General features: G+C 67.2%; 380 protein-coding genes, 4 tRNA genes, 1 other RNA gene, 6 pseudogenes and 3 riboswitches (2 of these 394 running past the window's edge). Of the genes and pseudogenes, 198 read left to right on the forward strand and 193 right to left on the reverse strand.

Annotated elements, in window-relative coordinates; genetic code table 11:
* Positions 1 to 268: the start of an MFS transporter gene (locus tag CAL29_RS21300; RefSeq protein WP_094855001.1), read on the reverse strand. It extends 1,211 nt beyond the left edge of the window; only the first 268 of its 1,479 coding nucleotides appear in the window; the start codon lies at positions 266 to 268; its stop codon lies off the left edge, out of view.
* Between the two features lie 257 nt (positions 269 to 525).
* Between CAL29_RS21300 and CAL29_RS21305 the strand changes: the two genes are divergently transcribed.
* The 7 genes from CAL29_RS21305 (at position 526) to CAL29_RS21340 (ending at position 11,418) form a co-directional block, all read left to right on the forward strand.
* On the forward strand, positions 526 to 2,142 hold the full coding sequence (locus CAL29_RS21305) for a pyridoxal phosphate-dependent decarboxylase family protein (RefSeq protein WP_256977654.1): 1,617 nt from the start codon (positions 526 to 528) through the stop codon (positions 2,140 to 2,142).
* Positions 2,139 to 3,413: an ATP-grasp domain-containing protein gene (locus tag CAL29_RS21310; RefSeq protein WP_218831881.1), complete on the forward strand. Its 1,275-nt coding sequence runs from the start codon at positions 2,139 to 2,141 to the stop codon at positions 3,411 to 3,413. Before CAL29_RS21305 ends, CAL29_RS21310 begins: the two co-directional genes overlap by 4 nt.
* Before the next feature lie 169 nt (positions 3,414 to 3,582).
* Positions 3,583 to 5,790 (forward strand): EAL domain-containing protein, encoded by a 2,208-nt coding sequence (locus tag CAL29_RS21315; RefSeq protein ID WP_256977655.1) that lies wholly within the window; start codon positions 3,583 to 3,585, stop codon positions 5,788 to 5,790.
* A 364-nt stretch (positions 5,791 to 6,154) separates the two neighbouring features.
* On the forward strand, positions 6,155 to 8,785 hold the full coding sequence (mutS, locus tag CAL29_RS21325) for a DNA mismatch repair protein MutS (protein ID WP_444979151.1): 2,631 nt from the start codon (positions 6,155 to 6,157) through the stop codon (positions 8,783 to 8,785).
* A 23-nt stretch (positions 8,786 to 8,808) separates the two neighbouring features.
* Entirely contained in the window at positions 8,809 to 9,990 is a 1,182-nt protein-coding gene (locus CAL29_RS21330; RefSeq protein ID WP_094855003.1) for a cupin domain-containing protein, read from the forward strand.
* Between the two features lie 372 nt (positions 9,991 to 10,362).
* Positions 10,363 to 10,596, forward strand: coding sequence for an endopeptidase (locus CAL29_RS31670; protein ID WP_179284131.1), 234 nt, complete (start codon positions 10,363 to 10,365; stop codon positions 10,594 to 10,596).
* A gap of 390 nt (positions 10,597 to 10,986) precedes the next feature.
* Positions 10,987 to 11,418 carry a carboxymuconolactone decarboxylase family protein gene (locus CAL29_RS21340; protein WP_094855005.1) on the forward strand — a complete coding sequence of 144 codons (432 nt, stop codon included), beginning with the start codon at positions 10,987 to 10,989 and terminating at the stop codon, positions 11,416 to 11,418.
* Positions 11,419 to 11,605: 187 nt separating this feature from the next.
* Here the strand turns inward: CAL29_RS21340 and bamC are convergent, their stop codons facing one another.
* The 4 genes from bamC to CAL29_RS21360 all read right to left on the reverse strand — a co-directional run bounded on the left by bamC (position 11,606) and on the right by CAL29_RS21360 (position 15,105).
* Positions 11,606 to 12,754, reverse strand: a complete 1,149-nt coding sequence (gene bamC, locus CAL29_RS21345) for an outer membrane protein assembly factor BamC (RefSeq protein WP_094855006.1) — start codon at positions 12,752 to 12,754, stop codon at positions 11,606 to 11,608.
* Between the two features lie 19 nt (positions 12,755 to 12,773).
* Positions 12,774 to 13,679 carry a 4-hydroxy-tetrahydrodipicolinate synthase gene (gene dapA / locus CAL29_RS21350; protein ID WP_094855007.1) on the reverse strand — a complete coding sequence of 302 codons (906 nt, stop codon included), beginning with the start codon at positions 13,677 to 13,679 and terminating at the stop codon, positions 12,774 to 12,776.
* Positions 13,680 to 13,827: 148 nt separating this feature from the next.
* On the reverse strand, positions 13,828 to 14,475 hold the full coding sequence (locus tag CAL29_RS21355) for a site-2 protease family protein (RefSeq protein WP_094855008.1): 648 nt from the start codon (positions 14,473 to 14,475) through the stop codon (positions 13,828 to 13,830).
* Between the two features lie 3 nt (positions 14,476 to 14,478).
* Positions 14,479 to 15,105: an L-threonylcarbamoyladenylate synthase gene (locus CAL29_RS21360; protein WP_094855009.1), complete on the reverse strand. Its 627-nt coding sequence runs from the start codon at positions 15,103 to 15,105 to the stop codon at positions 14,479 to 14,481.
* A 63-nt stretch (positions 15,106 to 15,168) separates the two neighbouring features.
* On the opposite strand from CAL29_RS21360, the gene ypfJ reads away from it, so the two are divergent.
* Positions 15,169 to 16,029: a KPN_02809 family neutral zinc metallopeptidase gene (gene ypfJ, locus CAL29_RS21365; RefSeq protein WP_094855010.1), complete on the forward strand. Its 861-nt coding sequence runs from the start codon at positions 15,169 to 15,171 to the stop codon at positions 16,027 to 16,029.
* Between the two features lie 84 nt (positions 16,030 to 16,113).
* Here ypfJ and CAL29_RS21370 read toward each other — a convergent pair whose 3' ends face one another.
* The gene (locus tag CAL29_RS21370) at positions 16,114 to 16,392 is read right to left on the reverse strand and encodes a hypothetical protein (RefSeq protein ID WP_094855011.1); all 279 of its coding nucleotides are present in this window, start codon (positions 16,390 to 16,392) and stop codon (positions 16,114 to 16,116) included.
* 264 nt (positions 16,393 to 16,656) lie between these two features.
* On the opposite strand from CAL29_RS21370, the gene CAL29_RS21375 reads away from it, so the two are divergent.
* Entirely contained in the window at positions 16,657 to 16,899 is a 243-nt protein-coding gene (locus tag CAL29_RS21375) for a hypothetical protein (RefSeq protein WP_094855012.1), read from the forward strand.
* A 35-nt stretch (positions 16,900 to 16,934) separates the two neighbouring features.
* Here the strand turns inward: CAL29_RS21375 and CAL29_RS21380 are convergent, their stop codons facing one another.
* The gene (locus CAL29_RS21380) at positions 16,935 to 17,180 is read right to left on the reverse strand and encodes a hypothetical protein (RefSeq protein ID WP_094855013.1); all 246 of its coding nucleotides are present in this window, start codon (positions 17,178 to 17,180) and stop codon (positions 16,935 to 16,937) included.
* Between the two features lie 349 nt (positions 17,181 to 17,529).
* On the opposite strand from CAL29_RS21380, the gene CAL29_RS21385 reads away from it, so the two are divergent.
* Both CAL29_RS21385 and CAL29_RS21390 read left to right on the forward strand, forming a co-directional pair.
* Positions 17,530 to 18,630, forward strand: coding sequence for a DUF748 domain-containing protein (locus CAL29_RS21385; RefSeq protein ID WP_179284132.1), 1,101 nt, complete (start codon positions 17,530 to 17,532; stop codon positions 18,628 to 18,630).
* A gap of 66 nt (positions 18,631 to 18,696) precedes the next feature.
* Entirely contained in the window at positions 18,697 to 19,266 is a 570-nt protein-coding gene (locus CAL29_RS21390) for a low affinity iron permease family protein (RefSeq protein ID WP_373559802.1), read from the forward strand.
* A 21-nt stretch (positions 19,267 to 19,287) separates the two neighbouring features.
* Here the strand turns inward: CAL29_RS21390 and CAL29_RS21395 are convergent, their stop codons facing one another.
* From CAL29_RS21395 to CAL29_RS21405, 3 genes are all read right to left on the reverse strand, one after another.
* Positions 19,288 to 19,491 (reverse strand): hypothetical protein, encoded by a 204-nt coding sequence (locus tag CAL29_RS21395; protein WP_094855016.1) that lies wholly within the window; start codon positions 19,489 to 19,491, stop codon positions 19,288 to 19,290.
* Positions 19,492 to 19,658: 167 nt separating this feature from the next.
* Positions 19,659 to 20,516, reverse strand: coding sequence for a hypothetical protein (locus CAL29_RS21400; protein ID WP_143277713.1), 858 nt, complete (start codon positions 20,514 to 20,516; stop codon positions 19,659 to 19,661).
* 354 nt (positions 20,517 to 20,870) lie between these two features.
* Positions 20,871 to 21,779 (reverse strand): LysR substrate-binding domain-containing protein, encoded by a 909-nt coding sequence (locus CAL29_RS21405; RefSeq protein WP_094855018.1) that lies wholly within the window; start codon positions 21,777 to 21,779, stop codon positions 20,871 to 20,873.
* Between the two features lie 57 nt (positions 21,780 to 21,836).
* On the opposite strand from CAL29_RS21405, the gene CAL29_RS21410 reads away from it, so the two are divergent.
* The 12 genes from CAL29_RS21410 to CAL29_RS21465 all read left to right on the forward strand — a co-directional run bounded on the left by CAL29_RS21410 (position 21,837) and on the right by CAL29_RS21465 (position 35,646).
* Positions 21,837 to 22,976 carry an MFS transporter gene (locus CAL29_RS21410; protein WP_094856814.1) on the forward strand — a complete coding sequence of 380 codons (1,140 nt, stop codon included), beginning with the start codon at positions 21,837 to 21,839 and terminating at the stop codon, positions 22,974 to 22,976.
* 136 nt (positions 22,977 to 23,112) lie between these two features.
* On the forward strand, positions 23,113 to 23,535 hold the full coding sequence (pcaC, locus tag CAL29_RS21415) for a 4-carboxymuconolactone decarboxylase (RefSeq protein ID WP_256977657.1): 423 nt from the start codon (positions 23,113 to 23,115) through the stop codon (positions 23,533 to 23,535).
* Between the two features lie 233 nt (positions 23,536 to 23,768).
* Entirely contained in the window at positions 23,769 to 25,118 is a 1,350-nt protein-coding gene (gene gorA, locus CAL29_RS21420; protein WP_094855020.1) for a glutathione-disulfide reductase, read from the forward strand.
* Positions 25,119 to 25,308: 190 nt separating this feature from the next.
* Positions 25,309 to 25,698: a nuclear transport factor 2 family protein gene (locus CAL29_RS21425; protein ID WP_094855021.1), complete on the forward strand. Its 390-nt coding sequence runs from the start codon at positions 25,309 to 25,311 to the stop codon at positions 25,696 to 25,698.
* 26 nt (positions 25,699 to 25,724) lie between these two features.
* Positions 25,725 to 27,113 carry an NAD(P)/FAD-dependent oxidoreductase gene (locus tag CAL29_RS21430; RefSeq protein WP_094855022.1) on the forward strand — a complete coding sequence of 463 codons (1,389 nt, stop codon included), beginning with the start codon at positions 25,725 to 25,727 and terminating at the stop codon, positions 27,111 to 27,113.
* A gap of 111 nt (positions 27,114 to 27,224) precedes the next feature.
* Entirely contained in the window at positions 27,225 to 28,820 is a 1,596-nt protein-coding gene (locus CAL29_RS21435; RefSeq protein ID WP_094855023.1) for an ABC transporter substrate-binding protein, read from the forward strand.
* Between the two features lie 2 nt (positions 28,821 to 28,822).
* Positions 28,823 to 29,791: an ABC transporter permease gene (locus CAL29_RS21440; RefSeq protein ID WP_373559831.1), complete on the forward strand. Its 969-nt coding sequence runs from the start codon at positions 28,823 to 28,825 to the stop codon at positions 29,789 to 29,791.
* The gene (locus CAL29_RS21445; protein ID WP_094855025.1) at positions 29,788 to 30,672 is read left to right on the forward strand and encodes an ABC transporter permease; all 885 of its coding nucleotides are present in this window, start codon (positions 29,788 to 29,790) and stop codon (positions 30,670 to 30,672) included. Before CAL29_RS21440 ends, CAL29_RS21445 begins: the two co-directional genes overlap by 4 nt.
* Before the next feature lie 13 nt (positions 30,673 to 30,685).
* Positions 30,686 to 31,717, forward strand: a complete 1,032-nt coding sequence (locus tag CAL29_RS21450; protein WP_094856815.1) for an ABC transporter ATP-binding protein — start codon at positions 30,686 to 30,688, stop codon at positions 31,715 to 31,717.
* A complete protein-coding gene (locus CAL29_RS21455; protein WP_256977659.1) occupies positions 31,714 to 32,838 on the forward strand; it encodes an ABC transporter ATP-binding protein in 1,125 nt (374 codons plus the stop codon). The genes CAL29_RS21450 and CAL29_RS21455 overlap by 4 nt, the downstream gene beginning before the upstream one ends.
* Positions 32,839 to 32,884: 46 nt before the next feature.
* Entirely contained in the window at positions 32,885 to 34,543 is a 1,659-nt protein-coding gene (locus CAL29_RS21460) for an amidohydrolase (RefSeq protein WP_094855026.1), read from the forward strand.
* Positions 34,540 to 35,646 (forward strand): CobW family GTP-binding protein, encoded by a 1,107-nt coding sequence (locus CAL29_RS21465; protein ID WP_094855027.1) that lies wholly within the window; start codon positions 34,540 to 34,542, stop codon positions 35,644 to 35,646. The genes CAL29_RS21460 and CAL29_RS21465 overlap by 4 nt, the downstream gene beginning before the upstream one ends.
* 54 nt (positions 35,647 to 35,700) lie before the next feature.
* Here the strand turns inward: CAL29_RS21465 and CAL29_RS21470 are convergent, their stop codons facing one another.
* The 7 genes from CAL29_RS21470 to CAL29_RS21500 form a co-directional block, all read right to left on the reverse strand.
* A complete protein-coding gene (locus CAL29_RS21470) occupies positions 35,701 to 36,477 on the reverse strand; it encodes an SDR family oxidoreductase (RefSeq protein ID WP_218831882.1) in 777 nt (258 codons plus the stop codon).
* 62 nt (positions 36,478 to 36,539) lie between these two features.
* Positions 36,540 to 37,277 (reverse strand): sulfite exporter TauE/SafE family protein, encoded by a 738-nt coding sequence (locus tag CAL29_RS21475; RefSeq protein ID WP_094855029.1) that lies wholly within the window; start codon positions 37,275 to 37,277, stop codon positions 36,540 to 36,542.
* Positions 37,274 to 38,779: a MocR-like pyridoxine biosynthesis transcription factor PdxR gene (gene pdxR, locus CAL29_RS21480; protein ID WP_094856817.1), complete on the reverse strand. Its 1,506-nt coding sequence runs from the start codon at positions 38,777 to 38,779 to the stop codon at positions 37,274 to 37,276. Before pdxR (CAL29_RS21480) ends, CAL29_RS21475 begins: the two co-directional genes overlap by 4 nt.
* 11 nt (positions 38,780 to 38,790) lie before the next feature.
* Positions 38,791 to 39,564 carry an amino acid ABC transporter ATP-binding protein gene (locus CAL29_RS21485; protein WP_094855030.1) on the reverse strand — a complete coding sequence of 258 codons (774 nt, stop codon included), beginning with the start codon at positions 39,562 to 39,564 and terminating at the stop codon, positions 38,791 to 38,793.
* Entirely contained in the window at positions 39,557 to 40,222 is a 666-nt protein-coding gene (locus CAL29_RS21490; RefSeq protein WP_094855031.1) for an amino acid ABC transporter permease, read from the reverse strand. The genes CAL29_RS21485 and CAL29_RS21490 overlap by 8 nt, the downstream gene beginning before the upstream one ends.
* Positions 40,223 to 40,240: 18 nt before the next feature.
* On the reverse strand, positions 40,241 to 40,882 hold the full coding sequence (locus CAL29_RS21495; RefSeq protein ID WP_094855032.1) for an amino acid ABC transporter permease: 642 nt from the start codon (positions 40,880 to 40,882) through the stop codon (positions 40,241 to 40,243).
* A 15-nt stretch (positions 40,883 to 40,897) separates the two neighbouring features.
* The gene (locus tag CAL29_RS21500; protein ID WP_094855033.1) at positions 40,898 to 41,803 is read right to left on the reverse strand and encodes a transporter substrate-binding domain-containing protein; all 906 of its coding nucleotides are present in this window, start codon (positions 41,801 to 41,803) and stop codon (positions 40,898 to 40,900) included.
* A gap of 232 nt (positions 41,804 to 42,035) precedes the next feature.
* Between CAL29_RS21500 and pdxR (CAL29_RS21505) the strand changes: the two genes are divergently transcribed.
* Positions 42,036 to 43,523 (forward strand): MocR-like pyridoxine biosynthesis transcription factor PdxR, encoded by a 1,488-nt coding sequence (pdxR, locus tag CAL29_RS21505; protein WP_094855034.1) that lies wholly within the window; start codon positions 42,036 to 42,038, stop codon positions 43,521 to 43,523.
* A gap of 42 nt (positions 43,524 to 43,565) precedes the next feature.
* Here the strand turns inward: pdxR (CAL29_RS21505) and CAL29_RS21510 are convergent, their stop codons facing one another.
* Positions 43,566 to 45,716: a TonB-dependent siderophore receptor gene (locus CAL29_RS21510; protein ID WP_094855035.1), complete on the reverse strand. Its 2,151-nt coding sequence runs from the start codon at positions 45,714 to 45,716 to the stop codon at positions 43,566 to 43,568.
* Positions 45,717 to 45,878: 162 nt separating this feature from the next.
* Here CAL29_RS21510 and CAL29_RS21515 point away from each other — a divergent pair, with 162 nt between their 5' ends.
* Positions 45,879 to 46,664 carry an AraC family transcriptional regulator gene (locus CAL29_RS21515; protein ID WP_094855036.1) on the forward strand — a complete coding sequence of 262 codons (786 nt, stop codon included), beginning with the start codon at positions 45,879 to 45,881 and terminating at the stop codon, positions 46,662 to 46,664.
* Between the two features lie 118 nt (positions 46,665 to 46,782).
* A complete protein-coding gene (locus CAL29_RS21520; protein ID WP_094855037.1) occupies positions 46,783 to 47,889 on the forward strand; it encodes an MBL fold metallo-hydrolase in 1,107 nt (368 codons plus the stop codon).
* A gap of 12 nt (positions 47,890 to 47,901) precedes the next feature.
* Here CAL29_RS21520 and CAL29_RS21525 read toward each other — a convergent pair whose 3' ends face one another.
* Positions 47,902 to 48,303 (reverse strand): ribosomal maturation YjgA family protein, encoded by a 402-nt coding sequence (locus CAL29_RS21525; protein ID WP_094855038.1) that lies wholly within the window; start codon positions 48,301 to 48,303, stop codon positions 47,902 to 47,904.
* A gap of 24 nt (positions 48,304 to 48,327) precedes the next feature.
* On the reverse strand, positions 48,328 to 49,221 hold the full coding sequence (locus CAL29_RS21530; protein ID WP_094855039.1) for a LysR family transcriptional regulator: 894 nt from the start codon (positions 49,219 to 49,221) through the stop codon (positions 48,328 to 48,330).
* 121 nt (positions 49,222 to 49,342) lie between these two features.
* On the opposite strand from CAL29_RS21530, the gene CAL29_RS21535 reads away from it, so the two are divergent.
* The gene (locus CAL29_RS21535; protein ID WP_094855040.1) at positions 49,343 to 49,774 is read left to right on the forward strand and encodes a PACE efflux transporter; all 432 of its coding nucleotides are present in this window, start codon (positions 49,343 to 49,345) and stop codon (positions 49,772 to 49,774) included.
* Between the two features lie 30 nt (positions 49,775 to 49,804).
* On the opposite strand, the gene CAL29_RS21540 is transcribed toward CAL29_RS21535, so the two are convergent.
* From CAL29_RS21540 to CAL29_RS21550, 3 genes are all read right to left on the reverse strand, one after another.
* A complete protein-coding gene (locus tag CAL29_RS21540) occupies positions 49,805 to 50,110 on the reverse strand; it encodes an addiction module antidote protein (protein WP_094855041.1) in 306 nt (101 codons plus the stop codon).
* The gene (locus CAL29_RS21545) at positions 50,107 to 50,421 is read right to left on the reverse strand and encodes a type II toxin-antitoxin system RelE/ParE family toxin (protein ID WP_094855042.1); all 315 of its coding nucleotides are present in this window, start codon (positions 50,419 to 50,421) and stop codon (positions 50,107 to 50,109) included. The genes CAL29_RS21540 and CAL29_RS21545 overlap by 4 nt, the downstream gene beginning before the upstream one ends.
* Before the next feature lie 168 nt (positions 50,422 to 50,589).
* Positions 50,590 to 51,570, reverse strand: coding sequence for a LysR family transcriptional regulator (locus CAL29_RS21550; protein ID WP_094855043.1), 981 nt, complete (start codon positions 51,568 to 51,570; stop codon positions 50,590 to 50,592).
* A 227-nt stretch (positions 51,571 to 51,797) separates the two neighbouring features.
* Here CAL29_RS21550 and CAL29_RS21555 point away from each other — a divergent pair, with 227 nt between their 5' ends.
* From CAL29_RS21555 to CAL29_RS21580, 6 genes are all read left to right on the forward strand, one after another.
* Complete coding sequence (locus CAL29_RS21555) at positions 51,798 to 52,964, forward strand: pyridoxal-phosphate-dependent aminotransferase family protein (RefSeq protein ID WP_179284133.1); 1,167 nt, start codon at positions 51,798 to 51,800, stop codon at positions 52,962 to 52,964.
* Positions 52,965 to 53,131: 167 nt separating this feature from the next.
* Positions 53,132 to 54,139, forward strand: coding sequence for an extracellular solute-binding protein (locus CAL29_RS21560; protein ID WP_179284134.1), 1,008 nt, complete (start codon positions 53,132 to 53,134; stop codon positions 54,137 to 54,139).
* Between the two features lie 4 nt (positions 54,140 to 54,143).
* Positions 54,144 to 55,205 carry an ABC transporter ATP-binding protein gene (locus CAL29_RS21565; RefSeq protein ID WP_094855046.1) on the forward strand — a complete coding sequence of 354 codons (1,062 nt, stop codon included), beginning with the start codon at positions 54,144 to 54,146 and terminating at the stop codon, positions 55,203 to 55,205.
* Positions 55,202 to 56,839, forward strand: a complete 1,638-nt coding sequence (locus CAL29_RS21570; RefSeq protein WP_094855047.1) for an ABC transporter permease — start codon at positions 55,202 to 55,204, stop codon at positions 56,837 to 56,839. The genes CAL29_RS21565 and CAL29_RS21570 overlap by 4 nt, the downstream gene beginning before the upstream one ends.
* Before the next feature lie 57 nt (positions 56,840 to 56,896).
* Positions 56,897 to 57,928: a threonine aldolase family protein gene (locus tag CAL29_RS21575; RefSeq protein ID WP_094855048.1), complete on the forward strand. Its 1,032-nt coding sequence runs from the start codon at positions 56,897 to 56,899 to the stop codon at positions 57,926 to 57,928.
* Positions 57,929 to 58,099: 171 nt separating this feature from the next.
* Positions 58,100 to 58,804: an SDR family oxidoreductase gene (locus CAL29_RS21580; RefSeq protein ID WP_094855049.1), complete on the forward strand. Its 705-nt coding sequence runs from the start codon at positions 58,100 to 58,102 to the stop codon at positions 58,802 to 58,804.
* 81 nt (positions 58,805 to 58,885) lie between these two features.
* Here CAL29_RS21580 and CAL29_RS21585 read toward each other — a convergent pair whose 3' ends face one another.
* Positions 58,886 to 59,869 carry a Bug family tripartite tricarboxylate transporter substrate binding protein gene (locus CAL29_RS21585; RefSeq protein ID WP_094855050.1) on the reverse strand — a complete coding sequence of 328 codons (984 nt, stop codon included), beginning with the start codon at positions 59,867 to 59,869 and terminating at the stop codon, positions 58,886 to 58,888.
* Between the two features lie 209 nt (positions 59,870 to 60,078).
* Between CAL29_RS21585 and CAL29_RS21590 the strand changes: the two genes are divergently transcribed.
* The 3 genes from CAL29_RS21590 to CAL29_RS21600 all read left to right on the forward strand — a co-directional run bounded on the left by CAL29_RS21590 (position 60,079) and on the right by CAL29_RS21600 (position 64,107).
* On the forward strand, positions 60,079 to 61,197 hold the full coding sequence (locus CAL29_RS21590) for a LacI family DNA-binding transcriptional regulator (RefSeq protein WP_179284135.1): 1,119 nt from the start codon (positions 60,079 to 60,081) through the stop codon (positions 61,195 to 61,197).
* Positions 61,198 to 61,392: 195 nt separating this feature from the next.
* A complete protein-coding gene (locus tag CAL29_RS21595; protein WP_094855052.1) occupies positions 61,393 to 62,355 on the forward strand; it encodes a Bug family tripartite tricarboxylate transporter substrate binding protein in 963 nt (320 codons plus the stop codon).
* Positions 62,356 to 62,391: 36 nt separating this feature from the next.
* Positions 62,392 to 64,107, forward strand: a complete 1,716-nt coding sequence (locus CAL29_RS21600) for an IlvD/Edd family dehydratase (protein WP_094855053.1) — start codon at positions 62,392 to 62,394, stop codon at positions 64,105 to 64,107.
* Between the two features lie 20 nt (positions 64,108 to 64,127).
* On the opposite strand, the gene CAL29_RS21605 is transcribed toward CAL29_RS21600, so the two are convergent.
* The gene (locus tag CAL29_RS21605) at positions 64,128 to 65,582 is read right to left on the reverse strand and encodes a phospholipase D-like domain-containing protein (RefSeq protein ID WP_094855054.1); all 1,455 of its coding nucleotides are present in this window, start codon (positions 65,580 to 65,582) and stop codon (positions 64,128 to 64,130) included.
* A gap of 153 nt (positions 65,583 to 65,735) precedes the next feature.
* Here CAL29_RS21605 and CAL29_RS21610 point away from each other — a divergent pair.
* A tRNA-His gene (locus tag CAL29_RS21610) sits at positions 65,736 to 65,811 on the forward strand.
* A 316-nt stretch (positions 65,812 to 66,127) separates the two neighbouring features.
* Here the strand turns inward: CAL29_RS21610 and CAL29_RS21615 are convergent.
* Positions 66,128 to 67,510, reverse strand: a complete 1,383-nt coding sequence (locus CAL29_RS21615) for an aminotransferase-like domain-containing protein (protein ID WP_094856818.1) — start codon at positions 67,508 to 67,510, stop codon at positions 66,128 to 66,130.
* 159 nt (positions 67,511 to 67,669) lie between these two features.
* Between CAL29_RS21615 and CAL29_RS21620 the strand changes: the two genes are divergently transcribed.
* The 4 genes from CAL29_RS21620 (at position 67,670) to CAL29_RS21635 (ending at position 70,214) form a co-directional block, all read left to right on the forward strand.
* On the forward strand, positions 67,670 to 67,903 hold the full coding sequence (locus CAL29_RS21620) for a hypothetical protein (protein WP_094855055.1): 234 nt from the start codon (positions 67,670 to 67,672) through the stop codon (positions 67,901 to 67,903).
* Positions 67,904 to 68,163: 260 nt separating this feature from the next.
* Positions 68,164 to 69,135: a zinc-binding dehydrogenase gene (locus CAL29_RS21625; RefSeq protein WP_094855056.1), complete on the forward strand. Its 972-nt coding sequence runs from the start codon at positions 68,164 to 68,166 to the stop codon at positions 69,133 to 69,135.
* A gap of 122 nt (positions 69,136 to 69,257) precedes the next feature.
* Positions 69,258 to 69,686 (forward strand): bleomycin resistance protein, encoded by a 429-nt coding sequence (locus tag CAL29_RS21630; RefSeq protein ID WP_094855057.1) that lies wholly within the window; start codon positions 69,258 to 69,260, stop codon positions 69,684 to 69,686.
* 210 nt (positions 69,687 to 69,896) lie between these two features.
* Positions 69,897 to 70,214, forward strand: a complete 318-nt coding sequence (locus tag CAL29_RS21635) for a chorismate mutase (RefSeq protein WP_094855058.1) — start codon at positions 69,897 to 69,899, stop codon at positions 70,212 to 70,214.
* 174 nt (positions 70,215 to 70,388) lie between these two features.
* On the opposite strand, the gene CAL29_RS21640 is transcribed toward CAL29_RS21635, so the two are convergent.
* The 3 genes from CAL29_RS21640 to CAL29_RS21650 form a co-directional block, all read right to left on the reverse strand.
* Positions 70,389 to 71,747 (reverse strand): MFS transporter, encoded by a 1,359-nt coding sequence (locus tag CAL29_RS21640; RefSeq protein WP_218831883.1) that lies wholly within the window; start codon positions 71,745 to 71,747, stop codon positions 70,389 to 70,391.
* A 335-nt stretch (positions 71,748 to 72,082) separates the two neighbouring features.
* On the reverse strand, positions 72,083 to 73,030 hold the full coding sequence (locus tag CAL29_RS21645; protein ID WP_179284136.1) for a LysR family transcriptional regulator: 948 nt from the start codon (positions 73,028 to 73,030) through the stop codon (positions 72,083 to 72,085).
* Positions 73,031 to 73,127: 97 nt separating this feature from the next.
* Positions 73,128 to 73,913, reverse strand: a complete 786-nt coding sequence (locus CAL29_RS21650; RefSeq protein WP_094855060.1) for a putative hydro-lyase — start codon at positions 73,911 to 73,913, stop codon at positions 73,128 to 73,130.
* Positions 73,914 to 74,369: 456 nt separating this feature from the next.
* Here CAL29_RS21650 and CAL29_RS21655 point away from each other — a divergent pair, with 456 nt between their 5' ends.
* The 10 genes and pseudogenes from CAL29_RS21655 (at position 74,370) to CAL29_RS21700 (ending at position 87,254) form a co-directional block, all read left to right on the forward strand.
* On the forward strand, positions 74,370 to 75,671 hold the full coding sequence (locus CAL29_RS21655; protein WP_094855061.1) for a CmpA/NrtA family ABC transporter substrate-binding protein: 1,302 nt from the start codon (positions 74,370 to 74,372) through the stop codon (positions 75,669 to 75,671).
* A gap of 15 nt (positions 75,672 to 75,686) precedes the next feature.
* Positions 75,687 to 76,520 carry a nitrate ABC transporter permease gene (ntrB, locus tag CAL29_RS21660; protein WP_094855062.1) on the forward strand — a complete coding sequence of 278 codons (834 nt, stop codon included), beginning with the start codon at positions 75,687 to 75,689 and terminating at the stop codon, positions 76,518 to 76,520.
* A gap of 4 nt (positions 76,521 to 76,524) precedes the next feature.
* Positions 76,525 to 77,310: pseudogene (locus CAL29_RS21665) on the forward strand (ABC transporter ATP-binding protein); the annotation flags it as partial.
* A gap of 278 nt (positions 77,311 to 77,588) precedes the next feature.
* Positions 77,589 to 78,788 (forward strand): annotated as a pseudogene (locus CAL29_RS21670) (NAD(P)/FAD-dependent oxidoreductase); the annotation flags it as partial.
* A gap of 80 nt (positions 78,789 to 78,868) precedes the next feature.
* Positions 78,869 to 81,634: a nitrate reductase gene (locus tag CAL29_RS21675; RefSeq protein ID WP_256977661.1), complete on the forward strand. Its 2,766-nt coding sequence runs from the start codon at positions 78,869 to 78,871 to the stop codon at positions 81,632 to 81,634.
* Positions 81,612 to 82,430, forward strand: coding sequence for a uroporphyrinogen-III C-methyltransferase (gene cobA / locus CAL29_RS21680; protein WP_094855065.1), 819 nt, complete (start codon positions 81,612 to 81,614; stop codon positions 82,428 to 82,430). The genes CAL29_RS21675 and cobA overlap by 23 nt, the downstream gene beginning before the upstream one ends.
* 616 nt (positions 82,431 to 83,046) lie before the next feature.
* Complete coding sequence (locus CAL29_RS21685; protein ID WP_094855066.1) at positions 83,047 to 83,487, forward strand: HU family DNA-binding protein; 441 nt, start codon at positions 83,047 to 83,049, stop codon at positions 83,485 to 83,487.
* Positions 83,488 to 83,781: 294 nt separating this feature from the next.
* Entirely contained in the window at positions 83,782 to 85,515 is a 1,734-nt protein-coding gene (locus tag CAL29_RS21690; RefSeq protein WP_094855067.1) for a nitrite/sulfite reductase, read from the forward strand.
* Positions 85,508 to 86,035: a DUF934 domain-containing protein gene (locus CAL29_RS21695; RefSeq protein ID WP_094855068.1), complete on the forward strand. Its 528-nt coding sequence runs from the start codon at positions 85,508 to 85,510 to the stop codon at positions 86,033 to 86,035. Before CAL29_RS21690 ends, CAL29_RS21695 begins: the two co-directional genes overlap by 8 nt.
* Before the next feature lie 121 nt (positions 86,036 to 86,156).
* Entirely contained in the window at positions 86,157 to 87,254 is a 1,098-nt protein-coding gene (locus CAL29_RS21700) for a calcium:proton antiporter (protein WP_094855069.1), read from the forward strand.
* Positions 87,255 to 87,291: 37 nt separating this feature from the next.
* On the opposite strand, the gene CAL29_RS21705 is transcribed toward CAL29_RS21700, so the two are convergent.
* Together CAL29_RS21705 and CAL29_RS21710 are read right to left on the reverse strand one after the other, a co-directional pair.
* Positions 87,292 to 87,915, reverse strand: a complete 624-nt coding sequence (locus tag CAL29_RS21705; RefSeq protein ID WP_094855070.1) for a hypothetical protein — start codon at positions 87,913 to 87,915, stop codon at positions 87,292 to 87,294.
* 43 nt (positions 87,916 to 87,958) lie between these two features.
* A complete protein-coding gene (locus CAL29_RS21710; RefSeq protein ID WP_143277714.1) occupies positions 87,959 to 88,408 on the reverse strand; it encodes a hypothetical protein in 450 nt (149 codons plus the stop codon).
* A 224-nt stretch (positions 88,409 to 88,632) separates the two neighbouring features.
* Between CAL29_RS21710 and CAL29_RS21715 the strand changes: the two are divergent.
* Positions 88,633 to 90,725: pseudogene (locus tag CAL29_RS21715) on the forward strand (putative bifunctional diguanylate cyclase/phosphodiesterase).
* A gap of 71 nt (positions 90,726 to 90,796) precedes the next feature.
* A complete protein-coding gene (glgX, locus tag CAL29_RS21720) occupies positions 90,797 to 93,091 on the forward strand; it encodes a glycogen debranching protein GlgX (protein WP_094855072.1) in 2,295 nt (764 codons plus the stop codon).
* A gap of 219 nt (positions 93,092 to 93,310) precedes the next feature.
* Here glgX and CAL29_RS21725 read toward each other — a convergent pair whose 3' ends face one another.
* Positions 93,311 to 93,517: a CsbD family protein gene (locus tag CAL29_RS21725; protein ID WP_094855073.1), complete on the reverse strand. Its 207-nt coding sequence runs from the start codon at positions 93,515 to 93,517 to the stop codon at positions 93,311 to 93,313.
* A gap of 201 nt (positions 93,518 to 93,718) precedes the next feature.
* Here CAL29_RS21725 and hutG point away from each other — a divergent pair, with 201 nt between their 5' ends.
* From hutG to CAL29_RS21750, 5 genes are all read left to right on the forward strand, one after another.
* Positions 93,719 to 94,507 carry an N-formylglutamate deformylase gene (hutG, locus tag CAL29_RS21730; protein ID WP_094855074.1) on the forward strand — a complete coding sequence of 263 codons (789 nt, stop codon included), beginning with the start codon at positions 93,719 to 93,721 and terminating at the stop codon, positions 94,505 to 94,507.
* Between the two features lie 12 nt (positions 94,508 to 94,519).
* Positions 94,520 to 95,461, forward strand: a complete 942-nt coding sequence (locus CAL29_RS21735; protein ID WP_306430693.1) for a DMT family transporter — start codon at positions 94,520 to 94,522, stop codon at positions 95,459 to 95,461.
* A gap of 213 nt (positions 95,462 to 95,674) precedes the next feature.
* Positions 95,675 to 96,178 (forward strand): RNA polymerase sigma factor, encoded by a 504-nt coding sequence (locus CAL29_RS21740; protein ID WP_094855075.1) that lies wholly within the window; start codon positions 95,675 to 95,677, stop codon positions 96,176 to 96,178.
* A 72-nt stretch (positions 96,179 to 96,250) separates the two neighbouring features.
* Positions 96,251 to 97,246 (forward strand): FecR family protein, encoded by a 996-nt coding sequence (locus tag CAL29_RS21745; protein ID WP_094855076.1) that lies wholly within the window; start codon positions 96,251 to 96,253, stop codon positions 97,244 to 97,246.
* Between the two features lie 276 nt (positions 97,247 to 97,522).
* Entirely contained in the window at positions 97,523 to 99,940 is a 2,418-nt protein-coding gene (locus CAL29_RS21750) for a TonB-dependent siderophore receptor (RefSeq protein WP_094855077.1), read from the forward strand.
* A gap of 86 nt (positions 99,941 to 100,026) precedes the next feature.
* Here the strand turns inward: CAL29_RS21750 and CAL29_RS21755 are convergent, their stop codons facing one another.
* A complete protein-coding gene (locus CAL29_RS21755; RefSeq protein WP_094855078.1) occupies positions 100,027 to 101,289 on the reverse strand; it encodes a dicarboxylate/amino acid:cation symporter in 1,263 nt (420 codons plus the stop codon).
* A gap of 218 nt (positions 101,290 to 101,507) precedes the next feature.
* Positions 101,508 to 102,299, reverse strand: coding sequence for an IclR family transcriptional regulator (locus CAL29_RS21760; RefSeq protein WP_256977663.1), 792 nt, complete (start codon positions 102,297 to 102,299; stop codon positions 101,508 to 101,510).
* Between the two features lie 111 nt (positions 102,300 to 102,410).
* Between CAL29_RS21760 and CAL29_RS21765 the strand changes: the two genes are divergently transcribed.
* The 7 genes from CAL29_RS21765 to CAL29_RS21795 all read left to right on the forward strand — a co-directional run bounded on the left by CAL29_RS21765 (position 102,411) and on the right by CAL29_RS21795 (position 109,828).
* On the forward strand, positions 102,411 to 103,295 hold the full coding sequence (locus tag CAL29_RS21765; protein ID WP_094855079.1) for a polysaccharide deacetylase family protein: 885 nt from the start codon (positions 102,411 to 102,413) through the stop codon (positions 103,293 to 103,295).
* Positions 103,296 to 103,299: 4 nt separating this feature from the next.
* Positions 103,300 to 104,526, forward strand: a complete 1,227-nt coding sequence (locus CAL29_RS21770; RefSeq protein ID WP_218831884.1) for an LVIVD repeat-containing protein — start codon at positions 103,300 to 103,302, stop codon at positions 104,524 to 104,526.
* Complete coding sequence (locus tag CAL29_RS21775; protein ID WP_094855080.1) at positions 104,523 to 105,605, forward strand: CobW family GTP-binding protein; 1,083 nt, start codon at positions 104,523 to 104,525, stop codon at positions 105,603 to 105,605. The genes CAL29_RS21770 and CAL29_RS21775 overlap by 4 nt, the downstream gene beginning before the upstream one ends.
* A gap of 124 nt (positions 105,606 to 105,729) precedes the next feature.
* Positions 105,730 to 106,704: a Bug family tripartite tricarboxylate transporter substrate binding protein gene (locus CAL29_RS21780; RefSeq protein ID WP_094855081.1), complete on the forward strand. Its 975-nt coding sequence runs from the start codon at positions 105,730 to 105,732 to the stop codon at positions 106,702 to 106,704.
* 102 nt (positions 106,705 to 106,806) lie between these two features.
* Complete coding sequence (locus tag CAL29_RS21785; RefSeq protein ID WP_094855082.1) at positions 106,807 to 107,007, forward strand: hypothetical protein; 201 nt, start codon at positions 106,807 to 106,809, stop codon at positions 107,005 to 107,007.
* Complete coding sequence (locus tag CAL29_RS21790; RefSeq protein WP_094855083.1) at positions 107,004 to 108,398, forward strand: AtzE family amidohydrolase; 1,395 nt, start codon at positions 107,004 to 107,006, stop codon at positions 108,396 to 108,398. Before CAL29_RS21785 ends, CAL29_RS21790 begins: the two co-directional genes overlap by 4 nt.
* Before the next feature lie 200 nt (positions 108,399 to 108,598).
* Positions 108,599 to 109,828 (forward strand): pyridoxal phosphate-dependent aminotransferase, encoded by a 1,230-nt coding sequence (locus CAL29_RS21795; RefSeq protein ID WP_094855084.1) that lies wholly within the window; start codon positions 108,599 to 108,601, stop codon positions 109,826 to 109,828.
* Positions 109,829 to 109,865: 37 nt separating this feature from the next.
* Here the strand turns inward: CAL29_RS21795 and CAL29_RS21800 are convergent, their stop codons facing one another.
* The 8 genes from CAL29_RS21800 to CAL29_RS21835 form a co-directional block, all read right to left on the reverse strand.
* Positions 109,866 to 110,570, reverse strand: coding sequence for an HAD family hydrolase (locus tag CAL29_RS21800; protein ID WP_094855085.1), 705 nt, complete (start codon positions 110,568 to 110,570; stop codon positions 109,866 to 109,868).
* Positions 110,571 to 110,756: 186 nt separating this feature from the next.
* Positions 110,757 to 111,182: a DUF2442 domain-containing protein gene (locus tag CAL29_RS21805; protein WP_143277715.1), complete on the reverse strand. Its 426-nt coding sequence runs from the start codon at positions 111,180 to 111,182 to the stop codon at positions 110,757 to 110,759.
* Between the two features lie 243 nt (positions 111,183 to 111,425).
* On the reverse strand, positions 111,426 to 112,517 hold the full coding sequence (locus CAL29_RS21810) for an SDR family oxidoreductase (RefSeq protein ID WP_094855087.1): 1,092 nt from the start codon (positions 112,515 to 112,517) through the stop codon (positions 111,426 to 111,428).
* Positions 112,518 to 112,522: 5 nt separating this feature from the next.
* Positions 112,523 to 113,497 (reverse strand): Bug family tripartite tricarboxylate transporter substrate binding protein, encoded by a 975-nt coding sequence (locus CAL29_RS21815; protein WP_094855088.1) that lies wholly within the window; start codon positions 113,495 to 113,497, stop codon positions 112,523 to 112,525.
* A gap of 14 nt (positions 113,498 to 113,511) precedes the next feature.
* Positions 113,512 to 114,444 (reverse strand): SMP-30/gluconolactonase/LRE family protein, encoded by a 933-nt coding sequence (locus CAL29_RS21820; protein WP_094855089.1) that lies wholly within the window; start codon positions 114,442 to 114,444, stop codon positions 113,512 to 113,514.
* Positions 114,445 to 114,459: 15 nt separating this feature from the next.
* On the reverse strand, positions 114,460 to 114,786 hold the full coding sequence (locus CAL29_RS21825) for an AtuA-related protein (protein ID WP_094855090.1): 327 nt from the start codon (positions 114,784 to 114,786) through the stop codon (positions 114,460 to 114,462).
* A gap of 2 nt (positions 114,787 to 114,788) precedes the next feature.
* Complete coding sequence (locus CAL29_RS21830) at positions 114,789 to 116,147, reverse strand: acyclic terpene utilization AtuA family protein (RefSeq protein ID WP_094855091.1); 1,359 nt, start codon at positions 116,145 to 116,147, stop codon at positions 114,789 to 114,791.
* Positions 116,148 to 116,188: 41 nt separating this feature from the next.
* On the reverse strand, positions 116,189 to 117,163 hold the full coding sequence (locus CAL29_RS21835; RefSeq protein ID WP_094855092.1) for a Bug family tripartite tricarboxylate transporter substrate binding protein: 975 nt from the start codon (positions 117,161 to 117,163) through the stop codon (positions 116,189 to 116,191).
* A 225-nt stretch (positions 117,164 to 117,388) separates the two neighbouring features.
* Here CAL29_RS21835 and CAL29_RS21840 point away from each other — a divergent pair, with 225 nt between their 5' ends.
* Positions 117,389 to 118,312, forward strand: a complete 924-nt coding sequence (locus CAL29_RS21840) for a LysR family transcriptional regulator (protein WP_094855093.1) — start codon at positions 117,389 to 117,391, stop codon at positions 118,310 to 118,312.
* Positions 118,313 to 118,371: 59 nt separating this feature from the next.
* On the opposite strand, the gene CAL29_RS21845 is transcribed toward CAL29_RS21840, so the two are convergent.
* Positions 118,372 to 119,283 (reverse strand): LysR substrate-binding domain-containing protein, encoded by a 912-nt coding sequence (locus CAL29_RS21845; protein WP_094855094.1) that lies wholly within the window; start codon positions 119,281 to 119,283, stop codon positions 118,372 to 118,374.
* Positions 119,284 to 119,428: 145 nt separating this feature from the next.
* Between CAL29_RS21845 and CAL29_RS21850 the strand changes: the two genes are divergently transcribed.
* Together CAL29_RS21850 and CAL29_RS21855 are read left to right on the forward strand one after the other, a co-directional pair.
* Positions 119,429 to 120,430, forward strand: coding sequence for a Bug family tripartite tricarboxylate transporter substrate binding protein (locus CAL29_RS21850; protein ID WP_256977664.1), 1,002 nt, complete (start codon positions 119,429 to 119,431; stop codon positions 120,428 to 120,430).
* 64 nt (positions 120,431 to 120,494) lie between these two features.
* Entirely contained in the window at positions 120,495 to 121,289 is a 795-nt protein-coding gene (locus tag CAL29_RS21855) for an HpcH/HpaI aldolase family protein (RefSeq protein WP_094855095.1), read from the forward strand.
* Between the two features lie 86 nt (positions 121,290 to 121,375).
* Here CAL29_RS21855 and CAL29_RS21860 read toward each other — a convergent pair whose 3' ends face one another.
* The 3 genes from CAL29_RS21860 to CAL29_RS21870 all read right to left on the reverse strand — a co-directional run bounded on the left by CAL29_RS21860 (position 121,376) and on the right by CAL29_RS21870 (position 123,359).
* On the reverse strand, positions 121,376 to 122,083 hold the full coding sequence (locus tag CAL29_RS21860; RefSeq protein WP_094855096.1) for an RraA family protein: 708 nt from the start codon (positions 122,081 to 122,083) through the stop codon (positions 121,376 to 121,378).
* A gap of 1 nt (position 122,084) precedes the next feature.
* Positions 122,085 to 123,098 (reverse strand): D-erythronate dehydrogenase, encoded by a 1,014-nt coding sequence (denD, locus tag CAL29_RS21865; protein ID WP_094855097.1) that lies wholly within the window; start codon positions 123,096 to 123,098, stop codon positions 122,085 to 122,087.
* A gap of 184 nt (positions 123,099 to 123,282) precedes the next feature.
* Positions 123,283 to 123,359 (reverse strand) — tRNA-Arg (locus CAL29_RS21870).
* A gap of 390 nt (positions 123,360 to 123,749) precedes the next feature.
* Here CAL29_RS21870 and CAL29_RS21875 point away from each other — a divergent pair.
* Positions 123,750 to 125,024, forward strand: coding sequence for a phospholipase A (locus CAL29_RS21875; protein WP_094855098.1), 1,275 nt, complete (start codon positions 123,750 to 123,752; stop codon positions 125,022 to 125,024).
* A gap of 58 nt (positions 125,025 to 125,082) precedes the next feature.
* Here the strand turns inward: CAL29_RS21875 and CAL29_RS21880 are convergent, their stop codons facing one another.
* Complete coding sequence (locus CAL29_RS21880) at positions 125,083 to 126,570, reverse strand: MDR family MFS transporter (RefSeq protein WP_094855099.1); 1,488 nt, start codon at positions 126,568 to 126,570, stop codon at positions 125,083 to 125,085.
* 316 nt (positions 126,571 to 126,886) lie between these two features.
* Here CAL29_RS21880 and CAL29_RS21885 point away from each other — a divergent pair, with 316 nt between their 5' ends.
* Both CAL29_RS21885 and CAL29_RS21890 read left to right on the forward strand, forming a co-directional pair.
* Positions 126,887 to 127,114 carry a hypervirulence associated TUDOR domain-containing protein gene (locus tag CAL29_RS21885; protein ID WP_094855100.1) on the forward strand — a complete coding sequence of 76 codons (228 nt, stop codon included), beginning with the start codon at positions 126,887 to 126,889 and terminating at the stop codon, positions 127,112 to 127,114.
* Positions 127,111 to 127,674, forward strand: a complete 564-nt coding sequence (locus CAL29_RS21890) for a DUF488 domain-containing protein (protein WP_094855101.1) — start codon at positions 127,111 to 127,113, stop codon at positions 127,672 to 127,674. Before CAL29_RS21885 ends, CAL29_RS21890 begins: the two co-directional genes overlap by 4 nt.
* A gap of 45 nt (positions 127,675 to 127,719) precedes the next feature.
* Here CAL29_RS21890 and CAL29_RS21895 read toward each other — a convergent pair whose 3' ends face one another.
* Positions 127,720 to 128,607 carry a DMT family transporter gene (locus CAL29_RS21895; protein ID WP_094855102.1) on the reverse strand — a complete coding sequence of 296 codons (888 nt, stop codon included), beginning with the start codon at positions 128,605 to 128,607 and terminating at the stop codon, positions 127,720 to 127,722.
* 127 nt (positions 128,608 to 128,734) lie between these two features.
* Between CAL29_RS21895 and pdxR (CAL29_RS21900) the strand changes: the two genes are divergently transcribed.
* From pdxR (CAL29_RS21900) to CAL29_RS21920, 5 genes are all read left to right on the forward strand, one after another.
* Positions 128,735 to 130,219, forward strand: coding sequence for a MocR-like pyridoxine biosynthesis transcription factor PdxR (pdxR, locus tag CAL29_RS21900; protein WP_094855103.1), 1,485 nt, complete (start codon positions 128,735 to 128,737; stop codon positions 130,217 to 130,219).
* An 80-nt stretch (positions 130,220 to 130,299) separates the two neighbouring features.
* Positions 130,300 to 130,671, forward strand: a complete 372-nt coding sequence (locus CAL29_RS21905) for a COG4315 family predicted lipoprotein (protein WP_094855104.1) — start codon at positions 130,300 to 130,302, stop codon at positions 130,669 to 130,671.
* Entirely contained in the window at positions 130,668 to 131,198 is a 531-nt protein-coding gene (locus CAL29_RS21910; RefSeq protein ID WP_256977665.1) for a sigma-70 family RNA polymerase sigma factor, read from the forward strand. The genes CAL29_RS21905 and CAL29_RS21910 overlap by 4 nt, the downstream gene beginning before the upstream one ends.
* Entirely contained in the window at positions 131,195 to 132,025 is an 831-nt protein-coding gene (locus tag CAL29_RS21915; protein WP_256977666.1) for an anti-sigma factor family protein, read from the forward strand. Before CAL29_RS21910 ends, CAL29_RS21915 begins: the two co-directional genes overlap by 4 nt.
* Positions 132,026 to 132,176: 151 nt before the next feature.
* Positions 132,177 to 132,626 carry a GNAT family N-acetyltransferase gene (locus CAL29_RS21920; protein WP_094855107.1) on the forward strand — a complete coding sequence of 150 codons (450 nt, stop codon included), beginning with the start codon at positions 132,177 to 132,179 and terminating at the stop codon, positions 132,624 to 132,626.
* A gap of 61 nt (positions 132,627 to 132,687) precedes the next feature.
* On the opposite strand, the gene CAL29_RS21925 is transcribed toward CAL29_RS21920, so the two are convergent.
* From CAL29_RS21925 to CAL29_RS21980, 12 genes are all read right to left on the reverse strand, one after another.
* Positions 132,688 to 133,617: a DUF6708 domain-containing protein gene (locus CAL29_RS21925; RefSeq protein ID WP_094855108.1), complete on the reverse strand. Its 930-nt coding sequence runs from the start codon at positions 133,615 to 133,617 to the stop codon at positions 132,688 to 132,690.
* 24 nt (positions 133,618 to 133,641) lie between these two features.
* On the reverse strand, positions 133,642 to 136,284 hold the full coding sequence (locus CAL29_RS21930; RefSeq protein WP_094855109.1) for a T6SS effector BTH_I2691 family protein: 2,643 nt from the start codon (positions 136,282 to 136,284) through the stop codon (positions 133,642 to 133,644).
* The gene (locus CAL29_RS21935; protein ID WP_094855110.1) at positions 136,281 to 137,132 is read right to left on the reverse strand and encodes a hypothetical protein; all 852 of its coding nucleotides are present in this window, start codon (positions 137,130 to 137,132) and stop codon (positions 136,281 to 136,283) included. Before CAL29_RS21935 ends, CAL29_RS21930 begins: the two co-directional genes overlap by 4 nt.
* A 9-nt stretch (positions 137,133 to 137,141) precedes the next feature.
* Entirely contained in the window at positions 137,142 to 140,012 is a 2,871-nt protein-coding gene (locus CAL29_RS21940; RefSeq protein ID WP_094855111.1) for a type VI secretion system Vgr family protein, read from the reverse strand.
* A 37-nt stretch (positions 140,013 to 140,049) separates the two neighbouring features.
* On the reverse strand, positions 140,050 to 142,794 hold the full coding sequence (tssH, locus tag CAL29_RS21945; protein ID WP_094855112.1) for a type VI secretion system ATPase TssH: 2,745 nt from the start codon (positions 142,792 to 142,794) through the stop codon (positions 140,050 to 140,052).
* A 49-nt stretch (positions 142,795 to 142,843) separates the two neighbouring features.
* Positions 142,844 to 143,947 (reverse strand): type VI secretion system baseplate subunit TssG, encoded by a 1,104-nt coding sequence (tssG, locus tag CAL29_RS21950; RefSeq protein ID WP_179284137.1) that lies wholly within the window; start codon positions 143,945 to 143,947, stop codon positions 142,844 to 142,846.
* Positions 143,911 to 145,746: a type VI secretion system baseplate subunit TssF gene (gene tssF, locus CAL29_RS21955; protein ID WP_094855114.1), complete on the reverse strand. Its 1,836-nt coding sequence runs from the start codon at positions 145,744 to 145,746 to the stop codon at positions 143,911 to 143,913. Before tssF ends, tssG begins: the two co-directional genes overlap by 37 nt.
* Before the next feature lie 35 nt (positions 145,747 to 145,781).
* Positions 145,782 to 146,267, reverse strand: a complete 486-nt coding sequence (gene tssE, locus CAL29_RS21960) for a type VI secretion system baseplate subunit TssE (RefSeq protein WP_094855115.1) — start codon at positions 146,265 to 146,267, stop codon at positions 145,782 to 145,784.
* Positions 146,268 to 146,415: 148 nt separating this feature from the next.
* The gene (locus CAL29_RS21965; protein ID WP_094855116.1) at positions 146,416 to 146,919 is read right to left on the reverse strand and encodes an Hcp family type VI secretion system effector; all 504 of its coding nucleotides are present in this window, start codon (positions 146,917 to 146,919) and stop codon (positions 146,416 to 146,418) included.
* Between the two features lie 46 nt (positions 146,920 to 146,965).
* The gene (gene tssC, locus CAL29_RS21970) at positions 146,966 to 148,456 is read right to left on the reverse strand and encodes a type VI secretion system contractile sheath large subunit (RefSeq protein WP_094855117.1); all 1,491 of its coding nucleotides are present in this window, start codon (positions 148,454 to 148,456) and stop codon (positions 146,966 to 146,968) included.
* Positions 148,449 to 148,988, reverse strand: coding sequence for a type VI secretion system contractile sheath small subunit (gene tssB, locus CAL29_RS21975; RefSeq protein WP_094855118.1), 540 nt, complete (start codon positions 148,986 to 148,988; stop codon positions 148,449 to 148,451). The genes tssC and tssB overlap by 8 nt, the downstream gene beginning before the upstream one ends.
* A 22-nt stretch (positions 148,989 to 149,010) precedes the next feature.
* A complete protein-coding gene (locus CAL29_RS21980; RefSeq protein ID WP_094855119.1) occupies positions 149,011 to 149,751 on the reverse strand; it encodes a hypothetical protein in 741 nt (246 codons plus the stop codon).
* A gap of 169 nt (positions 149,752 to 149,920) precedes the next feature.
* Between CAL29_RS21980 and tssJ the strand changes: the two genes are divergently transcribed.
* The 4 genes from tssJ to CAL29_RS22000 all read left to right on the forward strand — a co-directional run bounded on the left by tssJ (position 149,921) and on the right by CAL29_RS22000 (position 155,654).
* Complete coding sequence (gene tssJ, locus CAL29_RS21985) at positions 149,921 to 150,538, forward strand: type VI secretion system lipoprotein TssJ (RefSeq protein ID WP_094855120.1); 618 nt, start codon at positions 149,921 to 149,923, stop codon at positions 150,536 to 150,538.
* 57 nt (positions 150,539 to 150,595) lie between these two features.
* On the forward strand, positions 150,596 to 151,942 hold the full coding sequence (gene tssK, locus CAL29_RS21990) for a type VI secretion system baseplate subunit TssK (RefSeq protein WP_094855121.1): 1,347 nt from the start codon (positions 150,596 to 150,598) through the stop codon (positions 151,940 to 151,942).
* Between the two features lie 40 nt (positions 151,943 to 151,982).
* Complete coding sequence (gene icmH, locus CAL29_RS21995; RefSeq protein ID WP_373559832.1) at positions 151,983 to 152,750, forward strand: type IVB secretion system protein IcmH/DotU; 768 nt, start codon at positions 151,983 to 151,985, stop codon at positions 152,748 to 152,750.
* 87 nt (positions 152,751 to 152,837) lie between these two features.
* Positions 152,838 to 155,654, forward strand: a complete 2,817-nt coding sequence (locus tag CAL29_RS22000; protein WP_094855123.1) for a type VI secretion system Vgr family protein — start codon at positions 152,838 to 152,840, stop codon at positions 155,652 to 155,654.
* A 52-nt stretch (positions 155,655 to 155,706) separates the two neighbouring features.
* Here CAL29_RS22000 and CAL29_RS22005 read toward each other — a convergent pair whose 3' ends face one another.
* The 14 genes from CAL29_RS22005 to CAL29_RS22070 all read right to left on the reverse strand — a co-directional run bounded on the left by CAL29_RS22005 (position 155,707) and on the right by CAL29_RS22070 (position 174,281).
* On the reverse strand, positions 155,707 to 156,510 hold the full coding sequence (locus tag CAL29_RS22005) for an IclR family transcriptional regulator (protein WP_179284138.1): 804 nt from the start codon (positions 156,508 to 156,510) through the stop codon (positions 155,707 to 155,709).
* 114 nt (positions 156,511 to 156,624) lie between these two features.
* Positions 156,625 to 157,602 carry a Bug family tripartite tricarboxylate transporter substrate binding protein gene (locus CAL29_RS22010; protein WP_094855125.1) on the reverse strand — a complete coding sequence of 326 codons (978 nt, stop codon included), beginning with the start codon at positions 157,600 to 157,602 and terminating at the stop codon, positions 156,625 to 156,627.
* Between the two features lie 97 nt (positions 157,603 to 157,699).
* On the reverse strand, positions 157,700 to 158,644 hold the full coding sequence (locus tag CAL29_RS22015) for a hydroxymethylglutaryl-CoA lyase (RefSeq protein ID WP_094855126.1): 945 nt from the start codon (positions 158,642 to 158,644) through the stop codon (positions 157,700 to 157,702).
* A gap of 28 nt (positions 158,645 to 158,672) precedes the next feature.
* A complete protein-coding gene (locus tag CAL29_RS22020; RefSeq protein WP_094856824.1) occupies positions 158,673 to 159,491 on the reverse strand; it encodes an enoyl-CoA hydratase/isomerase family protein in 819 nt (272 codons plus the stop codon).
* Between the two features lie 27 nt (positions 159,492 to 159,518).
* Positions 159,519 to 160,745: a CaiB/BaiF CoA transferase family protein gene (locus CAL29_RS22025; RefSeq protein WP_094855127.1), complete on the reverse strand. Its 1,227-nt coding sequence runs from the start codon at positions 160,743 to 160,745 to the stop codon at positions 159,519 to 159,521.
* Positions 160,742 to 161,926, reverse strand: coding sequence for a CaiB/BaiF CoA transferase family protein (locus CAL29_RS22030; RefSeq protein ID WP_094855128.1), 1,185 nt, complete (start codon positions 161,924 to 161,926; stop codon positions 160,742 to 160,744). Before CAL29_RS22030 ends, CAL29_RS22025 begins: the two co-directional genes overlap by 4 nt.
* A gap of 20 nt (positions 161,927 to 161,946) precedes the next feature.
* On the reverse strand, positions 161,947 to 163,923 hold the full coding sequence (locus CAL29_RS22035) for an acetyl/propionyl/methylcrotonyl-CoA carboxylase subunit alpha (protein ID WP_094855129.1): 1,977 nt from the start codon (positions 163,921 to 163,923) through the stop codon (positions 161,947 to 161,949).
* Positions 163,924 to 163,941: 18 nt separating this feature from the next.
* The gene (locus CAL29_RS22040) at positions 163,942 to 165,576 is read right to left on the reverse strand and encodes an acyl-CoA carboxylase subunit beta (RefSeq protein ID WP_094855130.1); all 1,635 of its coding nucleotides are present in this window, start codon (positions 165,574 to 165,576) and stop codon (positions 163,942 to 163,944) included.
* A gap of 194 nt (positions 165,577 to 165,770) precedes the next feature.
* On the reverse strand, positions 165,771 to 166,550 hold the full coding sequence (locus tag CAL29_RS22045; RefSeq protein ID WP_094855131.1) for a DUF3304 domain-containing protein: 780 nt from the start codon (positions 166,548 to 166,550) through the stop codon (positions 165,771 to 165,773).
* A gap of 70 nt (positions 166,551 to 166,620) precedes the next feature.
* Positions 166,621 to 166,977: a hypothetical protein gene (locus CAL29_RS22050; protein WP_094855132.1), complete on the reverse strand. Its 357-nt coding sequence runs from the start codon at positions 166,975 to 166,977 to the stop codon at positions 166,621 to 166,623.
* A 61-nt stretch (positions 166,978 to 167,038) separates the two neighbouring features.
* Positions 167,039 to 167,401, reverse strand: a complete 363-nt coding sequence (locus CAL29_RS22055; protein WP_094855133.1) for a hypothetical protein — start codon at positions 167,399 to 167,401, stop codon at positions 167,039 to 167,041.
* 28 nt (positions 167,402 to 167,429) lie between these two features.
* Positions 167,430 to 169,805: a phospholipase D-like domain-containing protein gene (locus tag CAL29_RS22060; RefSeq protein ID WP_094855134.1), complete on the reverse strand. Its 2,376-nt coding sequence runs from the start codon at positions 169,803 to 169,805 to the stop codon at positions 167,430 to 167,432.
* Between the two features lie 83 nt (positions 169,806 to 169,888).
* Positions 169,889 to 173,260, reverse strand: coding sequence for a type VI secretion system Vgr family protein (locus CAL29_RS22065; RefSeq protein ID WP_094855135.1), 3,372 nt, complete (start codon positions 173,258 to 173,260; stop codon positions 169,889 to 169,891).
* 31 nt (positions 173,261 to 173,291) lie between these two features.
* A complete protein-coding gene (locus tag CAL29_RS22070) occupies positions 173,292 to 174,281 on the reverse strand; it encodes a hypothetical protein (RefSeq protein WP_143277716.1) in 990 nt (329 codons plus the stop codon).
* Positions 174,282 to 174,471: 190 nt separating this feature from the next.
* Between CAL29_RS22070 and CAL29_RS22075 the strand changes: the two genes are divergently transcribed.
* The 5 genes from CAL29_RS22075 to CAL29_RS22095 all read left to right on the forward strand — a co-directional run bounded on the left by CAL29_RS22075 (position 174,472) and on the right by CAL29_RS22095 (position 182,551).
* The gene (locus CAL29_RS22075) at positions 174,472 to 175,326 is read left to right on the forward strand and encodes a M15 family metallopeptidase (RefSeq protein ID WP_256977667.1); all 855 of its coding nucleotides are present in this window, start codon (positions 174,472 to 174,474) and stop codon (positions 175,324 to 175,326) included.
* A 70-nt stretch (positions 175,327 to 175,396) separates the two neighbouring features.
* Entirely contained in the window at positions 175,397 to 176,959 is a 1,563-nt protein-coding gene (locus tag CAL29_RS22080) for a hypothetical protein (protein ID WP_094855138.1), read from the forward strand.
* Positions 176,956 to 180,771 (forward strand): type VI secretion system membrane subunit TssM, encoded by a 3,816-nt coding sequence (gene tssM / locus CAL29_RS22085; RefSeq protein ID WP_094855139.1) that lies wholly within the window; start codon positions 176,956 to 176,958, stop codon positions 180,769 to 180,771. The genes CAL29_RS22080 and tssM overlap by 4 nt, the downstream gene beginning before the upstream one ends.
* Positions 180,768 to 181,754: a type VI secretion system-associated protein TagF gene (gene tagF, locus CAL29_RS22090; RefSeq protein WP_094855140.1), complete on the forward strand. Its 987-nt coding sequence runs from the start codon at positions 180,768 to 180,770 to the stop codon at positions 181,752 to 181,754. Before tssM ends, tagF begins: the two co-directional genes overlap by 4 nt.
* Positions 181,755 to 181,756: 2 nt before the next feature.
* Entirely contained in the window at positions 181,757 to 182,551 is a 795-nt protein-coding gene (locus tag CAL29_RS22095) for an OmpA family protein (protein ID WP_094855141.1), read from the forward strand.
* A 25-nt stretch (positions 182,552 to 182,576) separates the two neighbouring features.
* Here CAL29_RS22095 and tssA read toward each other — a convergent pair whose 3' ends face one another.
* Positions 182,577 to 183,704 (reverse strand): type VI secretion system protein TssA, encoded by a 1,128-nt coding sequence (tssA, locus tag CAL29_RS22100; protein ID WP_094855142.1) that lies wholly within the window; start codon positions 183,702 to 183,704, stop codon positions 182,577 to 182,579.
* A 268-nt stretch (positions 183,705 to 183,972) separates the two neighbouring features.
* Here tssA and CAL29_RS22105 point away from each other — a divergent pair, with 268 nt between their 5' ends.
* Both CAL29_RS22105 and CAL29_RS22110 read left to right on the forward strand, forming a co-directional pair.
* Positions 183,973 to 184,224, forward strand: a complete 252-nt coding sequence (locus CAL29_RS22105) for a hypothetical protein (protein ID WP_094855143.1) — start codon at positions 183,973 to 183,975, stop codon at positions 184,222 to 184,224.
* 38 nt (positions 184,225 to 184,262) lie between these two features.
* Positions 184,263 to 184,526, forward strand: coding sequence for a PAAR domain-containing protein (locus CAL29_RS22110; RefSeq protein WP_094855144.1), 264 nt, complete (start codon positions 184,263 to 184,265; stop codon positions 184,524 to 184,526).
* Positions 184,527 to 184,701: 175 nt separating this feature from the next.
* Here the strand turns inward: CAL29_RS22110 and CAL29_RS22115 are convergent, their stop codons facing one another.
* Together CAL29_RS22115 and CAL29_RS31675 are read right to left on the reverse strand one after the other, a co-directional pair.
* Entirely contained in the window at positions 184,702 to 186,231 is a 1,530-nt protein-coding gene (locus CAL29_RS22115) for a CoA transferase (RefSeq protein ID WP_256977668.1), read from the reverse strand.
* A gap of 151 nt (positions 186,232 to 186,382) precedes the next feature.
* Positions 186,383 to 186,532, reverse strand: coding sequence for a hypothetical protein (locus tag CAL29_RS31675; protein WP_179284139.1), 150 nt, complete (start codon positions 186,530 to 186,532; stop codon positions 186,383 to 186,385).
* 243 nt (positions 186,533 to 186,775) lie between these two features.
* Here CAL29_RS31675 and CAL29_RS22120 point away from each other — a divergent pair, with 243 nt between their 5' ends.
* Both CAL29_RS22120 and CAL29_RS22125 read left to right on the forward strand, forming a co-directional pair.
* Complete coding sequence (locus CAL29_RS22120; RefSeq protein WP_179284140.1) at positions 186,776 to 188,221, forward strand: citrate/2-methylcitrate synthase; 1,446 nt, start codon at positions 186,776 to 186,778, stop codon at positions 188,219 to 188,221.
* A gap of 208 nt (positions 188,222 to 188,429) precedes the next feature.
* Positions 188,430 to 188,813, forward strand: a complete 384-nt coding sequence (locus CAL29_RS22125; protein WP_094855146.1) for an RNA-binding S4 domain-containing protein — start codon at positions 188,430 to 188,432, stop codon at positions 188,811 to 188,813.
* Between the two features lie 30 nt (positions 188,814 to 188,843).
* On the opposite strand, the gene CAL29_RS22130 is transcribed toward CAL29_RS22125, so the two are convergent.
* The 6 genes from CAL29_RS22130 to CAL29_RS22155 form a co-directional block, all read right to left on the reverse strand.
* Positions 188,844 to 189,650 (reverse strand): fumarylacetoacetate hydrolase family protein, encoded by an 807-nt coding sequence (locus CAL29_RS22130; RefSeq protein ID WP_094855147.1) that lies wholly within the window; start codon positions 189,648 to 189,650, stop codon positions 188,844 to 188,846.
* 76 nt (positions 189,651 to 189,726) lie between these two features.
* Positions 189,727 to 190,218, reverse strand: a complete 492-nt coding sequence (locus CAL29_RS22135) for a nuclear transport factor 2 family protein (protein ID WP_094855148.1) — start codon at positions 190,216 to 190,218, stop codon at positions 189,727 to 189,729.
* A 2-nt stretch (positions 190,219 to 190,220) separates the two neighbouring features.
* A complete protein-coding gene (locus CAL29_RS22140; RefSeq protein WP_094856826.1) occupies positions 190,221 to 191,468 on the reverse strand; it encodes an alpha-hydroxy acid oxidase in 1,248 nt (415 codons plus the stop codon).
* A gap of 16 nt (positions 191,469 to 191,484) precedes the next feature.
* Positions 191,485 to 192,471: a Bug family tripartite tricarboxylate transporter substrate binding protein gene (locus CAL29_RS22145; protein WP_094855149.1), complete on the reverse strand. Its 987-nt coding sequence runs from the start codon at positions 192,469 to 192,471 to the stop codon at positions 191,485 to 191,487.
* A gap of 114 nt (positions 192,472 to 192,585) precedes the next feature.
* Positions 192,586 to 193,464, reverse strand: coding sequence for a TauD/TfdA dioxygenase family protein (locus CAL29_RS22150; protein ID WP_094855150.1), 879 nt, complete (start codon positions 193,462 to 193,464; stop codon positions 192,586 to 192,588).
* 22 nt (positions 193,465 to 193,486) lie between these two features.
* Complete coding sequence (locus tag CAL29_RS22155; RefSeq protein WP_094855151.1) at positions 193,487 to 194,746, reverse strand: iron-containing alcohol dehydrogenase family protein; 1,260 nt, start codon at positions 194,744 to 194,746, stop codon at positions 193,487 to 193,489.
* A 231-nt stretch (positions 194,747 to 194,977) separates the two neighbouring features.
* Between CAL29_RS22155 and CAL29_RS22160 the strand changes: the two genes are divergently transcribed.
* Entirely contained in the window at positions 194,978 to 195,883 is a 906-nt protein-coding gene (locus CAL29_RS22160) for a LysR family transcriptional regulator (RefSeq protein ID WP_094855152.1), read from the forward strand.
* A 12-nt stretch (positions 195,884 to 195,895) separates the two neighbouring features.
* Here CAL29_RS22160 and CAL29_RS22165 read toward each other — a convergent pair whose 3' ends face one another.
* Complete coding sequence (locus CAL29_RS22165; protein ID WP_094855153.1) at positions 195,896 to 196,795, reverse strand: LysR substrate-binding domain-containing protein; 900 nt, start codon at positions 196,793 to 196,795, stop codon at positions 195,896 to 195,898.
* Between the two features lie 173 nt (positions 196,796 to 196,968).
* Between CAL29_RS22165 and ehuB the strand changes: the two genes are divergently transcribed.
* Genes ehuB through CAL29_RS22185 form a run of 4 tightly spaced genes read left to right on the forward strand, consistent with a single transcriptional unit; the run spans position 196,969 to position 200,255 of the window.
* The gene (gene ehuB / locus CAL29_RS22170; protein WP_094855154.1) at positions 196,969 to 197,865 is read left to right on the forward strand and encodes an ectoine/hydroxyectoine ABC transporter substrate-binding protein EhuB; all 897 of its coding nucleotides are present in this window, start codon (positions 196,969 to 196,971) and stop codon (positions 197,863 to 197,865) included.
* Between the two features lie 28 nt (positions 197,866 to 197,893).
* Positions 197,894 to 198,553, forward strand: a complete 660-nt coding sequence (locus CAL29_RS22175) for an amino acid ABC transporter permease (protein WP_094855155.1) — start codon at positions 197,894 to 197,896, stop codon at positions 198,551 to 198,553.
* Positions 198,543 to 199,202, forward strand: a complete 660-nt coding sequence (ehuD, locus tag CAL29_RS22180; RefSeq protein WP_094855156.1) for an ectoine/hydroxyectoine ABC transporter permease subunit EhuD — start codon at positions 198,543 to 198,545, stop codon at positions 199,200 to 199,202. The genes CAL29_RS22175 and ehuD overlap by 11 nt, the downstream gene beginning before the upstream one ends.
* A gap of 54 nt (positions 199,203 to 199,256) precedes the next feature.
* Entirely contained in the window at positions 199,257 to 200,255 is a 999-nt protein-coding gene (locus CAL29_RS22185) for a succinylglutamate desuccinylase/aspartoacylase family protein (protein ID WP_094856827.1), read from the forward strand.
* Positions 200,256 to 200,327: 72 nt separating this feature from the next.
* Here CAL29_RS22185 and CAL29_RS22190 read toward each other — a convergent pair whose 3' ends face one another.
* Positions 200,328 to 201,446, reverse strand: a complete 1,119-nt coding sequence (locus CAL29_RS22190) for an autotransporter outer membrane beta-barrel domain-containing protein (protein ID WP_143277717.1) — start codon at positions 201,444 to 201,446, stop codon at positions 200,328 to 200,330.
* A 273-nt stretch (positions 201,447 to 201,719) separates the two neighbouring features.
* Here CAL29_RS22190 and CAL29_RS32195 point away from each other — a divergent pair, with 273 nt between their 5' ends.
* From CAL29_RS32195 to CAL29_RS22215, 7 genes are all read left to right on the forward strand, one after another.
* Positions 201,720 to 202,301 carry a hypothetical protein gene (locus CAL29_RS32195; protein WP_143277718.1) on the forward strand — a complete coding sequence of 194 codons (582 nt, stop codon included), beginning with the start codon at positions 201,720 to 201,722 and terminating at the stop codon, positions 202,299 to 202,301.
* Between the two features lie 228 nt (positions 202,302 to 202,529).
* Positions 202,530 to 202,928 (forward strand): hypothetical protein, encoded by a 399-nt coding sequence (locus tag CAL29_RS32200; protein WP_306430694.1) that lies wholly within the window; start codon positions 202,530 to 202,532, stop codon positions 202,926 to 202,928.
* Between the two features lie 86 nt (positions 202,929 to 203,014).
* Positions 203,015 to 203,167, forward strand: coding sequence for a hypothetical protein (locus tag CAL29_RS32205; protein WP_306430695.1), 153 nt, complete (start codon positions 203,015 to 203,017; stop codon positions 203,165 to 203,167).
* A gap of 961 nt (positions 203,168 to 204,128) precedes the next feature.
* Positions 204,129 to 204,455: a putative signal transducing protein gene (locus CAL29_RS22200; protein WP_094855159.1), complete on the forward strand. Its 327-nt coding sequence runs from the start codon at positions 204,129 to 204,131 to the stop codon at positions 204,453 to 204,455.
* A 218-nt stretch (positions 204,456 to 204,673) separates the two neighbouring features.
* The gene (locus CAL29_RS22205) at positions 204,674 to 205,180 is read left to right on the forward strand and encodes an RNA polymerase sigma factor (protein WP_094855160.1); all 507 of its coding nucleotides are present in this window, start codon (positions 204,674 to 204,676) and stop codon (positions 205,178 to 205,180) included.
* Positions 205,181 to 205,301: 121 nt separating this feature from the next.
* Entirely contained in the window at positions 205,302 to 206,372 is a 1,071-nt protein-coding gene (locus tag CAL29_RS22210; protein WP_094855161.1) for a FecR family protein, read from the forward strand.
* A 184-nt stretch (positions 206,373 to 206,556) separates the two neighbouring features.
* Positions 206,557 to 208,944 carry a TonB-dependent siderophore receptor gene (locus CAL29_RS22215; RefSeq protein WP_094855162.1) on the forward strand — a complete coding sequence of 796 codons (2,388 nt, stop codon included), beginning with the start codon at positions 206,557 to 206,559 and terminating at the stop codon, positions 208,942 to 208,944.
* 59 nt (positions 208,945 to 209,003) lie between these two features.
* Here the strand turns inward: CAL29_RS22215 and CAL29_RS22220 are convergent, their stop codons facing one another.
* Entirely contained in the window at positions 209,004 to 209,870 is an 867-nt protein-coding gene (locus tag CAL29_RS22220; protein ID WP_256977669.1) for a LysR family transcriptional regulator, read from the reverse strand.
* A gap of 6 nt (positions 209,871 to 209,876) precedes the next feature.
* Here CAL29_RS22220 and CAL29_RS31680 point away from each other — a divergent pair, with 6 nt between their 5' ends.
* The 14 genes from CAL29_RS31680 to CAL29_RS22285 all read left to right on the forward strand — a co-directional run bounded on the left by CAL29_RS31680 (position 209,877) and on the right by CAL29_RS22285 (position 229,692).
* Positions 209,877 to 210,200 carry a hypothetical protein gene (locus CAL29_RS31680; protein WP_179284077.1) on the forward strand — a complete coding sequence of 108 codons (324 nt, stop codon included), beginning with the start codon at positions 209,877 to 209,879 and terminating at the stop codon, positions 210,198 to 210,200.
* 90 nt (positions 210,201 to 210,290) lie between these two features.
* Positions 210,291 to 211,286, forward strand: coding sequence for an N-carbamoyl-D-amino-acid hydrolase (locus tag CAL29_RS22225; RefSeq protein WP_094855164.1), 996 nt, complete (start codon positions 210,291 to 210,293; stop codon positions 211,284 to 211,286).
* A 10-nt stretch (positions 211,287 to 211,296) separates the two neighbouring features.
* Positions 211,297 to 212,331, forward strand: coding sequence for a threonine ammonia-lyase (locus CAL29_RS22230; RefSeq protein WP_256977670.1), 1,035 nt, complete (start codon positions 211,297 to 211,299; stop codon positions 212,329 to 212,331).
* Between the two features lie 142 nt (positions 212,332 to 212,473).
* Positions 212,474 to 213,463, forward strand: coding sequence for a Bug family tripartite tricarboxylate transporter substrate binding protein (locus CAL29_RS22235; protein ID WP_256977671.1), 990 nt, complete (start codon positions 212,474 to 212,476; stop codon positions 213,461 to 213,463).
* A 182-nt stretch (positions 213,464 to 213,645) separates the two neighbouring features.
* Positions 213,646 to 215,118, forward strand: a complete 1,473-nt coding sequence (locus CAL29_RS22240; protein WP_094855165.1) for an N-acyl-D-amino-acid deacylase family protein — start codon at positions 213,646 to 213,648, stop codon at positions 215,116 to 215,118.
* Positions 215,119 to 215,216: 98 nt separating this feature from the next.
* Positions 215,217 to 216,461: a putative Na+/H+ antiporter gene (locus CAL29_RS22245; RefSeq protein ID WP_094855166.1), complete on the forward strand. Its 1,245-nt coding sequence runs from the start codon at positions 215,217 to 215,219 to the stop codon at positions 216,459 to 216,461.
* Positions 216,462 to 216,623: 162 nt separating this feature from the next.
* On the forward strand, positions 216,624 to 218,210 hold the full coding sequence (locus CAL29_RS22250) for an aldehyde dehydrogenase (NADP(+)) (protein ID WP_094855167.1): 1,587 nt from the start codon (positions 216,624 to 216,626) through the stop codon (positions 218,208 to 218,210).
* A 268-nt stretch (positions 218,211 to 218,478) separates the two neighbouring features.
* Complete coding sequence (gene kdgD, locus CAL29_RS22255) at positions 218,479 to 219,393, forward strand: 5-dehydro-4-deoxyglucarate dehydratase (protein ID WP_094855168.1); 915 nt, start codon at positions 218,479 to 218,481, stop codon at positions 219,391 to 219,393.
* 292 nt (positions 219,394 to 219,685) lie between these two features.
* Positions 219,686 to 220,417: a FadR/GntR family transcriptional regulator gene (locus CAL29_RS22260; protein WP_094855169.1), complete on the forward strand. Its 732-nt coding sequence runs from the start codon at positions 219,686 to 219,688 to the stop codon at positions 220,415 to 220,417.
* 345 nt (positions 220,418 to 220,762) lie between these two features.
* Complete coding sequence (locus CAL29_RS22265; protein WP_094855170.1) at positions 220,763 to 221,779, forward strand: amino acid ABC transporter substrate-binding protein; 1,017 nt, start codon at positions 220,763 to 220,765, stop codon at positions 221,777 to 221,779.
* Positions 221,780 to 221,978: 199 nt separating this feature from the next.
* On the forward strand, positions 221,979 to 226,133 hold the full coding sequence (locus tag CAL29_RS22270) for a chemotaxis protein CheB (protein ID WP_094855171.1): 4,155 nt from the start codon (positions 221,979 to 221,981) through the stop codon (positions 226,131 to 226,133).
* A gap of 52 nt (positions 226,134 to 226,185) precedes the next feature.
* Entirely contained in the window at positions 226,186 to 227,037 is an 852-nt protein-coding gene (locus CAL29_RS22275) for a gluconate 2-dehydrogenase subunit 3 family protein (RefSeq protein WP_094855172.1), read from the forward strand.
* Positions 227,034 to 228,806, forward strand: a complete 1,773-nt coding sequence (locus tag CAL29_RS22280; protein WP_094855173.1) for a GMC family oxidoreductase — start codon at positions 227,034 to 227,036, stop codon at positions 228,804 to 228,806. Before CAL29_RS22275 ends, CAL29_RS22280 begins: the two co-directional genes overlap by 4 nt.
* Before the next feature lies 1 nt (position 228,807).
* Positions 228,808 to 229,692, forward strand: coding sequence for a c-type cytochrome (locus tag CAL29_RS22285; RefSeq protein ID WP_094855174.1), 885 nt, complete (start codon positions 228,808 to 228,810; stop codon positions 229,690 to 229,692).
* Positions 229,693 to 229,759: 67 nt separating this feature from the next.
* Here the strand turns inward: CAL29_RS22285 and CAL29_RS22290 are convergent, their stop codons facing one another.
* The 5 genes from CAL29_RS22290 to CAL29_RS22310 all read right to left on the reverse strand — a co-directional run bounded on the left by CAL29_RS22290 (position 229,760) and on the right by CAL29_RS22310 (position 234,618).
* On the reverse strand, positions 229,760 to 230,152 hold the full coding sequence (locus tag CAL29_RS22290; protein ID WP_143277720.1) for a hypothetical protein: 393 nt from the start codon (positions 230,150 to 230,152) through the stop codon (positions 229,760 to 229,762).
* A gap of 93 nt (positions 230,153 to 230,245) precedes the next feature.
* Positions 230,246 to 231,427 carry a VWA domain-containing protein gene (locus CAL29_RS22295; protein WP_143277721.1) on the reverse strand — a complete coding sequence of 394 codons (1,182 nt, stop codon included), beginning with the start codon at positions 231,425 to 231,427 and terminating at the stop codon, positions 230,246 to 230,248.
* A gap of 16 nt (positions 231,428 to 231,443) precedes the next feature.
* Positions 231,444 to 232,430: a DUF58 domain-containing protein gene (locus CAL29_RS22300; protein WP_094855176.1), complete on the reverse strand. Its 987-nt coding sequence runs from the start codon at positions 232,428 to 232,430 to the stop codon at positions 231,444 to 231,446.
* A complete protein-coding gene (locus CAL29_RS22305; RefSeq protein WP_094855177.1) occupies positions 232,408 to 233,421 on the reverse strand; it encodes an AAA family ATPase in 1,014 nt (337 codons plus the stop codon). The genes CAL29_RS22300 and CAL29_RS22305 overlap by 23 nt, the downstream gene beginning before the upstream one ends.
* A 12-nt stretch (positions 233,422 to 233,433) precedes the next feature.
* Positions 233,434 to 234,618, reverse strand: coding sequence for a S1C family serine protease (locus tag CAL29_RS22310; RefSeq protein ID WP_256977672.1), 1,185 nt, complete (start codon positions 234,616 to 234,618; stop codon positions 233,434 to 233,436).
* Positions 234,619 to 234,691: 73 nt separating this feature from the next.
* Here CAL29_RS22310 and CAL29_RS22320 point away from each other — a divergent pair, with 73 nt between their 5' ends.
* Positions 234,692 to 235,756 carry a VWA domain-containing protein gene (locus CAL29_RS22320; protein ID WP_094855178.1) on the forward strand — a complete coding sequence of 355 codons (1,065 nt, stop codon included), beginning with the start codon at positions 234,692 to 234,694 and terminating at the stop codon, positions 235,754 to 235,756.
* Between the two features lie 140 nt (positions 235,757 to 235,896).
* On the opposite strand, the gene CAL29_RS22325 is transcribed toward CAL29_RS22320, so the two are convergent.
* The 3 genes from CAL29_RS22325 to adhP form a co-directional block, all read right to left on the reverse strand.
* Positions 235,897 to 236,199: a helix-turn-helix domain-containing protein gene (locus CAL29_RS22325; RefSeq protein WP_094855179.1), complete on the reverse strand. Its 303-nt coding sequence runs from the start codon at positions 236,197 to 236,199 to the stop codon at positions 235,897 to 235,899.
* On the reverse strand, positions 236,183 to 236,566 hold the full coding sequence (locus CAL29_RS22330) for a type II toxin-antitoxin system RelE/ParE family toxin (RefSeq protein ID WP_094855180.1): 384 nt from the start codon (positions 236,564 to 236,566) through the stop codon (positions 236,183 to 236,185). Before CAL29_RS22330 ends, CAL29_RS22325 begins: the two co-directional genes overlap by 17 nt.
* Positions 236,567 to 236,845: 279 nt before the next feature.
* Positions 236,846 to 237,904: an alcohol dehydrogenase AdhP gene (gene adhP, locus CAL29_RS22335; protein WP_094855181.1), complete on the reverse strand. Its 1,059-nt coding sequence runs from the start codon at positions 237,902 to 237,904 to the stop codon at positions 236,846 to 236,848.
* 219 nt (positions 237,905 to 238,123) lie between these two features.
* Here adhP and CAL29_RS22340 point away from each other — a divergent pair, with 219 nt between their 5' ends.
* The 3 genes from CAL29_RS22340 to CAL29_RS22350 all read left to right on the forward strand — a co-directional run bounded on the left by CAL29_RS22340 (position 238,124) and on the right by CAL29_RS22350 (position 242,420).
* The gene (locus CAL29_RS22340; RefSeq protein ID WP_094855182.1) at positions 238,124 to 238,633 is read left to right on the forward strand and encodes a sigma-70 family RNA polymerase sigma factor; all 510 of its coding nucleotides are present in this window, start codon (positions 238,124 to 238,126) and stop codon (positions 238,631 to 238,633) included.
* 26 nt (positions 238,634 to 238,659) lie between these two features.
* Positions 238,660 to 239,733 carry a FecR domain-containing protein gene (locus CAL29_RS22345; protein ID WP_256977673.1) on the forward strand — a complete coding sequence of 358 codons (1,074 nt, stop codon included), beginning with the start codon at positions 238,660 to 238,662 and terminating at the stop codon, positions 239,731 to 239,733.
* Positions 239,734 to 239,921: 188 nt separating this feature from the next.
* The gene (locus CAL29_RS22350) at positions 239,922 to 242,420 is read left to right on the forward strand and encodes a TonB-dependent siderophore receptor (RefSeq protein ID WP_094855183.1); all 2,499 of its coding nucleotides are present in this window, start codon (positions 239,922 to 239,924) and stop codon (positions 242,418 to 242,420) included.
* Between the two features lie 42 nt (positions 242,421 to 242,462).
* Here the strand turns inward: CAL29_RS22350 and CAL29_RS22355 are convergent, their stop codons facing one another.
* Entirely contained in the window at positions 242,463 to 243,236 is a 774-nt protein-coding gene (locus CAL29_RS22355; protein WP_094855184.1) for an IclR family transcriptional regulator, read from the reverse strand.
* A 255-nt stretch (positions 243,237 to 243,491) separates the two neighbouring features.
* On the opposite strand from CAL29_RS22355, the gene CAL29_RS22360 reads away from it, so the two are divergent.
* The 6 genes from CAL29_RS22360 (at position 243,492) to CAL29_RS22385 (ending at position 252,432) form a co-directional block, all read left to right on the forward strand.
* On the forward strand, positions 243,492 to 244,250 hold the full coding sequence (locus CAL29_RS22360; protein ID WP_094855185.1) for an SDR family NAD(P)-dependent oxidoreductase: 759 nt from the start codon (positions 243,492 to 243,494) through the stop codon (positions 244,248 to 244,250).
* Complete coding sequence (gene fahA, locus CAL29_RS22365) at positions 244,247 to 245,587, forward strand: fumarylacetoacetase (protein WP_094855186.1); 1,341 nt, start codon at positions 244,247 to 244,249, stop codon at positions 245,585 to 245,587. Before CAL29_RS22360 ends, fahA begins: the two co-directional genes overlap by 4 nt.
* Positions 245,588 to 245,663: 76 nt before the next feature.
* Positions 245,664 to 246,983, forward strand: coding sequence for a homogentisate 1,2-dioxygenase (gene hmgA, locus CAL29_RS22370; RefSeq protein WP_094855187.1), 1,320 nt, complete (start codon positions 245,664 to 245,666; stop codon positions 246,981 to 246,983).
* A gap of 68 nt (positions 246,984 to 247,051) precedes the next feature.
* Entirely contained in the window at positions 247,052 to 248,032 is a 981-nt protein-coding gene (locus CAL29_RS22375) for a tripartite tricarboxylate transporter substrate binding protein (protein ID WP_094855188.1), read from the forward strand.
* Positions 248,033 to 248,058: 26 nt separating this feature from the next.
* On the forward strand, positions 248,059 to 249,045 hold the full coding sequence (locus CAL29_RS22380; protein WP_094855189.1) for a Bug family tripartite tricarboxylate transporter substrate binding protein: 987 nt from the start codon (positions 248,059 to 248,061) through the stop codon (positions 249,043 to 249,045).
* A gap of 219 nt (positions 249,046 to 249,264) precedes the next feature.
* Complete coding sequence (locus tag CAL29_RS22385) at positions 249,265 to 252,432, forward strand: autotransporter outer membrane beta-barrel domain-containing protein (protein WP_094855190.1); 3,168 nt, start codon at positions 249,265 to 249,267, stop codon at positions 252,430 to 252,432.
* Between the two features lie 4 nt (positions 252,433 to 252,436).
* Here the strand turns inward: CAL29_RS22385 and CAL29_RS22390 are convergent, their stop codons facing one another.
* The 7 genes from CAL29_RS22390 to CAL29_RS22420 all read right to left on the reverse strand — a co-directional run bounded on the left by CAL29_RS22390 (position 252,437) and on the right by CAL29_RS22420 (position 274,266).
* On the reverse strand, positions 252,437 to 253,240 hold the full coding sequence (locus tag CAL29_RS22390; protein WP_094855191.1) for a SapC family protein: 804 nt from the start codon (positions 253,238 to 253,240) through the stop codon (positions 252,437 to 252,439).
* A 47-nt stretch (positions 253,241 to 253,287) separates the two neighbouring features.
* Positions 253,288 to 268,116, reverse strand: a complete 14,829-nt coding sequence (locus CAL29_RS22395; protein WP_094855192.1) for a two-partner secretion domain-containing protein — start codon at positions 268,114 to 268,116, stop codon at positions 253,288 to 253,290.
* Positions 268,117 to 268,137: 21 nt separating this feature from the next.
* The gene (locus CAL29_RS22400) at positions 268,138 to 269,865 is read right to left on the reverse strand and encodes a ShlB/FhaC/HecB family hemolysin secretion/activation protein (protein WP_094855193.1); all 1,728 of its coding nucleotides are present in this window, start codon (positions 269,863 to 269,865) and stop codon (positions 268,138 to 268,140) included.
* A gap of 240 nt (positions 269,866 to 270,105) precedes the next feature.
* Positions 270,106 to 271,035 (reverse strand): dihydrodipicolinate synthase family protein, encoded by a 930-nt coding sequence (locus CAL29_RS22405; protein WP_094855194.1) that lies wholly within the window; start codon positions 271,033 to 271,035, stop codon positions 270,106 to 270,108.
* A gap of 5 nt (positions 271,036 to 271,040) precedes the next feature.
* Entirely contained in the window at positions 271,041 to 272,213 is a 1,173-nt protein-coding gene (locus tag CAL29_RS22410) for an L-rhamnonate dehydratase (protein ID WP_094855195.1), read from the reverse strand.
* A gap of 50 nt (positions 272,214 to 272,263) precedes the next feature.
* On the reverse strand, positions 272,264 to 273,286 hold the full coding sequence (locus CAL29_RS22415; protein ID WP_094855196.1) for a 4-hydroxythreonine-4-phosphate dehydrogenase PdxA: 1,023 nt from the start codon (positions 273,284 to 273,286) through the stop codon (positions 272,264 to 272,266).
* Between the two features lie 2 nt (positions 273,287 to 273,288).
* Positions 273,289 to 274,266, reverse strand: a complete 978-nt coding sequence (locus tag CAL29_RS22420) for a Bug family tripartite tricarboxylate transporter substrate binding protein (RefSeq protein ID WP_094855197.1) — start codon at positions 274,264 to 274,266, stop codon at positions 273,289 to 273,291.
* Positions 274,267 to 274,399: 133 nt separating this feature from the next.
* Between CAL29_RS22420 and CAL29_RS22425 the strand changes: the two genes are divergently transcribed.
* Positions 274,400 to 275,440 carry a LysR family transcriptional regulator gene (locus CAL29_RS22425; protein WP_094855198.1) on the forward strand — a complete coding sequence of 347 codons (1,041 nt, stop codon included), beginning with the start codon at positions 274,400 to 274,402 and terminating at the stop codon, positions 275,438 to 275,440.
* Here the strand turns inward: CAL29_RS22425 and CAL29_RS22430 are convergent.
* Both CAL29_RS22430 and CAL29_RS22435 read right to left on the reverse strand, forming a co-directional pair.
* Positions 275,373 to 275,942, reverse strand: a complete 570-nt coding sequence (locus CAL29_RS22430; RefSeq protein WP_179284142.1) for a hypothetical protein — start codon at positions 275,940 to 275,942, stop codon at positions 275,373 to 275,375. The two genes, CAL29_RS22425 and CAL29_RS22430, sit on opposite strands and share 68 nt — an antisense overlap.
* A gap of 104 nt (positions 275,943 to 276,046) precedes the next feature.
* Positions 276,047 to 276,430 (reverse strand): DUF3597 domain-containing protein, encoded by a 384-nt coding sequence (locus CAL29_RS22435; protein ID WP_094855199.1) that lies wholly within the window; start codon positions 276,428 to 276,430, stop codon positions 276,047 to 276,049.
* A 183-nt stretch (positions 276,431 to 276,613) separates the two neighbouring features.
* On the opposite strand from CAL29_RS22435, the gene CAL29_RS22440 reads away from it, so the two are divergent.
* The gene (locus CAL29_RS22440; protein WP_094855200.1) at positions 276,614 to 277,690 is read left to right on the forward strand and encodes a permease; all 1,077 of its coding nucleotides are present in this window, start codon (positions 276,614 to 276,616) and stop codon (positions 277,688 to 277,690) included.
* 116 nt (positions 277,691 to 277,806) lie between these two features.
* Here the strand turns inward: CAL29_RS22440 and CAL29_RS22445 are convergent, their stop codons facing one another.
* From CAL29_RS22445 to CAL29_RS22490, 10 genes are all read right to left on the reverse strand, one after another.
* Positions 277,807 to 278,295: a DoxX family protein gene (locus CAL29_RS22445; protein ID WP_256977674.1), complete on the reverse strand. Its 489-nt coding sequence runs from the start codon at positions 278,293 to 278,295 to the stop codon at positions 277,807 to 277,809.
* Between the two features lie 77 nt (positions 278,296 to 278,372).
* Positions 278,373 to 279,197, reverse strand: a complete 825-nt coding sequence (locus CAL29_RS22450; protein WP_094855201.1) for an HvfC/BufC N-terminal domain-containing protein — start codon at positions 279,195 to 279,197, stop codon at positions 278,373 to 278,375.
* A gap of 17 nt (positions 279,198 to 279,214) precedes the next feature.
* A complete protein-coding gene (locus CAL29_RS22455) occupies positions 279,215 to 280,252 on the reverse strand; it encodes a hypothetical protein (RefSeq protein WP_256977675.1) in 1,038 nt (345 codons plus the stop codon).
* 50 nt (positions 280,253 to 280,302) lie between these two features.
* On the reverse strand, positions 280,303 to 281,217 hold the full coding sequence (gene bufB / locus CAL29_RS22460) for an MNIO family bufferin maturase (RefSeq protein WP_094855202.1): 915 nt from the start codon (positions 281,215 to 281,217) through the stop codon (positions 280,303 to 280,305).
* Positions 281,218 to 281,279: 62 nt separating this feature from the next.
* Complete coding sequence (locus tag CAL29_RS22465; protein WP_094855203.1) at positions 281,280 to 281,615, reverse strand: BufA1 family periplasmic bufferin-type metallophore; 336 nt, start codon at positions 281,613 to 281,615, stop codon at positions 281,280 to 281,282.
* A gap of 158 nt (positions 281,616 to 281,773) precedes the next feature.
* Entirely contained in the window at positions 281,774 to 283,342 is a 1,569-nt protein-coding gene (locus tag CAL29_RS22470) for a TolC family protein (protein ID WP_094855204.1), read from the reverse strand.
* The gene (locus tag CAL29_RS22475) at positions 283,329 to 285,254 is read right to left on the reverse strand and encodes an FUSC family protein (RefSeq protein ID WP_094855205.1); all 1,926 of its coding nucleotides are present in this window, start codon (positions 285,252 to 285,254) and stop codon (positions 283,329 to 283,331) included. The genes CAL29_RS22470 and CAL29_RS22475 overlap by 14 nt, the downstream gene beginning before the upstream one ends.
* Positions 285,235 to 286,284 (reverse strand): multidrug transporter subunit MdtN, encoded by a 1,050-nt coding sequence (gene mdtN, locus CAL29_RS22480; RefSeq protein WP_094855206.1) that lies wholly within the window; start codon positions 286,282 to 286,284, stop codon positions 285,235 to 285,237. The genes CAL29_RS22475 and mdtN overlap by 20 nt, the downstream gene beginning before the upstream one ends.
* A 10-nt stretch (positions 286,285 to 286,294) precedes the next feature.
* Positions 286,295 to 286,525, reverse strand: a complete 231-nt coding sequence (locus CAL29_RS22485) for a hypothetical protein (protein WP_094855207.1) — start codon at positions 286,523 to 286,525, stop codon at positions 286,295 to 286,297.
* A 48-nt stretch (positions 286,526 to 286,573) separates the two neighbouring features.
* Positions 286,574 to 288,214, reverse strand: a complete 1,641-nt coding sequence (locus CAL29_RS22490) for a Na+/H+ antiporter (protein ID WP_094855208.1) — start codon at positions 288,212 to 288,214, stop codon at positions 286,574 to 286,576.
* Between the two features lie 322 nt (positions 288,215 to 288,536).
* Here CAL29_RS22490 and CAL29_RS22495 point away from each other — a divergent pair, with 322 nt between their 5' ends.
* A complete protein-coding gene (locus tag CAL29_RS22495) occupies positions 288,537 to 289,499 on the forward strand; it encodes a helix-turn-helix domain-containing protein (RefSeq protein WP_094856835.1) in 963 nt (320 codons plus the stop codon).
* 42 nt (positions 289,500 to 289,541) lie between these two features.
* Here CAL29_RS22495 and CAL29_RS22500 read toward each other — a convergent pair whose 3' ends face one another.
* Genes CAL29_RS22500 through CAL29_RS22530 form a run of 7 tightly spaced genes read right to left on the reverse strand, consistent with a single transcriptional unit; the run spans position 289,542 to position 297,096 of the window.
* A complete protein-coding gene (locus tag CAL29_RS22500; protein ID WP_256977676.1) occupies positions 289,542 to 290,264 on the reverse strand; it encodes an ABC transporter ATP-binding protein in 723 nt (240 codons plus the stop codon).
* A complete protein-coding gene (locus CAL29_RS22505) occupies positions 290,251 to 291,003 on the reverse strand; it encodes an ABC transporter ATP-binding protein (RefSeq protein ID WP_094856837.1) in 753 nt (250 codons plus the stop codon). Before CAL29_RS22505 ends, CAL29_RS22500 begins: the two co-directional genes overlap by 14 nt.
* Before the next feature lie 4 nt (positions 291,004 to 291,007).
* Positions 291,008 to 291,961 carry a branched-chain amino acid ABC transporter permease gene (locus tag CAL29_RS22510; protein WP_094855209.1) on the reverse strand — a complete coding sequence of 318 codons (954 nt, stop codon included), beginning with the start codon at positions 291,959 to 291,961 and terminating at the stop codon, positions 291,008 to 291,010.
* Positions 291,954 to 292,823 (reverse strand): branched-chain amino acid ABC transporter permease, encoded by an 870-nt coding sequence (locus CAL29_RS22515; RefSeq protein WP_094855210.1) that lies wholly within the window; start codon positions 292,821 to 292,823, stop codon positions 291,954 to 291,956. Before CAL29_RS22515 ends, CAL29_RS22510 begins: the two co-directional genes overlap by 8 nt.
* A 24-nt stretch (positions 292,824 to 292,847) precedes the next feature.
* Positions 292,848 to 294,026 carry an ABC transporter substrate-binding protein gene (locus CAL29_RS22520; protein WP_094855211.1) on the reverse strand — a complete coding sequence of 393 codons (1,179 nt, stop codon included), beginning with the start codon at positions 294,024 to 294,026 and terminating at the stop codon, positions 292,848 to 292,850.
* A gap of 43 nt (positions 294,027 to 294,069) precedes the next feature.
* Positions 294,070 to 295,566: an FAD-dependent oxidoreductase gene (locus tag CAL29_RS22525; RefSeq protein ID WP_094855212.1), complete on the reverse strand. Its 1,497-nt coding sequence runs from the start codon at positions 295,564 to 295,566 to the stop codon at positions 294,070 to 294,072.
* A 48-nt stretch (positions 295,567 to 295,614) separates the two neighbouring features.
* Positions 295,615 to 297,096 carry an aldehyde dehydrogenase gene (locus CAL29_RS22530; protein WP_094855213.1) on the reverse strand — a complete coding sequence of 494 codons (1,482 nt, stop codon included), beginning with the start codon at positions 297,094 to 297,096 and terminating at the stop codon, positions 295,615 to 295,617.
* Between the two features lie 137 nt (positions 297,097 to 297,233).
* Between CAL29_RS22530 and CAL29_RS22535 the strand changes: the two genes are divergently transcribed.
* Positions 297,234 to 298,217: a LysR substrate-binding domain-containing protein gene (locus tag CAL29_RS22535; RefSeq protein ID WP_094855214.1), complete on the forward strand. Its 984-nt coding sequence runs from the start codon at positions 297,234 to 297,236 to the stop codon at positions 298,215 to 298,217.
* Here CAL29_RS22535 and CAL29_RS22540 read toward each other — a convergent pair.
* The gene (locus CAL29_RS22540; RefSeq protein WP_094855215.1) at positions 298,177 to 299,091 is read right to left on the reverse strand and encodes a LysR family transcriptional regulator; all 915 of its coding nucleotides are present in this window, start codon (positions 299,089 to 299,091) and stop codon (positions 298,177 to 298,179) included. The genes CAL29_RS22535 and CAL29_RS22540 overlap by 41 nt on opposite strands.
* A gap of 19 nt (positions 299,092 to 299,110) precedes the next feature.
* Positions 299,111 to 299,575, reverse strand: coding sequence for a MarR family winged helix-turn-helix transcriptional regulator (locus tag CAL29_RS22545; RefSeq protein WP_179284143.1), 465 nt, complete (start codon positions 299,573 to 299,575; stop codon positions 299,111 to 299,113).
* 199 nt (positions 299,576 to 299,774) lie between these two features.
* Between CAL29_RS22545 and CAL29_RS22550 the strand changes: the two genes are divergently transcribed.
* On the forward strand, positions 299,775 to 301,331 hold the full coding sequence (locus tag CAL29_RS22550) for an MFS transporter (RefSeq protein ID WP_094855217.1): 1,557 nt from the start codon (positions 299,775 to 299,777) through the stop codon (positions 301,329 to 301,331).
* Positions 301,332 to 301,474: 143 nt separating this feature from the next.
* Here CAL29_RS22550 and tnpA read toward each other — a convergent pair whose 3' ends face one another.
* The gene (tnpA, locus tag CAL29_RS22555; protein ID WP_094855218.1) at positions 301,475 to 301,891 is read right to left on the reverse strand and encodes an IS200/IS605 family transposase; all 417 of its coding nucleotides are present in this window, start codon (positions 301,889 to 301,891) and stop codon (positions 301,475 to 301,477) included.
* 22 nt (positions 301,892 to 301,913) lie between these two features.
* Between tnpA and CAL29_RS22560 the strand changes: the two genes are divergently transcribed.
* On the forward strand, positions 301,914 to 303,176 hold the full coding sequence (locus CAL29_RS22560; protein WP_094855219.1) for an RNA-guided endonuclease InsQ/TnpB family protein: 1,263 nt from the start codon (positions 301,914 to 301,916) through the stop codon (positions 303,174 to 303,176).
* Between the two features lie 40 nt (positions 303,177 to 303,216).
* Positions 303,217 to 303,278, forward strand: a riboswitch (Fluoride riboswitch).
* Positions 303,279 to 303,328: 50 nt separating this feature from the next.
* Positions 303,329 to 303,793, forward strand: coding sequence for a hypothetical protein (locus tag CAL29_RS22565; protein ID WP_094855220.1), 465 nt, complete (start codon positions 303,329 to 303,331; stop codon positions 303,791 to 303,793).
* A gap of 33 nt (positions 303,794 to 303,826) precedes the next feature.
* Here the strand turns inward: CAL29_RS22565 and ilvD are convergent, their stop codons facing one another.
* Positions 303,827 to 305,521, reverse strand: coding sequence for a dihydroxy-acid dehydratase (gene ilvD, locus CAL29_RS22570; protein WP_094856838.1), 1,695 nt, complete (start codon positions 305,519 to 305,521; stop codon positions 303,827 to 303,829).
* A 55-nt stretch (positions 305,522 to 305,576) separates the two neighbouring features.
* Positions 305,577 to 305,640: riboswitch (Fluoride riboswitch) on the reverse strand.
* A 164-nt stretch (positions 305,641 to 305,804) separates the two neighbouring features.
* Between ilvD and CAL29_RS22575 the strand changes: the two genes are divergently transcribed.
* The 4 genes from CAL29_RS22575 to CAL29_RS22590 all read left to right on the forward strand — a co-directional run bounded on the left by CAL29_RS22575 (position 305,805) and on the right by CAL29_RS22590 (position 310,416).
* Positions 305,805 to 306,665 carry a prenyltransferase/squalene oxidase repeat-containing protein gene (locus tag CAL29_RS22575; protein ID WP_094855221.1) on the forward strand — a complete coding sequence of 287 codons (861 nt, stop codon included), beginning with the start codon at positions 305,805 to 305,807 and terminating at the stop codon, positions 306,663 to 306,665.
* 33 nt (positions 306,666 to 306,698) lie between these two features.
* Positions 306,699 to 307,415, forward strand: coding sequence for a 2,3-bisphosphoglycerate-dependent phosphoglycerate mutase (locus CAL29_RS22580; RefSeq protein WP_094855222.1), 717 nt, complete (start codon positions 306,699 to 306,701; stop codon positions 307,413 to 307,415).
* Positions 307,416 to 307,493: 78 nt separating this feature from the next.
* Positions 307,494 to 307,555: riboswitch (Fluoride riboswitch) on the forward strand.
* A 44-nt stretch (positions 307,556 to 307,599) separates the two neighbouring features.
* Positions 307,600 to 308,070, forward strand: coding sequence for a hypothetical protein (locus CAL29_RS22585; protein ID WP_256977677.1), 471 nt, complete (start codon positions 307,600 to 307,602; stop codon positions 308,068 to 308,070).
* 18 nt (positions 308,071 to 308,088) lie between these two features.
* Positions 308,089 to 310,416, forward strand: coding sequence for an HAD-IC family P-type ATPase (locus CAL29_RS22590; RefSeq protein WP_094855223.1), 2,328 nt, complete (start codon positions 308,089 to 308,091; stop codon positions 310,414 to 310,416).
* Here CAL29_RS22590 and CAL29_RS22595 read toward each other — a convergent pair.
* The 4 genes from CAL29_RS22595 to hutI all read right to left on the reverse strand — a co-directional run bounded on the left by CAL29_RS22595 (position 310,413) and on the right by hutI (position 317,565).
* Positions 310,413 to 313,628: an EAL domain-containing protein gene (locus CAL29_RS22595; RefSeq protein WP_094855224.1), complete on the reverse strand. Its 3,216-nt coding sequence runs from the start codon at positions 313,626 to 313,628 to the stop codon at positions 310,413 to 310,415. The genes CAL29_RS22590 and CAL29_RS22595 overlap by 4 nt on opposite strands.
* Positions 313,629 to 313,944: 316 nt before the next feature.
* Entirely contained in the window at positions 313,945 to 314,802 is an 858-nt protein-coding gene (locus CAL29_RS22600) for a ferritin-like domain-containing protein (RefSeq protein WP_094855225.1), read from the reverse strand.
* Between the two features lie 104 nt (positions 314,803 to 314,906).
* The gene (locus CAL29_RS22605; protein ID WP_094856839.1) at positions 314,907 to 316,292 is read right to left on the reverse strand and encodes a formimidoylglutamate deiminase; all 1,386 of its coding nucleotides are present in this window, start codon (positions 316,290 to 316,292) and stop codon (positions 314,907 to 314,909) included.
* 13 nt (positions 316,293 to 316,305) lie between these two features.
* On the reverse strand, positions 316,306 to 317,565 hold the full coding sequence (hutI, locus tag CAL29_RS22610; RefSeq protein ID WP_094855226.1) for an imidazolonepropionase: 1,260 nt from the start codon (positions 317,563 to 317,565) through the stop codon (positions 316,306 to 316,308).
* A gap of 148 nt (positions 317,566 to 317,713) precedes the next feature.
* On the opposite strand from hutI, the gene hutC reads away from it, so the two are divergent.
* The 15 genes from hutC (at position 317,714) to CAL29_RS22685 (ending at position 333,315) form a co-directional block, all read left to right on the forward strand.
* Positions 317,714 to 318,475, forward strand: a complete 762-nt coding sequence (gene hutC / locus CAL29_RS22615) for a histidine utilization repressor (RefSeq protein WP_094855227.1) — start codon at positions 317,714 to 317,716, stop codon at positions 318,473 to 318,475.
* Between the two features lie 2 nt (positions 318,476 to 318,477).
* Positions 318,478 to 320,166 (forward strand): urocanate hydratase, encoded by a 1,689-nt coding sequence (gene hutU, locus CAL29_RS22620; protein WP_094855228.1) that lies wholly within the window; start codon positions 318,478 to 318,480, stop codon positions 320,164 to 320,166.
* A 160-nt stretch (positions 320,167 to 320,326) separates the two neighbouring features.
* On the forward strand, positions 320,327 to 321,316 hold the full coding sequence (locus CAL29_RS22625; protein ID WP_094855229.1) for a Bug family tripartite tricarboxylate transporter substrate binding protein: 990 nt from the start codon (positions 320,327 to 320,329) through the stop codon (positions 321,314 to 321,316).
* Between the two features lie 13 nt (positions 321,317 to 321,329).
* Positions 321,330 to 322,334, forward strand: a complete 1,005-nt coding sequence (locus tag CAL29_RS22630) for an ornithine cyclodeaminase family protein (RefSeq protein WP_094855230.1) — start codon at positions 321,330 to 321,332, stop codon at positions 322,332 to 322,334.
* Between the two features lie 5 nt (positions 322,335 to 322,339).
* Positions 322,340 to 323,206, forward strand: a complete 867-nt coding sequence (locus CAL29_RS22635; protein WP_094856840.1) for a phosphate/phosphite/phosphonate ABC transporter substrate-binding protein — start codon at positions 322,340 to 322,342, stop codon at positions 323,204 to 323,206.
* Positions 323,207 to 323,262: 56 nt separating this feature from the next.
* Positions 323,263 to 323,982, forward strand: coding sequence for a HutD/Ves family protein (locus tag CAL29_RS22640; protein ID WP_094855231.1), 720 nt, complete (start codon positions 323,263 to 323,265; stop codon positions 323,980 to 323,982).
* Between the two features lie 438 nt (positions 323,983 to 324,420).
* Positions 324,421 to 326,067, forward strand: coding sequence for a malonate decarboxylase subunit alpha (gene mdcA, locus CAL29_RS22645; protein ID WP_094855232.1), 1,647 nt, complete (start codon positions 324,421 to 324,423; stop codon positions 326,065 to 326,067).
* Positions 326,068 to 326,081: 14 nt separating this feature from the next.
* Entirely contained in the window at positions 326,082 to 326,396 is a 315-nt protein-coding gene (gene mdcC, locus CAL29_RS22650) for a malonate decarboxylase acyl carrier protein (protein ID WP_094855233.1), read from the forward strand.
* On the forward strand, positions 326,396 to 327,307 hold the full coding sequence (locus CAL29_RS22655; protein WP_094855234.1) for a biotin-independent malonate decarboxylase subunit beta: 912 nt from the start codon (positions 326,396 to 326,398) through the stop codon (positions 327,305 to 327,307). Before mdcC ends, CAL29_RS22655 begins: the two co-directional genes overlap by 1 nt.
* Positions 327,294 to 328,019 carry a biotin-independent malonate decarboxylase subunit gamma gene (locus CAL29_RS22660; protein WP_094855235.1) on the forward strand — a complete coding sequence of 242 codons (726 nt, stop codon included), beginning with the start codon at positions 327,294 to 327,296 and terminating at the stop codon, positions 328,017 to 328,019. Before CAL29_RS22655 ends, CAL29_RS22660 begins: the two co-directional genes overlap by 14 nt.
* Positions 328,012 to 328,659: a malonate decarboxylase holo-[acyl-carrier-protein] synthase gene (gene mdcG / locus CAL29_RS22665; RefSeq protein WP_094855236.1), complete on the forward strand. Its 648-nt coding sequence runs from the start codon at positions 328,012 to 328,014 to the stop codon at positions 328,657 to 328,659. Before CAL29_RS22660 ends, mdcG begins: the two co-directional genes overlap by 8 nt.
* 199 nt (positions 328,660 to 328,858) lie before the next feature.
* The gene (gene mdcB, locus CAL29_RS22670) at positions 328,859 to 329,734 is read left to right on the forward strand and encodes a triphosphoribosyl-dephospho-CoA synthase MdcB (RefSeq protein ID WP_306430696.1); all 876 of its coding nucleotides are present in this window, start codon (positions 328,859 to 328,861) and stop codon (positions 329,732 to 329,734) included.
* Positions 329,728 to 330,654: an acyltransferase domain-containing protein gene (locus CAL29_RS22675; protein WP_094855238.1), complete on the forward strand. Its 927-nt coding sequence runs from the start codon at positions 329,728 to 329,730 to the stop codon at positions 330,652 to 330,654. The genes mdcB and CAL29_RS22675 overlap by 7 nt, the downstream gene beginning before the upstream one ends.
* 120 nt (positions 330,655 to 330,774) lie before the next feature.
* A complete protein-coding gene (locus CAL29_RS22680; protein WP_094855239.1) occupies positions 330,775 to 331,731 on the forward strand; it encodes an AEC family transporter in 957 nt (318 codons plus the stop codon).
* Between the two features lie 267 nt (positions 331,732 to 331,998).
* Positions 331,999 to 333,315, forward strand: coding sequence for a hypothetical protein (locus tag CAL29_RS22685; RefSeq protein WP_143277723.1), 1,317 nt, complete (start codon positions 331,999 to 332,001; stop codon positions 333,313 to 333,315).
* Positions 333,316 to 333,324: 9 nt separating this feature from the next.
* Here CAL29_RS22685 and CAL29_RS22690 read toward each other — a convergent pair whose 3' ends face one another.
* From CAL29_RS22690 to CAL29_RS22705, 4 genes are all read right to left on the reverse strand, one after another.
* On the reverse strand, positions 333,325 to 333,783 hold the full coding sequence (locus tag CAL29_RS22690; RefSeq protein ID WP_094855241.1) for a transcriptional repressor: 459 nt from the start codon (positions 333,781 to 333,783) through the stop codon (positions 333,325 to 333,327).
* Positions 333,780 to 335,174, reverse strand: a complete 1,395-nt coding sequence (locus CAL29_RS22695) for an efflux transporter outer membrane subunit (protein ID WP_094855242.1) — start codon at positions 335,172 to 335,174, stop codon at positions 333,780 to 333,782. Before CAL29_RS22695 ends, CAL29_RS22690 begins: the two co-directional genes overlap by 4 nt.
* Positions 335,171 to 337,039, reverse strand: coding sequence for a MacB family efflux pump subunit (locus CAL29_RS22700; protein ID WP_306430697.1), 1,869 nt, complete (start codon positions 337,037 to 337,039; stop codon positions 335,171 to 335,173). The genes CAL29_RS22695 and CAL29_RS22700 overlap by 4 nt, the downstream gene beginning before the upstream one ends.
* 151 nt (positions 337,040 to 337,190) lie before the next feature.
* Positions 337,191 to 338,441 carry an IS256 family transposase gene (locus CAL29_RS22705; protein ID WP_094855244.1) on the reverse strand — a complete coding sequence of 417 codons (1,251 nt, stop codon included), beginning with the start codon at positions 338,439 to 338,441 and terminating at the stop codon, positions 337,191 to 337,193.
* 187 nt (positions 338,442 to 338,628) lie between these two features.
* Between CAL29_RS22705 and fabZ the strand changes: the two genes are divergently transcribed.
* Complete coding sequence (gene fabZ / locus CAL29_RS22710; protein WP_094856841.1) at positions 338,629 to 339,090, forward strand: 3-hydroxyacyl-ACP dehydratase FabZ; 462 nt, start codon at positions 338,629 to 338,631, stop codon at positions 339,088 to 339,090.
* A gap of 8 nt (positions 339,091 to 339,098) precedes the next feature.
* Here the strand turns inward: fabZ and CAL29_RS22715 are convergent, their stop codons facing one another.
* The 4 genes and pseudogenes from CAL29_RS22715 to CAL29_RS31365 form a co-directional block, all read right to left on the reverse strand.
* Complete coding sequence (locus tag CAL29_RS22715; RefSeq protein WP_094856842.1) at positions 339,099 to 340,133, reverse strand: S1 family peptidase; 1,035 nt, start codon at positions 340,131 to 340,133, stop codon at positions 339,099 to 339,101.
* A gap of 98 nt (positions 340,134 to 340,231) precedes the next feature.
* The gene (gene cspE / locus CAL29_RS22720) at positions 340,232 to 340,444 is read right to left on the reverse strand and encodes a transcription antiterminator/RNA stability regulator CspE (RefSeq protein ID WP_094855245.1); all 213 of its coding nucleotides are present in this window, start codon (positions 340,442 to 340,444) and stop codon (positions 340,232 to 340,234) included.
* 196 nt (positions 340,445 to 340,640) lie between these two features.
* Positions 340,641 to 341,990, reverse strand: coding sequence for a Na+/H+ antiporter NhaA (nhaA, locus tag CAL29_RS22725; RefSeq protein ID WP_094855246.1), 1,350 nt, complete (start codon positions 341,988 to 341,990; stop codon positions 340,641 to 340,643).
* Positions 341,991 to 342,024: 34 nt separating this feature from the next.
* Positions 342,025 to 342,650 (reverse strand): annotated as a pseudogene (locus CAL29_RS31365) (GH36-type glycosyl hydrolase domain-containing protein).
* Positions 342,651 to 343,009: 359 nt separating this feature from the next.
* Between CAL29_RS31365 and CAL29_RS22740 the strand changes: the two are divergent.
* The 3 genes from CAL29_RS22740 to CAL29_RS22750 all read left to right on the forward strand — a co-directional run bounded on the left by CAL29_RS22740 (position 343,010) and on the right by CAL29_RS22750 (position 345,164).
* On the forward strand, positions 343,010 to 343,384 hold the full coding sequence (locus CAL29_RS22740) for a hypothetical protein (protein WP_094855249.1): 375 nt from the start codon (positions 343,010 to 343,012) through the stop codon (positions 343,382 to 343,384).
* A 107-nt stretch (positions 343,385 to 343,491) separates the two neighbouring features.
* Positions 343,492 to 344,082 carry a hypothetical protein gene (locus CAL29_RS22745; RefSeq protein ID WP_094855250.1) on the forward strand — a complete coding sequence of 197 codons (591 nt, stop codon included), beginning with the start codon at positions 343,492 to 343,494 and terminating at the stop codon, positions 344,080 to 344,082.
* A 491-nt stretch (positions 344,083 to 344,573) separates the two neighbouring features.
* Positions 344,574 to 345,164 carry a helix-turn-helix domain-containing protein gene (locus CAL29_RS22750; RefSeq protein ID WP_094855251.1) on the forward strand — a complete coding sequence of 197 codons (591 nt, stop codon included), beginning with the start codon at positions 344,574 to 344,576 and terminating at the stop codon, positions 345,162 to 345,164.
* A gap of 401 nt (positions 345,165 to 345,565) precedes the next feature.
* Here the strand turns inward: CAL29_RS22750 and CAL29_RS22755 are convergent, their stop codons facing one another.
* Positions 345,566 to 345,937, reverse strand: coding sequence for a YciI family protein (locus CAL29_RS22755; RefSeq protein WP_094856843.1), 372 nt, complete (start codon positions 345,935 to 345,937; stop codon positions 345,566 to 345,568).
* Between the two features lie 679 nt (positions 345,938 to 346,616).
* Positions 346,617 to 346,757, reverse strand: a complete 141-nt coding sequence (locus tag CAL29_RS31685; protein WP_179284144.1) for a hypothetical protein — start codon at positions 346,755 to 346,757, stop codon at positions 346,617 to 346,619.
* Between the two features lie 171 nt (positions 346,758 to 346,928).
* Here CAL29_RS31685 and CAL29_RS22765 point away from each other — a divergent pair, with 171 nt between their 5' ends.
* Positions 346,929 to 348,824, forward strand: coding sequence for an AI-2E family transporter (locus CAL29_RS22765; protein ID WP_094855252.1), 1,896 nt, complete (start codon positions 346,929 to 346,931; stop codon positions 348,822 to 348,824).
* Here CAL29_RS22765 and CAL29_RS22770 read toward each other — a convergent pair.
* From CAL29_RS22770 to CAL29_RS22780, 3 genes are all read right to left on the reverse strand, one after another.
* On the reverse strand, positions 348,777 to 357,194 hold the full coding sequence (locus CAL29_RS22770; RefSeq protein WP_373559803.1) for a GH36-type glycosyl hydrolase domain-containing protein: 8,418 nt from the start codon (positions 357,192 to 357,194) through the stop codon (positions 348,777 to 348,779). The genes CAL29_RS22765 and CAL29_RS22770 overlap by 48 nt on opposite strands.
* 267 nt (positions 357,195 to 357,461) lie before the next feature.
* Positions 357,462 to 357,710: a hypothetical protein gene (locus CAL29_RS22775; protein ID WP_094855253.1), complete on the reverse strand. Its 249-nt coding sequence runs from the start codon at positions 357,708 to 357,710 to the stop codon at positions 357,462 to 357,464.
* A gap of 71 nt (positions 357,711 to 357,781) precedes the next feature.
* Positions 357,782 to 357,985: a cold-shock protein gene (locus CAL29_RS22780; RefSeq protein ID WP_094855254.1), complete on the reverse strand. Its 204-nt coding sequence runs from the start codon at positions 357,983 to 357,985 to the stop codon at positions 357,782 to 357,784.
* Between the two features lie 849 nt (positions 357,986 to 358,834).
* Here CAL29_RS22780 and CAL29_RS32305 point away from each other — a divergent pair.
* The 3 genes and pseudogenes from CAL29_RS32305 to CAL29_RS31370 all read left to right on the forward strand — a co-directional run.
* Positions 358,835 to 359,101, forward strand: a complete 267-nt coding sequence (locus tag CAL29_RS32305) for an ATP-binding protein (RefSeq protein ID WP_179284145.1) — start codon at positions 358,835 to 358,837, stop codon at positions 359,099 to 359,101.
* A gap of 127 nt (positions 359,102 to 359,228) precedes the next feature.
* A complete protein-coding gene (locus CAL29_RS22790; RefSeq protein ID WP_094855256.1) occupies positions 359,229 to 359,498 on the forward strand; it encodes a hypothetical protein in 270 nt (89 codons plus the stop codon).
* Positions 359,499 to 359,866: 368 nt separating this feature from the next.
* Positions 359,867 to 360,193: pseudogene (locus CAL29_RS31370) on the forward strand (hybrid sensor histidine kinase/response regulator); the annotation flags it as partial.
* Positions 360,194 to 360,245: 52 nt separating this feature from the next.
* On the opposite strand, the pseudogene tnpC reads toward CAL29_RS31370, so the two are convergent.
* Both tnpC and CAL29_RS31880 read right to left on the reverse strand, forming a co-directional pair.
* A pseudogene (tnpC, locus tag CAL29_RS22795) lies at positions 360,246 to 361,301 on the reverse strand (IS66 family transposase); the annotation flags it as partial.
* Between the two features lie 130 nt (positions 361,302 to 361,431).
* Positions 361,432 to 361,656 (reverse strand): JAB domain-containing protein, encoded by a 225-nt coding sequence (locus CAL29_RS31880; protein WP_218831886.1) that lies wholly within the window; start codon positions 361,654 to 361,656, stop codon positions 361,432 to 361,434.
* A gap of 256 nt (positions 361,657 to 361,912) precedes the next feature.
* Between CAL29_RS31880 and CAL29_RS22805 the strand changes: the two genes are divergently transcribed.
* Both CAL29_RS22805 and CAL29_RS22810 read left to right on the forward strand, forming a co-directional pair.
* Positions 361,913 to 362,521: a LysE family translocator gene (locus CAL29_RS22805; RefSeq protein WP_094855257.1), complete on the forward strand. Its 609-nt coding sequence runs from the start codon at positions 361,913 to 361,915 to the stop codon at positions 362,519 to 362,521.
* Positions 362,522 to 362,586: 65 nt separating this feature from the next.
* The gene (locus CAL29_RS22810) at positions 362,587 to 362,835 is read left to right on the forward strand and encodes a hypothetical protein (protein ID WP_094855258.1); all 249 of its coding nucleotides are present in this window, start codon (positions 362,587 to 362,589) and stop codon (positions 362,833 to 362,835) included.
* Positions 362,836 to 362,908: 73 nt separating this feature from the next.
* On the opposite strand, the gene CAL29_RS22815 is transcribed toward CAL29_RS22810, so the two are convergent.
* From CAL29_RS22815 to ppk1, 16 genes are all read right to left on the reverse strand, one after another.
* A complete protein-coding gene (locus CAL29_RS22815) occupies positions 362,909 to 363,298 on the reverse strand; it encodes an ATPase (RefSeq protein ID WP_094855259.1) in 390 nt (129 codons plus the stop codon).
* A gap of 347 nt (positions 363,299 to 363,645) precedes the next feature.
* Positions 363,646 to 364,818, reverse strand: coding sequence for a hypothetical protein (locus CAL29_RS31375; protein WP_143277725.1), 1,173 nt, complete (start codon positions 364,816 to 364,818; stop codon positions 363,646 to 363,648).
* 85 nt (positions 364,819 to 364,903) lie between these two features.
* A complete protein-coding gene (locus CAL29_RS31380; RefSeq protein ID WP_143277726.1) occupies positions 364,904 to 365,632 on the reverse strand; it encodes a hypothetical protein in 729 nt (242 codons plus the stop codon).
* A 389-nt stretch (positions 365,633 to 366,021) separates the two neighbouring features.
* The gene (locus tag CAL29_RS22840) at positions 366,022 to 366,627 is read right to left on the reverse strand and encodes a hypothetical protein (RefSeq protein WP_094855264.1); all 606 of its coding nucleotides are present in this window, start codon (positions 366,625 to 366,627) and stop codon (positions 366,022 to 366,024) included.
* Complete coding sequence (locus CAL29_RS22845; RefSeq protein ID WP_094855265.1) at positions 366,627 to 366,848, reverse strand: hypothetical protein; 222 nt, start codon at positions 366,846 to 366,848, stop codon at positions 366,627 to 366,629. The genes CAL29_RS22840 and CAL29_RS22845 overlap by 1 nt, the downstream gene beginning before the upstream one ends.
* Before the next feature lie 196 nt (positions 366,849 to 367,044).
* Positions 367,045 to 367,121: transfer RNA gene (locus tag CAL29_RS22850), tRNA-Pro, on the reverse strand.
* A gap of 129 nt (positions 367,122 to 367,250) precedes the next feature.
* The gene (locus tag CAL29_RS22855; protein ID WP_094855266.1) at positions 367,251 to 368,216 is read right to left on the reverse strand and encodes an OmpA family protein; all 966 of its coding nucleotides are present in this window, start codon (positions 368,214 to 368,216) and stop codon (positions 367,251 to 367,253) included.
* Between the two features lie 155 nt (positions 368,217 to 368,371).
* Entirely contained in the window at positions 368,372 to 369,253 is an 882-nt protein-coding gene (locus tag CAL29_RS22860; RefSeq protein WP_094856846.1) for a phosphodiesterase, read from the reverse strand.
* Positions 369,254 to 369,267: 14 nt separating this feature from the next.
* Positions 369,268 to 370,584: an MFS transporter gene (locus CAL29_RS22865; RefSeq protein ID WP_094855267.1), complete on the reverse strand. Its 1,317-nt coding sequence runs from the start codon at positions 370,582 to 370,584 to the stop codon at positions 369,268 to 369,270.
* A gap of 219 nt (positions 370,585 to 370,803) precedes the next feature.
* Positions 370,804 to 371,691, reverse strand: coding sequence for an OmpA/MotB family protein (locus CAL29_RS22870; protein WP_094855268.1), 888 nt, complete (start codon positions 371,689 to 371,691; stop codon positions 370,804 to 370,806).
* 23 nt (positions 371,692 to 371,714) lie between these two features.
* Entirely contained in the window at positions 371,715 to 372,671 is a 957-nt protein-coding gene (locus CAL29_RS22875; RefSeq protein ID WP_094855269.1) for a motility protein A, read from the reverse strand.
* A gap of 304 nt (positions 372,672 to 372,975) precedes the next feature.
* Positions 372,976 to 373,749: a phosphate ABC transporter ATP-binding protein PstB gene (gene pstB, locus CAL29_RS22880; RefSeq protein WP_094855270.1), complete on the reverse strand. Its 774-nt coding sequence runs from the start codon at positions 373,747 to 373,749 to the stop codon at positions 372,976 to 372,978.
* Positions 373,750 to 373,804: 55 nt separating this feature from the next.
* Positions 373,805 to 374,662 carry a phosphate ABC transporter permease PstA gene (gene pstA / locus CAL29_RS22885; protein ID WP_094855271.1) on the reverse strand — a complete coding sequence of 286 codons (858 nt, stop codon included), beginning with the start codon at positions 374,660 to 374,662 and terminating at the stop codon, positions 373,805 to 373,807.
* Between the two features lie 13 nt (positions 374,663 to 374,675).
* A complete protein-coding gene (gene pstC / locus CAL29_RS22890; RefSeq protein WP_094855272.1) occupies positions 374,676 to 375,692 on the reverse strand; it encodes a phosphate ABC transporter permease subunit PstC in 1,017 nt (338 codons plus the stop codon).
* Between the two features lie 143 nt (positions 375,693 to 375,835).
* Positions 375,836 to 376,870, reverse strand: a complete 1,035-nt coding sequence (gene pstS / locus CAL29_RS22895) for a phosphate ABC transporter substrate-binding protein PstS (protein ID WP_094855273.1) — start codon at positions 376,868 to 376,870, stop codon at positions 375,836 to 375,838.
* A 229-nt stretch (positions 376,871 to 377,099) separates the two neighbouring features.
* Positions 377,100 to 379,169: a polyphosphate kinase 1 gene (gene ppk1, locus CAL29_RS22900; RefSeq protein WP_094855274.1), complete on the reverse strand. Its 2,070-nt coding sequence runs from the start codon at positions 379,167 to 379,169 to the stop codon at positions 377,100 to 377,102.
* A 247-nt stretch (positions 379,170 to 379,416) separates the two neighbouring features.
* Between ppk1 and ppx the strand changes: the two genes are divergently transcribed.
* Entirely contained in the window at positions 379,417 to 380,904 is a 1,488-nt protein-coding gene (gene ppx, locus CAL29_RS22905) for an exopolyphosphatase (RefSeq protein ID WP_094855275.1), read from the forward strand.
* Positions 380,905 to 381,012: 108 nt separating this feature from the next.
* On the opposite strand, the gene CAL29_RS22910 is transcribed toward ppx, so the two are convergent.
* The 5 genes from CAL29_RS22910 to CAL29_RS22930 all read right to left on the reverse strand — a co-directional run bounded on the left by CAL29_RS22910 (position 381,013) and on the right by CAL29_RS22930 (position 387,039).
* Positions 381,013 to 381,852 carry a GNAT family N-acetyltransferase gene (locus CAL29_RS22910; RefSeq protein WP_094855276.1) on the reverse strand — a complete coding sequence of 280 codons (840 nt, stop codon included), beginning with the start codon at positions 381,850 to 381,852 and terminating at the stop codon, positions 381,013 to 381,015.
* Positions 381,853 to 382,133: 281 nt separating this feature from the next.
* The gene (glmM, locus tag CAL29_RS22915; protein WP_094855277.1) at positions 382,134 to 383,474 is read right to left on the reverse strand and encodes a phosphoglucosamine mutase; all 1,341 of its coding nucleotides are present in this window, start codon (positions 383,472 to 383,474) and stop codon (positions 382,134 to 382,136) included.
* The gene (gene folP / locus CAL29_RS22920) at positions 383,471 to 384,310 is read right to left on the reverse strand and encodes a dihydropteroate synthase (RefSeq protein ID WP_094855278.1); all 840 of its coding nucleotides are present in this window, start codon (positions 384,308 to 384,310) and stop codon (positions 383,471 to 383,473) included. Before folP ends, glmM begins: the two co-directional genes overlap by 4 nt.
* A gap of 21 nt (positions 384,311 to 384,331) precedes the next feature.
* The gene (gene ftsH / locus CAL29_RS22925; protein ID WP_094855279.1) at positions 384,332 to 386,218 is read right to left on the reverse strand and encodes an ATP-dependent zinc metalloprotease FtsH; all 1,887 of its coding nucleotides are present in this window, start codon (positions 386,216 to 386,218) and stop codon (positions 384,332 to 384,334) included.
* Positions 386,219 to 386,403: 185 nt separating this feature from the next.
* Positions 386,404 to 387,039 carry an RlmE family RNA methyltransferase gene (locus tag CAL29_RS22930; protein WP_094855280.1) on the reverse strand — a complete coding sequence of 212 codons (636 nt, stop codon included), beginning with the start codon at positions 387,037 to 387,039 and terminating at the stop codon, positions 386,404 to 386,406.
* 17 nt (positions 387,040 to 387,056) lie between these two features.
* On the opposite strand from CAL29_RS22930, the gene CAL29_RS22935 reads away from it, so the two are divergent.
* A complete protein-coding gene (locus CAL29_RS22935) occupies positions 387,057 to 387,674 on the forward strand; it encodes a YhbY family RNA-binding protein (RefSeq protein ID WP_094855281.1) in 618 nt (205 codons plus the stop codon).
* Positions 387,675 to 387,748: 74 nt separating this feature from the next.
* Here the strand turns inward: CAL29_RS22935 and greA are convergent, their stop codons facing one another.
* The 4 genes from greA to CAL29_RS22955 all read right to left on the reverse strand — a co-directional run bounded on the left by greA (position 387,749) and on the right by CAL29_RS22955 (position 392,962).
* Entirely contained in the window at positions 387,749 to 388,225 is a 477-nt protein-coding gene (gene greA / locus CAL29_RS22940; protein ID WP_094855282.1) for a transcription elongation factor GreA, read from the reverse strand.
* 362 nt (positions 388,226 to 388,587) lie between these two features.
* Positions 388,588 to 389,898 (reverse strand): solute carrier family 23 protein, encoded by a 1,311-nt coding sequence (locus CAL29_RS22945; protein WP_094856847.1) that lies wholly within the window; start codon positions 389,896 to 389,898, stop codon positions 388,588 to 388,590.
* 147 nt (positions 389,899 to 390,045) lie between these two features.
* Complete coding sequence (locus CAL29_RS22950) at positions 390,046 to 391,479, reverse strand: MFS transporter (protein ID WP_094855283.1); 1,434 nt, start codon at positions 391,477 to 391,479, stop codon at positions 390,046 to 390,048.
* Positions 391,480 to 391,549: 70 nt separating this feature from the next.
* On the reverse strand, positions 391,550 to 392,962 hold the full coding sequence (locus tag CAL29_RS22955) for a dihydroorotase (protein WP_094855284.1): 1,413 nt from the start codon (positions 392,960 to 392,962) through the stop codon (positions 391,550 to 391,552).
* A gap of 116 nt (positions 392,963 to 393,078) precedes the next feature.
* On the opposite strand from CAL29_RS22955, the gene CAL29_RS22960 reads away from it, so the two are divergent.
* From CAL29_RS22960 to CAL29_RS22980, 5 genes are all read left to right on the forward strand, one after another.
* On the forward strand, positions 393,079 to 393,861 hold the full coding sequence (locus CAL29_RS22960) for a GntR family transcriptional regulator (protein ID WP_094855285.1): 783 nt from the start codon (positions 393,079 to 393,081) through the stop codon (positions 393,859 to 393,861).
* Complete coding sequence (locus tag CAL29_RS22965; RefSeq protein WP_143277727.1) at positions 393,854 to 394,198, forward strand: hypothetical protein; 345 nt, start codon at positions 393,854 to 393,856, stop codon at positions 394,196 to 394,198. The genes CAL29_RS22960 and CAL29_RS22965 overlap by 8 nt, the downstream gene beginning before the upstream one ends.
* A complete protein-coding gene (locus tag CAL29_RS22970) occupies positions 394,168 to 395,190 on the forward strand; it encodes a CobW family GTP-binding protein (protein ID WP_094855287.1) in 1,023 nt (340 codons plus the stop codon). Before CAL29_RS22965 ends, CAL29_RS22970 begins: the two co-directional genes overlap by 31 nt.
* 383 nt (positions 395,191 to 395,573) lie before the next feature.
* Positions 395,574 to 395,996, forward strand: coding sequence for a hypothetical protein (locus CAL29_RS22975; RefSeq protein ID WP_094855288.1), 423 nt, complete (start codon positions 395,574 to 395,576; stop codon positions 395,994 to 395,996).
* Positions 395,997 to 396,109: 113 nt separating this feature from the next.
* Positions 396,110 to 396,751 carry a histidine phosphatase family protein gene (locus CAL29_RS22980; protein ID WP_094855289.1) on the forward strand — a complete coding sequence of 214 codons (642 nt, stop codon included), beginning with the start codon at positions 396,110 to 396,112 and terminating at the stop codon, positions 396,749 to 396,751.
* Between the two features lie 69 nt (positions 396,752 to 396,820).
* On the opposite strand, the gene CAL29_RS22985 is transcribed toward CAL29_RS22980, so the two are convergent.
* The 4 genes from CAL29_RS22985 to carA form a co-directional block, all read right to left on the reverse strand.
* Positions 396,821 to 397,594 carry an SDR family oxidoreductase gene (locus CAL29_RS22985; protein ID WP_094856848.1) on the reverse strand — a complete coding sequence of 258 codons (774 nt, stop codon included), beginning with the start codon at positions 397,592 to 397,594 and terminating at the stop codon, positions 396,821 to 396,823.
* Between the two features lie 147 nt (positions 397,595 to 397,741).
* A complete protein-coding gene (gene lpxO / locus CAL29_RS22990; protein ID WP_094855290.1) occupies positions 397,742 to 398,638 on the reverse strand; it encodes a lipid A hydroxylase LpxO in 897 nt (298 codons plus the stop codon).
* A 139-nt stretch (positions 398,639 to 398,777) separates the two neighbouring features.
* Positions 398,778 to 402,023 carry a carbamoyl-phosphate synthase large subunit gene (gene carB, locus CAL29_RS22995; protein ID WP_094855291.1) on the reverse strand — a complete coding sequence of 1,082 codons (3,246 nt, stop codon included), beginning with the start codon at positions 402,021 to 402,023 and terminating at the stop codon, positions 398,778 to 398,780.
* 10 nt (positions 402,024 to 402,033) lie between these two features.
* The gene (carA, locus tag CAL29_RS23000; RefSeq protein WP_179284146.1) at positions 402,034 to 403,197 is read right to left on the reverse strand and encodes a glutamine-hydrolyzing carbamoyl-phosphate synthase small subunit; all 1,164 of its coding nucleotides are present in this window, start codon (positions 403,195 to 403,197) and stop codon (positions 402,034 to 402,036) included.
* 210 nt (positions 403,198 to 403,407) lie between these two features.
* Here carA and tal point away from each other — a divergent pair, with 210 nt between their 5' ends.
* Positions 403,408 to 404,361 (forward strand): transaldolase, encoded by a 954-nt coding sequence (tal, locus tag CAL29_RS23005; RefSeq protein ID WP_094855292.1) that lies wholly within the window; start codon positions 403,408 to 403,410, stop codon positions 404,359 to 404,361.
* Positions 404,362 to 404,580: 219 nt separating this feature from the next.
* Positions 404,581 to 406,521 carry a hypothetical protein gene (locus tag CAL29_RS23010; RefSeq protein WP_094855293.1) on the forward strand — a complete coding sequence of 647 codons (1,941 nt, stop codon included), beginning with the start codon at positions 404,581 to 404,583 and terminating at the stop codon, positions 406,519 to 406,521.
* A 111-nt stretch (positions 406,522 to 406,632) separates the two neighbouring features.
* Here the strand turns inward: CAL29_RS23010 and CAL29_RS23015 are convergent, their stop codons facing one another.
* The 8 genes from CAL29_RS23015 to ffs all read right to left on the reverse strand — a co-directional run bounded on the left by CAL29_RS23015 (position 406,633) and on the right by ffs (position 413,735).
* Positions 406,633 to 407,160, reverse strand: coding sequence for a carboxymuconolactone decarboxylase family protein (locus CAL29_RS23015; protein ID WP_094855294.1), 528 nt, complete (start codon positions 407,158 to 407,160; stop codon positions 406,633 to 406,635).
* A 28-nt stretch (positions 407,161 to 407,188) separates the two neighbouring features.
* Positions 407,189 to 407,983 carry an ABC transporter permease gene (locus CAL29_RS23020; protein WP_094855295.1) on the reverse strand — a complete coding sequence of 265 codons (795 nt, stop codon included), beginning with the start codon at positions 407,981 to 407,983 and terminating at the stop codon, positions 407,189 to 407,191.
* A gap of 5 nt (positions 407,984 to 407,988) precedes the next feature.
* The gene (locus tag CAL29_RS23025) at positions 407,989 to 408,798 is read right to left on the reverse strand and encodes an ABC transporter ATP-binding protein (RefSeq protein ID WP_094855296.1); all 810 of its coding nucleotides are present in this window, start codon (positions 408,796 to 408,798) and stop codon (positions 407,989 to 407,991) included.
* Positions 408,791 to 409,831 (reverse strand): ABC transporter substrate-binding protein, encoded by a 1,041-nt coding sequence (locus tag CAL29_RS23030; protein ID WP_094855297.1) that lies wholly within the window; start codon positions 409,829 to 409,831, stop codon positions 408,791 to 408,793. The genes CAL29_RS23025 and CAL29_RS23030 overlap by 8 nt, the downstream gene beginning before the upstream one ends.
* A 158-nt stretch (positions 409,832 to 409,989) precedes the next feature.
* Positions 409,990 to 410,598, reverse strand: a complete 609-nt coding sequence (gene recR, locus CAL29_RS23035; RefSeq protein ID WP_094855298.1) for a recombination mediator RecR — start codon at positions 410,596 to 410,598, stop codon at positions 409,990 to 409,992.
* 22 nt (positions 410,599 to 410,620) lie between these two features.
* Positions 410,621 to 410,947, reverse strand: a complete 327-nt coding sequence (locus tag CAL29_RS23040; protein WP_094855299.1) for a YbaB/EbfC family nucleoid-associated protein — start codon at positions 410,945 to 410,947, stop codon at positions 410,621 to 410,623.
* Between the two features lie 174 nt (positions 410,948 to 411,121).
* Complete coding sequence (dnaX, locus tag CAL29_RS23045; RefSeq protein ID WP_094855300.1) at positions 411,122 to 413,530, reverse strand: DNA polymerase III subunit gamma/tau; 2,409 nt, start codon at positions 413,528 to 413,530, stop codon at positions 411,122 to 411,124.
* 107 nt (positions 413,531 to 413,637) lie between these two features.
* Positions 413,638 to 413,735: signal recognition particle sRNA small type (gene ffs, locus CAL29_RS23050), an RNA gene on the reverse strand.
* Between the two features lie 104 nt (positions 413,736 to 413,839).
* Between ffs and CAL29_RS23055 the strand changes: the two genes are divergently transcribed.
* The 3 genes from CAL29_RS23055 to CAL29_RS31385 all read left to right on the forward strand — a co-directional run bounded on the left by CAL29_RS23055 (position 413,840) and on the right by CAL29_RS31385 (position 417,471).
* Positions 413,840 to 413,914: transfer RNA gene (locus tag CAL29_RS23055), tRNA-Arg, on the forward strand.
* A gap of 129 nt (positions 413,915 to 414,043) precedes the next feature.
* Positions 414,044 to 415,807, forward strand: a complete 1,764-nt coding sequence (locus CAL29_RS23060) for a DUF6538 domain-containing protein (RefSeq protein ID WP_306430698.1) — start codon at positions 414,044 to 414,046, stop codon at positions 415,805 to 415,807.
* A gap of 368 nt (positions 415,808 to 416,175) precedes the next feature.
* Complete coding sequence (locus CAL29_RS31385) at positions 416,176 to 417,471, forward strand: HEPN domain-containing protein (protein ID WP_143277728.1); 1,296 nt, start codon at positions 416,176 to 416,178, stop codon at positions 417,469 to 417,471.
* Positions 417,472 to 417,624: 153 nt separating this feature from the next.
* Here CAL29_RS31385 and CAL29_RS23065 read toward each other — a convergent pair whose 3' ends face one another.
* Both CAL29_RS23065 and CAL29_RS23070 read right to left on the reverse strand, forming a co-directional pair.
* Positions 417,625 to 417,984: an ASCH domain-containing protein gene (locus CAL29_RS23065; RefSeq protein ID WP_256977682.1), complete on the reverse strand. Its 360-nt coding sequence runs from the start codon at positions 417,982 to 417,984 to the stop codon at positions 417,625 to 417,627.
* Positions 417,974 to 419,044, reverse strand: a complete 1,071-nt coding sequence (locus CAL29_RS23070; RefSeq protein ID WP_218831887.1) for a GNAT family N-acetyltransferase — start codon at positions 419,042 to 419,044, stop codon at positions 417,974 to 417,976. The genes CAL29_RS23065 and CAL29_RS23070 overlap by 11 nt, the downstream gene beginning before the upstream one ends.
* A gap of 453 nt (positions 419,045 to 419,497) precedes the next feature.
* Here CAL29_RS23070 and CAL29_RS23075 point away from each other — a divergent pair, with 453 nt between their 5' ends.
* The 5 genes from CAL29_RS23075 (at position 419,498) to CAL29_RS23095 (ending at position 429,268) form a co-directional block, all read left to right on the forward strand.
* Positions 419,498 to 423,793: a hypothetical protein gene (locus CAL29_RS23075; RefSeq protein ID WP_256977683.1), complete on the forward strand. Its 4,296-nt coding sequence runs from the start codon at positions 419,498 to 419,500 to the stop codon at positions 423,791 to 423,793.
* Positions 423,794 to 423,987: 194 nt separating this feature from the next.
* Positions 423,988 to 424,623, forward strand: coding sequence for a pentapeptide repeat-containing protein (locus CAL29_RS23080; protein ID WP_094855303.1), 636 nt, complete (start codon positions 423,988 to 423,990; stop codon positions 424,621 to 424,623).
* 1,765 nt (positions 424,624 to 426,388) lie between these two features.
* Positions 426,389 to 427,054, forward strand: a complete 666-nt coding sequence (locus CAL29_RS23085) for a BRO-N domain-containing protein (RefSeq protein ID WP_094855304.1) — start codon at positions 426,389 to 426,391, stop codon at positions 427,052 to 427,054.
* A 1,101-nt stretch (positions 427,055 to 428,155) separates the two neighbouring features.
* Entirely contained in the window at positions 428,156 to 428,752 is a 597-nt protein-coding gene (locus CAL29_RS23090; protein WP_094855305.1) for a recombinase family protein, read from the forward strand.
* 75 nt (positions 428,753 to 428,827) lie between these two features.
* Positions 428,828 to 429,268, forward strand: coding sequence for a pentapeptide repeat-containing protein (locus tag CAL29_RS23095; protein ID WP_179284148.1), 441 nt, complete (start codon positions 428,828 to 428,830; stop codon positions 429,266 to 429,268).
* Between the two features lie 98 nt (positions 429,269 to 429,366).
* Here CAL29_RS23095 and CAL29_RS23100 read toward each other — a convergent pair whose 3' ends face one another.
* Together CAL29_RS23100 and CAL29_RS23105 are read right to left on the reverse strand one after the other, a co-directional pair.
* Positions 429,367 to 429,699: an SMI1/KNR4 family protein gene (locus CAL29_RS23100; protein WP_094855307.1), complete on the reverse strand. Its 333-nt coding sequence runs from the start codon at positions 429,697 to 429,699 to the stop codon at positions 429,367 to 429,369.
* A gap of 214 nt (positions 429,700 to 429,913) precedes the next feature.
* A complete protein-coding gene (locus tag CAL29_RS23105) occupies positions 429,914 to 430,849 on the reverse strand; it encodes a LysR family transcriptional regulator (protein ID WP_094855308.1) in 936 nt (311 codons plus the stop codon).
* A gap of 111 nt (positions 430,850 to 430,960) precedes the next feature.
* Between CAL29_RS23105 and CAL29_RS23110 the strand changes: the two genes are divergently transcribed.
* Both CAL29_RS23110 and pbpG read left to right on the forward strand, forming a co-directional pair.
* Entirely contained in the window at positions 430,961 to 431,932 is a 972-nt protein-coding gene (locus CAL29_RS23110; protein ID WP_094855309.1) for a Bug family tripartite tricarboxylate transporter substrate binding protein, read from the forward strand.
* Positions 431,933 to 432,475: 543 nt separating this feature from the next.
* Positions 432,476 to 433,672 (forward strand): D-alanyl-D-alanine endopeptidase, encoded by a 1,197-nt coding sequence (pbpG, locus tag CAL29_RS23115; RefSeq protein WP_256977684.1) that lies wholly within the window; start codon positions 432,476 to 432,478, stop codon positions 433,670 to 433,672.
* Positions 433,673 to 433,729: 57 nt separating this feature from the next.
* Here the strand turns inward: pbpG and ybaK are convergent, their stop codons facing one another.
* The 3 genes from ybaK to fumC all read right to left on the reverse strand — a co-directional run bounded on the left by ybaK (position 433,730) and on the right by fumC (position 436,936).
* Positions 433,730 to 434,221, reverse strand: coding sequence for a Cys-tRNA(Pro) deacylase (ybaK, locus tag CAL29_RS23120; RefSeq protein WP_094855310.1), 492 nt, complete (start codon positions 434,219 to 434,221; stop codon positions 433,730 to 433,732).
* A gap of 102 nt (positions 434,222 to 434,323) precedes the next feature.
* The gene (locus CAL29_RS23125) at positions 434,324 to 435,301 is read right to left on the reverse strand and encodes a tripartite tricarboxylate transporter substrate binding protein BugE (protein ID WP_094855311.1); all 978 of its coding nucleotides are present in this window, start codon (positions 435,299 to 435,301) and stop codon (positions 434,324 to 434,326) included.
* Between the two features lie 243 nt (positions 435,302 to 435,544).
* Positions 435,545 to 436,936: a class II fumarate hydratase gene (gene fumC / locus CAL29_RS23130; RefSeq protein WP_094855312.1), complete on the reverse strand. Its 1,392-nt coding sequence runs from the start codon at positions 436,934 to 436,936 to the stop codon at positions 435,545 to 435,547.
* Positions 436,937 to 437,095: 159 nt separating this feature from the next.
* Here fumC and tsaE point away from each other — a divergent pair, with 159 nt between their 5' ends.
* The gene (tsaE, locus tag CAL29_RS23135; protein WP_094855313.1) at positions 437,096 to 437,617 is read left to right on the forward strand and encodes a tRNA (adenosine(37)-N6)-threonylcarbamoyltransferase complex ATPase subunit type 1 TsaE; all 522 of its coding nucleotides are present in this window, start codon (positions 437,096 to 437,098) and stop codon (positions 437,615 to 437,617) included.
* Positions 437,563 to 438,954 carry an N-acetylmuramoyl-L-alanine amidase gene (locus CAL29_RS23140; RefSeq protein ID WP_143277730.1) on the forward strand — a complete coding sequence of 464 codons (1,392 nt, stop codon included), beginning with the start codon at positions 437,563 to 437,565 and terminating at the stop codon, positions 438,952 to 438,954. The genes tsaE and CAL29_RS23140 overlap by 55 nt, the downstream gene beginning before the upstream one ends.
* A 117-nt stretch (positions 438,955 to 439,071) precedes the next feature.
* Here CAL29_RS23140 and CAL29_RS23145 read toward each other — a convergent pair whose 3' ends face one another.
* Entirely contained in the window at positions 439,072 to 439,725 is a 654-nt protein-coding gene (locus tag CAL29_RS23145; protein ID WP_094855314.1) for a VTT domain-containing protein, read from the reverse strand.
* Between the two features lie 164 nt (positions 439,726 to 439,889).
* On the opposite strand from CAL29_RS23145, the gene mutL reads away from it, so the two are divergent.
* Together mutL and miaA are read left to right on the forward strand one after the other, a co-directional pair.
* On the forward strand, positions 439,890 to 442,115 hold the full coding sequence (gene mutL / locus CAL29_RS31690) for a DNA mismatch repair endonuclease MutL (RefSeq protein ID WP_179284149.1): 2,226 nt from the start codon (positions 439,890 to 439,892) through the stop codon (positions 442,113 to 442,115).
* Between the two features lie 77 nt (positions 442,116 to 442,192).
* On the forward strand, positions 442,193 to 443,152 hold the full coding sequence (miaA, locus tag CAL29_RS23160; protein ID WP_094855315.1) for a tRNA (adenosine(37)-N6)-dimethylallyltransferase MiaA: 960 nt from the start codon (positions 442,193 to 442,195) through the stop codon (positions 443,150 to 443,152).
* A gap of 89 nt (positions 443,153 to 443,241) precedes the next feature.
* Here the strand turns inward: miaA and purM are convergent, their stop codons facing one another.
* On the reverse strand, positions 443,242 to 444,291 hold the full coding sequence (gene purM, locus CAL29_RS23165; RefSeq protein ID WP_094855316.1) for a phosphoribosylformylglycinamidine cyclo-ligase: 1,050 nt from the start codon (positions 444,289 to 444,291) through the stop codon (positions 443,242 to 443,244).
* A gap of 158 nt (positions 444,292 to 444,449) precedes the next feature.
* Here purM and hda point away from each other — a divergent pair, with 158 nt between their 5' ends.
* The 4 genes from hda to CAL29_RS23185 are packed head-to-tail and all read left to right on the forward strand — an operon-like array spanning position 444,450 to position 447,717.
* Positions 444,450 to 445,154, forward strand: a complete 705-nt coding sequence (gene hda, locus CAL29_RS23170) for a DnaA regulatory inactivator Hda (RefSeq protein ID WP_094855317.1) — start codon at positions 444,450 to 444,452, stop codon at positions 445,152 to 445,154.
* Positions 445,151 to 445,852 carry an HAD family hydrolase gene (locus tag CAL29_RS23175; protein ID WP_094855318.1) on the forward strand — a complete coding sequence of 234 codons (702 nt, stop codon included), beginning with the start codon at positions 445,151 to 445,153 and terminating at the stop codon, positions 445,850 to 445,852. Before hda ends, CAL29_RS23175 begins: the two co-directional genes overlap by 4 nt.
* Positions 445,853 to 445,858: 6 nt before the next feature.
* Complete coding sequence (gene pcnB / locus CAL29_RS23180; protein ID WP_094855319.1) at positions 445,859 to 447,220, forward strand: polynucleotide adenylyltransferase PcnB; 1,362 nt, start codon at positions 445,859 to 445,861, stop codon at positions 447,218 to 447,220.
* Positions 447,217 to 447,717: a 2-amino-4-hydroxy-6-hydroxymethyldihydropteridine diphosphokinase gene (locus CAL29_RS23185; protein WP_094855320.1), complete on the forward strand. Its 501-nt coding sequence runs from the start codon at positions 447,217 to 447,219 to the stop codon at positions 447,715 to 447,717. The genes pcnB and CAL29_RS23185 overlap by 4 nt, the downstream gene beginning before the upstream one ends.
* Before the next feature lie 176 nt (positions 447,718 to 447,893).
* Here the strand turns inward: CAL29_RS23185 and CAL29_RS23190 are convergent, their stop codons facing one another.
* Both CAL29_RS23190 and CAL29_RS23195 read right to left on the reverse strand, forming a co-directional pair.
* Entirely contained in the window at positions 447,894 to 449,414 is a 1,521-nt protein-coding gene (locus tag CAL29_RS23190; RefSeq protein WP_094856854.1) for a fumarate hydratase, read from the reverse strand.
* 120 nt (positions 449,415 to 449,534) lie between these two features.
* Entirely contained in the window at positions 449,535 to 450,302 is a 768-nt protein-coding gene (locus tag CAL29_RS23195; RefSeq protein ID WP_094855321.1) for a crotonase/enoyl-CoA hydratase family protein, read from the reverse strand.
* A 163-nt stretch (positions 450,303 to 450,465) separates the two neighbouring features.
* Here CAL29_RS23195 and glyQ point away from each other — a divergent pair, with 163 nt between their 5' ends.
* From glyQ to CAL29_RS23240, 9 genes are all read left to right on the forward strand, one after another.
* The gene (gene glyQ / locus CAL29_RS23200) at positions 450,466 to 451,374 is read left to right on the forward strand and encodes a glycine--tRNA ligase subunit alpha (RefSeq protein ID WP_094855322.1); all 909 of its coding nucleotides are present in this window, start codon (positions 450,466 to 450,468) and stop codon (positions 451,372 to 451,374) included.
* 11 nt (positions 451,375 to 451,385) lie between these two features.
* Entirely contained in the window at positions 451,386 to 453,536 is a 2,151-nt protein-coding gene (gene glyS, locus CAL29_RS23205) for a glycine--tRNA ligase subunit beta (protein ID WP_094856855.1), read from the forward strand.
* Positions 453,533 to 454,072 carry a D-glycero-beta-D-manno-heptose 1,7-bisphosphate 7-phosphatase gene (gene gmhB, locus CAL29_RS23210; protein WP_094855323.1) on the forward strand — a complete coding sequence of 180 codons (540 nt, stop codon included), beginning with the start codon at positions 453,533 to 453,535 and terminating at the stop codon, positions 454,070 to 454,072. Before glyS ends, gmhB begins: the two co-directional genes overlap by 4 nt.
* 3 nt (positions 454,073 to 454,075) lie before the next feature.
* A complete protein-coding gene (locus CAL29_RS23215; protein ID WP_094855324.1) occupies positions 454,076 to 454,804 on the forward strand; it encodes a lysophospholipid acyltransferase family protein in 729 nt (242 codons plus the stop codon).
* Entirely contained in the window at positions 454,791 to 455,759 is a 969-nt protein-coding gene (locus CAL29_RS23220; RefSeq protein WP_094855325.1) for a M48 family metallopeptidase, read from the forward strand. The genes CAL29_RS23215 and CAL29_RS23220 overlap by 14 nt, the downstream gene beginning before the upstream one ends.
* A gap of 104 nt (positions 455,760 to 455,863) precedes the next feature.
* Complete coding sequence (gloA, locus tag CAL29_RS23225) at positions 455,864 to 456,259, forward strand: lactoylglutathione lyase (protein ID WP_094855326.1); 396 nt, start codon at positions 455,864 to 455,866, stop codon at positions 456,257 to 456,259.
* Position 456,260: 1 nt separating this feature from the next.
* Positions 456,261 to 456,794 (forward strand): peptide deformylase, encoded by a 534-nt coding sequence (gene def, locus CAL29_RS23230; protein ID WP_094855327.1) that lies wholly within the window; start codon positions 456,261 to 456,263, stop codon positions 456,792 to 456,794.
* A 4-nt stretch (positions 456,795 to 456,798) separates the two neighbouring features.
* Complete coding sequence (locus CAL29_RS23235; RefSeq protein ID WP_094855328.1) at positions 456,799 to 458,025, forward strand: nucleoside recognition domain-containing protein; 1,227 nt, start codon at positions 456,799 to 456,801, stop codon at positions 458,023 to 458,025.
* Between the two features lie 80 nt (positions 458,026 to 458,105).
* Positions 458,106 to 458,669: an isochorismatase family protein gene (locus CAL29_RS23240; protein ID WP_094855329.1), complete on the forward strand. Its 564-nt coding sequence runs from the start codon at positions 458,106 to 458,108 to the stop codon at positions 458,667 to 458,669.
* Between the two features lie 61 nt (positions 458,670 to 458,730).
* Here the strand turns inward: CAL29_RS23240 and pyk are convergent, their stop codons facing one another.
* The gene (pyk, locus tag CAL29_RS23245; protein ID WP_094855330.1) at positions 458,731 to 460,173 is read right to left on the reverse strand and encodes a pyruvate kinase; all 1,443 of its coding nucleotides are present in this window, start codon (positions 460,171 to 460,173) and stop codon (positions 458,731 to 458,733) included.
* A 126-nt stretch (positions 460,174 to 460,299) separates the two neighbouring features.
* Here pyk and CAL29_RS23250 point away from each other — a divergent pair, with 126 nt between their 5' ends.
* Positions 460,300 to 461,373, forward strand: the 5' portion of a protein-coding gene (locus tag CAL29_RS23250) for a glycerate kinase (protein ID WP_094855331.1). Its footprint extends 66 nt past the window's final position; 1,074 of the gene's 1,140 nt are visible here — the first part of the coding sequence; its start codon is at positions 460,300 to 460,302; the stop codon falls past the right edge of the window.

Here is a 461,373-nt window from a genome sequence, read left to right on the forward strand (position 1 = left end):
CCCAGCCGCTGATGGGAATGAACACGGCCAGCGCCAGCAGGTAGGCGCTCATGCCGACGGACATGTCGGCCGGCCGCACGCCGAAGGAACGCGCCATTTCCGGGAGGGCGGTGGTGATGATGGTGGAATCCAGCATCTCCATGAAGAACGCGCCGGCCACCAGCCAGGCCACGCCCTTGCCGCCGGCGGGATCCCCGGCGCCGGGGGACGGCCCCGCCGGGCCGCTGTCCCGGGATTTGCCTTGCGGATCGGTCGCCTGTGCTGCCATTGCTGCTGCCTCTCGATGGTCGGGTCCATGGCCGGCGCATGGCCAGGACAACGCGGATAAAACCCGGACGATTGTAGGTAACTTCGGCGGCCGCGGACGCCGTCCCGGACGAAAACCCGTCCAAAAGCCCAAAATGGCCGGCAAGTGGGCCGCTGATCCGCTGTGCCCGGCGCGGCGGGCGATGGCAACATGCCCCTGACTCCGCTATCGGCCACACCGCCCCGCCGCGGGCGGGGCTTCCCTGGCCCGAAGATATCTTGCAATCGCCCCTGCCCCCCTCCGCCGTCCCCGCCGAGCCCCAGGCTTCCCTGGATCCCGCCGACTGGTCCGCCCTGCGCGCGCAAGGGCACCGCATGCTCGACGACATGTTCGACTACCTGAGCACGCTGCGCGAACGGCCCGTCTGGCAACCCGCCCCGCCGGCCGTGCGGGCCGGCTTCGGCACGCCGCTGCCGCGCCGGCCGACCGACCTGGCCGATGCCCACGACCGCTTCATGACGGAAATCCTGCCGTACGCGGTGGGCAACGCGCATCCCGGCTTCATGGGCTGGGTGCACGGCGGCGGCAGCGCCGTGGGCATGCTGGCCGAGACCCTGGCCGCCGGGCTGAACGCCAACCTGGGCGGACGCAACCAGATCCCCATCGAAGTGGAACGCCAGATCGCGCGCTGGATGGCCGAGCTGTTCGGCCTGCCCGCGAGCGCCAGCGGCCTGTTCGTCACCGGCACCTCCATGGCCAACCTGATCGGCGTGCTCGTGGCCCGCACCGCGGCGCTGGGCCGCGCCGTGCGCCAGGCCGGCGTGGCGGCGCAATCCGACCGGCTGGTCGCCTATACGTCCGTCTGCGCCCATGGCTGCATCGCCCAGGCCATGGACATCGCCGGGCTGGGCATTGAAAACCTGCGCAAGATCCCGGTGGACGACCGCTTCCGCATGGACCCGGCCGCATTGCAGGCCGCCATCGACGCGGACCGCCGCGCCGGCCTGCGGCCCTTCCTGGTCGCCGGCACGGCCGGCACCGTGGACACCGGCGCGGTCGACCCGCTGGCGGCGCTGGCCGATATCGCCGCCCGCGAGCGGCTCTGGTTCCACGTCGACGGCGCCTTCGGCGCGCTGGCCATGCTGGCGCCCGCGCTGGCGCCCCTGCTGAGCGGCATCGAGCGGGCCGACTCCATCGCCTTCGATTTCCACAAGTGGGGCCAGGTGCCCTATGACGCCGGTTTCATCCTGGTCCGCGACGGCGCCGCGCAGCAGGCGGCTTTCGCGGCCAGCGCCACCTACCTGAGCCGGGACGACCGCGGCCTGGCGGCGAACTCGCCCTGGCCCTGCGATCTCGGACCGGACTTGTCGCGCGGCTTCCGCGCCTTGAAGACCTGGTTCACGCTGACGGTCTACGGCGCCGATCGCCTGGGCGCGGTCATCGCCCATACCTGCGAGGTGGCGCAAGGCCTGGCGCGCCGCATTCAGGCCGAACCGCGCCTGGAGCTGCTGGCGCCGGTGGCCTTGAATATCGTCTGCTTCCGCTACCGCGCCGAAGACGCGGCGGCGGCCGACCGCCTGAATGCGGCCATCGTGCTGGAACTGCAGGAATCCGGCGTGGCCGCGCCCTCCACCACCCGCATCGGCGGCGCCCTGGCCATCCGGGCGGCCATCGTCAATCACCGCAGCACCCATGCGGACGCCGGCCGCCTGTTCGACGCGGTGCTGTCCATCGGCGCGCAATTGACCGGGCAAGCGCCGCTGCCGCCCGGGCGCGACGACGCCGAGGCCGCGCCCTCGCCCGCCCGCCGCGCCGCCGAGTCCCCCGATCACGCCGACGCCGCCCCGCCTTCCCGCGCGGACCGCGCCACCTCCGAACCGCACGTCCTGCCATGACCCACGCAACGACCCAGCCGACGACGCAATCCCCGGCCGGCGCATCGCCCTCCGCCCCCTATCCCGAACTCATCGGCAAGGCGCGCCTGATCACGCTCGCTTTCCGGAAGGGCGATCTCGACGGCCTGCGCCGGCAACTGCTGGCGCGCGCGCAGCAGGACGCGAACGACGCCAATGCCGCGCTGGACCTGTCCATGGTCCTGCTACTGCTCGGCCAGCGCGACACCGCCCTGGCCTTGCAACGGCACGCGGTGCAGACGCAACCGCTGTACCACATGCCGGCCGCCCGCCAGCCCGCCGCGCTGCGCCTGCTGGCCCTGGTCGCTTGCGGAGACTTCCTCGCCAACACGCCGCTGGAATTCCTGGTCGCCGATTCCGATATCGCGCTGGACATCCTCTACGTGGGCGAAGGCATCCCCGCGCCGCGGCAATTACCCGAACACGACGCGCTGATCGTCGCCGTCGGCGAATCGAGCGCCAACCGGCCGCTACTCGAAGCGCTGCAAGCGCCGGTCGCCCAATGGCATCGTCCGGTGCTGAACCGGCCCGAGCACGTGCTCAAGACCTCCCGCGACGGCCTGGGCGCGGCGCTGGATGGCGCCGCGGGCATCATCGTGCCGCATATCCGGCGTGTCGCGCGCGCCGATCTCGACGCCCTGGCCAGCGGCCGAACCCGGCCGGCCGACCTGCTGCCCGGCGTGGACTATCCCGTGCTGGTGCGCCCGCTGGACTCGCACGCCGGCCACGGCCTGGAAAAGATCGACCGGCCCGCCGACCTGGCCGCCTACCTCGCCGCGCACGATGCGGCCGGCGACGCTCAGACCGCGGCGTTCTATCTTTCGCAGTTCGTCGACTACCGCAGCGCCGACGGCCTTTTCCGCAAATACCGCGTCGTCATGGTGGCGGGCCGACCCTTCCTGGGCCACCTGGGCATCTCGCCGCGCTGGATGGTGCACTACCTGAACGCGGACATGCTGGAGAACGCCGCCAACCGCGCCGAGGAAGGCGCACAGATGCTGGGTTTCGACAGCGGCTTCGGCGCCCGCCACGCCGCCGCCTTCGCGGAAATCCATCGCCGCGTCGGCCTCGATTATTTCGTCATGGACTGCGCGGAAACCCCGGACGGCCGGCTGCTGGTCTTCGAAGGCGACACCTGCGGCATCGTCCACGCCATGGATCCCGAAGACCTCTTTCCCTACAAGGCCCCCTACATGCGCCGCATCTTCGCGGCGTTCCAGGACATGCTGCGGGAAAAAGCGGCCGCGACGTAAACGCCTTGCAAGCATGCATGATTGCCGCCTGGCGGAGGTAAGATGCATCCCGGAGGAATCGACAGCAGCTCACCGAATCGGGCTTCCATAATCCATCGGCTCAGGAAGCACGCCGCGACATAGCATTTCGGGAGACATAATCAGAATGTGGCCACGCTTGCAATCTGCCTTGGAACGACTCGGCAAGACGCCGTACTTCATCGCGCTGCAACGTGGGCTGATTCTCTCCCTGCCGCTGATTCTTCTCGGTGCGATCGCATCGCTCGTCAAGAATCTGCCGTCGCGCTTCCTGCGCCAGCAATTAAGCCAGCTTTCCGCTTTCGACATCCCGCATATCTGCGATCACGTCATCGCGGCCACGCAGAACATCGCGTCGCTCGTCGTGCTGATGGGTTTTTCCATCGCGCTGACCCATCTGCACAACGACCAGCCCGGACGGCGCCACGTCAACCCGGCCACGACGGCCACGACCGTATTCGCCTGTTTCTTCATTACTGCGCTTTCCGACGACAGCCCCGCCTCGCTGACCATGCTGGCGCTCGACAAAGGACTGCTCACCGCCCTGATCGTGGCCACCCTCGGCGGCAGCCTCTTCCTGCGGCTGGCGGCAGTGGATCGCCTGCGCGGCTCCGTAAGGGCATTGGACAACGATCCGCTGGTCGGGGATGTCGTCGCGGTCCTCCCGGCGGGCGTCGCCACGATCCTCGTCTTTGCCGTCGCCAAGGTGGCGTTCGAACGGCTCGTGCCGCACGGCATGTTCGATGCCATGCTTGCGGCGACCTTGCAGGGACACTCCGGCGCCGACGACAACATTTTCGTCGCCCTGGCTTACCTCGTCGCATCGCAAATCCTGTGGTTCTTCGGCATGCACGGTCCAAACCTGCTGTACGAGGTCCAGGCCCGTGTCTTCGATCCGGCGTCGGCCATCAACATCGCCGACGTCATGGCGGGCAACGAGCCTCGTGAACTGTTCACGAGCCTGTTCTTCCACTTCTTCACCCGGATGGGCGGATCCGGCAGCACGCTTTGCCTGATCGCCGCCTTGCGGCTTGCCAGCAACCAGCTTCGCAACCGCCGCATCGCGCTGCTGGGGTTGTTGCCGGCCGTCTTCAACATCAACGAACCACTGCTTTTCGGCCTGCCGGTGGTGCTCAATCCCAGCTACGCCGTGCCGTTCGTGACGGTGCCCGTGGTCCAGGCGCTTATCGCCTACGGCGCCCTCGCCGCCGGCTGGATGCCCGGCACGGGGGTCGACATCAACTGGACGATGCCCGTGCTTTTCAGCGGCTACGCCGTGACCGGCTCCTGGGCGGGCGTGATCGTCCAGATCGTGAGCCTGGCCGTCGGGACGGCGATCTACATACCCTTCGTGCGAGCCGCCGATCGCCTGTCCCTGACGGGCGCCCGCGACCTGATCGACAGGCTCCAGGAGATGGCGGACTCGGAGGAGTCGGCCCGGCCCCAGAAGAAGCTGCCGCCCCTGAATGGCCTGCCGAGCCGGATGGCGCTGGCCCTGGCCAATGACCTTGGGCATGCCTTGCGGACAAGGGAGCAGCTATTCCTCGAATACCAGCCGCAGGTCGAGGCGGCCACGGGCAAGGTCACCGGCGTCGAAGCGCTGCTGCGTTGGCGGCATCCCCTTTACGGCAGTATCGCGCCTTCCCTGACGGTGGCGCTCGCCGAGGACCTGGACGCCATCGGCGAACTGGACCTGCGCATCATGACGCTGGCCTGCGAGCAGCGAGCGGCGTGGCGCGGCAAGGTGGCCGAGGATTTCGTCATGTCGGTCAACATAACGCCCAGCCACCTGCTGGAAGCGGCATTCGCGGATCAGGTCTGCGCCATCCTGGACGCGACGGGCTTGCCGCCGCGGATGCTGAAACTGGAAATCACGGAAGGCACGGCCCTGGGCACGGCGATGCACGCCATCGACGGCCTGAACCGCCTGCGCGCGGCCGGCGTGCGGATCGCGCTCGACGACTTCGGCATGGGGCAGACCTCGCTCAACTATCTGCGACAGCTTCCCCTGGATACGGTCAAGCTGGACCGCTCCCTGGCGACCGTCGGCAACGGCGCGGTCAACAGCCACATCGTGGACAGCCTCGTCAAGCTGAGTCATACGCTAGGCGTGCTCATGATCGTGGAAGGCGTGGAAGAACAGATCCAGTTGGAGCAACTCATCGCCTTGGGTTGCACGCACTTCCAGGGCTACTACTTCTCCAGGCCATTGGCCGGCGAACACTGCCTGGCCTTCATACAGGCCCGCCAGCATGCATTGCCCACGGCGCCCTTGATCGCCGCGGACGGGACCGGAAAAAAACCGGTGTCCCTGCCGGTCGCGGACACGCATGGCGACGCTCCCGTTTGCGCGGATTGACGCAGTCGTCTATACGCGCGTTGAGCATATAATGCGTTGCATCATATTTGCCGCCCATCCCGTGCCCCCTGCTGCATGGTGTCTTATGCTTCCTCCGCGGAAACTCGATAGTCCCGCACCGGCCGCCATCAGGAAAGCGCGCGACGCCGCGGGGCTGACCCAGACCAAGGCGGCGCTTACGGTTCAAGCCTCATTGCGGACCTGGCAGCAGTGGGAAGCCGGCGATCGCAGAATGCCCCCCGGACTTTTCGAGCTATTCATGCTGAAGACCGGGCAATGGCCGCTAGCAGGCAACGACACGAACTAGCCACCGCCAGGACAGGGCCCAAGAATCGAACGACGGAATTCCAAGCACTTGATTTTCATGGACAAAACAGACCTATCCACGCACACGCCGATGATGCAGCAATATCTTCGCCTCAAAGCCGAGGCGGGTCCCTTGCTGCTGTTCTACCGGATGGGCGATTTCTATGAAATGTTCTATGACGATGCCGAGCGCGGCGCGCGGCTGCTGAACCTGACGCTGACCAAGCGCGGCAGCTCCGCCGGGCAGCCGATTCCGATGGCGGGCGTGCCGGTGCATGCCATGGAGCAATACCTGGCCCGCCTCGTCGCCCTGGGCGAGTCGATCGCCATCTGCGAACAGATCGGCGATCCGGCCGCCAGCAAGGGGCCGGTGGAGCGGCGCATCGTGCGCATCGTCACGCCCGGCACGCTGACCGACGAGGCCCTGCTGCCGGCCAAGGCGGACCGTTCGCTGGCCGCCGTGCACGTCAGCGGCGGCCGCACGCCCCGCGCCGGCATCGCCTGGCTGAACCTGGCCAGCGGCGAGTTCCACGTGACCGAGTGCGCGCCGGCGCAGATCGAGTCCGAGCTGCACCGCATCGCGCCGGCCGAAGTCATCTACGCCGACTGCGCCGAATTCGATTTCAGCTTCGACGGCGCCCGCACCCGCGTGCCCGACTGGCATTTCGAAAGCGACGGCGCGCGCCAGCACCTGCTGGCCCACTTCCGCACCGACAACCTGGCCGGCTTCGACGTCGAGGACATGCCGGCCGCCATCTGCGCCGCCGGCGCGCTGCTGCGCTACGCCGCGCGCACGCAGTCGCAGGGGCTGTCCCATATCCAGAGCCTGAGCGCGCAGCGCCTGGGCGAGTTCGTCCTGCTCGACCCGGTCACGCGGCGCAATCTGGAATTGACCCAGACGCTGTCGGGCGAAGAAGCGCCCACGCTGTTTTCCGTGCTGGACGGCTGCCGCACGCCCATGGGCAGCCGCCTGCTGCGGCGCTGGCTGCATCATCCGCTGCGCGAGAACGCGCCGGTGCTGGCGCGCCAGACGGCGATCGCCGAGATGCTGGCCGACCGCATGGACGACGGCGCCGGCTATGCCGCGGCCACGCCGCTGGAAACCCTGCGCGACGCGCTGCACCGCTATCCCGACCTCGAACGGGTCTCGACGCGCGTGGCCTTGCGCTCGGTGCGCCCGCGCGAGCTGGCCAGCCTGCGCGACGCCCTGGCGGCCCTGCCCGCGCTGCGCGACGCCGTGCAGCCGCTGACGCGCTCGCCGCGCCTGGCCGAACTGGCGGCGCGGCTGGACCTCGATCCCGCCATCGCCCATCTGCTGCGGGAGGCCATCGCCGAGGAACCGGCGGCGGCCGTGCGCGACGGCGGCGTCATCGCGGCCGGCTACGACGGCGACCTCGACGAACTGCGTGCCCTGGCCACCGACGGCGGCGACTTCCTGATCCAGTTGGAGGCCCGCGAGCGCGAGCGCAGCGGCATCGCCAACCTGCGCGTGGAGTTCAATCGCGTGCACGGCTTCTACATCGAGGTCAGCCGCGGCCAGGCCGACAAGGTGCCGGAAGACTACCGCCGCCGCCAGACGCTGAAGAACGTCGAACGCTACATCACGCCCGAACTGAAGACCTGGGAAGACCGCGTCCTGTCGGCGCAAGACCGCTCGCTGGCGCGCGAGAAATGGCTGTACGAACAACTCCTGGACGCGCTGGCCGTCCACGTGCGCGCCCTGTCCGAATGCGCCGGCGCGCTGGCCGAACTCGACTGCCTGGCCTCGCTCGCCGACCACGCACGCCGCCATGCCTGGTGCGCGCCGGAACTGGCCGACGACGCGGACATCGACATCGAGGCGGGCCGCCACCCGGTGGTGGAGCGCGCCATCGAACGCTTCACGCCCAATAGCTGCCGCCTGGACGCGACGCGCCGCATGCTGCTGATCACCGGCCCCAACATGGGCGGCAAGTCGACCTACATGCGCCAGATCGCGCTCATCGTCCTGCTCGCCCGCACCGGCAGCTACGTGCCCGCCACGCGCGCGCGCATCGGCCGCATCGACCGCATCTTCACCCGCATCGGCGCCGCCGACGACCTGGCGGGCGGCCGCTCCACCTTCATGATGGAGATGACTGAGGCCGCCGCCATCCTCGCCGCCAGCACGCCCGCCAGCCTGGTCCTGATGGACGAGATCGGCCGCGGCACCTCGACCTACGACGGCCTGGCCCTGGCCTGGGCCATCGCGCTGCGCCTGCTCACGCACAATCGCGCGTTGACGCTGTTCGCCACCCACTATTTCGAGATCACCCGGCTGCCGGCCGAACAGCCGACGGCGGCCAATGTCCACCTGGCGGCGGCCGAGTCCGCCAACGGCATCGTCTTCCTGCACGAAGTGCGCGAAGGCCCTGCCAGCCGCAGCTACGGGATCCAGGTCGCGCAGCGCGCCGGCGTGCCGCCCGCGGTCATCCGCCAGGCCACGCGCGAACTCGAGCGCCTGGAAGCGCAAGGCGCGCCAACGCCCCAGTTGGGCCTGTTCGCCGCCGCCGCGCAGGCCGACGCCGCGGCGTCCGCCCAGGCCGAGGCGGCGGCCGATCAGGAAGCGCTGGCCGCGCTGCGCGACGAACTGGCCGCCATCGATCCCGACAGCCTGACGCCGCGCGAAGCGTTGGACGCCCTTTATCGCCTGAAGGCCGCCGTGCGCTGAGGCGCGGCAGACCCCGGACCGCCATGAATCCCGATACGCCCTTGCAACTTCTCGGCGGACGCACGCCCGCCGATTTCATGCGCCGCTATTGGCAGCGCAAGCCGCTGCTGATCCGCCAGGCCATTCCGGCCTTCCAGCCCCCGCTCACCATCGCCGGCATCAAGCGCCTGGCGCGCAACGACGACGTCGAGGCGCGCCTGATCTGGCGCGAGAACGGCGCATGGCAGATGGAACAAGGCCCCTTCGCCCGCCTGCCCAAGGCCGGCGAGCCGGGCTGGACGCTGCTGGTGCAAGGCGTGGACCTGCACGACGACGCCGCGGCGGCGCTGATGCAGCAGTTCCGCTTCATCCCCGACGCGCGCCTGGACGACCTCATGATCAGCATCGCCACCGACGGCGGCGGCGTGGGTCCGCATTTCGACAGCTACGACGTGTTCCTGCTGCAGGCCGTCGGCCAGCGCGACTGGCGCATCGGCCGCCAGCGCGATCTCAGCCTGGCGCCCGGCCTGCCGCTGAAGATCCTGCGCGACTTCCGGCCCGAGGAAAACCACGTCCTGTCGCCGGGCGACATGCTCTATCTGCCGCCGCAGGTGGCGCACGACGGCATCGCGGTGGGCGATTGCATGACGATCTCCATCGGCTTTCGCTCGCCGAGCCAGGCGGTGCTTGCCCGCGGCATGCTGGAAGCGGCGGCCGAACAGGTGATGGCGCGCGCCGGCCAGCCCGCGGGCCCTTATGCCGAACCGCCGCTGCCCGGCCCCGACCTCAAGGGCGTCTACCGCGACCCGGGCCAGCCCGCCGTCGCCCAGCCCGCGGCGCTGCCGGAAGCGCTGGTCGACGCCGCGCTGGCCGCGGTCGGCAAGCTGCGCTTCGACCAGGCGCTGGCGACCCGCTTCCTGGGCTGCTGGCTGACCGAACCGGCGGCCAGCGCCGTCTTCGACGGCTTGCCGCCGGAGGACGTCGACCTCGCCGCCGCATGGCCCGGACAGGGCCGGCTGGTGCTGGACCGGCGCAGCCGCATGCTCTACCGCCAGCGCCAGCTTTTCATCAACGGCGAAGTCGCGCCGGTCGCGCCCTCGGCGCTGATGCGCCGCCTGGCCGACGAGCGCGCGATCGCATGCGCCGGCGCGCGCCCCAGCGAGGCGGAGCAGGACGCGCTGGCGCAGTGGCTGGACGACGGGTGGCTGCGCTACGTGGAAGATTGACGGGCGGATGGCGGGCCGCGGCGTGCGTATGAGGCGGCCCCTCGGGCTTATGCAGCCACACTCGTGCGTATGAGGCTGCCCTCGGGCGTCGTATGCGGCCGCCTTTCTCGATCACGCCCAGACGATGCGGCGCATCGCAAGCGGTGTAGGTTTCCAGACGCCACAAAGTCCCGCCGTCCCGGGGCGCGGCGTCACATCAGGAAAAACACGACACACTACCGCAAGGCCTTTTTCCTTTGGGACGAGGAAGCTTTAATTTTCCTACTCAATCGTTCGGTCCTTTCCTTTAGCCTGAGACGGTTGTTTCTCGTGGCGCTGGCTCGCGGCGCGGGAAATCTCGCAGAACCGATTCACTTAAAAGGAGAACCGCTCATGATGAGTAAAACCCTGATCCTCGCTTCCATCCTCGCCGTCTCGCTGACGGCGTGCAACAAGAAGGAGGATGCGGCGCCGGCGGGTGGTTCGGCTCCCTCCACCACGGCCCCCTCCTCCACCGCGCCTTCCACGACCGCCCCGACGACCACGCCGCCGGCCACCGACGGCACGACGGCCCCGGCCCCGTCGACGGGCGGCACCACCGACAGCACCACGACCGCGCCGAAGTAATCCCGCGATCGCAGATTCCCCCCGGCCAGGGGAGGCCCACCCCCTACCGCGCTACGCGCGGCCCCCTCAAGGGGACGGCGTTGGCGGACCGGAAGGATGGGCCCACCCCCTACCGCGCTGCGCGCGGCCCCCTCAAGGGGGCGGCGTTGGCGGACCGGCAAAGCCGGCTCCGCTACGCCCTGGATAAGTACCGAGGCTTGCGCCCGGCCTTTTTTTCCGCCGGGCCGCCCCAAGGCGAAAACGCCCCCTCGGGGGTATCTCGGACATGGCCTAGTCCATCAAGCAAATCTTGCCTCTTTTCGGTACGGCATGAATTCCCTAGAGTGATGGCATCGAGGAACCGCGCGATGCCGTGAAAGGCGTCCCCTCGCTTTGCCTAGGAGCCAATTCATGAGTACCCTGCGTTTCGCCTACAACACCCTGTCCCCCGAGGCCTACGCCGGCTTCATCGCCACCAAGAAAGCCCTTTCCAGGAGCAGCCTGGGCAAGCAGCTCGTCGACCTGGTCTACCTGCGGCTCTCGCAGATCAACGGCTGCGCCTTCTGCCTGGAAATGCACTCGGCGGCGTTGCGCGCCGACGGCATGCCGCCGGCCAAGCTCGACAGCGTCGCGGGCTGGCGCGTCAGCGGGCACTTCGACGAGCGCGAGCGCGCGGCCCTGGCCTGGACGGAATCGCTGGCGGACGTCGCCCGCACGCATGCTTGCGACAAGGATTTCGCGCCGCTCAAGGCGCATTTCAGCGACGCGGAAATCTCCGACCTGAGTTTCGCCGTCGCCTTGATGAGCGCCTTCAACCGCCTGGCGATCGGCGCACGCCAGTAATCGGCAACCCCGATACCTGGTCCCAGGAATGGCGCCAGGAACGCGCCATTGACGCCGGCAATCGGGATACAGCGCGATTAGCGCCGCCGGTAGCGCAACTACGCCCTCATGCAAAACGGGCCGCCCCTGTCGCCAGGAGGCGGCCCGCTTATTGGGCGTCACCCTTACAGGGACGGCGCCACGCCGTCTACATCTTGTCCCGCAACACGCCCAGCAGACGTTGCGCCGTCGGCGAGTTGTCACGCTGACCGTTGGTGTCGAGCACCGTGATCTGCGTGGTGTCGCCCTGGCCGGACAGGTGGACGCGGTATTGCGGCGCCTGCGCCTTCTTGTCGCTGCTGGAGAACAGGCGGCTGAAGAAGCCGGGCTGTTCGTTCTGGATACCGGTGTCGGTGTCGAAGTAGCGGACGAAGTAGTCGCCGGCCGAACGGTCGCGGTCGTCCACCGTGAAACCGCCCGAATCCAGCGCCACGCCGACACGGCGCCACGTGCGGTCGAACGACTCGTTGACGTTGAGCAAGGCGCCGTCGGCGCGGATGTCCTGCACCTGCGGACGCTGCGGCGCCTGTTCGGCGCTGGCCACCAGCGTCTTGGCCCGGTCCGTATCGGTGCCGAGGAAGACCATCATGCGCGCCAGCATGGCGGCGTTCAGGCCCGGGTCTTCCTTGCCGAAGGTCCACTGGAGGTTGGTGGAATCGACGTTGGGGTTGCCCAGCACCTTCTCCACCATGTGCTGGTGGCTGATGTAGATCTCGGTGTGGCCGTTGACGCGCTCGATCCGGGTGCGGAATTTCTCGCGCTCGCCGCTATCGTAGGCTTGCTCGATCAGCATGCCCAGGGCCTGCCGCAGCCAGCTTTCCGGAATCTTGGCGCGGTTCTCCGCCCAATTGGTTTCGATCAGGCCGGCGGCCGGATTGTTGGTCTCGATGGTGAAGCCGTTGTTGGTCCAGAAGTCGACGATCCTCGGGAACACCTGGTCCGGCGGCGCGTCGATCACCAGCCAGCGCAGGTCGCCGTCACGCTCGACGTGCATGTCCGAGCGTTGCGGCAGCACGCCGCTGGTGACCGCGTTGTTGGTCTTGCTTTCCGCGGCCTGCGCCTGCGATTGCGCCTGGTATTGCGAGAAAGTGGTCGACCCCGTGGCCGGCGTGCGGTAACGCGGATCGTTGGCGGCCTGGGTAAGATCGGGCGGGATGCTCAGCGGGTCGACGTGCTGGGTGCTGGCGCTCTTGTAATCGATGGATTCTTCTTTGCCCAGGAACTGATTGACTTCGCTGCAACCGGCCAGCAAGGCCAGGGTAATCAATGCCGACAAGCCGGCATAGCGCTTATTCATACGTATCCTCATAAATCCTTTAGAGCAGGCCAGCGTCCTGGAGCGCGGCCTGTACCGTCGCGTGGTGCTGGTCGCCAAGTTCAACCAGCGGCAGGCGATAGCCCAGGGGCATGCGCCCCATTTTCGCCATCGCCCACTTCACGGGAATTGGGTTTGCCTCGACGAAGAGCGCCTTGTTGAGACGCGCAAGACGGGCGTTGAGTTCACGCACCTTGGCCACGTCCATGGCCAGGGCCGCTGCACAGAGATCGCGCATCAGGCGCGGCGCGACGTTGGCCGTCACCGAGATGTTGCCGCGCGCGCCCAGCAGCATGAGCGCCGCCGCGGTGGGATCGTCGCCGCTGAAGACCTGGAAGCTGGCCGGCGCTTCGCGCAGCAGCAACGCGCCGCGGCCGATGTCGCCGGTGGCGTCCTTGATGCCGACGATGCCGGGCACCTGGGCCAGGCGCAGCACGGTCTCGTTGCTCATGTCGGCCACGGTGCGGCCCGGCACGTTGTACAGCACGGTCGGCAGGTCGACCGCCTCGGCGATCGCGCGGAAGTGGCGGTACAGCCCTTCCTGGCTGGGCTTGTTGTAGTAGGGAACGACGGACAGGCCGGCCTGCGCGCCCACCGACTTCGCGTGGCGCGCCAGGTGGATGGCTTCGTCCGTGGAGTTGGCGCCCACCCCGGCGATGACGGGGATGCGGCCCGCCGCGTGCTCCACCGCCACGCGGATCAGCTCGGCATGCTCGTCCATCGACACGGTCGGCGATTCGCCGGTGGTGCCGACGACGACCAATGCATCGGTGCCTTCGGCCACGTGCCAGTCGATCAGGTTGCGGTAGCTGGCGTAGTCCAGCGTGCCGTCCGGATGCATGGGAGTGACCAGGGCCACCATGCTGCCCTGAAAAGTTACGCCAGCGGCGTTTGCCGAGGATGCCATCGTGGAGGGGCTCCAGGGCCGGGACGGGATTGTCCGCGGCCATAATCCGTAAAACCCGGGAGTTTACCGGATACCGGCAAAATTCCTAGCAAGCAGGCGCCAATCATGGAGAAAGCTGCCGATTTCAGGGCCGCCCGGAGGAAATTTCTTACAGGAACCAGCTAACGATGGCCCCGCCCAGCGCCAGGAAGGGGTGCATGAAATAGCTGAGCGACCCACTGAACAGCAGGAGCAGCACGATCAGCGTGCCATAGGGCTCGATGCGCGAATACTGCCAGGCCAGCTTGTGGGGCAGCAGGCTGAAGACGATGCGCCCGCCGTCCAGCGGCAGCACCGGCAGCAGGTTCAGGGCCATCAGCACCAGGTTGACCATCACCCCCGCGGAGGCCATCTTCAGCCAGAACCCGTCCAGGCCGCCCGCCTCCGAGAGCAGGCGCAGGACGATGGCCCACAGGATGGCCATCAGCAGATTGGCGCCCGGCCCCGCCGCCGCCACCCACAGCATGTCCTTCTTGGGACGGCGCAGGCGTGCGAAATCCACCGGCACCGGCTTGGCCCAGCCGAACAACAGGCCCGGGCTGCCCAGCAGCTTGGAAGCCAGCAGGATCAGCAAGGGGACCAGCAAGGTCCCCACGGGATCGATATGGCGGGCCGGGTTCAGGCTGATCCGCCCCATCTGCCAGGCGGTCGGGTCGCCCAGGGCGCGCGCCGCGTAGCCGTGCGCCGCTTCGTGCAGCGTGATGGCGAAAATGACAGGGATCGCGTAGATGGCGATCGACCGGATGAGATCGTCCATGGATCAGCCGATTCCCAGCAAGGCGGGATCGCCGCGGCCCCGGCGCAGCACCTGGGGTTCGGGGCCGGTCAGGTCGATGACCGTGGTCGATTCCTTGGGACAGGCGCCGCTGTCGATCACCGCCGCCAGTTCGTGCTCATAGCGTTCGCGGATGACCTCGCCGTCGTTCAGCGCTTCGGTCTCGCCCTCGGGGATCAGGGTGGTCGACAGCAGGGGCTCGCCCACCAGCTCCAGCAACCCCAGCGTGACGGGGTGTTCGGGAATCCGGATGCCTATGGTCTTGCGCGACGGATGGGACACCCGCCGCGGCACTTCGCGCGTGGCTTCCAGGATGAAGGTGTAGGGGCCGGGCGTGGCCGCTTTCAGCAGGCGGTACTGCCGGTTGTCGACCCTGGCGAAATGGCCGATCTGGGCCAGATCGCGGCAGATCAGCGTAAGATGATGCCGCTCGTCCAGCCCGCGCAAGCGGCGCAGGCCATCGGCGGCGGCCTTGTCGTCCAGCCGCGCGATGACCGCGTAGCTCGAATCGGTGGGAACGGCGGCCAGCCCGCCGTCGCGCAAAAGTTGCGCGGCCTGCTTCAACAGGCGAGGCTGGGGGTTCGCGGGGTGTACGGAGAAAAATTGCGCCATGCGATTATCCTAACATTCCGTATTACGGCATTCGCGCGTGCACATGCCTGAAGGAGAAGATTTATGCGCCTGGACGATTCGCGCGAAAGCGACAACGTGGAAGACCGCCGCGGCTCCGGCCCCATGATAGGCGGACGCGGCACCATCGGCATAGGAACCATCGTGCTGGCCCTGGTGGCCGTGTACTTCGGCGTCGACCCCCGCATCATCCTGGAACTGGCGGGCGGCGGCGGCGCCCCGACCCAGCAACAGCAGGCCCCGGCGCACGCGCCGCCGGCCGACGACAGCCGGGCGCGCTTCGTCGCCAAGGTGCTCGGTGAAACCGAGGATACCTGGACGCAGTTGTTCAAGCAGTTCGGCAATATGCCCTACACCGATCCCAAACTGGTGCTGTACACCGGCGCCACGCCTACCGCCTGCGGCACCGGCCAGGCGGCCATGGGGCCCTTCTACTGCCCGGGCGACAGCAAGGTCTACCTGGACATGTCGTTCTTCGATGAGATGAAGCAGCGCTTCCAGGCCCCCGGCGATTTCGCCCAGGCCTACGTCATCGCGCATGAAGTCGGCCACCACGTCCAGCACCTGCTCGGTATTTCCGACCGGGTCGACCAGTTGCGCCGGCAGAATCCCTCCCAGGCCAACGCGCTGTCGGTGCGGCTGGAACTGCAGGCGGATTGCTTCGCCGGCCTCTGGGCCAAGCATGCCGACTCCGCCCGCCACATCCTGGAACAGGGCGACGTCGAAGAGGCCTTGAACGCCGCCAGCGCCATCGGCGACGACAGGCTGCAGAAGCGCAGCCAGGGCTATGTGGTGCCGGATGCGTTCACCCACGGCACCTCGGCGCAACGCGTGCGCTGGTTCAAGCGCGGGCTGGACACGGGCGATATCAAGCAGTGCGACACCTTCGGGGCCAGCCAGCTATAGGCTTGCCGCCCATGGGTTTGCCGCTATAGGCTTGCCGGCGCGGCGAGTCTGCCGGCACGGCGGCGGCGCTGCACGCCACAGGGCTCAGCGCGCCGGGAAACCCGTCAAGGCATCGACGATTTCGCGGCCGTGCGAGACGGCCGCGTGCACGGCTTCGGCCGGGCTGTAGACGAAGCCGCCGTCGACGAAGCAGGGAATGGGATACGTATCGGCGTCCTCGTGCTGCAAGGAGGCGGGCACGACCTCCACGACCGCTGTGAAGACGGGCCCGGAGGGCTTCTCGATATGGCCGGTGCTTTGCAAACCTCGCGCGACCTTGGCGGTCAGGCGAAAACCTTTGTAGATCGAATGATTCTGGTGCACTACAAACCCCTCTCGTTTTGAAGGAGCATAGCCGCGTGTCGTGACAATACGCGGAATATTTTGTAACCCTAGAATTACTAAAGGTTAAGTCGGAATAACCCGCAGGCCCCGATAGGGGTTCGGTAAAAACAGGGGCGGATCCTGGCCGCTATGGAACCCTAGTCAGGCATGATAAATGCTAATCCTGTTCATAAAAACAGGGTACGGAGCAGGAACACCCACGGTGGCGTTGTTCCACTGCCACGGCCCGCACGGAGGACACACATGCTGACTCAGGAACAACTCAAGGTGCTCAAGGCCATCCACGCCGGCGGGCCGGTGGCGGCCAACCCGCATACGGACCTGCTGCTGGAACGGGGACTGCTGGCGCGCCAGCCCGGCATGCCGGGGCTGGCGGTGACGCCGGCGGGCAGGCGCGCCCTGGGCCTGGGCGAGGCGTTCGGGGATTCCATCCTCGACGCCCTGCTGCCCGGCGAAGGCGCCAGCCAGGCGGTGAAACCGCACTGAACGGGCGGCGCGAGCGGCTTTTACGCCAGCGGTTTTTATTTCAAGGCCGCGGCGATCTGCTCGCGCATGCCCTCGAAGCCCGCGAGATATTCCGGGCTTTCCGAGCGGGCCGTCAGGCTGGCGTGGTTTTGCGCCAGGCGCGCCTCGATGGCCTCGCTCAATCCAGGCGTGCCGCGCGCGACGTGCAGCGTGCACAGCAATGCGCTGGCAAGCGCGCTGATCTGCCCGCCTTGATGGGCAATGGTCTGCGCGACCAGGGCCAGTTTTTCATCGGTATCCATGATTTCCTCGCTTGTCTGTACGGATGCCGGCGGGGACGGTAAGCCTCCGATAGCGCGCAAGGCGGGGGCACCCCCCGGCAAGCGCCCCGGGACTGGCCGCGAGGCCGGCGAAGCCCGCGCATCCTAACATGGCGCCCTCGCCTGTCCGCTGCCCGTGCGCCCGTGCGCCCGGGCAACCGGGCCCGCAGGCCGCGGGCCCGACGTCCGCCGCGAGGCGGATTGCGGCTTCCGGCGGGTTGGCGGCGCGCGGCCGCCGTGCCAAGCTGTGAGCGTGTGAGCGGCGGGCGCGGGAACGGCATGTCCTTGAACCGCACGCCCTTGCACGGCATGCACCCGGATGAGAGAACCTATGACCAAGCCCGTCAAGATCGTCCTGCTCGCTCTCGTGCTCGTCATCGCGCTGGTGGCGGCCGGCGCAGGGTTGGCGACCCATATGGTCGTGGGGCGCATCAACGCCGTCCTGGGCGACGAGGGCCACGCCGAGCGCATCCACGTCGGCCTCGCCGAAATCGTGCTGGAGAACGTCGAGGTGGGCGCGCCGCCGGATTGGCCGGCCCGCCAGACGCTGCGCGCCGCCCGCGTGGTGGTCGTGCCCCATTGGCGCTCGCTGCTGTCCGATGAAATTTCGCTGGAACGCATTACCGTCAGCGACTACTACCTGACCATCCTGCGGCCGCGCAACGGCGCCATCCGCTACATGCCGACCCTGCGCGAGCACCATGGCGGACAAACCGCCGGCGACGACAAGGACGGGGGTGACGGCCCGCGCCGCCGGCATCCGGTCAACATCGAAAAACTGGAATTGCGTGGCGGCCACCTGGATTTCTACGACGCCACCGTCGCCACGCCGCCCTACCGGGTGCCGCTGGACGGCGTGGATGCCGACATCGGGCCCATCCGCCAGCCCGCCGCGGACGTGCGCACGCAGTTGCACGCGGAAGGCCAGATGGTGGGCAAGAACCGCCGCGGCAAAATGGAACTGGAGGGCTGGGTCGCCCTGCCCAGCCACGATGCCGATATCCAGACCCGCCTGCGCAGCGTCGACGTGGCCCTGGTCGCGCCCTATCTGCAGCGCCGTTCCCCGGCCGGGCTGGCCGGCGGCCGGACGGACCTGGACATGCGCACGCAGGTCGAGAAGGAACAACTGCACGCGCAGGGCCGCATCACGCTCGCCGACCTCCAGTTCAGCGAGGGCAACGCGCCACTGCTCGCGCTGCCGCGCAAGGCGGTGCTGGCCGCGATGGAGAATCACAAGGGCCAGATCAGCTTCGACTTCTCGGTCAGCGGCAATCTGCACGATCCCAAGTTCTCGATGGACGAGAGCCTGGCGACGCGCATCACCGCCGGCTTCGCCAAGGCCCTGGGCGTCAGCGTGGAAGGCGTGGCCGGCGGCGTCGGGGACGCGGTAAAGGGCTTGGGAGATGCGCTGGACAATCTGCTGGGCAAATAGGCGCCGCGCGGGGAGGCGGCACAAGCCTTGCTCCAGCCCATCCGTCTTTGGCCTTGGACCCGCGACATGACGACCCTGCCTCCCTCTTCCCCGGACCGGGATATTCCTCCTTCCACTTCTTCCGCGGCCGGCGACCGGGCCCCGCGGCGCAAGGTGGCGCCCTCCCGCCGGCGCATGGGACTGCGTCCCGGCCACGCCTCGCGGGTGCATGCGCTCTTCGAACGCTTCGCCGCCCAAGTCACCACGTGGACCGGCTCGCCGCTGGCGTTCGGCATCGCCTTCGGCCTGGTCGTGCTCTGGGCAGTCACCGGGCCCGTCTTCGGCTACTCCGAGACGTGGCAACTGGTCATCAACACCGGGACCACCATCGTCACCTTCCTCATGGTCTTCCTGATCCAGCAGAGCCAGAACAAGGACAGCCACGCCGTTCACCTGAAACTGGACGAGCTGCTGTGCGCGATCGCGCAAGCCGACAATCGCCTGGTGAATATCGAAGAGCTGGACGACGAGGAACTGGACGAGATCGCCGACCGTTACCGGCAACTGGCGGAACGCGCCCGCGCGCATCGCCGCGAACGCCAGGCGCGCGGCGGGGACGAAGGCCGCGGCGTGGTGGACGAGGCGCTGGACGATTGAACGGCTGAACGGCTGAACGGCTCAGGCCACCCATCCCCCGTCGGGCGCGGCGGGACGAGGGGTGGGCGGGGACGGGATTTCGGGATCCGGGCTGGCGGGCGGCGGCGTATCCGGCGGAAGATCGACGTCGGGCAGGCCGGGCGGCGTGGAAGGGTCCGGCGTGTGGGGCGTGGGGATGTCCGGGTTCTCGGGCAGGCCCGGCGTGCGGTGATCGGTCGGCTTCATGGCGTATCTCCTGTGGCGATTGCGGGAATATCGGGAAGACGCGGAAATGGCCGGCCTTCCCCTGCATTCCTGGAACCGCAACTTCCATGCCCTGCGGGCCGGGGTGCTTGTTCGCCTGTTCCGTTCCCTTCCGTTCTTCCTGCTCCGATCCTCCTGTTCCGATTCCGCTACTCCGTCTCATAGCCTCTGTTCACGTAGCTGCCGTTGGGCAGATAGCTCACCATGCAGTCGCGGTAGACAGGCCCCACGTCAGGACCGGCGCGCAGGCCGGAAACTGGCGCGGGCGGACACAGCCGGGGAATGGCGCCGGCCAATTCCCGATCGAAGACGGCGACGCAGGACCGCGTCGCGGGGTCCTGTACGGTGAGCCAACCGCGCCCGAAGCGCTCTCCGATGCCGATCGCCGAAATCACCATCGCCTTTTCGCCGAGCTGCAGGACGATGCCCGTGTACTCCCGCAGATAACCGCGTATTTCCTCGGCGAGTTCGAATCGGTTCATGGCGGGCAAGGGCGCCGCGGGCAACGGCGTCGACGCCACGCTGTCGTATCTTTTCAGATACGCGAGCCCTTCCTCATGGCCCATGCCCTTCAAGGCCAGCATCAACTGGCATAGCTGATTGTGCGTCTTGCCGTAGCCTTCGGGCTGCGCATCCTCATCGGGAACGACCAGCCAATCCGGGCTGCCCGTTTTCTTCCGCAGGAAATAAGCCAGGTAATCCATGCCCTGGCGATCCGGCTCGCGGCCGTCTTCGCCCACGCTGTAGCACCACGCGATGACGGGTGCGTTAGCGTTCGCCGGCGCGTCACCCGTCGGCAGGCCATCGAGGGACGGCCGGCGCCGTTCCGCGGCGGCCGGCAGGCAGGACGGGTGCATGCGCGCGCGCGGCGCACCGGCTTCGGCGGTGAACGGGATATCGAACTGCGGCGCCGAACGCAGGTAGTCGTCCAGCATCGAGACGCTGGACGCACTGTCGCCGGCGGATGCCGTGCTCGGCGGCATGACGCACGATGCGATATTACCCATGGCCAGCCTCCTTCGCCGTGGGATGGACATAAGGCCAGTCTCGCATCGAGGGGGCGAGAGGAACGCGATCGCGCGACCCGATGGATTCCTGGTGTCGCGCTTCACCGCATGATGACGGCCGCCTGCGCATGCTGAGCGAATTTCCCACTTCCTGTCCCCTGATTCCCATAGCGAAAGATCCGAGTGGGTTGCAGATCCTTGCGGCAGGTTCCGACCTGCGACAGATTCTTTACGCCCCGGCGAGGCAAAGCCGCATCGGGGGAACGAGGCAGGCCTCCGGAGGGGCAGCCGCGCATGGGAGACACGCCCGGCGCCCGGCGCCTGGTCGGGGAGCTGCGCCTCAGGCGGGCGTTCTCAGGCAGGCATCGCCGGCTGGCGCGCCTGGCTGTCCAGCCAGCGGCTGAAAAGATGCGTTTCGCTGCTGGCCGAGGGATGGACGCCGTAGTAGTAGCGGACCATGGGCAGGCGCAGGTCGGGCAGCGGGCACACCAGCCGCCCGTCGGTCAGGTCGTTGGCCAGCAGGGATACCGGCGCGATGGTGTAGCCCAGCCCGTCGATGGCGGCCTGCAACACGAAATGGGAATGGTCGAACAGAATCTGGGCCTTGGGACGCAAGCGGCGGATGCCCAGGTGCTTTTTCCAGTCCTCCCAATCCGTCCGGCGGGTCTTCGCCAGCAACAGCGTCAGCGACGCCAGCGCGGCCGGCTCGGTCACGCCCCGCATGAGGCGCGGCGCGCCCACCAGCAAGGCCTCGTCTTCGAGAAAAGGATGCATGCCCAGCGTATCGGGCCAGTTCTCCAGCCCGCGCCGGATGGCGATATCGTAGGAAAGGTCGGGCGCGTTGGGCGGCGCGATGCTGGTGAGGATTTGAGGTTCGATGCCCGGATATTGGGCGACGAAATCGGACAAGCGGGGAATCAGCCAGCGCACCGCGAAGGTCGGCCGCACGTTGATCCGCACCGCGCGCCCCGAGGCCTGCGCCATGACCTGGCGCGCCGCGGCGGCGACCTGGTCCAGGGCGGGTCCGGCTTCCGCCAGGAACTGCTGGCCGGCGGGCGTCAGCCGCACCTGCCTGACGCGCCGCTCGAACAGCGCCACGCCCAGGTAATCTTCCAGGCTTCTCACCTGCCGGCTGATGGCGCCGTGCGTGACGTGCAGGTCGGCGGCGGCCAGGGTAAAGCTCTGGCGGCGCGCGGCGGCCAGGAAAGCGCGGACGGCGTTCAGGGGAAGGTGAGCGGCCATGCGTGAGATTTTATCACTCATGGTGCGCGCGATTATCGTTTGTCATCCCGGTGAAATATGCGCACCATGGCGGCCATCATGACGAACGCCGCCGCCGCCCTCGAAGCCTCTCCCGCCACCGAATCGAATTCGCGCCGCGCCGCGGCCACGCTGGCGCTGACGCTGCCCGGCGATACCGTGCTGTACCTGCTGCTGCCGATGTATGCCGCGCACTTCGGCGTGACGCTGGCGCAGGCGGGCGTGCTGCTGGCGGCGAACCGCCTGGTACGGATCGCCGGCTACGGATGGGTGGCGCGCTTTTATGCGCGCCATGGCGATCGCCCGACCTGCATGCTGGCCGCGGGGGCGGCGGCGATCAGCGCGCTGGGCTATGCGACCCTGTCGGGTTTCTGGGCGCTGGTCCCCCTGCGCCTGCTGTGGGGGCTGGCCTTCGCGGCGCTGAACCTGTCCACGCAGGCCATGGCCACGGCCGACCCGCGCGGCTCGGCGCGGCGCAACGGCCGCTCGCGCGCCATCATCGCGATGGGTCCCGTGGTGGCCCTGCCCCTGGGCGCCTGGCTCGCCGATCTCTACGGCCCGCGGACGATCTTCTTCATCCTGGCGCTGACGTCGCTGCTGGGCCTGCTGGCGGCGCACAAGCTGCCCAGCCTCCCCCACCCGGTTCCCGCCGCGCGGCGCCGCCTGCGCCTGCCCGGCAGCCTCGATACCTGGTCCTTTCTCGAAGGCTTCACGCTGGATGGCCTGTTCATCATCGGCCTGTCCTACCTGGGCAAGGACCTGATGCCGGCCGGCTCGGTCGTCGTCGCCGGCGCGGTGCTGGCCTTGCGCTACCTGGGCGAGATCGTGCTCAGCCCCATCGGCGGCCGCATGGCCGAGCGCTTCGGGGCCGAACGCGTGCTGGTCGCCCTGTCGCTGCTGACCGCCGTGGTGCTGGTGGGCTTCGGCGTGGGCTGGATATGGAGCTGCGCCGCCGCCATCGTCGTGTTGCGCGCCTTGCAACTGCCGCTGCTGCCGCCCATCGTCGCCATGCGCACGCCGGGCCCGGGGCGCGTGCAGGCGCTGGCGGCGCGATCGGTCTGGCGCGACATCGGCGCCGGCACCGGGCCCCTGCTCGCCGGCCTGGTGCTGCCGCTGGTGTCGCCGGTCTGGATCTATACCGTGCCAGCCCTGCTGCTGGCCCTGGCCGCGCTGGCCTGCGTGCGGCCCGCCGCGGCGTAGGGTCCCGCCGGCGCTGGAAGCAGCCGGCCTGCCGGATGGGCCGGCCCGGGCAAGCGCGATGTCTCGTGCCGCTACACTGGGCGCACATCGCGTTTCGCGGCCGCGACGCGGAATATCCAGACTCACGGAGACTGCCTTGCCCTCCCCCCAGAATGACACCCAACGCTACGAAACCGGGCTGCAGGTCCGGCGCGAAGTGCTCGGCGCCGAGCACGTGGACCGGTCGCTGCGGCGCCTGAGCCCGGTCAACGAGGAATTCCAGGATCTCATCACGCGCTATGCCTGGGGCGAGATCTGGACGCGCGACGGCCTGCCGCGCCACACGCGCAGCCTGCTGACGATAGGGCTGATGGTGGCCTTGAATCGCGGCGAGGAATTGAAGCTGCACCTGCGCGCGGCCCGCAACAACGGCGTCACCCGCGACGAGATCAAGGAGGTGCTGCTGCAGACGGCGATCTATTGCGGCGTGCCCGCGGCCAACGCGGCCTTCCACGCGGCCGAGGAAATCTTCGCAGCCCAGGACGCGCAGGACGGCACGGCGCCTCCGGGACAGGGCTGAAGCCCGTGGACGGGCCGCGGGCGGCCGCGCGTCGACGCCGCCGCGTGCTCGCGGCGCCCGCCTGATCTCCGCCGCCAGGCGGTTTCCCTGGCCGGCCGGAACGCGATTATCCCCGCTGCCGGGCCTGTTTTCGGGCCTTTCCGGATCGGAGATGCGATACTCGGCCTGCCATGGCCGGGAACGACGATCCGCCCCCGCGCCGCAGGAATCCCCACATTTCAAGGTATCCATAGATGAAGCACTACGATTACATCGCCATCGGCGGCGGCAGCGGGGGCATCGCCTCGGTCAACCGGGCGGCCATGTACGGCAGGAAATGCGCGCTGATCGAGGCGAAGGACCTGGGCGGCACCTGCGTCAACGTCGGCTGCGTGCCGAAGAAGGTCATGTGGCACGCGGCGCAGATCGCCGAGGCCATTCATCTCTACGGGCCGGACTATGGCTACGACACCAAGATCGAGCGCTTCGACTGGGCCCGCCTGATCGAGAACCGCAGCGCCTATATCCGCCGCATCCACGCGTCCTACGAGGCCGGCCTGGACCGCAACAAGGTCGACGTCATCCGCGGCCATGGCCGCTTCGTCGACGCGCGCACCATCGAGGTCGGCGGCGAACGCGTCACCGCCGACCACATCCTCATCGCCACCGGCACGCAGCCGGCGTGGCCGGACATTCCCGGCGCCCGGCTCGGCATCGATTCCGATGGGTTCTTCGAGCTGCCGGGCCTGCCGGCCCGCACCGCCGTGGTCGGCGCCGGCTACATCGCCGTCGAACTGGCGGGGGTATTGCATGCCTTGGGATCGGAAACCCATCTGTTCGTGCGCCAGGATTCCGCCTTGCGCAACTTCGATCCCATGTTGCGGGAAACGCTGATGCAGGTCATGGACGCCGAGGGTCCCAAGGTCCATCGGGGCGCCGTGCCCAAGGCCGTGGTGAAGAACGCCGACGGCAGCCTGACGCTGCAACTGGGCAACGGCGAGATGTGCGTGGTGGACTGCGTCGTCTGGGCCATCGGCCGCGTTCCCGACACCAGCGGCCTGAACCTGGAGGCGGCCGGCGTCCGCCTGGACACGCGCGGCTACATCGAGTCCGACAAATACGAATGCACCAACGTGCCCAACATCTATGCGGTGGGCGACGTCACCGGCAAGATCGAATTGACGCCCGTCGCCGTGGCGGCCGGCCGGCGCCTGTCGGAGCGCCTGTTCAACGACAAGCCGGACGAACACCTGAACTACGAAAACGTTCCGTCGGTGGTGTTCAGCCATCCGCCCATCGGGACGGTGGGACTGACCGAACCGCAGGCGCGCGCCCGCTACGGCGACGACCAGGTCAAGGTCTACCAGTCGGGTTTCACCGCCATGTACACCGCCGTCACCAAGCACCGGCAGCCGGCGAAGATGAAGCTGGTGTGCGTGGGGCCCGAGGAGCGCATCGTGGGCATCCACGGCATCGGCTACGGCATGGACGAGATCCTGCAGGGTTTCGCCGTGGCCCTGAAGATGGGCGCCACCAAGAAGGATTTCGACGACACCGTGGCCATCCATCCGACGGCGGCGGAAGAATTCGTCACGATGCGCTGATCCGCAAAAGCGGCCGGCCGGCCCGCGCCATCGGCGCATGATGGTGCATATCCCGGTGCGCCATGCACGGCAGCGTGCGCCGAAGCCCCTGGAACCATAGCCACCGGCAACTGGCTCTATGGACGCCGCGGCGGTCCATGCAACGCTTCCTCCTGATCCCATCCATCGGAACCAAGAGGAACGAAACATCATGACCAATGCCGTCGACGCCGCCACGCTCGAAGCCTTCAGCGCGGCCTGGAACCGGCACGACCTGCCGGCGCTGATGTCCTTCATGCACGAAGACTGCGTCTTCGAAACCGCCGCCGGCCCCCTGGCCTGCGGCGCGCGCCACGAAGGCGCCGAGGCCGTGGCGCGCGCCTTCGCGTCGGCCTGGCAGAACGTGCCGGACGCGCAATGGGAAAACGGCCGCCATTGGGTGCACGGCGACCGCGGCGTCTCCGAATGGACCTTCACGGGCACCGCCGCCGACGGCGCCCGCATCGAGGTCGACGGCGTCGACCTGTTCACGTTCCGCGACGGCAAGATCCTCGTCAAGAACGTATTCCGCAAGACCCGCACCGCGCCCGTCTCCGCCTGAAACGCCCTCCCGACAGGAACCACACCATGGACACGTCCGTGCGGGGCGCCGGCCTCCAATCCTACGACCCCACCTACGACCCGCTGGTCTCCCCCGGCCCCGGCCGGAACCAAGAATACGCGCCCACCTACTGGGTCGGCACCGCCGGGCCGCCGCCCGGCGACGACGGCCCGATAGACGGCGACCGCGACGTCGACGTGGCGATCATCGGCTCGGGCTTCACCGGGCTGGCCACCGCGCTTTTCCTGGCCAGGGAACACGGCATCAAGGCCGCCGTGCTGGAAGCCAACCGCGTGGCCTGGGGCTGCACCAGCCGCAACGGCGGGCAGGGACAGAATGCCAGCGGCCGCCTGTACCGTTCGCAGTGGATCGAGCGCTGGGGCAAGGACGTGGCGCGCCGGCTCGACGCGGAAATCCGCGGCGGCTTCAACACGTTCAGCGAACTCGTCGCGCAGATCGATTGCGATGCCCAGCCGGGCGGCCACCTCTACATCGCCCACCGCGACAAGAAGATGGCCTTCCTGCGCAGCGAAGGCAAGCTGATGCGCGAACAGTTCGGCTACGACACGCGCATCCTCAGCCGCGAGGAGGTGCACCGCGACTACGTGCGCGACGAGGAAGCCAGCGGCGCGCTGCACGAACCGGACGGCATCAGCGTGCACCCGCTGAAGCTCGCCTACGGCTATATCCGGATGGCGCGCCAGCACGGCGCCACGCTGCATCCCGCCAGCGGCGTCACCGGCTGGCGCACCGAGGGCGGCCGCCACCTGCTGCAAACGCCCGGCGGCGTGGTGCGCGCGCGCACCGTCGCCGTCGCCACCGGCGCCTATACCGCGGCCAGCCTGCATCCCAGCCTGGCCGGGCGCTGCTACCCCGTGCTCTCCAACAGCATCGTCACGCGCCCGCTCACCGACGACGAACTGGCGCGCACCAACTTCCTGACCCACGAAGCGATCACCGACACCCGCACCCTGCGCTTCTACTACCGCCTGCTGCCGGACCGCCGCGTGCAGATCGGCAGCCGCAGCGCCGTCACCGGCGCCGACGCGCGGCACCCCCGCCACGAGAAGTTGCTGATCGACGGCCTGTACCGCAAGTTCCCGCCGCTGCGCGGCATCGGCATCGACTATTCCTGGTGGGGCTGGGTCGACGTCAGCCACGACATGATGCCGCGCATCGTCCAGCCCGATCCCGCCCAGAGCGTGTTCTACGCCCTCGGCTACGGCGGCAACGGCGTCAGCTTCTCCGCGCATGCCGGACGCCGCATGGCCGAACGCGTAGCCGGCCGCACCGACCCCGCGTTCACGCTGCCCATCTATGACAGTCCCCTGCCCCTGCACGCGCTGGCGCCCTTCCGCCGCCTGGGCCAGGCGCTGCTGTATCGCTGGTACTACCTGAAGGACGAAGTGCTCTGACCCGTTGATCCGCTGACCCCAACGCCGCGCGGCGGTTCCCCTGCCGCGCGACCCGCCAGACCCTGGACGCGGCGCCTCTCCGCGGCCCGCAAACCTGTTCAAGGAGAAGTCATGTTCCATCGTTATTCCGCCCGCGCGGCGGCCGCCTGCTGCCTGGCCTTCATGGCCGCGACGGCCGCGACCGCCCCTGCCGCCCAGGCCGCCGACGCCAAGGCCGGCGGCACGCTGGTCATGGGCAGCACCGAGATACCGCGCCACCTGGACGGCGCGGTGCAGTCCGGCATGGCCACCGGCCTGGTGTCGACCCAGCTCTTCGCCAGTCCGCTGCGCTTCGACGACAAATGGCAGCCCCAGCCCTACCTGGCCGAATCCTGGGAACTGACGGACAACGCCCGCACGCTGACCCTGCACCTGCGCAAGAACGCCTTCTTCCACGACGGCCAGCCCATCACCTCCGCCGACGTCGCCTTTTCCCTGATGGCGATCAAGGCCAACCATCCCTTCTCCACCATGCTCGCGCCGCTGGAGAAGGTCGAGACGCCCGACCCCTACACCGCGATATTGCGCCTGAGCCGTCCGCACCCGGCCATCCTGCTGGCCATGTCGCCGGCGCTGGCGCCCATCCTGCCCAAGCACATCTACGACGACGGCCAGGATCTCAAGACGCATCCGCGCAACAGCAAGGACGTGGTCGGCTCCGGCCCCTTCAAGCTGGTGGAGTTCACGCCGGGGCAGCGGGTGGTGCTGGAGAAATTCGACAAGTTCTTCCTGCCCGGCCGTCCCAAGCTGGACCGCGTGATCATCAACTACTCGAACGACATGACGACGCTGACGCTGTCCCTGGACCGCGGCGATCTCCAGATGCTGCCCTTCATCAGCACCTCGTCCGAGCTGCGCCGCCTGCAGGCCGAGAACAAGTACGCCATCACCGACAAGGGCTATGAGGGCATCGGCGCGCTGAACTGGCTGGCCTTCAACCTGCGCCAGGGCCCCCTGTCCAACGTGAAGGTGCGCCAGGCCATCGCCTATGCCGTCGACAAGAAATTCATCTCCGGCGTCCTGCAGGCAGGGTTCTCCACGCCCGCCAACGGCCCCATCGTCGCCAGCAGCCCCTACGCCACGACCGATCTCGTCACCTACCCGCTCGACCTGAAGAAGGCCGCCGCGCTCCTGGACGAGGCCGGCTTCCCGGCCAAGGACGGCGGCGTGCGCATGAAGCTGACCGTGGACTACATCCCCGGCTCGGTCGACCAGCAGAAAAACGTCGCCGAGTACCTGCGCTCGCAACTGAAGAAGATCGGCATCGCCGTGGAAGTGCGCGCCTCGGCCGACTTTCCTTCCTGGGCCAAGCGCATCGCCGCGGGCGACTTCGACATGACCATGGACACCGTCTACAACTGGGGCGACCCGGTCATCGGCGTGGCGCGCACCTACCTGTCCACCAACATCAAGCCCATCATCTGGACCAATACCCAGGCCTACGCCAATCCCAAGGTCGACGAACTGCTCAATGCCGCCGCGGTGGAAACCGACATCGCCAAGCGCAAGCAGCTATATGCCGAGTTCCAGAAGATCGTCACCGGCGACCTGCCCATCCTGTTCCTCTCCAACGTGCCCTACCGCACGGTGACGAGCAAGCGCGTGCAGAACGTGCCCACCAGCATCTGGGGCCCGCTGTCGCCGCTCGACGAGGTGACCGTGCAATGACGATGAGCCGCTTCATCCTGTCCCGGCTGCTGCGCGCCCTCGCGCTGGTCGCCCTGGTCGTGATCCTGAACTTCCTGCTGGTGCACAGCGCGCCGGGCGACCCGGTGCAGACGATCGCCGGGACGATGGGCGGCATGTCCGAAGAAGCAATGGCCGCGCTGCGCGCGCAGTACGGCCTGGACAAGCCGCTGGTCGTGCAACTGGGCGTCTATATGGCCCAGGTGCTGCGCGGCGACCTGGGCTTCTCCTATTTCTACAACGTGCCGGTCACGCAGCTCATCGCCGAGCGCGTGCCCGCCACGCTGCTGCTGGTGATCGCTTCCGTCGTCTGCGCCACGCTGGCCGGCACCTTCCTGGGCGTGCTGTCGGCGCGCAAGCCAAACGGCCTGCTGTCGCAGGCGGTGACGCTGGTTTCCCTGGTCGGCTTCGCGGCGCCGGTGTTCTGGATCGGCATCATGCTGATCATCCTGTTCGCCTCGGTATGGCCCATCTTTCCCGTCTCCGGCATGCGCGCCGCCGACGCCACGGGCCAGGGCTGGGGGGACATGCTGGACGTGGCCTGGCACCTGGTGCTGCCCACGCTCACGCTCAGCCTGATCCACCTGGCCCAGTACAGCCGGCTGGCGCGCGCGAGCATGCTGGACGTGCTGGGGGCCGACTATATACGCACGGCGCGGGCCAAGGGCCTGCCCGAGTTCTGGGTCCTGTACAAGCACGCCCTGCGCAACGCGGTGCTGCCGGTGGTCACGCTGGTGGGCCTGCAATTCGGCAACGTGCTGGCCGGCGCCATCCTGGTCGAGACCGTCTTCAACTGGCCGGGGCTGGGCCGCCTGGCGGCCGACGCCGTCCTCCAGCGCGACTACCCGACCCTGCTCGGCATCCTGTTGTTCTCCTCCATCGTGGTGGTGGTCATGAACCAGCTCACCGACCTCTGCTACCGGCTGGTCGATCCTCGCATCAAGACATCATGAATAGCGCCATTTCCCCTACCGCCGCGCCCACGCCCGCGCCCTCGCATCCGCTTGCCGAAGGGTTGCGCATCTTCCTGCGCAATCCGACGGCGGTGGCCGGGCTCCTGCTGCTGCTGGCCATCGTGGCCGTCTCCGTCGCCGGTCCCTGGATCATGAAGGCCGATCCCTTCGAGATCGTCGCCGTCCCGCTCACGCCGCCCGGCACGCCCGACGCGTGGCTGGGCACCGACTACATGGGACGGGACGTGCTGGTGCAGCTCGTCTACGGCGGCCGCGCCACGCTGCTGGTCGGCGCCGTGGCCGCGCTGCTGTCCGTCCTCATCGGCATATCCATCGGCGCGATCGCGGGCTTCCACGGCGGCGCCGTCGAGAACCTGCTGATGCGCGCGACCGAGTTCTTCCAGGTGCTGCCCACGCTGCTGTTCGCCATGGTGGTCACCACGCTGTTCTCGCCCACCCTGGCCACCGTGACGGTCGCCATCGGCATCGTGAGCTGGCCGAACACGGCGCGCCTGACGCGCGGCGAATTCCTCAAGTTCCGCGACGTCGAGTTCGTGCGCGCCGAGCGCACCATCGGCGCCGGCAACGCGCGGCTGATCTGGCGCGTGATCCTGCCCAACGTGCTGCCGCCGCTCATCGTCTCGGCCACCCTGGCCGTGGGCAGCGCCATCCTGTTCCAGGCCGGCCTTTCCTTCCTGGGGCTGGGCGATCCCAACGAAATGAGCTGGGGGCTGATCATCGGCGGCAGCCGGCCCTACGTGCTGACCTCGTGGTGGGCGGTGGCCTTCCCCGGCCTGGCCATCTTCCTGACGGTGCTCGCGGTGAGCCTGGTCGGCGACGGCCTGAACGATGCCCTCAATCCCAGGATGCGGGAGCGCTGACATGCAGGCGAACATGACGACCATTCCCGATGCCAGCGTCAACGCCAACGCCGGCGCGGGCGACGCCTTGCTGGAGGTGCGCGACCTGCGCGTGGCCTTCCACCCCCGGCGCGGCCGCGCGATGGTGCTCAACGGCGTGGACTTCGACGTGCGGCGCGGCGAAACCCTGTGCATCGTGGGCGAATCCGGCTGCGGCAAGAGCATGACGGCGCTGGCCATCCTCGGCCTGGTGCCCACGCCGCCCGGCCAGATCGCGGGCGGGGAAATCCGCTACGACGGCCGCAACCTGACCGCGCTGGCGCCTTCCGCCATGCGCGCCATCCGGGGGAATCGCATCTCCATGATTTTCCAGGAACCCATGACCTCGCTGAATCCGGTCTTCACCGTTGGCGACCAGATCGGCGAGCCCCTGCGCCGCCATCGCGGCGCGAACGCGCGCCAGGCGCGCGAGCAGGCGGTCGAGCTGCTGCGCGCCGTCGGCATTCCGGCGCCGGAGCGACGCGTGCGCGAATATCCCCACCAGATGTCGGGCGGCATGCGGCAACGCGTGATGATCGCCATCGCGCTTGCCTGCGAACCCGACATCCTGATCGCCGACGAGCCTACCACCGCGCTGGACGTCACGGTGCAGGCGCAGATCTTCGACCTGCTGCGCGACCTGCAGGCCAAGCGCGGCACGTCCATCGTGATGATCACCCACGACATGGGCGCCGTCGCCGAAATGGCCGACCGCGTGGTCGTCATGTACGCCGGCCGCATCATTGAGCAAGGCACGACGGAACAGGTGCTCGGCGCGCCGCGCCATCCCTATACCCACGGCCTGATCGCCTGTCTGCCCGAACTCGGCGCCAGCCAGGCCGGCGAGCGGACGGTGTTGCCGGAGATCCCCGGCGTCGTGCCCTCGCTGTGGGAGCTGGGCGCGGGCTGCGCCTTCCGCGCCCGCTGCGCACAGGCCATGCCCCGTTGCGGGGGCGAGGTGCCGCCCATGTTCACCGGCGCCGCGGGCCATGGCGCCGCGTGCTGGCTCACGGAGGAAGAACAATGACCGCCTTGCAAGCCGCTCCCATGCCGGCGCCTGCGCCGGGGGCCACACCGGCGCAGGCGGCCGCCACGCCGCCCACCGTCCCGGCCGCGCCCGACGCCGCTCCCGCCACCCCGCCCCTGCTTACCGTCACGGACCTGAAGGTGCACTATCCGCGCCCGCGCGAGGGCTGGCGGCGCCCGGCCGAAGTCGTGCGCGCCGTCGACGGCGTCTCCTTCGAAGTGCGCCGGGGCACCACGCTGGCCGTCGTGGGCGAGTCCGGCTCGGGCAAGACCACCACCGCGCTGGCCCTCATGCGCCTGGCGCCCATTACGGAAGGCAGCGTCCGCCTGGGCGTCACCGACCTCAGCCTGATCAACGGCGAGACCCTGCGCGAGGCGCGGCGCCGCATCCAGATCATTTTCCAGGATCCCTACTCCTCGCTGAACCCGCGCCAGCGCGTCGGCGACGCCGTGCGCGCGCCGCTGGACCTGATGCGGATCGGCGCCCCCGCGGAGCGCGCCGCCCGCGTCGACGAACTCTTCGCGGCGGTCGGCCTGCGGCCGGAGCAGCAGCGCCTGTTCCCGCACCAGTTCTCCGGCGGCCAGCGCCAGCGCATCAACATCGCGCGCGCCCTGGCCAGCAAGCCGGAACTGGTGGTCTGCGACGAGCCGGTATCGGCGCTGGACGTCGCCATCCGCGCCCAGATCCTGAACCTGCTGGCGCGCCTGCAGCGCGAGCAGGACCTGACCTATCTCTTCATCTCCCACGATATGGCGGTGGTGGAGCATATCTGCGACGAGATCGCCGTCATGTACCTGGGGCAGATCATCGAGCGCGCCCCGCGCCGCGCCTTCTTCGCGCGGCCGCTGCATCCCTACAGCGTCGCGCTGCTGTCGGCCGTGCCGACCGTGGACGGCGGACGCCGCCGCGCCGCCCGCCGCATCATGCTGCACGGAGAGCCGCCCAGCCCCATCGCGCCGCCGCCCGGCTGCCGCTTCTCGGTCCGCTGTCCCGTGGCCACGCCCCGCTGCCGGCAGGAGGAACCGCCTTTGCGCAAGGTGGCGGCCGACTACTGGGTGCGCTGCCATCTGGTGACGACGGACGGCGACCATCCCGCCGGGCCGCTGGCCGCGCCGGCCTGATCCTTCCCTTTCCTACCCTTTCCTTCCTTTCCAGGACGACACAGCGATGTCTTCAATCAAGATCTACCGCGCCCGCAAGATAATCACGATGAACCGCTCGGCGCCCGCCGCCACGCACGTCGCCGTGCGCGAGGGACGCATCCTGGCGGTGGGATCGGCCGAGGACGCGGCGGCCTGGGGCGCCGGCGACGCCGACGCGCGCTATGCCGACCACGTCCTCATGCCCGGCCTGGTCGAAGGCCACAGCCACCTGATGGCGGGCAGCCTGTGGCGCTATCCCTTCGTCGGCTTCCACCCGCGCACCGCGCCCGACGGCAAGCGATGGGAGGGCTGCACGGACTTCAATGCGGTGGTCCAGCGCCTGCGCGCCATCGAGCAGGCCATGCCGCCCGGCAACGAGCCCCTGCTGGCGTGGGGCTTCGATCCCATCTTCTTCGGCGACGCGCGCATGACGGCGCGCGACCTGGACCAGGTCTCGGCCACGCGCCCCATCGCCATCCTGCACGCCAGCCAGCACCTGATGAACGTCAACACGCCCATGCTGGCCCTGGCCGGCATCGACGCCGACACGGACATCGAAGGCATCGTGCGCGACGCCGCGGGCAATCCCAGCGGGGAACTGCAGGAGTTCGCCGCGATGTTCCCGGTGAACCGCGCCATCGGCAACGCGTTCCGCCTGAGCGGCATGTCGTTGGAGGGCTTGCGCAACTTCGGCCAGATCGCCCGCCTGGCCGGCGTCACCACCGCCACCGACCTGGTCAACGACCTGTCCGAGGACAGCCTGAACGGCCTGCTGGCGGCGACCACCGAAGCCGGCTATCCCTGCCGCGTGGTGCCCGCCTTCAACAGCCCGTTCGGCGGCCTGACGCTGGACGAGAGCATCGCCCGCGTGCGCGAGGCGGCGCTGCGCAGCCACGACAAGCTGCGCCTCGGCGCCATCAAGATCGTGGCCGACGGCTCCATCCAGGGCTTCACCGCCCGGGTGCGCTGGCCCGGTTACTACAACGGCGCGCCCAACGGCATCTGGATATTGCCGCCCGACGAACTCAGGGCCCGCATCCTCGGCTTCCACAAGGCGGGCCTGCAGATGCACATCCACGTCAACGGCGACGAGGCCACCGAGGTCGTCATCGACGCGCTGGAAGCGGCGCTCACGGCGCATCCGCGTCCCGACCACCGGCACACGCTGCAGCACTGCCAGATGGCCGACGCCGCGCAGTTCCGCCGCATGGCGGCGCTGGGCCTGTGCGTCAATCTCTTCGCCAATCACATCTACTACTGGGGCGACGCCCATCACGCCCTGACCATGGGCCCGGATCGCGCCAACCGCATGGACGCCTGCGGCACCGCCCTGGCCCACGGCGTTCCCATGGCCATGCATTCGGACGCGCCCATCACGCCGCTGGGGCCGCTGTTCACCGCCTGGTGCGCGGTCAACCGGCGCACGTCCTCGGGCCGCCTGCTGGGCGAGGCCGAGCGCATCACGGTGGCGCAGGCGCTGCACGCGATCACGCTGGGCGCGGCCTACACCTTGAAGATGGACGACCGCATCGGGTCCATCGAAGTGGGCAAGCACGCGGATTTCTGCGTGATGGAAGACGACCCCGAGACCGTGGACCCGGCCGCGCTGAAGGACGTGCGCATCGCCGGGACCGTGGTGGGCGGCGAACCCACCCTGGGCCTGGCCGGCGAGGCGCGGCCATGACGCCGGCCGGCGGCGCCGCGCCCGCCGCCGCGCGGCCGCGCATCCCCCTGACGGTGATCGGCGGCTTCCTGGGCGCGGGCAAGACCACCTTGCTCAACCGGCTGCTCTCGCGCTGGCGGGACCGGCGCTGCGCCATCCTGGTCAACGATTTCGGCGCCATCAATATCGACGCCGAACTGGTCGACAAGCGGGACGAGACCCTGATCAGCCTCGCCAACGGCTGCGTCTGCTGCCAGATCGGCGACGACCTGGGCGACGCCCTGATGCGCGTGCTGGCGCTCGACCCGGCGCCCGGGCATATCGTCATCGAAACCAGCGGCGTCTCCGACCCCTGGCGGGTCGCGCAGGTGGGCCTGGCCGATCCGGCGCTGGCGCTGGACAGCGTCATCGTGCTGGTCGACGCGCGGGCGGCGCCGGACCAGGACGCCGATCCGCTGCTGCGCGATATGCTGCGCCGCCAACTGGCCGGCGCGGACCTGCTGGTGGTCAACAAATGCGACGGGATGTCGGGCGCCGAGATGGACGCGCTGCGGGACTGGCTGGACCATGCCGCGCCCGGCACGCCGCGCTTCGAGACCGTGCACGCCGCCGTGCCGGACGTCCTGCTGTCCGACCCCGGGCTCGACGACGAGGGCGGACAAACAGGCCGGCAGCGGCGTCGCGGCATCGACGCGGGAGAATCAGGCAAGGCGGGGGAAGCGGAGGGAGCGGAGGAAGGAGACGTGGACGAGGCAGGCGAGGCGGACGGCCCGGCCCACGGCTATGTCTTCGAACATTGGCGCTTCGATACGCCGCACGCCCTGGACGCGGAGCGCCTGCGCGCCCTGCTGCGCGACATGCCGGTGGGCGTGCTGCGGCTCAAGGGCCTGGTGCGCACCGACCGCAATCCGGCGGCGGTGATCCAGTTCGCCGGCCGCCACGGCTCGCTGCGCGCGGCGCCGGCGCAGATCGCCGCCGGTGCGCGCGGCGCCGGGAGACGCGCGGGCCGGATCGTGGCCATCGGCCTGCGCGGCCAGCTTCCGCGCGAGGCCCTGGCGCGCGCCTTGCAGGCGGCGACGGTCGTGGACCTGTCCGGCATGTTCAGTCCCGCCGCCGTCAACTGAGGCGGGCGGGTCAGCGCCCCCGCCGGTCCCGCCTACCCTGCGTTCCTATCGTTCCTATCGGCCTTCGCCCCGGTCGATCGCGAAATTGCTCCATGCCTGCGTCACCGGCATGATCTCCAGGCTGTTGATATTGACGTGCGCGGGGCGGTTCAGCACCCAGTAGACCGTCTCGGCGATGTCCTCCGGCTGCAAGGGATGGGCGCCGCGATACACCGCGTCGTACTTGGCCTGGTCGCCGGCGAAGCGCACCAGGGAAAACTCGCTTTCGCTCAGGCCCGGCTCGATGTTGGTGACCCGCACGCCGGTCCCCTGCAGATCGCAGCGCAGGTTCAGCGAGAACTGCCTGACGAAGGCCTTGCTCGCGCCATAGACGTGGCTGCCCGGATAGGGCCAGTTGCCGGCGATGGAACCGAGGTTCGCGATGCCCGCCCCGGCGCCGTATTCGATCAGGCGCGGCAGCAGCAGGCGCGTGGCGTAGAGCACGCCCTTGATGTTGGTATCGACCATGGTGTCCCAGTCGTCCAGCGAGCACGCCTGGGCCGGCGTCGTGCCCAGCGCCAGGCCGGCGTTGTTGACCAGCGCGCGCAGGCGCCCGGCGTCCGCGGGCAGCGACTCGATGGCGGCGCGCACGCTTTCCCTGTCGCGCACGTCCATCGTCACGGTATGCACGTTGGGACCGAGTTCGTCGGCCAATTCCCGCAGGCGGTCGGCGCGGCGGCCGGTGGCGATCACGTTCCAGCCGCGGCCGGCGAAGCAGCGCGCCGTCGCGGCGCCGAAACCGGACGTCGCGCCGGTAATGAAGACGGTATCGTTCAAGGTTCGTGATTCCATTTTTTCCTCATCGACAGAAGGCAAGGCGGCAAGGGGCATCGCGCTCGGGCTCAGGGTCAGGCTCAGGCGGCAAGGACGCTATACAGCCCCATCAAGGCCAGCGCCAACAGCAGCCATTGCACGTAGGCCACCACCCGCTCGGCCGCCACGCGGGCGAACAGGTATTCGCCTATCCACAAGCCGGCATACGTGCAGGGTAGCAGCAGCGCCACGCGCAAGGGCGTCTGCGCGCCGAGGTTGCCCGTGGCCGCCATCGCCGCCACGCTGGCGAGGTCGATGGCGCCGAAGAACAGCACCAGCGTCGCCCGCATGCGGTCGGCCTTGGTTCCCGCATGTGCCATCCAGGCCGCCACCAGCGGTCCGCCCACCGAAAACGCTGCCAGCAGCGCGCCCGTGGCGCCGCCGACCACCCATGCGCCGGACGGTCCGCCGCTGACGGGCAGTCGCACCCGCGCCAGGCCCAGCACGGCCAGCGCGCCGATCAGCACGTAGACGGCCAGCGTCATCGCGTGGCCGTCCACGCGCGTCAGGCCGAACAGGCCGGCCGGCACGCCGCACAGCGCCGCCAGCAGCAGCGGACGGGACAGCCGCCAGTCCACGCGGCGCCAGCACTTGGGCAGCAGCGCCAGGCTGGCGCAGACCTCCAGGCACAGCACCGCCGGCACCGCCTCGCGCACGGGCAGCAGGAAAGCCAGCCCGACCACCGACAAGGCGGCGAAGCCGAAACCCGTCAAGCCCCGCACGATGCCGGCGACGAACACGATCGCGCTGGCCCAGGCCAGCAATACCGCGGTACTCATGCGCGTTCCATATCCTTCCAGGCCTCGGCCAGCAGTTGCACGCCGGGCACGATATCGTCATGCGCGATGGCGCCGTAGCCGAGCCGGAAATAGCCGGTGGGCGCGGGCTCGGCCAGGAAGTGGATCTGGCCCGGCTCGATCAGCGCCCCGCGCCGGGCCGCGGCGCGCTGCAATTCCCAGGCGTCGAACCCGGCCGGGCCCCGCAGCCATAAAGCCGAGCCGCCCGACGTGCCGCTGGGCGTGACGGCCGGCAGCGCGTCGGCGACGGCCTGGCTGATCGTGCGCCACTTGCGCGCCAGGGCCGACCGCAGCCGCCGCGCGTGCGCGTCGAAATACCCCATGCCCAGGAACAGCGCCAGGATGCGCTGGTTGTTCGAAGGCGGATGCCGATAGAGATAGCGCCGCAAGGCGCGCAGCTCGCGGATCAGCTCCGCGTCCGCCACCACGAAGCCCAGGCGCACGCCCGGCATCAGGCTCTTGGTCAGGCTGCCCAGGTAGATCACGCGGCCCGACTCGTCCATGCTCTTGAGCGCCGGATGGTTGCGGCCGAGGATGTTCTGCTCGCTTTCGTAGTCGTCCTCGATGACGAGGAAATCGTGCCGCCGCGCCTGCTCCAGGAGTTCGATGCGCCGGTACAGCGGCATGGTCACGCCGGTCGGCGACTGGTGGCTGGGCGTACAGAACACCATGGCACAGCCGGCCATGCGCTCGTCGACCACCAGGCCCTGCCCGTCCACCGCCAGCGGCCGCGGGGCGCAGCCCGCCAGCGCGAAGATATTGCGCGCGTCGACGTAGCCCGGCTCCTCCAGGCCGACCGGCATGCCGGGCCGGGCCAGCAACTGGGTCAGCATGAAAAGCGAATTCTGCGTGCCGATGGTGATCAGCAATTGCTCCGGCCCGACGTGGATGCCGCGCCGCGGCAGGATGCGCTGCGTGATCTGCTCCACCAGCAGGGCGTCGTCCTGCGCCACCTGGTCGTCCAGCCAGGTGCGGGCATGGGCGCCGGAGGCGGCCAGCCGCGCGCATTCGCGCCAGTGGGCGGCGGTGGCCTCGTCGTATTCCACCTGGCCGTAGATGAAGGGATAGCGATAGTCGCGCCAGTTGCGCGGCTTGACGATGGCGCGCAGGCGCGACGGGTGCTGCGCCAGGCGGGCGTCCCAGTCCGGCGCGTCGTCGGGCCGCGCGAACAGTTGCTGGGGATCGGTCTTCAGGCTGGCCTGCTGGCGTTCGCCCAGCACGTGCGGATTGATGTAGAAGCCGCGGCGGCTGGAGGCCACCAGATACCCTTCCTGCGCCAGCTTCTCGTAGACCAGCACGACGGTATTGCGCGACAGCCCCAGCTCCTCGCTCAGGCGGCGGCTCGACGGCATGGGCTCGTGCGCCGGCAGCGAGCCGTCGAACATCGCGTTCAACAGCTTCTCGCGCAACTGCTCCTGCAGGCCGCGGCCGCGGTGGAAGGGCGCGAAACGCGCCGGGCCGGCCGCCCTGTCCGCCGTCGCCATGGCCGCCGCCGTCATGCCGCGCCCGCCGCGTCGCGTTCCAGGAAGCGGCGCACGCGCTCGGTGGACGGGCGGGTGAAGAAGGTTTCCGGGTCGGCCTTCTCGATCAGCTTGCCCTGGTCGAGGAAGACCACCTGGTCGGACACCGCGCGGGCGAAGTCCATTTCATGCGTGACCACCATCATGGTGTAGCCCTCGGCCGAGAGGTCCCGCATGACGGTCAGCACCTCGCCCACCCGTTCGGGATCCAGGGCCGACGTCGGTTCGTCGAACAGCAGGACCTCCGGCTCGATGGCCAGCACGCGCGCGATCGCCACGCGCTGCTTCTGCCCGCCCGACAGCGTATGCGGATACTGGCCCGCCTTCTCGGCCATGCCCACTTTTTCCAGCAAGGCCATGGCCCGTTCGCGCGCCACGGTCTTGGGCACGCCCTGCACGTGCACCGGCACCTCCATGACGTTGTGCAGCACCGTCAGGTGCGGCCACAGGTTGAAGCTCTGGAACACCATGCCGGTGCGGGCGCGCATCGCGGCCAGTTCGCGCGGCCGCAGGGGACGGCCGGTGTCCGGGTTCACGCCCATGCGCGCGCCGGCGATGTGGATCTCGCCGCGGTCGGGCTGCTCCAGCCAGTTCACGCAGCGCAGCAGCGTCGACTTGCCCGAGCCCGACGCGCCCAGGATGCTCACCACCTCGCCCTTGCGCACGACCAGGTCGATATCGCGCAGGACCTCGTAGCCGCCGAAGCTCTTGGACACGTTGCGGATGGAAACCGCCGGTAGTTCACTCATGTTCGAATCCTCGCCGCAGGCCCACGCGCCGTATTCCCCGCAGCATGGCCTCGATGCCGATGCCCAGCAGCCAATACAGGGCGACGGCGACGATGAAGGCCTCGACGGGAATGAAGTACCGCGCCTGCACGGAATTGGCCGCGGCGGTCAGCTCCGGCACGGTAATGATGCTCAGGAAAGAGGTGTCCTTCAGGCACAGGATGAGCTGGTTGCCCAGGACGCCCCGCGTGCGCAACGCCAGTTGCGGCAGCACGATGCGCAGGAAGGCCTTGCCGCGCCGGTAGCCGTGCGCGTAGGCGGCCTCCAGCGATCCCGGCGGCATCACCAGGCGTGCGCCGCGCAGGATCTCCGCGAAATAGGCGCCGTGATAGAGCGCCAGGCCGATCAGTCCCGCATCCCAGGCGCGCAAGCGCAGGCCCAGCGACGGCAGGCCGTAGTACAGCACGTAGACGAAGATCAGGAAGGGCAGCATGCGCAGCCCGTTGATCGCCGCGCGCAGCATGCGCCGCCAGGCGTTGTCGCGGCCTTCCAGCAGGAACAGCAGCGCGCAGCCCAGCAGGAAGGCGATCGCGCACGCGACGGCCGCGAGCAGCACGGTATTGCCGAAGCCCGCCGCGAAATCGGCGCGCGCGTCCCAGATGGTTTGCCAGCGATTCATCGCGTCCCCTTCCCCGCCCTACATCGCCAGGCGGCCGGCGCGGCGCTCGGCCAGCGCCTGCAGGCGCACCAGCAGGGCGATCAACAGCATGTACAGGACCGCGGCGGCCAGGATGGGCGGCAGGGGCTCGTAGGTCACCGCGGCGATCCGGTTGGTGACGCGGCTCAGGTCCACCAGGCCGATGATGGCGACGGCCGGGCTGCTCTTGACCAGCGACGACATCTCGTTGACCAGCCCGGGCATGCTGCTGACCACCATCTGGGGCAGCATGATGCGCCGGAACATGACGGCCGGCGTCATGCCGCAGGCCAGCGTGGCCTCGCGCTGCTCACGCGAGAAGCTGGCGAAGGCCGAACGCCAGATTTCGGCGTTGAAGGCCGAGGTGTTGATGGTCAGCGCCACGATGGCGGCGGTCTCGCGGTTGATGCCCAGGCCCACCGACGGCAGTCCCAGGAATACGAACAGCACCAGCGTCACCAGCGGCGTGGCGCGCGCCAGGCTGATCCAGGTCGCAAGGATCTGGTCCAGCACGGGAATGCGCGCCAGGCGCAGCAGCGCCAGGCCGAGTCCCAGGACCACCCCGATGGCGATGGAGACGGCGGAGATCCATGCCGTCACCCACGCGCCGTCCAACAGCATGCGCCAGGCTTGCGCGTCCACGCCCGTCCTCCCCGCCTACTCCATGCCCGCCAGCTTGTGGAATTGCTCCACGCTGGTAATGGGCGTCGTGGGCAGGTCCGGGAAGCTTTCGCCGAACCACTTCTTCTGCAACTCGGCCAGCCGCCCGCTCTGGCGGATATGGTCCATGAAGCCGGTCAGGAACTTCAGCAGTTCCGGATTCCCCTTGGGGATGGGCCAGGCGGCGAAGCCGTTGCCCGATACCGCCACGCCCTTGGCGAAGACCTTGGGCCGCGACTTGACCAGGTCGTTCACGGAGATGACGGCATTGACGACATAGTCCAGCCGCCCGTTGGCCAGGTCGGCGTAGGCCTCGGGATAGGACTGGTACTGGACCACCTCGCCGAGCTTGCCGTTGGTCTTGGCGAGCATCTTCTCCAGTTCTGGCAGGCGCGCCAGCAGGGCGCTGCCCGCCTGCACGCCCACCGTCTTGCCGCTGAGGCTGGCGACGTCGCCGAGGCGGTCGTCGCCGGCCCGCTTGACGTAGAAATGCTGGGCCGAGGCGAAGGGCGGCGTGAAATCGAAGGTCTTCAGACGGTCGTCGGTGACCAGCGCGCCGGTGAACGCCACGTCGTACTGGCCGGCCGAGACGGCGGCCAGCAGGCCGGTCCAGGGCAGGATGTCCTGCTGCACCTTGAACTTCGTCGCGTACTTGCGCAGGTCCTCCAGCAGGTCGGCGTGGAAGCCCGCCGCCTTGCCGTCGACGATGAAATTGAAGGGAGCGTAGTCGTCCTCCGTCGCGACCTTCATGGTGCCGCGCTTTTCGATGTCCGCCAGGTCGGCGCGCGCGCTCAGGGATACGGCAAACAGGCAGGCGGCCAAGGCGCAGGCCGCGCGGCCCACGGCGCGGCGGCGCGCGCCGCCCGCGGTCGCGGCCCGGGCCGTCTCAGAAGTATTACGCATGGAATTCCCCTTGTCGTCGGTCGGTCTCGTGGACCGGTCCCTCGTCGCGCCGTCGGTGAACGGCGTGGGAGCCGGCGCAACCATCTTAGGGGCGCTGCCGGGCGGGCCGATAGGACAGTTATGCGCAACGGATTGGCCAGATGCGGCGCGCCGCGAAATTGGCATGGTCCTTGCTTGATTCCCTATTTGTTCGAAGCGTTCCCCGGAATGCGGCGCAAGCTCGGAGGCCCTCATGATCGACCACTATTTCCATCTCGATCTGCATCATGCGCGCGGCCTGCAGGAACAATTGCGCGAGGCGCTGGTCGGCGCCATCCTCGGCGGCACCTTTCCCGCGGACGAACCGCTGCCCTCGTGCCGCGACCTGGCCCGGCAGATCGGCGTGTCGCGCAACACCGCGGCCCTGGTCTACGAAAGCCTGGTCGAGGAAGGTTTTCTGCAGAGCCGGCCGCGCAGCGGCTACTACCTGCACGCGGACTATCGCGACGGCGGAACGGCGGCGGCGCTCGCGGCGGCCCGCCATGACGCACCCCCACAGAGCCATGCACCGGATTGTGCACCGTCCTGGAGCAGGCGCCTGCGCCTGTCCTCCCAGGTGCGCCAGGGCGTCCTGCGCCCCAGCAACTGGCGCGACTACGACTATCCCTTCGCCTACGGGCAGGCGGACACGCAGCGCTTTCCCCTCGCCGCCTGGCGCCGCGCCAGCCGCGCCATCCTGGAGCCCGCGCATTGCGCGGCCTGGCTCAACGACGCGGTGGACCAGGACGACCCGGAACTGATCGCGCAATTGCGCACGCGCGTCCTGCCCAAGCGCGGCATCCAGGCCGCTCCCGAACAGATCCTGGTCACGCTGGGTTCGCAGAACGCCCTCTATCTGCTGGCCGCGCTGCTGATGGGGCCGGGCGTGCGCGTCGGCATCGAGAATCCGGGATTCCGCGACGCCTGGAACGTGTTCGAACTGCAGAACGCCGGCGTCTCCCTGCATCCGGTGGACGAGGAAGGCATCGTGCTCGACGAGCGCGCGGCCGACTGCGACTACCTCTACGTCACGCCCAGCCACCAGGTGCCGACCGGCGTCACCATGAGCGCGGCGCGGCGCCAGGCGCTCTGGCGGCAGATCCAGCGGCATGACCAGATCGTCATCGAGGACGACTACGAGGCCGACCTGGACCTGTCCGGGCGGCCGCCGCCGGCATTGAAGGCGGCCGACCGGCACGGCCGCGTCATCTACCTGAGCAGCTTCTCGAAGTGCCTGGCGCCGGGGCTGCGGCTGGGCTACATGGTGGCCGACGAAGAACTGGTGCGCGAACTGCGCGCCCTGCGCCGCCTGATCTGCCGCCATGCGCCCTTGAACAACCAGCGCCTGCTCGCGCGCTTCCTGGCCCAGGGCGACTACGACGCGCACCTGCGCCGCTATCGCGACGAGCATGCGCGCAAGCACGAAAAGCTGTGCCGCGCGATCGACCGCCACCTGCCGGATTGCCGCTACGCGCAGGCCAACGGCGCCGGCGCGCTCTGGCTGGATGCGCCGCCGTCGACCAGCACCCAGAAACTCGCCTGGGCGGCGTCGCGCCGCAGCGTGCTGATCGAACCCGGCTTTCCCAACTTCTTCGATGCCGAACCGTCCGACCGCCACTTCCGCCTGGGCTTCACGGCGATCGGCACGGACCGCATCGAGCCGGGCATCGCCCTGCTGGGCGAGACCCTGGCGCGCATCTGAAAGAAGCTGCTTGAAAAAAGCCCCCGCCGACCGCGTAGACGGCTACCAGGTATAGGTGGCCGTCGCCATCACCGTCCGCTGGGCGCCGTAGTAGCAGAACATGTAGCTGGAGCAGTACGAGACGTAGGTCTTGTTGAACAGGTTGGACGCGTTCAGGGCGAAGCGCCAGCGGTCCATGTCGTAGTGCACGGCGGCGTCGACCAGCGTATGCGACGGGACGACCAGGGAATTGTCGGCGCTGCCGTAGCTCTTGCCCACATAGCGCACGCCGGCGCCGAAGCCGAGCTTGTCCAGCGGGCCGCCATGGATGGTGTAGTCGCCCCACACGGACGCCATCTGCACCGGCTGCGAAACCGGATGGTCGCCCTGGTTGCCGTCGTTGGACTTCAGCACCGTCTGGTGCAGGTAGGCGTAGGAGGCCAGCAGGCTCAAGTTGCGCGACAGCTCCGCATGGCCTTCCACTTCGATGCCGCGCGACCGCACTTCGCCCGTCTGCACGCTGTAGTTCGTGTGCGCCGGATCGGCGGTCAGCACATTGCTCTGGCGCAGGTCGAACAACGCCACGGTCGCGTAGCTGCGCACACCGGCGGGCTGGTACTTGACGCCGATCTCGTACTGCTTGCCCTCGGTGGGCTTGAAGACGTTGCCCGCGTAGTCCGTCCCGGTCTGCGGCTGGAAGGACGTCGAGTAGCTGGCATACGGGGCGATGCCGTTGTCGAACTTGTAGTTCAGGCCGGCGCGCCAGGTGAAGGCATGATCGCGCTGGTCCGTGCGCGACGTGGGCAGGCCGGAGGCGGCATCGTCCTGCCGGTCGTCCGTATGGGCCCAATCGAAGCGGCCGCCCAGCGTGAACAGCCAGCGGTCCAGGCGCGCCTGCTCTTGCAGGTAGGTTCCCAACTGCGTCAGGCGGGTAGTCTGGTTCACCGTGACCGGCACCGTGGGCAGGCCGCTGAAATCCGGGTGGTAGATATCGATGGCATCGCTGCCGAAGTAGGCGCCGCCCCGATGGATGTCGCTGCGCAGGTACTGGTAGTCCAGCCCCGCCAGCACCGTGTGGCGCACCGGCCCGGTCGCGAAATCCGCCTGGACCTGGTTGTCCAGCGTGAACTGGCCCATGTGCTCCTTGTTGACGTTGGCCCACATGTAGGCCGTGCGGTAATCGGGATTGAGCAGGCTGGACACCGAGGTCTGGTAGTAATCGATGTCGTCATGCAGGTAGCGCAGGTTCTGCCGCACCTTCAGATGCTCGTTGAAGCGATGCTCGAAGAGATAGCCCGCCGAGTACTGGTTGCGGGAAAAGTGGTCGCGGTCGGGATCGCCCAGATAGTCGTGCGGGGAGATCCTGCCATTGGGATTCCAGCGCACGCTGCCGTAGGCGGGCAAGGGATTGAACAGCCCGCCCTCCGGGTCGCGCTGGAAGCTGGTGAGCAGCGTCAGGCTGGTGTCCGCGTCGGGACGCCAGGTCAACGCCGGCGCGATGGCAAGGCGTTCCTCGCCGATATGGTCGGTCTGCGTATTGGCGTCGCGCGCCAGGCCGGTGACGCGGTAGAGCCACTTGCCGTCGGCGTCCAGCGGGCCGCCGAAATCGAAGCCGAGCTGGCGGCGCTGGTCGTTGCCGATGCCCACCGTGATGGAGTGAAGCGGATCCTCGGTCGGCCGCTTGGTCACCATGTCCACCAGCCCGCCCGGGCTGGCCTGGCCATACAGCACCGAGGCAGGGCCGCGCAGCACGTCGATGCGCTCCAGGAAGTAGGGATCGATGCGGGGGTTGGCGAACCACGTCGTGCGATTCAGCTTCATGCCGTCCAGGTAGGAATCGGCGTCGAAACCGCGGATACTGAGCTGGTCGAAGCGCAGGTCGTTGTCCTGGCTGGACGTGGACGGCACGTAGCGCACGGCCTGGTCCAGCGTCTGGGCGTTCTGGGCGTCCATCTGCGCGCGCGTGACCACGGTCACCGATTGCGGGTTGTCGACCAGCGCCGTGTCCGTCTTGCTGCCGGCGCTGCTACGCGTGGCGACGTAGCCGGACACGGGTCCGTCCGCGGTCTCATCGGCGCGCTGTCCCTGGACGTCGACGACCGGAAGTTGCGTGCTGACCTGCTGCGCCGGCGCGGCGGGCGCCCAGCAGCCGAGGACGGCCAGGGTCAGGGTGGACGCGCGAAATGCCGGGCGCGCCGCCAGAATCGATAGCATGACCTGCTCTCCTTTTTGCCTTGGCGCGGTGGCTAAGGCCTCAGAACGAAATAAGAATTTTTATTATTTGAATTGAAAAATTCCGGGCCGAGTGGTCAAATGCCGATGCGCATCGGACAAGAATTGGCACGATCGCGTAGTTTTCCGGCAGATCAACGGAATATGGACAACATCTGGCGACAGCGCTTCGGCGCGGGGTATCAACGGCAGTCCTGGCCCGTCATGGGATGGGGCAAGCGCTATCGCGGCGGCCAGCGGGAGATCTGGCACAGCCATGAACAAGGCCAACTGGTCTATCCCGGCCAGGGCGTGGTGCGCGTGCTGACCTCCGTCGGCGCATGGACGGTCACGCCGGTCCAGGGCTTGTGGATCGCCTCGGGCGTGGACCACGAGTTGCACATGATCGGCGCCGTGCATCTGCTGACCCTGCGCGTCGAACCGGACGCCGCGCCCTGGCTGTGGCCGGAGTGCCGGCTCGTCGAGGTCCAGCCCCTGTTGCGCGAACTGCTGCTGGCCATGACCGCCGATCCCTTCGAGTATGCCGCGGACAGCAACGCCGCGCTGATCGCGCCGCTGGCGCTGCGTTGCCTGGGCAGCGCGGCGACGCTCGATCATGGCAAGCTGCCCCTGCCGTCCGACAAGCGGCTGCTGCGCGTGTGCGAGATGCTGATGCAATCGCCCGCCAGCGACAACACGCTGGAACATCTCAGCACCCTGGTCGGCGCCAGCGCGCGCACCCTGGCGCGCCTGTTCCAGGCCGAGACGGGATTGACCTTCGGCCAATGGCGGCGCCAGTTGCGCCTGTCCGAAGCCGTGTGCCAGCTCTCGCTGGGCGCGTCCGTGTCCAGCGTGGCGCGGGGCCTGGGCTACGCCAATCCGAATGCCTTCACCGCCATGTTCCGCAAGGCGCTGGGCGCGCCGCCGCAACGGTATATGCGCGGCCTGTAAGGGCGGGTTTGTTCGGGCTCGCTGAACAGTGTTTTCCACCAGGCGGCTTTCTTGAAATCCGCCGGCGCGGCAGCATGTAGTGTCGCGTCCCGAATTCAGACCCTAGGAATCCCCCCGCATGTCGACCACCTGCAGATTGAGCGCGTGCTGGAAAGAACGCCGCCCCCTCGTGCCCGGCGCCGTCCGCCGCTGGCTGGGCCTGGACGCCATCGCGCGCTCGCGCCTGGTCCAGGGGTCGGCCCAGCATGACGGCGAACGCTTCCGCAATGCCGCGCCGGCGCCCGTCGAAGGACTGGGCAAGATGCTGCGCATCGCCTGGAACATGCTGCTGCACAAGCCCAGGGACACGACGCCGGCCGGCGCCATTCCGATCGACGCGCTGACCCGCGAACAACTGGCCGCGGCGCCGGACCGGAGCCTGTATCGCCTGGGCCATTCCACGCTGCTGTTCAAGCTGCACGGCCAGTTCTGGCTGACCGACCCGGTGTTCGGCGAACGCGCGTCGCCCTTCCGGTCCATGGGTCCGCGCCGTTTCCATGCGCCGCCCATCGCGCCAGAAGAGCTGCCGCCGCTGCGCGCCGTGATTCTTTCCCACGATCATTACGACCATCTCGACCGCGATACCGTCCTCGCGCTGGCCGACAGGACGGAAGTCTTCCTGACGACGCTGGGCGTGGGCGACCGCCTGATCGAATGGGGCATCCCCGCGCATCGGGTCAGGCAATTCGACTGGTGGAGCGGCATCACGCTGGACGGCGTGACGCTGACCGCGGCGCCGGCGCAGCACTTTTCCGGGCGCGGCCTGCTGGACCGCGACCGCACGCTATGGGCGTCGTGGGTGATCGACGACGGCGAGGTGCGCGTCTTCTTCAGCGGCGACACGGGCTATTTCGACGGCTTCCAGGAGATCGGCGAAAGGCTCGGCCCCTTCGACGTCACCTTCATCGAGACAGGCGCCTATGACGCGCAATGGCCCTACGTCCACATGCAGCCCGAGGAAACGGTGCAGGCCCACGTCGACCTGCGCGGACGCTGGCTGGTGCCCATCCACAACGGCACCTTCGACCTGGCCATGCACCGCTGGCAGGACCCGTTCGAGCGCGTGACCGCCATCGCGCGTCCGCGCGGCGTCATGCTGTCGACGCCGCGCATGGGGGAACGCCTGGACCTGTCCGCGCCGCAGGCCGGCAGCGCCTGGTGGCGCGAAGTGCCGGCGTCGCGCTGAAGCGGCCAGGATTCAGGTTCCGGGACGCGCAAGCGCCGCCCGCCGGCGCTGCAAGGGAAGCTCGATCGCCAGCACGGCGATCCCGCCCAGCGCGTAGGCCGCGACATCCCACCAGTCGGCGGTGCTGCCCAGGACGATGCGCAAGACGGGATTCGGGATGCGCCAGCCCATCCGGGCCACGATGTATTGGCCCAGTTCCACCGCGGCGCCTACGCCGAAGGCCAGGCCGGCGAGCAGCGGCGCGGGAGCGCGCAACGCCGTCTTGAACACGTAGTACACCCAGATCACCGCCAGCGTATCGCCCAGGAAGCTGCGCACCCAGCCCCAGCGCGCGCCGGCGGTGGCGAGCACGGCCAGGACGACGAACAGCAGGACGGCGGCGGCCAGGGCGCGCGGATCGAAGCGGATTTTCATGGGCGCGATCGTAACCCGGCCGCGTCACGCCGGCGCCTTGCCCCGGCGCATCAGGTCGATGTAGCGCTGCGCGCCCAGGCCCAGCGGTCTTTCGCGCGACCAGACCACGTCGACCCACAGCGGGCGTTCGTTGGTGATGTTGTCGAAGGGAATCTCCACCAGGGCGCCCGCGCTCACCAGCGGCCGCACCAGGCTCTGCGGCAGATAGGCCCAGCCCAGGCCGCCCTGCACCAGGCGCAGCGTGGCCAGGTGATTGTCGGTGCGCCAGATGTGCCGCGACAGCGCGAAGCGGGGATCCAGTTGCTCCGGGCTTCGGCTCGCCACCACGATCTGCCGCAGCTCGATCAGGTCCTCCATCCGCAAGGGGCCGCGACGCGACCACGCGCGGTGGGTCTCCGGGTCCGCGACGGCGACCAGGATTTCCTCGCCGAGCTCCTGGAAAGCCTCGCGCTCGTCCATATGGGCACGCTCGAAGACCAGGGCCAATTGCACGCAGCCCTCGTGCATCATGCGCAGGGCGTCCTCCTGCGGCGCCGTGACGACCTCCACCTCCAGCGACGGATATTCCGCCGCCAGCACGGTCAGCGGCAGGCTCCAGGGCGTCGACATCAGTTCGGGCGCGATGGCCAGGGTCAGCCGCTGCTCCAGCCCCCGGTGCAGCGCCAGGGCATGGGTGTCCAGTTGCCGCAACTGGCTGGCGATCTGCCGCGCCAGCGGCTCCAGCGAGCGGGCGGCATCGGTGGCGCGCGGCTCGCGCCCTTCCCTGTCGAAGAGCTTCAGGTCCAGTCCGGCTTCCAGTTGGGCGATGGCCATGCTGACCGCTGACGGCACCCGCCCGAGCAGCCGGGCCGCCGCGGAGAACGAGCCGCTGTCCAGGACCGCCAGGAAGATCCGGATGTTGTCGCTGGAAAAGATCATCGTCTATCAATAAAACTGAAAGATTCTGACTTTATACATCAATTATTCGCGCATAAAGTGCGTGGTCATGGAGGCCAAGACCGGGCTACCCGGCGCGGACCCTCGATACCGGAGCACAACAATGCAAGGCATCAAACGGCGTATCGTCTACGTCGCCATCTACGAAGCGATCGCGATCGCGGTCACCACCCTGGGCTTGTCGGTCTTCTCCGACAAAAGCGCGGCGCACGCCAGCATCGCCGCCGTCGCGTCCACGACCGTGGCCATCGTCTGGAACCTGGTCTTCAACTACCTGTTCGAGCGCTGGGAAGCGCGCCAGACGACCAAGGGCCGCAGCCTGCGCCGCCGCGTCGCGCACGCGATCGGTTTCGAGGGCGGCCTGGTCGTCGTGCTGGTCCCCCTGTTCGCCTGGTGGATGGGCATCTCCCTGCTCAGCGCCTTCGTCCTCGACCTCGGCCTGATCGTCTTCTTCCTGCTCTACACCTTCGTCTACAACCTCTGCTTCGACAAAATCTTCGGCCTCCCCGACAGCGCACGCTCCCCGCAATCGTGACGGCCGCCCGCGCGAGCCGGCGGTCGCCGCCTATATGGTGGGCGCGTGATCCTTGGGTTTCACGACGGCGGAAATGGAAACGCCCAATGCCTCCATCACCCGGCGAAGCGTGTGATAGCTGGGATTCGAGCCTGGCGCCAGGACGCGATAAAGATTGGTGCGAGACAACCCCGTGCCCTTGGAAATTTCACCGATTCCTCGCGCGCGGGCGACATCGCCCAAGGCCTGCAAGAAAGCATCGGGATCGTCCTCCTGAGCCGCGAGCGCCAGATAGTGCGCGATCGTCTCGTCATCCGTAAGGTAGTTTGCCGGATCGAAGTCTCGTAGATAAGTCATTTGACCGCACTCCCTTTCAATTCCCCCCACAGACGCTTCGCGGCCGCAATGTCGCGGGTCTGGCTCTTCTTGTCTCCGCCGCATAGCAACAGATAAACCACGTCGTTCTCTCTGGTGTAGTACACCCGATAGCCCGCGCCTTCATGGATACGCATCTCGCTGATGCCTTCCCCAACAGGGGCCACATCGCCGAAATTCCCCATTCTGGCTCGCGCCAGACGACGAATGACATGGGATTTTGCGAGGGGGTCTCGAAGACGCTCGAGCCAGCTCGCAAATACTTCCGTTTCGCGCAATTTGAGATTCGGCATTGTCGCTCAAAAGGGACAAAAAATAAAGTCACGTTTTTGATGCGAGCAGCGCCTGCGGCGTCGTTACGAGCTTCGACTCCGCTCACGGACATGTGGTCACGAAACACCATGGGGCGTTCCGCGGCAACGTACCGCGTGCCGCGTGCCGGCAACAGGATCGAAGCGTTCTTATGCGACGCGAACGGCGCTGGCTGCGATGGCGCGCCGGTCCGGCATCATTGTGCAGAGATGCACGCCGGGCGGGATGGGCTTGCGGCGCATGGTGTCGCAGAGGAAATGCAGGAGATGCTCGGAGCCGCTCGATAGCGCGCGCAACTGGCGGGTGATCAGGCAGATCTCGCGCGACAGGCTGGGCGAGCGCAATTCGCGGAATACGAATTTCGAGGCGTCGCGCTCGCTGGCCGCCAGCGCGGGCAGCACGCTATAGCGGTTGCCAATGCCCAGCATCGAATACAGCGCGCTGGTGTTGGACACCTCGTCATGCGGCGCGTCGAAAAGCGCCGGCTTGCCCGCGTGCGCGCGCAGGTAGGCGCCTATGCCGGTGTCGGAGGAAAATCCGATATAGCTCGACGACTCCAGCGACTCCCAGCCGATCGGTCCGCTGCCCCGCGCCAGGGGATGGTCGCGCTGGCACACGATGCCGTAGCGGTCCTCGAACAGCGGCGTATAGCTGAGCTCGTCGTACCCGCGGTAGCGGCTCTCCACCGCGAAGTCGATTTCGCCGTTGGCCACCATCTGTTCGGCCGCTGCGGCGCTGGCGCCGCGCAGCGAAATGGTGATGCCGGGATAGGCGACGCGGAAGCCCTCGATGGCGTCGACCAGGAAGTAGTTCACCACCGACGTGATGGCCGCGATGCGGACATGCCCCTGCCGCCCATCCGACAAGGCCTGCAGGTCGCCGATGGCGCCGTCGAACTGGCCGATCACCCGCATCGCCTCGGCCTTGAAGCTGGCTCCCGCCTGCGTCAGGGCGACGCGCCGCGTGCTGCGATCGAACAGGCGCACGCCGACCGCTTCCTCGAATTGCTGGATCGTCGAGGTCAATGACGACTGCGTCAGCGACATGCGCGAAGCCGCGAGCGTGAAGGATCCGGTGTCGGCAACCGCCACGAAGCAGCGCAGATGACGCAAGGAAACGTGGCGTGACATGGCGCGTGCCGGCTCGATTCAGGACGAAGACGAAATGGAAAAACGAAGCGGGAAAGACGATGCGAGCATATATTTGAAAAAACGAATAATCAATAGATGCAAACCATTTGTTTTGACCCACCCACCTGCCTAGAATCTGGCGATACGTGTGCCCGTCACCCCTGTAAATAGCGGTTTTTTTCAAAACGACGGTGCACCGCCCACCGACCATGGAGCGCTTCGACCCGATGTCCCACACCGCGATCCAACCCCTTGCGCCGGACGGCTACCGGCTGCGTCTGCCCGGCCCCACCTTCGTCCCCGAGCGCGTGCTGCAAGCCACCGCGCAACTGGTGGTCAATCATCGAGGTCCCGAATTCCGCGCCGCGCTGGCGCGCGCGGAAGCCGGCCTGCAACCCATCCTCGGCACCGAGAACCGCATCCTCTTCTACGCGGCCTCCGGCAGCGGCATGATGGAAGCCGCCATCGTCAACGTGGCCGGTCCCGGCGACGAGCTGCTGATCGTCACGCACGGCCAGTTCGGCGAACGCTTCTCGACCATCGCCGAAGCGGTCGGCGCCAAGGCCGACGTGGTGGCCGCGCCCTGGGGCGAGGACATCGACGTCGACGCCGTCGAGGCGCGCCTGCGCGAGAAGGACTATCGCGCCATGGTGGTCGTGCACAACGAAAGCTCCACCGGCATCGTCGCCGACCTGGCCAGGCTGGGCGCGCTGGTGCGCGACCGTCCCACCTTGCTGGTGGTGGACTCCGTCAGCGGCCTGGGCGGCATCGAGATGAAGCAGGACGAATGGGGCGTGGACATCCTGGTGTCCGCGTCGCAGAAGGCGCTGATGTGCCCGCCCGGGCTGGGCTTGGCGAGCGTCAGCGCCAAGGCCTGGAAAGTGATCCAGGGCGGCGGCCGCCTGCCCTCCTTCTATTGGGATTTCCGCCGCGCGCTGGCCTCGGCGGAAAAAGGCGAGACGCCGTTCACGCCCGCCGTCGGCCTGGTCGCCGGACTGATCGAGGCGCTGGACATGATCCACGCGGAAGGCCTGCCCAACGTGCTGGCGCGCCACACGCGCCTGGCCAACGCGCTGCGCGCCGGCGGCGCGGCCATCGGCTTGACCGACTTCGGCCCCGGCAAGCGCAAGTCCTCCACCGTGGTGGTGTTCGACGTGCCCGCCCCGCTGGACGGGGCCGCCATCGTGCGCGAGCTGTACCAGCGCCATCGCACCGTCATCGCGGGCGCGCGCAATCGCCTGTCCGGCAAGGTGATCCGCATCGGCACGATGGGCGCCATCGACGCCGACACCATAGGCACGGACCTGGCGCATCTCGAAGACGTGCTGCGCGTCCTCGGGCACAATCTCACGCCGGGCGCGGGCGTCGCCGCCGCGCGCGCCAGCTTATCCTGAACCTCCAGTCCATGCGCCGCCGCACATAGGGATTTTCCCCCCCAGAGCCTTAAGCAACAATCCTCTCTGGCGGAAACAAGCGGCGCATGGGCTTTTTCCATCCGACAGGCCGCGCCTTCGGAAACACCGAAAGAAATTCAGAAGGCGCACACGATATGGGGAATGCCATGCAATACAAGAATAGCTGGACGGGCGCGTTGATACTGGCGGGAGCCGCAACGATGGCCACCGTCCCCGCATGGGCGGCCGGCGGCCACGTCGTGCTCTACTCGGCCAACGACGACACCGTCAACAAACTGATCGCCGACGGCTTCAAGAAGGAAACGGGAATCACGGTGGACGTCGTCTCCACCGGGTCCGGCGTGCTGTTCCGGCGCGTCATTTCCGAGCAAGGCAATCCACAGGGCGACGTGGTGTGGGGCGTCAGCGCCGCGCTGCTCAAGCAGAACAGCAAGTATTTCGACGCCCATGCCGCCAAGGGCGCGGACCAGGTGCCGCCGCAATACCGCGATCCGAACAATCTCTGGATCGGCACCAACCTGCAAGTGGCGGTCATCAGCCAGAACACCAAGTCCATAGACGCCGCCAAGGGCCCGAAGACCTGGGAAGACCTGATGGATCCGGCGTGGAAAGGCAAGCTGGCCTACACCGATCCGGCCAACTCGGGCTTCTCCTACGCGACCGCCAGCGGCCTGCTGGGCGCCTGGGGCGACAACGACGCCGCCTGGGCCAAGCTGAAGAAACTGATCGCCAACACCAAGGTGCTGAATCGTTCCACGCTGGTGTTCGACGGCAACGGCACGGGCGAATATCCCCTGGGCATTTCGCTGGAGTATGCCGGCTACCTGTGGGCGCACAACGGCGCGCCGGTCAAGGTGACCTACCCCGCCGACGGCACGGTGGCGCTGGCCGAGGGCGCGGCCGTCATCAAGGGCGGCCCCAACACCGCCAACGCGCGCGCCCTGGTGGACTACCTGGCCAGCAAGTCGACGGAGGAAATGCTGCTGAAGTCGACCTTCCGCCGCCCCGCCCGCCAGGACGTCCCCCTGAGCGAATCGGGAGGCATGCCGCCCCTGTCGCAGATCAAGCTGCTGCCTTACGACGACGCGAAATGGGAAGCCGCGCGCACCGAGACCTTGCGCAAGCTGAAGGACATCATCCAGGAAACCCGTTGATCGCATGACGGCCATACGCATCGACCAGTTGACGTGCGCCTTCGGCGACATGCGCGCCGTCGACGGCATCTCCGCGACCATCGCCCACGGCGAGCTGTTCACCCTGCTGGGGCCCTCGGGCTGCGGCAAGACCACGCTGCTGCGCTCGATCGCCGGCTTCAACGACGTGGCGTCCGGCAGCATCTGGCTGGGCGACAAGCGCATCGACAGCCTGCCGGCGCACCAGCGCAACATCGGCATGGTCTTCCAGAACTATGCAATCTTTCCCAACCTGAACGTGGCGGACAACGTCGCCTACGGGCTGCGCGCGCGGCGCACGCCCGCGGCGGAAATCGCCGCGCGGGTGGAGAAGGCCTTGCAGCGCGTGCGCCTGGAAGGCTATGGCCCGCGCTGGCCGCATCAACTGTCCGGCGGGCAATTGCAGCGCGTGGCCATCGCGCGGGCCCTGGTCATCGAGCCCGCGGTGCTGCTGTTCGACGAGCCGCTGTCCAACCTGGACGCGCAACTGCGCACCGACATGCGCGTCGAAATCCGGCGGCTGCAGCAATCGCTCGGCCTGACCGCGGTGTACGTCACCCACGACCAGGAGGAAGCCCTGGCCATCTCCGACCGCATCGCCGTGCTGCGCGACGGGCGCGTCGAGCAGGTGGGCACGCCGGAAGACATCTACCGCCACCCGAAAACGCCTTTCGTCGCCAGCTTCCTGGGCGGCACCAACATGCTGCCCGGCGTGGCGGGCGTATTCGACGGCGCGGCGACGCCGGTACAGGCATGCGGCGGGACGATCTCCGTGCCCGGCCGGATCGCCGACGCCGGCGCCAAGGTCCTGCTGTCCATCCGGCCCGAAGCCTTGCGCGTGGCCGGCGACGGGAGCGGCGCGCACCTGAGCGCCAGGCTGGTGCTGCGCGAATTCCTGGGCCAGATCCAGCGCCTGCATGCCGAGCTGCCCGACGGCACGCCGGTGCGGGTGTCGACGCTGGGCGCCGCCGCGCTGGAGGTGCGCGAAGGCGCGTCCTTCGGCCTGGCCTACGACCCGGCGCAAATCGTGGCGTTCCCCGCGTCATGAAGGAATTCCGCCTCTCCGTCACCGCCATCGCGCTGGTGCTGCTGGCGGTCTTCCTGCTCTATCCGCTGGCCCTGGTGCTGGATGCCAGCCTGCGGGTGGAAGGCAGCGGCGCGTTCACGCTGGCGAACTACGCCAAGGTGTTCTCCAGCGCCTACTACACCAACAGCGTCCTCAACAGCCTGACCGCCGGCGTGCTGGCCACGATCTGCGCGACGGCGCTGGCGGTGCCGCTGGCGTTCTGCCTGGCGCGCGTGAACCTGCCCGGGCGCACGGTGCTGCTGACGCTGGCGTCGCTGCCGCTGGGCCTGCCCTCCTTCGTGGCCGCCTACGCGCTGGTGCTGCTGTTCGGCCATGCCGGCGTGGTCACCACCGCGCTGCGGGACATCGGCATTCCCATCGGATCGATCTACGGCATGCCCGGCATCGTCATCGTGTTCGCGCTAACGCTGTATCCCTACGTGCTGATGCCCACCATCGCCGGCTTCAGGGCCATCGATATCTCGGTGGAGGAAGCGGCGCGCAACCTGGGCGGATCGCGCCTGCACGTCTTCCGCACCGTGCTGCTGCCGGTGGTGATGCCCGCCGTGCTCGCCGGCGCCCTGCTGGTGTTCATCGAGACGCTGGAGAATTTCGGCGTGCCCGCCGTGCTGGCCGAGGACAAGCCTTTCCTGGCGGTGGACATCTTCAAGCTGTTCGCCGGCGAGGCCGACAGCAACCCGGCCGCGGCGGGCGCGCTGAGCGTGCTGCTGATCGCGGGCACCTCGGTGGTGCTGCTGATCCAGCGCCGCTACCTGGGCAAGCGCCGCTTCACGACCAACGCGCGCTCGGCGCCGCCGCCGGTGCCGCTGACGCGTGGCTGGCGCATCGCCGCCTCGGCCTATTGCTGGGGCATGGTGGCGATTTCGCTGCTGCCCTTCGCCGCCGTGCTGATGATTTCCTTCCTGCGCTTCCGCGGACCGGTCCTGCATTGGGAGGCCAGCCTGGGCAACTACGCCGAACTGCTCGCGGGCTCCTACCAGCCGCTGTACAACACGCTGATCCTGGCCACGGTCACGGCGCTGGTCGCGACGGCGATCGGCGCGCCGATCGGCTACGTCGTCGCCCGCCACCGCAGCCGCCTGACGGGCGTGCTGGACATGGTCGGGATGGCGCCTTTCGCCGTCTCCGGCACGGTGCTGGGCATCGGCCTGATCCTGGCCTTCAACGACCGGCCCCTGATATTGACCGGCGGCTGGCTGATCCTGGTCATCGCCTACGTCGTGCGCAAGCTGCCCTTCGCCATCCGCTCCTCGTCGGCCATCGTGCACCAGATCGAACCCAGCCTGGAGGAGGCGTCCATCAACCTGGGCGTCTCCCCCATGCGCACCTTCGCCACCCTGACCGTGCCGCTGATGATGAGCGGCCTGGCCGGCAGCGTCATCCTGGTCTGGATCACCGTGGCGTCCGAGTTGAGCGCCACCATCGTCCTCTATACGAGCAAATGGTCGACCATGACCGTGCGCATGTACCAGTTCCTGGAAGGAACGGCGCCCGGCACCGCGACCGCGGCGGCCGCCGTGCTGATCCTTTTCACCGCCGTGCCGCTGCTGCTGGTGAACCGCCGCCTGCGGCGCCAGGACGGCACGTTGCTCTAGTGTCGTCACCAAGGCAAGGGCCGCTCACGAGTATGCAAACAGGTGGATGACACGCCAATGATCCCGAACTTCCGCAGCGACAACATCGCTACCGTCCATCCCGACCTCCTGCGCGCCATCGCCGAGGTCAACCAGGGTCCCGCGGCCGCCTACGGCGACGACGAATACAGCGCCGCGATGAACTGCAAGTTCTCCGCCTACTTCGGGACGGACGTGGTGGTCTTTCCGGTCGCCACCGGGACGGCCGCCAACGCCCTGTCCCTGGCGGCCTGCGCGCGCCCTTACGGCGGCATCTACTGCCAATGGGAAGCGCACATCCACACCTCGGAAGGCGGCGCCGCCGAGGCCTATACGGGCGGGGCCAAGCTGATCCCCCTGCCCGGCGCCGACTACAAATTGTCGCCCGAGGCCCTGGCCGACGCCCTGCGGCATGCCGAGCGCGGCGTCCGCAACCGCCCGCAGCCCGATGCCGTGTCGATCACCCAGGCCACCGAATACGGCACGGTCTATGGCCTGGACGAGATCGCCGCCGTGGGCGCGGCCGCGCGCAGGGCGGGCATCGTGTTCCATATGGACGGGGCGCGCTTCGCCAATGCCTTGTCGACCCTGGGCTGCGAGCCGGGGGAAATGACCTGGCGGCGCGGCGTGGACATCCTGTCGTTCGGCTGCACCAAGAACGGCGGCATGAGCGCGGACGCCATCGTGGTATTCAACCAGGCCCTGGCCGAGCCGCTGTCCTACCACCTGCGGCGCGCCGGCCAGACCTGGTCCAAGATGCGATTCGCCGCCGCGCAGTTGATGGCCTATATCGAAAACGGCCTGCTGCTGCGCCTGGCCGCGCACGCCAATAGCCTGGCGGCGCGCCTGGGCCGGGAGCTGGCGGCGCTTCCCGGCGTCGAACTGGCCGCGCCGGTGCAGGCGAACCTGGTGTTCCTGCGCCTGCCGGAGGCCGCGATCGACAAGCTGGCCGACGCCGGCGTGCGCTTTGCCCGCCGGCGCGGCGGCATTGTCCGGCTGGTGACGCGGTTCGACGGCGGCCATGAGGAAATCGACCACATGGTCGCCCTGACGCGGGCCGCCCTGGCCTGAGAACCGCGTCTCTGTAGGTCCATAGCTCGCTCATCTCCCTACGCTTGTTGTACAAATCAATGCGACGCGCCCGGTCCATCGAACAATGACGGACCGGGCTTCCCCCCATTTGCGCGACGGCATGGCAAATACGCCGCCCGCGCGAAGCCGAACCGGAAAGGAGCATATCGAATGAGCATGGAAAAAGTAGCGCTGGTCACGGCGGGCGGCAGCGGCATGGGCGCCGCGGCGGCCAGGCGGCTTGCCGCGGACGGCTATCGCGTCGCCATTCTTTCCTCGTCCGGCAAGGGCGAGGCCCTGGCCGCCGAGCTGAACGGCATCGGCGTCACGGGTTCCAACCAGTCCAACGAGGACCTGGCCCGGCTGGTCGACCAGGCGATGGCCCGCTGGGGCCGCATCGACGTGCTGGTGAACAGCGCCGGCCACGGCCCCAAGGGCCCGGTGCTGGACCTGACCGACGAAGACTGGCACAAGGGGCTGGACACCTATTTTCTCAACGTCGTGCGCCCGACCCGGCTGGTCACGCCCGTCATGCGCGGGCAGAAGTCCGGCGTCATCGTGAACATCTCGTCCGCCTGGGTCGTCGAGCCCTCGGAGCTGTTCCCCACCTCCGCGGCCTTCCGCGCGGCGCTGGCGTCTTTCACCAAGCTGTTCGCCGACAGTGAGGCCAAGCACAATATCCGCATGAACAACGTCCTGCCGGGATGGATCGACAGCCTGCCGGCAACCGAAGCCCGCCGCGCGAGCGTCCCCTTGCAGCGCTACGGCACCAGCGACGAAATCGCCGCCACCATCGCCTTCCTGGCCTCCGACGGCGCGGCATACATCACCGGCCAGAACATCCGCGTCGACGGGGGGTTGATGCGCAGCGTTTGAGGCTCGTCCGAGCCGTGCGTCACGGAAAGGCCGCGAACCGCGAAAACCTGCGTGGTCCAGGCCCTTGCCGCGATTCGCACGCTATTGCACGGTGGCGCCGGAGCGCTTCACGGCCTCTCCCCAGCGGTCCACTTCCCGAGCCAGGAACTTACTGAAATCGGCGGGCGTCCCGCCCGCGGCGTCCGAGCCCTGCTGCGCCAACTTGGCGCGCAGGTCGGGATCGGCCAGCGCCTGGTCGGCCGCCGCGTTCAAGCGCTCGACCACCGCGTCGGGGGTTCCTTTTGGCACGACGATGCCGTACCACGCCGTCACGACGAAGTCGGGATAGCCGGACTCGGCTGCCGTCGGCACGTCCGGCAACACCGGCGACCGCTTGGCCGACGTCACGGCCAAGGCGCGCAACTTGTTGGACAGCACCAGCGGCGCGACCAACGGCACGCCCTCCACCACCATCTGCAACTGCTTGGCCATCAGGTCAGTGATGGCCGGCGTACCGCCGCGATAAGGCACGTGCAGCATGCGCGTGCCCGTCTGCAACATCAGCAGCTCGGTGGACAGGTGCGCGATGCTGCCCGAGCCGCCGGTGCCGAAGCTGACCTTGCCCGGCTCGCGCTTGGCCATGGCGAGGAATTCCTTCAGGTTTTTCGCGGGAACTTCCGGGTGCACGACCAGGGCCAGCGGCGAGGTCGATGCCAGGACCACCGGCCGGAAATCGCGCAGGGTGTCGTAGGCGCTGTTGGGATACAGGCTGGGATTGATCGCCAGCGAGCCGGTGTTGCCCATCAGGATGGTATAGCCGTCCGCGGGCGCCTTGGCCACGTACTCGGTCGCGATATTACCGGCCGCGCCGGAGCGGTTTTCCACCACGATGGATTGCTTCAGGACTTTCGTCATGCCTGCCGCCATCAACCGCGCGACAAGGTCCACGCCGCCACCCGGCGGAAAGCCGACGATCATGCGGATGGGCCGATCGGGGTAGGTCTGGGCGGCTGCGGCGGATGCGCAACATAGCGCCACAACGGCGAGGGCGTGGCGCGCCCAACGCGATGGGGTCAAGACAGGCATGTCGTCTCCTGATGTCGTTATATGTATTTTTTGGGATCCGCTTTTGAGATATGCTTTTTGAGAAAGCGGTTTCTTACTATAGGAGGGCATGTGCGGAAGAGTCAATAAGGAGATGGAGCAAAGGCTGCCATCGCCCCACCCGACCTTCCGTCGGGACGGTATGCCTAAAATATCGCCGCATCGCATCAACCAGCGGAACAGGCACGCGAATGAAAGCAGACACGGGAAAGCCGGGCGCCACGGCGGCCGAAGCGTCGCATGACAAGGTCAGGCAGCAGCGCCCCAGCGGCAATGCCGTCACCGTGCGCGATGTCGCCAGGATGGCGGGCGTTTCCGTGGCCACCGTCTCGCGCGTGCTGAACGGCAACGACAAGGTGGCGGAGGAATTGCGCGACCAGGTGCAACGGACCGCCGACCGCATGGGCTATACGCCTCACGCGGCCGCGCGGGCGCTGGCCTCGCAGCGCTCCACCACCATCGGCGCCATCGTGCCGACCCTGGAGGACCCGAATTTCGCGGTTGGGATCGCCGCCTTGCAGAAGCGCGCCACGGAGGCCGGATATACCTTGCTGCTGGCCAGCTCCAACTACGACAAGCAGGAAGAGTTGCGCCAGGTGCGGACCTTGACGGCCCATGGCATCGCGGGCCTCATGATGGTGGGGGCCCAGCACGCGCCGGAGACCTACGAGATTCTGCATGCCAAGCGTATTCCCTACGTCAACACCTGGGTGCTGGACGACCGCCATCCTTGCGTCGGCTTCGACAATCGCGAGATCGGCCGTATCGTGGCCAACTACCTGCTCGACCTGGGCCACACCGAATTCGGCGTCATTGCGCAACGTTCCCTGGAAAGCGACCGCGCGGCCGGACGCATGGCCGGCATACGGGAGGCGCTCGCGGCGCGCGGCGTGAAGCCTCCGCAGGAGCAATTGATTGCGCGCTCGCACAAGGTCATGGACGGCCAGATCGCGCTGCGCATGCTGATGAGCGGCGCCAGGCGGCCGACGGCGGTCGTGTGCGGAACCGATGTCCTGGCCTTCGGCGCGCTGGTCGAGGCGCGCAGCCTGGGAATCGACGTGCCCCGGCAACTCTCCGTCACCGGCATCAACGATATCGAATTCTCCGCCCACACCCTGCCGCCGCTCACCACGGTGCGGCTGCCGGTAGAGGAAATCGGCGAACGGGCGGCCGACTACCTGCTGGCCAGCGCCCGCGGCCAGCAGGCGGCCCGCGTCGCGCCGGTGCCCTTCAGCCTGATCGTGCGCGGCACGACCGCGCCGCCGCAAGGAAGCGGCGCCTCCGCGTCCAGGCGGCGACGCAAGCAATAGCGCGCTCGCGGCCGAGCGCATCGCCCGAATGGCCGGATTGAAAGAAACCGCTTTCTTGATTAGACTCCGATAAAAAAGGCAGGATGAGGTTTCCTATTGCGACATTGAGAAAACGCTTTCTTAGAAAATCGCCCAAGCCGGCCGAAAAGACACCGCACTCGTGGCGGGAGATAACGATCCACCAAGGAGACAAAGATGAAGCGCCTGCTGACCGGCATCCTGATGTTCCTGGCCTGCGCCGCCGCCCATGCGGCATGGCCCGAGCACCCTATCCGCATCATCGTCCCCACGGCGCCCGGCGGCGGCTCGGACACGGTCGCGCGCCTGATCGCGCAAAAGCTCAGCTCGGGCTTGAACGGCGCGGCGGTCATCGTCGACAACAAGCCCGGCGCCGGCGGCTTGATAGGAACCAAGGAACTGCTGCGCTATCCGGCCGACGGCTACACCTTGCTGCTGGCCACCAGCTCGACGCACGGGATCAACCCCTGGGTCTACCCTGACGTGGACTATGACGTGAAGAAGGATTTTTCGGCCGTCTCCATCCTGGCCGCCACCGACTACGCCCTGGCCACGCAGAGCGGCAGTCCCTACCAGTCCCTCGGCGAACTCCTGGCGGCGGCCAGGAAGAAGTCTATCCTGTATGGCTCCTCGGGCGTGGGCAACACCGGCCAGCTCGCCGCCGAACTGCTTGCCCGCGACACCGGCTCGAAGTTTTCCCAGGTCCCCTACAAGGCCGCGATGCCGGCCCTCAATGGGCTGCTGGGCGGCGACACCGTATTCATGTTCGAAAACACCAGCCTGTTCCTGCCTTACGTGCGGGACGGCAAGCTACGCCTGCTGGCTACCACGGGCGCGAAGCGCTCCATCGTCGCCCCGGAAGTTCCCACGTTGCGGGAGTCCGGCGTGAAGGACTACGAGATCGTCGGCTGGTTCGCCCTCGTCGGCCGCGCCGGCATGCCGGCGGCCGTGGTGACGCAACTCAACGGCCAGGTCGTGAAGATCCTGGCCATGCCCGACGTCGTCGAACGGCTGAAGAACCTGGGCTACGACCCGTCGCCGCGTTCGGCCGCCGACAGCGATGTCTTCATCGCATCGCAACTCGATGCCTTCGGCGCGATGGTAAAGCGCGCCGGCATCGGCAAAGCCCGCGGCAAATAATCTGCCTGTCTTCCTTTTCTCATCTGGAATGTCCTTATGCCCGACCCCAAGCATGGCCTCGCACGCGGCCTGACCAACTATGGCGATATCGATTTCTCCCTATACCTGCGCCGCACGTTTGCCAGCGCCGCCGGCTACTCCAAGGAAATGATGGACAAGCCGGTCGTCGGCATTGCGCAGGCGTCCAGCGGCTTCAATCCCTGTCATCGCAATTTCCCCGAGCTGGTCGAGGCCATCAAGCGCGGCGTGCTGGCGGCGGGCGGTTTGCCGCTGGATTTCCCGACCATCTCGCTGGGCGAAGCCTTCCTCAATCCGACCAGCATGAAGTTCCGCAACCTGCTGTCTATCGACGTCGAGGAAATGATACGGGCGCAGCCGATGGACGCCGTCGTGCTGCTGGGCGGCTGCGACAAGAACGTCCCCGCCATGCTGATGGGCGCCGCCTCGGCCGACGTGCCCGCCATCCAGTTGGTGCCGGGCCCGATGCTGCCCATGCCCTTCGAGGGCGAGCGCCTGGGCGCGTGCACGGACTGCCGGCGCTTCTGGGGCCGGTATCGCGGCGGCGAAGTCAGCGAGCGGAAGATCGGCATCATCGAAGGCAAGCTTGCGACGACGGCGGGCACGTGCGCGGTCATGGGCACGGCCAGCACCATGGCGGCGGTGGCCGAGGCGCTGGGCATGTCGCTGCCGGGCACGGCCGCCATCCCGGCGGTGCATGCGGATCGCATCCGGGCCGCCGAAGCCAGCGGCCGCCGCGCCGTGGAATTGGCGCTCCAGCCGATCCGGCCCAGCGAGATCATCACCGGGAAGTCGGTCGAAAATGCGCTGCGCATCCTACTGGCGATCAGCGGCTCGACCAACGTCATCATCCATCTGACGGCCATCGCCGGCCGCCTGGGGATTCCGGTATCGCTCAAGCGCCTGAACGAACTGAGCGACACGACGCCGGTGCTGGTCAACCTCAAGCCGACCGGAGAGCACTACATGGCCGATCTCCATGCGGCCGGCGGCGTCGGCGCGGTCATGCGCGAGATCAAGCACCTGCTGCACCTGGATTGCCTGACAGTGACCGGCGAAACCCTGGGCGAGCGGCTGGCCGGGGAAGCGCCGTGGGTGGATCGCAATGTGGTGCGCGCCTTCGACAACCCCATCGACCCCGTGGGCGGCCTGGTATCGCTGTTCGGGTCGCTGGCGCCCAATGGGGCCATCCTGAAGCGCGCGGCGGCCAATCCCGCGTTGTTCGAGCGCACCGGCCGGGCCGTGGTGTTCGAATCGCTGGAAGACCTGGCCGCGCGGGTGGACAGTCCTGACCTCGACGTTCACGAGAACGATTTCCTGGTGTTGAAGAATGCCGGACCCAAGAGCGGCGCCGGCATGCCGGAGGCCGGATACCTGCCCATCCCGGCGAAGCTGGCCCGCCAGGGGGTGCGCGATATGGTGCGCCTCTCCGATGCCCGCATGAGTGGCACCGCCTTCGGTACGGTCGTCCTGCACGTCTCGCCCGAGGCAGCGATCGGCGGCCCCCTGGCGCTGGTGCGCAACGGCGACCGGATCGCGCTGTCGGTCAGCGAACGCCGGCTGGACCTGCTCGTGGACGAGGCCGAGCTGGCGCGCCGCCAGGCGGAGATGCCTGCGCCCGCGCCGCTGCCCGACCGCGGCTATGACCGCCTGTTCCTGCAAAGCACCTTGCAGGCCGATGAAGGCTGCGACTTCGATTTTCTCAGGCCGTCCACCCTGAAAACCGGCTCATGAGATGACGTCGCCGCCCTCCCTCATAGATACGGCGTGGCCAGCCAGATGATCTTGTTGCGCAGGCGCTTGCCGAAAGGCAGGGCCCGCAGCGCTTCGAGGGTCTGCGGCTTGGCGTTGGCGATGGCCGCGTCGATGCGGGCGCTGATCCAGGTGGCGATCTCGCGGTCGTAGATTTCGGTGTCGAGCTCGAAGTTCAGCCGCAGGCTGCGCGGGTCGAGGTTGGAGGAGCCGGTGTAGGCCCAGGCGTCGTCCACGGTCAGCAGCTTGGAATGGTCGAAGGCGCCGCTGGTGCGCCATACCAGGCAGCCGTCGCGGATAAGCTGGTCGATCTGGGCCATCATGGCGTAATCGACCAGGCGCAGGTTGTTCTTGCCGGGAATGACGATGTCGACGCGCACGCCGCGCCGGGCGGCGGTGACCATGGCGCCGATCAGGGTCTGGTCGGGCAGGAAATAAGGCGACTGGATGCGGACGTGGCGCTGGGCGACCGCCAGCGCGCCGAGCAGGACGTTGTGCGTGCTGTTGATCGACCGGTCGGGACCGGAGGGCACGCAACGCACCGCCGCGCCGCCCCGCGGCACCAGGTCGTGATGGAACCAGTCCGGACCGGTCAGCGATTCGCGGGTCGTGAAATCCCAGTCGTGCGCGAAGACCGACTGGAGCTGGGCGACGACCGGCCCTTCGTAGCGGAAGTGCGTGTCGCGGTTGGTGCCGTCGAGCGACAACGCGCGCACGAAGGCCGCCCGGATGTTCATGCCGCCGGAAAAACCGATGCGGCCGTCGATGACCAGGATCTTGCGGTGGCTGCGCAGATTGGCGTACGGCATGCGCAGAAAACCCATGGGATTGGTCATGAAGCGGGCCGTCGGCACGCCGTTCTTCTTCAGCAGCCGCACGATAGGCGGACGGGAATAGCGGGCGCCGACCGCGTCGATCAGGACGCGGACCTTCACGCCGCGGCGGTGCGCGTCGATCAGCGCCTCGGCGATTTCGCAGCCGATGGGGTCGTGGTCGAAAATATAGCTTTGCAGGGCGACGGTTCGTTCGGCCTTGCGTATGGCCTGCAGCATGGCGGGATAGGCTTCGTCGCCGCCGTCCAGCGGCTGCACCAGGTTGCCGCCCAGCAATTGGAAGCGGCTGACGCAGTTGGTCAGCGTTTTCAGCGAGGCGAATTGCGTTCCGGCCAGGGGCACGACGTCGACGGGCTCGACCTGCGGTTCCCGCGCGTAATAGACCATGGCCTCGTCGCGCTGCTGCGAGACCCGGGTGAAGCGGATGCGGTTGACTCCGGCGACGAAGTAGGCGGCCGCGCCGAACAGCGGCGAGAAAAGCGCCAGCCCCACCCAGCCGATGGCGGCGCGGACGTCGCGCTTGGTCATGGCGGCATGCACGGCGGCGCCGAAACCGGCCACGGTGCTGACGGTGAAGACGATGTGGGGCCAGTAGGCGGTCAGCAAATCATGCAGGTCGCTCATGCGCTCATGGACGGAAGGTTGGCGGAGAAGGCGAACGCGCCGGCAGGTGCCGCCAACGCGCGCAGCCAGCAGGATAGCAAGCCCGGGCCGGCCGTGAAATCGGGGCTGGACTCTTGTTTTAAACCCGTGCTAGAATCTCGTTTCTTTGCTGCGGTGGCTGTAGCTCAGTTGGTAGAGTCCCGGATTGTGATTCCGGTTGTCGTGGGTTCGAGTCCCATCAGCCACCCCAAATTCTTTCTGGAAGTCCTTGCAATTCAAGGGCTTGGATCAGAGAAAAACTGATCGATCCAGCACTTGCTCTGGCAGCGGGTCTGGCACTTCCAAAATGCCTGCAAGTTCCAACCTACGGAACTTCTGCGCAACACTTATCAAGACAGACACGGAAGCTTTTATCCCGGCTGTTTGTTCTTCAAGTCCTTCTTCCCCGCGTTACCAAGCCCAAGATAATCCAAAGTCCACGGACCGAGGATCGCCGCGAAGCGTACTTGCGATCCATGAATGCCAGCATGGCCATTGAAGAATGGGCGCGGGACATGAATAACAAGTCAAACCACGGCAGCGCTGAACGACTCGGGGCGCCGCGCGAGCAGATGAGACAGCCGTTGAAGGCCCGTCTGTAAGCATCCACGGTCCTTGATGCTGCCCAAAGAGATCCGAATCGCATTCACGGATCCGCTGCCCGTTGCGAATACCTCCGCCGGCGTGACCGCGATGCCCTCGCTGTCGGCCGCGCGCGCAAGCTGTGAGGCGTTCCAATACGCCGGCAACTCGAGCCATACATGCAGGCCGTCTCCAGCGCCGCTGTACCCGCTCGCCAGGATATCCCGCGCCATCCATTGGCGCAGGCGCGCCTCGTTGCGTACGCCTTCCATCAATCCGTAGGCTGAACCGTCGAGGATCCACTGAGTGGCCAGGGCGGCTGTCAGAGGAGCGACCATCAGCGCAAACGATCTCAGCGCGGCCAGGAAACGTTCGCGCTCGTGCGAGTCGCGTATCAATACGAAGGCGACGCGCAAGCCGGGCGTCAGGCATTTCGATAGGGTCGAGATGTAGTACGCCTGTTCCGGGGCAAACGTGGCAACAGGCGGTGGCGGGGCATCGGCAAGGAGCCAGTAGGGATCGTCCTCGACCATGCGCACATTGCAGCGCTTCGCGATACTGGCGAGCTCCTTGCGCCGGCGTTCCGGAATGGTGATGGCCGTCGGATTCTGTAATGTCGGATTGAGGTAGACCAGCCCAGGCTTGTGCCGGCGGCACGCTGCCTCGAGCATCTCAGGCGCCATCCCGTGCTTGTCCGCTGCCACCGCAATGACGTGCCTGCCGAATTGGGTGGCGGCGGCACGCAAGCCGGGATAACTCATCGGCTCCGCCAGGATAACGTCGCCCGCCTCCGTCAGCGCAAGGATCAATGCGGCGATCGCCGCTTGCGCCCCCGGACAGACGACCACCTGTCGAGAATCCAGAGGTCCAAACATCGGCTCGAGCCATTTGGCTCCAGCCTTGCGGTCGGAGTCGCTTCCCCCGGCCAGGTGGTAAGTCATCAACAATCCATTGTCTGCCCTCATCAGCACTTGGGACAAACCTTGCTTCAGCATGTCGTCGAAGTCCACGCCATCCGGCCGTGGCGGGGTATTCATGCTCAGGTCGAGGATCGAGGTCAATTCGACTTTCGGCGCCGCGACATAAGTGCCTCGCGCGCCGCGGCCTTCCAACAAGTTGCGGCGCCTGGCTTCGTCGTATGCGCGCGTGATCGTCGTCAGGTCGACGTCCAGATGTTTTGCCAATTGGCGCTGCGGAGGCAGGCGGTCACCCGGTTTCAGCGATCCGTCCACCACCGCCGCCTGCAAGGCATCCGCAATCTGCAAAAAACGCGGCCCGCCGTGCACGGCTAGTCGCGGCGACCAGATCGGCGAATTCTCATCTTGCATGGCTGTCAACTGGGACATTTTGTCCCAATGTATGGAAATTGTTTTGAAGTAGTATGCCTCGGCGCGTGCAGCAATGCCATTCTTGTATGGCATACGCCGACGTTTTCTCCTCTTTCATCACGGTGGATAGCGTCAAGTAATAGCCTGGAAATACCAAAAATGATGGATTGGATCCCTATCGTCTTCCTTACGTTCAAGGTTCTCGTGTTCGGCACGGGCATGTTCTTTGCCGTCAAGTGGCACTACGACCAAGGCAAGAAGAAAAAGGGGAAAGCCGTGGCGCTACGCGCGTTCGGCACGGGGGCCGCAATATTCGTGCTATCGCTGCTGTCCGTGCTGCTCCTCACCTTCGTCCTCAGCAGGCAACTCGGGCTGGACTTGACCTTCCCATGATGGCAAAGAATAGTCGGCCGATACCCAGCGACGCGGCGGCAATTCCCCGGTGCGGCTATTGGGCGGCATCGGCAGGCGCGTCGGCGTTCATTTCGGCATCGCTGCGGGACGATTAATCGATTCGGGAAACCGCTTGCCTCAGACGGCGATGTCGAGACCATGGATTTCGAACAACAACCTCGACGTTGGGGAAATGGCAGCCTTTTTTCTTTTCCCGGCGTAGACTTTCGGGGCAGAAAAAGCGCTGACGGAGGCCACGCATGAAAGCCATAGTCGTTACGGAAAGCGGTTTGTCCTTGCAAGAGGTGCCCATCCCTTCGGTGGGGCCGACGGACGTGCTGGTGCGCGTCGGCGCGGCGTCGCTCAATCGTGCGGACCTGACCGTGGCTGCCGGCCAGCGGCACGGCAGCGTCGGAGGCCCGGGAACCATACCCGGCCTCGAATGGGCCGGCGTGGTCGAGGCGGTCGGGGCGGAAGTCACGCAATATGCGCCCGGCGACCGCGTGATGGCTTCCGGCAGCGGCGGCTACGCCGAATATGCCGTCAGCGATTATGGCCGCGTGTACCCGCTTCCGACCAAGGACATGCCGTTTTCCCAGGCGGCGGTATTGCCGGTCGCCTTGCAGACCATGCATGACGCGGTCGTCACCAATGGCCGCCTGCGGCCCGGCGAATCCGTCCTGATCCAGGGCGCCAGCAGCGGCGTCGGCCTGATGGGATTGCAGATCGCCAAGGCGATGGGCGCGGACCTCGTCATCGGCACGGCGACCAACGCGGGCCGGCGCGGGCAACTGGCCGGTTTCGGGGCCGATATCGCGCTGGACGCCAGCGATCCCGGCTGGGTCCAGGCCGTGCTCGATGCCACCGACGGCAAAGGCGTGAATCTGATCGTGGACCAGGTTTCGGGCCCGGTCATGAATGACAATATGCGGGCGGCCGCCATCCTCGGCCGCATCGTGAACGTGGGACGCCTGGGCGGAAAGGAAGCGGCCTTCGACTGCGACCTGCACGCGCTGCGCCGCATCCACTATATCGGCGTCACGTTCCGCACGCGCAGCGTGGAAGAAGTCCGCGAAATCGGCCGCCGCATGTGCGCCGACCTATGGCCGCTGCTCGAGGCAGGCAAGCTCAGCTTGCCGATCGCGGAGGAATTCCCCCTCGCCGACGCCGCGACCGCGCTGGCCTATATGAAAGAAAACCGCCACTTCGGCAAGATCCTGCTGAAGCCGTAGGGCGCGGATGCCGATCAGAGGAAGGCGGCGGGACGGGCCTGAGAGCGGCATGTTCATACATCCTCTCATTTGGTGGGAGATGACCGGGCGCGAAACTGCAATGGAAGCTGGAGTGGAGCGGTATGAAATTTCGTCGTGCGCGGCTGGTGCCTGAATTGTTGGTCACCGACCTGGTTGCCAGCAAAAGGTTCTGGATGGAAATCTGCGGTTTTTCTCTCGCTTATGGGCGCGAGCAGGAAGGTTTTGTCTATCTTGATCTCGACGGCGCTCAAGTGATGCTCGTTGAAGTGCGCGGCGACGGGTATTGGATAACCGCGCCTCTTGACGCCCCCCGAGGCCGGGGCATGAATCTTGAGATCAAGGTGCCGGCGGTGGAGCCGGTGGTGAATGCCTTGACGGCGGCAAATTGGCCATTGTTCGAGGGCGTCACGGAGCGATGGTATCGCCATGAAGATATGGAGTCTGGCGTGCGGGAATTTCTTGTTCAGGATCCTGACGGCTACCTGCTCCGGTTCTCCGCGCTCATGGATGAACGGCCCTCTGCTGGCTGACAAGGAGAACCAACGATTGGCCTTGTCGGTTCTTTCTATTTCCGCCTGATTTGAATTTCGCCACCCTCCTGCGAGGGACGATGGGGACATTGGCGCCGGCCAATACGCCCTCGCAACCTGACCAAGGGTCTCACGAAAAAGCCGGAAACAGGCATACTTGCGTTCGTTGAAAACCGATTTCGAATGCACGTAGTGGTAGCGGAGACAAAGATGGAAAAGACCCTGGACGACACTCGCGGCGGCGCTGCGCCTCTCGAAGAACTGAAATCGATCCGCCGCAGCATCGACAACATAGATGCCGCGCTCGTTCACATGCTGGCCGAGCGTTTCCGCTGTACGCAGCGGGTGGGCGTGCTGAAGGCGCGGCACAACCTGCCGGCCACCGATGCGAAACGCGAGGAAGAACAGGTAGCGCGCCTGCGAGGCCTGGCCGCTGCGTCAGGCCTCGATCCCGAATTCGCCGAAAGATTCCTGCATTTCGTGATCGCCGAAGTCATCGAGCATCACAACAATGCCCGGGCTGCTTGACTAGTTTCTGCCTGGAAACTGGTCGACGCGATCTTCGATCTTCGTCGGTGTGGGGAGGCGGCCCTGAGGCCGCTGATGCTCAAGGACCGAGGCCGCGCGCAGATATGAAAGCGAATCGCTGCGGGAGCATGAGCGCCGGAACTCGCCATGCGGAACCGCGCCCTGCTCCCGCCATCAACGATTGACCAGCCGCTTGGGCAGGCGGTATGCCAGGATCGCGCCGATCACGGCGACGCCGGCGATGAAATAGACGCCGCCTGCCGTGGACTGGGTGGCGTCCTTCACCATGCCCATGAGATAGGGGCTGACGAAGCCGCCCAGGCCGCCCAGCGAGTTGATGACGCCGATCGCCGCCGCCATGCCGATACCGCCCAGGAAGATGCTGGGCAGCATCCACATCATGGTGGTCGCCATGTAGACGCCGGCGGTGCCCACCGTCAGCGCGGCCAGCGCGGCGATGGGGGTGCCGTGCAGCAAGGCGCTGGCCGCGAGACCTGCCGCCGAGGTAATGAATCCCGCGATCAGATGCCAGCGCCGCTCCAGGCGCCGGTCGGAAGAGCGGGCGACGAGGTTCAGCGCGATCGCGCCGGCCAGGAACGGTATCGCCGACAACAGGCCGATGATCAGCGGATCCTGATAGCCAAGGTCCTTGACCAGGGTCGGCAGCCAGAAACTGACGCCGTAGTTGCCGATCGCCTGGCATATGCACAGCGCGACCATGGCCCAGACCCGCGCATCCCCGAGCATCGCCACCAGCGAGGGATGGAAGCCGCCCATCGCGTCCTTGGCGCGCGCGTCGGCGTCCAGGTCCGCGTGCACCTGCGTCTTCTCGCTATCGGTCAACCACCGGGCCTGCGCCGGCGTATCGGTCAGCAGCCAGGGCACCAGCAACGCCAGCACGACCGACGGGCAGCCTTCCATGAGGAACAGCCACTGCCATCCCGACAGTCCCGAATGATCGTGCATGCCGTGCATGATCCAGCCGGACAGCGGCGCGCCCAGCACGCCCGACAAGGGAATGGCCGCCATGAACAACCCCAGCATGCGCCCCCGCACCCGCGACGGAAACCAGAACGTCAGGTACAGAACGATGCCGGGAAAGAAGCCGGCTTCCGCCGCGCCCAGCAGGAAGCGCAGGATATAGAACTGCGTGGGCGTCTGCACGAAGGCGAAGGCCATGGACAGCAATCCCCATAGCAGCATGATGCGCATGATGGTCTTGCGCGCGCCCACCTTCATCATCCAGACATTGCTGGGCGCCTCGAATATCAGGTAGCCGATGAAGAACAGGCCCGCGCCGAAACCGTAGGCCGTCTCCGAGAACTTCAGGTCCTCCAGCATACGGAGCTTGGCGAATCCCACGTTCACGCGGTCGAGGTAGGCAAACAGATAGCAGGTAATGAGAAAGGGCAACACCTTCCATGCGATCTTGCGATACAGGGCATGGGATGCCGATCCCAAGGCATCGGATTCCGTTGCGGCGGAAAGTTGCGTGACGGCGTCGGCGTCGGGAGACAGGGCGGGATTCCTCATCGCGCTTCTCCGCACGGCGGGAAGCCCGCACGGGCGCGGCCGCGGATGCACGCAAGCGCGAATGCGGACGCAGAGACAGAGGCAGGCACGGACGCGGAGCAGAACTCAAACGCGGACGCAAACGCAAACGCAGACGCAGACGCGCGCATGGAACGTGGATTTTCGGATGGCATGTCATTCCCCTTGTGATGATCCGTAGCCCCTGGCCGCGCCCCCCGTGACGGGACGCCGCCTGGCCCGGATGTTGATCCCACGCCGCGCGCTGCTTGGTCGCGCGGCGCATAACTGACGATGCGTGTTCGATTATGCCGTGCAAGGGAACACGGCAACGAGCGTCATTTTTTATCGATGGGATCAAAAACCTGGATCGCCTGCCCGTGGTGGCGCGCCGCCGCTTCCTGGGCCAAGGCGCTGATCGAGCGCTTCAATGCGTTGTTGGAGGTTCCCTCCAGATAGACGGCGTAGTAATCGAGCGCCGGCAGCACGACGGACGTATCGAGCACGCGCAAGGCGCCGGCGTCGATCGCGTCCTGGACCAGCACGGACGACAAGGCGCCGATGCCGCGCCCGGCATGCACCATGTCGATAATGGTCTGCACGGAGGAAACGCCCCAGATGCGCATGTCGGCCAGCCCCAGGGCCTCCCGTATGCGGGCCAGCACATTGGTGCTGAGCAGGGTATAGGCAGGCCAGGTAATGATGGGATAGCGCGAAAACAGTTCATCGTCCGGCCGCGTGGCGCAATCGTCCGCGGGGTCGTGCGCCCCAAGAGGAAGCCCCCGCGCCACAACAAAGCACACCTCGTAACTGCAGAGTTTGACGCCGTGCACCCCATCGTTGGGAATGGTCTCGGTCATCAGCGCGAGATCGATGTCCTGCGCAAGGATGCGTTGCCGCAATTCCGGCGAGTTGTCGACGGCGATGTCGATGATGAGATTCGGATATCTTGCGCTGATATCCTCGATCAGGCTGGACAGCCAGGTCCGCACCAGCGTTTCGGACGTGCCTATCGTGAACTTGCCGCGCAAGGCGGCGGGCTGGGCGACCGCCGCCAGCAATTCGTCCCGCACCTTGAGCAGCCGCTCGGCATATTCGACCAGCAGCGCGCCGCGCGCCGTCAGCGTGGCGCGGCGGCGATTGGCGTCGAACAGTTCGACGCCCAGCTCCTGCTCCAGTTGGGCGATGCGCGCCGACACCGCGGGCTGGGTCGTGTGCAGCTTGGCCGCGGCCGCGCGGAATCCGCCCAGTTTCGCGACCCAGTAGAAGGTTTCGAAAGTCCGCAAGTCCCGCATATCGCCCGTCCGCTCCCATGAATTCACGCCGCCTGCACGTAAGGCATGCAGGCGGCGCGGACCCATTCTAGGCAGAAGAGCGGCGGGGCTACAACACGGCCAAGTCCGAATTGCGTAAATCGGTCACCAGCATATGGGCCGGCGCGTGCGTGATGCAGAAGTCCAGCCCGGCCGCCTCGACGACCGCCTGGGGCGTGACGCCGCAGGCCCAGAACACGGGCAGCTCGCCCGGCTCCATGGGCACGGCCGTCCCGTAGTCGGGCTTGTCGATGTCGGCGATGCCTATGCTTTCCGGCAGGCCGATATGCACCGGCGCGCCGTGCACCGCGGGCATGCGCGAGGTGATCTGGATCGCGCGTATGGCGTCCGCCGGCTTGAACGACCGCATGGACACCACCAGCGGCCCGGAAAACGGACCGGCCGGCGTCGTCGGGATGGAGGTGCGGTAGACCGGAACGTCGCAGCCGCGCTCGTGATGGTGCAGGGCCAGGCCGGCCCGCAGCAATTCCTCCTCGAAGGAATAGGAGCAGCCCAGCAGGAAGGCCACGAGATCGTCGCGCCAGTAATCCTTGATGTCCGGCACCTCCCGCTCCAGCGCGCCGTTGCGCCAGATCCGGTACTTGGGAAGATCGGTGCGTATGTCGATGTCCTTGCCCAGGCGCGGCAGGCGCCAGTCCCCGGGCTCCGTGCTGCCAAGCAGGGGACAAGGCTTGGGATTCAGGGAGCAGAAGCGCAGGAAGTCCGCGGCCTGCGCGGACGGCAGGATGGCCAGGTTGGCCTGGACATAGCCCGGCGCCAGTCCCGACGTCTGGGTGGTGTGCTTGCGCGCGCGCACCAACTGGCGCGCCTCGTATCCCGTGCTTGCGGTGCTCACGTGCTTCCCCTCGTTGCTGGAATCAGGAAACCATTATCGGCAGGCCGCCACCCGTGGCGCCAACTCTGATTTTGGATCGCCGCAATTGGAAAAAATGATCAAGCGCGCGGCGCCGCCCTGCATCGCCCGCGGTTTTGCCGCAGCGCACCAAGGTGGCGCGCAATCCCGGGCACGGCCGCACCACGATGCAGCGGCCCCTGCCCCGGCGCCGGCCGACGTTCCCGGCGAAAGAGATTTTCCACAATAAAGACAACGACTTATCGCCGGACGCAGGCATCCGGAAAAGTTGGCATATCGATTGCTTTTACCAGGATGACAGCCAAGAACCGGCTGTCGCCGCGATTGACTCGCGGCATATGGGAACAACGGCGTTCCGCGGCTCCAGGCCCCGTCCTGGAGAGCGGGACGCTTTTTTTATTTTCCATTAGTTCTCGCCCCCGACCCTGGAGCCCTGGAATGAAGCCCGTAGACTCGAAGACGCCCCCGACGACCTCTCCCCCGGCCGCCGCCGCCATCGATCAAGGCCGCCGCGACTGGCTGGGCAAAGGCGCCCGCGGCCTGGCCGGCGCCGGCATCCTGACGCTGGTCGATCCGCTGGTGCGCGCCGGCGCCTGGGCCGCCGGCTCCGACGCCCCCGAGAAAACCGAAGTCAAGATCGGCTTCATTCCCCTCACCGACTGCGCCTCCGTGGTCATGGCCTCCGTGCTGGGGCTGGACAAGAAATACGGCGTCAAGATCACGCCGTCCAAGGAAGCCTCGTGGGCCGGCGTCCGCGACAAGCTGGTCAACGGCGAACTGGATTTCTCCCACGTCCTGTACGGCCTGGTCTACGGCATGCACCTGGGCATCGGCGGCCCCAAGAAGGACATGGCCGTCCTCATGGGCCTGAACCGCAACGGCCAGGCCATCACCCTCTCCGAGAAGCTCAAGGAGGCCGGCGCCACCGACGGCGCCTCGCTCGCCAAGGTCATGCAGGCCGAGAAACGCGACTACACCTTCGCGCAGACCTTTCCCACCGGCACCCACGCCATGTGGCTCTATTACTGGATGGCGGCCTACGGCATCAATCCCATGCGCGACGCCAAGGTCATCACCGTGCCGCCGCCCCAGATGGTCGCCAATATGCGCGTCGGCAACATGGACGGCTTCTGCGTCGGCGAACCCTGGGGCGCCCGCGCCATCGCCGACAAGATCGGCTTCACGGCCGTCACCACCCAGCAGATCTGGACCGACCATCCCGAAAAAGTGCTGGGCACCAGCGCCGACTTCGTCCAGGCCCATCCCAATACGGCCCGCGCCGTCACGGCCGCCGTCATCGAGGCCGGCAAATGGATAGACGCATCGGCGTCCAACCGCCGCCAGGCCGCCGAGACCATCGCCGCCAAGTCCTACGTCAACACCGACGCGAGCGCCATCGTCGATCGCATGCTGGGCCGCTACAGCAACGGCCTGGGCAAGACCTGGGACGATCCCCACGCCATGCACTTCTACCAGGACGGCGACGTCAGCTTCCCCTACCTCAGCGACGGCATGTGGTTCCTGACCCAGCACAAGCGCTGGGGGCTGCTGAAGGAACACCCCGACTACATGGCCGCGGCCCGGCAGATCAACCGCATCGACATCTACAAACAGGCCGCCGCCGCGGCGGGCGCCAGCCTGCCCGGCTCGGAGAACCGCTCCTCCACGCTGATCGACGGCGTGGTCTGGGACGGCAGCAACCCCGCCGCCTATGCGGACGGTTTCAAAGTCAAAGCCTGATTCCGGAGCACGCGCATGAACACTCCCGCCACCGCCCTCGCCTCCGCCGCCGCGCCCGCGCCGCGCTGGCGCGAACGCTTCGACGCCCTGCTCGGCGCGCTGATCGGCCCGGCCGCCGGCTTTGCCGTCTTCGTGCTGATCTGGCAGGGCATCGCCCTGCTCGTCCCGGAAATCCCCACGCCCGGCAAGACCTGGGACGCGGCGCGCGAGCTGTTCGCCCATCCCTTCTACGACAACGGTCCCAACGACAAGGGCATAGGCTGGAACGTGCTGGCGTCCCTGCAGCGCGTCGCCATCGGCTTCGGCCTGGCCGCGCTGGTGGGCATCCCGGTCGGCTTCGCCATCGGCCGCTTCAAGGCCCTGAACGCCATGCTCTCGCCCATCGTCAGCCTGCTGCGGCCGGTCTCGCCGCTGGCCTGGCTGCCGCTGGGCCTGCTTCTTTTCAAGGCGGCGAATCCGGCCGCCATCTGGGCCATCTTCATCTGTTCGATCTGGCCCATGATCGTCAACACGGCCGTCGGCGTGTCGCGCGTGCCGCAGGACTATCTCAACGTGGCGCGCGTGCTGGACCTGTCGGAATGGAAGGTCCTGACCCGGGTGCTGCTGCCGGCCGTCCTGCCCTATGTCCTGACGGGCGTGCGCCTGTCCATCGGCACCGCCTGGCTGGTCATCGTCGCCGCAGAAATGCTGACCGGCGGGTCCGGCATCGGTTTCTGGCTGTGGGACGAGTGGAACAACCTCAAGGTCGAGCACATCGTCATCGCCATTTTCATCATCGGCATCGTCGGCCTGCTGCTCGAAGTCCTGCTGGTGCAACTCGCGCGCCGCTTCACCTACACCGAGGAATAAGACCATGCAGAAATTCGTACGCATCGAGCGCGTGGGCCAGGTCTTCCCCACCCGCAACGGCCCCTTCGTGGCGCTGCGCGACATCGACCTGAGCGTGGCGCAGGGCGAGTTCATCAGCCTCATCGGCCATTCCGGCTGCGGCAAGTCCACGCTGCTGAACCTGGTGGCGGGCCTGACGCGCCCCACGTCGGGCGTGCTGATCTGCGCGGAAAAGGAGATCGCCGGGCCCGGGCCGGAGCGCGCGGTGGTCTTCCAGAACCACGCATTGCTGCCCTGGATGACCTGCTACCAGAACGTCCACCTGGGCGTGGAGCGGGTGTTCGGCAGGACGGAAAGCAAGGCGCAACTGCAGGCGCGCACCCACGCGGCGCTGGAACTCGTCGGCCTGGCCCACGCGCAGGCCAAGTTGCCGCGCGAAATCTCCGGCGGCATGAAACAGCGCGTGGGCATCGCCCGCGCCCTGGCCATGGAGCCCAAGGTGCTGCTGATGGACGAACCCTTCGGCGCGCTGGACGCCCTGACCCGCGCCCATCTGCAGGACGAGCTGCTGAAGATCGTCGCCAAGACCCGCAGCACCACCATCATGGTCACCCACGACGTCGACGAGGCCGTGCTGCTGTCGGACCGCATCGTCATGCTGACCAACGGCCCGGCGGCCACCATCGGCGAGATCCTGGACGTGCCGCTGGCGCGCCCGCGCGATAGGGTCGAGCTGGCCAACGACCCGCGCTACCTGGCCTGCCGCGCCGCGGTCGTCGATTTCCTGCACCGGCGGCACGGCAATCCGGCGGCGGCCGCCACGACCGCCACGCCCGGCGCATCCACGGCCAGCGAAGGCCCGCGCGAAGGCGCCGCCGTCGGCCTGCATGTCGTCGGCGGACGGCCGACAGGTCCGGCGCCGGGCCATGCGGATGCGGACGCGGACGAGACCGCGGATGAAGGCCTGAACGCGGACGAAGGCGTGAACGTGGACACGGGCACGAACGGCTCCCCGCTCGCAACCCTTCCCCGCGCCGCCCGCCGCGCCGGCTGACCCCGCCCCCCCTTCGGCTAAGGAGACACCCAACCATGGACAAACCGAAACTGGTGCTGGTCGGCAACGGCATGGCGGGCGTGCGCGCCCTGGAGGAATTGCTGAAGATCGCGCCCGGCCTCTACGACATCACGGTGTTCGGCGCCGAGCCCCATCCCAACTACAACCGCATCATGCTGTCGCCCGTGCTGATGGGCGAGCAGACGCTGGACGACATCGTGCTGAACGACGTCGACTGGTACGCGGCGCACGGCATCCGCCTGCTGCTGAACCGCACCGTGACCCGCATCGACCGGGCGCGCCGCCGGGTCCATGCCGACGACGGCACCGTCGCACCCTACGACCGCCTGCTCCTGGCGACCGGGTCCACGCCCTTCGTCCTGCCGGTGCCGGGCCACGACCTGCGGGGCGTGATCGGCTTTCGCGACATCCAGGACGTGCAGCGCATGATAGCCGCGGCGGCCAAGGGCGGCCATGCCGTGGTCATCGGCGGCGGACTGCTGGGCCTGGAGGCCGCCAGCGGCCTGTCCGCGCGGGGCATGCGGGCCAGCGTGGTGCACCTGGGCCAGACCCTGCTGGACCGCCAGCTCGACGTCACGGCGGCGAACCTGCTGCGCGCCACCCTGGAAGCGCGCGGCCTGCAATTCCTGATGGCGCGCCAGACGGAAGCCATCCTGGGCGACGACCAGGGCCATGTCCGCGCCGTGCGGTTCAAGGACGGGACCGAAATCCCCGCGGACCTGGTGGTCATGGCGGCGGGCGTGCGTCCGAATATCGGGCTGGCCCGGTCCTGCGGGCTGCACACCGAACGCGGCATCGTCGTCAGCGACACCTTGCAGACCTACGATCCCTGCATCTACGCGGTGGGAGAATGCGCCAGCCATCGCGGCGTGGCCTATGGCCTGGTCGCTCCCCTGTACGAACAGGCGCGCGTGGCGGCGAACCACCTGGCGCGGATAGGCAGCGGCCGCTATCCCGGCAGCGTCCTCTCGACCAAGCTCAAGGTCACCGGCGTCGACGTGTTTTCGGCCGGCGACTTCCTCGGCGGCGCGGACACCGAGACCATCACGCTGACCGACCCGCTGGCCGGCGTCTACAAAAAGCTGGTCATCCAGGACGGCCGGCTGGTGGGCGCCTGCCTGTATGGCGACACCGCCGACGGCGCCTGGTATTTCCGCCTCATCCGCGAAGGCCGCGACGTGGCGGCGCTGCGCGATCGCCTGATGTGGGGCGAGGAACCCGCCAACGAAGCCCCGGCTAATGAAGAACCGGCCAAGGAAGCGCCGGGCGCGGCGCGCCGGGCCGCGTGATGGGCATGGACAGCCCCCTCGTCCGCCAGCCGGCCGCAACGCAGGCCGCCGACCCGGCCACCACCGCCACCATCTGCTGTTACTGCGGCACCGGCTGCGGCGTGCGGGTGCACACCGAGGCCGGCCGGGTCACCGGCGTTAGCGGCGACGACGACCATCCGTCCAGCCTGGGCAAGCTGTGCAGCAAGGGCCGCGCCCTGGCCGATACCGTGCGCGACGACGGCGCCCGCGTCCTGCGCGCGCAATGGCGCGAGCATCGCGACGCGCCGCGCCGCGAGCTGGCCCTGGACGACGCCCTGGATGTGGCCGCCGCCCGCCTCGCGGAAATCATCGGCCGCCACGGGCCGGACGCCGTCGCCTTCTATCTCTCCGGCCAGTTGCTGACCGAGGACTACGCGGTCTTCAACAAGCTGGCGCGCGCCCTGGTCGGCACCAACAACGTCGACACCAACTCGCGCCTGTGCATGTCCAGCGCCGTGGCCGGATACAAGCAGACCCTGGGCGCGGACGCGCCGCCCGCCTGCTACGAAGACCTCGGCCTGGCCGACACGGTGCTGATCGCGGGCTCCAACGCCGCCCATGCCCACCCCATCCTGTTCCGCCGCCTGGAAGCCGCGAAACAGGCCCGGCCGGACATGAAAATCATCCTGGTCGACCCGCGCCGCACCGACACCGCCGAGCTGGCCGACCTGCATCTGCCCATCCTGCCCGGCAGCGACGTGGCGCTGTTCCACGCCATGCTGCACGCGATGCAGGACGAAGGGCTGCTCGACCAGGCCTTCATCGCGCGCCACACCACCGGCTTCGCCGCCCTGCGCGAACGGATCGCCGCCTGCCCGCCGGCCGTGGCGCAGGACCTGTGCGGCGTGCCGGCCGCCGACATCGTCACGGCCGCGCGCTGGTTCGGCCGCGCCGGCGCGGCGCTGTCGCTCTATACGATGGGCCTGAACCAGTCCAGCAGCGGCACGGCGAAGAATGCCGCCCTGATCCATCTGCACCTGGCCACGGGGCAGATCGGCAAGCCCGGCGCCGGCCCCTTCTCCCTGACCGGGCAACCCAACGCCATGGGCGGCCGCGAAGCGGGCGGCATGGCCACGCTGCTGCCCGGCCACCGCGACCCGGCCGACGCCGCCCATCGCGCCGAGGTCGCCGCGCTGTGGGGCGTTCCCCGCTTGCCGGAACGGCCGGGCCTGCCGGCCGTGGAAATGTTCGACGCCCTGCTGGACGGACGCATCAAGGCCATCTGGATCGCGGCCACCAACCCCGCGCAATCCCTGCCCGACCAGGCGCGCGTCCGCGCGGCGCTGGCGCGCGCCGAACTCGTCATCGTGCAGGAGGCCTTCGCGGGCGTCGAAACGCTGGACTATGCGGACCTGGTGCTGCCCGCCGCCACCTGGCCGGAAAAGGAAGGCACGGTGACCAATTCCGAGCGCCGCATCAGCCGCGTGCGCGCCGCCATCGCCGCCCCGGGCGACGCCCAGCCGGACTGGCGCCTGGCCGCGGGCGTCGCGCGACGCCTGGCCGCGCGCATCGCGCCGGCGCGCGCGGCGCTGTTCGACTATCCCGGCGAAGCGGCGGTATTCGCCGAGCACGCCGCCACCACGGCGGGCCGCGACCTGGACTACAGCGCGCTGACGTACCGCATCCTGGACGAGCAGGGCCCGCAGCAATGGCCCTACCGCCCCGGCCTGCCGCCGTCGCGCCGCCTGTACGCCGACGGCGTCTTCGCCACGGCCGACGGCCGGGCGCGCTTCGTCGACGTGGCCTATACGCCGGTGGCGGAGCCGGTGACGGCCGAGTATCCGCTGCGCCTGACCACCGGCCGCTTGCGCGACCATTGGCACACCATGGCGCGCACGGCGCTGTCGCCCTCCCTGGTGCGCCACGTGGAGGCGCCCTGGCTGTCCCTGCACCCGGACGACATGGAGGAGCTGGGACTGGCGGAAAACGCCCTGGCGACGGTGCGTTCGCGCCGCGGCGAAATCGTCCTGCCGGCGCGCGCGGACGCCAGCCTGCGGCGCGGCCAGGCCTGGCTGCCGATGCATTGGGGCAGCGCCTTCATGGCGGGCGAAGGCGTCAATGCGCTGACCAATCCGGCGCGCGATCCCGTCTCGCGCCAGCCGGAACTGAAGCATTGCGCGATCGCGGTGGCGCCGGCCGCCCTGCCCTGGCAGGCCGCCGGCTGGGTGCGCGGCGACGCCGCGGCCCTGCGCCGCGCGCTGGCGCCCTGGCTGCGCCGCTTCCCCTATGCTGTGCTGCTGCCCAGCGCCATCGCCGGCGGCGGCCTGGGCATGGCCATCGCGGCCGCGCGGGCGCCCGAAACGGACCTGCTGGCGACGCTGTACGAGGAACTGGGCCTGGGCCCGGATGCCAGCGCCGTCTACGACGATCCCGCGCGCGGCAAGCTGCGCCGCGTGGCGCTGGACCAGGGGAGACCCCGCGCCTTCTTCCTGGCCGGCGACCTGCTCGCCCACGACGCCCTGGCCGCCTGGGCCGACGGCGGCGACGCGCCCGCCAGCCTGGCGCGGCTGCTGCTGGGGCAAACCGGAACCGCCGCGGCGCCGCGCGCGCGCACGATCTGCGTGTGCGTGGGCGTCACCGATCGCGCCATCGCGGCGGGCATCGCCGGCGGGCTCGACCTGGACGGACTCAAGCAAACCCTGGGCTGCGCCACCGGCTGCGGCTCCTGCGCTCCCGAAATTTCGCGCATGATCGCATGTGCGCGAACCGCCACGAAGGCCATTCATCATGATCCCGTACACGTCTCCTGAAACCCGCACGCCGGCCGCCGGCGCCCCGGGCAAGGTCTGGCTGGTGGGCGCCGGTCCCGGCGATCCCGAACTGCTGACGATCAAGGCCGCCCGCGTCCTCGCCCAGGCCGACGTCTGGCTGATCGACGACCTGGTGGGCGCCGGCATCCTGGACCTGGCCGCGCCGGGCACGCGCATGATCAAGGTCGGCAAGCGCGGCGGCTGCCGCTCGACGCCGCAGGATTTCATCCTGCGGTTGATGGCGCGCCATGCGCGGCAGGGCCGCCGCGTGGCGCGCGTCAAGGGCGGCGACCCCTTCATTTTCGGGCGCGGCGGCGAGGAAATGGCGTGGCTGGCGGCGCGCGGCATCGCCGCGGAAGCCGTCGGCGGGCAGACCGCCGGCCTGGCGGTGGGCGCGGCGCTGGGATTGCCGTTGACGCATCGCGGCCTCAGCCGCGGCGTGGCCCTGGTCACCGCGCACACCATGGACGGCTCGCGTCCCGACTGGCGCGGCCTGGCCGCCAGCGGCCTGACGGTCGTCTGCTACATGGGCATGAGCGATGCCGCCAGCCTGGCGCGGGAATGCATGGCGGCGGGATACGCCGCCGACCTGCCGGTGGCCGCCGTGCATCGCGTCTCCTGTCCGGACCAGCGCCACGTCGTCACTACCCTGGCCGGGATGGCCGAGGCCATCGCGCGCGCCGGCCTGGAAAGCCCCGCGGTGATCGTCCTGGGCGAAGTCGTCTCCTTGATGGAAACGACGCGCCTGCCCGCCGCCGCGCCATGGCCGGCGACACATGCCTGCGCGGCCGCGTGACGTGACCGCCAGATACGCCGCTCATGTGCGCCGCTCATGCGCGCCGACCACCTACGCCGCGCACCGGAATGCGCCAGCCCCATGCCGTGGGCGCGAACTGTCCCGCGCGCCGGCCGGACAGGCTTCCCGCGCCGCCATCCGCGGCGTGGCGGCGCCCGTCGTGCAACGGCCCCGAGGCAGCCGAAACCCCTTTAAAACAGGCTTTCGGCGCATCGCGCCCTGGCCTCCGGGCCGCAGCGGCAGGACCGCCGCGCGGACGGCGGCATCCTCGAAACCCTTGCGAAGCGCCTGGCAAGACGCCTTGCGCAGCGCCTTGCAAAACGCCTTGTATATAGGCTTTTCCCACACTGACGGACCGGCCGGACGCGATGCCGCGCGCGCCGCGCAACGCCGCGATGGCGACGTGCAAGCATGGTCGGCAAGGCATGACATTGCGTAAAAATCCCGTATTTTTAGGGCCCGTGGAGGCCAGAACCGTTGTTCCTGCGCGTCTCCGTGCGATTTATGCCGCGATACCGCGCAAATAATGTACACAGTCGCTTTGCTTCCGCTATCATCGCGTTCAGCCGGCGCATGGCGTGCGGCACGTATATTTCAACCCTAACTTTCATCGACCATGGCCACTAAAAAAGCTCCTGCTAAGAAAGTTTCCACCGTTGCCAAGAAGGCTCCGGCCAAGGCCCCGGCCAAGAAGGCCGTCGCCACCAAGGCGGCTCCCGCCAAGAAAGCGGCCGCTCCCGTGTCCGTGATCAAGACCGCCCTGAACAAGAGCCAACTGGTGACCCACCTGGTCGAGCAGACTGGCGTCGAAGCCAAGTCGGTCAAGCTGGTCCTGGCCAGCCTGGAAGGCGCCGTGCTGGCTTCCGTGAACAAGAAGGGCGCCGGCGAATTCGCGCTGCCCGGCCTGTTCAAGGTGTCGGTGCAGAAGGTTCCCGCCAAGCCCAAGCGCTTCGGCAAGGATCCCTTCTCCGGCGAAGAGCGCTGGTTCCCGGCCAAGCCGGCTTCGGTCAAGGTCAAGGTCCGTCCGCTGAAGAAGCTGAAGGACGCCGCCCAGTAAGGCGGCCAGGCCACGCGGCGCGCTCCGCGCGCGGAGCGCGCCGCGTCGTCCGATCTGGCAAAGCCCGCCGTCAGGCGGGCTTTTTGCATTCCGGCGCAAGCCCGCGCGCGCCCAGGCCGGGGGCACGCCCCGTTTGCCGCCGCGCCGCGAAAATCCCTATATAAATCCAGGCCTTAAGCAAATAACCATTCCAGGGGGTTGGCCGACACGAGCGCGCAAGATTCGCTACGATTGCACTTTTCGCTTTCATCGAGGCCGTAGTCTGGCCCGCCATGCGTATCGAGGCGCAGCATCATGTACGTGTATGACCCCATAGACCAACGTTTGGTCGAGGAGCGCGTCGCCCAGTTCCGCGACCAGACCCAGCGCTTCCTGTCCGGCGAGTTGACGGAGGACGACTTCCGCGTCCTGCGCCTGCAAAACGGCCTCTACATCCAGCGCCATGCGCCCATGCTGCGCGTGGCCATTCCCTACGGCATGCTGGCTTCGCGCCAATTGCGCATGCTGGCCCACATCGCCCGCAAGTACGACCGCGGCTACGGCCATTTCAGCACCCGCCAGAACATGCAGTTCAACTGGCCCAAGCTGGAGCAGGTGCCGGACATCCTGGCCGACCTGGCCACCGTGCAGATGCACGCCATCCAGACCAGCGGCAATTGCATCCGCAACACCACCACCGATCATTTCGCCGGCGTGGCCGCCGATGAGGTGACCAATCCGCTGGTGTGGTGCGAGATCATCCGCCAGTGGTCCATGCTGCACCCCGAATTCGCCTTCCTGCCGCGCAAGTTCAAGATCGCCGTCAGCGGCGCGCGGGAAGACCGCGCGGCCGTCGGCGTGCACGACATCGGCCTGCAGGCGGTCGAGCAGGACGGCGTCACCGGCTTTCGCGTCTGGGTCGGCGGCGGCATGGGCCGCACCCCCATCGTCGGCAAGCTGATCCGCCCCTTCGTCGCCTGGTACGACCTGCTGACCTATCTGCAGGCCGCGCTGCGGGTCTACAACCTGCACGGCCGCCGCGACAACAAGTACAAGGCGCGCATCAAGATCCTGGTCAAGGACCTGACGCCCGAGGTGTACGCGAAGCAGGTCGAGGAGGAATGGGCCTTCATCAAGGACGGCCCCAACCGCCTGAAGCAGGAAGACCTGGACCGCATCGCCGGACGCTTCACCTGGCCGGAATACGATGCCGACGCCGCCACGGCCGCCGACCCGACGCCCGGGCAGGCCGACGCCGACCCGGCCTTCGCGCGCTGGCTGCGCAAGAACACGCACGCGCACCGCGTGGCCGGCTATGCGTCGGTCACGCTGTCGCTGAAGGCCACCGGGGTCCCGCCCGGCGACGTCACCGACGCCCAGATGGACGCCATCGCCGACCTGGCGGACGCGTATTCGCACGGCGAGCTGCGCGTGTCGCACGAGCAGAACCTGATCCTGCCCGACGTCCGCCGCGACCGCCTGCACGCCTTGTGGGAAGCGCTCAAGCCGCTGGGGCTGGCCACGCCCAACATCGGCCTGCTGACCAACATCATTTCCTGTCCCGGCGGCGATTTCTGCGCCCTGGCCAACGCCGTGTCCATCCCGGTGGCGCAGGCCATCCAGGCCCGTTTCGACGATCTGGACTACCTGTTCGAGATCGGCGAGCTGGACCTCAACATCTCCGGCTGCATCAACGCCTGCGGCCACCATCACGTCGGCCACATCGGCATCCTCGGCGTCGACAAGGCCGGCGAGGAGTGGTACCAGGTTACCATCGGCGGACGCCAGCACGGCGGCGAGAACGACCTGAACGACGTCGACCCGTCGCGCGCCGGCGGCGCCGCCATCGGCCGCATCATCGGACCGTCGTTCGCCCGCGAGGAAGTGCCGGACGTGGTCGAGAAACTGATCCAGACCTACCTGCGCCTGCGCGACAGCGACGCGGAACGTTTCGTCGACGTGGTCACGCGCGTCGGCATCGACCCGTTCAAGGCCGACGTCTACAACGAACCCGCCAAGGACAAAGCCGGCGAGCCGGCCCATGCCTGATACCCAGACCATCATGAAGAACCTGATCCGCTACGGCGAGCTCATCGACAACACCACGCGGCGCTTCGTCCCGCCCGAGGGCGACGCCGCCGCCCTGCCGCCCGACGAACCGGGCTGGGAAGTGCCGCTGGCCACCTGGCTGGCGGCGCGCGACGCCTTGCGCGCGCACCGGCATCCGGTGGCGGTACTGCTGGGGCCGGCGGACGATCCGGCCGAACTGGCGCAGGACGGCGAACGCCATATCGATCCCGCGGGAATCGCCTACATCGCCATCGAATTCCCCTCCTACACCGACGGCCGCGGCTACTCCATCGCGCAGCAACTGCGGTCCCATTACGGCTGGCAGGGCGAGCTGCGCGCGGTGGGCGACATCCTGATCGACACCATCCACTACCAGGCGCGCTGCGGCTTCGACAGCTTCGTCGTCAAGGAAGGCCACGATCCGCAAAAGGCCCTGCAGGCCCTGGGAACGTTCACGGTGCACTACCAGCGCGAGTACCCGCGCCCGCTGGCGGCGTAACGCCCGGCCGGAAAAACCCTGCCCTGCAATGCAACGCCGCCCCTTCGGGCGGCGTTTTGCTTTGGTATGCTTGACCGCTTGCTTGCCTCGCCTTCAACCGCGCAAGACACCATAAAACGCTATGCACCTGCTCAAGCAAGAGAAGTTCCTGGTACTGGCCCTGCTCCTGGCCGTCGCGGCGCACTCGGGCATCATGGAAAGCGCCGCCGAGGGCGGCTGGATGGCCGCCCTGGCCGCGTCCGTGGTGCTGATCGCCGCCATCCTGGCCGCCTCGATGAGCGTGGCCAACCATGCCGAGCAGCTCGCGCACAAGGTGGGCGACCCGTATGGCAGCATGCTGCTGACCCTGGCCGCGGTGGCCGTGGAGGTCATCGTGCTGGGCATCGTCCTGGTCAACAGCGGCACGCCCACGCTGGCGCGCGACAGTATCTACGCCGCCGTCATGCTGGACATCAACGGCACGCTGGGGCTGGCCGCGCTGATCGGCGGCTTCAAGCACGGCGAGCAGTCCTACAACGACGATTCCGGCCGCACCTATACCGTCATGATCCTCACCGCCATGGGCATTTCCATGGTCGTGCCGGAATTCGTGCCGTCGCAGTCCTGGGCGCTCTACAACGTCTTCACCATGGTCGCCCTGGTGCTGCTGTACAGCGTGTTCCTGCGCATGCAGGTGGGCCCGCACAGCTATTTCTTCAGCTACAGCTATCCGGACAAGAAGCGCCGGCCCGCCCCGCGGCAGGACGCCGAGGCGGAGCCGGAGAGCGGCGCGGCCACGTCGGTGATCGTCATGCTGGCCGGCGTGGCGGTCGTGGGCGCGCTGGCGGAGGCGCTGTCGGTGTCGATGCCGGCGGCGCTGGCGGGCACCCACGCGCCCTTCGCGCTGCTGGCCCTGGTCGTGGCCATCATCTCGGCGGGTCCCGAAATCATCACCGCCCTGCGGGCGGCGCTGCGCAACCGCATGCAGTCCACGGTGAATATCGCCATGGGCGCGTCGCTGTCGACCGTGACGCTGACCATCCCCATCATTACCTTGCTGGCGATGTGCCTGGGGCAGCCGCTGCAAATGGCGATGACGCCGGGGCAGGCGGTGATGACCGTCATCACGCTGGTGGTGGCGGCCATCAATCTCAACGACGGGCAGACCAACGCCATCGAGGGGATGACGCACCTGGTGCTGTTCCTCACCTTCCTGATGCTGACGGCGATCGGGCTGTAGGTCGGGCTGCATAGGTCGGGCTGTTACCGTCCGGCTGTTACCTCGGCGCGACCGTCGGCGGCGGCGCGGTCGCCGGGCTGGACATGGACTCCGGCTCGCGCTCCGGCGGCCGCAGCGGATCGAAATCCACCCAATGCCCATCCTGCCAGCGGCCGTTGGCGCGCTCGACGTCGACGCCGCCGGCCCCCCGCAACAGACGACAGGCCTCCGCTTCGCGGGTGGGATCCGTGTGCAAGGCCAGCAGGACGCCGGCATGGCGCGCCTCGGGGTGGTCGGGCTGGCCGCTGGCGGCCGGCGCCGCCCCCGGCTTGCGGCGGCCCGTCACGAACAGGGCGCCCACGAACGACCCGATATAGGCGCCGACGCCCGCCACGGCCAGCACCGCCAGCGGCGTAAGGGTCAGCGCCGCGCCGATCAGGCCGCCGGCGACGGCGCCGATCAGGCCCAGCCCCGCGCCGCCCAGCAGCGCGCCGTACTGCGCCGGCCCCGCGTCGGGGTCGGCCGGGCGGTCCCCGCCTATCGGGTACTTGGCGTGGGCGCCCGCCATATTGACGTAGAAGATATGCACGTCGGCCTCGGCGAAGCCGCCGGCGAACAGGGCGCGGGCGGCGGTTTGCGCCTGGTCGAACGTGGTGTAGCGTGCCGCAACGATCAAAGCCATGATTGTCTCCTCGTTGTGATGCGTCAGCGCTCGTTGCGATGCGTCAGCGCGGCGACAACCGCACCCGTATCGCCGGCGCGGACACCGCATGCAGGCTGGCCTCGTCCGCGACGTCGGGCTGCGCGCGGAACGACGCGTCGAGAAAAGAAAAAGTGAGCCGCGCGGCCAGGTCGCGCAGGGCCGTTCCCAGGTCGGGGAAGCCGCGCCCGCGCAGCGCCGCGTGGTCCAGCTCGTAGCCGTAGACGTGCGACGCCTCCAGGAGGTCGCCGATGTCGATGACCTTGCCCTCGGCGTTCTGGACGTGGATGCGGCCCGCCGACGTGGAGATGGCGAATTCCTGCTCGACCGTGGCGGCCGCTCCTGCGGCAGGCGTTTCCACCGCGCCGGCCCGGGGCGCCGGCGCGCCCGCGTCCGCCCCCGCCGCGTCGGGGAGAGGCGATTCGGCGCCGAGCTCCACGGCCAGGCCGTGCAAAGTATTCCTTAGCTTGCTCATGCAGGACCTCCCGGAAAACAACACCAGGGGGAGCAATTCCCATTCCTATCGAGGCCTTTTCAGCAAGTAGGACTGGAAAAGTGACATGATGGCGGTCTTTTCGCCAAATTTCACATTTTGTCAGTTATGGGTCAGGGTGGTCCCCGCGACGGCCGATCCCGGGAATCAGGACGCGCGCGGCCCGCTCCCCGGCTGGCATAGGTATAGGTAGTAGGAGATAGTCGATGCTATCCGGTAGCTACAACACACCGCTGGTGTTGTGCTCGATCCTGGTCGCGCTGCTGGCGTCGTACACCGCGCTCGACCTGGTCGGGCGCATCCATAGCGTCGGCCGGATCGCGGCCCGCTGGTGGCTGCTGGGCGGCGGCACCGCGCTGGGCATCGGCATCTGGTCCATGCACTTCATCGGCATGATCGCGTTCAGCCTGCCCATCGCGCTGGCCTACGACCTGCCCCTGACGCTGTGGTCCCTGCTGGTCGCCATCGGCGCCTCCATGCTGGCGCTGTGGCTGGCCAGCCGCGACCGCCTGCCGTGGCCCCACCTGCTGGCCGGCGCCCTCCTGATGGGCGCGGGCATTTCCGTCATGCATTACACCGGCATGGCGTCGATGCGGATGCAGCCGGGCATCGACTACACGCCGCGGCTGGTCGCGGCCTCCGTCGTCATCGCCGTGCTGGCGGCGGGCGCGGCCCTGTGGATCGCCCATCGATTGCGCCGGCACGGCAAGCACGTGCGCCTGCTGCGCGTGGGCGCGGCCGTGCTGATGGCCTGGCCATCGTCGCCATGCACTACACGGGCATGGCGGCCGCCAGCTTCCCCCTGGGCACCATCTGCGCGGCCGCCGCCGGGGGCGGCCTGAACACCACCGGCCTGTCCATGCCCATCGTCGTGGCCACCTTGGCCGTGCTCAGCGTGGCCCTGGTCACGTCGGTGCTGGATCTGCGGCTGGAGATCAGCACCGCCCGCCTGTCGCGCTCGCTGGCGGAGGCCAACGAGGAACTGTCGCACCTGGTGCTGCACGACAATCTCACCAAGCTGCCCAACAGGCTCCTGCTGGGCGACCGGCTGAAGCAGGCGGTGGAGCATGCCGAGGCGGGCGGCAACCAGGTCGCGGTGATGTTCCTCGACCTCGACGGCTTCAAGGGCGTCAACGACTCCTTCGGCCACCAGACCGGCGACCAGTTGCTGATGCAGGTGGCCGGACGCATCCGGCAAGCCGTGCGCGCGCAGGACACGGTCGCCCGGGTGGGCGGCGACGAGTTCGTGCTGGTCGCCTCGGTGAAGCAACCGCGCGATGCGGCCGCGCTGGCCGACGAACTGGTGCGCATGATCGACGAGCCGGTCACCATCCATGGGCACGACCTGCTGGTGACGGTCAGCATCGGCATCGCCCTCTATCCCGACGACGCCCACACGCCGGAAGATCTGCTCAAGTTCGCGGACACGGCGATGTACCGCGCCAAGTCGCTGGGCCGCAACCAGTATTGCTTCTTCGAGACCTCCATGAAAACCAACAGCGCCAGCCACCTGGCGCTGTTGCAGGACCTGCGGCTGGCGCTCAAGCGCCAGGAATTCGAACTGCACTACCAGCCGAAATTCCGCGCCCCGGCCGGCCCGCTGACCGGCGTCGAAGCGCTGCTGCGCTGGCGCCACCCCACGCGCGGCCTGGTCATGCCCGACGACTTCATTCCCCTGGCCGAACGCACCGGCCAGATCGTGGCGATCGGCGAGTGGGTGGTCGACGAGGCGTGCCGCCAATTGGCGGACTGGCGCGCCCGCGGCCGCACCGACCTGACCATGGCGGTGAACATTTCGCCGGTGCAGTTCTCCCACGCCAATTTCGTCCCCGCCGTGCACGGCGCCATGGAACGCCACCGGATCGGCGCCGACCTGCTGGTGCTGGAGATCACCGAGACCACCGCCATGCACGACGTCGAGGCCAGCCTCGTCACGCTGCAACGCCTGCGCGAACTGGGCGTGCGCATTTCCATCGACGACTTCGGCACCGGGTATTCCAGCCTGCTGTACCTGAAGCGCCTGCCCGCCAGCGAACTGAAGATCGACCGCGGCTTCATCAGCGACCTGAAGGCCGGCAGCGAGGACGCCGCCATCGTTTCGTCCATCATCGCGCTGGGCGAAACGTTGAACCTGAACATCGTCGCCGAGGGGGTCGAGACCGGCGACCAGCAGGCCCTGTTGACGCAACTCGGCTGCGATTCGCTGCAAGGCTACCTGCTCGGTCGTCCGGCCCCCGCCGAGGACATCGAGAAAATCGTCATCGGCGAGGAAACGCCCGGGCAAAAAACAGGGACATAGTTCGGGCACGGGGCTTGCTGACAGCCAACCCCGCGCCTGGTTCCAGGCGCGTCCGCCACGGATCCCCGGCCATGCCCAATCAACCTCGAATCACCGAAGGCTCGCCCTTCCCCCTGGGCGCGACCCTGACCGAAAACGGCGTCAATTTCGCGCTTTTCTCGGCCCATGCCACCAGAGTCGACCTGTGCCTGTTCGATGAACTCGGCGAACAGCAGATCGAGTGCATCACCCTGCCGGAATTCACCGATGAAATCTGGCACGTCCACGTCGCCGGCCTGACGGCGGGAACGGTCTACGGCTATCGCGTATACGGTCCCTACGAACCGGAGAACGGTCACCGCTTCAATCACAACAAGCTGCTGCTCGACCCCTATGCCAAGGCCTATGTCGGCGAATTGAAATGGGACCCCGCCGTCTTCGGCTACACCCTGGGCGACGAACAGGGCGACCTCAGCTTCGACGAGCGCGACAGCGCGCCCTTCGTGCCCAAGTGCCGTGTGGTGGACCAGCGCTTCACCTGGACGCACGCCACGCGCGTGCGCGTGCCGTGGGAACGCACCATCTTCTACGAGACCCACGTGCGCGGCTACACCATGCGCCATCCCGGAGTGCCGGAGGCGCTGCGCGGCAGCTTCGCCGGCCTGGCACGCGACGCGGTCATCGACCACATCAAGAGCCTGGGCGTGACCTCCGTGGAGCTGCTGCCCATCCACGTCTTCCTCAACGACAGCCATCTGCTGGACCAGGGCCTGACCAACTACTGGGGCTACAACACCATCGGCTTCTTCGCCCCCGACCCCCGCTATTTCTCGCAGGCGCCGGGCGCCATCACCGAGTTGAAGCAGATGATCGACCGCTTCCACGAAGCCGGCCTGGAGATCATCCTGGACGTGGTCTACAACCATACGGCAGAAGGCAGCGAGCTGGGGCCGACGCTGTCCTTCCGCGGCATCGACAATGCCTCGTACTACCGCCTGCTGCCCGACCAGAAGCGCTACTACATCAACGATACCGGCACCGGCAATACGCTGAACCTGTCGCATCCCCGCGTGCTGCAGATGGTGATGGACAGCCTGCGCTACTGGGTGACGGAAATGAACGTCGACGGCTTCCGCTTCGACCTCGCCACCATCCTGGCGCGCGAGCCGGACGGCTTCGACTACAACAGCGGCTTTCTCAAGGCTTGCCGCCAGGATCCCATCCTGTCCAGCGTCAAGCTGATCGCCGAGCCCTGGGACTGCGGTCCCGGCGGCTACCAGGTGGGCAACTTCCCGCCCGGCTGGGCCGAATGGAACGACCGCTACCGCGACACCACGCGCGCCTTCTGGAAAGGCGACGACGGCATGGCGCCGGAATTGGCCAGCCGCATCACGGCCTCCGGCGGCGACTTCAACCACGGCGGCCGGCGCCCCTGGGCCAGCGTCAACTTCCTGACCGCGCACGACGGCTTCACGCTGAACGACCTGGTTTCCTACAACGACAAGCACAACGAGGCCAACGGCGAGGACAACCGCGACGGGCATTCCGACAACCGTTCCTGGAATTGCGGCGCCGAGGGCCCGACCGACGACCCGGACATCCGCGCGCTGCGCGAACGGCAGAAACGCAATATGCTCGCCACCCTGCTGTTCTCCCAGGGCACGCCGATGATCGTGGCCGGCGATGAATTCGGGCGCACCCAGCAGGGCAACAACAACGCCTACTGCCAGGACAACGACATCAGTTGGGTCGACTGGGAAATCGGCGAGGACGGGCTGGCCCTGATCGAGTTCGTGCGCAAGCTGACCACCTTGCGCCACACCTTGCCGGTGCTGCGGCGGGGCCGCTTCCTGACCGGCGACTACGACGAGAGCATGGACGTGGCCGACGTCAAATGGCTGAGCTCGTCGGGCCAGGAACTTACGCACGAGCAATGGGCGGACACCAATATGCGCTGCTTCGGCCTGGTCATCGACGGCCGCGCGCGCGCCACCGGCATACGCCGGCCCGCCTCCGACGCCACGCTGCTGCTGATCTTCAACGCCTATCACGACGTGGTGGACTTCACCCTGCCGGAGATCCCCGGCAACGACCGCTGGACCTGCCTGATCGACACCAACGCGCCGGTGCGGGCCGAGTTGCCGGAATTCGCCTCGGGCGACGTCTACCAGGTGACGGGTCGTTCGCTGCTGCTGTTCTCCCTGCAAGCCAAGGGGGCGACGCAGCGCGTCTTCGACAAGCTGGAGGAAGCCTTGACCGACGAGGAAACGCCGGAGCCCGCGCGCGAGGCGGCCGCCATCGTGCGGGATACGGTGAAGAAGACAAGGACGAGCAAGAAAGACGGCGGCGACGCGCAAGGCGGTAAAACCGGCGGCGGCGCGCCGTAGCCCGGGGAGAGACGCCCAGTCCCCTTCATGCGCCGGCCATGGCAAGGCGCGTGAAGGGGACGGGCAAGCGGGGACGAGACAAGCCGCCGCGGAAAAGCAAGCAAAAGGGCACGCGCCCCGCCAGCGTCTTGCGCGGGGCGCGTGCCCTGTTTCATGGATTCACGGCGAGGCGCGCCGGCCGGCGCGCCCTTCCCCATCAATCCGGATGGGCGCCCATCATCAGTGCGGCTTGCGGACGGCGGCGTCGTCCTTGGCTTGGTCCTTGGCTTCTTCCTTGGCGTCGCCCCATGCCTTCTGGGCCTTGCCCATGCCTTGCTGAACGTCACCCTTCAGTTCCTGGGACTTGTTCCCGGTGACCTTGCCGACGGTTTCGTTGACCTTGCCCTTGACCTGTTCGCCCACACCCTTCACTTGGTCCTTGTTCATGATGAACGCTCCTTTCGCTACCGCCGGAAATCGGCGGCTTCGGTATCCATGGCGCAAGGGGCATGCCCGGCGCGCGTCCCCGGAAATCCGCCATGGCCGGAGCGCAATACAATCGGTCCCCTGATTTCCGGTTTTTTCCGGTCCCTCATCCCGCCGCCGCGGCCGTCCGGTCCCGGCGGCCCGCCTTCCACGCAGGACAGCATGAGCGAAATATTCCACTTCGAACGCGGCACGGCGCCGCTGCTGATTTCCATTCCCCACCTGGGCAGCCTGATCGCCGACGAGCAGAAGCCCCACATGACCGAGACCGGCCTGCGCTCGGGCGATACCGACTGGCACCTGGACACCCTGTATGCCTTCGCCCGAAGCATCGGCGCGTCCTTCCTGTGGGCGCGCTATTCGCGCTACGTGGTGGACCTGAACCGCTCGCCCGACGACGGCAACCTCTACCCCGGCCAGACCAAGACCGGTTTGTGCCCCACCCTCGCGTTCGACGGCACGCCCTTGTACAAGGACGAGTCGGTGCTGACTGACGCCGAGCGCGCGCGCCGCCTGCGGACCTACTGGCAGCCCTATCACGACCAGTTGCGCGCCGAGATCGATCGCCTGCGCGCCCGGCACGGCAAGGTCATGCTGTGGGAAGGCCACTCCATCGCCAGCGTGCTGCCGCGCCTGTTCGACGGCAAGCTGCCCGACCTGAACATCGGCACCGCCGGCGGCGACAGTTGCGCGCCGGCCATGGAACAGGCCATCCGCGCGCGCCTGGAACAGGACTGCCCCTACACCTGGGCCATCAACGGCCGCTTCAAGGGCGGCTACATCACGCGCGCCTACGGCGACCCCGCGCGGAACGTGCACGCCATCCAACTGGAAATGTGCCAGTCCACCTACATGAACGAGTCCTACCCCTACGCCTTGCGCGAGGACCTGGCCGGCGGCGTGACGCCGGTGGTGGAGAGCCTGGTGCGCGCGGCCTACGCTTGCCTGTAGGACTTGCCGTCCGTGAACCACTCCGACCGCCTCTCGTCCCCGCCAGGCGGCGCCCTGGCCCGCCGCCTGCCCGAACTGTCGCTGGTCGGCGTCACCATGATCTGGGGCCTGACCTTCCTCACGGTCCAGCATGCCCTGGCCTACAGCACGCCGCTGTTCTTCGTGGGCTGCCGCTTCGCGGCGGCGGCACTGGCGGTGGGACTGGTCTCGCGCCGCGCGCTGCGCGGCATCGCCTGGCGCGACATCCGCGCCGGCGCCGTCATCGGCGCCTGCATCGTCACGGGCTACGGCTTGCAGACCATGGGACTGCAGCACGTGGCCAGCAGCGAATCGGGATTTCTCACGGCGCTGTACGTTCCCCTGGTGCCGCTGCTGCAATGGCTGTTCTGGCGGCGGCCGCCCCATGCCATGTGCCTGGTGGGCGTGGCGTGCGCCTTCGCGGGCATGCTGTGCTTCGCCGACGGCGGCGCCGGGCTGGCCTTGTCCTTCAACCTGGGGCAGACGCTGACGCTGGTGGCGGCGGTGGCCTTCGCGCTGGAAATCAGCGCCATCAGCCACTACGCCTCGCGCGTGAACGTGCGCTGCGTGACGGTGGCGCAACTGGCGTTCACCGCGATCTTCGCCTTCGCGCTGCGGCCCCTGGTGGGCGAGCACGACGCGCCGGCGCTGTCCTGGGAACTGGCGGCCTTCGCCGGCGGACTGGGTTGCGCCAGCGCGCTGATCCAGGTGGCGATGAACTGGGCGCAGAAGACGGTCGACGCTTCGCGCGCGGCCATCATCTACGCGGGCGAGCCCATCTGGGCCGGCCTGTTCGGCCGTCTCGCCGGCGAGCGCCTGCCGGCGCTGGCCCTGGTCGGTGGGTTCCTGATCGTGCTGGCCATCGTCCTGTCGTCCATCCCGCGGCCCAAGCCGCGGAACGCCTACCGCGCCCGGCCCGGCATCGAGCCGAAGTAAGAGGAGCCGAAGCAAGAGGCTTCGCGGGCGCGGTCCGGCTGCGTGGCCGCGTTGCCGTGTTGCCGTGTTGCCGTGTTGCCGTGTTGCCGTGTTGCGCGCCGTTGAACCGGACATTCCGACGTTGCGCCCACGCCGTGGATCGTGGATACAGTTGTTGTAATGATAATTGTTTTCAACAATAATCCACGATTTCGTGCATCTTCGCGCTCCCTCATGTCCACGCCCCCCTCCAAGAAAGGTTGGCTCGCCTATTACGGCGAGCTGCTGGGCACCTGGACGCGCCGCGCCGACTCCCGGCATGACGCGGAGGACGCCACGCACGACGCCATCGCCAACCTGCTGGATGGCCGCGCCGCCGCGGTCGAATACCCGCGCGGCTATCTGCATCGCAGCGTGCACAACCGGCTGATCGACATTCATCGCCAAAGCCAGGTTCTCGATCGCGTGCCGCTGCACGACCTGCCCGAACCCGACCATCCCGTGGTTTCCGATCCGGACGCCGCGCCGCGCACCGCGCAATTGGTGGCCGACCTGAAGACGGCGCTGCTGGACCTGCCGGTGAAATGCCGGCAGGTCTTTCTATGGCACCGGCTGGAAGGCTATACGCAGGAGGAGATCGCGCAGCGCATGGGCATCTCGGTCAATATGGTCGAAAAATACATGATTCGCGCCACACGGCACCTGCGGGAGCGGTTAAAACATCATGCCCCGCACTGAGTCAGGGTTCCCGCCCCGTGGAACGTCTTATCCCATGAGAGGAAAATCGCCCCGGCCCGCCGGCGCCCCGCTATGACCGCCACCGAATCCGCCCTGCCGTCCCACCCGCGCGACGCCGCCGCCTATTGGTTCGCGCGCGTGCATTCGGGCAATTTCAGCGCGGCCGAGCAGCTCAGGTTCCAGCAATGGCGGCAGGCGGCGGCCGCGCACGAGCACGAATACCGGGCGCTGGAAAACATCTGGCGGGCGGCGGGCGAACTGCGGCCGGAGGACGTGGAGGATCTGCTCCAGGCGCCGGAACCCGGCGCCCGGCGGTCACCGTCCAGCGCGCGGCGGGCCTGGCTGGCCAGCGGGATGTCGCTCTGCGCCCTCGCCGCCGCCGGCGGCTTCTGGGGCTGGCAACAGCGTTCGGGGCCGGCGCGCTATGCCGCGGAATTCTCGACGCGTCCGGGCGAACGGCGCCGGGAGACGCTGCCCGATGGATCCACGCTCGACATCAACACCCGCAGCCGCGTCACGGTGCGCTACTTCGACCGCGAGCGCCATGTCGCGCTGGCCGAAGGCGAAGTGATGTTCCTGGTGGCGAAGGACACGGCGCGGCCCTTCATCGTGGACGCGGGCGCGGCCGCCGTGCGCGTGACCGGCACGGAATTCGACGTGCGCCGCGAGGGCGAGGACGTCGGCGTCACGGTGCAATCCGGGTCGGTGGAAGTCACGACGGGCCATTGGTGGCGGCGCGAGCGCGTCGCCCTCACGGCAGGCCTGGGCGCCGGGACCAGGGCCGGCCAGGCGTTGCCGGTGGACCGCGTCGACGTCGCCGCGGTGACGGCGTGGCGCCAGGGCAAGGTGGTGTTCAAGGACCGTCCGCTCCAGGATGTGGTCGCCGAGATGAACCGCTACCTGGAGCACCCGATCCACATTGCCGACAGCCGCCTGGCCCGTCTCAGCATGGCCGGCGTCTTCAGCACGCAGGACGGCCCGGGCTTCCTGCAGGCGCTTGCCGCCACCTTGCCGGTGAGCGTCAGGCCGCGCGCCGATGGCGGCGTCGATCTCGCCTATTCCCGCTGAACGGCCGCGAGCCGGGCGGGTTCCGGCCGCGCCTGGCTCCGCGTGGCTAGATCTGCGCCGCTTGACTCGGCGCTGATCGGCTCGGCTCGGTTTCCGCTTTGGCTTTGGCGTCGGCGTCGACGTCGGCAGCCGTCGTTACAATTTTCTTTGGGATTTCGTTCAGGGTTCCCGCGGGGTGTTCCGTCCTAACGATTGAAGGGGCTTGCCGGCCTCTGGACACCTTTGGCCAAAGGGTTGCCACCCACACCGCATCGACTCCGAACAAGGAATCCCTCCGTGACCCTCCCTCTTCCCGCCGCCCGCGCGGCGGGGCGTCGCCGCCGCGCCGCGCTGCCGGCCCTGCTCACGCCCCTGGCCTTCGCGCTGTCCCTGGGCCTGATGTCCGTCCCCGTCCTCGCGCATGCCCAGGACGCCACGGTCGAAATCAACCTGCCCCGGCAATCCCTAAGCGACGCCTTGCTGCAACTGGGACAACAGACATCGTTGCAGTTCCTCTATGCGTCCGACCTGGTGCGCGGCCTGCCCGCCCCCGCCGTCACGGGCCGCTACACGCCGGAACAGGCCCTGCGCGAACTCCTGCGCGGCTCGCCGATCACCTATACCCGCCAGGGCAACACCATCCGGCTGAGCCGGGTGGCGTCCAGCGCCGACCTGCCGGAGGTCTCCGTGACGGGAAGCGCGGTGCAGGAATCCGCGTGGGGTCCGGTGGACGGCTACGTGGCGCAACGCAGCGCCTCGGGCACGAAGACCGACACGCCGCTGATCGAAACGCCGCAATCCATTTCGGTGGTGACCCGCGACCAGATGGACGCCCAGGGCGCGACCTCCATCAACCAGGCGGTGCGCTACAGCGCCAGCACGGTGACCGACAGCAACGGCGCCGACACGCGCGCCACGCTGGCCACGATACGCGGGTTCATCGCCGACGAGTACCTGGACGGCCTGCCCCTGGTGCACGGCACCTTCGTCAATTCCCTCATCGATCCCTACATGCTGGAGCGCGTCGAGGTGGTGCGCGGACCGGCGTCCATGCTCTACGGACAGGTCACGCCCGGCGGCATCGTCAGCTATGTCGGCAAGCGTCCCACCGAGGACCCGCTGCACGAAATCCAGTTGCAGACCGGCAACTACGGCCGCATCGGCGGCGGCTTCGACTTCAGCGGTCCCGTCGACACGGACAAGCGCTGGCTCTACCGCGTGACCGGCATCGCCTTCAACACCGGCACGCAGGTGGACCGCGCGCGGCAAAGCCGGATCGATATCTCGCCATCGCTGACCTTCCGTCCCGACGCCGACACCTCCTTCACCCTGCTCGCCAACTACCGCAACGACCCGCATTCCGGGTTCTGGAACAAGCTGCCCGCGCAGGGCACGCTCCTGCACAACCCGCAAGGACGCATCTCGGACAGCATGTTCACGGGCGACCTCGGTTTCGACCGCACCTCCAACCGCGAGGCCTCGGTCGGCTACGAATTCAGGCATGCCTTCAACAGCGACTGGACGTTCAAGCAGAACGTCCGCTATACGAATATGTCCTTCGCCTTCGACAGCGTCCAGGGCGACTCGCTCGACGGCACGGAATTGGTGCGCGACAAATTCCAGGACCGCAATCGCCTCCACACCTTCGGCATCGACAACCAGTTGCAGGGCCGCTACGTCACGGGGCCGGTGCGGCACGACCTGCTGTTCGGCGTGAACTACCAGGGCACCCGCGCGCGCGACCGCGAGACCGACGGCCTGGCGCCGTCGCTGGACATCTCGGCCCCGGATTTCCGCCAGGCGCTGCCCGCCTACACGGAAGCCGACACCTACCTCGACAACCGGCAAACGCTCCGCCAGCTCGGCGTGTACGCGCAGGACGAGCTGGCGCTGGACCGCTGGCGCGCCACGCTGGGCGTGCGGCGCGACTGGGCGCGCACCTCGACCGAGGACTACCTGTCCGACGGCGCGACGTCGCGGCAGCGCAATGCCGCCTACACCTGGCGCGCCGGCCTGCTGTACAAGTTCGACAATGGCGTCGCGCCGTACGCCAGCTACTCGACCTCATTCCAGCCGACCATAGGCACGAACGCCTACGGCGCGCCCTTCAAGCCCACGACCGGGCGCCAGTACGAGATCGGCGTGAAGTACCAGCCCGCCGGCAGCAAGACGCTGCTGACCGCGGCGGTCTATGACCTGCGCCAGCACGACGTGCTGACCGCGGATCCCAACAACCCCTACAACAGCGTCCAGACCGGCGAAGCGCGATCGCGCGGCGTCGAACTGGAAGCGAAGACGGACCTGACGCCGCGCATGCACCTGCTGGCGTCCTATGCCTACACCAACGCCACGGTGCTCAAGTCCAATAGCGGCGACGAGGGCAACCGCCTTTACGGGGTGCCGCTCAATGCCTTCTCTGCTTGGGGGGACTACGACCTGACGGGCGCGCTCGCCGGCCTCAACCTGGGAATGGGGGTGCGCTACATGGGGCCGACGTACAGCCAGAACAATACGCTGAAGGTGCCGTCCTTCACCCTGGTCGACGCCGCCATCCGCTATGACCTCGGCCGCATGAATCCGACGCTGAAGGGCGCGAGCGTGGCGTTGAACGTGCAGAACCTGTTCGATCGCGACAACTACATCCAGGCGTGCGTGAACGGCTGCTACTACGGCTTGCGCCGCACGGTGGTGGCGACGTTGAAATATCGCTGGTAGGCGGCCTGCCCGGGGCTGGCCGGGCGGCTACCGGACCTGACGGGCGCTCGATGCGCGCCCGTCAAGAATGCCTCGACCGCGATCCGTCACGCGCTTTCGCGCGCCAGCTCCGGGGCCTGGGATTGGCGCTTTTCTTCCCATTTCGCGATGACGGCGGTGGCGATGCTGTTGCCGATCACGTTGGTCATGGTGCGTCCCATGTCGAGCAACTGGTCGATGGCCAGGACCAGCGCGACGCCGGCGGCGGGCAGGCCGAACATCGGCGCGATCGCGGCGACGACGACCACCGAACCGCGCGGCACGCTGGCCATGCCCTTGCTGCTCAGCATGAGGATCAGCAGCATGACCACCTGCTGCGAGGCCGGCATGTCGATGCCGAAGGCCTGGGCGATGAAGATCGCGGCGAAGGCCTGGTACACCATCGAGCCGTCGAGGTTGAAGGCATAGCCCAGCGGCAGCGTGAAGCCGACCACTTTCTTGTCGACGCCGAATTCCTCCAGCTTTTCGGTCAGGCGCGGAAACGCGGCCTCGCTGCTGGCGGTGGAGAAGGCGATCATCGCCGGCTCGCGCACCGCCTTGAGCAGCGCGCCGATGCGCGGGCCCAGGAAAGCGTAGCCCACCGCCACCAGCACCACCCACAGGATCACCAGCGCCAGATAGAAGGAACCCAGCAGCTTGCCGTAGGTGAACAGGACGTCCAGACCGCGCAGGGTCACGACGGAAGCGATCGCGCCGAACACGCCCAGCGGGGCGAAGCGCATCACGTAGTCCGTGAGGCGCAGCATCACGGGCACCAGGCCGTCGACCGCCTGGATCACGAAGGCGACCTTGGTGTCGCGCTTTAGCGCGCTCAAGGCCAAGCCGAAGAACACCGAGAACACGAGGATCTGCAGGATGTCGTTGCGCGCCATCGCGTCCAGCACGCTGGTCGGGAAGGCATGGGTGACGACGTCCCGCACGTTCAGGCCGGCCGTGTTCAGGCCGGTGTTCACCTCGCCCGCGCCCGCCGTCAGGTGCAGGGCCGCGCCCGGCTGCGTCAGGTTGGCCATGACCAGGCCGATGGCCAGGGAGATCAGCGACGCGCAGAGGAACCAGGCCACCGAACGCAGGCCAATGCGGCCGACGTCGTTGCCGCTATCCAGTCCCGCCAGGCCGGACACCAGGGTGCAGAAAACCAGCGGCGCCAGGATCATCTTGATCAGGCGCAGGAAGATGTCGGTGACGATGGAGAAGTAGCCCGCCACCTCCTTGAGTTCCGTGGCGTCGGTGATGCTGGCGTGGCAGGCGTAGCCTACGGCGACCCCCAGGAGCATGGCGATGGCGATGCTCAGGGTGAGACGATTTTTCATGTCTGTCCTTCTGGTGCGACCCTGCATCCAGCCTGACCGGAAGCTGAATCGAAATCGCATGAATGCTTGGAAGAAGCGCGCCTCCCATGGGGCGAGAGGGCGAATCGACAGGCGGCCGTTCTGGCGCGAAGCCGTGCGCTGCCTGCGCGCAGGCAGCATCATACGGGAAAACCCAGGGAAAACCCTGCGATTCTGTTTTACACCCCTCTCCCACGCGTTTAACGGTATAGCAGTCGCTGCACCGTCAAAACTTCCTGCTGCAAGGCCGGCAGGATCTCCTGCTGGCGCTTCGCGGTCATGCGATTGGAGGTCGCCGCGATGGTCAGCGCGGCGGCGGGCGCGCCATACGCATTGCGCACGGGCAACCCGATCGCGGTGACGCCCGGCACCGCCTTCTCCCCGATGGCCGCGTACCCGCGCTTGCGGGCCTCGACCACTGCCTGGCGCAAGTCAAGCTCGTCGAATTCGCCGTAGGCGCCCAGCCGCGCCGACACCGCGGCCACCGCCTCGGCCACTTCCTCCTCGGACAGGGCCTGCAGTATCGCCAGCCCGCCGGCGTTCACGCCCAGGGGCTGGCGGCTGCCGACGATGACCACCGGCGTCTGGATGGGATAGTGGCCCTGGATGCGGTCGATGCACACCGCGTCGTGGCCGCGCCGGATGAACAGGAATGCGGTGTCGCCGGTGGCGTCGGCCAGGCGCCGCAGCGACGGCCTGCAGACGTCGACCAGATTGAAATCGCCCGCGGCGGCGAGTCCCAGCTCGAAGACCAGCGGCCCCAGCCGATAGCGCCGCGTCACGGGATCGCGCGCCACCATCTCCTCGCGCTCCAGCGCCTTGAGCATGCGATGCGCGGTGGGCTGCTCCAGGCCGCACAGGCGCGCGACGTCGACGAAGCGCAAGCCGGGATCGCGGTGCTGCGCCAGCAGCTTCAGCAAGGTGACGACGCGCGCCACGCCCTGGGTTCCGGAGGGCGCCTTGGCGGGCGGGATGCTCGGTTTCATATCCATATAGTGGATATCCGAAGGGGCGTCGTTGACGCTGTTTTTTGCCCTCTGTAGATTGAAAAACGCTTATCCAAGATGCTTTGTCTCCTTTAGGGTTTTCACTATATGGATATTATGACACCCCGCGACCGGCTGCCCTATTCGGCGATCGTCGACCGTCCCCGGCTGCCCGCTCCTGACGGCGCGCGCATCATCGTCTGGCCCATCGTCAACGTGGAAGACTGGGACATCGGCCGGCCGATGGCGCGCCAGGTGCTGCCGGCGCCCACCGGGGTGGCGGTCACCCCGGACATCCCGAACTGGGCCTGGCACGAATACGGCATGCGGGTGGGCTTCTGGCGCCTGCTGCAAGCGCTCGAAGGCTTCGGCATCCGCGCCACCCTGTCGATCAACGGCCGGGTGTGCAGCAGCTATCCGCGCATCGCCGAAGCCGCGCGCGACGCGGGCTGGGAGTTCATGGGGCACGGCTACATCCAGATGCCCATCCACCAGGTCGACGACGCGCAGGCCATGATCGCGCGCACCGTCGACACGATCCGCGAATTCACCGGCCGCGCGCCCGCGGGCTGGCTCGGCCCGGGGCTGACGCAGAAGCTGGACACCGTGGACCTGCTGCACGATGCCGGCATACGCTACATCGGCGACTGGGTGCTGGACGACCAGCCCTGCCGCCTGCGCACGCGCGGCGGCGACATGGTGGCCATGCCCTATTCCGTGGAGCTGAACGACATTCCCATGATGGCCGTGCAGCACCACAGCTCGGACGAATTCCTCAAGCGCGTCACCGACAGCTTCGATCGCCTGTACGCGGAAGGCGGCGAACACGTGCGCGTGATGGGCATCGCCGTGCATCCCTTCCTGAGCGGCGTGCCCCATCGCATCAAGTACTTCGAACAGGCATTCGACTACATGCGCAAGTTCGAAGGCGTGCGCTTCATGACCGGCGAGGAAATCCTGGCCTGGTACGACCGCGTCGCGCCGGCGGCGGCACGGAGCTGACGCCATGATCAAGGCACACTACCCCCAGCAATTCAATATGCGCCTGCTGGCCCAGGACGACCTGGGCGGATTCGGCGGCGTGGGCGAAGGCATTGCGTTGCAGATCGCCCCCGACGGACGCCGCATCCTGTGGCTGGCCCATGAAAGCGCGCCGAAGAATTTCACGGGCGTCGACGTCTCCGATCCGAACAAGCCGCGCGTCATCGTGCAGACCGACCTGCCGCATGCCGCCGTGCGCTCGAATTCGCTGGAAGTGTCCGGCAACCTGATGGCGGTGGCCTACCAGGTCAACAAGCCCGGCCTGGCGCCGGCCGGCTTCGACCTGTTCGACATCTCCGAGCCCGAGCGCCCGCGCCTGCTGTCACACTTCGACGCCTCGGCGCCGCATTCGCGCGGCGCGCATTGCCTGTGGTTCGTCGACGGCCAGACCGTGCACATGGCCTGCGGCGATCCGGACCGCGTGCCCCGCAATCCCAAGGACGACCAGGTCTATCGCATCGTCGACGTCAGTTCGCCGACCCGACCCCGCGCCGTGGGCGCCTGGCACCTGCCGGGCACCATGGAAGGCGACGACGCCGAACCGCCCAAGCGGCTGGCGCCCGCCTTCGATTCGGGTTTCCGCGCGCACAACACCAACGTGTTCCCGCAACGTCCGGACCGCTGCTACCTGGGCTACCTGGACGCCGGCGCCTTCATCATGGACATCTCCGACCCGTCCGATCCGCGCCCCGTCTCCCGCTTCATGAACTCGCCGCCGTTCAAGGGCTTCACGCACACCGCGCTGCCCCTGTTCGGCCGCGGCCTGCTCGTCGTCAGCGACGAGACCGTCCAGGACGACGCCGGCGACTGGCCCAAGCTGGTGTGGCTGGTCGACATGAGCGACGAGTCCAACCTGGTCTCGATCTCGACGCTGCCCATGCCGCCGGTGGACGTGTACCGCCAGCGCGGCGGACGCTTCGGCGCGCACAACGTGCACGAGAATCCGCCGGTGCCGGGCGCCTGGAAATCGGAGGACTACCTCGTCTGCACCTTCTTCAACGGCGGCGTCCGGGTCTACGACATCCGCGATCCCTACGCGCCCGTCGAGGCGGCCTACTTCGTGCCGGAGGCGCCGGCCGGTTCGCCGGTGGGCTCCATCCAGTTCAACGACGTGTTCGTCGACGACCGCGGCATCGTCTTCGCCGTCGACCGCCATGCCGGCGGCCTCTACACGCTGGAAATGACGCTATGAGCACGGCGCCGGCCACCGCGCGCGACGATGGCGCCCTCACGGCGTCGGACACCCGCCTGCCCGTCATCGTCGTCTCGGGGTTCCTGGGCAGCGGCAAGACCACGCTGCTCAAGCGCGTGCTGGCGGCGCCCGCGCTGTCCGGCTCGATGCTGATCGTCAACGAGTTCGGCGAGGTCGGCATCGACCATCACCTGCTGGAACGCTCGGACGAGGAGACCGTGCTGCTGGACAACGGCTGCATGTGCTGCCAGTTGCGCAGCGACTTGCAGACGCTGCTGGTGGACCTGTCCATGCGCCGGCGGAACGGCGAGATCCCGAGCTTCGAGCGCGTCATCATCGAGACCAGCGGCCTGGCCGATCCCGGGGCGATCGCGCAGACCCTGTACGGCGACGCGCCGCTGACGCGGCAGTATCGGCTGGCCCACGTCGTCACGCTCGTGGACGCGGCGCATCCCGAAGCGCGCGCGGCCGCCGCGCAGACCGCCGAACGCCAGGCCGCCGCGGCGGACCTGATCCTGCTGACGAAGACGGACCGCGCGACGCCGGATCAGCGCGACGCGGCCCTGGCCTGGGCGCGGTCCGTGAATGCGCATGCGCGCTGCGAGACGACGGTGCTGGGCGATCTCGACGTGGCGCTGCTGACGGCGCCCACGCCATTCGCCGGGCTCGGCCGCCTGGAAACGCACCCGGCGCCGGACGGCGATGAAAGCGGCCGGGGCAACGACGATGCGCCGGGCGGCAGCTACCTGGGGAAGATCGCCCCCTTGCATGCGCCGGCCGTGACCAGCTTCACGATGACTTTCGCCGAACCGCTGCGGCGGCCGGTGTTCCAGTTGTTCCTGGACACGCTCACCAGCCTGCGGGGACCCGACCTGCTGCGCACCAAGGGCATCCTGCGTTTCGAAGGCGAGCCGCGTCTCGTCCTGATCCAGGGGGTGTGCCACGTCTTCGACAAACCGGTGACGCTGGCGCCGGGCACCACCGCGCCGGCGCGGTCTTCCCTGGTTTTCATCGCGCGTGGGCTGTCGCGCGTGGACGTGGAAGGGCTGTGGGCGTCCATCGCGCGCCTGGCGCGCTGAGGCCGGCGTCACCTGTTTTATCGGCATCACCTGCCTTACCGGCATCACCTATCTAACCAGCACCAACCGTTTCACCCACCTGTTTCACCTGCTTCGCCATAAAACGACATCGAGGGGTTTATCCATGTTACGCCGCAGCTTTCTACTGTCCTGCCTGCTCGCCGCCTCCGCCGCCGTGCCGGCCGCCCACGCCCAGTCCGACTATCCCGCGCGCCCCATCCGCATGGTGGTGGGCTTTCCGCCTGGCGGCATCTCCGACGTTCTGGCCCGCACCGTCGCCGCCGAGGCCAGCGGCATCCTGGGCCAGAACATCGTGGTCGAGAACCGGCCCGGGGCCGGCACCACCATCGCCGCCGACCTGGTGGCGCGTTCCGCGCCGGACGGCTACACGCTGCTGTTCCAGGACACCACCACCCACGCCATCAATGCCAGCCTCTACAAGAAGCTGCCCTTCGACAGCGTGCGCGACTTCACGCCGATTTCGCTGGTATCGTCCTCGCCGCTGATGCTCGTCGTCAGCGCCAGCTCGCCGGCGCACAGCGTCAGCGAGCTGATCGCGCGCCTGAAGGCCGCGCCGGGCAAGTATTCGTATGGCTCGTCGGGCAACGGCACCATCATCCACCTGGCCAGCGAAATGATGGACCGGGCCGCCAACGTCAACGTCATCCACGTGCCGTACAAGGGCAGCGCGCCACTGGTGCAGGCCACGCTGACCGGCGAGATCGAGTTCGCCTTCAGCAGCATGCCGCCGGCCATCGCCCAGGTGCAGGCCGGCAAGCTGCGCGCGCTGGCGGTGAGCACGCCCAAGCGCATTGCCGTGGCGCCGGACGTGCCGACCATCGCCGAAGCCGGCGTGCCGGCCGCCGAGGTCACGCTCTACAACGGCATACTCGGTCCCAAGGGGCTGCCCCCGGCCATCCAGCAAAAGCTCAACAACGCCTTCTCCAAGGCCATGCAGAGCGAGAAGCTCAAGGCCACCTACCAGAGCCTGGGCGCGATCCCGATGGCCGTCACGCCCGAACAGGTCGCCGCCCAGATCAAGGACGACATGGTCCGCTATGCGCAGGTGGTCAAGGAGATCGGCGCCCAGGTCGATTGAGGCGCCGGCGCCCGCCACCATTCGATGCCCGGCGCGCGTGGGCACGTCGCGCCGGGCATCGACAGATAGAACCACGACCGCCATAAGAACGAGGAAGCTGAAATGTCCGTCACACAACCGCCGCCGGGCGAGGCCTTGCGCGCGACCGTCCATGCCTTGATGAAGCTCGAAGGGCATGACCGCGACGACGCCTGCGTCGCGCGCGTGGCCGCCGAATTCGAGCGCTTCGCCGCCATCGCCGCCACCCTCGCGCCCGCGGACGACGACCGCCAGCGGGCGCCCTTGCCGGTGTTCCGGCCATGACGGCGCCGGTCTTCAGCGCCACGGAAATGGCGCGCCGCGTCCGCGAGGGCGACGTCCGGGCGGTCGACCTGGCCGCCGCCAGCCTGGCCGCCATCGAGGCGCGCAACCCGGCGCTCAACGCCTACACCGGGGTCACTGCCGAGCGGGCGCTGGCCGAAGCCGCGGAGATCGACGCGCGGCGCGCGCGCGGCGAACGGCTGCCGCCCTTGGCCGGCGTGCCCTATGCGGTCAAGAACCTGTTCGACGTGCAAGGCGTGACGACCTTGTGCGGCGGCCGCGTCCATGCGGACGAACCGCCCGCCGCGAGCGATGCCACGGCGGTCGCCCGCCTGCGCGCGGCCGGCGCGGTGCTGACCGGCACGCTGAACATGGACGAACACGCCTACGGATTCACCACGGAGAACTCGCATTACGGCGTCACGCGCAATCCGCACGATGCGGCGCGGGTCGCCGGCGGGTCCTCGGGAGGATCGGGCGCCGCGGTGGGCGCCGGCCTCGTGCCCCTGGCGCTGGGCACGGACACCAACGGTTCGGTCCGGGTGCCCGCGGCCTTGTGCGGCGTGTTCGGCATCAAGCCCACCTATGGCCGGCTGGGGCGCGGCGGCGTATATCCGTTCGTCTTCAGCCTCGATCACGTCGGCGCGCTGGGCGCCTGCGCGAACGACCTGGCCCTGGCCTGCGCGGCCATGCAAGGCGTGGACGCGCGCGACCCCGCGACCTATCCCGCGCCGGGGCCGCTGGCGCCCCTGCCCGGCCTGCCAGCCGGCTTGCGCGTCGCCGTGCTGGACGCATGGTTCGAACGCTGGGCCGGCCCCTCGGCCTGGCGCGCGGTCGACCTCGCCGCTTCCGCGCTCGGCGCCCGGGCCCGCGCCACCCTGCACGGCGCCGAACGGGCCCGCTCGGCCGCCTTCCTGATCACGGGCGCCGAGGGCGGCGCGCTGCATCGCGCCGGACTGCGCGCGCGCTATGACGCCTACGAGCCCCATTCGCGGGATCGCCTGCTGGCCGGCGGCCTGCTGCCGGCGGCATGGGTGTCCGACGCGCAGCGGGCGCGCCGCGACGTCCACGAGGAAGCGATGCGCCTGTTCGACCGCCATGACCTGCTGCTGGCGGCGGCCACGCCGGTGGCCGCGCCGCTTGCCGGCGCCGCCACCTTCGACCTGCACGGACAGTCGCTGCCGGCGCGCGCCAGCCTGGGCCTGCTGACCCAGCCCATCTCCTGCCTGGGCCTGCCCGTCTGCACCGTCCCGGTCTGGCCGGATGGCCCCGGCGGCCTGCCCCTAGGCGTGCAACTCATCGCCGCGCCCGGGCGCGACGATCTCTGCCTGGCCGCCGGCGCCGCCCTGGAACACGCCGGCGTCGCGCGGCTGGACGCCCCGGCCTCGGCGTAGGAATCCAGGCTTTTAAAAGCCCGAAACCGGGCCGGCGCCGATCCCCGGGAGCATGGGACTTCGTGCCGCCCCGCACGAACGAAGTATGTCCCCTTTTTTCAACGTTTATCATGCCGTCCACGTCGCTCGCGATTCGCAGCCTGGCGACGAAACATCGGTCGTCCCGTCCAGCACCCGACGACGCTTAGGAAACGTGTGGCATGAAAACCATAGAGAAATCGTCCAAACTCAACGCTGTCGCCTATGACATCCGCGGTCCCGTCCTCGACCGCGCCCGCGAGATGGAAGAAGCGGGCCAGCGCATCATCAAGCTGAACATCGGCAACGTCGCCGCCTTCGGCATACAGCCTCCCGACGAGATCATCCAGGACATCATCCGCAACGTGGCCGACGTGGCGGGCTACACCGACAGCAAGGGGCTCTTCGCGCCGCGCAAGGCGGTGGTGCACTACATGCAAAGCAAGGGCGTGCACGGCGTGGACGTCAACGACGTCTACCTGGGCAACGGCGCGTCGGAGCTGATCTCCATGAGCATCAACGCGCTGCTGAACGACGGCGACGAGCTGCTCATTCCGTCTCCCGACTTTCCGCTGTACACCGCGGTGACCGGGCTTTCGGGCGGACGTCCGGTCCACTACCTGTGCGACGAGGCCTCGGACTGGATGCCGGACCTCGCCGACATACGCGCGAAGATCACGCCGCGCACGCGCGGCATCGTGGTGATCAATCCCAACAACCCGACCGGCGCCCTGTATTCGCGCGAGATGCTGCTGGAAATCCTGCAGATCGCCCGCGAGCACAACCTGGTCGTTCTGGCCGACGAAATCTACGACAAGACGATCTTCGAGGAGCAGACCCACGTCAGCATGGCCTCGCTGGCCGACGACGTCCTCATCCTGACCTTCAACGGCTTGTCGAAGAACTACCGCTCCTGCGGCTATCGCGCCGGCTGGATGGTGGTCTCCGGCGAAAAGCGGCACGCGCAGAGCTACATCGAAGGCCTGAACATGCTGGCCTCGCTGCGCCTGTGCTCGAACACGCCCGGACAACTGGCGATCCAGACCGCGCTGGGCGGCTACCAGAGCATCAACGAACTGGTCGGCCCCGCCGGCCGGCTGCGCAAGCAGCGCGACCTGGCCTACGACCTGCTCACGCAGATCCCCGGCGTCCACGTCATGAAGCCCAAGGGCGCGCTGTACCTGTTCCCCAGGCTGGATCCCAAGATCTACCCCATCCAGGACGACCAGCAATTCGCCTACGACCTGCTGGACCAGGAACGGGTGCTCATCGTCCAGGGCACGGGCTTCAACTGGCCGCAGCACGATCATTTCCGCATGGTTTTCCTGCCGCACGTCGACGACCTCACGGAAGCCATCGGCCGCATCGACCGTTTCCTGGCCGGCATGCGCAAGGGCGCGATCGCAGCCTGAACCTTCGGCCTGAACCTTCGTCCCGGCCGGCGCTTCGTCAGCCGGGGCGCCCCAGCAGGCCGCAGAGATTCAGCAGGCAGCTCACCGTGACGTGGGCGCCGGCGCGCGGCGGGCACGGGGCTGCCGCGCCTTGCCGCACCAGCCACGCGGCCTGCAGGCCGGCATTCGTCGCGCCGACCACGTCGAGGTCGAAATCGTCGCCCACGTGCAGCATCTCCGCCGGGTCGACCGACACCATTTTCGCGGCCGCGTGGAAGATCGCGGCTTCCGGTTTCGCCACGCCGAACTGCCTGGCGGACAACGCGCCCACGAAGAATTCCTTGCCGCCCGTCAGCGCCAGGTCGGCATTGCCGTTGGTCACCGCGATCAACGGAAAGCGCGCGCTGAGCCATGCCAGCGCGGGCAATACGTCCTCGAAGAATTCGACATTGTTGCGCGCGGCGTAGAACGCGTCGTAGGCGGGTTTGGCGAGCGCAACGTCCGCGCCCACCGCCTCCAGCACCGCGGCGATCGAACCCAGCCGCAGCGCCCGGTAGTCGCCGGACAATTCCGGATGCGCCGCCTCGTATTCGTCCCGCAACAGCGCCAGCGCGCGGGGCGCCGACAACAGGGCCGCGGTTGCCGGCGCATGTTCGACGAGCCAGGCCTGCAGCGTCTCCTCGGCGCGCGCCACGGACGGCGCGAACGGCCACAGGGTGTCGTCCAGATCGAGCGAGATGGCCGAGACGGTGTTCAGAGGCATACGGGGAGACGGCTTCGGGCGGCAGCCGGACGGCTGGGCCAGGGCGAAAAGAAGTTGTGCGGGGGAGGCGGAAGTATAGCGTTTCGCGCGTTCAGGGAGCGCCAGTGGCGCAAGGCCTTCGGTCGATACAGGTCGCCTCAGGTGTCTATCCTGATGGCGATCCGGCTTTCATGTCCGTGCCGCTCATCAAGCCACGGCCAAATCGGCCTTGGCGGGTCTGCCGCCTTTTGCGCCATTGCGGCGTGCGGCATCGGCCTTGCTTGCGGTACGAACGCGCCCGCGCGCGGCAGCAACCGTGCGCCGGGCAATGTCCACCGGAATCAATCGCGCCAACAAGCCTGGAATGCTGAGGGCAGCGGCCTCGTCCTCTCCGAACGCCAAACCATCGCCGCCGGGCGTGACATAGGCATGCGCCAAGGTATGGCGCGACAGGTTTTGCAATGCCGGCACTTCCTTTGGGTCGAAACGAAACACCAGGCCATTGCTGTAAGTCAGCTCCAACATGCGGACATTCGCGACGTAGCGAGCCGCCACGGCATGAGGCTGCGCGAGCGCTTCACGACCGCGGGCCAAGGCCGCTTCGTAATCTTTACGAGAAATTTTGGATGTCATGTTCAGCCCTCGTTCAACCAGTCGATAGTTATCGATGTCCCCCAATTCACGCGTGCCTGTACGCCTCGACCCGGCAGGTACATGCCACTGCCCTTGACCACCGTACCTGTACCAATGCTTCCGGCCGGAAGCAGCACGATTTGTTTCGTGCCCTGCTCGCACGTCGCTTTGTGAGCAGGCTGAAAAAATCCGGACAGGCTCCCGCCTCTCGACCCATAACACGTCTCACCATCGCCTAGACGATCAACTATTCGGGTTGGGGAGAATCTTCCGATCAACCAAGACCTGTAGCCAATGCTTCACGCATTCCTCTGTGTCATAGACCTGATTGAACCCTGCTTGCTTTATCTTCACCGTGCTGACAAACGCGGGAGGGGGCGCAGTCTTCAGTCCATAGCCAAAGCGCGCATCCGCAGAGTAGTGAGACTGCCCTAGCAGGTCGGCTAAACGGTTCGGTCGCAAGTCATGCCGGCGCACCAACTCCGCCCAGAGCGTTTCACGACTCGGCAAGAAATCCGCCATACACAAAGGCATATCCGGACCAAGGCGGACTTGCAGAAAGTCAGCCAGCCCGGCCCACATATCCCGCCAACTGAACACCTCCCCATTGGTCAGGTTGTAATGTTCACCCCACGTCTGTACATTGTCGGCAGTCCAAACGGCCGCATCGCCGATCAGGCGCGCATCCACGGCTTCTCGTGGATAGGAGACGTGTCCAGGGTAGCTAAATGGCCTGCCCTCGGCCCGGCACAATGCGCCATAGATACCGATGACAGGGATCGTATTCATCGCTACGCCAACGTTTGGCCCCAACACAATGGTTGGGCGGAATATGGTCCACCCAAAGCCACGCCGCTCGGCTTGCTCACGAACATAGTCTTCCTGCAGCCAATAGGAGTTCGGGTGCGGATCGCGCGGCTCCTTCTCGCGGGCAGGTGTCCGAATGGCATGGAGGTGGACGCCGTAGGCCTTCGTTCCCTGTAACAGGGTCACGTGCCGCAGCGCCGCAGCTTCATGTAACGACTCAATGGTGTTTCGCAGCATGGTCAGGTTGGTGGACATTTGCTCCGGATCCTGCCATCCGGCGATGAGCCCGGGCTTTTCGTAGACAGCGGCGTACACCACGTGTGACACCTGCGACAAGCCCTTGAAAGCCTCTTGGCATGCAGTGGCGTCCAACAGGTCCACCGAAAGATGCGTGAATGCCTTCGCACTCAGAATTTCGGGACAGCGACGCGACACGGCAATCACCTGCCAACCGGCATTCAGAAATGAATCGACGGCCGCCGTTCCCACAAGTCCGCTGGCGCCAGTGATGAGTACAGTCCGCGACATTATGTTCACTCGATTGTCAAGTTGATCTGTTTGAACAACGCTTTGAAGCGGGCATATTCATCCGCCATCCTTTTACCAAACGCATCGCGACTGTCCGACGACGCGACAATCCCGAGCGCTGCGAATTGTTCTTGCAATTGAGGACTGTTCACCGCCTTCACAACTTCGTCATGTAGGCGGTCCAGTATCTCGGGCGGCGTGCCAGCCGGCGCCACGATGCCATACCACGCCACGCTTTCCGCGCCTGGCAAGCCGGCCTCGGCAACGGTGGGCACATCAGGCAACAACGGGGATCGCTTGACGTCGGCCATCGCGATCGCTCGCAGCTTGCCCGACTTCACGAAGGACAGGATTGGCGGAACGCCGCTGATTACCAGTTGCGTGCGGCCTCCCAAGGTGTCAGTAATCGCCTCGCTATTGCCTTTGTACGGCACATGGAGAATTCGAGTGTTCGACAGGTGTTGAAATAGCTCGCCAGCAATGTGACCGCTCGTCCCCACCCCAGCGGACGCATAATTAACCGTGTCCGGATGATGCTTGATGTACGCAATCAGTTCCTGCAAGTTCTTTACCGGCAGTGATGGATTCACCAAGATGACGTTCGGACCCGTCGCCACCAAGGCCACTGGCGCCAAATCCTTCATCGCGTCGTATTGCATCTTGGGGCGTGCATTGGGATTCACCGTGATCGGGCCAGCCGATGCAAATCCAATGGTGTACCCATCCTTGTTCGCCTTCGCGACGTAGTCCGTACCCAGGTCACCGCCCGCACCCGGCTTATTTTCCACAATCACAGGCTGACCCAATTGTTCAGCCAACGGCTTTGCCACCAAACGGGCAATGATATCTATCGAACTCCCAGGTCCGTACGTCGCGATCAGTCGTATAGGCTTGGCGGGCCATTTTCCCTCTGCGAGTGCGGTACTGACGGTGGCCAAGCTCAGTACCAGCCCCACTGTTAGTTGAAGTATCTTCGTCATGATGTCTCCAAGCTTTAGCGCTGTTCCAATCCGTCCGTGTGCGAATACATAAGCTTGCCAGGGTACGGAAGGTGTGCCCGAAGAATCACTCCCTGCTCAGCTTCGGTGATGTACAAGCTTTGCCTGTTAACCCCCCCATAGGCCACGTTTGTGGTGCGCAGGCCGGCGCATGACCGAATCCGATAGAGCGGCTCGCCTATTGGGCTGAACACCCAGACTGTGCCTGCCTGCGCGTGGACGACCGCCAGGTTCCCAGCGTCGTCGATTGCCATCCCATCGGGTCCGGCCGTGCTGCCGGATAATTGTATGAATCGACTCACCTTACCCATCGCGCCGCCTGGTTCCATTCGCAACGCGTAGATCGCGTTATCGTGCGTGATGGCTACATACAGTACATTCTCGGCTCTGTTCATGACGAGGCCGTTGGGCCCGGCCAAACCGTCCATCAGTAGATCAACGGTTTGGCCATCAGCACGCAAACGAAACACGCGTCCCGTTGGGTTCTCTAAGGCGCTTTCACCCTGATCAGTGAAGTAAAGATCTCCGTTCGCCGCGAAGAACAGGTCGTTCAGGCCTTTTAGTCCCTCACGCCTTACATTCTGCAGATACGGTCGGATGGTCCGATGTTCCGGGTCGAGCAGCATCAGCCCGTGTAGATGGTCCGCGACAAAGATCCGACCATCTTGATGAATCTTTAATCCGTTAGGTTCGCCGTCATATTGAAGAATGACTTCAAAATTGCCACTTGGGTCGACCCGTAGAATTCTGCCGTGAGCCAAGTCCACACACCACAGGTTGCCGGCGCGGTCAAACGAGGGCCCTTCAAGAAAAGAATGCATCTTCACATGTCTCGCAGCGAGCCAGGTGGACGGGCGGTCAGTCAGATGCATGGACTCGGGCAAGCGTGCGAAGACTTCTGTTTGCAATAGCTCTGCGGCGGGATACATAGTGGCGCCTCGTTTTCAAGGTTGGAGAATATCTGCGGGCAGCTCTATCCCGAGCATCAGGGCGCTTAGCGATTTTCCGTGCGGATCGAGTCGAAGTGACCGCGTCACACCGCCTGCCAGGACGTTGGGAATCACGAAATTCAAGGCCATCAGGCTCTCGACCTCGTATCGTCGGATCGGCCCGGCACCCAAATGGGCGAACGCCTGATGTACCCGATCCGCCGTCAGCCTTTCTCGGAGATGCTGCCAGCCAGCCTTGTCGTAAGCAATGACGGCGATGCTCGACGTATTCCCCTTGTCGCCCGCCCTTGCGTGGGCGAGATCGTGAACCAGAGTGCCCATGTTCAAGCTCCTACGGCGATGATCTGAGGCTTGACCCAATCGCGGGGGATCATCACGGCATCCACGGCGATGATCTCTTTAGCCCCCAGGTTCACGGGGCCACCCGCGCCGTAGGGTCCCTGCATGTTCAATTGCCGAACATGATCGCCTAGCAGATTCGCGCTTTTCTTATCCGGGCAACGTGCCGCCACGCGCAGGCGAACCTCGTAGGGTGGACTGGCCGATGCAGCAGGAAATTCACCATGTAGGCTGCTGATGCCGATCAAATCGACCTGCAACTCGCTAGCAACGCCGCCATCCAAGCGGAAGCGCTCCTTCACCGTCTGCGCCGCTAAGTGGGCACGGGCTACAGCATTTACGCCGGCGTAAGAAACCTCGCCGCTGCCAATCCACCCATCGAAATACCCCACGACGACCTTGTAGCTATCAGTACGCGCACCGGCATGGATACCACGTACCGCCACGCGATCGGCACTCTCCTCGTCGAAGTGCAAGCCTTGGAGCGACAGCACGCAATCAGGAGTGATGTAAGCATCTGGATCGTGGATCTCATAAAGTGCCTGCTCGGTGCAAGTCATCCGATCCAGGCGCCCACCGGAGCGTTCGGGTTTGCAAACGTAAAGCTCTCCATCGCTATAAAGATCAGCGAATGGGTAAGGTAGTTCGGCCAGACGCGGGACCTCTTTTTTTCCCGGATCGGCGAAGTAGCCGCCCGTAAGTTGTGCTGAGCATTCCAACAGGTGCCCCATAATCGTGCCGGCGGCCAGACGCGGCAGATCATCATAGTCCCAGCGGTGGTGGTGTAGCGCCACGCCCAGGAATAGCGACGGATCGGCCACGCGTCCGGTCATCACCACATGAGCCCCGGTTCGCAACGCGTCGCGCACCACATCAGCACCCAAATACGCGTTGGCTGAAGCGAGCTTGGGAAGAATGCTTTCAAGGGGCATTTTGCGATCCATCAGCATGAGTTCCGAATGGGCGCTAACCTTTTCGATCACATCGTCGCCCACCACCGCCGCGCAGCGAAGCTCACTCCAGCCAAGCGTCCGGCCGATCTCCAGTGCCGCCTTGGCCGCTCCCTCAGGATTGGCCGCCCCCATGTTGGATACGAGCCGCACGCCCTTCTGATGGCACAATGGCAGAAAGGCTTGCATACGTTCTCGAAGCATTGGGTTGTAGCCCGCCGTCCCATCGTGCCGGCGCGAAAGCGTTTCGCGCGCAATTGTGCGCTCCGCTAGGCACTCACATACGAGGTAATCCAAGTCACACGCTTCGAGCAGTTGTAGGGCGGGACCGATACGGTCATCTGCCATCCCGGCCCCGGTTCCTACGCGCACTCGCTTTTTCGAGGAATCCATGCTTCTCTCCAATTGGGTAAAACAAGCGAAGCCGCAGTAGCTCACTTGAGCTGGTCTTTCATCTGCGCGACGGTGCTCTCCCAGAACACCAAGTCGCTTTGGAAGAATTCCTGCGCTTGGGCAGGCGTCTCCGACAGGGGAACCGCGCCTAATTTCGTAAGCGTCGCTTTGACGTCTCGCTCTTGGATGGCTACTGAGATAGCCTGAGCGAGCTTGGTCTTTATGGCATCAGGCGTGCCTTTCGGAGCCAAGATGCCAAACCAGGAAGTAGCACTAAAATTTCCGAGGCCCGCCTCTTTCATGGTCGGCACGTCGGGGACCGTTTCGAATCGGCTGTCGCTGGCTACGGCCAAGGCTCGTAAACGGCCTGCTTGAATTTGACCGATTGTCGATGGCAAGCCTACAAACATCATGTCGACTCGCCCTGAGAGTAAGTCATTCATCGCGGGGCCCGTTCCTTTATAGGGCACATGCAACAGGTCGATGCCGGCTGCTGCCGCGAAGCGCGCCCCGGTCAAATGCGGGCTGGTCCCCGTTCCCGATGACGCATAGGTGAGGCTACCTGGCTTGGCCTTCGCCAAGGCCACCAGCTCCGCAACCGAATTGGCTTTGACGCCCGCGTTCACTATCAGGAAGTACGGAGTCAACGCTATCCGCGACACCGCCTCGAGGTCAGTCTTCGTGTCAAAGGGCAGATCATGCATCACATAGGAGTTGATGCTGATAGCACTGGAGCCGGCCAATAACGTATAGCCATCGGGCGCCGATCGAGCGACGAAGGAGGATCCGATCGTGGCGCTCGCGCCGGCTCGGTTCTCGACCACGATGGACTGACCCAGTGTCTTCGCCATCGATGGCACCAGCGCACGGATCAGCACATCGGTGGTTCCTCCCGGCTCGTTGGGAACCACGACGTGAATCGGATGGGCGGGAAACGGCTCCTCGGCACCCGCAAGCCCTCCATGCATCCCAAGCCAAAACCCCAGCGCGATGCCAAGGGATTTAGAAATTCCCATTTATCTCTGTCTCGTTCGTTATAGGGACGTTGCAGGCCGAGACACTCAGTGTTCGGATGCGCAGCGAGCCCTTTCTAATACGGAGACACCAGTCCCCCGCGGGGGCTTCCGACTGCCGGAAGCGGAGGCTGACGACCCCTTTCGAAGATTATGGCCTCCGCGTAGTAAGATGAGAACTGAATCTATTTGATCTATTTGATACGATTTTTGCATTAATCGAAGATCATGCCCCGCTCATTAACCCTGAAAGAACTTGAGGCGTTTGCCTGCTTGGCCGAGCATCTGAATTACAAGGTTGCCGCGCAACATGTCTTTGTCTCGCAGCCTGCGCTTACGCGGATCATTCAGACGGCGGAACAAAAACTGGACGTACGCTTATTCGACCGCAATACCCGACGCGTCGAATTAGCGCCCTCCGGTCGGGAACTGCTCCCCATCGCCCGACGGCTGCTGAGCGAGTTTCACGACGCGCTGCACGATCTATCCGGTTTCATCGGTGGACGTCGCGGCAATATCAGTGTCGCTTGCCTGCCCTCCGCGGCCGCCGGCTTGCTGCCGCCCGTGATGGCAGAACTGCAACAGACCCATCCGCTGGTCACGATCGCTTTACATCCCTCATCCGGACATTTGCTACCCAGACTGCTCAAGGAAGGAACCGCCGACTTCGCGATCAGTGGCAGGCCCACGGATTCGGTTCTTTCGTACGAGCCGTTGCTTAGCGATCCGTTGGTGTTGATGTGTAGCGCGAAGGATCCCGGGCCTGCCTCATCAAAGTCACTTTGGGATTTCATTACGAAGCGCCCCCTTATCTCCAGCGGCTCCGCCAGCAGCATCCGTCAAGTCGTTGATCGATTGATGGAGGGGAAGCACATTGCCGTGAATGCCCGCTATGAGGTCGCCAATATCTCGGTACTGGGCGCCATGGTATCGGCGGGCTTGGGTATTTCCATCGTTCCTACCATGGCACTTCGCCTAATGGATACCAGTCAAGTCGCTACCCATCCCTTGGACCTACCGGGGGCATCGCGAGAGATCGGCATTCTGACCCGCAACGGACGTACGTTATCTTCCGCGTCTCAACACTTTCTAAACTGCCTGCGGCGAGAAGCGCTTCGGCGAAGCGCCACCACGACGCGGTCCCGGCGTTGATCACTGACCACGCGCGCAAGGCCTGCGATGGAACATGCGGGAACCCGCCAGCGCGCCGTTCAGGTGAGGGGTTGCACGCTCGGCATGGACGCGGAGGCGATGGCAATGAAGTGCTCCAGAACGGGCTCGGGGGGACTCAACTCGTTCCATCCCAGCACCAGGCTTGCATGCAGGGCTTCATCGGCCGCGAGTCGCACAAAGGCAACATTGGGGAAGGCCATGTGTCGCGCCGATTCCGGCACAAGCGCGACTCCGATGCCGCCCGCCACCAGCGCGAGCACGGTGTAGAGCTGGTTTGCCACCTGTACGACTTCCGGGAGCTTGCTGGCCTGGCGGAAAAAGCGCTGGGCGATGTCGTCGAAATAACGCGCGCTGGTGTTGCTGAACGCAATGAAGGGTTCATGGCAAACCTCCTCGGCGTTCAGGAAGGTCCGCGTGGCCAGCGCATGGCTATGCGGCAACGCGAGCAGCATTTCCTCCCGGACGAGTTCCAGCGTGCGTATGGCTGGCTGCTTCTCCATCGGGCGCATGACGCCCACGTCTATTTCCCCTGACGCCAGAGCTTCGCATTGAAGCGGCGACACCATTTCGCGCAAGTCGATACGCACGCCGGGATATTGGGCGCGATAGCGGTTGAGCAGATTCGGCAGCAGGCGCGGAAGCGCGCCGATGATAAACGCCACGACCAGCGTTCCGCGTTCGCCGCGCGCCGCCCGCCGGGCGTTGTCCATGACCGAGTCAGCGTGCGTCAGAAGGCGGCGCGCGTCCTCCAGCAGGTCCAGGCCCGCGGCTGTCAGGCGCAATGGGCGCCGTCCGCGCACGAACAGGGCCGCGCCGATCTCAGCCTCCATTTGGAGGATCTGCTGGCTCAAGGGCGGCTGCGTCATGTTCAGGCGCGCAGCGGCGCGCGCGAAGTTGAGTTCCTCCGCAAGCGCGACGAAGTAGCGCAGGTGCCGCAATTCCAGATTCATTTCGTTCGGTCGACTCGGTTCATTCGTTTAACGACTGAAATGCAGTCGCTAAATATATTGGACAGATGAAGCGCCAGCGCCCAAAGTACCGCTTGGCAGTACTCCGACGCAAGCCGCGCAGAACGGCTCAACATGAGAGACAGACGTGCAATCCAAACCCATTTCCCCCGCGCGCCGACATCTGGTCGCCACCGCCGCCGCCATCGCCGCGACTTTATCGTTGCCTGGCCTTTCCCATGCCGCCGAGGCCTGGCCCACCAAGCCGATACGCTACATCGTGCCCTTCGGCGCGGGCGGATTGGCGGACGCGGTCGCCCGCGCCATCGCGCAACCGCTGAGCGAGCGGCTTGGCCAACCCATCGTGGTCGAAAACCGTGCAGGCGTGTCGGGCGTGCTGGGCACCCAATTGGCCGCCCGTGCCGCGCCCGACGGCTACACGCTGGTCGGCGGCACCATCACCACCCATGCCGTGGTGCCATTTTTCAATAAATCGATTGGCTACGATCCCGTCAAGGATTTCGCGCCGGTCAGCCTGGTGGGCACGGTAACGAACGTGCTGGTCGTCAATGAAAGCAGCCCCTATCGCTCGCTCGCCGACCTGCTGGCCGACCTGCGCGCCCATCCCGATACGCTGACCTACGGCACCGCGGGCCCGGGCACCACGCAGCACCTGGCCGGAGAACTGCTCCAAAGCCTGACGGGCACCCGCATGCGCCAGGTCCCCTACAAGGGCGGCACGCAGGCCATGACCGACCTGATGGGCGGGCAGATCACCATGACGTTCGAGACGTCCACGGTGGCCCGCCCCCTGATCGAAGGCCATCGCGTCCGGGCGCTGGGCAGCACCGCCCCCACGCCCATCCCCAATCTGCCCGGCGTCGTGCCCATTGCCAGCCAGGGCGTGCCGGGCTTCGACGTCCAGTCGTGGCAGGGCGTTTTCGCCCCGGCTGGCACACCGCCAGCGGTCGTCGACAAGCTCGCCGAGAACATTGATGCCGTGCTGCGCATGCCCGAGGTACGCCAGCATCTGGCGCAGATCGGCATGCAGATCGCGTACAAGGGCCCCGCGGATTTCGCGCGTTACCAATCCGACGAGATCGTGCGCTGGGGCAAGCTGCTGACCGCCGCGGGCATCAAGCCGGAATAACGCCCCGGCCCGCGGCCCGGTCATCCTCGTACCCATTCCAATCGATCGAATCGTATCCCCGACCATGCGTCCCAATTCCACCAAAGACCGCTTCCTCGCGGGCAAGCCCATCGTCAACGGTTGGCTTTCCATCCCCAGCAGCTACGCGGCGGAAGTCATCGCGCGGCAAGGTTTTCACGCCGTCACCGTCGACGTCCAGCATGGCATGATGGGCTTCGAGACCGCCATGTCCATGCTCCAGGCGATCAGCTCCACCGACGCCACCCCTATGGTGCGCTGTCCCTCGCTGGACGAGCCGACGATCATGCGGCTGCTCGATGCCGGCGCCTACGGCGTCATCTGCCCGCAGATCGACAACGCCGACATGGCCGCGCGCTTCGTGGCGGCCTGCCGTTATGCGCCCGAGGGCAACCGGTCTTTCGGGCCGGCGCGCGGCCCGCTGTACGCCGGCCCGGATTACTTCGAACAGGCCAACCACCACGTCCTGGCATTGGCCATGATCGAATCGCAAGCAGCCCTGGATAACCTCGACGCCATCCTCGCCACGCCGGGCCTGGACGGCATCTACGTCGGCCCCAACGATCTGGCGCTCAGCCTGGGGATGAAACCCGGCGCCGAAACCGGCGGCATCGTTGCCGAAGCCATTGCGCGCATCGTTGCCGCCACGCGGGCGCGCGGCCTGCTCGCGGGCATCTTCTGCGCCTCCTCGGCGCTGGCGCGCCAGCGCCTGGCCGAAGGCTTTCACCTGGTGACGCCGGGCAACGATGCGAACATGCTTGGCTTGGTGTGCAAGGCCCGCATCGAGGAAACGCTGGCCGGCCAGTCCGCGCCAGCCGCAGGCGCCACGGCCGGGTACTGACGCAGGACGGCGGGTTTCAGGTTCATGCGGCGGCCGGCCATCGAGTTGGGACGCCCGCCATGAAGGGCCCATGCGGCGTCCGCCGCCTAGTGGATATCCGCGGCCTTGCGCAGCGCCGCTGCGATATCCTCCACGCTGAAGCCCGGCTTGCGCGCGGCCTCCAGGATCGGCGCTTCCTTGGCCACCATCAATTCGATGCAGCGCGGCATCTCCGGCGCGACATCGTGGGGGATGACTACCGCGCCGTGGCGGTCCGCATGGATGAGATCGCCCGGGTGCACCTCCAGGCCCAGCACCCGCACCGGCAGATCGAAATCAAGCACGTGCACGTGCGCGTGGGACGGACCGATGCTGCCGGCCACGATGGGAAAGTCCGGCGCGAGCATGTCCAGGTCGCGTACCGATCCGTTGGTGACGACCCCTTTGATTCCCAGGGCCTTGTGCACCGTGGAATTGACTTCGCCCCAGAACGAGCCCAGCCCCGGCGTAAGGTCCACGTCCTGCTGCACCACGACCACGGGCTCGCCCTCCACCGGCGCGACATAGCGGTAGTAGGCCAGCCGCAGTGCCGTGCTCTCCTGCGCGCTTAGCGTGGAAGGCTCGGCCGCGCGGATGCGCGACGTCCGCGCATAGCCGACCATGGACGGCAGCGGCCGGGGTGCGGCAATCGGGGTTCCATAAGTGAAGCCAGTCGCCTGGCGGCGGCCCAGCGCCAGTTCCAGCGCATTGCAGACGGTCGGCGTATCCACGCTGGCCAGCAACACGAACCAATCCTTCGTAAGTTCGTTCTTCATTTCAAACCTGGTGGTTGGAAGTTTCTTGTCCCGTTCCGGCACAGCGCGGCAGGTCGTCGGCCAGGTAGGCGCGGACGATATCGGCGAAGCTGCCATCCCCCTTCAGGCCTAGCCGGGTCGCGCGCGTGGTGTCCCACCGGCCAGGCCAACTGCCGACGATCCGCTCTATCCGTTCGTCGGGCTGCCAGTGGATGCGGTCGGCAACCTCGTCGCCCGCCACGTCGCGCAACACCTGCGCCATCTCAGCCACGGTGACCGACACGCCCGGCAGGTTGATCGGCGCGCGGTCCGCGACCGCGCCGGCATCCAGTTCGCAGCCCGCGATCAGCGCCGGGACGGCAGCGCGCGGAGACAGCAGCCACAGGCGCGTATCGGCGCCGACGGGGCAAACCGCCGTTTCGCCGTTCAAGGGCTCGCGGATGATGCCGCTGGCGAACGATGACGCCGCGGCGTTCGGACGACCGGGCCGCACGCTGATGGTGGGCAGGCGCAGCACGCGCCCATCGACAAAGCCCCGCCGGGAGTAGTCCGCCAGCAGCAGTTCGGCAATGGCCTTTTGCGTGCCGTAGGAAGATTGGGGATTGAGCGCGGTGTCGTCCTGCACGGTGTCGGGCAACGCGCCGCCATACACCGCCACCGAACTGGTGAAGATCACCCGCGGCTTGTGGCCCCGCGCGCGGCAGATTTCCAGCAGCGCGCGCGACGCGTCCAGATTGATGCGCATGCCCAGATCGAAGTCCGCCTCCGCCTGGCCGCTGACAACGGCGGCCAGATGGAAAATAACGCGAGTTCCTGCATCGATGGCCTGCCGCAATACCGCCGGGTCGGCGATATCGCCCACCAACGCGCGCACGCGACGGTCCGTCAGGGCGTCCGGCCTGGCCACGTCCAACAGATCGATCTGCGTGATGGGCTGAGGCTCGCCATTGTCCAGCGCCAACGCGCCCTGCTCCAGGAGTTTGCGGGCCAACCGCTGGCCCAGGAATCCCGCCCCGCCGGTGATCAGTATCTTCATGACGGCATGCTCAACGATGAGAAAGATACCCGCGCGAAAAATTCCATCGAAATTCCGGTCGCAAGGACTTAGTTTTGAGTGCAGTTTGAGTGCAGTGCCGAGCGATTGAGTGCAGTAGTAGCAGGAAAACAACCAGGCTCGGGCAGGAACAAAACCGCTTAACCCTTCATTTCCCATGAAATTCTGGCCCGCCCTACACGATTCGAACGTGTGACCGCTCGCTTAGAAGGCGAGTGCTCTATCCAACTGAGCTAAGGGCGGCGCGTGGAGGCTGGGCGCCGGAACCGGGCCTGGGAGCAAAGCCGTGCGCGAGGCGTCGGGGTTTGCTCGGCGGTGCGATTCGGAGCCGCATTTTACATGGCTTGCGCAACGCCTGCCGATCTGGCGCGCATCGGCCTGCATGCCGTCCAGACGCGCGCCACGACCCGCTGCGCCCCGGTCACCGTTTCGCGCGCCGGCAAGGCCCCGGGGTTGTGAAGCTTTCCCCGGCCGGCGTAACGACTTGTACTCTCCACTTTCCGGCAGGCTTCGGCGGCGAGGCGTCAGCGTGGTCCTTGGCGCGAAGAGGCGGAGGAACCACACATTACAGATAGTATCAGTCACCGTATTCGGGGGTGATACAGTGCGTCGTCCCCCACTCCCCCCGACGCCATGAATCGTCCGTCCCGCACGCACGTCATCCTCCTCGGCGCGCTGGCCGCGCTGGCCGCGCCCGCCCATGCCGGCATCAGCTATACCCTGGATCGCGCGGCCGCCGCGCCCGGCACCACCGTCCGCGTCCAGGCGGTGTTCTTCAACGACGGCGACGCCGGCGCGCGCTGGCAGCCGCCCCGCCAGTTGATATTGCAATGGCGCGCGCCCAACGGCGCCATCGTCCGCACGCCGGCGCAGGCGGAAAGCGACGCGCTGGACCTGAACGTGCCGGTCAACAATTTCGCCCGCATGTCGTGGTCCGCCGTCGTGCCGGCCCAGGCGCACGGACTGCAGGCCGTCTCCATCGAGGGAGAACCCGCGCTGATGGCCCTGGACACCGGCACCGGCGGCGCGCCCGTCGTCGCTTCCCGGCCCGCCGACGTTCCGGTGGTCGACCCCGGCACCGGCCAGGCGCTGCCCGCGCCGGAAGTCGCCGCCGCCGGGGCCTCGCCCGCGGGCGGGCCGGCGCCGACCCAGGTGGCGTCCAACATCGCGCCGGCCGAGCCGAATCGCCTGAGCGGCGTGCTCGCGGGGCTGTCGGAATACCAGCCCATGTACTTCGACATCCGCACCCGGGACCGCACGACCGCGCGCTTCCAGCTCAGCTTCAAGTACCGCCTGTTCACGCCCGATCCCGCCAATCCCAGTTTCTGGGACAAGCTTTACTTGGGCTATACCCAGAGTTCGCTGTGGGACCTGCAAGGCGATTCGCGGCCCTTCATCGACACGACCTTCAATCCCAGCCTGTTCTGGCTGAACGACAACGTGTGGACCTCCGGCAGCCAGAACTGGCGCCTGGGCATGCAGGGCGGCGTCGAGCACAACTCCAACGGCAAGGGCGGCGACGATTCGCGTTCGGTCAACGACGCTTTCCTGCAACCGGCGATCAACTACCGCTTCAACGGCGGCAGCACGCTGACCTTCTCGCCCCGCATCAAGGGCTACTTCGGCGTCGCCAGGGAAAACTCCGACTATTCGGACTACGCCGGCCACGTCGACTGGAACCTGCGCTGGGCGCAGGACAACGGCCTGATCGCCTCGGTAATGTACCGCCAGGGCGCCAGTTCGCGCCGCACCACCCAGTTGGACCTGGCCTGGCCGCTACAGCGGACCTGGCTGAACATGAACGGCTATCTGCACCTGCAGTACTTCAACGGCTATGGCGAAACGCTGCTGGGCTACGACCAGCGGCACCGGTCGCAGATCGGCATCGGCTTCTCGCTGGTGCAGTAAGCGATAAACAATAAGCGCAATGAGCAAGGGGCGGCGGCGTGGCGCCCCTACTCCCTGCTCACTCGCCGATAGGCAGATGCTGATGCCCCGTCGAGCCGCGCAGTTCCAGGTCGGGCATGCGGCGCACGATCACCAGGGAAATCAGCGCCACCACCGCGCCGAAGGCGAAGATCATGCGGAAGGTGGAAGCGACGCCGTCCATCAAGGCCAGCTTGGCGGCCGGCGCCAGGTTCGACAGGACGTCGCTGCCATGGCGCAGGGCGCCCAGGTCGATCTCCTGCACCACGCCGGCCTTCGCCAGCGACGCCGCGAAACCCAATGCCAGCAGGCTGCCGGCCAGCGCGCTGCCGAAGGCGCTGCCCACCGAGCGCAGCACCAGCACAGAACCGGTGCCCGCGCCGATGTCCCGCGGCTCCAGCGCGTTCTGCACCACCATGATGGTGCCCACCATGCACTGGCCCAGGCCGATGCCCGCCAGCAGCGTCACCGCCAGCACCAGCGCCAGGGGCGTGGCCGGTCCCATGAAGGCCAGCGCGCACAGGCCCACCGCGCCGACGGCCAGGCCCACCGACAGGATGCCGCGCAGCTTGCCGATGCGGCGGGCCAGATTGCTGGCCAGCACGTTGCCCGCCACGTTGGATAGCAGGAAAGGCACGACGAACAGGCCCGATTGCGACGCGCTGGTGCCACGCACCAACTGGAAATACAGCGGCAGCGAGAAGATGCAGAGGAAAATCGCCAGCGCGCCGGTCGAGGACACCGCAACGCCGCAGGTGAAGGTCTTGTTGGAGAACATGCGCGGCGGCAGCAAGGGATCGCGCGCGCGCTTTTCCTGCCACACCAGGGCGATGAGCGCCAGCACCGTCAGCAGCGCCAGGCCCATGATTTCCGGCGACAGCCAGGAATAGGACACGCCGCCCCAGCTCAAGGCCAGCAGGCAACTGACGATGGTCAGCGCCAGCAGCAGCGATCCCAGCAGGTCCAGGCGCGCCTTGCCACCCTTGGGCTTGAGGGTGCGCAGGCCGCGGTTGCAGGAATACATGGCGATCAGGCCCAGGGGCAGGTTCATCCAGAACAGCCAGCGCCAGGACAGGTGCTCCGAGACATACCCGCCGACCAGCGGGCCGGCGATCGAGGCCACGCCCCACACCGCCGCCAGATAGCCCTGGTAGCGCCCGCGCTGGCGCGGCGCCACCACGTCGGCAATGGCCGCCTGGGCCAGGGACATCAGGCCGCCGCCGCCCAGGCCCTGCAAGGCGCGGAACCAGATCAACTGGTCCAGCGTCCGCGCCATGGCGCACATCACCGAGGTCGCCACGAACACGCCGATGGACACCGTGAGCATCCCGCGCCGGCCGTAAATGTCAGACAACTTGCCGTAGATCGGCGTCGTCACGGTCGCGGCGATCAGATAGGCGGCCACGATCCAGGACAGGTGGCCGAAGCCGTTCAGGTCCGAAGCGATGGCCGGCACCGCCGGAATCACCACGGTCTGGTCCAGCGACGCCAGCAGGATGCAAAGAATAATGCCGCCGATCACCCGCATGATTTCGCGGTGACTCAGGGCGGCGGGGGCGGAAGCGGAATGGGAGGAACGGGGGGAGGATGAAGCTAGCGTGCCTGATGGCGTGGACATGATGCGGGCGCAGCGTACGGCGAAGAAACGGGTGAAGGCGGAGGCAGGGCGGAGGTATTCAGTACTATAGATGTCAAACATCTATAAGTCATATATATATTAGACCAAAGACCTGACCTCCGCTTTAAAAGGCAGGCCACCCCCGGCACAATCTCCGGTACAAATCTTGCCCGCCACGGCCCGGCCGGGCGGAGCGATCTGGCGCCGCCGGCGCACGGAGGCAGACATGCAGGAACGATTCAAGATTGGCGACCACGTCCATTGGAATTCGGAAGCGGGCTGGGTGAGCGGCACCATCACGGCCATCCACCACAGCGATTTCGACTACAAGGGCCACCGACGCCGCGCCAGCGCCGACGATCCGCAGTACGAGATAAAGAGCGACAAGACGGACCACGTCGCCGCGCACAAGGGATCGGCGCTGCATCGCGATCCGCCGGGAAAGAAGAAATGACGCGGCCCGAAACGAAGCTGCCCTTCTATACGGTGGGCCACTCCACCCGCGAGCTGGAAGCGTTCGCGGCCCTGCTGGCGACGGCGGACGTGCGGCTGTTGGTGGACATCCGCACGGTGCGGAAGTCGCGCGCCAATCCCCAGTATGGCCAGGACGTGCTGCCCGCGGGATTGGCGGCGTTCGGCCTGGCGTATGAAGCCATCGCGGAGCTGGGCGGTCTGCGCGGCAAGAGCAAGACGGTGGCGCCCGAGGTGAACGGCCTGTGGAACAACCAGAGCTTCCACAACTATGCCGACTATGCGCTTTCCGAGGATTTCCAGCGCGGCCTGGACAGGTTGATCGCCTTGGGACGCGAACGGCGCTGCGCCATCATGTGCTCGGAAGCCGTCTGGTGGCGGTGCCACCGGCGCATCGTCGCCGATCACCTGCTGGCGCGCGGCGAAACGGTCTTTCATTTGATGGGAGACCATCGCGTGGAGCCGGCGCGGCTCACGGAAGGCGCCGTGATCCGGGAGGACGGCGAGGTCGTTTATCCCGGAGAGGCATCGCACGGAGAGTAACCGCGCCGATCCGCAAGGACGGCGCGGCGGACACGGAAGACGCTTTCAGGCCCGCCGCGCACTCCCCAGCGCGATGCCCGCCAGCACCATCGCCATCCCCGCCAGCAAGGCCATGTCCGGGCGCTCGCCCAGGAACAGCATCGACCCCGCGATGCCGGCCACCGGCGTCGCCAGCATGCCCAGCGCCGTGGTGGTGGCCGGCAGGTTGCGGTTGATCGTGGCCATGGCCCAGTAGCCCAGCGCGGTCCCGCACACGCCGGCGTAGGCAAAGGCGACGACCAGGCCGGCATGCCACGGAAAAGCCGGCGGCCCTTCCGTGCCCAGGGCCATGGCGCCGAGCACGACGGCCGCCAGCAAGGCCTCCCAGAACACCAGTTGGAACGGCGTCGCCAGCCACTTGTGCTTGCGCACGTACAGGATGCTCGCGGCCCAGCACCAGGACGCCAGCAGGATCATGCCGTTGCCCATCCGTTGATCCGCGTCGCCCCAGTCGACGGCAAGCGGGTTGAACAGGACCAGCAAGCCCGCCAGGCCCAGCGCGATGCCCGCCAGCCGTGGCCGGGTCAGGCGCTCCCCCAGCAACAGCCACGCGCAGGGCGCCACCCACAGCGGCGTCGCGTAGCCGAGCACGATGGAGCGGCCGACGGTGACGTGCCGCAGCCCCGCGGCGACCAGCGTGGAAAAGGCGACCATGTGCAATAGCCCGATGGCCAGGATCACCGGCACGTCGCCGCGCCTGGGCACGATGAAGTCGCGCCGCGCGAGTTGCAGGACCAGCAGCACGACGCAGGCGATGGCGGAACGGATGGCGGTGGTCCACAAGGGCGGCACGCCCCGGACGATGGATTTCGTCACCACCCAGTTCAGGCCCCAGGTCAGGATGACGATGGCGAACAGCAGCAAGGCCTGGCGGCGGGAAAGCGTGGAGGACATGAGAAAGGCTCGGAGGATGCGCCGGAACGCGACGGCGATGAACCGCAAGGTAAACTTGACTGGCCTATCACATAAGGTGAAGTTTTCAGAAAAATACTGAGCCAGTTATCCGCCGCGACCTGCCGAGATGACCTACCTGCTATCCAGCCCCAGGGGACCGTTGGGTCTCGTGCTCACGCGCACGGGCGGAATCCCCCTGCAGCGGCAGATCTGCGACCAATTGCGCGCGGCGGCGTTGCGGGGACGGTTGCAGCCCGGCCAGCAGCTTCCCTCCAGCCGCGAACTGGCCGCCGCCCTGGGCGTGGCGCGCAACACGGTGGCGGATGCGCTGGCGCAGTTGGCCATGGAAGGATTCCTGGAGATCCGCCAGGGCAGGCGCCCCGTCGTCATGGCGTTGCGCGGCCTGGAAGGAGACGGCGCGCCGCCCGAGGACACCTCATCGGCGACACCCCCCGCCTCCCCGCCCCGCCCTTCCCGCTGGGCCAGCGCCCTGGAGGCCAGCGACTGGCCCTTCCGGGTGGAGCCGTCGACCGCGCCCCTGGCGCCCGGCATGGCCGACGCCCGCGAATTCCCGCATGAGCTCTGGGCCCGCTGCCTGCGCGCCGGCGCGCGCCGCGCCGATACCCTCGCCGCCGCCGACCTGAACCGCCAGCCGCTGCGGCAGGCCCTGCTGGCGCACCTGCTGCGCGAGCGCGGCGTGCGGGCCGGCGCGCACCAGCTCTTCTTTACCCCGTCCGCCCAGGCGGCCCTGGACATCTGCGCGCGGCTGGTGCTCGACCGCGGCGACGTCGCCTGGATGGAAAGCCCCGGCTATGGCGGCGCCCGCGCCGCGCTGCGCAATGCCGGCGCGACGCTGCGCGGCGTGGAGGTGGACGCGGAAGGCATCGCCCCCGCCGCCCGCCATTGGCACGCGCCCGGCGGCCCGCCCAAGGCCATCTTCGTCACGCCTTCGCACCAGTACCCCACGGGCGTGCTGATGTCGGCGGCGCGGCGGCAGGCCCTGCTCGACCTGGCGGCGCGCGCCGGCGCGGCCATCCTGGAAGACGACTACGACAGCGAATTCCACTACGACGGCCGCCCGGTGGCGGCGCTGCAAGGCCTGGACGCCGATGGCCGCGTGTTCTACGTGGGCACGTTCGCGAAAGCCATGACGGGCGACATCCGGGCCGGCTACGCCATCGTGCCCGAGTCCTTCGCCGCGCCCTTCGCGCTCGCGCAGCGCCAGGCCGGCCAGATCGTCGCGCCCAGCTTGCAGGCAGGGCTGGCCATCTTCATCGAACGAGGCCACTTCTCCGCCCATATCCGCCGCATGAACCGCGTCTATCGGGAAAGGCGGGACTGCCTGGCGGACTTGCTGCGGCGCCGCCTGGGCGGCTGTCTCCAGGTCGAGACGCCGCCCGGCGGCATGCAACTGCTGGCGACCTTCACGGGCGGCCAGGACGACGTCGCCGTCATGCGGCGGCTGGCGGCGGCCGGGGTATCCTGCCGCCCCTTATCGCGGCATTATGTGGGAACGCCCGCCCGCCACGGCCTGTTCCTGGGTTTCGCGGCGTGGCGGGAGGAAGAAATGGCAGTGGCCGTGGACAGGCTGGCGGCGGCATTGCAGGCCTGAGTGGAAAACTTTCGCCGCCCAGGGAATAAAACCGCCCGCTCCCGTGTTCACTCCCATGCAACCCACCCACAGGAGGCACCATGGTTCGCACTTTCTCGTTCTCCGCCCTCGGCCTGGCCGCGATCCTCGCCGCCGGCTCCGCTTTCGCCGCGCCGCCCGCCAAGGTCAGCAATGGCGTGCTGGTCGGCGACAAGGGCATGACGCTGTACACCTTCGACAACGACCACGGCGGCAAGAGCGCCTGCAACGGCGGCTGCGCCACGAATTGGCCGCCCTTCGCCGCGCCCGCCGGCGCCAAGGCCGAAGGCGACTGGTCCGTGATCACGCGCGACGACGGCTCCAAGCAATGGGCAATCAAGGGCAAGCCGCTCTATTACTGGACCAAGGACAAGGCCCCCGGCGACAAGACCGGCGATGGCTTCAAGGACGTCTGGCACGCCGCCAAGCCGTGACCGACGGCGCGGCCAAGGATGTGGCGCAGGTCCTCGGCCACATCCCCGCCCTGCGCCGCTATGCCCGCCTGCTGGCGGGCGACGCGGCCGCCGCCGACGACCTGGTGCAGGACACGCTCGAACGCGCCTGCGCCAAGTGGTCGCTGTGGCGGCCCGGCACCGGCCTGCGCGCGTGGTTGATGACCCTGATGCACAACATCTATCTCAACCGCGTGCGCGACTGGCGTCACGACGACGGCCACGCGGCCCTCGACGAGGGCCCCGAGCCCTCCCATGAACCCCTGGCGCACGCGCCGGAAATGCTGGACCTGGGCCGGGCGCTGGATCGCCTGGCGCCCGCCCTGCGGTCCACCCTGCTGCTGGTCACGGTGGAGGAATACACCTACGCCGAGGCCGCCGAAATACTGCAAGTCCCGGTCGGCACCGTCATGTCGCGCCTGCATCGCGCGCGCGAGGCGCTGCGCCTGTCGATGGAAGCGCCGGCCGGCGCGCAAAGCCCCCACCCCCTGCACCTGGTGAAGCGATGATGGAAAAGGACGCAGCGGTCAGCGACGACGACCTGCACGCCTTCGTCGATGGACAACTGGACGCCGAGCGCGCGCCCGCGGTGCTGCGCCACCTGCAGGCGCATCCCGAGGCCGCGGTGCGCGCCGCGGCATGGCAAGCCCAGCGCCTGCAACTGCGGCGGCTGCATCGCGACGCGGAGCCCGGGCCCACGCCCGCGGCGCTGGCGTCCGTGGTGCGCCGGCACGCGCGCCGCGAACGCTGGCGCCCGTGGGCCCAGGCCGTCGCCGCCGTGCTGCTGGTCGCCGCCGGCGCGGCCGGCGCCCGCTGGTGGCCGGCCGTCGACCCCGCAACGGCGACGGCAACGGCGACCGTCGCCTCCGGCAACGCAAGCGCGCCGCAATTCGTGCGCGACGCCGCCACCGCCTATGCGGTGTTCGCCCCCGAGGTGCGCCACGCGGTGGAAGTGCCGGCGCAGGAAGAAGCCCATCTGGTGCAATGGCTCAGCCGCCGCCTGGGACGCCCGCTGACGGCCCCCGTCCTGCAATCGCAGGGCTACCGCCTGCTGGGCGGACGGCTGCTGGCCGGCGGCGGCGGCGACGACGCGACGGCGCCCCGCGCGCAATTCATGTACGAGGACGCGCGCGGCCGCCGGGTAACCCTGTACGTGGCGGTCTTCCCGCCGGGGTCCCGGCCGCGCGAGACCGCCTTCCGCTCGCTGCGCAATGGCGACGCGGAGTCCTTCTACTGGATCGAGAACGGCTACGGCTATGCCCTCAGCGCGGCCCTGCCGCCCGCCGAGCTGCAAGCGCTGGCGGGCGTGATCTACGACCAGCTCTATCCGCATTGAGCGGGCCGGCGGCCGGCGGCCGGCGCGGAGCCACTTCGCGCGCGTCCCTGGAGCCAATGCGGAATGCGCCGCAACAAGCCTCCCCGCCATGGATGCGATTGGTTAAGATGCCCGCTCGCCCTTACACCCGGACATCGAGTCGAGGTTCAGCATGACCGTCACCACCCGTCCCATCGCCGCCGCCGACCGCGCGCGCTGGCAGGAATTGTTCGATGCCTATACGCGCTTCTACGAGCGCGAACCCGACGCGGCGGTGAGCAATCACGCCTGGGCCCGCATCATGGACCCGGCCTCGCCCGTGCATGCCATCGTCGCGGAATGCAGCGAGCACGGCGTCATCGGCATCGCCAACTACATCCTGCACGACAACACCTGGACCCTGACGCCGGTGTGCTACCTGCAGGACCTCTTCGTCGATCCCAAGATACGCGCGCAGGGCGTGGGGCAGCAGTTGATCGACTGGCTGGTGGCGAAGATGAAGTCGGAAAACTGGTCCCGCCTCTACTGGAACACCAAGGAAAACAACTACCGCGCGCGCGGCCTGTACGACAAGTACACGCCCCACAGCGGTTTCCTGCGCTATGTGGTGAACAACGGCTGAGCGCGGCATAGCAAAGCGGCGCGCACGCCCAACGCCGCGGCGCAGGGCCGCTGCCCGCAAGCTACCGCAGATCGGGCGGATTGATGCGGGCGTCGCGCACGTAGGGATCGCCGTCCGCCACCGTCAGCGTGGCCGCCACTTCCGGCGGCCATTGCGGAATGCGGCTGGTGCGCATCACCAGCATGCGCGCCCAGGACTGCAAGGTGTTGAAGGGCCACATGACCAGCCACATGGCGCCCGGCATCGCCACGTGGTTGGCGAATATCCGCTCGCGGCCGGCGGCGGCCGGCTCGCGCTGTCCGTCCACCGGCATGCAGAACCTCACCGCGTCGATCACCGCGGCGGGCCCTTCCTCCATGTACCGGCGCAGGAATTCCCAGTGGGCGAGGACGACCTCCTCCCGGTCGATCACGATGCTGAAGGCGAAGGTCTCGCGCACCGTCTTCCGGTCGGCGTGCAGCACCAGGCCCCGCAGGTCCCAATTCAGCGCGCCGAAGATGCCCTTGCCGCGCCCCAGCGTGAAGAAGACCTCGTCCCATGGCACGCTGAGCACGGTGCCGTCCAGGCGAAACACGTGCACCATGCGGCGTTTCCTGTCCAGCGCGATGGGATAGTAGGTCCAGCGAAACAGCTCCTTGCCCGCCATCGACAATCCGAGCAGGGCGAGCACCAGCAGCACCGCGCAGCCCGTGAAAATGACCGGCCACAAGCCGTTCTCGTTGGGCACCTGCCCCGACGCCACGATCCACAGGAAATCGGCGCTCCAATACAGGCAGATGCCCGCGATCGCCAGGCCCAGCAAGGCCAGGAATCCGCGCGTGCCGTACCAGCGATCCACCGACTGCAGGTAGGTCGAATTCAGCTTGACCACCGCCAGTTCGGACCTCGGCGCCACGTCCAGCCGCTGCTTCTGCCGCAGTTGTTTCTCGCGCTCCCACTGCGTCAACGGACGATTGTTGGGAAACTTGGGATAGATGCCGGTGTTGTCCATCGATTGCCGCGAACCCTCCTTCGGTCAGTTGCTGCCCAGGGCGGTGTTCAGGTTGGCCATCTCCATCTGGAGGGTGTAGTAGTAATCCGTGCCGCTACGGCCTTGGAACTTGCCCCAGTAGCAGCGCTTGAGCCATTCCTGGATCTTGTTGTCCTGGAAGATCGCGAGCAATATCGTGACCAGCACCAGCGCCACCGTCAAGACGATGCCCACGACGGTGGCCGCCGCCGCGAAGGCCCACAGCACGGCGATGCTCAAGGCCGCCGACGCGACGTACAAGCCCCCCATCAGGCCGTTGCGCTCGGTCGTGAACTGGTCCTTGGCGCTCTTCAAGTCGAAGAAAGCCATGATAAGCCCGGTAACGATGCCGACGCGGCCGCCGAACTCGGCCAGCAGCTTGCCCGACGTTTCCACCGCCAGGCCGGAGCCCAGCCGCATGCCCAGGGCGGACCGGCCCGCCATGGCGTTGCCCAGCACCTCCGCCATGGAGCCGCCGGTGCTGGCGATGCCCACGACGAATTTCCACGAGGCGTCGCCCTTCTCGTGGTCCATGCCGGCCTGCATGTCCTTCCACAACTTCCACATGGCGACGCCCTGGAACACGCAACTGACCGTGCCGATGCGCACGTCCGTGTTGATCACCGTGCGCCAGCGCGACAATTCGCGCGCCTCATACTGCTCTATGCTCATGGAGGCCTGGGCCAGCGCGGCGGCGCGGTCCACGTCGCTGCCGGTCTTGGGCACCGCGGCCGCGGCCTGGCTGTCGACCACGCGGAACCAGCGCTTCTTGTCGCTGCCGTCCACGTTCTCCCCGGCGACTTCCAGGCGCCGCAGCTCATCGGCGACCGCCTGCTCCATCTTGCGCTGGTCGACCTTCCCGCCATGCTGGCGCAGCGTTTCGCGGATGAGCGCGGCGCGGAATTTCTTCTTGCTGCCGACCACTTCGACGATCTGCACCGGCGATTTGGAGATCACGCCCATGCGCACCGCCATGCGGCGCGCGAGCGGGTTGTCGACGCCTTCCTTGAGTATGCGCGAGATCGGCGCCAGCACCTGGGACACCAGGCGCGCGGTCCGGTCGTCGGCGCCCGCGCCGAGCCGCTTGAGCGCGTTCGAATAGATGGAGGTCAGGTTGCCCCAGGGCATGCCCTTCCAGTCGACCGTGTTCTGCGAGGCGTCCTGCACCTGCTTGGCGATCAGGTCCTGGTTATGGAACATGGCGCGCAGCAACAGGTTGGAGGTCTCGGTTTCCCAGCCGACCAGCCAGTCCAGCAGCAGCTCGAAGCAGATCTTCTTGTTCTGCACGCCGTCTATGCACAGCGTGAAGACGGTCAGGTAGACCTCGCCGCTGTCCACGTCCGCCGTGTCGTAGTTGCACTGGAAATTGCAGACCATCTCCGGGCTCTTCATCCACGCCACGTGCGCGGTCGCCAGCGGCACGATGGTGGCGATGTCGAAGTCCTTCAGCTTCTTGTCGAAGGCCTGCTGCCAGTTCTGCCGGCCCGTCTCGTTGTAGTCGTCCAGGTACTTCTTCCAGCTATCGCCGCGCGCCGTCTGCCGGGCCTGATCGCTGGGGTGGCGCGCCGCCTCGGCGCGCGCCATGCGCTGCTTCTTCATCTCGGGGTTGACCTTGTCGGCCAGCATCAAGCCCAACGAGGTGTTGCCCATGCCGCCCGGTCCCATGAACACCGGCGCGTCGTCGCCATAGGCGGCGATGTTGGCGGCCTTGCGATCGGCCTCGTTCAGCATGTCGGTCTCCGCCTTGTCGGCGACGATCTCGCGCAAGGACTCAATGGACTTCGAGACCGTCAGCGGGCGGATGTCCTCCGGATCGTTGGTGAAGGCGTCGAAGCTCTGCCGCATCAGGCGCGCGATGTCCTGCGCGATGCCGGTGGGGTCGGGCAGCGCCAGCATCACGCCCTTGCCGGGCGAGAACCAGTTGGACGCCTTTTCCACCATCTCGTACATCCAGGACTGCCGGCTCATCCAGTTCACCGTGGTCCAGTCGAACTGGCTTTCCAGGCCGGGGAAGTCGAGATCGCCGCGCGACTGCGCGAAATACTCCGCCACCAGGTCCTTGGTGTTGGTCATGGCATGCGCCTGCGGATGCTTCTTGGCCCCCAGCCACGCCTGCACGTCGAACTCGACCATGTGCTTGCGGCGCTCCGCCGCGCCGCCCGCGCCCCGGTGCTTGTCGCACACGTCCTTGGTCCACTGCACGTCCGACAGCGTCAGCCAGACCTTGGTGGCTTTTTTGGCGTCGGGGATGGTGATCATCGACGCCATGCCCTGGTGCTCCATCGAGTGGCAGGGGAAATTGTTCTCGCCGTCCTTCAACGGCTTGTCCGGATTGAAGCGGTACAGCGTGTTGTCGCCGTTGACGAAATAGCCGTCCAGCTTCTCGCGCGCCTCGTCGTAGACGTAGAGATAGCCCGGCCGCAGCAGGCGCAGGCCATAGCGGGCCGCCGACCCCAGTTGCCTTTCCTTTTCGGCGAGTGCCGGGTGCGCCAGGTCGCCGCCGAGCGGCGGCGGCGAATGGGCGTTGTTGCGCAGCACCGCGTAGCGCACCGGGAAAATCGGCAGGCCGACGCGATGGTAGGGACAGTCCTCGCCGCACTTGACGTACGGCCCACGGTCTTTGGTGACATCGGTAGCAGGAGCATTCATACGAGAGTCCGGGTGGGATCGTTCAGTTCGTCGCGTATTCGGTCGTAGTCTTCGGGCCCCAGGTCGGCCGTCGCGACTTGATAGGGAAAGTCGGCATCCGGGGGCAGCGCGGCGAGCCGCGCGCGCAACAGGGGGTGGCTGTCGAAGCGGGGATGCACCGTCATGCCGTGCCAGGCATATTCCTCCTGGTCCCGCAGGCGTTGCAGGCCATGGTCGCGGGCCCTTTCCAGGTGCCGCGCGATCTCCTGCCCCTTGTCGCGCCAGGCCGCCGGCGTGGCCGGCGACAGGCGTTCGAGCAGGGTATTGACCACGTTCAGGCGCTGCAGGACGAAGGCCTGGCGCTGCGTAATGCCGGGCGACTCGGCGGCGATGGCTTCAGGCCGCCGCGTTTCCTCCCAGGCGCCGGCGAGGCCGTACTTCCAGCGGCGCGCGGGCCCCATCAGCCACGCCATCTGGGCGGGGGTGAACAACCACTGCAACTGGACCAGCACCCGCGGATCGAAATAGCGGAAGAAGCAGGGCCCCACGCCCGGCAGGGGCAGGACCAGCCGCGTCGTCAGCGCCTGGGCCAGGGCGTCCCGGGTCACCCCTTCGTCGACGTCGAGCAGGAGGGACAGCCAGAGGTCCTCGCCCTCGGCCTCCTGCGCGAGCGCCAAGGCCAGCGCGGCTTCGCGCGCCAGCGGGGTGGCGGCGGCGATGTCGTACAGATGCGGCATCACGCCGGCGCTGCGCGCCAGTTGGGCGGGCACCAGCGCCTGGCGGGCCATGCGGGGCGGGCCCTCGCGCGCCAGCGCGCCATCGGCGATGGCGTAGGCATAGTCGCGCAGGTCGGCGTAGACGAGCGACATCGCGCCCGCCTAGATCGGCACCACGGCGCCGCCTTGCTGGGCCGCGCCGCGCACGCGGGCGTCGCACAAGGGGCCGCCGCCGAAGCCGGCGCTGGCCTGGGCCGATTGCGGCCCCTGCCAGGAATGCGAACCGGCGTGGAAAGTCACCTTGCCGGGCGCGTGCAACTGGATCTGGCCGTTCTCCAGGCGCAGGTAGGCGCCGCCGGCCGTCGCCAGGATACGGGTGCTGCCGTCGATTTGCACGGTGGCATGGGTGGAGCTGATGGTGACCGTGTCCCGCGCGTTGAGCGTGGCGCCGTCCTGCTGGGCCTGCATGCTGAACTTGCCGGCCGCCGCGTGCAGCAGCAGGCCTTTCTGGCTGGCGGGACGGCTGCCGGCCTGGTCGCCCTTGCCGTCGGTGTACAGCAGGACGCCGCCGGCGGCGTCGGCGACCACGTCGCCCACCGCGCTCCAGTTGACGTCGGGCGCGACGTGGACCAGCGTGGCGCCGGCGGCCAGGAAGGCGCTCGCGGGCGTGTACTGGCCGATGCCGGCCGGCGCGCTGAATTGGAAGTGGGGCTCTCCGTAGGCGGTGGCGGTATCGCCGCTGGCGGCGCCGCCGGCATCGGTGCCGCTGCCCGTCGCGCCGCTGCCCGCGCTGGCGCTGGCCGATGCAGCGCCACCCGCGCCTCCCTGCGCGCTACTACTGCCACTGCTGCCACCGCTGACCGCGCGGGGCCGGGTCTGCGTCTGGCGCAGCACTTCGCCGACGTGCGCCAGGCCTTTCAGCGCCGGCAGGTCGGCGGGGTCGCCCTCCTCGCCCAGCTTCGCCTGCCGCGCCACGGCCGAACTGGCCAGGCTGCGCGCCTGCTCCGACGCCAGGTCCAACTGGACGGCCGCTTCGCTGCTGTCCAGCGCCGCGCCGCCGGCATTCGGCCGCGCATCGGCGCTGACCAGCAGGCCCTGGCCGCCGCGCACCGCCAGCGAGGCCTTGCTCGCCAGCTCGGCGCCATGGCCCAGGTCGTCCAGGCGTTCGTTGTCGTTCTGCTGCTTGAGCCGGCCCAGGTTCAGGCGGCTGTCCTGCTGCGTGGTCGACGCGGTCAGGCGCGACTGGCCCGGCGTATCGTCCATCACCAGTTGGTTGTAGCCGCCCGAGCCGCCGGCGCTGGCCGACATCTCCTGCGACTTGAAGCCGGACATCACCACGTTGTGCGCATGCGCGCCATCGCTGCCGGCGAACCACGCCGGCGCGTTGCCGGTGCTGCGCGCGGCGCCGGACTGCACCTGGTTGTACGCGGCGTTCTCGCCGCCGGCGCCGTTGTACACGGCGCCCACCACCACGGGACGGTCGATATCGCCATGCAGGAATTGCACCAGCACCTCCTGGCCAACGCGCGGAACGAAGTGCCCGCCCCAATCGCCGCCGGCCACCGGCTCGGCCACGCGCACCCAGGCGCCCAGATCGCTCCTGGCCGGCGCATTGTCGGCGCCGGCCGGATGCGCCAGGCGGCTGCTCGACGTGCTGCCGCGCTGCCAGTGGAACTGGACGCGGATGCGATGGTCGCGGTCGGTGTGGACGGGATCGTCGGCGCCGACGACCAACGCGGTCTGCGTGCCGAGGATGGTCGGGCGCGGATGGATGCGCTGGCCATGGCCGTCCAGGGTGGCGTTGCGGTACTCCACCGTCGCCGGAATCGCGGTGACGCGGTTCTGGTAGAAATCGGCCTGCGCGTCGGCGGCCCCGCCGGCCGCCTTCTCCACGCCCGGCTTGCCGGCCGTCTCCTCGAACGCCCGGCCGAGGCTGGCCTGCAGGTTGTTGCGCGCCGCATGGTCCACCCGCAGCACCAGAAAGTCGTTGCCGCCGGACGCGTCGCCGCCGGCGAAGTGGTCCGTCAAGGTGAAACGCTGCCCGGCCGCCAGCGTGCGCACCGTGCCCGCCCCTTCGTAGGTGGCGGCCGGCACGCGCAGCGCGGCCAGCAGGTTGTGCGCCAGCCGGTCGCCCTGGGCGTCGTCCTCGAAGGCATACTGCCCCGGGTAGTCCGCGTCCAGCAGCGCCATTTTGTTGTCCAGGCCCTCGCCGGGCGCCTGCGCCGACGCCACGCGGCCGCCGGCGCCGCGGTAGTCCCAACTGGCCAGGCGCACGCCGTTGGTCAGCCAGCGGCGCGCGCGGCCCCAGCGCTGCATGGTGTCCTCGGTCTCGGTCGCGTCGGCGCGATGGAAGCGCACGCGCTCCTGCGGACCGGCCTTGAACGCGTCGTTGTCGTCGGCGATCACCACCGTATGGCTGCCCGGGTTGTCGCCCTCGCCGGCCTGGTGCTCGATCCAGTAGTACAGGCCCTCCTCGGCCAGCAGGCGCTCGACGAAATCGAAATCCGATTCGCGGTACTGGATGGTCAGGCTGCGCTTGGCGTAGACCGCACGGTCCTTCAGCGCCCAGCGCCAGGCGGGCGCCAGCGTGCCCTGGTCGCGGTAATCGTTGAAGATGCTTTCGACGATGTCGCAGACGTCCATGTCCTGGAACACGTAGCTGTCGCGGCGCTGGCGCAGGAAGGCCAGCCAGGGCTCCAGGCGCAGGCGGTAGCGCGCCAGTCCGCCGTTGGCGCCGTCGAAGCTGGCCTGCGTGACGTGGCCATGCCAGACGCGCGGGGCGTCCCGTCCCAGCGCGCTCTGCAAGGACAACTGCGCCGGCTGGCCCAGCAAATCCTTCAGGGGAATGTGCGCGTCGTCGGACAGCGCCGTGATCTCCAGCCGGTAGCCGCCGTCGCCGATACGATCGCTGCCGCGCATTTCCTGGGCCAGCAGGCGGTTCGCGCCCAGGGGCGTGGACAGGTCGAGCAGGCGGTTGCCCTGCTCGAAGGCGGCGGTCAACAAGCGGGTGAGGTCTGCGGTGTCGCTGGACATGATGGTCGATCTCCCGGGCGCGATGCTGGCGCGTCCCTCAGTTCACCTGAAACTGGAATTCGCCGTCCTCGCCCGCGCTGGCGCGGATGCGGCCGATGGCGGCGCCTTCGGCCATGCGGGACAGCACCTGCCCGGCGATTTCCGGCAACAGGGCGCCGTTCAGTATGTGGTCGACGTTGCGCGCGCCGGTGTCGACCTCGGTGCAGCGCGCCAGCACGGCCTCCACCAGGGCGTCGTCCCACTCGAACACGGCGCGATGGTTGGCCAGCACGCGCGCGGCGATGCGTTGCAGCTTGAGCGTGATGATGCACGCCAGCGCGTCGTCGTCCACCGGGTAGTAGGCCACCGTCTTCATGCGGCCGAGGAAGGCCGGCTTGAAGGCCTTGTACAACTGGGGCAGCAGCGCTTCGTGTAGGGCATCGGGCGCCGGCCGTTCCTCCACTGCCTTGTTCAGGCAGGCCTGCATGATGGTGGAGGAGCCCACGTTGGAGGTCAGGATGATCAGGGTATTGCGGAAGTCGATCTCGCGCCCCTCGGCATCGTCCATGAAACCCTTGTCGAACACCTGGAAGAACAGCTCCAGCACGTCGGGATGGGCTTTCTCGATTTCATCCAGCAGCACCACGCTGTACGGCTGCCGCCGCACCGCCTCGGTCAGCACCCCGCCCTCGCCATAGCCCACGTAGCCCGGTGGCGATCCCTTCAGGCCGGACACGCTGTGTGCCTCCTGGTACTCGCTCATGTTGATGGTGATGAGCTTGCGCTCGCCGCCGTAGAGAATGTCGGCCACCGCCAGCGCGGTCTCGGTCTTGCCCACGCCGGACGGGCCGACGAAGAGAAACACCCCCTTGGGCTTGTCGGGGTCCTCCAGCCCGGCGCGCGAGGTGCGCACGCGCTGGGCGATGGCCTCCAGCGCGTGATCCTGGCCGATCACCCGTTCGGCCAGCAGCCCCTGGAGGTCCAGCACGGTGCGCACTTCATCGTTGACCATGCGGCCCAGCGGAATGCCGGTCCAGGCGGCGACGATCTCGGCCACCACCTGGGCATCGACGCACACGGGCACCAGCGGCGATTCGCCTTGCAGGGCGCGCAGCTTTTCCTGCAAGGCGGCCAGCTCCAGCCGGCGCGGGTCCGGCTCCGCCTTCCCGGACTGGCGGCGCGCGCTGGGCACGGCGCCCGGCAGGCTGCCCGCCGGATCTTCCTTCAAGCCATCGGGATCGGGCCCGCCTTCCTGGCCGCCCGCCCGCATGCTTTCCTGCTCCAGCCCCTGGCGCAGCAACTGGATCTCGCGCACCAGCTCGCGTTCCTGTTCCAGCCGCTGCCCGGCCTGCTCCAGCACGGCGCGGGCCTCGGCGATCTCCGTCTCCAGTTCGCCGAGACGCGCCTCGTGGCCGTCCACGGCGGCGGCGTCGCGCGTGAGCGCGCCCTGCTCGGTTTCCAGGCGAACCAGGCGTTGGCGCGTATCGTCGATCAGCGCCGGCGTGGTGCTATGGCCCAGCGCCACGCGGGCGCAGGCGGTGTCCAGCACGCTCACCGCCTTGTCCGGCAACTGGCGGCCGCTGATGTAGCGGTGCGACAGCCGCACCGCGGCGGTGATGGCCTCGTCCAGCACGCGCACGGAAAAATGCTTTTCCATCAGCGCCGCGATGCCGCGCAGCATGCTGGCGGCCAGCGCCTCGTCGGGCTCCTCCACCTTGACCACCTGGAAACGCCGCGCCAGCGCGGCGTCCTTCTCGAAGTACTTCTTGTATTCGCTCCAGGTCGTGGCGGCGATGGTGCGCAGCTCGCCGCGCGCCAGCGCGGGCTTCAGCAGATTGGCGGCGTCGTTCTGCCCCGCCTGGCCGCCCGCGCCTATCATCGTGTGCGCTTCGTCGATGAACAGGATGATGGGCGAGGGGCTGCGCTTGACCTCGTCGATGACGTTCTTGAGCCGGTTCTCGAACTCGCCCTTGACGCTGGCGCCCGCCTGGAGCAAGCCCATGTCCAGCACCCGCAGGGTGACGTTGGCCAGGGACGGCGGCACGTCGCCCGCGACGATGCGCAGGGCCAGCCCCTCGACCACGGCGGTCTTGCCGACGCCGGCCTCGCCGGTGAGGATGGGGTTGTTCTGCCGGCGCCGCGTCAGGATGTCTATCATCTGGCGGATTTCGCCGTCCCGGCCGATCACCGGGTCGATATGGCCTTCGCGCGCGCGTTCGGTCAGGTTGGTGGTGTACTGGTCCAGCGCCGGCGTCGGCGACAGCGCCGCCGCGCCCTGGCCTTGCGCGGCCGGCGCCGCGCCGTCGCCGAACCCCACCGACTGCGCGGCCTCGTTGGAGCCGGCGGTGATGCCGGCGAAGTCGTGCTTCAGCGCGTCCAGCCGCACCTGCTCGAAGCGGGTGGATCCGCGGCGCGCAAGTTGCGCCAGGTCCGGCTCGGTCAGCAGCGCCAGCAACAGGTGGCCGGAACGGATGCGCGTGGTCTGCGTGTCCAGCGAGGCGATCAGCCAGGCATGCTCGAACAGGCTGGTCAGGTGCGGCGAGAACACCGGCGTCCGGCTGTTGCCGTCCTTGAAATTGCGCAGCTCCGCGTTGAGATCCGCTTCGACGGCCAGGGGATCGATATCGCTGTGGCGCAGGACCACCCCGACGTCGCACGCGGGTTGCTCCAGCAGCGCCAGGAAAAGATGCTCCAGGTCCACCTCGTAATGGCCGCGCGACATGCACAGGTTGGCGGCGCGCTCGGCCGCCTGGCGGCAGGTGTCGTTCAGTTTCGCGATCAGCGTCTTCAGGGGTATGGCCATATGCTAGGCGCCGGCGTGCCGGCGCTTCCCGGGAAGTTGGAAGGTCGTTTCAGTGGATGGTGTGCAATTCATAACTGGCGTCGTCCCGGTCCTCGGTGGCGGGTTCGCTGCACAGGAAGGTGTTCCAGCCCAGGCGCGCGCCGCCGCCCCCGGCCTCGTCGCCGCCCAGCGCGCTGCCGCTCACCGCCTCCTTGACGATGATCAGGCGCACTTCGTATTCGAAGCTGACGCCGGCCAGCATGGTCAGCATCTTTTCCAGCGCGCGGGCCCGCTCGCCGCCCGGCAGGAAATCCGCGAACACCTCGCCGGACAAGGGACCGATCCAGATGCGCATGCGCAGGTCGCGCTGCCAGATGCGGTCGCCGGCGAAGGCGGACACGCCCAGGACCGCGCCCGGGCTGCCCAGCGAGGTGCGCCGCTCCGGCGGCACCGTGTACCACTTGCCGACGAACTGCTCGACCCGCAGCGGCTGGCGGAAATAATCGCAAAGCACCTGCTGCAGATAGGCGCCGGATACCGGACGCTGGCGCATCGCCGCGGCATAGTGCGCCATGCTCTCGTCGTAGACCGCGCCGCCGCCGGCGCGCAGCCGGTCGCGCAAGGCCGGATGGCCGAGGCCGCCCAGGGCCAGCAGCAAGGGCAGGTAGTGATGGTCGCGGTCGGACTCGTGACGCAGCGGCAGGCGGTATTTCTTCCACGCGCCGTAGAACAGCGCCGCGGCGCGATTGGCGAAGATGTCGAAGAAGGCGCGCGCGCCGCGGTCGCGGCTGAGGCTTTCGCGCAGCGCCAGGGTCTCCGAGTAGTGCAGCGGCAAGGCGCCCTGCCCGCCGAGCAGGCCGAAGAAGGCCGGCGTCAGCGCCACGCGCGCCACGTCGCCGTTGGCCACCGCGGTCTTGATCGCCTGCGCGTCCGCCAGCGGATTGCCCTCGCGGTCATAGGCCTGGGCGTCGGCGATCTCGCTGGCCGGAAAGCCCAGCGAGGGGGAGTTCAGGAACTGCATGCGCGCCGCCACCACGTCGCGCACGCGGCCATCCTGGCGACGCGCGAACCAGCGCTCCAGCAGGCGCACCGCCTGGAAGAACTTGTAGCGCTGGGGCTCGGCCAGCAGCGATTCGATTACGCCAGTATCGCGTCGCCGTTGCATGGGGGGCACCGTAGAAGTTCATCGGAGTTCCGGCGCGACAGCACCACCAATTGCACGAAGCTGTTGGCGTGCACGTACAGGCCGAAAAAGCGGTTCATCACCGCCACGAAGGCGTGCAGGCTGGTGCCGACGAAGTTGTCCTCGTTCAGCGTCAGACGGATCTCGATGCCGCGCACGAAGGTGGCGAAGGGCTCGCCCGCCATCCAGTGGGTGGCGGGACGGTAGTCCAGGCCGACCAGGCCCTCGATCTGGCGCGCCGCCACCGCGGAATGCGAAAGATCGTACAGGCGCAGCGTTTCCTTCAACGCCGGCAGCCCGCTTTGCACCAGCGACAGATGGTTCAGCGCCAGGTGCGAGATCAGCCGCCAATGGGCCGCGTGGCCCTGCGGAAAGCGGTGGGTGTGGGTCGGGCGGCGCAGCAGGCGGATGGCGCGCGCCACCGTGCCGCCCTCCAGGAACAGGTCGCCGCCCGGCTGGCCCGCCGCCAGTTGCGCCGGCAGGTCGCGGTTGGTGCAGGTCAGGTCTATGCTCAGCGTCTCGACCTGCGGCACGGAGGGATCGAAGTCGATGTCGACCAGCGAGATCTCGGTCTCGTACCCCGGGCTGCGCTGCGCCACCAGCTCGTCGCGGCGCGCCGTCCAGTAATGGCCGGCGCCGTCCGGCGTGTCGCCGTGCTGCAGGGAATAGAAGGGGCGGAACTCCACCACCGATTCGCCCTGCGCGCTCTGGCGCACCTGGCGCACGCGCTCGATGGCGTAGATGTCGTAGCCGTAGGCGCGCCGCGCGTCGGCCACCACCGGATAGGAAGCCGACTGATGCGTGACGCGGATGGGATCGGCGCGCTGCTTGAACAGGTTGACCACCGGCGTGCAGCCCAGCCGCAGGTTGTCCGTGCCCACGCTTTCCAGCAGCCGCGCGGTGTTGGAATCGGCGCGCACCCCGCGCACCGCCAGGTGCAGCGTAAACGCCCGCGCCGTCCCCACGGCGGCGCGCAAGGCCGCCAGGTCGATATCGAAGAAGTTGAATTTCTCCGCGAAGACGAAGTGCTCCGCCAGCAGCCGGTAGGCGGGATGCGAACGGGCCGGGTAGTCGATGAGCGCTTCGTCGTCGGCCAGGCCGACCTCGCCGATCGGGATGCCGGACACCGGCTCCCAGCGGCCCGGACGCGATTCCACGTAGGCGGCGGCCGTGCGCAGGAACAGGCAGTCGCGCAAGGCGGCGACGAAAGACGGCTCGCCGTGCAGGTAGACGCGCAGCTTGCCCGCCGGCAAGGTCGCGAAGTTCATGCTCTCGCCCAGGCACTCCAGGCGTATCGACAGGCGCCCCGTCATGCCGGCCGGCAGGTTGCTCACCGGCGCGTTGGCGCTGCTGACGTAGCTGACCTCGCCGATGGCCAGGGGCAGCAGGGTCACGTCGTAGACCGTGCGGAAGCGGCAGGCCACGCCGCGCACCGGATGCGACTTCAATTCGGTGCCGCGCGCGATGCGCGCCGGCGCGCTGAGCTGCGCGGCCACCTGGCCGACGTCGAAATAGGCCACCGAGCAGGAGGGAAAGGGCCGCAGGTAATGGGGATAGAGGACCTCGAACAAGGCCTCGGTGAATTCGGGGTAATCGTCGTCCAGCTTCTTGTTGATGCGCGCGCCCAGCAAGGCGAAGGACTCGATCATGCGCTCGACGTGCGGGTCCTCGCTGTTCTCGGCGGACAGCCCCAGCCGCGACGCGATCTTCGGATAGCGCTGGGCGAAATCGCGCGACGAGCTGCGCAGAAAATTCAGCTCGCGTTCGTAATACGGCAACAAGTCTTCCATGCTTCCCCTCCCCGGGCTGCGCGCGCTCGTCCGCCTCAGGCGGCGACCGCGGTCTTGGCCCAGCCCTTGCTGACCGAATACTGCAGCGTGGACGGCTGCAACGTGGCGTCGAACGTCACCGGTTCGTGCGCCGGCCCCACTTCGAGCATGGCGTTGATGGCGAAATACAGCACCGACGTGGCGCGGCCGTCAACTAGCAGCATGACGCGCACCTGCGTCAGGCGCGGCTCATGGCGCGCGATGGCCTGCTCCAGGGAGCGGCAGATCAGCTCGCGGTCATAGTGGCTGGCCAGGCTCAGGCCGGAAAAGTCCGCCAGCCCGTACGTCAGCACCGAGCGCTGGCATTCCGGCAGGCGCTTGAGCGCTTCCTCCGAAAACACCATGCGGGTGTTCAGCAGGGCCTCGATGTCGCGCGCCACCGTTTCCTTCATCTCCTCCACCGACAGGCGGCGCAGGGCGTGAGGCGACTCGCCGTCGACACCGAAGAGCTTGTCGAACAGACTGGGCTCGAATCCCTTCATGCGGCTCCAAGGAAAAGCCCCGCGCCGCGCGGCTCGCGCCGCTTGCCGTCCCAAGCGGGCTTTTTGCCTTGGGACGGTCCGGCGTCAAGAAAATCAAAAAGACTGCAGCCCCCGGGGCCGCAGTCTCCCTCTCTACCGTCGCCGAGGATCAGGCCGAGTAGGTCTTGTCGTTCTTGGTCAGGCTCCAGGCGCCTTGCGAATTGCCGCCCTGGTTGCCGCCGATCTTCTGCTGGGTGTACTTCCACTGCACGGCGGCGTACTTCAGCGAGAGGGTTTCGGTGGGCACGCCTTCGCCGACGATCTGCGGCGCGACGCGGGCGATGATGACGTACTTCATCTTGATTTCCAGGTACTTGACCCGGTTGCCTTCGCCGTCGGCGCGCATGAAGTCGACGGTGACTTCATCGAAGGTGGTGCCGCCCGAGGCGTGCTGGTACAGCAGCGGGCTGACCACGTCCAGGTCCTTGCCGAAAACCATTTCGCCGTGGTCGCAGCGCTCGGCGGTGTGGCCACCCGAGGTCGACGCGGTGGCGGAACGCGGCTGGATGATTTCGTGGTGCCAGGAGCTGGCTTCGATCCAGCCGGCATGATCCTTGTCCTGCGACTCGCCCTTCAGGGCGGGATTGCCGAATTTGATGTAGATGTCCTTCATCGCTTTCCTCTAAGTGTGAACGGGCATGGACGGACGATGTCCAAGCTCAGGATTTCTGCGCTTGCGACGGCAGCTCGGCCACCAGCCGCAGAGAAATGGACAACTCGTCCAGTTGGAAATGCGGCCGCAGGAACGCCACGGCACGGAATACACCCGGGCGGCCGGGAACCTCGGCGACCTGGATGGATGCCTCGCGCAGCGGAAACTGCGCTTTCTGTTCCTGGGTGGCGTTGTCGTCGAGCAAGACGTACTGCGACACCCAGCGATTCAGAAAACTCTCGACCGATTGCGGCGACGCGAAGCTGCCGATCTTGTCGCGCATCATGGCCTTCAGGTAGTGCGCCACGCGCGACACCGAGAAGATGTATTGGAGTTGCGCGGACAGCACCGCGTTGGCGTTGGCGCTATCGGTGTTGTACTTCTTCGGCTTCTGCACCGACTGCGCGCCGAAGAAGGCGGCGTAGTCCGAATTCTTGCAGTGCACCAACGGAATCAGGCCCAGGTCGCTCAGTTCCTTTTCGCGGCGGTCGGTGATGGCGATCTCGGTGGGGCACTTCAGCGCCACCTCGCCGTCGTCGGTCTTGAAGGTATGGGTGGGCAGGTTTTCCACCAGGCCCCCGCCTTCCACCCCGCGGATGGCGGCGCACCAGCCGAAGTCCGAGAAGGCCGAGGTCAGGCGCGCGCCGAAGGCCCAGACGGCGTTGCACCACAGGTACTTCGCATGGTCGGTGCCGTCGACGTCCTCGACGAAATTGAAGCCTTCCACCGACGTCCCTTCCTTGGGATCGTAGGGCAGGCGGCCGAGAAAGCGCGGCATGGTCAGGCCGACGTAGCGCGAGTCCTCGGAATCGCGGAAGCTGCGCCACTTGGTGTATTCGACGGTGTCGAACACCTTGGCCAGGTCGCGCGGCTTGCCCAGGTCGGCGAAGCTGTCCAGGCCCAGCAACTCGGGCGAGGCCGAGGCGATGAAGGGCGCATGGGCGGCCGCGGCCACGTGCGACATCTGCTCGATGAAGTACATGTCCTCGGGCTGGCGCGTCATCTCGAAGTTGCCCAGCAGCGCGCCGAACGGTGAACCGCCGAAGGTGCCGAATTCCTCTTCGTACACCTTCTTGAACATCAGGCTCTGGTCGAAATCGATGGCCGTCTGGAAGTCGCGCACCAGGTCGCGCTTGGTGACGTTGAGCACCTTGATCTTGAGCATGGTGCCGGTCTGGCTTTCGGAGCACAGGTAGTGCAGGCCGCGCCAGGTGCTTTCCAGCTTCTGGAATTCCGGGGCGTGCATCACCTGGCTGAGCTGGGCCGAGATCAGGCGATCCAGTTCGGCGACGCGCGCGTCCAGCATGGCGGACAGGTTGTCGGACACCACGACGGTGCCCTTCATCACTTCCCGGGCCAGTTCGCCGATCAGGTCCTTGGCGCGGTCGTGCTCGGCCGAGGACTTGGCGACGCGGCTTTGCTCGACGATCTGGTCGAGCAGGCCGGTGTCCTCGCTCGCGCGGGGCGCGGCGGCGGATTGGGCGGCGGCATTACTCATGCTTGTCTCCCTTGTCGCTGTCCGCGGCGCCCTTGCCCGCGGCCTCGTTCGTCAGTTGCGCCAGCTTCTCGGTGTTGGTCAGCACCTCGCCCAGCAGGTCCTCCAGCTTGTCGTTGCCGGCCAGCTTGTTGCGCAGGTCGGCCAGCTTGGTGCGGATCTCCAGCAACTTCTGCAACGGTTCGACCTGCTGCACCACGGCTTCCGGGCGGAAGTCCTCGATGGAGCGGAACTTCAGGTCGACGCCGAAGGTGCCGCCCTCTTCCGTCAGCTCGTTCTTGACGCGGTAGGCGGCGCGCGGCTCCAGGCCGCGCATGACGTCGTCGAAATTGTCGACGTCGACGTTGACGAACTTGCGGTCCTTCAGGCGCGGCAGCTCGGCTTCGGACTGGGCGCTGAAATCGCCGACGACGCCGACCACGAAGGGCAGTTCCTTTTTCTCGATGGCGTCGCCTTTCTCGACGTCATAGGTCAACTGGACGCGGGGCGGACGCACTTTCTGCAACCGCTTCTGCATGCTTTCTTTCTTGGCCATGGTCGCGGCTCCGTGGAAGGGTTTACTTCAGCAGATTGCCGAAGGGGTTGGGGGCGGGCGCGGCGGCGCCGGTCGAGGGCACGGACGGCGTGGCCGGCACCGCGGGCTTGGCGGGCGCGGCCGCCTTGGCGGCATCGATGGCGGCGTCGGCGGCCTGGCTGGCGGTGGACGAAGCCGGCGCGGCCGACGTGGCCGGCGCGGCGGTGGCGCCCGCCGCGGGCGCCGGCGTCGCCCCGTCCGCGGGCTTGGGCGGCGGACGGCGCACGGGGCCGGTGGCGCGCCGGGGCTTCTGGCCCTCGGGGAACAGGACGTCCTGGCCCAGGGTGTCGCGCAGCGATTGCGCCAGGGCCACCGCGTCGTTGCGCGCGTTGCCCGCCAGCAGCGAATCGGCGCGCAGGTCCGACAGCGACTGCAGGGCCACGCGCAGGCCGCCCACGGCGCGCACGGACTTGGCGATGAAATCGGTGGGATCGCGGTTCAGCGCCTCGTCGGCGGCCACGATGGCCTCGCCGTACTTGTGCTCGTCGAAACGGATCTTGGCGATATAGGACCAGGGCTGGCCGCGCGTCGGATTGCGCTGCGCGATGGACTCGAACTGGGCGACCGCCGCGTCCGAACCCTGCGATTCGAAGGTCTTCTCCGCTTCGGAAATCGACTGCTTGAAATCCGCATCGGATTGCGGTTCCAGAGGCTTCGGTGTCGTTGCGCAACCCGCGAGAACTGCGACGAGTCCCGCGATCAAGGCCAGGCGGCGGATTTGCATAGGAGATGAGTAAGAAAAATCGGGTTGACGACAACTGTTACGAGGACGCGTATTTCACCAATGCCGTGTAAAAACGACACTACATAAGATTTCTTGATGTTACTCAGATGCATGTTCTTCGAAATAGAAGGCTTCTGTATTGTTTTTTATGCTTCCGGTATAAAGAGCCATGCTTAGACGTCTCCTTTTTTCCCGCCCCGCCGCCTGGGCCTGCATCGCGCTCGGAATGCCGATTCTCGCGGGCTGCGCGGCCGCCGGCGCGATCGGCGCGGTGGCCAGCGCGACGGGGTCGCTGCTGGAAGCGACGGGCCTGAAAAAGCCCGATGACGCCCCCACGGATGTGAAATTTTCCATCCAGGCCGGACAAAATTTAAATATAAGTAACGGCCAAGCGATGGCCGTAGTTACTAAGATTTACTACCTGAAGAATTCCGACTCTTTCAAGCAAGCACCTATGTCATCCCTTATCGATGAGAAACAGGAAAAGGAGCGGCTGGGCGACAGCGTGATCGCCAAGCGCGAGGTGACCTTGATGCCCGGCCAGGTCTACCAGAACACCGAGAAGGTGCCCAAGGAGGCCACCGCCATCGGCGTGGCGGCGCTGTTCTTCGCGCCCGCGCCCTATCGCTGGAAATACGTTTTCGATATCAAGGATGCGAAGGACTCCGGCATCGTGCTGGGCGCGCACGCCTGCGCCCTGACCGTGGCCACCGGCAAGGTGTCGCCGCCGCTGGGAAGCCCGCCCTTCGATGCGTCCCGGCTGGGCTCGCTGCAATGCCCCGCCTGACCCCGTCCCTGCCCAATCCGTCTACCTATCTATATAAGACATAAGAGAAAAGTCCTCGTGAGCCAGTCAGCCAAGATACTTTGGGGCGAAGGCCTGTTCCTTCGACCGCAGCATTTCCAGCGCCAGGACGCCTACCATGAGGCCCGTCTCGCGCAGACCGCGCGGGCCCTGCATCCTTACTCCTGGGGATTGCGCAACGTCCAGTTCGATGCCGCGGCGCTGGCCAACGGCATGCTGCACGCCACGGAACTGTCGGCCATCTTCCCCGACGGCGAAATCTATTCGGCGCCCGACGAGGACGCCCTACCGCCGCCGGTCTCGATGAACAGCCTGGACGGCGCCGCCGAGGCCATTTTCTACCTGGCCATGCATCCCCTGAAGGCGGTGGGCGGCAATTGCGCCGCGCCGCAGGACAGCAACGACTTCGACGCGCGCTACCTGCGCGGCGAACGGGCGTCGCCCGACCTCTACACCAACGCCAGCACGGCCGACCTCACCTACCTGCGGAAGAACGTCCGCCTGGTCTCGGAGTTCGACCCGCGCGACGAGCTGCTGGCCATCCCCGTGGCCCGCGTGCGCCGCAACGCCAGCGCCGGCTACGAACTGGACCACGAATTCATCGCGCCCAGCGTGGCGATCGACGCCTGCGCCGCCTTGCACGACCGCCTGCGCCGCCTGCTGGACGCCCTGGAGGCGAAGGTCAGCACGCTGTACGGCCTGCACCGCGAGCCGTCCAAGAACGTCATCGAGTTCCGTTCCGGCGACGTGGCGTCCTTCTGGCTGCTGCACACCGCCAACGAAGCCCACGCCGCGCTGGCGCACCTGTATCACCACCCCGGCCTGCATCCGGAGCGCCTGTTCCAGGAATTGCTGCGCCTGGCAGGCGCGCTGATGACCTTCTCCAAGGAATACGCGCTGGCCGACCTGCCGCAGTACCGCCACGAAATGCCGGGGCCGGCCTTCGCGCGGCTGGACGATATCCTGCGCGACCTGCTCGATACCGTGATCTCCACGCGCTATTTCTCCATCGTGCTGGAGGAAGTGCGGCCGTCCTTCCATACCGGCCGCCTGGATTCCGGCAAGGTCGACGACAAGACCAGCTTCTACCTGGCCGTGTCCGCCGCCACGCCGGCCGCCGAACTGGCCGACATGGTGCCCCTGCGCTTCAAGGTCGGCGCGCCCGACGACGCCGAGAAACTGGTGCTGTCGGCCATGCCGGGCGTGCAGTTGGTCTACACGCCGCAGGTGCCGGCCGCCATCCCCGTGAAGCCGGGCGCCTGCTATTTCGCCTTGCAGACGCGCGGCGCCCTCTACGAACGCATGCTACAGGCGCAGAGCATCGCCATCTACGCGCCGGCCGGCATTCCCGAATTGAAGCTGGACCTGATCGCCGTCGCCCACTGACCGCCCCCGCTCCGTCATGACCGAAAACACGCCCTCCCTGATGTCCGGCGCCCAGCATCCGCAGCAGCTCCCGCCGCGCGCCGCCGAGTTCATGGCCACTTCCTCGTCGAAGTCGCTGATGGACATGCTGTACGACGGTTTCCTCATGCTGTTCCTGCTCAAGAGCGGGCAGGAGCCCAAGGACGCCGCCTCGTTTTCCGCCCGCGTGCAGCAATTCCTGGCGGAATTCGAACGCGCCGCCAAGAAGCAGGACCTGCCCGCCGAGGACATCTACGCCACCAAGTACGCCTTTTGCGCGGCGGTGGACGAGACCGTGCTGAACTCCCGCTTCGCCATCCGCGACAGTTGGATGCTACAGCCGCTACAGCTCACGCTGTTCGGCGAGCAGCTTGCCGGCGAGAACTTCTTCAATCGCCTGGAGGACCTGCGCGCGCAAGGGGGACGCCGCCTGCAATCGCTGGAGGTGTACTACATGTGCCTGCTGCTGGGCTTCCAGGGCAAGTACCTGATCGAGGGCCAGGAGAAGCTGGGCTACCTCACCGCCCGCCTGGGTGACGAGATCGCCTTGCTGCGCGGCAAGCGCTCCGGCTTCGCGCCGCACTGGGCCATTCCCGACAAGATCGCCCACGCCATCAAGCGCGACGTGCCGCTGTGGACCGTGGGGGCGACCTTCTCCCTGCTGGCGCTGCTGGCGTATTTCGGCCTGAACCACCAACTGGCCAACGATATGCAGACGGCCATGGCCTCGTACCACGACGTCGTCAAGCTGGGGCCGCGCGTGGCGCACCTGACCATTTCCCTGCCCTGACGCCGCCGCCCCGCCGCCATGACCTCGCTGCCCTGACCCTCCACCCATTACCGTTTCCGGCTTCGGCCCGCCTACGTTCGCGCCATCATGGACATCGCCCTCGCCTACGCCACCCTGAACACGGCCCTGCTGACGCAGGACACCCGCCTGCTGCGCGCGAGCACGCCGCTGGGCGACGCCCTCGTCGCGGAGCGCTGCGTGCTGGACGAAGGCGTATCGCGCCTGTTCGCCGTGACGCTCGACTGCCTGTCGACCTCCACGCAATTGGACGTGACGCCCCTGCTGGGGCGCGAGATCAGCCTGGACCTGCTGCTGGCCGACCGGTCGACGCGCCGCTGGCACGCGATGGTCACGGGCGTCGACAACCTGGGCGCGGACGGCGGCCTGGCGCGCTACCGCATCCATGCGCGCCCCTGGCTGCAAAGCCTGGCGCTGCGGCGCGACAGCTATATCTTCCAGGACAAGACCTCGCTCGACATCCTGACGGAGATCTTCGCCGACTATCCCCTGGCGTCCTACGCCTTCGAGGTGAACGCGACGCCGCCCAAGCGCGCCGTGCGCACGCAATACCGCGAATCGGACCTGGAATTCGTGCAGCGCATCCTGGCCGAGGACGGCCTGGCCTTCCGCTTCGTGCATCAGCAGGGCGACGACGACGATAGCGACGGCGCGTCCTCGTCCTCCGCCCGCCATCGGCTGGTGGTGTTCGATGCCGGCGCCGCGCTGCCGGCCAATGCCGCCTCGCCCATCCGTTTCCATCGCAGCGACGCCACGGAAACCAGCGACACCATCACGCGCTTTCATTCGGCCCTGACGGTGCTGTCCAACACCGTGACGCGCAGCGCCTGGGACGACAAGACCCTGCAGGCGCACGCGGCGCAACTGGCGTCGAGCGAGGACGCCGGCAAGCTGCCGGGCCTGGAGGATTACGACTACGACGGCCACGGCCGCTATGCCGATGGCGACGATGCCCACCGCGCGGCGCTGTTGCGGCTGCGGGCCCTGGAGGCGCGCCAGGTGCGCTACGAAGGCGGCGGCACGGTGCGGCAGTTGAGCCCGGGCGAGACCTTCGAGATGACCGGCCACGACCGCTATGACGCCCAGGGCGGCGGCGACGGCAAGGCCGGCGCGGAAGACGGCGGACAGGCCATCGACGAACTGGGCCATGAATACACGGTCCTGCGCGTCGTCCACGAAGTGGCGAACAACCTGGGCAGCCAGGCCGCCAGCCTGGCCGGCTCGACCGACCTGGAGCGGGGACGCTACCTCAACCGCTTCGAGGCGCAGCCGCGCGCGGCCGCCGTGCTGCCCGCCTGGCGCGCGCGGCCGACGGCGCCGGAGGCGACCGTCGCCGTGGTCGTGGCGAACGACGAGGCGCCGATTTCCTCCGGCCGCGACCTGCGCGTGAAGGTGCAATTTCCCTGGCAGCGCGGCGAACGGCCGCTGGCCGGCGGCCTGCCGCACCGCAGCCATGGCGACGAGCGCGGCAACGCGCCGGGCAGCGACGCCAGCGGAACGTGGCTGCGGGTAGCGACGGGCCAGGCCGGCCCGAACTGGGGCGGCCATCACATCCCGCGCGCCGGCACCGAGGTCGTCGTGGAATTCCTCGACGGCGACATCGACCAGCCGGTCATCGCGGCCCAGCTCTACAACGACAGCGACCTGCCGCCCTACTCGGCCGGCATCGACGGCGGCGCCAACCACGGCGGCGTCCTCAGCGGCTGGCACAGCCAGGCCCTGGACGGATCGGGCCATAACCAATGGCTGTTCGACGACACCAGCGGCCAGTTGCGCATGCAGATGGCGACCTCGACCGCGGCCAGCCAGTTGAATCTCGGCCACCTGGTGGCGCAGTCGGCCGCCGACGGCAATCGCGGCGCCTGGCGCGGCAGCGGTTTCGAGCTGCGCAGCGACGCCTGGACGGTGCTGCGGTCCGGCCAGGGCATGCTGCTGTCCGCCGCCGCCGATCCGCAAGCGACCGCGACCCTGGCCACGCCGGACACCGTGCGGCGCCTGCGCCAGGCGCAGAACATTTCGCAGCGGCTGGACGCGACCGCCGTGCAGCGCAAGGCGCAGGCCCTGCGGGCCAACGACGGCTTCGACGAAGCCATCAAGGCCGTGGACCCGGCGCAGGACGGCAAGCTGCCGTCCACGGTGAACGGCCAAGCCGCGAACAAGGCCGGCCTGGAAAGCCGCGACGGCACGGATCCCGTGGACGGCATCGCCGACGCGCGCGTGGTGATGGATGCGCCGATGTCGCTGAACCTGTCGACGCCCGCTTCCGCGGCGCTGCATGCGACGGGCGACCTGCACGCCTCGGCGCAGGAAGACGTGCACGTCGCGGCGCGCCAGACCTACGCCGTGGTGGCGGGCCAGGCCGCGGGGTTCTATGCCGACCAGGAAGGCATACGCGCCGTCGCGGCGCAATCGCCGGTCTCCCTGCGGGCGCATACGGACGCCCTGGACCTGCTGGCCGCGCAGGGCGTGACGGTGACCTCCACCGACAGCGGCATCGACGTGCTGGCCAAGGAGAGCGTGACCCTGATCGCCGCCGGCGCGAGCGTGACGCTGCAGGGCGGCAACATCGTCTTCAAGTCGGCCGGGCTGTTCTCGGTCAAGGGCGCGAGCCACAGCTTCGAGGGCCCCGCCGCCGACGCCGCGCAACTGCCCCAGTTGCCCGCGGCGCGCACGGGCACCTATACCCAGCAGGTGGTCTACAACGACGCGCTGGGCGAGAAGTTCGAGGACATGCCGTTCACGGTGCAGCACAAGCCGGAAGCGGACACCTGGCTGGGCAACACCCCGCTCGCCGGATCGACCGAACGCGTGCACACGGACGAATCGCAGCCGCTGGAGTACGCGCTGCGGTATGCGAAGTTCAAGTTCGACGACGAGGCCGCATGAAGGACGCGGCAGCCTGAAACAAGCAGCAGCCTGAAACAGGCGGGCCGCCGGCTTACCTGGCCCGGATGGCCAGGGGCGCGATCGACCGTTCGATCTCGGCCGCTTCCTGTTTCAAGGACGCGGCCATCTCGCGCTCGCGCGCGTTGATGCGCGACGCCAGGCTGGGCATGCTCAACGCGCCCACCGGCCAGCCGTCCGCGTCGCGGACCACCACGGCGATGCCGCCCATCTCCGGCACGACGACATTGAGCAGCGTCGAATAGCCGTTGGCGCGCGCAAAGGCGATGCGTTCATCCAGCAGGTCCGGCGTAATGCCGGGAAACTGCTGGAGGTGGGCGGTAATGCGCTGGAACGCGGTGCGGCGCGCCGCCTCGGGCAAGGCGGACAGCACGGCGATGCCGCTGGAGCCGGCCCCCAGGCTGCGGCGGCTGCCCACCTGCTGATAGTTCGCCTGGATGGGATAGGCGCCGGTTTGCAGGTCCACGCAAACCAGCTCGACATTGGACAGCACCGAAAAAATCGACGTATCGCCCCAGCGGCTGGACAAGCGCATCAAGGCCGGCCGCACGACGCCGCGCCAATCGACCCGTTCGCGCGCGGCCATGCCCAGGCGCGCGACCTCCGGCCCCAGGGCATATTGCCGCGTATCGGGATCGCGATGCAGCAGCCCCTCCTTTTCGAGGATGCCGATCAGGCGCAGCGCCGTGGTCTTGTGCAAGCCGCAGTGCCGGGCGATGTCGGTCAGCCGCGTCTCCTCGAGACCCGCGACGGCCTTCAGGATCCAGCAGGCGCGTTCGACGGGACTGACCGCGGCGCTCTCGTCCGGCGTGGCCGCGATGGGTTCGAATGGCGTCATGGAAACCGCCGCGATGCGGCGCATAGTGAAGTGGCTGGCGAAAAAGTATAGCGTGGGGGTTGCCGCCGCCGCGCCGCGCGGGGGACGGCGCGGCGGCGATCCCGGGCGCTACGCTCAATCCAGCTTCGCGCCCGAGCGTCGCACGATATCGGCGAACTTGCGTTCCTCATCCGCCTCGAACCGGGCGAAGTCGGCGGGCGAGCTGCCTACCGGTTCGGCGCCCAGCGTATCCAGCCGCTCGCGATATTTGGGATCGTTGACCATCTCGGCCATCATCTTCGAAACCTGGTTCGCCAGGTCCGCCGGCAAGCCCTTGGGACCCCAGATGCCATACCACGTGGTTATCTCGTAATCCTTGACCCCGGCCTCGGCCACCGTGGGGACGTCCGGCAGGGACGGGATGCGCTTGCCCGTCGTCACCGCCAAGGCCTTGAGCGAGCCGTTCTTGATGTGCGGCATGCTCGACGGCAGCGAATCGAACATCAGGTCGACGTGCCCGCCGATCAGGTCGGTCAGGGCCGGCGCGCTGCCCTTGTATGGGATGTGCTGCATCTTCACGCCCGCCATCAGGTCGAATGCCTCCCCCGCGAGATGCGGCGCCGCGCCGTTGCCGGACGAGGCAAAGCGGAAGCGGTCGGGGCTGGCCTTCGCGGCATCGACCAGCATCGCCACCGATTGCACCGGCTGCTTCGGGCTCATCACCAGCACCAGCGGCACCAGCGCGATCTGGCTGATCGGCGTGAAGTCCTTGATCGGATCGATGGGAACCTGCTTGTACAAGCTGGGATAGATCACGTGGATGGACGCGTTCACCAACAGGGTATAGCCGTCGGCGGGCGCGCGCGCCACGGTCTCCGCGCCTATCATCCCGCTGGCGCCCGACCGGTTCTCCACGATGAAGGTCTGGCCCGTCTTCTCGGTCATGTACTGGGCCGCCATGCGGCCCAGGATATCGGTGGGGCCGCCGGGCGGGTACGGGACGATCAGCCGCACCGGCTTGTCGGGATAGGCGCCGTGCGCGGGCGCGATGGCGGCCGAGAAGGCCAATGCCGCCAGGGCGGTGGACAGAACGTGTCTCCAAGCATTTTTCATTTTCTGTTTCCTGTTTCCTGTTTCCTATTTCCTGAATTGAGGAAGGAAGTGAACACCCAGAACTGCCGCAAGCAACCGGCACGCAACCGGCAAGCAACTACCGAGGACGCAAGGGATTCGCGCCGGTGTGCGTGACGTGCGCGGCCAGCTTGCGGTCCAATACGGTTTCGCAATGCCGCCCCGTGTCCAGCAGGCCCGGCAGATCGATGCCGGTGCGCACGCCCATGGCTTCGAACAGGTCCACCAGGTCCTCGGTGCAGGCATTGCCGGTGTAGCCACCGCCGTATTTCACTTTGGCCGGATGGCCGCCGACGCCGCCGATGGCCGCGTCGAAATAACGCACGCCCGCGTCCAAGGCCGCCACGCAGTTGACCAGGGCGGTGCCGCGGGAATCGTGGAAATGCGCGATCAGGGTGGCGTCGGGCAACTCCTGTTGCAGAGCGCGGAACAGCCCGCGCACCGTGTGCGGCGTGGCCATGCCGGTGGTGTCGCCCAGCGTGATGTATTCCACGCCGTATTCCCGGAAGCGGATGGCATCGTCGATCACCCTCCTGGCATCGACCTCTCCTTCGAACGGGCAGCCGAAGGCCACCGAGATCGTGCCGATCAGGCGAAAGCTGCCTGCCGCCAACGCCGCCATCTGTCGAACGTTTTCCCATTGGTCGGCGCGCGGGCGCTTCAGATTCCGCTGCGAATGCGACTCGCTGGCCGATACCAGCATGCTGATCTCGGTGGCGCCGCGGCCGGCGCGCAGGTCCGCCAGCGCGCGCTCGACGGCGCGCGGGTTCGGGCATGTCGCCTTGTAATGCACGCCCGGACGGCGCGCGATGCCGGCCAGCACCTCGCCGGCGTCGGCGAACTGTGGGACCACGGCGGGATTCGAATACGACGTGGCCTCGATGCGCTGGAAGCCCAGCGCGGAAAACCGGTCGAGCAGGTCTATCTTGACGTCGGCGGGCAGCACGAGCGTTTCGTGCTGCAAACCGTCGCGGCAAAAGCACTCGCAGATCACGACGTCCGGTTGGGAGGTGGCGTCTTGCATGATGGCGTCCCTTTTGTAGGGTATGGGATCAGGACTTCGGACGGGCGTGACGGCGCATCGCGATATTCAGTTCGCGCCCTGCCGCGAGGCCTTCCTCGAAGGAAAGATCGAGGGTGCGATAGAACAAGCGCTTGGTCGACGTCAACGCGAAGGGCGCATGGGCGGCCCAATGGCGGCCGATATCCAGCGCCGCGGCCAAGGCCGCCTCGGGCGTTTCGGCCCGCGCGTTGGCCAGCCCCCACTCGCAAAGCTCGCCGCCGTCGAGCAGGCGGCCCGTGGAGACCAGCTCGAACGCCCGTTTCGGGCCGAGATTGCGCGTCAGGTTGGCCATGACGATGGCCGGGCAGATACCGTGCTTGATCTCGGGATAGCCCAGGCGGGTAGCCTGCGCCGCCACCATCATGTCGCAGGCCAGCGCCAGGCCGGCGCCGCCGCCCATGGCATTGCCCCAGACCGCGGCCACGACCGGCTTGCTCAGCGTGGCGAACACCGCATGCAGCTCCGCGGTCAGCGTCGCCCGCGCCTGCGCCCTGTCGGCATCCTGGCCGAAGCCGGCGAACTCCGTCGTATCGGCGCCGGCGCAGAACGACCTGCCGGCGCCGGCCAGCACGATGGCCCGGCAGGCTTCGTCGCGCTCCGCGTCCCGCAGCGCCTGCAACAGCCGGCGCGTGAGATCGGTGTTCAAGGCATTGTGCCGTTCCGGGCGCCGCAGGGTCAGGATCCGCACCGCGTCCACCGTTCGTATGCCCAGGACGTCCTGGTCCGAGGCGTCCTTGCCGCCGGCGTTCACGTCAACCTCAGCGTCGACGTTGGCATTGATCCCGGCATTGTCTTTATCCTTGTCCATATCCATGTCTCTTCCATCACCTCGCCGTCAGCCCTTCCCCTGGCGCGCGGAAATATCGGCGTGGGTGTACACCACGCCCGCCGCCCGCAACTCGGCTACCCGATCCGCCGGCACCCCGGCGCTCGCGAGCACTTGCTCCGTGTGCTCCCCCAACACCGGCGCGGGCGGCAACGCAGCCCGCGGCGCGCCTGGCAGGCGCGCGACCGGTAATTTGCCGTAAGGCCCCTGCTCGATTTCGGCGAAGACGTTCTGCGCGCGCGCCTGGGGGTCCGCCATGAAGCCGGCGTAGTCCAGCACGGGCGCGCACAGGACGTCCTGCTCACGGAAACGCGCCACCCACTCGTCGGAGCCGTCCTGGAGCAAGCGAGCCTGGATCGCCGCGTTGATTTCATCCGCGTTCGCCAGCCGGTCCGCGTTGGTGCGATAGCGTGGATCGTCCACCCACTCGGGCTGTCCGAGGGCGCGGGCCAGGCCGTGGAACATCTTGTCGCGCAAGGCCGTCAGGTTGATCAGCCCATCGCGGGTGCGGAAAGTCCCCGAAGGCACCGTCACCGGCATCTTGCGGCCGGCGCCGGCGTGCATGGCCGCGTCCAGCATGGGGATGCCCTGGAACGCGGCGGCGCTGTGCAGCAAGGTAATGGGCAGGAAACCGCCCCGGCCGGTGCGCGCCTGCTTCAACAAACCCGCCGTCACGCCCTGCGCGGCGTAGAGTCCCGTCGCCACGTCCACGGCCAGCATGCCTATCCGCCGGGGCTCGCCCGCGGCGTCGCGGTTCATGACCATCATGCCGCTGAGCGCCTGCACCACGGAGTCCGCGCCGGGCAGGTCGCGATACGGCCCGGAATCGCCGAACCCCGTCACGGAGACATACAGCAGGCGCGGCAGTTGCCCGGCCAATGTGGCGTAGTCCAGTCCCAGGCGTTCGACGACGCCTGGCCGGAAGCTCTCGATCAACACGTCGGCGTCCCGCGCCAAGCGGACCAGCAATTCCGTGCCGCCAGGCTTGCGCGCGTCCACGCAGATGGACTGCTTGCCGGGATTGCAGACGATGCTCAGCGCCGTCAGCCCCTGCCGGCCACCGCCCATCAGGCGCGACCAGTCCCCTTCCGGCGGCTCGACCTTGGTCACTTGCGCGCCCTGCATCCCCAGGATGGCGGCGGCATAGGGCCCCGCGATGCCCTGGCTCAGGTCCAGCACCTTGATGCCGGCAAGCGGCGGCTCGTCCTTCACGGCGTCGATTCCCGCGGCCATCATCGTTCGCCTCCGGCCGCGGCCACGGCGTCCTGGCTCGCCGCGGCGGCGTCGCCCAGGATCTCTTCGTTATGTTCGCCAAGGCGCGGCGGCCGCCGCGACGGGCGTCCCGGCGTGCGCGACAGCTTCACCGGCAGGCCCGTGCCGCGATAGCCGTCCAGCTCGACCAGCATTTCGCGGTGTTGGGTATGCGGATGCGACAGCGCCTGGCCCACGTCGTTGATCGGCCCGGCGGGCACGCCGCCGCGGGCGAGCAGATCGCACAGGGCCACGCCGTCCTGCATCAGCAGTTCCTGTTGCAGGATGAGCCGCAATTCTTCCCGGTTGCGCACCCGTTGCGGATTGGTGGCGTAGCGCTCGCTCTGCGCCAGGTCGGGGCGTCCCAATGCGGCGGCGAATTTGCGGAATTGACCGTCGTTGCCCACGCCGATGAACACGTCGCAGGTGGCCGTCTGGAACTTGTCGTACGGCACGATGTTGGGATGGCCATTACCCAGCAAGGGTTGGGGCACGCCCGACAACAGCCAGTTGGCGGCCGGCGGGTGCAGCAGGCTGAGGGCGACGTCGTAGAGGGCCACTTCGACCAACTGCCCGCGCCCCGACGCATGCCGCTCATTCAGGGCCATCGCGATGCCCAGCGCCGCGTGCGTGCCCGTCGAGATATCTACCACGGGAATGCCGATGCGGGTAGGCCCCGAATCCGGCGTTCCGTTGATGCTCATCAAGCCGGCCATGCCCTGGATGACGGCGTCATAGCCCGGCAAGGCACCCAGCGGGCCGTCCATGCCGAAGCCGGTGATACGGCAATGCACCAGTCGGGGAAAACGCCGCGCCAGGACCTCCTCGTAGCCCAGGCCCCATTTCTCCAGCGTGCCGGCCTTGAAGTTCTCGATGAACACGTCCGCGTCCTCCAGCAGGGCGAGCAGGCGCTCCCGCGCGTCCGCGCTCGTCAGGTCCAGCGTGATGCCCCGCTTATTGCGATTGACGCCCGTGTAGTAGGACGCGGCGTCCTCGGTGAAGGGCGGCCCCCAGCGGCGCGTATCGTCGCCGCCGGGCGGCTCCACCTTGATGACGTCCGCGCCGTGGTCGGCCAGCAACTGGGCGCAATAAGGCCCGGCAAGCACGCGCGAAACATCGATGATCCGCACGCCACGCAAGGCGCCGAAGAGAGAAGAAGTCGTCATGGATGGCATTCCGCAATGGGTCAGGCTGTCGCCAGGGGTTCGAGCACGGCGAGCAGCGCGCGCGCATTGGCCTGGTCGCCGGCCTGGACCAGCACCCGCTGGACCACGCCGTCGAAAGGCGCGACGTGCTGCGTCTGCATCTTCATGGCCTCGGTAATGGCGACCACGTCGCCGCGCGCAACGCGGTCGCCCTCCGCCGCGCGCACCTCGATGACGCGGCTGCTCGTGGCGGCGCGCAATTCTCCGTTGGCGTCGTCGTCCGCCCCGTCGGTTCGCGCCGACAGGCTCACGTCCTGGAAGCGGCGCGCAACGCCGTCGCGGTGCAGATGCAGCACGTCGCCCGCGCGGACGTAGACGGCGCGGCCCGCGACGCCATCCAACAGATAGGAAACCTGTCCCGCCGCATCGTCGCCGACGGTCTCATCGAGCAAGGCGATCTCCAGCGCCGCATCGTCCCCGGACACCCGATAGACGCAGTTCTCCCGCAGAACACGGACGGCCACGGCGTCCCCCTCCTCGCCCTCGCGCAATGCCAGCAGCGCCGGCAAGCGGCGCGACGGAATGTCGCGCATGCCGCCGGGGTGGCTCAGCAGCGCGGCGGCCAGGGCCGTGTCCTGCCACAGGCGGGCCGGGTCGGGCGCCGTCAATGCCGCGTAATGCCGCGCGATGAAGCCCGTGTCCGACGCCCCCGCGGCGAACGCGGGATGCGCCAAGCAGCGTCCCAGGAACTCGAGATTGGTGCGCACCCCCAGCACGACGGTCTCGCGCAAGGCCGCCCGCATCCGCCGGATGGCGGTGTCGCGGTCCGCGGCGTGCACCACCAGCTTGGCGAACATCGAGTCGTAATAGGGGGAAATCTCGTCGCCGGAACGGATACCGGATTCGACGCGGACCTCGCGCGGCGCGCGCCATAGCGCGACCACGCCGCTCTGCGGCATGAAATCCGCGGCGCCGTCCTCCGCGCAAAGGCGGACCTCGATCGCATGCCCCTCCAGGCGGATATCTTCCTGGCGCAAGGCCAGGGGCTGCCCCATCGCGATCTCGAACTGCAGCGCCACCAGGTCCAGGCCCGTGATGGCCTCGGTCACGGGATGCTCGACCTGCAATCGGGTGTTCATCTCCATGAAGTAGAACTCGCCGTTGCCGTCCAGCAGGAACTCCAGCGTTCCCACGCCCTCATAAGCGATGGCCTTGACCGCGGCGACCGCCGCGCGCCCCATGGCGGCGCGCGTCCGCGCGTCGATGCCCGGACCCGGCGCCTCCTCGATCACCTTCTGGTGGCGGCGCTGGATCGAGCAATCGCGTTCGCCCAGGTGTATCGCGTGCCCGTAGCGGTCGGCAACCACCTGGATCTCGATATGGCGCGGCTGCTGCACGGCTCGCTCGATGATGACGGCGGCGCTGCCGAAGGCGCTCAGCGCTTCGGACTGGGCGGCGCGCAGCGCCTCGGCGAACAGATGCCGTTCGAACACCACGCGCATGCCGCGGCCGCCCCCGCCCGCCGTGGCCTTGATCATGACCGGATAGCCGATGCGGTCGGCCTCCGCCCGCAGGGTCTCGGCCGACTGCTCCGCGCCTTCGTAGCCGGGCACGCAGGGGACGTCCGCGGCGCGCATCAGGCGCTTGGCGTTGGCCTTGTCGCCCATATCGCGGATGGCCTTGGGCGACGGGCCGATGAAGATCAGGCCCGCGTCCGCGCACGCGGCGGCGAAGGCGGCGTTTTCCGCCAGGAAGCCGTAGCCGGGATGGATCGCATCGGCGCCGCTGCGCCGGGCGGCGTCGATGATCGCGTCGATATTCAGATAAGACGCGGCCGGCGCGGACTCGCCGATGCAGACGGACTGGTCCGCGGCCTGGACGTGCGCGGCGCGCATGTCCGCGCGCGAGTACACCGCGACCGTCGCGATGCCCATGCGGCGCGCGGTGCGCATGATACGCAGCGCGATCTCGCCGCGGTTGGCGACGAGCACTTTCTGGATAGGGGAATGATCGTTCATGATGGCGACGAAGACGGTTCAGGGACGGGCCACGGAGAACTGCATGGGCTGGACCTCGCGCCGCCGCGCATCGCGGCACAGGCGCAAGGTCCATGCGAGCACGGCGCGCGTATCGCGCGGGTCGATGACGCCGTCGTCGAGCAGGCGCGCGCTCGTCGCGAACACGTCCATCTGGCTCTGGAAGTTGCCCACGATGCTGTCGCGCAGGCTGGCCATCCGCTGTTCGTCCACGGGCTTGCCCTCGCGCTCGAGCTTGGCGCGGGTCACCGTGGTCATGGTGAGCGCCGCCTGTTCGGGCCCCATGATGGCGCAGCGCGCATTGGGCCAGGAAAAGCAGAAACTCGGGTCGAACGCGCGGCCGCACATGGCGTAATGCCCGGCGCCGAACGAGGCGCCGCAGAACAACGTGATCTGCGGCACCGTGGCGTTGGTGATGGCCTGGATCATCTTCGACCCGTGCTTGATGCTGCCGGCCTCCTCGTAGGCGCGCCCCACCATGAAGCCCGTGGTGTTGTTCAGGTAAAGCAGGGGCGTGCGCGACTGGCAGCATGCCTGGATGAAATGGGTCGCCTTGGCCGCGCCGTCCGGATCGATCGGGCCGTTATTGGTGATGATGCCGACCGGCATGCCGTCGATGCGCGCCAGTCCGCACACGGTAGCCTCGCCGTAGCGCTCGCCGAAGGGCTGGAAGTCGGAATCGTCGACCAGGCGGGCGATGACCTCGCGCATGTCGACCGGCGTCTTGTCATCCATCGGCATGATGCCCAACAGCTCCTCGGCATCGTAGCGAGGAGGACGCACGGCAGGCGCGGCGCCGCGCCGCGGCGCATCGGCGTCCTGGTTCCAGTCCAGCGACGCCACGATTTCGCGCGCGATCCGTATCGCGTCATGGTCGTCGCGCGCCAGGTAGTCGCCCAGGCCCGAGACCGCGCAGTGCATGGCCGCGCCGCCCAGCTCCTCGTCCGTGGCGGTTTCGCCCGTCGCCGCCTTCAGCAAGGCGGGACCGGCCAGATAGGCGCGCGAACGTCCCTCGACCAGGATGATGTAGTCCGACAAACCGGTCTGGTAGGCGCCGCCCGCCGTCGACGGCCCGTGGGTCACGGTGATGACGGGTATGCCGACAGCCGAGAGGCGCGCCAGGTTGCGGTACTTTTCGCCGCCGCGCACGAAGTTCTCGACGTTGTAGTTCATCAGGTTGCCGCCGGCGCTTTCGATCAACTGCACGTAGGGCAGGCGGTTCTTCAGCGCGATCTCCTGCATGCGCAGCATTTTTTCCAGGCCCTTGGGCTGGAACGCGCCCGCCTCGATCCCGGAATCGGACGCGCAGATCATGCAGGACACGCCGTGGATTTCACCGATGCCGGCGATAAGGCCGCCGCCCGCGACGAGACGCCCCTGCGCGTCGGCCGCCTTCATGCCGTAGCCGGCCAGCGTGGCCAGTTCCAGGAAGGCGCCGGCGCGGTCGAGCAGCAGTCCGACCCGATCCGCGGGCAACAGTTGTCCGCGGGCCTCGAACCTCGGCCGGGCCGCCGAGGATTTTTCACGGGTATCCGCCTCGACGCGGCGTACGCGTTGCAGGAGCGCGAGCATGCTTTCGCGATTGCGACGGAAAGGCTCCGCCGTCACCGCGAGACGCGATTCAAGTGTGGTCATGGCAAACCTTGGCCGACGGCGGGGCCGTGCTGGCAGACGTTGTCTCAGAAGTTTCGTTTATCGAAACTTGAACTTGTTTGGTTGAGACAGTCTATTGACCATTATTTGACGCCGCAATGGTCCCAGGCGATAAGGTTTCGTTTAACGAAATACGGAAAACAGAGCGATGGCTCGCAGCTACGGCTTCCCGGACCTCAGCCGTTCTTGTCTCCCGGCGCGCCGCCGGCGTGCTTCAGGGCCGCGATACGCGCCGGCGGCAGGGATTCGATCGCGCGGGCGAATTCGCCCGGCTGGCGATCCTTCTGCTCCAGGACCGACTTGATCGCCGGGTCCTGGTCGAAATTGGCGGCCACCGTGAAATACATCTTCATGTACTCGCGCATGTCGGCGGCGTCCTCGATGCGGTATTTTCCCCAGGACGTCCTGGTGACGTGGGCGACCGCGTGCAGGACTTCATAGGGATTGCCGAAGCCGGTCAATGCATCCTTGTGCTCGCGCCATAGCCAGCGCGTCGTCTCCACGATCGGCAGACGGGTGTCGCCGAGCAGCTTCCGGCTGAGCGCCATCTCGACGTGCTCGTCCGGGTAGATATGCAATTCAAGATAGACCGGCCCATCGCCCCGCGGAATCTCCGTGGCCGGAAAATTCACCGCCGTTTCCCGCGTGAAAAAATACTGCTCGATGTTCTTGTCGTAGAGATGCTGGCCCAGGATCTCGGGGTCGGCGGCTCGCCATTTGGCCGTGAACTCGGTGCCCTTGAGCGTATAGCAGCACGCCACCGAGCCCTCGCCGCCGCCCACGCTCACCTGCATCGTGAAGGCGCCCTTGCCCCTCTTGTCGGTGAGCGCCACGGTGTCGATGTCGAACTGCGTGTAGTTGAAGACGACGAAGTTCATGCCTCCGTAGGTGGGCTCGCCGTCACAGCCTGCCAACAATCCCGCCGACATCAGGACCGCCATCAACATCTTGCGCATTCATCGCTCCAGGAACTTATGCTCCTCCCCCGCGCAGGGGGGGAAGGCTGCGGAAGGCAAAAAGCGCGTATCAAGCCGCGTCGCCCTTGCGTTCCGGGCGGCAGTAATGCAGGAGGATCTGGATGACGGCCAGGACCAGCGTGGGCGACATGCTGGTCGCCACGTCGACGAGCACGTAGAAGTACTCCCGCGTGGACGTTTGCGATACGTAGAAGCAGACGGAGCTGTAGACCACCGTCACCAGGATCGCGACGATGGAGATTGCGGTGAAGAAGGCCCGCGCGCCCGGCGAGCCCACGGGGCTCCTGCCGCGCGTCAGTTCGCCGCACAAGCCGACGAGGACGACGAAGGGCCAGATGAACCAGGTCGCCCGCACGGCGACCGCCCCCGTGTCCAGCAATGCGGCGATCGAAAGTTGCGTTCCCAATCCTTGCTCCCTCAGTCGAATTCTCAAGGATATACGGGATTGACCGCGGGGGCGGCGTGTCTCAGAAAGCCGGCCCGGATCCCTGGCTTTTCCCTTTCCGCCGATGGAGCACGATGTCGATGATCGCGAAGATCGACGCGGGAAGCATGGCCAGGAAGAACGTGATCATGACGAAGCCGTAGTTGTGGTCATAGTTGGCCACCGCCACCATGCACAACAAGCAGTAGATCACGACGAAAACCAGGGTCAGGACCGATATCCAGACCGCGGCGCCGCGGAACCCAACGGTCCCCAATCGCCCCTGCCCGCGGGTGAACTCCCCCGCGATCCCCAGGACGCTGATGAGCGGCAGCAAAAAACCCAGCACCCTGATCGCCAACATCCCGTTGTCGAGGAAGCCCGTAATCAAATCCTGTGCGTCCAAATCACTCTCCCGCCGATGCGCGACGGCGTCAGGTTACCGCTTCCTGCGGCTGCGTGCCGATCGGATCCATGGGCTTGTCCTTGGGCAAGCGTTCCGCGATCATCGAGTCCATATGTCCAGGCGCGCTCGGCGTCTTGGACTGGCCACTCCCCCAATCCAGGGGCATCTCGACGAAGAATCCCTTGACGTGCTCCCGCAGATAAGCAATGGCCTTGTCGATGTCGTGCGCCGTACCCCGCATGTAGGCAGGTTTCAGCGGCGGCATCTTGCTGAAGTCATGCTTCTTCTTGCTCTGCTCCTCGACCAGCTTGTAGCCGGGCATGGCTATGCCGTCCCCGGAGTACTGGACCGGCGCGTTCGGATCGACGCGCGGCACCTGCACCATGAGCATGGGATATTGGCGGCGCCCTTGCTGCAGGTCATTGAACGCATTGCGCGGCGTATGCGAAAACACCGTGTTATAGGCCTCGCGATTCGCATGCGCGCGGGCCTGGATCGCCTTGATGGTGGCGCTGGCCAGCGGCTGTTCGAGAATCACGCCGGCCGGCGGGCCGTTTTCTTTCTGGACGCCCGTGGTGCCCTTCTCGACACCCATGCCGAAATGCTTGCGCCAGAGCTCCATGCGCAGTTCGCGCGCGAATTTGCGCGTCACCGTCCGCACGCCGTCGCCGACATCGGTCATCCCCGCGCCCTCGTCATCGACGACCACGGCGGCCAGCTCGGTATCGCCATTGCCCTGCAGGCTGCGGTCGTTGATATTGGCGCTGCCGATGATGGCGACCGCATCGTCGACGATCGTCAATTTGCTGTGCACATAGATCATCTCGGTAAGGACGCCGGCCTTGGTCTTGCCGTAGTTGCGCAGATTGAGGACCGTCAGGTATTTCTTCCACTCGTCCTCCATGCCCCAGGCTGCCAGCGCCCGCTGCATTCCCGCGTTGGTCTCCGCCCGTGTCGCCAGTTTCCGCGCCCGGGCCTGCTTCGCGTAAAGCGTGGCGTTGATGCGGTTGATCAGGCTATTGCGGGCGCGCTTGACGGCTTGCAAGGCCCACCAGGTCTGCGACAGGACCGAGTTCTCCTCCAGTTTTCCTTCCGGATGCTCGGGCAGGACCAGATAGAGATGAAAGGGACGGCCCGCCCAGATCGCGCGGCCGATCGCATTGGCCAACTCGGCGACGATGGGATTTCTCGACGGCGCGCGATTGCCCAGTTGATCTTCCCCGCAATCGGTCATGAAGAACTGGTTCTCGATATAGATGAACGCCTGGGCCGACCGGATGCAGTTGATCATGGCATCGCGGATGCTGGTCTGGTGGGTGAAACTCCATAGCGCCCGCGCCGTCTGGACGATCTTGCGGCGCTTCGGATTGGGCGACTTCCAATCGTCGTTGACATAGCGATGGTTGTTGTCCCACAGGCTCAGCTCGTCCTGCAACTGGAGCGAAGACGCCGACCGGCATATCTGCACTGTCGCCTTTCCACCGCCGGGCTTGAGCGGATCGACCAGCGTGCTGGGGCCGCCCGAGCGCTCGAACCAGCCCGCGTCCATGGACCCGTCGAAAATATTCGTCCCGGAGCGGGCGAAGCTGTTCCAGCGCAGGACGAAGTTCACGAAAACGTCGAAAGCCGCCGGTCCCGCCACCTGCAACGCGACGTCCTCCCAACACTCGCGCGGCTGCGTCAGCGGATCCAGCACCAGTTTGCCGTCTTTCGGTCCGCGAAACCCCGGGCGCCCCCCGGCGGATTTGGTCATCGCCTGCTCGGTGTCCGTCAACGGCCGCGCGGGGTACAACTGTTCGTTGTACGCATCGTTGATCACATGAATGGCGGGATTGATGACCACGTCGAACGACGGCGTCTCCCACCGGCCATAGGCCAGGTCGATGCCGCCAAGGAAGGCGACTTTGCCGTCGACGACCACGAACTTCTGGTGATGGGAGAAGTTCTGGTTGGTGAGCACCCGATTGTCGTTCGGGTTCTGCAGCATGACCTTGATCGAACCCTTGCCCTTGGGCAGGTTCAGCAGCGCTTCCTGCGTGGTGTCGTCATGCGTGTCGAGGAAGGCGGCGATCGAATCGTAGAGCAGGATGCGGACCTGAACGCCTTTCTGTATGCGTTCCGCCAGCAATTCGGACAGGCGGCCGGGATGGCCCGGCTCGCCGCGATTGTCCAGCTCGACGTCGTAGTCCATCTGCCAATCGGCCATCATGATGAAATGCTGCGCGCCGCGTATGGCATCGGCCACGGCCTTCATGTAGTCGCGGCCGGTGATGTAGTACGTGCACTTGTTGCCGTAACGCGGCATGGCGAACGGCTGGTTCAAGTCGAAGTACTGCCCCGACACCGTGGTCATGGTGTCGGGCACGATCTGCGCTGTGTATTTGTCGATATCGAGATCGGGCATGATGCAGGGTTCGGTGCCGGCTTGTCGAACGGAGCGGCCGGCGGGCCGATGCAGAAAGAATAGTTATGGGAATGGGCGCATCGTCACGCGTCCGTCTTGGGCTTGAGCTCGCCCACGCCCTGGACGTCGCCGTCGGCGATGGCATGCTCGCCGAGCCAATCGGCATGCGCGCCATCCAGCCGCGTGCCGTTGCGGGCGAAGTTCAACGCATCCAGCACCTTGTTCGAGGACGTCTGCGCGGCATCGGTGCTGTAGCGCGCTGGCGTCATGGCCTGCGCATGCAGGCCGCGCACCAGCCAGACGCGGCCGGGGTACTGCGTGACCTTGGCGTTGAGCGCGCGCTGCTGGGATTCGTCCAGCGCCAGCGTGCCGTCGGCGGGCGTGGTGCCTTCGAACAGCACCTCGTCCCATTGATCGGCGTCGAACAGCGCCGGGTCCAGCCGGCCGCCCTCGTCGACCGACGCCAGGTCGGCCGGCACCTTGACGATGCGCCAGGGCTCGCCCTCGGGCGCCACGCCGTGGGCGCCCGGCATGTCCTGCAGGCGCAGGCCCAGCTTGAAGGGCTCGTCCTCGCCCTGGGCGAAGGCCGGCAGCGGATACGACATGGAATCCGGCCCGGTGAATTGCTTGTCCGCGCTGTGCACGTCGATGCGGCCCGGCGCGTTGACGGTGATGTTGCCGCCTTCCAGCACGATGCTGGCGCCCTGCGCGGTGGCGATGCGGATGCGCTTGGGCGCGGCCAGCTCGACCTGCGCCGACGCGCTGGCGACGTGCACGGCTTCGCGCGCGGTGACGGTCAGCGTGTCCTGCTGCGCCTGCACCAGCAGCGGGCCCTGGCCGGCGACCAGGCTCAGCGCCGGCTCGCCGCCGCGTTGCACGCCCGCCACCACGCCCAGCGCCTGGCCGGTGTGCACGCGCACGCTGCCCATGGAAGCCAGGTTCTGGTGCCGTCCCGCGGACCAGTGCACGGTCTCGCCGGCGGTGACCTGCATATGCGCGCCGGCGGTCTGCACAAGGCCCGCGCGCGCCGCGACGAAGATCGCGGCGCCGCCGAGGTGCGGCACCTTGCCGTCGCCCGTCTGCGAGTCCAGCCGGGCCGCGTCGCCGCGCGCGGTGGGCAGGTCCTCGCCCGAGACGCTGGTGGCGACGGCGGCCTGCATGGCGGCCAGCGGCGCCTTGCTCGCATCCAGGACGCTGGTGTCGGGTTTCTCGGTGCCCGCCGCGGCGGCCAGGCGCACGCCTTGATGATCCGCGGCGCCCTTGTCCAGGCTGCGCGACAGCTTGTCGGCCTGCTTGGCCAGCGCCTGCGCGCCGCTCGCCTCGCCCGCCGGGTCCGCGCCGTCGCCGTGATAGGAGGTGATCAGCACGCCCGCGCCGCCGCGCACCGCGCCATAGGCGTCGGAACGCAGCTCGGCGCCGGCGCCGCGCACGCCGCCGCGGTAATTGCCGGCCTGGTGGATGATGTGGCCCAGGTTCAGTTCGGTGGCCGACTGCGTGCTCTTGAGCTGCAGGCGCTGCTGGCCGTCGCTGTCGTCGAAGACCACCTGGTTGTAGCCGGCGCCGCCGAATTCCTTGCTCTTGAAGCCGCTCAAGGCGGCGGCGTTGCGATGCGCGTCGTCGGCCGCCGCGGCGCCATGCCATGCCGGGGCGTTGCCGCCCGCCAGGTTGGCCTGGCCGCTGGGAATCATGTCGCGCGCGGCCGCGAAGGCCGAGGTATCCGCTTCCTGCACCGTGCGTCCGCCCGGCGTGGCCGGCGTGCCGCCCTCGCCGCGCCCGTTGTACACCGCGCCGACGACCACCGGCTGGTCGACATCGTCGTCCAGGAAGCGCACCAGCACTTCCTGGCCGATGCGCGGCACGAACGTCATGCCCATGCCCGCGCCGGACTGGCGCTGCGCCACGCGCGCCCAGCGGCTGTGCGCTTCGCCGTCGCTCTGCGCTTCCTGCCAGTGGAAGCGCACGCGCACGTCGCCGCGCCGGTTGCGATGGATTTCCTCGTTGCCGTCGGCCTGCGACCGGCCTTCCGCGTCCACCACCAGGGCGGTATGCACGCCGTGCGCCGACGGCGCTCCGTTGAAGCGGGCGCCGCGGCCCCCCGCCAGCGCCGGCCGCCAGGGCCGGTCGCAGCGCAAGGCGTCGAAGGCATTGGCGTAGCCGACCTTCCGGGCCTTCTCCAGCACGGCGGCATCGGGCGTTTGCACGTCCTCGCCCGTGTCCGTATCCAGGCCGGCCGCCGGCTTGCCGCGCGACGGATCCGCGGCTCCCAATGCGCCGCCCGGCGCCTCGAACTCCCGGCGCGCGCCGGGAGGCGCCGGCGGCGTGTCGTAATGCAGCCATTGCGCCATGCCGCCGAGCCGGGTCTCCAGCGCGGCCCGCGAGGCGACGGGCAGGTTGTTCACGCCCACGTGCTCGATGCGGACCAGCGCGAAGACGGGTTCGAAACCGCTTTCGCCGGAGGGCCCCAGCGGCGACATGTCTTCCAGGCGGAAGCGCGTCCCGCAACGGAAGGTGCGCACGCCGCCGCGGCCGGTGAAGGTCTCCCTGCGCGCCTGCACGCCTTCCAGCGCGACGGCCGCCTGGCGCTGCGCATGGGCTTCGTTCTCGAAGGCGCCGTGGCCCGCCGCTTCATACCATTCGGAGACCAGGGCGTCGTCGTCGCCCGCATCGCCGGCGCTGGCTTCGCCCGCCACGGCATGCTTGCCGCCGGCATGCCAGCCCAGCACGGCGACGCGGCCGGCGCCCTGCCGGAAACGGCGCGCCAGCTCCTGCACCGTATCGCGCGACTCCGTGGCGTCGGCACGATGAAAGCGCACGCCCTGTTGGGCGGACTCGGCATCCTCCGGCAGCCCGCGGCTGTCGGCGAAGATGCGCACGGCATGCTTGAGCGGCGCTTCGCCGTCCTCCACCGCCGTCCAGCCCAGGCCGGCCTCGGCAAGCAGGCGCGAGACAAAGTCGTAGTCGGATTCGCGATATTGCGTGGTGTAGGGCCGCACCGGCAGATCGTCCAGGTACGCCTGCACGTCGTCGGCGATCTGGCTGGTGCAGCCGTCATAGCCGTCCAGCACGTGCTGCACGATGTCGAGCAGGGCGCGCTGCTCGAAGACGCGGCTGCGCCGCTGCTGCGTCGCCAGCCACAGCCAGGGCACGACCGTCAGGCGGTAGCGCGCCATGCCGGCGTCGCCGGCCAGCAGCTCGGCCTCGCGCACCACGCCGCTGCGCCCGTCGCGGCTGCCGTCGGCGCGCGTGGTCCACAGCGTCACGGGACGCGAGACCATGTCGTCGAGATCCAGCGCGGCGTCGTCGGCGAGCGCCAGGACGCGCATCTCGCCCAGGTCCGACAGCCCCTCGCGGGCGATCCAGGCTTCGACGTGCAGGCGCGCCAGCGCGCCCTCGCCCTCCAGGCTGTAGAGCCGGGCGTTGGAACTGAGCAGGTCGGCCAGGGCATTCGTCGTCATGGTCGGCACGTCGCGGTACGGGTAAGGCGCATCAAGGGCGCGCGGGCGCTTGGGTCTGCGCCTGCGGGTTGGGACATTCCGGCGCCAGGCCCCATTGCCCGGCGCAGACCTGCAGGCGGCATTGCTCGCTTTCCAGGAAAGGTTTGCGGCGGCACTGCTGCAGGCGTTCGGCCAGCGGCGTGCCCGGCAAGGTCGCCACGGCCCCCGTGGAGGGCGGCGGCAGGCCGTAGGCCATCAAGGCGGAGAGCAGCGCGGCGTCGCCATCGGACTTCTTCCTGGCCTTCGTGTTGCGCGCGGCGTGCGGGGCGGACTTGGCGTCCGCCTTGCCCTCGGCGGCCTTGCCGTCCGGCGCCTTGCCCTTCTCGGCTGGGGCGGCCGGCAGCGCCGCGGCGGGCGCGGCGGCGGGCGCGGCGGCGGCCAGGGCCGACAGGGGATTCGACGGCGGCGGGTCCTCGCGTTCGCCGCGCGCGCCGGGGGCTGCGTCCGCCGTCGCTTCCCGGTTCGAAACCGGGGCGTCGACGATGGCGGCCGGCGCGGGCGCCGGGGGCTGGGCCTGGGCGGCGGCGCCGTTCGCGCCGCCGGGACCGTTCGCCGACGCAGCGGGCCCTGACGCGGCAGGCGCCGGCGTCGATGCCGCCGAGGCGTTGGCCGTGGCCCCGCTGCCCGGCGCGGCGGCCTGGCCCGGATTCGCGGCGCCATTGGCCGCGCCGCCGCCCTGCCCGCCCGCATTGGCCATGATGGAGCCGCCCGGCGCCGGCGCGGCCTTGCCTTGCTGCTGGATGCGCCACCACGCGGCGCCGCCGCCGGCGCCTATCAACAGCAGAAGAACCAATAGCCACCATGCGCGGGACGAACGCGCGCGCGCGGCCGGCATGTGCTGCCGTTCCGGTTGCGGCGCGCGGCCTTCCAGCGCTGCCAGGATTCTCGACGATTGGGAATCGCGCGCGCCCGCGTCCGAACGTCCCGCCAACAGGCTGGGCGTCCGGCCGGGTGCGGCCGATGTCGCGTCGTCTAGTGCCATGCGTCTAACCCGTGGTTCGAGGGTGCATGCCCCTCCGTTTATCCCGGTCGTCGATCGCGATGCCGTCATGCCCATCGGGCATTGCACCTTGTTACGATTTCAGGAACTCAGACGCGAGTTTGAGGCGTTGCCGCTATTGCTTCAACCGCAGTTAAGACAAAAGATTACGCCTTTCCCACCGAGACCTCTTTTGCTCATCCTTTTACCCGTCTATTTCCTTGCCGCCGTCTGCATCTCGGCATGGCTGTTCTTCCCCGCGCTGCGCACCACCACGCTGCGGGGATTGCGCGCCTGCCTGCACGGCCTGCGGCGGGGCGTGGCCCGTTCGACAGAGCGGGCCGGGGGTCATGTGGGCGGTTTCCTGGGGGGTCTTGGCCGGGTTGCCGGCGGCGTAAGCGGATATGTAAAAAGCCACCGTTGGCAAACGGCGGGCGTGCTGATCGTGGTGTCTCTTCCGACCCTTTTTGCTTTCCTCATGAGACACAATCACACATTTGTTTACGAGGCGGATTTACGAAATCCTAACGTACAAATTGAAGCCCTTTTGGCCGGAGAAAGGCTGGTTCCGCCCCCGCCGGTCCCTCCCGAAGCCTTCACCACCGCCGAGGTGGTGATGATCCGGCCGAGCATCGTCACGGCCAGCCGCGACTGGGAACTGCTCGACCCGGATTTCCGCCAGCGCCTGCTGCTGGCCTACCAGATCATGCGCGACGAGTACGGCTACCAGATGGCGCTGATCGAGGGCTACCGCAGCCCCGAACGCCAGCAGGAATTGCTCGACAAGGGCGGTTCGACCGTCACCCACGCCGGCGCCTACCAGAGCTATCACCAATACGGCCTGGCCGCGGACAACGCCTTCCTGCGCGATGGCAAGATCGTCATCTCGGAAAAGGATCCTTGGGCGCTGCGCGGCTACCAGCTCTATGGCGAAGTGGCCGAGCGCGTTGGCCTGACCTGGGGCGGACGCTGGAAGCTCATGGACCTGGGCCACGTGGAATATCACAAGCCGGGGGTCAAGCTGGGCGCGCCGCCCCCGCCCCGCTGACGGCGCCGGCCATGCCGACGCCCGACCCGCAACATAACCAATAACGCAACGCTGTCCTCGCTTCCGAAATATGTCCCGTCTCCTCAAGTCCGGTCTGATCATCGCCCTGGTATTCGGCGTGGTGTGGCTGGCCGTCATCATCTGGTGGCAGGAAACGCGCGCGCTGCCCACGGCGGTGGACATCGGCATGTTCCTCTTCGCGCTGCCGCTGGCCCTGCTGTGCCTGGGATGGCTGGGCCTGCGCGTGGCCCGGGCGGCGCGCGCGCCCAAGCCCGAGGCCAGCGCGCCGGCGGCGCCCGCCGAGGCCGTCGCCGCGCCCGCCGTCCCGCCCGCGCGGCTGGCGGTGCTGGGCGTGGCCGCGCGCACGGCCGCCGGCGTCAGCCCGGCCGCCATCCGGACGGAGCTGGCGCAACAGTCGCGCCCCGGCCTCGATCCGCAATTGAAGGACGTGCGCGGCTTCCCGGTCTTCGCGGCGTGCGTCTCCACGCTGGATACCGCCGCACTGCGCGAGCAGGCGCGGGCGGCCGACGCGCCGGCGGCGGCGCTGGAAGACGAGCCGTTGCGCGCCACTGCCCTGCTGCGCGCGGTGCTGGAGGACGCGCGCGACCGCGCGGTCGACCACCTGCTGGTCACCGCCATGCCCGACGGCCCGGACGAACGCGAGAACGCGTGGCCCATGCTGCACGTCGACCTGATGCTGCCCGGCGCATGGCCGGCCGCCGCGCGCGAACGGGCCATGCAGGTCGCGGGCGCCGCGTTGCGCGGCGTGGCCGCGCCCGGCGCCGCGTGGCCGGCCAGCCGGCTGGCCCTGGTGGCGCATGAAGTGGCCGACGACGCCACGGTGCCGGCGCATCTGCATGTCCTGGCCACGCGGACCGGCGAGATGGAAGGCCGGGCGAACGTGGCAGCCCGGGCGAACGCCTCCGCTGAAAACCCGTCCGCCGCGGCGCCGTCCGGCAAGGACATCCCCGCGGCGCCCGCCGCGAGAAGCGCCGGCCCGGCCCGCCGCGGCGCGACGGACCTGCCCGAACCGCCGCCGCTGCGCATCGTCGCCGCCGCGGACTCCTACATCAGCCAGGGCCGCGCCAGCGCATGGCAAGGCCAGCGCCGCCTGATGACGGCGGAGCAGCCGCAAGGCCTGGTGCCGGGCGAAGCCGCCGCCGCGCTGCTGCTGGCCGCCGTGCCGGCCCCGGGCCAGCGCATCGCCGTGTTCGCCCCTCACGCGCGGCGCGCGGTCTCCGCCGACGCGCGCGGCGCCGCGGCCGATCCCGCCCTGCCCGGCCTGGCGCAGGCGCTGTTGCAGGAACATGGCCTGGCCGCCGACAGCCTCGCGGCGCTGGTGAGCGACGCCGACCACCGCGGCAGCCGGCCCATCGAGACCCTGCAACTGGCCGCCGCCGTCACGCCGCACCTGGATCCCAACCAGGACTGCCTCGCCGCGGGCAACCGCTGCGGCCACGTCGGCGCCGCAGCGGCCCTGCTGGCCCTGGCGCTGGCCGCCGACGCCAGCGAAGAACTCGACGCCCCGGTGCTGGCCGCCCTGACCCAGGATCCCTGGCTGCGCGGCATCGCCGTCGTGGCCGGCTTCGAATCGTATCCTCCGACGAATCCTTCCCCCCCGTCAAAGACATGACCAGCCCTTCCGGACTGTTTTCCAGCTTCACCAGCTTCCTGAGCGATGTCCGCTCATGGCTATCCCGCATCGCGTCCAGCCCGAGGACCTTCATCGTCTTCGGGCTGATCGCCTTGCTGGTCTTCCTGTTCCTCCTGGCCGACACGCCGGAGACCGGGCTGACCTGGGCCGGCACGGCGCTCGCCGTCTTCCTGGCGCTATGGCTGCTGGTCTTCCTGATCCGCCGCGCTCGCTCGCGCAAGGCCAATGCGCAACTGGGCGACGTGCTGGAGAAACAGGCGCAGACCGGCAAGAGCACCACGCGGGGCGACGTGCAGGCCTTGCGCGAACGCATGTCGCAGGCCGTGCGCACCATCAAGACGTCCAAGATCGGCCAGTTGTCCGGCAACCAGGCGCTGTACGAACTGCCCTGGTACATCGTCATCGGCAACCCGGCCGCCGGCAAGAGCAGCGCGGTGATCAATTCGGGCCTGCAATTTCCCTTCGCCGACAAGAACGGCGCGGCCGTGCGCGGCGTGGGCGGGACGCGCAACTGCGACTGGTTCTTCACCACGGAAGGCATCCTGCTCGACACCGCGGGCCGCTACTCGGTGCACGAGGAGGACCGCGACGAGTGGCTGGGCTTCCTGGACCTGCTGAAGAAGCATCGCTCGCGCGCGCCCATCAACGGCATCATCGTGGCCGCCAGCATCGACGAGCTGTCGGCGTCCGGGCCGGAGTTCGCCATCGAACTGGCCAAGAACCTGCGCCAGCGCGTGCAGGAGCTGATCGACCGGCTGGAGGTCTTTGCCCCCGTCTACATCATCTTCACCAAGGCCGACCTGATCGCCGGCTTCGACGAGTTCTTCGCCGACAGCGACGAACGCGAGCGCAACCGCGTCTGGGGCGCCACCCTGCCCTACGGCGCCGAGGAAAGCCGCGACGTGCTGGCGCTGTTCGACGCCCGCTTCGACGAGCTCTACGAAGGCCTGAAGGAAATGGGCACCGCGCAGATTTCGCTGCGCCGCGCCGGCGGCCTGCCGCCTGGGCTGCTCACCTTCCCGCTGGAGTTCGCGTCGATCAAGCCGGCCCTGCGCACCTTCCTGTCCACGCTGTTCGAGACCAACCCCTTCCAGTACAAGCCCATCTTCCGCGGCTTCTACTTCACCAGCGCCTTGCAGGAAGGCACCGCCCGCAGCATCTCCACCGAGAAGCTGGCCGAGCGCTTCGCCCTGGCGCCGGCGCGCCGCGAGTCCACGCACAACGTGTCCTCGCACAACGGCTTCTTCCTGCGCGACCTGTTCTCCAACGTGATCTTCGCCGACAAGAAACTGGTGCGCCAGCACGCCAGTCCCGGCAAGGTGCGCATGCGCTACCTGGGCTTCTTCGGCCTGGTGCTGGCGCTGGGCCTGGTGCTGGGCGGCTGGAGCTGGTCCTACATGGGCAACCGCCAGCTCGCCTCGAACGTGCAGGCCGACCTCGACAAGGTCGTGCGCATGCAGCAGGAAGGCTCCGACCTGCAAAGCCGGCTGGAAGCGATGGACATCCTCCAGGACCGCATCGAGCAACTGGACCGCTATGCGGCCAGCCATCCGCTGTCGCTGGGCCTGGGGCTGTACCAGGGCGACGCGCTGCGCCACCGCCTGCTGCAGGAGTACTACGCGGGCCTGAACCAGATCATGCTGATGCCGGTCAAGGGCAGCCTGGAAGACTACCTGGCGCGGGTCGGCAATTTCGGCGAGCACGGCGGCGCCGCGGCCGCCAACGGGCAGCCTGCCGCGCGTCCCGTGCCGGTGTCGGCGCCGGCGCCCGACACGCTGTTCCAGGACTCCTCGCCGAACAATCCGCAGGACGCCTATAACGCGCTGAAGACCTACCTGATGATGTCCAACCGGGAGCACGTCGATCCGACCCACCTGTCGGACCAGATCACGCGCTTCTGGCGCGGCTGGCTGGAAACCAACCGCGGCACCATGCCGCGCGACGCGCTGATCCGCAACGCCGAGCGCATGATCTCCTTCTACGCCTCGCGCTCCTCCGACGCCGAGTGGCCGCGCATCAACCTGAACCTGGCCCTGGTCGAGAAAACCCGGGGCAGCCTGCGAACCGTGATGCAGGGCATGCCGGCGCGCGAACGCGCCTACGCCACCATCAAGGCGCGCGCCGCCACGCGCTTCCAGACCATGACGGTGGCGCGCATCGTCGGCAACCAGGACAGCGTGGTGATGGCCGGCAGCTACGCCATCCCCGGCACGTTCACGCGCGAGGCCTGGGAGCAATACGTGCAGCCCGCCATCCGCGAAGCCTCCAGCAAGGAACTGCAGACCACCGACTGGGTGCTGGGCGTGAACGCGCGCGACGACCTGACGCTGGAAGGCAGCCCGGAGCAGATCCAGAAGAGCCTGGAGACGATGTACAAGACGGAATACGCGGAGGAATGGAAGAAGTTCCTCGGCGGCGTCAGCATCCAGCCCTTCACCAGCTTCAGCCAGGCCGTCGACGCCATGAACCGCCTGGGCGATCCGCAGACCTCGCCCATCGCCAAGCTGATCAACACCGCGTACGACCAGACTTCCTGGGACAACCCGTCGCTGATCAGCACGGGCCTGCAACAGACCCAGACCGGCGTGGTGGCCTGGTTCAAGCGCGAAGTCCTGCGCCAGAGCACCGCCCCGCAGGTCAAGGAGAACCCCGGCAACACGCTGCCCATGGGACCGGTCGGCCGCGAGTTCTCCGACGTCGCGCGCCTGGTGGTGGCGCACGAGAACCAGTCGCTGCTGGGCAACTACATGGCGGCCCTGTCCAAGATCCGCACGCGCTTCAACCTGCTCAACAACCAGGGCGATCCCGGACCGGGCGCGCTGGTGCTGATGCGGCAGACGCTGGAAGGCAAGGAATCGGAACTGGCCGACGCCCTGAAGCTGGTGGACGAGCAGATGCTGGCGGGGCTGAGCGACGCCCAGCGCGAAACGCTGCGCCCGCTGCTGGTGCGTCCGCTGGTGCAGGCCTACGCGGTCACGCTGCAACCGGCCGAGCGCGAGCTGAACAAGGTGTGGACGGCGCAGATCTACCAGCCGTTCAACCAGGACCTGGCCGAGAAGTATCCCTTCTCGCCCAACGCCACCGTGGAAGCCAGCGCCCAGGAGATCGGCCAGATCTTCGGTCCGCAAGGCGCCATCGCCAAGTACGTGTCCGATACGCTGAGCCCGCTGACCGTGCGGCGCGGCGACGTGCTGACGGCGCGCACCTGGGGCGACCTGGGCATCAACCTGCTGCCGACCTTCACCGCGAATTTCGCCCAGTGGGTGGCCCCGCTGTCGGGCGCGGCGGCCGGCGGCGGCGCGGCGGCGCAGCCCCAGACGCTGTTCCAGATCCAGCCCAAGCCCGCGCAGGGCGTGACCGAATACACCATCGAGATCGATGGCCAGCAACTGCGCTACCGCAATACGCCGCCGCAATGGGTCAACTTCGTGTGGCCCAACGCGCAGGGCGCGCCCGGCGCGCGCATCACCGCCACCACCTTCGACGGCAGCGTGGTGGACGTGGTGAACGAGCCCGGCCGCTACGGCCTGGAGAAACTCATCGGTTCGGCGCAACGCACTTCCAATCCTGACGGTAGTTTCAATATGACCTGGTCCAAAGCCGGCGTTTCGGTCCCCGTCACGCTGCGTATCATCAGCAATGCCCAGGCCGCCGGCTCCGGCGCCAGCGAACCCTCCAGCGGCCAGGGCCTGCGCAATCTGCGCCTGCCCCAGGCCGTGGTCTCCGCCACGCCGGCCAACCTGGCGGACAACCGCGCCGCCGCCCCGGTCCGCACGGGAGGCAAGCAATGAACGCGCCCCTGCAATCGCCGGCCTACCGCGCGGCCTATTTCGGCAAGATCCCCTCGCGCGGCGACTTCGTGCGCAGCACCACGCATCCCCAGTTGATGGCCAGCCTGGACGCCTGGGCCGCGAACACCATGGAGCTGCTGGCCCAGGATCCGCACTGGAAGACGCTGTACGACGACGCCGAGGGCTTCAATTTCGCCTTCCTGGGCCCGCGCAGCAAGATTGCCGTGGCGGGACACCTGCGCCCCAGCCGGGACCAGTCGGGGCGGCGCTTCCCCTTCCTCAGCGCGACCTCGCTGGAAGTCTCGCGGCCGCAGGAATTCATGGCGCGCAGCCCGGTGTCGTTCAGCCGTCTCTGGAACCGGCTGGACGCGGTGACGACGACGCTGATGACGGAGGCCGACTCCAATCCCGGCCTGCAATCCCTGAACAGCCTGGAAGGCGCCATCCATATCGCGCCGGACGACGGCTTCGACACCTTCGCCGACGTGCAGACGCTGGAGCGCGTGGAGCACATGCTGCGCGGCGACGGCCACCAGGCGCGGCTGCACGACATCATCCTGGCGCTGGGCATCCTGCTGGAGCCGGTGATGAACAGCGGCGCCTCGCACCTGGACCAGGGGCTGGCGCTGCCGCTGCCCAGCGATCCGCTGTACGCGAACCTGGTGGCGGCCTACTGGATGACGCTGGTGACGCCCTTCCTGGCGCTGGCGGACTTCGAGGTGGCGACCTTCGTCGGCCGCATCGGCGGCAAGCCGCGGCTGGTCATCGGCTTTCGCGGCGCGTCGCCCCATACGCTGGCCAGCCTGCTGTCGACGCCGCAGGTGCTGGCGGCGCAGAACATCCTGCTGGACCAGGCGCCGTGGGTGAACGAACACGTGAACGCCAGCCACGGGCTGGCCAAGCTGTCCAGTTATCTGGATCAACCGAAGCTGTCGCTGCGCACCGCGCTCGACACCTTCCGCGAAGTCTTTATCGGAGCATGAACATGCGCCTGGCTTTCTTTGCCGCCGCCCTCGCGCTGTCCGGCGCCTGCGCCGCCCAGGACGCGGCGACGGTGGTGCCCGCCAACGTGGTTCCCCAGCCGGGGCAAGTGGTCGCCAGCGGGGCCGTTCCCGACCAGGCGACCAAGGCCGACGTGCTGGCCCGCCTGCAGCAGTTGTACGGCGTGGGGAACGTGATCGACCGCATCGACGTGGGCGGCGTGGTGGCGCCGCCCAATTGGAGCGCGCACGTCGGGAAGATGATCTCGCCGCCGTTGAAGCAGATCAATCGCGGGCAACTGGACATCGACGGCACGCAGATCAGCCTGCGCGGCGAGGTGCAGAACGAGGCCTCGCGGCAGCAGATCGCCAGCGCCCTGGCGACGGCGCTGAATCCGACCTACAAGATCGTCAACGGCCTGCGGGTGGCGGCGGGGAAGGACGAGCAAGGGATGCTCGACAACCTGCTGGCCAACCGCACGGTGGAGTTCGAGACCGGCAGCGCGACCTTGACGCCGCGCGGACGGGAGTTGCTGGACGAGGTGGCCAACGTGCTGCCCAGGATCCGCGCGGACAAGGTGCAGATCATCGGCCACACGGACAGCTCGGGCAGCCGGGCCACGAACCTGGCCCTGAGCCAGGCCCGCGCGGACGCCGTCAAGGCGTACATGGTGGAGAAGGGATTGCCGGCGGCCCGCTTCGACGCGGTGGGCGTGGGGCCGGACCAGCCCTTGATGAGCAACGCCACGGCGGAGGGCCGCGCGAAGAACCGGCGGATCGAGTTCCGGGCGGGAAGCTAGCTTTCCGCCATGGCGATTTCCACCATCACTCCGTCTTGGGAACGCCCAGCAATTCCTCCAGGTCCGACAGGCCCTGGTCGTTCTTGAGCACGGTACGCAGCCACAGGTGCAGGGACATCTCGCCCCAACTGGCGGCCTTGTCCGCCAGATAGGCGACCGGGCTGTGGGGTTCGGTGCGGCGGAAGAATTCGGCGACCTCGCGCAACTGGTTCAAGGCCTGGTCGCGCGTCTGGATCGGGCCGCGCGCGGCCGGCGCGGCGGCCGGGGACGAAGGCGGAATGGTCATGGTGGGCTCCAGGCGTTCGACGGGGCCGCGCGCGGCCGCCTCGGCATCGGCGGGGGACGGCTGGCCGGACAGGGCGCTGGCGGCAGGCGCGGCGCTTTCGGCGCGCACCAGCAGGCCCGCGTCGCGGGCGAAACGGGCGGCCAGGTCCGAGGCATTGCGCAGGGTTTCGCGCAAGGCCGAGAACGAAGGCCCGTCGTCGCCCAGCCGCTCCTGCAACAGCCTGTCCAGGCTGTCGAGGGCTTGCGTGCACCCATCGAGATCGACCAGCAGTTCGGAGTAGAAGGCCGGCGCGGTGTCGCGGCGCGCGGCGTCGAACTGGTCCTGCGTAACCTTGCCCCGCGTCAGCTCGGACGCATCCTGCGGCGCGCGCTTGATGGCGTTGGCCAACTGGACGGCGCTGTCCCATACCGCCAGGCCGTAACGGCCCGCCTCGCTGCGCGTCAACGGGATCTCCATGGCCACCTGCCGCGACTGGCTGATCAGCCAGCCCAGGTTGCCGATGCGCTGCGCGGCGTCGCCGTCCTCGGCGCGCGGGTGCAGGCCGTCCCAATAATCCCGGCACAAGGCTTCGACCAGGCGGAACCCGTCGCGCAGGCCGCCGAAGCCGTCGCGGCGCGCCCAGGCCTCGGTCAGCCAGGCCGCGACGCGGATGTCCTTGCTGCGCGTGCGCAGGATGTCGCCGCACAGGCGCGCCACCTGCGGCCAGTCCGCTTCCTTGAGATCGATGACCCAGTCGCCCTGCTCCAGCCCCGGTTCATCGAAGCGGCGCGCTTCACGGATCTGGTCGAATTCGGAGGAGAACACCAGGTCTTCGCCGCACGGGTCCTGGCCCGGGATCGGCTGCAATAAGGTATCGAGGTCTGTCATTGTTATGGGGAAGAAAACGGGACGGCGCGGCGGCCGGGGCCCGTCTCCCTCCAGGCAGAAAATGGGATACGGGATGATCCCATAGCGGCGCGGCAAGCAGAAGGTTGACGAAACGCTCTCTTACAAAATGAGTAACGAATAATGATGATGGCGTCGGCGAAGGCCCATATCATTCTTCGCTGCGTTGGACCGCGGCGCGATCCGGCGCATCGTTTTCGCGCATTGTTTTCGTGCTTTGTTCCACCCTGACGATAAGGTCTGCCTAGCCATGAGCTCCGATTTCCGCCTGGCCTTCGACGGCCACTACTACCGCGGCACGCCGCGCCGCGCCCCCGATGGCACCTATGTCGGCGGCGACGGCGCGATCACGCGCGCGCCGGACGGCACCTACGTCGCCGGCACGCCGCAGCGCACGCCCGACGGCCGCTACATCGGCGGCGAGGCGCCGGTGCGCTGGGCGCCGGACGGCTCCTTCGTGTCCGGCGACGTGCGCATGGCGCCGGACGGCACGCTGGGCTGACACGCGCCGCGCGTCAGCCAGACCCGGAATCATTCATCATGGCGCGTCCTGTCATACGCAAAGGCGACCGCACCTCGCATGGCGGCGTGGTCGTCGAGGGCGACGAGACCGTCGTGGTCTTCGGCCAGCCCATGGCCCGCGTCGGCGACCGGGTGACCTGCCCGAAATGCGCCGGCACGCACACCATCGTCGAAGGAACGCCGGACGTCGGCTCCGACCGCAAGACCGCGGTCGAGGGCATGAAGACGTCCTGCGGCGCCACCCTCATCGCCAGCCAGCAGTTCTATACGCTGGGCAGTTGAGGCCTCCCTGCTTCGGGGTGAACGCCGGCCCGGCGCCGGTCATGGCATCGAGCCGGCCGACCCCCATCCGGCTCCGCGCGTCATCCCGGCATAGCCCCTGCATGCTCTCGGCGTCGGCATCGCTCCGGCATCATCCCAGCGCCATCCCAACGTCTTTCCGCCGTCATTTCCGCCGTCACGCCGATGGGGATGGCCGCCACGCAGGCTCGGCCGCGCCCAGCGGCCCGGCCGGGTAATCCCAGCGCATGGGCGATCCCTCGATCTCCAGCGGGGGCTTCGCGCGCTGCAACGGGCCCCATACCGTCATCTCCGGCTCCGCCGAGAAATCGCTGTCGCGCACTTGCAGGCCCGCCTGTTCCCGTGCCCCTTCGCCCGCTGCTTCCGCCAGGCCGAACAAGGCCTCGGCGGTGCGCGCCAACGACAGGCGCGCGTCGACGGCGACACCCCGCTCCAGCCGCATGGCCAGGCCGCGCAGCACGGCGGCGGCGATCAGATAGCCGGTGCCGTGGTCCAGCGCCTGCGCCGGCATGGGCGTCGGTTTCCGCGCGTCGCGCCAGGCCATGCCGGCATCCGCGATGCCGCTGCTCATTTGCACCAGGCTGTCGAATCCGCGCCGGCCGTGCCACGGGCCGGTCCACCCATAGGCGTCTAGGGCCACGTCGATCAAGCCGGGGTTGAGGGCGCGGCGAGTAGCGGCGCCGTAGCCCAGGCCGTCGAGCGCATCGGGACGATAGCCGTGCACCAGCACGTCCGCCTGCGCCAGCAAGGCCTCGAAGCGCGCGCGGTCGGCCGGATCGCGCAAATTCAAGCGCGCGCAACGCTTGCCCAGCGTGATGTCCGGCGCCACGGCGGGCTCGTCCCAGCCGGGCGGGTCGATGCGCAGGACGTCCGCGCCATAGCCCGCCAGGAAGCGGGTGGAGACGGGCCCCGCCAGGATGCGGGTCAGGTCCAGCACCTTGAGGCCGGCCAGGGGGCGTTCGGTCCCCGGGCGCCATGACGGGACGGCGGCCAGCGCATGCTCGGTCCATGCGACCAGCGGTTCCGCCGCCACGGCCTGGCCCTGAGGATGCGCGCGCCATTGCGCGCGGGTGTGCATGACGGCGGCGCAACCGCCGGCGGCGAGCACGGCGCCTTCCAGCTCCAGGGCGCGCCACTGCGCGACCGCGGCGGCCACGGCGGCGTGGTCGTCGGCGCAGCCCAGGGCCGCCACGGCGGCGGCGCGGTGCTTGGGGGCGTTGGTGTGCAGGCGTATCCAGCCATCGGCGGCGCGATAGTCGCCGGTGATGCTGTCCCGCGAGGCCGGCAGCTCCCAGCCCACCGAGCGCAGGGGCGTCCCGAACCACAGGCCGGTCAGGCGGCGATCGACGGTCAGGCGCGGCAGGGCGTTGGTCTTGGCGCCCGCTTCCTTCTCGGCTACTTCCCTCTCGCCTGCCGCCGGGCTGCTGCCCGCCGCAGCGGAGCCGCCGCCGGCGGAGGTGGCGCGGGCGCCCATCAAGGCGCGCAACGCGGCGCCGGCCGCGGCCACGGTGGCGGCGGCGAAGTCGTCGACCGGCAGCACGTAGGGCAGCACGCCCTCGCCCCAAAAAGCGATCTCGTCCAGGCCGCCGGGCGGCAATCGCAGCGCCTCGGCGGCGCGGCGCAGGAATTCGCGGCTCACCGGCGCGTCCCCGGCGCCGGCTTCATCTGTCCTTGCTTTGTCCATCATGATGGTCTCCAACGAGTACCTGTTTCGGCATCGGCGCATCCGTCCTCGCTTGACAGCCGACGCGCCATGCCGCCAGCATAAGCGCTGCAACATTGACGTCAATCTTGATGTTATTCATCAATATCAGGCCTTCGACATTCAACTTTCAATATCATGCTTTCAACATCGAACCTTCGATATCACTCGTCAACATCGAGCCTTCAACATCAAGCTTCGATATCACGCCTTCAACATCAGGCTTCGACATCGGGCCTTTAAGATCAAGCTTCGACATCGGGCCTTTAGCATCGAGCTTCAACATCGAGCCTCCAATACTTCGACATGGAGTCTTCAATACTTCGACATTGATCCTTCAATACCCAGCTTCGACATCCAGCCCTTGCCTCGGGCAAGGGCTTCCATCCCCGATGCGCCGCGGCCGGCGCGGTGTCCACGCCCCGGGCGTACGATCCGCCGCCCTCCGTGGAGGCGCGGCGCCGAGAGCATCCGGGACGCGGGACCTGAAAATCCCGCCCATTTCCACGCACGGCAGGAGAACGAGAACATGGCATGGTTGAACGCCCGGGACGCGCTGCGCATTCTCGGCGTGCGCCCCCAAACACTGTACGCCAATGTCAGCCGCGGACGCATCCGGGCGCGGCCCGATCCCCGGGACAGCCGGCGCAGCGAATACCGCGAAGAGGACGTGCTGCGCGCGGCGAAGCAGGCGCGCGGCCGCCGCAAGGTGGCGACCATCGCCGCCGAGGCGATCGAATGGGGCGACCCCGTGCTGCCCTCGTCCATCTGCACGGTGGCCGACGGCCGCCACTGGTATCGCGGGCAGGACGCCATCGCGCTGGCCGCGCGGGCACGGTTGGAGGACATCGCCGCCCTGCTCTGGCAGACGGAACCGCTGTCGTTCACGCCCGCGAACGCCGCGCGGAAAGCGGCGGCCCGGGCCACGCAGTCGTCAGCGCCATCGGCATCGCAATTGCCACCGGCATCGCTATCTCCGCCATCTCCGCCGTCATCCGCCTCGGCATCCGCATCCACATCCGCATCGGCATCCACATCCGCATCGGCATCCGCATCGGCATCCGCACCTGCATCGGCAGCGACAGCAGCGGCGCGAACGGTGTCGGCCTCGGCATCGGCAGCGCGAGCGGCGTCGGCATCGGTATCGTCCCGTGTGAACGGACGCGCGCGGGGCAGCGACGACGATGACGGCGCCAGCGGACCCGGCCCGGCGCTGGCGGCCGGACTAGCCGCCATGGCCCGGCGCGCCGGCACGGACCTGCCCACCGTGGGGCGTTCGCCAGCCACCCTATGCGCCGAGGCGCGCGAGGTCATGGCCAGCCTGTGCGCGGGCATGCTGGGCGCGCCGGTGCCGGCGGGCGTGGCCCTGCACGATCACATCTGCGCGCGCTGGCGGCAGCCGGCGGCCGCCACCTTCGTCCGGCGCGCGCTGGTGCTGATGGCCGATCACGAGTTGAATGCGTCGGCGTTCTCGGTCCGCGTCGCCATCTCTACCGGCGCCTCGCTCGCGGCCGGCGTGCTGGCCGGCCTGTCCGCCCTCTCCGGCCCGCTGCACGCGGGCGCCACGCAGGGCGTCGCCGCCCTCGCCGGCCAGGCGCGGCGACAAGGCGCCGACACCGCGGTGCGCGCCTGGCTGGCGCAGGGGCGCCCGCTGCCCGGATTCGGCCATCCGCTTTATCCGGAGGGCGATCCGCGCGCCGCCATGCTGTTGGCCACCACCCGCCCCCCGGCGCTCTACCGCCACCTCGCCGACCATGTTGAACGCAGCGTGGGCGAGATCGCCAGCGTGGATTTCGCCCTCACCGCCTGCTGCGCCCGCCACGCCCTGCCGCCCGACGCGCCCTTCGTCCTGTTCGCCCTGGGCCGCTGCGTCGGCTGGCTGGCGCACGCGCTGGAACAGGCGCAAGCGCGGCGGCTCATCCGCCCCCGCGCGCGCTACGTCGGCATCGCTCCCGCGGCGGCAAACGCCGACTGAGCGCGCGGCCGGGCTCGCGCTATCATGGCGGCTTATCCGCAATCCAGGACAGCACCGGGCATGAGCGCGCCGGGCCGTCCCAAGCGCGAATCCTCCCTCGGGGAGGAGGTCGCGCAGCGACAGGAGGGCACAACATGCACGCGCCGGGCCGCCCCAAGCGCGAATCCTCCCTCGGGGAGGAGGTCGCGCAGCGACAGGAGGGTATCCAGTGACCGACAAACTGCGCCTCGATAAATGGCTATGGGCCGCCCGTTTCTACAAGACGCGCAGCCTGGCCGTCGATGAAATCGGCAAGGGCCGGGTGCTGGTCAACGACCAGCCCGCCAAGCCGGCGCGCGAGGTCGGCGCCGGCGACACGATTACGCTGCGCAAGGAAACCCCGGCCATGCACGTGCGTGTGGTGGCGGTCAGCGCCGTGCGCGGGCCGGCGCCCGTGGCGCGCACGCTGTACGAGGAAACCCCAGAGAGCGCGGCCGCCCGCGCCCATGCCGCGGAAATGCGCCGCCTCGCGCCGGAGCCCGCGCAGACCATCGCCGACGGCCGGCCCACCAAGCGCGACCGCCGCCTGATCGACATGATGCGCGGCAAGTAGGCGCGGCCGGCGCCCGTCGCGTCTACCGCTCTACCGCGCCCGCACGAATCGGTTGCGCAGCGTCCCCAGGCCGGTCAGCGACACCTCCACCACGTCGCCGTCGGCCAGATCGGGCGAGTGGCCGTCGGTGCCCATCCACAGGATGTCGCCGGGATACAGCGTCAGGTACCGGCTCATCGTGCTGAGGAAAGTGTCGATGCCGAACAGCATGTCGTTGGTGTGAAAGCGCGTGCTTTCCTTGCCGTTCACCTTGACCAGGGTTTCCATGGCGTCGACGTCGGCGTCCGTCTCTATCCACGGCCCCATGGGCTTGAAGGTGTCGGAATTCTTGGCGCGCCAGAAGGTGCGGTCCGATTTCTGCCAATTGCGCTCGCTGACGTCGTTGCCGATGGTGTAGCCGAGCACGCAGGCGCGCGCCTCGGCCGGGCTGACGTTGCGCGCCCGCTTGCCGATGACGACCACCAGTTCCCCCTCGTAGTGCACCTTCGTGGCGTCGGCCGGCATGACGACGTCCTCGCCGTGGGCGAGCAGCGCATTGTTGGCCCGATACCCCACGTCCGGCTTGTCCGGAATCTTCAGCCCTTCCGTGGCGATGTGCTTGGTGTAGTTCAGGCCCACGCAATAGAAGGTGGGCGGAATCACCGGCACGTCCAGGCGCACGTCCTCCAGGCGCAGGATTTCCCCCGTTTTCTCGTACCCCTTGAACGGGTCGCCGCGCACGGGCGACACGCGATCGCCGTCCAGCAGGGCATGGAACGGCGCCGCTGCCCCGGCGGCGCGGTCCGCCCCTCCCTGCCCCTCGTTGCCGCCCGCCAGGCGGGCCCGTATCCATTTCATGCTCGTCTCCTGATTCGTGGAATGGCGGGCGGCTGTCCCGCCCCGCCCTGAAGGACGAGGCCAGCCGCGCGCCGGGTCAAGCGGCCGCCGGCGGCGCGGCGGCGAAAGTGGGTTCATCCCCGCGCATTTCCGCGATCAGCCACGCGCCGCCGGCACGGACCAGGTCGATATGCAAGGTGCGGATGTTCTCGATGCCGGTCAACGGGGCCGGCCCTTGCGGCGCGCTGCCGCTGTCGTGGCGCACCACCAGCATATAGGCGCGCATGCGGCAGCGCCCGTCATCCAGGCTGTCCGCCACCAGGTTGACGATGAGGTGATGGATGCGCTGCGTCCTCGACCGCGCCGCCAGCGCGTCCAGCACGGCCCGGCGGCTGTCTAGGACCTTGCCCTGCCGGTGCCAGACGCCATCGGGCGCCAGGCGACCGGCCAGGTCTTCGTAGCGGTTCTCGTCCAGGTCGCGGTAGAAGGCCATGACCTGGTTGTGGCACAAGGCCAGGGCGGCGGCGTTCGAGGCAGCTATGGCACCGCCGCCGGCAGCCGGCTCGGCGGCGTGGAGCGTATCGGACATATTCAATTCTCCTCCAGCATTTCGGCCTGCACGGAAGCGGCCCAGGCGGCCGCGGCCCGAGGCAGGCAGGGTGAATAGGATGAAAGGGGCGGAAAGGGACTGGGCACGCGCAGCACGTCGGGGCCGATGGCGTCCAGCGCCGGGGTGCCGCATAGCTGCATGGTGCGCGCCAGCTCGTCGCGCAGGATGGCCAGCGCCTTGGCCGCGCCCGCCTCGCCGCCGGCCAGCACGCCGTACAGCGTGGCCCGGCCCGTCAGCACGCCGGCCGCGCCCAGCGCCAGGGCCTTGTAGATGTCGCTGCCGCGCCGCACGCCGCCGTCCAGCAGCACCGGCACGCGCCCCGCGGCCGCGGCCACGACCTCCGGCAAGGCCCACAGGGTGGCGATGCCGCCGTCGAGCTGGCGCCCGCCATGGTTGGACACCACCAGCGCGTCGGCGCCCAGCCGCACGATGGCTTCGACGTCCCCGCCATGCACCACGCCCTTGACGATCAATTTGCCCGGCCAGCGGTCGCGCAGGCGGGCCAGCGCCGCCAGGTCGAAAGCCGGATCGTAGTTGCGACCCGCCACCGACCGCATGGCCTTGCGGTCCGAGGCCATGCGGTTCAGGCCGGCCAGACTGGGCATAACCGGCGGCCGCCGCAGCAGCATGTCCAGCGACCAGGCGGGCTTGCGGGCGAACTGGAAGAAATTGCGCGGCCCGATCTTCATCGGGAAGGCCAGGCCGTGGGCGAGATCGCGTTCCCGCTTGCCGCCCACCGGCAGGTCCACCGTGATGACCAGCGCTTCATAGCCCGCCGCGCCGGCCCGCGCGACGAGGTCATGCAGGCGCTCCTTGTCCTGCAGGATATAGGCCTGGAACCAGAGCCGCCCCGGCGCCTTGTCGGCGATCTCCTCGATGGCCGCCGTCGCCGAGGTGGACAGCGCGTAGGGAATGCCGGCGGCGGCGGCCGCGCGCGCCAGCATGACGTCGCCGCCGCGCCGGCCGAAGCCCACCGCCCCGGTCGGGCCGATGGCCAGCGGCATGCCGGCCGGCCTGCCCAGCAGGCTGCCGGACAGGTCGACCCGGGCGACGTCGCGCAGCACGCGCGGCGCCAGCCGCACCTCGGCGAAGGCCTCGGCATTTTCCCGCAGCGTGCGCTCGTCCTCCGCGCCGCCGTCGAAGAAGTCGAAGATGGGCCGCGGCAGGCGCGCCCGCGCGCGCTGGCGCAGGCGCTCGATGGAGTAGCAATCGTCCAGGCCCGGCATCATGACGTCCACGCCTCGCTCATTCCTCGCCCTTCACGTTGCCGCGCTTGATGACGTCGGCCCAGCGCGCCTTGTCCTGCACCAGGAAGTCGCGGAACTGCTCGGGCGTGCCGCCCACCGCCTGCGCGCCCAGCGCCGCGAACTGTTGCCGCACCTGCGGCCGCGCCAGCGCCTCGTTCACGGCATTGTTCAGCTTGTCCACGATGGCGCGCGGCGTGCCGGGCGGCACCAGCAAGCCGACCCAGGGCGATCCCTCGTCGAAGTCGTGGTAGCCCAGCGATTCCATGGTGGGCACGCCGGGGAAGTCCGCCAGCGGCTCGCGGGTGCCCACGCCCAGCACGCGCAACTGCTTCTGCTGCACGTAGTTGGCGATGCCGACGCTGGGATAGAACATGAAGGAGATGCGTCCCGCCAGCATTTCCTGCAAGGCCGGGCCGTTGCCCTTGAACGGCACGTGCACCATGTTCAGCTTGTCCGAGGTCGCCAGCATCTCGGCGGCCAGGTGGGCCGACCCGCCCACGCCCGACGACCCGTAGGTCAGCTTGCCCGGATGCGCCCGGGCGTCCGCCACCAGGCTCTTGACGTCCTTGTAGGGCGAGTTGTAGCTGGTCACGAGCACCATGGGCAGCTTGCAGACGTTGCTGACCGGCGTCAGGTCCTTGACCGGATCGTAGTTGTAGCGGCCCGGATACAGCAGCGGATTGACGCTCCAGGTCAGCGAGGTCACCAGCACCTTGTAGCCGTCCGGCTCGGAACGCATGACGTCGGCCGCGGCGATGGAGGCGCTGGCGCCCGGCTTGTTCTCCACCACGATGGAGGTCTTGAGGATATCGCTCATCTCCTTGGCCAGGATGCGGCCCAGCACGTCGGTCGGGCCGCCCGCGGCGTAGCCGATCTCCATGCGGATGGGGCGGGAGGGATAGTCGTCGGCGCGGGCCGCGCCGGCCGGCAGATAGGCCGCCAGCGCGGCCACGGCCAGGACGGCCAGGAATTTACGGGTTCTCATGCATGTCTCCTTGATTCGCGATGCATCGCGCGTCCGCGCCCGCATCGCTGTTGTCCAGCCTGGGGGCCGCGCGTCCGCCCGGCGTCGTCCGGGCCGCGCACGGCACGGGAAAGGCTACTCGTACAGCTCGGGAAAGTATTTATCGGCCATGACCTGGCAACGCTTGATCAGGCGCGGCTCGTCGGGACGGTAATCGGCCACCGCGTTGTGGATGGTCCCCATGTTGTCCCACATCAGGACGTCGCCTTCGGTCCAGTTGTGGCGATGCCGGTATTGCTCCTGCAATTGATGGCGAAAGAGGAAATCCAGCACCTCGGCGCTGCGCGCCTCGGGCAATTCGTTGATGCGCATGGAGTAGCCGGGATTGGCGTACAGCACCTTGCGCCCGGTGATCGGATGCGTCAGGAAGACGGGATGCGAGACCGGCGGCTTGCGGCGGCGCTGCTCCTCGGTCAACGGCGGCCGGGTGCTGCCCTTCTCGCGCCGCATCATTTCCCAGAACTTGTTGAAGTCATGGGTGATGGTCATGCCGTCGAGTTCGCGTTTCAGGTCTTGCGGCAGGTCGTCGTAGGCGGCGTGCATATTGCAGAACTCGGTATTGCCCAGCGACTTGCCGTCGCGCACGGGGATGCGGATGCCGTAGAGCACATTGGCGAAGGCGATGGTGCGGCTGTAGGACATGTCGGTGTGCCAGTCCTGGCCCGCGTCGCTCAGCCCGATGGGCTTGCCGTTCTCGACGATGTTCGAAAGAATCATCACCTCCGGCAGGTCGGCCTCGTGGTACATGTTGGCGACGTTGACCTCCAGCTTGCCGAAGTTTTCCGAGAAACGCTTGAGCTGCAAGGCGCTCAAGGCCTGCCGGGGAAAGCTGACCACGCCATGGCGGCCCAGCGCCGCCTCGATGGCGCGGTAGTCGGACTCGGCCAGCGGCTGGCCGAGGTCCATGCCCTCGATGCGCGCGCCCAGCGGCGTGCCCAGGGGGATGATTTCCATGATGTCTCCTTCCAGGAATGATTCAGAACGCGGCGCGCAGGATGGCCAGTGCGTCGGCCTGGCCGACGGGCCGGGGATTCAGGGCCAGCCCGCGCTCCGTCATGACGCGCTCGGCCAGCGCCGGCAGGCCGTCCGCCGGCACGCCCAGGTCGCGCAGGCGGACCGGCAATGCGTGGCGGCGTTGCAGGTCTTGCAGCCACGCGCGCAGCGATGCGTGGGGCGCCGTGCCGGGGGAGGCGGCCCGGTTGACCGCCGCCAGCGCCGGCGCCAGCCGCGCGGCCACGGCGGGGTCCGCTTCGTTGTAGGCGACGGCGTGCGGCAGCACCACGCTGTTGACCGCGCCATGGCCCAGCCGATAGCGCGTCGCCACCACATGGCAGATCGCGTGGTGCAGACAGCTACGCGCCATGGCCAGCACCATGCCGCCCAGGTGGGCGGCGGCAAGAAGGGCGCGGCGCCGGCGCGCCGTCTCATCGGCTGGCCGCTGCCCGCCCGCCGCCCCGCCGGCATTGGCATGGGGAGCGTCGTGGGAATTGGCATCGTGGTCGGCGGCGTCGCCGTCCAGCGCATCCTGGAACAGGCGCAACGCCTGCACGGCCAGCGCGTCCGACACCGGGGAGCGGCCGCTCGAATACAGGCCTTCCAGGCAATGCGCGATGCCGTTCATCGCGCTCTGGCTCAGCAGCGCCGGCGGCACGTCCTCGGCCAGCTCGGGATCGATGAGCAGCGTGGAAGCCGACACCTGCCGGTTCCAGAACATCAGCTTGTGGCCCTGGCCGTCGGCCACGCCGAAGGAACAGGTCGCCTCGGCCCCGGAAGCCGTCGTCGGCAGGGCGACGATGGGCAACTGGCGCCGCACCCGGCGCGGGATGTAGACGCCGCGCGGCGGTTCGTAGCGGGTGACGTGATCGGCCAGTTCACCGCCCTCGGCCAGCAGCAGCACCAGCGCCTTGGCGCTGTCGGCCACGCTGCCGCCGCCTATCCCCACCACGCAGTCCGCGCCGAAATCGCGCGCCCGCGCCGCCAGGTCCGTCACCAGGCCGACGTTCGAGTGGGGCGGAATCCCCGCCAACTCCAGGTGCGCCAGGTCGCGCCATTGCGACGCCAGGGCGGCGTAGCGCGGCGTCGCGGCGATGCGGTCCTGCGTCAGGATCAGCGGCCGCCGGCAATCCAGCGCATCGAGTTCGGCGCGCAGCCCGGCGGCGACGCCGTCGCCGAAGCGCACGTGGGTGCCGTAGAGGTGATAGTCGAAGCTGGCATGGTCCAATAGCGGGCCGCTCATCGTCTCTCGCGCGGTCTTGTCGAAGGGGAAAAGCGCTCGGCCTTCCGCGGTTTTTGTCGCGCCGGGAATCGCCCGGGTCTCCGTCCGGGCCGGCGCTGGAGAAGAAACAGTGTATGCAGCGCCAGGAATCGGCGACACTAGCGAAAAACGAAATGATTTTTTCCAGATTGGAAAAAGTGCCGCCCCTGCCGCCCGCCGGCGCGGCGGGCGCGAACCGCGAGTGGAGACTGCGTGAACCTGATCGACTGCCTGGACGTCTTCGTCGAGGTCGGCAAGAGCCTGAACTTCTCGAAGGCGGCCGAAAGCCTGGGCGTGAGCAACTCGTCCGTGACCAAGAAGATCGCCTGGCTGGAGGCGCATTTCGAGGTCCAGCTACTCAACCGCAACACCAAGCACGTGAGCCTGACCGAAAGCGGCCGCCTGCTGCTGGAGAACGCGGACATGCTGGCGCAGAGCGTGCGCGGCCTGAAGGAGCTGGTGCAGGGCCCGGTGCGCACCGCCAGCGGCCGCATCCGGCTGGGCACGCCGCCTTTTTTCGGCGCGGTGCACCTGGTGCCCGCCATCGAGGACTTCCTGCGCCGCTACCCGTCCATCAAGGTGTCGCTGCTGCTGGACGACGGCCGCAGCGACCTGATCGCCGAGAACCTGGACCTGTCGGTGCGCATCGCCCCCCGCCTGAAGGACACCAACCAGATCGCCTATCGCATCACCGTGGTGCCGCAGGTGCTGGTGGCGACGCCGGCCTACCTGCGAGCCCATGGCGAACCGCGCACGCCGCGCGACCTGGAGCGGCACAACTGCCTGGTCCACCACCTCAAGGCGCCCACCGGCCACTGGACCTTCACCGACGGCCAGCGCAACGCCCACGTGGTGCGCGTCAACGGCAGCTTCAGCTCCAATCTCGGCGAGTCGATACAGAACCTGGTCAAGCTGGACCACGGCATTTCCATGCACCCGCGCTACATGGTGGAGAACGACATCGCCGACGGCACGCTGCGGGTGGTCCTGCCGGAATACGAGGCCGAGGGGCTGGACATCTACGCCATCGTGCAGACGCGGCGCAACCTGCCCAACAAGGTGCGTCTGTTCGTCGAGCACCTGCGCGCCTGGTTCCGCGACGCGGACTGGAAGCGGTGAGGCGCGCCGCGCTCAGGCGGTGATCATCTCCAGCTCGCGCGCGGCGTGCTGGAGATGGGCCACGCAGTCGCGCACGATGCGCGAGGGCCGCCGGTTGGTCGGAAACAGGATCAGGGTGCGGAAGTGCACGGCGGGGACGAAGGGCCGCAATATCAACCCCTGCGGCACGAATCCCCTGGCCGTCAAGGGATTGACCAGCCCGCAGCCCAGGCCGGCCAGCGCCATGGCGCAGACCGTGATGGAGAACGGCGTTTCCAGCACCAGCCGCGGCTGGACGCCCTGCGCGCGCAAGATCTCGTCGGCCTCGCGCCGCGTAGTGTCCTGCGGCGCCAGCGCGATGAAGGGAACGCCGTGCAGGTCCCGCGGCCGGATTTCCCGCCTGGCGGCCAGCGGGTGGCCCGGCGGCACGGCGAGCATCGCGCGCACCTTGCCGAAGGGCTTGGCGTCCACCATCGTCGAATCGATCTCGTCGGCCGCCAGCCCCACGTCGAACTGGCCGGTGTCCATCAGCTCGCGCACTTCGGCCGACATGCGCGACTGGTAGGTGATCGCGACATCCGGATGCTGCAACTGGAAGCGGCGCAAGGCCAGCGGCAGCAAGGTGGTGCTCAAGGCCGACAGCGAGGCGATGCGCAGTTCGCCGGTGCCGAAGTCGCGGATGCGCGCGGCGGCGTTGCGCAACTGGACCATCCCGATGAAGGACTGGCCCACTTCGCGGAACAGCAACTGCCCTTCCGGCGTCGGCACCATGCGCCCCTTGATGCGGTCGAACAGCGCGAAGCCCACCGACCGCTCCAGCTCCTGGATCGCCTTGCTCACCGCCGGTTGCGAGATGCGCAGCACTTCCGCGGCGCGCGAGGCCGTCTGGTTGAGCATGACCGAATGAAAGACCTCAATCTGCCGCTGGTTCATTTTTTCCCCCTCGCGGCCCTATAACCTGAGCGAATAGACTGGCCGATTTTTAATATTATACGGAATAAAGGACGGGTGCTGTAATGCCTTCGGTTTCGTCTTGCCCAGCTAGGGGCACGCGTGGCCTGAAGGCACGGCCGCGCCACCACCGCCTGACTTCAAGGGGAATAGAAATGCATAAACAAGCGCGCATTTTTCATCGGCTCTACCGCGCCGCTGCCGCCGCCGCGCTGGCGCTGGCCTGCGCGGGCCTTGCCGGCCCGGCGGCGCAGGCCGCCACCGCGCAGGAAACCCTGGCGCAAAAGGGCAGCGTCACCATCGGCATCCACAACCGGGCGCCGTGGGGCTACCGCGACGAGCAGGGCGAGGCCGTGGGCTTTCACCCGGACCTGGTGCGCGCCGCGCTGGCGCCGCTGGGCGTGAAGAAAATCGAATTCGTGGTCAGCGAATTCGGCGCCCTGATCCCCGGCATGATGGCGCACCGCACCGACATGATCGCCTCCGGCATCGCCATCACGCCGCAGCGCTGCAAGGCGGTGATCTTCAGCGAGCCCGACCTGGCCGTGGGCGACAGCCTCATCGTCGCCGCCGGCAATCCCTACAAGATCCACAGCTACGCCGACATCACGGCCAATCCCAAGATACGCCTGGGCGGCGGCCGCGGCACGCTGAACACCAAAAACGCCATCGATGCCGGCGTCCCGCAGGAGAGGATCACCCAGTTCCAGGACACCGAGGCGCTGGTCTCGGCCGTCATCGCCGGCCGCATCGACGCCGCCACGCTGTCCGCGCCCAGCGTGGTGTCGGTCCTGCAGGATCCCAAGGTCAAGGGCGTCGAGCGCGCCCTGCCCTTCACGGGCCTGGTGCGCAACGGCGTGCCGGCGGCCATGTACACGGCCATCGCCTTCCGCCCCGAGGACACTGCCCTGCGCGACCTGTACAACCAGCGCCTGGCCCAGCTCAAGGCCGACGGCACGGTGCGCAAGATCATGGCGAAGTACGGTTTCACCGATGACGACGTCGCGCCCCCGGCGGTGACCACCCAGGCCGTCTGCGACGGCAAGTACTGAGCGCGGCGCGCCGGAGGGAGACGCTGCCATGGAGTTCCTGACGACGCTGGGCAGTATTTTCGAGGGCTTGCGCATCACCGCCCTCGTCACGGCCTGCGGCATGCTTTACGCGGTTCCCTTCGCGCTGGTGTTCGGCGTGCTGCAGTACTTCACGCGAGGCGCCGCGCACACGGCGGTCACCGCGATCATCGAGTTCTGGCGCAGCTCCCCGGTCATCATCCTGCTGTTCATGCTGTATTACACGCTGCCCAATTTCGGCATCGTGCTCTCCAGCGTGGCGGTGGGCGCCATGGCGCTGGGGCTGAATATCGGCGGCTATGGCAGCCAGGCGGTGCGGGCGGCCCTGCAATCGCTGGACCGCGGCCAGGTGGAGGCCGGCCGGGCCCTGGGCATGAGGCGCATGCAGATCCTCGTGGCCATCGAACTGCCGCAGGCCTTCGCGGCGATGACGCCGACCTTCGTCAACCAGTTCATCCAGCTCGTCAAGGGCACCGCCCTGGTGTCGCTGATCGCGCTGACCGACATGACCTTCCGCGCCAAGCAGATCTCGCAGCTCGAGTACGCCCCGGCGCGCATCTATACGGCGCTGCTGGTGGCGTACTTCATCGTCTGCTATCCGGCCACCATCTTCGGCCGCTGGCTGGAACGCCGGGTCAGCGCCGGGCAAAGGGGCAATCGTGAATTTTGACCTGTCCTTCGCGGTATCCGTCATGCCGGCCATCCTGCGCGGGCTGTGGACCACCATCTGGGTGGCGGCGGCCGCCAGCGTGGGTTCGGCGCTGCTGGGATTCGTCCTGGAAATGCTGCGCCGGTCCAACCGCTGGCTGGGCTACGCCATGCGCTTCGTCATCGACTTCATCCGGTCCACGCCCGTCCTGGTGCAGCTCTATTTCCTGTACTTCGTGCTGCCGCAATACGGCGTCACCCTGCCGGCGCTGGTGGTCGGCGTGCTGGGGTTGAGCGTGTACTACAGCGGCTACCTGGCCGAGGTGTTCAAGGGCGGCATCGAGTCCATCCCGGCCGGCCAGTTCGCCGCCGCCAAGGCGCTGGGGCTGGGCCGGCTGGACGCGATGCTGTACGTCATCGCGCCGCAAATGCTGCGCAATATCGCCGCGCCCATGGCCAATTATTTCGTGTCGGCGCTCAAGGCCACGCCTTACCTGGCCGTGATCTCGGTGCCGGAAATGCTGGGACTGGCGATGGAGGTCGGCTCGGACACCTTCCGCTATGCCGAGCCCATGGTCTCGGTGGGCGTGATCTTCCTCATTCTGGCGGTGGCCATGGCGCAGGCGGTGCGCGTGCTGGAAAACCGCCTGCTGGCGCCGACCCGCCAATGAACTCCCTAACGAATTATGCGGCCGGACTATTGCACCGCCCTCAAGGAAAGCGTCATGTCTGAAGCAAGCAGGGTCTGGAGCGCCATCGATTTCAACGCGGACGGCAAGCAGTCGGATTACATGCGGGTGCCGTATTCCTCAGACAAATCCGCCTATGGGTGGATACCCGTGCCCCTGGTCTGCATCCGCAACGGCGCCGGGCCGACCATCCTGCTGACGGCGGGCAATCATGGCGACGAATACGAAGGACAGGTGGCCTTGCTGCGCCTGGCGCGCGAGCTGGACGCGGCCGCCGTGCGCGGCCGCATCCTCATCGCGCCTGCCTTGAATTTCCCGGCGGTCGCGGCCGGGCGGCGCACCTCGCCCATCGACGCGGGCAATCTCAACAGGCTGTTCCCCGGCGAGGCCAATGGCGCGCCGACGGCGATGATCGCGCACTACGTGCAGACCGTGTTGTTTCCGCTGAGCGACATGGCGATCGACCTGCATTCCGGCGGCAAGTCGCTGGAATACACGCCCTGCGCGCTGGCGCGCCATGGCCGCGACGCGGCGGCGCAGGCCGGCATCGTCGAACTGCTGGGCGTCTTCGGCGCCCCGCTCAGCATCCAGACCACCGGCGAAGGCGGCGGCGCCTCCACCACGCTCTATGCGGCGGCCACCCAACGGGGCATACCCGCGCTGACCACGGAGCTCGGCGGCGGCGGCACGCTAAGCCCGCCGGGCTTGCGGGTCGCCGAACAGGGCGTGCGCCGCGTGCTCAAGCACTACGGGTACGCGCCCGATCTGGAGGCCGAGGCCGCGCCGCCGCTACGCCTGATGCGGTCGCAGGGACGGGACCACTTTCTCTACGCGCCGGAAGACGGCCTGTTCGAGCCGCTCGTCGCCGTGGGCAGCGAGGTGGCGGCGGGGCAGTTGGCGGGCTATCTGCATCCTTATCACACGCCGCTGCGCGAGCCGGCGGCGCTGCGTTTCCCGGCCAGCGGCGTGGTGTCCTGCCGCCGCTTCCCCACGCTGACCGAGCGCGGGGACTGCCTGTACAACCTGGTGGCCTGAGCTGCCCACGGCTCTGCGGCGCTGCGGCTCTGCGGCTCTGCGGCTCTGCGGCTCTGCGGCATTGGGCAGGCGCTAGAACCGCCAGTTCAGGTTGATGCTGGCCGAGTGGTCGCGATTGCCGCCGCCGAACTGGCCCGCATAGTTGACGCCCAGGGCGGCGAGCTTGCCGACGCGAGCCTTGAAACCCGCCTCCGCCAGCACGCTGTTGCGCGTCACGGGCGCGCCGGTGACGGTGAAGCGGTCGCCGGCGTCGAAGGACATACTGGCCCGCGTCCGCAGGTCGCCCGCGTTGCGGCGCCAGCCCAGCGCGCCCGTCGCCTGGCCCTCGTGCCGGCCCAGCTTCAGGTCTTGCGTGCCGCGCACGCCCAGCGTCACCGTCGTCGTCTCGCTGCGCTGGCGCCGGCCGGACAAGGCCGCGCTGCCGCCGCGTTCGTCGAAGGCGCGGCGGCGGTTGGCGGCATGCGCAAGCCCGACGTAGGGCTGCAAGGTCAGGCCGGACGCCACGGGCATGGCGTAGCCGAGTTCCGAGAACAGTTGGACGGTGTGGGCGCCGTAGTCGCCGCGCAGGTGCTGGTCCAGGCCGCCGCCCGCCACGCGGCGCCGGGTCCGCACGTCGTGCCAGGTATAGGCGCCACCCAGCATCAGGTGGACGGCGCCCGGTCCGGCGAGCACGGCCTTGCCGCCGTAGAGAATGGCGCTGTAGCTGGAGATGGCGGCCGAGGACGCGAGGCCGCGGATACCCAGCCGGCTTTCCACATAGCCCAGCGAACCGCCCAGGCGCCAGCCCGCGCCGGCTTCCTGGTCCATGCCGATGAAGATGCCGCCGTTGTGCTGGCGCCCCTTCGCGCTATGCGCGCGGCCGCCCAGGCGTTGCCAGCTTCCGACGGCTTGCGCCCACGCGGGATAGGCGGCCGGGGACGGCAGGACGCCGGACAAGGGCGGCGTATCGCGGATGCCGGCATCCGCGGTCGGCGCGCCGGGCTGCCGGCCGCTGTACAGGCTTGCGCGCAACTGCGCCAGCGGAAGATCCCGCGCGGGCTCCGCGGATGCCGCATGGCGGCGTCCGCCGTGGCGTGCAATTCTCCCGAGACCGCATCGGTGAAGGAGGCCAGCGCGGCGGGGTCCATTTCCAGGGCGGAGTATGCCGCCTGGGAGACGGGATGCGAGGAAGGCAAGGTGTCGATCGCGCAAGCCACGGATTTTTGATTGGGCGTCGTGACGAAGGCGGCCAAGGGGATGACAACGACGGCGTCCTCGGCCGACTCGTCCGCCTGGGCCAACGACATGCTCTCCGCCACGTCGAGCGGCACGGACGCCGTTTCCTCGCCGGGCGAGGCTTCCGCTTCCGCCTCCGCTTCCGTCTCTACCGCCGCGCCGGATTCTGCTTCTGCAATAGGTTCTGCGTCTGTGCCGGATTCTGCTTCCACGATGGGTTCTACTTGCGCGGCGGGTGCTGCCTCCACGATGGATTCTGTTTTCGCGGCGGTTTCTGCTGCCACGATGGGTTCTGCTTTCACGGTAGTCGGCGCTGCATCGTCATCGGCATCCACAATCATGATCGGCAGCGCGTCATGGCCGCCTTCCACGACCAGGACCGGGGCTGCGCCATCGCTGCCTTTCGCAAACACGACCGGCGCGCGGGCCGCGGCCGATCCCGCGCCGCTATCCGCTTCCGCGATCTCGACCCACCCCGCGCCGCTGCCGGCGCCCCCGGAGGCGCTTGCCTCTGTGCCGCCGCTGACTTCCACGACCACGGTCGACTTCATGCCGCCACCGGCATCCACCACCACGGTCGATTTCTTCCCGCTGCCGGTATTCACGACCACGGACGGCCTTCCGCTATCGCCGGCCCCCGCCGCTGCGATCGTTTTCTCGCCGGCCTTGTCGTCCGCGGCGCCTGTGGCGGCCTTCGGCGTGTTGTCGATGGCCTGCGCGGGCAATACGTCGATCCAGGCGCCGGGCAGTCCCGGGGGCGTATCCCGCGTATCGTTCGCGACCGGTTGTGGAGGCAGGGCAGCGGCTGGAGAGTCCTTCTTCGCGACGTAACGAAGCACGGGAATCCTCATCCCGGTCCTGAGGAATCTCTGCGGTTTTCGGTAGTCATCCAGGCTGGCTTCCGAGCGATGGTGATACGCCGCGTAGGCGGGATCGGTATAGGTCGCATCGATTTGGCGCGGTGAGACGGGACCTGAGGCTGGGATTGTGACTGGGGTTGTGACTGGAGTTGGGGCTGAGGTTGGCACTGCCCCTGCGGAGGGATTGTTCGGCGGCTGATTGCTCGATGGACGATTGCCCGGCGGAAGCTTGCCTGGCAAAAGAGTGCTTGGTGGAAGACTATTTGTCGGAGATGGACTCGGTCGAGAAACCGTCGGCGGAAAGGCAATCGGCGAAGATGCGGTCGGTGGAGATCTGTTCGGTGAAGAACTGTTCGATGAAGAACTGTTCGGTGAAGAGCTATTTGGTGAAGGACTATTCGGCGGAAAACCTGTCGGCAGGGAGCCATGCCGCGGCGGATTGTTCGGCGAGGGATGGTCCGGCGAGGAATTTCTCGGCGGGAGATTTCGCGGCGCGTTTGCCGCGCCTGCATCATCGCCGCGCCGGGCGACAGCCGTATTCCGCCACGCCCCGTTTTCGCCGCCGCGCTGGGCGGACTTCGGCAGGATCTTGATATAGATCCTCTTCCTGTCCTGGGAATAAACCGCGGCGACGTCGTAGTTGTCGGACACGGCTTCGTCGACGAAGGGATCCCAGGCGACCCTGTGAAAGCCCGATTTACCCTGCTTATCCGCGGCAAGCTCGCCGACGGTCATCACGTGCAGCAGTTCCCCAAGTTTCGGCAGGGACGCCACGCCATGCCTGGGCCTGACGCTCAGGATGCCATCATGCACGACCGCTTTTCCATGGACCCGTAGCGTCGGCCTCGCATTGCCGTCGAGCTCGATCTCGATGGCATTGCGCCTGCCCAGGTTCAGGTCGCGGCCAATCTCGTGAGGCCCGTCTTCCTTGAAACCCAGCGAACGCCACGCGCCGGAGAAAACCAGGTCCTTCACCCGCACGCCCTCGTTGCTCAGGTTGAACGACATGTCCGTCGTGTAGACCTGGTTCTCGCGAAACACCTTTGAATTCCATGCCAGGCCGGGACCGGTGAAGCGGTAGCCGGACCGCGCGTCATAGATTTTCGTATCGTCGAAAGTGGTCCTCTTGCCGAGGATATGTTTTCTATCGCGCTGTTGCGCCGATGCCGCCGCATGGGTTTCGCTTTCCCCGATACGCGCCGCTTCCGCCTCGCACGGCCACCCGATCGACACTCCGCATGCCAGGGTCAATCGCGCGCTCAGCGCGGTGAGCCGGGGCGGCGCCCGATGCGCGCGCGCGCCCTCACGCGTAGCGCGCTGACAGGAAGTTCGTAAGGGATATCTGTTGATAGACGCCATGGTGACCACCTGCTCCAATGCTCAGTGAAAGGAATCAATTAACAACTCAACGTGCGCATTCGAGGCGATCAGTAACTCACTAGCCCATATAGTTTCAGGAGCATCAAGATTGATAGAAGCGCATTTCAATAGATATCAAGCGAGGGATATCAAAGGGGCCTGAAGCCACGTTCGGCATGTTCGAAGCATTGGAGGCATTGGAGACATGGAAACATCCGAGACTTTCGAAACGTCCGGCACGCTGGCCCGCATCGCCTGGCCGAATCGGGCGCAAGCCTCCTTTTGAGACGCGTCTGGATGAAAGCCGGCGGCGCCGTTAATATTTCGCCAACTGTCGTCGCGGCAGCCTAGTCCCCCGGGGACGATCCGCCGCGCAATGGACAGCGAAACGCACGGCGGCATCGCGTACAGGCATTGTTCTTCGTCGACGGGAGACCTCATGATCAGGCTGCGGCGCGCGCCCAATCTATTGATCGGCCAGCACTGGATCAATCTGCTGGAACAGGCCCGCATCCCCTGCGAGCTGCACAACCGGTACATGCAAGGCGCCATGGGCGACATCCCCGTCGACCAGTGCGGGCCCGAGGTCTGGGTGGAGAACGAAGCCGACCTGGCCGCCGCGGCGCGCATCATCGACGGCCCCGCGTCCGCGCCGGAAGCCCCGCGGATGCGCTGGCGCTGCGGATGGTGCGACGAATGGCTGGAGCCGCAGTTCACCACCTGCTGGAACTGCGGCGCGTCGTCCACCGGCGTCCAGCACGGATGAGCGCGGATCGAACGCCGAAGGGATAGCTGGGGCATCGTCCCGGGAATCCGACTCCCCCCGCAGCCCTTTGCGATAGACAGCGCCAGACCTCGCGTCCACGGAACAATCGCTGGATGGAGAATCGCTGGAGGGACAACGCTGGATGGAAATGAGAACTATTGTTAATATTTCGCGCGCCTTCCGCGCCGTTGCCGCTTGCTCATTGCCCAGCCTCCCTCATGTCCCGCCACCGCCCTCCCGAATCAGGATGGCTCGCCCATTACCGCGAGCTGCTCGGGACGTGGGTGAAAGGAAATTCCCGGCGGCATGACGCCGAGGACGCCGCGCAGGAATCCATCATCGGCGTCATGGCGCAGGACCACGCGGCGGCGCTCAACCCCAGGGCCTATCTGTATCGCGCGGCGAACAACCGCCTGGTCAGCGAGATCCGCCGCCAGTCCCGCCATGAGACCGTGTCGCTGGAAGCGCTGGCGGACCACGACCATCCGCTGCTGGCCAATCCCGATGCCGACCTACGCGCCAGCGAATTGCTGCGGGCCCTGGAACAGGCGCTGGAACAGCTTCCCCTGAAGAAACGCCAGGCCTATATCCTGCATCGGCTCGAAGGCTACACCCAGCCGGAGATCGCGGCGCGCATGGGCCTGGCGCTGAATACGGTGGAGCGCTACATCATGGACGCCACCCGGGAAATACGTGAAAAATTGCAGATGTTTTGTCCGCCATGACGACGTTCTCGCACGCCGCCAGCCCCGCCCGTAGCAGCGCCATGGTCATCCGCCGCCCGCAAGGGTAAGCTTCACCGCTTGCCCGTCCAACCTCACCGCGCCACCTTGCCGTCCCCGCCTCATGACCGAGCCCGTCCACCCGGATAAACCGACCGATCCCCGCGACGCCGCGGCGTATTGGTTCGCGCGCGTCCGCTCGGACTCGATGAGCGACATGGAGCGCCGGCAATTCGAGGCCTGGCGCCGCGCCGACCCGCTGCACGAAAGGGAATACCGGCGCGCCGAGGGTATCTGGAACGCCGCCCGCCTGATCCCCGCGGACCGGCTGCGCGCGATGATGGAGGAAACGCCGGCAAGCGATCCGGCGACAGGCAGCGCCATCCCCTCGGCCGCGAAGCGCTCCGGGCAGCCGCGGCTCGGCGCCGCGCGGCAGTCCGCGCCGCCCACCCTCGTCCCGCGCCGCCGGCTGATGCTCGGGCTGGGCACGGCCTGTTGCGCGGCGATCGCCGCCGGCGTGGCGCTGCCGCGCTGGCTCGAAACGCCTGGCTACGACCGCGCCTACGGCACCGGCCATGGCGAGCGGCGGCAGGTCGCCCTGCCCGACGACTCGGTCATGGAATTGAATACCGACACCGCGCTGACGGTGCGTATGTACGACGACCGCCGCGTCGTCGAGCTGTCCGCGGGCGAAGCCGCCTTCACGGTCAGCCACAACGCCGCGCGGCCGTTCTACGTCCAGGCCGGCGCGACCACCGTGCGCGTCACCGGCACGCGTTTCGCCGTGCGCCGCGACGGCGGCGCGGTGCAGGTCGCCGTGGAGTCGGGTTCGGTCGAGGTCGCCAACGGTCCCTGGTGGCATCGCGACAAGGCCGCGCTGCGCGGCGGCCAGTCCGTGCGCAGCCGTCCGGAAGGCGGCCTAGCCGCCGTCGAACAGCCGGACGTCGCGTCCTTGCTGGCCTGGCGCCAGGGCCGGGTGATCTTCCGCGACACCCGCCTGGCCTCGGCCGTGGCCGAGATCAACCGCTACGCGCCCGCGCCCATCCAGTTGGCCGACGCGTCCCTGGCGGACATCCGTATCGCCGGCGCCTTCAGCATCGACGACACCGAGGCTTTCCTGGACCTGCTGCCCGGCATCGCGCCGGTGCGCGTCCGCCATCTCGACGACGGCCGCGTATTGATCCAGCGGCGCTGACGTTTACCCAAAACAAGAATAAGAATACATCTTGTTTCAATTTGGCCCCGAATTTCCATCAGGGGTTTCCGATCAGGCGGCGTCTGTTTGTAGAGGCCCCGCTGCCAGCCGGACAGCATGCCGGACCTCGGACCGCGGCGGCGTAGCCTCGCCGCCCTCATGCAACCGCACTGGAAATCGTTTCGTGGATTCACGCTCCGCTGAGTACCTGGCGCAAGGCGCCGCCCCGCGGCAACGCCGCGCCTTGTCCAACGGCCTGACCGCCGTGGCCGCCGCCTTCATGCTGGCCGTCATCCCTCCCGCGCACGCCGCCCCGGCGGACGATGCGCAGGTCTACGTCGACATCGCCGCGCAGCCCCTGGGCGCCGCGCTGATCCAGTTGGCGAACCAGTTTTCCCTGTCGCTGGCCTACTCGCCCGACATCGTCGCCGGCCGCGACGCGCCGCCGGTCGCGGGCAAGCTGACCGTCGACCAGGCGCTGCGGCGTTTGCTGGCCGGCAGCGGCATCGAGTTCAAGCGCGACGGCAGGAACCTGTCGCTGTCGCGCGGCGCGGCGGCCCCGGACGCCACGACGCTGTCGACCGTCACCGTCACCGCGGAATCCGCCGACGCCAGGACCGAGGGCACGGGCTCCTATACGACCAGGAACGTCACCCTGGGCAAGGGCGAAACGCCGCTGCTCGACATTCCGCAGTCGGTCAGCGTCGTCACCCGCCAGCGGATGGACGACCAGAACATGACGACCATCCGCGACGCCCTGCGGCAAGCCACCGGCATCACGACCCGGATCAACGACAACCCCTATCTCAACAACCAGTACTTCGCGCGCGGCTATGCCCTGTCGTCCGAACTCGACGGCGTCCCTTCCTATGGTTCGCTGAACGTCGGCGCGCCGCAATTCGACCTGGCCATGTATGACCGCATCGAGATCATCCGCGGTTCCGCGGGCCTGCTCGAAGGCAGCGGCGAGCCGGGCGGCCTGGTGAACTTCGCGCGCAAGCGTCCGACGGCGGACTTCCAGGCCTCGGGCAGCATTTCGGCGGGCTCCTGGGACTTCTATCATTCCGACCTCGACGTCTCCGGCTCGTTGAACCAGTCGCAAAGCCTGCGCGGCCGGGCCGTCATCGCCGGCACCGACCAGAACCACTTCTACGGCAATTCCAACGCGCAGTCCGCGATGCTGTACGGCATCGTCGAATACGACATCGACCCGTCCACGCTGCTGTCGGTGTCCGGCACGGTGCAGCGCGACGTGCGCAAGGGCATCATGTCGCAACTGCCCGCCTACAGCGACGGCAGCCTGCTGGACATCTCGCCGAAGACCAATCCTTTCCCCGACTGGACCCGCGCCCACCAGAACACCGAGGAAGGCTTCATCGAGTTGAACCACTACTTCCAAAACGACTGGAAGGCGCGCGCCAGCTTCCGCTACCGCCACTCCGACAACAACGTGAAGTACCTGGGCGTGTCCAGCTCGGTCGACCCCACGGACAATACGGCCAGCTATTTCCCCGCCGCGGACAAGACCTCGTTCGGCTGGGCCGGCGCCGACGTCAACTTCAGCGGCCCCTTCCAGCTATTCGGCCGCACCCACCGCCTGCTGATCGGCGCGAACTACGATCGCCTCGACAGCAAGGACAATTATTCCAACGTCGACGGCGGCAGCATCGACTTCGACGAACTGGTGCACCTGCCGGAGCCGGCGCTGCCCTATACCGGCATCTACAAGGTCCGCACCGAGCAATTCGGCGTCTACGGCCAGGGCCGCTTCCAGATCCTCGATCCGCTGACGCTGGTCGTGGGCGGCCGGGTCTCCAACTACAAGGAGTATGTCGGCATCGGCGACTACGGCACCACGCCCGACATGGAGAAGTCGCCGGGCGCGGTTAGCCACAAATTCACCCCCTATGCGGGCCTGATCTACAAGGTCACGCCGGACACCTCGCTGTACGCCAGCTATTCGGACATCTTCGTGCCGCAATCGCAGCTCAGCGCCAGCGGCTCGCCCCTGCCGCCGCGCAGCGGACGGCAGTACGAGGCCGGCGTCAAGAGCAGCCTGTTCGACGGCAAGCTCAACGCGTCGGCGGTCATCTTCAAGCTGCAGGACCGCAACCGCGCCTACTACGTCAGCGACGTCTTCTACTACCGCGCGGCCGGCCGCGTCGACATGAACGGCTTCGAGGCGGAAATCACCGGCTCGCCCCTGCCCGGCTGGGACTTGAGCGCCGGCTACACCTATCTGGACCCGCACTACGAAACCGAGCAGGACGATTTGTCCATGATCACGCCCAGGCACAACGTCAAGCTCTGGAGCAACTACCGCTTCCGGCAGGGCACGGCGCTGGAGAAGTTCAACGTCGGCGCCGGCATCCTGGCCTCCAGCCCCTTGAAGAACGGCACGGCCGACACTCCGGGCTACGTGACCGCCTCGCTGCAGGTCGGCTACCAGTTCAATCCCCGGACCAGCGCCACGCTGACCGTGGACAACGTGCTCGGCAAGACCTACTACCAGTCCATCGGGTACTACGGCAATCCGCGCAGCGTCATGCTGGCCTTGCGCACCCGCTTCTGATCCGCGGCCGCGCGCGGAATGCCGAACGCCGCGCGCACGGTTGGACCCGGCCGCGGCGCTCAGCGCCCCGCCGCCGGCGCTTCCTTGATCACCTGCCGCAAGGCGGTGGCAAAGCGCCGCGCGGTGGTCGACAGCGGGCTGTTCGCCGCGTGCAGCAACTGGATCTTGTGCGGCAGGACAGGATCCGTCGGACGCAGGACGAAATCGCGCTGGAAATCGGGGTGGTAGCCGAACGATTCGATCAGGGCCACGCCGACGCCCTGCCGGACCAGGGCCAGCGCCTCGGGCGTCGCGCGGATCTCGATGTCCGGCTGCAAGGGACTGGCGCCCGAATTCATGAAACGCGCCGCCAGGCGGCCGAACGGGGTCTCCGCTTCGTAGCCGATCAACAGGTGTCCGCGCAGGTCGTCCGCGCGGATGCGCGAGCGCGCGGCCAGGGGATGGCCGCGCGGGATCGCGCAGCCCAGCCAGCCCTCGCCGATTTCCTCGGCGGCGACGTTGGCATTGGCCGGCGGCGACATGGAGGCGATGCCGAAGTCCGCATGCCCCAGCAGGAGATGCGGCAGCAGGATGTCGAAGGCCAGCGGGCGGTAGCGGATCGCCGTGCCGGGGTGCTTCTCGCGAAAGCGCTGGATGGTGCGGGGAATCAGCCATTCGCTGAAGCTGGGACTCGAAACCAGGCTCAGCGTGCCCGTCGCGCCCGACCCCAGGCCGGTGGCCAGGGTATTGAAACGGTTGACGTGGTCGAAGATCTGCTCGGACTCGGCGAACAGCCGCCGCGCTTCCGGCGTCGGCTGCAAGCGCCCCTTGATCCGCTCGAACAGCGGATAGCGCAGGCGGTTCTCCGCCGAGGCCAGGATGCGGCTGACGGCGGGCTGGGTGACGAACAGCATGCGGCCCGCCTCGCTCAGCGAGCCGGTCAGCATCACCGCATGAAAGACTTCGATCTGCCGCAGGCTGAGGGCGGCGCCTTGAGGATGCAGGCCGGCCATGATTCGAGTAATCGGGGAAACGAGTCGGGAATTGTAGGCGGCGGAAGCGCGCGCGTCGCCGGCCGCCGCGATTGGGGCGATTCCTTCCGGCAAATGGGCGGCGAATGGACGACAAACGGGCATGCTGAATTGCTCAGCATCCATAACAAAAAGCGCACCCCGGTTTCCCTGCCGCCCGCCGGGAAGCAAAAAATCCCAATATTTATCAATTACTTAAACAATAAGCGCGGAGGCGATGCCGCGCCGCACCAGGGTCTACCCTGAGATTTACAGCGGCTCCGGCCGGCCCCATGCTTCAGCGCAACAACGCCACGAACGTCGCAAACGTCACGAAGCCCTCAGGAGCCCCCTCCCATGTCCCGCACTATCACCGTCGCCGCCGCCCAGCTCGGTCCCATCCAGAAAGCGGAGGGCCGGGAGGTCGCCGTGGGGCGCATGCTGCGCCTGCTGGACCGCGCCCACCAGCGCGGCGCCGAAGTCGTGGTGTTCCCTGAACTGGCGCTGACCACCTTCTTTCCGCGCTGGTACACGGAAAACCTGGACGACGCCGACCACTGGTACGAACAGACCCTGCCGTCCCCGCAGACCCAGCCGCTGTTCGACGCCATCCGCCGCTACGGCCTGACCATCTACCTGGGCTACGCGGAAATCGCCCATGAAGCCGACGAACAGGGCGTGCAGCGCAAGCGCCGCTTCAACACGGCCGTCATCATCGCGCCCAACGGCGAAGTCATCCTGAAGTACCGCAAGGTGCACCTGCCGGGCCACGCCGAATTCGCGACGCATCGCAAGGTGCAGCATCTGGAAAAGCGCTACTTCGAAGTCGGCAACCTGGGCTTCCCGGTGGTCCGCGCCCCGGTCGGCAAGGCCGGCGTGGAAGTGAACATGGGCATGCTGATCTGCAACGACCGCCGCTGGCCGGAAGCCTGGCGCGTGCTCGGCCTGCAGCAGGTCGAGCTGGTCCTGCTGGGCTACAACACGCCGGCGATGAACCAGGACAACCGCGGCTTCGAGGCCCACCACCTGCGCGTGCTCCATTCGCAGCTTTCCATCCAGTCGGGGTGCTACCAGAACGCCTGCTTCGGCGTGGCGGTGGCCAAGGCCGGCAAGGAAGACGGCTTCGAACTGTTCGGCCACTCCATCATCGTCAACCCGCAGGGCGAGATCATCGCCATGGCGACGACGTGGGACGACGAACTGATCGTGGCGGACTGCAACCTGGACATGTGCGAGCTGGGACGCACCACCGTTTTCAATTTCGAGAAGCACCGCCGCCCCGAGGCGTACAGCCGAATCACCGAACAGACCGGCAGCGTCGCGCCGCCGTCGTGGACGCCCACGAAAGCCTGAGAAACCGACCATGAACCTGACGTCCCTCCCCGCCACCATCGAGCATGAAATGCTGGGCACCCTGCGCGTGCCCGGCCACGAAGACGTACTGGCCGCCGCCGAGCGGATCGCGCCCTACGTGCGCCGCACCCCGTTGCTGCGTTCGCCCAAGCTGGACGAACTGGCGGGCGCGCCCGTCTGGCTGAAGCTGGAAAACCTGCAGGTCACCGGCTCCTTCAAGGCGCGCGGCGCCTTCAACGCCCTGCTCAACCTGCCGGCCGACCGGCGCGCCCTGGGCGTGGTGGCCTATTCGACCGGCAACCATGGCCAGGCCGTGGCCTGGGCCGCCCGCACCCTGGGCATCCCGGCCACCATCGTCATGCCGGTGGACGCCCCCGCCAATAAAGTGGAAAAGGCGCGCCGCCACGGCGCCCAGGTGGTGCAGTACGACCGCACGCGCGAGAGCCGCGAGACCATAGGCATGCGCCTGCTGGAAGAAACCGGCGCCACGCTGGTGCCGCCGGGCGACCACCCCGACGTGCTGGCCGCGCAAGGCACGCTGGCGCTGGAAGCCTTGCGCGACCTGCCGCCCGCCGCCCTGGAGAATCTCGGCCTTTTCGCCACCCCCTGCGGCGGCGGCGGCATGGCCGCCGGCTGCGCGCTGGCGTTGCAGGCCCTGGCTCCGCGCGCCCGCCTGGTGGCGGCCGAGCCGGCCGGCTACGACGACACCGTGCGCTCGCTGGCAAGCGGGCAGCGCGTGTCGAACACCCCCGGCGCGCAAACACTGTGCGATGCGCTGATGGCCAGCATTCCGGCCGAGCTTCCCTACGCGATCAACGCGCGCCGCCTGGATGGCGCGGTCGCCGTGACCGACGCGGAAGTCGAAACCGCCATCCGTTTCGCGCTGGAAGAACTGCGCGTGGTGGTCGAACCGGGCGGCGCGGTCGCGCTGGCGGCGCTGCTGGCCGGCCACATCGCCACGCAGGGCAAGGACAGCGTGATCGTCCTGTCGGGCGGCAACATCGACCTGCCGCTGTTGACCCGCATCGCGCAGGGCGGCGATTGAATTTATCCGTAAAGCAGCACCCGTAAAGCAATACCCATCGAAGCAATACCCGTCGAAACAGTCCCCATGTCGTCCCAGGCGCGCACCCCGCGGGGAGCGCGCCGCTCAAAACTTCTATAACAGTCCAAGGAAGGAATCCGTTATGTCGCCCTCGTTCATGCGCCGCGCCGCGCGCCTGTTCACCATCGGTTGCGTCGCCGCCGCGGCCTCGCTGCCCCTCGCCGCGCACGCCGCATACCCCGACCGTCCCGTCACCATCGTCGTGCCCTTCAACACCGGCACCACGCCGGACATCGTCACCCGCCTGCTGGCCTCGGTCATCAGCAAGGACACCGGCGGCAATTTCGTCGTGCAGAACAAGGTGGGCGCCTCGGGCATCATCGGCACCCAGTACGTCGCCTCCCAGCCGGCCGACGGCTATACGCTGGCCTTCGCCAACGTCGCCACGCTGGCGATCAACCAGTCGCTGTACTCCAAGCTGCCTTACGATGCCGACAAGCAATTGGCGCCCGTCGCGCTGACGGGTTCGGTGCAGAACGTCCTGGCCGTGCGTCCCAGCCTGGGCGTGAAGACGGTCGCCGACCTGATCGCGCTGGGCAAGAAAGAACCCGGCAAGCTGGTCTTTTCCTCCGGCGGCAACGGCACCACGGGCCACCTGAGCGCCGCGATGTTCGGCACCATGGCCGGCGTCAAGATGATGCACGTGCCCTACAAGGGCGGCGTCGAGGCCGACCTCGCCGTGCTGCGCGGCGAGGCCGACCTGGTGTTCGACAATATCTCCTCGATCGCCACCTTCATGGACCAGGGCAAGGTGATCCCGCTGGCCGTGACCGGCGCGGCGCGCGACCCGCTGCTGCCCAACCTGCCGACGCTGGACGAACTGGGCCTGAAGGGCTACCGTGCAGTGGCGTGGACCGGCTACGTCGCGCCCGCGGGCACCGATCCCAAGATCCTCGACTGGTTGAACGCCGCCATCAACAAGGCGCTGGCCGAACCCGAAGTCCAGGAGAAGCTGAAGACGCTCGCCTACGTGCCGACGATGAAGCCGCGCCAGGCGCTGTTCGACCTCGCCCATGAAGAACGCCCCGTCTGGGCTAAGGTCATCAAGGACGCCGACGTCCACATCGACTAGGGAAAGCCCACCCCCTACCGCGCTGCGCGCGGCCCCCTCAAGGGGGCGGCGTTGGCGGACCGGCAAAGCCGGCTCCGCTACGCCCTGGATGAGTACCGAGGCTTGCGCCCGGCTTTCTTTTTTTGGGGGGCTGCAGCGGCGTTAGCCGCGCGGCGCGGACCACTTACTTTTACTGGATAGCCATGCCTGACACTGCCCAGCCTCACTACGACATTCTCATCCGCGGCGGCACGCTCGTCGACGGCACCGGCGCGCCCCGCCGCGCCGCCGACCTCGCCATCCGCGGCCAGCGCATCGTCGCCGTCGGGGACCTGGCGGCGGCCGGCGCGGACCTGGTGATCGACGCCACCGGAAAAGTCGTGGCCCCCGGCTTCATCGATTCCCACACGCACGACGACCGCTATCTGATCGTCGACCCGGCGATGCCGGCCAAGCTGAGCCAGGGCGTCACCACCGTCGTCACCGGCAACTGCGGCCTGAGCCAGGCGCCCTGGATCCCCGGCAAGCGCACGGAGGTGCCGGCGCCGATCAACCTGCTGAGCACCGACGCCGCCGACTTTCCGTTCGCCACCTTCCGCGCCTACCTGGAAAACCTGGAGCGCCATCCGGCGGCGGTCAACGCCGCCTGCCTGGTCGGCCACACCTCGCTGCGCGCGGCCGCCATGGACGACCTGGACCGGCCGGCCAACGACGCCGAAATCGCCCACATGCAGGACCTCCTGCGCGAAGCCATGCAGGCCGGCGCCATCGGCCTGTCCACGGGCACGGCCTACCCCACCGCCATGCCGGCCACCACCGAGGAATTGATGGGCGTGGCCCAGGTGCTGCGCGAATACGGCGGCATCTACGCCAGCCACATCCGCGACGAGGCCGACCATATCTTCGCGGCGCTGGACGAGGCCTTCGCGGTCGGCGCCGCCGGGCAGGCGCCGGTGCTGGTGTCGCACCACAAGCTGATCGGCCCGAAGAACCACGGCCGCTCGGTGCAGACCCTGGCCCACATCGCCTCGGCCGCCGAACGCCAGCCCGTGCGGCTGGACGCCTATCCCTACGTCGCCGGCTCGACCATCCTGCGCAAGGACCGCCTGGCCGTATCCAGCCGCGTCATCGTCACCAAGTCGGCGCCGCTGCCGCAGTATGCCGGCTGGGACCTGGACAAGATCGCCGAGGACATGGGCGTGACGCCCGAGGAGGCGGTCGACGCCTTGCAGCCGGCCGGCGCCATCTACTTCATCATGGACGAGCGCGACGTCGAACGCATCCTGGCCTATCCCGGCACCATGATCGGTTCCGACGGCATGCCGCACGACCCCGCGCCGCATCCTCGCCTGTGGGGCACCTTCCCGCGCGTGCTGGGCTACTACTGCCGTGAAATGCAGCTTTTTACGCTGGAAGAAGCCGTGCACAAGATGACCGGCATGACGGCCGGCTACTTCGGCCTGCCCGGGCGCGGCGTGCTCAAGCCGGACAACTACGCCGACGTCGTGGTCTTCGACCCCGCGACGATCGCCGACACCGCCACCTGGTCGTCGCCGACGCGGCAGGCCCAGGGCATAGACTGCGTGCTGGTCAACGGCTCGATGGCCTGGCATGACGGAAAGAGCACGGGCTCGCGCACCGGCGCGGTGGTGCGGCCGCGGTCCGCGGACTGGTAAACTCCCTGACCGCCCGCTGATACGATTCCGTACCCGGCTGCAAGACCATCGCGCCCTGGATCGTCGGCAAGAGAAAAGGGAATGACCGAGTGCCGACGATGAATTACATCGCGGCCGCGCTGTTCGCGGCCGCATTGCTTCACACCTTCTGCGCGCCGCTGTTTCTCAAGGCGGCGCATAAAAGCCCCCGCCATAGCGGCCTGCTGCACCTGCTCGGCGAAGTGGAAGTGGTCTTCGGTTTCTGGGCCGCCATCCTGCTGGTGGCCATGGCCGTCGTGGGCGGCGGCGAAGGCGCCCTGCGCTATGCGGAAACGCGCAACTACGGCGAGCCGGCCTTCGTCTTCGTGGTGATGGTCATCGCCGCGTCGCTGCCCGTGCTGACGGCGGTGATGCGCGGCGTGGAAACCATCGCCCGCTGGCTGCCGGTGCCCACGGCCACGGCGAAAGCCTGGCTGTGCCTGAGCGTCGTGCCCCTGGCGGGCTCCCTGATCACCGAACCGGCGGCCATGACCATCGCGGCGCTGATGCTGGCCCCGCAGGTCTTCCACCGCGAGATGCCGGAACGGCTCAAGTACGCGGCGCTGGGCGCGCTGTTCGTCAATATCTCCATCGGCGGCACGCTGACCTCGTATGCCGCGCCGCCGGTGCTCATCGTCGCCCATACCTGGGGCTGGGATTCGGCCTTCATGCTGCAGCACTTCGGCTGGAAAGCCGCGCTGGCCGTCGTCATCAACGGCACGCTGACGACGCTGCTGCTGCGCGGCCACCTGCGCCCGACCGATACGCTGGACGGCAACGGCAAGGCCTCGCAGGTGTCCGTCACGGCCATCGTCGTGCACCTGCTTTTCCTGGTGGCCGTGGTGGTCATGGCCCATCACCCCATCATCTTCCTGGGGCTGTTCCTATTCTTCATCGGCTACACCCAGGCCTACCAGGCAAGCCAGGACCGCCTCATCATCCGCGAAGCGTTGCTGGTCGGTTTCTTCCTGGCCGGCCTGGTGGTGCTGGGCGGCATGCAGCAATGGTGGCTGCAGCCCATCGTCAGCGCGCTCGAACCCAAGGTTCTGTTCTTCGGCACGGCGGCGCTGACGGCGATCACCGACAACGCCGCCCTGACCTACCTGGGCTCGCTGATCGAAGGCATATCCGACCAGGCCAAGTACATGCTGGTGGCCGGCGCCGTGGCCGGCGGCGGCCTCACCGTCATCGCCAATGCCCCCAACCCCGCCGGCGTTTCCCTGCTGCGCGGCAACTTCCACGACGGCGCGGTCGGCATGGGCGGCCTGTTCCTGGGCGCGCTCCTGCCCACCTGCGTCGCCTGCGCCGCGCTGTTCCTGCTTTGACGAAGGATCGCACGGCGGCGCGCCTTTGTTGTACGATGACATACGAGGCAGCTTTGCCTCGCCGTGCAATGGCCTCCGCCTAGCGGCCAGGCCTTGCCCCGCCCCTTCCCCATTCCCCCTCGCGCCGGCCGACGCCGGCGCGCGCTTATCTCGGAGATACGCATGAACCTCACCGGATCCATGTTGATCGGCGCCTCGGCCGTGCGCGGCACGGGCCGCGATCTGCACGCCATCGACCCGGCCCGCGGCGTCAAGCTGGAGCCCGCCTTCCCCGCGGGCACGCGCGACGACGTGGCGCGCGCCGCCTCGCTGGCGCAGGCCGCCTTCGACGTCTACCGCAACGTCCCGCTGGAAACCCGCGCCCGCTTTCTCGAGACCATCGCCGAGAACATCATGGCGCTGGGCGACGCGCTGATCGAGCGCACCCACCTGGAAACCGGCCTGCCGCTGGCCCGCCTGCAGGGCGAACGCGCCCGCACCGTCGGCCAGTTGCGCCTGTTCGCGCGCGTGGTGCGCGACGGCTATTTCCTCGACGCCACCATCGATCCCGCCCAGCCGGAGCGCCAGCCGCTGCCGCGCGTGGACCTGCGCCTGGCCAATGTCCCGCTGGGCCCGGTCGTGGTCTTCGGCGCCAGCAACTTCCCGCTGGCCTTCTCGGTCGCCGGCGGCGATACGGCCTCCGCGTTCGCCGCGGGCTGCCCGGTCATCGTCAAGGCGCACAACGCCCACCCCGGCACCGCCGAGATGGTCGGCCGCGCCATCCAGCAGGCCGTGGCCGCGCATGGCTTGCCCGAAGGCACGTTCTCCCTGCTGTTCGGCGCCGGCAACGAAATCGGCACGGCGCTGGCCGAGCATCCGGCGGTCAAGGCCATCGGCTTCACCGGTTCGCGCCGCGGCGGCCTGGCCCTGCTGGCCGCCGCCAATGCGCGTCCCGAGCCGATCCCGGTCTATGCCGAGATGTCCAGCATCAACCCCGTCTTCCTGCTGCCCGCCGCGCTGTCGGCGCGCGCCGAATCCATCGCCCAGGGCTTCGTCGACTCGCTAGTGATGGGCGTCGGCCAGTTCTGCACCAACCCGGGCCTGGTGATCGGCGTCGAAGGCCCGGACCTCGAACGCTTCCGCCAGGCCGCCGCCAAGGCGGTGGAGGCCAAGGGCGCGGCCACCATGCTCACGCCCGGCATCTTCTCGGCCTACGCCGATGGCGAAGCCGCGCTGGCCGGCAACGCATGCGTGAAGACGCTGGGCCGCGGCGGCGCGTCCGACCCGGCCGCCAGCGCCGCCGGTCCGGTGGTGTTCGGCACCGATGCCGACCGCTTCCTGGCCCACCGCGAGCTGGAAGCGGAAGTCTTCGGTCCGGCCTCCCTGGTCGTGGCGTGCAAGGACCAGGCGCAGGTCCGGGCGGTGGCCGAACACCTGGAAGGCCAATTGACGGCCACGCTGTTCCTGGACGCCGCCGACGAGGCCGACGCCCGCGCCCTGCTGCCGGTGCTGGAACGCAAGGCCGGCCGCATCCTGGCCAACGGCTATCCCACCGGCGTGGAAGTCAGCCATGCCATGGTCCACGGCGGCCCTTTCCCCGCCACCTCCAACGCGGCGACCACCTCGGTTGGCGCCACCGCCATCCGCCGCTTCCTGCGCCCGGTCTGCTACCAGAACCTGCCCGACGCGCTGCTGCCCGACTGGGTGAAGGAAGCCAATCCGCTGGGCCTGACCCGGCTGGTCGACGGCAAGCTGACCCCGGCCGCATGATCGCGTTCCGGCGCGATCCGCCGCGCCGGCCGGCGTCCATTTCCCGCAACGGAAACGGGCGCCCGGCCTGGACGGGCGGATTCGGCAGTTCCTTTCCGTGCGAGTATGTTGTACGATGACATACATCAATGACCTCGCACGGCATTGACGGCGGCCGCCGCCGCACCGGAAGGCCCAAGGCCCCTCCCGTCCGGCCAGCGCCCGCTACGCTGTATACCCCGCTTTACTTCATCATCGCTTCCCTTTCCACTGCCAGACGGATTCCATCATGACCACGCCGCAGGAACTGAAAACCATCGTCTCGGACGGCCTGCTGTCCTTCCCGGTCACCGACTTCGACAAGAACGGTGACTTCAACGCCAAGTCGTATGCCGCCCGCCTGGAATGGCTGGCGCCCTACGGCGCGACGGCCCTGTTCGCCGCCGGCGGCACGGGCGAGTTCTTCTCGCTGGCGCCGCAGGAATATTCGGACGTGATCCGCACCGCCGTGCAGACCTGCAAGGGCAAGGTGCCCATCCTGGCCGGCGCCGGCGGCCCCACCCGCACCGCCATCCAGTACGCGCAGGAAGCCGAGCGCCAGGGCGCCAAGGGCGTGCTGCTGCTGCCGCACTACCTGACCGAAGCCTCGCAGGAAGGCATCGCCGCGCACGTCGAGCAGGTCTGCAAATCGGTGAAGATCGGCGTCATCGTCTACAACCGCGCCAACTCGCGCCTGGGCGCCGCCCAGTTGCAACGCCTGGCCGACAACTGCCCCAACCTGATCGGTTTCAAGGACGGCGTCGGCGACATCGAGGCCATGGTGACCATCCGCCGCAAGATGGGCGACCGCTTCTCCTACCTGGGCGGCCTGCCCACCGCCGAAGTCTATGCCGCCGCCTACCGCGCGCTGGGCGTGCCGGTCTACTCGTCGGCCGTCTTCAACTTCATCCCGAAAACGGCGATGGACTTCTACAAGGCCCTCTCCAGCGGCGACGACGCGACCTGCAACAAGCTGCTGGACGAGTTCTTCCTGCCCTACCTCGACATCCGCAACCGCAAGGCCGGCTATGCCGTCAGCATCGTCAAGGCCGGCGCCAAGCTGGTCGGCCATGACGCGGGCCCCGTGCGCGCGCCGCTGACCGACCTGACCGGCGAGGAAGAGGAAATGCTCGGCGCCCTGATCAAGAAGCTGGGTCCGCAGTAAGCCGCCCGGCGCCGGGCCCGCGACGATCGCGCGGACCCGGCGGGCAGGCGCGGCGGCGGCCGTCCCTTTTCGGAAACGCCGTCCGTCGCGCTCGCCAGCCAGGACCGCAAGGCCGTCCCACGGGACGGCCTTGTTTCGTTTGCGTCATCCCTGCGGGTAGACCTGTATGTTGTCATACAGTACCTGGCGTTATCATCCTCTCCGTACACGCCCCGCGGGCCGCCGCGCCCGCATCCCTTCCCGCTCACGCATCCCCGGCGCCATGCCTTGCGGCGCCCTGGAAACATCGCCCATGGAAAAACCCTCCCGCGCGCGCTCACGCCTGACGGACGTCGTCATCGAGGCGCTGAGCAAGCGACTCGATGACCGCACCTACCGGTCGGGGGACAAGCTGCCCTCCGAGCACGCGCTCTGCGAGGAATTCCAGGTCAGCCGCACCGTCGTGCGCGAAGCCGTGGCCTCCCTGCGCCTGAGCGGCCAGTTGGTGAGCAAGCCGGGGATCGGCGTGTTCGTGACGGAAGACCGCGAACGCCCCATCGACTTCGCGGTCGAGCCGGCGGGCGCCGACCCGCGCTGGGCGCTGCACATCATGGAATTGCGGGCCGGGCTGGAGATCGAGGCCTGTGGACTGGCGGCGGAGCGCCGTTCCGCCGCCGACCTCAGCGCCATCGTCGAGGCCTTCGACGCCTTCAACCGCGCCTCGCGCGACCGGGAGGCCGCCGTCAAGGCCGACTACGCCTTCCACCTGGCCATCGCGCGCGCGTCCAACAACCCGCACTTTCCCGCGCTGCTGCAAGCCGCCGTGGGAGACGTGATACAGGACCTGAACATCAAGCACGGCGGCAAGACGCCGGCGGAACTGGAAGCCTACGAGGCACGCAACGCGGTCGAGCACGAGGCCATCCTGACGGCCATCATGCGGCGCGATCCCGGGGCCGCGCGCGCCGCCATGTCGCGCCACCTGGGCGACAGCATCGCCCGCTATCGCAAGCTGCTGTCGCAGCCGGCCGACCGGCGCGCCTGATCCGCGCGCCCCGCACGCCGGCTTCGGTGGCCGGAATTGGGATGCGGCCTCCGCATTCCCCGGCGCGGCGGGCCGCCGGCATCCGGCCCGGCATCGTCTCGCGGAACACCGAAAGACCACCCAAAGGACACCGCCCGTTCAGCCAGAATTCGGGTAATTCCTTATTACATACTTGTATGATGGCAGCCATCATATGAATGATGAGAGGCGCCCTGCGGCCTCTTCCCCTCCGCACGGGCAAGGGAGGGACGCGCCGAAGCCACGGGCCGCCTTTGCCCCTTCCCCGGCGCAATCACCCGTCATACAACCCAGCCGTATCCCCATTCCCCTCTGGAGACCCATTCCATGCGTAAGTTTCTGAGCACCGCCCTGGCGGCGGGCTTGCTGTGCGTCGCGGGCGCCGCCCATGCCGGCACGACCTTCGACAACGTGAAGAAGAAAGGCTTCGTGCAATGCGGTTTCGCCGGCATCCCGGGCTTTTCGGTGCTCGACAGCAAAGGGGAATGGACCGGCCTGGACGTGGACATGTGCCGCGCCGTCGCCGCGGCGATGTTCGGCGACGCCTCCAAGGTCAAGGGCAACGTGCTGACCGCGCAGGCCAAGTTCACCGCCCTGCAGTCCGGCGAAATCGACATGCTGTCGCGCAACACCACGCTCACCCTGGCGCGCGACACCACGCTGGGCCTGATCGGCGTCGGCGTGAACTTCTACGACGCGCAAGGCGTGCTGGTGCGCAAGTCGCTGGGCGCCAAGAGCGTCAAGGACCTGGACGGCGCCACCATCTGCGTGCAGCCCGGCACCACCACCGAGCTGAACCTGGCCGACTATTTCCGCGCCCGCAATCTCACCTTCAAGCCGCTCCTGGTCGAGAACTACGACGAGAACTTCCGCCTGCTGGAATCGGGCCGTTGCGACGCCTACACCAACGACAAGTCCAACACCGCCGCCAACATGCGCACCCGCCTGGCCAAGCCCGACGAGTGGGAGATCCTGCCGGAAAACCTGTCCAAGGAACCGCTGGGTCCGATGGTGCGCCAGGGGGACGAGCAATGGTTCAACCTCGTGCGCTGGACGCTGAACGTCATGCTCGAAGCCGAGGAGTACGGCATCACCTCGAAGAACGTCGACGAGATGCTCAAGAGCACCAACCCCAACGTCCAGCGCATCCTGGGCGTGACGCCGGGCATGGGCAAGAACCTGGGCGTGGACGACAAGTGGGCCTACAACATCATCAAACAGGTCGGCAACTACGGCGAAAGCTATGACCGCGCGATGGGCAAGGACAGCCCCCTGAAGCTGGAGCGCGGCCTGAACCGCCTGTGGACCGAGGGCGGCATCATGTACGGCTGGCCGGTGCGCTGACCCGGCCGGGAGCCGGGCCGACGGCGCGCGCCGGACGCAAGAAGCGGGCGCAGACGCGCCGCGGCGCGCCCGGAAAAAACGGCCGAATACTGCTGACCATGGCCGCCCCGCGGGCGGCCATTTTCTTGCGTCCGGCGCACAAGAACGCGCGCCACGGCGGTTATCATCATTCGACGATCAACCGGACCACCGCCCCGCCATGTCAAACGACGATGCTCAGCCGCCGACCAAGCCGTCAGTGATTCCCAGCTCGCTCCATTTCCCGGTGGCGGGGATAGGCGCTTCGGCGGGTGGAATCGAGGCGCTGAAGACGTTCTTCGAGAACACGCCGGCCAACCCGGGCATGGCCTTCGTCGTCGTGCTGCACCTGTCGCCGGAACATGAAAGCGTGCTGGACCGCATCCTCCAGACGTCGACGGACATGCCCGTCATCCAGGTGACCGACAGCACCCACGTGAAGGCGGACCACGTATACGTCATCCCGCCGGCCGCCAGCCTGGAAATGAACGACAGCTACCTGCGCGTCAGGCCGATGAAACGGCGCGGGCACCCGGTGGCGATCGACCGGTTCTTCCGCACCCTCGCCGAGGTGCACAAGGAACGGGCGGTGGGCATCGTGCTGACGGGCGGCGGTTCGGACGGATCGGTGGGCCTGGCGCGCATCAAGGAGCGCGGCGGCATCACCATGGCGCAGTCGCCGGAAGACGCCATGTACGACACCATGCCGCGCAGCGCCATCGCCACCGGCGCGGTGGACATCATCCTGCCCGTCGACGAACTCCCCGGCCGGCTGTACGCGATCGCCAGGAACATGTCCCGCATGCACATGCCCGCGCCCGCCGGCGACCCGCTGGAGCCCGAGGACCAGGGCGCCAGCGCGGAGACCTGCGACGAGCGCAATGCGCTGCGGGACATCCTGACGCTGTTGCGCACCCGCACCGGCCACGATTTCAAGCACTACAAGAAGGCGACGGTGCTGCGCCGCATCGAGCGGCGCATGCAGGTCACCGGGCTGCCCGACATGCCGGCCTATGCGACGCGCCTGCACGAAGACGCCGACGAAACGCCGAAACTGCTCAGCGACATGCTCATCGGCGTCACGCAATTCTTCCGCGACACCGACGCCTTCGAGATCCTGGAAAGACGCGTCATCCCGAACCTGCTGGGCGATGGCAAGGACGAATCGCCCGCGCCGCTGCGCACCTGGGTCGCCGGCTGTTCCAGCGGGGAAGAAGCCTATTCGATCGCCATGCTGCTGTGCGCGCACGCGGAAACGATGGAGACGCCGCCGAAGATCCAGGTCTTCGCCACCGACATCGACGAATCCTCGCTCGCCATCGGCAGGGCGGGCATCTATCCCGGCGCGGTCGAAACCGACATTCCCGCGGACAAGCTGCAGGAATTCCTTACCCGCGACGGGGCGAACTACCGGATCAAGAAGCAGCTCCGCGAACGGGTGCTGTTCGCCCCCCACAACGTGCTGCGCGACCCGCCTTTCTCGAAGCTGGATCTGGTCTGCTGCCGCAACCTCCTCATCTACCTGGAGCGCGAAATCCAGGCGGACGTGCTGAGGATGTTCCACTTCGCCCTGAAACCGGGCGGCTACCTGTTCCTGGGCAGCTCCGAATCCGCCGACGCCTGCGAGAACCTGTTCTCCGTCGTCGACAAGCGCTACCGCATCTACCAGGCGAAGAACACGGCCTCGCAGCACCGGCCCGTTCCGCTGCTGCCCCTGCCCGCCTCCGACCGGGCGCCGCTGGCCGCCGCCCCGACGCTGGCCACGCGCGGCGCCCGCGTCTCCTTCGCCGACATCCACCAGCAGGCGCTGGAGCAGTACGCGCCGCCCAGCGTCATCGTCGACCACGACTCCAACATCGTCCACATGTCGGAACGGGCGGGCAGGTTCCTGCGCCACGTCGGCGGCGAGCCGTCCCGCAACCTGACGGCATTGGTCTATCCCGACCTGCGCATGGAATTGCGCACGGCCCTGTTCCAGGCGCTGCATTCGCGCAAGAGCGTCGAGGCGCGCCGCGTCGCGATGAACCTGGGCGATCGCAGCGCCTACATCAACATGGTGGTGCGCCCCTTCCGCCATGAAGCCACGGGCGGCGACTTCATGCTGGTCATCTTCGACGAAGTCGACGCCGTCATGAGCATCAACGAAGGCGACGACGACGCCAAGGTCCCCTCCAGCGTGCTGTCCCAGCTCGAGGCGGAACTGCAGCGCACCAAGGAGCAATTGCAGTTGACGATGGAACAGTCCGAGACGTCGACGGAGGAACTGAAGGCGTCCAACGAGGAACTGCAGGCCATCAACGAGGAACTGCGCTCCACCACCGAGGAACTGGAGACCGGCAAGGAGGAGTTGCAGTCCGTCAACGAAGAACTCATCACGGTCAATTCGGAGCTGAAAAGCAAGGTCGAGGAAACCGCCAAGATCAACGACGACCTGCAGAACCTGATCGCGTCCTCCGACATCGCCACGGTGTTCGTCGACCGCGCCATGCGCATCAAGTGGTTCACGCCGCGCGCCACCAACATCTTCAGCGTGATCGCCAACGACGCCGGGCGCTCGCTGCTGGACATCACGCACCGGCTGGAATATCCGGGCCTGGCGCGCGACGCGGCCGCGGTCTTCGACTCGCTGCGCACCATCGAGCGCGAGGTCCGCAGCACCGACAACCGCTGGTACCTGGCCCGGCTGCTGCCCTATCGCAGCGCGGAGCATCGCATCGAAGGCGCCGTGCTCACCTTCATCGACGTGACGGACCGCCGCAACGCCGAAGCGCGCATCAACGCGATGGCGCAGAGCACCAAGGACTTCGCCATCATCACGATGTCCGAAGAAGGCCGCATCACGAGCTGGAACACCGGCGCGCAACTGATGTTCGGCTACACGGAAAGGGAAGCGCTGGGCAGGGACCTGTCCATCATCTTCACGCAGGCGGACATCGATGCCGGCATTCCCACGCTGGAACTGCGGCGCGCGCGGGAAAACGGCTACGCCACCGACGAGCGCTGGCACCGGCGCAAGGACGGCACGCGCATCTTCTGCGTGGGCGGCGTCAATCCCATCGACGATCCCGTCGCCCCGGGTTTCGCCAAGATCGCGCGCGACATCACCGCGCAGAAGCAGATGGAGATGGACCAGGTGAACCGGCTGGAAAGCAGCCGCGCGAACAACACGTTGAAGGACGAGTTCTTCGCCATCATGTCGCACGAGCTGAAGCATCCGCTGAACCTGATCCAGTTGAACGCGGAACTGCTGGCGCGCACCGCGGAAATCCGCGCCACGCCCAGCGCGGCGCGCGCCGCCGACGCCATCCGGCGCGCGGTGCACAGCCAGGCGCGCATCATCGAGGACCTGCTCGACATCGCCCGCGTCCAGACCGGCAAGCTCAAGCTGAACAAATCCGTCGTCAGCCTGACGGCCACGGTGGACAGCATCGTCAACGTCCTGCAGCCGACCGTGGCCGAGAACCGGATCACGCTGCTCAAGGACTACGAGTTCAATAACGCGCTGTACATCGATGCCGATCCGGTGCGCGTCGAGCAGATCGCCTGGAACCTGATCAACAACGGCATCAAGTTCACGCAGCCGGGCGGCTCGGTCACGATAGGCCTGGGACTCGACGGCCACATGGCCCGCCTGGTCGTGACCGACACGGGCGAAGGCATCGAGCCGGATTTCCTGCCCCGCCTGTTCGAGATGTACAGCCAGGGCCGGCCGCAGGACGGTTCGCAGAAGCGCATGGGCCTGGGCATCGGCCTGGCGGTGGTGCACCAGTTGGTGCAGGCCCACCAGGGGCGGATACACGTGGATTCCGAAGGCAAGGGCAAGGGCGCGGCCTTCACCGTGTGGCTGCCCCTGGCGGCGCACGTCTATGGCCCGGCCGCGCAGGAAACCTCCCTGGAAGCCGCCGGCCAGTTGCAAGGCGTCCGCATCCTGCTGGTTGACGATTCGCTCGAATTGCTGGAAGCTTTTGGCGAGTTGCTGAGTATGGAGGGCGCCCACGTGCAAACCGCGGGCAGCGGCGCCCTCGGCCAGGAAGCCCTGGCCGAGGGCGACTTCGACATCGTGATTTCCGACATCGGCATGCCCGAGATGGACGGCTATGCCTTCATCGAGGCGATGCGCGCCATGGGGCACGCCATGCCGGCGATCGCGCTGACGGGGTTCGGCGCGAAAAGAGACGTCGACCGGGCGAAGTCCGCCGGCTTTGCCGCGCACGTGGGCAAGCCGGTCCCGCTGGACCAGATGGTGTCCGTCGTCCGGCGAATCCTGAATGGCGATGCGCCGGCGCAGACGGAGGCGTCGGCCGGCCGGCGTGAGGCGAAGCGTACCGGTATATGATTTGCTGACCTGATTTGCTGACCCGCGCGGATCACAGCGCAAAGGAGCGGTGATGAAGCCCGATCGTCCCAAGCCTGATCATGCCGTTACCCGGCGTCAAATGCTCAAGACACTGGGCGCGGGCCTGCCGGGCGCGACGCTGATGGCCTTTGCGCCCGAGGCGCCGGCCCAGGCGGCAGCGGCCGACACCGCCGCAGCGCCCGCGGCGCCGGCCGCCACGACGGCCGCTCCCACCTGGAAATTCTTCAACGCCGACGAAGCCGCCCTGATGGACGCCATCGCGGCGCGCCTGATACCCGCCGACGACCTCGGCCCGGGCGCGAAGGAAGCCGGCGTCACCGTCTTCATCGACGGGCAGTTGGCCGGCGCCTGGGGCGCCGGCGATCAGTTCTACCGCAGCGGTCCCTTCGCGGCCGGCACGCCGCAACAGGGTTACCAACTGTCCTACACCCCGGCCGAAATGTTCCGCACCGGGCTGGCCCGCTTCCGCGCCGCCGTCCATGCCGAACACGGCGGCAAGGACTTCGCCGCCCTGGACCCGGCCACCCAGGACGCCCTGCTCACGCGCATGCAGGCCGGCCAGATGGACTTTTCGCCGCTGCCCGCGGCGACCTTCTTCGCCGCCCTGCTCGACGCCACCATCGAAGGGTTCTTCTCCGATCCCATCTACGGCGGCAACCGCGACATGGTGGGCTGGAAGCTGGTGCAGTTCCCGGGCGCCTACGCCAGCTACTCCAACGATATCGAACGCCATGGCGTGGCCCTGGTGCGCGCCCCGGTCTCGATCGCGGACGGCCCGCGCCACGCCATGGACATGCCCGGCATGCCGGACATGCACGCCCCCGCGCCGCAAAGCGCCCCGGCCGCCGCCGCGCCGGCTTCCCCGACCAAGGAGCCCCGATGACCCGCAGCCTGCCCGCCGTGGACGTCGCCATCGTAGGAGGCGGCTGGACCGGCTCCATCATCGGCAAGGAACTGGCCGCCAACGGCCAGAAAGTCGTGGTGCTGGAACGGGGCGAACCCCGCTGGCCCTCGCCCGACTTCCAGGGCCCGATGGTGCATGACGAACTGAAATACACCCGCCGCCATGCCCTGCACCAGAACGCGGCCCAGGAAACCTACACCTTCCGCAACAACACCGGGCAGACCGCCTTGCCCATGCGGCGCTGGACCTTCGCCTATCCCGGCACGCACATGGGCGGGGCGGGCAATCACTGGTCGGGCGCCTACTACCGCTTCGACGAAGTCGAATTCCAGTTGCGCTCGCATTACACGCAGAAGTACGGCGCGAAGATTTTCGAGGAAGACATCACCGCGCAGGACTGGCCCGTGCGCTACGAGGAGCTGGAGCCCTATTACGACCGATTCGACAAGCTTATCGGCGCCTCCGGCTACGCCGGCAACCTGAACGGACAGAAGCAGGACGGCGGCAATCCCTTCGAGCCCTGGCGCTCCCAGCCCTATCCCAATCCACCCATGAAGGTGCCCTATGCGCCGGCGCTGTTCGGCGAAGCGGCGCGCAAGCTGGGCTACCACCCTTATGTGCAGCCGTCGGCGCTCTGTACGCGGCCCTACGTCAATCCGGAAGGCCTGCACATGAACGCCTGCGTCTACTGCGGCTTCTGTTCGAACTACGGCTGCGAGCATTTCGCCAAGGCCTCGCCGCAGGTCTGTATCCTGCCGGTGGCCATGAAGCTGCCGAACTTCGAGATGCGCACGCGCACCCACGTCCTGCGCGTGGAGCTGGACAAGGACAAGAAGCGCGCCACTGGCGTGACCTATATCGACGAGTCGGGCCAGGAGGTCTTCCAGCCCGCCGAACTGGTCTTCCTCTGCGCCTTCAGCATCAACAATATCCGCCTGCTGCTGTTGTCCGGGATCGGCAAGCCTTACGATCCGGCCAAGGGCGAAGGCGTGGTCGGCCGCAACTACACGCACCAGACGACCTCCGGCGTCGGGCTGTTCTTCGACGAGAAGACGCCCATCAACCCCTTCATGGGCGCGGGCGCGGTGGCCGTGACCATGGACGACTTCTGTAGCGACAACTTCGACCACGGGCCGCATGGCTTCGTGGGCGGCGCCTACATCCAGATCCAGGTGGTCAGCGGCACACCCATCGGCAACCATCCGGTGCCGGCGGGCACGCCGAGCTGGGGCGCGCAGTGGAAGCAGGCCGTGCGCCGCTACTACAACCATTCGATCCCCATCACGATCACCGGCTCGGCCCTGCCGACGCGCGGCAGCTACCTGGACCTGGACCCGACGTACAAGGACGCCTGGGGCCAGCCGCTGCTGCGCATCACGTACGACTTCCCGGACAACGACATCCGCATGTCGCAGTTCGTCACGGAGAAAGGCGACGAGATCGGCAAGGCCATGCGCGGCGTCGTCAAGACGGAGCCGGCGCCGCGCAAGCGGCCCTATACGGCGGCCAGCTACCAGTCCACGCACCTGACCGGCGGCGCCGCCATGGGCGCGGACCCGCGCACCAGCGTGGTCAACCGCTATGGCCAATGCTGGGACGTGCCCAACGTCTTCGTCACGGGCGCTTCCCTGTTTCCGCAGAACTCCTGCTACAACCCCACCGGCACCGTGGGCGCGCTCGCGTACTGGCTCGTCGACGCGATCAAGCGCGACTACCTGAAGGCGCCCGGCCCCCTGGTGCGAGTCTGACATGAACGCCAACATGGCCGCGCTGACCAAAGGCGCACTGTCCGTAATCGTGGTGGTGGGCGTGGGGGTGGCCGCCATCGCCGCGCTGATGCATATGTCGCCCGACGCGGGACCGCGGGCGGGACGCGGGGCTCCCGTCGCGGCGGGAGGTGGGTCCGGCACGGCCGCCGCGCCGGGCGCCCAGGGCAATGCGCCGGCCGCGGCGGGCGGCGCCCAGCCACCCGCTCCGACACCGGCCAAGGTCGCCGTCGCGCCGCCGCGCAAGGCCACCGACTTTTCCCCGGCGGACGAGCCCTGGCGCCATGCGCTGGAGACCGGCACCGACACCGCGACGGCGCAGTCCATCGCCAACGGCGGCAAGAGTTCGGCCGGGCTCGCCGGCTGTTCTTCCTGCCACGGCGCGCAAGGCGTCCCCGCCCCGGGGACGACCTTTCCCGCGCTGGCGGGATCTTCGCCCGAGTACCTGGCCAAGCAGCTCATGGACTATCGCAGCGGCGCGCGCCAGAACGTGATCATGGCCAGCATCGCGAAGGGGCTGGACGAGGGCGAGATAGGGTCGCTCGCGCGCTACTACGGCAGCCTGCCGGCGCCCGCGCTGCCCGCGCCGTCCACGTCGGGCGGACGCGGCCAGCAACTGCATGATTTCGGCGACAACGCCCTGGCCCTGGCGGCTTGCGCCAACTGCCACGGCGCGCGCGGGTCCGGCGAATCGCCCCTGCTGCCGCGCCTGGCGGGCCAGCCCACGGCCTATTTCACCAGCCAGATGGACGCCTTCCGCAACGGCAGCCGGGCCAACGACGACGTCGGCACGATGCGGGCCATCGCGCAACGGTTGACGCCGGCCGACACGGCGGCGCTGGCGCAATACTACGCCGGCGCGCAGTGAGGACGGCGGGCGCGGCAGGCAGCGGCCGGCCACGCTGTCGACGGCATGCGCTCGCCGCATCTTCCCCCTACTGCGGCATGCTCGTTTTGTGCGGAACCTCCGGCGCGGGGATCGGGGGCGGCGGGGGTTGGACGCTGTCGGGATTGCGCGGGGGCGGGTCGGAAGGCTTGCGCGTGTCCGGCTTGGGCGGGGGCGGCGGTGACGTGGGCGGGGTCGCATCGCGCTGTTCGCCCCGCTGCTCGCCCGGTCCGACCGCGCCGGATCCCGACGGGCTGGTGGCGCCGGACTCCGGGTGCTTCCATTGACCACCCTGCCCGCCTTCCGGCAGTTGGGCCACCTGCACGGGCGCGCCCGTCTGCGCCCGCGCTTCCACCGTCCCGGCCGCGCAAGCCATGCCCAGCAGCGCGGGCAGCAGCAGCCCGCCCCGCATCGTTCTCTTCAGTGTGTATCGCGACGCCATGGCTCTCTCCTCGATGTCGCGCGCCGCGTCGGCGCGGCGCCACCGGGAAGGAAGCAAGCGCCATGCGCGGCCCCTGCCCTGCAGCACCCAGCCCTACAGCACCCTGCCGTACCACCACAGCGACAACAGCGCCGCGCAGGCCGCCAGCAGCGCGCCCAAGGCCGCGAACAGGGCCGAGATCTCCACCAGTTCGGTCTTGTCGAACGCCAGGCGGGCGCTGAGCATCCGGTACACGCGCTTCAAGCCCTCGGCATCCTGCGCCTGGAAGTATTCGGCGCCGGTCATGTCGGCCACCTGCTTCAAGGCCTGTTCCTCCAGCCGCACGCGGGCCGACCAGCCTTCCACGGAAATCACCACCCCTTCGGGCGTGCCGATGCCGACGGTGTAGACGCGCACGCCATGGTCGGCCGCGACCCGGGCGGCCTCGACCGCTTCCGGGCCGGTATTGTTGTCGCCGTCCGAGAGCAGCACGATAGCGACGGACCGGTCCGAGCCAGGGGCGACCGGTCCGCCCGCGCCGGCGGCGCCGGTTTCCGCGCCGTTGGCGGGAAAACGCCCGCTTTCGCGGTTGGCCGCCCCGTTGCCACCGTTTCTCGCGCCCGGGCCGCTCCCGTCCATGCGCGGCCCGGCCTGCGGTTTCCCGCCCTTGGACTTCGCGGCATTGTCGGCCGATGCCCGCATGAAGCCGTCGACGTCGATTTCCCCCCTGGGCAGCAAGGTCGCCAGGGCCATGATCAGGCCATTGCCCAGCGCCGTCCCGCGCTGCGGCTGCAAGCGGTCCAGCGCGGCGATCACGTCGTCCTTCTTGCGCGTGGGCCGTTGCGCCACCGACGCGGTGCCCGCCACCGAGACCAGGCCCACGCTGACCCCCACGGGCTGGTCCGCCAGGAACTGCTTGGCCGCCTCGCGCGCGGCATGCATGCGGTCGGGCTTGATGTCCTGCGCGCGCATGCTGCCCGAGGTGTCCATGGCCAGCACCACGGTCTGGATGCGCGAGGGCAGCTTCATCATGGCCTGCGGACGCGCCACCGCGAAAAGGAAAGCCGTCAGCGCCAGCAGCATCAGGACAGGGGGAGTATGGCGGCGCCAGCCGGAGACGCCCTGCACGGCCAGTCCCGTGGCCTTGAGCGTCGCTTGCCGCGTGGCCGCGCGCCGGCGGCGGCGCCGCTCGTAGAGGACGAACAGCAGCGCCACGACGGGGACGATCGCCAGCAGCCACAGCATCCGGGGCCAGAGGAAACCGATCGAGGGCAGATGGTTCAGCAAAGCCTGCATAGCGACACCGTTAGTCTCATCTCCGCTTGCGGCGGCGGGCAAAGTCCAGCAAGGCGAGATCCAGCCGCTGCGCCGTGGTCAGGGCCAGGCAGTCGACGCCGCAACGGGCGAAGGCCTGCGCCAGCGCCGCCTCGCGCGCCGCGGCCGCGGCGCTGAAGCGCTCGCGGAAACCGGCATCGTGCGTATCGACCAGCAACTGGTCGCCGGTCTCCGCATCCTCCAGCACCACCAGGCCGGCGTCCGGCAAGGCCATTTCCAGCGGATCCGACAGCCGCACCGCGATCACTTCATGATGCCGGCTGAGCATGCCCAGCGGCGCTTCCCAGCCCGGCTCGCTGATGAAATCCGACACCACGAACAACAGGGACCGCCGCTTCAGCACGCCGCGCGCGTGGTCCAGCAGCGCGCGCAATCGCGTTTCGCCGCGCGGCGCGGCCGCCGTGCCGTGCAGGCGATCGAGCATGTGCAGCAGGTGCCGCCGTCCGGACCGCGCCGGCAGCACGGCGGGCGGCGCGTCGGCGACGCCGTTGTACAGCATGCCGCCCACGCGGTTGCCGTGCCCCGTCAGCAGGCGCCCCATGACGGCGGTGAAGTCGCTCGACAAGGCGCGCTTGCGCACCTCGCCCGAGCCGAAGTCCACCGAGCCGCTGAGATCGAGCAGAAACCAGGCGGCGATTTCCCTGTCTTCCTGGAACTCGCGCACCTGCGGCACTTGCAGCCGCGCCGTGACGTTCCAGTCCATGTAGCGCACGTCGTCGCCCGGCAGGTATTCGCGCAGATCGGCGAAGTCCAGGCCGAAGCCGCGGAACAAGGTGCGATAGTCGCCTTGCAGCAGGCCGTCCAGGCGGCGGATGACCGTCCATTCCAGCCTGCGCAGCAAGGCGTCGGCCCGGCCGGCCTGGGTCGAGGCGGACCCGTCCGGCGCGGACCTGCCCGCCGCCTGCGCGGCGGCGGCCTCGGCGGGGGGCGCCGCGCGCCGCTCAACTCGCCGCCACCCGAACATGGCTTTCCAATGGGCGCTCGGGCGCCGGCAGGGCTTGCAGGATGCGGGCGATGAGCTGGTCCGGCGTGGCGCCGTCGGACAAGGCCTCGTACGACAGCACCAGCCGGTGCCGCAGGACATCCGGCACCAGGTCCACCACGTCCTCCGGCAAGGCATAGTCGCGGCCGCGCAGGTAGGCCAGGGCCCGCGCGCCCTCGATCAGCGCGATGCTGGCGCGCGGGCTCGCGCCGAAGGTCACGTAGCGCTGCATGTCGGCCAGTCCGCAATTGGCGGGCGCGCGCGTCGCGCCGACCACGCGCACGGCGTACTGGATGAGCTGCGGATCCACGTACACGCGCCGGCATTCGTCCTGCAGCAAGGCGAGCTGCTCGGGGATCGCGACGGGATTCACGTCGATGCGCGGCCCCGTCACCCGGTTCACGATGACCACCTCTTCCTCTTCGCTGGGATAGCCGACCAGCACCTTCATCATGAAACGGTCGATCTGCGCCTCGGGCAGCGGATAGGTCCCTTCGGTCTCGATGGGGTTCTGCGTGGCCATCACCAGGAAAGGCGCGGGCACGGGATGCGTCTCCCCGGCGATCGTCACCTGGCGTTCCTGCATCACTTCCAGCAAGGCGCTTTGCACCTTGGCCGGCGCGCGGTTGATTTCATCGGCCAGCAGGAGGTTGGCGAACACCGGCCCCAGCACGGTGGAGAACTCGCCGGTGCGCTGGTTGTACATGCGCGTGCCCACCAGGTCGGCCGGCAGCAGGTCCGGCGTGAACTGGATGCGCTTGAACGAGCCGCGCATGGTCTTGGCCAGCGTGTTCACCGTCAAGGTCTTGGCCAGGCCCGGCACGCCTTCGACCAGCAGGTGGCCGCGCGCCAGGATGGCGACCAGCACCCGCTCCAGGAAATGGTCCTGGCCGACGACGATGCGCTTCACCTCGTACAGCAGGCGCTCCATCAGATTGGCGCTATCCGCGGCGCCCGTGAGAGCTTGGTTCATAGTCCTCCGCCTTCAGAAAGGTGAAATTCCCACGGCGTTGCCCGCGCTTTCAATGGTGGTGGCAAAGCCGATGCCGACAAAGGTCTTGGCGTTGGTGGGGTTGAGGATCGCCGTGACGATGCCCACCACTTCGCCGTTCATGTTCACCAGGGGACCGCCGGAATTGCCCGGGTTCGCCGCCGCGTCGAACTGGATCAGGTGATCGAGGTCCTGGTGGTTTTCCTCGGACACGAATTCGCGGTCCAGGCCGGACACCACGCCGGACGACACGGACGGCCCGATGCCGAAGGGAAAGCCGACCGCGACCACTTCGTCGCCCGGCGCCAGGTTGCGGCTCGATCCCAGCGTGGCGGCCGGCAGGTCGTCCGGCAGCGACGTCGCCTTGACGACGGCGAGGTCCTTTTCCGGCTGCGCGCCCACCACCGTGGCGTCGGACTCGTGGCCATCGTAGAACCTGACCCTGAGCCGGGCCGCGCCGGCGATGACGTGGTAGTTGGTGAGGATGACGCCTTGCTCCGTGATGACGACGCCCGAGCCTATGTTGACGCACTCGTCGTCTTCATCCTCGTCCTTCCTGGCCTGGTCCTTGTTGGCCTGCTCCCTGGCCTTGTCATTGTCCGCCCGTTGAGGATCCGTCTTCGGATCGTCCGCCTTGGGCGGAACGCCGCCCTGGTTGTCCGCCTTCGGACTGTCGGCCGGCGGGGCATCCGCTTTTTGCTGATCCGTGTTCCGTCTTTCAGGGCCGGCCTGCGGCTTGCCGTCGTCCGGCGCATTCGGCGCGGCGTTCGGTGCATTCGGCACATTCGGTGCCGCGTTCGGCGTATTCGGCACATTCGGCGCGGCGTCCGGTGCATGCGGCACGTTCGGCGCATTCGGCGCATTCGGCACGTTCGGCACGTTCGGCGGACCCACCGGCGGCTGCGCCTTCGCTTGCGGCGCGGCCTTTTCCGCGCCCGGCTTTTCGGGCGGCTTGGGGTAGGCGATGATTTCGACGACCGAAGCGCGCACGGCTTCGGCGGCGCGCGCCGGACGCGACGGCAGGCGCTTGGTCTGCAAGGTGTGGAGCACGGCGGAATCGATGTCGTCCTGCGTCAGGGTGCGCAGGCGCGGCTGCATCAGCCAGGCGATGCCCAGGCCTGCAACGAAAACCAGCGCCACTACCGCCGCCGCCCATCCGTAACGCGCAACTCGTTTCATGGTTGCCACCGGAATTCCTTCCCGTCGTGGATGTAAAGTACCATCGTCCCACGGACCCGCCAAGGAGAACGACATGCGGTTTCTCTGGCCGGAATTGCTCTGGCTGCTGCTCGCGCTTCCCCTGCTGGCGGCGGCATATCTTTATGTCCTGGCGCGACGCAAGCGCGCCGTCGTGGTTTACCCCAATCTGGCGCTCGCGCGCACCGCAATGGGGCAGTCGCAAAAACTGCGCCGGCATATTCCGCCGCTGCTGTGCTGGGTGGCGCTGGGCGCCGCTTTGCTGGCGCTCGCGCGGCCCAGCGCTACCGTCACGCTGCCCGCCGACACGTTGACGCTGGTGCTGGCGATGGACGTATCGCGCAGCATGGAAGCCGGCGACGTATCGCCCACGCGCCTGGCCGCGGCGCAGGAAGCCGCGCGCCATTTCGTCGACGGCCTGCCGTCCAGCGTGCGGCTGGGCATCGTCTCTTTCGCGGCGTCGGCCACCGTGGTGCAGCCGCCGACGGAAGACCACCAGGACATGCTCGACGCCATCGACAGGTTCGAGTTGCAAACAGGCACCGCCACGGGCAGCGGGCTCATCGTCGCGCTGTCGACCTTGCTGCCCGATGATCGCGCGGACCTGGACGCCTTGCTGCTGAACGACCAGTTCTCCTCCTTCGGGGGGATACCCGCGCCGCTGGGCAAGAACAGCGAAGTGGAAGCGGCGCGCAAGCGGGAAGAGGAAAGGCCGCCCGCGGAACCGGGGTCTTACCGGAACGGCGCCATCATCCTGCTCACCGACGGCCGCCGCACCACGGGGCCGGATCCCATCAGCATCGCCCGCATGGCCGCCAAGCGGGGCGTGCGCGTCTATACCGTGGGCTTCGGCACGCCGCAGGGCGGGACGGTGGCCGGCGACGGCTGGTCCTACTTCATGCAACTGGACGAAACCACCCTGCGCGCCATCGCCAGGCTGACCGGCGGCGAGTATTTCCAGGCGAGTTCGGCGGGCGACCTGAGCAAGGTCTACAGCAATCTCACCACCCGCTTCTCGCTGGAGCGCCGCGACACCGAAATCAGCGCCCTCCTCGCCGCCGCCGCGGCCCTCCTCCTGCTGCTCGCCTGCCTGTTGTCGATCCGCTGGTTCAGGCGCTGAGCGTGTGCGGCGTGTGTCATGCAAAAGCCGCGCCGCCGGTAGTCACGCCGACGGTGCAGCGTCCGTTTTACGCGAACCCGGAACATTCCCAGGCATGCCAGGTTGCATCGCTGCTACCAGTCAGTGATACCAAGCTTGATTCAAAGAATGGCCTGCAATCCTTTGTCGGCAATGATATTGAGAAGCTTCAGGGCCGGCCCGGTAGGATGGGTGTCGCCTTGCTCCCACTTCCTTACGGTCGACGCCGTCGTATGCAACAGCAGAGCGAATACGGGTTGGCTGCAATGCAGCCCCTCGCGCAGATGCTTGATATCGGTAGCGCTCAGCTTCCGCACGGGAGGCGGACAAATGGCGTCGAACTCGCGCATGGTCACCTTGCCGATCGCGCCGGCTTGCAACAACGCCGCCATGTCCTCACGCAAGGATTCAATGAGCTTGCTCATCGCAACATACCTCCAACAAAACACCCGCTTGCACGGCTTTCGTCAATTCCTCGAAGGAAAGTGCGAGAAACACCTTCCCGGCGTACTGAAGCGCCTTCTTTTCGCCTGACGTTACATTCGCTTTGTCATTCTTCGGGAATCCATGCAGAAAGACATAGCGCGCGCCCATTCTCGCCGATAGCAACGTGCGGTATCCGCCTCGCTTGCCCTCGCCAGGACGCGCCACCCGCATCTTGTACAGGCACCCTCCCAAATCCGCATCAACGAGGCCGACCTCCATCTCCTTGACGGCCTGGCAAAGAACACTATCGAGAAGCCTTTCACCGCGCTGCCAGCGAGCGAAATCCCTTCGCTTCAACACTTTCATCTTGCCCCCAAAGTATACCCGAAACGGGTATATATATCCCCACGCCTCAACATGGGCGCGCAGGCGTATGTGGCAAGACCAAGCCAATCGTCCGGCTTCGCGTTCTGACGCAGACCCGCGGTCGATAACCGGAAATATTCAGTGTTGCAAAGAAAAAGGCCGCTTAAAAGCGGCCAAGGAATACGTTGCAGTCATCGGCGGCGGGCCTTTATGCCGCCGATGAGAGGTGCTGCGCGGGTCAGGCGATCGGCGCGCGAACCCGGCGTGTGCGGCGTTGCCTCAGGCGTTAGCGGCCTGGGCCTGGACGCCGTTGCGGAGGTCCAGGACTACGCGGGAGGGGACCTGGCCGTGTTCCAGGCGGTCGAGCACCGTGTTGATGCCGGACAGCGGCGCCAGTTCGATGTCGGCCTTGACCGCGCCTTCCGCGGCGAAGGACAGGGCTTCCACCATGTCCTGGCGGGTGCCGACCAGGGAGCCGCGGATGGTGATGCGGTTGAGCACGACGTCGAACAAGGGCGTGGGGAAGTCGCCGGGCGGCAGGCCGACCAGGACGCAGGTGCCCAGCTTGCGGGTCATGGCGATGCCCTGGTGGAAGGCGGGGATGGACGGCGCGGTGATCAGCACACCGTGCGCGCCGCCGCCGATTTCCTTCTTCAAGGCCGCCGCCGGATCGCCCTGCTTCGCGTTGAAGACCAGGTCCGCGCCCAGCGTCTTCGCGTGCGCGAGCTTGCCGTCGTCCACATCGATGGCCGCCACGTGCAAGCCCATGGCCTTGGCGTATTGCACGGCCAGGTGGCCCAGGCCGCCGATGCCCGAAATGGCGATCCATTCGCCCGGCCGCGCCTCCGTTTCCTTGACGCCCTTGTAGGTGGTGATGCCCGCGCAGACGATGGGCGCCGCCTGCAGCGGATCGATGCGTTCCGGAATGTGGGCGACGTAGCCCGCCGCGGCGAGTATGTATTCGGCGAAGCCGCCGTTGCGCGTATAGCCGCCGTACTCGGCGCTATCGCATTGCGTTTCCCACCCCTTGCGGCAGAACTCGCAGTGGCCGCAGGCGGAATACAGCCAGGGGACGCCGACCCGGTCGCCCTCCTTGACCGTGGTCACGCCCTCGCCCACCGCGATGACGCGGCCGATGCCTTCATGGCCCGGCACGAAAGGGACGTGAGGCTTGACGGGCCAGTCGCCCTTGGCGGCGTGCAGATCCGTATGACAGACGCCGCAGGCTTCGGTTTTCACCAGAATCTCGCCACGACGCGGGGCGGGAATCGGCAACTCTCGCATAACCAGCGGTTGGCCCAACTTCTCGACGACCGCCGCAATCATGGTGCTAGGCATGGCATACCTCCGTGAAAGTAGCATCTGACCGTGGACCAATGTACGCAATCCCCATGGGGCGCGCCTTGATGGAAATCATGGCATCGGGATATTTCGCCGGATCCGCCGCTGTTGTTTTTCGCACATTGCACGAATTGTGTCGTCCGGGTTATAAATGATAACTATTTCTATTCAATCCACCCGACAAGTCAGGACCGCTCAATAAGTGGCGGTTGCCCGATGCCGACCGCCGACCTCTCCGCACAGCACGATCTGCATACGCTGTACAGCGACCATCACGGTTGGCTATTCGGCTGGCTGCGCAAGAAGCTGGGCAACAGCTTCGACGCCGCCGACGTGGCGCAGGACACCTTCGTCAGCGTCATGACGGCGGACGCGGCCCAGGCCATCCGCGAGCCCCGTCCCTTCCTGGTGACCGTCGCGCGCCGCCTGATGGCGCACCGCCACCGCCGGCGCCTGCTCGAATCCAGCTACCTGGAAATGCTGGCCGCCCTGCCGGAAGAACTGGCGCCCTCGCCGGAAGCCAGGCTGCTGGCGCTGGAAGCCTTGCAGCAGATCGACCAGGTGCTCGACGGCCTGCCGCCCAAGGTGAAGGAAGCCTTCCTGCTGGCCCACCTGGAAGAACTGAGCTACGCCGCCATCGCCGAACGGCTGGGCGTCTCCACCAGCTCCGTCAAGCAATACCTGACGCGCGCCAACCGCCAGTGCCTGTTCGCGCTGGCCTTCTAGCGTCTTCCCGCGTCCGCCCCCGCCCCATGCCGCCGTCCTGTCCGCCCGCCCAGCCTCCCCTGCCGGCCGACCGCCGGCCGCCGGCGCGCGCCGCCGCGGCCCCCGCGCCGCCGCCCATGGCCTGCGGCCAGCCGATCAGCGAAGCCACCGCCGACGCCGCCGCCGAATGGCTGACGGTCATGATGTCCGGCGAGGCCACCGACAACGACCGCCATCGCTGGCAGCAGTGGCGCGCGGCCGACCCCGAGCATGAACTCGCCTGGCAGCACATCGAGGCGGTGACCCGGCGGCTGTCGGCCATGCAGCCGCGCGCGGCCTACCAGACCCTTTCCCCGTATGCGGGGGCTGGCGCCCGCGGGCGCCGCAAGGCCATGCGCCTGCTGCTGTGGGGCGGCGCGTTCGGCGTCTCCGCGCTGCTCGCCTCGCGCACGCAGACCTGGCGGCAGGCGGCCGCCGACTACCGCACGGGCGTCGGCCAGCAGCGCGCGGTCGCGCTGAGCGACGGCACCCGCATCCTGCTCAACACCGACAGCGCCATCGACGTGCAATTCGACGGCCAGCGCCGCCTGGTGCGGCTGGTGGCCGGCGAAGCCATGATCGTCACCGGCCACGCGCCGGTCGACGGCAGGCCGGATACCCGTCCCTTTATCGTGCAGACCGGCGAAGGCCGCATCCGCGCCCTCGGCACGCGTTTCCTGGTGCGGCAGGACGACGGCTACAGCGCGGTCGCCGTGGTGGAGAACGCGGTGGAAATCACGCCCGACGCGGTGTCCGCGCAACCGCTGGTCCTGCGCGCGGGCGAGCGCACCACCTTCACCCGCGACGCCGTCGACGGCGCCTCCGCCCTGGCCGACCGCGACCTGGCGTGGACGCGCGGCCAGATCGTCGCCGAGGACCAGCGGCTGAGCGACTTCCTCGCCGACCTGGGCCGCTACCGGCCCGGCTTCCTGCGCTGCGACCCCGCCGCGGCCAGCCTGCGCGTGTCCGGCGTCTTCCCGCTGGAAGACACCGACCGGATCCTCGACATGCTGACGAAGGTCCTGCCGGTGCGCGTCCATCGGCGCACCCGCTACTGGGTGACCGTCGAGGCGCTGTCCTGATCGAAGCATCGGAGCATCGGGGCATCCAATGGGTAGGACGCCCCCGGCAGGGGCCCCCTGGCGCGCCCGCCTTCCCCGTCGTTACAAATTTTTCTCCAAAAACCGACGCATCCGCCTGCCCGATCCGGTTTCTCGCGGCACCTATCCCATGAGGACTTCATTTCCAACTTCCACCTTGTGGGGAATCCATGCCGATCGTCGGTCGCCGCCGCGCGCATTCCAGTAGCCACCACCACAGTAGCCGCCACCAGCATCCGGTGCCGTTGACCCGGGACGCCTTCCAACCGCGTCCCCTCGCCCGCGCCCTCGCCGCCGCCACCTGCGGCGTGGCCTTGTACGCCGGCCTGCCGGTGATCGCCCAAGCCCAGGCCCAGGCGCAATCCGCCGCGCCGCAGGCGCAGGCCGCCACCCGGAGCTACGACATCCCCGCCGGCCCGCTGGGGCCCGCGTTGCGCAACCTGGCCAGCTCGGCCAACGTGCTGCTGACCTTCACCGAAGACCAGACCAGCGGCAAGCGCACGCGCGGCATCAATGGCCGCTACACGCCCGGCGCCGCGCTGGCCACGCTGCTGGCCGGCACCGGCCTGGAAGCCGCGCGGCAGGACAACGGCGGCTACCTGCTGCGGCCCGCCCCCGTTTCCGGCGCCACGTTGCCCGACGTGCGGGTCACCGGCAGCGCCATCTCCGACGCCACCACCGAAGGCAGCGGCTCCTACGCCGCGACCACCGCGACCGTGGGCAAGATCCCCGTCCCGATCAAGGAGATTCCCGCCTCGGTATCGGTGCTGACGCGCGAGCGCATGGACGACCAGAACGTCGCCACCATCCAGCAGGGCCTGCGCTACGTGACCGGCGTGGGCGCCGTGGACTACGGCGACGGCACCGGCTACTTCCGCGCGCGCGGCAACCAGATGGGCATCGAGTTCGACGGCGTGTCGATCATGAACGGCCTGCAATACCAGCAGCAGTTCGACATGGCCATGTACGACCGCGTCGAAGTGCTGCGCGGCCCCGCCGGCGTGACCGACGACGCGCTGGGCCAGCCCGGCGGCACGGTCAACCTGGTGCGCAAGCGCCCGCAGGACGCCTTCCACTTCTCCAGCGAAACCCAGCTCAGCACCTTCGGCGGCGTGCGCCAGGTGCTGGACGCCGGCGGGCCGCTGAACCAGGACGGCACGCTGCGCGGCCGCGTGGTGCTGGCGGGCAACAACTCCCAGCAGTCCGTCGACGTCACGCGCAACAAGAACGGCATGGGATACGTCGCGCTGGACTACGACTTCTCGCCGCGCACCACCCTGTCCTTTTCCGCCGGCTACCAGGTGACCAAGATCACCGGCCTGGACTACGGCGCGGGCGGCGTCGCCAACGACAGCGGCACCGCGCTGGTCGGCCGCGTGCCCGGTTCGTACCACGACAACTACAGCCCGGACTGGAACCACTCCTACGAAGCGATCAAGGAGGCCAACGCCAACCTGGCGCACCGCTTCGACAACGGCTGGACCTGGGACTCGACCGCGTTCTACCGCGAAGCCGAACTCAGTTCCAAGTACGCCTACTCCGGCCCCGCCGCCACCGCCGACGGCCTCTCGTACTTCGGCGACCAGCGCCAGCTCGCGACGATGAACTGGGCGGGCCTCGACACGCACGTGTCCGGTCCGATCCAGGCTTTCGGCCAGACGCACATCCTGACCGTGGGCGCCAACTACGCGCAGGCGAACGACCGCAAGAAGTCCGGCTTCGTGGCGGTGGACGGGCCGTACGCCGACGGCATGTTCAGCCTGTATCACCCCAACCAGGTTCCCGAAGTCAGCGTGCCGTTCGACAGCGACGCCAAGGACCGCCTGCAGCAATACAGCTTCTACACGCAGGCCCGCGTCAAGGTCGCCGATCCCGTCACCCTGGTGCTGGGCGCGCGCGAAGCCTTCCTGAAGGAACGCACGAAGGACATGCTGGCCGACCAGCCGAGCTGGGACACCATCGCGCACGTCAGCCACCGCTTCCTGCCCTCGGCGGGCCTCGTGTGGGACATCACGCCCTCGACCACGGCCTACGCGAACTTCTCGCGCTTCATGACGGCGCAGACGGACACGACCTATAACGGCGCGCTGCTGCCGCCCCGCACCGGCGAGCAATACGAGATCGGCCTGAAGAATTCCTTCTTCGACGACCGCCTGAACACCACCGTGGCCCTGTTCCGCATCAAGGACAAGGACCGCGCGGTGACCGACCCCGACCACGCCATCGGCAGCATCCCAGGCGGCAAGGCGCGCAACCAGGGCATCGAGCTGGAAGTCGACGGCCAGCCGACGCCGAACTGGAACATCTACGCCGGCTATACCTACCTGAACGTCAAGTTCGACAACGACGAGGCCAACCTCACCGACGGCACCGATCCCAAGCACCTGTTCAAGCTGTGGACCAAGTACAAGTTCACCGACGGACCGCTGCGCAACGTGAGCGTGGGCGGCGGCATGCTGGCGCAGACCGCCATCACGCGCGGCGTCACGCAAGGCGGCTACGCGATTTTCAACGCGACGGTGGGCTACCAGGTCAACCGGAACGTGGACGTGTCGATCGCGTTGAACAACATCTTCGATCGCGACTACTACATCCGCCCGCCCGGCAATTTCTACAGCGTCTACGGCGACGGCCGCAACGCGATGCTGACGCTGCGGTACCACATGTAGGGCGTGCAGGGCGCGTAGGGTGTGTAGGGCGTACGGCCCGGTTCACACCCCGGCCCGGCGCAGGGCCGCCTCGGCCTGCGCCGCCGCCGCGCGCAGCAGGTCGGCCAGCAAGGGTATGCGCCGCGCCGTCACGCGCTGGCTCATGGCGGCCACGCTCAGCGCCGCCACCGGCTGGCCCGCCGCATTGCGCAGGGGCAGCCCCACGGCGCTCACCCCCAGGTTCAGGCGATTCCGTATCACCGCCAGCCTGGCCTCGCGCGCCTGCGCGCAGGCCGCGGCCAGGTCTTCCACGGTCAGGTTGCGGTAGCGGTCCAGCGACGGCGCGATGCGTTCGATGATGTGCGCCTGCTCTTCCAGCGGCACGGCCGACAGGATCGCCAGGCCGCCCGCGCCGATGCCCAGCGGCCGGCGGCTGCCCACGTCCAGCACCAGCGTCTTGATCGGAAAACTGCCCTCGCGGCAGTGCATGCAGACGGCGTCGAAACCGCTGCGCACGACCAGGTAGATCGTGTCCTCGGTCTGCTGCGCCAGCGCGGCCATGGCCGGCTCGCAAAGATCCCTTATGTCGTACATCATCGAACTGGCCACGCCCAGTTCGAAGGCCAGCGGCCCCAGGCGGTAACGGCGCGTCTCCGCGTGGTGGTCCGCCAACCCCTCCTGCACCAGTTGGCGCAGCACGCGGTGCGCGGAGGGGTGCGGCAGGGCGGCCCGCGCGGCGATCTCGGTCAGCGCCAGCCCGCGCATCCCCGCGCTGGCCAGGATCTTCAGCAGCAATACGCCCCGCTTGAGGGAGCCGCCCTCCACAGTCGTGTCCATTTATCGGAATTTCCTCTGGTCGAATCCGGCCGATTAGAAAACAATCCCGCCATGGCGTCCAGGCATGGGACTCGTCCGGCCCAGACGTATCGTGATGGAGACGACCGCTCCGCGGCGGCAAGGATGTTCACTATATGAACATCCTTGCTCAAGAACCCGCGGGGCGGCCCACGAAAGAACAACCCGGCGTCCACCGCGCGTCCGCCCCTGGCGGGCGATGCGCCCCGGACGCCCCCTTGCACAGGCAGCACACGCATGACGACCGATTCCGGCACCGCCCTCCTGGCGGGCAAAATCGCCCTGATCACGGGCGGCAGCAGCGGCATCGGCGCCGCCACGGCGCGGAAGCTCGCCGCCCAGGGCGCGACGATCGCGATCGGCTACCACCACGGCGCCGATCGCGCCCAGGCCTTGCTCGAAGCGCTGCCCGGCGCCGGCCATCTCACCCTGCGCCTGCCGCTCGCCGACGACGCCGCCCACCAGCATGCCGCCCAGGCCCTGCGGACGGCCTATGGCCGCCTGGACATCCTGGTCCTTTCGGCGGGCTACACCCAGCGCATCCCGCATCGCGACGTGGAGCAACTGACGCCGGCGCTGTACAACGAAATCCTGCTGGCCAACGCCGGCGGCCCCTACGCCATCACGCGCGCCATGCTGCCGCTGCTGCAGGCCTCGCGCGACGCCGTGGTGATCGGCGTCTCCTCGGTGTCCGCCATCACCGGCTCCGGCAGCAACATGGCCTATTGCGCCGCCAAGGCGGCGCTGGACACCACGCTGCGTTCGCTGGCGCGCGTTTTCGGGCCGATCCGCTTTCTCAGCGTCTCTCCCGCCTCGGTGGATACCGGCTTCGTAGCGGGACGCAGCCGCGCCGACCTGGAACGGCATGCCGCGAACATTCCGCTGGGCCGCGTGACCTCGCCGGAGGACGTGGCCGACAGCATCCTCGCCGCCGCCGCGCTGCTGCGCACCGCCACCGGCGTGCGGCTGGTGATCGATGGAGGGCATACGCTGTGACCGCGCCCTGCCCGCCGATCGACGCCACCCACGATCCCGATTTGCGAAGCTGGGTGGATAGCGCCAACGCGCCCGGCTGCGACTTCCCCATCCAGAACCTGCCGTTCACCCGTTTCTCCCCCGACGGCGAAACGGCGCCGCGCATCGGCGTCGGCATCGGCGACGCCGTGCTGGACGTGGGCGCCGTCGCCCACCTGTTCGAAGGCCCCGCGCGCGATGCCGCATCGGCCTGCGGCGCGCCCTGGCTCAATGCCTTGATGGCCGTCGATCCGGCGGCGCAACAGGCCTTGCGCGCGCAGTTGTCCGCCCTGCTCGACGCCCGCCAGGCGCGGCACCGCGCCGCCGTGGCCGCGGCCCTCCATCCCCTGGCGCGGGCACGATTGCACGCGCCGGCGCGCATCGGCGGCTATACCGATTTCTTCGCCTCCATCCACCACGCGACCAACGCCGGCAGCCTCTTTCGCCCCGATGCGCCGCTGCTGCCCAACTACAAGTACGTCCCGGTGGCCTACAACGGCCGCGCCAACAGCGTCGGCGTGCACGCGGAGGTGACCCGTCCTTGCGGCCAGGTCCGGCCGCAACCCCAGGCCGGCGAGGCGCCCGTCTATGCGCCCAGCGACCGGCTCGACTACGAAGTGGAGCTGGGCGCCTATATCGGCCGCGCCAGCAGCGCCGGCCAGCCGGTGCCGGTAGGCGATGCGTGGAACCACGTCTTCGGTTTCTCGCTGTTGAACGACTGGTCGGCGCGCGACATCCAGGCCTGGGAGTACCAGCCGCTGGGCCCTTTCCTGGGCAAGAGCTTCGCCACCGGCGTATCGCCCTGGATCGTCACGGCCCAGGCGCTCGCCCCCTTCCGGACCGGCGCCGCGGCGCGCCCCGCCGGCGATCCGGCGCCCCTGCCGCATCTGCACGACCCGCGCGATCAGCAGTCCGGCGGCATCGACATCACGCTGGAGGCGCATCTGCGCAGCGCCCGCATGATCGCCGAGGGCCTGCCCGCCCTGCGCCTGTCGCAAGCCAACACCCGCACCCTGTACTGGACCGTCGCGCAAATGGTGGCGCACCACACCAGCAACGGCAGTTGGCTGGACACCGGCGACCTGCTGGGCTCGGGCACGGTCTCGGGCCCCGAGGCCGGAAGTTGGGGCAGCCTGCTGGAGCTGACGCGCGGCGGCGCGCAACCGCTGGCCTTGCCCAATGGCGAAACGCGACGCTTCCTGGCCGACGGCGACGAGATCACGCTCACCGGCCATTGCAGCGCGCCGGGACGGGCGCGCATCGGCTTCGGCGAATGCCGGGCCCGGGTTCGCGGAGCCGGCGACGTGACAAGAAACTAGTCCAAGTCCAAATTCAGGAAACGAAACCCCGACACGGACGCGTCCACGAGAAGGCGCGCATGAACAGGAGACGACCATGGTCGACACATCCACGCCGCCGCTGGCCTACCTGAGCGGCTTCGGCAATCGCTTCGAGACGGAAGCGGTCGCGGGGGCCCTCCCCGTGGGCCGCAATTCGCCGCAGCGCGCCCCGCATGGCCTGTACGCGGAGCTGATTTCCGGATCGGCGTTCACCGCGCCGCGCGACCACAATCTGCGCACATGGATGTACCGCATCCGGCCCTCCGCCATGCACCGCCGCTTCGACGAGATTCCCGCCGGGACGTGGCGGACCGCGCCCTTCACCGACGCGGTCACACCGGCCAACCGCCTGCGCTGGGATCCCTGGCCCATGCCCGAGGCGCCCACCGATTTCATCGACGGCATCGCCACCATCGCCGGCAACGGCGACGCCCATGCGCAAAGCGGCGTGGCCGCGCACGTCTACCGCGCCAACCAGTCCATGACCGACCGCTACCTGCTCGATGCGGACGGCGAAATGCTGCTGGTTCCCCAGGAAGGCGGCCTGCGCGTGCACAGCGAATTGGGGCTGCTGGACGTCGCGCCCGGAGAAATCGCGGTCATCCCGCGCGGCATCCGCTTCCGCATCGCGCTGCATGACGGCCCCGTGCGCGGCTATATCTGCGAGAACTACGGCAACCCTTTCCGCCTGCCCGAGCTGGGGCCCCTAGGCTCCAACGGCCTGGCCAACGCGCGCGACTTCCTGGCGCCGGCCGCCGCCTATGAACAGCGGTCCGGCCCGGTCCGCATCGTCAGCAAGTTCCTCGGCCGGCTGTGGGAAACGCGGCAGGATCATTCGCCCCTGGACGTGGTGGCCTGGCACGGCAACCTGACGCCCTACAAATACGATCTCGCCCGCTTCATGGCGATAGGCACGGTCACCTTCGACCATCCCGATCCCTCCATCTATACCGTGCTGACCTCGATGTCCGACACGCCGGGGGTCGCCAACTGCGACTTCGTCATCTTCCCGCCGCGCTGGATGGTGGCCGAGGACACCTTCCGGCCGCCCTGGTTCCACCGCAACATCATGAGCGAGCTGATGGGAATGGTGCGCGGCGTCTACGACGGCAAGGCGGAAGGCTTCGTGCCCGGCGGCGTCAGCCTGCACAACAGCATGCTGGCCCATGGCCCCGACGCGGCCACCTTCGAGCGCGCGAGCGCGGCGGCGCTGGCGCCGCACAAGCTCGAGGACACGCTGGCCTTCATGTTCGAAAGCCGCCACGTCTTCCGGCCCACCGCCGCCGCCTTGCAGGCGCCCAACCTGCAACCCGACTACGACGCCGTCTGGAACGGATTCACCGCGCATTTCGACGGCGGACCGCCGGCCGCGTAGCCGCGCAAGCCCACGCACACCGACAAGAACCACGGCCGCGACGGACAAGGCCAGGAGGAGACAAGCACATGGACACCCAACGCCGACACCTGCTGCGCGCCGGGCTCGCCCTGGCCGCGGCGAACGGCCTGGCGCCCGCGCTGGCGCGCGCCGCGGACTATCCCAGCCGGCCAGTGGAGCTGGTGCACGGCTTCGGCGCCGGCGGCAACGCCGACGTCGTCTCGCGGCTGGTCGCGCGCCAACTGGCGCCGCTGCTCGGGCAGCCGGTCATCGTCGAAATCAAGAGCGGCGCGGGCGGCCGCATCGCCAGCGATTTCGTCGCCAAGGCCAGGCCGGACGGCCAGACCCTGGTCATGCTGACTGGCGCCCACACGGTATCCGCCGTCCTGACGAAATCGCTGACCTACGATCCGGTCAAGGACTTCACCTTCCTCTCCACCGTCTCCGCCTTCCCCTTCGCGATCGCGGTGCGCGCCGACCATCCCGCCAAGACGCTGCACGACCTGCTGGCCATGGCCGCCAAGGCGCCGGACCGCATCACCTTCACTTCCGTGGGCGTGGGATCGACGCAGCACATGACCGGCGAACTGCTGGCGGCGACCGCCGGCGTCAAGCTGTTGCACGTACCCTACCGCGGCGGCGGCGCCCCGGTGGAAGCGGTCATCGCCGGCGACGTCGACGTGCTCAGCGACACCCTCACGGTGGCCCTGCCGCAGGTCCGCGCCGGACGCCTGCGCGCGCTGGCGGTGACCAGCGCCAATCCGTGGCCGGGCGCGCCGGGCATTCCCACCGTCGCGGCCACGCTGCCCGGCTTCGAGGTCCAGTCCTGGCTGGGCCTGGCCGCGCCGGCCGGCCTGCCGCGCGCGATCGTCGACACCTTGAACACGGACATACGCAAGGCCCTGGCCGACGACGCCGCGCGCAAGACGCTGGCCAGCCTGGGCAGCGAAGCCGCGCCCAGCTCGCCCGAGGCCATGCGCGACATGATCGTCCGCGAAATCGCCCGCTGGGGCGACGTCGCCCGCAAGGCCAACATTCCCCCCCAATAACCCCGCTCCGGCACGCCCTCCCGACCATGTCCTTCTCCCGCTCGCTTTTCGCCGCGCTGGCCGCCGCCACGCTGGCCTTCGCCGCCCTGCTGTCCGGCGCCCCCGCGCAGGCCGCCTATCCCGACAAGCCCATCCGCATCGTCGTGCCCTTCCCGCCCGGCGGCGCGGTCGACGCCGTGGCGCGCATCACCGCGCAATACCTGACGCAATCCCTGGGCGCCAGCGTGGTGGTCGACAACCGCCCCGGCGCGGGCGGCGCCATCGGCGTGCAGACCGTGGCGCGCGCCCCCGCCAACGGCTACGAGCTGTTGCTGGGCCCCATCGGTCCGCTGACCATCAATCCCAGCCTGTACTCCAATCTGACCTACGACACCGAACGCAACTTCGCCCCCATCGTCCTGCTGGCCGGCGCGCCCGGCGTGCTGGTGGTGCAGCCGTCGCTGCACCTGCGCTCGCTGCCGGACTTCGTCGCCCTGCTGCGCGAGAAGCCCGGTGAACTGCGGTTCGGCTCCGCCGGCAGCGGCAACCTGACGCACCTGATGGCGGAATACTTCCTGTCGACGGTGGGCGCCAAGGCCATCCACATCCCTTACAAGGGTTCCGCGCCGGCCATCACGGATTTCCTCGGCGGCCGCTTCGAATTCATGTTCGACGTGGTGCCGACGGCCCAGCCCTATGTCCAGGACGGCCGCTACCAGGCCCTGGCGGTGACGTCCCGGCATCGTTCGGCCGCCATGCCCAACGTGCCGACGTTCGCCGAGCTGGGCTACCAGGACGTCGACATCACGTCGTGGTGGGGATTGCTGGCCCCGGCCGGCACGCCCCAGGCCATCATCGACAAACTCAACGCGACGCTCAATGAAGGATTGAAGACCGCCGCCATGCGCGACAGCCTGGTGCGCCTGGGCGCGGATCCGCTGGACGGCACGCCGCAAGCCTTCCAGGCCCAGATCCACAGCGAACTGGCGCGCTGGAAGCAGGTGGTGGAGGCATCCGGCGCCAAGCCCGATTGATGTCCCGAACCGGACTGCCGGCCGACCACTGACGGCCAACCACTGACGGCCGCCGGCCGGCCGATCCGAATCGCCGCACGGCGCAACGAACAAAAAGGCCCGCGAATCTCCATTCGCGGGCCTTTTTGTTCATTGTTCATTCACGGTCACCGGAATGTCACATGAGATATCGACAATTCACGACCAATTTTGAATGAACACGACAAAGTGCCCACGCGTATGACACGTCCCGTCTTTTCCCCGCTCGCCCTGGCCATCGCGGCCGCCCTGCCCGTCCTCGTCCAGCCTGCCCTCGTCCTGGCCGCGTCCAGCGGCTTCGACATCGCGGCGGGGACCACCAACACCAAGGCGCAGACGCTGACCGCCGGCAGCACCGGCACGGTCGAACAAGGCGGCACGCTGAAAACGTCCGGCGTGTCCGTCTCGGTGACCGGCGACGCGACGATCGACAACTACGGCACGATACTGTCCACCGGCAAGCGCGCCATCCGCGACAACACCGGCGGCCTGACGCTGACGGTCAACAACGGCGTGGGCGCCCTCATCCAGGCCACCACCGACGACGCCTTCCAGATGAACGTCGGCGACAGCAACGTCACGCTGACCAACGCGGGCACCATCATTTCGGGCGACAGCACGACCAAGGGCGGCCAGGCCATAGACTGGAACGCCATCACCACCGGCGTCAACGTCCTGTACAACCGATCCACCGGCGTCATCCAGGCCTACGATGCCGACGCCGTGCGGCCCGGGGTCAACGGCGTAATCTATAACGACGGCCTGATCCAGTCCATCTACAGCACCGAATCCAACGACGGCATCGATGCCCAGGAGAACACGGGCGTCACCATCGTCAACGCCAGCAACGGCAGCGCCACGGTGGCGGGCACCGGCCACATCCTGGGATCGCGCCACGGCATCACCGGCGGCGCGGCCGACGACAATACCGCCTTCGCCATCACCGTCACCAACAACCTGGGCGGCGTCATCGAAGGCCAGGACGGCTCCGGCATCAATATCGACGGCATCACCTCCGTCGCCACGATCACCAACCACGGCACCATCATCGGCAACGGCGTCACGGGCGACGGCGACGGGGTGGACGTGGACGGCATCGTGAACATCGTCAACACCGGTTCCATCATCGGCAAGCAGGCCTACAACGACGTCAGCGAAGGCGTGACGGTGGGCGGCGGCACCATCGTCAACAGCGGCCTGATCGAAGGCGACAACGTCGACGGCGGCCTGGGCCGAGGCATCACCCTGGCCGGCATCGACCACGTCAAGAACGACGACGGCACCACGACGGACTTCCCCGCGCAAGGCATCTACGCCGACAGCGTGATCACCAACAGCGGCACCATCCGCGGCCAGTCGGATTCGGCCATCGCCATCACGGGCGGCGCCACCACCCATACCGTCACCATCAACAACCTGGCCGGCGGCCTGATCGAGGGCGGCGGCGCGACGGCGGCCGCCATCGCCACCGGCGTCACGAGCACCCGCATCGTCAACTACGGCACCATCCAGGCCGACAGCAGCGGCCTGGCCATCGATTTCGGCGGCAGCGACAGCAGCCTGGAGGTGCTGGGCGGCAGCGCGCGGATCGTCGGCGACATCGATGGCGGCACGGGCACCAGCACCGTGACCATCGTCCCCGGCGCGGGCAACGCCTTCACCTATGACTACGCCCTGCGCAACCTCGCCGGCGTGGAGATCGGCGCCGGCACCACCACGCTGAACGGCGCCAGTACCTATACCGGCGCTACCACCGTCGACGCCGGCGGCGTCCTGGTCGTGAACGGCTCGCTGGCGAGCGCGGTCCAGGTGGGCAGCGGCGCCACGCTGGCCGGCACGGGAACCGTGGGAAGCACCACGCTCGCCAGCGGCGCGACGCTGTCGCCGGGCGCCATGAGCGCCGCGGGCGCGAGCAGCATCGGCACCCTGACCGTCAATGGCGATCTTACGTTCGCGCAAGGCTCGACCTATGCCGTGCAGGCCGACCCCGCCGGCAGCGCCAGCGATCTCGTCCACGTCACCGGCCTGGCGACGCTGGCCGGCTCGGTGGTCCACGTCGGCACGGACGGCAACTACGCGCCCTTCCGCACCTACACCATCCTGACCGCCGACGGCGGCCTGAGCGGCGCCTTCGATACGGTGCAATCCAACTATGCCTTCCTCACGCCGACCCTGTCCTATACGGCCAACGACGTCGACCTGACCCTGGAACGCAACGACACGGCCTTCGAAAGCCTGGGCGTGACGCGCAACCAGCGCGCCGTGGCCCGTTCGCTGGACGGTCTCCCGCTGTCGAGTTCGCTGTACCGGCAAGTCGTCACGCTGTCCGGCGGCGACGCGGCCCGGGCCTTCAACCTGCTGTCCGGCGAGGCCCACGCCAGCAACGTCGCCGCCTTGCAGACCGTGTCCGCCACCACGGTGGACCTGCCGCTGTCGCACCTGCGCGCCAATATGGACGCCGGCATGCAGGCCGGCCAGCCGACGGCGGACCTGGGCCGGGGCGACGCATCTTCCCTGCCCACCTCCGGCGCCTATCCGGTCTGGGTGCAGGTCTTCGGCAACTGGAGCACGCTGGGCGGCAGCAATGGCGTCGCCAGGACGTCGGCGACCGACGGCGGCGTCTACATCGGCGCGGACCGCGACGTCGGCGGCGGCCTGCGCCTGGGCGGCGCGCTGGGCTACACCGGCAGCCATCTCAGCACGCGCGACGTCGCCTCCAAGGCCGACGTCGACAGCTACACCGCCACGCTATACGGCGGCAAGGCCTTCGCCGCCGGTCCTGGCCAGATCCGCCTGAGCGGCGGCGCGGCCTACACCTGGCACGACCTGGACACCAAGCGCGGCGTGAACGTCGGCGCCCTCGGCGAAACCCTGACGGCCGATTACCACGGCAGCACCGCGCAGCTCTTCACCGAGCTGGGCTACAAGCTGCCCGTCGCCGAGCGCGCCAGCATCGAACCCTTCATCGGCGCCGCCTGGAGCGACATGCGCCTGCGCAGCTTCTCGGAATCGGGCGGCGCCGCGGCCCTGGACGGCCAGAGCAGCCGCAACCAAACCACCGCCACCACCCTGGGCCTGCACGCCAGCACCGATTTCAACGCCGGCGAAATGGCGGGCACCTTGCGCGCCACGGTGGGCTGGCGCCACGCCTTCGGCGACGTGCAGCCGCGCACGACGCTGGCCCTGCAGGGCAGCGACACCTCCTACTCGGTGACCGGCGCGCCCATCGCGCGCGACGCGCTGACGCTGGCCCTGGGCGCGGAAGTGGCCGTCACCCGCAGCACCAAGGTCGCCCTGACCTATGCCGGCCAGTACGGCGGCGGCAACCGCCAGAACAGCGGGCTGATCGACGTCAGATATCGGTTCTGAGGGGTTACTTCGCTTCGCCTTCGGCGGCCGGCTGGACGTGGTTGATCAGGGCGGGCCAGGTGTTGATCGACAGCAGGTGGCAGTAGATCAACGGCAGCCAGCCGTTCGCGCGCCAGCGCAGGAACGTCTCGTCGGGCAGCTTGTTGAACCTGGCCTCGTCCACCACCTTGAAGCCGGACAGGGCCAGGCGCTGGCCGCCGGCCAGCGTGATGTCGGCGCGGTTCTCGACCAGCAGATCGGCCTCGGCCAGCGCGGCGGAGAACTCCGTGGTGTAGGCGTGCTGGTTCTGGTAGTCGCGGCAGAAATCCAGCGCGCTGCGGGCCAGGGCGGTAGGCTCGCCGGCTTCGTCGAAGAAGGGATTGTCGCGCCCTTCGACCACCGACGCGGCGGCCTCGTCCACGCACAGCGTGAACTGGCTGCGGTCGGCGTTCTCGGTGAAGATGAAGGGATAGCGGCGGATGTACGCCGGGATGTAGGTGCCTTCGCGCCACTTGCCGGCGGCGTCGACGAACAGGTTCTCCCCCGCGCGCACGCCCAGCACCGCCACCGGCGCCGGCTGCGGGCCATCGGTGAAGACGATGGGGAAATGGCGGCAGGCCGTCGGCAGCTCCGTGGCCACCAGGGGCACGGCATTGGTCTTGGCCGCGTAGGCAAAGCCCTTGTCGCCGGCCAGCGACAGATTGCCGTGCAAACTGGCGTTCAGGGGGCGCGGCTGGACGTAGAACAGCGGCAGCGTATTCGCCGCAGCCGTCGTATCCGGGGTCGTATCCGGGGTGGTATTCGTGGTAGTCGTCGTATTCGTAGTCATTGCCGGGTATCCGAAAAATTCTGAAATCCTGAAATCCTGATGCTGCGTCAGGCGCCGTCCTGGCCGGGCGCGGAGGAAGAAGCGTCATCCCCGCCCTCCTGCGTGGACCCCGCCTCGGGCATGCGCAACACCGAGGGATCCGCGGCGGGCGCATTCAAGCCCCTGTTCAAGCCGGCGGGCAACTGCCACAGCGCCATGTCGACGGACGAGACCTTGAGCACCTGCGGATCGGCATAGGCGCCGAGCGCATCCGGGCCGTAGGCGTTGTTCGACACCGTACCACGGAACAGCGAATCGACACCCGGCTTGGTTGGGGCGACCCAGCGCGGCGCCGTGGCGGCCGTGACGCGCTGGACCACGTCGTTCGGTCCCCAGGGCGTGTCGTTCATGAAGTACGGCGCCCCCGCCAGCGGGCTGGTCACGAAGGCCGCCGCCACCGCGCCGGAACGGCCGCCGATCGAGCCGTACACTTGGGCCGAGCCCGCCGTGGGCACGGCCAGCACGCGCACGTTCAGCTTGTGGTCCGGCGCGGCGTCGTTCAGGCCGATCTTCAGCGTGCCGCCGGCCGGCTTGGCCAGGGTGGGCGCGCCCAGCGTCAAGGTCGCCATCGCCTGCGGACCATACAGCCCGGTGGCGGTGATGTCGCCCTGGGTCGAGATGGCGACGCTGTTGCCCTGGATCCGGCCCACCGCGCCCAGCTCGACCGAGTCCCGGGCCAGCAGGCGCGCCGGCAGCAACAGGGTCGCGCCGCCGCGCTGCGTGAAACTCGTGGCCGCGCTCACCGTGGAGCCGGCCGCGAAGTTCACCGTGCCCGCCGCATCGGTGCTGGCGACCTTGATGGCGCCCGCATCGGCGCTGACGTCGCCGCCGAAGGCGAAGCTGCCGCCGGAGAGGTCGATGCCGTCCGGCCCCGTGGCCGTCAACTTGCCGCGGTAGGCGGCGGACTGCGCCTCCAGTTGCTGCACGCGGTAGGCGCTGACGGCGCCGTTGAACACGATGGTGTCGACGGCGCGCAGCGTCAGGGCGCCCACGCCCGTGACGTCGCCCGCGGCGGAGATGGCGTGCGCCGCGTCGATGGACAGGTTGCTGCCCGCGCCATCGAGCGTGCTGCCGAAGACCACCGAGCCCGCGCTGCTGGCCAGGCTGGCCGGCGCGCCGGCGCCATCGGCGTTGAAGGCCACGGCGCCGCCGTAGACCTGGTCGCCCACGGTCCGCACCGTGCCCGCATTCGTCGACGTGTTGCCGTCGATCGCCAGGCCGCGCAGCGCGGCCGTCGCGCCCACGTTGCCCGCGATGGCCGCATTGCCGGCGATGTGCAGGCCCTGCGCGCCCGCGGTGGCCGCGTCGACCCCCGCCAGCAGCGCCACGTTGGCGCCGGTCAGCGTGGTGTCCGTGCTCAGCACCAGGTGCTGGCCGTAGCGCTGGTCGCCCGTCGTATCGACCGAACCGCTGTCGATGGCCAGGGTGCCGGTGGCGCCCGTCCGCAGGGAAGCGGCGCGGATGGTGCCCGCGAAGTGCGTGTCGCCGCCCGCGTCGACCGACAGGGCGCCGGCCCGCGTGGCCGCGCCGATGGCGCCGTCGAAGGAAACGTCGCCGGCCGCTTGCACGGCCAGGCTGCCGCCGCCCGCCGCGGCGCTGTCCACCGCGCCGCCGAAAGCGATGTCGCCCGCATGGCTGGTCAGCGCCTGATCGCCGGCCAGGGTGACCGCGCCGGCATACGTCTGCCCACCCGTCGTCGCGATGCTGCCGTCGTTGAAGGTCGTCGCACCGCTGACCTTCAGCGCATCCAGGGCCTGGCCGGCGCCGAAGGCGCCGCCCAAGGTGGCGTTGCCGTCGATGGTCAGGGCATGCGCGCCGTCGCCGCCGTCCAGCAGCGCGACTTGCGTCCCCTTCAAGACGGTGTCCTGGCCCAGCACCACATGGCTGTCGTAGTGCTGCGCGCCGGACGTGACGACGCTGCCGTTGTCGAGCGTCACGCTTCCGTGGCCCAGCGTGGTCAGCGATGCCGCTCGCACGGCCCCGCCGAAATGCGTGGCGCCGGACGTGTCGACCGTCAGGGCGGCGAGCGGGTCGACGTCGCCGCCCACGCCCGCGCCGGCGGCGAAATCGACGTCGCCGCCCTGCGCCGCGATGCCCAGGGCATGGCTGCCGCTGACCGAACGGGCGAACGAGACGTCGCCGCCCTGCGTGGACAACTGCTGGTCGCCGGCGACCAGGACGCGGCCCAGGTAGGACTGGCCGCCGCTGGTCGCGATGCTGCCCTGGCCCAGGATGGCGGTGCCGGTGACCGTCAGGCTCGACAGCGCCTGCCGCGACCCCACGGCGCCGGCGATCTTGCCCAGGCCGTCGATGGCCAGGGCGTGCGCGCCATCCGCGCCGCCGTTCAGGTGCACCTCATAACCGGTCAGGACCGTGTCGCGGCCCAGCGTGACGTGGCCGTTGTAGTTCTGCTCGTCGACCGTCTTCACCGCGCCGCCGTTCAGCGCCACGTTGCTGGCGTCCACGGTGAGCGAGGCCAGCGCGATGCCGCCGCCGACCGCGCCGTTGAAAGCGGCGTCGCCGCCCCGCGCCGTCACGGCCAGGGCATGGGCGCCGTCGACGCTGCCGCCGAACAGCACGCCGCCCGCGGCCGTCGTCAGCGCCAGGTCCGCGCCCAGGACGAGGTCGCCCTGGTATGCCTGCGCGCCGACCGTATTGATCGAAGCGGCCCGGATGCCGGCCGGTCCCGTGACGGTCAGCGCCGCCAGGGCCTGGTCCGCGCCCACGGCGCCCAGCACTCGCGCCCGGCCGTCGATGGTCAGGGATTGCCCGCCCGCCGTGGCGGCGTCCGCGCCCTGCTTCAGGGTCACCAGCGCGCCCTTGAGCGTCACGTTCCCGCCCAGCACGGCCCGTTCGCCGAAGTACTGGTCGCCGGTCGTGTCGACCACGCTGCCGTCGAGCGCCAGCGTGCCGGGATCGTCCGTCGCCACCGCCTGGGCATACACCTTGTCCTTGAAGACCGTGGCGCCGGCGGTACGCACCGTCAGGTCGCCCAGGCGGGCATCGGCGCCGTCGCCGACCGCGCCCACGAACGCCACGTCGCCCGTGCCGGCGTCCACCGCGAGGCCATGGGCGCCGCCCGCCGCGCTCGCCAGCGTGCCGGCGAACCGGACGTCCGCCCCTGCGCCATTGGCGCCGCCGATGGTGTCGATGCTCACCGCGCCGCCCAGCGTCGCCGCGCCGTTCACCGTGAAGGCGGCGTTGGCGGTCGTGTAGGTCCCGGACAGCGTGGTGGCGCCGTTGTAGGTCTGCGCGCCCTCGGTGGCGACGCCGGCGATGCGATTGCCGCTGCCGGTCACCGTCAACGCGGCCAGGTTGGAGGCGGGACCGGCCAGGGTGACCGAGCCGGCGCCGGCGTCCAGGCCGAGGTCGTAGCCGCCGCCGTCGAGCGCGCCGGCCACCTCGATGCCGCCGGCGGCGCCGGTCGCCGTCAGCGTGCGCGGACTGCCCGCCAGGCCGGCGCCGCCCAGCGTCAGGCTGCCGTCGACATCGATGGCGCCGCCGGCCAGGTTGCCGTTCAACAGCACGTCGCCGTGGTAGGCCTGCGCCCCGTTCGTCGCGACGTCGTCCAGCGTGATCCGGTTGCCGCTCACCGACAGGCTGCCCATGTCGGTGGCGACGATGTTCCTGTCGATCTCGACGTTGCCGCCGGTCGACGTCAGGTCGACGTGGCCGCCGCCGCCGGCGACCAGGGTGTCCTGGATCGCCAGGTCTCCCGTGGTGGTGACGCCGATGTCGCCGTTGGCCGTGGTCAAGACGCCCACCGTCAACGCATTGCCGCCCGACAGATAGAGGCCGCCGTCGCCGGTCACCGCGCCGGCGACTTCGCTGACCGCGATGTTCAGCGGCGAGTTGGCGGCGCCGATGCCGTCGCGTGCGATCAGGCTCAGGGAATGCGCCGTCAGGCTGTCGCCGCTGCCCAGGTTGGCGATCCCGCCGCGCTGCGCGAAGAGGGAGATCTGGCCGTCGACGCCGCCCGCGTCGATGGCGCCGATGCCGATGTCGCCGTTGTCCGACGTTACCGAGACGAGGCGCTGGACGCCCGTCGCCCGCACCGAAACGGCGTCGACCGTCCCGCCGGCCGACAGGGAGATATTGCCCGCGCCCTGCACGTCGGTGGCGGTCAGCTTGCCCGTGGTGGCGGCCTCGATGTCGCCATTGGCCGTGCTCAGGGTGGCGTCCAGGTCGCCGGTGTTCGCCACCGTCAGCTTGGCCGCGCCGGACGTATTGGTCAGCTTGGCGTCCAGGGTTTCGACTTCGGTCTCCAGGCGGGTGTCGCCGCCGGCCGAGCCGCTGGTGAAGGCCAGGCTGTCCGCCGTGACCTCGATCGTGCGCGGCGTGCCGCCGCCGGCCACGATGTCGGTCGTCCCCTTCAACGTGGCGCTGCCCGCCACCGTCACGCCGCCGTAGGGCAACGTCAAGGTGCCGCCCGAGGACAACAGCAGCGTCCCCAGCCCGCCGGCGATGCCGGCGCTGGCGTCCATGTCGCCCACCGCGCGGATGCTGAGCGTACCGCCCGCGCCGGGATTGACGTTGGCGCCGACCGCCAGCGTCCCGGCGCCGCTATTGTCGATGGCGATCACGCCGCCGGCGCGGGAAGCCAGGTCGCCCAGCGCCGACACCTTGGTGCGCAGGGCGCCGCCATCGGTGCTGGACAGGTCATCGACGCGGCCGATGTCGCCGCCCGCCGACGCCGTCAGCGTGGCGCCGGTGACCAGCGTCGTGTCGGTGCCGTGGATGTCGCCCGCGGCCGTCAACGTCACGTCGCCGGCGCCGCCGCCCGCGCTGACGGTGCCGATCGCCAGGCTGCCCTCGGCGCTGGCGATGGAAATCGTGTTGCCGGCGTTGGCGCCTTGCGCCTGCACGTTGCCGACGATCGTATCGCCCGCCGTGGTGATGCCGATCGCGCCGTTGCCCGCGATGATGGACGCCAGGCGGACGCCGTCGGCGCGATTGTCGTCGATGTACACCGGACCGGAGGTATTGCTCCGGGCCACCAGCGACTCCGCCGTCGTCTGCACCGTCCTGGCGTCGCCGGCCGTGGCGCCGCCGATGCCGGCGTCGGCCTGAAGCGACACCATGCCGCCGACGATGCGGGTGGCGGCGTTGCCGTCGTCGACGATGGTGCCGCCCACGCTGTTGAAGGCCAACGAGACGCTGCCCTGGCCGGCATCGATATTGCCGGCCACCAGTACGCTGTCGATGCCGCCGCCGGCGACCGTGATGCTGTTGCTGGCGATCGCGTTGGCGATCTGCAGGTCGCCCACGGCGTTGACGTTGACGTTGTTGCCCGTCACGAAGGACAGGATGGTGCCGCCGCCCGCGTTCAGGTAGACGTCGCCACCCGCGCTGTTGGCCTCGACGCGCGAACTGGTGACGCCGACGCGCGTCGTCGACGATCCGACGTTGCCGCTGGCGTTCAGCGTGACGCGGTAGGCCTCGATGTCGGAGCCCGTCGCGCCGACGATGTTCCCGTTGCGCGCGGTCAGCGCGACTTCGCCGTTCGAGGCGTGGCCGCCCACGCCGCCCACGTCGACGACGCCGACGGTAATGTCGCCCGACGCGGCGCTGACCCGGATGTCGTTGCCCACGGCGTCGGTGGCCGAGGTCACGCTGGTCAGCGTGATCGGACCCGCCGACGTGATGTTGGTCGACCCGTCATGCACGCTGGACGTCAAGCCGCTCGTCAGCGAATCCAGGATGTCGAGGTAGAGCGAACCGGCGCCGGAGACCGACGCCGACACGGTCTTGAAGGCCGCCGACAATTGCAGGCCCGCGGTTTCCGAGCCGATGCCGTTGGCCGCGCTCAGGGCGATCGCGCCCGTGCCGGAGGTGGTGATGGCGCCGCCATTGGACAGGATGCTGCCGGCGTTGGCCGACAACGTCAGGTCCTGGCCGGCGCCGTTGCTGACCTGGCCGATCAGGATATCCCCCCCGGTCGCCGCCACCGACAACGCGCCGCCCGCGTGGACGTCGTCCAGGCTGACCGTGCCGGCCTGGTTGATCCAGATGCCGTCGGCCGACGACGCCGTCAGATCGGCCACCTGCGTGTTCAAGACCTGGTTCGCGGCGTTCCCGGCGCCGATGGAGCCGCCGCCGCTGGCCGTGGTCAGCGCCAGGTCGTGCGCGGTGATCAGCGAACCGGCGCCGGTGGACAGGATGCTGCCCGCCGAATTGCCGGCGCCCGCCGTGAGCGCGACCGATCCCGTCCCGGCATAGATGGTGCCGACACGGATGTCGCCGGTGCCCGTGAAGTTGAAGTTCAGGCCCGTGCTGTCCACCACCGCGGTCAGCGTCGTGCCGCCGCCGTCCGTCGCGGCGAAACTCAGCCCGGCCGCCGACAGGACCATCGCGCCGGCGCTGGCAGCCTGGACATCCGCCAACTGGCGGTTGATCGTCAGGTTGGCGAGATCGGCATTGTCGCGGATATAGAAATTGCCGCCGTTGTTGATCGTCAGCGTATCGGTATCGACGTTCACCGTCGCGCCGTTGGCGCCTATGGCGTGGCCGAATGCGGCGGCGGTCAGCGTAACGCTGTCGCCGGCGACGCTGTTGCCGCTGCCGCCGACGATGTCGCCGCGCTGCGCCGTCAGCGTCACGTCGCCGCCCGCGGTGATGGCGCCGACCGTCAGGTTGCTGTTGCCCTGGGCCTGCCCCGCGGTCAGGACGATGTTGCCGGGCGCCTGGGCCGAGGTCACCGCCAGGCCGTAATCCTCGGTCAATGCGATGCTGCCGTCGGCGCCGTGGGCGGCCTGGGCCGACAGCGTGACGGTCGTCGTGCCGTTGCCCAGGGCCGTCGTGCGGATGGCGCTGACGTTGCCGATCGAGCCGGCCGCGCTCAGCGCAACCGAGGTGGCGCCGTTGATGGTGCCGCTCAGGATGGAGCCGCCCTGGTTGTCCATCGAGAACGAATGGCCGGCCAGGAAGATGGTGCCCAGCGCGATGTCGCCGGCGCTGTTGCTCAGCGCGCTGTCGCCATTCGCGATGAAGCCGTTCATCGTGGTGTTGCCGTTCAGGGCAATCTGGATGCCGCCGTCGCGCGAAGTCGCGCTGAGGGTATCGACGTCGGTGTCGATTTCATTGCCGGTGGCGCCGATGGACGTGTCGCCCGTCAGCGTCAGCCGCGCGGCGACGATCCTGGTGGCGTCGTCGCCGTCGCCGACCAGCGCGCTGTTGATCGCGTTCAGGCCGACGTTGTCGAAACCGGCGTCGATGGCGCCCACGGTCATGCCGCGGTCGCTGCTGACGCTCAGGGCGATGCCGCCGGCGTCGGCGATGTCGTGCACCACCATGCCGCTGCCGTCGTCCGTGACGTTGAACGTCAGTTGGCCCGAGCGGTCGCGCAACGGCGCATCGATATCGTAGGTCCGCGCGGACGTGCCGCGCGCGTCCACGGTAAGCGCGTCGACGTGCGTCTGGTCGCTGACGTAGACGTCGCCCGCGTTCCACACGCTCAACAAGGGCGCATCGACCACGATCGAACTGCCCGCCGCGCCGATGTTGCCCTGCGCGCCGACGGTATTCAGCGCCACCTTGCCCGCGGTGACGTTGGCGGCGCCGGCGCTCGTCGCCATGATGTCGGCGGAACTGGTCAGCGTGACGGTGCCCGTGTGCAGCACGTCGATGCTGCCCACCTGCTGGCCGCGTTGCGAGCGGAAGGAGAAGTTCAGGCCCGTGGCGTCGGCCACCTGGTTGATCAGGTAGTCCACGCCATCGTCGCCGACGTTGAACGTCAACCGGTCCGCGCTGATCCCGTACTGCGTGGGCATGGCGGATTGGGCGGTGCTGGTGATGGAAAGCGTGGACAGGTCCCCGTCGTTCGCGACGTAGATGTTCGCGCCCGCCGTCAGGCTGAGCGCACCCGTGACGGTGTCGATGGAATTGGCGATCGCGCCTATGCTGGCGCCCGCGGTCAGGGATATCTGGCCCGCGGCGATGTGGTCCTCGCCGCTGGCGTCGATGTTGAGGATGGAGCCGCTGCTGGACAGACTGACCGACTGCGCGGGCCCGGTGTCCAGGACGCCCACCCGCAGGTTCCGGTCGCCGCTGAAGGCGAAGTCCAGGCCGGTCGAATCGGTGACCTTCGACAGCACATATTCGCCGTTGTCCGTCACTTCGAAGTCCAGCCCCTTGGCGACGACCCGCAGCACATTGGGGTTCAGCGCGGCGGCATGGGTCGAGTTCAGGTCCAGCCTGAACAGGTCCGAGGCATTGTCCAGCACCAGGTCGCCGCCGCTGCTGGCGGTCAGTTGCCGCGTGTCCGTCAGGACGGCCGCGCCGTCGGCGCCGATCGACCCCGCCGCGCTCAGCGACAGGATCGGGGTGACGAAGCGGCCACTGCCGGATTGCTGGATGTCGCCGCTGGTGACGGCCACGGTCGCCGAGTTGCCGGCGCTGTTGTCCAGCAGGGTCAGCGTCTTGTCATTGGACACCCACAGGGATTGCGTCACGTTCGACGACAGCGTGTTCGCGCTGATGTACAGCGGCTGGGCCGGCGCCTCGATATAACGGCCCTGCACCGAATTGGCGTTCAGCGTCAGGTCGCCCGTGACGATGTCCGGGCCGCCGGGCAAGGTGCCGGCGGTTCCCGTATGCGTGCCGTAGATCGTCTGCGTGGTCGTCAGGTCGACCGAACCGCCGCTTCCCGTCTTCACGAGATCCAACGTCAGCGCCCGGTCGGTGGACAGCGCGAGCTTCAGATCGCTGCTGGTGGAGATGTTCGCCGTCATGCCCGCGGGGGAGGACTGACCGTTGTCCGTCAGGCTGAAAACCAGGTCGCCGCCGGACGAGATGCCGTAGCTGTTGACCTGCCCCGCGACGGTATTGTCGTGCAGCGCCGTCAACGACAGCGCGGCGAGCGTGCCGCTGTTGCTCACGAGCACCGAGCCGGCGGAACTGAGCGCCAGGTCCGTCGTCGCCGTGTGGATGGCGCCGTTGGCGCCGATCATGCCGCCGGTGCCCGTGGCGGCCAGGCTGACCTTGCCGCCGCTGATCACGCCGTTGCCGCCGATCTGGCCGACGACGCCGTGCGCCGCGCTGCGCGCGGTCAACGAGACCGAGCCCGTAGCGCCGGTGTCGATATTCCCCACGGAGATCGAACTATCGACGGCCAGCGAGAAATCGACGCCCGTCAAGGCGGCCCCGACCGCGAGACTGCCGCCGCTATAGCCCATGCTCAGCGATTGCCCGCTGCCCAGGCCGTTGAAGACGTAGGACGGAAACACGACGCCGCCGCTATAGCGCTGGGTGTAATCCAGCGACAGGCTGCTCAACGCCGCGCCGCCGTTGTCGATATGGACGCTGCCGTTGTTCGCGATGCTCAGGTCGCTCGTCTTGACGAACAGCGAGCTCGAACCGGAGCCAATGGCGCCGGTCGCGGCATTCGGAAAGCCGACGCTCTCCTGCCCATAGGCCGTCAGCACGACCTTGGGCGCGGTGATGAGGCCGCCGGCGGCGCTGGTGATGCTAGACGTCAATTCGGATCCGCCCGTGGTCGTCAGGCTGACCGAGTTGCCGGCGGTGATGACGCCGGCCTGGATGGATTTGCCGGCCGAGAAACTGAAATCGTCCAGGCCCGTGCCGCTGATCTCGGACAGCAGGAAATAAGTGCCGCCTTCGGACAAGGTATAGGTCTGGTCGCCCGCGGCGATGGCGAAAGTATGCTGGACGGCGCTGGTGTTGCCGGCGCTGATGGCCAGGCTGCCCAACCGCGTGTCGCTGGCCACGTACATATTGCCGGCGCCGCTCAGGCTCAGCGCGCGGGTCCCCACCAGGGACAGCGGGCTTAGTACATCGACATTCGCCGAACCGATAGCGCCGTAACCGGACGACAAGGCCACCGTCGCGGCCATGATCGACCCGGGGTTCTCCGCGTCGTCATTGACGATGTCGCCGTTGGTGCCCAGGCGCACGGCGCCGCCGCTGCCGGCGTCGATGCTGCCGACCCGTATCGCCTTGTTGTAGCCGGTGAAGCCGAAGTCCAGGTCGCCGCTGCTGGCGATCTGCGTCAGGTAATAGGCGCCGCCGTCTTCCGTCAGCGTGAAGGCGCCCAGATTGGGCGCGGTGATCGCGTACTGCCCGGCGCCGTAGCCGGTCTTGACGATATCCAGGCGGGTGAAGCCCGTGGTGTTGTCCACGGCGATGTCGCCGCCGCTGCTCAGCGCCACGTCGGGCGCGTTCAGCGTCAGGGCGTCGCCGACGGCGCCGATGGCGCCGCGCGCGGTCAACGCGACGACGGGCGCCGAGATCGCGGTCGCCGCGTCGCCGTCATCGAGGATGGCGCCGGCGGTGCTGGCCACGCGAACCTGCGTGCCGCCCGCCACGGAACCGACGACGGTATCGCCCGTCGCCTGCTGGTATTGCACCGCGCCGGCCGCCGAGAGGTCGGCCAGCGTGACGTTGCCGCCCGATCCCAGGGTGGACAGATAGACGTCGCCGCCGGCGGCCCGCGCCGTGATCGAGAGCGGATTGGCGCCGTTGAACAGGATGCCGCGGCGGCCCGCGTCCGGACTCTGGTAGATGGAGACGGCGACGTCGGCGCCGCCGATGGCGTCCGCGGCCGACAGCACGACGTCGTTGCCGTTGGCATAGATCATGCCGTAGCCGTTGCCGTTCAGGATGGACCCGTGCTCGGCGGTGAGCGTGATGCCGCCGTTCATGCCGTAGAGCGTGCCCGTCAACGCCAGGTTGCCCTGGACCGCGTCGATGACGACGTTGCCGTTGTAGGCGTAGATGCTGCCCAGGCTGACCGTGCCGGTGTAGTTGCTCGAACCGGTGGGGCTGGGCAACTGGATGTAGATGCCGCCGCCGCTGGCCTGGGCGTTCAGGCTGCCGGCCATGACGTCGAGATGATCGTCGCCGGCCGCCCCTACGGCGCCGCTGGCGCCGTAGGCGTTGAGGCTGACCGAGTTGGCCACCAGCACGGTGCCCTTGTCGCCGTCGTCCTTGATCGAGCCGTTGTTCGAGGTCAGCGTGACGCTGCCGCTGGAAGTCGTGTTGACGGACCCGACGGTGATGTCGCGGTCGCTGGTGAACGAGAAGTTCAGCGAGCTGGTGTCGCTGACCTGGCTCAGCGTATGGCCCGACGTGCCGTCCAGCACCTTGAACAGCAGGCTGGGCGCCTGGACCTGCAGCGTGTGGACGTCGTCCAGGCCGCTGTGCAGCGCCGTCACGGACAGGATGCTCAGGTCGGCGATGCTGCCGGCGTAAAGGTCGCCGCGCGTGGTCAGGGCCAGCGAGGAGGCGTTGGTGTCGATGGCGTCGGCCGCCGTGCCGATGCTGCCCTGGTTCGCGGCCAGCGTGACGGACGATGCCGTGACGCGCGTCATGCTGTCGCCGTCGTCGGTGATATTGCCCCGGGTGGCGGTGAAGGACACCAAGCCGCCCCCCCGGATATTGCCCAGCACCATGCCCTCGTCGCCCTGGAAGCCGAAATACGTCAGGGGGGCGCTGTAGACCTGGTTGAAGCGATAGACCGTGCCGTCGTCCTGTACGTCGAAAGCCAGGTAGGGCGACGTGATCTGCAGGACGTTGGGCACGCCCGCGACCGGGTGGCTGTTGGTGATGCCGAGGGAGGCCAGCGTCTTGTCGACGTTGTCGAGGTAGATGTCGCCGCTGTCGACGAGCGTCAACGTATCGGTCCGCGTGCGGACGTGGCCCGCCGCGTCGCCGATGCGGCCTTGCGCCGACAGGTAGAGGCTATCGCCCGCCAGCAGGTTTTCCGGCACCGCGGCGAGGATGTCGCCGCCGGCGGTGAGCGCCAGCCGGCCGATGCCGGCGTCGATCTGGTTCACGGTCACGCCGCCGGCGGCGGTGAGCGTAATGTCCTTGTACGCCGTCAGGCTCTCCAGCCGTAGCGGGCCGCCCACCTGGTTGACGTAGATCGAACCCCCGGTCGCCGTCAGCTCGCCGGCCGCCGTGCGCAGCATATTGGCGACCGTGCCTATCGTATAGGTCGGCGTGCCGCTGCTGGAATTCGCCATCACCGGGGCATACAAGGCCACGTGCGCGCCGGTGATCAGCGAAGTACCGGTCCCCTGGATGGAGGTATCGCTGGACAAGACAACGCTGCCGGCGCCGGCATTGATCTCGCCGCCGACGGAGATGGCCTGCCCTTTCAGGCTGATCGCGCCGCCGCCCGAGGTGACGCTGTTGGCCAGGAGCACGCCCGAACCGGTGATCGAGATATCCCCGTGCTGGCTCGACACGTCGCCGGCGGTCAGCGACGCGGCGCTGGAGGCCACGTCCAGCTTGCCGGCCACCGCGCCGTTCAGCGTCGACGCGGTCGTGTTCAGCGTGCGCGTGCCGCCGGCATTCTGGCCGTTCAAGGTCAATGCGCCGGTGCGGATCACGCTGGCGGCGGCGGCGTCGATATCGCCCAGCGCCGACGCCAGCACGGTCTGGGCGCCGGCGTTGAAGGCGCCGCCCAGGTAGAGGTTGCCGCCGGCGCCGATCGTGACGTTGCCGGTGGCGTTGACGTTGCCCAGGTTGAGCGCGCCGGTGTTGCCGACGTTGATGCCGCCGCCGGCCGCCGTGGCCGTCAGGCTGTTGGTCGTGGTGTTCAAGGCCTGGGAGGCCGCGCCGATGGCGGTGGCCGCCTGCAGCGTCAGGGCGCCCGCCACCAGCGGCGCGTTCGTGCCGCCCGTGATGCTCCCGGCGGTGGACGTCAGCGCCAGCGCGCCCGTCCCGACGTTCACCGTCCCGGCGACGATCGAGCGGTCGCCGGTGAACGACAGGTTCAAGCCGGGCTGGACGATGGTCGTCAGCGCATAGCTGCCGCCGTCCGTCACGTCGAAGGCCAGGCCCGGCGAGGCGACCTGGTAGGTGTTCGTCTTGCCGGTCATGGCATGCCGGCTGGCGATCGCCAGCGACGACAGCGCGCGGCCATTGGCCACGACGATGTCGCCGCCGGAAAGAATGCTCAGGATGCCCGTGTCGGTATTCACCGCGGCGCCGGCGGCGCCGACGTTGGCGCCTTCCGCGTCCAGCTTCACCGAACGGCCCGCCACGACCTGCGCGGCGGCGCCGGTGTTGTAGATCGAACCGGCGGTGGTGGCCACGTTGACGGCCCCGCTGCTCGCGTCGATCCTGTTGGCCAGGTTGATATTGCCCGACGCCGACAAGGTGATGTTGCCGCCCAGGCTGCTCAGCTTGCCGATGTTGTCCAGCGTGCTTCCCACGCCCAGGGCCTGCAGGACGATGTTGCCGCCCTGCGTCCGGATCTCCGTCTCAGGATCGACGAAGCGGATGCCGCCCGTCGCGGTCGAACTGAGCGTGAAGGTGGTGCCGCTGGTGGTCTGCAGCATGATCAGCCCGGCCGCCATCGAGTCGATGGTGATCTGCCCGGTGGCCGCGAGGGTAAGGTTCGCGTTGCCCGCCTGCCCTTCCAGCCAGCCGCGCGAAACGACGTTGTCGACCGCGCCCGTGTTCGTCGGCGCCGAGCTGTCCGTGATCTCGATGGTCTCGGGGTCGATCAGCAAGGTGCCCGCCGCGCCCTTGGGCGCGCGCAGGTCGGCCGAGCCGGTCAGGTTGATGTTCTTTTCGGCCGACACTTCGGCGAAACCGCCGTCGCCGCCATTGGCGCCGCCGCGGGCCGAAATCGTCCCCGCGAAGCTGGTGCTGTCGGTCGACCACAAGGTGACGTTGCCGCCCTTGCCCCGGTCCAGCGCGTCGGCCTTCAGCGTCGCGCCGGCGGCCACCGCCAGGGTGGCCGACTTGTTGCCGTACGCGACCGAGCCGTCGCCGGGCGCCACGCCCTGGCTGCCCAGGGCGATCTCGCCGCCGCCGGCCGCGCCGGACGCATCGATCGCCGCGCCGCCGGCCACGTTGACGTGCTGGCCGGTCACCACCACCTTGCCGCCCTGCTCGCCCGCGTTGGCGCCGCTGGCGTCCAGCGTCCCGGCCACGTTCACCGTGCCGGCGTCGCCGCCGGACAGCACGATCTTGCCGTTACGGGTGCCCACCGACCTGGCGCTGACGATGCCGTCCGTGTTGATGACGTTGTCGACCACGTCCTTGACCGCGCGCGCGGTCATCAGCACCGTGCCGCCGTCGGCGCGGATCACGCCGGTGTTGGCCACCAGCGCGCCGACCGCCTTGCCGTTCGCGTCCTTCGGCGCGTCCGAGACCACCGAGCTGGCGTCGAAGCTCAGCAACCCGTCGCCCTGGAAATCGACGGTGAAGGTGCGCGCGCCCGCCAGGGCCACGTGGCCCAGCTTGGCCTCGATCACGCCCGAGTTGCGCACGGCCGGCGCCACCAGCGCGGCCAGCCCGCTGTCCTTGATGCTGATCTGCCCTTCGTTGACCACCATCGCGTTGGTCTTGGCCGACGCCTGATTGAACTTGTAGCGGCCGGCCAGGAAATCCTCGTCGCGGATGTTGGCCGTGGTGGCCACCAGGCCGCCCACGTCCACGCGCGCGCTCTTGCCGAAGACCACGCCGTTGGGGTTGACCAGCATCACCGTGCCGTTGGCGTTGAGCTGGCCGAAGATGGCGGACGGATCGTTGCCCACCACCCGGTTCAGCGTCACGCTCTTGCTGCCCGGCTGGCGGAAATTCACGGTCTCGCCCGCGCCGATGTTGAAGTCCTTCCAGTTGATGATGGCCTTGCCGCTGCTTTGATTGACGTTCAGCGTGCCGTTGCCCTGGGTGTTGATCGTCGCCGACCCCGCGACGACGTTGCCGCCGGTGGGGTTGGCGTGGGCGCCGCCCGAGGCCAGCGAGCCGATCACCATGGCCAGCGTGGTGAGCGCGGGCAGGGAGGCTTGCCGCGGCGGGAGCGGACGGCGGCCGGCCTGGACGAAGTTGCGTTGAGCGAAGGAAGGAGAAAGGCGCTTCATGATCGGTCTCGTCTCTGCGGCTTAGTACTGGGCCGAAATGCTGAAGAAGATGCGGGGATTCTTGTTGCCCTGGGTCAGGACGTCGCTGCTCAACGGCTTGGCGACTTCCAGCGTGGCGTACACGGTCTTGGTCAGGTTGGCGCGCATGCCGGCGCCGAACGACGCCAGCTTGCTGCGCGACAGCTCGGCGCTGGCGGCGCGCGACCAGATGCGGCCGCCGTCGACGAAGGTGTAGACGTGCGCGCCGTGCGGCAGGAAGGTCGCCGAGGAAATCGCGTAGCGCAGCTCCAGCGAGCCGGCCATGCCGCTGTCCGCCGACACTTCGCCGTCGTCGTAGCCGCGCGCGAAGCTGGGGCCGCCCAGGGCGAATTCCTCGCTGGCCAGCAAGGGGCTGGCGCTGTACTGGCCGGCGAAGGTCGCCACCAGGCTGAAGCGGTCGGTGAACTGCTGCAGGCGCGTCAATTCCGCCGTGGCCTTGAAGAAGTCGGGCTTGCCGTTGACGCGCGAAGCCAGCGCCGACCCTTCCTTGCTGGCGCCCATGGTGTTCAGGCCCTGGTGCAGGGTGCCGCGCACGGCGGTGATGCCGTTCCAGGAATCGGTGCGGTCGTAGCTCAGGCCCAGGCGCAGCACGCGCAGGCGGTCGCTGGTGAAAGGCGCGCCCGTGATGTCCGTGGTGACGTTGCGCGCCTCGAACATGCCCACGGCGCGCAGGTTTTCCAGGCGCGAACGGATGATGGGATAGGTCGCCGTGGCCGCGTACGACTGCACGTCGCTGGCGACGTTGAGCTGCGCCAGTTCGCGGCCGGGTTCGCTCTTCGCGTAGTTGGCCGACAGGCCGAAGGTCATGCCCGTATCGGTCACCAGCATGTCGTAGGTGCCGCCCACGGACTTGCTGCGATACGAAGGAAAGCCGAGGCTGCCGAACAGGGTGGCGTGATCGGCGCGCTCGCCAAAGGAATTCAGGCTGATCTGGGCGGTGGCTTCGCTCCAGCCCAGGTAGGGCGACCCGCGGTTGTCCATGCCCACCCGCGCGTCGACCGCCTTGCGTTCGCTGTGCACCACCAGCACCGAACCGCCCACTTCCTTGGGCGAGGCCTCGAGCGAGGCCCGCACGGTCATGCCGGCCAGGTCGTTGGCAAGCAGAAGCTGGCGCTCGACGTCGGCGACGTTGATGGGGCGCATGCCGCGCAGGCGCCGCACCAGCTTTTCCACCGCGGCCTTGGCCGGGCCGACGTCGCCGTCATACACGACGTCCGAGATGTAGCCCTCCACCACCACGATGCGGAAACGGCCGTCGTCGATGGTCTGCGCCGGCACGATGACGCGCGTGGTCACGTAGCCGTCATTGCGGTAGCGCAGCTCGATCTCGCTGGCCACCTTGAAGGCGTCGGCGACGGTGATCGTCTTGCCCAGCAAGTCCTGGTACAAGGGACGCAATTCCTCGGCGCGGTAGTGCGTCACCCCTTCGATGCGCATGTCCGCCAGGGTGAAATGCAGCTTGTCCGCGCCGGCGGGCGCCTCGGACGCGCTGCCTTGCTGCACGGTGACGCCCGGGACGCCGGACGAGCTTTCCGGCATGACCGGCTGCGGCAGCGAGCGGCCCGGCTCGGCCCCGGAAGGCAGGCGGGCCGGCAGGCTCTGGGCCGCCACGGGCCCGGCCGCCAGGGCCAGGAGCGCGGCGGTGCCCAGCGAAGCCAGGCGGGAAAGGGAGAAAACGGGGCGCGGGGACGGAGCGTGGCGAGGCGGCATGAGTAACGGCGGAGAATTTACATTTTGAATAATCCTCCGCTATTTGACACATTTAGCCCCGATTCGTAAACAAATTTTTTACAACCATCACAATAAATAACTGCTCATCACTAAGCCTTTCCCTGGGAAGGCGCCCGCGAAACGTCCGGGAAAGGCCAAATCAAGACCGAATTTTGCGCATTTTTTTCAGGAACAGGCCGCTAAAACGTTGTTTTTGAGCGACCGTCCCTGCTCTGCCGTTCACCCGCCCCAGCGCAGCACCAGCGGATCCAGCCGCCGCGCCGCGTCCAGCAGCCCCGCGCGCACCTCCGGCCGCATGGCCGGGAAAGGATGGCGCGGCGCCTCGCAGGCGATGATGCCGCCCGCCTTCATCAAGGCCTTGGCGGTGAGAATGCCGCCTTGCCGGTTCTCGTAGTTGATCAGCGGCAGCCAGCGCTCGTACAGCCGGCAGGCTTCGTCGCGCCGGCCCGCGCGATGGGCCTCGATGATGGGACGGATGCCGTCGGCGTAGCCGCCGCCCGTCATGGCGCCCGTGGCGCCGGCGTCCAGGTCCGGCAGCAAGGTGATGGCCTCCTCGCCGTCCCAGGGCCCCTCGATCGCCTCCCCGCCCAGCGCGATCAGGTCGCGCAGCTTGGTGGCCGCGCCGGCGGTCTCGATCTTGAAATAGGACACCTGGGCGATCTCGCGCGCCATGCGCGCCAGCAGCGGCGCGGACAGCGGGGTGCCGCTGACGGGGGCGTCCTGGATCATGATGGGAATGTCGACGGCATCGGACACGCGCCGGTAGAAATCCACCACCTGGTCTTCCGGCACCCGGATGGTCGCGCCATGGTAGGGCGGCATGATCATCAGCATGGCGGCGCCCATTTCCTGCGCGCGGCGGCTGCGTTCGGCGCAGACGCGCGTGCTGAAATGCGTGGTCGTCACGATCACGGGCACGCGCCCGGCCACGTGTTCGAGGATGGCGCGCGTCAGCACCTCCCGTTCGTCGTCGGCCAGGACGAACTGCTCGGAGAAATTGGCCAGGATGCACAGGCCGTCCACGCCGGAATCGATCATGAAGTCGACCGCCCGTTCCTGGCTGGCGAGGTCCAGCTCGCCGGTCTCGGTAAACGTCGTGGGCACGACCGGGAAAATGCCGCGGTAGCGCGGCGCGCGCGTCGTCGTCATGAGGCTCACTCGATAATGTTGAAATCGTTGAGATACCCGGTCTTCAACGTCAGGCCCAATCCCGGCTTGTCGTCGTCCAGGTCGAGGAAGCCGTCCTTGGCCACGGGCTCGCCGTCGAAGATGTAGTAGAAGAGCTCGTTGCCCACTTCCACGTCGAACATGGGGAAATATTCGCTCATGGGCGAGGCCAGCGTGCTCATGGTCAGATGATAGTTGTGCATCTGGCCGGCGTGGGGGATGACCGGCACGCTGTAGGCCTCGCACAGCGCATTGATCTTGTGCGCCGCGGTGATGCCGCCCACGCGGTTGGTGTCGTACTGCACCACCGAGACCGCCTTGCGGTCCAGCAACTGCTTGAAGCCGTACAGCGAGAACTCGTGCTCGCCGCCCGAGATGGGAATGGACGTCGACTGGTTCAGCTCGGCGTAGCCGTCGATGTCGTCGGCGATCACCGGCTCCTCCAGCCAGCGCGGCTGGAACTTCTCCAGCTTGGGCAGCATGCGCTTGGCGTATTCCAGGTTCCAGCCCATATAGCATTCCAGCATCAGGTCGGTGTCGTAGCCGATGACCTCGCGCACCGCCTCCACCGACTTCAGGTTCTCCGCCACGCCCTTCTGCAAATGCGCGGGGCCGTAGCCGAACCGCATCTTGAAGGCCTTGAAGCCCTGGTCCAGGTAGGTCTGCGCTTCTTCCTGCATGGCGCGCAGGTCGGTGCGATAGAGCTTGGAGTAATAGCAGGGAATCTTTTCCTTGGTGCGGCCGCCCAGCAGCTTGAACACCGGCTTGCCCACGGACTTGCCCAGGATGTCCCAGATAGCGAGGTCGACGCCGGAAATGGCGGCCATGGTCACGCCCTTGCGCCCCCACGCCAGCGTGGCGCGGTACATGCGCTGCCAGAGGTATTCGTAGTCCCAGGGGTCCTGCCCGATCACCAGGGGCGCGAGATACTGGTCGATGATGGTCTTGGCCACGCGCGGCGCCAGCGCCACGTTGCCCAGCCCCACGATGCCGTCGTCGGTCTCCACTTCCACCACGGTCCAGCCGTGGAAGCGGAAGGTGCTCATGGTTTCCTGCGGCGAATACAGCAGGTCCATGGCGTTGGAGCAGAAATTGCCTTGCGGCGGCACGGTCTTGCCGGTCCATTCGTAGACGCGGGCGCGGACGGATTTGATCTTCATGGGAATTTCCAGCGTGAGGATGAAAAGGCGGGGAACGATGCGGACGGCGCTCAGGCCGCCGCGCGATGGGCGAGCCCCATGCGGCAGGCAATGCGCAGCGCCTGCGCCATGGCGTCGACGTTGGCCTTGCCCGCGCCGGCGATGTCGTAGGCGGTGCCGTGCGCGGGCGTGGTGATGGGTATGGGCAGGCCGCCCTGCACGGTGACGCCGCGCGAGAACCCCAGCAGCTTGAGCGCGATCTGGCCCTGGTCGTGGTACATGGTGACGATGGCGTCGAAGTCGCCGGCCTGCGCCTTCAGGAAGATGGTGTCGGCCGGATACGGTCCCTGCACCGGCAGCCCCTCGGCGTTCAGGGCGCGCACCGCCGGCTCGATGACGTCCACTTCCTCGCGGCCGCAGGTGCCGCCATCGCCGCCGTGCGGATTGAACGCCGCCACCGCCACGCGCGGCCGCTCGACGCCGTTGGCCACCAGGGACCGGTGGATCAGACGCGCGGCGTCCTTGATGCCGTCGATCGTCAGGGCGGCGGCCGCGTCCTTGAGCGGGATGTGGGACGAGACCCGCGACGTCCACAGCGTGCCCAGCGTGTTGAACTCGCAGAAGTAGCCCGTCACGCCCAGGTATTGCGCGAAATGATGCAGTTCGTCGTCATGCCGCATGCCGCCCAGCTTCATGGCGTGCTTGTTCAGGGGCGCGAAGCAGATCGCGTCCACCGCGCCGTCGCGCGCCGCGTCCATGCAGGCGTCGAGCACGCGCAGCACCGACGCGCCGCCCGGCGCCCGCGCCTGGCCCACGGCCACGTCCTCCTTGCGCACGGTGTCCATGGCCAGCATGGCCGGCAAGGACGTATCGGCCCGGCCGCGCACGGCGGCGAAACCGGACACCGGCGCCGTCGCCACGTCCACGCCCGCCACGTCCTGGCCCGCCTGCCACAGCCAGGGATCGCCCACCAGCACGATATTGGCCTGCGCGCAGGTGTCCGGCCGCGCGAGCAGGCGGGCGACGAGTTCGGGACCGATGCCGGCGGGGTCGCCCAGGGTCAGGGCAATGACGGGTTTTTGCTGCGTCTGCATGATCATTCCACGGAAATATGGTTCTTCTTGATGACGGCGGCGTAGCGCGCGTTCTCCGCCTGATGGAACTGGATGAACTGCGCCTGCGTCATGGGCGTGATGTCGGCGCCGATCGCCTCCAGGCGCTTGCGCGTTTCCGGCATCGCCAGCACCTCGTTGACGGCGTCGTGCACGCGCTGCTGGACGGCCGCCGGCGTGGCGCTGGGCATGTAGATGCCGTACCAGGCGCTCATTTCCAGGCCAGGCAGGCCGGCTTCGGCCATGGTCGGCACGTCGGGGATCTGCGGATTGCGCTTGGCGCTCAGCACGGCCAGCGCGCGCAGCTTGCCGCTCTTGACGTGCGGGATGACGGAGGACGCCGTCTCGAAATCGATCTGCACCTGGCCGCCCATGAGATCCACCATGGCCGGGCCGCTGCCGCGATAGGGAACGTGGGTCATCGTCACCCCGGCGGCGTCCTTGAACAGCTCGGCGGCGATGTGCTGGGTGCTGCCCGCGCCGCTGCTGGCGAAGTTCAACTGGCCGGGCTTGCGCTTGAGCAGCGCGATCAGGTCTTGCACCGTCTTGACCGGCAGGTCGTTGTTGACCACCAGCACGTTGGGCACCGCGCCCACGAACACCACCGGCACCAGGTCGCGGTCGTTGTCGTAGCCCAGCTTGAGCAGATGCGGCGCGATGGCGTGCGCCGTGGAGACCCCCATGACCATGGTATGGCCGTCCGTGGACTTGGCGGTCAGGTCGGCGGCCAGGGTGTTGGAGGCGCCGGGCTTGTTCTCCACCACCACGCTTTGCTTGAGCAGGGGTCCCAGCTTGTCCGCCACGGCGCGCGCCATGGCGTCGGTGCCGCCGCCGGGCGCCGAGCCCACCAGCAGGCGCAAGGGCTTGGTCGGCCAGTTCAAGGGCTGGGTCTGGGCCTGGGCCGCGCCCTGCGCCAGGCAAAAGGCCACCGCGCCCAATACGGCGCACAAACGGGTTTTCATGAGTTGTCTCCTGAGACTGGTAGGCGGTCCGCGCGGGATGCGGACGCCTGTTTTTGTGCGCCTATCTTAAGAAGGCCGGCTGTTTCCGTAAAATGAAACTTTCGAACCAACTGTTCGCTTCAGGTGATCAATCATGGATCGTCTTCCCAACATGCCGGGACTGCTGACCCGCCTGCGCATGCGGCAAATCGTGCTGTTGCTGACCATCGAGGAGCGCGGCACCCTGCGCGCGGCCGCCGCGCAACTGAACATGACCCAGTCGGCCGCCAGCAAGATGCTGCACGAGCTGGAACTGGCGATCGGCCAGCCGCTGTTCGAGCGGGTGGGACGGGGGCTGGTGCTGGCGCCGGCCGGCGAGTGCGTGATGGGGTATTTCCGCGGCATGCGCGGCACGGTGTCGTCGCTCGGACGCGAACTGGAGGAATTGCGCCTGGGCAGCGCGGGCAAGCTGTTCATCGGCAGCATCATGGCCGCCTCTCCCGGCCACCTCACCGACGCCCTGCTGCGGCTGAAACAGACCTATCCGCTGCTGGCCGTGGAGATTTCCACCGGCACGAGCGACCTGCTGATCAAGCAATTGGACGAGGGGCGGCTGGACGTCGTCATCGGCCGCATGGTGACGCTATCGCAGCGCGACTATGTGTTCCGGCCCATCGGCGAGGAAGCCCTGTCCGTCATCGCCGCCGTCGACCATCCGCTGGCCCGGCGCAAGCGCGCCAGCTTCGAGGCCATGCAGGCCTATCCCTGGATATTGCAGCCGCACGGCAGCCCCATGCGGGACGTGATCGAACAGGAATTTCGCGCGCACGATTACGAGACGCCCAAAGGCCTGATCGAATCGGCCTCCATCCTCACCACCACCAACCTGGTGATGAAATCCGCCATGCTGGGCGTGATTCCGGAATCGGTGGCCAGCCGCTATGCGCGCCATGGCCTGCTGGCCATCCTGCCCTACACGATAGGCAACGCCCTCACCGCCTTCGGCAGCATCGTGCCGCGCAATCGGCCGCTGACCGCCGCGGCGGGCCATTTCGTGCAGTTGCTGCATGAAATGGCCTCCGGCGGCGCGGCGGAGGACGCCGCGACGAAGCGCCCTCGGGAAAGGATCAACCGCGATGCGTCTCGGCCATCTTCGCCAGGGCCACGGTCAGCGCGGCGCCGCCCAGCGTCTTGATGAGGCTGGCGTGCTCGGCATAGAAGGCACTCATGTGCTCGACGATGTCCGGATTGTGCTGCTCCGCGTGGCTGGCGATCTGCGCCACTTGATCCGGGGTGACGGTGGACGCCTGCTCCGGCGTGACCGTCGGCTTGCCGCCGTCCTGCTGCTGCGTGGCTTGTCCCAGCAGGGAAGCCAGGCCGCTGCCGGCGGCGCCGCTCATGAGCGAGGCCAGCACCGCCGGTCCCATGCCGCTCAGCAACTGATTGAGCATGCCGGCCTGCTGGTTCGGATTGGCCTGGCCGAACATCTGCGCGGCGGCCTGCGCGAAGGGCGGCGTCTGGTCGGAGCGCAGCATCGCAGCCAGGCCCTGGCTCAGCAGATCGGAGGGCGCGTTCTGCGCGGCCTGGTCGAAATGGTCGGAGACGTCGCCGGCCGGCGGCGCGGCATTAGCGTTGGCGTTATTGCCGTTGGCCGCATTGACGAATTGGGAAAGCAGATTGCCAAGATCGAAACCCATGATGGGCCTCCTTGTCCACAGGAAAGAACGCGACGCGGCCGCGCGGCCTTCGCAATGCCCGCCGCGCGGTCGCGCCCGCTCGTAAAGGTTTACTTCTTCGACCTTCAGTTCTTCAGGTCGTCCGGCACCTTGCCGCCGTTCTCGGCCAGCTTGGTCATCACGGCCTTGTGCAGCCAGATGTTCATCGCCGCGGAATCATCCGTGTTCCCGGTATAGCCCAGCTCGCCCGCCAGCGTCTTGCGGGCGGCGAGGCTGCTGTCCAGGCCCAGCAGCTTCATCAAGTCCACAATGGACGTCTTCCAGTTCAGCGTCTGTCCGCTGCTGGCCTGCTTGGCGGCCAGGATGGCCTCCACGTCCACGGGGGGCAGATTGGCCGGGGCGGCCGTTGTCGCCGGCGCGGAAGCCGCAGCACCGCCCGCCGCCGCATCCGTGTTGGCCGGATGGTCCGAGGGGAAAATCTTGGCAAGAATCGTGGAAAAAATGCCCATGAGGTTGCTCCTCCATACGTTGAACGGTACGGCGAATGGTAGCCGCGCACGATGGCAAGATCGCGTCTGGACGCACATGGTTACGATTCTGGGACAACGCCACCTTGTGATTACAATTCATCCGCCACCCCGTGATCCGTGCCCCGGACCGCCTTGCTTCCCTCCCGGCCATTCCATCCGCCAATGAATACTACTTCCGACCAACGCCGCGCGGCCCCTTCCGCGCTGGGCATCGCCGTTTTCGTCCTGCTGGCCGTCGCCGGCCTGTTCTACGTGAAGTGGTCGCCCTATTACCAGCGCGCCTTCGTGGCGGCCGAGCATCACGCCATCGGCGCGTCCATCCTGATGGGCACCGAGGCCGCGCCGCCGGCGCCCTCGCTGTCGGCCGCGCTGGACTATGCCCTGGCCTACGGCAAGGCCATCTGGCAGGCCATGGTCCTGGGCCTGTTGCTGGGCTCGGCGGTCCAGGCATTGTTGCCGCGCCGCTGGATCGTCCGCGCCCTGGGCGGCACGGGGCTGGGCAGCGTCGTCGCCGGCGGCCTCCTGTCCGTGCCCGGCATGATGTGCACCTGCTGCGCCGCGCCGGTGGTGAACGGCTTGCGGCGCTGCCAGGCCGCGCCCGGCAGCGCCGTCGCGTTCTGGCTGGGCAATACCATGCTCAATCCGGCCACGCTCGTCTTCATGGGCTTCGTCCTGGGCTGGAAATGGACCGGCTTGCGCCTGGCGCTGGGCATCGTCATGGTGTTCGGCCTGGGCTGGCTGATCAACCGCATGAGCCGCGGGGAGACGCGCGGCTTCGACGAGGCGCAGGCCAAGGCCATGCAGGCGCGGGACCTGGACGACGCCGACGCCATGCATCCCTTCGCGCGCTGGCTGCGCCTGTTCGTCCGCATGGCGGTGCGCCTGATCCCGGAATACATCGTCCTCGTCCTCCTGCTGGGCGCGGCCCGGGCCTGGCTCTTTCCGCACATCGACGCCGGCATCGGCAACGAACTCGCGTGGGTCGTGGGGCTGGCGGTGGCGGGACTGCTGTCCGTCATTCCCACCGCCGGCGAAGTGCCCATCGTGCAGGCGATGCTCTCGCTGGGCATGGCGGCCGGCCCCGCCGCCGCCCTGCTCATGACGCTGCCGCCGGTCAGCCTGCCCTCCCTGGCCATGGTCGCCCGCTCCTTCCGCCCCGCCGAACTCGCCATCCTGGTGGCGGGGGTGCTGGCGATGGCATTGGTTGCGGCGGGGCTGGCGGTTGGATTGGGATTCTGAGCCGCTTCCCCGGGCCGCGCCGGCACGGGGAAGATAGCGCCGGCCGCGGTTCGAGACACGAAGCGCCGGGCTCGGGACACGAAGGGGCGGCTTCGAGGCACGAAGCGCCGGCCGCCCTAGCCGGGATCTTCGCCAGGCAGCCCGCCGGCCGCGCGCGGGCATGCCCGGCGCCGGATCAACCGGTCCAACGACAGCGCGCCGGGGCCGAGCGCCATGACGCCGGCCGCGAGGGCGGCCCAATAGAGATGAAAATTCGCCCAGCCGTCGGGAAAGACGAGCTGGATCACGCCGGTCATGATCAATAGCGCCAGCGCGGCCATCCGCGTCGCCAGTCCCACCAGCAGCAGGACGGGAAGAACGATTTCCGCCAGGGCGACGAAAAAGGCGACCAGGTCGGGCGCCGGAAAATCATAGGCCGCGCCGAGAACGTGGATCTTGAACTGATTCTCGAACAGGAACAGCGTCGCCGGCGAAAGAGAAAGAAAACCGTCCCACCGCGTCAGCCCGGAACGAAGAAAAGGCAGCAGCAGCGCGAGCCGCATCAAAGGCGGCGCGACGATCAGGGCGGCACGCCGTATGTTTTCCTCCACGGAACGAATCCACATCGCAGCCCCCTTTTTGCGCGAAACGGACGGATTCATGCGCCCCTCGCTCATACGCCCCTCGCTCATGTTTCCCTCGCTCATGCATCCCTCTCGATAGATGTCGGACCGCCCGCTTCCGGCGCGCGCCAGCTCGACACCGAACGGCTCGCGAACAGGTCCGTGAATGCGCGGGCCAGGTCGAACCCGCGTTCGTCCTCCCGCGCCCGCGCCGCCGCCTCGGCCACCGGCGCCCCGGCCGCGAGGCCGAGGATGAAAGCCGCGGTCCCCGCCGTGATGCGGCGCACCTCCACCTCGGCAAAAGGGCGCGCCACCAGCGCACATTCCCCGCCGCGAAAGATGTCTATCGCCGCCGGCACGCCGCCGTCGATGTTCATCAGCCAGATATGGACGGCGGGAAAGGATGAACGCACGATGCGCACGGAGGGATGCAGGACGAAACGCAGTCGCGGCAGCGCGCGCGGGTCGATCCGCTCGAACGAGGCGATATCGGCCGGCTGCCCCTCCGCCGCATGGTAGGCCTGCGCCCATGCCCGCTCGATACGGGCGACGTCGGACAGATACGGCAGGCTCGCCGCGGGCGGGAAAGCCTGGATGAAATCCGGGAACGTGCCGCCATACGCCAGCATCACGGGCGACGCGGGCGGCTCCCGCGCCGCGTAGAGGCGGGCCATGGCGGAGAAGAAATCATCGCCGGTAATGCGCAGCACCGCGGGATAGGCGGCCCGCAGCGCGCCGACGAGGCCGGCCACGATATTGTTCCGATAGACATTGAACCGCCTGGCGCTGGACACCCCGTCGGGTCCCGTCAGGCTGGCGGGAACGTCCAGGCCGGGATCGAGCAAGGCCTCGGCGAATGCCCGCTGGCGCGCGCCCAGCGCCGGAATCTCCCGTCTCGTTTCCATGTCGCGCCTATGCCTGCCTATTGGCGAAGGGACTGAACGGGCCGCCGCAGGACGTTCTCCCACAAGCGGCGCAAGCTGTCCACGCCACCTGCCGTCGAACTCCACAGCGTGGCGTCGCCGACCAACAGGTTCCCCCTGAACGTCTCCGGCCGGGATTGCAGCAACGCGTCGAACGTCGCGCGCCCGCGCGCGAACGGATGCGGCGGGGCGGCGGGATCGATCCGCTGCCGCGCCAGGACGTCGAGTCCGGCAAGGGCGGTGTCCAGGCGCTCGAGCTGGGGCAGGTGCGCATGCAGGTTGAAGGTATCGACGTTCCGCAGGAGGCCCAGCCGGTCCAGTTCCGTCTCCACTTCGATGGGCGCGGGCGTCCCGTCCGCCTGCGCCAGGGGCCTGAGCCCGAAGCGGTTTTCCACCGGCACGCCCAGGCCCGCGAGCAGCGAGCGCGCGAATCCGCCGAACTGCTGGCGCGCCGGAATGGTCCTGTCGCCGTGATGCAGGAATTCCGCGATCCGGCATGACAGGCGCTCGCCCTCGGGCAGGCCGCCGGCCTCCCCGATGTCGTGATGCGGGCAGACGAAGGCGACATGGTCGGGCTGCCCGAGAAACGCCCGGAGCGCCTCGATCTCGCCGGGGCCGGCCTGCTGCGCCGTCCGGTACGAATCGAAGCTGATGACGACGAGGGTATCGACGCCGTCGAGAAGGCGCGCGTCGAGCGGGGTGAACGCGCCGTCGTCCGTCACCCGTTCGACCTCCCTTGCCTGCCGGCCGGCAAGCGTGGCGGCCAAGTCGACGAAGGCCTTGAAATTGCCCTTCATGATGTGGTCGAGAAAGCCGCCGATGCCCTGCTCGAACCGGCACGGGTCCGAGAACTCATGGAATTTCGGAAACCCCATGCGGCGGCTTTCGAAGAGGGCCGGGAACCGGTCCTCGATCACGTCGAGCGGCGCGCCCGTCTCTCCCGGCCGGCTCCACGCATAATAGACAAGCACCTGTCTTCCGGTCACGTCTCCGTTAATTCCGTTCATCGGCGTCGTATTCATCGTCGTCGCATTCATCGGTATTGCATTCATCGGCGTCACACTCATCGGTATCGCATTCATCGGCCTCACGCGAGGATGCCCGGCCACGGCGCATGCGCTCGGTGGCCGTCGCGCGCGTGCGCCATGGCCAGCCGCACGACGGCGTCCGCGCGCGCGGCCTGGGCGTGCAGCGTGGGCCAGTCCGGGACGTTTGCGTCCCATTCGATCAACGTGCGAACCGGCCCCGTCTTGCGGATCGCGTGCGCGAACAGCGCCCAGACGACATCCGCGACGGGGCGGTCGTGCGTGTCGATGAGAAGCGGGCGTCCCCGCTCGTCCTGCTCGCGCGCATGGCCGGCCAGGTGCATCTCCTGGACGCAGGCAAGCGGATAGGCGTCGATATAGGCAAAGGGATCCGATTGCTGGTTGATCGAGGAGACGTACACGTTATTCACGTCGAGCAGCAGGCCGCATCCCGTGCGCCGCGCGACCTCGGCGATAAACTCGGTCTCCGCATAGGTGCTTTCCTCGAAGGCCAGGTAGGTCGCGGGATTCTCCAGCAGCATCCGCCGGCCCAGCGTCTCCTGCACCTGGTCGACGTGGTCCGCGACGCGCGCCAGGCTTTCCCGGGTATACGGGATAGGGAGCAGGTCGTCGAGAAAACCGCGCTCGTGGCCGGACCAGGCAAGGTGTTCGGAAAACAGCAGGGGGGAATAGGCGGTCACCAGGGTTTTCAATCGCCGGAGATGCTCCGGGTCGAGGGAGTGGTCCGCGCCGATCGACAGGCCGACGCCATGAATGGATAGCGGATAGGCGTCCCGCACGGCCCGCAGGAAGCGGTGGGGCGGACCGCCCTCGCCCATGTAGTTCTCGGCGTGGACCTCGAAGAAACCGATGTCCGGTCTCGATTCGAGTATCAGGCGATAGTGCTCCGCCTTGAGCCCGACGCCGGCGAGCTCGGACGGATGAAGGCTGTCCACGAAGGGCGGCGGCGTCGGCATGGCGGCAGTGGCGCGATTTGAACGAGCGGGCCGGATCCCGAAGACCCGGCCGCCCATCCCGTTCAGGCCTTGGGCGTCAGGCTGCCCGGGCCCTTGGGCGTGGAAATGCTGGTGCAGGTGCCCTTGGGAACCAGCTTGAAGGCATTGCCCTGATAATCCACCGTGCTCGTCCCGGCGCAGGTCGTGCCGGCACCGGCATAGCAATCGTTCTGCCCTTTCAGCGCCGCGCCGAAACACGGCTCGACCTTGCCGGACTTGACGAGCACGGTGTGTTCGGCCTGAATCTTCTTCTGCGCCTCGGTGAATTCCTGCGCGCGCGCCGGCGTGGCGGACACCGCGGCAAGAGCGGTTGCGAATGCGCTGGCGAGCAGCGCGGGGGTGTTTTTTTGACGGGCCATGCGACGACTCCAGGTGAGGATAAGTATGCAGGCGGCATTGCATCACCGCCCGGCCAGCATACGGAGCGGCGCGGCCGAAGGATTGCACGATCTTGTGCCGTTTGGCACGTAATTGCGAGGGCAAGCCCACGGCATCACGGCCTCACGGTCTTCCAGTCTTACGGGCTCGCCGCCGAGGGCGCATCGACTTCGCCCGTGGCTAGCGCCAGGCCGGCGATGGCCGACAACGCGCCGCGATAGCTATCCGTGCAGGCGTTCTCGGCCAGCAGTATCCGGTCCTGCGCCTGCGTGGCCTCCGTCAGCGTCCCCACGCCGTTGCGGTAGGCGGCCAGCGCGGCGTCATACGTGGTCCGGGCGGCCTTCATCAACGCGGCCGCCGCTTCATGCGACGCCAGGCTGGTGCGCAGCGCGTTCCGGCCGGCGACGATCTGCCGCGCCGCCTCGTCCCGCGTGCGCGCCAGCCTGTGTTCGGCGCTCGCCGCGTCATTGCGCGCCTGCATCAGCACGGCCGAACGCAGCCCGCCGTCATAGATCGGCACCGTCACGCCGAGCAGGACGCTGGATCCGAACCGGCGGTTGTCGAGGTTGACGGTGGCCGATTGCTGGCCGACCGCGGGAATGGCGTCGATGGAGGACCGGCTGGCGTTGTACGAAGTCGACGCGGACAGGAAGATCTTGGGCAGGAAGGCGCTCTCCGCGGCCCGGGCCCTGGCCTGTTCGGCTTTCATCGCCGCGTAGGCGCCCAGCACGTCGGGGCGGCGCGCCAGCGCCCCGGCGACGTAGACATCCACCGAGACATCGAGATCGGGCGGCAAGGGGCGATCGGGCAGCGCCGCGATGCGCGGTTTCGAAAGCGGCGATATGCCCAGGGCCGTGACCAGGCCCAGGTAGGCGTCGCTTTCCACACCTTGGGAGGACACCAGCGCCAGCCTGGCCTGGGCGACGTTCTGTTCGGCCTGCGCGGTTTCGATGACCGTGCCCACGCCGCGCTTGTAGCGGGCTTGCGCCGCGGCCAGCAGGACGCCGGCATCGGCCAGCGTCCGCCGGAAATTGCCGGTGCGCGCGCGCGCCGCATCGTATTGGTAATACGCGACGCTCACCTCGTGGATGATCCGCTGGTGCACGCCGGTCAGCGCGACGTTGGCGGCGACGGCGGCCTGTTCGGCCGCCTGCACGCGCGCGTCGCGGCCGCCGAAGTCGAACAGCAGCCACTGCAAGGACAGCGCGGCGACCCCGGCGTGCAGCGTCGAGCGGGAGGACGAGGACGACGACTCGCCGGAAAAGCTGGCCGAACCGCTGCCATGGCCGCCGATGTAGCCGCCCATGGCGGTGGCGGCGAGATAAGGCAGGTAGGCGCTCTTGCCGATGCCCACCGCCAGCGCGGCATTGCGCGCGGCATCCCAGGCGATGAAGGCGCGGGGATTGCTGGATTGGGCCAGGTCGATCAATTCGGGCAAGTCGTAGTCATGCGCGGGATCGAGCGCGGCGGCGGGCGGCAGTTGCGCCAGCGTCCTGTTGGCCGGCAGGGTGTACGCCCTCCCCTTGCCCGCCAGGAGCGAAGGCGGCGCGGCAAGGATCTCGCCGTTTTCATCCGTCCCGGGCTGCCATGCGCCGTCGGACCGCGCCGGGGCCAGGTCGATCGAGGAGGTGGCGCAGCCGCCCAGGCCCAGGACGGCTGCCAGCAGGATCGGGCACGCCGGTCTGGCGCGCGGTTCAGGCCGGCTCATGGGCGGCGGACTCCTTGAACATGAGATCGGCGGCGATGGCGTCAAGCCGTCGCAGGTGGGCCCGCAAGGCCCTGGCGTCGCCGGCCGAGTGATCGCCCGAGTGATCGTCCGCCTGAACACCCTCCTGACCGCCCGCATAGCCGCCGGCCAGGAAAAGCGGCGCTTCCAGCGTCGACAGTTCCGCCAATGCCCTGCGGCGGACGGCGACCCAGTCCGCGCCGGGCCGCACCCCGGGCGGCTCGTAGGGAATCAAGGCGAGATCCTGCGCGATGGCCTGGCCGCGCGCCAGCGCGTCGGCCGCCTGCGCGCGCCGCTCCACGTCATCGGCCAGCCGGGGAATGCGGCGCCATTGCCGCAACAGCGCGGCGAAGGCGCGGTCGACGCGGCCGGCGACGCTCACCGGCCAGACGCGCGTGAAGACCAGGTAGACGACGGCATTGCCCAGCAGGATGCCCAGGGTGCGGTCGCGCGCGACGGTCAGGTCGAACCCCGGCGCCGGGCCCTGCAGCACGCACAGGAAGAAGGCAAAGGCGATTTGCAGGCCCGCGTAGGCGATGCGCGGGGAGCCGGCGGCGACCCAGGCGGCGGCGGCGGCGCCGGCGAACACCAGCAGCATCAATGCGCCGATCGAATCGATGGCCGGCACGATGAACACCATGGCCGCGGTGCCGGCCAGCGCGCCCACCGCGCAGCCGGCCAGCCGCAGCGTGAGCTTCTGCACGGTCCCGGCGGCCGTGTCGAGCGACACGACGTAGCAGGTGATGAAGCAGGTATGGATCCCCTGCCAGTCCAGTTGCGTATAGAGCAGATAGCAGAACATGGCGGCCGCCGTGGTTTTCAGCGCATAGGCCACGTGGTCGGGATTGGTGCGCGCGTCCGGCAGGAAAAACCCTTTCCCGGGCCGCGCCGCGGGCGGCCGCGCCGGAAGCGCCCCGGCGCGGGGCGCTTCCGTGAAATGAGCCATCGCCTCGCACAGGTGGACCCATGCGGTCCGGGCCGAAGGAGGCAAGCCGGCGGGTCCGGGCAAGCCTGGCGCGATGTCGACGGGATAGCCGCCGCGGGCCAGCATGGCCGCCATGGTTTCCAGCGAACCGGCCGCGGATTCGACCAGCGCTGCCGGCAGCGTGGCCGTCGGCTCGCCGGCCAAGACCCGGACGGCCAGCAGGATGGCCGTGCTCGCGGAGGTGGCCTGGCGCAAGGCGGCGGCGTCGGCGGCATCGGCGCTGCCCTCCAGCCTGGCCAGCCTGATCCAGGTTTCGATCTGCGCGTTGCCTTCGCGCAGGCAGGCGTCGAAGTCGTCCGGGGAGGCATCCGGCCGCCGCAATCGTCCGGCCGCCGCCCTCAGGCGAGCGGCGATCCGCAAGCCCGCCAGGCGGCGCGGCGAGGGCGCGAGCAGCAGGTTGACGCCTATCGTCACGCCGGCGGGGATGGCCACCGCCAGCCAGACGTACAGCAAAGCGCGCGTGGCGGCCTCGCCATAGGGCAGCAGGCCGAGCTCGTCCAGCCCGAAACCGACGATCATGGCGAGTATCGCGCCGACCGGGCGCAGTTTGCTCGCCGAGGTCAGGTAGAGCAGGACGGCGGAAACGACCGCCATACAGGCCAGCCGCGCCGCCGGATAGTCGAGGCTGCATGCCGCGATCAGCATCACCAGGCCGATGAAGATCGTGACGAGCAGCAGCAGGACGAGGACGAGCGCCACGCTGCCCACGCGATCCGCGCGATTCAGGAAGAACACGACGTAGGCCGAGATGGCGATTTCCGGCGTGCCGTGCATGGCGGCGACCAGCACCACCAGGGCGCAGATCAGCGCCAGGCGCAGGGACAGCGCCGCCCGCCCGGGAAATGGCGCCAGCAAGGCCGCCGGGCCCGTCCAGGCGCGGGGTCGCGCTTCAGCGGCAGGCCGGGCCATGGCGCACCTCGACGACGGCGCTGGCGCCCACCCGCAACAGCCTGCCGTCGGCTGCTTCCAATTGCACCCTGACCGGAAACCGCTGCGCCACGCGCACCCAGTTCACCGACTTCTCCACCAGGGGCAGCGAACGCGGCAGGTTCACACGCTCGACGTCCAGCACGCCGGCGCCGATGCCGGCGACCTTGCCCGGCAGGGCGACGCGCCGGTCGATCATGGAATAGACCGTCGCGCAGTCTCCCGGCGCGATGCCGGCAAGCTCGGTCTCCCGGAAATTGGCGACGGCGAACCATGCGCCGGCATCGATCAGCGTGAAGACAGGCTGGCTGGGCGCCACCGTCTCGCCGGCCAGGACGGTCAATCCGGCGACGTAGCCCTCGTGCGGCGCCCGCACCACGGTATCCTCCAGCGCATGCCGGGCGCGCGCCAGGGCGGCCTCGCGCGCGTGCAGCGCGGCCACGGCGTCGGCATCGTCGCCGATCGTCTGGGAGGCCGCGTCCTGCTGCGTCTCGGCCTGCCGCAGCGACGCCGCGGCGTCCTGCCGCGCGACCTGGGCCTGGTCGTATTGCTGCGCCGGGACGAAGCCTTGCGCGGCCAGCGGCGCCAGCCGCCGCGCCGTGCGGTCGGCCAGCCCGTAGTTGTGCTCGGCCCGCTGCCGCTGTTCCCGCGCGATGGCGGCATGGGCGCGTTCGCCGATCAGGGTCTTGCGGCGGGTCTCCAGCGCGGCCTGGGCGACCTCGACGTCGGCCTGGGCCTGGGCCACGGTGAGCCGGTAAGGCACCGGGTCGATCTCGAACAGGACGTCGCCCTTGGCCACGCGCTGGTTCTCGCGGACCGCCAACCGCACGATACGGCCGCCCACCGGCGCGGCGACGTGGACGTAGTCGGCGTCGATGGTGGCGTCGTCGGTGGACGGATAGCTGGCGTTGCGATGCCAGGCATAGGCCACGGCGGCGGCGCCCAGGACGATGATCGCCGCCGCGACGGCGCGGCCCTTGGCGGAAGACTTCCCGATACCCGCTTGCTTCATCGTCATCGGCTCAACCCGCGCCCAGCGTCCAGACCAGCACGGCGGCCACCAGGCCGAGGGCGCCGCAGACGGCAAGCTGGAAAGGGACGGTCCGCGACCACCCTGTCGCGACGAACAGCCGGTGGGCCGCCAGGGCGGCCACGATGCCGAGCACCGCGCTCAACAACCAGTGCGGAAAGTAAGCCCCGAACAGGGCATAGGACGGCGCACCCATCGATCGCGTTCCCCGGCGAAAAAACATCCTCTTGCCGCGCGCCCATCGCGCCGCGGTCCCGCGAATACGCTTCCCTCAGGAGGCGCTGAAACGCGATTCCTGCAAATCCACTTCGCGCACCAGTTTCCTGGCCATTTCGTCCGCCAGGCGGCCCGACCGCACGATGCGGAACAACTCGTCCCGCTCGGCGCCCAGCGCGAGCAGGCGCAGCCTGCGCTCCATGGCGTCGACCGTCCGGCCATGCCGCGCCTGCGCGCCGGCGGGATCGCGCAACTCGACCTGCCGCCGGTAATGCGCGATGAGCCGGGCGGCGGCCTGCGCCGAAAGACCGGCATCGTCGCTGCCCTGCTCCGGTTCCTGGAGCGCGCGCTCCAGCGCGGCAATGGCCGCGCGCGCCGCCGCCGACCGCGCCTCGTCCTCCTGCAGCAGCTCCTGCGCCGCCGGGACGACCCGCATGCCGCGCACCGCGTAAGGCAGCCCGGCATTGGCCATGATCAAGGTCACCACGATCACGCCGGCGGCCAGCAGGATGGCCAGGTCGCGCGCCGGAAACGGCGAGCCGTCCGCGAGGGCCAACGGCAGCGTCATCACCCCGCAAAGCGTCACCGCGCCGCGCGCGCCGGCCAGGGAGGTGACGGCAACCACGCGCCAACCGGACAAGCCGGCCGCCGGGCCGTCGCGGCCGGCGCGCGGCCGTACCAGGCGCCAGGCGATCCATGTCCAGAGCGATCGCAGCGCGAGCAGGACGCCGCTGATGGCAAGGACGTACAGGAACAATCGGCCGCCGCCCTGCTCCCCGCTCTGGCGCAGCGTCTGCCCGGCGCGGGCGATCACGTCCGTGAGCTGCTGCCCGAGAAGAACGAAAATCACCCCGTTGCCCAGGAACTGCAGCGCGTCCCAGACCGCCGCGCGGCGAATGCGCGTGCCCGCCAGCGCCCGCCCCGCCATTTCCTCGTAGCTCATCACGATGCCGGCGGTCGCGGCGGCGAGGATGCCCGACGCCGCGAACCGTTCGGCCACGGCGTAGGAACAGAAAGGGAGCAACAGGCTGATCAGGATCTGCGTGCCGGTTTCCTCGCCGAAATGCCTGGCCGTCCAATCCTTCGCGGCGTTCGCCAGGAGCGTCATCGAGGCGCCGGTGGCGACGCCCCCGGCGAGCAGCCACAGGAACGCGCCGCCCGCGGCGGCAAGCGAAAACGATCCCGTCACCGCCGCCGCGACGGCAAAGCGCAGGCAGACGAGGCCGGACGCATCGTTCAGCAGCGCCTCGCCCTCCAGCACGTGCATCAAGCGCCTGGGCATCGCCACCCGCTCGGCGATGGCCGACACGGCGACCGCATCGGTCGGGGAAAGCGTCGCCGCCAGGGCAAAGGCGACGGGCAGCGGCATCGGCGGGATCAGCCAATGGATGAAGAACCCCGCCGCCACGACCGTGAATATCACCAGGCCCAGCGAAAACGCGCAGACCGTCCACTTGTCGCGCAACAGTCCTTTCTTGGAAATCCGCCAGCCATCGAGGAAAAGCAGGGGCGCCACGAACCACAGCAGGAAGACGTCGGGCGCGAGCGAGACGCGGAAATCGCCGGCCTGGGCGGCCAGGGCGCCTGTCGCGATCTGGACGACGGCGAGCGGCAGCGGGATCCTGGCGGCACGCTTGATGAAACTGCTCGCGATCACGCACACGAGCACGACGAGCGTGACGGTATTCGTATCCAATGCCTGGCCCCAGCAATCGTTTGCTTCCTGTCATGGCTGGGCGGCGGCTTCCCGCGCCATTTCTCCCGCCCATGCGCCGCGGATCGGCGGACAAGCGGATGGTACGGGCGGCCGGCGCGGCGAGGATTGCACTTTCTTGCTCTATTTGGAAGAAAAGTGCGGCCGCGCGCTTCCGTTCGACCCGTCCCTGGAAGACGGCCCGAAGGCGATGGCGGCAGAACGCATACGCCGCCATTGCCGGCGGGCGCGCGCCAAATTATGCTTGGCCTGCGTTGACCCGGCCGGCAACGATGGCCGCCGGCCGCCCATCCAGGAGTGCACGATGACTGAGAACCTCTCGTCCCCGCCGGCGCGCACCGGATTGATCTCGATCGAGGAAATGCTGTACGTCCGGCCGCAGCGGCCGTTCGCCACCACGCGCGGACGGGGATGGGGCGGCATCACCGTCGACGTCCATCGCCCCTATTTCGATTGCTGCGAGCGCTATCCGGGACTCGATCATCACCTGATCACCTACTGTCCAGCCGGCAGCGCCCGGCTGGTCCAGCAACGCGACGGGAAGGTGCATAGCGAAATGATCTCGGCCGGCACGTCGCTCATCATGCCCGCCGGCTGCGATTCCTTCTGGGAGGGCGACTCGGGCCACTCGGTCCGCTTGCGCATTCCTCCCGGGCTCATCGCGCTGGCGGCGGAACAGCTCGGCCCCCGGAACACGCGCCTGGAAATCCGCAACGTGTTTTCCGTGCGCGATCCGGTGATCGAACGCCTCACGCAAAGCCTGGTCCTGGAGCTGGACATGGCCGCGCATCCGGCGCAGACGTTGATCATCGATTCGCTATCGACGGCCTTGGGGGCTCACCTGCTGCGCAAATACAATGCCTTCGAGGCACGGGAATCCTCGCGGGACCGTTCGCTCGGCCAGATCGAGATCGCGCGGCTGACGGCCTTCATCGAAGACAACCTCGACCAGCCCATCTCCCTCGACGACCTGGCCGCCATCGTCAATGTCAGCCGCTTCCACTTCAGCCGCCTGTTCAAGCGCACGGTCGGCGTCTCGGCCATCCACTTCGTGGAGCGCTGCCGGATCCTGCGCGCCCAGTCGCTGATCACGGGCACCGATCTGCCGCTGGCGGAAATCGCCCTGACCACGGGTTTCTCCGACCAAAGCCACTTCACCCGGCGATTCCATCGCCACGTCGGCTGCACGCCGGCCGCCTACGCGCGGGCGCAGGGACGCCGGCGCTCGGCGCGGCTCGACAGGAACGAGCCGGTGCGGCCCGGTTGATCCGGTCCCGTTCATTTCCCACCGGTCGGCAGGCCCGCAAACCTACAGGTAATACTCCCGCGCCAGATGCTCATGATCCCGCTCCAGCGCCGCCGCCTCCCCCTGCGCCACCACCTGCCCCGCGCGCAGCATATAGAAGCGGTCCACCACGCTGGCAGCCAGCCGCATGTTCTGTTCGACCAGCACCAGCGCCACGTCGCCTTCGCGCTTCAGCGCCTGCATCATCGCGCCGATTTCCTGCACGAATAGCGGCGACAGCCCCGCCGACGGTTCGTCCAGCAGGATGATGCGCGGTTCGGCCATCAAGGCGCGGCCGATGGCCAGCATCTGCTGTTCGCCGCCGGACATGGTGCAGGCACGCTGGTCGATGCGCTCCTTCAGGCGGGGGAAATAGCCGAACACCCGTTCCAGGTTGCGCGCGTAGCGGGGCTTCGCGCGCGCCAGGCAGCCGAGGCGCAGGTTGTCCCGGACGCTCAGCGACGGAAACAGATCGCGGTCCTGCGAAACCTGCAGCAAGCCGGCGCGGGCGATGCGGTGCGGCGCGCCGGGTTTCATCGCTTCGCCGAACAGGGTCACCTTGCCGCTTTCATGCGGCAGGAAACCCGACAGCGCATTCAACAGCGTCGTCTTGCCGGCGCCGTTCGCGCCCAGCAGGCCCACCGCCTCGCCCTTGCGCACGGCGATGTCGATGCCCGCCAGGGCGGGTACCCGGCCATGCCGCACCGTCAGGCCGGCGACCTCGAGCAGGATGTCAGGCTTGGCCAAGATATGCCTCCAGCACCGCCTTGTTATTGCGCACGGCCTCGGGCTCGCCCTCCGCCAGGCATTTGCCGTAGTTCAGGACCAGGATGCGATCGGAGACGGCCATCACGATATCCTGCACGTGCTCCACCAGCACGACGGCGATGCCCTCCGCGGCCAGCCCGCGCAAGACGATGCCGAGATGATGGCGGTCGCTGGGCGACAGCCCCACCGCCGGCTCGTCCAGCATGATGAGCTGCGCGTCCGCCACCAGGGCGCGGGCGATTTCGACCAGCCGCTGCTGCCCGAAGGAAAGATCCCCGGCGACGCGGTCGGCCAGTTCCTCGATGCCCAGGCGCGCCAGGATGGCGCGCGACCTGGCCACCGCCTCGCGCTCCGCGCGCCGCGCCGACGGCGCGCCGAGCGCGGTGCGCCAGAAGGCGTGCGGAATGGCGAGCTCGAGGCCGGTCAGCACGTTTTCCAGCACGGTCATCTCGCGCAGGATGCCGTTGTTCTGGAACGTGCGCCGGATGCCCAGCGCGGCAATGGCGTCGGGCGCCCGGTCCAGCAGGGACTGGCCCTTGTACGAGATCAGTCCCGAAGCCGGCCGCACGAAACCGGTGATGGCGTTGAACACCGTCGTCTTGCCGGCGCCGTTGGGCCCCATCATGGTGAAGACCTCGCCCTGCTCCACCTGGAACGACAGGTCGTTGACGGCGGTCAGGCCCGCGAAGCGCACCGTCATGTTCTCGACACGCAGCATGGGGCTACTCCTGGTACAGGCGCTCGCGCGCGCCCGGGATGCGGTCGGCGATCAGCCCGCCGATGCCGCGCGGCATCAGGAACAGCACCGCCATCAGCAGCAGGCTGAACACGATTTCCTCCAGGCCGGGAAAGTTGCGCAGCAGCTCCGGCGCGCCGGTCAGCAGCACGGCGCCGACGATGGAGCCGGCCAGGCTGCCCAGCCCGCCTATCATGACGATGGCGAAATGCATCAGCATCTGCGACAGGCCGAAGGTATCCGGCGAGACCCGTCCATTGAGCAAGGCGTACAGGCCGCCCGCCAGGCCGACGACCAGGCCGCTCCAGGCAAAGGCCACCACCTTGATGCGCAGCACCGCCACCCCGGTGGAGGCCGCCGCGGCTTCGTTGTTGCGCACCGCGACGAAGGCGCGCCCGATGCGCGATTTCACGAGGCAGCGGGTGGTGCCCAGGCCCAGCAGCACCACGAACAGGAAGACATAGTATTTGCCGGTCTCGTTCATGGCGCGGCCGAACAGCGCCACCTGCGGCACGTTGAAACCGCTGGCGCCATAGGTCAGGCCGTCGGCATGCACATATATCCAACGCATCAACTCGCCGAAGGCCAGGGTGACGATCGCCAGGTAGTAGCCACGCACGCGCAGGGCCGGCAGCCCGACGACCACGCCCGCCAGACCGCCGACCGCCGCGCAGACCGCCAGGGCCAGGGGATAAGGCAGCCCCAGGTGCGCCATCGACAGGCCCGCCGCGTAGGCGCCGATGCCGAAGAACGCGGCGTTGGCGAAGGCCAACTGGCCCAGGTAGCCGATCACCACATTGAAGCCGATGGCCGCCAGGCTGTACACCAGCATGGTGTTGACCACGAATTGCACATAGTTGTTCACGGCCAGCGGCAAGGCCAGCAGCAGCGCCAGCGCGGCCAGCCAGGGCAGCCTTCTCGTCCAGCGTCGTTCAGCCACGATCGCGTCTCCAGTTCCCAAGCAATCCTTGCGGACGGATCAGCAGCACGATGATGATGACCACATAGGCGGTGATTTCCACCAGCGCGCTGGATACATAGCCGCCCGCCAGGTTTTCCAGCACGCCCAGCGTGACCCCGCCCACCACCGCGCCCGGCAGCGAGCCGAATCCCCCCAGCGTCATGGCCGCGAAGCCGCGCACCAGCATGTGGCCGCCCATGTCCGGGTACACGAGGGTATTGGGCGCGATCAGGATGCCCGCCAGGGCGCCCATGGCCGCGCCCGCGCCCCACATCAGGTTGCGCAGCAAGGGCACGTTGATGCCGGACAGCGACGCGCCGCGCGGCGTCTCGGACGCGGCCTCCACCACCTTGCCCAGCTCCGTCTTCTGGAAGAACAGGAAGGACGTCGCCACGACCGCCAGCACCACGGCCATGATCAGCATGTCCTGCGGCGTCAGGACCACGTCGCCGAAGAACACCGGGTCGCCCGCCATCAAGGGCGGCAGCGCCACGACCTCCCGTCCGTAGAAGAAGCGCGCGATGCCCTTGAACAGGTAGGACAGCGCCACCGTCATCATGGCCAGGCTGATGTGCGGCGCGTGCTGCAGCGGCCGCATCAGCCCGCGCTCCACCGCCATGCCCGCCACGAACAGCAGGCACAGGGAAAACAGCAGGCTCAAGCCATAGCCCCAGCCCAGAGTCTGCAAGGGCACGAGCACCGCGAAGGCCCCGAGCATGAAGAACTCGCCATGGCAGAAATTGACCACGGTGGTGGAGCGGAAGAGGATGGTCATCCCCAGGGCGATGAGCGCATAGACGCATCCCACCGCGATGCCGCTGACGATCAGTTGCGCGAGCATGATGGCTAGTCGTCCGCGTGGCGCTCAATGACCGGCGGGATAGGCGGAGACGATGGTGGGCTTGCCGTCCTTCATGTAGATCATCTTCCCCTGCTTGATGCCCGCATGGTCCTGGGCCGTGAAGGTCAGGGGGCCCGACTGGATGCCTGGATCGAAATCATGCAGCTTGTCCAGCTCCGCCATGAACTTCTCGCGGGTCAGGTCCGGGCCGGCGTTCTTCAGCGCCTGCACGATCGCCAGCGCGCCCGTCATGCCCATGAAGCTCAAGGTCTCGACGGGATCCTTGGGATGGGCGGCGACGTAGATGTCCTTCCACTTCTTGAAGCCCGCGGAATCCAGCGTGGCCGACAAGGGATAGAACACATACAGATCCCGGGTCGCCGCCGGATTGCCGACACGCTTGACCATGTCCTCCAGCGACACGCCCTGCGTCGCGATGGTCGGCGCCTTGATGCCGTACTTGTTGGCGTCGCGCAGGTAGATCGTCAGCTCGGGCGGATACAGAATCGCCAGCACGGCGTCCGGCTTGGCGGCGCGCAGGCGCAGCAACTGCGAGGTGGCGTCGGTGCTGCCGCGTTCCAGGTAGACCGTCTCCACGGGCTCCAGGCCCCTGGCCTTCAACGCCGCGATGGCCGGCACGATGTGCGACTTGCCCCATTCGTCCGAGTGGCTGATGATGGCCACGCGCTTGGCGCCGGGCTTGGTCAGCGCGAAATCCACCATCGATTTCGCCACCGTGGCGGTGGTCGCGATCGGATGGTAGATATTGGCCTGGAAAGGCGTGGAGATATCCGTGCTGGCCGCGCCCAGGACCATGAAGGGCAGGTCGGGATGATTCTTCAGTTCCGGCTTGATCGCCATCACGGTGCCGCTGCACCAGCCGCCGTGGATCATGAAGACCCGGTCCTGCGCGATCAGCTTCTTGGTGGCCGCGATGGTCTTGTTGGGATCGCAGGCGTCGTCCTCGACCACCACCTCGATCTTGCGGCCGTTGATGCCGCCGTTGTCGTTGACGTTCTTGTAGATCGCCGTCGCCCCCAGCAGCGGCAGCGAGCCCACGGCCGTCGATCCCGTCAACGGGCCGAACATGCCGATGCGTATGGTGTCCTTGGTGACGCCCGGGACGTCGGCGGCGTGGCCGGCGAGCGGCAAGAGCGCGAACGCCGCCACCGCCAGGCGATGGCGCAGGTGTTTACCTAGCATGATTGTCTCCTTGTCGATTCTTGTGTCGTTTTTACTGTCGCTGTTACCGTCGTCTTTGCCTGGCCTGGCTGGCCTGGCTCGCGGCCGCCGCGCCGGACAGGCGTCCGAACACCGCCCCGCGCAACACGGACGTCGCGCCCGTGTAGGTTCCGTAGTACAGCCCCACGGTCTCGCCGGCGGCATACAGGCCGGGAATCGGATCGCCATCCGTATTGAGCACCTGGCCGTGGGTATTCACCTTCAGCCCGCCGAAGGTAAAGCAGTTGCCGCAGATGATCGGGTAGGCCATGTAGGGCGCCCGGTCGATGGGCCGGGCCCAGTTGGACTTGCGCGGCCGGTAGCCCTCGCTCGTGGCCAGGCCGTCGGTCCGCAAGGGATCGAACGCGCCGTCGCCGCAGGCGCCGTTGTAGGCATCGAGCGTGGCCCGCAGGCCGGCGGCATCCACGTCCAGCGCCACGGCCAGTTCCGCCACGCTCCCGGCGCGCACCGGCGGCTGGTCAGAACGCACGCAACTGCGCCAATTGGGCACGTCGTCGATGCGCGCATCGAACACCGCCCAGGCGATGCCGTCGGGCTGTTCGTGAATGACGCGCGTGATCGATTCGTAGGTCGCGTCCACGGTCGCGGGCGCCTCGTCGATGAAACGCTCGCCGCGCTTGTTCACCAGCACGCCGTAGTTGAAGACCAGCACGATGGGCTCGGGCGCGCCGGAGCGCGGATCGAGGGGTTCGGCGTGGAACTGGCCGAAATCCCCGGACGGCGCCGCGCCCGCGCTCAAGGCCATGCGCAGGCCCTCGCCCTTGTTGTAGTAGCCGCCGCGCGCCACCGGACGGAGATAACGCGCGCGCGGCCCCAGGTACTGCGTCAGCATTTCCGGGTTGCCCTCGAAGCCGCCGCAGGCCAGCACCGTGGCCGGCGCGCGCAGCGCGAAGGGAAGCCCGTCCGGGCCGGTCGCCCTGACGCCGGCGATGGCGCCGTCTTCATTGCGCAGGAATTCGCGCGCCGTCGTGCGGTAGAAGAAATCCGCGCCGTTCTTTTCGGCCCAGGCCGCCAGCGCCTCGACCAGCGCCAGGCCGCCGCCCACCGGCCCCATGCGGCTGGTGCAGGTCGTGATGAAATAACCCGGCAGGAAATCGAAGCGCACGCCGAAGGTCTTGAGCCAGGCGATCGCCTTGCCGGCGTTGTCGGCGAAGGTGGAGATCAGCTCGGGATCGGCGAAACCCAGCACCTTGACGATGGACGACCAGTTCTCGTAGGCGCCGGCGGCCTCGGACACCAGCTCCGGGTCCAGATAGTGCCCGGCGTTCTCGGCGAAGTGCGATTCGAAATCGTCGGCGACCTCCGATTCGCTTTTCATGCGCATCATGGCTTCGGTCCAACGCGTATTGCCACCCCGGTCCTCCAGCGGCGCGCGCTCGAGGATCGCCACGCGCGCGCCGGCCTGCATGGCGGTGACCGCGGCGCTCAATCCCGCGATGCCGCAACCGACCACGACGACGTCGTAGTCCCGGCTTTTGTTCTTGCTGTCTGTCTCGCTCATTGGTATACCCTCCTGTCGCTACGCCATCCCCCCCGGCGGCGTTATCGGTCAGTATTTGCGCACAAAAGGATTCGGCATATCCAGGTCGGAGGACATCCACACGCTCTTGACCTCCATGTACTCCTTCACCGATTCGAAGCCCCCTTCGCGTCCCAGGCCGCTGTCCTTGTATCCGCCGAACGGCGTCATGTAGCTGGTCGAGCGGTAATTATTGATCCACACCGTGCCGGCGCGCAGCTTTTCCGACATCAGCATGGCGCGATGCAGGCTCTTGGTCCAGACGCCGGCGGCCAGGCCGAAGCGGATGTCGTTGCCGATGCGGATGGCGTCGGCCTCGTCCTTGAACTTCAGCACCGCCAGCACCGGCCCGAACACCTCTTCCTGCGCGATGCGCATGTCGTTCCTCACGTCCGCGAAGATGGTCGGCTCGACGAACTGGCCCGCGCCGTATTCCGCCCCCGACAACGCGCGGCCGCCGGTCACGCAGCGCGCGCCTTCCTGCTTGGCGATGTCGATGTACTGCAGCACCTTTTCGTACTGCGGCCGCGTGGCCACGGGCCCGATCTGCGTATCGGCCTTCTTCGGATCGCCGATCTTGGCCGAGCGGGTGATTTTCTCGATCCTGGCCAGGAATTCGTCGTGGATGGACTCCTGGAGCAACAGGCGCGAGCCCGCCATGCAGGTCTGGCCGCCGGCCGAGAAAATGCCGGTGATGACCCCATTGGCCGCGCGGTCCAGATCGGCGTCGTCGAACACGATGTTGGGCGACTTGCCGCCCAGCTCCAGCGACACGCGCTTCAGGCCCTCGGCCGCCGTCGCGTACACGCGCCGGCCCGCCGCGTCGCCGCCGGTGAAGGCGACCCGGCCGACGTCCGGATGTCGGATCAGCGGCTCGCCGACTTCGGCGCCGTAGCCCGTCAGGACGTTGATGACCCCGGGCGGGAAGCCCACTTCCCTGGCCATCTCGGCCAGCACCAGCAGGGAAGCCGGCGTGAACTCCGAGGGCTTGCAGACGATGGTATTGCCCGCGCACAGCGCCGGCCCCAGCTTCCAGGCCGTCAGCAGAAGCGAGGAATTCCATGGGGTAATGCTGGCCACCACGCCGATCGGCTCGTAGCGCACGGTGTTGAACACGCCCGGCTTGTCCATCGGCACGACGTGTCCCTGGATTTTGTCCGCCAGGCCGCCGTAATAGTAGAAATACTTGGCGCAATACTTCACCTGGCCCAGCACTTCGCTCATCAGCTTGCCGTTGTCCCGGCTTTCCACTTCCGCCAGGCGCTGCGCCTCGCGCTCGACCCGCTCGCCCAGCTTGTAGATCAGGCGGCCGCGATCGCTGGCCGACATGCGCGACCAGGGCCCCTCCTCGAAGGCCGCCTTGGCGGCGGCCACGGCCCGATTCACGTCCGCCGCCCGGGCGCGCGGCACTTGCGCCCAGGGCTTGCCGCTGAACGGGTCGTCCGTCTCGAAGCACTCGCCGGCCTCGGCGTCCACCCATTCGTTGTCGATGAAAAGTTTGAAGTGCTCCATTTGCCCCGACCCTCTTCAATTGCGGTTATCGAATCAGTTCGTCGATTATGATCAGGTGGTCACAGGGACGGAACTGAGGAATCATCAGCAATAGATGCGGTTTCGTCATCGATCCGGCCCGGAGGGAGGAGACCCCCATGAAGCGCAAGATCCCGAGCACCGTGGCGCTGTCCATCTTCGAAGCGGCGGCGCGCCACGAGAACTTCGCCCGCGCGGCCGACGAGCTCTGCCTGTCCGAAAGCGCGGTCAGCCGCCAGATCGCCGCCCTGGAAACCTACCTGGACGCCCGGCTATTCACCCGCGTGGGACGGCAGGTGGTCCTGAACGACGCCGGCCGCTACTACGCCAACCGCATCGCGCCGCACCTGGAGGAGATCGAGCTCCACACCCAGACGTTGATGGCCAATCGCGGCGCCGGCGGCATACTCGAACTGGCGGTCATCCCGACCTTCTCCAGCCGCTGGCTGCTGCCGCGCCTGCATGAATTCCGCGCCCTGCATCCCGACATCACCCTCAACTTCAGCGAGAAGCCCGAGCCCTTCCTGTTTCGCGGCACGCATCTCGACGCGGCCCTGCATTTCGACCATCCCGCCTGGACCGGCGTGGTCAAGCTCGATCTCTTCGACGAAGAAGTGGTGCCGGTGCTGAGTCCGCGCCACTACAGCCTGGACGCGCTGAACGATCCGGCCGATCTCGGACGCCTCACCCTGCTGCACAAGGCCGGCAAGAACGACGTGTGGCGGCGCTGGTTCGAAACCGCCGGCGTGCGCGACGAGCGCGCCCTGCGCGGCATGCGCTTCGAGCTGTATTCGATGGTCATCGAGGCGGCCTGCGCGGGCCTGGGCGTGGGCCTGGTGCCGCGCTTCTATGTGGAACGCGAACTCAAGAGCGGCGATCTCGCCATTCCGTTCGACATCGCGGTCAAGCATGCCAAGCGCTATTGCCTGGTGTATCCCGAATACAAGAAGGAATCGCCGGCCGTCATCGCCTTCCGCGACTGGGTGGCGGGATTGGCGCGGCGGTTCTTGCGCGAGCATTCGGCGGGCCTGCCGTCGCTGCCCGCCCCGGGCGCCGATGCGCTCAGTGGTCCTTGCGATTCATCGCTTCGAATTTCTGCGTGATGAAATCCACGAAGACGCGCACGCGCGCCGGCAAGAGTCGGGAGGTCGTCACGATATACAGCGGCACGGGTTCGAGTTCCCAGTCGGGAAGCACCCGCTGGATGCGGCCGGTCCGCTCCAGCACGACGCCGTGCGTCTGGCCGAGCAGGCCGATGCCCATGTCCTGCGCGACGAGCTCGCGGATGACCCCGCGGCTGTTGGTCACCATGAGCGGCGTTGGCTTGACCCACTCGGTCGCCTCCCCATTCTTCAACACCCATCCCCTGACGGGATCCGGTTCCGGCGTGAACAGGCACTGATGCTTCATCAGGTCGGCGGGCGTCTCGGGGTGCCCGTAACGGGCCAGGTAGGCCTTGGACGCATAGAGCCGCCAGTTCAGCATGATCACGCGCCGGGCCACCAGGCGCGCCGTCGGCGGCGGCTCCCCGATGAAGATACTGGCGTCGAACCGCTCCCCCGCGAGATCCGGCAGGCCGGCGGTCAGGCAAAGGTCGAAAACGATCTGCGGGTAGGCCTCGCGGAACTGCGCGAACAGGGTGTCGACGAAGTAGACCGCGAAATCGCCCGGCATGCTGACCCGCAACTGGCCGGAGGGCGTGGAGTTCTCGCTGCCCAGTTCGGTGTTCACCGCGTAGGCCAGCCGCAGGAAGTCGTTGATCTGCGCCACGTAGCGCGCGCCCGTCTCGGTGAGCGTGACGCGGCGCGTGCTGCGGTTGAGCAACTGCACGCGCAGCTCCGCCTCGAACTCGGTGATGCGCCGCGACAAGGTCGACGTCGGGACGCCGGTCACCTCGGACGCCTTGGTGAAGCTGCCCGCCTTGGCGACTTCCGCGAACAGCGCCATGTCCCGCAGGCGATCGATCTCTTTCATCATGACTGCGAATCTCCCCTGCTCAGGTCCTGGCCTTGCTGTCGCTATACGCCTGGGCGCTGGCCTGGAGCCGGCGCAGCACCTTCACCGCGATATCGATTTCGCCGACCGGGATGTCGCTCAGCAGTTCCGCGCGCAACTGCTGCATGGCGTCGCCGAGTTCCTGCGCCAGCGCATCGCCCTCGGGAGAAAGCACGACGCTCTTGCTGCGGCGGTTGTCCTTGTGTTCCGTGCGCAACAGGACGCCCATCTCCTCGCCCTGGTCCAGGACGCGGACCATGGCCGCGGCGTTGATCCCGATCTCCTCGGCCAACAGCTTCTGCTGGGCGCTGCCGCCATGCCGCTTCAGGTACAGGACCACCAGCCCCAGCGACATGGAGAAGCCATAGTGGGACAGCACCGTCGTGGCCGCGCCCACCCAGGCGCGCCGCGCCGGCTGGACGGCGGCGGTCAACGATCTCATCAACTGGTCTTTGTTTGCGTGCATGGTATGTTGTTCGCCGGAAAGATGCGGAAAAACGGAGGAATAAGCCACCCAGGGCAAGGCGTTGGATCGATTATACATTTACAAGGCAACAGTTCACAAGTAAACTGTTCACTTGTCATGAAATCCATGGCGCCCTTTTCCCGGATCGGGGGTGGATAGGCCACTAGCCCGGATCCTCACGCTCAAAGACATCGCCGCAATGAAATTCTCCGCCGCCCGCGCCCGCGCCCTGACGCTCCGGCATCTGCGCAAGGATTTCTTCCCATGGGCCATCGCGCTCGCCGTGGGAATCGACTACTTCGACAACACCCTGTTCGGCACTTTCACCAGCTATATCGCGGGCGGCATCAATGCCTCTCCCGACGAACTCGTGTGGTCGTCCACGGCATACGCCACGGCATCGGTGCTGGGCATCGTGCAGCAGCAATGGCTGGCCGAGCGCCTGGGCTATCGCCGCTATCTCAGCATCTGCCTGCTGATGTTCGCCTTGGGCTCGCTGGCGGCCTCGTTGAGCGAATCGTCGCTCGAACTCGCCCTCGCGCGCGGTTTCCAGGGGTATTTCATCGGCCCGATGCTGGGCACCTGCCGCATCATGCTGCAAATGTGCTTCACGCCGCAGCAGCGCCCCGTGGCGACCCGCATCTTCCTGCTCAACATCCTGGTGGCAAGCGCGTCGGCGCCCTTGATAGGCGGGTACCTGGTCGCCTATTTCGACTGGCGCGCCCTCTTCATCTTCCCCACCATCGTGGGCGCCATACTGGCCGCATTCGCCTTTCTCATCGTCCCGCACGTCGGAAAGCTGCGCCCGGAACTCCGCAGCGCGACGCACCTGTGGCCGTACCTGGTCTTTGCCTGCGCCCTGGGCGGATTGCAGATCGTCGCGCAGCAGGTCCGCTTCGAGATTTTCAGCAGCTCGCCGATGTTTACGCTGCTGACGGTGGCCGGCGTCGCGGCGCTCGTCTGGGTGGCCCGGCAGCAATGGCGCCATCCGCGCCCCCTGCTGCGCCTGCACGCGCTGCGCGAAGGCCCCTACCGCATGGGGATGCTGCTGTACTCGTGCTATTACATGCTGACCAACGCCATCGGCTACCTGGTCGCGCGCATGATCCAGGGCGGCTATGGCTACCCCGTGGAGAACGCCGGCCGCCTGATGGGCCTGACGTCGTTCGGGTCGGTGGTCATGGCGCTTCTCTATTTCCGCTACGCGAAGCTGGTCCCCAGCAAGAAACTGCTGATCGTCCCCGGCTTCGTGATGGCCGCCGCGGTCTGTCTATGGATGAGCCTGCTGCCGCCCGACGCCAGCACCGGGTGGCTGCTGCCGCCGCTGATCGTCCGCGGCTTCCTGCTGATGTTCATCGCCCTGCCGACCGCCAGCGTCGCGTTCCAGATTTTTTCCAACGACGAATTCAATCACGGCTACCGCTTCAAGAACATCGTCAAGCAGTTGTCGTACTCCTTGTCCACGGCGGTCGTGATCATTCTCGAACAGCACCGGATCGCCGTCCACCAGACGACCCTGACCGAATTCGCCAACCCCTCGAACCCCGTCTTCAACACCACGGCGCAAACCATGGTCCGCACCTTCGAGGGGCGCGGCTACGATCCCGCCACCGCGGGGCATCTCGTCCTCGAATGGTTGAACGGCGTCATCGCCCACCAGGCGACTTTCCTGAGCCTGCTCGACGGCTTCGACGTCATGATCGTCCTGGCGATCATCGCCGGACTGCTCGCCATGCTGCAACGCCAGATACGCTGACCGCAAGCAGCGTCTCCCGATGAGCGACGGCGATGGCGCGCCATCGCGGGCTGCGGGCTGCGGGCTTGACCCGGTGCGCGGCAAGCCTCGGCGTTCAGGCCGGGGAAGAATAGCGCGGACGCCGTAGGCGTCCTTTGCTGCGGTCAGCGTGGCGTCTGCTGCTGCTCGATGTACTGCCGGATGATCTCGATAGGCGCACCACCGCAGCTTCCGGCGAAGTAGGACGGCGACCACAGCGCACCGCCCCATAGCTTCTTGCGGATGCTCGGGTAGTTCTTCTTGCGGATCATGCGGCTGGAAACACCTTTCAGGCTGTTCACCAGCGCCGACACGGCCACTTTCGGCGGATAGTTCACCAACAGGTGAACGTGATCGTCCTCACCGTCGAACGCCACCAGTTCCGCCTCGAAGTCGGCACAGACGCTGGTGAAGATGCTGTGCAGGTCGTCCAAGATGTTCTTGGTGAACACCTCGCGGCGGTATTTAGTCACGAAGACCAAATGGACGTGCATCAGAAAAACGCAGTGCCGTCCGTGTCGAATATCGTTGTCATTGAGCATAGGCCAAGAGTATGATTCAGCCATGCAACGACTTCAAGCCTGCAAGTTTGCGCTACGCCCAGACGGTCGGCAGGAGCGGCAAATGCGCCGCTTCGCTGGCTCGTGCCGGGTCGTGTTCAACGAGGCGTTGTCATTGCAGAAGGCGCGTTACGAGGCGGGCAAGAAGAAACTTGGCTACGCCGGGTTGTGCAAGGAACTCACAGCATGGCGCAACGGTGCGCTGCTGCCCTCGGGGCGCACCGCCCCTTGGCTGGCCGATGGGCCGGTACACACACAGCAACAGACGCTCAAGGATTTGGAGCGGGCCTACACCAACTTCTTCGCCAAGCGGGCCGACTTCCCGCGCTTCAAGAAGAAGGGTCAGTCCGACAGCCTCCGCTACCCCGATCCGAAGCAGATCAAGCTCGATCAGGGCAATTCCCGCGTCTTCCTGCCCAAGCTGGGCTGGCTGCGCTATCGCAACAGCCGGGATGTGCTGGGTGCGGTGAAGAATGTCACCGTGAGCCTGTCTTGCGGCAAGTGGTTCGTCAGCATTCAGACCGAACGCGAGTTCGAGCAGCCCGTACCCAACGGTGGCGCGGTTGGCATCGACATGGGTATCGCCCGGTTCGCCACGCTCTCGGACGGCACGTTCTACGCGCCACTCAACAGTTTCAAGCGGCATGAGACTGCTTTGCGCAAGGCGCAGCAGGCAATGAGCCGCAAGACCAGGTTCAGCAACAACTGGAACAAGGCGAGAGCCCGTGTCCAGCGCATCCATACCCGCATCGGTAACGCTCGCCGCGACTTCCTGCACAAGACCACGACCACGATCAGCCAAAACCACGCGATAGTGTGCGTCGAGGACTTGCAGGTGCGGAATATGTCCAGGTCAGCGGCAGGCACGGCAGATGCGCCGGGAAGAAACGTGCGGGCCAAGTCCGGCCTGAACAAGTCCATCCTCGATCAGGGCTGGTTCGAGTTCCGCCGCCAACTGGATTACAAGCTGGCGTGCAACGGCGGGCATCTCATCGCCGTGCCGCCGCAGAACACGAGCCGCACCTGTCCGTGCTGCGGCCATGTATCGGCGGAGAACCGGCAGACGCAAGAGCGGTTCGCGTGCGTCGAATGTGGCTTCGAGGAAAATGCCGATTTGGTCGGCGCGATCAATGTTCTCAGGGCGGGGCACGCCCGTTGCGCCTGTGAAGTGAGCGGTGCGGTTATGCCGCCAGCAACAGGAACCCACCGAAGCGACTCATCCCGGCTCGATGCCGGGTTGAGCACCGTAGGAATCTCCCGACTTTAGGCGGGGGAGGATGTCAAGAACGTATCGGCGTTACTTATCGTTCCACCCAGGGGATGGAGTTCCCCTTCAATTGCCGCTCTGGCTGATGACTCCTACCGTGCTCATACCCAAGGTCATCCCTATCGACTTCTTCGCAGCCTGGAGCCACCGTCATGGATGAAGCAAGAAACAATGCCCTGATCCACCTCTACAAGAACAACGTAGAGCTATTCCAGAAGCTTACCGACCTGATGGACCGGTCGGGACGGCAATGGACCGAGCAGCAGCGAAAACACCTGCGCGCCGCGATCGCGGACACGGAGATGGAGCTGATGGAATTGCTCTCGGTCGCCGATACGTCGACGCTCGTCGCCACGCAGGCGCGGATCGTCCAGCGCCACTGGGAAGGACGCCAGCGCCTGCTCCAGGATCTGTTGCAGGACATCGCGTCGGGATCGGAGATGAAAGGCGAGCTGATGGCCGCGCTCACCGAGTGGTACCAGGGCGTACTGGGCATGGGCGCCGCCGACATGACGCCCATCACCGCCCCGTGGATCGCCTACCTGAACCAGTTCTCATCGCTGATGCCGCGCGCGCCGGAAGATGCCGGCGGCAAACGGCCTTCGCGGGGGAAGTGAAGCGCGGCGGGGGCGATGCCGCCCCCGCCACGTTCACCCCTCGAACTTGTCCAGGACCGCGCCCGTACTCGCGCTCGACACGTTGAAGGCGAATTTCGCCTGGACGCCCCGCGCGTATCGCGGCGCGGGCGGCGTCCACTTGCGCCGGCGCGCGTCGAGCTCGGCCTGCGGCACGTTCAATTCCAATAGCAAGGCGTTGGCATCGATCGTGATCGAATCGCCTTCCTCGACCAAAGCGATATTGCCGCCCACGGCCGCCTCGGGCGCCACGTGCCCCACCACCATGCCCCAGGTGCCGCCGGAAAACCTGCCGTCCGTGACCAGCCCCACGCTCTCGCCCAGGCCGGCGCCGATCAGCGCGCTGGTGGGCGCCAGCATCTCGGGCATGCCGGGACCGCCCTTCGGACCCAGGTAGCGCAGCACCATCACGTCTCCGGGCCGGATCCTGCCTTCGAGTATGGCCTGCAAGGCGGACTGCTCGTCGTCGAACACCCGGGCCGGCCCCGTCATCGCGGGATTCTTCAAGCCGGATATCTTGGCGACCGAGCCTTCCAGGCTGAGATTGCCCTTCAGGATCGCCAGATGCCCTTCCGCATAGACGGGATCGTCGACGGCGTGAATGACGGCCTGGTCCGCGGCCGGGCGATCGGGGACGTCCTTCAAGACTTCCTCGACCGTCTTGCCCGTGATCGTCATGCAATCTCCGTGCAGCAGGCCGGCGTTGAGCAACAGCTTCATCACCTGCGGGATGCCGCCGGCGCGATGCAGGTCGACGGCGAGGTAGGCGCCGCTCGGCTTCATGTCGCAGAGCACCGGCGTGCGTTGCCGGATGCGCTCGAAATCGTCGATGCCGAACGCCACCTCGGCGGCATGGGCGATGGCCAGCAGGTGCAGCACGGCATTGGTCGATCCCCCCGTCGCCATGACCACGGCCACGGCATTCTCCAGCGACTTCCGGGTGACGATGTCGCGCGGCTTCAGGCCGTCGCGCACGGCCTGCAACAACACCCTGGCCGACTCGCGCGCCGACTCGCGTTTCTCGTCATGCGGATTGGCCATGGTCGACGAATACGGCAGCGACATGCCCATGGCCTCGATGGCGCTGGACATGGTGTTGGCGGTATACATGCCGCCGCAGGAACCCGTTCCCGGAATGGCCTTGCGTTCGATGGCGGCCAGGTCGTCGTCGCTGAGCATGCCCGCGGCGTTCTGTCCCACGGCCTCGAAGACGCTGACGATGTTCAGCTCCTTGCCTTTCCAATGGCCGGGCAGGATGGTGCCGCCGTATACGTAGATGGCCGGGACGTTGGCCCGCAGGATGCCCATCATGCCGCCCGGCATGTTCTTGTCGCAGCCGCCGACCACCACCACGCCGTCCATCCATTGCGCCTGCACGCAGGTCTCGATGCAATCCGCGATGACTTCCCGGCTGACGAGGCTGTACTTCATGCCCTCGGTCCCCATGGCCATGCCGTCGGCCACCGTGGGCGTGCCGAATACCTGGGCATTTCCGCCGGCCGCCTCGATGCCTTCGATGGCCGCGTCGGCCAAGGGCTGGAGGCCCGAATTACAGGGGGTAATGGTGCTGTGGCCATTGGCCACGCCGATCATGGGTTTGGCGAAATCGGTGTACTTGTACCCCATCGCGTAATACATCGACCGGTTCGGGGCGCGCGACTTGCCCTCGGTGATGTTCGCGCTGCGCGCATTGGCTTTTTTCTGTGTCATGGTCCACCCCATTGCGCGGGTGCCGGGACGAACCCCTACCCACGCCCGCTTATGGCGATTCGTAGGAGTCATCAGCCAAAATGGCGCTTGTAAGGGGGAACCCCATCCCCACGCGAACAATAAATAATACGCCTGTGCGGGTCAATAGGCGGGTCAATAGGCGGGATGCCGTGGCGGCGGCCGGACCGGACTTCATGGTGCTACCATTTTCACGCGATACGCATCAGCAGGAAGCGCCGCCGGCGCCTTGCCGGCGGCGCCGCATCTTCGTCATCGAGCGTGCATGGATTCCTCACCCCTCGCCGAACGCTTGCCGCCCATGCGCCTGCGGGCGCGCGACTATCTGCTGTCGCGCCAGTCGCCGGAAGGGGGGTTTTGCGCCTATCGCGGCTATTACGTCGAAGAGCCGAATCTTGCCGATACCTGGCGCGGCGTCAGCGCATGGCGCCTGCTGACCGGCGAAGCGCTGCCGCAACGCGACCGGCACGCGGCCTTTCTCGCCCGCACCGGCATTGCCCCGCAAGCGATTTCGCTCTACCAGCGCGTGCGCGCGTTCCAGGCGCTGCGCCGCGCGGACCCGTCGCCCGCGCAAGTGCGCGACGCCGTGGCGGCATTGCCGCTATCGCTGCCGCAAGGACCGGTCCCGTCGCTCCAGGCGCCGCTGCGCCAGCTCAGGCAGACCCTTTGGCTCAAGCGCCATTTCGGCCTGGACGATACGCAGGCCGACGAAGCCGCCGTTGATTTCCTGCGGCAATGGCAGGCCGGGAATGGCGGCTATGGCCGGCCGCCGAACCTGCACGATACGGCGGAAGCGCTGGCGCTGCTGCACGCCTGCCGCGCTTCACCGGACCAGGCCTGCGCCGGCTTCGTCCGCCGCGTCGAGCTGCGCGCCTTCGGCTTCCGGCTGACGGCGGCATCGCTCTCGCCCAGCCTGGAAACGACGTGCGCGGGCCTGAACTGCTGCGTCTATCTCGGCATCGTTCCTCGATATGCCGACGACGCGGCGCGATTCATCGTCAACTGCCAGGCGGGCAGCGGCGGCTTTGCGCTGCGCCCCGACGCCAAGCCCGGCCTGGACCTGACCTACCTGGCGCTTTGCACGCTGGGACGGAGCGGTTACCTGGGCACGGCGTCCACCCCCTGATCTCCACGCCTCACATTTTTGAAAAGAGAAAACATGGTCTGGCTGACGCTGGTGCGGCACGGCGAATCGCAATGGAACCAGGAGCAGCGGTTCACCGGGTGGGCCGACGTCCCCTTGACGCCTCGCGGCATCGAACAGATGCGCATGGCCGGCGCGGCCTTGCGCCAGCGGGGTCTCGGCGTGGACGTCGCGTATACGTCGGCATTGACGCGCTGCGTCCATTCCCTGGAGATTCTCCTCGAAGCGATGGGACGCCCCGACGTGCCGCGGCACATCGACTGGCGGCTCAACGAACGCCACTACGGCGCCCTGACGGGACGGTTGAAGGCGGAGGCCGAACAGGAATACGGCGCCGCCGCCGTGCGGCACTGGCGGCGCGCTTACGACGGCCAGCCGCCGGCCGCCGACGAGGCGGCGCAGGCCCGGTATCGGCAAGCCTGCCATGCCGGCGCCCTCGCGGTTCCGCTGCCGTCGAGCGAATCGCTGTGCCAGACGGTCTCGCGCGTGTCCGCGGCCTGGCGGGACGCCATCGCGCCCGCGTTGCGGACGGGCGCCTCCGTTATCGTCGTGGCGCACGGCAACAGCCTGCGGGCCCTGACGATGCTCATCGAAAAGCTGTCGAGCGCGGACGTCGTGCACCTCGAGATCGGCAATGGCGAGCCGTGCCTCTACGAACTGGATGCAGCCCTGGCGCCGATAACGAAGCACATCCTCGCCCAGGCCGCCCCCACCCGCTCCGAAATCCTTTGACGTAGAGCCCCGGATGCTTCGCCCGGTTTCCCCGCGAACCCCGGGGCGCACTTGACGGACCAGGTGACTTTTTCTATCGTCTCGCATGGGGATGGAGTTCCCCATTAACTGCCGTCCTGGCTGATGACTCCTACCGGGCGCGTCGACCGCGCACCGAAAAACACCTCAACAGGATGGTAGTCGCATGAACACGAAAATCGCGAGCCTGCTGTCGAACATCGAGTTCGACGATGACGCATCGGTAGCGGCCCTTCATCATCAGGACATCGCCGCCGCGTTCTCCCTGGCCTTGCCGGACCGTGAATGGGTCCTGCTGCACATTCTCTACCCGCGAACCGACGCAAAGACCCACGCCAGCCAGCAGGCGCTGGTCCATGCCTTGCACGGACACGGCCTGCACGTCGTGGCCCGCCTCATCGAGGACGGCACGCACTATCTGCTGTTCCACGACCATCGCAAAGCGTGGAAGGTCTACCAGGAGATCCGCGGCGCTTCCCTTGCCATCGGCGTGCACCTGTACTTCCTGGGCCTGCACGGCGCGGCCGCCGAGGATGCCCTGGAGGCACGCGCGCACCAGCACCCGCACGCGGGACCGCATGCGGACCCGCGAACGCAGGGAGGCCATCCGCACGCCATGTCCAAGACCCGGTATTGAAGCAGCGCCCCGCGGACCATGGGCAATGGACGAGGCCTTTCCAACGCCGACGCGCGCACGCTGCTGGCGCAGCAGGGCTATAACGAGATCCGGGAACCGCCGCCGAGCCGCGTCCGGGCGATCCTGAAGCGCCTGTGGGGACCGATTCCCTGGATGCTGGAAACGGCGCTGGCGCTGGAGATCGCGCTGGGCAAGACGGTGGAGCCCGCGATCATCGCCGGCTGGCTGGCCTTCAGCGCCATCCTGGGGGGCGTGCAGGAACGCCGCGCGCAATCGGCGCTGGAACTCCTGCGCTCGCGGCTGCAAGTCAATGCGCGCGTGTTCCGCGACGGAAGCTGGACGCTCCTGCCGGCGCGCGAGCTCGTGCCCGGGGACCATATCGCCGTCGGCACGGGCGACCTGGTTCCCGCCGACTGCGTCATCGACGACGGAACGGTGGAGGTCGACCAGGCCGCCTTGACGGGCGAATCGACGCTCGTGGCGCGCGGTCAGGGCGAAACGATCTACTCGGGCTCGACGGTCCGGCGCGGCAAGGCGACCGGCGCCGTCACCGCGACCGGCGCGCACAGCTATTTCGGGCGCACGGCGGAATTGGTCCGCACCGCCGGTTCGGCCAGCCATCTCGAACGGTTGCTCTTCGCCGTGGTGCGCTACCTCGTGTCCGTCGACGCGGTGCTTGCCGCGATACTGGCGGCGGTCGCGCTGGCGCGCGGCGAGCCCCTGCTCCCGCTCATCCCTTTCTTCCTGATCCTCGTGACGGCCACCGTTCCCGTCACGATGCCGGCGGCGTTCACCGTGGCCAATGCCGTGGAAGCGCGCGCCCTGGCGAAGAAAGGCGTGCTCGTCACCGGCCTGTCCGCGGTCCAGGAAGCGGCGACGATGGACATATTGTGCGTCGACAAGACCGGCACGCTTACGCGGAACCGGCAGGCGATAGGCGGCATCCACGCCTTCCCCGGCGAGTCCGAACGGGAGGTCCTGGCCTGGGCGGCCGCGGCTTGCGACGAGTCCACGCAAAGCCCGCTCGACCTGGCGATCCTGAATGCCTTGCGGCAGCGGGCCATCCCGCCGCCGGCACGAGAGAAATTCGTTCCTTTCGATCCGGCGGCCAAGCGCTCGGAGGCGTACTTGCGGTCCGGCGATGACGGCGCGGCGGTCCGGGTCGTCCTCGGCTCCCCGACGGTCGTTGGATCGATGGCGACGCAGGCGCCCGACTTCACGGCGTGCGTCGAGGAACTGGCGGCCACCGGCGCGCGCGTCCTCGCCGTCGCGGCGGGACCCGAACACGATTTGCGGCTTCGCGGGCTGATCGCGCTTTCGGACACGCTGAGGGAAGACGCCCCCGCGCTCATTGAAAAGATCGAGGGGCTGGGCATCAAGGTATCGATGGTGACCGGCGACACCCTGGCGACCGCCGTCGCGATAGGCAAACAGGCGGGGCTCGGGGATAACTTCGCCGATGCCGAAAAAGACCTGGACACGCCGCTTCGCTTCGACGGCTACGCCAACTGCTATCCGGAAGAAAAATTCCATCTCGTCCAGGCCCTCCAGCGCGCGGGCTGGATCGTCGGCATGACCGGCGACGGCGTGAACGACGCGCCGGCCCTGAAGCAGGCCGAGGTCGGGATTGCCGTGCAAGCCGCCACCGACGTGGCGAAGGCGGCCGCCCAGGTCGTTCTCCTCGGCCCCGGGCTCGAAGGCATCGTCTCGGTGGTGTCGGGCGGGCGCCGCGTGTTTCGGCGCATGCTGACCTGGACCATCACCAAGGTCGCCCGCACCGTCGAGCTGGCCGCCTTGCTGACGTTCGGCTACATCGCGACCGGCTATTTCCTGACCCCGCTGGTTCTGATCGCCATCATCATCGTGTTGAACGACGTTGTCACCATCACCCTGGCCACCGACAGGGCCTGGGTGTCGTCCCGGCCGGAGCGGTGGAACATCCGGGAAATCGCGACGCTCGGCGGGATCCTGGCGGTCGGATGGCTGGCCCTGGCCTTCGCCATCCTCGGGTTCATGCTTACGGTATTGAAGCTGCCCCCCGCCCAGGTCCAGACGGCGATGTTCGCCTATCTGATGTATTCGGCCCAGGCGACCCTCTACATCGCCCGCACGCCGGACCGGCTCTGGTCATTGCCGCCCGGCAGGTATGTCTGCGCGGCGACCCTGGGAAACGTCGTGCTGGCGAGCCTGCTGGCCGGCGGCGGCCTGCTGATGGCCGCCATTCCCGCCATGCTGCTGGCGGGAATGCTGGGATCGGTCCTGCTGGCCGCCTTGCTGCTCGACCAGGTCAAGATCCGCTTCCTGCGCAAGACGGGCCGGGCGGAAAACCGGCGGCCACCGCCCTAACGGCCGGCGCCGTCCGCCTTTTGTCCCTGCAGCATCGCGGCGATCATCCGCTTGCGCGCCAGCGTATAGGCGGGGCTGCGCAGGCCGAACGCCATCGCGCTGGCGATCAGGTCGGAGACGGCCGCGGCCACCGCCGGCGCGGCGAGCGGCAAGGTCGTCAGGAACCTGCACATATCCTCGACCAGGCCATGCTTGGACGGCAGGTCCGGCGTCCTGTCGAGCAGGACGTGCATGGCCTCTTCCCATATCAGCAGTTCCGCCAGCCGGCTCTGCGTGCTCGAGGACTGGAACGGCTCGATGACGCGCGGCGCCTGCCGCAGGAACCAGTCTTCCAGTGCCGGGGCCGGCATGGGTCGGGCGATCACGAAGCCTTGCACGCAGTCGGCGCCCAGGATGGTGATGGCTTCCAGCAGGTCGCTGTCCTCCACGCCCTCGACGATGACCTTCTTGCCCAGGCCATGGCCCAGGCGGGTCAACTGGTAGACGAAGCGCAGGGTGTTGAACGGTTCGCGCTCGGTATGGCTGACGATGCTGCGATCGATCTTGATGATGTCGAACGGCATCTCGCGCAGCCGCGCCAGGCTGCTGTAGCCCGAGCCCAGGTCGTCCTCGGCCAGCTTGACGCCCAGCGCCTTGTAGCGCAGCAGCGCCTCCACCACATTCACGCTGGATGAGATTTCCTCGCCTTCCAGCAGCTCCAGGGTCAGCGCGCCCGGCGGGCAGGCGTATTCCCGCAGGGCGCGGCCGGTGGCCTTCACGTAGCGCTCGTCCTCCAGGGCCGCGGTCGGCAGGTTGACGGCGATGTCCAGCGCGATGCCCTTGCGCAGCCACTCGGCGCGCTGTTTCAGCGCCTGGTCCAGGCCCTTGACGTACAGCTTCAGGAAATCCTCGGAAGACAGGGCCGGGAAGAACTCCGCGGGCGTGAGGACCATTCCGGTGTCGCGCAGCCGGGCCAGGGCCTCGACCTTGATGACCTGGCCGGTGCGCAGATCCACCACCGGCTGGTAGTACATCTCCAGGCCATCCTTCTGCAACAGTTCGAGCCAGCGGCGGCGCGTCGTGTACGGAATGGCGATGGCCGGTCCGCTCCAGGTCTCCAGGCGGCTGATGCCGAAGGCGAGCAGCGACTGCACCTGGGTCAGGAAAAAATCCTGCTCCTGGGAGGACAGCCCGCCCGGCAGCCGGCAATACAGCGCCAGCACCGAGATCACCGTCTGGCTGTTGGGCGACACCAGCGGAATGGAAATGCTGGAGCGTATGCCCTTGGGCCCGACGACGGTGCGCCAGGCGCGGACCTTCTCGTCCGTGAAATAGTTCAGACTGCGGTGGATGACGCCGGCGTTCCATGCCTGCTCGGTCGGCCCGGGCTTCAGGGGATTCTCGCCCGCCGCGAGCCAGTCGAGCTGTTGGCGCTCGATGGCGTCGAGGAATTCGGTCATGCCGGCGCCGGCCTGGGCCTCGACCTTCAGCAGATTGCGCTCGTCGGGGCGCAGGAAGATGGCGCCCGTGATGCCGTCGTGGTTGCTCAGGATCTCCGCGGTCTGGGTAATGAGGTCGGTGTAGTTGCGCGCATTCCAGGACAGTTCGCTGATCCTGGACAGCGTCTCCTGCCGCCCGGCCTGGATCTGCTGCGCGGCCTGCATCTGCCAGCCCAGGTCCTTGAGCAGGCGGCGGTTCAGCACGGACAGCGCCTGGCCGTGCTGGGTGGTGTCGATGTGCTCGCGCAGGATGGCGTAGAGCGAATCCAGGCTATGGACCAGGTTTTCCCGCGACAGGCCGCAGATGGCGTGGATGCGGCCCACGTGCATCGCGATGCCGTGGTGCTGGTCGGCGGTCAGGTGCGGGGAACAGAGCTGCGCCAGGTTCTCCGCCTGCTTCTTTTTCAGGTGCGCGAGTTCCGCCGGCGAAAGGCTGTTGATCAGGTGCTCCGCGCCGGGCATGCGCGAGAGGTTTTCGTAGAACTGCTCGACGATGGCCGACAGATGCGGCCCCACGGCTTCGCTGAGGCGCGCCAGGGCCGGCTCGGCGGGCGCGCCGTACAGCGGGGAAGACCTGTCCTCGGCCAGCGCCGGCTTCGCGTGCCTGGCCGCCGCCGAGCCGGGGACAGCCTGCTCGGGCGGGCCGGACGGCGGCGCGTAGAAGCGGATCTGGCTCTCGCCGGCGTCCTTCGCGCGGTACATCGCGATGTCCGCGTGGTGCAGCAGGGTTTCGAGGTCCGTCCCGTCTTCGGGATAGATGGCGACGCCGATGCTCGCGCCCAGGTCGATCCGGGTCGTCGGGTCCCCTTGCAGGTAGAAAGGCGCGCACAGCACGTGCAGGATGCGCTCGGCGGCGGCGGTGACCTCCCGCGTGTTGCCGTGCCGGACGACGACCACGAATTCGTCGCCGCCCAGGCGGCCGACGAAGTCCAGGCCGCGCACGGCGCGCTGCAGGCGGGAGGCGACCTGGCGCAACATGGCGTCGCCGATCAGGTGGCCTTGCGTGTCGTTGATCTGCTTGAATCGGTTCAGGTCGATGAAAAGCAGCGAGAAGTGCGAGTCGTTGCGCCGCACCTCGTCCATCACCCGGCCGAACTCCAGCTCGAACCGGGCCCGGTTGGGCAGGCCGGTGAGCGCGTCGTGATACGCCAGCTTCTGGATGCTGCGCTGCATGTCCTCGTGCTCGAAGGCCAGCGTGCACAGGCGCAGGCAGATCTCGGCGATCTGGTGGTCGAAGGGCGTGGGCTCGTGCGGGCGTCTGTAGTAGAAAGCGAGGCTGCCCAGCACGCGGCCGTCGCGGCGCTTGATAGGCTGCGACCAGCACGTGCGCAGGCCCAGCGGCGCCACCAGGGTTCGAAAATCGCGCCAGTTGGGATCGGTCTCGATGTCGCGCGTGAGGTGGGGCCTGCCGTAGGTCATCGCCACGCCGCAGGTGCCCACGGTCGGGCCGATCTGCTCGCCGTCGACGCCCTCGTTGTAGCTGGATGGCAGGCTCGGCGAGGCCAGCGGCCGCATCCGCTGGTGCTCGTCCAGGCGCAGCGTGCTGGCGATGATCTGGGGCGCCAGCCGCTCCACCTCGGAGCACAAGGCATACATGATGTCGGTCAGCGGCGCATTGCTGGCCATGAGCTCCAGAATGGCGTCCTGCAGGGTCAGGAAAGACATGACTTCAGACGCTGGCGACGAATGGCCGTCCAGCGGCGTGGGCGCCTGGGAAGACGTTCCTGCGTTCATTCGATGCGGCCTCTGGAATGGCGGTCGAATGGGAAGCTTGCAAGGAGTTTAGCCGGTATGCGGCTGCCAGCCTGTCTCTCGACAGAGAAGGAGTATTTTCCATCGCCATATGCATCCGCGGCCCACCCCGGGATGTCTTGTTTTCCGATTATTTTCTAGAAACTGAATAGAAGCACACCGGAAGCATACTTTACTAATAGCGACGGACGTGGACACGCCCTGTTCGCGGGCCTGCGGCTATATAGGGCAAAAAACAAAAGGACTTATCGACATATAAATAAGCCCTTGATTTTATTGAATTAATCGATGGTTTTCATTATGCCCTCGGCGCAGCGGCGGAAGCGCCATTGCCCGCACCGGACCGGGCGGACCAATACCAGGACAGGGGTTTTACGACGCCGGTGGCGGCGACGACCAGGCCGCGTTGGATCGAGGCGGGAAGGTCCAGCGGCTTGAGCAGCATTTTCATGCTCATGTCGATGGGCAGGGTGTGCGCCAATAGCGCGCCGGCCCGCTTGATGCGCGCTTCGCCGGACGCCTGGATATCGGCGCTATCCGGATACAGCCCGGCCAGCACGTGCCGCATCGCGATTTTCTCGTCCTCGTTGCGGACTTCCAGGACCCGGCGCAGCAGCGCGCGGAAAATGGGGAGACGGCCCAGTTTCTCGGCCTCGTTGTACTGTTTGAAATAACCGAAAAAGTGCTTGTAGTGATGCACTTCGTCGGTATAGATATTCTTGGCGATTTTCGCGAGCACCTCTTCGCCGGTGCTCTCGCTGATCGCGCGGTACAGGGTCGACGTGCCGGTTTCTATCACGCAGCGCGCCACCAGCTCCAATACCCGCGTAGGCTCGAATTGCTCGTAGGAGCAGGTCTTGGAATATTCCTCGAAGAAACTGCCGAAGGCGGCGTCCCAGTCGAATTCCGGCCATACCCGGGCGATATAGGCCCGCAGCGCCCGGCCGTGCTGCAATTCCTCCGGCTCCCACTCGTCGCGCAGCCAGGCGCAAAGCGGCTCGTCTCCCTCGAAGAAGGTCACCAAATTGCGGGAATACAGATCCGAGCCGCTTTCGACGAAGGACGCGGCGCACAAGATGAGCAGCAAGTCCTCATCGGCCCTTGCACGCTGCACATCAACCCCTGAGAAATCGATTTCTTCGACGTGCCATCGCATGGCAGTTCGCTACCTCGAATCGTGCGGATTTCAGGCTTTACGTGTGACGATACGACAGCATGGCGCCCTCGGGCAAGGTCTCTTTCCCCTTCCCTTGTTTCCATCTACTTCGCCAGTGCCGCCACCGCCGCGCGGAACGCCGCATAGGCCTGTTCTTCCTGGACGTGCCGGCCGCCGCGCACGCGCCAGCGGCCCGCCGTCATGACATCCTTCACGCAGGCGCGGCCGCCCGCGAATATCCAGCTATCCAGCGCCGCGTCCTGCGCACGCTCGACCAGCGCGGGATGGTCGGGATCCAGCACCACCCAGTCCGCGCGGCCGCCCGGCGCCAGGCCGGCGTCCGGCATTCCCAGCGCGCGCCTGCCGCCCTCCAGGGCCCCCTCCAGCATGGCCCGCCCCGCCGAGGCATGCGCGGCGGTGGCAAGGACGGCGCGGCGCTGCCATTGCAGGCGCTGGCTGTATTCCAGCATGCGCAACTCGTCCGCGGCATCGACGGTCACGTGGCTGTCCGACCCGATGGCCCAGCGCGACGGCCCGGCGGCATCCAGGTAGGCCCGCGCCGGAAAGATGCCGTCGCCCAGGTTCGCCTCCGTCGTCGGGCACAGGCCCACCACCGCGCCGCTGGCGGCCATGCGCGCCACTTCGGCCGGGTCGACGTGGGTCGCATGCACCAGGCACCAGCGCCCATCCACCGGCAGGTGGTCGTAGAGCCATTGCACCGGCCGCTGCCCGGACCATTGCAGGCAATCGTCGACCTCGCCCTGCTGCTCGGCGATGTGCACGTGCACCGGCGCCGCCGGATCCAGCGCGTCCAGCGCGGCCAGGCCTTCCAGCATCTCCCGGCCCTCGACGGCGCGCAAGGAATGAAACGCCATGCCCACGCGCACATCGCGCGACGACGCGCCCGCGTAGGCATCGTGCAGATCCGCGACCAGGCGCACATACCCGTCCACCGCATGCAGGAACCGCCGCTGCCCCGGCTTCGCCGGCTGGCCGCCGAAGCCGCCGTGCCGGTACAGCACCGGCAGCAGGGTCAGGGCCATGCCGCTGTCGGCCGCGGCCTGGGCCAGCCGATGCGACATCTCGCCCGGATTCGCGTACGGCCCGCCGTCGAGGTCGTGGTGCAGGTAGTGGAATTCGGCCACTCCCGTATAGCCCGCCTTCAGCATCTCCACATACAGCCAGCGAGCGATCGCGTGCATCCGTTCGGGGGTCATGCTGCCCGCATGCCGGTACATCAGCTCGCGCCAGGTCCAGAAGCTGTCCTGCGGGTGCCCGCGGAACTCCGTCAGGCCGGCCATGGCGCGCTGGAAGGCATGCGAATGCGCGTTGGGCATGCCGGCGATGACGGGGCCGCGCAGCGTCTCGGCGCCGGCGGGGCAGGCCTGTTGCCGCTGCACCTGGGCGATGCGTCCCTGGCCGTCCACGGTAAGCACCACATCGGCGGCCCACCCGTCGGGCAGCAACGCGGAAGACGCGAAATAACGCATGGTGTTTTCCATCTCACAAGACGTGTTCGACGCCGCGGCGCAGGATGCGCGCGGGCTCGTGCGTGCCGTGGCTGTAGCAAAGCTCGGCCAGCTCGGGCACCTTCCAGAAGACCAGGTCCGCCCACTTGCCCGGCGCCAGGCTGCCCGCCTCGTCCTGCAGGCCCAGGGCGCGCGCGGCGGCGTGCGTCACGCCGTTCAGCGCCTCGGCCGGCGTCAGGCGGAACAACGTGCACGCCATGTTCAGCATCAGCAGCAAGGACGCGAAAGGCGACGTGCCGGGATTGCAGTCGGTCGCCACCGCCATGGGCACGCCATGCCGGCGCAGCAGGTCCACCGGCGGCACGTGCGTATCGCGCAGGAAGTAATACGCGCCCGGCAGCAGCACCGCCACCGTGCCCGCCGCCGCCATGGCGCGGGCGCCGTCCTCGTCCAGGTGCTCCAGGTGGTCCGCCGACAAGGCCCGGTGCCGCGCGCCCAGCGCCGCCGCGCCGCACAGGCTCAGTTGCTCGGCATGCACCTTCACGGGCAGGCCCGCCGCCGCGGCGGCGCGGTAGACCCGCTCGGCCTGCGCGGCGTCGAAGCCGATGTTTTCATGGAAGACGTCCACGGCATCCGCCAGGCCCAGGCGCGCGGCCTCGGGCAACACCCGCGCGCAGACGAAGTCGATGTAGTCGTCCGCGCGGCCGGCATATTCGGGCGGCAGGGCATGCGCGCCCAGGAAGGTGGTGCGCACGGTCACGGGCAGGCTCGCGCCCAGCGTGCGCGCCGCGCGCAGCATGGCCAGTTCGGTGTCGCGGTCCAGGCCGTAGCCCGACTTGATCTCGACGGTGGTCACGCCCTCGCGCATCAGGGCGCGCAGCCTGGGCAGCGCCTGCGCGGCCAACGCGTCCTCGCCCGCCTGCCGCGTGGCCCGCACCGTGGAGGCGATGCCGCCGCCGGCGCGCGCGATGTCCTCGTAGGAAGCGCCGTTCAGGCGCATCTCGAATTCCTTGGCGCGCGATCCGGCGTACACCAGATGGGTATGGCAATCGATGAGACCGGGCGTGATCCAGGCTTCCTCCGCGTCGATCACCCGGCGGCCCGACCCCGGTTCGCCGCCGCCCGCCGCGGCCGGCGCCCGTGACGCCGCGCCTATCCAGCCGATGCGGCCGTCCCGCAGCACCATCGCATCCGCGTGCCCGATGACGCCATAGGGCGCATCGACGCCGGGATCGAAGCTGGCGATGCGCGCATTGACGATAAGCACTTCGCCGCTTTCGGTTTCATCTGTCATGGCAGCGCCCCTTGACCCGGCCGGGGCGCGGGCTGCGCGGTCCGTACTCGGGTTTTCCATAGCCGGATCGTACTTGCCTATACTTGTATATTCAAGCTAGGATTTGCCCCATATTCCAAACGCCCGCACAAGGCCCCCGAAGGACGCCATGCCCACCGCCTCCCGTGAACTTCCCCTGCCGCCCTACGCGCGCATCAAGCAGCACATCGTCGACCAGATCGAATCCGGCGAGTGGGCCGTCAACGACCAGGTGCCGTCGGAGAACCAGCTCGCCGCGCAGTTCGAGGTGTCGCGCATGACGGCGCGCCGCGCCATCCTGGAGCTGACCCAGGACGGCATCCTGGTGCGCAGCCAGGGCCTGGGCACTTTCGTCGCCGAGCAAAAGCCGGCGCTGCCCGTGCTGGAAGTGCGCAACATCGCCGAGGAAATCGCCCAGCGCGGCCACCGCTATTCCAACCGCGTGCTGCAACTGGAGCGCGTGACCGCGCCGGAAGGCGTCGCCACCGCGCTGGCGCTGGCCATCGACAAGTCCGTCTATCACTCGCTGATCCTGCACCTGGACAACGACGTGCCGGTGCAACTGGAAGACCGCTACGTGAATCCGCGCGTCGCGCCGGACTACATCGAGCAGGACTTCAGCCGCGAAACCCCCAATGCCTACCTGACCCGCGTCGCGCCGCTGACCGCGGTCGAGCACGCCATCGAAGCCATCCTGCCCGACGCGCGCGTGGCCGGCTACCTGGACCTGAAGGCGCCGCAGGCCTGCCTGCAAGTGCTGCGCCGCACCTGGTCGGGCGAAGACGTCGTCACGTTCGCCCGCCTCATCCATCCCGGCGACCGCTACCGCCTGACGGGACACGCCGTCATGTCCACGCGCCCCGCCCCCGCAAAGACGTCCGGAGACCAATAGCCATGACCTCGACCCCAGCCTCCCGGCTCGACCCGTCGCGTTCCATACGCGCGCCGCGCGGCGACGCCCTGACCTGCAAGAACTGGCTGATCGAAGCCGCCTACCGCATGATCCAGAACAACCTGGATCCCGAAGTGGCCGAGCACCCCGAGGAACTGGTGGTGTACGGCGGCATCGGGCGCGCCGCGCGCGACTGGGCGTCCTACGACAAGATCCTCGACGTGCTGCGCCGCCTGCAACCCGACGAAACCCTGCTGGTCCAGTCCGGCAAGCCGGTCGGCGTATTCAGGACGCACGCGGACGCGCCGCGCGTGCTGCTGGCCAACTCGAACCTGGTTCCGCACTGGGCCACGTGGGAACACTTCCACGAACTCGACCGCAAGGGCCTGATGATGTACGGCCAGATGACCGCGGGTAGCTGGATCTACATCGGGTCGCAAGGCATCGTGCAGGGCACCTACGAAACCTTCTACGCCGTGGCCAACCGGCATTTCGGCGGCGATCCCAAGGGCCGCTGGATCCTCACGGCGGGCCTGGGCGGCATGGGCGGCGCGCAGCCGCTGGCCGCCACCATGGCGGGCTTCAGCATGATCGCCGTGGAATGCGACGAATCGCGCATCGATTTCCGCCTGCGCACCCGCTACATCGACGTGAAGGCCAAGACGCTGGACGAGGCGCTGGGGCTGCTCGAGGAGGCCCGGCAAAACGGCCGCGCCCTGTCCATCGGGCTGCTCGGCAACGCCGCCGACGTGCTGCAGGAAATGGTCGAACGCGGCATCACGCCCGATTGCGTGACCGACCAGACCTCGGCGCACGATCCCCTGAACGGCTACCTGCCCCAGGGCTGGAGCATGGCGCAATGGCGCGAGCGCCGCGCCTCGGACCCGGACGGCGTGGCGCGCGCCGCCAAGCAATCGATGGCCGGCCACGTGCGCGCCATGCTCACGCTGCAGGAACGCGGCGCGGCCACGCTGGACTACGGCAACAACATCCGCCAGATGGCGCTGGAAATGGGCGTGCGGAACGCCTTCGATTTCCCCGGCTTCGTGCCGGCCTACATCCGCCCGCTGTTCTGCGAGGGCATCGGGCCGTTCCGCTGGGTCGCCCTGTCCGGCGATCCGGAGGACATCTACAAGACGGACGCCAAGGTCAAGGAACTGATCCCGCACGACAAGCACCTGCACAACTGGCTGGACATGGCGCGCGAGCGCATCGCCTTCCAGGGGCTGCCCGCCCGCATCTGCTGGGTCGGCGTGCGCGACCGCGCGCGGCTGGGCCTGGCCTTCAACGAGATGGTGCGCAACGGGGAATTGCGCGCGCCCGTGGTCATCGGCCGCGACCACCTGGACTCCGGTTCGGTGGCCAGCCCCAACCGCGAGACCGAGTCCATGCGCGACGGCTCGGACGCCGTGTCGGATTGGCCGCTGCTGAACGCCCTGCTGAACACCGCGAGCGGCGCGACGTGGGTGTCGCTGCATCACGGCGGCGGCGTCGGCATGGGCTTCTCGCAGCATGCGGGCGTGGTCATCGTGTGCGACGGCACCCCGGAGGCCGCGCAACGCATCGGCCGGGTGCTGCACAACGATCCGGCCACCGGCGTCATGCGGCATGCGGACGCGGGCTACGACGAGGCCATCGGCGCCGCGCGCGAGGCGGGCCTGGACCTGCCGATGCTGGACCGCCAAGCCTAAGCCCCGATCCGCATTGCGCTTCGCTTTTCGCTTATAGCTTTTCACTCATTGCTTATCGCCTATCGCTCATCGCTTTCATCCGCCGCGCCGGCCAAACTACGCAGAGAGCCGCCCCGGCGCGGCCCAACCCGGCAGTAGACACGAACACAAGGGGAATACCATGAAGTTGTCTCTGATCCCGCGCCTGGCGGCAGCCGCCGGCGTCATCGTCGCGGCCGTCTCCGGCGGCGCGCACGCGGCCGACACGGCCTATCCGTCGAAACCCGTCACCATCATCGTGCCATTCGGCGCGGGCGGCGTGGCCGACGCCATCGCGCGCATCGTCGGGCAGAAGCTGAACGAAGCCTGGAACGTGCCGGTCATCGTCGAGAACCGGCCCGGCGCCTCCGGCAACCTGGGCATGGGCCAGGTCGCGCGCGCCGCGCCGGACGGCTACACGCTGGCCCTGGCGCCGGCCGGCAACCTTACCGTCAACCCGCTGCTCTACACCAACCTGAACTTCGACACGGCGCGCGCCTTCGCGCCCGTCACGCTGCTGGCGACCTCGCCCAACATCCTGGTGGTGAACCCCTCCGTGCCGGCCAAGGATTTCAAGTCCTTCGTCGAATACGCGAAGAGCAAGCCGGGCAACCTGAACTTCGCCTCGCCGGGCGCCGGCAGCGGCGCGCACCTCGCGGGCGAACTGCTGAACCAGGTGGCCGGCGTGAAGACCGTGCACATCCCCTACAACGGCATGGCGCCCGCCGTGACCGACGTGGTCGCGGGCAACGTGCAGATGATGTTCGCGGGCGTGTCCACCGTGCTGCCCTTCATCCGCGGCGGCAAGCTGAACGCGCTGGCCATCGCCGGCCCGAAGCGCCTGCCGCAATTGCCCGAGGTGCCCACCGTCGCGGAAAGCGGCTACCCGGGCTTCGACGTCACTTCCTGGTACGGGCTGGTCGCCCCCGCGAAAACGCCGCCTGAAGTCGTGGCCAAGCTGCAGCGCGACATCGCCGCCGCCCTGAAGGATCCAGCCGTGCGCCGGAAATTCGAGGACCAGGGCGTGGATCCCGCCAACACCACCACCCCGGAATTCGCCGCCATGATCCACGACGAGTCGCGCAAATGGGCGGACATCGTGAAGACGGCCGGCATCAAGCCCATCCAGTAAGCCCGGAGACATCATGCAGTCCATCGACATCACCTACCTGAACGGCCCCGACGTAAAGGCCCTGGACATCACCGACGCCGAGATCCTGGCGGCCGTGGAAGGCGCCCTGCGCGCCCAGGGGCTGGGACAGACCGTCATCGAGCCGCGCGTGCACCTGGTGCCGGAGTCGTCCGACAAGGGCCACTTCAACGTGCTGCGCGGCTACATCGCGCCGCTGAACGTCGCGGGCGTCAAGGTCGTCAGCGATTTCGTCGACAACTACAAGGTCGACCTGCCCTCCGAGATGGCGCTGCTGAACCTGTTCGACCCGGTCACCGGCAAGCCCCTGGCCATCGTCGACGCCACCGCCATTACCGACATGCGCACCGGGGCGGTCACCGCGCTGGGCGCCAAGCACCTGGCGCGCAAGGGCAGCAAGGTGCTGGGGCATATCGGCGCGCGCGGCACCTCGTACTGGAACGTGCGGCTGCTGGATAGCCTCTTCGATTTCGACGAGATCCGCGTGCACTCGCGCCGCCCGGAAAGCCGGGAGGCGTTCGGCGAGCGCCTGTCGCGCGACCTGGGCAAGACGGTGAAGGTGGTGGAGGACTGGGAATCGTGCGTGCGCGGCGCCGATATCGTCGTCGAGGCGTCGCGCCTGCCCAAGCCCACGCCGCTGCTGAAAACGGAATGGATCAAGCCCGGCGCCCTGGTCATGCCCTATGGCACCATGAGCGCCGTCGAGCTATCGCTGACGGACATCATGGGCAAGGTCGTGGTGGACGATTGGGGGCAGTGCCGCAAGGGCCTGCCTTTCGGCTCGCTGCGCGCGCACGTGGACAGCGACCGCATCACGCAGGAGAACCTGCACGCGGAGATCGGGCAGATCGTGGCTGGGCTGAAGCCGGGGCGCGAGCGCGAGGACGAGACCATCCTGTTCTGGCATCGCGGCCTGTCGACCACCGACATCGCCCTGGGCCAGGCCATGCTCGACAAGGCGCGCCGCCTGGGCATCGGCCAGACCTTGAAGTTCGCGTGATCGCCATGCCGGCCGCGCCGCTGATTACGTCGACGCGCATGTACGACGCGGCGCCCGCGGCGCGGGCGGCGTGGCATGCGCTGCTGGGCGAAGGACACCGGCGCGCCGGCCTGCGGGTGGCCTTCGTCGAGCATGGCTGGCCCACGCCGATCGGCGAGCTGTGGCAGCGTCCCGGCCTGTGCGGCGCCTTCATGTGCGGCTGGCCGTATGCGCGCGCGCTGCGCGCCGGCCGCGCCTATGCGGCCGTGGCCGCGGTGGCGCCCGCCTGGCCGGCCTACGGCGACCTGGCCCGCTATCGCAGCGAATTCCTCGTGCGCGAGGACACGGGTTGGACCCGCGTGGAAGACGCGCTGGGCAGCCGCTACGGCTGGATGGTGCGGGACTCGCAATCGGGCTGGAACGCGCCCCGCCGCAGGCTCGCGGCCATCGCGCGTGAACGTGGCGAATGCGGCGAACGCGGCGGACGCGATGGAGGCGACGGAGGCGACCCACGGCTCTTCCAGGAATCGAAGGGCCCGTACGGCAATCCGCGCGGGCTGTTGCAGGCGCTGCGGCAAGGGGAGATCGACCTGACCGCGCTGGACGGTTGGTACCTGGACCTGCTGCGCGCCCACGATCCCGCCGCGCTGGCCGGGATACGCACGGTCGGCTGGACCGATTGGACGCCGAATCCCCTGCTCGTCAGCGGACCGGACGTCGACCCCGAAACGACGTCGCGGCTGTCCCGCGTCCTGCTCGCCATGCACGAGGACGCCGGCGGCGCCCTGCTGTTGCGGCAAGCGCACGTGGCGCGGTTCGTCGCGGCGGATCCCAAGTCCTACGAAGTGCTGCTCGATGACGAAGACGCCGGCCACTACCCGGAAATCAGATGATCCCGCGCGGGAAGCCACGCCCGTGAACCGGGCATTCGGTATCAAGGAAGCCAGCCGTGAATGAAACGCCCCGGAATGAAACGCCTTCGAATGAAACGCCCCCCGTCATCGTCGCCTCGCCCGCGCGCGTCCTGCGGCTGGACGACCTGCCCGCCACCCCATGGAGGAACGGCGGCGGCGTCACCCGCGAACTGGCGCGCGCGGAACTGCCCGGCGGATCGGGCTTTGCCTGGCGCCTGAGCATCGCCGATATCGACCGGCCCGGCCCCTTCTCGGACTTCCAGGGCTATCGCCGGCAATTGATCCTGCTGGCCGGCCACGGGCTGCACCTGGGCGGGCCCGGCATGCGCGGCGTGCGGCTGGACCGGCCCGGCGACATGCACGTGTTCGATGGCGCGGCCCCTGTCTCCGCGACCCTGTACGGCGGGCCTTGCCGCGACGTCAACCTCATGACGGCCCATGCGGCGCCCTGCCATTGGGAAGTGCAACTGCTGCGCGACGCGTCGCTGGACCTCGCGGGCGGCTTCGCGCTATTTCCGGTGCAAGGCCAATGGCAAGCGCGCGCCGTCGATGCGGCCGGCGCGACCGGCGGTGACGGCGACGCGAGTTGCACCGACACTGCCGCGGACGATGCAGGCAAGGCGGCATCTTCGGCCCCATGCATCGCCGGCCCGGGCGACGTGTTGGCACACTTGGACGCGCCCGCCGCCTCCACGCTGCACTGCGCGGGCAGCGGCCTGGCCATCCTGCTGCGGCTGCGGCCTCATCGATCCTGAAACGGACGCGGACAACGACCGCGTCCCCTCCCGGACATAGGCCATCGCGCCTGTCATTGGCGGCCCGGAGCGCACCTCGCGCAACGCTTGTCCGTGCACGACATCCGGCTCAGCCACGCTAGCTTCCGGCAATGGCGCCAGATGCGCGCGGATCGCCTGATCGGCGGCATTCTCTCTTCAAAAAGAGAAGCCGGCGTTCAAGCTCCAGTCAGTCTCGCTCTCCATCGATTCCGCATGCGCCCATCTTTTTGATGCAGGTCAACGTATCCGGCCAACGCCACGGAAAAGTCATCTTTCGCGCATGCTCACGGGTATATGCTCGACCACATATCGAGAAGTTCCTGTGTTCATGGTGCAAGGGCTCAACGCGCCGCTCCGGCCTGTTCGACGTTGCCCTGTGTATCCCGCTGGCATGTCCCTCTTCAAGGAGTCTCTTCAATGGGAAAGTGGACCACGCAGAACGACGCCAGGGCGCGTCGCATCGAATCCGGATCGCAATATGCCAAGGGCAAGGTCGTCATGGGGGATCAGGTCACGCCCTTTCTCGAGGCCGTCCTGCATCCCGGCGATCGCGTATGCCTGGAAGGCGACAATCAAAAGCAGGCGCAGGTGCTGGCCCAGGCCATGATGGACCTGGACCCGGCCAGGATCCACGATCTCCACATGGTGCAATCCGGGATCGTGCTGCCCGAGCACCTGGATCTCTACGAGCGCGGCATCGCCCGCAAGCTCGATTACTCCTACTCCGGCCCGCAGTCGCTGCGCATCACCAGCATGCTGGTCGACGGCAAGATCGAGCTGGGCGCCGTCCACACCTACCTGGAACTGTTTGCCCGCTACTTCGTCGACCTCACGCCCAACGTCGCGCTGATCGCGGCGGTGTGCGCCGACAAGGACGGCAATCTCTACACGGGCCCGAATACGGAAGACACGCCCACCATCGTGGAGGCCACCACCTTCAAGGGCGGCCTGGTCGTCGCGCAGGTCGAGAAGATCGTCGACAAGGTGCCGCGCGTGGACATCCCGGGAGACCGCGTGCATTTCCTCGTCGAGACCGGCAAGCCGTTCTATGTCGAGCCGCTCTTCACGCGGGATCCGGGCGCCATCACGCCGACGCAGATCCTGTGCGCCATGATGGCGATCAAGGGCATCTACGGTCCTTACCAGGTCCAGCGCATCAATCATGGCATCGGCTTCAGCACCGCCGCCATCGAACTGATCCTCCCGACCTTCGGCGAGAAGCTCGGACTCAAGGGCAAGATCGCCACGCACTGGGCCCTGAATCCGCACCCGACCCTGATCCCGGCCATCGAGGCAGGCTGGGTGCAGCAGATCCACAGCTTCGGCTCCGAAGTCGGCATGGAGCACTACATGGCCGCGCGGCCCGACATCTATTTCACCGGCGTGGACGGCGGACTGCGATCGAACCGGGCGTTCTGCCAGACCGCCGGGCTGTATGCCTGCGACATCTTCATCGGCTCGACCTTGCAGATCGATCTCGACGGCAATAGTTCGACCGTCACGGAAAGCCGCACGGCCGGCTTCGGCGGCGCGCCGAACATGGGATCGGACCCGCATGGCCGGCGCCACGGCAGCGCCCCTTGGCTGAAGGCCGGCGCCGAGGCCTATCCCGATACGCCGGCGGCGCTGCGCCGGGGCCGCAAGCTGGTGGTGCAGATCGGCGAGACCTTCGGCGACAAGAACGTGCCACTTTTCGTCGAGCAGCTCGACGCCATCAAGCTTTCGCAAAAGCTCGGGCTGGACCTCGCGCCGGTCATGATCTATGGCGATGACCTGACGCACATCGTCACCGAGGAAGGCATCGCCAACCTGCTGCTTTGCCGCAATGCCGACGAGCGCGAGCAGGCGATCCGGGGCGTGGCCGGCTACACCGAGGTCGGCCGCGGCCGCGACAAGAAAGAGGTCGAGCGCTTGCGCCAGCGGGGCGTCATCCAGCGCCCCGAGGATCTCGGCATCGATCCGCTGGACGCGGACCGCCGCTGGCTGGCCGCCCGCTCCATCAAGGATCTGATGCTGGCCTCCGGCGGGCTCTACGACCCGCCCAGCAAATTCCGGAACTGGTAACAGGAGAACCGCAGATGGAAAACCTGATCTACACGCTCAAGGCGTCCAAGGCCGCCTCGGGCACCAAGAAACTGGCCATCCTCGGCGTGGTGGCTTCCGGCGATCTCGAGGTCCTGCTCGAACGCACCTTGTCGGCGGACGAATGCCGCGTGGAAATCGCGACCACGGCGCATGGCTTCGGCGCGGTATGGCAGGACGTCGTCCATGATTTCGTCGACGGCCACGGCACCGGCGGGCTGCGCATCTCGATCAACGACGGCGGCGCCCGCCCCGATACCGTCCTGCTGCGCCTGGCGCAGGGCGTCAAGCTCATCGAGGAGAAGGAATAATGAGCCAGCATTCAACGCCTGCCCTGAGCTGGTACGAATCCACGGCGCGGCAACGTATCGAGGGACTGCTCGACGCGCGCAGCTTCGTCGAGTTCATCGGCCCCGAACAGCGCAAGATGAGCCCGCACCTGCCGATGTTCGATCTGCCCGAGGCCTTCGATGACGGCATCGTCATCGGCCGCGGCAAGCTCGAGGGCAAGGAAATCTTCGTCGCCGCCCAGGAAGGCAAGTTCATGGGCGGCGCCTTCGGCGAAGTGCACGGCGCCAAGCTGCTTGGCCTGGTGCAGGCCGCCGAACGCCACAAGCGCGACCTGGTCATCTGCTTCGACACGGGCGGCGTGCGCCTGCAGGAGGCCAATGCCGGCGAAGTCGCGATCGCCGAGATCATGCGCGCCATCGTGCACGCGCGGCTGGCCGGCGTCCAGGTGGTCGGCCTGCTGGGCGGCCGCGCCGGCTGCTATGGCGGCGGCAGCTTGATCGCCGGTTGCTGCTCCGCGCTGGTCATCTCCGAACACGGCCGCCTGTCGGTGTCGGGCCCGGAAGTCATCGAGACCAACCACGGCGTCGAGGAATTCGACTCCAAGGACCGGGCCTTCGTCTGGCGCACCATGGGCGGCAAGCACCGCTACCTGATCGGCGCGGTGGACGGCTACGCCGAGGACGCGATCCCGGCCTTCCGCGACGCGGCGATCTCGGCGCTGGGCGCTCCGACCGCGCTGACCCTGGATACGCTGCGATCCGAACAGACCCGTCTGGAACAACGCCTGAAGCGCTTCGGCGCGTTGACCGACGGCACGCAGGTGTGGAAGGCGCTCGGGATCGACGACCCCCAGGCCATTCCCAGCCTTCCGACCGATGAATTCGTGGCGCTGGCCAACGGCGTCCGGGAGAACACACATGGCGCTCGCTGATATCTTGAAATCCATTTTCCCCGAAGGGCATACCCTGAAGGAGAACGGCGGCCTGGTCTTCGGCGAGGGCAAGCGCCTTCAGGGGAGCGCCGTCCACATCCTGGGGGTGGTCCATGACACGCCGCTCGGCATCGAAGACACGGCCGCGCTGGCGGCGCGCGTCCTGGAGATCGCCCGGGAGACCGGCGACGCGCCCATCCTCTTCGTCATCGACTCCAACAGCCAGCGCATGAGCCGGCACGACGAGTTGCTGGGCCTGAGCGAATATCTTTCGCACCTGGCCAAGGCCTTGCGGCTGGCCGAGGTTCATGGCCATCGCTCCATCGGCCTGCTTTACGGCCACACGGCGGCCGGGGCCTTCATCGCCACGGCGCTGGCGGCGGGCGTATTGATCGGCTTGCCCGGCGCCAACCCGGAAGTGATGGATCTCCCCTCGGTCTCGCGCGTCACCAAGCTGTCCATCGACGTGCTCAAGGAAAAGGCGAAGACCAATCCCGTCTTCGCGCCCGGCCTGGACTACCTGGCCTTGACCGGCGCGGTGCACCGGATCTGGGATCCCGCCCAGCCGCTGGCGCCGCAGTTCGAGTCGGTGCTGGCCGAACCGGTGAGCGACGTCGACGTCCGTCCCCAGGCCGGACTCGAACGCGGCGGACGGCCGCAGGCCCGGCACATCGTCGACCAGGTCCTGGCCGAAGCGGGGCGGCATGCCTGACGCGCGACTGCCGCAGCGGCACACCCTGGCATGGGCCGACCCGTCGGCATGGGATGCGGCCGGCGCCGAGCCGGCATCCGGCCTGCTGCGGGCCTGGGCCGCCGAACATCGGCCGCTGGTCGTCAGGCGCAGGATCGAGACCGATCCCGCCGGCAGCGTGCCGCTGGGCCTGCCCCTGCCTCCCGAGCAGGGCAAGAAGCGCCTGTTCACGGCGCTGTCTCCGCAAGCGCTGCACGGCATGCGGCCCATGCCGGCGCTGGACCGCGCGCGCGCCAACGCGCCCACGCACTGGCAGTCCGTCATCGACCGCATCCTGGCGGTGGCGCCGGACACGCGGGTGTTCGGCAGCCTGGCCTGGGAATACCTGACCGGCCTGCCTTATCTCAGCGACACCTCGGACCTGGACCTGCTGTTTCCGATGCCCGCCTCGGCGCCCGCGTGGCACACGCTGGGCCGGGAACTGCTGGCCATCGACAGCCGCACGACCCTGCGGATCGACGGCGAGTGCGTGCGCGCCGATGGCGTCGCCGTGAAGTGGCGCGAGCTCGCCGGCGAGTCGTCCGAGGTCCTGCTCAAGACGCTCGACGGCGCGTACCTGATGCCGCGCGCGGCCTTCATGAAGGAAAGCTTCGGGACATGAACCGCGCGCCGGCCGGCGCGGGCTTGCCCGCCGGGAGGCGGCCGGCGGATGCCGCATGCCGAACGCCGCACCCCACGACAGGAAAACATCGACCATGGATAACCTCATACGTTCGACACCACGCTCGATATCACTTTCGATACCGCATTCGGTACCGGATCGGCCGCCCCTCCCGGACCTCGCCCCTTCCCGGCCCGCGGTGCGGGAAGCCGCCCTGGCCCGCGATTTCGCCCGCCTGGCGAAGAACTGCCTCGACCTCGAGGTCGCGACCTATCCCAAGCCCGGCCTGGTCAGCCATATCGACCGGGGCGCGCATCGCGACATGGATGCCGCCCTGCTGCACCTGAGCGCGGCCTGCCTCCTGCCCTACTTCGAGGCCTTCGTGCATGCGGGACTGGCCGATGCCGACATGGTTCGCCTGCGCGAGATCGGCCTGGCCGCCGAGGCCTGCATGCTGGATCGCACCGGCGGCGTCAACACGCACCGCGGGGCGATCTTCGGCATGGGCCTGCTGCTGGCGGCCGCAGGCCTGCGCCACGCTTCGAATTCAGGCCTGACGCTGGGGCAACTGGTCGCGCAGCGCTGGGGCCGGGACATCCTGGACGGTCCGGCTTCGGCGCATTCGCATGGCGGCCTGGCGCAGCGCCGCTATGGCGCCAGCGGCGCCCGGGGGCAGGCCGCCAGCGGCTTTCCGGCCATCTACCGACAGGGTCTTCCGGCCCTGCGGGCAGGGACGGCGGCCGGCCGGGGCAACCCTCACGACGCGCGCGTGCACCTGTGCTTTTCGCTGATCGCCACGCTGGAAGACACCAATCTGCTGCATCGGGGCGGACCGGACGGCCTGCGTTTCGCGCAGGCGGCCGCGCGCGAATTCCTGCAGGCCGGCGGCATTGCCGCCGCCGGCTGGCGCGAACGGGCCGTCACCGTGCACCGGGCGTTCGTGGCGCGCCATCTCAGCCCCGGCGGCGGCGCCGACCTGCTGGGCATGACGCTGCTCGTACAGGCGCTGGAGCCCGGCGCGCGCCGGGTTCGCCGCGTGTTCCCCGTCCGTTCCCCGGGAGGCGCGACATGCTAGCGCTGCTCTGCTCGGGCCAAGGCACCCAGAACGCCGACATGTTTCGCCTGACCGGCACGGTCTCCGAAGCCGAACCGGTATTCGAGGCGGCCCGCGCCTGCCTGGGCGAGGATCCCCGCCGGTACGTGACCCACGCGAGTCCGGCGCAACTGTTTTCCAACGACGCGGCGCAGGTGTTGTGCGTCGCCCAGGCCATGGCCGCCTACCTGATGATTGCCCCCGCCCTGCCCGCGCGTTATCTCGCGGCGGGCTACAGCGTCGGTGAACTGGCCGCCTGGGGCGTGGCGGGCCTGCTGGCGCCGGCCCGGGTGGTGGAAGTCTCCCATGACCGGGCCCGCCTGATGACGCAGGGCAGCGGCCCGGACGACGTGCTCGGCTTCGTCCGGGGCCTGCCCAAGGCCCGCCTCGAGGCGCTGGCCCAGGCGCATCGCGCCGATATCGCCATCATCAACCTGGACGACACCTTCGTGGTCGGCGGGGTGCGCCCGGACATCGAGGCCCTGTGCGCGCAGGCGCTATCGCAGGGCGCCGAGCGCGCCGCGCTGCTGGGCGTGCACGTGGCCTCGCACACCTCGCGGCTGGCCCCGGTCGTGGCGCCATTTCGCCAGGTATTGACGCAAGCCGCCCCGGCCGCGCCGCGCCGGGGCGTGGTGCTGATGACCGCGCTGAACGCCAGCCCGGTCTTCAGCGCGCAAGGCGCCATCGACGCGCTGGCCGCCGAGATCGGCAGCACCCTGCACTGGGCCGATTGCCTGCGCAACGCCTATGAACGCGGCGCGCGCTGTTTTCTCGAACTGGGACCCGGCCGCGCCCTGTCGGACATGGCGTCGCACATGGGCAATGGGGTCGAGGCCCGCAGCGTCGATGACTTCCGCACGGTCGACGGCGTGCGCGAGTGGATCCGCAAGCACGACCAATAAGGGCCGTTCACGCCGCATGCGACAGGCCCGCGCACGGCATGCAGCCTTCGTTCCTGGCTCGGCGAGCAACCCGATCGAATCATCGGCCCCAGGGCCGGCATCAGCACAGGTACTCCATCCATGTTCATTCTCATCATCACGGCCCTGCTTCCCGTCTACGTCGGCCTGGCGCTCGGTTATTTCGCGGGCAAGCGCAAATTGGTGGACAACCAGAACGTCTCCAGCCTGAACGTGCTGTTGATGCAATTCGCCCTGCCGCTGACGCTATTCATCTCCATCGCCCGCACGCCCCATGACGTCATCGTGCAGAACGGCAAGCTCGCGCTGGTCATCGCGCTGGGCCTGCTGATCGTCTATATCCCCCTGTTCATCACGCAGCGCCGGGCCTATAAACTGGACATCGGCAGTTCGGCGGTCCAGACGCTGACCTCCGCCTTTCCGAACTTCGCCTCCATCGGCCTGCCCTTGCTCATGCCTTTCTGGGGCGCGGAGGCCGCGCTGCCGGTGGCGATCTGCATCGCGGTCGGCTCGGTGACCATCTCGCCGCTGACGCTCGCCTTCCTCGACATGCACACCGCCGCCGAGTCCGGCGACGCCTCCGCATCGGCCGCGCACCGGTTTCTCGTCGCGCTCTGGCACTCGGTGCGCAAGCCCATCTTCGTGGGACCGATGCTGGGGCTGATCGTGGCGCTGGCAGGCGTGCACGTGCCGGCCATCGTCGGCACGGCCCTGACGCCCATGACCGCGGCCACCGCCGGCGTCGGACTGTTCCTCACGGGCCTGATGCTTTCGGCGCAGCCTATTCGCATCGACAGCAACGTCATGCTGGGCACCTTGCTGAAGAACCTGGTCCAGCCCCTCATCGTCTGGGCGCTGGCCGTGCTGATCGGCCTGGCGCCGACCGTCAAGGCCGAGGCCATACTGCTGACCGCCATTCCCGCGGGCTTCTTCGGCCTGGTCTTCGGCGCCAGTTCCAACGTGCGTCCCGCCGTCTCCGGCTCGACCCTGGTCGTCTCGTCGGTCTTCGGCATCGTCACCTTGTCGCTGGTCATCTATTTCTTCGCGCCGATGAAATAAGCGCAACAAGAATGACGACTCGCGCCGGCTCCCGCATCCTGGCCCAAGACATGCCGGCCAGCAGAGACGTCGCCGGCGCCGCATCTTCCTGGCTGGCCGAAATCATGTCCGGCGAACAGCGGATGCCAGCGCGTTCCCCGGCGCTTCCCCCCATCTGACGAGAAAACCGTCAGTTACCCGGGAAAATCCCCGAGCTTTCGTCATTGTAGTGTCCTGTTTCGTCTTTAAAGTCCGTGCTGTTTCCCAACTCGGACCCACAGACGGCTCATGAACACGCTTATCCGCGAACTTGAAGAAAAACGTAAGGCCAGGGGTGCGCGGTTGGCCCGCACGATGGCGGTGTCGCTAGCCTTGGCGGTGGCCATGGCGGGCTGCCTCGACGGCTCCGATTCGTCGTCGTCCGACAGCGCGGCAGCAGCGCCGGACACCTCCACGGGTACGGATACTTCCACCGGAACCGGCACCTCCACCGACACGGGCGACAAGGACACCGGCCCAGCCATCAACCGCGCGCTCATCATCGGCCTGGACGGCGTGACCTACAACGCCATACAGGCAGGAATCGCCGACAAGACATTGGTCAACTTCGCCAAGCTGAACGTCTCGCTGGCGTATAGCGGAGGCGCGCCGGGCGGGCAAACGCAACAGGCCAACCTGGCTACCCCCGGTTGGGCAACCGTGCTAAGCGGCAACTGGGCCAACCTGCACCAGGTCACCTCCGACGCAAGCGGGCTGTCCATCCAGGGCGGCAGCCTGTTCGAGATACTGAAGGCCAGGACCGGCGCGGTGAACGGCGCCGCCGTCGCCTCGTCCAACATTGCCGGCCTGATGAAGACGCAGCACGACAGCGCCGCCCTCGACACGCTCTACGACTGTTCCGGCGACGCCGCCGCGGACGACTGCGTGACCCGGCAGGCCCTGGGCCTGATCGATGGCGCCTACACCACCGTGGTGACCCAGTATCACGGCGCGACCGACGTGGCCCTCGACTATGGCACGGGTTCATCGTCGTACAAGAACGCGGTCAAGAAGCTCGACGACGCGCTGGGCGCCCTGATGGCCGAAACGGCCAGGAAACCCAACGACAAATGGCTGGTGGTGTTGACGTCGGCCTACGGCCTGGGCGCCACGGGTAGCGCCGACGGCCTGCCCTTGCTGCCCGAATCCACCACCTTCATCGCGCTGAACCAGGCGTTGAACAACGCCGCCGGCGTCAACGCCCCGCCGCCGGCCACGCTGAGCGCGCTGTATGCCTACCCCGGCATCGCCGACATCGCGCCGACGGTGCTGGCGTACTTCGACGCCACGCCCGCCCCAGCCGCCTACGCCATGTATGGCAGCGAGTTGATCGGCGATCTGGGGGTATCGCAGTTGAACGTTGCATTGAGCACCAGCAACTTCAACCAAACCGCCGCCAATGCCACGCTGACCTGGACCGCGCCCGCCGCCGGCGACATTACCGTATTGCGCGATGGCGTGGTCATCGCCACCCTGCCCGCGGGCACGGCGCGCTACGCCAGGAAATACCGCAAATGCCGCACGTCCATTACCCGATCTCCTGATCGTCTCATACCGCCTGGTTGACGGCATGATCTAGCTGGTGAGGCTCGCCCCCTTCACGCACGGCACGCGCACGGTGATTGGCCCCTCAGTCAGCAGTAGGCCTCGGTCGCGCAGCACACGCGCCAGGTGCTCACGCAGGCCGTCGTCGACAAAGCCGAACGCCTCGCCCGTCTCGCATTCGACGCGATGCAACGCCGGATCGCTGCCCGAGGCGGGCCGCACGCGGTAGAACCGCTTGCCGTTGTCGTCCGTTTCCCGCATCAGCAAGCCGTGCCGCGCCAGCTCGTTCAGAATCCGGTAGAGGTTGCCGATGCTGACTCTTTCCTCATCGTCGATGCACTCGCGGTACAAGCCTTCCGAGGAAATCCAGCGATCCGGCGCGCGCTGCATGGCCCGCAGCACGGCGACCCGCGCGGCGGTGGCTTTCAAGCCGGCCGCCAGAAGCCGAGATAGGACCGACGCATCGGAAATGGGTTCGAGCACCTTCATGATGTCCTCCTTGCGGTGTCTGCACCGAGCCGCCAACCACCGCCCAACGCCTTGTAAAGCGCCACGGACGCTTGCAGGCGTGCCAGTCGCAACTGGACCGCCTGATCCTGCGCGTCGTACAGCGTGCGCTGGGCGTCAAGCAAGGTCAGCAGCGTCTCGGCGCCGGCCCGATAGCGGGACTCGGCCAGCCGCACCGCCGCCTGGGCCTGGGTCAATGCCTCATCCTGAGCCTGCTGCTGGCGGTCCACGCCGTCGATGGCGTTCAGCGCAGTTTCCACGTCGCCCAGGGCGGCGACGATGGCCTTGCGGTAGTCCGCCAGCAGTTCCTCGCGCTGGGCCAGCGCCAGGTCGCGGCCGGCGGCGAGCCGCCCGGCGTTGAAGATCGGCGCCGCGATCCCGGCGGCCAAGTCGTAGATGGGATGGTCGAACAGGCCGGCGAGCCGGTCATTGCCCACGCCGGCCGAGGCGGTCAGCGTCAGGCTGGGCAGCATGGCCGCGCGCGCCACGGTCACGTCGGCGTCAGCCGTGGCAAGCTGCCGCTCGGCCTGGGCCACGTCGGGCCGGCGCACCAGCAGGTCGGCGGGCACGCAGGCCGACACCGTCGGCAGCGCCAGGGCCTCAAGCGTCGTATTGCCCACGTCGAATCCCTGGGGCGCGCGCCCGATGAGGACGGCCAGCGCCGTCAGGCTGTCGCGCGCCTGCTGGTCGCGCTGCGCGACGGTCTGCCGCAGGCTGGCGACCAGGCCGCGCTGCTGGGCCAGATCCAGAGCGGTCGCCGCACCGGCCCGATATTGGCTTTCGACAAAGGCCAGGATGCGTTCGCCTGTCGCCAGGTTCTGACGCGCGATGGCGACACGTTCGCGCAGCGCCAGGGTTTGCAGATAGGTGTCGGCCACGCCCGCCGTGAGCGTCAACAGTACCGCGTCATGCGCGTAGGCCGTGGCCGCGAGCGTATCGACCGCCGCCTGGCGGGCGGCCCGGGTGCCGCCCCAGATGTCCAGTTCGTAGCTGGCCGACAAGCCCACGGTGTAGGACGTAAGCGCCGGGTAGCCGACCACCTTGGTGCGCTCGGCCCCGGCCGTGCCGTCCACCTCGGGCAGCAGCGCGGCGCCCGCCATCCGGGCCAGCGCGTCGGCCTGCCGGACACGAGCGACCGCGGCGGCCACGTCGAAGCTGCCGGCGCGGGCGGTTTCGACCAGGCCAGCCAACTCGGGACTGCCGAAACCGCGCCACCAGTCGGCATCGACCGCGACAGCGGCCGGCGTCGCGGGCGCCTGCCAGGTGGCGGGCAGGTCCAGGCCGGCATCCGTATGAGCAATGGGCAGGCCGCAGCCGCCCAGGGCCAAAGCCAGGGACAGCGCAGCGATGGGGAAGAGCCGGCGCACCATCATTCGCTCGCCAGCGCCACAACGGGATCGAGTCGGGACGCCTGGCGGGCCGGCATGAATCCGAAGATCAGGCCCGTCGCCAGCGCGCAGGCAAATGCCCCGAGGATGCCGCGCACCGAGAAGATCACCGGCACATCCCAGGCGATCAGCGCCGCGCCAATGACAAGACCGATGACGACGCCCGCGCAGCCGCCCACCAGCGACACCACCACGGCCTCGGAGACGAACTGGCGCTGAATGTCGCGCTGGCGCGCGCCCGTGGCCATGCGGATGCCGATTTCGCGGGTGCGCTCGCGCACGGTCATGAGCATGATGTTCATGATGCCGATGCCGCCCACCACCAGCGAAATCGCCGCGATCAGACCCAGCATCAGGGTCAGCGTCTGCTGGGTGTCCTCCTGCGCCTTGACCGCGGCAGCGGCGTTGTAGACCTTGAAATCCTGGATGTGGTGAGCGGCTGTTAGCGCGTCGGTGATGAGCTTGGCCGTCTCGTCGGACTTGCCGATGTCCTGGACCAGCACCGAAATCCACGACAGGTTCGTCGTGCCCACCACCCGCCGGCTGCCGGTGGAATACGGCATCAGCACCACGTCGTCATCGTCCGAGTCGCCCGTGATGGCGCCTTTCTCGCTCATCTCGCCGATGACCTGGAAGGGCACGTTGTTGACCAGCAGGTACTGGCCGACCGGGTTTCGGTCGCCGTACAGCCGCTCGCGCACCTTCTTGCCCAGCACCACCACGGTCGCCAGCTCGCGCTCGTCCCGATCCGTGAAGAACAAGCCGCGCACGGGATGCCAGTTCAGGATGCGCGGCGCGTGGCTGGTCACGGCCCACAGCGACACGGACGTGTCCACGTTGCCTGCCCGCAGCGTCACCTGGCCCTTGAGAAACGGCATGGTGTCGGCCACGTTGGGCACGCGGCGCGCCACGTCCACGTCGGCCTCGGAGAGCGTGCCGCCCAGGGCGCGCGGGTTGTCGCTGCCCGGAATCACGTACATGCGATTGGTGCCATAGACCGCCATCTTGGCGATGACCTGGGCCTGGGTGCCATTGCCCACCGCCAGCATGACGATGACCGAGGCCACGCCGATGATGATGCCGAGCAGCGTCAGGAGCGTGCGAAAGCGGTTCACTCCCAGCGCGCGCCAGGCCGAGGCCATCGCCTCGCGGATGTCGGTCCAGGCGCTGGCGGTATGCGCCACGCCCGTCGCCATGCGGGCGGCAAAGCCCTCGGGTGCGAGCGAGGGCGCGGCCGCGATCGGCGCCGGCCCGGAATCGGCCACCATCTGGCCGTCCTTGATCTCGATGATGCGTCGGGCCTGGGATGCGACTTCCCTGTCGTGGGTGATGAGAATGACGGTATGGCCGGCGTCGGCCAGCTCGCGCAGCAAGGCCATGACCTCGGCGCCGCTCTGGGAGTCCAAGGCGCCGGTCGGCTCGTCGGCCAGGATGATGTGCCCGCCGTTCATCAAGGCGCGAGCGATGGACACCCGCTGCTGCTGGCCGCCCGAGAGTTGATTGGGACGGTGTGCCAGGCGCTCGCCCAGGCCAAGCCGGGCCAGCAGCGCCCGTGCGCGTTCTTCGCGCTCGCGCACCGGCTTGCCCGCGTAGACGGCAGGCACCTCGACGTTGTGCAGCGCGTCCAGCATCCGCACCAGGTGGTAGCCCTGGAACACGAAACCGAAGGCCTCGCGCCGCAGCCAGGCCAGCTCGTCGGCCGACAGATCAGCCGTGTCCTGGCCGGCGAACAGATACTGCCCGGACGTGGGCCGGTCCAAACACCCCAGGATGTTCATAAGGGTGGATTTGCCCGAGCCCGACGCGCCCATCAGCGCCACGAATTCGCCCGCGGCAATCGACAGCGACACGCCCCGCAAGACCTCGGTAGCTGGGCTTCCATCCACACCCCCGTAACGCTTGCGTACATCGTGCAGCGCGATCAGTGAGATGGCGGCACTTCCTACCACTGGAACCTCCCGTCGGCGGCCCGAACATGGTGGATGCCGGTCACGAGTTGAATTACACGGAAGGCCTGATAAACCGATCCTCATAGAGGATAGCGAATTGGTTCATGGCCTGCTTCCAGTCGCGAGCAGGCCGCCCCCAGTCTGCGGTGATATTGCGCAGGGCCAGCCAGATGAGCTTCGTGGCGGCGTCGTCGGACGGGAAGTGCCCAAGGGTCTTGATGATCTTGCGCAACTGGGCGTTGATGCTCTCGATGGCGTTGGTCGTATAAATCACCCGGCGCACTTCAGGCGGAAATGCGAAGAAAGGAATCACGCGGTCCCAGGCGCTGCGCCACGCGGCGCGGATCGTCGGAAATTTCTGGCCCCACGGGCCTTCAGAGAATGCATCGAGCTCGGCCTGGGCCACCTCGGCACTCGTGGCGGTGTAGATGGGCCGGATGGCCGCAGCAAGCGCCTTGCGGTCCTTCCAGGTCGCGTAATCCAGGCTGTTGCGGATCAGATGCACGATGCAGGTTTGCAGCGTGGTCGCGGGAAACACCGCGCTCAGGGCCTCGGGCATACCCTTCAGGCCATCGGTCACGGCGATCAGGATATCGCCCACGCCTCGCGTCTTCAGATCATTGAAGACCTCCATCCAGAACTTGGCGCCTTCGGAGCCCTCGATCCAAAGGCCCAGGATGTCGCGCGACCCATCGGGCAACACGCCCAACGCCAGGTAAATGGCCTTGTTGCGTACGACTGCGTCCTCGCGGATCTTGACCCGCAGCGCGTCGAAGAACACGACCGGGTACATAGGCTCCAGCGGTCGAGACTGCCAGGCGGTGACCTCGGCCATGACCTCATCGGTCACCGAGCTGATGAACTCGGGCGAGACCTCGGTGGCGTATTGCTCCAGCAGAAACCCCTGGATCTGGCGCACCGTCATGCCTCGGGCGTACATGGCGACGATCTTGTCGTCAAAGCCCGTGAAACGCCGCTCGTGCTTCGGGATGAGCAGTGGCGCGAAGCTGCCGTCGCGGTCGCGCGGCACCTCGATACGCACCGGGCCTTCCCCGGTAAGCACGGTCTTGGCACCCTTGCCATTGCGCTGGTTGGCGACATCCGCGGGCTTGGCGGCGCCGCTCGGGTAGCCCAGATGATGGTTCATCTCGCCACCAAGCGCACGCTCGATCAGGGCCTTCTTGAAGGCCAGCGAGGCGGCGTTGATGGCTTCGGCCGTCATCGGGCCGTTGCCGAACGACTCCAACAGCTCAGCGGGAATGGCTGGCAGATCCGCCAGCTTGGACTTCGGGTTGCGTGGCATACATACTCCTTGGACGCATGTTATGCCTTGAACACGAAATTACTGACAGGCCCCTCGAAGGCGGCGTACGGGATTGCTCATTAGGAAGCCCTCCATTCTTGTGACACACTGCTCGCTGAACTTCTTCCGTTATATGTTGGCATCTCCCTTTGCCGGCTCCCGGAAAAGCCAGATGGAGTGCAGCTGCATGAATTTGTCCATTGACGAGATCCTTCAAAAATTACCGCACCGCTTTCCGATGCTGCTCATCGACCGGGTGCTTGAGCTGGTCTCGCGAAAACGTATCGTCGCGATCAAGAATGTCTCCCGGAACGAACCGTTTTTCCAGAACACGCCGGCGGCATTGGCGATTCCTCCCACGCTGGTCATCGAAGCAATGGCGCAGGCAGCGGCGCTGTTTTCATTCGCCGATAGCGGCGATGGAAGCAGGCCGGAACACGACAAGTCGGTTTATTACTTCCTGGGAATCGACAAGGCGAAGTTTGTGCGCGATGTCGTTCCTGGTGATCAGCTGAGGATAGAAGTTGAAGCGCTACGTTTGAGCCGTGCGATTTGCAAATATCGCGGCAACTCGTTCGTCGACGGAGAACTGGCAGTTAGCGCGGAGATTCTATGTGCTGTGCGCAGCTCCGTTGTAGCACGAAAGTGATCAGTAGGTTAAACAACCTGTCCGGCGGGATGGGGCAAGCTCAGCACCATCAGAACATCTGCATACCAAGCACAATTGAGCCCAAGCGACTCATCTTCGATCAGATCGCGAGTGCGCATGTCCATGCGCGTGGAATGCACGCCGAGCAACTGCCAAGTAGGCAATGAATACACGCCTCCTTGGGTTCTGCGCCTGCGCCGAACAACAGGCGCACCGCTGCTGCCACGGTGTGTCCTGGCATCGGTCAGGAAGTAGCCTTGCTGCTGGAACCGCACGCCATATGCCGAGGCGATGGATGCACTGCGCGCCACGGCGAGGTGATGGATCGTGTCGTGGAACCCCAGCGGAAAACCAACGACCATCAAACTGTCGCCAATGGCCACGTCCTCGTTTTGAGGGTCAAGGTGCGACGGGTCGAAGGCATGCAGCACCACGTGCTCGGGGAGGCGACTGGTCTGAATCTCGATGGCGGCGATATCTACCGGGCCGCCCGTGTCGGCGGCCTGTCGCCACAGTGCGAGGCCGTTTCCATAGAGGGGTATTGAGAAGGTCGCGTACTGGGTCAGGTTGCTCGCATCGGTATGCAACTCGATCTCGACGCGGTCGGGAAAATGCTCGCTTGGCTCGTCGTAAAAGACATGCCGGTTCGTCACAAGGAACAGTCGATCATCGCGGCGGAAGAAGAAGCCGCTTGCACCGGTCAACAACCGCGTTCCAGCGTAAGTATGGATGTGGGTCGTGGTCAGTAGAATGGCCTCGACGGCCTGGGGTGGATTGGCGTTTCCCGGTGGCTGCACGATCCCGGCGAGCATCGCGCGCGTTCTGGCAATGTCCCGTTCAAAGGCGACCAGCACATGGTCTGAAATGGGCATGTTCAGAATGACCGTTCGAGCTGCTTCGGCATGTGCTTCGAACGAACGCACCAGGGTGGTGTAGGTAGCGGACGGCAGTGCTTCCAGGAGAGATGGAAGCAGCACGTCCAATGCGATCAGGCTCCCCTTGAGTTCGCAGATGCGCTCGGTGGCCTCCTGCAGATTCTTCATGGCAACGATGCCTTCCAGAAATGAGAAAGCGCGGAAGAACCGCGCTTCAGAGGGGAGAGCCTGAAAGAAGCCTGGCTGGGCCGTCCGGCCCAACGCCTTCAGCTCACGGCACGAATGTTGGAGGCTTGGGGACCCTTCTCGCCCTGGGTGACTTCGAACTGCACGTGCTGATTCTCGGTCAAGGTCTTGAAGCCGCCGCCCTGGATTTCACGGAAGTGGGCAAACAGGTCCTTGCTGCCGTCGTCGGGGGCGATGAAGCCAAAGCCCTTGCCTTCGTTGAACCATTTCACGGTTCCGGTTTGTGTCGTCATATCGAATTCCTTTCGTTATTGCCAGGACGCAAGAACGCGTCCGGCGAAGAGACGCCAAGAAAATCACCGAGGGAGATTCGACACAGCCGCCGGGGGAACCCGGGAGAAGCGGAAAAAGACCGATGCAATGATGGCCTTGCACATATCAACTAACCCATAGTACGCGCTTTGCGCCCTGCGTGCCGGTTTTCCGAACTTATATTTTTCGTGGCGCGTGGAGAGCATGTGTTCGCGGCATCCACGCCAGCAGTGCCAAGCCCACGGCCGCCGAGAACAGCGAGGCCAGGAAGATCCCGATCTTTGCGCTGTCCATCAAAGGGCCGGCCAAGGCGAGATTGGCAATGAACAGCGCCATCGTGAAACCGATGCCGGCCAGGAAGCTGCCGCCTGCCATGCTGCCCCAACCCAGATCCGGAGGGCGGATCGCCAGACCAGAACGCAGGGCCAGCCAACTGAAAAGAAGAATGCCCGCCGGCTTGCCGATGGCGAAACCGAGGAACACTGCCACGGTGAGCGGCTGGGCTGCGCTGGCCCACGAAAGTACCAAGCCTGCATTGGCGAAGGCGAAGATCGGCATGATGCAGAAGCTGACCCACGGGTGCAGTGCCATCTCCAGGCGCTCGACGGGCGAGAGCGACTCGCGCGCGGCAATCTCTGCCGCCCGCAATGTGCTGCGGTCGCTTGTGTGAGCGCTGCCCTGGTTGCCCGCCGGATGTGCGATGACCTGTCCCAGGATGGCGTAGAGCCGGCTGTCGCTCACCCAACGCCTCGCGGGCGTCATCAGTCCAAGGATCACGCCGGTGACCGTGGCGTGGAGTCCGGACGCGTCGATGACCAGCCAAGTGGCGCTGCCCACGATGACGTAAACGGGGATGTTCCTTACACCGGCGACGGCCAATGCGCGCAGGACGCCGATGCATAAAGCGGCCAGAACCAGCATGCGCCAGTCCATGTGGTCGCTGTATCCGACCGCAACCACCAGGATGGCGCCAATGTCATCGACGATTGCCAGGAACAGCATGAACACCCGCAGGCTGTGCGGAATGCGTTTGCCGAGCAATGCCAGACAAGCAATGACAAACGCGGTGTCGGTGGACATCACGATGCCCCAACCGTGCTGGCCGGGCTGCGCCCACTGCAGTGCCAGGTACACGGCCGCGGGCGCGATCATGCCGCCGAATGCCGCGGCGATCGACAAGGCCGCCATGCGTGGATTGCGCATCTCGCCCAGGACGGCTTCGCGCTTGAGTTCCAATGCTACGAGGAAGAAGAACAGTGTCATCAGTCCGTCGTTGATCCAGCCTTTCAGTGAGCGACCGAACTCCAGTTCCCCGAGTCGTAGTTCGACCCGCGTGTCCCAAATACGTGAGAATGCATCTGCCCACGGGGAGTTGGACAGGAAAAGGGCGGCGATGGTGAATACCAACAGCACGGCACCGCCGGCCGCCTCGATCTGCAGGAACCTGGCAAATGGCGAAGCGATCCGGTCGATCAATGCCCGAGGGAGTTGAACCTGTGCTGTTGGGGTGAGTTGTGAACGGTTCATGAGGTTTCCTGAGGGCATTGGAGAGAGCGTTCATTCACAGTGTGGCCATCAATCGGTGCTCGCCCGGCATGATAGGCACGCGCAAGGCGCCGCCGTCGCAGGCCTGCGCCACGCCGTCCAGCACCGCCGACGAAATGCCGGTGCATCGCATCCCCGGTGATTCGACCTGGATGGCGTAGCGCGCCGCACCGAGGACGACCTGGACCTCGAAACCGGGCCATTCGGCGGGGATGCAGGGATCAAGGATCAGGACCTCGCCTTCGCGGCGAATGCCCAGGATGCCTTCCACACCCGCGCGATGCACCCAGCCGGCGGCGCCGGTGTACCACGTCCAGCCGCCCCGGCCTGCGTGCGGCGGCACCGAATACACGTCGGCCGCCACCACATAGCGCGCCGCCTGCTGCGGCGTGCGGCATGGTGGATGGGATTGACCAGCGCGAACAACGCATGGGCGTGCGCGCCCGCCTGAGGGTCGGTGCGCAATTGCGTCAACGCCAGGATGGCCCACATGGCCGCGTGGCTGTACTGGCCGCCGTTCTCGCGCAGGCCCGGCGGGTAGCCCTTGATGTAGCCGGGGTCGCGCGGGGTGTGGTCGAAGGGCGGGGTGAAGAGTATAACCGCGTCGGCATGTTGGTGATGCAGTCTCCGGCCGGTCGGCAAATGGGCATGGACCCATTCTGCGGTTCCTCCATTCGACGTTGAACATCTCGCTGTATTTCGCGAACTACAGGCTCGTGGAGGTGTATTTCAACCCCTGGGGCACCCTCGGCGTGGGCTCTTGGTCAGGAGCCGCTTCCACGCAAGGAGCCTGAGATGAAAATCACCTTTCTGCGCGCAGTTGGTGCGCTGCCGCTTTGTCTTTTCGTCGCGCTCCTGGCAGACGCGCACGCTAAAAGCCGCGCTTGGGAAGCGGACAACCACTGCAAGGTTATCGGACAAACCGACCCAGGCCCGTACCAAACCAGTCCCGTACGCACCCGGCTTGGATGCGATTGCGGCTTTTACTGGAGATCCACGCGATGAGCGAACCTATCTTGTATCAGCATACCGACGGCCGCTTCGGACTGTCCCTCACCGGCGGGCAGGCGGAATTTACTCGCAACGATCCTGCGTGGCGTCGGGTTCCCATTGATCTGATCGACCCCAAACCTGGTGATGGCCAGGTCGCCCATGCATTGACTCTGAACGGTCATCAACTTTGGGACGCCTTGGAGTTTCTGGCCCCTGATCGCACCGACGAGCAGTTGGAGCAGGCTGTGTGCATCCACCCCGGGCCTGCTCGCACTGCGGATGGCTTCACCGAAGCTGCTGGCCTCTATTGCTGGCTCGCCGATTATCCCGAGGAAGGAAGCATACGCCTGGACGACACGGCGCCCATCATATCCTCCATGTGAACTGCCCGGCACGCCTACCTGTAGCGACAGCCGACCCTGACGGCGACGCCATCCTCCTCTCTCACCTTTCCATCTAGCGAGCCTCGTGTTCGCTGGAGGCCTTCACTATGCCTAAAGACCTCAAGTTCGGCTCTCGCCGAGCCCTCCGGATCGTTGTCGGTTTCTTCTTATTGATGCCTCTTGTATATAGCGGCCTTGTTCCCGAGACATGGCCGGCGGCCGGCGCCACCTTGCTACTCGAACTTACGTTTCTTGTCATTGCGAGGTGGGCGATTTACCGCGATGCCCGTAGTCTGACGCGCCGAGTTCATGCCGCATCGGGACAAAACTGGAGCGTCCGTGTCAATTGGGTGGAAGTGGACATCATCAGCGATATGGAATATGCGGCCATCCTGCGGGACGTCTTGCTGGATCCCACGGTAGCCATGCGGCAAGTCTGGCGCACCTTGCGCATCCTGGTCAATCTTGGCTGCAAGCTGGTTGGCGTGATACCCGTTACGGCATTTTGGTTCGTTGTTGCGGAAATTACGCTCTCTTCTCACGGTCTCCCCCAAGTGCCGCACGGGATGCCTCTATCGCAACTCGTCGGGGTCATGCTCAAAGTGAGTTGCGCTGTGGGATTGGCCGTGCTGCTTCCATCGCTTCTCACCTCGCTCAGCATGGAGAGATCTTGCTATCACGAAGAAATCGGGCGGTGACTGCGATTACGGTTCAAGTCGGCCGCAGACGGCGAGATCCAAGTCGTAGAACGCCTTAGCGCAGGATCAACGCCATCCGAGCGTGCTTGAGGCCGGATTTACGCCAGGTGTCTCCTCATCGGTAATCGAACTACTTCTCCTTAGTAGAGTCCCCCATGAACAACATCGTCAACGGCGGCCGCGAGCGTGTCGCGCGTGCTCGTATCGCCTACCAAATCATGCAGCGGGTCTATGACACCGCCAAGCCCAAGGCTATACGCCCGGCCAAACCAGTGCCGCCATCCGTAATGCCTATCCCTGGGGCGAGCGGCGCGTCTGGCCCTACAAAGCGTGGCTCCAGGCGCGCCGCGAATTCTTCGAGAAGCACGGCTTGCCGATCAAAGAGCGCATTCCGCTCGGCGACTCTGTGGGGGAGAATGACTCGTGATGGCTCGGCGGCACCGTACACCTCAATTTCCGGGTAAAAACCGACGGCAGCACAAGGGGCGACCATGAGCGTCGAAGCATCCAGATGGGCCATCCAGGCCGATGTTCAAAGATCCTCCTCCAAACTCGTTCTATTGAACTTGGCGCAGCTCGTACGCTATGACGCCGCCGAGTGGACCGCCTTCGCGTCCATCGAATATTTGGCCAAGGTCACGCACCTGAACCGCAAGACAATGATCGACGCGCTGACCAGACTGCACGAGATGGGAGCGATTCAAGATACTGGAACCTTCACGGCCTACTGGCGCTCCCGCGCCGGCGACGCGGCGCTCTCGGCCGACTGGTTCGAATCGTGGCGCCTGTGGGTCTTTCGTGAACACGACCCGCAGAAAGCCCACGACAAGTCCTGGCAGGACAGTTGGAGCGGCATCGTCGCCAAGGGCAAGTCCTTATGTCTGTATCGAGCGCCCGACAAGCCGGAAGCATATTTCAAGCTCAGGGTATCGAGGCGGCCCGGGTGCCTCCGCCTCATTGACACTTATTCACAGGTTAGGCCCGATTTTGGGACTAGTACCGAAATCAGGCTTAGCCCGAAACGGGTGTTTTGCCCGTCCCAATTTTGGGCGTCGCTAGTACCGAAAACGGTGCGTCGTTAGTACCGAAAACGGGACTCGATAGGTATATATAGGTTTTATAGGTACAGAGAGAGACGCGCGCGAGGTGCCGGCCGAAAATTGACGACCGATCCGCCTACCCTCCCTGCGCTTCCTTTGCCCAGACCTCCGCTTCTTGCGACCGCTCGCGCGGCATCGCTGCGCCTGCACTCTCGGTGATCGCCTTGTCACAGGTCTCGATATCACCGTACACGGTCAGTAAGCGCCGCCGTATCTAGTGAACGAAAGCACGATGATCACGAGTTTGGGTTTCGACGGGACGTCCCTTCAAGCTTCAATGGCAAGCGTGAAGGGTCAAACGCAGTCCGAGTTTCTAACCGTACCCATTCGGGTCAACAGTTCACCGGCTACGACCAACGCCTGTTCGGCTCAAGCCCCAGCCCTCAAGGCTCCAGATAAAAATCCAACGGAATAAACTCCACCGGCCGTCCCCCTTCTTCGCCTATCGTCGCGGCTGGCTGCAAGGATGCGAGGACTACCGCCTCGTCGCGACTGTCCGCCTCGATGATGAACAGGCCGCCCACCACTTCCTTCGACTCGATGTATGGCCCGTCGGTGACGCGGGTCTTGCCGCGTCGTGGTACAAGCGTCGCCCGCTTGCCCAGATCTCCAAGTGAGGCGGAAACCACAACCTTGCCAGTAGCGCGCATCTTTTCGTCCAGTGCGGGACATTGGCTTACCAGTTTCTTGACATCTTCCGGCACCATCACGTCGAATTTTCCTGGGGTAGAATAGGTCAAGCTGAGATATTTGATGAGATATCCTTTAGGTGGTGATGCTCTGAGGATGAAGCTGGGGTCGGAAATAGACAATCATCCGGGCTGTCTCGGCCACTTTAAGTCGATAGAGGGGCATCGGGCCCCTTAGCATCTCCCATGACCCATCGACGATTGCTTCGTCTCAGCGACCGGGCTGGCTGGTCGACTGCTCTTTCCAGGCAAAGCAGGCGCACGCGAGTCGATACCGGACCCAGCCGTCAATTGCTCTGGATCCAGTTCTGCGTGTCCTGGATGAACCAGGGGAGATTCAGCTGCTCGCTTCGCCGGACTGGATGGTCAGGCGCTGGCCCAACGACCCAGAATTGCTGTTCGTAGCCTGTACGTTCGGAAATTTCTGACGCCGATAGTCCGGATCGGTTTGCCGTGGCGGATTGTTCGCGCAGGCGGCAATCGACGCGTACGCAAGCGTGACTAGGATGGGCCGCACTACCAATTGAAGGGGCTTCATGACGGGTCCCCGCGGCTCGGCACAGGCCGAAATGCCGCGATATCGATATCTATAAGCGTTGCCTTACCCGCAAACGGGTTGCTTCCGCCACGATCGAGCCATGGGCGAGCACGCTACTTGCGAAGGAGGGATACTGGCGTCGACGGCGAGGGACGGGTCGTGGAACTGGGATTTACTGCCGGCCTACGGGCGGCGCGACCTGACCCGTTAGTTCGCGCTGCTTGGTAAGGCTTCCAAGGTTTGCCATTGCTCAGCAATAGCCAACAACTCTTCGCGATCGAATCGCGCATTGCGAACGATGCGATTGGCGTCGTCTGCCCTGAGTCGGTAGAGTTCGGAATCTTTCATTCTTTGTGCCTAATGTCTTCCTCGCCCAATGATATCGACATCGGCGTCGGATGACTGTATGCAATCAGTGGTATTCGAATCTAGGGCGTGTCGACCGGAAGACTGATTGACAAAAATAACCAAATCCTTCTCGCGCTGTCAGCGACTAGGACCTCGAGCGGGAAATCCATCATGCCTGACTCACGTCTGCCACTTGCCAGAGTCGGTGCCGCCGAAACGCCCCATATCAAGACGTTGACCGGGCTCGTCACGGCGGTTGTCGTGATCGCGGCACTGCGGTTTGGCCGAACCTTCCTGATCCCGGTTACGTTGGCGATCCTGCTGAGTTTCCTGATGGCGCCGCTGGTCGATCTATTGGCCCGCGCCAGATTGGGGCGCCACGCATCCGTTCTGCTTTCGGCACTCATCGGGCTGGGCTTGAGTGTGACGATTGCAGGGATCATCGGCGCCCAGGTCGGCTCGCTGGCCGATGAGTTGCCGAAATATCAGGCCGCGCTGGAGACCAAGGTCGAGCGATTCCAGGCCGTGGTCATCGGCGGCGCAGACAACCTGATTTCCAAGGCGACCTCGACGATCAAGCGGATCGGTGGCGACCAAGGTCCCGGCAATGCGTCCTCCAAGCCCGCCCGCACATCCGCGGCCACGGCGCCCAAGGCCGCACCGAGCGAGCCAGCCGAGTCGACGACGCTGATCTTCGCCCAGCGTCTGGTCGCGCCGATCCTGGGTCCTCTGGAAACGCTCGGTATCGTCCTCATCGTCACCATATTTATCCTGCTGCAGCGCGAGGATCTGCGTGATCGACTGATACGCCTGTGCGGCACAAGCGACCTGCATCGAACGACGACGGCGCTGGATGAAGCTGCCCACCGGTTGAGCCGGTACTTCGTGGCGCAGTTCGGAATCAACCTGGGCGCGGGTGTGATGGTGGCCATCGGCCTGTCGATCATCGGGGTGCCGGGCGCAATTCTTTTGGGCGTGATGGCCGCTTGCCTCCGGTTCGTTCCGTACATCGGCATCTGGATCGCCGCGGTCCTCGCGCTCGCGCTTGCCGCGACCGGTCCGGACTGGTCCATGCTTTTCTGGACGCTGGGCCTCTTCGTCGCGGTCGACCTGTTGGCGGGCCAGGTCATGGAGCCCTGGCTATATGGCCGCAGCACGGGGCTTTCACCCGTGGCTGTCATCGTGGCGGCGATCTTCTGGAGCGGAATCTGGGGACCGGTGGGCCTGATTCTTTCGACGCCGTTGACCCTGTGCCTGGTCATCCTGGGCAGGCACGTCGAACGCCTGCAGTTCCTGGACGTGTTGTTCGGGGACAAGCCTCCGCTGACCCCCGCGACCACTTTCTACCAGCGGCTGTTGGCCGACGATCCGGACAGCGCGATCGAACAGGCCGAGGAGTTGTTGAAGACGATGAGCCTGGTCGATTACTACGACAAGGTCATGATGGAAGGACTGCGCCTGGCGCGCAACGACGTGCTGCGCGGCGTGATACCGCCCGAACATCTGGCGCGCATGAAGGAAACCGTGGACGACATCGTGGATGGCTGCGGTGAACTGGCGGAGCCCGTGGAAGCCCCTGAGACTGCCGACGCCGGCCCCATGCCACCGGCTGGCGCGCCGGTATTGTGCATCGCTGGACGGGGCAGTTTCGACGATGCGTTGTCGGCTGTCCTGGCGCAGTTGCTGCGCAGGCACGGCATCGTGGTCGACACGGCGAACTACGCTCGCCATCCCAACAGGATTCAGGGCAACATGGAGCTCGGGGAAGTCGACAGGCTATGCGTGGTGTCGATGGATGCCGAATCGCCCCGGGCGTACCTGCGCGTGCTGGTCCATCGTCTGCATGAGAGTGCGCCGCGCGCCACACTGTTGATCGGCCTCGCGCCAGCGGAATCCGTCCAGGAGAGCGGCCGATTCCCGCCGGCGACCGGAATCGCGACGTTCAGCGAATATGTCCAACGCCTGGTTCACACCGAGTGGGGCGGGCAGCCGGAAGCCCGGCCCCCCCCCGCCCTGAGCTCAGAGCGTCACGACGACCCGATGCCGGCCGCCGTCCAGGGGCACTAGCGCCGGCCCTGGCTTCGACGGTTGAACCTCGCCATCGATGCTCACCGTCGTGACGCCGTGGCCCAGGCCGGACGCGTTGTCCACGCGTATTTCCAGGACGCTTCTGGCCACGGTCACGACCGCGTCGAATCCTTCCCACGCCGCCGGAAAGCACGGATTGATCTCCAACGCAGTGCCCATGCGGGTCAACCCCAGGATGCCTTCGACGCCGGCACGGTACATCCAACCCGCCGATCCTGTGTACCAGGTCCAGCCGCCGCGGCCTGCATGCGGCGCCACGGAATAGACGTCCGCTGCGATGACGTAGGGCTCGACCTTGTAGCGCTGCACGTCCGCCGGTGTGCTGGCGTGATTGACCGGGTTGAGCATCGAAAAAAGATCGGACGCCTTGTCGCCATCGCCCAGCTTCGTATAGGCAAGAACCGCCCAGATCGCTGCGTGCGTATATTGGCCGCCATTCTCGCGCAATCCCGGCGGGTAGCCCTTGATATACCCCGGGTCGTGCGGGGTGCGATCGAACGGCGGGGTGAACAGCAATGCGAGGCCGTCGTCCCGGCGCACGAGATGGCGGTCCAGGCTGTCCATGGCGACGCGGGCCCGCTGCGGGTCCGCCGCGCCGGACAGGACCGCCCAGGATTGCGCAATGGAATCGATTTGGCATTCGTCGCTTTCAGCGGAGCCCAGCCAGGTGCCGTCGTCGAAGGTGGCCCGGCGGTACCAGGCCCCGTCCCATGCGTGTGCATCGATCGCCTGGGTGACGCGGTCAGCGTGCTCACGCCATCGGCGAGCACGCGCCGGATCGCGAACCTTCGCGATCGGCTCGAACATATCGACCGTGCGACGGAAGAGCCAGCCGAGCCACACGCTTTCGCCATGGCCGGCCTGGCCCACCCTGCTCATGCCGTCGTTCCAGTCGCCGGTACCCATCAACGGCAAGCCGTGCGCGCCGGTCAGCGCCACGCATTGATCCAGGCCACGGGCGCAATGTTCGAACAGGTTCGCCGACTCTTCCGCCGAGGTAGGCAGGAAGAAGGCGTCGTGCGCGCCGGGATCGAGCGCCGGGCCCCAGATGAAGCTGATGGGTTCGCCGAGCACTGCTTCATCGCCGCTGTGTCTGACGTAATGGGCAGCCGCGTACGCGAGCCATACGCGGTCATCCGAGATGCGCGTGCGCACGCCCTTGCCGGAATCCGGCAGCCACCAATGCTGCACATCGCCTTCGACGAACTGCCGGGATGCGGCACGCAGCAGCTGGAGCCGGGCCAGCTCCGGCATGGCGAAGGCCAGCGCCATGCTGTCCTGCAACTGGTCGCGGAAGCCGAACGCGCCGCTCGATTGGTAGAAAGCGGAACGCGCCCACAGGCGGCATGAGATGGTCTGGTACAGCAGCCAGCCATTCAGCAACACATCCATGGAACGGTCGGGTGTCGTAACCTTCACCGAGCCCAGCCGTTCGCGCCACCCGGCCTTGACTTCGTCCAGTACATCATCGAGAGACAGCTGGCGGTAACGCAGTACCAGTTCGCGCGCATCCTCGGGCGTGTCGCATTGTCCGAGGAAGAAGGCGATGTCGGCGGACTCGCCCGGCCTTAGCTCCATCGTGCATTGCAAGGCGGCGCACGGGTCCAGGGCCGCACCGCAGCGTCCGGACAATGCCTCCCCCTGCTGCAATGCGCGCGGGGCCGCGATGTCGCCGTTATCGCCCAGGAACTCGCGCCGATCGGTGGTCAGCGACGCCTGGCGGCCCGCCATGTCGGCAAAGGCGGTACGCCGCGCGAAGTCCAGGCTCCAGGGGTTGGTTGCGAACACCGCACCGGTGGTCTGGTCGCGGGTGGTGACGAGGAACGGCGCCGTCGCACTGCGCGAAGCGCCCAGCACCCATTCCACGTAGCCCGTGATCGACACGAGGCGCACGCGGTCCGAATGATTGACGAGCGTGAGCCGGGAAATCTTGATGGGGTCTTCAGGCGCGACATACTGCACCAGCGTACTGGCGATATCCGCGTGGCGGTGCTCGAAGACGCTGTAGCCGAAGCCATGGCGCACCCCGTATGCGGTCGGCCTGCGTATGGGTAGCGCAGTCGGCGTCCATAGCTCCCCGCTGGCCTCGTCACGCAGGAAAATCGTCTCGCCGCAGGGATCCATGATGGGGTCGTTCGACCACGGCGTCAGCTGGTTCTCCTTGCTGTTTTCCGACCAGGTGTAGCCGCTGCCTTCGGCGGAAACCTGGAACCCGAAACGGGGGTTGGCGATCACGTTGATCCACGGCGCCGGAGTGATGGCGCCGCCGCGCAGTTCGATTCCGTATTCCTGACCATCCTGTTCGAAGCCGCCGGTCCCATTGAAGAACTCGCGAGTGGAGTCGGGGTCGGCAGGAAGCGGCGCGCCGAACAGCCGTTCGGCGCTGCGCGGCGCCGTCAGGCGTGGCGAGGCTTCGACGATGCGGGCGAGTTGCTCCGCAACCGAACCATGGACTGCCCACAGAACGATGCGGGCGACGGCCGGCACGAGGTCGCGCGCCGGCGGCGTCATGAGATCGGAGCGGATCGTGAAGACCGCCCCTTTCGCGAGTTCCGCGCCGAAGCGCGGCCGCCCCTGGCTGCTGCGCACTGCCGTGTCGATGGCGTTCTGCAGGTCCTGCACGTACGACGACGCTCGTTCGTTCAGGATCACCAGGTCGACCGCCAGCCGCTTCATGCGCCAGTATTCATGGGCCCTCAGCAGCTGCCTGACTTGCGGCATGTCCTCGACATCATCGATACGCAGAAGCACGATCGGCAGATCACCGGAGATGCCATGGGGCCAGAGGCCGGCTTGGCTGCCCGCGCCGCGAATGATGGACGCGGATGGCGGCCTGAAGCGCGAATCCGGGTAAAGCAGGGCGGCAGCCATGCGTTGGAAGAGCGCCGCTTCGTCCGTATGCATTTCCAGGTGCCGCAACTGTACTTGCGCCTGCGTCCAGGCCAGCGTCTCGGCGCGTTCGAAGGCGCTTCGGTCGTGGTGCGTGTCCACCAGATCCAGCAGCGCCGAGCGGCTCTCCGACACCAAGGTCCAGAACGACACGCGGACCGCCTGGCCGGTCGGGATGCGTACGCTGTGCCTGATCGAAAAGATCGGATCGAGCACGGTTCCGATGGTATCGGACAGGGGCGCGAGGCTGGCGTGAGGACCGGGCTGCCAGTCATCCACGGCCCGGTTCAGGAAGCGCGCCCGGTCGGTTTCGTATTGAACCGGCGCCAGCGACTCGCCTTCGATCACCGCGAAATGGGCCGCCCAGATCTCGGGCTCCTCGGGCGACCGCCGGCGGCGCGTCGCCAGCAACGCGCCGAATTCCGGCAGGAATTCGGTCACCACGAACATCTTGGAGAACGCCGGATGGGCGCGATCGGCCGCCGGTGTCGCCAGCACGAGTTCCGCGTAGGAGGTGAGTTCGATGTCGCGCGCGCGACGGCCGCTGTTGACCAGCGACACGCGCCGGACCTCGCCGTCGGTCTCGCCCGATACCAGCACCTGCATGGTGGTCGTCAGCGAGCCATCGCGACGCAAGAAGTCCGCCCGATCCTCGGAGAACTCGATGCGGCACTGCGTACTGTCGGCATCCATGCTGTGCGGGGCGGTCGACCACTCCGTGCCCCGCCGCAGATCGCGCAGGAAGATCCGGGACCCCATCGCGTCCCGCGTCGGGTCGGCATGCCAGCGGGTAATGGCGTAGTCACGCCAGCGGCTATACCCGCCCCCCGCGGTGGTGAGCATCACCGTGTAGCGCCCATTGGACAGCAGGTGCGTATGCGGCGGCCCGGGCGGCAGGTGACTGTAGCGCCGGACGTTATTGCCCGAGCGGTCGGTGCGCATCACCGAGGTCCGAACCTCCTCCGCGCGCGGATGGGAAACCGTCATATCGCGCGGCACGCGTTCCTGCAGCAGAGAATCGCAGGCCTGGATCATCGGCTCGCTGTGGAAACGCTCGCGCATGCGGCCGTTGTACACGGCATTGGCGATGGCGACGATGGTCATGCCCTGGTGATGGGCCATGAAGCTGCGCACGATGGCGACATCCTCGCCTTCGCGCAGCCGCGAGGGCGTGAAGTCCAGGGCCTCGTGGAATCCGAACCGGCCCAGCGCCCCCAGCTGCGCCATTTGCGCATAGTTGGCGCGGGCGCCTTCGGGGTCGACCATCGTCGCCAGGCCCGTGGCATAGGGCGCGACCACCAGGTTTTCCGAAAGCCCGCGTTTCAGGCCGAGCCCGGGCACTCCGAAATTGAAGTACTGGTAGGTGAACTCGATGTCGCGGGCGTTGTAGGCCGATTCGGACAGGCCCCACGGTATCCCCAGGCCCGCCGCGTACTGCTGCTGGCGCTTGACGACCAGGCGATTGGTCTGCTCCAGCAAGCTGCCGACAGGCGCCCGCATGATGAGCGAGGGCATCAGGTACTCGAACATGGAACCGGACCAGGAGATGAGCGCCGAACGATGTCCGACCGGCGTGGAGGTCCGCCCCAGCCGCAGCCAATGCCTGGAGGGCACATCCCCTTTTGCGATGGCGAAAAGGCTGGCCAGCCGGGCCTCCGACGCGAGCAGGTCATAGCAACTCGAGTCCAGGCGGTTGTCCGCGACCGAATACCCGATCGAAAGCAGCTTGCGCTCGGGATCGAGCAGGAAGCCGAACTCCATGGCCATCGCCATCTGGCGCGCTTCCCGCGCAATCACGACCAGTTGCGCGTCGATTTCGCTGCGTCCCTGCGACTCGTCGAGATCCTCGCGATGTTCCTGGATCGCCGTGACGAGCGCATCCGTCCAGAACTTCAGGTCGGCCGAGGAGTGGCCGGACTCGACGGGCATCAATAAGCGAGCATGCCGGCCGGCCTTCGCCGCGAGACGCGCCAGCGCGGGTAGCAGCGATGCCGCCTCCTGCCTCCCGGTCAACATTGCATCCATCTCGTCCAGCGCTTCCAACAACTGGCGCAGCGGCTCGTTGCCAGTCATGGCCATCTCGGCGATCGCCTCGCGCGCTAGCGCGATCGTGTCGAGCAACCCTGACCGGATCTCCAGCCCCAACGGACTAGCCATCCATTCATCGCAGGCATTGCCGAGGGCGATGAGATGTCCCGCCAGGTTGCCGCTGTCGACCGAGGAGACGTAGGCCGGGGCCAGGACATGCAGATCGTCCGTGGCGTACCAGTTCAGGAAGTGTCCGCGGTGGCGTTCGAGAATGCGCATGGTGGCCATCGTGCCTTGCAGGCGGACGACGGCCTTGCGCGTTCCGATCCAGCCGAAATCGCGCGCCGCCACGATGGACAGCAGGTAAAGCCCCATGTTTGTCGGCGACGTGCGCCGAGCCAGCACCGGTTTGGGCGTTTCCTGGAAGTTGTCGCACGGCAGCAGATGGTCATCCGGCGTGACGAAGGTCTCGAAGAAGCGCCAGGTGCGGCGCGCGGTACGCCGCAGCGACACTTCCGTCGACGCGGTCACGCGCAATTGGGAAGGCACGGGAGCGGCCCGGCTGATATACCACGCGTAGACGGGCGCGAGGCCCCATAGCAGCAAGAACGGTACGACGAGCGGCCACGCGAGCGGCCGCGCCCACAATACCCCGGCGCAGGCCAGAACGCCCAGCGTCACGCCGGGCCACATCATGCGGTAGACCCCGGCGATGCCGGAGCGGGCGATGCTCGCCGATTGTGCGGCGGTCGTCCATTCGAGCAGATGGCGCCGGCTGACCGCGAGACGCCAAAGCGTGCGGACGATGGCATCCACCATGCGCCAGGCGGTGTCGGCGAGCAGTGTGAACGTCGCCAGGATCTGCTGGCCAGCCAGCGAGAGATCCTGCCCGAACAGCATGGCGCGGTGGCTGAACGCGACGCCGCTGCGGCGCGCCGTCGCGAAGCCGAATGGCGAAAGTGCCGCGGGAATGGCCTGGCACAGGATGATGAAGAGGGTCGCTATTCTTGCCGCTGGCGAAGGCAATAGGCAGGCGGCTACCAGCGCCAGGAAGCCGGCGGGCGCCAGCAAGGATCTCCGCAGATTGTCCGTCATCTTGCCGCGACCGGCGCTGGGCAAGGCGCGGTGGTCCCTGCGACGGGCGAATATCCAGGGCAGCAGTTGCCAATCGCCTCGCGTCCATCGGTGGGTGCGGCGCACGGCTACGTCATAGCGCGACGGGAATTCCTCGACCACCTCGATGTCGGACGCCAGCGCGGCACGGGCGAATATTCCTTCGAACAGGTCGTGGCTGAGCATGGTGTTGGCGGGCACCCGGCCCGCCAGCGCCGCTTCGAACGCGTCGACGTCGTAGATGCCCTTGCCGGCATAGGAGCCTTCGCCGTACAGATCCTGGTAGACGTCGGACACCGCCGCGGCGTACGGGTCCATGCCGGCCGGACTGGAGAAGAGACGCTGATAGATGGAGCCTTCCCGGTGCAGCGGCAAGGACGGCGTCACCCTGGGCTGCAGGATGGCGTGCCCCTCGACCACCCGTTGCTCGGCGGCATCAAAGCGGGGCCGGTTCAGCGGGTGCGCCATCTTGCCGATGAGCATCTCCGCGGCATCCCGCGGCAGGCGCGTGTCGGCGTCGAGCGTGATGACGTAGCGTACGTTGGGTGACAGGTGCTGTACCAGGCCTTCGATCGGCGCGTAGCTCGTATCCGTGGCGCCGCGCAGCAGCCGGTTCAACTCGTGCAACTTGCCGCGCTTGCGCTCCCAGCCCATCCACACGCCCTCGGCCGGGTTGAACAACCGGCGGCGGTTCAACAATAGGAATCGGCTGCCAGCGGACGCAGGTCCATGTTTCAGGTTGAGCAGCGCGATGGCCGACGCGCCAGCCTGCAGGATCGCTGCATCGCTGTCGACGAACTCGGCTTCAGCATCCAGCCCATCGGTGAGCAACGCGTAAACCAGGTCGCCCCCCGCTCCGGACAGGAACAATACTTCCAGCTGTTCGACCTGCTCCAGCAAAGCGGCTTCGCTGGTGAGCAGGATGGGGACGGCGACCAGTGTGCGGTATTTCTCGGGCACAGTGCGGGTCATGTCGACCCCCGGCAACACGGCAGCGCCGAGTTTCCAGGTGATCAGCCGGTTCACGAGCGCGGTCGCGAGTTCGGTGGCCGGCAGGAATGCCAGAATCAGAAACGGCAGCATGGTCGCCAGCGTGACATCCATGCGCCAGCCCATCCATCCGACCAGCGACTCCAGGCCGAACGACAGGACCAGGATCGCGCCCATGTAGCCATGTATTCCCGACCGCGTAGCCCATCGATCCAGCCGTAGGCGCAGTGGTGGACGATAGGCGATGCGTGCTTCCAGCGCCGCCCTGCCCCGGCCCACCAGGTAGAAGCCCGGGTCGCCGGAGCGCTCGCGATCGGGATCGGACGCCTGCGCCAGCGCGGCCGCGGCCATGGCCGCGGCGTTTCGGGCGACGTCGAGCTCGCTCATGGAAGACCCACGGGCCAGATGTTCGATTTCCTTGCGATAAAGATCGCGCGTCGTGAAGTCCATCTCCGCGAAAGAACAGGACGCCCTCAGGCATTCATCCGTCAGGCTGACGCTTTCGAACCAATCCGCCCAATCGATATCGGAAATCAGCCGCATGCTCGAGATCACATTGCGCACGCTGACGTTGGCCGCGCCCTGCCATTGCTGGGCCTGCGCGACGACCGTCTCGATGGTGTTGCCCTGAGCGGCGAGATGCTCCTGCAGCCAGTTCAAGGCCGGGGTCGCATGCGGATCCCGATCGCGCAAGCGCTTGCTCAGTTGCGCCGCGAAGATTTCGGGCAACGCCGCCGGCATACGCTTGAGGGTATCGATGTAGGCGGCGCCGATCTTGCCGTTGACTTCCGTCGATTGCAGCATGGCATCGGCGAGTTTGTCGGCGTCGTGCCTGGCTGCGCGGCCGGCGCCGAATTCCTCGGCGAGCCTGCGTAGATTCTCGAGCAGCACGATGCGCAGCGTGATCGCGATCGCCCACAGCTCGCCGATGGTCAACGCCTGCACTTCCTGGTAGGCGGACACGAAGCGTCGCAGTATTTCCGGGTCGAAGTTGCTGTCGGTATGGGCCACGAACGCCCAGGCGACGCCCAGCACCCGTGGGTAACCCTCGAAAGGACCGTTGGCGAGCTTGGGGAGTTGGCGGTAATAGCCGGGAGGAAGGTCATCGCGGATCTGCCGGATCTGCTCTTCCACGACGTGGTAGTTGTCGAGCAACCACTCCGCCGCCGGTTCCACGCTGCGGCCCTCTTCCAGGTCCAGGGCGCTCTCGCGATAAGCCGCGAGCAGGACTGCTGCGTTATTGTCCAGGCGCTTGCGCAGCGAAATCAATCGGCTGGGGTGAGCTGTTATTTTCTGTGCTTCCGCAAGGCTGCGGCCGTGCTGCGCCAATCGTTCGGCGCCGAATAACTCATTTCTGACCGGTGCCCTGTCATTCCAGGGCGTGGTTCGTTTTATTTTTGCTTGGGCTTTGATTGCGCACTCCCGGTCGTGGGGCGCGACGCCGTGACCGGGACGGGCTCCGGCTTGGGGGGTTGTTTGGGCTTCTTTGCTTCTTTATTGCCGCGCATCTGGCCTTTTGCCATGGTGATGCTCCTAAAAGGTTCGTTGTCGTGTATCCGATCGACCGCCCCGCAGGGTGCGGATGGCCAGGCCGCGTCACGCCATGGCCGCCCGGCTCATTCCGTCGACCATTTGGCGGCCGTACAGGATTGCCGCATCGATGGCGCGTCCAGGGGTTGCGGCACCGCCGCCTTTCACAAAATCGGGCACCCCATGGGAGGTCGATACCGAGCCCCCATGGCGGACCATGACCAACGTGGCGGTGAAGGACGGCTGACTGCCGGGGGCTTGGCGCTTGACGATGGCGCTCAGACGATAGCCCTTGTAGATCGAGTTGTTTTCCATTTTCTTTCCTTGTTTTGATGTCGGTTTGATTGGAGCTGGAATAAAAAAAGCCCTCCGGAAAGGGCTTCTTTCTACAATATGCGGATGTTCGTGGCTTGCGGGCCTTTGGCGCCTTGCCCTACGTCGAAACTTACGCGCTGGTTTTCCACCAGTGCCGACGCGCCATTACCCTCGATTTCCGAACTGTGGGCGAACAAATCCTTGCCGCCAGACTCCGGCATGATGAAGCCGTAGCCCTTGTCCGAGTTGAACCACTTTACGATGCCTGTTTCCATGGACTTTCCTTGATATTGAAGAGATGCCCCCTTCTAGCGGGATATCAAGGAAAGGACTTTGAACGATATGGCGCCAAAGCGCAGAAGGAACAGAATCGCGGTACTTGAATCTTGGAACCACTCTGATCGACAGCGACCTTGCTGTCAAGACATAAATTGGCAGCAAAGGTCTTTTTGGTTACCGCGTATACGGTCTCGCTGCGGCCCTGCTTAATGGCGGTGCGCCCAAGAGACACCTTCATCCGACGCGTAACGCTAGGCGGCTGCGGTCGCTGAAAACAGGAACGAAGCGCATGATCCGGTCCGTACTGGCCGCCCCTTTGCCAGCGCGGATGAACACCGAAGCCGTATAGCCCCCGTCGGTATTCGGGGATGTCATCGGCGAGACGACAAAACGCCCCACCGATTGCTTTTGATTTTGATCGCTGCTCTGCACTATGGGTCCTGGAGCTGGTTTAGGCAGCGTCGACTCGATCGAAGATGCGGGTCTGCGTAGTCATGAAAAACACCTTTGAACGAAATGGGCCGGCGGATAACGTCCGCATGGACTTGCGTCCATAAGAAAGAAACACTCAAGAACATCAACGGGAGAGTCGGACAAGCAGGCCCGCTTGATTTCCCACATCGACGTATCTGCGGATCGCGCAAGGCGGTTGATCGGCGAAACTGCTGGCTTTCACGCAGGCCAGGGTTGGCAAAGGCATTGCCGTCGCAGCCCGGCCGGACGACCTGCATGCTTTGATTGCAGACGGAGCGGCCGAACTGCAACTGGCATTCCCGGGCAATCCGTTGATCCGTCGCGCGTCGGGAACCGGCCAATGCCACGCCGATGCCGATTGACTGACCCAGTTGCTGGAGAATCTGACGGCAAATGCCGTCGCCTACGGCACCTGTGACGTCCCCATCCTGGTCCACACTGCGATCACTACGGCTTCATTCAGTATCTCCGTGCGAAATGAAGGCAGTCCCATACCCGAGGCACTGTTCGCGAAAATATTCCAGCCGATGCCCTCCGGGGCGAAGACCTCGACAAGGGCGCGCAGCGTGGGCCTGGGTCTTTTCATCGTCCAGCACCCATGGCGTAGCGTCGAAGTGCGTAATGTTTCCGAGCGATGACGATCCCGCCTCGGCGGACTGATCACGAGCGCGGCCAGCGGGTTTTTTGTTGCAATTTCCGGGTAGGGATCGGCCGCCAGGAAGCGTAGCCTTGCTAGTCTAACAATCACCAGCGGCAGAACGAACCATGCAGCGTGTCATTACCGAAAACCAGATCCCCACCGGGGATTTCAGGCAAGTCAAATACGTGGGCGCCATCAAGGACGGCCTGGACGACGGCAATAGCACACCCGTTTGGAGCATGGAGCCAGACTCGCCCTACGTGCATCAATTTAGTGCCAAACCCATCGAAAACTGGACAGAGGTGATGATCGACGTCGCAGATCCGGCCTCACCGGACACCCTGTCCAGGCTGAAGCGGGCCGTCGAAGCACGGCTGGTGCAGCAGCTCGGCTGATCGTTTCAGCGAGTGCAGGCGCCTCACTGGCCAGGCGGGCTCGGACGTTCGCGACGAGGTTGCCCACCTCCGCGATGATCTCGCGCAGTTGTTTCAGCGAGCACGCAATTCCCCACACCCATACGCAAAATCGTTGTCCTCGGCCAGCGAGATTCGCGGCGCGCCGGTCGGATCGGCGGGGTCGATTCTCTTCGGCATGGATGCCTAGTGGGATACCGTGCAGAGGTGAGCCCATCGAGGTGTGACAGAAAGTTCGACAGGGCGCCCCCGAGGACACTGGCTAATCCGCAGCGACCCGAGAGTGTGCAGGTGCTACCTGTCGCGAAGCATTCGACCATATCGAAATCGGGTTCCACGCCACGTACGACCGTTCCGAGGTTGTCGAGATGCGCTCCGAACTGGGCTACCGGGTTCTCAAGACGAATAACGCGCAAGAAGCCCTGATCGTCATCGAAAGCGATGCTCACGTCGATTTACTGTTCACTGACGTGGTGATGCCAGGCTCGTTATGTAGTCCGGGTCTCGCACGAAGGGCGCGCCAACGATTGCCCAATATCGCCGTGTTATTCACCCCGGGGGACTGCAAAATGCGATCGTTCACGGTGGGCGGCTAGACGCAGTGGCGGACCTGTTAAGCAAGCCCCTACTCTCGTGAACACCTTGCCTATAAGATACGTCAGGTATTGACAAATCAAAGTAAGCGCCTGCCGAACACACCCTTGACAACGCGGCCTATGTGGCCGACGTTCATCGATGCGGCAGCAGCTCATCGATCTGATGGTTCTTCTGCGTCGGCAGCCACGTGAGCACGTCCTTCAGATAGGCATACGGATCGTGCCCATTCAGTCGCGCCGACTGAATCAGGCTCATGATGGCGGCCGCGCGCTGCCCGCCACGCAGCGAGCCCGCGAACAGCCAGTTCGAGCGTCCGATCGCCCAGGGGCGGATCTGGTTCTCGACCCAGTTGTTGTCGATCGGTGCGTCGCCGTCGTCAAGATATCGTGCCAACGCCTCCCAACGCTTGAGGCTGTAATCGATAGCACGCGCCGTGCCAGAGCCATCCGGGACCCGCTGGCGCTGCGCGATCAGCCACCGATGCAAGGTCTCGGCGATCGGCTTGGCGCGTTCTTGCCGTATCTGCCGCCGGTCATCGGCAGGCAGCCCGGCCACGTCCCGCTCCACGCCGTACAGCGCGCCGAAAAACTCCAGCGCCTGTGCGGCGATCTGGCTCTGGTTGCTGGCGTGCAGATCATGGAACTTGCGCCGGGCGTGCGCCATGCAGCCCAGCTCCGTGATGCCGGCGGCGAACCCGGCCTTGTAGCCGACATAGTCATCGGTCACCAGCTTGCCGCGCCAGTCCTCGAGGAACGTTCGGCAGTGCTCGCCCGCGCGGCTGGGCGCGAAGTCATAGAGCACCGCTCGCAGGCTGTCGTAAGAGGTCGGGGTGTACGCCCACAGGTACGCCCTATGCGTCTTGCCCGCACCGGGCTTGAGCATCTGCACCGGCGTCTCGTCGGCATGCAGCACGGTTCTTCCCAGCACCTCGGCCTTCAGGGCATCGACCAGCGGCTGCAACCGCAGCCCGCACACGCCCAACCACTCGCCTAGCGTTGAGCGCGGCAGCGCCAGGCCAGCCCGTCCAAAGATACTTTCTTGGCGGTATAGCGGCAGATGATCGGCGAACTTCGCCACCAGCACCTGCGCCAGCGGGCCCGCCGTCGGGATGCCCTTGTCGATGACCTGCGTGGGCACGGGTGCCTGTGTGAGCGTCTCGCAGTGATCACACACCCACTTGCCCCGGATGACCACCGGACAGCGGTGGCCAACACGCAGAGAACTCGCTCGCCGCGGTTTGGCGAAGCTGATCGGGGTGACGCACCGTTCGTATCGTCAGAATGGCCTGGCATCGTGCCAGGCCAGCGGCAATCGCCGCTTATATCAGCCCTCGTTCGGCCAATGACACCACGTCGGAGCCGGCGACAATCAAATGGTCAAGGATACGCATATCCACAAAAGCCAGGGCATCACGGATGCAGTGCATCACGCTGATGTCTGCTTTGCTCGGCTCGCTGGCCGCATGGCTCCCCCCCGCGTCTTGAATGAACAAAGCCGGTTCGGCTTGGGGGTTGGGATAATTAAAAGCGAGCGCATGCTGCACGAGATTCTCCGGTATCGGGCGGGATTGCCCGGTACCAAGGGACACGGCGCAGCGCAGCGCTCAAGTGTCGAAGACGGCCCATGGCCGCAAGCGGCGCAGGCGAAGCCGGCGCCGCGCCGCACTTGAACTCGAGAACGCCGTGCCACACTGACCGGGAATGCAAAACCGCCCACACCGTATGGCTTGGCACGGTTAGATTCGAGCGCGGTAAGTCGCTCAGCCACATGGCGCCGTGTTCAGAAAACGGGGCGTCGTGATGATCGCGTGGAAAATCTGGGTACTGTTTCTTGGCTACAGCGTGCCGATGGTCATTAGCCCAGGCCCAGGCAATACCTTGCTGGCCACCGCAGGCGGACGCCACGGCGTGGCCGGCGCGCTCTCGTTCTGGATCGGGTTCGAGGCGGCCAACCTGCTGTTGTGCGCGGTTTATGGGCTGGGGCTGGGACGAATCCTGCACGGCATCCCGGCGCTGGAATCCCTCCTGAAATGTGCCGGGATTGCATACCTGCTGTATCTGGCCTGGGGGTTCTTCCGCTCCGCCGCGACATCAGGTCCAGCCGCCGAGGCAGTTGCGCAGCGCCTGCGGGCGCGCGACGGATTCTTGTCGGTCCTGCTCAATCCGAAGATTCATTCGATGATCCTGGTCATGTTCGCGCAATTCCTTGACCCCGGCGCCAGCCTGCTTGGTCAAGCCCTACAGCTCACGGCCGGCTTCCTGGCGGTCTGCGTGGTGTGTCATTTTCCGTGGATCTACGGCGGCCAACTGGTACTCCGGCGTTTCCAGTCGGCGCGCGCCACGCGCATCCAAGGTGTGCTGTTCGGCTTGTGCATGTTGCTCGTCGCGGGCTATGTAGCCCAAGCATGAAAATATGCAGACAGCACGCAGGCTGCGGACGCGCAGGAAAGGGAAGCACGCGCCTGGATGACGTCTTGGCGACGACCGTATTTCTGGGTGTCGAGCATAATCCGAACAAGGATGGCCAACCGGGTACGCTGTTTCAGACCGTGGCGCGCCCGCTGGGCGAAACCCGCTCTCTCGGCCGCTACGTGACCTGGGACGAAGCAGTGGCCGGCCACGAGGACATCGCGGGCCGCATCCGCGCGGCCATGCAACAAGACCAGCTCGGCGCCGCCGCAGCCTGGGAGGCCGTCGCGCAGCGCGACGGCCTGGCGTTTTGATGGCAGATAGTCCGGCAAGGACGTGCGCGCCCAGCCTGAAAAACGCCGTCCATCGGACGGCGCCCGAGCCGCGTCAATCCGACGCCGGCGCGACCATCGCTTGCAAATGATCGAGCACGCCCGGTTCGACAAAGACGCAAGGCTGCTTGTCCGCGATAGGCACGTTGAACACCCTGCCGAACACCTCGCGCCGCAGATGGGCCAGCTTGCCCGTGCGATACGCCTGCTCGGGTCTCAGGTTGCCCGAGGGTGAACCGCTGCGCTGCGGGTCGCATTCGACTAGGGCGACGTAACCCTCCTTGAACAGCCGCTCGTGCTCGGGGCACAGCCCCCAGCCAGTCGTCGTATGGTGTTCCAGGCTCGCGCGCAGGCGCTTGTCGAGCAGGATGGCGCCAGTGTCGAATCTGACGCCGCACACCAGGCATACGTGCTGTTCGAGCGAGACGTGGGATTTGTCGTGCATGACCTTCTCCGGTTGCTGGGCGGAATTGCCCGACTCCGAAGGGGCACGGCGCAGCGCACACCGTCACAGGGTCGAAGACGGCCGCCAGGCCGCAAGCGCCAGCGGCGCGCCGCCCTTGACGGGGAGCACGCCGTGACACACTGACCGGGAAAGCAAGGCCGCCTACACCGACCAACAGCAAATAGTGGCGGTGGTGAGCAAGCGCAGCGCGCAGGCGTCAGCGATACGCAAGGCGGCGCTGCCGTCCCGTTAGGGATGAGTGGATAGCGAACCTGGAGAATCGCGGCCCGGCCACAGCCGGGAGGCGCTCGCCTTGCAGGAAGGACGTTGCCCGATGAAAAAACTGTCTATGCAGCGCGCGGAGCAGGCTCAGGCCACTCCTCGTACAGATCGAACAATTCACGGACCCGCAATCCTGGATGCTCCACCAAGCGCGTCCCCTCCACCGCCGCATGAGGAAAGCGCAATGCGCTGGCGCTGACGGGGCGAGCTGCCCAGGGGTTGAGGTAAAGCAGATGGGATTCGCGCGCGACGAAATGCCAGGGATCAAAGCGCCGGAAAAGCCAGACCCCGCTAAGATGTGTGCATTGAGGGCCGCGCGGACCGTTCCATACGCCATTCCGTATACGAACTGGGCGCACCTCTCCCTGTTCAGGATCGCGCGGTATCCAGTATTGAACATCCCCAAAAAGGGCATCGCGTTCTTGGGAGCTATCTGCGAATTCTTCTTCGACATTGATCGCTACCACGAACGGCAAGTCGAGAGCACCATATCGTGAAGCCTTACCCTTGGCGGCGTCTTTGACGGCTTCCACGATATTGACTGTTCGCACGCCTAGGCTCCATGCGCCGATGGTGCGTCTGCCTGCTTCGGCGGGCTTTGCGCGAGGGATGGCGCGAAACCTGATGATCCATCCATCGTGCTCATACTGATGTTCTTCCCAGTGGCGTTCCCCTCGAATTTGTTTTTCAACATCTTGGGGGACCAGCGACTCCAACCACTTGCGGAGCTGGCGTCGCAGCTTTCTGCGTGGGACGGGCGTAGGAGGATTTCCCTCGACCTGCACATTCAGAAGAAAGTGCGGCGAGTGCAGGTCGTCGATCGCGTGAAGCACCTCTTTCTTTCGCTGTTCGGCCGCGAGTTCAGCCGCGCTGAAAGCGCCGGCTATTGTTGCCTCCAAGTAAAAGGCATCGCCCGAATCGGTCCGAACCCGGAAGTCAGGGCGCTTGCTGTTGCCGCCCGGTATGTCCGGATGCACATCTATCGTCCATCTTAGACGCGCTAGGACCGTATATAGGAACAGCTCGAAGCTCGCCGACGCGAACTGCTGATCGGAGTTCCGTAGGCGCTGGATCAACTCGGTACGATGCGCAGATGGATAGTCCACCAGCCACAATTCCAGCAACTCGCGTCCCGCGGCTGCTTCCGGGCGTCCGGACACGTTCAGGCAGTCGAAATCACCTTCATCGTGCCGCTTGCCGTCCGATCTCGTGCGCTCAATATCCTGGTCGAAAAGCATGATGGCCTCCAACTGTCGCGTTCTTCATTAGTGTGACCAAGGAAGCGCGGCCCACCCCGTAGTGGCGGAGCCAACCGTGGAACCCCTATTCCGTCCTATGCACGAACTCGATTTCGCCGGTATCGTAGTCCTTCAAAATAGCGTCCACCGTTTGCACGGCATCTATTATGAGTTCCTGTTTGTCGAGTGTTTCGACCCAAAAGTGGATCTTTACCCCGATCACTTGAACAAGCTCCAGACCAGTGCCCAAGTCGATACTCAGGTAATGCTCGTCAAGTTTCACCGGCTTTTCGTAGGGGCCGCCATCTGAATATTCAAGTACGTTTAGCTGTCGAGGCAACCACCATCGAAGCTCCTCAGTATTGGGTTCGCCGTTCTTATCCAGAAATTGCGTACTGGGTGATGCCGCAACCAGTTGAGGGTTTCGCTTTGCTGCCGCTTGCAAGCGTTGTTCTTGTTCGTCAGAGTTGGGACGAAGAAACAAATCGCATCTAATCGGCCGTTCTTCTGTAGAGACGGGAACACGCGGCGTTATGTTGATGTGAATCCTCTTGATGCGATCCTTCCAATCCTCGTCGACAGGCGGACGCAAGAGTTTCAGCGCAATGCCATAGAACTTACAGAAAGCCGTGACACCTGACTGGTAGCCAGTTCGCGTCACCATGATGCCGGCACAGTTGCCAACATCATGCGCCACGGCGAAGAAGTTGCGCGCTTTTTCCAACGTCAGGCTGGAGGTGTAGTTCTTACATTCAATCAAGACGCGATGTGTGACACCGGCTTGTTTGAACTCCGGGGCGGCTTCGACCAACATGGCGCGCCGGGCCATCGCGGAGATCCAGCACACGCTAGACGAAGTGCTAACGCAGCAGCGCATCCTCAAACCGTCTGCGTGGCAACGCGCGCGCAGTGTGGCGGGGCGCATCCTAATGCGCCCAGTTCTTTGGCTGGTCGGCATCGTCGCAGCAGCAGCAGCAGCAGTAGCCTTGCTAACCGATTGGTTCAAGGGGCTGCTAGGCAGCCTCCACTTCTAGTCGAATTGACGGCGATCCGCGAACACCCTACACTATTGGACAGGTAGATGATTGGGGCTCGCAAGGGCGTCTACTCGCCTCCTGCCTCGGCAGGGTCCGGCCGTGCCGGTATCGAAGCGCACCCACGATACACGAAGCCCCGCACATGCGGGGCTTCATCACATGGCGGCTAGGTAGCCGTCCTGCTATGCAGCGGCCGGAAATAGCCTTTGATGCAGTCCGTGTTGCGCACGCAGAGCTGGATGTGGTTTTCGCTGAGAAAGCCTGCGGCCGGGTAGACTGGCTCCCCTTCCAGAAAGGGACCACGGATCGAATCGTAAGCCGGTTCTTCGCGCGACTCTCGATATGTATGCAGGGTGTTCATCACCGCGCAATCCAGCCCTCGGCCAGCCTTGTCGGGCGTGGCACCAACATTCCTGGCCAGCTCGGTTCCTGCGGCAGTGGAAAGTTGCACATACAGCCGGTGGGCTTCCTTGACCTGCGCCAAGCCATCATGATCGAACAGATCGAGGCAATGCCGTAGGTCGATGATCGCGCCCAAGACAAAAGGCGTCTTGATCTTCCCTTCTTTCTTGCGCTGGGTCGCCCAGGCCATCGCGCGGCTCGGATTGCCTTCCCAGAAGTAGATGCCGTGTCCCAGCCAGTCCCATTTCTGGACGGAAGGCTGGAGATGGCCGCCGCCGCGCAGAATTTTCTCGCCGATGTTTTTATCGCAGCCGTGGAAGCCGAGTACGAAGCTAGGCTGGTACTCGTAGGCGGACCAAGCAGCGGGCATCAAGCAGCACGGAAGGGCTTAGCCAGTTTGCCCGTCGGGGTGACGATGCCTGCGCGTTGCAGGAAAGACAGCGCCGAGGCTTTGGAACTGCTCTGTTCCCGGCCAAATGCACGCATGTCGGCAACCCGCTCTTGGGTGGTCATGATGCGCACGACCTTAGCCGGCTGGGACGCTTTCTTCGTCACAGTGGATGCAGGTTTTTTCGCGGCTTTAGCAGTCATGACGTGATTCCTCATTGACACTTTTAAATAGTATCACGTAGGAACACTTCAACCCTATTTGGGGCTAGGCGGCCGCTCATCATCGCCCTGCTACGACCTACCTAGCGAATCCCAACTGGTACCCTAACTGGTACCCTGAGAGCGGGGAAATCGCCTAATCCAATCTCGGAAAAACGACCTAAGTTATTGATTTTATTGGTCGGGACGGAGTGATTCGAACACTCGACCCTCTGCTCCCAAAGCAGATGCGCTACCAGGCTGCGCTACGCCCCGAAGGTTGGCAAATATACCAGATGCCGGCGCCGCGAGTTATCCACAGCCGGGAGGAAACTTCGCGCGCAAGGTGCACGCGGCCGGGCCGGTGGACGCGCCTTGCGCCCGCGCCGGCCGTATTTCCCTCCGTCACTCCTTCACCAACTCCACCCGGCGGTTCTGGCCGCGCCCCTGCTCGTCGTCATTGCTGGCGACCGGCGCCAGCGACGCCACGCCATAGGCCTCCAGGCGCTTGCCGTCGATGTGGTATTCGCCGGTCAGCGCCTTGACCACGGCGTCGGCGCGCTGCTGCGACAGGGTCTTGTTGTGCGCCAGCGTGCCCTGGTTGTCGGTGTGGCCGACCACATAGACCTTCAGCGCGGGATTGTCCTTCAGCAGCTTGCCCATCTGGTCCAGGGCGGCCTTGGACTCGCTCTTGATCTCGGCCTTGTCGGTGTCGAAATAGACCCCGTAGATGGCGACCTTGCCGGATAGCTCCAGGGCCTTGCGCATGGCGTCGGCGTCGAGCACCTTCACCTGCCCCTGCTGCATGGACTTGGTCTCGACCACCTGCTGGTAGACCGCCGTGAAATGGTTGGAATCGTCATGCATGATGTCCAGGAAGACGTAGACGTCGCCCGGCGCCGCGGCCTTCTTGGCCAGGACGGCGTAATAGTTGCCGCCGAACACGGCGTCGCCCGTGCCGCTGATGCGCACCTTGTCGCTGTTCAGGACATAGCGCTGGAAATCTTGGCCGCACTGTTCGTCGTTCTTGCAGGTGAACACCGTCTCGAACCCGCCGTCCTTCAGCGCGGCCTGGTAGTTGCGATACACCTCCAGGGGGGACTTGGCGCCGTCCAGGCGATAGCCGATGCGCGTCACCTTCCCTTCCAGTTCCAGGACCTGGACGTGCTTGTCGTCGGCGATGGCCTGGTTGGGCATCTGCGCCTCGTCGTAGTCCTGCACGCTGTAGGCATTGATCTGCGCCCCGGCGAAGCGCGTCAGCATGGGATGGTCCTTGGAACCCTTGATGTCCGCCGCCCGTCCCGGCTGCGCGACCGCCAGCATCAGCGCGCCGGCCACGGCCAGCGCCCACACCCTTGTCCTTGCCTGCATAACGTCATGCTCCTTGTCGATTCGGCGCCGCGGCCGCCGGACGAGGACGTCCGGTTCCGGCCCGGCCGGCGGCCATTATGCCGAAACCAGGGACAAGGTTTTATGCCGACGATGTCAAAGTTGTCTCACGACGTAGCAGCCCGAAGCCGCCGCCGTCAGTCGATCAGCTTGCCGTTCTCATGGAACGGATGCGGGCCGTCGAAGCGGCCGATGGGCGCGAGGTGGCTGACCAGGTGCCCGGCCGGGTCCAGGGCGTGGACGCGAAAGGCCGGCGGCTCCAATATCCACGCCGACGCCGCGTCGGGTTGCAAATCGAGGCAGACCTGATGCGCCGGCGAGGGACAGACGCTGGCGATGGTGCCGCCGAAGCGGCGCTCGATGGGCCGGTGGACGTGGCCGCAGATGATGCGTTCGACGTGGGCATGCCGCGCGACGATACGTTCCAGCGCCTCCGCCCCCGCGAGCAGGCCGATCTTGTCCATATGCCCGATCAAGGTCGCGAAGGGCGGATGGTGCATCGCGATGACGGCCGGCCGGCCCGCGCAGCGCGCCAGTTCCTCGTCCAGCCAACGCAACTGCCCGTCGTCCAGCTCGCCGTGGCTTTTCCCGGGCACGCTGGTGTCCAGGGCCAGCAGGCGCAGCCCGCCGATATCGACCGCGTAGCGGATGGGCCCGTCCACGCCCAGGTAATCGTGGCGCGGAAAGGCCTGGCGCAGTCCCGCGCGCGTGTCGTGGTTGCCCGGGATCAGGTAGACCGGCACGGTCAGCGGCGCGATCAACGCCGCCAGGTGCGCGTACTCCTCGGCGCGGCCGAAGTCGCTCAGGTCGCCGGTCATCACCACCGCTTGCGGCGCCTGGGGCAAGGCGCCGATGGCCGCGACCGCGGCGCGCAGATAAGGCGCGGTATCCAGCCGGCCATAGGCCAGGCGGCCGGGCTCGCGGATGTGCGTATCGGTGATCTGCACGAATATCGTCGTGGGCGCGGGATTCGCGCCCGGGAGCGCCCGCGCGACGCTCGCGCCGGGGTCCGTCGTCATGCCGCCGCTCATGCTCACAGCCTCCCCGCCTCGATGTCCTCGAGCTTCGCGCCGCGCGTTTCCGGCGCCAGCCATACTGTCACCGCCAGGCCCAGGAAGCCGATCAGCGCGAAGAACCACAGCGCCGCCGCGTTGCCCCACCAGGCGATGAAATTCGGGAACACCAGCACGCCCAGGATGGATCCGATGCGGCTTACCGCGGTGGCCAGGCCCGTCGCGCCGGCGCGGATGTCCGTGGGAAACAGTTCGGTCGGATAGACGAAATTCAAGATCCCGCCGCCGGCATTGGCGAACAGCACCGCGCAACTGAACAACACGACCAGGAACACGAATCCGGGGTGGGCGTTCAAGGCCAGCACGATCAGCGCCACCGTCAGGCCGCTGAAAGACGTGATCAACAGCGGCCGGCGGCCCCAGTGATCGACCAGTTGCATGCCGATGAAGGCGCCGATCAAGCCCAGCAGGGCCACGATGCCCGACCCCACGATGGTCGCGGCGTGCGAACCGCGCGCGAAGGGCGCGATCAGCGTGGGCGTGTACATGGCGATGCCGTAATAGGCGGTCGCGTAGCAGAACCAGAAGCCGAACACGAAAATGGTGCGCCGCTTCAGGGCGGGGGCGAACAACTGCTTCAGCCCGACCGATTCCCCTTGCGGATTGGCCATGACCACGTCCTGCCCCGTGACCTGACGCATGATGGCCTGCGCCTCGTCCACCCGCCCTCTCGACATCAGCCAACGGGGCGACTCCGGCAGCGTGATACGAAAGAAGAACACGATGAGCGCGAACACCGCGCCGACCAGGAACATGACGCGCCAGGCGTTCTCTCCCAAGGGCAGGCAGGCCAGGCCGACCAGATAGGCCGCGAAGGCGCCGACGAACCACATCGCCGCGAGGAAGGTGCCGTGCCGGCCACGATGATGGCGGGAGCTGAATTCGGCGACCAGCGTGGCGGAAATCGGATAATCGGCGCCGATGCCCACGCCCAGCAGGAAACGGAACGCGATCAGTTGCCAGGCGCTCTGCGCGGCGGCCGTGGCCGCGGCGAAGACCACGAAGGCCAGCAGGTCGATCACGTACATGGCCTTGCGCCCGAAGCGGTCGGTCAGCCGGCCCAGCCAGGCCGCGCCGATGAAGGAACCGATGATGGCCGAGGAAACGAGCAGGCTCTGGGTGCCGCCGTCCAGGCCCCACTGCTTGATCAACATGGGCAGGGCGACCGCGATGATGGTCAGGTCGAAACCGTCCAGGAATGTCCCCCCGGCGGATAGCAGCGTCACCTTGCGCTGAAAACGTTTTACTTCCGGGGCGTCGAAACCTTCGAAACTCATGCTACTTCTCCTTTGCCGGCTTGCTCCACCATTGCGGGGTCGGGGTCTATCACCCCGGATCTGCCGTTTCGCACAAGGCGGAGAGTATCAAAAGGCGGGGAATCGCGGGGGCCCCGCAAAAAACGCGCCCCCAGGCGGAAGGAAGCATTTCCGTCCAGGGGGCGCGTTTTTTTACAACAACTGTCCCGATGCGGCGGGACCCGGCGCGGGGAGCGGCCGCTAAGGCGCCGCGTCTTCCGGCGCCTTCGGGTCGATGCGCATGATCAGCTCCACCCGGCGGTTCGCCGCGCGGCCGGCCGCCGTATCGTTGGTTTCCAGCGGCTTGGTGTCCGCGTAGCCGATGGCGCGCAGGCGCTTGGGGTCGACGTCATCCCGCACCAGCTCGCGCAGCACGGAGGTGGCGCGGCTGGTGGACAGGTCCCAGTTCGACGCGAACTGGCGCGTCAGGATGGGAATGTTGTCGCTGTGCCCTTCCACGGAAACCGGATACTTGCTGCGGTTGATCACGTCGGCCAGCTTCTTGATCAAGGGCACGCCTTCCGGGCTCAGGGTCGCCTGGCCCGAGGTGAACAGCAGTTCGTTGCTGATGCGGAAACTGACCGACTGGCGGTTGATGGTCACGTTGACCGACTTGCCCAGGTCCTTCAGCCCCAGTTCTTCCGCGGTGGGCATCTTCACCGGCTCGGCCTTGGCGGGCTCCAGCGGATCGGCCGGCGCGGTCGTGGGCGGGACGGGCGGCGCGGGATCGGGCAGCGTCGCCCATGCGGCCGGAATCACCGGCAGGTTCTTCTCCCATTCCTCGACGGGCGGCGCCGGCAGCTTGGCCAGGCTGACGCCGGCGGCCACTTCGGGCGGCTTGACGGCCATGCCCGGCCCCAGCCGCGTCAGGGCCAGCATGACGACGAACAGCGCCAGCAGCAGCGTGATGAGATCCAGGTAGGTCATCAGCCAGTTGTCAGGCTCCCGGTCCAGCGTCTCCGGCACGTGCCACCGCTCATAGCGATTGCGGCGCACGGTCTTGGAGCGTTCACGCTGCCGGCGTTCGACTTCCGCCTTGTTGCGGGCGGCAATGTCGATCCAGGACGCCCGGGTATGGGTAGTAGCCATGAGACGTGCGGGCCCCGTCTGACTCAGGAGCGCGACGAAGCGCGATTGCGCAGCGCGGCATCGAAGGTGGCGGCGGCGCTCGCGGGCATGGCCGCGCCGGTGCGCGCTGCGCCGGCGGAAGAAGCAGCGCCACGCGGCGCGGTCCCCGCCGCGGAGACGGAGGGCGCCGCGCGCGTGCCCGTGGCGTTCTTGCCGGCACGGCTCGCCGGCTGCTCGCGGATTTCATCCTCGACGTGCTGCATGAAGGAATTCAGCGTCTCGCGCACCATCGCCGGACCGCGGCGCTCGCACATCATGGAAATGCCTTGCAGCACCATGTTCATCAATATCAGGCGCTGCTCGGTGCGGCGCTCCAGCTTGATGGCGATGGGCTTGCAGACCAGGTTGGCCAGCAGGATGCCGTAGAACGTGGCGATCAGCGCGATGCCCATCTGCTTGCCGATGACGTCCATGCCCTGCGAACCCAGCACGGTCATCAGGTTGACCAGCCCGATCAGCGTGGCCAGCATGCCGAAGGCCGGCGCGAAGCTGGCCATGGTGCGGAACATCTGCGCCTCGGCCTGCTCGCGCGCCCGCATGCGGGCGATGCGCCATTGCAGCAGTTCGACGATCTGTTCTTCCGGCGTGTTGTCGATGATCAACTGGACGCCGGTGCGCAGGAAGGGGTTGCTGACCTTCTGCAGTTCGCGTTCGACGTTGTGCACGTCGGCGCCGGCCCAGCTATGGGCGAGGGTCACCAGCTCGTCGATGTCGCGCTGCGAATCGACGTTCTCGTTGCGGAAGACCGTGCGCAGCAACTGGGGAATGCGGCGGATCTCGCTGATCGGATAACCGATGAACAGCGCGGCGATGGTGCCGCCCAGCACGATGCCCAGGCCGGGCAGGTTGATGAAGGCGACGGCGCTGGGCGCCGAGCCGAAAATCGCGGCAGCCAGCATTGCGAGCGCAACACCGATGCCGATCAGGGTCGAGGAATTCATGAATACGGGCCGTTAAAGAGGCGGCCGGACCAGGCCTCCGGGCCTGCCGGGTCGCGCGTGGAACACGGGACCCGGTCATTCTATTCACCCTGCCCGCCCGCCAAAGGCCGCAAAAAAGGCAGGAAAACCCCGGACACTTGGCGCTTCGATGCTTTATTGGGCCAAAATGTGGTCATTCATCCACAATTGGCCCGAACATCTACGTCCCCATTTTTACGAAAATAAAAAAGGCCGGCGCAATCGCAGCGCCGGCCTTTGTACAGAAGCCAGGGCGCCAGCTTGCCGGGCGCCCTATCCCGTGCCTTCAGCCGAAGCGGCCGGTGATGTAGTCTTCCGTTTCCTTGCGCTTGGGCTTGACGAAGATCTGGTCGGTTTCGCCGAATTCCATCAGTTCGCCCAGGTACATATAGGCCGTGTAGTCCGAGCAACGCGCCGCCTGCTGCATGTTGTGCGTCACGATGACCACGGTGTACTCGTTCTTCAGTTCGGCGATCAGCTCTTCGACCTTGGCGGTGGAAATGGGATCCAGCGCCGAGCACGGTTCGTCCAGCAGCAGGACTTCCGGCCTGATCGCCACGCCGCGCGCGATGCAAAGACGCTGCTGCTGGCCGCCCGACAGGCTGCTGCCGCTCTGGTGGATCTTGTCCTTGACCTCGTTCCACAGCGCCGCCTTGCTCAGCGCCCATTCCACCCGCTCGTCCATCTCGCCCTTGCTGAGCTTTTCGAACAGGCGCACGCCGAAGGCGATGTTATCGTAGATGCTCATGGGGAACGGCGTCGGCTTCTGGAACACCATGCCGACCTTGGCGCGGATCAGCGAGATGTCCGTCTTGGTGGTCAGCAGGTTCTCGCCGTCGATGAGGATTTCGCCTTCGGCGCGCTGGCCCGGATACAGCTCGAACATGCGGTTGAAGGTGCGCAGCAGCGTCGACTTGCCGCAGCCCGAGGGGCCGATGAAGGCGGTGACCTTCTTCTCGCGGATCGACATATTCACGTTGCGGATCGCGTGGAACTTGCCGTAGTAGAAATTCAGGTTCTTCACCTCGATCTTCGAGGCCAGGGTAGCGTTCTTTTCCATTTCGTTTCCCGATGGCCGCGCCCCGGGCGCGGCCGTGTGAGTTCAGTACGGGCGATCAGTGCTTGCGGAACATGTTGCGCGCGATGATGTTGATGGCCAGCACCACCAGCGTGATCAGCGTCGCCCCGGCCCAGGCCAGGTTGTTCCATTCCTTGAACGGACTGGCGGCGTATTGGTAGATCACCACCGGCAGGTTGGACATCGGCGCATTCATGTTCAGCGACATGAACTGGTTGGACAGCGCCGTGAACAGCAGCGGCGCGGTTTCGCCGGAGATCCGGGCGATGGCCAGCAGCACGCCGGTCATGATGCCCGAGCGGGCCGCGCGGTAGCAGATCATGGTGACCATGCGCCACTTGGGGCAGCCCAGCGCGGCCGTCGCCTCGCGCAACCCGTTGGGCACCAGCAGCAGCATGTTGTCGGTGGTGCGCACGACCACCGGCACCACCAGGATGGCCAGCGCGACCGAACCGGCCCAACCCGAATAATGGCCGGCCTGCGCCACGTACACCGCGTAGATGAACAAACCGATGATGATGGACGGGGCCGACAGCAGCACGTCGTTGAGGAAGCGCGTGGCCGGCGCCAGCCAGCCGCGCTGGCCGTATTCGGCCAGGTAGGTGCCGGCCAGCACGCCGACGGGGGTGCCGATCAGCGTGCCCACGCCCACCATCAGCAAGCTGCCGGTGATGGCGTTCATCAGGCCGCCCGCCTGTCCCGGCGGCGGCGTGATCTGCGTGAACAAGGTGTAGGACAAGGCGCTGCCGCCCTTGGCGAGCAGGGTGACGATGATCCAGAACAGCCAGAACAAGCCGAACACCAGCGCCGCCATGGACAAGGTCAGCATGACCTTGTTCACCAGGTTGCGGCGTCGGTAGATCGGATTCTGCATATTGAGTACGGAGGTAGCCATGACTTTCTATCCCTCAGCTCTTCTTGCCTTCGCTCTGCGACAGGCGCAGCAGCAGCATCTTGGACAGCGCCAGGACGATGGTGGTGATGATGAACAGCACCAGGCCCAGGTTCAGCAGCGCCGATTTCTGCAAGCCGGCGGCCTCGTTGAACTCGTTCGCCAGCGACGAGGCGATCGAGTTGCCCGGCGAGAACAGCGAGCCGGTCCAGTTGAAGGAATTGCCGATGACGAAGGTCACCGCCATGGTCTCGCCCAGGGCGCGGCCCAGGCCCAGCATGACGCCGCCGATGACGCCGTTCTTGGTGAACGGCAGCACCACTTTCCACATGACTTCCCAGGTCGTGCTGCCCAGGCCGTAGGCCGATTCCTTGAGCATGGGCGGCACCAGCTCGAAGACGTCGCGCATCACCGCCGTGATGAAGGGCGTGATCATGATGGACAGGATCAGGCCGGCGGTGAAGATGCCGATGCCGAACGGCGGGCCGGCGAACATGCCGCCGATGAGCGGAATGTTGCTCAATACCTCGATCAGGCCGGGCTGGACGTATTGCTGGAAGACCGGCACGAAGACGAACAGGCCCCACATGCCGTAGATGATGGACGGAATCGCCGCCAGCATCTCCACCGCGGTGCCCAGGGGGCGGCGCAGCCAGCGCGGCGACAGCTCGGTCAGGAAGATGGCGATGCCGAAGGACACCGGCACGGCGATAATCAGCGCGATCGCCGAGGTGGCGAGCGTGCCAAGGATCGGGACGACGGCGCCGTAGCTTTGCTGGACCGGATCCCAATCGTTGGTCCACAGGAAGGACAGGCCGTACTTGGCCAGCGATTCGCGGCTGCCGTAGATCAGCGAGATGAGGATCGCCGCCAGCAGGCTGAATACGAGGAAAGCGAATAAACGCGTGAGATTCTTGAACAGCGCATCCATCAGCGCGTTTGAGTTTTGCTTCATGGGGGATGGTGTGCCTTGGGCCGTGATGCCCGGCTCGGCGGATGAGACCGGCACATTATTATCCATTACCGCGCTCATGGATGGGCTTTCCTTGCTTGAAGAGCGGGCCCGGACGACTTGCCCGGGCCCGTGGTCCGGGGGGACGACCATCCCCCCGGGCTGCATCGGTGGCCGGACTCCGCGGCGTGGTTACCGCCGGGAAATCCGTTCATGCCGCCGGCTTACTGCCAGACGGCCTTGCCGTCGGCGCTCTTGATTTCCTTCCAGGAGGCGCGGATTTCGGTGGTCACGGCGTCGGGCAGCGGCACGTAGTCCAGCGCCTCGGCCGCCTTCTGGCCATCCTTGAAGGCCCAGTCGAAGAACGACAGGACGGCCTTGCCTTGCGCCGGCTTGTCCTGCACCTTGTGCACCAGGATGAAGGTGGCCGACGTCACGGGCCACGAAGTGGCGCCCGGTTCGTTGGTCAGCACCACGCCCATGCCGGGCGCGCTCTTCCAGTCGGCGTTGGCGGCGGCCGCGGCGAAAGCCTTCTGCTCGGGCTGAACGAACTTGCCGTCCTTGTTCTCGAGCTGCGTCCAGGCCAGCTTGTTCTGCTTGGCGTAGGCGTATTCGACGTAGCCGATCGAGTTCTTCAACTGGCCGACGTAGGCGGCGACGCCTTCGTTGCCCTTGCCGCCCTGGCCCACGGGCCACTTGACCGACTTGCCTTCGCCCACGGACGACTTCCACGAGGCGGAAACCTTGGACAGGTAGTTGGTCCAGCCGAAGGTGGTGCCCGAGCCGTCCGAACGGTGCACGACGATGATGTCGGCCGACGGCAGCTTGACGTCGCCGTTCAGGCTCTTGATCGCGGGATCGTCCCACTTCTTGATCTTGCCCTGGAAGATGTCGGCCAGCACCTGGCCCGACAGCTTCAGCGTGCCGGCCGGCACGCCGTCGATGTTCACCACGGCGACCGTGCCGCCGATCACGGCGGGGAATTGCAGCAGGCCGTTCTTGTCCAGGTCGGCGCCGCTCATGGGATCGTCCGAGGCGCCGAAATCGACGGTCTTGGCGATGATCTGCTGCTGGCCGCCGCCCGAGCCGATCGACTGGTAGTTCACGGCGTTGTTGGTGGCGGCCTTGTAGTCCGAAGCCCACTTGGCATAAACGGGATAGGGGAACGACGCACCAGCGCCGGTCACGTCGGCGGCCTGAACGGCGAAAACGGCGGCGCTCAGCGCGAAGCCAACGGAAATTTGCTTGAAGACACGCATCGTGGATTCCTTCTCGTGCTTGTTGGTGAAGTGCGGCGAGCGTCAGCACGCTCGTCTTGTGTCACGGGAACGGATCTTACGGAGGCTATATGACACGATAGTGACAGTCACATACTGGTCAAAAGGTGACGGGGACAGGCTCGCTTCCCGGCGTCGCATCCGAGGGGGAAATAAATTGAAATAATTTGGGCGCCCTTCCTTGCCGGAAGCTGAATGGCGCCCTGCCCTCTTAAACGCCCAGGCGCTCGATCAGGTGCTGGTGCAGCGAGAACGGCGCGCCGCGGCTGCGCACGCGCGTGAAATTGCCGTCGGGCTGTTGCTGCCAGGACAACTGGTTGTCGCGCAAGGCGTAGGTGAACGCCTCGTCGATGACCCGTTTCTTCAGCGCCTTGTCGTTGATCGGGAAGGCCACTTCCACGCGGCGGAAGAAATTCCGGTCCATCCAGTCGGCGGACGACAGGTAGACCGTCTCCTTGCCCTGCGCGTAGAAGTAGAAAACCCGGGAGTGCTCCAGGAAACGCCCCACGATGGAGCGCACGCGGATGTTCTCGGACAGGCCCGGCACGCCCGAACGCAGGGCGCAGACGCCGCGCACGATCAGGTCGATCTTCACGCCGGCCTGGCTGGCCTCGTAAAGCTCCTGGATCACCCCCGTCTCCAGCAGCGAATTCATCTTGGCCATGATGCGGGCCTTCTTGCCCTCGCGGGCGGCCTTCGCCTCGGCGCGGATCAGCGCCACCATGCCGTCGTGCATGGTGAAGGGCGACTGCAGCAGCGCCTTCAGGCTGCGCCGCGCGCCCAGGCCGGTCAACTGGGAAAACACCTTGTCGACGTCCTCGCACAGGGCCGGATCGGCGGTCAGCAGGCCGAAGTCGGTGTACAGCCGGGCCGTGCGCGGATGGTAATTGCCGGTCCCCAGGTGCGCGTAGCGGCGCAGGCGCCCCTTCTCGCGGCGCAGCACCAGCGCCATCTTGGCGTGCGTCTTGTGCCCCACCACGCCATAGACGACGTGGGCGCCCACCTCCTCCAGCTTGGCGGCCCAGTTGATATTGGTCTGCTCGTCGAAGCGCGCCATCAGCTCCACCACCACCGTCACCTCCTTGCCGGCCCGCGCCGCGGCCAGCAGGATCTGCATCAGCTCGGAATCCTCGCCGGTGCGGTAGATGGTCTGCTTGATGGCCATGACTTCCGGATCCACCGCGGCGGCGGTGAGGAAGTCGATCACGGGCTGGAAGGATTGATAGGGATGGTGCAGCAGGTGATCGCCCGCCGCGATGGCGGCGAACATCTCGCCCGGATCCAGCGTGCGGTCGAACGGCGCCGGCACCGGCGCGCGATAGGTCGGGAACAGCAACGACGGCCGGTCGGCCACATTGCACAATTGCATCAGGCGCGACAGGTTCACCGGACCGTTGACGCGGTAGGTGTCCGAGGGTCCGAGCGAGAACTCGCGCTGAAGGAAGGCCTCCAGGTCCGGCGGCGTCAGCTTGTCGATCTCCAGGCGCACGGCCAGGCCGAAATTGCGCTGCGACAGCTCGCCCTGCAAGGCCAGGCGCAGGTTGGTCACTTCTTCCTCGTCGACGTACAGGTCGCTGTTGCGGGTCACCCGCCACTGGTAGCAGCCCGCCATGGTCATGCCGGGAAACAGCTCGCCGACGAAGGCGCGCATCAGCGAGGTCAGCAGCACATGGCTGTCCGGGCGGCCCGACAGCTCGCTGGGCATGCGGATCAGGCGCGGCAAGGCGCGCGGCGCCTGCACGATGGCGATCGAGGCCTTGCGCCCGAACGCGTCGGTGCCCGACAGCGGGACGATGAAATTCAGGCTCTTGTTGTAGACGCGCGGAAACGGGTGCGCCGGGTCCAGGCCGATGGGCGTGAGCAGCGGCATGACGTCGCGCGTGAAGGTGGCGTGCGCCCACTGCTGTTGCGCTTCGTTCCATTCCGAGGCGTGATGCAGCGTGATGCCCTCGCGCTCCATGCAAGGCAATATTTCGTCGTTCAGCAGGTCGTACTGGCGGGCCACCAGGGCGTGGGTGGCCTCCTGCACCTGCGCGTAGGCCTCGCCCGGCGTCAGGCCGTCGCTGCCCACCAGGTTGGGCGTCTGCAGTTGCTGCGCCTTCAGGCTCGATATGCGGATTTCGAAGAATTCGTCCAGGTTGGAGCTGACGATACACACGTACCGCAGGCGCTCCAGCAGGGGGGTGGCCGGGTTCTCGGCCATCGCCAGGACACGTTCGTTGAATTTGAGCAGCGACAGTTCGCGATTCAGGAACCAGGGTTCAACCGCTTTCTGAGTCATGCAAGGTCCGTTATGTTTATGCCAGTCGGGTGTTCTCGCCGCCGGGCCGCGCTTACGCAAAAACGCCCCAACGGGGCGTCGGGCGGCGCAAGCCGTACGGCGGGCGGTCTTTTTACTTCAGTTTCGTGACAGTTCCATGACGAGCCCGATAAGCGTAACCGGAATTTCACACCCACGCGCGCCGCGCCGGCGCCGTCATATTCGGTCTCTATAATGGAGCGCATCAATGTCTTTATTGCAGCGCCGCATGGATCATCTTCTCGCCGCCGTCGACCTCGGTTCCAACAGTTTCCGCCTTTCCATAGGCCGGGTCACGCAGCAGGAGGGCTCAGAGCAGATCTACCAGATCGACCGGCTCAAGGAGACCGTGCGCCTGGCCGCCGGCCTGGACGCCGACAAGCGCCTGTCCCCGGACGCCATCGACCGCGCGGTGTCGGTGCTCGAACGCTTCGGCGAACGGCTGCGCAGCTTCCATCCCAACCGCGTGCGCGCCGTCGCGACCAACACCTTTCGCGTCGCCCGCAACACCGCCGACTTCCTGCCCCGCGCCGAGGCCGCGCTGGGCTTCCCCATCGAAGTCATCGCCGGCCGCGAAGAGGCCCGCCTGATTTTCTCCGGCGTCATCCACACCCTGCCCCCCTCGGCCAACAAGCGGCTGGTGGTCGACATCGGCGGGGGATCCACCGAAGTCATCATCGGCAAGGGCTTCGAACCGGGCCTGATGTCGTCGCTGTACATGGGTTGCGTCAGCTACAGCCGCCAGTTCTTCCAGGACGGCGTCGTCGACGCGCACCAGATGAAGCAGGCCGAGCTGGCCGCGCGGCGCGAAATCGAAGTCATCGCCAAGCAATATCGCAAGATGGGCTGGAAGGAAGCCTACGGCTCGTCCGGGACGGCCAAGGCCCTGTACGCCATCCTCACGGAATGTGGTTTTTCCACGACGGGGATCACGCGCAGCGGCCTGAACAAGCTCAAGGAGCGCATCGTCCGCGCCGGCCGCGTCATCCCGCAGGACCTGCCCGGCATCAAGGCCGAGCGGTCCGACGTGCTGCCCGGCGGCCTGGCCATCATGATCGCGCTCTTCGACGAGCTGAACATCGACGTCATGCACACCGGCGACGGCGCCCTGCGCCTGGGCGTGCTGTACGACCTGCTGGGCCGCGACGACCAGCACGACAAGCGCGACGAATCGGTGCGCCAGTTCATGCGGCGCTATCACATCGACCTGAACCAGGCCGCGCGCGTCAGGCGCTGCGCCCTGGCGCTGTTCTCGGGCCTGACGGCGCCGGACAGCGAACGCGGGGAATTGAAGCACCTGCTGGGCTGGGCCGCCGACCTGCATGAAGTCGGCCTGTCCATCGCCCACAACGACTACCACAAGCACTCGGCCTACGTGCTGGGCAACGCCGACATGCCGGGCTTCTCGCGCGCCGACCAGCAGGTGCTGGCCATGCTGGCGCTGGGCCACCAGGGCAAGCTGGCCAAGCTGGAGCCCCTGGTGCGCACGCGCGACCAATGGCTGGCGGTGCTGTGCCTGCGCCTGGCCGTGCTGCTGCTGCGCCGCCGGGAAGACCTGCCCACCCTGCCCCTGTCGCTATCGGTGCGCGACAAGTCCATCGTGATACGGGTCGACCATGAATGGCTGGCCGCGCATCCGCTCAGCGACTTCACCCTGCGCGCCGAGGAATCAGAATGGCGAAAAGTAGGTTACTCGTTCGAGCTGCTTGAGCTTTAGGCGAAAGGGGCGGGTCGCCCGCCGCACCAGCCGGATCTTCATTCTTCTGAGGGTTCGGCGCATTTTGCTGTCCTGGGTAAAGGATGAATGCCGCCGATCCCGGCGCGGCTAAGCGACCTTGCGGGCCCGGCCGGCGGCCTGGGCGGCTTGTTGTTCTTCCGACAGCGCCGGCAGGCCGAAGTGACGGCGGTAGCGCTCGTCCATGGCCTCCATGTCCAGCAGCACCGGGAAGTCGGCGGCGTTGAAATCGGGATCCCAGGCCGGCTCTCCGCAAACCTTCGCGCCCAGCTTCAGGTAGCCCTTGATCAGCGGCGGCACGCGGGCCGGCAGCGTGGTGCTGTTCAGCTTTTCCACCGGATAGCGATGCAGGGGCTCGACGCTGGGCAGCGTCTCGTCCTTCAGGTGAGGAGCGATGGCGCGCCAGACTTCGGCGGCGGTCACGCCGTCGTCGCGCAGGCTGACGCTGGCGCAACCCAGCAGATAACGGTAGCCGCCGCGGCGCATGTATTCGGCCACGCCGGACCACAGCAGCATGATGACCGTGCCGTTGCGGTGATCGGGGTGGGTGCAGGAGCGCCCCGCCTCGACCAGTTGCTCGCGCAGGGGACCCAGGCCGGTCAGGTCGAATTCGGACGCGGAGTAATAGCCGCCGGCTTCGCGCGCCTTCTCCGGCGTGAGCAGGCGGTAGGTGCCGACGACGCGGCCCGTATCCAGTTCCTGCACCATGAGATGTTCGCACCAGGGATCGAAGCGGTCCTGGTCGATGCCATCCTGGGCATCCGGAAACACCGCGCCCATGTCCTCGGTGAAGACGCGATAGCGCAGGCGCTGTATTTCCTCGATCTCATCCGTCGTACGAGCGAGGCCGACGACCAGTCCCGTGGTGGCGGGACCGGACCAGGCTTCCGCCGTGGTGCGATCGGATTCGATACGAACTAGTTCGAGCATTTGGGCCAACTCCTAGGTGTCCGCATAGTGTGGACGCCTTACATGTCAGGTAATTGACCGATATGTTACGTGACTGTGAAGCCCCGTGGCTCGCAGTTCGGGCCCGCGCTTACGGCTTTTTACCTGAAAAGGATAAGTCTTCAGTATTAACGACGGATTAAGTACGGATTAAGTCGTTTAAGTCGTTCAAGCCGTTTTTAGTGGCTGCGACGTCAAAAACTTGTCACTGTTGGCCTGCCCTCGGACCGCCTGGATACACACCCCGGCGGCCCGCGCCTGGCTCACCCCGCCAGCGAGGCCGCCAGTTGTTCGGCGCTGGCGCGCGCCAAGCCGGCGTCTTCCGCCTCGACCATCAGGCGCAGCTTGGGCTCGGTGCCGGAGGCGCGTATCAGCACGCGCCCGCGGCCGGCCAGGCGCGCCTCCACGTCGGTGCGCGCCTGGGTCAGGCCCGCATGGGTCCGCCAGTCGATGCCGGGCGTCAGCGGGACGTTGATCATTTCCTGGGGGTACATGCGCAGCTCGCCCACCCACTCGGCCAGCGTCACCGCGTTGCGCCGCAGGGCCGTCAGCACCTGCAGCGCGGCGATGATGCCGTCGCCGGTGGTATGGCAATCCAGGCAGATCAGATGGCCGGAGCTTTCGCCGCCATAGAGCCAGCCGCGCGCCTGCATCTGTTCCAGCACATAGCGGTCGCCGACGGCGGCCCGCTCGAAACCGACGCCGATTTTCTGCAACTGGCGCTCGAAACCGTAATTGGTCATCAGCGTGCCGACGACGCCGGCCACCGGGGCCAGTTGCATGCGCGCGCGCAGGATCGCGTACAGCAACTCGTCGCCGTTGTAGATACGGCCCTCGCCGTCGACCATCTGCAGGCGGTCGGCGTCGCCGTCCAGCGCGATGCCGAGCTGGGCGCCGCGCGCGCGCACTTCGGCGGCCAGCGAATCCGGATGCAAGGCGCCCACGCCCTTGTTGATGTTGAAGCCGTCCGGCTGCACGCCGATGGCATGCACCTCGGCGCCGAGTTCGCGGAAGACGTGGGGCGCGATGTGATAGGCCGCGCCATGCGCGGCGTCCACCACCAGCGTCAGGCCCTTCAGATCCAGGTCGTTGGGGAAGGTGCTCTTGCAGAACTCGATGTAGCGGCCCGCGGCGTCGTCGATGCGGCGGGCGCGGCCCAGGGCTTCGGAACTGACGCAACCCAGCGGCTCGTCGATGGCCGCCTCGATGGCGTTCTCGACCTCGTCGGGCAGCTTCATGCCGCGCGACGAAAAGAACTTGATGCCATTGTCCTGGTAAGGATTGTGGGAGGCGCTGATCACGATGCCGGCCGACAGGCGCAGGGCGCGCGTCAGGTAGGCGACCGCCGGGGTGGGCACCGGCCCGGCCAGCAGCACGTCGATGCCGGCCGCCGACAAGCCGGCCTCCAGCGCCGACTCCAGCATATAGCCGGAGATGCGCGTGTCCTTGCCGATCAGCACCTTGGGGCGCTCCGTGCCGGAGGACTTGCCCGCCAGCACGCGGCCGGCGGCATAGCCCAGGCGCAACGCGAACTCCGCGTTGATCACCGGACCGCCCACTTCGCCCCGCACACCGTCGGTACCAAAATATCTACGTTGACTCACGCTGCAACTCCCTGTTCAACGGCTTGCCACACCTTCAAAGCATCGACGGTTTCCGCGACGTCGTGCACGCGCACGATCGCGGCTCCCCGCGCCACGCAGGCAAGCGCGCCGGCGATGCTGCCGGCGAGCCGATCGCCGACCGGACGGCCGGTGACGCTGCCTATCATGGACTTGCGGGAGAGTCCCACCAATAACGGATAACTGGAGACGCGCAGGCTGGCGAGCCGGCGCAGCAATTGATAGTTCTGCTCGGCGGTCTTGCCGAAACCGAAGCCGGGATCGAGCACGATGCGGCGCGGATCCACCCAGGCGGCGCGCAGCTTCTGCGCGCGCGAGCCCAGGAAAATGCCGATCTCGCCCAGCAGGTCCGTATACGTCGTATCGTCCTGCATGGTGCGCGGCTCGCCTTTCATGTGCATGACGCACAGGCCGCAGCGCGTATTGGCGACGGCCTCGATGGCGCCCGGCTGGCGAAACCCGTAGACGTCGTTGATCATGTCGGCGCCGGCGTCCAGCACCGCGCGCATCACGCCGGGCTTGTAGGTGTCGATCGACAGCGGCACGCCGCAGTCGCGCAAGCCTTCGACCACCGGCAGCAGCCGCGCGAGTTCTTCCTGTTCGGACACTTCCGGCGCGCCGGGACGGGTGGATTCGCCGCCGATATCGAGAATGCTGGCGCCGTCGGCGACCAGCTTGCGCGCGTGCGCGATGGCGGAATCGGGATCGTCGTGCGCACCGCCATCGGAAAACGAATCCGGCGTGGTATTGACGATGCCCATGACCAGCGGGCGCTCAAGGTCGAACTCGAAGCGCCCGCACAAAAAGTTATTGGCCATAGTCTACTGACCGAACCGCCCTCAAACCGCCGCGGCCGTGCTGCCGCCGGTCGCCAGGCCGCTGGGCGGCGTATCGGCGGAGTCCGACGGACCTTGGGGGGTCTTGGGCGGACGGGGGGGACGGCCGGCCATGATGTCGTCGATCTGGTCCGCGTCGATGGTTTCCCATTCGAGCAGCGCGGCGGTCATGGCCTCGACCTTGTCGCGGTTGTCTTCCAGGATCTTGCGCGCGACGCCGTACTGCTCGTCGATGATGCGGCGGATCGAGGAGTCGACCTTCTGCATGGTCGCTTCGGAGACGTGCGTGGTCTTGGTGACGCTGCGGCCCAGGAACACTTCGCCTTCGTTCTCCGCATAGACCATGGGGCCCAGTTCGTCGGTCATCCCGTAGCGGGTAACGATGTCGCGGGCGATGGCGGTGGCGCGCTCGAAGTCGTTCGAGGCGCCCGTCGTCATCTGGTTCATGAAGAGTTCTTCGGCGATGCGGCCGCCGAACAGGACGGCGATGGTGCTCAGCAAGCGCAGCTTGTCCATGCTGTAGCGGTCGGTTTCCGGCAACTGCATGGTCACGCCCAGCGCGCGGCCGCGCGGGATGATGGTGACCTTGTGCACCGGATCCGTCTTGGGCAGCATGCGCGCGACGATGGCGTGGCCGGACTCGTGGTAGGCGGTGTTCTTGCGCTCTTCCTCGGGCATCACGATGGAGCGGCGTTCCGCGCCCATGATGATCTTGTCCTTGGCCTTTTCGAAGTCCGACATGTCGACCGTGCGGCCGTTGCGGCGGGCGGCGAACAAGGCGGCCTCGTTGACCAGGTTGGCGAGGTCGGCGCCGGAGAAACCGGGCGTGCCGCGCGCCAGCACCGAGGCGTCGACGTTGGGCGACAGCGGCACCTTGCGCATGTGGACCTTGAGGATCTGGTCGCGGCCGCGGATATCGGGCAGCGGCACCACGACCTGGCGGTCGAAGCGGCCCGGACGCAGCAGCGCGGGATCCAGCACGTCGGGACGGTTGGTGGCGGCGATGACGATGACGCCCTGGCCGGACTCGAAGCCGTCCATTTCCACCAGCATCTGGTTCAGGGTCTGCTCGCGCTCGTCGTTGCCGCCGCCCAGGCCGGCGCCGCGCTGGCGGCCGACCGCGTCGATTTCATCGATGAAGATGATGCAGGGGGCATGCTTCTTGGCGTTCTCGAACATGTCGCGCACGCGGGCCGCGCCCACACCGACGAACATTTCGACGAAGTCCGAACCCGAAATGCTGAAGAACGGCACCTTGGCTTCGCCGGCGATGGCCTTGGCCAGCAGCGTCTTGCCGGTACCCGGCGAGCCGACCATCAGCACGCCGCGCGGAATGCGGCCGCCCAGCTTCTGGAACTTGCTGGGGTCGCGCAGGAAGTCGACCAGCTCCTGCACGTCTTCCTTGGCTTCGTCGCAGCCGGCGACGTCGGCGAAGGTGATCTGGTTGGTGTTCTCGTCCAGCATGCGCGCGCGCGACTTGCCGAAGCTGAACGCCCCGCCGCGGCCGCCGCCCTGCATCTGCCTCATGAAGAAGATCCAGACCCCGATCAGCAACAGCATGGGGAACCAGGACACGAAGATGTTCATCAACAAGGACTGCTCTTCGCGCGCCTTGCCGGAAACCTGCACACCGTACTTCAGCAGATCGGAGACCATCCAGATGTCGCTCGGCGCCGTCAGCGTATACGGGCGGCCCGCGTCCGGCGTCACGTAGAGCACGTCGCCTTGCACGTCCACCTTGCGGATGCGGCCGGCCTTGGCATCATCCATGAATTGCGTATAGCTGACGCCGTCCTGCGATTGGGTGCGTCCGTCGAACTGCTTGAATACCGTGAACAGCACAAGCGCGATCACCATCCAGACCGCGACTTTGGAAAATGAATTGTTCAAGGCGAATCTCCTGCTTTCGATTCTGACTCGTGGTTGCGGCAAGCAATGCCATAGGACACAACCATAAGTATGTCAATAGCCATTCTACCCCGTGGAGGGCATGCGTGGGCTGATCCCTGGGGATCGTCGGTCAATTGGGGGAAATCATAAAAAGGGGCATATGGCTGGAATGAGGAGTGACCTCGCTAGGCTTTGAGGGTCCGCCCGACCAAAAAGGTCTCCGACGAATTCGATCGGGACGCCTTGGGCTTGCGTTCGACCACGCGCTTGAAGCGTTTCTTGAAGGACTCGACGATTTGCGAAAACCCGCTTCCATGGAAGGCCTTGACGATGAGCGCGCCTTCCGGCTTCAGGTGGGCGCAGGAAAATTCGAGGGCGAGATCGCAAACATGCTGGATGCGCGCGGCGTCGGCGGACTCGACTCCCGATAGGTTGGGGGCCATATCGGAAATTACAAGATCCACCTTGCGGCCCTCCAAAAGATTTTCCAATTGTTTCAAAACGGCGTCTTCCCGGAAATCGCCCTGGATGAATTCCACGCCGGCGATGGGTTCCATGGGCAGGATATCGAGGGCGACGATGCGCCCGTCTATCACGCCGCCGGCGCCCACCAGGCGCTCGCGCGCCACCTGCGACCAGCTTCCCGGCGCCGAGCCCAGGTCGACCACGATATCGCCCCGCCGCAGGAGCTTCTCGGTCTCGATGATTTCCAGCAGCTTGAAGGCCGCGCGGGCGCGATAACCCTTTTGTTGCGCCATCTTCACATAAGGGTCGTTGATGTGCTGGTGCAACCAGTCTTTGGAGAATTTATTCTTGGCCATTCCCGTACAATTCCGCCATGCCTATATTAGAAATTACATCCCGCGAACGTAGCGCCCTGCGCTCGGCTGCCCATCCGCTGCGTCCTGTCGTCCTGGTTGGCGACAAGGGTCTTTCCGACGCAGTGCTCAAGGAAATCGATCTGAACCTGACCTCGCACGGACTGATCAAGGTCCGCGCGGGCGGCGACGACCGCGAGGCCCGCGAGGAGATGCTGGCGCATATCTGCGACGTATTATCCTGCGCGCCGGTGCATCACCTGGGCAAAATGCTGATTCTCTACCGTCCGCTCGCCAACGGCGTGTCGGTCCTGCCACAGGCCGCCCCCGCCGGGGACGCGCGCGCGAAACGCAAGGCGTCCGAGCCGCACGTGCCGAAAAAGCTGGCCGCCGCCGGCAAGACCCTGGCCAAGCCCGCCCGCGCGCCGCGCCGCCTGGAGGAAGAAGCCCCGCGCAACCGCTACGCGCAGCAGGCCGAACTGAACAAGGCCGGCAAGCCCGTGCGCCCCAGCACCCGCAAGGCCGCCGCGCCCGCGCACGGCATTCCGCGCCGCGCCGGCAGCGCCCTGAGCCTGCGCGCCGGCGCGCGTTCCGGCATCCAGCGCGGCACGATGGCGCGCAAATCCGCCAAGCGCTGAAAGGCCCACCCCCTACCGCGCTGCGCGCGGCCCCCTCAAGGGGGCGGCGCTGGCGGACCTGGGGGCCCGGCGAATCACAGATACTTGATGCTGATCACTTCGTATTCGCGCAAGCCGGACGGCGCCTGCACTTCCACGACGTCGCCCTCGGACTTGCCGATCAGCGCGCGGGCCACCGGGCTGGACACGGAAATCATGTTGGCGCGGATGTCGGCCTCGACGTCGCCGACGATCTGGTAGACCACGCGGTCGCCCGAATCCAGGTCCTCGATTTCCACGGTCGCGCCGAAAACCGCGCGGCCGTCGGTGTCCAGTTCCTGCGGATTGATGATCTGCGCGTTCGACAGCGTGCCCTCGAGTTCGGCGATGCGGCCCTCGATGAAGCCCTGGCGCTCGCGCGCCGCGTCGTACTCCGCATTCTCGGACAGGTCGCCCTGCGCGCGCGCCTCGGCGATGGCATTGATCACCGAAGGCCGTTCGATGGTTTTGAGCCGGTGCAACTCTTCGTGCAGGCGTTTGGCCCCGCGCACCGTCAACGGAATCGCAGACATAACATTTCCCAACAAAGTAGAAAACGCCCCACCAGGGAGCGTTCGGACCAAGGTCGTGCCAGGCGGGACGCGCCACGCGGCGCGCCACAACAGGGGGGAATCTCGATTCGCTCCTCGCCTCGTGCTCGCTCTTCCTGAGCCGGCGTCACGCCGGCGGCGGCAAGCTTCGACCGAAAAAACAAAACCGCCCCCATTCAGCGCGTCAGCGCCGCTCGCGGCCCGGGCGATACGTACACCGGGCGCTTTTTGTCATGGGGCGGCCCGGCGACAAAAAACCCCGGCTCGGATCTGAACCGGGGCAAGCAGATGACATTGTCGGCAACTTTCAGGGGAATTGCAAGCCGTCCCCAATAGCGCCGGCGTCAGCGCGAGGGACGCAACAGCGCATACAGGATGATGGCGCCGAAGGTCGCCGTGCCGATGCCGCCCAGCGTGAAACCGCCCAGGTGGACGGTGAAATCGCCCGCGCCCAGGACCACGGTGACGGCGGCGGTGATCAGGTTGCGGTTGTCGGCGAAATCGACCCGGTTGACGATCCAGATCCGCGCGCCGGCGATGGCGATCAGGCCGAACACCACCACCGACATGCCGCCGAGCACCGGCGCCGGAATGGTCTGTATGAGCGCGCCGAACTTCGGCGAAAAACCCAGCAGGACGGCGATCAGCGCGGCGACCGCGAAGACCAGCGTGGAATAGATGCGGGTCACCGCCATCACGCCGATGTTCTCGGCATAGGTGGTGACGCCGGTCCCGCCGACCGCGCCCGACAGCATGGTCGCCACGCCGTCGCCGACGAAGGCGCGGCCCAGGTAGCGGTCCAGGTCCTGCCCGGTCATGGCGCTCACGGCCCGGATGTGGCCGAGGTTTTCCACCACCAGGATGAGGGCGACCGGCACGATCAGCCCCAGCGCGGGCGCCGAGAAAACCGGCGCGCTGAAATGCGGCAGGCCCAGCCAGGGCGCCGCCGCGACCGCCGAGAAGTCCATCGGCTTGCCCAGGCCGATGCCGTTGGCGCAGATGGCGTAGATGACGCAGGCCGCAATCAGGCCGGCCAGGATCAACAGCCGTTGCACCATGCCCTTGGCGCGCACCGCGATCCCGCCGACGCAGAGTATCGTGACGATGGCCATGCAGGTGTCGAAGCCGGATCCGCCCATGGCGCCCTTGGCGGCGACCGGCGCCAGGTTCAGGCCGATCACGACCACCACGGCGCCGGTGACCACCGGCGGCATCAAGGCCTCGATCCAGCGCGCGCCGCCGCCCGCCCGGGCGTTGGCCACCCAGACCAGCGCGCCGATGAGCGCATACACGGCGCCGCAGGCGATGATGCCGCCCAGCGCCACGCCGATGTTGGGATTGGGACCGGAGCCGCCATAGCCGGTCACCGCGATGATGCCGCCGATGAAGGCGAAGCTGGACCCCAGGTAGCTGGGCACGCGCCCGCCGACGAACAGGAAGAAGATCAGGGATCCCACGCCGGACATCAGGATCGCGAGGTTGGGATCGAATCCCATCAGCAAGGGGGCCAGCACCGTCGAGCCGAACATCGCCACCACGTGCTGCAAGCCCATCAGAACGGTCCGCGGCCAGGGCAGGCGCTCGTCCGGCGCCATCACCGTGCCGGGCACCAGTTCCCGGACCAGACGCCAACGCGGAAAATAGGACACCGGCATGCACTCCCCTGCGAAAACCTTGTCGAACCGGCGGCCTGCCGGCGTTTCGCGCAAGAGTACACCAGCGGCGGACCGGATATCCACGCGGCCGCGCGGACCCCAGGCGGGTCCGCGCGGCGCATGCCGGGCCGCCCGCGGGCGCGGGCTTCAGCTTGAGGAATCTTCCAGCGACCTGCCCTTGGTCGACGGGCCGATGATCGCGACGACGACCGCGGCGGCCAGCAGCACGACGTCGCTGACCACGAAGACGAACAGCTTGCCTTTCAGCACCGAAAAGACGCCGAACACCAGCAGCAGGATGATGGCGCCCGCCCGGCCCCACGCGGATGCCAGGCCCATGCCGGTGGCGCGGATCTCCGTCGGGTACAGCTCCGGCGTGTAGTTGTAGATCGCCGTCGAGCCCAGGGCCAGGCAGAACGCCATGAGGCCGCCGAACGTCATCAGCGCGGTCGAGGTGGTCGCCAGACCGAAGAGCGTGCCGAAGACGGCCGTGCCGATGAAGGCGATGACGGTGGTCGGCTTGCGGTCCAGCCAGTCGACCACGTAGCCGCCCACGACATAGCCGGGAATGACCGCGGCATAGATGGCGATGGAGAACTGGAAGGACTTGACGATGGTGAAGCCCTCCATGGCCAGCAGGGTCGGCACGAAGGTCATGAAGGTATAGAGCACGCCGTATTCCGCGAACCATGCCAGCCACATCATCAGCGTCAGCTTCCGGTAGCGCGGGCTGAGCAGGTCGCGCGCGGTATAGGCGCGCGCCGGTTCCGCAAGCGCGGCGGGCGCCGGAGCCGGTGCCGGGGCTTGGGTACCCGCGCCCGCCAAGGTGCGCCCTACCCGCCGCTCGATCGAGCGCAGCACCGCCTCGGCCTCCTCCACGCGCCCCTTGCGCAGCAGCCAGCGCGGCGACTCGGGTAGCCCCGAGCGCATCAGGCCGACGACGATGGCGAAGGGCAGCGTCAGGAAGAGCGCGGCGCGCCAGCCCAAATTCGGAATGATGTTCAGCGCCCAGATCGGCGAGAACGCGATGCCCAGCGCGAAGAAGCCCATCATCCAGCCGCCCAGCTTGCCGCGCACGCGGGTCGGCCACAGCTCGGCCAGATAAGGCGGCACGATGGAGCTTTCCGCGCCGACGAACAGCCAGGTGAAGAAGTTCAACGCCGCGAAACTCCACACGTCGCCGACCAGCCCGCGCGACGCGGAGAACAGCGAATACATCACGAGCGTGAGCATGATCATCCGCTTGCGCCCGTAATGGTCGGCCGCGAAACCCGCGACCGCGGACCCGACCAGGTAGCCCGCCAGGCCGATCGCGGAGATGACGCCTATCGTCGCGGTGCCGAAGCCCCACAGCGGGCTCAGCGTCGCCAGGACGAAGCCGGTGATGACCGTGTCCAGGGTGTCGAAGAAGAGGGAAAGCGCCGCGACGACCAGCACCACGACGTGGAACCTGGACACGGGCAGCCGGTCGAGGCGGGCCGCGATCTGCGGCTGGGTCAGCGCGGCCGCTTGCGCCGTGAGGCCGGCCGGAGGCGACCCGGAGGCCGCGATCTGCGAGGGAGAGGATGGAACGGTGGTCATGAGAGCCCCTTGGACGCCGGCTGCGCGCCGGCCTGTTTTGAATTTGATTTGTCTATGGAAACGGCCGCGCTCAGGCCGCGCCGATGCCGGGATGGAACCGGCCGTAGCCCGGCGTGCCGGTGATCTTGCCGTGATCCATCACCGTCGCGCCGCGCACGATGGTGTAGACGGGCATGCCCTGGGTCGATATGCCTTCCCACGCGGTATAGCCGGACTTGGTGTGCATGTCGGCGACCGTGAACGTCTGCCGCGCCTGCATGTCGACGATGGTGAAATCGGCGTCCGCGCCGACCTGGATGCGGCCTTTCCTGGGATACTGGCCGAAGCGCCTGGCGGGCGCCTCGGCGCACAGCTTCGCCACGTCGCCCAGGCCCAGCTTGCCTTCGTTCACCGCGTTGAGCACCAGGGGAATGAACTCCTGCGCCCCCGTGATGCCGAGCGGAACGGAAAAGGCGTCCTGCCATCCCGGCGTGATCTCCTCCAGGGTATGCGGCGCGTGCTCGCCGACCAGCATGTCGGCCGTGCCGTCCCGGATCGCCTCCCAATGCGCCTCCGGCGCATAGGCCCATGAATACGCACCCGGCCCCACCTTCTCGGCCTGCGCGCGGGTCATGAACAGGGTCGCCGTTTCCATCTCGCCCGAAATATCGACGCCCTGCCGCTTGGCGAAGCGGACCAGTTCGTTCGCCGCCGGCGGCATGACGCCCATGTGCAGCACGTGCAGGCGCACGCCCGTGACGCGCGCGTAGTAGGTCGAGGCCGCCAGCCCCGCCGCCATGCCGTGGCCGTACATATAGCCGCGCTCGTAGGCTTCCATGTAGTCGCGGTTCGTCGTCCTGCCGGCGTTGATGTAGTCGCGGAAGGTCAGGCGCTTGCACCACTCGCTGTCGTCGTGATGCACGGCGCACAGCAGTCCCGTGTCGGCGACGGCCTCGTACAGTTCATGGAGGATGCCGTGATCGACGACGCCGAGTTCGGAGATATACGGGTACACCTCCTTCACGTGGCGCGTATTGAATACCTTGATGCCCACCGCGCCGGCCTTGGCCAGCGCGGCCACGGTCTTGGGATACAGGCCGCCGCCATACAGCGCGTAGTCCACCAGCGCCTTGGGCGCGATCGTCGCGCGCTTGAGTTCGAACGATTCCAGCGTGGTCGGATGCGGATCGTTGTTCGTCATGTCGATACAGAACGTGATTCCGCCGGCGGCCGCGGCGGTCGTGCCCGACGTGAAGTCTTCCTTGTAGGTGTGCCCCGGCTCGCGGAAATGGCAGTGGACATGCCACAAGCCGGGCAGCACGTCGAGGCCCTTGGCGTCGATAACCTTGGCCGCGGGCGGCGTCGCGGCCGCGTCGGTCAACCCGACGATCCTTCCTTCCCGCACGCATACGTTCAGGCGCGCGCTGCCCTCCGGCGTATGCACCGTTCCGTTCGCGATCACCAGGTCGACATGCCCCTGGTCCGGCTGGTCCTTCGTGCCCATCGAGTTCCCCTTTTAAAAATACACAGTCAATACACGAATAATTTTTAATGTATAAAAGATTTGTGTCAACCCCGGGTTTTGGCTAAACTGCCGCCACACCGACAGAGTTTTTCGAGATGACGAGAAAGAAATCACCGACTCGGCCCGAAGCGGCCAAAACGGGAAAAGGCTCGGGATCGAGCAAGGCTTACCAACTGCTGCGCAGCCGCATCGTTTCGCTGGAAATGCCGCCGGGGGAAGACATCGACGAGCAGATGCTGGTGGAGGAACTGGGGATTTCGCGCACGCCGCTGCGCGAGGCGATGATCCGCCTCGCCGCGGAAGGCCTGATATCGCTGCTTCCCAATCGCGGCGCGCGCGTCGCCTCGATGGACATTCCGCAGCTCCAGGAGCACCTGGAAACGTTCGAGCTGAACCAGCGGGCGGTCACGCGCCTGGCGGCGATGCGGCGCACCAAGGCCGACCTGGCGCGGATCGAAGCGCTGGTCGCCGCCTTCGAGGACGCGCATGCCAGGAACGACGTCGACGGGATGGTCGACGGCAACTGGGAACTGCACCTGGCCATCGGCAATGCCTGCGGCAATCGCGTGCTGGCGAAAATCTACGCCAATCTCCTGACCGAGAGCCTGCGCGTCGCCCGCCTGGCGATGAGCTACGAGACCTTTCCCAGCGAGGAAGCCAGGCAGGCGCACCTGAACAACATCCTGCGCGAGCACCGGGAAATACTCGCAGCGATCGCGGCACAGGATGCCGACCGCGCCGAAGCGCTCGCCTGCTCGCACACGGGCCTGGCCCGCAAGCGCGTCACGGATTTCATCTCGCAGAGCGCGATCAGCACGGTGTCGATCAGCCCGCGCGCGGCGCCCGCGGCACTGGAAGGAGTAGCGACCGATGTGTGAGGTTTGCGCGGTGTTCGGCGTCGGCCAGCACTGGAGCGACGCGGCGGATCCCATGGGGGTGGGCGGCGTCGCCGCGGGCATACTGGAAAACCGCGCGGAGCGCGCCAAGCGGCTGCGCCTGATCAACCGGATACTGCACCCGGCCGGCCTGACGGCCGGCGACTGGGACGGCGAGTCCTATTGCGTCGAGGACGCGCAAGGACGCAGCAAGGTGGCGCCCGACCTGTCGGCCTTGTGGCGCATCGCGGAACAGATGGGCCATGCCCGCATCGATCCGCTCGAAACCGATTTTCTTCCGACCTCGCCATGGCCCGACTCGTACCGCGCCTCGAACTGAACGTCGTCACCGGCTTCCTTGGAAGCGGCAAGACCACCCTGCTCAAGCGCTACCTGCGGCAGCAGCCCGCGGACGCCGTGCTGGTCATCATCAATGAATTCGGCCGCGAATCCATCGACGACCGCATCGCCCTGCATCTGAACTCGGAAATCGAGGCCATCGCCGACGGCTGCCTGTGCTGTACCGTGCTCGAACGGTTGCGGGAGGCGCTGCTGAACGTCCTGACGCGGCGGGCCCGGGGAGAGCTGCCGCGGCTCGAACGCATCATCGTCGAAACGAGCGGGCTCGCGGATCCCGCTCCCATCCTGGGCACCATCCTCTCCGACGAAAACCTCGACGAATACATCCGCGTCGGCCCCTGCGTCGCCACCTTCGACGCGCTGGAAGGCCTGCACACCCTCGGCAGATTCACGGAGGCGGCGACCCAGTTGGCGGCGGCGGACCGCGTCATCGTCACCAAGAGCGACCTGGCCGACAGCGCCAGCCTGGCGTCGCTGACCGCGGCGGTCCGGTCCGTCAACCCGGCCTGCGAATTGACGCTGAACGACGTTCCCGGGGCGATCTTCGCGCCCGTCGCGAACACCCTGGCCGATACCGGCAGGCTGCCGGGCCCCGATGCTACCCCTGGCGCTGGCCGGGCAGCCCCGCCGCACACGCACACCAACGCCGTCCAGACCTTTTCCACGGTGCTCGACCGTTCCGTCGATTGGGCGACGTTCTCGGTGTGGCTCACCGCCCTGCTCAACCGCCACGGCGATCGCATCCTGCGATTCAAATCCATCCTGGACGTGCGCGCGGCGGGCAAGCTCGTCGTCCAGGGCGTGCGGCATCGCGTCTACCCGCCGTCCCACCTCCCGCCGGCGGAGGACCAGGACAATGTTTCGCGGCTGGTCTTCATCACCCGGGGGATGGACGAGCGAAAAATCCTCGATTCGCTCGCCCGCGTGACGAAGGCGGCCTCCCCGCTGGGCAATATCTTCCCGGACCGGTAAAGCCCGGCGATCGCCAAGACGCCACCCGATAAAAGGGCGAAGCGGCTGAATTGCGAAAGCTTGGTGAAGATTCAGCCCGGGAGCGTGAAAGCAGGCGAATAGTGCGGATACATTACCGCCGTTATTGCTCCTTGCTTGCTACCAGTCCTTGCCGCACTCCGGTCCACGTCGCGTTACGCGCGCGCCGAGGCGGCGCGAAATCCGGGCAGGCTTGAGGACATAAGGACAGGCTTAAGTTTTCGAGCAAGCCCGCCGTTAATCGCTATGTAGAACCAGTTGGCCAGGCGCTTCGGGGAAAGCCGCCACGCCAGCCTCCGGCTGCGCAGACCGTCCATGCGGGAGGACGGCGAGCGGCCGCCAACCCGACACCGGAGCCTTTCATCATGACGTCGATCTCGTCGCTCACCAGCTCGCTGGCCACCTACACGCAGTTCAACTCGAAGACGGCGCAGTCGTCCGGCCAGGCCAACGGCGCCGACGCCACCGATGCCGCCGGCAGCGCGGCGGGCGCCTCGGCCGCGTCCGGCAGCCAGAAGGCCGGCGGCGCGGGCGCGATGGGCGGCGCCGCTTCCTCGTCGTCGTCCTCCAGCGATTCCAGCGCCGAACAGCAGCAACTGGAAAAACTGCAAGAGCAATTGCGCCAGGTCCAGCAGCAGATCCAGCGCCTGCAGGCCAGCAATGTGTCGGATGACGTGAAGACCGCGCAACTGCAGTCGCTGAATTCCGAAGCCATGCAGTTGCAAGGCCAGATCACGCAGCTCCAGCAGCAGATCGCGCAGGAAGCCAGCGGATCGATCACCGCCTGAGGCAGGATGGGCGGCGCGCCAGACGCTGTCGCCGATTTCTCGGTACCATCCTGGTTGTCGCTAATCCTGATCCCCGCCGGGGCGCGCGTCCTGCCGCCCCGCCCCACCGACCCATGACTACCGAAATCTGGCTGATCCGCCACGGCGAAACCACCTGGAACCGCGCCCGCCGCCTGCAAGGCTGGAAGGACATTCCGCTCAATGAGGAAGGCGTGAGCCAGGCCGCGAAGCTGGCGCGGCGCCTGACGCGCGATGCGCAGGCCGGCCCCTTCGAAGCCATCTACAGCAGCGACCTGCAACGCGCGCACGACACCGCCCAGGCGGCCGCCGACCTGCTGCAACTGCGCGTGCGCCCGGAACCCGGGCTGCGCGAGCGCTGCTACGGCGTGCTGGAAGGCCTGGCGATGGACGAACTCGAACAGCACCAGCCGGAAGCGGCGGCGGTGTGGCGCAGCCGCGAACCCGATCGCCAGCTCGAAGGCGGCGAAAGCCTGCGCCAGTTCCGCGACCGCGTCGTGACGACCATGGAAGACGTCGTCACGCGCCATCCCGCGGCGCGCGTGCTGCTGTTCGCCCACGGCGGCGTGCTCGACATCGCCTGGCGCCATGCCCACGGCATCCCCTTGACCCACCCGCGCGACGCCGTGCTGCTCAACACCGCCGTCAACCGCCTGAGCTACACCGACGGCCGCTGGCACGTCATGGGCTGGGGCGACATCAGCCATATCAAGGCCGCGGGCGACGACATCGTCTGAGCCGCTTGCCCCGGACGCCATCGTCCGGGCCACACGGCCCTGCTTGCCCGCGTCCTGCTTGCCCGCGCCCTACTCGCCCCGGCGCGGCTTGCGCGGCGCGTTGCGCGCCAGGCGGTCGTACAGCGCATTCGGCAACACGCGCATCAGGCGCGCGACGATGCCCATCTGCCAGGGAATCACGGTATAGGAAACGCCCCGCGCGATGGCGTCCGCCGCGCGGCGCGCGAACTCGTCCGCTTCCAGCAGGAAGGGCATGCGGTACGGGTTGTGGGCGGTCATCTCGGTGCGGACATAGCCCGGCGCGATGGTGACCACGCGGATGCCGTCCGCCGCCACCTCGTTGCGCAGGCTCTCGCAATAGGCGGTCACCGCGGCTTTCGAGGCGCTGTAGGCGCCGCCGCCGGGCAGGCCACGCACGCCGGCGACGCTGGAGATCCCCACCAGCGTGCCGCCGCCGGCCTCGCGCATGGCGCCGGTGAAAGGCTCGAACGTGGCCACCATGGCCATCACGTTGGTCTGCATGACCGCCTCGAACGCCTCGTAGTCTTCCGGATGATCGGTCAACGTACCCACGCTGATGCCCGCGCTGGCGATGACGATATCGACCCGCCCGCCGCTGCGCGCGATGAAATCATGCGCGGCCGCGTGCAGGGCGGCACGGTCGCGCACGTCCACGCCGTAGCAGGCATGCGCGCCGGGATTGGGCAGGCTGTCGGCCAGCGCGCGCAGGCGCTCCCCGCGCCGGCCCAGCAGCCCCAGCGTGGCGCCCTGCCGGCCATAGTGCCCGGCCAGCGCGTGGCCCAGTCCGCTGGTGGCCCCGGTGATGAATACGTGTTGCGGCATATGCATGGCCTCCCTTGCCCGCGTTTGAATGAATGCGCCGGACGGCGAAGGGTCCCGCGCGGTCCTTCGTGGCGCCGGTGAAACGAAAAGGCCAGGCGCGCGGCCTGGCCTCGAGCGGAGGGCGGGACGATTGCCGCCCCCTCGCCATCACAAGAAGATCCAGGCCAGGATGCCCAGCACCACCGCCCATTTCATGACGTAGTACAGCGGCTTGTTCTTCTTCTTCACCGCCTTGCCGAAGCGCCGCACGGCATACACCGAGCCGAAGATGCGGTTGATGCCGCCGGTGCGGTCGCCTTCCTGGTTGGGCGAGGACGCCGCGCGCAGCAGCAGGCCGCCCAGGAAGTGATTGACCGCCTGGGCCCAGCGGTAGCGCATCGGCCGCTCGATATCGGCGAACAGGATGATGCGGTTCACGTCGGTCTTGTTCTCGGCATAGTGGATGAAGGTCTCGTCGAACATCACCGCTTCGCCGTCACGCCAGTAGTACGACTGGCCATCCACATCGATATAACAGGCCGGGTCGTTGGGCGTGATCAGGCCCATGTGATAACGCAGCGAGCCCGCATAGGGGTCGCGATGCCGCGGCAGGCGGCTGCCCGGCGGCAGCGCCGCGAACATGGCGGCCTTCACCGTGGGGATGTCGGCCAGCAGCCGCGTCGTCACCGGACAGAGCGCGGTCGCCGACGGATGGTCGGTGCCGTACCACTTCAGGTAGAAACGCTTCCAGCCGCTCTTGAAGAAGGAATTGAAGCCGGCGTCGTTGTACTTGTCGGAAACCTTGATGTGCCCGGCCGAAAACAGTTGCTCGGCCTCGGCGCGGATTTCCTCCCAGCGTTCCTGCAGCACTTTCAGCTCCGGAAACTCCGAGAGCGGCAGGTAGGGCTGGTTGGGCACGCGCGAAAACGCGTACATGAAGACGTTGATGGGCGAGGTGAAGGTGGAGTGATCCAGCGCCTGGCGCGCGAAGGCGTGCCGGACACGACCCCGATAGTGCACGATGAAGGCACATACCACGAACAACGCGAGTATCCACCATTTCATGATCGACTCCTGGCGGTATCCAACCGCGCTAATGAACAGAGCGGCTCCGCGCCGCCCTTGCCGCGGACCGGCGATGCGGCCCGCACCCGGCGGCGAGCCGCATGGCGGCTCGCCGTCGAGGTTTCCCTTACGTCACAGCTTACGCCGTCTTGGTCAGCGACGCATGCAGTTCCTGCAAGGGATAGACCTGCAGCCCGTGCCCCTGGCGCAGGTATTGCAGGCCTTCCACCGCCGCGCGCGCGCCGGCGATCGTGGTGTAGAACGTCACCCGCGCCGCCAGCGACTGCGTGCGGATGGTGCGCGAATCGGCGATGGCGTTGCGGCGCTCTTCCACCGTGTTGATGACCAGCGAGATTTCGCCGTTCTTCAGCATGTCGACCACGTGCGGACGGCCTTCCGTCACCTTGGCCACCACTTGCACCGGAATGCCGGCGGCCTCGATTTCGGTGGCGGTGCCGCGCGTGGCCACCAGCTTGAAGCCCAGGGCGTGCAGGCCGCGCGCCACTTCGACCGCGCGGGGCTTGTCCTGGTTCTTCACGCTGATGAAGGCGGTGCCGGAATCCGGCAGGCGCACGCCGGCGGCCAGTTGCGACTTGACGAAGGCTTCGCCGAAGCTGGTGCCCACGCCCATGACCTCGCCGGTGGACTTCATTTCCGGGCCGAGGATGGTATCGACGCCGGGGAACTTGACGAAGGGGAACACCGCTTCCTTCACCGAGAAGTACGGCGGCACCACTTCCTTGGTCACGCCCTGGTCGGCCAGGGTGCGGCCGGCCATGGCGCGCGCGGCGATCTTGGCCAGTTGCAGGCCGGTAGCCTTGGACACGTAGGGCACGGTGCGCGACGCGCGCGGGTTGACTTCCAGCACGTAGACGTCGCCGCCCTGGATGGCGAACTGCACGTTCATCAGGCCGCTGACGTTCAGCGCCTTGGCCATCATGCCGGTCTGGCGCTTGATCTCGGCGATGACCTCGGCCGACAGGGAATACGGCGGCAGGCTGCAGGCGGAATCGCCCGAGTGCACGCCGGCCTGTTCGATGTGCTCCATCACGCCGCCGATGAAGACGGTCTGGCCGTCGGCCAGGCAGTCCACGTCGACTTCCGTGGCGTCGTTCAGGAAGCGGTCCAGCAGCACGGGCGAGTCGTTGCTCACCTTCACCGCTTCGCGCATATAGCGTTCGAGGTCCTGCTGCTCATGGACGATTTCCATGGCGCGGCCGCCCAGCACGTAGCTGGGACGCACCACCAGCGGATAGCCGATGTCGGTGGCGTGGGCCAGGGCCTCGGCTTCCGTGCGCGCGGTGCGGTTGGGCGGCTGGCGCAGGCCCAGCTTGTTGAGCAGCTTCTGGAAGCGCTCGCGGTCCTCGGCGACGTCGATCGATTCCGGGCTGGTGCCGATGATGGGCACGCCATTGGCTTCCAGGGCGCGCGCCAGCTTCAGCGGGGTCTGGCCGCCGTACTGCACGATCATGCCGACCGGGTTTTCCTTGTGCACGATCTCCAGCACGTCTTCCAGCGTCAGCGGCTCGAAGTACAGGCGGTCGGAGGTGTCGTAGTCGGTCGAGACGGTCTCGGGATTGCAGTTGACCATGATGGTCTCGTAGCCGTCTTCCCGCAGCGCCAGCGCGGCGTGCACGCAGCAGTAGTCGAACTCGATGCCCTGGCCGATGCGGTTGGGACCGCCGCCCAGCACGATGATCTTCTTGCGGTCCGTCGGCGCGGCCTCGCACTCTTCCTCGTAGGTCGAGTACATATAGGCCGTGCGCGTGGCGAACTCGGCGGCGCAGGTGTCGACGCGCTTGTAGACCGGACGCACGTTGAGCTGGTGGCGCAGGCGGCGCACTTCCATTTCCGACGTGTCCAGCAGGAAAGCCAGGCGGCGGTCGGAGAAACCGCGGCGCTTGAGCTGCCACAGCGTGTCGTAGTCGAGGTCGGCCAGGGTCTTCTGCTCCAGGGCCAGCTCGATGTCGACGATTTCCTTGATCTGCGCCAGGAACCACGGGTCGATGTGGGTCAGCGCATGCACTTCGTCCAGGGTGAAGCCCTGGGCGAAGGCGTCGCCCACGTACCAGATGCGTTCCGGACCGGGCTCGCCCAGCTCGGCCTGCAGCTTTTCGCGGTCGGTGGTCTTCTGGTTCAGGCCGTCCACGCCCACTTCCAGGCCACGCAGGGCCTTCTGGAAGGATTCCTGGAAGGTGCGGCCGATGGCCATCACTTCGCCCACCGACTTCATCTGGGTGGTCAGGCGGGCGTCGGCGGTGGGGAATTTCTCGAAGGCGAAACGCGGCACCTTGGTGACCACGTAGTCGATGGTCGGCTCGAACGAGGCCGGCGTCGCGCCGCCGGTGATTTCGTTCTTCAGTTCGTCCAGCGTATAGCCGACCGCCAGGCGCGCCGCGACCTTGGCGATGGGGAAGCCGGTGGCCTTGGAGGCCAGCGCCGACGAGCGCGACACGCGCGGGTTCATTTCGATGACGATCATGCGGCCGTTGGCCGGGTTGACCGCGAACTGCACGTTGGAGCCGCCGGTATCGACGCCGATCTCGCGCAGCACCGCGATGGAGGCGTCGCGCATGATCTGGTATTCCTTGTCCGTCAGCGTCTGCGCCGGCGCCACGGTGATGGAGTCGCCAGTGTGCACGCCCATGGGATCGAGGTTCTCGATCGAGCAGACGATGATGCAGTTGTCGGCGCGGTCGCGCACGACTTCCATCTCGAACTCTTTCCAGCCCAGCAGCGATTCTTCGATCAGCAGCTCGCTGGTCGGCGAGGCTTCCAGGCCGCGCCGGCAGATGGTTTCGAATTCCTCGGCGTTGTAGGCGATGCCGCCGCCCGAACCGCCCATGGTGAAGCTGGGACGGATCACCGCCGGGAAGCCGGAGGTGCCGACCTCGGCCGCGATGCGGCGCTGCACTTCCCAGGCCTCTTCCATCGAGTGGGCGACGCCGGACTTGGCCGATTCCAGGCCGATGTCGGTCATGGCCTGCTTGAACTTCTGGCGGTCCTCGGCCTTCTCGATGGCCTGCTCGTTGGCGCCGATCAGTTCGACCTTGTAGCGCTCCAGCACGCCGTGATGGGCCAGGTCCAGGGCGCAGTTCAGCGCGGTCTGGCCGCCCATGGTGGGCAGCAGCGCATCGGGACGCTCGCGTTCGATGATCTTCTCGACCGCTTGCCAGGTGATGGGCTCGATGTAGGTGACGTCGGCCGTTTCCGGGTCGGTCATGATGGTGGCGGGGTTGCTGTTCACCAGGATGGTGCGGTAACCCTCGGCCTTCAGGGCCTTGCACGCCTGCGCGCCGGAATAGTCGAATTCGCAGGCCTGGCCGATGATGATGGGGCCGGCCCCGATGATGAGGATGCTTTTAATGTCTGTACGCTTGGGCATGGTGCAATCTTTACGCGGTCTTAACTTGGCCGGCCATCTGGCTGATGAACTTGTCGAACAGCACGATGATGTCGTGCGGCCCCGGGCTGGCTTCCGGGTGGCCCTGGAAGCAGAAGGCGGGACGATCGGTCAGTTCGAAGCCTTGCAGCGTGCCGTCGAACAGCGACACATGGGTCACGCGGGTATTGCCGGGCAGGCTGGCCGCGTCCACCTCGAAACCGTGGTTCTGGCTGGTGATGTAGACGCGCTTGCTCTGCACGTCCTGCACCGGGTGGTTGGCGCCATGGTGGCCGGTCTTCATCTTGAGCGTCTTGCCGCCCACGGCCAGGCCGAGGATCTGGTGTCCCAGGCAGATGCCGAACACCGGCAGCTTGCGCTCCAGGAAGGCGCGGGTGGCCTGGATGGCGTAGTCGCAGGGCTCGGGGTCGCCGGGGCCGTTGGCCAGGAACAGGCCGTCCGGCTTGAGCTTGAGCACGTCCTCGGCGGGCGTCTGCGCCGGCACCAGCGTGACGCGGCAGCCGCGGTCCGCCAGCAGGCGCAGAATGTTCAGCTTGACGCCGAAGTCATAGGCGACGACGTGGTATTTGCCGGTGTCCGGCTTGCCGAAGCCCTGGCCCAGGGCCCAGGTGCCGTCGGTCCATTCGAGCGGCTTGTCGATGCTGACCACCTTGGCCAGGTCCTGGCCGGACATGCCGGGGAAGCCGCGCGCCAGTTCGATGGCGCGGTCGGTATCGTCGCCGACCAGGATGCAGCCGCCCTGGGCGCCCTTTTCGCGCAGGATGCGGGTCAGCTTGCGGGTATCGATGCCGGCGATGGCGACGATGCCCTGAGCCTTCAGGTAGTCGGGCAGCGAGCTGGTGGCGCGGAAATTGGACACGCGGGCGGGACAGTCGCGCACGATCAGGCCGGACGCGAACACCTTGCGCGCCTCGACGTCCTCGCCGTTCACGCCGGTGTTGCCGATGTGCGGATAGGTGAGCGTGACCAACTGGCCGTTATAGCTGGGATCGGTAAGGATTTCCTGGTAGCCGGTCATGGACGTGTTGAACACGACCTCGGCGACGGTATGGCCGGGCGCGCCAATTGAAATTCCACGAAAAATGGTACCGTCCGCCAGAGCCAAGATTGCGGGAGAAGAACGATGAGTTCCCTCGGGAAAAAGTTGCGGCAGCACAGTAAACCCCGGTTTCAGAATCAGTAATCAAACCTTGGAATTATACCTTGAAAGCCCGTTTTCCCCGGAAAGCCGCGCCAATCAAGGCCGGGCGGCCCGTTTTCGAGGGCCGGCCGGCGCCTCCCGCCCACCGCCGCGCGGTGCTACGCTAGACGACGTTCTCCCCGCAACACGACAACCGATCCGACAACCGATCGCCGAGACTCTTTCATGACCAGCCAACTCGACTCCCTGCGCCAGCACACTACCGTGGTGGCGGATACCGGCGACTTCGAGGCCATGCGCGCCTACCGGCCGACCGACGCCACGACCAATCCCTCGCTGATCCTGAAGGCGGTGCAGAAAGACGCCTACCGCCCCCTGCTGGAGCGCACCGTGCGCGACCACCGGGACCTGCCCACGGAACAGATCCTCGACCGCCTGCTGGTGGCCTTCGGCACCGAAATCCTGAAGATCGTCCCGGGCCGGGTCTCCACCGAGGTGGACGCCCGCCTGTCCTTCGACACCCGCGGGACGGTGGAAAGGGCGCGCGGCCTGATCGCGCTGTACGAAGCCGCCGGCATCCCGCGCGAACGCGTCCTGGTGAAGATCGCCTCGACCTGGGAAGGCATCCAGGCGGCGCGCGTCATGCAGGAGGAAGGGGTCAACTGCAATATGACACTGCTGTTCTCGCTGCCGCAGGCGGTGGCCTGCGCCGACGCCGGCGCCAAGCTGATCTCGCCCTTCGTCGGGCGCATCTACGACTGGTACAAGAAGGCGGCGGGCGCGGACTGGAACGAAGCCGGGCGCGCCGGCGCCGACGACCCGGGCGTGCAGTCGGTGACCCGCATCTACGAGTACTACAAGGCCCACGGCATCCCGACCGAAATCATGGGGGCGAGCTTCCGCAACGTCGGCCAGATCCTCGCCCTGGCCGGCTGCGACCTGCTGACCATCAGCCCGGAACTGCTGACGACGCTGTCGGAGACGCAAGGCGACGTGCCGGTGCGCCTGAAGGCCGGCGCCGGCGGCGCCGCGCCGGAACGCCTGGACGCCAGCGAGATCCCTTTCCGCACCCTGCTCAACGACGACGCCATGGCCACGGAAAAACTCGCCGAAGGCATCCGCGCCTTCGCGGCGGACGCGGTCAAGCTGGACAAGCTGATCGAGGCGGCGAAGAAGTAGCAGCGGAGCAATAGCAGCGATGCAATAGCGTCCGGCGGGGGAGGCCCCGCCAGCGCCGGCCTGCGCGCCGGGTTCGGCCGGCCGCTTGGAGGCCGCTTGGAGGCCGCTTGGAGGCCGCGGAAAAAGGCGACGGAAAAAGCCGGCGCCCGGCCCCCCCTTCCCTTGCCTCGCCGCCTTCCGGCCCCGATAATTCGGTTCCGTCCATCGCCTGCCATTTCCATGGGCAAACCGCCACTGCATTTCATCCTCGGCGCCTGCCTCGCCGTGTCTTTGATCGCCGGCCACGCTGCCCCCGCGCCCAAGGACACGGAAACCAGCCAGTACGCGAAAACGGAGATCTGGCTGCAGCGCAGCCGGGACGACTACGTCGTCAAGGCGTCCTACTATCTCGTGCCCGCTCCGCCCGGCCAGGTGAAGAACGCGCTGGCCAAGGCGCTGGCCGCCACGGGATCGGGATCCTATGCCTGGAAGGACGACAGCGCGCCGCTCTGGAGCATGGACGCCACGTGGATCGACGTCTCGCGCCAGGCCCACCCCGACGTGAACCGGGCGCTCGAAGCACTGGCCGCCGGCGCGGTCCGGGACACGCTGCGGCAGGCCCTGGCGGCGGGCGTCGTCACCCCGGAAGAAAACGCCGCCTATGAAAAGGCGGCGCGGATGAGAACGCGCTTCGGCCGGGAAGAGATCCAGGCGGTCCCCTTCTTCGCGCAGCGCATCGAACGATGGACGTTCGACCGCGCGCGGCGCCCCCTGATCGGCGCCGACTACGAAGACGGCGGCGGCCTCATGGATGTCTCGGCGATGCTGGGCGGCGCCCCGATGACGCTGGTCTGGTTCGACGGCGTGCGCACCACCGAACATCGCGCCCTCAAGCTCACCTCGTGCATGACGGGCGTCACGTGCTTCCCCGACCCGCACATCGAGCGCTGGAAGACCGCCACGCCGCACATCGACGCGGCCACCGACCGGGCCATCCACACGGCCGTGGCGGGGCTCGGAGCCTTGCCCGCGGCGGCGGCGGATGCCCGCATGACTCCCTTCCTGCGCCTGGTCCCGCCCGAACCGGCCGGACGGACGGTCGAGGCGGCGTCCGCTCCCGTGGAGACCCTGGCGGCTTATGACCTGCCGGCCGATGAAACCGACGTGCATCGCTATGACGACAACACCTGGCGGCTGGTCGGCCTGAAGGGCGGCGACGTCATGGTCGCCGGCGCGCGCTCCCGGCGCTATGCGCTGCGGGACGGCGCGATCCGGACGCAGGATGTCGGCGCGCGCTTCGGCGAGGACGGCATCCGCGCGCAAGCGGACGGCGCGATCCGGGGAGTACGCAGCGACGGCGCCCAGGCCCGCCTGATCGTCTGGTCGCCCAAGGACGACGACGTACGGTCCACGCCCTTGCCCATGCTCCAGGACCGGTCCGCGCAGGACTGGGCCCCGCAGCCCTCCGGCATGGCGGCGATACGGACCGAGAACGCGATATACCTGGTCGACCCGCGCACGCAGGCCGTCCGGACCGTCTCCTGGGACGAGCGGCTGCGCGCCAAGGTCAGCGACAGCCTCGACGATGCCCTGCCCTGGGCCGGCACGCAGGCGATACGCTTCAACGACGGCCTGCTGTGGCGCGCGGATCGCGGCGCCTATGGCATTTCCCCCGCCACCGGAAAGGCCGTGGCAAGCTTCGCGACGGACACGCCCAAGCTGTTCTTCGGCAGCCGGGACGGGGATTGGGCCATCGCCCGGCTGGACCGCGGCAGCGGGGACGCGCGCTACCGCATCGTTTCGCCCCGAACAGGACAAGTCCGCTTCGACCTGAAGGCCGCGCAGCCCGTCGCGCCCGCCAGCGTGGCCCGCAGCGCGCATGGCCGGCTGCTCGCCATCAGCAGCGACGTCGCGGGCGGGCCGTCCACCGCCGTGGTCGACATGCAAAACGGCAAGGTGGTGGCGACGCTGGCGACGCCCGGCGCCTATCGCGTCAAGGCCGCGGCTTTTTCATGGCAGGGCACGCGGCTCTGGCTCTATCTGGAGAGCGCGGACATGCGGACCAGGAAACTGGCACGCTGGGACGTTCCCCAGCCCTATGCCGACGCCGCCGACGGCCGCGCCGTGCCCGACCAGATGCGCTGCCTGCTGGTGCGCGGGGAAAACTGCGGTAATTACTGAACAGCGGCGGGGGATCGGGCGATCCCGCGATCGGGTGCGTGGACGATCGGGAGGGCCGAATCGGCCGCGCCGTCCTGGCCGCGCGCCCCTGAAGGCGCCCGGCCTGCCGGTTCAGTGCTGCTCGTCGTGCGTGTGCACCTGCAAGGCTTCCAGGAAGCGCGAGACCATGTTGTAGGCCGCCACCGTGGCGGTCAGCTCGACCGTGTGGCGCTGGCCCAGTTCGGCCAGGACCGCGTCGAAGACGGCTTGCGGCACCTGGACCTGGCGCGTCATGGCGTCGGCATAGGCCAGCACCGCGCGCATGCGCGCGTCGAACAGCGGCGAATCCTGCCAGCGGTCCAAGGCGTCGAGCTGGGCCTGGGTAATGCCCTCTTTCAGCGCGATCGGCGCGTGCTGGTCGGCTTCGTAGGGCGCGCCGTTCAGGCCGGCGACCCGCATGATGACCAGTTCGCGCACGTCCCCGGGCAAGCTGCTCAACTGCCGTATCGACGTCAGGTAGGTCAGCCAGCCATTCGCCACCGGGGGGCTGTGCAGCAGCATTTGATACAGCAGCAGCACGCTGCCGCGCTCGGCGACGATGCGTTCGACCAGGGGCTTGGCTTCTTCGTTGTCCAGATCGGCGTACGGCAGGCGGGCCATGAGGCGTCCTATGTCCTATGCGAAGGGATCAGAGTTTTTCGGTTTCGCCGGCGCGCGGCTGCCACTTCATCAGCCGCTTTTCGGCCAGCGTGACCAGGCCGTCCAGCACCAGCGCGAAGACCGTCAGCACCACGATGCCGGCGAACACGGTATTCACGTCCAGCGTGCCTTCCGCCTGCAGGATCAGGTAGCCGACGCCGCTGGCCGAGCCCAAATACTCGCCCACCACCGCGCCGACGAAGGCCAGGCCCACCGAGGTGTGCAGGCTGGAGAACACCCAGCTCGTGGCCGACGGCAGGTAGACGTGGCGCAGCAACTGGCGGCGATCCGCGCCCAGCATGCGGGCGTTGTCCAGCAGCGTCGTGCTGACCTCGCGCACGCCCTGGTAGACGTTGAAGAAGACGATGAAGAACACCAGCGTGACCGCCAGCGCCACCTTGGACCAGATGCCCAGGCCGAACCACATGCCGAAGATGGGCGCCAGGATGACGCGCGGCATGGAGTTGGCGGCCTTGATGTAGGGATCCAGCACCAGGCTGGAGCCGCGCGACAGCCCCAGCCACAGGCCGCAGCCCAGGCCGGTGACGGTGCCGATGACGAAGGCCAGGACGGTCTCGGACAGCGTTACCCACAGGTGCTGGTAGACGTCGGCGTCGGTGACGAACCAGGCCCAGACGCGCTGCGCGACCTTGATGGGCTCGCCGAAGAAGAACGCCACGTTCTGGCTGCGCGAGGCCAGATGCCAGGCCACCAGGATGATAATCAGCAATGACAACTGCCAGGCGCGCAGCGTCTTGGAACCGGGTTTGATCATATTGGACATAGGGCCTACACCCGCTTCTGCTGCGCGTAGCCCTTCAGGACCTCCTCGCGCAGCACATCCCAGATGGCGGCGTGCAACTCGACGAAGCGCGGATGGGCGCGGACTTCGGCGACGTCGCGCGGACGCGGCAGGTCGATATGGAATTCACCGATCGGATGCGTGCCCGGCCCCGCCGACAGCACGACCACCCGATCGCTCATGGCGATGGCTTCGTCGAGGTCGTGCGTGATGAACAGCACGGCCTTGCGCTTGGCCATCCACAGATCCAGCACCTCGTTTTCCATCAACTGGCGCGTCTGGATGTCGAGCGCGGAGAACGGCTCGTCCATGAGGATGATGTCGGGATCGCGAATCAGCGTCTGCGCCAGCATCACGCGCTTGCGCATGCCGCCCGACATCTGGTGCGGATAGCGATGCTCCGAGCCGCCCAGGCCGACGCGGCGCAGCCATTCGCGGCCGCGCTCCTCGGCCTCCGCGGCCGGCACGTGGGCGAACTCCAGCCCGGCCTTGACGTTGTCCAGCGCATTGCGCCAGGGCAGCAAGGCTTCGCCCTGGAACATATAGCCGGCACGGCGGTTGATGCCCGTGAGGGTTTCGCCGAACACCCTGATCTGCCCGGAGGTGGGCGACAGCAGGCCCGCGCCCACGTTCAGCAGGGTGGACTTGCCGCAACCGGTCGGGCCCACCACGGAGACGAATTCGCCGGCGGCGACGGTCAGCGTGGTTTCCCGCACGGCGGTGTAGCGCTGCCCGCCGCCGTCGCGGGAAATGAACGTGCAGGTGATGTTGTCCAGCGAGAGTGCTGCTTCAGCCATTCGGGTATTTCTCGTTGGCGCGCTTGGCGAATTCGTTGGTCCAGATCTTGGACGGGTCGACCTTGGCCGGATCGAAATCCGGAACGAAGGCGGCCAGCGCCTTGACCGCGGTGGCGGCGCCGTCCTCGGGGATGATGCCGTCCGGCGACAGGCCTTCCAGGCTGGCCTTCAGCGAAGCCTTGTAGACGTCCGGCTCGCCCAGCAGGTAGGACGAGGGCACCGTCTTGGCGATCTCGTCGATCCCGGCCTTCTGGATCCACTTGTCCGCGCGCACGATGGCGTTGGCCAGGGCCTGCACCGTGTTGGGATTGGCGTCGATGAATTTCTGCGACGTGTACAGGGTGCCGGCCGGCATGTTGCCGCCGAAGATGTCGCGCGTGTCCTTGAGGGTGCGCGTGTCGGCGATGATCTTCATGTCGCCGGCGCTGACCAGCGCGGTGACCACCGGGTCGGTGTTGGCCATGGCGTCGACCTGGCCCGAGCGCAGCGCGGTGATGGCGCCGGCGCCGGCGCCCACGCCGATGATGGAAACGTCCGACGGCTTCATCCCGTGCTTGGCCAGGAAGAAGTTGATCACCATGTTGGTCGACGAGCCCGGCGCCGTGACGCCGATCTTCTTGCCCTTGAGGTCGGCCGGCGACTTGTAGTTCGCCAGGGTCTTGGTCGAGACGCCGAAGCCGATCAGCGGCGCGCGTCCCTGCAGCACGAAGTTGCGGTAGAACTGGCCCTTGGACTGCAGGTTCAGCGAGTGCTCGAACGCGCCCGACACCACGTCGGCGCTGCCGCCCACCACGGCCTGCAAGGCCTTGGCGCCGCCGGCGAAGTCGGGGATGGTGACCTCCAGGCCTTCGTCCTTGAAATAGCCGCGCACCTCGGCGATGGTCAGGGGCAGGTAATACACCAGCGACTTGCCGCCGACGGCGATCGACACCTTGGATTTTTCGAGTGTTGCGGCCCGCGCGAAGGCGGGGGCCAGGCTCATGACGCCGGCCGAGCCGGCGAGTTTGAGCAGTTCACGGCGAGTGACCGTCATTTTTGCGTCTCCGATGTTAGCGCCGCGGCCCGTGGCAGGCGGATTTGTGTCGCGCCGGACCGGGCCAGCGCCGCGATTGCTGCGGAATCATACTCCAGCGCCCGCGGGACTTCCCCGGCATGTTCACCGAGGCAGGGCCGGCCGGCGCGCCTTGGCGTTCAGGCCGACTTGCGCTCCATCAAGGCCCAGGCGATGGTGCCGGCGTCGACGTACTCCAGCTCGCTGCCCGCGGGCACGCCGCGCGCCAGGCGCGTCACCGACAAGCCGCGTTCGCGCAGCGCCTCGCCCAGGAAATGCGCGGTGGTCTCGCCCTCGGCCGTGAAATTGGTGGCCAGGATGACCTCCGTGACCACGCCGTCGCCGGCGCGCTTGAGCACGCGCTCGAAGTCCAGCTCGCGCGGCCCCACGCCCTCCAGCGGCGCCACCCGGCCCATCAGCACGTAGTACAGGCCGCGATAGCCGTGGCTGGACTCGATCATGTTCTGGTCCGCCGGCGTCTCGACGATGCAGAGTTGCGAGGGATCGCGGCGCGGATTGGCGCAGGTCGCGCAGATCTCGTCTTCGGAAAAACTGTTGCAGCGGACGCAATGGCGCAGGTTCTGCGTGGCGCCGGCCAGCGCGCGGCCCAGCAGCTCGGCCCCTTGCAGGTCGTGCTGCAAGAGGTGGTACGCCATGCGGCGCGCCGAGCGCACGCCGACGCCGGGCAGGCGGCGCAGCGCCTCGATCAGCGCCAGCAGCGGCTCGGGCTCGGGAAGCAGGGGCTCCATGCGATCCTATGGAATCAGTGAATCAGAACGGAAACTTCATGCCGGGGGGCATGGGCATGCCGGCGGTCACCGCCGACATCTTTTCCTGGCTGGTGGCTTCGGCCTTGCGCAGCGCGTCGTTGAACGCCGCCGCGACCAGGTCTTCCAGCATGTCCTTGTCGTCGCCCAGCAGGCTGGGGTCGATGGCCACGCGCTTGACGTCGTGGCGGCAGGTCATGGTGACCTTGACCAGGCCGCCGCCGGAGGCGCCTTCCACCAGTATCTCGGCCAGCGCTTCCTGGGCCTTCTTCATGTTTTCCTGCATTTGCTGCGCCTGGCGCATCAAACCGGCCAATTGTCCTTTCATCATGATGGGATGTCCTTCTGGAAATGGGATGACTGGGTAAGGTCGCGCGGCGGGCGGCTCATGCGCCCCGGCGCGCGGCCGGATTCATGCCGGCGCAGGCGCCGGGCAAGACGGATTCGTATTCGCCCGGGCCGGGCGGGAGGATGCCTGTCGGCGCTCGGTGTCGGGCAGCACGCTTCATGCCGCGGCCGCCATGGGCGGTTCGATGGCCCGGATGGAGCCGGGCACGATCTTGCCACCGAAATTGTCGACCAATGCCTGCACGAAGGGATCGGCCACGGCCGCTTCCTCGGCGGCCTGCTGGCGCGCGGCACGCTCCTGCTGCGCGACGGCGTGGGCCGTGCCGTCGCCCGTGGCGCCGAACTCGACTTCCAGGCGGATGGCCTGGCCGAAGTGTTCGCACAGCACGGTTTGCAGCCGCTGCTTACTGGCGCTGTCGACCAGCGTGCGCACCGCCAGGCGCAGGCGCACCAGGTCGCCTTGCAGGCCGGCCCATTCGCTCTGGCGCGCCACTTCGGCGGCCAGGCCGGTGACCGGCAACTGGGCCGCCAGCGCGGGCCAGGAGGCCGCGTCCATGTCGGACAGGCGCGGACCGCGCGAAGCGCGAGACGCCGGGGCGCGGTTCACCACCGGCGCGCGGCGTGGGGGCTCGGGCATCGCCATGCTGCCGCCGGCGCCGCCGCCGAGCGTCTCGAATTCGTCGTCGTCGGCCGGGGCGATGAAGCCGTCGTCGCTGCCGAAATACCCGTCGCCGCCGGCATAGCCTTCGGCATCGTCCGGAATGACCTCGTCCACCCAGGACGGCGGCCCGTCATCGGCGCGGGCGGCGGGGGCCTGTTGCTGTTGCGCGGCGGCGGCTTGTTGCGCCGCGGGCGCTTGCTGGGCGGCTGGCGTCCGGGCCGCGGCCGGCGCCGGGGGCGTCGCTGAAGCCTCAGGCGAGGCCTGTTGTGCCTCGGACGGAGCCGGCGCCTGGCGCGCGGCCGCTGCCCGAGCCGCAGCCGGCGGCTGTTGGTCGGCCGCTGCCTGGGTCGTATCCGGCGCCTGTTGGGCAGCAGCCGATGCCCGCGGCGCGGAGGCCGCGGTGTCAGCTTGGTCCCAGGGAGGCGGCGCCTTATCGGCGGCCGGCGCATTCGCGCCAGCGCTTGCATCCGTCGGCGCGGACGGCATTGCCTGCCCGGCGACGGGCGCGACCGTAGCCGCTGGAGCAGCCGGGGCGGACGGAGCAGCTTGAGCAGCCGGCACTGCGGCGGCGGGAGCAGTCGCGGTCGCCGGAGCAGCAGTAGCAGTCTGGTCGGCCGGCGAAGCGATAGCGGCCGGTGCGGCCACGGCGGCGGGTGCCGCCGGGGCTGCTGCTTGGGCAGCCGCTTGCGCGCCGGCGCCAGCCGAGGCGGCAGGCGCGGAAGCAGCGGCATCCGTAGACGCCGGCGCGGACGCGGCGACCGCACTCCCCGTCGGTTCCTGGCTACCGCGCGTCGGCGGCGGCAAGGTCTGCGGCGGCCCCGCCTCGCCGCTCAAGGACAGCATCCGCAGGCACGCCATGACGAAACCGGCATACTCGTCCGGCGCCAGCGCCAGCTCCTGCCGGCTATGCACCGCCACGGAATAGAACAATTGCACCGCATCGCCGTGCAACGTGCCCGCCAGGCGCGCCACGTCCGCGGCCAGCGGGTCGTCGGCCGGCGTGGCCCCCCGCACCCGCTGCTCGATGGCCACCCGCGACAGCAGCACCGCCAGGTCGGCCAGCGCGCCGCCGTACGACAACCCGCGCGTGGCCAGCTCGTCGGCCACCGCCAGCACCGCCAGCGCATCGCCGGCGGCCAGCGCATCGAGCAGCCGCACCAGATGCCGCTGGTCGATGGTGCCGAGCATGCCGCGCACGGCTTCCTCGGTCAGGTTGCCGGCGCTATAGGCGATGGCCTGGTCGGTCAGCGACAGCGCGTCGCGCATCGAACCGGCCGCCGCCTGGGCGATCAGGCGCAGGGCCGGCACCTCGGCGGCCACCTGCTCCTCGCCCAGCACGTGGGTGAGATGGCCGACGATGGCGTCGGGCGGCATCTGCTTCAGGTTGAATTGCAGGCAGCGCGACAGCACCGTCACCGGAATCTTTTGCGGGTCGGTGGTCGCGATGATGAACTTGACGTGCGGCGGCGGCTCTTCCAGCGTCTTCAGCATGGCGTTGAAGGCATGGCCGGTCAGCATGTGCACTTCGTCGATCATGTAGACCTTGAAGCGCCCCGCGCCCGGCGCGTACACCGCCTGCTCCAGCAACTGGGTCATCTCGTCGACGCCGCGGTTGGACGCCGCGTCCAGTTCCAGGTAGTCGACGAAGCGGCCGGCATCGATCTCCGTGCAGGCCCGGCACACGCCACAGGGCTTGGACGTAATGCCGGTTTCGCAATTGAGCGATTTCGCCAGGATGCGCGACAGCGTGGTCTTGCCCACGCCCCGCGTACCGGTGAAAAGCCAGGCGTGATGCAGACGCTGCGTATCCAGTGCGTGCGTCAACGCGCGCACCACGTGGTCCTGCCCCACCAGGGTGTCGAAGGATCGGGGCCGCCACTTGCGAGCCAGTACGAGATAGGTCATGGGCGGATTGTAGAGCCTGCCGGGCCTGAAAGACGAAAGGGACGGGCCACGACGAACACCGACGCTTCGACACGCGGTTCCGTCATGGCCCGTCCCTGGGGAATTTGGTTGACGAGCCTTACTCCGGCACTGATCCTAAACGACTATGGCTGCTTCGTTCCCGACCTGACCAGGTTCACCGCCGAACCATGCGAAGGGGCCCGTCAAGGCGAATTCTAGCAGATCGGCGCGCCCGCCCCGCTCCCTCTCGATGCTAGAATCTCAATCCCTCCAGGCGCGGCCCTCGCCGCGCCCGCTGCTCATCAGCGACTCGCCGTAGTTAAATGGATATAACCGGCCCCTCCTAAGGGTCAATTGGTGGTTCGATTCCACCCGGCGAGGCCAATCGGCTTACACTACTGAAATCGCTAACTATCTGATAGCAAAGGGGTTTCCTCGGAGGCCCGCGCTTTCCCTCCCCGTATGAAGGACGTGTCGCGTCATAAAACCGTGTCAGTTGAGAGTGACACAGACATGCACCGACTACCTTCTGGCGTCTACCTTCGTGGCGCCGTTTATCAGATTCGAGTCCTGATTCCTATGGACTTGCAGGCCCAGTTCCCACGCACCAAGGGCGGGAAGCTCAGCACCGCCGCCTACCGGGCCAGCCTGGGGACTACAGACCCGGCCGAGGCCACCATACGCGCCCATCGCATCCTGGCTGAATGGCGTGCCCGTTTCGAGGGAATGCGTGCGCAAGCCCAGGCCCGTTATGTGGAGCCTGGGCCTGGCCTGATCGAGCACATAGCCGAACAGGCCCGCCACAGAGTCCTGGCGACAGACGACACCATACGGTCCAGCCCTAAAGCTGCTGCCATGTTGGCAGGCATAAACCGGACGCCCGCCCCGTCCTTTTTTTCCCCGCACGACAAGACCCTGCGCCAAGTCTTGACCGGCGCAAGCGTCCGCGCAGCCGTATCTGCCGCTGAGGATCACAGCTTCCTCACCCGTGCCCACGCTGAATCATTGGCCGACTGGTATTCCCGGGTCACAGCCGCTCTTAGGCAGGCAATGATCCAAGGGGACTACAGAGCCGCCCGGGATGAGGCCAAGCGGGTATGCGACTCCCTAGGCGTACCCGTGGACTGGGAATCGCCCAAGCGGGTGGGCGACCTCCAGCGCATCATGCGGACCATCGTGAGCGCCTGGATGGACGCCAGCGCCCGAAGCCAGGGGGAGCCTATAGACACCCCAGAGGCCCCTGCATATGCCCAGGAATTCCCCGCGACTCAGCCAGACCACGCCGCAACGCTGGCCGATGCCCCTGCACCCGAGGCATCCCCCAAGCGGGTAGGCGACCTCCTACCGGATTGGATTCGCCTCAATAGCCCCAAGCCCGATGCCGTGAAACGCATCGACCGCCCACTTGCCCTATGGCGCGAGGCCACGGGGGACCCCGAGCTTTCCTCGATAACGAGGAAGACCGGCGCGACCTTTATTGCCTACTTACTGGACACTGAGTCACGCGGATTCGGACGCAAATCAGCACACACCTACGCCGCCGGAATCAACGCGCTTTTGAATGTGGCCGAGAAGCAAGGGTACATCGAGCGCAATCCATGCTCATTGCTGGACTTCGATAAAACCCCGGGCGCCGGCAAGCGCACCCCTTGGACTGATGACCAGCTCGCCAAGATCTTCGGGGCGGCATTGTTCCGAGATATGGAGAATTCGCCTGAATGGCGTGGAGTGCCGAGTGAGGACGGGCGGGCACTCCTGTTGTTGCTGCTGCATACCGGGGCTCGTATAGGCGAGGTTGCACAGGCAAGATGCCAGGATTTCGTAATCCGCTCCGGGCTTGAGTGCATCGAAATCAACGCCGAGGCCGGCACGGTCAAGACCGATACCAGCGAGCGGGTCATTCCGATTGCCACACACCTCCTAAATGACCCGTGGTTCCGTCAGTGGCTAGATGCCGTCAAGGCAAGAGCAACGGGACCTGCGATGCCAGGTTTCCACCGTGGCCCCAAGACTCCACCGGGTGAAGTCGCCATGGAATGGTTGCGAGAGTTCCGTGCACATAACGGGCTGCCCCCGGGGAAGCTCAATGGATCGCATAAATTCCGCCACTGGATCAGTACCGCCCTCGCCGAAGTCGGGATATCCCCGAGAATTTCGGACGCAGTCACGGGCCATTCTGCCCGGGGCTCGACGGGACAGAGGACCTATGTGACGGTCACTCTACCCATGATGGCTGATGCTCTGGGGACAATTCGGTGGCCTGCATTGCCGAGCTAGGAACCCTCTAATCGTGTCCGCGACCAGACTGCCCCCTCAAGGCTCCATAAAACTTGAGCGGTCGTGCCTCACCTCCTGGATGAGCAATGGGGCCTCCCATACTGTTACGCCTCCTAGCGGCGAAGAATGTTTGGCCGTAAAGCGCGGCACAAAACTAATCATAAGTTAATGCAGAAGATACGGTGAGCCTTACAACCGCATGGGCAAACTGGCTTTCCGTTAAATGAGTGCCCGCAAGATAGGTCGCTGCGATAACCTGAGAACCATCCTGGGCGGAGGTATTCTGAAAATGGGTTGCTGGTGAGATGGGCCTGAGATGTAGACTTATTCAACACGCAATGCGGGCCTCAAAAAGCTACGGGACATCAATGGTTAAAATCACCGGGAAGCACCAGGAAACCATTAGGACATATGTTGAAAGCTTATCCTATGACGATCTCTCTACCTTCCAAACGACCAATCCTACGTTTCTTCCCCTCAAAAAGCTTATCATCAGCTTGGCGCCGAAAATGCTCGACGAGCGAGCCGCGATGCTTCTCTGTAGTTCCGCTATCGAAGAAGTATTGGGATTTTCAGAAGACCGCCTACGCTTTAGTCCGCCCTTCGGTGTAAGCGTCGATACCGCGAGACGTGCGCTGGAACAGCAAAGGCCAGAGCTGTACGCCAATATTCAACAACGCATCGAATCTCTGCCACGCCGATATCAGGTTTGTCTTGAGCTGCCACGCATACGGTGGTTAGGACCTTTCCGCGAACCTATTTCGGAAGGGCTAAGTATTGTTGGCGGCTTGCCCGAAGAATTTGATGGTGAAAACGGCGGCGGCACTGCCAGGCAGCATTTATCCAAGAGGCTAGATGACCCGCAATACAGGCGCCAAAGGGAGACGGCATGGCTAGAAATTGAGCTGTTTGGTTATGCCGATGAGTCCCCAGAATCACTGCTCATCACGGAAGCGATATCTATTGCTAAGCAGTTGGCATTCGTCTTGGGGCAGTGCAAATTTCTGGGACTACAGACATCTGGAGCTCGGTACGGTTTCGCGCGAGGGAGCATTAACGACAAGGCGGCCTCTGACGTGCGACGGATCAGATTACCCCAGGCCGCTGGGCGGGCCTTGTCCTGTTTGGTACTGTACACCGGTGACATGCTGCCAGAACGCGACACCGACCACCTCGGTAGACTGCTCTACTCTCAAGACCAGCTAGCGCATAGGCAAGCGCTGCGGCGCTCGATGCTATCAGACGGCTATTCTAAGGTTCGTGACTACTTCAAATGCAAATCTGATCCCGACTACGGTCGGATAGCGACCGCAATCGAATGGTTGCTAGATGCCGAGACAGCCGATAACGAAACTCTCGCGTATCTTTCAAGCTGCATTGGACTAGAAGCGTTGATAGGTGGCGGAGATGCCTCGGAGAATATCGCGGGCCAGCGCCTAGCCGACCGATATGCGTACACGCTCGGCAGAAATGCCGCAAGACGCAAAGCACTCCAAGCTCAATACCTGGACGTACTGCAAATTCGCGGCCGACTAGTCCACGGCCGCGTATCGAAGCTTTCTCCGGAAGATCGCCCGAAACTGGATATGGTGCGTTCCATGCTTGCTGATCTTCTCGTTCACGAAATTGACCTCATGTTCACCCGCAACTGTAACGATTCATGAGTTTCATCTGCGCGATTAGCATCTTAGCCTTCGCGCCGCGATGACCTATCGTGAATCAGCCCAGATACCTCAGAACACATAGAAAGCGCTACGCGGACCAACTCATATGTAGCAGGCATGCTCTTGCGACTGCGAAACAAAGCAGACATCTAGTCAAAGGTAGCAAAAGGACTGCGGAGCTACGTTAGTAGGCAGCACGTTGCTCAATGCCAATGGCTTCTCGTACTTACGGACCGCCTTTACCTCGATTGCGTACGCTGTGGTCCGCCCCCGAAAATATTGATTAAAAAATCGACGTGTTATCCCCGCAAAGTCACTCGTTTTTTTCCACACATCGTGCGGCCTGGCAGACAAAATAGCGCCAATTTCGAACTCACCGACGACCTTACCAACAGGCATTGTTGCGTAAATAACAACCGTCGTAACATCCGGATTTTTAAAAACCGCTTTGCGAAATTCGAATTTCTTTTCGCCATCGAGTATTTTTTCAGCAAACTCCGGCTTAATGGACAATAAGACTCTCATCAATTCCCCCTAACTGTGCAATACGGCATAACTGTGCATCTGAAATAGGCAATAGTGACCAGCGGGCGGCTCGGTCGATCCCAACCTCATCCGCTAGCTTCTGCCGCGTCACTCGGCGGTGAAGGGCAATATTATAGGTAAATCGCAGCACATGGGGATACTTTCTTTTCTCCCAAAACCCAATCAGTTCGGCATCAGTGAAGACACTGTAGGGAGCGCAATATCGCAAAAAACTGTCCAAATCAATAAATGAATTTATATGCCGATATTCTTCGATGACACAGAGCGACGTGGCCACAGAACGATACTCGGCCGGACCTTTATTGTCCGAAGTGCGATAGATAACAATTGGATCACCAACACGCAGATTAGACATTCCAGGTATGGCGCCCAGATATACCTTGTGAATACTATTCGTGTGCGATACATCCTGGACGATACTTAAATTCTCGTTATTAAGTATAGAGTCCGGCAGAAGACGCGTATGCCACTCAGGGTACAACGCAAGAAGATACGGCTGCGCCCCATTGACGTTAACTAGCGGGTAGCTAGGCATCGGCCCGTCATATCCGTTTCTTATCTCCCGCAGGTATAAACCCTCGATCCCGTTGGGCGTTATTTTGTTCGCCACTTGCCGAAACCCGTACGTTTGGAATAGCTGAATGAGCGGGCCATGATGCTCAAAAATTGTCACGTAGAGCTGAGTCGCCCCTTGCTCCACCGCGTGGTCGAATATCTTCTTCATAAATCTCTCGCCCAGTCGGGTGCCATGGGCATTGATCTTGAATGTTCCTATCTTGATTCGCCGAGCTGGAGCCAGTGGGGGCACAACATCCAGCACCGCGTCGTCCTCCCGTTTCAGGTAGAGGAACCCGTCCAGCGCACCCTCGTCAGAATAGAAAACGTAGGCGCGTTCGCCGCCCCCAGCTTTGCGCTGATACCAATCAGAGAATTCGACGTAATCCCTCTTTAAGGAATCAAAGAAAGGATCCGCCAGGTTTGTTTCCCCGAACGTTTTGTATTCCATCCCCATATAGCCCCCAGCCATTCGTCAGAAAATCCACGCGGACAAATTTGGAATAATGTGGTGTTACGCATTGTTAGCGTAACCGAACTTAACCCGGCAAACAACAGTGTCGTTACGTCCGCGATTTTCGAGGCCCCGTGTTTCGCAGCCGACCTGGCAGCTTAATGTGCTCGCCACCGCTCGCCAGTATTGCCTTGGGTGAATTCGAGGCAGCAGGCTGGATTGATTGCCTGGACGGTGAGGGTCAGGATTATCTCTAAGATTCTTAAAGAGTGGTTCGCACGAGCCACAGCATTGAGCAGGCCGCCCGTCTGCTGAATTAAATCCGCAGAGGATGACGAGGGTAGCGCTGCGAGGGGCGGATGATTTGACGGAGGGTGAGGCGATGCCCGGCAATGATTGCCTGGAGGGTGAGGACCCCAGGCCGCTGCGGCGGCATCCCCCTACACCCACCTTCCAGGAAAGTGTCCACATATGGAAAGCTTCCCCTCCGGCGACACGCCACAGCCCAGTCACCCCGAAAGTGACACCATCCCCGTCATTACCGATTCGATTCCCGGCCAAGATATGCCGGCTGCTGCTCCCCTGGCGCCTGGAGTCATCCAGAAGGACCTGGAGTTCGCACACCTGAATCGCTCCGACGCGTCGGACGTGCTCGCTGCCTCATGGCGTCAGAACACTCTTGTAGGCCAGGCGTGGAACCAGCTGCAACACGCTGACCGCGATGCCCAGGCCGACCCCTCATTCAATCCCTACGCGTACCTCAAAGAGCACGAGAAGAACTACCCGGACATCATGCCGCTGGTAGCTAACGGCTCGGGCCTGTTCGATCACGTCTCGTCCAAGGAAGCATTCGACTCCTACGTGGCCGCTCAGCGACAGAACATGCGGGACCGCGAGACCATTGCCAATGGCGATGGCTGGGGCACCGGACTGTCCCTGGTCGGCTCGATGCTCGACCTGACCTCCCTGGTTTCCGTGGGTGGCCTGGCGACCTCCGGCGCCCGCGCAAGCTCGCTCCTGGGCCGCGCCGCCCTTGGATCCGGGATGTTCGGCATCGACGCCGGGATCCAGGAAGCCGGCCTGCGCACCATGGACGACACGCGGTCCGCTGAAGAGTCATTCATGAACATCGGGACCGCGATGGCGTTTGGTGCTGCTCTGGGTCCGATCTTCTCACACGCTCGTCCAAACAACCCGCTCAACCCCGGCCACCCCGACAATCCCCTGCACCCCGACAACTTCGACAAGGTGCAAGTGCAGGAGCACTATGTCGGCCAGGTGCCCGAGGAAGGCGACTCCATCGGTGCCATGCGAGCTACGCGCGGCAACGAAGGCAATGAGATTGCCGTGGGCCAGGGCAAAGTGGCGAAGGCCGTCGACTGGCTCCTGGCATCACGATTTACCCCGCTGGGGCGCCTGACGAACTACAAGTCGGCCGCCGCACGCGAAGGGCTGCTGTCCATGTATGACATGGGCGGGGTCCTGACCAAGGCAATGGCTGAAGGCACGGCTCGACCCGTGGAAGCCGAGACGATTAAGACCATCTTTGACCAGCGGGCTTCTGCCGTGAGGGACGAGGTTGCGTCTATCTATCGTCAGGCGAACATGGATCTCGGACAGTCGGCTCGGGGCACAGACATTCGCGGCATCGTGAACACGATGACGTTGGGAGGCAAAGATGTAAATGTCGTCCCCCAGAATGTCTTCAACGAGGCGATCACACTGATCCAGCACGGCAGCAATGCCGGAGCCAAGAGTGCCGACATCAGCGCGGACGTCATGAAGCACCTGACGGACGCAGGACTTACGCCGGAGGCGGCGAAAGCCGTCCACCAGCGCGTGTATCAGGCCGAGGCGGTCTACCACAAAGCCTATGAGGACGTGTGGGACGAGGCTGTCCGTATTGGCCTGGCTGACCCCAAGCTCACGGGCGAGGGTCGCTACGGTATGCCCCAACTCTGGGACCGCGAAGCCATCGACCGGAACGCTGAGCAGTACCGGGCGTTCATGCAGCAGCACTTGGGCACCAAGCCTCTGGATGACTGGCTGCGGGACGAAGGCTGGATCCGCGCCCCCAACAAGCCCGCTCAGCCCTCTGCGGCCGGCGTGGCCCCCGTCGAGTCGAAGTACGCCTCCTGGGACGACATCGTGAAGTCAGGTGATAGCACCTTGATGAACGACATCCTGCGCTCCTGGCGCGGCGAGGAACAGGCATTCCACAATGACATGCTCGACGCCCAGCTGGCCCAGGCCGAACAGCGGCAGCTCCGGGCTCAAGAGGATGCCTCCGACGTCCTGAAGCAACTCGGGAAGGCGGAGACCGAACACCGGAACTCCAAGCTCTCCGAGATGAAGGAAGCCGGCCGGCACGCTGAGCGCTACATGGCCGCCCAGTCTGTGGCGTCCGCCCAGCTCCGCGCCGAGAAGGCCGCTGAGAAGCTGCAGGCCGCCGTGGAGCGCACGCGTCACCTCGACCCCGAGGACCTGGCGCAGGACCTGGCCGACGAACTCAAGGCGAATGGCCTGGCGATTGATCGTGCAGGTCCCCGGATCCCCGAAGCTAAGGCCGACGTGTCCGAGGCGGAGCAGCTGGTCGACTCGCTCAAAGGCCGTAAGGCCGAGAACGTCGAGGCCCGCCGCCCCCTTACCGAGGACACCAAGGAACGCCGCGCCCTGCGCCGTGAGTCCAAGGAGATCAATCAGCAGCTTCGCGCCGCGCTGGACAAGCACAAAGCCGCCCAGGCTGAGCTTGCTGTCGCAAACGCAGAGCTGGACCAGCTCGCCAAGTCCCAACGCGACAGCCGCCGCTGGCTGGACGCAATCGCCAAGGACATCGACACCATGAAGTCGAACGAAGCCGAGGCGCTGCTGGATCCTGGCCTCAAGGCTGCACACGCTGGTATGGCGGATCGCCTGGCAGTTCTGAAGCAAACGCTGGAGGATGCCACCGCTGCCCGTAAGGCTGCGTTCGCGCTCCGCCGGCAGCTGGGCCAGGACGCCCGCAAGGCGGCCAAGGAGTCTGACCGTGCCGCCTCTAACCTGCGCAAGACCGCGTTCCGCGCCCGCAAGTACACCGCCGACACCTCACCTCTGGTGAAGTACGTCGACCAGCTGGTGAACAATCTGCGTGGCAACGAGCGTGCGCCGCGAGGCCTGCTGCTGGACGAGGCGCCGACCTCGGGACGCCTGAAGGAACGTCAGTTCCAATTCGACAGCGACGAGTATCGCCAGCTGCGCGAGTCGGGCTTCCTGAAGTCCAACGCTGATGACGCGTTCATGAGCTACCACCAGGATCTCGGGGGTCACATTGCTATGCACCGTGCCATGGATGGCCGGAAGATGGACGACGTGATCCGCGAGGTCATGGATGACTATGACCGCATGATCGGCTCCGAGCAGAACCCGAAGAAGAAGGAGCAGCTGGTCGCAGAGAAGAAGAACGCCACTGAGGATCTACGAGCTGCGGGAGACCGCATCCTGGGCCGCTATTACCCCAAGGATCGCAACGGCCTAGTCTGGACTGCTGACATGCTTAAGAAGCTCGGCATAGTACGGTACATGGGAGGTTTCATTTTCTCGTCGGTCGCTGATATTGCTCAGGCCGCCTTCGCGGCGCCGCGGTCCCCACTGAAGGTTCTCGCTTTCCGTGGGGCCCGGGATTATCAGTACATCCTTCGGAAGGCCGCCGCTGGCGACGCTGACATGAAGGAGCTGGCGCGGATCATGGGCTCCTTCGAGACCGGGCTGCACATGAATATGAGCGATAAGGCTCTGGGTCGTGGCGCGGTCCGAGACCACGTTGGCTTCGGAACGGGGATGACTCGTGAAATCTCCAGCGGCGCAGAGAAACTCTTCGACCTCACGGCCGACGCAGGCAACAAGCTATCGGGCCTGAAGGCCTGGAGCGACAACATCCGCCGCACGGCCGGCCTGGTGCAGCTGGCGAATGTCCGCGATTGGGTGGGACGCTACGGCGCCCTGGATCTCAGCAAGCGGGCTCAGCTCGCCTCACTGGGCATCGGGGAGGCCGAGGCCAAACGCCTGAACGCCTTGTTCACCAAGTACGGCTCCGAGCAGCGCCAGGGTCTCTTCAGCCCAGGGATGTCCAAGTGGCTCGGAGAGCCCGATGGCGAAGAGATGAAGTACGTCCTGGAGTCTGCCCTGGTAAAGGCGCAGAAGCGGGCGTCCTACACCTCCGGCTTCGGCAACCAGCCGCTGCTCATGGACAAGTGGTACGGCAAGCTGTTCCTTCAGTTCCAGTCGCAAGCGTTCCAGTTCACCAACAACTTCCTTCGAGCTGGTTTCCAGCACGGGGCAGTCACGGGGGACCACATGCGCTTTGCGAGTGCGCTGGGGACCTCGATGGCCGCTGGCGTTCTCATGAATGTCATAGCTACCTTCCGCAAAGGCGAGGACATCAATAAGCAGCTAAGCAACCCGCCCGAGTTCGCCTACAACGTCATCCAGCGCTCCGGCATCCTGGGCTGGGCCGGCTCCTACGTGGACGCCGGAGTGAAGCTCACGGACCCCGTGCTGAAGCAGCAGTTCGGCTTCACGCTGGGTGGGGGCGCCTCCAAGTTCTCTCAGAACTCCTGGCTGGCAAACCTCATGGGGCCCTGGTGGGGTTCCATGGAATCACTTCAGCAGATCGGCGCCAACGCAGTAAACGGCGACCTCAACAAGGCCGGCGAGAAGGCTCTGCGGCTTCTGCCGCTGAACCAGCAGTTCTCCATCCTCGGCCGCATCGTATCAACCCTTCCGCACTAATCCGCTTCGCATTTCACGCTTCAAATCGTGCTGCATAGCGTGTCCTTCCGTGTGTGTGGTTTTCGCCCCCGGTCGCAAGGCTGGGGGCGTTTGTTTTGCCGCCACGTGGAGGCCAATAGCATGCGCATAAACGCGGCGCATACGTCCGCATCCCGCCCATTCGCAAGGGCACACTAACCACGAAGCTATTCACCATGCACATGTTCAAAATTGGATCCCAGTTAACCTGGAAAACTACAACAGAAATTCCCTGCGCAGACGCCACCCCTCAAGGCATTCGCGCTGGCATTGAGCGATATGCAAACGAGACCAACTCAATTTCCTATATGGTCTTCGATCATATGAACCTAACGCAACTGCATCTACCGGATGGTTGCAATGCTGAGGGTGCCACCTTTCGCAACTGCAACCTGGTCGGATTGGTAGCCAAAGGATGTACGTTCGACTATGCAGACTTATCCGGCGCTGACATATCCGGCGCGATAGTCGAAAACTCATCGTTCGGTTGCGCCAAAGCTGCCGGCTTGTTGGCGAGGGGACTTCGGGGAAAAGGCTCATTCTGGACTGGCTCGCGCATTCGGCAGGCCCGCTTTGATGATGCCGATCTGCGACTAACGCACTTTTCACATGCCCGCGCGGAAGGCGCTTCTTTTAAGAATGCCCAACTGTTACTCGCTCATCTATCGACCATGGCCGCTGACCTTTCAGCATTGCTCGAATGTTGCGAACCAGCGGAGGTTATTCAAGCCGCGCTTTTTTACGGCGAACCTCCCGCCGCGATCCTAGAACAACACGGACTCACCGAAGCGGCAAAGGAGGCCCGCGCATAATGGTCACAAAGGCAAAATCGGGCGCGAGTAACTCGGACAACGCGCCGCCCGTAAAGACCCGCAAGTTGACCGAAGAACAGCGCCAAGCTGAAGTAACCCTCGCTTTCGTACGAAGGCTCGATGCCATTATCGACGACCGCCAAAGTTTGGAGGCGGACCGGGCAGCGGCATTGGCGTCGCTTGCTGACGATATGGCCCCACACGCCTATGGGACCCGCGCAGACACCTTGCGCTGGGCCGCCGTTCGTTTGTGCAGTGACCACCGTGGCGCGTATCAAGCCGCGCTGCGTGCGCTAGACGTTGTCTCAACTGAGTTGGAGCGAAGCGCTAGTGGAATTCTGTCCCGCAACGACATGACGGCGGATCATCCTGATGCCATCCAACCGTATACGGCACCACCCCGAGACAACCCCTTCCGCACCTTTGAACGGGACTACAACCCGCGAGGCCGCAATGATGGTCGGCCGAGCTTCGGTCACCCTATAGAGAGCATTCGATGAAAGATTCTGTATTTCTCAAGCAACCCGACGGCACCTATGCCGAGTGCAACGGCTGGACCGGCGAGCCGATTCCAGGTGGCATGCGCAATCGGGGTTATAGGCCGCTTACTCCGGACCAGGCCAAGCAAGCATGGGACACATCCCCTGATCCCTTCGGGCCTATCACGTACTACCCGGGCTCACTCTGACAACGCCCCAATATCGCCCCGCTCATCACTAAGCCGCACGCCTATGTATCCTCAACTAGTTAAAGACGCAATTGCGTTGTCCGCCCTGGGCAACAGAAAGGTTAACGCCATCATCGCGCGTAGCCTCGTGCTATCTGCCGCGCTCACCGCCAAGTCCACATACGATTCAGAAATGAGTCGCGGTGCGATAGATCGCCCCATCATGTGCTCTGGTGGGCAAGTCATTGGGTATGAATCGACATCCCTGTAGTCACGCCCACACACTGAAGAAAACAAGGAGCCCGCCCATGCGGGCTTTTTCACGCACCTCATTACACCCCTTATGCAGACTGACAACACAAAGCATTGCCACGCTTGCCTATTGCGTAGGCCCATTTTCCAATTTGGCCGCGACAACAGTCGCAAAGACAGACTCAACGTCCGTTGCCGGTCCTGCGATAACCGCCTGCGTTCCGAGCGCAAACGCACTGCGCGTACTCGGGCGACTGCCGTCCCCACCGCATTGGGGGCCTAGATATCATGTCCAGCCAGAAGCCGGCACAGGCACCTCTAAATACCTCTGCGTTTTCACGGATATTTCGCAGTCCCACGCGCGATCCGCTCCAGGTTCAGCGTAGCAAACGATTCGGGGTAGTACGGGTCCCCCTCGTGCCTCACGACTTGAAGTTAGTCCTCAACCACCCCCATGTTTATCTACGCTTGGCAGACTACCGCCGCCTGACCTATCAACACGGGGCAATGAGTAGTCGGTGGTGGCAAGAGGACAACGGGGATATCCGCGCCCTCGACTGGGATGACCCTGCCTATACCCTCAGCATCCCCGCGTTAGTAGTAGCCGCCCGAGATGGAGACAGGATTGAAGTGCCAACCAATGGAATCCTCATGCCTCACGCAATACGGGTCCACCGACCGGGACGTGGAGTTATGAGCGGCTATACGTCGCTCCGGGAGTCCATTGGCGACCTTACTGACCAAGACGGCGAATATTGGCTTAAGAGGTTCAGGGCAAAAGGCACGCCGTGCCTGCCCCATGACTCCAGCGCCCGCGTATAACAAAACAGTAAGAGCAAAAAAAAAATGAACCACCTCCAGCAGTTCAACTTTCGGGCTCAGCGTGTTCGTGTTGTTGAGATCGACGGGAAACCATGGTTTCACGCTTCGGATGTATGCGCCGTCCTGGCAATTGCAAACACCGCTAGCGCCGTTACTGCAATCCCGAGCCAACATAAATATCGGCAAAGCCTAGATTTGCCTGGCCGCGCTCCGTGGTTTCTATCGGAATCGGGTCTGTACCGCCTGATTATGAGATCGAACAGACCCGAGGCCGCGTCTTTTCAAGACTGGATCACCGATGAAGTTCTGCCGAGCATTCGCCAAACGGGTGCATACGGACCCGTCAATGCTGCGGCTCTGGCGGTCGTGCGGCATACGCTAGAGAAAGTGGACCGCACGGTGGAACATAGGACGCGCCACGACTTCTATCGGCAGACGGAAAGAAGCCGTGAGCGTATTGCCTCGGTCGTTGCCGAGGAAGCCGACAAGAACGCGCTTCCTTCTACCGTGGTCGAGCGATTACGCAATGGCACCATCGACGCAGTCATGGCTGATTACTTTGGTGATGAGGATGCACGTCGGCGCATTGAGCGTGAACGCGAAAGCATCAGGCTGCAGTTTGAGCGGAGCCTAACGACGAAGCCCCTCGTGCCGCGAAAGGTCAGCCACCATCGAGCCCTAAGGGACTAGCTTTCCCTCAGGGGTATCCCAATGGACCGCGCAAACGGCCTAGGAGCCCACGGGACCCACGGTGTAGCCGAGCGTATGGCCCACGCGTCCTGGGGCCGCCTATGGCCCTTTGCGGGGCTTCTGGCGGCCTCGGATCACGATGACGAATGCCGGCACCGCCAGGGCCAGTCCGATAAGGATGCCGATGACGAGCCAGGTGGTCATGGAGCGCTCAGGGAGTCACTGGGACGCCTATGCTACCCCGGGCTCATTTTTCTCCCGAAAATGCGTGCATAGGTGTTCCGGCCCGCGCGAGGCGGATTCCCCCCATGGGGCGGCCGGCGGCGCCAGGCTGGAAACCGAGGCTCCCAGGGGGTGCGGGGACGGGGTAGCTGGTCGTGTTGCTTCGGTGCTGGCTTAGTCGCTCCATAGCCGTGACACCATCGCGTAGCTCATGCGACTCCCCAAATGCCCCTGCAAGCCCCGCAAAGGGCCCTAGAGGGCGCCAGGACTGACGGGCGGCACAACTCCCATCTTTGAGGGATCCAGGCCCCTAGCTGCCCCAATGCGCCCTCCCCAAGCGCGAGACGCTAATCCTTGCCTCCGGTTACAGCACGTTGATGCGGGCGAAGACCATTGCACGTTGGATGGAGCTGAAAGCAAAAAGAGGCAGCCCAGCGCTGGCGCGAAACCTTGCGGAAGCGCTACGCCTCGCAGCGGGCCAGGCGGAGCAAATTGCTGCTCTAGCCGCGCAGTTGGAGGCCCAAGCGTGTCCTGAATGATTGCCTGGAAGGTAGAGTCCCAGGGTTATCTATAGGTTATCTAAGAGATAGCTTAGAGAGTCTTTGAGACTTCGTAAGAGATGCCGCCACCTGCCCACCCACACCACTCGGTCTAAGCCAGGTGATGACATCTCAGAACACCAGGACCTCCCTCCGCGTCGATGTGTTAGCCGCAGCGTGGTTGAAAGCACAGCGGGACTACTTTGCCTCTGGCTCATAACTTGTAAGTAGTGGACTCCCATCTCGGCTAACTTATTCACTAGGCTCAGAACATGCTTGACTCTATGTTTTGAGCCATATAGTATTGAGCCCTGTGTTATGAGCCAACCGAGACAGGGACATGAGCAATCTCGCCTACTACCGCGTAAGCACTCAAGGACAAGCAATTGATTCACAGCGGAGCGCCTTCAGAGGCGTCTCCGACATGAAAGAGTTCATCGACATAGGGATCAGCGGCAAGACCCTAATGCGGGAGCGCCCACAGGCGGCGGCAATGCTTGCATATATCCGCGAAGGAGACCTACTGCACGTCTATGCACTGGACCGACTCGGCAGGGATTCAATCGACGTACAGACAACCGTGAGGGACCTGCTAGAGCGTGGCGTTCGGCTGTACGTTCACGGCATAGGCGAGATAGCCCCAGGGCCTACTGGGGCGCTCGTGGTCGCGTTGCTGGCCCAGGTCGCAGACATGGAACGCGCACGGATCAACGAACGTACCAGCGACGGCAAACGCATAGCTAAAGAATCCTTCGACCGCACCGGTAAGACGCATCATGGCAAGGCCAGCCTAGGTGGTCGCCCAGCTACCCATGACCTTCCGGCGATTGCCGCCTGGCGTAAAGAGCAGGGGGCTTCCCTGGCTGCCACGGCGCAGCATTTCGGGGCAAGCATCGCCACAGTGAAGCGGGCGTGCAGCACGGACATTAAAGAGTGAGCACATTTGCTCGCATCTGTTTTTTTGCCCACGTCGGCCGGGCATGAGGCCGACACTTCAAAGATGGTGACACCCATGCGTGAAGACACTGTGATCAAGTCCGTTTCCATCCCGACTATCGCAGGCGTCCGGCGCCCGCGCGTAGCTTTTCCTACGGGAATTTTCTATGAAGCGGATGCGATTGGATGCGGGCTAGAAATTCTTGCCGCGAAAGGTACAAAGCTGGTCGGCCTGGACTTGCATGACCAAGACCTTGCCAGCTTGGAGCTGGACGGCATACGGCTCCAGGGCGCGTCCCTGGTGGGTGCCAACCTTGCAGGAGCACGTCTACGGAAGGCAACTTTCAAACACTGCGACCTCCGGGGCGTCACACTGACCGCTTCGGACATGCACGGAGCTCATTTTGAGGATTGCGACCTCACCGCAGCGAATCTCCCTGATGACGCAGAAACAGTCGCTGAATTCGTTCGCTGCAATATTGACGGCGTAAGCGAGCACGCCAGCCAGGTCCAATAGAGCAAGTACCGTCCTACGATGGATTGGCGACGCGCCTAAAAGGACTAAAGGTGCGTCGCCGGAATCCCCCTAATGGGCTTCAGCTCAAAGGGTGGCCTCTAGGCGGATATCTCTCGAAAATGAGTCTTCAGCTCGGTAAAGCTTCCTGCGATGGGTTCCGCGCTATCGGCATCCATACCGATCATAGGCATGAGAAACACGGCTCCACTCTCATCGAAAACATACAGCTCATCTCCGCCGTCACCCGCGAAGGCAACGTAGCCTGGCGCGAACGTGTCGATTTGCATTCCGTCGTTGGACTCCACGATTTCTGCCATCGACCAGAAAACAATGGCTAAGCAACTGTCCTGCGAAGGTATCCAGCAGTCCAACTCCCCTAAACCGTGCTTGGCGATGTACTCCTCATACTCAGGCGGTATCGGCGGGCGCATATGGTCTCCGTGGCAGGACGTGGTGGTCTGGGCGCCACTGCGAGGTTATCGCGAGCGCTCGCGCATGATACCCTCCCGACTGTGTCACTTCGTGGCATAAATCGCCCGTGACACGCCCCTCTGCACAGAGGGAAAGCGGCTGGTTCGATTCCACCCGGCGAGGCCAAGTCCCCTATCCCTGTATTCCCCCCATTCCGTGGCAAACCGGCGAGCCTTATCCATGGCCCGGCCCGCCCCTGCCCTGCGCCGTCGACCATGCATGCCGCACCGCTTCCCGCCAAGCCTGCTGCGGACGGTCGTCGGATTCGACCTGGCGGGTGACGACGCCGAGTTCGAAGACGGGGCCGCCTTTCGGCAGGGGCCGCACATCGACGGGATAGATGCCGGTCCAGCCGCGATCGATCAGTTGCAGCACCGAAAAACCCAATCCGGCGCTGACCATGGCGACGATGGCGGCGGCGCTGCCGAGTTCGACCAGGCTGCGCTTGCCGGGCGCGAGTTGCTGCACATAGCGGGTTGCCATGGCGCCGGTGGTGGTGGCCCTGTCGTAGCGGATCCAGTCCATGGCGCGCATGCGGCTCCTGAGTTCGGCGGACGTCAGCGGCCGAGCGGCGGTATCGCGCGCGCCGTCCCGATTGGTGGGCGGCGCGACGAAGACCAGGGCCTGCGACGCCAGCGGCGACCAATGCAGCCCGGTCCGCAGGCCGCGCTGGGGCCGCGCCACGATGGCGGCGTCCAGGCCGCCCGCCTTGACCTCGTCGGTCAGCGACATGCTGGTGCCGCGCTGCGGCGCGATCGTCAGGCGCGGGTGATATTCACGCAGATAGAGCATGGCGGCCGGCAGCAGTATGGGCTGCAGGGCCTCGATGATGCCCACCCGCAAATGCCCCTCGACCACGATGCCGGGGCGCCGGCGCAAGGTTTCCAGCATGCTCAGCGCGGGCTGCATGGTGCCCACCAGTTCGAGCGCCGCCGCCCGCGGCCGCACGTGCTGGCCGGAGCGGTCGAACAGCGGCTTTCCCACATACTGTTCGAGCTGCTTCATCTGCATGCTCACGGCGCTGGGCGTCATATGCCGGATATGGGCCGCCGCGGCGAAACTGCCTTCGGCGACGACGGCGGCCAGGGTCTGAAAGGCTTCCAGTTTCATCAGGAAATTTGATCTTTATAAGCAAATTAAGTCACTTTTTATGCTAGTCGACAAAACCTAGACTGCCCAGGAGGAAAGAAGAAAAAACCCCATCATTCCAGGAGACAACGAATGAACCGCCGAGGATTCCTGTCCGCCACCCTGCCCGCGGCCTGGGCCTGTACATCGCTGCCGGGCCTGGCCCGCGCGGCGGACCTGGCATCCACCCTGCGCCTGGAAGTCGGCGCGCCGCCCGGCGGCGGCACCGACTTCGTGGCCCGGGCGCTGGCCATGGGCATGACCGCCGAACTCAAGCGCAACATCGTGGTGGAGAACAAGCCCGGCGCCGGCGGGAACATCGCCGCCAACGCGGTCGCCCAGGCGCGCGGCGACGCCAGCACGCTGCTGGTGGCGTACACCAGCTTCGCCATCAATCCCAGCATCCAGGACGACCTGCCCTACGACCCCTTGCACAGCTTCACGCCCATCAGCCTGGCCGCCACGTCGCCGCTCATCCTGGTCTGCCATCCCGACCTGCCGGTGAAGAACACGGCCGAGCTGCTGGACTACGCTCGCAAGCATCCCAAGACGTTGAGCATCGCCGGCGCCGGGCTGGGCAGCGCCAGCCAGATGGCCGGCGAGATGTTCAAGGTGCAGGCCAAGCTGGATATCGTCAGCGTGCCCTACAAGGGCGCGGCGCCGGCGGTGCAGGACATCCTCGGCCGCCAGGTCCATCTGCTGATGTCGGACATGGCGACCGTCCAGCCGCTGTTGCGCAGCGGCAAGCTCAAGCCGCTGGGCGTCAGCACGCCCGAGCCGCTGGCGGCCTATCCCGACGTCCAACCCATCTCCCAGGTGCTGCCGGGTTTCAACTATCGCACCTGGTACGGCTTGTTCGCGCCCGGCGGCATAGCCGAGGACCTGGCGAACGCGCTGGAGAAGGCCGCCAGCGCCAGCGTGAAGGATCCGAAGATCGAACAGCGATTGAAGACGGAAGGATTGGATCCCGTCGGCAGCAACCGCGAGGAATTCACGGCGTTCATCAATGCGGAGATGAAGCGGTGGCAGGCCGTGGCCGCCGCCACGGGCATGCGCATGAGTTGAGCGCCCTGCCGGCGGCGAGCCGGGAATGACCGGACGCCCGTCCGGCAAGGCCCGGCCGCCCGAACGACGCGCCGAACGATAGGCGCGTACCGGACGATGGCGTACCGGATGGCAACGTTCCGGACCATGACGCATGACGCGCCGGACATGACACGCTCGCCATGGCGCCGGGCATAGCGCACCGGACCAAGGCGCTCGAAAGCGTCCCTCCGGCCGCTGGCGCCCGCGCCGCGCCGGCGTTACAACCCCGATTGAACCAAAGCGTCCTTTCACGGACGAATATCGCCATCCTCATCGCGCTTGCATGCCGCCTGCCCGGCGGTTGTCCGGCCCGGGCCAGGCTTTCTTGTTCCGTCCCTTATTGATATCTCAGGGATTACCCCCGCTGGTGCATTTCCTTCGGGACGCCAGGATTACGTTTTTATATACTCACCCCTCAAAAGATTGTTTAAATTGTTCGCCTAACCCTATAATTCAAATCAATTTTTCGCCGCGGTCAGTACCGAAATATCTCTTCACAACCTGACAAGTCACGTTTTACTTATGGCGCACTCCTGGAAACGATCGGTCTACGCAGCGGCGATGCCGCTGCTGTTCGCGCTATCGACCCTATATTCCCCTCTCACGCACGCCGCTGCCGACCCCTGCAAGGTGAACGCCAAATCGGCGGCCTGCAAGGCCGAGCAGGCCAAGGCCGCGAAGAAGGCGCCGGCCAAGACGGGCGCCAAAGCCCCCGCCGCCAAGACCGCGGCGAAGCAAGCCCCCGCCAAGACGGCGGCCAAGAGCACCTCGAAACACACCGCCAAGGCCGCATCGGCCAGGAAGACCGTCGCCACGACCAGGACCGTGGCCGGCCGCAAGGAAACCGTGATCAGGACCGCGGCCGGCAAGCCCGCCACGGTCACCACCCGCACCCTGACGCCGGTGCGCACCACCGCCACGGCCGATGCCGGCCAGGCCGTGGCGCGCCTGTCCACGCCGTCCTCGCAGGCGGCCGCGCTGCGTTCCAGCGTGGCCTACGTGCAGGACCTGGCGACCTCGACGGTCCTGTTCTCCAAGAACGAAGACACGGTGCGTCCCATCGCGTCGATATCCAAGCTGATGACGGCGCTGGTGGTGGTCGACGCCAACCAGCCCATGGATGAAATGCTGGAGGTCTCCGACGACGATATCGACCGCCTGCGCCATGCCGCGTCGCGCCTGCCGGTGGGCACCCGCCTGAGCCGCGCCGACATGCTGCACGTGGCCCTGATGTCCTCGGAAAACCGCGCGGCCCATGCGCTGGGCCGCTACTATCCGGGCGGCATGCCGGCCTTCGTCCGCGCCATGAATGAAAAGGCGCGCGAACTGGGCATGCTGGACACGCACTTCGTGGAACCCACCGGCCTGTCGAGCGAAAACGTCTCGTCGCCGCGCGACCTGGTGCGCCTGCTGCGCGCCGCGTCCCAGCGGCCGCTGATCCACCGCTACACCACGGACACCGAGTACGACGTGGAAATGCGCAAGGGCCGCACGCAGACCTTCCACAACACCAATGCGCTGGTGCGCAACGCCGACTGGGACATCAAGGTGTCCAAGACCGGCTACATCAACGAAGCCGGCGAATGCCTGGTCATGCTGGCGCGCATCAACGGCCGCGACCTGGCCATCGTGCTGCTCGACTCGCAAGGCAAGTATTCGCGCGTGGCCGATGCGGTGCGGATCCGCAAGTTCGTGCAGAACGAAGTGGCGATGCTGTAGGCCGGACCGTCACCGGAATGGCCGCCGAAGACGCCGCGGGCAGCGGCGTCTTCGGCCTCAATCTTCCAATGCCGCGTTGACCGGCTTCGCGCCGAGCAGATCCACCAGCACTCGCGGCGCGATGCCCACCAGGTAGCCGCGCCGTCCGCCATTGATGTACACCACGGGAATGTCCAGCACGGTCGCTTCGACCCAGACCGGCATGCGCTTGCGCGTTCCGAAGGGCGAAGTGCCGCCGACCTGATAGCCCGAATGGCGCTGCGCCGTTTCCGGATGACAGGGGGCGATTTTCTTCGCGCCGGTCTGGCGGGCCAGGTTCTTGGTGGAGACCTCGCGGTCGCCGTGCATCAGCACCACCAGCGGCCGCGCGGCCTCGTCCTCCATGATCAGGGTCTTGACCACCACGTGCGAGTCCAGCCCCAGTTGCCGCGCCGATTCGCGCGCGCCGCCGTGGTCGACGTAGTCATAGGGATGTTCGGTGAAGGCCACCTTGTGTTGCCGGAGGAACTGGGTGGCGGGCGTTTCGGAAACGTGGCGTGTTTTGCTCATGGTTCGCCGATTCTATGACAGCGGACGCAAAAACGCCCCGCCGGACGTCGCCGGCGGGGCGTTCAAGAGGAGCCGCGCTCCGCGCGGTTGGGGGGGGGACCTCTACTCTAGCTTTATGTTCTGCTTCTTCACGACGTCCTTCGCCCAGTCGTACTGCTGCTGGATTTCCTTGGCGAATTCTTCCGGCGTATTGCCCGAGGGCGACGAACCCTGTTCGTCCAGGGCCTTGATCACCTTGGGATCCTTCAACGCGATGACGGCGGCGTCGCGCAGCTTGTTGACGATCTCCATCGGGGTATTCTTGGGCGCCAGCAAGCCGTACCACACCGGCTGGTTGAGCACCGGGTAGCCCACTTCCGCGAACGTCGGCACGTCCTTCATGTTCGGGATGCGCGTCGGCCACGCCACGGCCATGGCCTTCAGCTTGCCGGCCTGGATCTGGGGCATGGACGAAGGCAGGTTGTCGAACAGGATTTCGACCTGGCCGCCGACGGCATCGGCCAGCGCCGGGCCCGAACCCTTGTAGGGCACGTGCACGATCTTCGTGCCGGTCGCCATCTTGAACGATTCGCCCATCAGGTGCAGCACGCCGCACGTGCCCGAGCTGCCGTACGAGTACTTGTCCGGATTCTGCTTCAGGACCTCGACGAATTCCTTGAAATCCTTGGCCGGAAATTTCGGATTGATCGACACCACGTTGGCGGTGTTGGCGAAGTTCGTGACCGGCTGGAAATCCTTGATCGGGTCGTAGGGAAGATCGTTGGGACGGCAAGCCGGGTTGACGGCCATCGTCGACACGGTGGCGATCGACAGCACATAACCGTCCGGCGCGGCCCTGGCGCCTTCGGCCGCGCCGATAGCGCCGCCCGCGCCGCCCTTGTTCTCGATCACCATGGGCTGGCCGAGCTCCTGGCTCATGCGCTGCGTGACGAGACGGGCGATGATGTCCGTCGAGCCGCCAGGCGCGAAAGGAACGATCAGGCGGATGGCATGGTCGGGATAGCCCGCGGCATGCGCGCCCGTGGCGGCAAAAGAGAGTCCCAGTGCGATGGCCGCGGCCAACGTGTGCTTCTTCATCATTATGGAAAATCCTCCTAAGTCTCCAACCCGCCCGTTTGCGGGCTGATCTGTTTCCGGATGCGGTAATAAAAATTGCTTGTGGCAGGCGCGATCCTTCACAAACACGAAGAATAGCAGCATTTTTTTACATCAGATATCAAGGAAAGCCCGCGCTGTTCAGGCGCCGGCAAAGAAAAAGCCGCCTCGAAAGGCGGCTTCCGCCCCTTCGTCAGGAAGGGGCCGCGCGTCACGCGAAGATTTCCCTTAGCGTTTTGCGTTCGTCATGTCGGCGGGCACCACCCACTGATTGAACTGCTCTTCGGTCAGGTGTCCCAGCGCCAGCGCCGATTCCTTGAGCGACAGGTTTTCCTTGTGCGCCTTCTTGGCGATCTGGGCAGCCTTGTCGTAGCCGATGTGCGGGTTCAACGCCGTCACCAGCATCAGCGAACGGTTGACCAGCTCGGCGATGCGATCGAGATTCGGCTCGATGCCCTTGGCGCAATGGTCGTTGAAGCTGTGCATGCCGTCGGTCAGCAAGCGCACCGACTGCAGGAAGTTGTGGATCACCAGGGGCTTGAAGACGTTCAGTTCGAAATTGCCGCTGGCCCCGCCGATGTTGATGGCGACGTCGTTGCCCAGCACCTGGGCGCCCAGCATGGTGATGGCCTCGCACTGCGTCGGATTGACCTTGCCCGGCATGATGGAGCTGCCCGGCTCGTTTTCCGGAATGCTGATCTCGCCCAGCCCCGAACGCGGGCCGCTGGACAGCCAGCGCACGTCGTTGGCCAGCTTGATCAGGCCCGCGGCCAGGGTCTTGAGCGCGCCGTGCGCGAACAGCAAGGCCTCGTGGGACGCCAGCGCCTGGAACTTGTTGGGCGCGGAGACGAAAGCCGCGCCGGTGTCGTGCGCCAACTGGGCCGAGACCTTGGTGCTGAATTCGGGATGGGCGTTCAGGCCGGTGCCCACGGCGGTGCCGCCGATGGCCAACTGGTGCAGGCCCGGCAGCGTGGCGCGGATCTGCTGTTCGGACAGGTCTAGCTGGGCCACGTGGCCGGACAGCTCCTGGCCCAGGGTCAAGGGCGTGGCGTCCTGCAAATGCGTGCGGCCGATCTTGACGATGTCGTAGAACTTGGCGCTCTTTTCCGCCAGGGTGGCGCGCAGCGCCTTCAGCGCCGGCAGCAGGTGCTGCTCGACTTCCACGGCCGCCGCCACGTGCATGGCGGTGGGGAAGGTATCGTTGGACGACTGGCCGCGATTGACGTGGTCGTTCGGGTGCACCTTGCGGCCCTCGCCCCGCTCGCCGCCGAGGATTTCCGAGGCGCGGTTGGCCAGCACCTCGTTCATGTTCATGTTGCTCTGCGTGCCCGAGCCGGTCTGCCAGACCGACAGCGGAAACTCGTTGGGCCACTTGCCGGCGATGACTTCGTCCGCGGCGGCCACGATGCCCTTGGCGATATCGGCGTCCAGCTCGCCCAGATCGGCATTCACCTGGGCCGCGGCGCGCTTCAGGCGCGCCATCGCGTTGACCAGCGGAGCCGGCATCTTCTCGGTCGAAATGGCGAAGAATTGCAGCGAGCGCTGAGTCTGGGCCCCCCACAGATGATCGGCGGGAACCTCGATCGGTCCGAAAGTGTCTTTTTCGGTGCGCGTTTTCATGTCGGTACAGCTCCGTTCTGGTGCCGCGGGCATGCCGGGTCGGCACACGGCGGCAGGGTTGGTAATCGACCGGGCAAGGGGCGGACGGGCGCGCCGGGACGGCGGGCGCGATCCAGCCCCTACCTATAATCCCCATGTTTTTACCACTCGCCCGCCACCATGTCCGCCCCCCGAAGCCTGACTGTCCACCTGCCCGACGAGCACGCCACCGAAAACCTGGCGCGCCGGCTCGCTCCCCTGGTCGACGGCCGGACGGCGGGCGTGCCGGCCGGGGGACGCATCCACCTTTCGGGCGAGCTGGGCGCCGGCAAAACCGCCTTCACCCGCGCCCTGTTGCGTGAATGCGGCATACAGGGCCGGATCAAAAGTCCCAGCTATGCACTGCTTGAAAGCTATAAAGTTTTTAACTTATACTTCTATCACTTTGATTTCTATAGATTTAGCGATCCGCGCGAGTGGTTGGACGCAGGTTTTCGCGATTTGTTGCGGGACGACGCGGTCGTTCTGATCGAATGGCCGGAAAAGGCGGAGGGCCTGCTCTCCCCTCCCGATCTGCAAATTTCCCTGGCATATGCAGGCCAGGGACGCGATGCCACGTTGACCGCTTACACCGCTAGAGGGCAACTATGGCTGAACGCGATCGTCCCGAACCCGGCGCCCCCGTCTCCCGCGGCGCCATGACTCGTCGCCGCCTCATCGGCGCGGCGGCAACCCTCATCGTCCTTCCGGTCATCCCCCGCCTGGCCCACGCCGCCACCTTGCTGGCCGTGCGCACCTGGCCGGCCGATGAATACACGCGGGTCACGCTGGAGCTGGACAGCGAGCTCAAGGCCGAACAGTTCACCCTGGAGAATCCGGACCGCCTGGTCGTGGACATCGAGGGCCTGTCCATGAGCCAGGCGCTGAACGAGCTGGCCGGCCGCATCCGCAAGGACGACCCGTACATCCGCTCGCTGCGCATCGCGCAGAACCGCCCCAACGTGCTGCGCCTGGTGTTCGACCTGAAGCAGGCGGTGGCGCCGCAGGTCTTCACCCTGAAGCCGGTCGCCGACTACCAGTACCGCCTGGTGCTGGACCTGTATCCCAAGGTGGCGCAGGATCCGCTGCTGGCCATCCTGAAGAACCAGCCCGCCGGCCCGGACGTCGACGATCCCCTGGCGCGCATCCTCAACGACATTTCCCGCAACCCGCCCGGCCCGGATACGCAGACCGCGTCCATCCCCAAGCCGGCGCCGCTGCCCAATCCGTCGCAGCCCCTGCCGCCGCCCGTCGTGGAAACGCCGTCGGGCAAGCTGGCCGGCCGCAAGCGCATGCTGACCATCGCGCTGGACCCCGGCCATGGCGGCGAGGACCCCGGCGCCAGCGGCTCCACGGGCCTGCGCGAGAAAGAAGTCGTGCTGCGCATCGCGCATCGCCTGAAGGCGCTGATCGACGCCCAGCCCAATATGCGCGCCTACCTGACGCGCGACGACGATTATTTCGTGCCGCTGCACGTGCGCGTGCAGAAGGCGCGGCGCGTGCGCGCCGACCTGTTCGTGTCCATCCACGCCGATGCCTGGATCAAGCCCAGCGCCAGCGGCTCGTCGGTCTTCGCGCTGTCGCAGCGCGGCGCCAGCAGCGCGGCCGCGCGGTGGATGGCGAATAAGGAAAACTCCGCGGACCTGATCGGCGGCGTCAACCTGGGATCGCATGACGAGCAGGTCGCCAAGGTGCTGCTGGACCTGTCCACCACCGCGCAGATCAACGATTCGCTCAAGCTCGGCTCGGTCTTCCTGCAGGAAATCAAGAAGGTCAACCATCTCCACAAGGACAGCGTGGAACAGGCCGGCTTCGCGGTCCTGAAAGCGCCGGACATCCCGTCCATCCTGGTGGAAACGGCCTTCATCAGCAATCCGAACGAAGAGTCCCTGCTGAAGTCCCCGCAGCACCAGGACAAGCTGGCGATGGCCATGTTCACGGGCATCCAGCGCTACCTGACGACGAATCCGCCGCTGGCCCGCGTGGGCGACGCCACCTAGGCAGGCAAAAGGCGCCGCGGCGCTCCGCGCGCCGCGGTGTGCGCGGCCGCTTCATTGCACCCTTGGCACACATAGGCACACATAGGCACGCTCTGGCGTGCCTATGTTCATGTCCGCTTATGCGCGGTGCGGCGGCGCCGCTTTGCGCCGGCGGACGATCTTCCAGATGCCGGCCAGGATCAGCGGCGCGATGGCCGCGCCCAGGCCGATGAGCACGATCAGGTTCAGGTGCTCCTTGACCAGCGGAATATTGCCGAAGAAATAGCCCGCGGCCACCAGGCTCACGACCCACAGCAAACCGCCGGTGATGTTGAAGAGCTGGAAGCGCGCCACGCTCATTTCCGCGACGCCGGCCACGAAGGGCGCGAAGGTGCGCACCAGCGGGATGAAGCGCGACATGACGATGGTCTTGCCGCCGTGCTTCTCGTAAAAGGCATGCGTGCGCATCAATGCGTCGCGATCCAGGAAACGCAGGTTGGTGGAAAAGACCTTCGGCCCGATGGCCCGTCCTATCACGTAGTTCAGGGTATTACCCGTCACCGCCGCGATGACCAGCAGCACCGCCAGCAGAACGGGATCGATATGGCCCGAGGCGCCGAACGCGCCCGCGATGAACAGCAGCGAATCGCCCGGCAGGAAAGGCAGGACCACGAAGCCGGTTTCCGCGAAAACGATCAGGAACAGAACGAGATACACCCACGCCCCATACTTCGCGACCCAGATCCCGAAGGTCTGGTCGATATGCAGCACCATATTCAGTAAATCGAGCATGTGATCGGCTTCAGCAAAAACATTGAGAGTGACCCGGGAATATAGCCGACTGCGGCATACAGCTAAAATCATTCGCAAAGCGGGTGTTGCGGCGATACGCCGCCCCCCCTCCCCCCGACCTCCCGCGGCTGGCGCCGGCCAGCCCAAGCCGTCCAAGCCTGCCCATGTCCGATCGCCGTCCCATTGCCGCGCTGCCCGACCTCCTGATCAGCCAGATTGCCGCTGGCGAGGTGATCGAGCGCCCCGCGTCGGTGCTGAAGGAGCTACTGGAGAACGCCATCGACGCCGGCGCCCGCGCCATCGAGGTCCGGCTGGAAGGCGGCGGCATCCGCCGGATCGCCGTCACCGACGACGGCAGCGGCATTCCGCCCGGGGAGCTGCCGCTGGCGCTGATGCGCCACGCCACCAGCAAGATCGCCAATCTGCACGAACTGGAGTCGGTGGCGTCGATGGGTTTCCGCGGCGAAGCCCTGGCTTCGATCGCCTCCGTGGCGCGCCTGACCATCACCTCGCGCACCCGCGACAGCCAGAACGCCTGGCAGATCCAGGGCGGCAGCGCGGAGGCGACGCCGGCGGCCGGGCCGGTGGGCACCACCGTCGACGTGCGCCAATTGTTCGACGCGGTGCCCGCCCGCCGCAAGTTCCTGCGCGCCGAAGCCACCGAGTTCGGCCATTGCCTGGACGCGATGGAACGCATCGCCCTGGCCTATCCCGGCATTGCCTTCCGGCTGTTCAACCAGGACCGCGCGCATCGCCAATGGCTGCCCACCGACCCCTTCCGCCGCATCCGCGACGTGCTGGGCGCGGAGTTCTCCGAACACGGGCTGCCGCTGTCGCAGGAAGTCGGGCCGGTCTCGCTGACCGGCATGGTCACGCGCCCCACGGCCGCGCGCGCCCGGGCCGATCGCCAGTACCTGTACGTCAACGGGCGCTTCGTGCGCGACCGCACCGTCAGCCATGCCCTGCGCGCCGCCTATGCGGACGTGCTGCACGGCGACCGCCAGCCGGCCTATGTGTTGTTCCTGGAGATCGATCCGGCGGCGGTCGACGTCAACGTGCACCCGGCCAAGAGCGAGGTGCGCTTCCGGGAAAGCGGCGCCGTCCACCGCTTCGTCACGCAGGCGGTCAGCCAGGTGCTGGCGCAGACCGGCGGACATGGCGGCGTGGCCGCCGGGCAGGCGGCGACGGGCGCGGAGACGGCTCCCATCGCCCCGGGGGCCCCGGCCACTTCGCCCACCTCACCCGCCGCCGGACCAAGGACGGGCGGCGCGCAGGGGGGCGGCCACGTCCAGCGCCCGCATACGCAAGTCCCCTTCCGCCTGCATACGCAGGCCGGCGGCGGCGACTGGCAGGCGCTTTATCGCCCGCTGGGCGACGAGAATGCAACCGCGGCAAGAAACGGCGGCGGCATGCCCGCCGATGGCGACGGCGCGGCGCGGCCGGCGCCTGGAACGGGCGATCCGGCTCGTGCGGGCGATCCGGATACGGCGCCGGACGCGCGGGACGCACGGAATGATGGCGGCTTGGGCGAAGGGGACCGCAGGAACGGCGGCGCGCCGGCCGGATACGCGCCCTACGGCGCGCCCGGCGCCGGGCATGTGCTCAGCGAACCCGGCCATCCGCGCCCCTCGGCCAACGACGGCCTTGGCGCGGCCGGCACCCCGCCCCTGGACGGCGTAGACGCGGGCGTGGGCGCACCCGCGCCCGCATTCAGCTACCCATCCCCGGCCGCGGCCTTCGCCGCCGCCCAGCCGCTGCAAACGGCCGAACCGCCGCCCGGCCGCCCCGCCCTGCCCACCGACGACGAACAGCCGCTGGGCATGGCGCTGGGCCAGTTGCACGGCATCTACATCCTCGCCCAGAACCGGCGCGGCCTGGTGCTGGTGGACATGCACGCGGCGCACGAACGGGTGGTCTACGAACAGCTCAAGCGCGCGCTCGACCAGCGCGAGCTGCCGCGCCAGGACCTGCTGGTGCCGGTGGTGTTCAACGCCCAGGAAAAAGACGTTGCCCTGGTGGAGGAATACCGCGACGAGCTGATCGAGCTGGGCTTCGAGCTGCGTCCCGCCGGCCCCACCGCCATCGCGGTGCGTTCGGTGCCCGCGCTGCTGGCGCGCGGCGACGTCGAAACGCTGGCGCGCGCGGTGCTGCGCGATCTCGGCGCGGTGGGCGTGTCCCGCCTGCTGACCGAGCAACGCAATGAATTGCTGTCCACCATGGCCTGCCATGGCTCGGTGCGCGCCAACCGCCGCCTCACCCTCGACGAAATGAACGCGCTGCTGCGCCAGATGGAGGCCACCGAACGCGCCGACCAGTGCAACCATGGCCGGCCGACCTGGGTCCAATGGACGGTGTCCGACCTGGACAAGCTCTTTCTGCGGGGGCAATGAGACCGTCCCGCGGCCTGTCCGTACCCCTGCATACCCGTCCCGCCGGTTCCCGTTCCGCCAGCCCCTCGCCCCCTCGCATGGCCCACCTGCCCATCATCTGCCTCACCGGCCCCACCGCGGCCGGCAAAAGCGCCGCCACCCTGGCCCTGGCGCAGCGCTGGCCGCTGGAAATCGTCAACGTCGATTCCGCCACCATCTATCGCGGCATGGATATCGGCACCGCCAAGCCGACGCCCGACGAGCGCAGACAGGCGCCGCAGCACCTGCTCGACATCCGCGACCCGGCCCAGTCCTATTCCGCGGCGGAATTCCGCGCCGACGCCCTGGGCCTGATCGCGGACATCCATGCGCGCGGCCGCATACCCTTGCTGGCCGGGGGCACCATGCTCTACTACAAGGCCCTGCGCGAGGGCCTGGACGACCTGCCGCGGGCCGATCCCGCCCTGCGCGCCGACCTGGAGACGCGCGCCGCCCAGGCGGGCTGGCCGGCCCTGCACGCCGAACTGGCGCGGCTGGACCCCGCCACCGCCGCGCGCCTGGCGCCCAACGACAGCCAACGCATCCAGCGCGCCCTGGAAATCTGCCTGCTCAGCGGCCAGCCGATGTCGGCCCTGCTGGGCAAGGCGGGCGGCCGCGCCGCGGATGAGGAGGCGGCCTACCGCTACGTCACGATCAGCCTGGAGCCCTCGGACCGCCTGCGCCTGCACGAGCGCATCGCGTGGCGTTTCGACGCGATGCTGGCGCAGGGACTGGTGGAGGAAGTGCGCGCGCTGCGGGCGCGCGGCGATCTGCATCCCGGCCTGCCCTCGGTGCGCTGCGTGGGCTACCGGCAGTTCTGGGATTACCTGGAGGGCGAGACCGACCTGGCCGAGGCGCGCGAGCGCGGCATCGCCGCCACGCGGCAACTGGCCAAGCGGCAGATCACCTGGCTGCGGGCGCAGCCCGGGCGCACCATCGTGGACTGCCTGGCCGGCGACGCGGTCGCGCGGGTGATCGACGCCTGCGCGCCGCTGCTGGAGACGCGATCGGCCGGTTGAACCGGCCGATCGCGGAAGCGGCGTTATCGAAACGGCCTTGTCGAAAGGCCTTATCGAAGCGGTTTATTGAAGCAGCGCTATCGGCCCGCTTACACCACCACGGTCTGCGGCGCGTCGCCTTCGCGCGCCACGACCTCGCCGATGCGGCTGACCGTTTCGCCCTGCGCGCGCAGGGTGGCGGCGATGGCGTCGGCCTGCGCCGCGTCGACGACGATGACCATGCCGATGCCGCAATTGAACACCCGGTGCATTTCCGCGTCGGCGACGCCGCCCTGCTGTTGCAGCCAGGTGAACAACGGGGGCATGGCCCAGGCGTCGCGATGCAGCGTGACGGCGAGCCCGGGTTGCAGGATGCGCGGCACGTTGTCGACCAGGCCGCCGCCGGTGATGTGGGCCAGGCCCTTGATGGCCGTGCCGTGCGCGGCCAGCGCGGCCAGCACCTGCTTGACGTAGATGCGGGTCGGCGCCATGACGACGTCGCCCAGGGGCTGTCCGTGGAAATCGTCGGTCGGCTTGGCGCCGGCGCGCTCGACGATCTTGCGCAGCAGCGAAAAGCCGTTGGAATGCGCGCCGCTGGAGGCCAGGCCCAGCACCGCGTCGCCCGGCTGGATCGACTTGCCGTCGATGATGGCGGACTTCTCCACCGCGCCGACCGCGAAACCGGCCAGGTCGTATTCGCCGTCGGGATACATGCCCGGCATTTCGGCGGTCTCACCGCCGATCAGGGCGCAGCCGGCCAGTTCGCAGCCGCGCGCGATGCCGCCGACCACGGCCGCGGCGGTGTCCACCGACAGCTTGCCGCAGGCGAAATAATCGAGGAAGAACAACGATTCCGCGCCTTGGACGAGAATGTCGTTTACGCTCATTGCCACCAGGTCGATGCCGACGGTGTCATGCCGGTTCCACTCGAAGGCCAGCTTGAGCTTGGTGCCGACGCCGTCGGTGCCGGAAACCAGCACCGGCTCGCGGTATTTCTTCGGCACTTCGAACAGGGCGCCGAAGCCCCCGATGCCGGCCAGCACGCCCGCGCGCATGGTGCGGGCAGCCAACGGCTTGATGCGGTCGACCAGGGCGTCGCCCGCGTCGATGTCGACGCCGGCGTCGCGGTAGGTCAACGGAGCTTGGGGTTGATTTGTCATGAGAAAAACCGTCGGGTGTGTGACAATTGCAGGATTTTTTGGGTAAACCATCAGGATTTTACGATGAAGCCGCCGCTTGCACGCCGGCCGCCCCGCGCCGCCGGTGACGCGGGCCCGTCCCGGCCCCCGTTCGCGGCCGGCTTCGCCAGTCAACCGCCATGAACCGCCAGTTGCTGCTATCCGTCCTCCCCGAGTCAGCGCCCACGCTGGCCAACTTCGTGCCTGGTCCGAACCAGGCGGCGTTGGCGGCCGTGCGCACGCTGGCGCCGGGACGGGCCCTGTATCTCTGGGGCGCGGCCGGTTGCGGGCGCAGCCACCTGTTGCGCGCCCTGGCGGCCGCCCCCGGCGCGCGTTACATCACCGCGGGCATGGAAGCCCGCGCCGCGCTGCCCGCCCTGGCCCAGAGCGACGCCCAGGCCGCCATGCCGGCGGTGATCGCGGTCGACGACATCCATCTCATGGACGACGCCGGGCAGGCCGCCCTGTTTGCCTTGTACAATCGCTGGCGCGAATCCGCCGCGACCGGGCGCGCCTTCGCCCTGGCCGTCGCGGGCGACCGCGCGCCGCTGGCCATGCCGTTGCGCGAGGACTTGCGCACCCGGCTGGGCTGGGATCTCGTCTACGGGCTGGCCCAGTTGTCCGACGCCGACAAGCTGGAAGCGCTGGCCAAGCAGGCCGCCGAACGGGGGCTGCAACTGAGCCCGGAAGTGCTCAACTGGATGCTGACCCACTACGATCGCGACATGCGGCGTCTCGCGACCCTGCTGGACGCGCTCGACCGCTACTCGCTGGCTACCCGCCGGCCCATCAACATTTCCCTGCTGCGCACCATGCTGGCAGATCAGGACATACATACGAAATGAGTGCTGCCCGCCGCCTGGCCCTGTTCGACCTGGACCACACCCTGCTTCCGCTGGACAGCGACTACCAATGGGCCGATTTCCTGGCGCGCACGGGCCGCGCCGGCGATCCCATCGAGGCGCGCGCGCGCAACGAAGACCTGATGGACCGCTACAACCGCGGCGAGCTGACCGCCGAACAGTCGGCCGAGTTCATGCTGGGCCTGCTGGCGGCGCACACGCCGTTCGACCTGGCGGCCTGGCATGAAGAATTCATGGCGCTGGTCATCCGGCCCGCCATTTCCCTGCCGGCCATGCGCCTGGTGCAATCGCACCTGGAAGCCGGCGACCTGTGCGCGGTGGTCACCGCCACCAACCGCTTCGTCACCGCGCCCATCGCCCGCGCCTTCGGCGTGCCGCACCTGATCGCCACGGAAGCCGAATACGTCGCCGGCCGCTACACCGGCCGCATCGAAGGCGTGCCCAGCTTCAAGGAAGGCAAGGTCTTGCGGGTCAACGACTGGCTGGCCGGCATGGGGCTGGCGCTTGCGGATTTTTCCGAAACGTTCTTTTATAGCGATTCGGTCAACGACGTTCCGCTGCTCGAAGTCGTCAACCGCCCGGTCGCGGCCAATCCCAGTCCGGCGCTGCGCGAGATCGCGCAGGCGCGCGGCTGGAAGGTGCTGGACCTGTTCGCGCACATGGAAGATGCCAAATCCTGAAAATCGATGATCACTGAAACCATAAGAAAATTCGTCGGCCGGCTGTTTCCGGCACGCGGTCCCCTGCGCATATCGCGCGACAAGCACGGGATCGATCGCCGCAACGTTTCGCGGCACGCCATCAAGGTCTGCGAGGTGCTGCGCGAGCACGGCTACGAGGCCTACATCGTCGGCGGCGCGGTGCGCGACCTGATCGTCGGCATCGAGCCCAAGGACTTCGACGTCGCCACCAACGCCACGCCCGAGGAAATCCGCCCCCTGTTCCGCCGCGCCCGCATCATCGGCCGGCGCTTCCAGTTGGTGCACGTGGTCTTCGGCCAGGAGATCATCGAGACCTCCACCTTCCGCGCCCCGGCCTCGGAAGACCAGGAGACCGACGAGCATGGACGCATCCTGCGCGACAACGTCTTCGGCTCGCAGGCGGAAGACGCGGCGCGGCGCGATTTCACGCTGAACGCGCTGTACTACGACCCGCTGACCGAAGAGGTCATCGACTATCACAACGGCGTCGCCGACCTGAAGAAGCGCGTCGTGCGCATGATCGGCGATCCCAACAAGCGCTATCGCGAAGACCCCGTGCGCATGCTGCGCGCGGTGCGTTTCGCGGCCAAGCTCAACGGCAGCATCGATCCGGCCACGCGCGATCCCATCCGCACCATGGCCGAGCTGATCGAAAACGTCCCGGCCTCGCGGCTGTTCGACGAAATGCTCAAGCTGCTGACCTGCGGCCACGCGATGGACTGCCTGCGCCAGTTGCGCGCCCAGGGCCTGCACCATGGCGTGCTGCCGCTGCTGGACGTGGTGCTGGAGCAGCCCGGCGGCGAGCGCTTCGTCGAGCTGGCGCTGGAACGCACCGATGCCCGCGTGCGCGCCGGCAAGAGCATCAGCCCCAGTTTCCTGTTTGCCGCGCTGTTGTGGCAGTTGGTGGAAGCGCGCTGGCACCAGTTGTCCAAGGGCGGCGAGCACACCATCCCGGCGTTGATCCAGGCGGCCGATTCGGTGCTGGACGAACAGACCGAGAAGCTGGCCATCCAGCGCCGCTTCTCTTCCGACATGCGCGAGATCTGGTTCATGCAGCCGCGCTTCGAGCGCCGCGTCGGCAAGAACGTGTTCCGCATGCTGGAGCAGCCGCGCTTCCGCGCCGCCTGCGACTTCCTGCAACTGCGCGCGGCCGCCGGCGAATTCGACAGCGTGCTGGCGCAATGGTGGATGGACCTGGCCAACGGCGACGACATCACCCGGGCGCAGATGCTGGACGAGGCCTCGCGCGCGCCGCGCGGCCGCGACGAGGAACCGGCGCCGCGCCGCCGCCGCCGTCCGCGCCGCAAGCCCAATACCGGCGCGGCGCCGCAGGACGCCGGCGCATGACGGACGACGGCGCCCCGGCGGCGGTCACCGCCTACATCGGGCTGGGCGCCAACCTGGGCGATGCCGGCGCGACCTTGCGCCAGGCTCTGCGGGAACTGGCCGCCAGCAAGGGCATCACGGCCTGCGAGGCCTCTCCGTTCTACCGTTCGGCGCCGGTCGACGCCGGCGGCCCCGATTTCGTGAATGCCGTGGCGCGCCTGCGCACCACCCTGGCGCCGCTGGCTCTGCTGGACCTGTTGCAAGCGCTGGAGCGCCGCCATGGCCGCGAGCGTCCCTACCGGAACGCCCCGCGCACGCTGGACCTGGACCTGCTCCTGTACGGCGACGTGACCATGGACGAACCGCGCCTGACCCTGCCGCACCCACGCATGCACGAACGCGCCTTCGTGCTGCGCCCCCTACTCGACCTGGCGCCGGCCCTGACCCTGCCGCAAGGCCGCGCAACCGACCTGCTGGCCGCAATCGACGACCAACCGATCCAACGGATTGCCCCTTAAGGGATTGCCCCTTAACAGATCCCAATCAAGAACCCACGATTCCACAAGAATCCACGATCCCACTTAAGAACCGACGATCCCACTTAAGAACCTATCGAGAAAGCCGCGGAGCCGGCTTTGCCGGTCCGCTGGCTTTGCCCCCCTGGGGGGGGCCCGCGTAAGCGGGTAGGGGGGGGTCACACCACTACTGGGATCTTGCCGATGCGCGCCTGCCACTCCTTCGGGCCGGTGGCGTGCACCGAGGTGCCCTGGGCGTCCACCGCCACCGTCACCGGCATGTCCTTGACGTCGAACTCGTAGATCGCTTCCATGCCGAGGTCGGCGAAGCCCAGCACCTTGGCGGAGCGGATCGCCTTGGACACCAGGTAGGCGGCGCCGCCCACCGCCATCAGGTAGGCCGAGCCGTGCTTGCGGATGGCCTCGATCGCCACCGGACCGCGCTCGGACTTGCCGATCATGGCGATCAGGCCGGTCTTGTCCAGCATCATGTCGGTGAACTTGTCCATGCGCGTGGACGTGGTGGGGCCCGCCGGACCGACCACCTCGTCGCGGACCGGATCGACCGGGCCGACGTAGTAGATGACGCGGTTGGCGAAATCCACCGGCAGCGGCTCGCCCTTGGCCAGCATGTCCTGGATGCGCTTGTGCGCGGCGTCGCGGCCGGTCAGCATCTTGCCCGACAACAGCAGGGTCTGGCCCGGCTTCCAGCTCGCCACTTCCTCGCGCGTCAGCGTGTTCAGGTCGACCTGCTTGGACTTGTTGTAGTCGGGCGCCCAGTGCACCTCGGGCCATTCGGACAGCGACGGCGGCGTCAGGTGCGCCGGGCCCGAGCCGTCCAGCTCGAAATGCGCGTGGCGCGTGGCCGCACAGTTGGGGATCATGGCCACGGGCAGCGAGGCCGCGTGGGTCGGGAAGGTGGCGATCTTGACGTCCAGCACCGTGGTCAGGCCGCCCAGGCCCTGGGCGCCGATGCCCAGCGCATTGACCTTTTCGTACAGCTCGATGCGCAGTTCCTCCAGCTTGGTCCGGGGGCCGCGTTCGAGCAGCTCGTACATGTCGATGTCTTCCATCAGCGACTGCTTGGCCAGCAGCGCCGCCTTCTCGGCCGTGCCGCCGACGCCGATGCCCAGCATGCCCGGAGGACACCAGCCCGCGCCCATGGTGGGCACCGTCTTCAGCACCCAGTCGACCAGCGAATCGCTGGGATTGAGCATGACGAACTTGGACTTGTTTTCCGAACCGCCGCCCTTGGAGGCGATCTGCACGTCGACCTTGTCCCCGGGGACCAGCTCGACGTTGACGATACAGGGCGTGTTGTCCTTGGTGTTGCGGCGGGAGAACAGCGGATCTTCCAGCACCGAGGCGCGCAGCGGGTTGTCGGGATTGGTGTAGCCGCGCCGCACGCCCTCGTCACAGAGTTCCTGAAGGCTGCGCTGCGTGTCGAAACGCACGTTCATGCCGACCTTGAGGAAGACGTTCACGATGCCCGTGTCCTGGCACAGCGGACGCTTGCCCTCGGCGCACATGCGCGAGTTGGTCAGGATCTGCGCGATGGCGTCGCGCGCGGCCGGGCTTTCCTCGCGCTCGTAGGCGCGCGCCAGGTGGCGGATGTAGTCGACCGGATGGTAGTAGCTGATGAACTGGATTCCATCGGCGATCGACTGGATGAAATCCTCTTCCTTGATGGTGACGGTCATGGCGGGAAACGGGCAGAAGTGGGTAAACGAAACGAAATAGCGCGCGGCCACGGACGAGCAACGCCGGGCCGGCACGCATGCCGGTCCGGATTGTACGACCACGCCGGGCCGGCCCGCGGCCTACTTGCCCTGCCAGACCGGCTTGCGCTTCTCGGCGAAGGCGGTGGCGCCTTCCTTGGCGTCGGCGGAGGTGAAAATGTGGGCGATCAGCGGGCGCTGGCGGTCGAACATGCCCTCCTGGTCCCAATCGCCGGACTGCGACACGATGCTCTTGGCGGTCTGCACGGCCAGGGGGCCGTTTTCGACGATGGCGCGGGCCAGCGCCAGCGCGCCTTCCAGCGCCTGTCCCGGCTCGGTCAGGCGGTTGACCAGGCCGTAGGCGTGAGCGCGTTCGGCGGAGAGCATGTCGCCGGTCAGCACGATTTCCATGGCGATGTGATACGGCAGGCGGCGCGGCAGGCGCAGCATGCCGCCCGAGCCCGCCACCAGGCCGCGCTTGACCTCCGGCAGGCCGAAATTCGCGTTGCGCGCGGCCACGATGAGGTCGCAGGCCAGGGCCATTTCGCAGCCGCCGGCCAGCGCGTAGCCTTCCACGGCCGCGATCAGGGGCTTCTTGGGGGGGCGTTCGTTCAGCCCGGCGAAGCCGCGGCCGGCGACCAGCGGGCGCTCCCCGCCCTGGGCGAAGGCCTTCAGGTCCATGCCCGAGGAAAACGTATTGCCGGCGCCGGTCAGGATGCCGATGCGCACGTCCGGCCGGCTGTCCAGCTCGTCCAGGGCGGCCGCCATCGCCTGGGCGGCGGGCAGGTTGATGGCGTTGCGGGCGTCGGGGCGGTTGACGGTGATGATCTGGATGCCGTCGGCGACTTCCACCTTGATCAGGTCGGACATGGGTGTAGCTCCTCGTTGTAGATGATCGTGCGGACGGACGGCGCCGCCCGGCGGGCGAACGGTCGGGCCGGGCGCCCTGGATTACGCATAATACGTCCCCCGGCCGCTCCAGTTAAAATGCCGGGTTTGTCATCGACAGCCGGCGCCCGACGCGCCACGCCCTATGCTCACTTTTCAGCAAATCATCCTCAAACTCCAGGAATACTGGGACAAGCAGGGCTGCGCGCTGCTGCAACCCTACGACATGGAAGTGGGCGCGGGCACGTCGCACACCGCCACCTTCCTGCGGGCCATCGGGCCGGAGCCCTGGCGCGCGGCCTACGTGCAGCCGTCGCGCCGCCCGAAGGACGGCCGCTATGGCGAAAACCCGAACCGGATGCAGCACTACTACCAGTACCAGGTCGTCCTGAAGCCGGCGCCGCCGGAAATCCTCGACCTGTACATCGGCTCGCTGGAAGCGCTGGGCATCGACCCGCGCCAGCACGACATCCGCTTCGTCGAGGACGACTGGGAAAACCCCACGCTGGGCGCCTGGGGCCTGGGCTGGGAAGTCTGGCTCAACGGCATGGAAGTGACCCAGTTCACCTACTTCCAGCAGGTCGGCGGCCTGAACTGCACGCCCACCACCGGCGAGATCACCTATGGCCTGGAGCGCCTGGCCATGTACCTGCAGGACGTGCAGAGCGTCTATGACCTGGTCTGGACCCAGGGCGTCAACGGACGTCCCGTGTACTACCGCGACGTGTTCCACCAGAACGAAGTGGAGCAGTCGACCTACAACTTCGAGCACTCCTCGGCAGACATGCTGTTCGCGCACTTCAACGACTACGAGTCCGAGGCCAAGCGCCTGATGGACGTGCCGCTGGCCCTGCCGGCCTACGAGGCGGTGCTCAAGGCGGCCCACACCTTCAACCTGCTGGATGCGCGCGGCGCCATCAGCGTGACCGAACGCGCCGCCTACATCGGCCGCATCCGCAACCTCTCGCGCGCCATCGCGCAATCCTATTACGAATCGCGCGAACGGCTGGGCTTCCCCATGCTGGCGACGGCCCCGAAGACGGAGGCCGCGTAATGTCCCAAACGATGAATGCATCCACCCGCCCCCTGCTGGTCGAACTGCTGACCGAGGAACTCCCGCCCAAGGCCTTGCGCAAGCTGGGCCTGTCCTTCGCCGAAGGCGTGCGCGCCACGCTGGCCGCGCGCGGCCTGCTGGCCGAGGGCTGCGCGGTCCAGCCCTACGCGACGCCGCGCCGCCTGGCCGTGCGCCTGTCGGCCGTGCTGGCGCAGGCGCCCGACCAGGAATACGCCGAAAAGCTGATGCCGGTGAAGATCGGCCTGGACGCCGACGGCAAGCCCACCCCCGCCCTGCTCAAGAAGCTGGCCGCCAAGGGCCTGGAACACGTCGACGCCGCCACCCTGGCGCGCGAATCGGACGGCAAGCAGGACGTGCTGGTGGCGCGCGGCAAGGCGCCCGGCGCGGCGCTGGCCGCCGGCCTGCAGGAAGCCATCGATGCCGCCATCGCCGGCCTGCCCATTCCCAAGGTCATGAGCTACCAACTGGCCGACGGCCAGACCACGGTGAAGTTCGTGCGCCCCGCCCATCGCCTGGTGGCGCTGTTCGGCGCCGACATCGTGCCGGTCGCCACGCTGGGCCTGATCGCCGGCCGCAAGACGCTGGGCCACCGCTTCATGAGCCAGGGCGACATCGCCATCGCCGACGCCGACAGCTACGCCACGCAATTGCTGGAGCAGGGCCACGTCATCGCCGCCTTCGACGACCGGCGCGCCGACATCCAGCGCCAGCTCGACGCGCATGCCGCCCGCCTGGGCGCCACGCTGGGCGACGACCCCGAAGTCACGGCCTTGCTGGACGAGGTCACCGCGCTGGTCGAGCATCCCACGGTCTACGAGGGCGAGTTCGAAGAGCAGTTCCTCGACGTGCCGCAGGAATGCCTGATCCTGACCATGCGGCTGAACCAGAAGTACTTCCCCCTGTTCTCGCCCGCGACCGGCAAGCTGACCCATCGCTTCCTGATCGTCAGCAACATGCAGGTGGCGAACCCGGTCAACATCGTCGAGGGCAACCAGCGCGTGGTGCGCCCCCGCCTGGCCGACGCGCAGTTCTTCTTCGACACCGACCGCAAGACGCCGCTGGCCGCGCGCGTCGAGCAATTGGGCAGCATCGTCTACCACAACAAGCTGGGCAGCCAGTTGCAGCGCGTCGAGCGCGTGCGCGCCATCGCCCGCGGCATCGCCGCCGCGCTGGGCGCGGACGCGCAACGCGCCGACCGCGCCGCCATGCTGGCCAAGGCCGACCTGGGCACCAACATGGTCGGCGAATTCCCCGAGCTGCAAGGCATCATGGGCGCCTACTACGCCCAGGCCGACGGCGAGCCGGAGGACGTGGTGACGGCCCTGCGCGGGCAGTACCGCAACCGCATGGACGCCCCGGTCGACGCCGCCGGCCTGACCGCCGCCATCCTGTTCATCGCCGAGCGCGCCGAGACGCTGGTCGGCATCTGGGGCATCGGCCTGGCGCCCACCGGCGAACGCGATCCCTACGGCTTGCGCCGCGCCGCCCTGGGCCTGATCAGCGCCTTCGAGCAACTGGCCGCCGGCGGCCTGCTCAAGATCAGCGAGAACGGCCCCCTGACGCTGGCCGGCGTGCTGGACCTGGCCGCCGCCACCTTCGACGCCGGCCAGATCACGCCGGCCGAGCTCAAGAGCGCGGTCGCCGAGGTCAGCGCCTTCATCTACGAACGCTATCGCAACCAGTTGGCCGCCGACTTCGACCGCGCCGCGGTGGATGCCGTCATCGCCCTGACGCCGCCGCTGCACCAGGTGTCGGCGCGCGTGCGCGCGGTCACCGCCTTCAGCGCGCTGCCGGAGGCCGCCAGCCTGGCCGCCGCCAACAAGCGCGTCGGCAACCTGCTGAAGAAGGCCGAGGACGGCATCGCCGCGCTCGACCCGGCGCGCCTGACCGAGCCGGCCGAGCAGGCGCTGGCCAAGGCCATCGCCGACCTCAGCCCGCGCGCCCAGGCGCAGTTCGACGCCGGCGACTTCGCCGCCAGCCTGAGCACCCTGGCCCAGGCGCGCGAGCCGGTGGACGCCTTCTTCGCCGACGTCATGGTCATGGCCGACGATCCGGCCGTGCGCGCCAACCGGCTGGCCCTGCTGGCCCAGTTGCATGGCTTGATGAACAAGGTAGCGGACATTTCCAGGCTGGCCCAGTGAAACTGATCATTCTCGACCGCGACGGCGTCATCAATCAGGACAGCGACGCCTTCGTCAAATCGCCCGACGAGTGGATCGCGCTGCCCGGTTCGCTGCAGGCCATCGCGCGCCTGCGCGAGGCGGACTGGACCGTGGTCGTGGCTTCCAACCAGTCCGGCCTGGGGCGCGGCCTGTTCGACATGGCCACCCTCAACGCCATCCACGCCAAGATGCGGCGCGAGGTGGTGGTGGCCGGCGGCGCCATCGACGCCATTTTCATCTGCCCGCACTTGCCGGACGAGGGCTGCGATTGCCGCAAGCCCCTGCCCGGCATGTACCGGCAGATCGCCGCGCGCTACGACGTCGACCTGGCCGGCGTGCCGGCGATCGGCGATTCGCTGCGCGACCTTCAGGCCAGCGCCGCGGTGGGCTGCGCGCCCTGGCTGGTGAAGACCGGCAACGGCATCAAGACCATGGCCAAGGGCGGCATGCCGGAAGGCACGCGCGTGGCCGACGACCTCGCCGCCGCGGTCGACACCCTGCTCGGGGAGGCTTGAACCTTGGCCTTCCTGCGCTCCCTCGTCTACCTGCTGTTCCTGTCCATCACCGTCATTCCCTATGCCCTGGCCTGCATCCTGTGGGCGCCGCTGCCCCAGCACTGGCGCTACCGGCTGACGGTCGGCTGGCCGCGCCTGGCGGTGTGGGGCGCGCGCGTAATCTGCGGCATCCGCTGGCGCGTGGAGGGCTGGGACAACCTGCCCGACGGACCCGCCATTCTCCTGTCCAAGCACCAGTCGGCATGGGAGACGCTGTTTTTCCCCGCCTACATGCCGCGCGAAGTCTGCTTCGTCTACAAGCGCTCGCTGCACTGGGTCCCCTGCTTCGGCTGGGGGCTGGCCCTGCTGCGCATGATCGCGATCGATCGCAGCAAGGGGCGCGACGCCTTCGAACAGGTGGTGCGCCAGGGGCGCCTGCGGCTGGACGAAGGCCGCTGGCCGCTGCTGTTCCCCGAGGGCACGCGGGTAGCGCCGGGCAAGACCACGCGCTTCAAGATGGGCGGCGCGCTGCTGGCCTCGCGCACCGGCGCGCCGGTCGTGCCCATCGCCCTGAATGCCGGCGAATGCTGGCGGCGCAATGCCTTCATCAAGCGGGCGGGCCTGATCACGGTCAGCATCGGACCCGCGATAGAATCGCAAGGCAAGACCCCTGACGAACTGAATCGCCAGGTCCAGGCATGGATAGAAGGCGAGATGCGTCGCCTCAACCCCGAAAGGTATGGCGCGGAATAACCAGCTCGAATTGTTGTTCACCGCGCCGGCGCCGGATGCCGGCGACGGCGCCGAGCGCTTGCCTGCCGTAAGCGCCGCGCCCCCGCCCCCGGCGGCCCCGGCAAATCCCCCCGCGCCGACGACCAGCGGCAACCCCGCCCCGGGCTTCTCCCTGGCGCCGTCCAGCCCCCTGCTGCAAGTCCCCACGCCCTGCCCCCCCACCCTGCCCGACGGCGCCCGCTGGCGCGTGGTGCAGGCGCCGCAGCAGGCCATCGGCTTCATCCTGCAACGCTCGCGCCGCCGCAGCATCGGCTTCGTCATCACCGACGACGGCCTGCGGGTGACCGCGCCGAATTGGGTGACGCTGAAGCAGATCGACGAAGCAGTGCTGGAGAAATCGCGCTGGATCGTCACCAAGCTGCGGGCCTGGCACGACCGCAAGGAACAGTTGGCGCTGTCGCAGACGCGCTGGCAGCCGGGCGGCGCGCTGCCCTACCTGGGCAAGCGCATCGTCATCGCCCTGGGTTCGCATGACCGCCACGCGGCGCTGGCCGGCGACGCCGACCAGCCGCGCGACGGCGATCTCCTGCGCCTGGCGCTGCCGGCCGATGCAGACGGCCCGCGCATCCGCGACGCCGCCCAGGCCTGGCTGCAACAACGCGCGGGCGTCTGGTTCGGCGCCCGGCTGGGCTATTTCCTGCAGGCCAGCGGCCTGAAGATCAAGCGCTGGCGGCTGTCTTCCGCCGCCACGCGGTGGGGGTCGTGCACCAGCGACGGGCACATCATGCTGAACTGGCGCCTCATCCATTTCTCGCCGGCCATCATCGACTACGTCATCGCCCATGAGCTGGCGCATCTGCGCGAGATGAACCACAGCAGCAATTTCTGGGCGGAAGTGGGCCACATCCTGCCCGGTTACGAACAGGCGCGCGACATCCTGCGCCGCCACGATCCGGCGTCCCTGCCGACGTTTTGAGCCGGGTTCCCAGGCAGCGGCCGCCTGGTACGGGGAGGAAGGGCCGGCCTGGGTTTATCATCAGCTACTTCTACAATATCGCTTTGCACTAGGAGTCCTCCCCCATGCGTATCCTTCACACCATGCTGCGCGTCGGCGACCTGGAAAAGTCGATCGAGTTCTACACCCACGTACTGGGCATGCGCCTGCTGCGCAAGCGGGACTATCCGGACGGCAAGTTCACGCTGGCCTTCGTCGGCTACCAGGACGAAGCCGACGGCGCCGTGCTCGAACTGACGCACAACTGGGATACCTCCAGCTACGACCTGGGCAACGGCTACGGCCATATCGCCCTGGAAGTCCCCAATGCCTACGAAGCCTGTGACAAGGTCCGCGAGCGCGGCGGCAAGGTGACGCGCGAGGCCGGCCCGATGAAGCACGGCACCACCGTCATCGCCTTCGTCGAGGATCCGGACGGCTACAAGATCGAATTCATCCAGCGCGGCAGCCAGGCCGACTGACATGATTCGCCAGATCCTGAAAATGGGCGATCCGCGCCTGCTGCGCGTGGCCCAGCCGGTGCAGGCCTTCGGCACGCCCGAACTGCAAGCGCTGATCGAAGACATGTTCGAGACCATGGCGGCCGCCGGCGGCGTCGGCTTGGCCGCGCCGCAGATCGGCGTCGACCTGCAACTGGTCATCTTCGGTTTCGATCGCAGCGAACGCTACCCGGACGCGCCGGCCGTGCCGCGCACCATCCTGTGCAACCCCGTCATCACGCCCATCGGCGACGAGATGGAGGAAGGCTGGGAAGGCTGCCTGTCGGTGCCCGGCCTGCGCGGGCTGGTGCCGCGCTACCGCCACATCCGCTATTCGGGGGTCGATCCGGCGGGCGCGCCCATCGAGCGCGAGGCCGAGGGTTTCCACGCGCGCGTGGTGCAGCACGAATGCGACCACCTGATCGGCCGCCTCTATCCGACCCGCATGACCGACCTGACCAAGCTCGGCTATACGGAAGTCCTGTTCCCGCATCTCGATCCCAAGAGCGACGACTGAGCACATGCTGAACCGGCTCTGGCTGGCCTTCTTCGTCGCGGCGGCGGGCGCCGCGCTGGTGCGCTGGCTGGGCGGAGAGCCGCAGGTCTTCGCCGCCATGGTCGACGCCCTGTTCGACATGGCGCGGCTGTCGGTGGAGATCATGGTGCTGCTGTTCGGCACGCTGACCCTCTGGCTGGGCTTCCTGCGCATCGCCGAGCAGGCCGGGCTGGTGGAGCGCCTGGCGCGCCTGCTGGGCCCGCTGTTCGCCCGCCTGATGCCGGAAGTCCCGCGCGGCCATCCCGCCATCGGCCTGATCACCTTGAACTTCGCCGCCAACGGGCTGGGGCTGGACAACGCCGCCACGCCCATCGGCCTGCGCGCGATGCGCGAACTGCAAACGCTCAATCCCACGCCGGAGCGGGCGAGCAACGCGCAGATTCTTTTCCTGGTGCTGAACGCGTCCTCGCTGACGGTGCTGCCGGTGACGATTTTCATGTACCGCGCCCAGCAGGGCGCCAGCGATCCGACGCTGGTATTCCTGCCCATCCTGCTGGCCACCTGCGCCTCCACCCTGACGGGCCTGCTGGCCGTCGCCTGCTGCCAGCGGCTGCGCCTGCACGATCCGGTGGTGCTGCTGTGGCTGGGCGGCGCTGCGCTGGTGCTGGGCGGCTTCGGCGGCCTGCTGGCGGGGCTGTCCTCGGCAGCCATCAACGCGCTTTCGTCCCTGATGGGCAACCTGGCGCTGTTCGGCATCATCATGGCCTTCCTGCTGATCGGCGCGTGGAAGAAAGTGCCGCTCTACGAAAGCTTCATCGACGGCGCGCGCCAGGGCTTCGACATCGCCCGCGACCTGCTGCCCTATCTCGTGGCCATGCTGTGCGCCGTGGGCGTGCTGCGGGCGTCGGGCGCGCTGGACTTCCTGCTGAACGGCATCCGCTGGCTGGCCCACGCCGGCGGCCTGGACGCCCGTTTCGTCGACGCCCTGCCCACGGCGCTGGTCAAGCCCTTCTCCGGCAGCGCCGCGCGCGCCATGATGCTGGACACCATGTCGCACTTCGGCGTGGACAGCTTCCCCGCCCTGCTCGCCGCCACCATGCAGGGCAGCACCGAAACCACCTTCTACGTCCTCGCCGTGTACTTCGGCGCCGTCGGCATCCGCCGCGCGCGGCACGCGGTCGGGTGCGCGCTGCTGGCGGACCTGGCAGGCGTGCTGGCGTCGATCGGGGTTTGCTACTGGTTCTTCGGGTAGGCGCGACTTCTATTCGCCTGAAGTCATCGGCCCGGGTTGCCGGCGGTTAAGATGCGTGCTCATCCCAAGAGATTCTTCCCATGACCACGTTGAACGATCGCCCCAACACTGCATTAATCGTCATCGATCTTCAAAACGGCGTCGTCGCGAGCGCATACCGGCGCCAGGAAGTGCTCGACGCGGTCAACGTGCTCGTCGAACGGGCGCGTAGCGCGCAAGCACCTGTTATCTGGGTCCGGCACACGGACGAAGAGCTCGAGACGAATAGCGAGGCGTGGCGGATCGTCGACGAGCTTGCGCCGGCGCCGGGAGAGGCGATCGTCGAAAAAAAGTATCGTGACGCGTTTGAAGATACCGATCTCCAACAGGTGCTTGCCAGGCTACGCGTCGGCAAGCTCGTCGTGACCGGCGCCCAGACGGACATGTGCGTGCGATCGACGCTGCACGGCGCATTGGTTCGCGGCTATGACGCGACATTGGTCGGCGACGCCCATACGACCATAGACCTGACGCAAAGAGGCGCGCCGCCGCCGGAAGCGGTCATCAGCCATACGAATATGTACTGGCGCAATCAAAAGGCGCCCGGTCGCGCCGGCGGCGTCGTCCAGAGCAAGGACGTCGACTTCGCGCCCGCCAACTCCTGAAGCAGGCGAGGCGATGGGGCGATGGCTACCGGCCCCATGACACGCCTCGCATCGCACGCCCCTACTCCACCGCCAGCAGCTTCATCCCGTTGGTCCCGCCGCTGTCGCGATAGAAATCGCCCTTGGTCAGGATGACCCAGTCGCCCGTCTCGACGCGGCCGCGGCGCTTCAGTTCGCCGATGGCGGCATTGCTGAGGTCGGCGGGATCGTAGGCCGAGGGATCGAAGGGTACGGTCGACACGCCGCGGAACATCGCCACGCGGTTCTGCGTGATGCCATGCGGGCTGTAGCAATAGATGGGCACGCCGGATCGGATGCGCGACATGATCAGCGGCGTGTGGCCGCTTTCGGTCAGGGCGATGATGGCCTTGATGCCGGGAAAATGGTTGGCCGCGTACATGGCCGCCAGCGCGATGGTTTCGTCGCAGCGGCTGAAGGTTTCGCCCAGGCGGTGATGCGAATGGGTGGTGGTCGGATGCTTTTCCGCGCCCAGGCAGACGCGCGCCATGGCCTCCACCGCTTCCACCGGATATTCGCCGGAAGCGCTCTCCGCCGACAGCATCACCGCGTCGGTGTAATCCAGCACCGCGTTCGCCACGTCCGACACTTCGGCGCGCGTGGGCACCGGGTTGCTGATCATCGACTCCATCATCTGCGTCGCCGTGATGACCACCTTGTTCAAGGTGCGCGCGTGCTGGATGATGCGCTTCTGGATGCCCACCAGTTCCGCGTCGCCCACCTCCACGCCCAGGTCGCCGCGCGCCACCATGACGCCGTCGCTGGCGCGGATCAGCGCGTCCAGCGCCTCGTCGTCGGCCACCGCCTCGGCCCGTTCGATCTTGGCGATGATCCAGGCCTGGCTGCCCGCCGCGCGCACCAGCGCGCGCGCCTCATCGATGTCGGAGCCATAGCGCGGAAAAGACACCGCGATGTAGTCCAGCTTCAACTCCGCCGCCACCTTGATGTCGGCGCGATCCTTGTCGGTCAGGCTGGGCGCGGACAGGCCGCCGCCGCGCCGGTTGATGCCCTTGTTGTTCGACAACGGTCCGCCCACCATCACGGTGGTGTACACTGAATCGACATCCACGCTGTCCACCCGCAGCACCACGCGGCCGTCGTCGAGCAGCAGTTCGTCGCCCGGCCGGCAGTCCTGCACCAGTTCCGGATAATCGATGCCGACGATGTTCTCGTCGCCATCCTCATAGGGATGGCTGTTCGACAGCGTGAACGCCGCGCCCACGCGCAGCGTCACCTTGCGGTCCTTGAAGCGCGCGATGCGGATCTTCGGTCCTTGCAGATCGCCCATCAGGGCGACGAAGCGCCCCTGCTTCTCCGCGGCCTCGCGCACCAGTTGCGCGCGCCGGCGGTGGTCGTCCGCTTCGCCATGCGAGAAATTCAGGCGCGCCACGTCCATGCCGGCACGCACCAGCGCTTCGATGCGCTCGGAACTGGAGGTGGCGGGCCCAAGGGTGGCAACGATTTTGGTGCGGCGCAGCACTGCCATGACGAATCCTCTTGTGATTGGGCAAGCGTCATATGGTACGCCTACCGGCCCACGGGCTCTATGACCGCGCGCGGGTATGATGGCGCGGCAAGAAAAATTTCATCCTCCCGCGCAACGAGGCCGCACGTGAAAATCGTCATCGCTCCCGACTCCTTCAAAGAAAGCCTGTCCGCGCCCGACACCGCCGCCGCGATCGCGCGCGGCGTGCGCGAGGCCTGCCCCGACGCCGAGATCGTCTGCGTGCCGATGGCGGACGGCGGCGAAGGCACGGTCGACGCGGTCTTGCAGGCGACCGGCGGGCAATGGCGCCGCACGCGCGTGCGGGACGCGCTGGGCGAGACGGTCGAAGCCGCCTGGGGCTGGATCGAGCCGCATACCGCGGTGATCGAAATGGCGGCGGCCGCGGGCCTGGAACAAGTGCCGCCGGCGCGCCGCGATCCCATGCGCGCGACCAGCCACGGCGTGGGCGAGCTGCTGCGCGCCGCCCTGGACGCCGGCGCGCAACGCATCATCCTGGGACTGGGCGGGTCGGCCACCAACGACGCCGGCGCGGGACTGTTGAGCGCCCTGGGCCTGCGCATCCTGGACGCCGACGGCGGCCTGCTGGCGCCCGGCGGCGGCGCGCTGGCGCATGCCGCCCGGCTGGACACCCGCGAGCTGGATCCCAGGCTGGGGCGGATACGCATCGAAGTGGCCTGCGACGTCGACAACCCCTTGTGCGGCCCTAAAGGCGCCTCGGCGGTATTCGGTCCGCAGAAAGGAGCGACGCCGGCCCAGGTGGCCGAACTGGATGCCGCCCTGGCGGTCTTCGCCGATCTTTGCGCGCGGACCCTGGGCCGCGACGAGCGCGATGCGCCGGGCGCCGGCGCGGCCGGCGGCCTGGGTTTCGCCGCGCATGCCTTCCTGGGCGCGCGCTTCCGGCCCGGCGTGGAACTAGTCGCGGAACTGGGCGGCCTGGCCGCCGCCATGCAGGGCGCGGACCTGGCCTTCACCGGCGAGGGCCGGATGGACGAACAGACGCTGCACGGCAAGACGCCGGCCGGCGTGGCCCGCATCGGCAAGGCCGCCGGCGTGCCGGTCGTGGCCCTGGCCGGATCGCTGGGCGCGGGCTATGAGCGGTTGAACGAGGCCGGCATCGTCGCCGCCTTCAGCCTGGCGCCCGGGCCGATCACGCTGGAGCAGGCATGCGCCCGCGCGGCG

This window comes from Bordetella genomosp. 10 (genome assembly GCF_002261225.1).
In the GTDB taxonomy this organism is placed as follows: Bacteria; Pseudomonadota; Gammaproteobacteria; order Burkholderiales; family Burkholderiaceae_B; genus Bordetella_C.

Coding starts and splice junctions, on each gene's coding strand:
- gloA (WP_094855326.1), top strand. CDS start 455,864: ATGCGTATCCTTCACACCATGCTGCGCGTCGGCGACCTGGAAAAGTCG.
- CAL29_RS21860 (WP_094855096.1), bottom strand. CDS start 122,083: ATGAAGAACGAACTTACGAAGGATTGGTTCGTGTTGCTGGCCAGCGTG.
- CAL29_RS21400 (WP_143277713.1), bottom strand. CDS start 20,516: ATGGGTAATATCGCATCGTGCGTCATGCCGCCGAGCACGGCATCCGCC.
- CAL29_RS22505 (WP_094856837.1), bottom strand. CDS start 291,003: ATGCTGCGTGTCGAGAACATGACGGTGCGCTTCGCGGGCCTGACCGCC.
- CAL29_RS22910 (WP_094855276.1), bottom strand. CDS start 381,852: ATGCTCGAACTAGTTCGTATCGAATCCGATCGCACCACGGCGGAAGCC.
- CAL29_RS22600 (WP_094855225.1), bottom strand. CDS start 314,802: ATGCGATGGCACGTCGAAGAAATCGATTTCTCAGGGGTTGATGTGCAG.
- CAL29_RS22680 (WP_094855239.1), top strand. CDS start 330,775: ATGTTCATTCTCATCATCACGGCCCTGCTTCCCGTCTACGTCGGCCTG.
- CAL29_RS22960 (WP_094855285.1), top strand. CDS start 393,079: ATGACGAGAAAGAAATCACCGACTCGGCCCGAAGCGGCCAAAACGGGA.
- greA (WP_094855282.1), bottom strand. CDS start 388,225: ATGTCTGCGATTCCGTTGACGGTGCGCGGGGCCAAACGCCTGCACGAA.
- CAL29_RS21550 (WP_094855043.1), bottom strand. CDS start 51,570: ATGTCACGCCACGTTTCCTTGCGTCATCTGCGCTGCTTCGTGGCGGTT.
- ppx (WP_094855275.1), top strand. CDS start 379,417: ATGGATCATCTTCTCGCCGCCGTCGACCTCGGTTCCAACAGTTTCCGC.
- CAL29_RS22950 (WP_094855283.1), bottom strand. CDS start 391,479: ATGACCACCGTTCCATCCTCTCCCTCGCAGATCGCGGCCTCCGGGTCG.
- CAL29_RS21885 (WP_094855100.1), top strand. CDS start 126,887: ATGCAGGAACGATTCAAGATTGGCGACCACGTCCATTGGAATTCGGAA.
- CAL29_RS22035 (WP_094855129.1), bottom strand. CDS start 163,923: ATGAACGATCATTCCCCTATCCAGAAAGTGCTCGTCGCCAACCGCGGC.
- CAL29_RS22575 (WP_094855221.1), top strand. CDS start 305,805: ATGGATTCCTCACCCCTCGCCGAACGCTTGCCGCCCATGCGCCTGCGG.
- CAL29_RS21690 (WP_094855067.1), top strand. CDS start 83,782: ATGTACGTGTATGACCCCATAGACCAACGTTTGGTCGAGGAGCGCGTC.
- CAL29_RS21560 (WP_179284134.1), top strand. CDS start 53,132: ATGCAATACAAGAATAGCTGGACGGGCGCGTTGATACTGGCGGGAGCC.
- CAL29_RS23075 (WP_256977683.1), top strand. CDS start 419,498: ATGGAAAGCTTCCCCTCCGGCGACACGCCACAGCCCAGTCACCCCGAA.
- CAL29_RS22845 (WP_094855265.1), bottom strand. CDS start 366,848: ATGACTGCTAAAGCCGCGAAAAAACCTGCATCCACTGTGACGAAGAAA.
- CAL29_RS21485 (WP_094855030.1), bottom strand. CDS start 39,564: ATGAGTGAACTACCGGCGGTTTCCATCCGCAACGTGTCCAAGAGCTTC.
- CAL29_RS22875 (WP_094855269.1), bottom strand. CDS start 372,671: ATGAATTCCTCGACCCTGATCGGCATCGGTGTTGCGCTCGCAATGCTG.
- CAL29_RS23240 (WP_094855329.1), top strand. CDS start 458,106: ATGACCACGTTGAACGATCGCCCCAACACTGCATTAATCGTCATCGAT.
- tnpA (WP_094855218.1), bottom strand. CDS start 301,891: ATGCTCAATGACAACGATATTCGACACGGACGGCACTGCGTTTTTCTG.
- CAL29_RS21435 (WP_094855023.1), top strand. CDS start 27,225: ATGTTCCATCGTTATTCCGCCCGCGCGGCGGCCGCCTGCTGCCTGGCC.
- CAL29_RS22150 (WP_094855150.1), bottom strand. CDS start 193,464: ATGGAAATCATCCCCCTGGGCACGCCGCTGGGCGCGCGCATCGAGGGC.
- CAL29_RS22405 (WP_094855194.1), bottom strand. CDS start 271,035: ATGACGACGACGCGCGCGCCGCGCTACCGCGGCATTTTCCCGGTCGTG.
- CAL29_RS22275 (WP_094855172.1), top strand. CDS start 226,186: ATGAAGCCCGATCGTCCCAAGCCTGATCATGCCGTTACCCGGCGTCAA.
- CAL29_RS22320 (WP_094855178.1), top strand. CDS start 234,692: ATGCGGTTTCTCTGGCCGGAATTGCTCTGGCTGCTGCTCGCGCTTCCC.
- bamC (WP_094855006.1), bottom strand. CDS start 12,754: ATGAATAAGCGCTATGCCGGCTTGTCGGCATTGATTACCCTGGCCTTG.
- CAL29_RS21375 (WP_094855012.1), top strand. CDS start 16,657: ATGCTGACTCAGGAACAACTCAAGGTGCTCAAGGCCATCCACGCCGGC.
- CAL29_RS31685 (WP_179284144.1), bottom strand. CDS start 346,757: ATGAAAGATTCCGAACTCTACCGACTCAGGGCAGACGACGCCAATCGC.
- ilvD (WP_094856838.1), bottom strand. CDS start 305,521: ATGACACAGAAAAAAGCCAATGCGCGCAGCGCGAACATCACCGAGGGC.
- CAL29_RS22235 (WP_256977671.1), top strand. CDS start 212,474: ATGTCGCCCTCGTTCATGCGCCGCGCCGCGCGCCTGTTCACCATCGGT.
- CAL29_RS31675 (WP_179284139.1), bottom strand. CDS start 186,532: ATGTTGAAGCTCGATGCTAAAGGCCCGATGTCGAAGCTTGATCTTAAA.
- CAL29_RS21760 (WP_256977663.1), bottom strand. CDS start 102,299: ATGGATATGAAACCGAGCATCCCGCCCGCCAAGGCGCCCTCCGGAACC.
- CAL29_RS22375 (WP_094855188.1), top strand. CDS start 247,052: ATGGACACCCAACGCCGACACCTGCTGCGCGCCGGGCTCGCCCTGGCC.
- icmH (WP_373559832.1), top strand. CDS start 151,983: ATGTCCGGCGCCCAGCATCCGCAGCAGCTCCCGCCGCGCGCCGCCGAG.
- mutL (WP_179284149.1), top strand. CDS start 439,890: ATGTCCGATCGCCGTCCCATTGCCGCGCTGCCCGACCTCCTGATCAGC.
- CAL29_RS22210 (WP_094855161.1), top strand. CDS start 205,302: ATGACCGAGCCCGTCCACCCGGATAAACCGACCGATCCCCGCGACGCC.
- CAL29_RS23105 (WP_094855308.1), bottom strand. CDS start 430,849: ATGAAACTGGAAGCCTTTCAGACCCTGGCCGCCGTCGTCGCCGAAGGC.
- denD (WP_094855097.1), bottom strand. CDS start 123,098: ATGAAGATACTGATCACCGGCGGGGCGGGATTCCTGGGCCAGCGGTTG.
- CAL29_RS22855 (WP_094855266.1), bottom strand. CDS start 368,216: ATGCAGGCAAGGACAAGGGTGTGGGCGCTGGCCGTGGCCGGCGCGCTG.
- CAL29_RS22300 (WP_094855176.1), bottom strand. CDS start 232,430: ATGTTCGGGTGGCGGCGAGTTGAGCGGCGCGCGGCGCCCCCCGCCGAG.
- CAL29_RS22390 (WP_094855191.1), bottom strand. CDS start 253,240: ATGACTACGAATACGACGACTACCACGAATACCACCCCGGATACGACC.
- CAL29_RS22230 (WP_256977670.1), top strand. CDS start 211,297: ATGAACCTGACGTCCCTCCCCGCCACCATCGAGCATGAAATGCTGGGC.
- CAL29_RS23175 (WP_094855318.1), top strand. CDS start 445,151: ATGAGTGCTGCCCGCCGCCTGGCCCTGTTCGACCTGGACCACACCCTG.
- CAL29_RS22595 (WP_094855224.1), bottom strand. CDS start 313,628: ATGAACGCAGGAACGTCTTCCCAGGCGCCCACGCCGCTGGACGGCCAT.
- CAL29_RS22295 (WP_143277721.1), bottom strand. CDS start 231,427: ATGCAGGCTTTGCTGAACCATCTGCCCTCGATCGGTTTCCTCTGGCCC.
- CAL29_RS21965 (WP_094855116.1), bottom strand. CDS start 146,919: ATGAAGGACATCTACATCAAATTCGGCAATCCCGCCCTGAAGGGCGAG.
- CAL29_RS22000 (WP_094855123.1), top strand. CDS start 152,838: ATGGACATCGCCCTCGCCTACGCCACCCTGAACACGGCCCTGCTGACG.
- CAL29_RS21385 (WP_179284132.1), top strand. CDS start 17,530: ATGACCAAGCCCGTCAAGATCGTCCTGCTCGCTCTCGTGCTCGTCATC.
- CAL29_RS22030 (WP_094855128.1), bottom strand. CDS start 161,926: ATGACGACTTCTTCTCTCTTCGGCGCCTTGCGTGGCGTGCGGATCATC.
- CAL29_RS22400 (WP_094855193.1), bottom strand. CDS start 269,865: ATGCCGCCTCGCCACGCTCCGTCCCCGCGCCCCGTTTTCTCCCTTTCC.
- CAL29_RS23095 (WP_179284148.1), top strand. CDS start 428,828: ATGCGTGAAGACACTGTGATCAAGTCCGTTTCCATCCCGACTATCGCA.
- hutI (WP_094855226.1), bottom strand. CDS start 317,565: ATGACAGATGAAACCGAAAGCGGCGAAGTGCTTATCGTCAATGCGCGC.
- pstC (WP_094855272.1), bottom strand. CDS start 375,692: ATGAGCGCGGTAATGGATAATAATGTGCCGGTCTCATCCGCCGAGCCG.
- CAL29_RS22935 (WP_094855281.1), top strand. CDS start 387,057: ATGCCTATATTAGAAATTACATCCCGCGAACGTAGCGCCCTGCGCTCG.
- mdcA (WP_094855232.1), top strand. CDS start 324,421: ATGGGAAAGTGGACCACGCAGAACGACGCCAGGGCGCGTCGCATCGAA.
- CAL29_RS22775 (WP_094855253.1), bottom strand. CDS start 357,710: ATGGAAAACAACTCGATCTACAAGGGCTATCGTCTGAGCGCCATCGTC.
- CAL29_RS22655 (WP_094855234.1), top strand. CDS start 326,396: ATGAGCCAGCATTCAACGCCTGCCCTGAGCTGGTACGAATCCACGGCG.
- CAL29_RS21600 (WP_094855053.1), top strand. CDS start 62,392: ATGCCCGACCCCAAGCATGGCCTCGCACGCGGCCTGACCAACTATGGC.
- CAL29_RS21360 (WP_094855009.1), bottom strand. CDS start 15,105: ATGGCGCAATTTTTCTCCGTACACCCCGCGAACCCCCAGCCTCGCCTG.
- CAL29_RS21535 (WP_094855040.1), top strand. CDS start 49,343: ATGCAAGGCATCAAACGGCGTATCGTCTACGTCGCCATCTACGAAGCG.
- CAL29_RS22040 (WP_094855130.1), bottom strand. CDS start 165,576: ATGACCACACTTGAATCGCGTCTCGCGGTGACGGCGGAGCCTTTCCGT.
- CAL29_RS21925 (WP_094855108.1), bottom strand. CDS start 133,617: ATGGACAACACCGGCATCTATCCCAAGTTTCCCAACAATCGTCCGTTG.
- CAL29_RS22545 (WP_179284143.1), bottom strand. CDS start 299,575: ATGCACGCAAACAAAGACCAGTTGATGAGATCGTTGACCGCCGCCGTC.
- CAL29_RS23190 (WP_094856854.1), bottom strand. CDS start 449,414: ATGACCGTCACCATCAAGGAAGAGGATTTCATCCAGTCGATCGCCGAT.
- CAL29_RS22110 (WP_094855144.1), top strand. CDS start 184,263: ATGGCGCGTCCTGTCATACGCAAAGGCGACCGCACCTCGCATGGCGGC.
- CAL29_RS22980 (WP_094855289.1), top strand. CDS start 396,110: ATGACTACCGAAATCTGGCTGATCCGCCACGGCGAAACCACCTGGAAC.
- CAL29_RS22535 (WP_094855214.1), top strand. CDS start 297,234: ATGAAGCGCAAGATCCCGAGCACCGTGGCGCTGTCCATCTTCGAAGCG.
- CAL29_RS31670 (WP_179284131.1), top strand. CDS start 10,363: ATGATGAGTAAAACCCTGATCCTCGCTTCCATCCTCGCCGTCTCGCTG.
- CAL29_RS22285 (WP_094855174.1), top strand. CDS start 228,808: ATGAACGCCAACATGGCCGCGCTGACCAAAGGCGCACTGTCCGTAATC.
- hutU (WP_094855228.1), top strand. CDS start 318,478: ATGACCTCGACCCCAGCCTCCCGGCTCGACCCGTCGCGTTCCATACGC.
- hutC (WP_094855227.1), top strand. CDS start 317,714: ATGCCCACCGCCTCCCGTGAACTTCCCCTGCCGCCCTACGCGCGCATC.
- pyk (WP_094855330.1), bottom strand. CDS start 460,173: ATGGCAGTGCTGCGCCGCACCAAAATCGTTGCCACCCTTGGGCCCGCC.
- CAL29_RS23020 (WP_094855295.1), bottom strand. CDS start 407,983: ATGTCCAATATGATCAAACCCGGTTCCAAGACGCTGCGCGCCTGGCAG.
- CAL29_RS23140 (WP_143277730.1), top strand. CDS start 437,563: ATGGCTGAACGCGATCGTCCCGAACCCGGCGCCCCCGTCTCCCGCGGC.
- CAL29_RS22550 (WP_094855217.1), top strand. CDS start 299,775: ATGAAATTCTCCGCCGCCCGCGCCCGCGCCCTGACGCTCCGGCATCTG.
- bufB (WP_094855202.1), bottom strand. CDS start 281,217: ATGCCGACGCCGCCGCCCTTCGTGGACAGCCTTCATCCGTCCGAGCTC.
- hda (WP_094855317.1), top strand. CDS start 444,450: ATGAACCGCCAGTTGCTGCTATCCGTCCTCCCCGAGTCAGCGCCCACG.
- CAL29_RS23195 (WP_094855321.1), bottom strand. CDS start 450,302: ATGTCCGACCTGATCAAGGTGGAAGTCGCCGACGGCATCCAGATCATC.
- CAL29_RS22115 (WP_256977668.1), bottom strand. CDS start 186,231: ATGATGGACAAAGCAAGGACAGATGAAGCCGGCGCCGGGGACGCGCCG.
- ehuB (WP_094855154.1), top strand. CDS start 196,969: ATGCATAAACAAGCGCGCATTTTTCATCGGCTCTACCGCGCCGCTGCC.
- CAL29_RS22130 (WP_094855147.1), bottom strand. CDS start 189,650: ATGAAATGGATACGGGCCCGCCTGGCGGGCGGCAACGAGGGGCAGGGA.
- CAL29_RS21845 (WP_094855094.1), bottom strand. CDS start 119,283: ATGAATCTGGAATTGCGGCACCTGCGCTACTTCGTCGCGCTTGCGGAG.
- CAL29_RS23030 (WP_094855297.1), bottom strand. CDS start 409,831: ATGACGGTCACTCGCCGTGAACTGCTCAAACTCGCCGGCTCGGCCGGC.
- CAL29_RS22080 (WP_094855138.1), top strand. CDS start 175,397: ATGTCCCGTCTCCTCAAGTCCGGTCTGATCATCGCCCTGGTATTCGGC.
- tssB (WP_094855118.1), bottom strand. CDS start 148,988: ATGGCCAAGAAAGAAAGCATGCAGAAGCGGTTGCAGAAAGTGCGTCCG.
- CAL29_RS22860 (WP_094856846.1), bottom strand. CDS start 369,253: ATGACGACGGACCCCGGCGCGAGCGTCGCGCGGGCGCTCCCGGGCGCG.
- pdxR (WP_094855103.1), top strand. CDS start 128,735: ATGACCTACCTGCTATCCAGCCCCAGGGGACCGTTGGGTCTCGTGCTC.
- tssM (WP_094855139.1), top strand. CDS start 176,956: ATGACCAGCCCTTCCGGACTGTTTTCCAGCTTCACCAGCTTCCTGAGC.
- CAL29_RS21525 (WP_094855038.1), bottom strand. CDS start 48,303: ATGAAAATCCGCTTCGATCCGCGCGCCCTGGCCGCCGCCGTCCTGCTG.
- pstB (WP_094855270.1), bottom strand. CDS start 373,749: ATGGAAAAGAACGCTACCCTGGCCTCGAAGATCGAGGTGAAGAACCTG.
- CAL29_RS21630 (WP_094855057.1), top strand. CDS start 69,258: ATGAAATTTCGTCGTGCGCGGCTGGTGCCTGAATTGTTGGTCACCGAC.
- CAL29_RS22740 (WP_094855249.1), top strand. CDS start 343,010: ATGAGCGAACCTATCTTGTATCAGCATACCGACGGCCGCTTCGGACTG.
- CAL29_RS22605 (WP_094856839.1), bottom strand. CDS start 316,292: ATGCGTTATTTCGCGTCTTCCGCGTTGCTGCCCGACGGGTGGGCCGCC.
- CAL29_RS22065 (WP_094855135.1), bottom strand. CDS start 173,260: ATGACGACGAATGCCCTGGCCGACCTGCTCAGTTCCAACGCCCGGCTC.
- CAL29_RS21905 (WP_094855104.1), top strand. CDS start 130,300: ATGGTTCGCACTTTCTCGTTCTCCGCCCTCGGCCTGGCCGCGATCCTC.
- CAL29_RS22250 (WP_094855167.1), top strand. CDS start 216,624: ATGAACCTCACCGGATCCATGTTGATCGGCGCCTCGGCCGTGCGCGGC.
- CAL29_RS23025 (WP_094855296.1), bottom strand. CDS start 408,798: ATGGCTGAAGCAGCACTCTCGCTGGACAACATCACCTGCACGTTCATT.
- CAL29_RS21620 (WP_094855055.1), top strand. CDS start 67,670: ATGATGGATTGGATCCCTATCGTCTTCCTTACGTTCAAGGTTCTCGTG.
- pdxR (WP_094856817.1), bottom strand. CDS start 38,779: ATGGCGACGGCGGACAGGGCGGCCGGCCCGGCGCGTTTCGCGCCCTTC.
- CAL29_RS21640 (WP_218831883.1), bottom strand. CDS start 71,747: ATGAGGAATCCCGCCCTGTCTCCCGACGCCGACGCCGTCACGCAACTT.
- CAL29_RS21840 (WP_094855093.1), top strand. CDS start 117,389: ATGCCCCGCTCATTAACCCTGAAAGAACTTGAGGCGTTTGCCTGCTTG.
- CAL29_RS23090 (WP_094855305.1), top strand. CDS start 428,156: ATGAGCAATCTCGCCTACTACCGCGTAAGCACTCAAGGACAAGCAATT.
- CAL29_RS21625 (WP_094855056.1), top strand. CDS start 68,164: ATGAAAGCCATAGTCGTTACGGAAAGCGGTTTGTCCTTGCAAGAGGTG.
- CAL29_RS21405 (WP_094855018.1), bottom strand. CDS start 21,779: ATGAGTGATAAAATCTCACGCATGGCCGCTCACCTTCCCCTGAACGCC.
- CAL29_RS22745 (WP_094855250.1), top strand. CDS start 343,492: ATGCCTAAAGACCTCAAGTTCGGCTCTCGCCGAGCCCTCCGGATCGTT.
- CAL29_RS22265 (WP_094855170.1), top strand. CDS start 220,763: ATGCGTAAGTTTCTGAGCACCGCCCTGGCGGCGGGCTTGCTGTGCGTC.
- CAL29_RS22715 (WP_094856842.1), bottom strand. CDS start 340,133: ATGAAGAATCTGCAGGAGGCCACCGAGCGCATCTGCGAACTCAAGGGG.
- CAL29_RS22870 (WP_094855268.1), bottom strand. CDS start 371,691: ATGGCTACTACCCATACCCGGGCGTCCTGGATCGACATTGCCGCCCGC.
- cspE (WP_094855245.1), bottom strand. CDS start 340,444: ATGACGACACAAACCGGAACCGTGAAATGGTTCAACGAAGGCAAGGGC.
- CAL29_RS21585 (WP_094855050.1), bottom strand. CDS start 59,869: ATGCCTGTCTTGACCCCATCGCGTTGGGCGCGCCACGCCCTCGCCGTT.
- CAL29_RS22765 (WP_094855252.1), top strand. CDS start 346,929: ATGCCTGACTCACGTCTGCCACTTGCCAGAGTCGGTGCCGCCGAAACG.
- CAL29_RS22445 (WP_256977674.1), bottom strand. CDS start 278,295: ATGTGGATTCGTTCCGTGGAGGAAAACATACGGCGTGCCGCCCTGATC.
- CAL29_RS22495 (WP_094856835.1), top strand. CDS start 288,537: ATGACTGAGAACCTCTCGTCCCCGCCGGCGCGCACCGGATTGATCTCG.
- CAL29_RS21855 (WP_094855095.1), top strand. CDS start 120,495: ATGCGTCCCAATTCCACCAAAGACCGCTTCCTCGCGGGCAAGCCCATC.
- CAL29_RS32195 (WP_143277718.1), top strand. CDS start 201,720: ATGGATTCTGTTTTCGCGGCGGTTTCTGCTGCCACGATGGGTTCTGCT.
- CAL29_RS22540 (WP_094855215.1), bottom strand. CDS start 299,091: ATGATGAAAGAGATCGATCGCCTGCGGGACATGGCGCTGTTCGCGGAA.
- CAL29_RS22945 (WP_094856847.1), bottom strand. CDS start 389,898: ATGCCGGTGTCCTATTTTCCGCGTTGGCGTCTGGTCCGGGAACTGGTG.
- CAL29_RS22120 (WP_179284140.1), top strand. CDS start 186,776: ATGGCATGGTTGAACGCCCGGGACGCGCTGCGCATTCTCGGCGTGCGC.
- CAL29_RS22010 (WP_094855125.1), bottom strand. CDS start 157,602: ATGAAAAATGCTTGGAGACACGTTCTGTCCACCGCCCTGGCGGCATTG.
- CAL29_RS22625 (WP_094855229.1), top strand. CDS start 320,327: ATGAAGTTGTCTCTGATCCCGCGCCTGGCGGCAGCCGCCGGCGTCATC.
- CAL29_RS22025 (WP_094855127.1), bottom strand. CDS start 160,745: ATGATGGCCGCGGGAATCGACGCCGTGAAGGACGAGCCGCCGCTTGCC.
- CAL29_RS23220 (WP_094855325.1), top strand. CDS start 454,791: ATGGCGCGGAATAACCAGCTCGAATTGTTGTTCACCGCGCCGGCGCCG.
- CAL29_RS22955 (WP_094855284.1), bottom strand. CDS start 392,962: ATGGGCACGAAGGACCAGCCGGACCAGGGGCATGTCGACCTGGTGATC.
- CAL29_RS22060 (WP_094855134.1), bottom strand. CDS start 169,805: ATGCCCGATCTCGATATCGACAAATACACAGCGCAGATCGTGCCCGAC.
- CAL29_RS22455 (WP_256977675.1), bottom strand. CDS start 280,252: ATGAATGCGACGACGATGAATACGACGCCGATGAACGGAATTAACGGA.
- CAL29_RS22420 (WP_094855197.1), bottom strand. CDS start 274,266: ATGAAAACCCGTTTGTGCGCCGTATTGGGCGCGGTGGCCTTTTGCCTG.
- ntrB (WP_094855062.1), top strand. CDS start 75,687: ATGAACACTCCCGCCACCGCCCTCGCCTCCGCCGCCGCGCCCGCGCCG.
- tssH (WP_094855112.1), bottom strand. CDS start 142,794: ATGGCCATACCCCTGAAGACGCTGATCGCGAAACTGAACGACACCTGC.
- CAL29_RS22975 (WP_094855288.1), top strand. CDS start 395,574: ATGACGTCGATCTCGTCGCTCACCAGCTCGCTGGCCACCTACACGCAG.
- CAL29_RS22465 (WP_094855203.1), bottom strand. CDS start 281,615: ATGGCCCGTCAAAAAAACACCCCCGCGCTGCTCGCCAGCGCATTCGCA.
- CAL29_RS22015 (WP_094855126.1), bottom strand. CDS start 158,644: ATGCAAGACGCCACCTCCCAACCGGACGTCGTGATCTGCGAGTGCTTT.
- CAL29_RS21565 (WP_094855046.1), top strand. CDS start 54,144: ATGACGGCCATACGCATCGACCAGTTGACGTGCGCCTTCGGCGACATG.
- CAL29_RS22385 (WP_094855190.1), top strand. CDS start 249,265: ATGACACGTCCCGTCTTTTCCCCGCTCGCCCTGGCCATCGCGGCCGCC.
- CAL29_RS22520 (WP_094855211.1), bottom strand. CDS start 294,026: ATGCTAGGTAAACACCTGCGCCATCGCCTGGCGGTGGCGGCGTTCGCG.
- folP (WP_094855278.1), bottom strand. CDS start 384,310: ATGGCCAATAACTTTTTGTGCGGGCGCTTCGAGTTCGACCTTGAGCGC.
- CAL29_RS22630 (WP_094855230.1), top strand. CDS start 321,330: ATGCAGTCCATCGACATCACCTACCTGAACGGCCCCGACGTAAAGGCC.
- CAL29_RS21930 (WP_094855109.1), bottom strand. CDS start 136,284: ATGAATGCTCCTGCTACCGATGTCACCAAAGACCGTGGGCCGTACGTC.
- gorA (WP_094855020.1), top strand. CDS start 23,769: ATGAAGCACTACGATTACATCGCCATCGGCGGCGGCAGCGGGGGCATC.
- CAL29_RS22045 (WP_094855131.1), bottom strand. CDS start 166,550: ATGCGCAAGATGTTGATGGCGGTCCTGATGTCGGCGGGATTGTTGGCA.
- CAL29_RS21500 (WP_094855033.1), bottom strand. CDS start 41,803: ATGCGTAATACTTCTGAGACGGCCCGGGCCGCGACCGCGGGCGGCGCG.
- CAL29_RS22205 (WP_094855160.1), top strand. CDS start 204,674: ATGTCCCGCCACCGCCCTCCCGAATCAGGATGGCTCGCCCATTACCGC.
- CAL29_RS21745 (WP_094855076.1), top strand. CDS start 96,251: ATGACCGCCACCGAATCCGCCCTGCCGTCCCACCCGCGCGACGCCGCC.
- CAL29_RS21635 (WP_094855058.1), top strand. CDS start 69,897: ATGGAAAAGACCCTGGACGACACTCGCGGCGGCGCTGCGCCTCTCGAA.
- CAL29_RS21940 (WP_094855111.1), bottom strand. CDS start 140,012: ATGTCCAGCGACACCGCAGACCTCACCCGCTTGTTGACCGCCGCCTTC.
- CAL29_RS21425 (WP_094855021.1), top strand. CDS start 25,309: ATGACCAATGCCGTCGACGCCGCCACGCTCGAAGCCTTCAGCGCGGCC.
- CAL29_RS22245 (WP_094855166.1), top strand. CDS start 215,217: ATGAATTACATCGCGGCCGCGCTGTTCGCGGCCGCATTGCTTCACACC.
- CAL29_RS21890 (WP_094855101.1), top strand. CDS start 127,111: ATGACGCGGCCCGAAACGAAGCTGCCCTTCTATACGGTGGGCCACTCC.
- CAL29_RS22675 (WP_094855238.1), top strand. CDS start 329,728: ATGCTAGCGCTGCTCTGCTCGGGCCAAGGCACCCAGAACGCCGACATG.
- CAL29_RS21685 (WP_094855066.1), top strand. CDS start 83,047: ATGGCCACTAAAAAAGCTCCTGCTAAGAAAGTTTCCACCGTTGCCAAG.
- CAL29_RS21820 (WP_094855089.1), bottom strand. CDS start 114,444: ATGTATCCCGCCGCAGAGCTATTGCAAACAGAAGTCTTCGCACGCTTG.
- CAL29_RS22705 (WP_094855244.1), bottom strand. CDS start 338,441: ATGCCACGCAACCCGAAGTCCAAGCTGGCGGATCTGCCAGCCATTCCC.
- CAL29_RS22425 (WP_094855198.1), top strand. CDS start 274,400: ATGGATCGTCTTCCCAACATGCCGGGACTGCTGACCCGCCTGCGCATG.
- CAL29_RS23015 (WP_094855294.1), bottom strand. CDS start 407,160: ATGGCCCGCCTGCCGTACGCCGATCTGGACAACGAAGAAGCCAAGCCC.
- CAL29_RS22840 (WP_094855264.1), bottom strand. CDS start 366,627: ATGCCCGCTGCTTGGTCCGCCTACGAGTACCAGCCTAGCTTCGTACTC.
- CAL29_RS21450 (WP_094856815.1), top strand. CDS start 30,686: ATGACGACCATTCCCGATGCCAGCGTCAACGCCAACGCCGGCGCGGGC.
- CAL29_RS22515 (WP_094855210.1), bottom strand. CDS start 292,823: ATGCTCGCGCAACTGATCGTCAGCGGCATCGCGGTGGGATGCGTCTAT.
- tsaE (WP_094855313.1), top strand. CDS start 437,096: ATGTCCGCCCCCCGAAGCCTGACTGTCCACCTGCCCGACGAGCACGCC.
- CAL29_RS21980 (WP_094855119.1), bottom strand. CDS start 149,751: ATGCAAATCCGCCGCCTGGCCTTGATCGCGGGACTCGTCGCAGTTCTC.
- CAL29_RS22070 (WP_143277716.1), bottom strand. CDS start 174,281: ATGGCACTAGACGACGCGACATCGGCCGCACCCGGCCGGACGCCCAGC.
- CAL29_RS22780 (WP_094855254.1), bottom strand. CDS start 357,985: ATGGAAACAGGCATCGTAAAGTGGTTCAACTCGGACAAGGGCTACGGC.
- CAL29_RS21540 (WP_094855041.1), bottom strand. CDS start 50,110: ATGACTTATCTACGAGACTTCGATCCGGCAAACTACCTTACGGATGAC.
- CAL29_RS21595 (WP_094855052.1), top strand. CDS start 61,393: ATGAAGCGCCTGCTGACCGGCATCCTGATGTTCCTGGCCTGCGCCGCC.
- CAL29_RS21515 (WP_094855036.1), top strand. CDS start 45,879: ATGGACAACATCTGGCGACAGCGCTTCGGCGCGGGGTATCAACGGCAG.
- CAL29_RS21580 (WP_094855049.1), top strand. CDS start 58,100: ATGAGCATGGAAAAAGTAGCGCTGGTCACGGCGGGCGGCAGCGGCATG.
- CAL29_RS21875 (WP_094855098.1), top strand. CDS start 123,750: ATGAATCGTCCGTCCCGCACGCACGTCATCCTCCTCGGCGCGCTGGCC.
- glyQ (WP_094855322.1), top strand. CDS start 450,466: ATGCTCACTTTTCAGCAAATCATCCTCAAACTCCAGGAATACTGGGAC.
- CAL29_RS22340 (WP_094855182.1), top strand. CDS start 238,124: ATGCCGACCGCCGACCTCTCCGCACAGCACGATCTGCATACGCTGTAC.
- CAL29_RS22485 (WP_094855207.1), bottom strand. CDS start 286,525: ATGTTTTTTCGCCGGGGAACGCGATCGATGGGTGCGCCGTCCTATGCC.
- mdcG (WP_094855236.1), top strand. CDS start 328,012: ATGCCTGACGCGCGACTGCCGCAGCGGCACACCCTGGCATGGGCCGAC.
- CAL29_RS22865 (WP_094855267.1), bottom strand. CDS start 370,584: ATGAGTTTCGAAGGTTTCGACGCCCCGGAAGTAAAACGTTTTCAGCGC.
- CAL29_RS22140 (WP_094856826.1), bottom strand. CDS start 191,468: ATGATGCCGGGCCTGGACGATTGCTACTCCATCGAGCGCCTGCGCCAG.
- CAL29_RS22185 (WP_094856827.1), top strand. CDS start 199,257: ATGTCTGAAGCAAGCAGGGTCTGGAGCGCCATCGATTTCAACGCGGAC.
- CAL29_RS22470 (WP_094855204.1), bottom strand. CDS start 283,342: ATGAGCCGGCCTGAACCGCGCGCCAGACCGGCGTGCCCGATCCTGCTG.
- CAL29_RS22135 (WP_094855148.1), bottom strand. CDS start 190,218: ATGTCCGATACGCTCCACGCCGCCGAGCCGGCTGCCGGCGGCGGTGCC.
- def (WP_094855327.1), top strand. CDS start 456,261: ATGATTCGCCAGATCCTGAAAATGGGCGATCCGCGCCTGCTGCGCGTG.
- CAL29_RS23145 (WP_094855314.1), bottom strand. CDS start 439,725: ATGCTCGATTTACTGAATATGGTGCTGCATATCGACCAGACCTTCGGG.
- CAL29_RS22685 (WP_143277723.1), top strand. CDS start 331,999: ATGAACACGCTTATCCGCGAACTTGAAGAAAAACGTAAGGCCAGGGGT.
- CAL29_RS22815 (WP_094855259.1), bottom strand. CDS start 363,298: ATGCACGACAAATCCCACGTCTCGCTCGAACAGCACGTATGCCTGGTG.
- CAL29_RS22200 (WP_094855159.1), top strand. CDS start 204,129: ATGATCAGGCTGCGGCGCGCGCCCAATCTATTGATCGGCCAGCACTGG.
- mutS (WP_444979151.1), top strand. CDS start 6,155: ATGGACAAAACAGACCTATCCACGCACACGCCGATGATGCAGCAATAT.
- CAL29_RS21330 (WP_094855003.1), top strand. CDS start 8,809: ATGAATCCCGATACGCCCTTGCAACTTCTCGGCGGACGCACGCCCGCC.
- hmgA (WP_094855187.1), top strand. CDS start 245,664: ATGGTCGACACATCCACGCCGCCGCTGGCCTACCTGAGCGGCTTCGGC.
- CAL29_RS21490 (WP_094855031.1), bottom strand. CDS start 40,222: ATGAATCGCTGGCAAACCATCTGGGACGCGCGCGCCGATTTCGCGGCG.
- CAL29_RS21705 (WP_094855070.1), bottom strand. CDS start 87,915: ATGGCTTTGATCGTTGCGGCACGCTACACCACGTTCGACCAGGCGCAA.
- CAL29_RS22475 (WP_094855205.1), bottom strand. CDS start 285,254: ATGGCCCGGCCTGCCGCTGAAGCGCGACCCCGCGCCTGGACGGGCCCG.
- CAL29_RS21465 (WP_094855027.1), top strand. CDS start 34,540: ATGACGCCGGCCGGCGGCGCCGCGCCCGCCGCCGCGCGGCCGCGCATC.
- CAL29_RS21800 (WP_094855085.1), bottom strand. CDS start 110,570: ATGCCTCTGAACACCGTCTCGGCCATCTCGCTCGATCTGGACGACACC.
- CAL29_RS21765 (WP_094855079.1), top strand. CDS start 102,411: ATGACACCCCGCGACCGGCTGCCCTATTCGGCGATCGTCGACCGTCCC.
- CAL29_RS22325 (WP_094855179.1), bottom strand. CDS start 236,199: ATGAGCAAGCTCATTGAATCCTTGCGTGAGGACATGGCGGCGTTGTTG.
- CAL29_RS21815 (WP_094855088.1), bottom strand. CDS start 113,497: ATGACGAAGATACTTCAACTAACAGTGGGGCTGGTACTGAGCTTGGCC.
- tssC (WP_094855117.1), bottom strand. CDS start 148,456: ATGAGTAATGCCGCCGCCCAATCCGCCGCCGCGCCCCGCGCGAGCGAG.
- CAL29_RS21440 (WP_373559831.1), top strand. CDS start 28,823: ATGAGCCGCTTCATCCTGTCCCGGCTGCTGCGCGCCCTCGCGCTGGTC.
- CAL29_RS22290 (WP_143277720.1), bottom strand. CDS start 230,152: ATGGCGTCGCGATACACACTGAAGAGAACGATGCGGGGCGGGCTGCTG.
- CAL29_RS21920 (WP_094855107.1), top strand. CDS start 132,177: ATGACCGTCACCACCCGTCCCATCGCCGCCGCCGACCGCGCGCGCTGG.
- CAL29_RS31375 (WP_143277725.1), bottom strand. CDS start 364,818: ATGCTTTTCGACCAGGATATTGAGCGCACGAGATCGGACGGCAAGCGG.
- CAL29_RS22410 (WP_094855195.1), bottom strand. CDS start 272,213: ATGAAGATCAAATCCGTCCGCGCCCGCGTCTACGAATGGACCGGCAAG.
- tssA (WP_094855142.1), bottom strand. CDS start 183,704: ATGACAGACCTCGATACCTTATTGCAGCCGATCCCGGGCCAGGACCCG.
- fabZ (WP_094856841.1), top strand. CDS start 338,629: ATGAATTTGTCCATTGACGAGATCCTTCAAAAATTACCGCACCGCTTT.
- tssJ (WP_094855120.1), top strand. CDS start 149,921: ATGCTTAGACGTCTCCTTTTTTCCCGCCCCGCCGCCTGGGCCTGCATC.
- CAL29_RS22225 (WP_094855164.1), top strand. CDS start 210,291: ATGTCCCGCACTATCACCGTCGCCGCCGCCCAGCTCGGTCCCATCCAG.
- CAL29_RS21810 (WP_094855087.1), bottom strand. CDS start 112,517: ATGTCGCGGACTGTACTCATCACTGGCGCCAGCGGACTTGTGGGAACG.
- CAL29_RS21590 (WP_179284135.1), top strand. CDS start 60,079: ATGAAAGCAGACACGGGAAAGCCGGGCGCCACGGCGGCCGAAGCGTCG.
- CAL29_RS21915 (WP_256977666.1), top strand. CDS start 131,195: ATGATGGAAAAGGACGCAGCGGTCAGCGACGACGACCTGCACGCCTTC.
- CAL29_RS22565 (WP_094855220.1), top strand. CDS start 303,329: ATGGATGAAGCAAGAAACAATGCCCTGATCCACCTCTACAAGAACAAC.
- CAL29_RS22440 (WP_094855200.1), top strand. CDS start 276,614: ATGAATACTACTTCCGACCAACGCCGCGCGGCCCCTTCCGCGCTGGGC.
- CAL29_RS22695 (WP_094855242.1), bottom strand. CDS start 335,174: ATGATGGTGCGCCGGCTCTTCCCCATCGCTGCGCTGTCCCTGGCTTTG.
- CAL29_RS22580 (WP_094855222.1), top strand. CDS start 306,699: ATGGTCTGGCTGACGCTGGTGCGGCACGGCGAATCGCAATGGAACCAG.
- pdxR (WP_094855034.1), top strand. CDS start 42,036: ATGATCGACCACTATTTCCATCTCGATCTGCATCATGCGCGCGGCCTG.
- CAL29_RS21470 (WP_218831882.1), bottom strand. CDS start 36,477: ATGGAATCACGAACCTTGAACGATACCGTCTTCATTACCGGCGCGACG.
- CAL29_RS22395 (WP_094855192.1), bottom strand. CDS start 268,116: ATGAAGCGCCTTTCTCCTTCCTTCGCTCAACGCAACTTCGTCCAGGCC.
- CAL29_RS22590 (WP_094855223.1), top strand. CDS start 308,089: ATGGGCAATGGACGAGGCCTTTCCAACGCCGACGCGCGCACGCTGCTG.
- CAL29_RS22790 (WP_094855256.1), top strand. CDS start 359,229: ATGCAGCGTGTCATTACCGAAAACCAGATCCCCACCGGGGATTTCAGG.
- CAL29_RS22965 (WP_143277727.1), top strand. CDS start 393,854: ATGTGTGAGGTTTGCGCGGTGTTCGGCGTCGGCCAGCACTGGAGCGAC.
- CAL29_RS23185 (WP_094855320.1), top strand. CDS start 447,217: ATGACGGACGACGGCGCCCCGGCGGCGGTCACCGCCTACATCGGGCTG.
- mdtN (WP_094855206.1), bottom strand. CDS start 286,284: ATGAAGCAAGCGGGTATCGGGAAGTCTTCCGCCAAGGGCCGCGCCGTC.
- CAL29_RS31385 (WP_143277728.1), top strand. CDS start 416,176: ATGGTTAAAATCACCGGGAAGCACCAGGAAACCATTAGGACATATGTT.
- CAL29_RS22970 (WP_094855287.1), top strand. CDS start 394,168: ATGGCCCGACTCGTACCGCGCCTCGAACTGAACGTCGTCACCGGCTTC.
- tal (WP_094855292.1), top strand. CDS start 403,408: ATGACCAGCCAACTCGACTCCCTGCGCCAGCACACTACCGTGGTGGCG.
- pstS (WP_094855273.1), bottom strand. CDS start 376,870: ATGCGTGTCTTCAAGCAAATTTCCGTTGGCTTCGCGCTGAGCGCCGCC.
- pcnB (WP_094855319.1), top strand. CDS start 445,859: ATGATCACTGAAACCATAAGAAAATTCGTCGGCCGGCTGTTTCCGGCA.
- CAL29_RS22105 (WP_094855143.1), top strand. CDS start 183,973: ATGAGCTCCGATTTCCGCCTGGCCTTCGACGGCCACTACTACCGCGGC.
- nhaA (WP_094855246.1), bottom strand. CDS start 341,990: ATGAACCGTTCACAACTCACCCCAACAGCACAGGTTCAACTCCCTCGG.
- CAL29_RS22020 (WP_094856824.1), bottom strand. CDS start 159,491: ATGGACAAGGATAAAGACAATGCCGGGATCAATGCCAACGTCGACGCT.
- ppk1 (WP_094855274.1), bottom strand. CDS start 379,169: ATGACTCAGAAAGCGGTTGAACCCTGGTTCCTGAATCGCGAACTGTCG.
- CAL29_RS21825 (WP_094855090.1), bottom strand. CDS start 114,786: ATGGGCACTCTGGTTCACGATCTCGCCCACGCAAGGGCGGGCGACAAG.
- CAL29_RS21605 (WP_094855054.1), bottom strand. CDS start 65,582: ATGAGCGACCTGCATGATTTGCTGACCGCCTACTGGCCCCACATCGTC.
- pbpG (WP_256977684.1), top strand. CDS start 432,476: ATGGCGCACTCCTGGAAACGATCGGTCTACGCAGCGGCGATGCCGCTG.
- CAL29_RS21695 (WP_094855068.1), top strand. CDS start 85,508: ATGCCTGATACCCAGACCATCATGAAGAACCTGATCCGCTACGGCGAG.
- CAL29_RS22095 (WP_094855141.1), top strand. CDS start 181,757: ATGCGCCTGGCTTTCTTTGCCGCCGCCCTCGCGCTGTCCGGCGCCTGC.
- CAL29_RS22560 (WP_094855219.1), top strand. CDS start 301,914: ATGCAACGACTTCAAGCCTGCAAGTTTGCGCTACGCCCAGACGGTCGG.
- CAL29_RS23060 (WP_306430698.1), top strand. CDS start 414,044: ATGCACCGACTACCTTCTGGCGTCTACCTTCGTGGCGCCGTTTATCAG.
- CAL29_RS21575 (WP_094855048.1), top strand. CDS start 56,897: ATGATCCCGAACTTCCGCAGCGACAACATCGCTACCGTCCATCCCGAC.
- ybaK (WP_094855310.1), bottom strand. CDS start 434,221: ATGAGCAAAACACGCCACGTTTCCGAAACGCCCGCCACCCAGTTCCTC.
- CAL29_RS21460 (WP_094855026.1), top strand. CDS start 32,885: ATGTCTTCAATCAAGATCTACCGCGCCCGCAAGATAATCACGATGAAC.
- CAL29_RS22220 (WP_256977669.1), bottom strand. CDS start 209,870: ATGCTGACCGGCTCGCTGAGCGAGGCGGGCCGCATGCTGTTCGTCACC.
- CAL29_RS21355 (WP_094855008.1), bottom strand. CDS start 14,475: ATGGACGATCTCATCCGGTCGATCGCCATCTACGCGATCCCTGTCATT.
- hutG (WP_094855074.1), top strand. CDS start 93,719: ATGAGCGAAATATTCCACTTCGAACGCGGCACGGCGCCGCTGCTGATT.
- CAL29_RS31380 (WP_143277726.1), bottom strand. CDS start 365,632: ATGTTGGTCGAAGCCGCCCCGGAGTTCAAACAAGCCGGTGTCACACAT.
- kdgD (WP_094855168.1), top strand. CDS start 218,479: ATGACCACGCCGCAGGAACTGAAAACCATCGTCTCGGACGGCCTGCTG.
- pstA (WP_094855271.1), bottom strand. CDS start 374,662: ATGGCTACCTCCGTACTCAATATGCAGAATCCGATCTACCGACGCCGC.
- CAL29_RS22415 (WP_094855196.1), bottom strand. CDS start 273,286: ATGCAGACGCAGCAAAAACCCGTCATTGCCCTGACCCTGGGCGACCCC.
- CAL29_RS21530 (WP_094855039.1), bottom strand. CDS start 49,221: ATGATCTTTTCCAGCGACAACATCCGGATCTTCCTGGCGGTCCTGGAC.
- CAL29_RS22525 (WP_094855212.1), bottom strand. CDS start 295,566: ATGAGCGAGACAGACAGCAAGAACAAAAGCCGGGACTACGACGTCGTC.
- CAL29_RS22345 (WP_256977673.1), top strand. CDS start 238,660: ATGCCGCCGTCCTGTCCGCCCGCCCAGCCTCCCCTGCCGGCCGACCGC.
- CAL29_RS22165 (WP_094855153.1), bottom strand. CDS start 196,795: ATGAACCAGCGGCAGATTGAGGTCTTTCATTCGGTCATGCTCAACCAG.
- CAL29_RS21895 (WP_094855102.1), bottom strand. CDS start 128,607: ATGTCCTCCACGCTTTCCCGCCGCCAGGCCTTGCTGCTGTTCGCCATC.
- CAL29_RS22380 (WP_094855189.1), top strand. CDS start 248,059: ATGTCCTTCTCCCGCTCGCTTTTCGCCGCGCTGGCCGCCGCCACGCTG.
- dapA (WP_094855007.1), bottom strand. CDS start 13,679: ATGGCATCCTCGGCAAACGCCGCTGGCGTAACTTTTCAGGGCAGCATG.
- CAL29_RS21340 (WP_094855005.1), top strand. CDS start 10,987: ATGAGTACCCTGCGTTTCGCCTACAACACCCTGTCCCCCGAGGCCTAC.
- CAL29_RS23080 (WP_094855303.1), top strand. CDS start 423,988: ATGCACATGTTCAAAATTGGATCCCAGTTAACCTGGAAAACTACAACA.
- glyS (WP_094856855.1), top strand. CDS start 451,386: ATGAATGCATCCACCCGCCCCCTGCTGGTCGAACTGCTGACCGAGGAA.
- CAL29_RS22310 (WP_256977672.1), bottom strand. CDS start 234,618: ATGAAACGAGTTGCGCGTTACGGATGGGCGGCGGCGGTAGTGGCGCTG.
- CAL29_RS21785 (WP_094855082.1), top strand. CDS start 106,807: ATGTCCGTCACACAACCGCCGCCGGGCGAGGCCTTGCGCGCGACCGTC.
- CAL29_RS21805 (WP_143277715.1), bottom strand. CDS start 111,182: ATGACATCCAAAATTTCTCGTAAAGATTACGAAGCGGCCTTGGCCCGC.
- CAL29_RS22450 (WP_094855201.1), bottom strand. CDS start 279,197: ATGGAAACGAGACGGGAGATTCCGGCGCTGGGCGCGCGCCAGCGGGCA.
- CAL29_RS22270 (WP_094855171.1), top strand. CDS start 221,979: ATGTCAAACGACGATGCTCAGCCGCCGACCAAGCCGTCAGTGATTCCC.
- CAL29_RS21790 (WP_094855083.1), top strand. CDS start 107,004: ATGACGGCGCCGGTCTTCAGCGCCACGGAAATGGCGCGCCGCGTCCGC.
- CAL29_RS23070 (WP_218831887.1), bottom strand. CDS start 419,044: ATGGCTGGGGGCTATATGGGGATGGAATACAAAACGTTCGGGGAAACA.
- CAL29_RS21390 (WP_373559802.1), top strand. CDS start 18,697: ATGACGACCCTGCCTCCCTCTTCCCCGGACCGGGATATTCCTCCTTCC.
- CAL29_RS21835 (WP_094855092.1), bottom strand. CDS start 117,163: ATGGGAATTTCTAAATCCCTTGGCATCGCGCTGGGGTTTTGGCTTGGG.
- CAL29_RS21725 (WP_094855073.1), bottom strand. CDS start 93,517: ATGAACAAGGACCAAGTGAAGGGTGTGGGCGAACAGGTCAAGGGCAAG.
- CAL29_RS22805 (WP_094855257.1), top strand. CDS start 361,913: ATGATCGCGTGGAAAATCTGGGTACTGTTTCTTGGCTACAGCGTGCCG.
- CAL29_RS21475 (WP_094855029.1), bottom strand. CDS start 37,277: ATGAGTACCGCGGTATTGCTGGCCTGGGCCAGCGCGATCGTGTTCGTC.
- miaA (WP_094855315.1), top strand. CDS start 442,193: ATGGCCCACCTGCCCATCATCTGCCTCACCGGCCCCACCGCGGCCGGC.
- dnaX (WP_094855300.1), bottom strand. CDS start 413,530: ATGACCTATCTCGTACTGGCTCGCAAGTGGCGGCCCCGATCCTTCGAC.
- tssF (WP_094855114.1), bottom strand. CDS start 145,746: ATGGAAGACTTGTTGCCGTATTACGAACGCGAGCTGAATTTTCTGCGC.
- CAL29_RS21795 (WP_094855084.1), top strand. CDS start 108,599: ATGAAAACCATAGAGAAATCGTCCAAACTCAACGCTGTCGCCTATGAC.
- CAL29_RS22430 (WP_179284142.1), bottom strand. CDS start 275,942: ATGGGTTTCGATCTTGGCAATCTGCTTTCCCAATTCGTCAATGCGGCC.
- CAL29_RS22530 (WP_094855213.1), bottom strand. CDS start 297,096: ATGGAGCACTTCAAACTTTTCATCGACAACGAATGGGTGGACGCCGAG.
- CAL29_RS22155 (WP_094855151.1), bottom strand. CDS start 194,746: ATGAGCGGCCCGCTATTGGACCATGCCAGCTTCGACTATCACCTCTAC.
- CAL29_RS21395 (WP_094855016.1), bottom strand. CDS start 19,491: ATGAAGCCGACCGATCACCGCACGCCGGGCCTGCCCGAGAACCCGGAC.
- CAL29_RS21380 (WP_094855013.1), bottom strand. CDS start 17,180: ATGGATACCGATGAAAAACTGGCCCTGGTCGCGCAGACCATTGCCCAT.
- CAL29_RS22985 (WP_094856848.1), bottom strand. CDS start 397,594: ATGCCGCAACACGTATTCATCACCGGGGCCACCAGCGGACTGGGCCAC.
- CAL29_RS22145 (WP_094855149.1), bottom strand. CDS start 192,471: ATGAGAACCCGTAAATTCCTGGCCGTCCTGGCCGTGGCCGCGCTGGCG.
- CAL29_RS21675 (WP_256977661.1), top strand. CDS start 78,869: ATGGACAGCCCCCTCGTCCGCCAGCCGGCCGCAACGCAGGCCGCCGAC.
- CAL29_RS22635 (WP_094856840.1), top strand. CDS start 322,340: ATGCCGGCCGCGCCGCTGATTACGTCGACGCGCATGTACGACGCGGCG.
- CAL29_RS21410 (WP_094856814.1), top strand. CDS start 21,837: ATGACGAACGCCGCCGCCGCCCTCGAAGCCTCTCCCGCCACCGAATCG.
- CAL29_RS21780 (WP_094855081.1), top strand. CDS start 105,730: ATGTTACGCCGCAGCTTTCTACTGTCCTGCCTGCTCGCCGCCTCCGCC.
- CAL29_RS23100 (WP_094855307.1), bottom strand. CDS start 429,699: ATGCGCCCGCCGATACCGCCTGAGTATGAGGAGTACATCGCCAAGCAC.
- CAL29_RS22930 (WP_094855280.1), bottom strand. CDS start 387,039: ATGGCCAAGAATAAATTCTCCAAAGACTGGTTGCACCAGCACATCAAC.
- tagF (WP_094855140.1), top strand. CDS start 180,768: ATGAACGCGCCCCTGCAATCGCCGGCCTACCGCGCGGCCTATTTCGGC.
- lpxO (WP_094855290.1), bottom strand. CDS start 398,638: ATGAAATGGTGGATACTCGCGTTGTTCGTGGTATGTGCCTTCATCGTG.
- CAL29_RS22330 (WP_094855180.1), bottom strand. CDS start 236,566: ATGAAAGTGTTGAAGCGAAGGGATTTCGCTCGCTGGCAGCGCGGTGAA.
- CAL29_RS22750 (WP_094855251.1), top strand. CDS start 344,574: ATGAGCGTCGAAGCATCCAGATGGGCCATCCAGGCCGATGTTCAAAGA.
- adhP (WP_094855181.1), bottom strand. CDS start 237,904: ATGCCTAGCACCATGATTGCGGCGGTCGTCGAGAAGTTGGGCCAACCG.
- CAL29_RS21935 (WP_094855110.1), bottom strand. CDS start 137,132: ATGTCGCTCGTCTACGCCGACCTGCGCGACTATGCCTACGCCATCGCC.
- CAL29_RS22005 (WP_179284138.1), bottom strand. CDS start 156,510: ATGACGCCATTCGAACCCATCGCGGCCACGCCGGACGAGAGCGCCGCG.
- CAL29_RS22350 (WP_094855183.1), top strand. CDS start 239,922: ATGCCGATCGTCGGTCGCCGCCGCGCGCATTCCAGTAGCCACCACCAC.
- recR (WP_094855298.1), bottom strand. CDS start 410,598: ATGGAGCCCCTGCTTCCCGAGCCCGAGCCGCTGCTGGCGCTGATCGAG.
- cobA (WP_094855065.1), top strand. CDS start 81,612: ATGATCCCGTACACGTCTCCTGAAACCCGCACGCCGGCCGCCGGCGCC.
- CAL29_RS21455 (WP_256977659.1), top strand. CDS start 31,714: ATGACCGCCTTGCAAGCCGCTCCCATGCCGGCGCCTGCGCCGGGGGCC.
- CAL29_RS21615 (WP_094856818.1), bottom strand. CDS start 67,510: ATGCAAGATGAGAATTCGCCGATCTGGTCGCCGCGACTAGCCGTGCAC.
- CAL29_RS21830 (WP_094855091.1), bottom strand. CDS start 116,147: ATGGATTCCTCGAAAAAGCGAGTGCGCGTAGGAACCGGGGCCGGGATG.
- CAL29_RS21520 (WP_094855037.1), top strand. CDS start 46,783: ATGTCGACCACCTGCAGATTGAGCGCGTGCTGGAAAGAACGCCGCCCC.
- CAL29_RS22305 (WP_094855177.1), bottom strand. CDS start 233,421: ATGAACCAAGCTCTCACGGGCGCCGCGGATAGCGCCAATCTGATGGAG.
- CAL29_RS23040 (WP_094855299.1), bottom strand. CDS start 410,947: ATGATGAAAGGACAATTGGCCGGTTTGATGCGCCAGGCGCAGCAAATG.
- CAL29_RS21310 (WP_218831881.1), top strand. CDS start 2,139: ATGACCCACGCAACGACCCAGCCGACGACGCAATCCCCGGCCGGCGCA.
- tssE (WP_094855115.1), bottom strand. CDS start 146,267: ATGAAGGGATTCGAGCCCAGTCTGTTCGACAAGCTCTTCGGTGTCGAC.
- CAL29_RS22260 (WP_094855169.1), top strand. CDS start 219,686: ATGGAAAAACCCTCCCGCGCGCGCTCACGCCTGACGGACGTCGTCATC.
- CAL29_RS21775 (WP_094855080.1), top strand. CDS start 104,523: ATGAGCACGGCGCCGGCCACCGCGCGCGACGATGGCGCCCTCACGGCG.
- ypfJ (WP_094855010.1), top strand. CDS start 15,169: ATGCGCCTGGACGATTCGCGCGAAAGCGACAACGTGGAAGACCGCCGC.
- CAL29_RS22280 (WP_094855173.1), top strand. CDS start 227,034: ATGACCCGCAGCCTGCCCGCCGTGGACGTCGCCATCGTAGGAGGCGGC.
- fumC (WP_094855312.1), bottom strand. CDS start 436,936: ATGAAAACGCGCACCGAAAAAGACACTTTCGGACCGATCGAGGTTCCC.
- CAL29_RS22175 (WP_094855155.1), top strand. CDS start 197,894: ATGGAGTTCCTGACGACGCTGGGCAGTATTTTCGAGGGCTTGCGCATC.
- mdcC (WP_094855233.1), top strand. CDS start 326,082: ATGGAAAACCTGATCTACACGCTCAAGGCGTCCAAGGCCGCCTCGGGC.
- CAL29_RS23010 (WP_094855293.1), top strand. CDS start 404,581: ATGGGCAAACCGCCACTGCATTTCATCCTCGGCGCCTGCCTCGCCGTG.
- CAL29_RS21570 (WP_094855047.1), top strand. CDS start 55,202: ATGAAGGAATTCCGCCTCTCCGTCACCGCCATCGCGCTGGTGCTGCTG.
- CAL29_RS22435 (WP_094855199.1), bottom strand. CDS start 276,430: ATGGGCATTTTTTCCACGATTCTTGCCAAGATTTTCCCCTCGGACCAT.
- CAL29_RS22360 (WP_094855185.1), top strand. CDS start 243,492: ATGACGACCGATTCCGGCACCGCCCTCCTGGCGGGCAAAATCGCCCTG.
- CAL29_RS22690 (WP_094855241.1), bottom strand. CDS start 333,783: ATGAAGGTGCTCGAACCCATTTCCGATGCGTCGGTCCTATCTCGGCTT.
- CAL29_RS23110 (WP_094855309.1), top strand. CDS start 430,961: ATGAACCGCCGAGGATTCCTGTCCGCCACCCTGCCCGCGGCCTGGGCC.
- CAL29_RS21755 (WP_094855078.1), bottom strand. CDS start 101,289: ATGAAAAATCGTCTCACCCTGAGCATCGCCATCGCCATGCTCCTGGGG.
- CAL29_RS22355 (WP_094855184.1), bottom strand. CDS start 243,236: ATGGACACGACTGTGGAGGGCGGCTCCCTCAAGCGGGGCGTATTGCTG.
- CAL29_RS21700 (WP_094855069.1), top strand. CDS start 86,157: ATGCACCTGCTCAAGCAAGAGAAGTTCCTGGTACTGGCCCTGCTCCTG.
- CAL29_RS21555 (WP_179284133.1), top strand. CDS start 51,798: ATGTCCCACACCGCGATCCAACCCCTTGCGCCGGACGGCTACCGGCTG.
- CAL29_RS21710 (WP_143277714.1), bottom strand. CDS start 88,408: ATGAGCAAGCTAAGGAATACTTTGCACGGCCTGGCCGTGGAGCTCGGC.
- carB (WP_094855291.1), bottom strand. CDS start 402,023: ATGCCCAAGCGTACAGACATTAAAAGCATCCTCATCATCGGGGCCGGC.
- purM (WP_094855316.1), bottom strand. CDS start 444,291: ATGACAAATCAACCCCAAGCTCCGTTGACCTACCGCGACGCCGGCGTC.
- CAL29_RS21430 (WP_094855022.1), top strand. CDS start 25,725: ATGGACACGTCCGTGCGGGGCGCCGGCCTCCAATCCTACGACCCCACC.
- glgX (WP_094855072.1), top strand. CDS start 90,797: ATGCCCAATCAACCTCGAATCACCGAAGGCTCGCCCTTCCCCCTGGGC.
- CAL29_RS22660 (WP_094855235.1), top strand. CDS start 327,294: ATGGCGCTCGCTGATATCTTGAAATCCATTTTCCCCGAAGGGCATACC.
- CAL29_RS21510 (WP_094855035.1), bottom strand. CDS start 45,716: ATGCTATCGATTCTGGCGGCGCGCCCGGCATTTCGCGCGTCCACCCTG.
- CAL29_RS21445 (WP_094855025.1), top strand. CDS start 29,788: ATGAATAGCGCCATTTCCCCTACCGCCGCGCCCACGCCCGCGCCCTCG.
- CAL29_RS22240 (WP_094855165.1), top strand. CDS start 213,646: ATGCCTGACACTGCCCAGCCTCACTACGACATTCTCATCCGCGGCGGC.
- CAL29_RS23235 (WP_094855328.1), top strand. CDS start 456,799: ATGCTGAACCGGCTCTGGCTGGCCTTCTTCGTCGCGGCGGCGGGCGCC.
- CAL29_RS21880 (WP_094855099.1), bottom strand. CDS start 126,570: ATGCGGGTGATCGGCGGCATTATTCTTTGCATCCTGCTGGCGTCGCTG.
- CAL29_RS31680 (WP_179284077.1), top strand. CDS start 209,877: ATGAAAGACTTCGATCTGCCGCAGGCTGAGGGCGGCGCCTTGAGGATG.
- CAL29_RS21655 (WP_094855061.1), top strand. CDS start 74,370: ATGAAGCCCGTAGACTCGAAGACGCCCCCGACGACCTCTCCCCCGGCC.
- CAL29_RS23085 (WP_094855304.1), top strand. CDS start 426,389: ATGAACCACCTCCAGCAGTTCAACTTTCGGGCTCAGCGTGTTCGTGTT.
- CAL29_RS21770 (WP_218831884.1), top strand. CDS start 103,300: ATGATCAAGGCACACTACCCCCAGCAATTCAATATGCGCCTGCTGGCC.
- CAL29_RS21545 (WP_094855042.1), bottom strand. CDS start 50,421: ATGCCGAATCTCAAATTGCGCGAAACGGAAGTATTTGCGAGCTGGCTC.
- CAL29_RS23125 (WP_094855311.1), bottom strand. CDS start 435,301: ATGATGAAGAAGCACACGTTGGCCGCGGCCATCGCACTGGGACTCTCT.
- CAL29_RS22585 (WP_256977677.1), top strand. CDS start 307,600: ATGAACACGAAAATCGCGAGCCTGCTGTCGAACATCGAGTTCGACGAT.
- CAL29_RS21740 (WP_094855075.1), top strand. CDS start 95,675: ATGTCCACGCCCCCCTCCAAGAAAGGTTGGCTCGCCTATTACGGCGAG.